The organism is Polaribacter sp. Asnod1-A03 (genome assembly GCF_045063585.1).
Lineage (GTDB): Bacteria > Bacteroidota > Bacteroidia > Flavobacteriales > Flavobacteriaceae > Polaribacter.
The window spans coordinates 2,237,057-2,698,429 of sequence record NZ_JBEFOE010000009.1 but is presented as its reverse complement, the minus strand read 5'-3'; the positions used below and the strand labels follow the sequence as shown (position 1 = coordinate 2,698,429).

Here is a 461,373-nt window from a genome sequence, read left to right as displayed (position 1 = left end):
ATTATAACGTCTAAATAAACGCAATCCTTTATTGTTTATAACAAGTTCAGACAATCTACTATTTGGTATTTGATAAACAGAAGTATCTGCAGCTCTAACTTGCGTAGATCTAAATCCTACTTTTTCTACAGTACCAACTACTTCTCCTGCTTCTATCCAATCTTCTATATGAAAAGGTTTATCAAGAAAAATCATAATAGTACCAATCAAATTCTTAACAGTGTCTTGGGAAGCCAAAGCGAAAGCCAAACCACCAATAGTTGCACCGGCTAACATAGTAGTTGTATCCACCCCAAAAAGCACCAACAACCTAAAAAACCCAACGATTAGTACTACTCCTGTAAAAAAACTATTTAATATAGGCACTAATTGGTCATCTAACCTACCATGCGTTTTTTCTGTAAACTCAGAATAAATATGCATTATAACTTTTATTAATTTCAAAAAAACATATATCCAAAATATGGTTTCTGCAATATTTAAAGCTAAAAACACCCACGTATTAATTTCTAAAGCAAAATGCAATGAAGGAAATATTTTATCTACAAAAGACACTGCAACCAATAGACTAATAGGATGTGCTAATTTTTTAAGAACCTCATTAACAGCCGAATTAGTGTTCTTTGTTATTTGCTGCTGAATTTTACGTAAAGAATAAAAGGCAATTCTTTTAACTATCAAGAAAATAACATAACCTAATATCAATATTATAAACAATCCTACAAATTGCCATAATTGTACTCCTAAAACTTCTTTATGACCATATTCTGGAATAAATTTTTGTATTTTTTGAACATACCAAGGAAAAACCTCTTTATACAAATCATCAATTTTAGCTACAGTTTCTGTAGAATAATACCAATTATCGCCTACCTTTTCTACATAAATTTGAGGCATTCTCTGAGGAAATAACACATATTTATAAAAACTAGAATACCCTATAGAATCTTTATACGAAGGATTTGTGGGTATTTTATTTACATCCACATACAAACCTTTACCATCTAACACTTGCTTAATTTTAACAGCTTTGTCTATTGCTTTTTCTTCTGATAAACCTAGAATTGTTTTTGCAGCTTTTTTAGCATCATAAGAATCTGGTTGTAAAAAATATAAATGAGTGTATACTGTTGCATGTGGATTACCTAAATCTACCTTTATACTATCTATATCTTGCTGTGCCGCAATAAAAAACGGAACAAAGAATAATAACCAAATAATTTTTTTCATTTCTAATCATTTAAAAATTAAGATACAAATTTAAACCTTTTATAAACTTTACTGTCTTAGTATGGTAATTAAAAAATTTAAAAAATGAAAAAAATAACAACAATTTTAGTTTTAGTATTCGCTTTTACTTTAACTACTCAGGCTCAAAAAAGAGAAGGGAAAAGAGAGGGAAATAACATTGAAAATATGTTAAAAAAATGGACAACAGATTTAAACTTAACTGAAGAGCAACAAGATAAAATAAAACCTCTTTTAGTAGCACAAATTGAAGAAAGAAAAAATGCGCAAGACTTAAGAAAAAGCCAGCAAAATTCTGATGAAAGACCATCTAGAGATGATCGTGAAAAAATGAGAGCAGAAAGAGAAGCTAAAGAAGCTGCTTTTACAGATAAATTAGCAACTATATTAGATAAAGATCAGTTAGAAAAATACAAATCAATTGCAGAAGAACAAAAGAAAAATAGAAGAGGTGGTGGACAAAGAAGAAATTAATTATTAATTTATTTATTTTGTTAAAACTCGGTTTCTTTATTGAAATCGAGTTTTTTTATTAACTCCATTTACCCTGTTAAATGCTTGTTAAATCAAAAGTTAAATTAAACCTTTTTAAATTTTATCTGTCAAAGAGATATAAACATTAACATAAAAGCATAAGATTATGAAAAAAATAGCAAGCATCTTAGTATTAGTAATAGCAGTTACATTTACTACACAAGCACAGAAAAAAAGAGGACAAAAAGGACCTAAATTTACAACAGAACAACAATCTACTTTAGCTGTTAAAAAAATGGCTTTAACTTTAGATTTATCAGAAAAGCAGCAAAACCAAATTAAGCCTATCTTAATGACACAAATGGAAGAAAGAAAAGCTGAAATGGAAAAAAGAAAGGCAAATAAAGACGAGCCTAGACAAAGACCAACAGCAGATCAAATGTTTGCAATGCAAAATAAAAGATTAGACAATCAAATTATGATGAAGAATAAGATGAAAGACATCTTAAATGAAGAGCAATTTGAAAAGTTTGAGAAAATGCAAAAAGGAAGAAAAATGATGGCAATGAAAGGTAGAAAAGGAGGTAAAGAAAATTCTAGAAAAGACGATAGAACACAAAGGGGCAAATAATTAGTTTTGGTTGATTAATTAATTTGAAAAACCCAATTTCTTAATTGAAATTGGGTTTTAAATTTTATTTATTTTAGCGTTAGGGATAGAGCGGCATGTTTGAGCTCTTTTTGAGGCACGAAAAAAAGCGAGTAGCGAAAGCTCGACCTTGTGTAACGCCCAAACTCTACTCTGTATACCAACTAGAATATTTTACGTAATTATTTGCTATTCTATCAATTTCTCCAGAAATTAATTCTTCTGAAACATCTTTTACTTTTTTGGCTGGCACTCCTGCATAAATACTTCCACTTTTTACATGTGTATTTTTAGTTACAACAGCACCTGCTGCAATAATTGAGTTAGATTCTATTACACAATCATCCATAATAATACTTCCCATACCAACTAAAACATTATCATGAATGGTACAGCCATGTACTAACGCATTATGCCCTATAGAAACATTATTACCAATATTTGTGGGAGATTTTAAATAAGTTGCATGTATAACTGCTCCGTCTTGTATATTAACCTTGTTACCAATTTTTATATAATGTACATCTCCACGAATTACCGCATTAAACCAAATACTACACTCTTTACCTAAAGAAACATCACCAATAACAACTGCATTTTCTGCCACATAACAATCTTCTGGTATTTGTGGATGTTTCCCGTTTATTGATTTAATTATTTTCATATTATTTTATTATTAAACGCTGATTAATAGAAATTGTATTATTATTTAATTGATTTACTTCTTTAATTCTTTTTACAGAAGTTTGTAGTTTTTTTGCAATAGAATATAAAGTATCTCCCTTTTTAACTATATAGTAATTATTGGTATAAGTGGGTTCAATAGCTTTATTTTTTTTAGAAGTTGGTTTATCAAACTCATAAAGTTTATACATTTCTATAATTCTAATTAATTTATTAGGGTATTGTTTATCTGTAGCATAACCTGCTTTTTTTAAGCCTTTTGCCCATTTTTTGTAATCTTCTGTACTGTAATTAAACAAGAAAGCATATCTTTTTCTTTTCGATAAAAACTCTGAATGATCTTTGTAAGAAGTTTCTACATATTGATATTTTCTAAAACATTCTCCTTTTTCATCATCATCATGATAAACACGTTCTCCTAGCCAACCTGTATGGCATTTAATACCAAAATGATTATTAGATTTAGATGCTAACGTTCCTGTTCCACCACCAGACTCTAAAATTCCTTGAGCTAAAGTTATACTTGCTGGTATTTTATAATCATACATTTCTTTTACTGCAATAGGAGCATATTTTCTAATATAAGCAATGGTTTTATTACTTAAATTAGGGTTTTTACTTGCTAAATCTCTTGTAATCTCTTTTTCATTTACAGATGGTAAATTCTTTGGTTTTGGTTCATTTAAAACTACCCCAGAATTCTTTTTCTTAGATAAAACTCTTTTTTTTGATCCACAACTTGCAAAAATCAACAAACAAATACAATACATTATAAACCTCAATTTCATAAAACTTTAATTATTTGCTGATTCTTCTTTTTCAATTTTTGATTAAACCCTTCAATTCCTTGAATTCCTCCTGTATGGATTGCTACAATTTTAGATCCTTGTTTAAATGCATCTTTTTTTATCAAATCTAATATACCAAACACCATTTTACCAGTATAAATAGGATCTAATAAAACACCTGTATTTTCTTTAAAAGTATTTATAAAACTGATTAAATCGTTATTATATTTTGCGTATCCTCCAAAATGATAATTGGTTTCTAAAGTCCAATTGTTCTCTTTTTTTACAAATTTATGAATTTCTTTTTGCAAAAAATCACCTTTTAAAGCAGTAAAACCAATTATTTTTTGATTTTCTTTTGATGCATTTATCAAACCAGAAATGGTTCCTCCTGTTCCTACAGCACAACAAATATAATCGAATTTAAAATCTTCTTCATTTAAAATTTCTTCACATCCTTTTACTGCAAATTCATTCGTTCCGCCTTCCGGAACTAAATAAAAATCGCCAAACTTTTCTTTTAGTTGATTGATAAATCTTTCTGATGTTTTATTTCTGTATGTTTCTCTAGAAACAAACTCAAAAAGCATCCCGTTTTTCTTTGCTTCTTTTAGTGTTGCATTAGTTGCTAAAGTTTTATCTAAATCTATTGCTAATTCATCACCTCTAATAATTCCGATAGAATTAAAACCGTTTAAATTAGCAGCAACTGCAGTTGCTACAATATGATTAGAAAAAGCACCACCAAAAGTTAACACCGTTTTTTTCTGTTGATTTTTAGCTTCTGCAAGATTGTATTTCAGTTTTCTGAACTTATTACCAGAAACAAAAGGATGAATTAAATCTTCTCTTTTTATAAAGAGTTCTACTTTTTTTTCTTCCAAAACTGGAAGAAATATTTGTTGATTTTTTAATATTATTTTAGCAGAAAAATTCATTTTGTTTTTATGATTACCTTAGAAATATAAAACAGTACTAGATTACAAATTTAACATTAGTTATTTAACAGCTGTAAAAGGAGTAAAAATTTTTATTCTAAGAAATACTAATTTGATTTAATTAGATTAAAAACATAAATTCGCTCAAAAACTAATTACATCAACTAAATGAAATATAAATTTTTATTACCATTCTTAATTTTTTCTCTACCTTTTTTATCACAAACACACATTGCAAACTTAAGTTTAGATAAAAAAACATTTTCTAATACTGCTGATAAAAAAGTTACTCCAGAAGATTTAGCCCAACAACAATTAGACGCTTATAATCTTAGAGATATTGAAGCCTTTTTAGAACCTTATGCAGAGGATGTAGAAGTTTACACTTTTCCGAACACTTTAAATTACAAAGGAAAAGAAACCATGAGAAAAAGATATGGAAAAATGTTTAAAGATGTAACGAACCTACATTGCGAATTAGAAAATAGAATTGTAAAAGGGAATGTTGTTATAGATAAAGAACGTGTTCAGTTTAATGATAAAATAATAGAAGCTCTAGCTATTTATCATATCGAAAATAATAAGATCAAAAAAGTTTACTTTGTAAGAAATTAATATTGATATAAAAAAACTCCTTTCAATTTATAAACTGAAAGGAGTTTTTTTTATTCTCTTTTTAAAATTATGAAAAATTAGAAACCTCAGCTTCTACCTTTTCCCAATCTTCCATTAAGGTATCTAATTTTGCTTTTTTAGCTTTATACTTTTCAAAAAAGTTAGGTCTTGCAGAAACTTCATCATAATTTTCTGCCAATTCTAAATCACTTTTTTCAATTTCTGTTTCTAAGTTTGAAATTTCTGTTTCTATATTAGACAGTTTATTTTTAAGCTTTTTTAATTGCTTTTCTTGATCTCTAGACAATTGATAAGCTTCTTTTTTATCAGAAGTTTTTTCTTCTTTTACAACAGTTCTTTTTTCTGCATCACGCAAACTTTCCATCTTATGTTGCTCTAAGAAATAATCAATATCACCTAAATACTCTTTAATTTCTTTGTCTTTAAACCCGTAAACGGTTGTTGTTAATCCTTGTAAAAAATCTCTATCATGAGAAACTACAATTAAAGTTCCATTAAAATTATTTAAAGCCTCTTTTAAAACCGTTTTAGAAGCAATATCTAAGTGATTGGTTGGCTCATCCATTATTAAAACATTAAACGGTTGTAATAATAATTTACAAAGTGCTAACCTATTTCTTTCTCCTCCAGAAAGTACTTTTGCTTTTTTATCTACGGCATCTCCACCAAATAAGAAAGAACCTAACATGTCTCTAACGCGCATTCTGTTAGTATCTGTTGCAGCATCTTCCATAATTTCTAATACTGTTTTTTCTGGTGGTAATTCTTCTGATTGATTTTGAGCAAAATATCCCAACTCTACATTATGACCTAGTTTTAAATTTCCTTCAAACGGAATTTCACCAACCATCATTTTTGCCAACGTAGATTTTCCTTGTCCGTTTTGGCCAACAAAAGCAATCTTACTATTTCTTTCAATCAATAAATCAACATCTTCTAAAACATGTTTATCTCCGTAGCTTTTACATAAATTTTCTGCTTCAACAATAATTTTACCAGGTTCTTTAGAAATGGCAAAACGTACATTCATAGCAGCATTATCATCTTGGTCAACTTCAATTCTTTCAACTTTATCAAGTTGTTTCATTAAAGATTGCGCCATAGAAGCCTTACTTGCTTTCGCTTTAAACTTATCTATTAATTGCTGTTTTTGTTTTATTTCTTTTTCTTGATTTTTTTGTGCCTGCAACTGCTTTTCTTTAATTTCACCTCTTAAAAGTAAAAATTGAGAATAAGGTTTTTTATAATCATAAATCTGACCTAAAGAAATTTCAATAGTTCTATTGGTTACATTATCTAAAAACATTTTATCATGAGATACCAATACAATTGCACCTGCATAACCTTTTAAAAAGTTTTCTAACCAAATAATAGATTCTATATCTAAGTGATTCGTCGGCTCATCCAGTAGTAAAATATCATTATTTTGTAATAATAATTTAGCCAATTCTATACGCATTCTCCATCCACCAGAAAAAGTATCTGTTAGTTTATCAAAATCTTCCCTTTGAAAACCTAAACCTTGTAAAATCTTTTCTGTATCACCTTGATAATTGTAACCACCTAAAAGCTCGTAACGTTCTGTATTATCCGTTAAATCATGAATTAATTGTGTGTATTCTTCACTTTCATAATCTGTTCTTGTAGCAAGTTGCTCATTAATTTCATCGAGTTTTAATTCAATTTCTTTAATTTCTTCAAATGCTTGGTAAGCTTCTTCTAAAATAGTTCTTCCTTCAACAAAATCTATATCCTGTCTTAAAAACCCCATTTTAACGTCTTTATCAAAAGCCATTGTACCTCCGCTACTTTCTATATCTTTAGAAAGTACTTTTAAAAGCGTAGATTTTCCTGCTCCATTTTTACCAATAAGACCAATTCTATCTCCTTTGTTTAATTTGAAAGTAATTCCTGAAAATAAATCAGTTCCCATAAAGGAAACCGTTAAGTTGTGTACGTTTAACATCTAATGTAATAATTGTTACTTAATTAAAAAGTTTAAAACTCTATCTTTGCAAAAGTATACAAATTTATATTTTATTATGTTTAAAAAAGGAACCAAGTTGTACAGTATTTTTAACGCAAAGTGTCCAAAATGCCATGAAGGTGAATTCTTTGAACATAAGTTAACGTACAATCCTAGTAAAGTTACCAAACTACACGACAATTGCCCTAATTGTAATTTAAAATACATGATGGAACCTTCTTTTTTTTACGGAGCAATGTATGTTAACTATGGTATAACCGTTGCGCTTTCTGTGGCTACTTTTGTAATTGGAGCATTGTTTTTTAACTTAACACTTTTACAAAGTTTTGCTGCCATTGTAATTGTACTATTGGTTTTAGCACCAATCAACATGCGTTTATCTCGAATTATTTGGATAAATATGTTTGTTTCTTACCAAGAAAAGATTACCAAAAAAGATAAATAAAAGATTATTTGTACGTTTTAACAGGCTTTCGCTACTCGCTTTTTTTGTAAAAATAAAAAAACTCAAACAAGCCGCTCAATCCTTAACACATATTGCAAACCTAAAAGATAGTTCTTTTTGTTTTTTAATTAGAAACAGAATTATTTAAATGATTAAAACGATCTATATTTATTTCTTCATCTAAACTTTCTGCTTTTTCTAAATGATTAAAAAGGTTTTTAGCAACTGTAGGTCCAATCATAACACCACGAGTTCCTAAACCATTTAAAACAACTAGTTGGTTATAATCTGGATGTGTACCAACTAAAGGCCTTCTACCGGAAACTGTAGGTCTAATTCCCGCTGTTTGATTTACAATTGTGTACGGAACATCAATTACTTTCTTTAATTTTTCTACCAATTCTTCTTTACCTTCTTTCGATGGATTAGATGTTTTATCTGTCCAATTGAAAGTTGCTCCAACTTTGTAAAGATTATCACCTAAAGGCAATACAAAAAGAGTCGATTTTAATAAGAAATTAATATTTAATTCCGGAGCTTTAATAGTTAACAACTCACCTTTTGCTTCATTTAAAGGTAAATAATTAAAATACGGATTTTCTTTGATACCAAAACCTTCACAAAAAACAATTTTAGAAGTTGTAATATCTTTATAATTTATGGTTTCTTCATTTAAAATTATTTCTGCGTATTCAAATTTTTCAAAAAGAATTAAATTTTCCGATTCTAAATATGCTCTGTATGCTTTTATTAATTTTTCAGTATCAATTCTTCCTGTACCTTTTACGTTTCCAAAATTAAAATCAGCTAAAACACCATTGTAAGATTTGGTATCTAATTTCGGGTCTAAATATTCAATCAATTTTGGTTTATCTAAAGCACCAAACCAATTATTTTGATCTTCTATGGATTTAAAAGATTTTTTTACCACAAATTTTTGATCAATAGAAATATTTAGTTTCTCTTCTATTTTTTTATAAAACGGAAGTGCAACATCTAGCTGTTCTTTGGCATTCCAAACAGGTGTAAAACGTTTTAAAATTACAGGATTATAAACTCCACCAGCTACTAAAGAAGAAGTTTGAGAATCATCTTCGAAAACTAAAAATGTCTTTTGGGCTTCAATCAATTCTTCTACAAATGCCAAACCTGCCAACCCTAAACCAACAATAATATAATCTACTTTCATAGGATAAAAATACATCAATTTTGTTTTATTCTGATTCCTAAAATTAGAAAAAAACTACTATTATGAGTACAAATTTGCTTAGCCCTGATTGAAATAGCATCTTTTTTTTGTTTTTTCAAAAAAAGGTACAATTGAAAGCAGGAAATAGCTTCAAAAAAAAACGTTCCAATTAAATTGGAACGCCTATATGATGTTTTAGAATAAAAGTGGTAGTTAATAATTCCACATATCGATTTCTCGATTTCTAATACTTTCTTTAATTTTATCTGCCTCTAATAATTGAAAAAGAGAATTACCTCTTACATAATCTGTAATCGCTCTGTTTCCATAAATATTTTCTTCTCTAACTATTGTACTACTAAACCTTCTAGCATTTAACAAATGATCAAAAGAAATTGGCTGAGATGCATTCTTTGGATTAAAAACTTTGGCATCATGTAAAACGTCTCTTGCTTCAGGGAAGAATATCCAAAATAATTCATACAAATTATCGTCTTCTATATCTTGTAATCCTAATGTTTGTACATCTTTACCCATCGGCGCTAATGCTAAAAGTCTGTATTTTAATTCACCTTGTCGTTTATCAAAATACCACATACCCTTAATCATGTATCCAACAACATCTTGTGTTTGAAGTCTAATAGTATCTCTGTAACCATTTTCTTCTCTAATACTTATCAATCTTGAATCAATTTCTTCTTTAGTGATTTTAGAAGTAAAATAAGAATCTATATATGCCCCTTCTATTTTACCTTGTTTAATTCCTTTTATCAAGGTATCAAATAAAGATCTTCTATCTGATGAAATATTAGTTGTATCAATAGGGAAATAATATGGTAAATTTATTTTTTGATTTAAATCTACAAATTCCCACACTACTTTAGACCATAAAATATCCCTATCATCTACATATCCGTATGGAATAGGTTCTTCATTATCTTCTGTTGTTTCTTGATTTTGTATTCCTATTTCACTAACACTCTTAACATTCAAAATACCCTGTTGAGCATTTATTGAATGATTTATAATCAAAGCGAAAAATAATATTAAACAATTTTTAAACATATTCTATTTTTTAACTTCTAGTTTGTTAATTCTATACTAACAGGTAAAACTTTTTTAATGTTAATTCCGTTAGCTGTAGCTTTAATATTAAAAATATTAATTTGGTCTCCTCTTTTAGCCTTAGACAATTTTTGTTTTGCCGCCGCACTTAAAGTAGATCCATTTACTGTAATTGTTAACTGACCTGGTACTTTAATTTGAAAACTTTGAACACTAATTTTTAAATCAAATTCAAAATCTGGTAACCCTGCAGCAATTGGTGCATTTGCTAAACCAGACTTAGGCATTCTTACCGTACCGTATTGTCCTCTCACAGACCCCATAGCTGCTGGTATATCTTTAATTCTAAACGTAGCTTTAGAGTTTACTGTTTTACCACTACTTAAAGTTGCACTAACATTTATAACAGCAGTATTACCGCTACTTGGTTTTAATATATACTTACCTCTACTACCAGACAAACTACCACCTGTTGCCGAAACTCTTAAATTGTTATCACTAACACCTGGTAAAGAAACAGAAATAGGATTATTTAAGCCTCTATATACCACGTTCATTTTATCTGCTGACACTACAGCTGTACTTGGCTCTGGTATAACAGAATAAGAATTTTCGAAAGGAACCTCTACTACTTCTCCATTCTGTGTAAAAGCAATAGTTCCTTTAATATCATGGTTACCAACATTACCTGCTGGCATGTCTATAATTACTTGTCCTGATTGAATATTATCGTAATCTTTACCATTTAAAGTTACATTGTCTGGCACCATTGTTGCATCATAACGCCCCAAAACAATTTTACCTGTTACTTTTTCTCCTGCGAAGTATGCATTTTTTTCTAATGCAACAATACCTTTATAATTATTTAAAGATAAAGCTTCTTCCATTTTACCTCCTAATAAATCCGATACAATATCACTTTCTGTATTTTTAATATCAGCCTGCATTTGCGTTAAACTCGTTAAAGAAGCAACTAAAGGAAAACCTTTATATCTATAATCTAACCATTTTACAGTATTACCATCACTATTAGTAACATCGGCAGTAGAAAACCTTTTATTTAAAACAGGCGCAAATTTACTATCTTCCCCTAAAACATTAATCACATCTACTCTATAAGAATTTATTTTGTCTAAAAACTCTTTACCTTCTTCTGTAAATTTATCTCCTTGAAAAAAATACTCATCTAAAAAGGACGTTTTGTCCATTGTTTCATAATCGCTTTTATCTTCAATATCAGCAGTCATTTTAGATTTTAACTCTTCTAAATATGTATAAAAATTAGCAGAATAATCTTTAATTTTCTTTGCATCTTTATTTAGCTCTCCAAACTTTTCTGTTTGTTCACTTGCTTTAGTTTCTAAATTTGCATAAGCAGCGTTATTTTTTGCTGTAGTTGATACATTATTTTCAGTCAACTTTTCATTCATAAAGCCAAAAGCAGATAAAACTTCTTTACTCATGTTTAGTGCTAACATTGCAATAAACACAAGATACATTAAGTTTATCATTTTCTGTCTTGCGGACATTTTTCCTGCCATTCTAATTAGTTTTTAAGTTAATATATATAGTTTAACTAATTATTATTTTGACATTGCAGAAAGCATTCCTCCATAAACCCCATTTAGAGAAGATAGATTCTTTTCTAAAGCTGCCATTTGTTTTTGTAATTTTTCAGTATTCTCTACTACAGCAGTATTTAACGCAGTATGCTTGCCAGTATTTTCAACTTGTATTTTATACAAGTTATTTAAAGATTCTAATTGAGAAGCTGCTAATGTAACTTGTTCGTTATATTTATTTGTAGATGCAACTGATGTAGAGGTAGACGACAAACCTTCTGCTGCATTTTGAAAGTTTTTCATACTACTACCTAATTTCTTCATCAAGTCAGCATCTATTTTAGCATCATTTAATAAATCATCTATTTTTTGAGAAAGTAAACCTTGTGTTTCTATTTTTCCCTCTATTTTAGAAGAAACTAAGCTTTCTCCTCCTTCTAATTCAGGATATACCTTTGTCCAATCAAAATCTTCTTCGGGTGTATCAAAAGCAGAAACAGCAAATACAAGAGCTTCTACCAAAAGACCTATTGTTAACATCATACCACCTGATATCCCAAGGAACTCAATATGCTGAATTTTAAATAATGCCCCAATAATAACTACTGCTGCTCCCATTCCGTAAACAAAATTCATTATTTTTTTGTATGATCTTGATTGTGCCATAATTTTTTTTTATTTATTTTTTTCTTTTTTTAATTTGTCGTTCCAATATAGTTCTGTACTGCTCTAAACCCAATATAGCTTCTAGCTGTATCTGCATATTCATAATCTCTAGAACCTACTTCTAAAAAATATGCTACATCTTTCCAGGAACCTCCTCTTATTATTTTTCTTTTATTTGTTCTATCTTCTACATTAGGGTTCATAGTTGAAGCCATGTAATATGATGATAAGTTATATGCCGTACTTGTCCATTCAGAAACATTACCAGCCATATTGTAAAGACCATAATCATTAGCATTATAAGATCTAGCCTCTACAGTATACAAAGCTCCATCTGCAGCATAATTACCTCTTACTGGTTTGAAGTTTGCTAAAAAGCAACCTCTATCTGTTGTTGTACTTCCTGTTCCCCAAGGATAAGTTGCAAATTCTAAACCACCCCTTGCTGCATATTCCCATTCTGCTTCAGTTGGCAATCTAAAATTTGGTACAGAAGTTATATTTTTCTTATTTTTTAAATAATCATTTTTCTTCTTTGTTCTCCAATTACAGAATGCATTTGCCTGATCCCAATTAACACCAACAACAGGATAATCTCCATAAGATTGATGATGAAAATAATCTTGATGCATAGGATCATTGTAAGAATAATTAAAATCTTTTACCCATACAGTAGTATCCGGATAAATATTTAATACTTCTGTTTTTATAAAGTCTTTTCTGCTACCACCTTTTCTAGCTGCATTATCTCTATCAAACCAAGAATATCTATAATTTAAAAATTTTGTATTAAAAATTCTAACACCATCAACAGATTCTCCTCTTTTAATATATAAACTATCCATTACTTCTACATAATCTGCATCAGGAAAATCTTGAGTCTCCCAAATAATATCAGTTTCCCAATCTAATGGTTTTATAGAATCAATACCTATTCCTAAACTATAGTAATTATCATACATATACTTTTGGTATGGAGTTGAATTAGCTACGGTATCTTTAAACTTAAAGTCTTGTATTCCTCCTGTTGGTGCATTACCACCAGAAATTGTCATATAACTAGCAAATTCTGCCTGAGTTGCTAATTTTGTTCTTACGATTGAATCTCTTACCCAAAAAACAAACTCTTTGTATTCATTATTGGTAATTTCAGTTTCATCCATGTAATATGGTCTAACTGTAACTGTTTTTGTTGGTGTATTTAAAGTACCTATAAGATCTTGATCTTGTTTACCCATTGTAAATGAGCCTCCAGGAATCAAAGCCATACCAAAAGGTTTTTCAGAAAACCACTCCTTTTTAGATTTCACCCCTACTAGTTCTCCTCTATCATTAGAGCCACAACTGTAAAAAATGGTTATTAAAAGTGCAAATACTGCTGCTTTTTTCATATTATATTTTTGTATTTACTAAAAGTTCGTAAACCTATTATTTTTTTTGCTAAAATACAATGTTGAAAGTGGATTTTAACGTATTGTTTTTGATTATATTCTTAATTTACAACATTTTCTTCATTGCCTTATACCATCTTTCTGGTATATTTTGATTTATTGCATCTGTATAATCTCTGTATGTACATGGTATTAACGCATGTCTTTTGTATTTATTATCTGAAAGAATTTTTATCTCCATCCACCATCTACCAGATTTATTACTCTTATAAAAAATTAATGAATCATCATCTTCCATTAAAACAGTAAATTTTTGATAATTTTCCTTCCCAGAAAAAGGATAATCTTTTACTCTAAAATTAACCCCTTCTATAAAATACCATATCATTTGAGCAATTAAACTTGCTGTCTGATGATTCTTATCATATCTAGGATTATACTCATAAATACCAAAAGAAGATACCTTATCGCTAATACCTGCATATCTTGTAATTGCACATATTTCTTCTCCATAAAAACCATTTGGAGATGCATTATTATTAGCAGGTGCATCACTTTGCCTTACAGCTCCTATATCAATAGAAACAATATCTGCATTTCTAAAAGCAGGTTCTATATTTTCTAACTCTTTTGCGTTTCCTAATCGATACGCATCAAAAAATAAATTTTCTAATAGTTGAATTTCTTCTTGAGAGTTAAAGTAAGTTTGATAACCAACGTTAGAGTAATTAAACAGATTATTAGGTTCTTGCATAATTATCTTACTTAAATAAGATTGAGAGGTTAACTCGTCATCTATATCCCCTAAATCAAATCGACTATCTACTGCTGTAATATTTACAGTTTGCTCTAAATTATCGTAAGACCTGTAATTTACATAAGTAATATCTTGACCTCCACCAATAATAATAGGAATTATATTTTTTTTTATTAAATCTGTTATAATTTCTGATACCGCAAAATAAGTATCCGACACAGCATTTCCTTTTAAAACATTTCCTAAATCTGCAATTTCTGTCTGCCAATTTCCTGGAAATAATTCATAGATTTTTTTTCTGATAAAATGCAAACCTTCACCACAACCAAAGTTATCTTCAGAGTTTCTATCTTCTTGAACACCAAGAATTGCTAATTGTACATTTTCTAAATCTGGAAAACCTTCTTTTTCTGAATGAATTCTTATTTTTTTCCCTAAACATAAATTAGGTTGTAATTCTAAATGTTCTAAAACAGTTTCTTTTACAGGAGATAAAAAGTATTCGATCATCAATTTTTCTTAACAAATATTATAGTAAGTTTTTACTTCTTCTTTGCAACTCTTTTAGTAGTTGTTTTTTTAGCAGTAGCTTTTTTGGCTGGCGCTTTTTTTCTTGTTGCCTTTTTCTTAGGTGTTTTAGCTTCAATCATCTTTTCTGCTTCTGCCTTAGTAAGTTTTTCAATTTCGGTAGTTTTTGGCAATTCAATTTTAATCTTTCCTTTTAAAACATTAAATCGCCCCCAACGTGCTTTTTCTACACGAATACCAACATCTTCCCAATTATGAATAACTTTATCTATTTCTTTCTGCTTTTTAACCTCAATTAATTCAACAATATCATCATCAGAAAGGTTGTCAAAATCGTACTTTTTATTTACGTTGATAAACATTGAGTTCCATTTAATATATGGCCCAAAACGCCCAACACCTTTTTGTACAGGTAAATCTTCGTAATAATAAATTGGTGCATCTGCTTTTTGTTTTGCAACAATTAATTCTTCTGCTCTAGGTAAATCTACTTCCATAGGATTTTCTCCTCTATCTAAAGAAACATACATTGCACCAAACTTAATATAAGGCCCAAAACGTCCGTTAGAAACAATTACTTCTTCATCTTGAAAAGTACCTAATGTTTTTGGAAGTAAGAATAATTCTAAAGCTTCTTCCATAGTAATTGTACCTAAATGCTGATCTTTATTTAAGCTGGCAAATACTTTTTCTTCATCTTCCGGCGCTCCAATTTGGGCTATTGGTCCAAATTTACCTAAACGTACTAACACTGTTTTACCAGATTCTGGATGCTTTCCTAAAATACGCTCTCCACTTTCTCTATCTGCATTTTCTTTAACATCTTCTACATTGTCATGAAATTTGGTATAAAAACCTTTTATCATTTCTATCCAATCTTCATCTCCTTCAGAAATATCATCAAAAGAAGATTCTACTCTTGCCGTAAATCCAAAATCTAAAATATTAGAAAAATTTGCAACTAAAAAGTCGTTTACAATGTTTCCTATATCTGTAGGAATTAATTTATTTTTATCTGAACCTGTTTTTTCTGACAAAGTCTGACTTTTAACAACAGCATTCGCCAAAATCATTTGCTCATAATTTCTTTCCACACCTTCATTTTGGCCTTTTTCTACATAACCTCTTCTTTGAACTGTAGAAATTGTTGGTGCATATGTAGATGGACGTCCAATACCTAATTCTTCTAATTGTTTTACCAAAGAAGCTTCTGTAAAACGATAAGGCGGACTCGTAAATCTTTGTGTAGCATTTATAAAAGAATAATTTAAATGCTCTCCAACTTTTAACGTTGGTAACATTCCTGCTTGTTCTTCCTCATCATCATCTTTTCCTTCTAAATATACTTTTAAGAAACCTTCAAACTTTATCATTTCACCATTTGCTGTGAAAATTTTTGAGTTTTCAGAATTCTCTATTTTCATATTAGTTCTTTCCAATTGAGCATCACTCATTTGAGAAGCTAATGTTCTTTTCCAAATTAAATCATACAATCTGTTCTGATCATATTCTGTATCAATAGAATGTGCTTTCATGTTTGTTGGTCTAATTGCCTCGTGAGCCTCTTGCGCTCCTTTTGCTTTCGATTTAAAAACACGTTGTTTACTATATTCTTTTCCGTAATAATTGGTAATTTCTTCTTCTGCAGCATTTCTTGCATCTACAGATAAGTTTACACTATCTGTTCTCATATAGGTAATTAAACCGGCTTCATACAAACGTTGTGCAACTTGCATTGTTTTTGCTACTGGAAACCCTAATTTACGTGATGCTTCTTGTTGTAATGTTGATGTTGTAAATGGTGCTGCTGGCGATTTTTTTGCAGGCTTTTTAGTTAAATCTGCAATAGAAAAATCTGCATTTGCACAAGATTTTAAAAATTCTTCGGCAGATTTTTTAGAATCGAAATTCTTAGGGATGGTTGCTTTAAATGTTTTACCATCAATATTAGAAAATTCTGCAACAACCTTATAATGTGTTTCTGCCTTAAAATCTAAAATACTTCTTTCTCTTTCTACTATTAAGCGTACCGCAACAGACTGTACTCTACCAGCGGATAAACCTCCTTTTACTTTACGCCATAAAACAGGTGATAATTCATACCCAACAAGTCTGTCTAAAACTCTACGCGCTTGTTGTGCGTTTACCATATTATAATCTATATCTCTAGGATTTTCGACTGCTTTTAAAATGGCATTCTTAGTAATTTCATGAAAAACAATACGTTTTGTATTTTCTTCTTTTAAATCTAATTGTTCTTTTAAATGCCACGCAATAGCTTCTCCTTCTCGATCCTCATCACTTGCTAACCAAACGGTGTCTGCTTTTTTAGATAATGATTTTAATTTTTTTACTACTGATTTTTTATCATCAGATACTATATATTTTGGACTAAAATCTCCTTCTACATCAATCCCTAATTCTTTGGATGGTAAATCTGCAATATGACCAAAACTAGATTCTACTTGAAATTCTTTTCCAAGAAATTTTTCGATAGTTTTTGCTTTTGCTGGTGACTCTACTATTACTAAATTTTTTGCCATTTATCTTTCTTTTGTAGCTAAAACGCTTTAAAACGTACTATTTTAAGCACAAAAGTAGTCAGTTTTTTGTTAAAAAAAATTTTTTCATCAATTTTCGACAAATTATTATTTAAATACAATATAATTTTCTCTGCCAATTTGTCACAAAAATTAATATTTGGTTGTATCTTTGCACACCTTCAAATGATAAATTGAGAGATGGAACACGCAGAAAAAATCATAAATGAAAAAATACAAGGTAAAGCACTTGTAACCGAACATAAAAAAGAGAATTCTAAAAAATTATTCATAGAAAGCTATGGCTGTCAGATGAATATGAATGATAGTGAAATTGTTGCTGCTATTTTAGAAAAGCAAGGCTACAACACTACTCAAGTTCTTGAAGACGCAGATTTAGTTTTGGTTAATACTTGTTCTATTAGAGAAAAAGCCGAAACAACTGTTCGTAAAAGATTACAAAAATACAATAGGGTAAAGCAGCAATCTAACAAAAACATGAAAGTTGGTGTTTTAGGTTGTATGGCAGAACGTTTAAAAGAAAAATTCTTAGAAGAAGAAAAAATTGTAGACCTTGTTGTTGGGCCAGATGCTTATAAAGATTTACCAAACTTATTAGAAGAAGTTAATGATGGTAGAGATGCGGTAAATGTTATTTTATCTAAAGAAGAAACTTACGGAGATATTGCTCCTGTTCGTTTAAACTCAAACGGAGTTTCTGCATTTGTTTCTATTACTAGAGGTTGCGATAATATGTGTACTTTTTGTGTAGTCCCTTTTACTCGTGGACGAGAAAGAAGTCGTGATCCCAAAAGTATTTTAGAAGAAATACAATCTATGGTTGATAAAAACTTTAAAGAAATTACGCTATTAGGTCAAAATGTAGATAGTTTTTTATGGTTTGGTGGTGGATTAAAAAAGGATTTTAAAAAAGCATCAGAAATGGCACAAGCAACTGCTGTAGATTTTGCTCAGTTATTAGATATGTGTGCTACAGAATTTCCAAAAACACGTTTTCGTTTTTCTACATCTAACCCTCAAGACATGAGTTTAGATGTAATTCATACAATGGCAAAGCACAAAAATATTTGCAAATACATTCACTTACCTGTACAAAGTGGAAGTAACGCCATGTTAAAAGCCATGAATAGACAACATACTCGTGAAGAATATATGGAGTTAGTTGACAATATTTATAAGATAATTCCAGAAATGGCATTATCTCAAGATATGATTGTCGGTTTTTGTGGAGAGACAGAACAAGATCATCAAGATACTTTAGAACTGATGAAATATGTAAAATACGATTTCGGTTTTATGTTTGCTTATTCTGAAAGACCAGGAACTTTAGCTGGAAAAAAAATGGATGATGATATTCCTAATGAAGTAAAAAAACGAAGATTACAGGAGGTTATAGACCTTCAACAAGAACACGCTTTATATAGAACTCAACAACATTTAGGTAAAACAGAAGAATTTTTAATTGAAGGTACTTCTAAGAAAAACCCTAATGAATGGAAAGGTAGAAATACACAAAATACAGTAGCCGTTTTTGCAAAAGGAGATTATAAGTTAGGTGATTTTGTAATGGTAAAAATAGAGGATTGTACATCTGCTACATTAAAAGGTACTGTTATTGGGTATTCTGATAATAATTAAATATTAGCAACAAAGTTGCTGAGTAACCAAACTGCAAAAAAGTTATTTTGCTACTAAACCTTGTTACTCTGTTACTTTAAAATTTTGCAACTAAAAATTAAAATGGAGAACTTACAAGCAATAAAACAACGTTTCGGAATTATTGGTAACGATATTCAACTAAACAGAGCTTTAGAAAAAGCTGTGAGAGTTGCACCTACAGATATTTCCGTTTTAGTTACCGGAGAAAGTGGAGTTGGTAAAGAAAGTATTCCTAAAATTATACATTCTTTATCTCATAGAAAACATGCAAAATATATTGCAGTAAACTGTGGTGCAATACCAGAAGGAACTATTGATAGTGAACTTTTTGGCCATGAAAAAGGTTCTTTTACAGGAGCAACACAAGACAGAAAAGGTTATTTTGAAGTTGCCGATGGTGGAACTATTTTTTTAGATGAAGTTGGAGAACTACCGTTAACAACACAAGTACGTTTATTGCGTGTTTTAGAAAATGGTGAATTTATAAAAGTAGGTTCATCAAAAACACAAAAAACAGATGTAAGAATTGTAGCTGCAACCAACGTTAATATGCAAGCTGCTATAGAAAAAGAAAAATTTAGAGAAGACTTATATTACAGATTAAGTACCGTAGAAATTCATTTACCTGCTTTAAGAGAACGTAATGAAGATATTCATCTTTTGTTTAGAAAATTTGCTTCAGATTTTGCTCAAAAATATAGAATGCCTTCAATTCGTTTAGATGAAAATGCTATTAGCGCTTTATTAAACTATCGTTTTCCTGGTAACATTCGTCAGCTTAAAAACCTAGCAGAACAGATTTCTGTTATAGAAGAAGATAGAATTATTTCTGCAATAAAACTTCAACAATATTTACCTAACAACAAAGGTAATTTACCTGCTATAATTGGCGGTAAAAAAGAAAATGATTTTTCTACCGAACGAGATATTATGTATAAAATCTTATTTGATATGCGTAATGACATTAATGATCTAAAAAAGCTAACTTTAGATTTAATGAAGAATGGAAATGTAGAAGAAGTCCAAGAAGAAAACCATCATTTATTAGAAAAAATTTATAGCGATAAAGAATTAAGAGATAGTGATATTGAAGTTCTAAACATTCCTCAGAACTCTTCTACAGATAAAGATTATGATTTTATTGAGACTATTGAGGAAGACGAATCTCTATCTTTACAAGACAAAGAGATAGAAATGATTAAAAAATCTCTAGAAAAAAATAGCAATAAACGTAAATTAGCTGCCAAAGAACTCGGTATTTCTGAAAGAACTTTGTACAGAAAAATTAAACAGTACGATTTATAAATTACTAAACTATTAATTTCTATAATTAAAAAACAGCAATTTTAATTTTTTTATAAATTGCTCTAAGAATATTAAAAAATCATGAAAAAATTACTCTATATAACTTTCTTCTCATTATCTACCATATTATTTATTGCTTGTGGTGCTTATTCTTTTACAGGAGGTAGTACTGGAGATGCAAAAACATTACAAATAGATTTTTTTCCTAATCAGGCTTCTTTAATAGAACCAAGTCTAAGTCAGACTTTTACACAAGAGTTACTAGATCTATTTACACGTCAGACCAATTTAACACCTGTAAAATCTAACGGAGATTTATATTTTAGTGGAGAAATAACAAACTACAGAGTAACTCCGATGAGTGCAACTTCAGACCAAACTGCTGCTCAGAACAGATTAACAATAACTGTTAATGTTAGATTTGAAAATAAATTGATAGAGAAAGATAGTTTTGAAAAACAATTTTCTTTTTACTCTGATTTTGCAGCAGATGCACAACTTACAGGTACTGTTTTAGACACAGCTTTAGAAGAAATAATAGATAGGTTAACACAAGATATATTTAATGCTTCAGTAGCTAAATGGTAGTTTCAAAGTTTATAAAAATCATAGAAAACAATCAAAATATTCAACAATTAGAAACTGCTGAATTAAAGTCTATTGTAAATAAATTTCCTTATTTTCAAGCAGCTAGAGCTTTATATTTAAAAGGATTAAAAAACCAAGATAGCTTTAAATATAATAACGAATTAAAAACAACTGCTTCTTACACAACCGATAGAACAGTATTATTTAATTACATAACAGCTAGTGATTTTAGTAATGAAAAAAAAGACATTCATCAACTTGTTTCAGAAAAAATAACTAAAGAAATTGTATCAGAAAAACAAACTGAAACGATTCCTATTATTATTGATGAACCCTCTATTGAAAAACCTCTTAAACAACAAGAAAAAATTGATGAAGTAAAAAAAGAATTAAAAATAGGAACACCTATTTCATTTTCATCATCAGAAAACCACTCGTTTAGTGAATGGTTACAACTTTCTACTAAAAAACCAATTGTTAGAGAACCAAAAGTAGAAAAACCAACTGTAAAAGAAATATTAATCGATAAATTTATAGAAAGTAATCCAAAAATAAAACCTTTAGCAAAAGACAAAACTATTGTTGCACCTTTAGAAAAAAACAGGCAAGATTCTTTATTAATGACAGAAACATTGGCTAAAGTCTACTTAGAGCAAAAAAAGTATGATAGTGCAATACAAGCTAATAGAATTTTAAGTTTGAAATATCCGGAAAAAAGTGGTTACTTTGCAGACCAAATAAAAAGAATACAAATTTTACAAAAAAATAAATCATGAGTTATACAGCATTTTTAATTCTAATTTTGATTGTAGCCTTAGCATTAATATTAATGGTAATGGTACAGAACCCTAAAGGAGGAGGATTATCTTCTTCATTTGGTGGTGGTGGCGCACAATCTTTAGGAGGTGTACAAAACACAAACAACTTTTTAGATAAATCTACTTGGACTTTAGCTATTGCTATGTTTGCTTTAATTTTATTAGCAAACTTTGCGATTCCTAGAAGTGGAGATGGTATTCAATTAGAAAATACTTTAGATGGTGTAGAAACTTCAACACCAATAGAACAGCCAATAACTAATACAAACGATAGTTTATAAAAAATTATCTTTTTTATCATATTAATAAAAATGCCAACGAAAATGACACGTTGGCATTTTTTTATGCTTAAAAATTAACAATAAATGTAATCAGAGAAAAATTGTCAGTTATAATCTAATGGCACAATTTCTGACTGTTTATAAAACGTAAAAAATAATTTAATTAATCAAAATTTATAAAAAATGGGATTAAATATTAAACCTTTAGCAGACAGAGTTCTTGTAGAACCTGCTCCAGCAGAAACAAAAACAGCGTCTGGATTAATTATACCAGACAACGCAAAAGAAAAACCTCAAAAAGGAACAGTCGTTGCTGTTGGTAACGGTAAAGTTGATGAACCTTTAACTGTAAAAATTGGTGATACTGTTTTATACGGAAAATATGCAGGTACAGAACTAAAGTTAGAAGGAAACGATTATTTAATAATGCGTGAATCTGATATTTTAGCTATCATCTAAAAAAGCTATTTATTTAAGGCTAATTGCCTTTAGTAAAACAAAAAATAAAGCAAACCCTTTTTAGCTATAAGCCAAGTGCTAACAGCTAAAAGCAAAAAACATAAAAAATGGCAAAAGATATAAAATTTGATATTGAAGCAAGAGACGGTTTAAAACGTGGAGTTGATGCATTAGCAAATGCAGTAAAAGTAACTTTAGGACCTAAAGGAAGAAACGTAATTATTTCTAAAGCTTTTGGAGCACCAACAGTTACTAAAGATGGTGTTTCTGTTGCTAAAGAAGTAGAGTTAGAAAACGAGCTTGAAAACATGGGGGCTCAAATGGTAAAAGAAGTTGCTTCTAAAACCAATGATTTAGCTGGTGATGGTACAACAACTGCTACAGTATTAGCGCAAGCAATTGTAAAAGAAGGTTTAAAAAACGTTGCTGCAGGTGCAAACCCAATGGATTTAAAACGTGGTATTGACAAAGCAGTTACTGCAATTGTTGCTGATTTAGAAAAACAAACTGAAAAAGTTGGTAATTCTTCAGAAAAAATACAACAAGTAGCTTCTATTTCTGCAAATAACGATGCTGTTATTGGAGACTTAATTGCTACTGCTTTTGGTAAAGTTGGTAAAGAAGGTGTAATTACAGTAGAAGAAGCAAAAGGAACGGATACTTATGTAGATGTTGTAGAAGGTATGCAGTTTGACAGAGGTTATTTATCTCCTTATTTTGTTACTGATGCAGACAAAATGATTGCAGATTTAGAAAATCCTTATGTTTTATTGTTTGATAAAAAGATTTCTAACTTACAAGAAATTCTTCCAATTTTAGAGCCAGTTTCTCAATCTGGTAGACCTTTACTAATTATTGCTGAAGATGTAGACGGACAAGCGTTAGCTACTTTAGTGGTAAATAAATTACGTGGTGGTTTAAAAATTGCCGCTGTAAAAGCTCCTGGTTTTGGAGACAGAAGAAAGGCAATGTTAGAAGACATCGCTATTTTAACAGGCGGAACTGTAATTTCTGAAGAAAGAGGATTCTCTTTAGAAAATGCAACTTTAGATTTATTAGGTACAGCAGAAAGTATTACTATAGATAAAGACAACACAACAATTGTAAATGGCTCTGGAAATGCAGATACTATTAAAGCAAGAGTGAGTCAAATTAAATCTCAGATAGAAACTACAACTTCTGATTACGACAAAGAAAAACTACAAGAACGCTTAGCTAAATTAGCCGGTGGTGTTGCAGTTTTATATGTTGGTGCTGCTTCTGAAGTAGAAATGAAAGAGAAAAAAGACAGAGTTGATGATGCTTTACACGCTACAAGAGCTGCTGTAGAAGAAGGAATTGTTGCTGGTGGTGGTGTTGCTTTAGTGCGTGCTAAAAAAGTTTTAGAAAAATTAACTACGGATAATTTAGATGAAACAACTGGTGTGCAAATTGTAAACAAAGCAATTGAAGCTCCTTTAAGAACTATTGTAGAAAATGCTGGTGGAGAAGGGTCTGTAGTTATCAACAAGGTTTTAGAAGGTAAAAAAGACTTTGGTTACGATGCTAAATCAGATCAATATGTAAACATGTTAGATGCAGGAATTATAGATCCTAAAAAAGTTACTCGTGTTGCTTTAGAAAACGCAGCTTCTGTTGCCGGAATGATTCTTACTACAGAATGTGCTTTAATTGATATTAAAGAAGATGCTCCTGCTGGCGGAATGCCTCCAATGGGTGGTGGAATGCCAGGAATGATGTAAACTTTTAGGTCAAGTAAGTATTTTTCTTCTTGCTCAAAGTAATATTTTCAGGTATTAATTATATATCTTAAATAAGATTTCAAAATCTCAGATTAACTAATAATCTGAGATTTTTTTGCTTTTAAAATTCCAAACACTTATTTAACTCCAAAAATAAAAATTTTTAAAGCAATAAGATAAATCCCCTTTTTTATGCACAATAAAATTAAAAGAAGACATTACTCAAACTTTTCTAAAAGGTAACTAAAGCATGATTAAATCACCTTATAAAACAAAGCTATGCTTACTTTCAATAATTAAATTATAAATCTTTTTTTAATAATACTTTTTAAAGATTAATAAGCTCTAAAAAACTATATTTTTTCATACCTTCTAAGAGTACTGCTAGTTATATACAAATAAAAAGAGCCATCAATATATTTGATGGCTCTTTTTTTACTTATTAGAATAAGTATTATTATTCTATTACAACTTTCTTATTATAAGAGCCTTTATTACTATTTACTTTTACAATATACACACCAGTAGGTAAATATTCTTTTACATCAAACTCATAAGAGTTCTTTTGCTCATCTATTTTCCAAATACTTACTTTTTCTCCTAAAACATTGTAAAGTTGAACAGTACTTACAATTAAATCTTCTTGCTTGTTTAGAACTATTTTATTGTTTGTATTATCTGCATAAATACTTAAAGTTGTACTTAAAATATCATCTTCTACACCTAATACTGTATCCTCTTTAAAGCCTAACACAAATCTATCAGAATAAACTCCTGCATCTAATGTTAATGTAACAACATTATTTATTATTTGATAAGAAACTCCTGTTAACTTATCTATAATAAACGCATTTTCTGGTACATTTTGCATTTCATCAACCGTTAAAGTAATATCTCCTGAATAACCCATTACAATTTCTAACGGAATTTCCAAAGCTGTTGTAATTGCTTGTACACCTAAAATAGCATATTTCATATCATCATTAGGCAACTTCCAATAAATATCTGTATTTCCAGAATCAAATACTTCTGCATCATATCCTTTATCAAACTCAAATGAGTTACCTTCTTTAAAAGAAATCCCTAACTGTCGGTGTAACAATAATTCATCTTCATTTTTATAACCAAATCCTAATTTAATTATTGGTAATAAATCTGATTCATCTTTTACTTCTGTTTTACCATTTGTTTCTTCAGTTTTAAAGAATACAGATTCTGTTGTTTCCTCAGTAATATATTCTCTTTGACTATTGTTAAATTCAACATCTCCTCCATCGACATCTCCAACAATCATAAACCCTTGTGCTATGGCCACATATGGCCCTGGAACTTGGTAAGAACCTTGTCCAAGCCCAGAAGTACCATTGTTCTCATTACTATTGTGGGCCTCACTATTTGCAGCTAAGCCCATAGACCTATTTCTAACTCCATAACCACCTATATACCCTGCAAAAATGTGACCGTCAATTCCTTCTCCTTCTCCAATAGCACTTTCGTGATGTTCCCAGAAATACAATGAACCTGTAGTTGAATTTATATTGTCTTCTATAAATTTATTAACATTTAAAGCAGATGCATAAGGATTTCCTATCAAATATTCTTGATCTCCAGTAATCGATAATGGTGTATTAAAGACTCCATCATTTGGCAAACCATAATAAGTATAGTTTTGAGCCCTTCCTGGTCCCTTAAAAATATAACCTTCTCCTCTACCAATTCTACCGCTATTATATTTGTGTAACCAATTAGAGCGTCCAGCATCACTAGGCGAAAAGGTATACACCCAATAATCGGCTAATTCTATCGCTCCTGTTGGACTTTGAGTAAAGTTACCATCATAACCACCAATCCAAGTAATATCTTTTGCGATATCAGTATTTATAGTTCCTTCAAAATTAGTTGCTATTGTTCCGTCTTTCAATACATCTAGTAAACTATAATCATTACTAATAGAGTTACTAATTACTGGTGAACTCATATAATTATATCTATACAAACTTGGTACTTCTGAGTTTTGATCGATTAACAACCCTCCTGTACCTGCAATTAGACTCTGGGAGGTATGTGTTTGTACCAACTGTGCCTTATTTGTACTGTCTGTACTTACCAATCTAATCTCTCCATCTAATACAATGTTATTTGTTACAACTAATAAACTATCTGTAACTGCTAATTTTTTATCTGTATTAACCGTTAATTTTCTTGCACTAAATCTGCTACCTGTATGACTGTAATCGTTATCAATAACCACAAAACGAGACCTATCTGGAAAACCATTAGACCAAACATTACCACTTTCTCTTGTTGTTATATCTATTCTGTGTAATCCTAATTGAGAATTTGCTTCTGAATTAGAACTTACTATTTCTGAGATTAATGGATCATGTGGATGTCTTTCTGGACTACCATTCTCTAAAGTTCTATAAGGATTTAAAGCATCGTCTACAAAAACAACCCATTCACTATCCGTGTAAGTTATATTTGGCTCTAATGTTTCATCAATTCTTACATAAGAGGTATTGTCAGAAAAAGATTCTATTACATCGTACCTGTATTCATAAGATGTTGCATCTGTTGTTCTTGATAAAGTAATGATATCATTTGCTCCTTCTATATTTGTTAAAGCTAAATTTGTTACAGATACAGCACCACTATTTATATTGGTAATATTATTTGTACCGTTTCCTATAATAACAGATTGACCAACTCCTAATTCAGATTCAACAGTATAGGTTACATCTGGCATAACACCTGTTTGATCTCCTGTTTTAGAGTTGTATAACTGAATATTAATCAAGTTAGCACCGATAGTATTTGTTTTACTAATATTTGTTACCTCAATCCAACGCTCATCTCCATACTGATAAACCTGGGTAATCATTGGTACTCCATCTGTTGTAGTATCTCTATAATCTAAATCTCCAGTTATGTAAATATCTCCATCTTCATCTCCAAAAGAGTTTATTAAAGAGTTAATATCTGTAATAGTATTATCATTTGGATCTAAACCATCATTTACTGTAGAACCTAAAATACTAGAATCGTCATTATCATCAAAAGCATCATCTAAACCGTCACCATCACTATCATTTCCAGAAAGTGTGTTTACATCTCCATTTTCTTCAATATCTGGAATCCCATCATTGTCTGAGTCAGAATCTAAATAATCTGGAATGTTATCTGCTATTATATCTGTATTTACTGGATTTAAGCCAATAGTTGTACCACTCTCATAATTATCATCCACTCCATTACCGTTAACATCTGTAATATTTATTCCTGACGGAGCAATATATCCAATTGTTGTTTGTCCTTCTATATTATCAGGAATCCCATCGTTATCCGCATCAATGTCTAAGAAATTTAAATCTCCATCATTATCTGAATCTCCATTTGGATATGCATCTGGCGCTCCATTATTATCTTCATCAGATCCAGTAACCACTAATGCATTAGTTGTGTTAGTTCCTGCAGTATCTGCACCTACCGCTAATGCATTTATAGGATCTCCGTCTACAGTATCGTTAAACCCATCATTATCTCCATCTGTATAGTTATCAGCAATTCCATCTCTATCTGTATCTATACCTCCAGCTTCAACTACATCTAAAATACCATCATTATCAGAGTCCAAATCTAATTGATTTAAGATACCATCTCCATCAAAATCACCATTTGGATAAGTATCTGGTTTTCCATCTCCATTTGCATCTGCTCCTGTAGTGATTAATACATTTGCTGTATTTGCTCCTGATGTATCCGTACCTGTAGCTAATGCATTTGTTGGGTCTCCATCTACATCATCATTAAATCCATCGTTATCGTCATCTTCAAAATTATCGGCTCTACCATCTCCATTTTCGTCTGTTCCTCCTGCTTCTACTACATCTGGTATTCCATCGTTATCCGCATCTAAATCTAATTGATCTAGAATACCATCACCATCCGTATCTCCATTTGGATATGAATTTGGTACTCCATCATTATCTGTGTCTTCTCCTGTAACGATTAATGCGTTTGCTGTATTTTCTACAGTTCCATCATTACCAACATCACCATCAACAACATCATTAAAACCATCATTATCTGTGTCTACAAAATTATCTGCTTTACCATCACCATTTACATCTGTACCACCAGCTTCTACAACATCAGGAATACCATCATTATCTGCATCTAAATCTAAGTAATCTTTTATACCATCTCCATCTGTGTCTAGATTTGCAATTGCTGTCCCTCCATTATCTGTATCGTAACGATCGTCTAAACCATCATTATCTGTATCATTTACTAATGTACCATCTGTATTAATATCATCTATTAACCCATTTCCATCTATGTCTTCACCACCAGCTTCAACTAAATCTGGAATACCATCATTATCAGAATCTAAATCTAAATGATTTGGAATACCATCATTGTCGGAATCTATAGATACAAAACTACAATCTAAAGTTATAGTAGCTTCTACCCATTCTGTTCTACCACCACTTCTAGCAACCATATCTACTTGTATATATTGTGTAGCACTTTCTGTAGTATAACTATAGTCTGCTAAAGTATTTACATTAACAGCATTTGTTTGTGAATTTATTAAATTACTACTTGAATATGTACCTGAAGGTCTTTCTGATGTTACTACAGTTCTTGTTGCTGTGCTATTTCCCCAAATATCAAACTTAATTGTAGTTCCTGATTCGTATACTTGCCCTAAATCTAAAATAAAATAATGACCAGTATTATTCATAGCAAACCCTTGGTCTGCAGTAACAGCCCCATCATTTATATATGCAGCAGTACCAAAACCAGAAGAATCAATTATACCATCTGTAAGAAGAGAAACTGAAGTACAGCCTCGTTCTTCTGTGTCTAAAATACCATCATTATCATCATCTAAATCAACATTGTCTGGAATACCATCATTATCTGTGTCTAATATATCTCTATAATCTAAATCTCCATTACCAGGATTAAAGTCATCGTCTACATCTCCATAAGCAGTTTCTAAACTAGTAGCATCAGACACCTTATTTCCACTACCCAATCCATCATTTACTGTAGATCCTAAAATACTAGAATCGTCATTATCATCAAAAGCATCATCTAATCCATCTCCGTCAGTATCTGTTCCTAGCACTAAATTGTCCGAATCTCCGTTTTCTTGAATATCTAAAACACCATCATTATCTGAATCTAAATCTAAATAATCTGGAATAGTATCAGTTTCTACATCAGTATTTACTGGGTTTACACCAATATTACCTCCGTTTTCATAATTATCATCAACTCCATTATTATTAATATCAGTTATATCTGTTGCAACACCACTAGGTTCTATGTAATTAAGAGAGGTCTGCCCTTCAATATTATCCGGAATACCATCATTATCTGCATCTATATCTATATGGTTTAAATTTCCATCGCCATCTGCATCTCCGTTTGGATATGTATCTGGTGCACCATCATTATCATCATCAGATCCTGTTAAAATTAAAGCATTAGATGTATTTGAACCATCTGTATCTGCACCTACTGCTAATGCATTTGTTGGATCTCCATCTACAGTATCATTAAATCCATCGTTATCTACATCTGTAAAACTATCATGTACTCCATCACGGTCAGAGTCTAAACCTCCTGCTTCTATTACGTCAGTAATTCCATCATTATCTGCATCTAAATCTAATTGATCTAAAATACCATCTCCATCGGTATCTCCATTTGGATAAGAGTCTGGTGTTCCATCTCCGTCTGAATCCGCTCCCGTAACAATTAATGCATCGGCTGTATTCGTACCTGCTGTATCTGTTCCTACTGCTAATACATTTGTTGGATCTCCATCTACATCATCATTAAATCCATCATTGTCTGCATCTGTAAAGTTATCGGCTCTACCATCTCCATTTGCATCTGTTCCGCCTGCTTCTACTACATCTGGAATACCATCGTTGTCTGCATCTAAATCTAATTGATCTAAAATACCATCGCCATCGGTATCTCCATTTGGATAAGAGTCTGGTGTTCCATCTCCGTCTGAATCCGCTCCCGTAACAATTAATGCATCGGCTGTATTTGTACCTGCTGTATCTGTTCCTACTGCTAATACATTTGTTGGATCTCCATCTACATCATCATTAAATCCATCATTGTCTGCATCTGTAAAGTTATCGGCTCTACCATCTCCATTTGCATCTGTTCCGCCTGCTTCTACTACATCTGGAATACCATCGTTGTCTGCATCTAAATCTAATTGATCTAAAATACCATCGCCATCGGTATCTCCATTTGGATAAGTATCTGGTGTTCCGTCTCCATTTGCATCTGCTCCTGAAGTGATTAATGCATTTGCTGTATTTGCTCCTGCTGTATCTGTTCCTGTGGATAATGCATTTGTTGGGTCTCCATCTACATCATCATTAAATCCATCATTGTCAGCATCTATATAATTATCTGCTCTACCATCTCCATTTACATCCGTTCCACCTGCTTCTACTACATCTGCAATTCCATCATTATCTGCATCTAAATCTAATTGATCTAAAATACCATCACCATCGGTATCTCCGTTTGGATAAGTATCAGGTATTCCATCATTATCACCATCAGTTCCTGTAACAATTAAAGCATTGTCTGTATTTGCCCCATCAGAATCATACCCTACATCTAATATATTTGTTGGATCACCATCTACAGCATCATTAAATCCATCATTGTCAGCATCTATAAAATTATCGGCTCTACCATCTCCATTTGCATCTGTTCCACCTGCTTCTACTACATCTGGAACTCCATCATTGTCTGCATCTAAATCTAATTGATCTAGAATACCATCGCCATCGGTATCTCCATTTGGATAAGAGTCTGGTGTTCCATCTCCGTCTGAATCCGCTCCCGTAACAATTAATGCATCGGCTGTATTTGTACCTGCTGTATCTACTCCTACTGCTAATGCATTTATTGGATCTCCATCTACAGCATCATTAAATCCATCACTGTCTGCATCCGTAAAATTATCGGCTCTACCATCTCCATTTGTATCTGTACCTCCTGCTTCTACTACATCTGGAATACCATCGTTGTCTGCATCTAAATCTAATTGATCTAAAATACCATCGCCATCGGTATCTCCATTTGGATAAGAGTCTGGTGTTCCATCTCCGTCTGAATCCGCTCCTGTAACAATTAAAGCATCCGAAGTGTTTGCGCCATCTGTATCTACTCCTACTGCTAATGCATTTGTTGGATCTCCATCTAATACATCATTAAATCCATCATTGTCTGTATCTATAAAATTATCGGCTCTACCATCTCCATTTGCATCTGTTCCGCCTGCTTCTACCACATCTGGAATTCCATCGTTATCGGCATCTAAATCTATATAATCTGGAATTCCATCTCCATCGGCATCTCCATTTGGATAAAAGTCTGGTGTTCCATCATTATTACTATCTTCTCCTGTTAAAATTAAAGCATTAGATGAATTTTCTGAAGTGCCATCATTACCTACATCTCCATCTACAACATCATTAAAACCATCATTATCGGTATCTGTAAAATTATCGGCTCTACCATCTCCATTTGCATCTGTTCCGCCTGCTTCTATCACATCTGGTATACCGTCGTTATCTGCATCTAAATCTAAGTAATCTGGTATTCCGTCTCCATCTGTATCTGGGTTTGCGATATCATTTCCTCCTTCATCAGAATCATATCGATCATCTAAACCATCTTCATTATTATCGTATAAAAGTGTACCATTTTCATAAACATTATCTACAATACCATTACCATCTGTATCTTCACCTCCTGCTTCTACAATATCTGGAATACCATCATTATCTGAATCTAAATCTAAATGATCTGGGATACCATCTCCATCTGAATCTGTAGATTCATATTCTTCATCATCACAAGGTATTGTAAAACTATCATATGAAACATCATAAACCCTAAGATTTCTCCCCCCTCCTTGTCCACTTGATCTATCAAATTGGATTGCAATATGTGTAGCATCTGACGATAATGTATATGAAGCAGTAGAAAAGGCATTACTATTATTAAATGAGTATGTTACAGTATTATTAAAACTAGACCCATCTGAAGATTGAAAAACTTCCATAATATCATTAGTGCTGCTATTGCTACCATACCTTCCTGCTACTATACTAATTATAGTACCTGCAGGTACTATTTCTTCATCTTCTCTTAAAATAATTGTTATATACTCATCTCTATTAAAATCAGCATAAGTACTATTATTATCATCAATTGCATCACTTGCATCGTCAACGCCACTATTTAAATCTATAGCAAATCCTCTATCAGCTGGAATTGTTATATCAGGACACGGAATTAAAGTTAAACCTTCATCTACATCTAAAATACCATCATTATCATCATCTACATCTACATCATCTGGTATACCATCTCCATCGGTATCTATACTAGTTTGATCATCTCTATAATCTACATCTCCACCAGTATTAACATCTTCATCTAAATCTGAAAAATTATCTGTTTGAATGTCATCATATTCTCCATTTACATCTGTATAACCGTTATCTGTATCTCCTGTTTCTATATCATCTACCAATCCGTTTTCTCCTACAGTTCCTGTAACCATTCCGGCACCATCATTTGCAAGTTCGCTACCAGATTCTTCTATATCATAAATACCATCTCCATCGGCATCTAAATCTAAATAATCTGGCACATTATCAGAATTTGTTAAACTACCGTCTGTATTTACTGGTGTTATACCTGTAGATTCATAAGCATCATCTAAACCATCATTATCTGCATCATTACCACTTGGTGCAATATAACCTGTTGTAGTTTGTGCTTCTATATTATCTGGTATACCATCGTTATCTGAGTCTAAATCAAAATAATTAGGGATACCATCTCCGTCTGTATCTTGTGGCACACAGAAAGACAGATCTCCTATTGCTATTGCTTGATTCCCTGACAAATTATTATCTTGTACTTGTCTGTAATAAATAGCTACACTTTCTACAGGAACAGAAAAATTAATTGACATATCTTCATTACTTCCTCCACCTGTAAAAGTATTGTCTGCAGAATTTGTGATACTACCACTAAGAGTATAATCTGCAGCAGACATTATATAAGTTGCCCCTTCTGAGACAACTTCTATATATATTTCATCGGTATAAGTAGCATCAGTATCTAAATCATAAACTGTAAAAGATAAATCATTAACAGATCTAGAAAAACTAAACACATTTACAGTTTCTCCATCAGCTACAGAAGTTTGTCTCCAAACATAAGAATATGTGTTAGTATTAGTTGTTGGGTAAGAATTTTCAATTTTCCAATTACCTGTTGTGTTAGTACTTGGTCTTGTAATTGTTACATCTACACCATCAAAACTTAAAGCTGGATTAGCAGTTGCAGTTGTTGGATCATCTCCTGTATTCTGACTATTACCTTCATCAAAATGATTACTCCAAACAAGTGTTTGATTATTACAATTGTATTCTTCTGTATCTAAAATACCATCGTTATCATCATCTATATCTATATTATCTGCAATACCATCTCCGTCTGTATCTATTGTTTGTACTGTTCCATCAAGATCTGCACAATCTTCTGTTATATCTAAAGGGTAATTACACGTACCATTGCTTTGGCAATTGTAGGTTACAGTAGAAGATATTGTTCCTCCGTTTTGTACAGTAAAACTACCACTACCACTTAAATCTAAATTAGGGCCTATACTACCATTTATGTTAGAATTTGAACCTATTTTTACATAGCCGGTTTTTGCTGCTGCTGTTATAGGACCTGTTATATTACCTGTACCTTGTATTTGCTGACTAACTTCTGTATAACCCTCTGTATAAAGCTCTCCTGATAAACTTATAGAACCTGTTACAAGAAGCTCTCCGTAATTCTCAAAAACAGGTGTACCATTACCCATACTTAATGCTCCACTTGAAACATTAAAAACCCCAGTGTTTACAACTTTAGCACCACTTTGATTAAAACTATTACCAGATGTAATTATACCACAATTAGTTAATACAGCTTCTTCATTAAGCTGAAAATTTTGATCTATTGTCATTTCATCTTGGTTTCTAATGTAAGTTGGCCCTGTAACATTAGCATTAAGGTTACCTCCTATTGACATTGTACCTAAATTATCTAACTCATTATTAGACAAAGAATATAGTTGAAAATTTTGACCAACATCTATAGTACCTTCATTATAAATAACACTTTCACCTGAAAAAGTGATTGTATTAGTTACTGTTAATAAACCTGTTTGACTTATTTGCAAATCTACGTTAGCATCAAAACTTGGGTTTTGTTGAAATTCAAGCTCTCCATCAATTATCATTGTAATATCATACCCTGTAGTTGATGATATATTTGCATTAATAGTTAAGCTATTACCTGTAGGTATACAAAGTATAGCTCCGTCTGCAAAATCAACTGTACCGCTAATAGTTATATTACCAGAAACACTGGTAACACCCGCTGGAAAAAGATACCCAGAAGACTGATTTGAGTTTAATGTAGCACCAGAACCACATTGCGCATTTAAATTTAAAAAAGTAAATAATGATATTATTAAAATCATTAACTCCTTTTTTAGAAGGAATAGATTTAAAATAACATTAGATTCTAATTTAAAATTTCTTACTTTTATGGTTTTCATAGTAGCTATTATTTCTTTATTAAAAAATGAATCTTTTAATTAATCTTAAAATATTGATGCAATATTTTAAGTACAAAAAGAATTCTTTAAAATTATTATTTATGAATAAAAACGCTGAAATGATACTTTCTATAGATTAACGGAAACAAAGCACAGGTCAAAATAAAAACTCATTTTTTTAATTTTGTTTTTATTCATTAAAAAATAAAAGAGGGAGAATGCACATATAGATACATTTATTACCTATAAATATTTTTTATAAAAAATCGAGGGAAAAAAATGTATGTATTTTTAACTTTTACATACAGCACAAAAATACGTAATATTTATCTTTTTACAAAAAAACCAAAAGATAATTACTGATACAAAGACTTTTAACCATTGTTTAGTTCTGAAGCTTTACGCTCTAACTCTGCCTGAAATTCTTCCATAACAGGTTTTACCGTGCTTTCTGGTATATCAGAAACTTTAATGTACATTAATCCATCTACAGCATTATTAAATTTAGGATCTACATTAAAAGCCACCAAACGTGCATTTTGTTTTACATATTTCTTAATTAAAACAGGTATTCTAAGTGCTCCTGGTTCTATTTCGTCGATAATTTTATCAAACTTTTGCATATCTGCCTTGGTTGCATCAAACACAAAATCTTTATCGCCGTCTTTTAGTTTTACCTTATATTCTTTTTTAGGATAAATGTATTGTGCAATATAAGGATCGTAATAATGAGATTTCATAAACTCAATCATTAAAGACTTAGAAAAGTCTGAAAACTGATTGCTAATAGAAACACCACCCATTAAATATTTATGCTCTGGGTAACGTAATGTAACATGTACAATCCCTTTCCATAGTAAAAATAATGGCATTGGTTTTTGTTGATATTCGCCAATAATAAAAGCTCTACCCATTTCTATGGTGTGCTCCATCATTTGATGTAGTTCTGGTTCTATTCTAAACAATGTTTGAACATAAAAACCATTAATACCATATTTTTGATAAATTTCTTTACCAACTCCCATTCTGTAAGCACCCACTAAACACTTGGTTTCTCTATCCCACAACAATAAATGATGGTAATATTTATCGAACTTATCTAAATCAATTTCTTTATTGGTTCCTTCCCCTACTTCTCTAAATGTAATTTCTCTCAACCTACCTATCTCGTGTAACAGACTCGGAATTTCTTTTGCGCTAGCAAAAAACACTTCGTAATTTTTACTTTCTAAAAGTCTACCATCCGCTTTTCTTAAAGCATCTATTTCTTTAATAAATAAATCCTTGTTTCTTTGAGGAGTTATTTTTTTTACGGATTTTTTAATTTTGATATTTTGAGTAGAAATTAATTTGCTAGCCTTTTGAAAAGGGTTTGCCAACATATAAGTCTTCTTTCTAATAAACTCATAAAAAGTAGAAATTTCTTTAAACTCATTTTGATCTTTTACAGAAATGGGGTTTCCTATTCTTACTTTTATTACTTTACCTCTTTGAAACATAACTTCCGAAGGTAATTTTGCAGTTCTTAAAGTATCAGAAATTTTAGACAGAAAATAAAAAAGCCGACTATTTTTAGCATGAAAATAAATAGGGATTACAGGTACGTTTGCTTTTTTTATTAACCTAACAGCACCATCTTCCCAAGGTTTATCTACATTTAGTTTTCCATCTTTGTAAGTAGAAACTTCACCCGCAGGAAAAATACCTAAAGGTTTCCCTTCTTTTAAATGTTGCAACGCATTTTTAATACCAGCAACACTAGATTTTACATCCTTTCTTGTTTCAAAAGGATTTACAGGCATTACATAAGGCTTTAGTGGCTCTATTCTATGCAGTAAGAAGTTTGCAATTATTTTGTAATCTGTTCTTTTTTCTATTAACAATTTTAATAAAAGAAGGCCATCAATTCCTCCTAAAGGATGATTAGAAATAGTAATAAATGCCCCGTCTTTAGGAATCCTTTTTAAATCGTCTTCTGGAATTTCAAATTTAATCTCACAATCATCTAAAACACCATTTAAAAAACTTAAATCTTTCTTACTCTTGTTCTTATCATATATTTTATTGATTTTAGAAATACGAAGTACTCTTAATAATACCCATCCAACAAACGTACCAAGAAATCCAATCTTCTGTAAACCAATTACTTGTGATATTTCTTTAGATGTTACTAATGCCATAATTTTTAATTAGAACCAACTGCAAAAATACTAAAAAAACGGGTAAGCAATAATTAATTTGCTGCTAAAACTATCTGAATTGTTTCTTTATTTACTTGAGTTAATAAAGACGCTCCTTTTGCCTCAATATTACTTATAGCTTCATCATCAAAATGACGCACTGTATAAAGATCTACTTCTTTTTGAACATCAATTTTAAACTGAGTTTTTAACTCATTATAAAAAGCATCGAACTTATTAAATTTATTATCAATACAAACAGAAAAACTAATAGCAGAATTCTGTATTAAATTTACTTTTAATTGATAATCGTGTAGTTTTTGAAAGATATAACTAATATTATTCTCTACCATAAATGAAAAATCTAATGCAGAAATTGATACTAAAATCTGATCTTTCTTTACAATAAAACAAGGAATATAAGGCACTAATCTTGTTCCTTTAGAAACTTTTGTACCTAGCTCTTTTGGGTTTACGAAAGAACGTACCAATAACGGAATTTCTTTTCTTTCTAATGGTTGTAATGTTTTTGGATGAATTACAGAAGCGCCATAAAAAGCCATTTCTATAGCTTCTTCATAAGAAATTTGTTCTAACAAAGTGGTATCTTCAAACACTCTGGGATCTGCATTTAAAACACCCGGAACATCTTTCCAGATAGTTACATTTTCTGCATTTAAACAATAAGCAAAAATACCCGCTGTATAATCAGAACCTTCTCTACCTAAAGTTGTCGTGTTTTCAGTATCATTAGCCGCAATAAAACCTTGTGTAATATTTAATTTAGAACTGTCTACTTTTTTACTTATAAGTTCTTGTGTTAAATCCCAATCTACTTTTGCATCTCTATAATTACTATCTGTTTTAATATAGTTTCTTACATCAAACCAATTGTTATCTACACCTATCTTTGTTAAGTAAGCACTAACTATTTTGGTTGATAAAAGCTCTCCAAAACAAATTATTTGATCGTATACATAATTATATCTTTGTGATGTATTTCTTGCCAAAAACCAACTTAATTCTCCTAAAAGAATATCTATTTCTTTGTAAATTTCATCATTTTCATCAAACAAATCATTCATCAAATTTTTATGAAAATCTTCTATAACACCTAATTTAGCAGATAACTCGTCTGTTTTATTGTAATAAGCTTCTATTACTTCTTCAAAAGCATTTGTTATTTTACCCATTGCAGAAATTACAACTACTGTATTTTCCGTTCCTTCACTTTGTAAAATTTGAGTAATATTTTTTACACTTGCTGCATCTTTTACAGATGCTCCTCCAAATTTAAAAATCTTCATTCTAATTATTTTTCAATAAATTTTGCTAATCCTTCTTTGTCCATTTGCACTACAGACCAATCATTTAAATAATTTGCTCCGGTACTTTTATAAAAATCTATTGCATTGGTGTTCCAATCAATCACTTCCCAAGCAACTCTATTATAATTATTTTCGTGTGCATATTTTAAAACAGCAGTATACAAGGCTTTACCTGCTCCTATTTTCTGTTTCTCTTTTGTAACTATTAAATCTTCTAAATGTATTGTTCTTCCTTTCCACGTAGAAAAACGTTCGTAAAACAAAGCAATACCAATTATATTATTTGCTTGTTCAGCTACAAAAACTTTAAATTTTGGATTTTTAGAAAAACCGTCTCTTTCTAAATCTTCTACAGTAATTTCTACTGCATCTGGTTCTTTTTCAAAAACAGCCAACTCTGTAATTAAATCGAATACAGATTGCATATCTTTTTTTTCGCCAAGTCTTACTATAAAATCCATCTTTAAAATTTTGGTCAAAGATAGTTTTTTTGAAACCTGTTAAAAATATTTAAAGATTTTTCACAGTTATTTTTGATTTGTTTAAAATTATTTAACAATACAGCGAAATCGATTGAAAAAAAAAGCTGTAAATAGTTAAAAAAATTAGATATTTGTTAAATGTTTAATTATCAACTTTAATAATGGCAAAAAAAAATCAAACTTTAGGAGAATTTATTATTGAAAATCAGAGCGACTTTAAGTATTCATCAGGAGAATTATCTCGATTACTAAATTCATTAAGATTAGCGGGGAAGGTTGTAAACCACGAAGTAAATAAAGCCGGTTTGGTAGATATTACTGGAGCTGCAGGGGACACTAATATTCAAGGAGAAGATCAACAAAAATTAGATGTCTATGCTAATGAAATCTTTATACAAACGCTTACAGATAGAAATATTGTTTGTGGAATAGCGAGTGAAGAAGAAGACGATTTTATTATTATTAATAGTAAAGATGAGAATCATCAAAATAAATATGTTGTTCTTATGGATCCTTTAGATGGTTCATCAAACATAGACGTTAACGTTTCTGTTGGTACCATTTTTTCTATTTTTAGAAGAGTTACTCCTGTTGGAACACCTGTTGAATTACAAGATTTTTTACAACCTGGAGACCAACAAGTAGCTGCAGGTTATATTGTTTATGGTACCTCTACCATGTTGGTATATACTACAGGAAATGGTGTAAATGGTTTTACATTAAACCCAGCTTTAGGTAGTTGGTATTTATCACATCCTGATATGAAATTCCCAGAAAATGGAAGCATCTATTCTGTAAACGAAGGAAATTATTTAGATTTTCCTGCAGGAATTAAAATGTATATAAAATATTGCCAGGCAGAAGAAGGAGACAGACCTTATACAAGTAGATATATTGGTTCTTTAGTTTCTGATTTTCATAGAAATATGATAAAAGGAGGAATTTACATGTACCCTAAAGGATCTAAAAATCCAAAGGGAAAATTACGTTTGTTGTATGAATGTAGTCCAATGGCTTTTTTAGCAGAACAAGCTGGTGGTTTAGCCTCAGATGGGTATAATAGAATTATGGAAATACAACCTAAAGAACTACATGAAAGAGTTCCTTTTATATGTGGAAGTAAAAATATGGTAGAAAAAGTTGAACAATTCATGAAAACTTTTGGAGAATAAATCTTATTTATACAGTTATAAATTATCGAAGGGCAAAACTCTTGTAAAACTATTATTAAATGGTTAATTTTACAGATATAAATATTATACTAATTAATAAAATATAAAAATATTATGGCTTTTGAACTACCAGAATTAGGATACGCATATAATGCATTAGAACCAAATATTGATGCAAAAACGATGGAAATTCATCACACAAAACATCATAACGGATATACAACAAAATTAAACGCTGCAATAGAAGGTACAGATTTAGAAGGAAAATCTATAGAAGATATTCTTACTAATTTAGATATGAGTAATGGTGCTGTTAGAAATAATGGAGGTGGTTTTTTTAATCACTCTTTATTTTGGTCTGTAATGAACCCAGAAGATAAAGGATATTTATCTGGAGAATTAAAAGATGCTATTGAAGCTGCTTTTGGTTCTAAAGAAGCATTTATAGAAGCTTTTTCTAAAGCTGCTGCAACTCAGTTTGGTTCTGGATGGGCTTGGTTATGTGTTTTACCAGGTGGTAAAGTAGAAGTTTGTTCTACACCAAACCAAGACAATCCTTTAATGCCAGGGGTTACTTGTGGAGGAACTCCTATCTTAGGATTAGACGTTTGGGAACATGCATACTACTTAAACTACCAAAACAGAAGACCAGATTATATTGATGCTTTCTTTAAAGTTATTAACTGGAATGAAGTTGAAAAACGTTACGCAGAAGCTAAATAATACACTTATTTAATTTTTAAAAACAGAAAAGCACTCTAATATTTTTAGAGTGCTTTTTTTTATCTAACATTTTAAACTTGATTATTTTTTTATTAAAAAAAGATATTTCATCATAAAAACAACTACCTTTATCATCACTTTTATAAACTTATACTTCTACTACAAACTGTGTATTTTTATATAAATAGATTCTAATATAACTTTTTAAGAATTGAAATTAAGCAAAACAATAGTGTTACAAAATAAATACTTTTGGAATGAATTTTCCTTTAAAAAAAATAAATAGAATAGCATTTTGGGCAAGTGTTATTGGTATGCTTGCTTTTATTTTTCATTTCGGATTCAATCAAACTACCCTAACACAACAAATTATAGATGGTTTTTACTTTATTGTAATTACTCTTGGGTTAATTTCTACGTTTGTTAGATATGTAGAAAAACCTCATCATTTAAAAAAAAATGTAGCAATATTCGACTTTATTTCTGTGGCCTACACACTCTACATTTTTTACATGTATCTTTTTGTAGGAGAAGCGTTTAAAACAGATTTAGTACTAGAAAATCCTATGTGGTTAATATTTGCTGTAATTTTATCTTTTATTAGAGAATTTTCTGAATTAAAATTAAACCTAAACAGAGTTTACCTTAATCCTGCACAATTATTTATTTTAAGTTTTTTAACAATTATTTTCTTAGGATCACTTTTACTCTTATTACCTAAAGCAACTTACAATGGTTTAACATTTATAGATGCTCTTTTTACCTCTGCAAGTGCTGTTTGTGTTACTGGTTTAATCGTTGTTGACACAGCTACTTATTTTACACTTTTTGGGCAATCTATCATTCTTATTCTTATTCAAATAGGCGGTTTGGGTATTTTAACCTTTGCAAGTTATTTTAGTTATTTTTTTAAAGGAGGAACTACCTATGAAAACCAGCTGACATTGAGTGAAATGACGAATTCTCAAAAAATAGGAAGTGTTTTTGACACCTTAAAAAACATTATTATAATTACCATAACCGTAGAATTTACAGCAGCTTTATTTATCTATTTTTCATTAGACACAGAATTAATAAGTAATTTTGCTGACAAAATATTTTTTTCAATTTTTCATGCAATATCTGCCTTTTGTAATGCCGGTTTTTCTACACTTAGTAATAGTATTTATGAAACAGGCTTTCGTTTTAATTACCCATTACAACTTGTTATTATTGCCACTTTTGTAATGGGAAGTTTAGGTTTTCCTATTGTAGTTAATCTTGTAAATTACACAAAGCATGTAATACTTAATTTTTTCCGTTTTCAATCTTGGAAAAAGACTTACAAACCTTGGGTACTTAACATCAATAGTCGTATAAACCTTGTTACCACCTTATCATTAACCTTTATTGCTTTTGTCCTTTTTTTAATTATAGAATACCATAATACACTAGAAGAACACTCTTTATTTGGTAAATTAGTTAATGCTTTATTTATTGCTGCAACACCAAGAACAGCTGGTTTTAATTCTGTAGACATGACTGCTTTAGCAGCACCAACCATAATGATTACTTTTTTACTAATGTGGATTGGCGCTTCTCCTGCTTCTACAGGTGGAGGTATTAAAACGAGTACTTTTGCTATTGCTATCTTAAACATTTTTAGTTTAGCAAAAGGTAAAAGTAGAATAGAGGTTTATAGGAGAGAAATTGCTGAAATTTCTGTAAAAAGAGCATTTGCTACCATATCCCTTTCTTTACTTGTAATTGGTCTTGGTATTATATTAATTACCTATTTTAACCCAGAACTCGGTTTACTAAACATTGCTTTCGAAAGTTTTTCTGCTTACAGTACAGTTGGGCTTAGTTTAGGAATAACTTCTAGTTTTAATACAGCAAGTAAATTAGTTCTAATTACTATTATGTTTATAGGAAGGGTAAGTATGCTTTCTATAACTGTGGCTATTTTCAAAAAAATTAAACATAAAAATTATCGCTATCCAAGTGAAGAAATAACAATAAACTAAAAATATGAAGTATATTATTGTAGGCCTAGGAAATTTTGGAGCCCCTTTAGCTGAGAAATTAACCGCACAAGGAAACGAGGTTATAGGGATAGACAACAATATGGCTAAAGTAGACTTGTATAAAGAAAGAATCTCCCACACTATCTGTATGGATGCTACGGATGAATCTACCGTTTCTGGCTTACCTTTAAATGATACCGATATTGTTATCATTGCTTTTGGACAAGATCAAGGAGCAAATGTTATGACAACGGCATTATTTAAAAATTTTCAAGTAAAACGTCTAATAAGTAGAGCCATAAACCCTTTGCATGAAAAAGTTTTAAACGCTATTGGTATCGAAGAAATTGTACACCCAGAAGAAGAATCAGCAGAACGTTGGGCTAAAAAACTATGTTTAACCAACGTAGTAGATTCATTTGAATTAAGTAACGATTTTAGTATCATTGAAGTTAGTATACCTAAAAAATACATCGGTAAAAGTATTAGAGAAATGCAACTTCGTAGAAAATACAATATTTTAGCCCTTACAACTATTAAAAAAACTACTGTAAAAACAATTGTTGGAAAAACTAAAAACGAAGAAAAAGTACAAGGTGTAATATCACCCAACACAGTTCTTTATGAAAATGATATTTTAGTAATATACGGAGCTAACAGAGATTTGAGAAATTTTACAAATCAATAAAAACATCTTTCTATTTTAACTAAAAAAACACTTCTTTCGAAGTGTTTTTTTAGTTTTTTAATAACAATAGTTTATAATTAATAAGCTCTTTTATTGTTTCCTTCATAAAAGTTAATAAATGCTTCATTTACTACTCTACAACCGCCTGGCGTAGGATAGTCTCCTGTAAAATACCAATCTCCTAAATTATCCGGACAAGCTTTATGTAAGCCTTCTATTGATTGATAAATAACCTCAACCTCTGCTTTTATATCCTCTGTTTTTAACATTTCTGCAATTTTAGCAGATATATCTTCGGCTGTAAAAGGACTATAAATTCCTTTTACATAGTTTATAATATCTACATCTAATCTAGATTGTTGTTCCTTACACTTTTTATAAACCTCATCTACTATGTGGTATTGATCTGTATCCTTTAACAATTCTAAGGCAGCCTTAAAAGCAATAAAAGCATCAATTCTTGCCATATCAATTCCGTAACAATCAGGGTAACGAATTTGAGGAGCAGAAGAAACAACTACTATTTTTTTAGGTCCTAATCTATCTAAAATTTTAATAATACTTTTCTTTAACGTTGTTCCACGCACAATACTATCATCAATAATAACAAGATTATCTGTAGGTTTTACAACACCATAAGTAATATCATAAACATGTTCTACTAAATCATCTCTAGAGTTATCATCCGCAATAAATGTTCTTAATTTAGCATCTTTAATTGCTATTTTTTCAAAACGTGCTCTTTCAGATAAAATTTCTGTAACTCTTTCTGCAGACAACTTACCGCCACCTGCTAATATTTTTGCTGTTTTCTGCTGATTTAATAAATCTTCAGCAGCTTCTGTCATTCCATAAAAAGAGGTTTCTGCGGTATTGGGTATGTAAGAAAAAACCGTATTAGAAACATCACTATTAATCGATTTTAAAATCTTAGGAAAAACATATTTTCCCAAGTTTTTTCGCTCTTCGTAAATACTTGCATCACTTCCTCTAGAAAAATAAATGCGCTCAAAAGAACATGCTAAATTTTCTTGTGGTTTGTTTATTAATTTAATAGATGTTTTACCACTTTTTTTAATAATTAATGCATGCCCTCTTTCTAATTCTTGTACGTCTTCTATCTTAACATTAAAAACAGTTTGTATTACTGGTCTTTCTGATGCTACAACTACAACCTCGTCATCTTCATAAAAATAAGTTGGTCTAATTCCGTTAGGATCTCTTAATACAAAAGCATCTCCATGACCAACTAAACCAGCCATTGCATAACCTCCATCCCAATTTCTAGAAGATCTTTTTAATACTTTTTTTAGTTTTAAATTTTCTTCTATATAAGGTGAAGCATCTTTTTTATTAAAACCTTTTTTCTTAGCTTCTTGGTACAATTTAGAAACTTCATCTTCTAAAAAGTGACCAATTTTTTCCATTACAGTTACCGTATCTGTAAATTCTTTTGGATGCTGACCTAATTCTATTAACTCATCTAATATCTGATTAGAATTTGTCATGTTAAAATTACCAGCAACAATTAAGTTTTTATGTTTCCAATTACTTTGGCGTAAAAAAGGATGTACACTTTCTATACTATTCTTACCAAAAGTACCATATCTAACATGCCCTAAAAATAAATTACCTAGGTATGGCATATTTTGTTCTTGCCAATCTACATCATCTTTTTTATCAGGATTTTGCTCTAAAACACCATTTAGACGCTCGTTAATTTGTGCAAAAACGTCTTGTATTGGTTGTGGTTTATTAGAACGAACCCTACTAATATATCTGGTACCCGGTTCTATATTAAATTTTACACTTGCAAAACCTGCCCCATCTTGTCCTCGATTGTGCTGCTTTTCCATTAATAAATACATTTTATTAATTCCGTAAAATGCAGTACCGTATTTGTCTTTATAAAACTGTAAGGGCTTTTTTAATCGAACAAGTGCAATTCCACATTCATGCTTAATAGCGTCACTCATTGTTTTTAAATTTTTTGTTGTTATGTTGTTGTAATAAAAAATCCGCATTTTTAAACGCGGATTTTTATAATTTTTATTTATATTTCAAACTGGGTAAGGGCTTTAAAGCCATATAAACGCTTTTTAACCTCATCAGCTGTAAGACTTTCCATACGTTCTGTTCCAAATTTTTCTACACAAAAAGAAGCTAAATTAGAACCATAAATAATAGCATTCTTCATGTTATCAAAAGAAACATCATCTGTTTTTGCTAAATACCCACAAAAACCTCCTGCAAAAGTATCTCCTGCTCCTGTTGGATCAAAAACCTCTGCCAATGGTAAAGCTGGTGCATAAAACATTCTTCCTTCGTTAAATAACAAAGCGCCATGTTCTCCTTTTTTAATAACTACATACTTTGGTCCCATTTTATGAATTTTCTTTGCAGCATTTACTAAAGAATATTCTCCAGATAACTGACGAGCTTCTTCATCATTAATAGTAATTACGTCTACTCTTTTTAAAACCGTATGTAAATCATCTAAAGCAATATCCATCCAAAAATTCATAGTATCTAAAACTACTAATTTTGGTCTTTCTACCATTTGATCTAAAACAGAAGCTTGCGTTAACGGATGTAAGTTACCCAACATAACAATACCTGCATCTTTAAAATCTTCTGGTACAACCGGTGCAAAAGTTTCTAAAACATTTAGTTCTGTAACTAAAGTATCTCTAGAATTCATATCATTATGATATCTACCACTCCAAAAAAAAGTTTTTCCTTCTTTGTCTACCTCTATTCCATCTGTGTTAATCCCCTTAGAGTTCATCATTTCTATATAAGAAGACGGAAAGTCTCCACCAACTACAGAAACCACTCCTGTTTTAACACCAAATTGACTTGCGGCTAAACCTACATAAGTACCAGAACCACCTAAAATTTTATCTGTTTTTCCAAACGGAGTTTCAATAGCATCAAATGCTACAGTACCAACTGCTAATAATTTGCTCATTTCTTAAATTTAATCAGTAATTTTGCATAATAGTTGCAAAAAGTATTCTTTATAAAACGCAAAAATAAGTTTAAAAAATGACTATCAAAGAAATACAAGAAGAAATTATTGATGAGTTTTCTATGTTTGATGACTGGATGGAACGCTACGAATACATTATAGAGCTAGGTAAATCTTTACCTATTATTAATGAAGAACATAAATTAGAAGAAAATTTAATTAAAGGATGCCAATCTAAAGTTTGGTTATACTCAGAATTAGAGAATGATATCATTAAATTTTCTGCAGATAGTGATGCTATTTTAACCAAAGGAATTGTGGCATTATTATTGCGCGTATATTCAAATCAAAAACCAGGTGATATCTTAACTGCCAATATAGATTTTATAGATGAAATTGGTTTAAAAGAACATTTATCTCCAACAAGAGCAAATGGTTTGGTTTCTATGATTAAACATATAAAAATGTACGCAATAGCACAACAAACAAAATTATAGAATTAAGATTTTAAAGATGACAGATAAAGAGTTAGAAGAAATAGGAGATAAAATTGTAAATGTTTTAAAAACAATTTACGATCCAGAAATACCTGTAGATATATACGAGTTAGGTTTAATTTATGATGTTTTTGTGAATGATGAAAACAATGCTAAAATATTAATGACCTTAACATCACCAAATTGTCCAGTAGCAGAAACATTACCTGTAGAAGTAGAAGATAAAATAAAAACTTTAAAGCAGATTAATGAGTGTGAAGTAGAAATTACTTTTGATCCTACTTGGACACAAGACATGATGAGTGAAGAAGCAAAACTAGAATTAGGAATGCTTTAATATAGTTGATGATTTATAGTTGAAGGCTCTTTTTTATAACTTTTAACTATAAATCCTTTTAATTTTTAAACTTAAAAATGGCAGAAGAAATAATAAATAGAGTCGCAAATAGCAAACTTAAAACCTTTGATTTAGAAGAAATTTATCCTGAAGGAAATAGAGTTTTGTTTGATATTAAAGATTGGCTTTTTCAAGAGTTAATATTAAAAGAAAAAGATTTTAGAACATCCGTTAAAAATCACGATTGGTCTCAATACAAAAATTCTTTTGTTGCAATTTCTTGTTCTACAGATGCTATCATTCCTTCTTGGGCATTTATGTTAGTAGCAGCAGAACTAACTCCTTTTGCTAATAAAGTTGTTATTGGTGACTTAGAATTATTAGAAACTGCTATATATCAAGAACTAATAAGTTTTTTAGATTTTAAAACATTTGCAGATGCTCCTGTAATTATAAAAGGATGCTCTAACAAACCAATACCAAATTCGGCTTTTGCTTTTTTAATAGAAAAGCTACAACCAATTGCTAAAAGTATTATGTTTGGCGAGGCTTGTTCTACTGTACCACTGTATAAATCAAAAAAATAATTTTGATTAGTCCTAGATAATTTTATTTTTGTTGAACCATATATAAATTAATCATATTTTGAAAAAAGCTGTAATCCTTTTATTAACTTTATTTTCTATTCATTTTTCAGCTCAAAATACTAAAACAAAAGCAAAAGAAGAACTACCAACTCCTAAATGGAGTATTCTTGGTAAGTTCTCTTTTTTGTTTAATCAATCTTCATTTTCTAATTGGGCTTCTGGAGGGCAAAATACAATCGCAAGTAATATCAGTGTCAATTATGATTTTAATTACAAGAAAGATAATGTAAACTGGGATAATATTCTAAAAACAGGCTACGGTATTAGCCACGTTAGTAACTCTGGATTACAAAAAACAGACGACCGATTTGAACTAAATAGTTTATTTGGTTATAGCACATCTAAATACTGGTTTCTTTCTTTTTTAACTAATTTTAAAACACAATATAGTGATGGTTTTAATTATAGCTCAGACCCTAAAGAGTTAGTTTCAGAATTTTTCTCTCCAGCATATTTAACTTTCGGTCCGGGGATGCTTTGGAAAAAATCTGATAAACTAAATGTAAATATTGCACCAGCAACTGCTAGATATATTTTTGTTAGTGAACAATTTTCTGGAGATTTTGGAGTTGAAGAAGGGAAGACAATTTCTTTAGGTTTAGGTTTTAACTTATCTGGACTTTATAAATTTACCTTAATGGAGAACATTGAAATGGAAAACACCTTAACAATGTATTCTGATTACCTAGCCAATGTTGGCAATATTGATATTGATTATCAAACAAATATAAACTTTAAAGTAAACGAGTCTATAAAAATGCAAATGACATTCCAAACAATTATAGACGACAACTCTTCTTCTAAAGTACAATTTAGAGAATTATTTGGCCTTGGTGTTAATTATAATTTTCACGAAAAAGTAACTTATTAATTTTTTTATTGTCTAAATAAGAAAAGGTGTACTTTTGCACGCTCAAAATTTAAAAAACAAAAGATGAAAAAATTATCAATTTTATTTTTAATAGTATTTGTAAGCTTATCAGCAAATGCTCAAACAGCTGAAGAATTAAAAAAAGAACAAGCTCCTAAAAAAGCAGAAATAGCAAAACTACAAAAAGAAGTAAAATCTTTACAAGCTAAGATTGATGCACTTCCTGGATGGAGAAAAGGTGCTTTTGGTACTATAGGAGGAAACTTATCTGGTTTTAACAACTGGTACTCTAAAAGTGAGCCTAATTCTGCTTCTGGTAATATTGGTATTACTGTAAACGGTTTTGCAAACCTGGTACAGGATGACTTTTTTTGGAGAAACTCTGCCGCAGTTAACTTAGGTTGGGTAAAATTAGATGATAAAGACGACCCTACAGATAGTAAAGATTTTGATGCTGCTACAGATGTATTTACAATTACTTCATTATATGGTCAAAGATTAAATAGTAAATGGGCTGTTTCTGGATTAGGTGAATATAGAACAACAATTATAGACAACTTTAACAATCCTGGGTATTTAGATTTAGGGGTTGGTTTTACATGGACACCAACATCTAGTTTAGTTGTTGTATTGCATCCAGGAAACTACAATTTTGTTTTTAGTAAAGATGAATCTGTTTTCGAATCTTCTTTAGGTGCAAAAATTGTTGCTGATTACACTAAAAAATATGGTAAATTAAGTGTAAAATCTAATTTATCTGTTTTCCAAAGCTATGAATCTTCAGATTTATCTAATTACACATTTACAAACTCTTTTGGTTACTCTATCTGGAAAGGAATTGGAGTTGGTTTTGAATTAGGTTTACGTAAAAACAAACAAGAAGCTTTAGAATATGCTTTAGAAGACAACGCTGCTGCAACTTTTGATAACGTAGATAACAAATTACAATCTTATTGGTTATTTGGTCTTAACTACGCTTTCTAAGGGAACTTAAAACATACTTCAGGATAAATCCGAAATACAAAAAAGGTCAGTAATTTAAATTTACTGACCTTTTTTTATGTTTTAAATTAACTTAAAAAAAATGATTATAATAAATTTATTTTTTTACAAAGTCTTTTTTGAACCTAATTGATACTTCTGATTCATTATTAATCAAGGTTTTCTTTCCTTTTTTATTTTTCGTCAAACTAAAACTATCGTAAACATCTCCTTTTGCTGTGTAAGAATTATAATTAATAGTATCATTATCAACAGTTATAATTTGAAAAAGCTGTACATACTCACCTCTTTTAACCATCCAATCTTGATTTTGAGATTCATACATTTTTGGTCCACTTACTGAAACGGCATAAACAGTACCTGCGTCTTGTACAATAGTTTTCCCTAAGCCTTGGTTAGACGCATAACCTCTTGCATATGTATGATCGTGACCTTGCAAAACTAAATCAACATTATATTTATCTATTAAAGGTTTAAGTTTTTCTCGCAACTCCTTATTATCTCGACCTATTTTAGTTGAATAAATTGGATAATGCATCGTAATAGTTACCCATTTCTTGGTATTTTTAGCTAAAATAGAATCTAACCATTTTGTTTGTGCATTTGCAGACTCTTCGTTATTATAAAAACTTTGAGCATCAATAGAAATTACTTTCATATTTTGATAGTCTAAAAAATAACAAGTTTCTTTAAGCTCCTCTAAAGGTCCATTCTCTGGCAACGTAAATTGTGGCCTCCATAAAGCTGATATTTTTTTACGGTCTACACTTTTGTCATACTCATGATTTCCAGGAGTCATAATACTTGGCACTGTTGCATGAATAAAACTTCCTGCATAAAACCACTCTCCCCATTCTCTATCAGACTCGCTATGATTAATTAAATCTCCAGCATGCAACATAAAGTCAACTTCTGGCATCATCTTATACGATTTACGAATGATTCTAGACCACATGGATTTTACATCATTTTGTGCATCTCCAAAATAAATAAAACTAAAAGGTTTATTTTGGTTTAAAGAAGGAGTTTCTATTTGAAACCACTCACTCCAAGTATCATTACTATTATTTCCATTACCAACCCTATAGACATAATTAGTTCCTGGTGTTAAATTATTAATAATAGCAGAATGATATGCCGCTTTTACCAAAGGTTCCTGATCTCTAGTATTTTCTACGATTATAAATTCTGTATTAGCAATAAATTGTTGCTTGTTGTCATCTAATAAAAAATCTGGCCCGTGAGTTTCTTCTGCTATTTGTACATAAGCAGTATCAATCTCTTGATTTGTTCTCCAATTAACTGCAAAACTATGATTAGCATCCTCCGTTAAATTCACAATAATTCTATCTGGAGTTCTTGATGGAAAAATAAGTTTATGCGCATCTACATTAGACATCGATGAATAATGTGAATGATGATGCTCTTCATCATGAAAATGCATCTTATTTTCTTCAGTTTTACATGCAATTAGAACTATAAGCGCTAAAAGAAAAAATATTATTTTTTTCATAGAGAAATTATTTTTTTGAAATAAAAAAACAGGAGTAAAAACTCCTGTTTTCAGTTACTTTTTTTATTGTAATAGCCACATATTAGACCATTGATCATTTACAGCAGGCTGCAAATTATTAATAGCATTTAACATATTTTCTTCATTATATGCATCAGTATATAAAAAACGAACAGGAGTTTGTTGACCTTTAGTTCCAGAAATAATATTATTATTTAAATCAGGATAACCTGTTCTGCTAAAATCAAACCAAGACTCTGTTGTTAACCATAAAGCAATCCATTTTTGATGTATAATAGACTCTAATTTATCTTCAGCATTGTCATAAATTTGTTTTACATTCGCAATGTATTCTTCCTGATCAAACACCACTAGAGTATTATTCACCTCATCATAAACCGCATCAGCATCTCCATTAAAGATTTGATACTGATCAAAAGACAATTCAATTCCTTCTTTATAATATTGATAAGCATCATTACTAATATAACCACGATAACTCGCTTCTGCTAATAAAAATTTTACTTCTGCAGAAGTCATTAAAATAGATTTTACTAATTCGCTATTATTTTCTGAATACATATCTGTTAGATAAGATGTATGCGGGTTTGCAGCTGCATTTAAATATATATTTTCATCTAAATTTGAAATATCAGTCAATACATCACTTAGCGTTCCCCCTAAATTAAAATCATTTGGAGCACTTAAAGCAATCGGTAAACCTACAAATAAACTGGTATTGATATCGTTTTCTAAATTATCATCACTATTAATAGCGTTAATATCTAAATTTACATAACGCTTAACTCTATTGTTTTCTAATTTAACTTCATTTGTTGTTCCTTCTGCCAATTGTACATCTACAGCTTTTACCCATTTTGTTAAACGAGGATCATTTAAAGCTATTAAATCATTTACAATAGTAGACGATGGTTTTCTACGATAAAACTCTGATCTATTACTCCAGTTTAAAGCTCCTCCAGGCCAACTATTATCACTATCTGTTCCTATATATGAAACCACAGCATTATCATCATTACTTTCTAAAATAGGAAATTCACTAGGATTATTTACAATTGCTGCTATTTCAGAAGATACATTAATATCTGAATCACTTTTTTCAGACAAACGCATATAAAACCTAAGAGATAATGAGTTTGCTAATTTCCTCCATTTTTGACCATCTCCACTATACAACACATCACTATCTGAAGCTTCTGTAATAACCCCTGTATTTGCCAAAAGTGTATTAGCTTCTTTTAGATCATTAAGAATCCCTATAAAAACTTCCTTCTGTGTGTCGTAAACTGGTTTAAAAAACTCATCACCACCGTTTTCTGCTTGCAATGCTTTGCTGTAAGGAACATCACCAAAAGCAGAAGTAACAAAACCATATTGATATGATTTTATAATTAAAGCTACTGCTTGGTAGTAATTTTTTACCTCACCCGATTTTTCATTCTCTGCTCTTTCAAAAATATACTCGCTATCTTTTAAAGGCTCATAAAAATTAGAAAAGTCTATAGTTCCCCATTGATAATTATTTTCTTCGTAACTAGTAAAATCTCTTTGTAAATATTGCGTTGCAGCTGATAAATGTCCCCACTCATATGACATTGTAGTGGCTATTTGAGCTGATTTTGAAATAACACCCGTTAATACAAATTTAATATCTACCTCTGTATCTGGAAGTGTATTAGGGCTAGTATTGATATCGTCAAAAGACTCACTACACGACGTTGCTATAAGCATTATCATTAATAGTGTTATCGTGATTATATTATTTTTCATTTTGTTTCTTATTTTTTTGATTAAAAACTAACATTAAGTCTGAATCCCATTGGTACGGTCCATGGAGCAAGGTTCCATTTATCGAACCCTTGATTTCCTTCATCAAAAGCAGTCTCTGGATCTATACCAATCTTTGCTTTTGTCCATAACATAACATTCTTTGCATAAACAGATAGCGAAATATTTTCTGCTGCAATAAATCTAGCTACATTATCAGTAAATTTATAAGTAAGAGTAATATCTCTTAATTTTACAAAAGAAGCATCATACATAAAAGTTTCTCCTGTTCTCCAAAAACTCCCACTAGACTCTACAACTCTATAAGCATCAAAAAGTTTAGTTCCTTCTCCTCCAAAATTTTCGGTGTAAGTACCATCTCCATTATCTATAACACCAGGAAAGAAAGCTCCATTATAGTTTCCGTTATATTCAAAACCACCTAAATTTTGGTTTCTACCACCAACCCAAACATTATTATCTCTGTAAATAGGGTTTGCTTTAATTTCATTAGCAAGTGCCGTTCTGTCTCCATCAAAAGAATTGGCATTTAAAACACCTGTAAATGTACTTGTACTAACACCATTGTTCCAACTTTCTATTTTACCAGAACGCGCCATTCTTTTCATAGATTCAGAGAAGAAATCTCCACCTTGCCTCCAATCAAAACTAGCAGATAATGTAAAATTTTTATAAGCAATAGAAGTATTAAAACCTACCGCAAAATCGTTATTAGAATTCCCTACTTTCTTTTGATTTTCTGTAGTTCTATCTACATCCCACCTACCATTAGCATCTAATAAATTCCACCCTTTGTACTCTCCTTCTTCAACTTTCCTTACATATGGAGCATATAAATCCCCAATAATACCGCCTACTTTCGTAAAAGACCCCATATCTGTTCCTCCACCAAAACTCACTCGATCAATACCATCAACCAAGGCTACTAGTTTACTCTCTTGTTTGGTGAAATTAAAATTCATATTCCATTCTAAATCTTCTGTTTTAATTGGAATTATATTTACACCTAATTCAATACCATAATTCTCTACATTACCAGCATTAATTGTAGAACTTGTATAACCTGTTAAAGGAGAAACAGCAACATTTAAAATTTGATTTTTATTTTGTGTTTTATAATAAGTAGCATCAAAACCTAAACGACCATGAAATAACTTAATATCTGTACCTATTTCGTAAGAGGTAGCTATTTCTGGTTTTAAATTAGTGTTTGGCATACTACTAGGTAATGAATACGTAAAATCGTCTCCCCAATAACCTTGGGATAAGGTTGGATTTATTAAATATGGTGAAGTATCTTTACCTACTTGAGCCCAACTAGATCTTACCTTAAATAAAGACACCCAATTAGGCATCTCTACAAACTGAGAAACCAACACACTTGCAGAAACAGAAGGATAAAAATAAGACCTATTTTCTTTTGGCAAAGTACTAGACCAATCATTACGAGCTGTAAAATCTAGATAAGCATAATCTTTATACCCTAAAGAAAGCATACCGTAAGCACTATAAACTGCTTTTCTATAACTAGCACTATTGTAAGACAACCCACCTCTTGCTACATTAGATAAAGTATAAAGCCCAGGTAAAACTAAGTTATCTCCGCCAGAACTAATAGAAGTGCTAAGCGTATTTAAAATATTACCCCCAATAGATGGATCTATTCTAAAATTTCCTAATTCTTTTGTATAAGATAATAATACATCTATATTAGTTTCTCTAGAACTACTTTCACTAATATTATAAGAACCAAAAGGTTTACTCGTACCAAAACCATCGTAAGACCAAGGTCTAATAATTTCTGTTCTATTAGAGTTACTGCTATTAGAAACTCTAGCCATAGCATTTAAATCATCATTTATTTCCCAATCTAGTTTGATGTTTCCAAAACCTCTAATTTTATCAAATTTATTTATTCTTTCATTAGCAAAAAACCATGGATTGTTATAACCCTCTGTAACTTTAAGTTGCTCAGCATTATTTACTACCCAATAATCCTTTAAATCATTAATATTAATGTGAGGAGCAATATTATAAATATCAAAATACTGGTCATCTCCTCCAATAGAATTGATAGGGTAATTGTCAGAATTTGGGTTTGAAAGATTAATGTTGGTAGATACTGTTACTTTGTCTGTAATTTTAAAACTAGTGGTTAAGTTAGCACCTATTTTTTGTAGTTCTGTACCAGGAGTAAACCCTTCTCCTTTTAAGTGAGAAATAGATAAACGAAAGTTCCCTTTATCATAGGCACCCGAAATACTTACATCATTAATGGTAGTAACACCAGTTTTAAAATAATCTTCTAAACTATTGTTATAAAACTTTAAAGGAGCTTCTTCTCCGTTACTATTCCATTGTACTGCAGAAGTTCCTTCTTCTGCTCCATACCAATGTTGCCATGTAGCTTCATTAAAAACTCCTTTTTGTCCGTTTGTAAATTGATTTTGTAACTCTACATATTTATACGGAGTATTAAAAGTTGTAGTAGTATTAAAAGTAACCCCGATTCCTTTTTTAGTGTTTTTCCCAGATTTTGTAGTAATTAAAATAACCCCGTTACCAGCTCTAGAACCATACAAAGCTGCTGCACTTGCCCCTTTTAAAACAGAAATATTTTCAACATCCATAGCACTAATATCACCCATAACATTAGGGTTTCCTACAGGAGAGCCATCAATAACAACAAGTGGCTGATCATTACCGGTTAAAGACGTTTTACCTCTAATGTATACATACGTTTCATTATTCAAATCATTTCCTCCACGACGAATATCTAAACCTGATATTTTACTAGACAAACCTCCTAAAACATTTTCTTGAGGAACAAGATTAATTTTTTTATCATCTATTTCACCTACAGCATACCCTAATGCTTTCTTTTCTCTTTTCATTCCTAAAGCAGTAACAACAATCTCATTTAATCCTGCTATATTTTCTTTTAATACAATATAAAATTCATTTTTATTGTTTATAGAAATCTCTTGATCTACATAACCAATATAAGAAACAACTAATACAGCGTTAGAGTTTGACACATTTATCGAAAACTCCCCATCAAAATTTGATGTTGTTCCATTTATGGTTCCTTTTTCTATAATAGATGTACCTGGTAATGGATTTCCTTTATCATCAACAATAGTTCCTTTAACATTTTGTTGAAATTTCTTCTTTTCAAGTTTCTTTACTAAAACATTTTTATCTGTAACTTGATACTTAAAAAAACCTTTTTTAGACAAGTCTTTTAGTAAATTTGTCAATAATATTTCTTCATAATTAATTGAATAAGTAGTTGAATCTTCGATAATTTTCTGTCCATAAGAAAAATTAATATCATATTCATTTTTTAGTTTTGAAAAAATAGTTGTTAGTTTAGCATTTTCTATTTTAATGCTTACTTTTAACTCCTTTACTTTAATATGATTATTTCCTAAAATTGTTATTGGAAATAATCCTGCTATTATAAGGAGTAGAAATAACTTAGATAAGTAATTTTTAAAATTCATTTTAATATTTAATAAGTGTTGTTTTTATTATAGATTCGATACTTTTTACCAGAGGAGTCTGTGCCAGCAGACTCTTCTTCTTTTTAATTATTTTATTTAACTTCTATCATATTATCTTCTTTTAAGGTTAGTTTTAAATCGGTTATGTAATTTATCTTATCAATGATACTTTTTAGGCTTTCGTTTCTATTTATAGTTATAGACATAGGAACTATTTTTAAGCTAGTATTTATAAACTCTACTTCTGTATTGTAATTATGCCTTATAAAACTAGCAACATCACCCATAGAAACATTTTCTAAATGATTAACATCTTTAAACCATGCTATAAAAATTTGGTGTGATGTATTTTTACTAATAAATGTTTGGGAAGTATTTTTATAAGTAACTTGTTGATTTGGGTTTAATAAAATTGCTTTTTTAGCATTAGAAACCTCTACTAAACCAGTAGCAACAGTAACACTAACTAGAGAATCATTCGTTAAAATATTAAAACTTGTACCTAATACTTTGGTCTTAATACCTTTGGTTTTAATTATAAATGGTTTCTTTTCATTTCTTTTTACATCAAAAAAAGCTTCTCCTTTAAGATCTAAATGCCTAGTGTTATTAAATGTATTAATATATCTTAATGAGCTATTTTTGTTTAAAACAACTTTACTTCCATCTTCTAAATAAACCGTTTTAATTTGATTAGACGTATTGGCTACTGTAAATATTTCTAGATCCTTTTCTTTATTAAAAAAGAAAAAGCTACTTACACCTAAAAGTAAAGTAATAGAGGCCGCAATGGCTAGTTTAAAATAGTAGTTTGGTTTAATTTGTTTCTTAACACCACTTAATATTTCTTTTTTTATATCCCTTTTTTCTATATCATTATTAAAAACACTTTCTTTAGTTTCATTAACAGCTTTTTCTTCAAACGCATTTAATAAAACCTCTTCTTCTTTAGTTATTGTTCCTTTTAAAAATTTATCTAAAAGGGTTTTAAATTCTTTTTCAGTCATAATAGAGTATCTATGAATAAATACCCAAAAATGATATACACACGTAAAAAAAATATTTTTTTTTTACATTAAATCAGGTTTTGAAAAAAAAAAATGTATAAAAAAGTACTCAAGACAAGCTTTCTTTAGTAGTTTATTTCGCTTTTAATACTTCTTATAGCTAGAGATATCTGGGTTTCAACAGTTCGTTTTGATATTCCTAATTGTTGAGATATTTCAAAATTGTTAAGTAGTTTGAACCTACTTAATTTAAAAACTTCTTGACGTTTTTTTGGTAATTTCTTTATCGCTTTATTAACTAAATTTTCCGTTTCTTCTAATTGAAGTTCTTCTAAGATTCCATTTGAATGAGGTGTCTTTATAACATCCAGCAAATCTATATTAGTTTTATGAAATTTTGTATCTCTTAATTCTTTATAAACTCGAAAACGAGTTGCTTTTATAAGGTAAGCCTCTATATTATTATTCTTTATTTCTAATCTTCTAATCCAAAAATCTACAAAAACTTCTTGAACTAAATCTTTAGAAATATCTTTATCTTTTAATAAAGAGTATGCTAAAATATACATGCGCTCCCACAACTTATCGTAAAGCACCTTAAAAGCAGCCTCATCAGATAGCTTAATTTTAGACATTAATTCTTTATAAAAATTAATATTATTAGGTTGTAGTTGCATGAAACAAAGCAAATCAAAATTCCAAGAAATTAGATTACCAAAAAGTAAAGAATTTGTTAAGAAGGTTTTATCTACCTTCTAACAGAAAAGAACAATCACCTAGATTGCAAGTTTATAAACCATCTTTTTTAAAAGTTTTACTAAAGTGAAATACTTCTAAATTTATTGCAAAAAAAAAGAGTAATCATTTCTGATTACTCTTGCTTAGTAGCGGGAACTGGACTCGAACCAGTGACCTTCGGGTTATGAGCCCGACGAGCTACCTACTGCTCTATCCCGCGATATTATCTCAAAAAATAACGACTTAGTTTTTAACTTTCGAATCATAAGCTCGACACGTTATTTCCGGGTTGCAAATATACGACTTATTTAAATAACTGACCAAATTTTTTTCAATTAATTTTTAATTATTTTTTAATCATCTTAATTCTAATCAAATATAAAAACTAATTACCTTTGCATTATGACGCATAAAGCTGGTTTTGTAAACATCATCGGAAATCCTAACGTAGGTAAATCAACATTAATGAATGCTTTGGTAGGCGAAAAACTATCAATAATAACACCTAAAGCCCAAACTACAAGGCATCGTATCTTAGGTATTGTTAATGATGATGAGCATCAAATTATATTTTCTGACACTCCAGGTATCTTAAAACCTGCTTATGAGTTACAGTCTTCTATGATGGATTTTGTAAAATCTGCTTTTGAAGATGCAGATATTCTAATTTACATGGTAGAAATTGGAGAGAAAGAATTAAAAAACGAAGCTTTCTTTAAAAAAATTATCCATAGTGATATTCCTATTATTTTATTATTGAATAAAATAGACAAATCATCACAAGAAGAAGTAGAAGAAAAAATTGAATACTGGAAAAACAAAGTACCTAATGCTGAAATTTTTGTAATTTCTGCTTTAGAAAAATTTAATGTAACCGAAGTATTTGATAAAATAAAAGAATTACTACCAGAAAGTCCTCCTTTTTATCCAAAAGACCAGTTAACAGATAAACCAGAACGTTTTTTTGTAAATGAAAAAATTAGAGAAAAAATTCTAATACATTACAAAAAAGAGATTCCGTATTCTGTAGAAGTAGAAACCGAAGAATTTACAGAAGAGGAAAACATTGTTAGAATTCGTTCTGTAATTATGGTAGAAAGAGATACTCAAAAAGGTATTATAATTGGCCACAAAGGTTCTGCAATTAAAAGAGTTGGTGCAGAAGCTAGAAAAGATTTAGAACGCTTTTTCATGAAAAAAGTGTATATAGAATTGTATGTAAAAGTGAATAAAAACTGGCGAAGCGATAAAATTCAGCTAAAGCGTTTTGGTTATAATCAAAATTAATTGCTAATTACACCTATCATAAATTCATGTAATCCTTTTATTTGATTTTTCCCGGTGTCTTTCCCTATTTTCCCAAGAAAATATAATAGAATCCATATTAGCGGTAAAAAAATCATCATGATAACAGGAAAAACAATTGATGCTTCTAAAGACCAATTACTATAAAGCATAATTGCAAACCCTAAAAAAGAAACTCCTATTACAAAATGGACAAACATAAAAAGTGTCCAAACTTGTGGTTTTGGCCCAAATAATCCTTTTAAAGTTGATGTATTTTGTGTATTTTCTATAATTTCTAAATGCAATTGAGGTGACCAAAAATGTTCATCTTTTTTAGAGACTGAAATAAAAATATGTCCATCAACAATATTTCCTCTATAATGTTTTATCTCTTTTTTAAATTCATTAGAAAAACGATCTAAAATAATTTGAGAGTTCTCTTTTAAATCAATAGAAAATCTTGGTCTTAAAAAAACTTCGCTATTTTGTTTTTCTATTAAAAGACTCATTTTTACTCAGATTTATAATCTAATTTCATCGTTATAGAAGCCGTTTTTTCTCGAGATGATGTATTAAAAGTTCCTCCCCAAGAATAATCTTCTTTAGAGTTTTGACCAGTTATTTGAAAAATTCCCATTTTTGCAGAGATTAAATCGCCCAATTTACCTCCAGAATTTTCGGCAATTTTTTCTGCTCTCGCTTTTGCATCAGCAGTTGCTTTAGAAATCATTTCTACTTTTAAATCTGCTAATTTTGTATAATAATACCTTGGAGGTTGCGAATAAAACTGAATTCCTTTGTTTAGTAATTCTGTAATTTCTCTAGATATTTTCTCTACTCCTTCTACATTTTTAGAATCAATCTGCAAAGATTGAGTTAAAATATACCCTAAAAATATATCGCCCGCATATTTACCATTTACATAATTTGCTTTGGTGTTTTTTGTACTTTGTACTGCTTTAAATACAATTTCATCAGTTTTTACTCCTTTAGACATCAAATATTCTAAAATAACTTTTTTATCTTTTTCTAAATCATTATAAGCTTTTTTTAACTCTAAACTAGAACTAGAAAACGAACCTTCCCAAACAATTAAATCTGATGTAAAGTTTGCATTTCCTAAACCTGTTACAGAAATTGTTCCCTGTCCGTTATTTCGATTTATTATAGAATTCCCTAATAAATATGCAGCAATAACAATTGCCAAAGAAAAAGCAATTGCAGTAAAATTATTTTTCATAAAAAATCATTTTTTTTAGCTCTATAAAGTTATAACAATTTATCGTATGTTAAATTGTATCTTTGCAAAAAATATCAGAGTAAAATGAATAGTATTGTTGCCATTGTAGGAAGACCAAATGTAGGAAAGTCGACACTTTTTAATAGATTGGTACAAAGAAGAGAAGCAATTGTAGATTCTGTAAGCGGAGTTACAAGAGATAGACATTATGGAAAATCTGACTGGAATGGAAAAGAATTTTCTGTGATTGATACAGGGGGATACATTACTGGTTCTGATGATATTTTTGAAGGAGAAATTAGAAAACAAGTAAACCTTGCTATAGAAGAAGCAGATATTATTGTATTTGTTGTTGATGTAGAACAAGGTATTACCCCAATGGACTCTGAGGTTGCAAAACTTTTACGTAAAGTTAAAAAACCAATTTTTATGGTTGTTAATAAAGTTGACAACGCAATGAGAGAACCAGATGCTGTTGAGTTTTATAATTTAGGATTGGGTGGTTACCACACAATTGCATCTATTAACGGTAGCGGAACTGGAGATTTATTAGATGCATTAGCAGAAAAAATGCCAGAACCAGAAGAAGTAGATTTAGAAGAAGAAGCGTTACCAAGGTTTGCAATTGTTGGGAGACCTAATGCAGGAAAATCTTCTTTTATTAATGCTTTAATAGGAGAAGATAGAAATATTGTAACCAATATTGCAGGTACAACAAGAGATTCTATAGACACAAAATACAACCGTTTTGGTTTCGATTTTAATTTAGTCGATACAGCAGGAATCCGTAAAAAATCTAAAGTAAAAGAAGATTTAGAGTTTTATTCTGTTATGCGTGCAGTGCGTACTATAGAATATTCTGATGTTATTGTTTTAGTAGTAGATGCTACTCGTGGTTTTGAAGGACAAGATCAAAATATATTTTGGTTAGCAGAAAAAAACAGAAAAGGTGTTGTTATCTTAATTAATAAATGGGATTTAATTGAGAAAGAAACCAATACAATGCGAGATTTTGAAGCAATGGTTAGAAAGCAAATAGAACCTTTTACAGATGTGCCAATTGTATTTATTTCTGCTTTAACAAAACAACGTTTATTTAAAGCCATAGAAACTGCTGTAGAAGTTTTTAATAACAGAAAAAACAAAATAGCAACTAGTAAGTTTAATGAAACTATGCTAGATATTGTTAAAAACAATCCGCCACCTGCAATAAAAGGGAAGTTTGTAAAAATAAAATACTGTATGCAATTACCTACACAAACACCTCAATTTGTATTTTTCTGTAACTTACCACAGTATGTTAGAGATTCTTACAGACGTTTTGTAGAAAATAAATTAAGAGAAATTTACGATTTTTCTGGTGTACCAATTACTATTTATTTTAGGCAGAAATAATTAAGTTTTTTTTGAATTAAAAATAACAGAATTTTAAATTTGTAAAAGTTTGTAACTTTTACTACCTTTTATCGTCTAAATACTTACTAGTATTTATAAACACAATAAGTCTTTTTTATGAAAATCATAAAATCTAACATAACCGCTGAAACGGAATTACCGTTACAATTATACATTTCGTTTCAGAAAGTATTTGTAATTTTCGAAAAATACGCACATAAAGATTTTGAGAATCATCCTTATAATGAGACTGCAAAAAAGATGTTGCTTCTTTTTAAAAAATCCCCAGAATTGTTTACAGGCTTTTCTGATTATTCTTTATTAGATAAATATAGTGAACAGATAGAATTATTATTAAATCCTTTATTTCCAGAACCTTTACTTTCTAATGAGATAAAAGCTGCAAGTACCCCTTTTTCCTTTACTTCATTTAAATTTACAGACAGGTTTACAGACATTATAAAAAATGCTGGTGAAAACTACGAATTAAACGTGCGCAATTTTGAAGAAAATAGTATGTACATTATGGCCTGTACGTTTATTCTAAGCCATGTTTATGGATTTAATATAGATGTAAAAAGACCTTTTTATTTTGATATTCCTGATCAAGCAACAGGAACAATGAAATATTATAGAGCTACTTTTAATGCAGATTTTTCTGAAATAACGCCTACAGAAAATGCTCCTAATTTAACCAGTGAAGACTTTAAAATTCTTTTAAATAATTTTGAAAACATTGATATTTGGAAAGAAAAATTCCCAACTAATAGTTATATTTTTAAAGGCTTTGTCCTCGTAAATCTTTTTGATGTAACTTCAGAAGAAATGCTTTCTGCCATAAAAGCAAATTTATTAGCAGGAGGTAATGAGTTAATTTACAAGCTACAAAATAACTTAAGAGACTTTTATGGTATTAGAGATTTAAAGTTAGGCTTTTCTATTTTTGATAATGTAAACACAAAAATCTGTGAAGCAGCTATCAAAAAATCTAACAGCATTATTTTAAATAAGGATGTAGAAATTAGTTGTAGCGGAGGTTATTTCTGTGATAGAATTATGGAAAAGGTTTTCCAAAAACAAGAAACTTTTATTATTTCTGATGTAGAACAGTACGGTTTAAATACTGATAAAAATCCGTTTTATCAAAATTTATACGATTCTGGAATATTAAGTATTATTATAATTCCTATTAAAGCAACAGAAAATGGAGACTTAGCATTACTAGAAATTGCTTCTCCAAGATCTTACGATTTAAATTCTGCTAATATTAATAAATTAAAAGATATTATTCCCGTATTTGAAGCTGCTGTAAAAAGACTTTCTGAAGAAAGACAGAATGTTTTAGAAGCTACAATTCAAGAAAATTACACATCTATACATAGTTCTGTAAAATGGCGTTTTTATGAAGCTGCAGAAAAATATCAACTAGAATATCAAACAAATGAAAATGCAAAACTAGATGAAATTGTTTTTCATAATGTATATCCATTATATGGGCAAAGTGATATTAAAGGTTCATCAGACGCAAGAAACAATGCTATTCAACAAGATTTAAGCACGCAATTAACGTTAGCAATTGATGTTTTAAAAAATGCTTGTAAAAACGAATCTTTACCAATTTATAGCGAGTTAATGTTTAGGGTTGCTACCTTTTTAAAAGAAGTAAACAAAGGCTTAAATGCAGGTGATGAAATAAATATTTTAGAATTCTTAAAACGAGATATTTATCCTATTTTTAATCATATTAAAGGCATAAACAAAGAACTGTCTAAAAAAGTATCTGTCTACATGAATCGTTTAGACAAAGATTTAGGCGTTGTTTATGAGAAAAGAAAAGAATATGAAAAAAGCGTTACTATTTTAAACGATAAGCTTGCAACCTATATAGATAAAAAACAAAAAGACGCTCAAAAAATGCACCCTCATTATTTTGAAAGATACAAAACGGATGGTGTTGAGTTTAACATGTATATTGGAGAATCTATTACAAAAAAGGATTCTTTTGATGATATTTACCTATATAACTTACGTTTATGGCAATTACAAACCATGTGCGAAATGGAAAATATTGCCTTTAACGAACGTAAAAATATGAAGCAAGAATTAAGAGTTGCTTCATTAATTCTAGTACATAGTAACCCAATGGCTATTAAGTTTAGAATGGACGAAAAGCAATTTGATGTTGATGGCGCCTATAATATTAGATACGAAATTATCAAGAAAAGAATAGATAAAGCAAACATAAAAGATACTACAGAGCGTTTAACTGTGCCTGGTAAAATTGCTATTGTATACTCGCAAGACAAAGATGCTTTAGAATATATAAAATACATTAACTTCTTACAATCTAGAAAACAATTAGGTAAAATAGAGTTTTTAGAATTAGAAGATTTACAAGGAGTTTCTGGCTTAAAAGCTTTACGAGTTGAAGTTATTTATCAAAAGAATTTTGATGCAAAAAGCACCATTACTTTAAATGATTTAATTAAAGAAATAGAGGCCTAATTTTTATATAGCGCCTCTTTCTTGCATTTTAAAAGCCAAAGCAAACCCTATAACACTTACAATAATACCAATCATAAAAACAGTATAAGTAAGTCTTAAAATTTTATATTTTTTGTTTAAAACCAAACCTAAGAAGTATAAATCTTTAGTTAAAGAACCATATAAATAGTCTTTATCTTGCATCATTTCTGTAATTCCCCATTCAAAATCAGGTAATTCCATTTGATGAAAATTACCAAAAAATAATAAATTCACTTTTTTATTAGCCACATCTTCTTTAGTAAATTTCCCTTCTGTAACATTAGGTCTTGTTGCTAAAATTGATAAAATGATAGAAACTACTGTAAAAATAATAAAAACAACAGTTGGTGTTATCAAGTAACTATTTGATGGATTATCTAACTTTGGTAATAAATTAGACAGCGCCAAAGAAACAATAATTGCGTTTACAGAAAGCAAAATATTGGCTTTAGTATCTGCAATATTACTTAATGTCATGTGGTTTTTTAGTGCCACTCTAAACATAGTTTCTACACCTCTTTCTGGCACTTCATTTTTATTTCTTTTAATTTCTAAAGCTTCTTTTTTCTGATTAAACTTCTGTAAGTTTTCTTTTAATTTACTCTGCTTTTTAAGAAGGCTTGTTATGTTTTTATCTTTTCTCTTACTCCAATTTTTTAAAGCATAATCAGTATAATATGAGTGCTTTTTTGTTAAAAAATCTATATTTAAAGCAATCCAATCTTCATCAGAATATTTTTCCCCACAAATAGTTTCCCATTCTTTTCTTAAAAGCTCTAATCTATCCTCAAAACTTTTACTTCCTAAATGAGCACAATCAGCATCAATAATTATTTTCTCTAAAATATTTGTAGGTAAATGCCCCACTTTTGTTGCTAGAATTAAATCACAAATCTGTGTAATTCTATCAGCTTCAATATTTTTACTTTTTAAATATTCTGTTATAATTAGTACACTTTCATCTTCATGGTTTTGTGCTCCTTTTGTAAAACCAGTATCATGAAACCAAGCCGCTACCTGTAAATTTTCTTTAGAAACTTCATCTACTTCCAAATTATCGGCAAGCTCAATTACTTTTTCTACAACACTTTGCGTATGTGTTACATTATGATAGACAAAAGTTGCTTCTAATGTTTTGCTTAGTAAATTAAAAACATATTTTTCTATATCAATTAATAATGTGCTCATGTAAAAATAATTTAATAAATGAATGGAAAGAAATTTTAAAACGAGTATTCGTTTCATCAATATTCGTCGTAAATTTATGTATTGCTTTCAAAACTTACAAATTAATTATTTATTGTAAGATAACAAGTAGTTTTACGTCTAAAAATTGATTGCAAACAATAATAATAACTTAGAAAGGAAATAAATATGCTTACTTGGACAGAAGTTATTCACTTCGCAACTAAAGAAAACCCAATACCAGATAAGAGAATTGAAAAATCTGAAAAAGATTGGAGATCTCAATTAACTGCAGAACAATTTAGAATTACAAGACTAAAAGGTACAGAAAGACCTAATTCTGGCGATTTGTGTAGTATTTTTGATGAAGGACAATACAATTGTACATGTTGCAACACCCCTTTATTTGACTCTACTATTAAGTTTGATTCTAGTTCTGGTTGGCCAAGTTTTACACAACCTATTAAAGAAAATGCTATTAAATACCATAAAGACACTTCTTTTGGTATGGTTAGAGTTGAAGTAATGTGTAATGTATGCGATGCACATTTAGGGCACGTTTTTCCTGACGGACCAGAACCAAGCGGATTACGTTATTGTATTAATTCTCAATCTATGATTTTAGATAAAAAATAATGAGTGAAAACATACAAATTGCCACTGTAGGCGGTGGATGTTTTTGGTGTACAGAAGCTGTATTCCAAGAAGTAAAAGGTGTAGAGAAAATAGTTTCTGGTTATTCTGGTGGTAATGCTCCTGGCAAACCAACTTATAGAGAAATTTGCTCTGGTTTAACAGGTCATGCAGAAGTAATTCAGATTACTTTTAATGCGGATATTATTTCTTACCAAGACATTTTAGTTGTTTTTATGACTACGCATGATCCTACCACTTTAAACAGACAAGGCGCAGATAGAGGAACTCAATACAGATCTGTAATTTATTATCATAATAACATTCAGCAAAAAATAGCAGAAACGGTTTTAGAAGAAATACAACCTTATTATGATGATAAAATTGTAACCGAAATTAGTGCTTTGGATATTTTCTATGAAGCGGAAGAAGAACATCAAAATTACTATAGAGAAAACACACAACAAGGATATTGTAGTTTTGTAATTGCACCAAAATTAAGTAAATTGAGAAAATTACACGCAGATAAGTTGGCATGAAATTAAACATACAAAATATTTTTACCTCAGAATTGCCTTCGGATTCTAATTTAGAAAACTCTAGAAGACAAGTAGAAAATGCCGTTTTTTCTTATGTAAAACCCAAGAAAACAAAAAAACCAGAGGTTCTTCATATTTCACCAGAAATGGCAAATAAATTAGGAATTTCTAATGATGAATTAAAATCAGAATTCTTTAAAAACATCGTTACTGGTAATGAAATTTACCCTAACACAACACCTTATGCAATGTGTTATGGCGGACATCAATTTGGTAATTGGGCAGGACAATTAGGAGACGGAAGAGCCATCAATTTATTTGAAATTGAACATCAAAATAAAAACTGGAAAGTACAATTGAAAGGTGCTGGTGAAACTCCGTATTCTAGAACTGCAGATGGTTTAGCTGTTTTACGTTCTTCTGTTAGAGAATATTTGTGTGCAGAAGCTATGTTTCATTTAAACGTACCAACCACAAGATCTTTGTCTTTAAGTTTATCTGGTGATGAAGTTTTACGTGATGTTTTATACGATGGAAATCCGGCTTACGAAAAAGGCGCTATTGTTTCTAGAATTTCTCCTAGTTTTTTACGTTTTGGAAATTTCGAAATTTTTACAGCTAGAAAAGATATCAAAAATTTAAAAAAGTTGGTTAATTACACCATCAAACATCATTTTGCGCATTTAGGGAAACCATCCAAAGAAAATTACATTCACTTTTTTAAGGAAGTTTCAGAGCGCACTTTAAAAATGATTATCGATTGGCAACGAGTTGGTTTTGTACACGGAGTAATGAATACCGATAACATGTCAATCTTAGGTTTAACCATAGATTACGGGCCTTATGGTTGGTTAGAAGGTTTCGATTTTGGCTGGACACCTAATACAACAGACAGACAACATAAACGTTATAGATATGGAAATCAGCCAAATATTGGTTTATGGAATTTGTATCAATTGGCAAATACTCTGTATCCAATAATTGAAGAAGTAGAACCATTAAATACCATTTTAGAGCAATATAAAATCGATTTTGAAAAGCAATCTTTACAAATGATGAAATCTAAATTAGGTTTAATTATTTCGGATGAAGACGATTTAAAACTAATTCAAGATTTAGAAGAAAACTTACAATTAGTAGAAACAGATATGACAATTTTCTTTAGAAAATTAAGTAATTTTTCTGATGAAAAAACAGGTTTTAAATTGATTAAAGATGCTTTTTACGATGTAGAAAATATTTCTGATGACATAAAAAACAAGTGGAATGCTTGGTTTAAAAAATATACTGATAGACTTGCCATAGAAAGAATTTCATCTAAAGAAAGAAAAGAAAAGATGGATTTAATAAATCCTAAATATGTGCTAAGAAATTATATGTCTCAAATGGCAATTGATGAAGCTGATAAAGGGAATTACACTTTAATAAATGAGTTATTTCAATTATTAAAAAAACCATATGCAGAGCAACCTGAAAACGAAAAATGGTTTGCAAAAAGACCAGAATGGGCAAGAAATAAAGTAGGTTGCTCTATGCTATCTTGTAGCTCATAAAAACAAAAAACACATGAAATTAGGTTTAGGAACCGCTGCTTTAGGCAGACCACAATATATTAATGTTCGCTTAGAAAGTTGCGACAATTCTGATTTAGAAATTTTTAAAAAAGGAAGTTTTAATACTTTAGAAGAAGCTTACAATTTAGGAATTCGTTATTTTGATACTGCTCCTGGTTATGGTTTAGCAGAAGAATTATTGCTAGAATGGTTACAGACAAAAGAGGATTCATCTATTGTAGTTGCTACAAAATGGGGTTATACCTATACCGCAAATTTTAACCCTGATGCAAAAGTACATGAGGTTAAAGAGCATAGTTTATCTAAATTAAAAGAACAGTGGAATTTTTCTAAACAACTACTCCCCTATTTAAAAGTATACCAAATTCATTCTGCTACTTTAGAAACCGGTGTTTTAGAAAACACGGAAGTTTTAGAATATTTAGCCTTTTTAAAAAAGGAATTCAATGTTAAAATTGGTTTAACAACTACAGGAACAAACCAAGTAGAAGTCATAAAAAAAGCTTTAGATATTTTGGTTGATGGAACTCCTATTTTTGATATTTTTCAAGTAACATATAATTTTTTAGACCAAAGTTTATCAGAGGTTTCTAAAGAGTTAATCAGCAAAAATAAATCGATTGTTATAAAAGAAGCTTTGGCAAACGGAAGGATTTTTAGTAATAAAACATATCCTTATTATAAAGAAATGTATACCAAATTAGAGCAAATTTCTAAAAAACACAATGTTGGTGTAGATGCAATTTCTTTAAAATATTGTGAGCAAACAATAACCAATGCTATTGTTTTAAGTGGAGCGAGTAACATAAATCAATTAAAAGAAAATTTAAAATTAAATGATTTTTCTCTTTCTACAGAAGAAATTGAAACCTTAAATACATTTAAAATTCCTACTGATGCTTATTGGACAGAAAGGAAACAATTAGAATGGAATTAACCAAAATTGCTTTTGGCGGTGGTTGTCATTGGTGTACAGAAGCTGTTTTTCAGGCATTAATTGGTGTAAACAAAGTGGAACAAGGTTGGATTTCATCAACAGAAAAAAATAGCACTTTTTCTGAAGCTGTTGTTGTTTATTATAATGCTAAAATAATTACACTAAAAACATTAACCGAAATTCATTTATTAACGCATAAAAGTACCAGTAATCATTCTATGAGAAATAAATATCGCTCTGCTATTTATTATTTCAACCAACAACAAAAAGAAGAAAGTTTACAAATACTTAAAGAACTACAAACTAATTTTAATGATAAAATAATCACTAAAATTTTATTTTTTAATAGTTTTAAGCTAAATACTGCAGAGTTTCAAAATTATTATCAATCAAACCCAGAGAAACCCTTTTGTAAAAATTACATCAATCCAAAATTGAAACTTTTATTACAACTGTTTTCTAAAAATGTAGATAACCGTAAAATTACCCATCTAAATTCGACTATTTAAAAAATCAATAAAATGAAAACTACCAAACTAGAAATTAAAAATAGAAAAGGATTAAAATTACAGGCTTATTTAGAATTACCTGCAAACCAAAAACCTAGTTTCTATGCAATATTTGCACATTGTTTTTCTTGTAACAGTACATTAACTGCTGTAAAAAACATCAGTCGTGCTTTAACAAATGATGGTTTTGGTGTAGTTCGTTTCGATTTTACAGGATTAGGAAGAAGCGAAGGGGAATTTGCAGACAGTCATTTTTCTGCCAATGTAGAAGACTTAGTAGACGTAAACGATTTTTTAAAATCTAATTACCATGCTCCTTCTTTATTAGTTGGTCATTCTTTAGGTGGTGCAGCAGTAATTGTTGCTGCTGCTAAATTAGAAAGCATAAAAGCGGTAGCAACAATTGGTGCACCTGCAACAGTAAACCATGTTACTCATTTATTTTCTCATGGCTTAGATGAAATTACAGAAAAAGGGGAAGTAGAAGTAAATATTGGCGGAAGACCTTTTAAAATAAATCAAGAATTTGTAGCCGATTTTGACAAAACAGATTTACCAAAAATAACCAAAGAATTACGCAAACCTATTTTAATTATGCACTCTCCTTTAGACACTGTTGTGGGCGTAGAAAATGCTGAACAATTGTATGTAAATGCGTATCACCCTAAAAGTTTTGTAAGTTTAGACGATGCAAATCATCTTTTATCTAAATCTAGAGATAGTATTTATGTCGGTAATGTTATTGGTACTTGGGTAAAACGCTATTTTGATGTTGAAGAAAATACCATGATTTCTTCTAATGGAGAACAATTAGTAGGGCATTTAAATTTACTGGAAGATAATTTTACCACTTCTATTCAAACAAAAAAACATTCCTTTATTGCAGACGAACCAGAAAGTATTGGCGGAGACGATTTTGGTCCATCTCCTTACGATTATTTGTGTGCAGGTTTAGCAGCTTGTACAGTTATGACTTTAAAACTATACGCAGAACGCAAAAAATGGGATCTACAAGAGGTTTTCGTTTACATCACTTATTCTAAAAAACATAGTGATGATTTAGGTTTTGACCTTGATAAACCTGCTAGAATAGATCATTTACAAAAGAAATTAAAATTAGTTGGTAATTTAGATGATAAACAAAAACAACGCCTAAAAGAAATTTCTTCTAAATGTCCTGTTCATAAAACACTAATTACCCAAACTATTATTGATACTGAACTAATCTAATCAATAAAGTTTCAAAATGCAACCACATTTAAATCTATTACGAAAGTATAATTTTAAAAAAAGCTCATAAATAATCCTAATTTTTGCATATGAGTTAAAATATTATCATACAGAGACAATTTGATTAGCATTTGCAAGTTACATTTGCAAAGCTATAATTACCAAATACTGTGTCTAAAAAAGTAAAAAATAAAAAATATCGGTTTTTAAGAAGGTTATTACGCGTATTTTTAGGCTTCTTTATTCTTGTTACGCTATTAATCCTTTTTATAAGAAGTCCATGGGGACAAAACATTATTGTTGATAAAGCAATAAATTATGTTTCCGATAAAACAAATACAAAAATCTCTATTGATAAACTGTTTTTAACTTTTAAAGGAGGCTTGCAGTTAGATGGTTTGTATTTAGAAGATACCAAAGGAGACACATTAGTTTACTCTAAGTCTTTAGAAGCAAACTTGCCACTTTGGGGAATGATTAGAGGAACTTCTGTTGGTATTGATGATTTAGAATGGACTGGTTTGCGTGCCAACATTAAAAGAAAAGATACTATTTCTGGATATAATTTTCAGTTTTTAATAGATGCTTTTGTAGCAGAAGAAACTGCACCTACCGTTAAAGACACAGTAACAGAATCATTAAATATTATTATTGGAAATCTTGATTTAGAAAATATTAATGTTGTTTTTGATGATAAAGTATTAGGCATTGATAGTCATTTTAAAATTGGAAATCTAACTGCTAGTATGGATAACCTTGACTTAGATAAAATGATTTTTAATGCAGATGAAATTGCTCTTTCTAATACAAATATTAAATTAGTTCAGAAATCTGTAGCTCAAGATACCACAAGTACAGAATCCGTTTTACCAGTTTTATCTGCAAATAAAATCACTCTAAAAAATGTAAAAACATATTTTAAAAATATAGATGATAAATTAATTGCCGATATAAATATTAACGAATTTTATACAGAAATTCCAGAGATTAATCTATCTAACAACAAAATTAATCTTACAACTTTACAACTAAAAAATTCTGATATCCTTCTAAAGACAGCTTCAAGTAATCCTGAAATTACTGAGAATACAACTACAAATAACATAGATTTTGTTTGGCCAGATTTTGATGTAGAAATATCCGATATTGATATAGAAAACAACAAGATTCAATATTTTGTAGATGATGAAAAAGTTGTTGAAAACACCTTTAATCCAAATGCGATTTCTTTAGAAAATATAACACTAAAAATTTCTGATATCTTATTTAAGGACAAAAAAGCAAGCTTACAATTAAATACATTTCAATTTAAAGAGCAATCTGGCTTTAACTTAGAAGAATTTGCTTTAAACACTAAACTGAGCGATAATGAATTTGAAGCTTCTGATATAAATATTCAACTGAATAACAATAAAATTACTGGTTTTGCAAAAGCAGATTATAGTTCTATTTCTCAATTAATTTCATCACCAGAAAACACAAATATTCAACTACAAATACCTTCTTTTAGTTTATGTTTAGAAACTCTTTTTAAACTACAACCTACATTAAAAGAAAACGAATACATTAACAAATTAAGTAAAAGAAACTTTACCGGAACTCTAAATATTGATGGGTCTTTAGCAGATGTTGCTATCTCTAACACGACAATAAACTGGGGAAACTACACAAAAATCTCTCTAGACGGAAACTTTAAAAACATCACGGATCCTGATAAATTACAGCTTAATATATCTAATTTTAGAACACAAACTAAACGAAAAGATCTTATACAAATTATAGATGAAAAAGCGTTTGGTATTCAATTACCAGAAGATATTTTAATAACTAGTAAAGCAAATGGCTCTTTAAATAACATTTCTACTAATACACAAATTAAAACAACACAAGGTTTTGCAAATATTAAAGGAAACTTTAAAAATCAAACAAAAATAAGTTACAATGCTACTGTAAAAGTTGATAAATACAACATTGGTTCTCTTTTAATGAATCCTAATTTTGGTGAATTAAGCGTTACTATAAACTCCTCTGGAAACGGTAAAAACTTAGATGATTTAGATGCTACTTTATCAACAAACATTTCTAAATTTCAATTACAAAATTATGATATTACTGATTTAAATATTGAAGGAAACTTAAAAAATAGTAAAGGTAAAATTACATCTACTTATAAAGACAAAAATCTAAATCTAGATTTAAATACAACTGTAGATTTAGATTCTATAAATACAAAAGCTAATTTAAATTTAAACTTGATTGGCGCAGATTTACAAGCACTTGGTTTAATGCAGCGTAATGTAAAATCTGCCATGGAATTCTCTCTAGATTTTAAAGGAAACTTAGAAAAATATACTGTAAAAAGTGATATAAAAAACGGTGTAGTTGTCTATAATAATCAAACTTATTTGTTAGGTTCTTTAGCTGCTAATGCTTTTGTAGACAGAGATACTACTGCTGTTTCTATCAATAATAAAATGATTGATTTAAACCTAGAGTCAAACACAGATCCACAAACATTTAGCACTGCATTACAACGTCATATTTCTAGTTATTTTTACAAAGAAGATATAATTTCTGATACAATTACAAACCCTGTTAATTTAATTTTAAACGCTAAAGTTTCTCAAACTCCGCTTTTAAATGAAGTCTTCTTAGTCAATTTAAAAGATTTAGACACCATAAATATTGATGTTGATTTTAAAGAGAAAAAACGAAAATTATCCGCAAATATTACGGCACCTCACATTAACTTTAGTGGTAATGAATTAGACAGTCTGTCTTTTTCTATGAACACAGACAAAGAAGATTTTAACTTTAATGCAGGTTTTAAAAAAATAACAGCTGGTCCTTTAAATATACCTAAAACAATTATTACAGGAAATAAAAAAGGAAAGTTACTATCTCTTAATTTTCTTGGTTTTTACGATGGAGAAAAACTAATGAATGTAAATTCCGTTATCACCAGAAACAACAAACAATTAAAATTTACTGTTATTCAAGACAGTCTTATTTTAAATAATAATAGTTGGAAAATACCCAAAACAAATGCTATAACTTTTGAAAACGAGAAACTATCATTTTCTGATTTTAAAATAAGTCGTGGCAATCAATCAATAGAAATTACAGATAAAACACAACGCACTAATAAAGAGCATGTTGCACTAAATTATCAAAACTTTAAAATCGATGAAATCTTTAATTATTTAAGTCCAGATAAAGAAATTACAACAGGTATTTTAAACGGAAACTTTATTTTAGAAGAACCTTTTGGAAACACGGGTATTATTGCAGATTTAAATATTAGTGAATTAAAAGTTTTAAACACAGACTTTGGTAACTTAAGTTTAGATGCAAAATCTTTAGAAAATGGTAAATATAATTTTAATGCTGCCTTAAAAGAAGGTGATGTAGATTTAGATATTAAAGGAGACTATTTAGCAGAAAATAATGATGCTAATTTAAACTTAGATTTAATAATTAATTCTTTTAAAATGAATGCCTTGAATACGCTTTCTTTAGGAGAAATTAAAGAAACTTCTGGTAGTTTTTCTGGTGACTTTAAAATTACAGGTAAAACTTCTGAACCAATCTATAATGGAAGTTTAAAATTTACAAATGCTGTTTTTAACGTTGCCAAACTAAACACAAAATTTAAGTTACAAGATGAAACTTTAAATATTGACAACAAAGGTTTAAACATGTCTAACTTTACAATTTTAGATGCATCAAATAATTCGCTTGTATTTTCTGGAGAAGTTAACACAGAAAGCTTCATAAACCCTTCATTTAATTTAGACATTAAAGCCACTAATTTTAGAGTATTAAATGCTACAAAAGAAGATAATGAATCTTTCTACGGAAAAGTTTCTTTTAATGCAGATACAAAACTAACAGGAGATTTACAAATACCAAAAGTAGACACAAAATTAGTAGTAGGTTCAGACACAGATATTACATATATACTACCTTCTACGTATGCGAATATAGAAGAAAGAGATGGTATTGTTTCTTTTGTAAATAGAAATAACCCTGATGCAATTTTAACACAGACAGAAGAAGAAACTGTTACAATTACAGGTTTTGATATAAAAGCACTTTTAAAAATTGATAAGCAAGCGGCAGTAAGTGTTATTATTAATGAAGAAACTGGCGATAACTTTAAGGTTTCTGGTGAAGGTGATTTTATCTTTAGAATGACACCAAACGGAGACTTATCTTTAACAGGTGCTTATGAGGTTTCTTCAGGGCAATATCAACTAAACTTATACAATGTTGTAGACAGAAAATTTGTTTTAGTTCCTGGTAGTCGTATTTCTTGGGTTGGTGATCCTTTTGATGCAAAGCTAGATATAAGTACAACCTATACTTTAAAAACATCTGCTTTAAGTTTAATGGCTTCACAAATTTCTGGTGAAGACTCTTCTGTGCAAAATAAATACAAACAAGTATTACCTTTTAATGTGTATTTAAATATTGCTGGCGAATTGTTACAACCAAAGATATCTTTTAATTTAGATATGCCAGAAGATGAACAAGGTGCAATTAGTGGTCAAGTTTACGAGAGAGTACAAGAAGTAAATCAACAAGAAGACGAGCTAAATAAGCAAGTTTTTTCTTTATTAGTTTTAAATAGGTTTTATCCGGATTCTGGTAGCGATGGTAGTTCTGGTGGTTTTGCAACCATTGCAAGAGACAATTTAAATGATGCTATTTCTGGTCAATTAAATTCTTTTTCCGATAAAATCTTAGGTAGTTCTGGTGTTCAATTAGATTTTGGTTTAAACAGTTTTACAGATTATCAAGGAGACACACCAACGGATAGAACTCAATTAGATGTTGCTGCTCAAAAGAAATTGTTTAACGATCGTTTAACTGTAAGAGTTGGTAGTGAAATAGACATACAAGGCAGTAGCCAAACAGAAGAAGAATCTCCTTTAATTGGTAATGTAAGTTTAGAATACAAACTTACAGAAGATGGTAGATACAGTTTAAAAGGTTTTAGAAAAAGTGAATTTGAAAACGTAATTGACGGACAAACTTTTGTTAGTGGGGTTGCATTAATCTTTACTAAAGAGTTTAATGAATTTCAACAACTTTGGGACTCTATTTTAAATTCTAAAAAAGATAAAAAGGCTAAAGAAGAAAAAGAAGAAGGCAAAGCAACTGATGAAACTGAGAAACCTGAAAATAAAAAATAAATAAATAAATAAATGTTGAAAAAATCCTATAAAAAATACAGTCTTTTTGCAATCCTATTTTTGTTTATTTATAGTTGTGGTATCAAAAAATACATCCCAAAAGACGAGCGTTTATATACAGGTGCTACTATAGAAATCGAAGCAGATTCTACAGTAAAAAAAATGGATGCCTTAAAAACTGATTTATCCTCTGTCTTAAACAGACAACCAAATACTAAATTTCTTGGTATGCATCTTGGCTTGTATTATTACTATAAAAATCAGCAAGAAAAAACCAATTTTTTAAACAAATGGTTGTATAAAAAATTCGGACAAAAACCTGTATATCAATCAGACATAAATGAGTTAGAAAACAAAGAAATTTTAAGAAACAAACTAGAAAACTATGGTTTTTTCTACAGCTCTATTAATTCTGATTTTATAGAAAAAGAAAAAGAAGCTGCAATAACATATAATTTAAAAATACCTGCTCCTTATAAAATAGCAACTTACAAAGTAGATAGTATGGTTTCTCCTATTTATAAAGATGTAAAAGAATTAAGTAAAACTTCTACTCTAAAAAAAGGTAAGCGTTTTGATTTAGGAAGTTTAAAGTTAGAAAGACAACGTTTAGATTCTGAATTAAAACAAAAAGGATATTATAATTTTAACTTAGACTTTTTATTATTTGAAGCAGATACAAATAGGTATGATAATAAAAAGTTCGATTTATTTTTAAAGCTTAAATCAAACGTTCCAAAAAAAGCTACTGTTCCTTATAAAATAAAAAACATAAATATTTATCCTAATTACAATTTAAGTGATTCTACAGTGGTAAAAAAGACACGTTTTAAAGAAAAAACATATCATCAAGATACCGTATTTTTTGATCCTAAATATTTAGATGAGTTTATCACTTTAAAAGAAGATGAGTTTTACGACCCACTAACTTCCAAAAATACAGCAAGAAGGCTTTCATCAATTGGTACTTATAAATTTGTAAATATTCAGTATAAAGAAATTAAAGATTCTATCACAGATAGTATTGGTAGTTTAGAAGCAAATATATTTTTATCTCCTTTAACCAAACGTGCTATCCGTACAGAACTGCAAGCAGTTACAAAATCTAATAATTTTGCAGGTCCAGAATTGGCAGTAACTTATAGTAACAGAAATTTATTTAAAGGAGGAGAAACACTAAACATTAGTACAAATATTGGTTACGAAACACAAATTGCAAATGGTAGCACTTCTGGCTTAACTAGTTTAGAACTTGGTTTAAAAGGAGAAATTGTTTTCCCAAGAGTTATCTCGCCATTTACGATTAATAAAGATTATTTCGATTATTCAATTCCTAAAACAAAAACAAGTTTAAGCGCAACTTATTTAAGTAGAAGTGATTTATATACGCTTTTATCGGGTACAATGCTATTTGGTTATTCTTGGAATGCAAATAAATACATTACTTACGATTTTAATCCTATTTCGGTAAATTACACCCGCTTATCTAATACAACAGATGAATTTCAAGAAATTTTAGACAACAATTCTTATTTAGAAAGTAGTTTTGATCAGCAATTTATAAGCGGACTTACTTTTTCTTTTACCTATAACGAAATGGTTAATTCATCAAAAAAGAATCAACTTTATTTACAAACTACTTTAGACGTAGCTGGTAATTCTATTAGTTTGTTTGATAAAGAAGCAGACGAAAGCAATGAGTTTTTAGGATTAGAATATGCGCAATACGCAAAAGCAGATGTCGATTTTAGATATCACTACAATTTTGGTAATAAAAACGAACAAACTATTGCTACTAGATTATTTGCTGGATACGGATATGCTTATGGTAATTCTGATGTTGTTCCGTTTGTAAAACAATATTACTCAGGTGGACCTTATAGTGTTAGAGCTTTTAGCATTCGATCTTTAGGACCCGGTACATATGACGGTAACAATACAGATGATGATAGTTCTTACTTTGATAAGACAGGTAACGTTCGTTTAGAAGCAAATTTAGAATATCGTTTTCCGATTGTTTCTATTTTTAAAGGAGCCATTTTTGCGGATGCAGGAAATATTTGGAATACGGTTTCTAATTCTGATTTTAATGATGCAGATGGTAACGTCACAGATAAATTTACATCAAACTTTATAAATGAATTAGGTATGGGAGCTGGTTTTGGTTTACGAGTAGATGTACAAGGTTTTGTAATTCGTTTTGATTTGGCTGCCCCTTTTCACGATCCTTCTTTAGAAAAAGACAAACGATGGGATTTTAGAGTAGATGAACCTGTTTTTAACTTTGCTATTGGATACCCTTTTTAGTTTGATGATAAAAAAGGTTTATCTTTAAACCTCTCTTAGTTTTTTATTCATGATCCACGAATTCAAAGAAATAATCAATCAAACTGTTATCAATCAACAAAAAGGATTGAAAAACGTATTGGCTTCTGTCGTTTTTTTAGAAGGTTCTTCTTATAGAAAACCAGGAGTTAAAATGTTAATTTCAGAAGATTTAAATACTCTTGGAGCTGTAAGTGGTGGTTGTGTAGAAAAAGAAATTATACACAGAATCAAAAGTGTTTTTATTGATGAAAAACCGAAAATTATTACATACGATGGCAGATATAAACTAGGCTGCGAAGGCATTTTATATATTTTAATTGAGCCTTTTTTTATAACGGATGCTTTTTTAAACTCATTTTCTAAAGCTCTTAAAAATAGAGAATCTATTAAGATTGAAAGTTCTTTTACCAAAAAAGATGAAGCTATAGGTAGTTTTGGTTCTCGTGTTACTTTTAAAAATAAAAAGCAATTTAGTTTTTCAAATTCTTTTGATTTTAAAACTCCAGAAAACACAAATGTGTTTACTCAAATTTTAAAACCTGCTTTTAAGTTGATTATTATTGGTGGCGAACACGATGCTGTAAAACTATGTAAAATAGCAGCGAATTTAGGTTGGGAAATTGATGTAATAACTTCTGTAAAAGACAGCAAATTATTAAGTGATTTCCCTGGAGCAAATTCTGTTGTTGGTGATTCTCCAGAAACCATTAAATTTAAAAATATTGAAGAAAACACAGCCATTGTAATAATGAATCATAGTTATGTGAAAGATTTAAAATATGTTCTAAAACTAGTAGAATACTCCCCAAAATATATAGGAATTCTAGGTGCACCAAAAAGAAGAGAACGTTTATTTAACGAACTTTTTGAGTATGTACCTGATATTTCTGATGAATTTTTAGATATAATTTACACTCCTGCAGGTTTACATATTGGTGCACAAACTCCAGAAGAAATTGCGATTTCTATTGTGGCAGAAATTTTATCTGTAATCAGAAAAAAAGAACCTTTTTCTCTGCGTAATTTAAATGGTAAAATCAATATTTAAAAGATGAAAAATATTGCTGTTTTAATTTTAGCTGCTGGTAAATCTTCTAGAATGGATAGCATAAAACAATTAGAAAAAATTGGGAATGAAACGCTTTTAAATATTGTTCTAAAAAAAACAAAAAGTGTTTTTAGCGATACTGTTTATTGTGTTTTAGGAGCAAACTCTAAATTAATTAAAACACAAATAAAGACTAAGAACATCCAATTTATTGAAAACACAAATTTTGAAGAAGGTTTAAGTTCTAGCATTGTTACCGGAATTAAATTTTTGAACACAAAAAACTTAAATTTAGACGGAATTTTAATTTTATTAGCAGATCAACCCGCAATTGAAATTGCATACTTACAAGATTTATATACTTTGTTTAATAAGAAAAGTAATAATATAATTGCTTCAAAATATGATGATAAATTTGGTGTTCCTGCAATTTTCCCTCAAAAATATTTTTCTGATCTCTTATTAATTAAAGGTGATAAAGGAGCTAAAGAATTTATCAATCAAAGGAAAAATGAAATAATTCACCCTAAAACCACTACAAATTTAATTGATTTAGACACTAAAGAAGACTTAAATCACTTTAAAAAATCAATTTTAAAATAGCTATTTTTGCAACATGAAAGAATTCAAATATTCAACACTTCTTTTTATTTTATTTTTATTTTCTGCTTGTGCTACATACGAACTGCAAATTTCTGAAGATCAAAAAACTATAAAATTTAATAATAATCGCGAGATAGCTCATTCTTTTTATTTAATTGGAGATGCTGGTAATTCTACTTTAACAAAAGATTCGCCGGCCTTAACATATTTAAAAAAACATATAAAAGGAGCTTCAGAAAAATCAACTTTATTGTTTTTAGGAGATAACGTTTACGAAACTGGTATTCCTAAAAAAAGTTCTAGAAAATATCCTTTAGCTAAAAGAAGAATTGAAGCCCAAATTGAAGTTGCAAAATCTTTTGAAGGAAATTCGATTTTTATTCCTGGTAATCACGATTGGTACAATGGTTTAGATGGTTTAAAAAGAGAAGAGAAATTAGTTGAAGATGCATTAATCAAAGATGCTTTTTTGCCTAACAATGGTTGTCCGTTAGAAAAAGTAAGTATTTCTGATGACATTGAATTAATTATTGTGGATACACATTGGTATTTGACAAACTGGAACAATCATCCAACAATTAACGATGAGTGTGAAATTAAAACCAGAGACAAGTTTTTTGAAGAGTTTGAAGGTTTAATTAAAAAAGCAAGAGGAAAAACAACAATTGTAGCACTACATCACCCAATGTTTACATATGGTTCTCATGGCGGAAAATTTTCTTTTAAAAGCCACATGACTCCATTACCTATCGTAGGAACAATTAAAAATGTAATTAGACAAACTTCTGGTTTTACAAATACAGATATTCAAAACAAAAAATACAACGAACTTAAAAAACGTATTGTAACATTGTCTCAAGAAAACGAAAAAACAATTTTTGTTTCTGGTCACGATCATAATTTACAGTACATCGTACAAGATAATTTACCACAAATTGTTAGCGGTTCTGGATCTAAAACCAAAGCTACTAAATTAGCCGGTTCTGCAAAATTCACATACTCAGCACAAGGTTTTGCTAAATTAAATATTTATAAAGACGGTTCTTCTAAAGTTAGTTTTTACGCAGTTAATGATGATAAAATTGTTTATGAAACAGAAGTTTTAAAAGCCGATATAACTAACAATAATCAAGATTACACGGAGTTTAAAGAGAAAACTAAAGTTGCATCTATATACACAGAAGAAGAAATTAAAAAAACTGGTTTTTATCAATTTTTATGGGGAGAACGTTACAGAAAATATTTTGGTACAAAAATAAAAGCTCCAACAGTTCAATTAGACACTCTTTTTGGTGGTCTAAAACCTGTTAGAAAAGGTGGTGGGCATCAATCTAAATCTTTAAGGTTAGAGGATAAAAACGGTAGTGAATATGTAATGAGAGCACTCCGCAAAAATGCAACACAATATTTGCAATCTGTAGCCTTTAAAGAACAATACATAGAAGGGCAATTTAGCGATACCTCAACAGAAGCATTATTGTCTGATGTTTTTACCGGTTCGCATCCTTATGCTCCTTTTACAATTGCAAAATTATCTGACGCTGTTGGTATATATCACTCAGTTCCTGTTTTATATTACGTTCCTAAACAAAATACTTTAGGGCAATTTAATGAAGGTTTTGGTGATGAATTATACATGATAGAAGAGCGTTCTGCATCTGGTCATGGAGATAAAAAAAACTTTGGTTTTTCTGATGAAATAATTAGCACAGACGATTTATTAAAGAAATTAGATAAAAATGAAAATCATATTTTAGACGAAGAAGCATACATAAGAGCACGTTTGTTTGATATGTTAATTGGTGATTGGGATAGACATGAAGACCAATGGAGATGGGCAGAATTTAAAAAAGGAGACCAAACCATATACAGACCAGTACCAAGAGATAGAGATCAAGCTTTTTCTATTTTTGGTGATGGCTTTTTGCTGAATGCAGCAACAACATTGATTCCTACATTGCGTTTAATGAAATCTTATTCAGACGATTTAAAAAATACTAAATGGTTTAATTTAGAACCTTATCCGTTAGATATGGCAATAATAACTAAATCTAACAAATCTGTTTGGGATGAACAGGTACAATTAATAAAAAACAACCTTACAAATGCAGTAATAGAAGATGCTTTTAATAATATCCCAGAAGAGGTTAATGATGAAACTATTGCAGACATTAAAAGAAAATTAATTGGAAGAAGAGAAAATTTACAATCAATTTCTGATTCTTATTTTTATCATATAAATAAATTTCAGGTTGTTAAAGGTACACAGAAAGATGATTGGTTTGATGTAGAAAGATTACCAAATGGCCAAACAAAAATTACTGTATTCACAATTAAAAAAGGCGTTAAAAATAAGATTTCTCATCAAAGAACTTACAACAAAGATGAAACTAAAGAAATTTGGATTTATGGTTTAGATGATGATGACCATTTTATTGTAAAAGGTGATGGTGAAAATCTTATAAAAATAAGAATTATTGGTGGTCAAAATAACGATATCTACGAGATTACAAATAGTAAGAGAATAAAAGTTTACGATTATAGATCTAAGAAAAACACGTTTTTAACTAAAAATGTAAGCAAAAAGTTAACCGATAATTACGAGACCAATGTTTATGATTATACAAAAATTAAAGATAATGAGAACTTATTAATACCAACTGTAGGTTTTAACCCAGATGATGGTGTTAAATTAGGGGTTTCTAACGTTTATACTGCTTACGGATTTGAAAGAAATCCTTTTACTTCTCAGCATACTTTAGGCGCTTCATATTTCTTTGCTACTGGTGGATTTGAAATTAATTATAGTAGCGAGTTTGCTAATATTTTTAAAACTTGGAATCTAGGTATTAATGCGATGTTTACTAGTCCTAAATTTTCTATTAACTATTTTGGCTTGGGTAACAATTCTATAAACCCAGAAGCCAATGACTTTAAAGACCTAGATTACAATAGAATTAGAATTAAAAAATTATTTGGCGGTACTTACATACATTGGCAAGGAGAACTAGGTGCAAAAGTAAAAATTGGAGCCAACTTGCAAAATATCAAAGTGGAAAACACTTTAAATAGATTTTTATATACCCAGTTTAATGAGAATGATCCAATTTTTAATAATCAACAATTTATAAATGGTGAAGCTAGTTATCAATATGAAAATTATGATAATAAAACATTCCCTACTATGGGAATTAAAACTTCTTTACAACTTGGTCATACATCAAACCTAGGAAATAATAATGATTTTACTTATTTTATTCCTCAAATTTCTTTTGATTATAAGTTAATAGCTAGTGGTAATTTAGTTTTAGCAACTAAAGTAAAAAGTCATTTTAATTTTGGTGATGATTACGAGTTTTATCAAGCAGCAACTATTGGAGGAAACGATGGCTTAAGAGGTTTTAGAAACCAACGTTTTACAGGTAAAAATTCTTTTTACCATAGTTCTGATATTCGTTGGAATTTAAATAAGGTTAAAACAGGTTTAGCTCCTTTAAGCATTGGTGTTTATGCTGGTTTTGATTACGGTAAAGTTTGGGGAGAAGAAAATATAATTATAAACCCTACATTATCTTACAAAAATTGGAACAACTCTTACGGTGGTGGTTTATTTTTAAACGTTGCAGATATCTTAGCGGCTAATATTGGCGCTTTTAATAGTACAGACGGATTACGAATTGCATTTAAGTTAGGATTCGATTTTTAAAAAATAAACATGGATAAATCAGCATTAATTTTCGGAGCAATATTTGGTTTATTAGCAGTAATATTTGGTGCTTTTGGTGCGCATTTATTAAAGAAAAAACTATCTACAGAACAATTACAAAGTTTTGAAACAGGTGTAAAATACCAAATGTATCATGCAATTGTATTATTAACCTTAGGCTTTAACTTAAGTACTAAAACCCAAATTGACAACTATATTATTTACGCATTTATAATAGGAATCTTTTTATTCTCTTTTTCTATTTACGGATTGGTAATTTCATCTGCAAATGATAAAAAACTAAGGTTTTTAGGGCCAATTACACCTTTAGGTGGTTTGAGTTTAGCAATAGGTTGGGCACTTTTAATTTACAAATTTGTAATTTAATTTATATTTTCAATTCATATAAATTACCGCCTTCTCCCTGAGCTTTTTCATCTGTTATTAAAAGAGTATTAGCATCTTTAAAACAGATTCCTTCTTTTTGGGAATAATGAGAAAGCGTAATTTTTTCTACTTTTCCTGAGAAAAAATTATCATCCTTAAAATCTGAAAAAATTAATATATTTTTTTGTGATAAAAGTACAACCTTATCTTTATTAGGAGAGATATCTGCAGAAGTTATCCAACTTTCTACATCATTTCCATTATCATATTTTCCTATTAATTTGGCAGTATGATTTCCTTTTTTTGCTGGAACTTTATAAAGAGATGTTTTACCATAATTATCATGAACCCTACTTTTTGTAAAAATATATAGGTGATTATTAAAATAAAAAAACGACTCAGAATCAAAATATAAATCTTTCTTTTTCGGTGGAAATTTATCTTGATTTGGATATTTAAATTTTATCTTTTTAACATCCGCATTTTTATCATCTAAATCTTTTTTATCAAGAATTAAAATAGCTAAATTTTTTCTTTTATTAAGATTGTTACCAAAATCACCGATGTAGAGATTTCCTTCATCATCAGAAGTTAAATCTTCCCAATCATGATTTTTTGATTTAATATCAATTTCTTCTTTAATATTACCTTTTTTAGAAACTCCAAAAATTTCTGATTTATTTCCACTATCATTCAACATCCAAATAATATCAGAACCTATAATCATTTCCGTACCAGAAACTTCTTCTAAATCTTTTGGTAAATCAGCAATCATTGTAAGTTGCCCAAAATTTTGACAATTACATAACAATAATAAACTCAGACAAATTAATAATTTCTTCATATAAATATTTTTTACCATCCACCAGAAGCACCGCCTCCGCCGCCCATTCCGCCGCCAAAGCCTCCGCCGAAACCGCCGCCTCCAAAACTCCCTCCACCAGAAGAACCTCCAAAACCGCCAAAGCCTCCACTGCTGCCTCTACCAGCACTACTTAGAATAATTGCTTCTAAAATACCTCCTGCAACAGAACGTTTTCTATAACCTCTTCCGCCTCCATTATTTCTATTTCCAAAAGAAATTAAAATAAAGACAATAACAATTATTATAAAAATGATCTTACCAAAATCAAACCCTTCGGTTTCTTTTTCTCTTGTTCCTTGGTATTCTCCGTTTAAAGTTTTAAAAATATAGTCAGACCCTTTATCAAGTCCTGCATAATAATCTCCTTTCTTAAACTCGGGGATTATGACGTTTTCAATAATTCTTTTAGATTGAAAATCCGTTAACAAATGTTCTACTCCATAACCTGTACTAATAGCTATTTTTCTATCCTTTTCTGCCAAAACAACAAGAACACCGTTATCTTCTTTTGCTGTTCCTAAACCCCATTTTGTTAACCATTGAGCTGCTAAATAACTAATATCTTCACCTTCGGTTGATGAAATAATAGCTACAACAATCTGAGTAGAAGTTGTATCTGAATAACGTATTAATTTATTTTCTAAACTTGTCTTTTGAGTAGCTGATAGCAAACTTGTGTAATCGTAAACACTTGTTTGAAGCTTAGGTTTCTCTGGAATTTTATATCCTTGAGAAAAAAGACTTATAGAGAGTAAAAAAACTATTAACGTTAGTAACTTTTTACTAAATACTAAAAACTGGAAACTAAAAACTCTTTTTATCATCCTTTAGATATCTCGTTAGATAGTTCATCTTCATCATCAATCTGCCACGGAAAATGTTCTTTTAGCTCTTGGCCAGCTTTTAAGATTCCGTCTACAATTCCTTGTTTAAAATTTCCGTTTTTAAAATGATTCTGAATGACGTCTTTAGTAGAATTCCAAAAACTATCTGGCACAACATCATTAATTCCTTTATCACCAAAAATTACAAATTTCTTATCTTTTACAGCAACATAAATTAAGACTCCATTTGCATCTTTTGTCTTATGCATCTCTAAGAGATGAAATACTTCTAACGAACGCTCTTCATGATTCTTCTCTGTAGAAGCCTCAATATGCACACGGATTTCGCCAGAAGTATTTTTCTCTGCAGTTTTAATAGCAGAAATAATTTCTTTTTCTTCTTCTGGAGTAAGAAACGCTTCTACTTTAGACATTTTTATTCTTTTTTACTGTTAAAATCAAAGTCTACATCTGGTGCATTTTCAGAACCTGCATTTGCTTTATAACGATCCATTTCATCAAAATTAAAAATACCTGCTAATAAAGAACCAGGAAAAACTTTAATGTGTTTGTTGTATTCATTTACACCTTCATTAAAACGATCTCTTGCAACATTAATTCTATTTTCTGTACCTTCTAATTGACTTTGTAATTCTAAAAAATTTTGGTTTGCTTTTAAATCTGGGTAACGCTCTACAGAAACTAATAATTTAGATAAGGCACCTGTTAAACCAGATTGTGCTTGTTGAAATTGTGCCATATTTTCTGGTGTTAAATCTCCTGCATCTATATTTACAGAAGTTGCCTTAGCTCTTGCATTAATAACATCTGTTAACGTTTCTTTTTCAAAATCTGCTGCTCCCTGTACTGTTTTTACTAAGTTACCTATTAAATCGTTTCTACGTTGATAAGCACTTTCTACATTAGACCAAGTTGTTTTTGCATCTTCTTGTAAAACTACTGCTTCATTATTAAATCCTTTTGCCCAATTATAAACACCGAAAACAATAACAAGGATTACTATTACCGGAATTAACCATTTTTTCATAATTTCTAAATTTTAATTTTTTGATTGATTTTTGTATTACAAAATTATCGAATATTCTCTGTAAATCTATAGAATATCAAATCGATTTACAATTATTAGACACAGTAATATAAGAAATGTTACAATTGATTTTTTATTTTAATCAATTCTGCTTTTACAGACTCTAAACGAGTAATTATTTCATATTTATCGAAAGTAGATTCCGGATTCTTCTTTAATTTTTGTTTTGCTCCTTCTAAAGTAAAGCCTCTCTCTTTAACTAAATTAAAAATCAATTTAAAGTTAGAGATGTCTTTAGGTGTAAATAAACGGTTGCCTTTTGCATTTTTCTTGGGTTTAATAATATCAAACTCTTTTTCCCAAAAACGAATTAAAGATGTGTTTACATTAAAAGCCTTGGCAACTTCGCCTATTTTGTAATAACGTTTATCGGGGAACTCTACATGCATAAACCAATTAATTTAATCGTAAGATTGTCCTTCTTCTGCTGCTGCTTTTTGCATTGCTGCAAATTCTTCTGGAGTTAAATCTCCATAATAAAAACTAATTGGGTTTACAGCTCTACCATTTTTATGAACTTCATAATGTAAATGTGCACCTGCAGACAAGCCTGTATTACCAACATAGCCAATTAAATCTCCTCTTTTTACGGTTTTTCCTTTTCTGGTCTTTATTTTACTCATATGGCCGTATACCGTTTTATACCCATAACCATGATCTATATAAACAACATTACCGTAAGAACTACTTCTCTGAGCCTTAATTACTTTTCCGTTTGCTGTTGCAAAAATAGGTGTACCAACTGGCGCTGTAAAATCCATTCCTTTATGCATTTTTCTATATTTTAATATAGGGTGCATTCTCATTCCGTAACCAGATGCCATTCTTGTTAAGTCTTCATTTTTTACAGGCTGTATTGCAGGTATAGAAGCCAGCATTTTTTCTTTTTCTTTAGCTAAACCTACAATTTCATCTAAAGATTTAGACTGTACTACCAGTTGTTTTGTAAGAATGTCTACATCTTTGGTTAAGTCTTTTATCATTGTAGAATTATCAAAACCATCTAAAGATTTATACCTATTTACACCACCAAAACCAGCTTTTCTTTGTTCTTCTGGTATTGGGTTTGCTTCAAAATAAGTTCTATAAATATTGTTATCTCTATCTTGTAATTGTGCCAAGATAGAAGAACTTTCTTCCATTCTTTTAGAGAGTAGTTCGTAATGAAGTTTTAGATTTTCTAATTCTCTTTTTTGAGAACGCTCACTCGGCGACATAATAAACTGACTAAAAACAACAAAACCAATAAAAGCGATTAAAAAAACAGCTAATATTCCGAAAACACTTTTCTTATAATAATAGCTCTTTTTAACTGTAATTTTTCTATAAGATAATGTGTCTGCATCGTAATAATATTTTACTTTCGCCATAATACTAATTATACTATTTTTGTACTCTTAAAATGAGTTTATTATATGAAACTCCTTTTTATAACACACAAATTTACAAAATGTTTTACAATTGCTTTTTTTTAGCAACATTTTTAAAAATATATTAACATAATCCAAAGTATTTGGAAACTTCTTTTTTATGAAATCACAAGATATTCGCTCTACATTTTTAAAGTTTTACCAAGAGAAATCGCATTTAGTTGTGCCTTCTGCACCAATGGTAACAAAAGACGATCCTACTTTAATGTTTGTTAATTCTGGGATGGCTCCTTTTAAAGAATATTTTTTAGGAAACGGAAAACCAAAAAAGAACAGAATTACAGATTCGCAAAAATGTTTGCGTGTTTCTGGTAAACATAACGATTTAGAAGAGGTTGGGTACGACACGTATCATCATACATTATTCGAAATGTTAGGTAACTGGTCTTTTGGAGATTATTTTAAGAAAGAAGCAATTGCTTGGGCTTGGGAATTGTTAACAGAAGTTTATAAAATTGATAAAGACATTTTATACGTAACTGTTTTTGAAGGTTCTGAGGATGCTGACAATTTAAAAATGGATATGGAAGCTTATGATATCTGGAAACAATTTATTGCTGAAGACCGCATTTTAAAAGGAAATAAAAAAGATAATTTCTGGGAAATGGGAGAGCAAGGACCTTGTGGACCTTGTTCTGAAATTCATGTTGATATTCGTTCTGCAGAAGAAAAAGCAAAGGTTGATGGTAAAACATTAATTAACGAAGATCATCCGCAGGTAGTAGAAATTTGGAATTTAGTTTTCATGCAATTCAACAGAAAGGCAAATGGAACACTAGAAGAATTACCAAACAAACATATTGATACCGGAATGGGATTTGAACGTTTATGTATGGTAATGCAAAATGTAAAATCTAATTATGATACTGATGTTTTTACGCCAATTATTAGAGAAATAGAAGCGGTTACAAACACAAAATATGGTTCTGATGAAAAACAAGACATTGCAACTCGTGTAATTTCTGATCATGTTAGAGCTGTCGCTTTTTCTATTGCTGATGGTCAATTACCAAGTAATACGGGTTCTGGTTATGTAATTCGTAGAATTCTTAGAAGAGCTGTAAGATATGGTTTTACTTTTTTAGACAAAAAAGAACCTTTTATTTATAGATTAGTTGATGTTTTAAGTAATAAAATGGGAGAAGCTTTCCCTGAATTAAAAGCGCAAAAACAACTAATAGAAAACGTAATTAAAGAAGAAGAAACTTCTTTTTTAAGAACATTAGACCAAGGTTTAATTTTGTTAGATGGTATAATTTCATCAGCAAAAACAAAAGAAATTTCTGGTGATAAAGTTTTTGAATTATACGATACTTTTGGTTTTCCGATAGATTTAACTGCTTTAATTTTATCAGAAAAAGGATATACTTTAGATGAAAAAGGTTTTGAAGCAGAATTGCAAAAACAAAAAAACAGATCTAGAGCAGCTAGTGAAATGTCTACAGAAGATTGGACAATTTTAAAAGAAGATACTGTTGAAGAATTTGTAGGCTATGATACTTTAGAGTCTACTGTAAAAATTACAAGGTACAGAAAAGTAACCTCTAAAAAAGATGGAGAAATGTATCAAATTGTGTTCAATTTAACGCCTTTTTACGCAGAAGGTGGTGGACAAGTTGGTGACAAAGGTTATTTAGAAACTACCCAAGGAGATGTAATTTATATTTTAGATACTAAAAAGGAAAATAACGTAATTATTCATTTCACAAAAAATCTTCCTAAAAACTTAAACGACACATTTAAAGCCGTTGTAGATGCTAAACAACGCTATAAAACAGAATGTAACCATACCGCAACTCACTTATTGCATCAAGCACTAAGAGAAGTCTTAGGAACACATGTAGAGCAAAAAGGTTCTGCTGTTCATTCTAAATATTTACGTTTCGATTTTTCTCATTTTTCTAAATTAACAGTAGATGAATTGCAAGAAGTAGAAAACTTTGTAAACCGAAGAATTGAAGGTAAATTACCTTTAGAAGAAAAAAGAAATATACCAATGCAACAAGCAATTGACGAAGGTGCAATGGCTTTGTTTGGCGAAAAATATGGAGATACTGTTAGGGCAATTAAATTTGGTAAATCTGTAGAACTTTGTGGTGGAACACACGTAAAAAATACTGGTGATATTTGGCATTTTAAAATAAAATCTGAAGGTGCAGTTGCTGCAGGAATTAGAAGAATTGAAGCAATTACAAACGATGCTGTAAAAGATTTTTATTCTGAAAACAACAAAACTTTAACTGATATAAAAAGCATTTTAAACAATGCTAAAGAACCTGTAAAAGCAGTACAAAAATTACAAGACGAAAATGCTACTTTGCAAAAACAAATAGAACAATTATTAAAAGATAAAGCAAAAAATTTATCTGGCGAAATTAGAAGTCAGTTACAAGAAATTAATGGCGTTCAGTTTTTAGCTACAAAAGTAGATTTAGATGCAAACGGAATTAAAAACCTTGCTTTTGGTTTGGGTAAAGAACATCAAAATTTATTTTTATTATTTGCTTCTGCGCCAAGTAAAAATAAAGCAATGTTAACTTGTTATGTTTCTAAAGAATTAGCAAACGAACGTGGTTATAATGCAGGAACTGTTGTTAGAGAATTAGGAAAACTAATCCACGGTGGTGGTGGTGGTCAAAATTTCTTTGCAACTGCTGGAGGTAAAAACCCAGGCGGAATACCTAAAGCATTAGAAAAAGCAAAAGATTATTTAGTATAAAATTATTTAATACCTAAAATTTTATTGAAGTTTTTTAGTTCGCATTTATAAAACTTTACTAATTTATTTTTTAATGATTGAGGTTTTGTGTTCTTATTTTTCATGATTAAATATCTTTATTTAAAATATTAGACGCTGATAATTGAAAATGTTACATAAACATGAAATTGCAAACTAAAATACCTTTAAAGCAAGAATCTAGAAATCTTATAGATTATAAATCTAAAATTTTGATGTTAGGTTCTTGCTTTTCTGAAAACATTGGAGATAAATTAAATTATTTTAAATATCAATCTACACAAAATCCATTCGGAATTCTTTTTCATCCAAAGTCAATAGAAAACTTAATTACAAATGCTATCAATCAAAAAGAATATATAAGCGAAGATGTTATTTATCAAAATGAAACTTGGCATTCTTTTGACGCACATTCTAACTTAAGTTCTCTTGATAAAAATACGCTTTTAAACAACTTAAATTCAGCAATTTTAGTTATCAATAAGAATTTAAAAGAAGCTTCCCATATTATAATTACCTTGGGTACTTCTTGGGTTTATCGTTTTATTGAAGACGATAAAATTGTTGCAAATTGCCATAAAATTCCGCAAAAAAAATTCTTAAAAGAACTATTATCTGTTAATGAAATTACCACATCTTTACAAGCAATAATTGTGCTTTTAAAATCTGAAAACCCATGCGTAAACATACTTTTTACAGTTTCGCCTGTTCGTCATTTAAAAGACGGATTTATAGAAAACACACAAAGTAAAAGTCATTTAATCTCTGCTATTCATAATATTATTGATATTAGAGAAAAAACACATTATTTTCCTTCTTATGAAATTATGATGGATGAATTGCGCGATTATCGTTTTTACGCAGAAGATCTAATTCATCCAAACAAAACAGCCATTAATTATATTTGGCAACGTTTTGTTGATACTTGGTTTTCTGATGAGACAATATCAACAATGAAAGAAATTGATGTTATACAAAAAGGAATTCTACATAGGCCATTTAACGAAAACTCTGCTCAACATCAGCAGTTTTTAAAAAAATTAAAAACAAAAAAGGAAAAACTAAAAAGTCAATTTTCTTTTATCTCCTTTTAATAGGAAAAAACGTATATTTATAAAATCATAACCCCTCTAACAGATGATTATAAAAGTATTAATTGGCATAACTTTTGGAATTATAACAGGCATGTCTATAACAACAATGTTTGTTCCTAAAGATACTATTTTAATTGAGTTATTTTTAACTAAAATTACCGCAACATCCATAATTACAGGTGTTGTATGTGGTATTTATGCTCATTTTACCAAATCTAAATTGCAAACCTTTATGGTTTCAATTCTAATTGGAATCGCTGTTTTTTATATAAAATACTTCATCACAGGTCACCATTACGACCCTTTAAACATGGGTGCTTTTGTAGGTGCAATCTTAGGAGGCATATTTACTATTATAAAAAAATTTAAGCAATCTATAAATGTTCATAGTAAAATACAGAAGTACCAAGAAAATGGCTTCAGTAATTAAAATATAATAATAATAATAGGCGGTTCTATAAATAAGAAAGAGTTGTAATAAAATATTACAACTCTTTCTTATTTAAATGTGATATTAATCAATTACTATTTTATAAATATTGATCAACATCTCCCCATGGTCCTCCATTAATTACATCAACTCCATTATTTGTTAAAAACTGAGTCGCTTGTCCGCTTCTTGCTCCACTTCTACAAACAGCAATTACTGGTTTGTTCCAAGACTTTATTTCATCTACATGTTCAGGTATTGTTTGCAATACAATATGTTTTGCACCTTCAGAGTGTCCATCATTCCATTCTTCTAATGTTCTAACATCTAAAACAACAGCACCTTTTTCTAAGTATTCTTTAATTTCTACACTCATATTTTTTCTTTTAAAAAAGTTAAACAAACCCATACTATCTAATTATTTTTGCACAAAACTAATCCATTTTCTATTAGCTTTGTGTAGCTTTTGTTACACTTTAGTTCTTCTAATCTTTTAAAGATTTTAGATTTTATAGTATAGTTATTCTGCAAAGCTACTTCATAGATTTCTAACTGCAATAACCAATCATTAGAAAATTTAACATTTAACTGATTAAATATTTCTGTTATATTTTTTTCTGATGCTAAATTGGTTTCACGCATTTCTCTTACTTGGTCGTATAAAGCATACAATTCTTTCTCTTTATCTGAATATATTATCTTGTGTGTTTTAACTTCAGAAATTTTACTTGTGTCCTCAAAAGAAGCTACATCTGCAGCACCAGAATAAGCAGAAATTACTTCTTTACCAATTGCCATATCATAAATTCCCCATTCTGATTTAAATAAAACTTGATCTTTGTACGTAACAGTACAATCATCCAAAGAAATAATTAAAATTTTCCCTCTTAAATCTCTAGTACCTGTAATTGCTTTTCCTTTTACAACAATTCCACTTTCAAATTCTAGTGTCATAAACTCGCCTTCATAAATTCCGTAAGCTTTTAAATCTCTCGGACTCATGTCTTCTATTGGCAAATTGATTCCTTTTAACTTCCCTACAGGAGAGCCAAAACCACTAGCATGTTTTGTTACTCCATGACCAATTAATTCTTTATCTCTATTTGATAACGCCGTTACCCCTGTTGTTTGAAAATAGGCTACTTTGTTATTTTTATGTTGAATAACATTTGTAAAAACTCCAGAAATTTGAATTCCTGTTGTTAATTCTATTGTACCTAAATTTTTAGAATCTATCAATTTTTTAATACCTTTTAAACCTCCGGTTCTTAAAGCCATTGTATTAGCAAATTCACTTAAAATTAAACTTAGATACGCAAAATCTGGCGTTACAAATAATTGAGGTTGAGGTTTTGTAATATCAAAATTTGTATTAGCAGCTTCAATGGAATAAGGTAGTTTTTTAACTTCGTCTTTCATACACCAAGTACTTTCTCCAATTGAAGATAGTAATCCGGCTCCATAAATTTTAGGGTTTTCTACAGTACCAATCAAACCATATTCTACAGTCCACCAATGTAAATTTCTTATTTGTGCCATTTCAGACAATTCGCCCATATTATCTTGCAACCATTCAACTTGTTTTTGCGCTTCGTTAATGTCTTTTTCTGATGAATTTGGATCTTCTTTTAAAATTGATAAAAGTCTAATAGCTTCATACATTTCATAATCTTTAGCAGAAGAAATTGCTTTGCTACCTATTTCGCCAAAACGTCTTAAATATTCAGAGTATTCTGGGTTTGCAATAATAGGCGCATGACCAGCTGCTTCATGAATAATATCTGGTGCTGGTGTATATTCTATGTGATTAATCGTTCTCATATCCGAAGCAATTACCAAAACATTGTATGCTTGAAATTCCATAAAAGCATTTGGTGGAATAAAACCATCTACAGAAACTGCAGCCCAACCAATTTCTTTCAAAATTCGATTCATTCCTTCCATATGAGGAATATTTTCAAGAGAAATTCCTGTTTTTTCTAATCCAGGTAGATAAGATTTATGAGCAACTTTACTCAAATAATCAACATTCATTCTCATTACATATCTCCAAACCGATTGGTTTTGAGAAGTATACTCACTATATGGTTGTTTAACAATAAATTTATGTAAATGTTTAGGCAACTTTTTAGTTACTTCATTCAATTCAAAATGTAAACTCATCAAAAATAATTATTGAATTATTCTCTCAAAATTAAACATTATAATATTGATTTCCTTTTTGTAAGTTGTTAAAATTCTATTTTATGCTTTATCCACAATAATAAAAAGAGACTATATTTTATACAGCCTCTTGTCATTCAATTTAGGTTAATTAATTCAAATAGATTATCCTAAGCTAGCACTAAAAATGTTTTCGTTGATTTTTTAATGACTACACTCTAAAGACTCTTAATAACTTAAAATGTTTCACAAAAAATAACTTTTATTTATAATCTTTAATTTACGTTATCGGTTTCGTAAAAAATTACCAAAAGGAATAAAAACGATAAAATATTTCTTAATTTTACTACTCAATTCTAAGACAATGAACAAGAAAGTTATACTTATGATTTTGGATGGTTGGGGAATTACACAAGACCCAAAAGTATCCGCTATTTACAATGCAAAAACGCCTTATATTAATAGTTTATATGACAAATACCCAAATGCTCAATTAAGAACAGATGGAAAACATGTTGGTTTACCTGAAGGACAAATGGGAAACTCTGAAGTTGGTCACATGAATTTAGGAGCTGGTAGAATTGTATATCAGAATTTAGCTAGAATAAACAAAGCTGTTAAAGAAAAAACTTTAGGTAAAGAAAAAGCATTATTAGACACTTTTAAATATGCCAAAGAAAATAACAAAGATGTTCATTTATTAGGCTTAGTTTCTAATGGAGGTATTCATGCACACATAGATCATTTAAAAGGTTTAATTGACGTTGCTAAAGAAAATGAAATTGATAATGTGTATTTACATGCTTTTACAGACGGTAGAGATTGTGACCCTAAATCTGGAACTTATTTTATAAACGACATTCAAGAGTATATGAATGAGAATGGCGGAGAAATAGCAACTATTACTGGTCGTTATTATGCTATGGATAGAGATAATAGATGGGAACGTGTTAAAGAAGCTTATGACGGTGTTGTAAATGGTGTTGGTGTAAAAACTACCGACATAATTGCTACTATGAACGTTAATTATGAAAACGGTATTACTGATGAGTTTCATAAACCAATCGTTGCAACCAAAGCAGATGGTTCTCCTAAAGCTCAAATAAAAGAAGGTGATGTTGTTTTATTTTTTAACTATAGAACAGACAGAGGTAGAGAGCTAACAAATGCTTTATCTCAGATGGATTTTCCTGAATTTGGAATGAAAAAATTAAACTTATACTACACAACTATAACTTTATACGATGCAAGTTTTACAGGGATAAATGTAATTTATAATAATGATAATATTAAAAATACGTTAGGAGAAGTTTTATCTAAAGCTGGTAAAAAGCAAATTAGAATTGCAGAAACTGAAAAATATCCGCACGTAACTTTTTTCTTTTCAGGAGGTCAAGAAGAACCTTTTGAAGGTGAGTCTAGAATTTTAAGAAACTCGCCAAAAGTAGCAACTTATGATTTAAAACCAGAAATGTCTGCTTACGAATTAAAAGATGCTCTTTGTGAAGACTTAAAGAAAGGAGAAGCAGATTTTGTATGTTTAAATTTTGCCAATGGAGATATGGTTGGTCATACAGGAATTATGGAGGCTGCTATAAAAGCTTGTGAAGCTGTAGATGAATGTGCAAAAGAAGTTATAGAGACCGGTTTAGACAATGGTTATTCTATTTTATTAATCGCCGACCATGGTAATTGTGAAACGATGATGAATCCTGATGGGTCTCCACATACAGCACATACAACAAACCCTGTTCCTTTTATTTTAATTGATAAAGAAATAAAGTCTATAAACAGTGGTGTTTTAGGTGATATTGCTCCTACTATTTTAGAATTAATAGGTGTAGAACAACCTGAAGAAATGACTCAGCACTCTTTATTATAATTTTTACCACTAATATGAAAAAGCTTTTTTTATTAACTTGTATAATCATTTTGGTATCTTGTTCAGCACAACAAAAAGTAACTGAACCTAAAGAAATAAATGCAATTAAAGATAAAACAGGCAATTTAATTGGTGTAGCTAATAAAGAATCATTTAATCAAGCGCCTTATAAATCTTGGTTTAACACTAAATATAAGGCGTATGTACCAGAAGAATCAACAATTAATGCCCTTAAAAAAGAATTAAAAGGCGTTAATATTATAGGGTTTATGGGTACTTGGTGTGGAGATAGTAAAAGAGAAGTTCCTCATTTTTATAAAATATTAGAAGAAACTGGTTACAATTTAAATAATTTAGAGTTAATTACTGTTAACAGAAGTAAAAAAACGCCAGATAACCTACAAGAAGGTTTTAACATTATACGAGTACCTACTTTTATTTTTTATAAAAATGGTAAAGAAATTGGTAGGTACGTAGAATATGCTAGAGAATCTTTAGAAAAGGATATATTAAATATTGTTTCAGGAGAAACATATAAACATTCTTACGACAATTAATGATACCTAATAACCCACTTATTATTGCTGTAGATTTTGACGGTACCATTGTAGAAGATGCTTATCCTAAAATTGGTGAAGAAATAATTTTTGCATTTGACACATTAAAAAGACTACAGTCACAAGGCCATCGATTAATACTTTGGACATATAGAAGTGGAAGAAAATTACAAGAAGCGGTAGATTTCTGTAAAGAAAATGGCATAGAATTTTATGCCGTAAATAAAAACTTTCCAGAAGAAGAGTATGACGAAAAATATAGTCGTAAAATTCACGCAGATTTATTTATTGATGATAGAAATGTTGGTGGTTTTTTAGGTTGGACAGCAATACATAAAGAAATCTTTAATTACGAACCACCAGTAAAGAAGAAAAAAGGATTTTTCTCATTTTTCAAATAAGAAAAGACACTTTTTAATAATCTAAAATGTAGTAACTTTGCGGTTCAATTTTTTTAAAATGATTAAAATAAAAACAAGAGAAGAAATAGAAATTATGCGCGAAAGTGCTTTAATAGTTTCTAAAACTTTAGGTATGCTTGCTAAAGAAATAAAACCTGGCGTTTCTACTTTATATTTAGACAAACTTGCAGAAGAATTTATTAGAGCAGAAGGTGCAGTACCTGGTTTTTTAGGTTTGTATGATTTCCCGAACTCTTTATGTATGAGCCCTAATGAACAAGTTGTACATGGTATTCCTAATAAAAAACCTTTAGTTGAAGGAGACATTATCTCTATAGATTGTGGTGCTTTAAAAAATGGTTTTTATGGAGATCATGCTTATACTTTTGCTATAGGAGAAATTGCCACAGAGACTAAAAAACTTTTAGACGTAACCAGAGAGAGTTTATACGTTGGTATCCGTGAATTTAAAGTTGGTAATAGAGTTGGTGATGTAGGTTTCGCTATTCAAAAATTTACTGAAGATCATGGTTATGGAGTTGTAAGAGAGTTGGTAGGACATGGTTTAGGAAGAAAAATGCACGAAGACCCCAATATGCCTAACTACGGAAAAAGAGGAAGAGGAAAGAAATTTGTTGAAGGAATGGTTGTTGCCATAGAGCCTATGACCAATATGGGAACCCATAAAATAAGACAACATTCTGATGGTTGGACAATTACTACTTTAGACAACAAACCGTCTGCACATTTTGAGCATGATGTTGCTATTCTTAATGGTAAACCAGAATTACTTTCTACATTCAAATACGTTCATGAAGCATTAGGTATTGAAACTAATGAAGAAGATGAATTTAGAGCAAACTAATTAGTGTCTATATTTAAATCTATACTTAACACAGTACCCAGACCTTGGTTAATAAAAGTCAGCTATATAGTTAGACCAATTATTGCACTTACTTTAAAAGGTAATAAATATACAGATCCGATAGATGGTAAAAGTTTTCGAAAATTTTTACCATACGGATATGGAAAACAACGAGAAAATGCACTTTCTCCATCAACTTTATCTTTAGAAAGACACCGATTAATGTGGTTATTTTTAAGAGATGGAACTGATTTTTTTACTTCGACAAAAAAACTAAAAACATTACACATTGCACCCGAGCAATGTTTTTTAGATCTTTTTAGAAAACAAAAAAATCTAGATTATATAACTTCTGATTTAGAATCTCCCATTGCAGATGTAAAAGCAGATATATGCGATTTGCCTTTTAAAGATAATACTTTTGATGTCGTTTTTTGTAATCATGTATTAGAACATATTACAGATGACACAAAGGCAATGCAAGAATTGTTTAGAGTGATGAAAAAAGGTGGTTTTGGCATTTTTCAAATCCCGCAAGATTTATCTAGACAAACTACTTTTGAAGATGATTCTATAACTGACAAAAAAGAACGATCAGAAATTTTTGGTCAATACGACCATGTTAGAGTTTATGGTAGAGATTATTTTAACAAGCTTAGAACCATCGGTTTTAATGTTAATGAAATAGATTACACAAAAAAAATCGATCCAGAAAAACTAGAACGATTTTGTTTAATGAAGAATGAAATTCTTCCTGTATGCTATAAATAGTTAATTACTATATTTCTTTATATAATCTGGTAATGTTTCTAATTTTTCATCACCTAAAATAATTACATCATTTTGCATAATCTGATAAGTTCCTTCTTCTAGTTTTACAACTTTAGATTTACCTTTATAAGTAACAAATTCATCCTTGGCAGCATCTACTTCAACTCCTCGTTGATCTATCCAATATATTTTATCCTCTTTAATAGCCTGGAATTTATCATTATAAAAAGGCCCTATAAATTGATAATCTTCAGTTACAGATAAAACTTTACCATCAATAGAACAGAAATAAGAATGTACTCGCAAATTTTTATCAAAATCTAAAGAAAAAATACCCCCTCCTAAATGAGTACCTAAACCATACCACTCTTTATTTATTTTAACTTCTCCGCCTTTATTATATTTATCAAGAATATCATTCTTTTTTAATTCTTTTAAAAATTCTTCATCAATAGCTGTTTTTACAATTTCTTTAGAGTTTAAATCATAAACCACAGGTTTAGAAGAGTTGTTTGGATAAGCAACCAACATGCCATTACCTCTAGGTAACATTATCTGACCATAATTTGTTGATAAAGTATTAAAACCTGCTATGTTAGGTAATAAAAAACCTTGCTTTTTTTTAGAATCAAAACAATATATTTTAGTTGGTTCTTCTTTCTTGTCTTTTAGTATAATAAAACCATCATAACTAATAAAGTCTTTATATTTATCTGCTTTAACGATAACAACTCCTTTGTCATTTAAAATTCCAAAATTTTCACCTTTTGTATAAATTGCAAGATTATTTTTATTAAAACTGTAAACGCTATCAACTTTTAATGACAAGGCTCTAGACTTATCTGTCCAAGTTTGTGTTAAATACTCTATTCTTCTTATTTCTTTTTCTTTAAGTAGGCGCTCTTCTTCTAATCTTTTTTCTTCTGCTAACCTTGCAGCTTCTGCTGCCTCTATTTCTTCGTTTATGTTTACATACAATTCTACAAACTCTACATATTCTTCTGTTTTGTTGTCTCCATTAATTGTAAAATACTGTTCAGCATAATTTTTAGATTTTTCAAAATCGCCAACTTTAAAATGGATATAAGCTCCTAATTTTGCAATATCTAAGTCTTCTATTGTATCTAAATAAGTAATTGCTTTATTAAAATCTATTAAAGATTCTTCTTTATTTTCTATATTATTATATTTTTCCCATGCTCTTTTTATATATACGTTTGCTATATCCTTATTAGATTGTGCTATGGATTTAGCAAAAAAAAATAAACATAAAATCGGTAATATTGTTTTCTTCATTTCTATGATGATAGTTTTCAATTTTGAATGCAATATAATACAAATATCACTTATAAAACAAGTACTTACCTTACTCGTAATTATAAGTTCTATACTCTTCTATTTCTCCATTTTTACCAGAGTAAAGAAGAATTACTTTAATTTCATTATTATTTTTTAAAAAGTCTTTTGTCTTTTCTAATCCCATTGCCATAAATGCTGTAGCATAAGCATCAACATCTGCACAATCTACATTTGCAATAACCGATGCACTTAATAAATTACTTTCTGTTGCATAACCAGTTTTAGGGTTTACTGTATGTACATATTTTTTTCCATTATCATCTACTCTAAATTTTCTATAATTACCGGAGGTTGCCATAGATTTATTTGAAAGATTAATAATTTCAAAACCTGAATTATCTTCTGATTTTAGTGGGTTAACCAATTTTATCAACCAAGGTTTATTGTTCATTTTTAATCCTTTTGCTCGTATTTCTCCTCCTATTTCAATCAAATAACTTTCTATATTTTTATCTTCAAAAAAGCGAGCAACAACATCTATTGCAAACCCTTTAGCAATCGAATTAAAATCTAAATATATTTTTGAATCTTCTTTTACAATGAGTCCATTTTTTAAATAAATTTTATCTAAACCTACATATTGCATTTGATCTTTAACCTGTTCTTCTGTTAAATTAATTTTATCCTTTTTAGGTCCAAAACCATATGCATTAACAAGATTACCCACTGTAGGGTCAAAATAGCCTTCTGTTTCTTTATAAATTCTTTTTGATTTTTTAAAAACTTCTGTAAAAATTTCATCAACTACAATTGTAGTATCTCCTTTATTTATTTTAGAAATATCTGATGTAGAAATATAAGTAGATGTAGACTTATTTATTAAGTAAAATAAGCTATCTAAAGATTCTTGAAAGTTAAATTTACTGTCTAAATAAGTAATACTATAGGTTGTACCAAAAACACGCCCTGTTAATTGATGTTTATTTTTTACATTTTCTTTACTACAAGCGGATAAAAATGATAAAATGATAAATAATATAGCTATTTTTATAAGTTTCATTAGTTTATAGATTTTGAAGCAAAAATAACATATAAAATTTTCATAAAATCTCTAAAAACACGATAATTATTAATTGATTTTGTTAAATTTGTGAATGAATTTAATTTAAGAATAAAGATGAAAAAAATATCGTTACTACTATTAATTACTGTAATCGCAGCTTCTTGTGTATCTAAGAAAGTTTATACAGAGTTACAAACTGAACTTGTAGATGTAAAGGCTCAGCTGCAACAAAGTTTATTAGAAAATGAAAAAGGGACATCTAAAGTTGCATCGTTAACAGAACAAGTAAATTCTTTAAAAGAAGATAAAAAAACAGCTATAAAACAAGTAGAAAACTTAACTGTTTTAACGCAATCTTCTTCTGACAACATTAAAAATGTTATTACTCAATTAAGTGAGAAAGATAAATTTATAAATGGAATTAGAACGGCAATGACTCAGAAAGATTCTATAAATCTTGCTGTAAAATATCATTTAACTAAAAACTTATCAGAAGGAATACAAGATGAAGACATTCAAGTAAACGTTGAAAAAACTGTTGTATTTATTTCTATTTCTGATAAATTATTATTTAAAAGCGGTAGCTACAACATAACTGACAAAGCGTACACTGTTTTAGAAAAAATATCTAAAGTAATTAACGACCAACCAGAAATGGAAGTTATGATTGAAGGTCATACAGATACTACTCCTATTAAGAGAAATATTATTCAAGATAACTGGGATTTATCTGCTTTAAGAGCAACATCAATCACTAGAGTATTACAATATAAATATGGTGTACAACCAGAAAGATTAATTGCTGCTGGTAGAAGTCAATACATTCCTTTAGCACCAAATGACACTAAAGAAAACAAAGCGATTAACAGAAGAACAAAAATTATCATTATGCCTAAATTAGATCAATTCTTTGATTTATTAGAGCAAGATGCTAACTAATTCAGTTCATTCTTAACAAAAAAACCATCTGAAAATTCAGATGGTTTTTTTTTGAAATAAATTAAACCTATTCTAATAAATGTTGTCTAAATAATACTATTTAACTTTTAATGAAAACAACAATAAAACTCCTATTTACATTTGTTACAATACTTATAATTAGTATTAGCTGCAGTAATAAGAAAACAGAAAACTCTTCTAACACAAAAACAGCATTAGAAATCACCAATAATATCCCTGTTTATAATTTTGATGAATTAGAGCCAACTCTTTATAAAACAACCAACAAAATTATTATTATTATTAACTTTTGGGCAATGTGGTGTGCCCCCTGTGTTAAAGAGATGCCTTATTTACAAGAATATGCAAATAAAAATGCAAATGTAGATTTAAAATTTATAAGCATGGATTTTCCTAAGGACATAGAAACAAAACTTAAACCATTCTTAAAAAAGAAAAATATTACAGCAGATGTTATCTTATTAGATGATCCTGACGCAAATACATGGATAGACAAAATTGACCCAAACTGGTCTGGTGCAATCCCTTTTACTATAATTTTTAATAAAGATAAACGTTTATTTTACGAACGTTCTTTCGAAAATTTGGCCGATTTAGAAAATGAAATTAATAAAAACTTTAATTAACAATCAATGAAAAAAACAAGTTTACTAATTGCCGTATTCTTTTTAACTGCAAGTATTTTTATTTCTTGCAAAAAAGAAAAAACAGAAAATCAAGAAAAAACAACTACAGAAAAACACCAAGGTCCACCACCAAATGGAGAACATCCAGGAGGACCAGATGGACATCCACCAAAAGAACATGGAGATAGAAAAGGACCTCCTCCAGGTGGTGGAAATCATAGTCCAGAACAAACAAAAACTCTAGAAGAAATTGGCGGTTACAAAATTGGTGATGTTGCTACCGATTTTAATCTTAAAAATGTAGACGGAACAATGTTTTCTTTATCAAACATAAAAAATGCCAAAGGTTATATTGTTGTATTTACTTGTAACGAATGCCCTTTTGCAAAGATGTATGAAGACCGTTTAATTGCAATACATAACGAATATGCGCCTAAAGGATATTCTGTTGTTACAATTAACCCAAATTACAGCGGAGAAGAAGGTAAAGAAGGCTTTATTGCAATGCAAGAAAGAGCGAAAGAAAAAAGTTTTCCTTTTGTGTATTTAGCTGATGAAGGTCAAAAAATATTTCCACAATATGGAGCTGTAAGAACACCTCATGTGTTTTTATTAGATGCTGATAAAAAAGTACAATATATTGGTACAATTGATGACAATGCAAAATCTGCAGAAGATGTAAAAGTTAAGTTTTTAGAAAATGCAATTAACGCTTTAGAAAAAGGAGAAAAACCAAGCCCTAATTTTACAAAGGCTATTGGTTGCCCAGTTAAAGCAATCTAGTTTAAAAAACATCAAATAAAAAAGGGATTTATACACGTGTATAAATCCCTTTTTTATTTTTATTGAAGTAACTATTATTCTAAAATCTTAATAAAATCATCAAAAGCCTCATAATAAGGTTGATTTTTAAACACAGGACTTTCTACACTTTCTGCATTTGCAATACCAACACCAGCAAACCAAACTTTAGCATTTTGTTTTTTAGCATGGTTTTTAAAAGTTTCCATCCAAAGAACATCATACTCATTTGGATTTTGAATATTATTAGTAGCTTTTACCAATACAAAAATAGTTGGTTCTCCTTTTTTAAATAATACAAACTGCGGATGTCTTTTTAATTGACTATTAATTGCTTGAAATTCGTAGCCCATTTTTGTAAGCTTTTCACCTACAATATTCATTGCCAAATTGTGCAACTCTTGTTCGGTTAAAATCTCCATTATTATTTTTTCTTATTACGTTTGTTGTAATTTTTATCTCCTCTCGTTTTGGGTTTCTTGTATTTTGCCGCAATTTCTCTTCTGTAAGAACCTCCTTGATTTGTTTTACTATTCTTTTCACTCTTTTCATGAAAAGCAGGTCCTGGAACATATTCTAAACCTGTTCTATTTTTAGAGATTCCTTGGTCTTCTTTTGGACGTTCATCTTCTGTTAATAACTCAGAAATTTCAATATATTCTGGCAACTCTAAAACAGGAATTTTATAATCCATCAATGTTTCTATAGCTTCTTTTGCTTCTTGCTCTTTAAGTGTAGAAAATAAAATTGTTTTTCCAGCTTTTTCTGCACGACCTGTTCTACCTATTCTGTGCATATAATTTTCTGGAAAATCTGGTGTATCAAAATTAATAACATGAGAAACATTATCAAAATCTAAACCACGTGCCATTACATCTGTCGCTAATAAAATTCTATTTTTTCCTTCATCAAACTGGCGAATAGAACGTATTCTGTAATTCTGCGTTTTATTAGAATGTATTAAACACATTTCATCATTAAACACTTCTTCTAAATGTTTAAATAGCAAATCTGCAGTTCTTTTAAAACCAACAAAAATTAATACTTTACTAAATGTTTCTTTATCTTTTAAAAGATCATTTAATAAATTAACCTTGGTAAAAAAGTTAGGTATAATATAAGAAGTTTGTTCAATATTATCTAACGGTGTTCCACTTACTGCAACAGAAATCTTCGTCGGATTTTTAAAGAAATCGTAAATTAAAGCATCAACATCTTCGGTCATCGTTGCAGAAAACAAAACGTTTTGTCTTTTTTCTGGAATCACATCAAAAATGTTCATCAACTGAAAACGAAAACCTAAATCTAACATTACATCAACTTCATCAATTACCAATTTCTGAATCGATTTTAACTTTAAAGCATTACTTAAAGCCAAATCGTATAAACGACCAGGAGTAGCAACAATAATATCTTGACCTTGTAAAATTGCTTGTTTTTGAGTATTGATGTTTGTACCACCATACACACCTAAAACACGCGTATTTATATATTTTGATAATTTTTCTATCTCTTCTACTACTTGTAAAACCAACTCACGAGTTGGCACTAAAACCAAAATTCTTGGGTGTTGTTGCTTAGAGAATTTTAAATCTCGTAAAATAGGCAACATATAAGCAAACGTTTTTCCGGTTCCTGTTTGCGCAATTCCAACAACATCTTTACCAGATCTAACTACCGCAAATGCTTGTTCTTGAATTGGCGTTGGATTCTCGAATCCTAAATCGTCAATAGCATATTGTAGCTGATTTGATAAATCTAATTCTTTAAAAGTCATCTCTTTTAATTTTCTGCAAAGGTACGTTTTATAAAATGAGTAGCAACAACTGTTTACGTGTGGAATATTTAGTAATTTTACCCTCGAAATTTTTGATAAATAATGATTACAGACACACATACACATTTATATTCCGAGCAATTTAATGAAGACAGAGCAGCAATGATTCAGCGTGCAAAAGATGCCGGAGTTTCTCGCTTTTTTATTCCTGCAATAGATTCTACTTACACAGAAAACATGTTAAAACTAGAAAAAGAGTTTCCTAACGATGTGTTTTTAATGATGGGCTTACACCCTACTTCTGTAAAAGAAAATTATTTAGAAGAATTGACCAAAGTAAAAGCATTAATCGATCAAAGAAAATTTTATGCTATTGGAGAAATTGGCATGGATTTATATTGGGATAAATCTTTTTTAACGCAACAGCAAGATGCTTTTAAAACTCAAATTCAATGGGCAAAAGAAAAAAAAATGCCTATAAATATACATTGTAGAGATGCTTTCGACGAAGTTTTTGAAGTCTTAGAATCAGAAAAAAGTGATGATTTAAGAGGGATTTTCCATTGTTTTACCGGAACTTTAGAACAAGCAAAACAAGCCATTTCTTACAATATGAAATTAGGTATTGGTGGTGTTGCTACTTTTAAAAATGGTAAAATCGATAAATTTTTAAATGAAATTGATTTAAAACACATTGTTTTAGAAACCGATGCGCCTTATTTAGCGCCAACACCTTTTAGAGGAAAAAGAAATGAAAGTGCTTATTTAACCAATGTAGTTGATAAATTAGTTGATATTTATGATCTTTCTTATCAAGAAATTGCAGAAATTACCACTCAGAATTCTAAAGACGTTTTTGGTATTTAATGGTATTTGATACAATTACAACAGAAGAAAAGTTCTTCAATTTTGAGCATCCTAAAACCTATACTTATTTAAGTCTAGGTATTGCAATGGTTTCTTTTTTGATTCTTTTAATCAATAAAGAATATTTTGAGCTAGACTTTTTAGAAACTTTCTTTTTTCCTATAGCTATTTTTTCTTTCATTATTTATGCAATTTCTCAGTTTTTTACCATGTTTTCTAAACAAGATGTTCAGATAAATTATACTGGAAAACTAAAAATAACGGAAGATGAATTTATTATTGATAAAGAAACAATAAATTTCGCTGATATTATTTCTATTCAATTATCTGTTGATGATTATGAAGGTCGATTAATCAATTCACATTCTAATACAGAACCAATGTATAGTAAAGGAGTAGAAAATTTTGTAAAGATTGCTACAATTGATAAAAAAATAGAAAAACAAATTCAAATTTGTAGTTTAAGAGAAACCAATTTAATTACTAATTTTTTAGCTACTCAAATTGTAAAAAATAAATTTACAAAAACAAATACCAAGCAATTAATCGCTATTTTTAGTGATTCTTTTAAGAAAACGGAAGAAGCTAGAAATTATATTGCCAACCAGATTAAAAACAGGAAAATAAAAACGGTTGAAGGTTTATTAATGATGAATTATTCTTCTGACAAAGAAGTAAAAGAATTACGTAAAAAATATAACATCAATTGAACCTACAGACCGCATATTATAAAACCCCATTAGGAACCGCAAAAATTGTAGGTGATGCAAACGGAATTCAATCTATAACTGTTTTAGATGAAGATATTGAAACATCAGTAGAAATTACTGATTGTTTAAAAGATTGTGCTACTCAATTAGAAGAATATTTTTCTGGAAAAAGAACTCATTTCGATTTAAAATTAAATCCACAAGGAACCGATTTTCAAAAAAAAGTTTGGGCAGAATTACAGAACATTCCATTTAATAAAACCAGAACTTATTTAGAACAAAGTAAAGCTTTGGGAGATGTAAAAGCGATAAGAGCCGTTGCTTCTGCAAATGGTAAAAATCCAATCTGGATAATTATTCCGTGTCATAGAGTTATTGGTTCTGATGGCTCTTTAACCGGTTACGCTGGCGGAATTTGGCGTAAAAAATGGTTGCTAGCTCACGAAAACCCTGTAAAGCAACAATCGTTGTTTTAATTTTTCTTTTCAGAATATTAAAAAACATATTTTTACGTTTCAATTGTATCGTTTTTTATGATTCAAAGAATTCTAGTTTTATTGTTGTTATTTATTGGATTATCAATCCAAAGTCAAAGCTTTTCTACAGATTTTAGAGCTAGAAAAATATTGGTTAAAAAAGACACCATTCAATTAGATTCTGTAGCCTTAAACCCAGAAAAATTTAAAGTTTTAAATCGTTCTTTAAAAATTATCGATTCATCAGAATATAAAATTGATTTTAGCAATGCAACCTTAATCATCAACTCTAAAAAATATCCTGAAATTAATGTTGAGTATTTTAGACTTCCAGGTTTTATCACCAAAGTTTACACTCCGTTTGATAAAGGATTAATACTTACAAAAAGTACAAACACAGGCATATTATACAGTTTATCAACTAATAAAAAGGCATCCGAAGTTAAACTTTTTGATGGTTTGCAAACCAAAGGTTTTATTACAAGAGGTATTACATCTGGTAACAACCAAAATGCGGTTACAAACTCTGCTTTAGATTTAGAAATTTCTGGAAAACTCTCTAAAGACGTTACTTTAAGAGCTAATATTTTTGATACAAATATCCCAATTCAAGAAAATGGATATTCGCAAAACATAACAGATTTCGATCGTATTTTTATTGAAATGTTTACCAAAAATTGGCGAGTTAGAGCCGGAGATATTTCTTTACAAAATACAAAAAGTTATTTTTTACCCTTTACAAAACAAGTTTCTGGTTTATTGGTAGAAGCAGATATTACCAATAAATTTAAAGCTACTGCTTCTGGCGCAGTGGTTAGAGGTAGGTTTAATACGTACAATATTACAGCCGTAGAAGGTAACCAAGGACCTTATAAAATATTAGGAATTAATAATGAAAATGCGATTATAATTATTGAGGGTAGCGAACAAGTTTATATTAACGGAATTAAGATTGAACGTGGAGAAGAAAACGATTACAACGTAGATTACAATCTAGGTGAAATAACTTTTAACACTACTTACCCAATTACAAATGATATGAGAATTTGGGTTGATTTTCAATATTCCGAAAGAAATTATACGCGTTTTATAACCTATGATGAAGCTTCTTATAAAAGCGATAAATTTAGTATTGCTGCTTATTTTTATTCAGAAAACGATGCTAAAAATCAACCAATCTTACAAGACTTAAGTGATAACCAGAAACAAATTTTGGCAAATGCGGGTAACAATTCTGATTTAATGGTTTCAGAAAGTGCTTATTTAGACACTTTTGATGAGAATAAAATTCTTTACAAAAAAGTAATTAACGGAAATGAAGAAACCTTTGAATATACTAACATTGAAAATGATGAATTATACAATGTAACTTTTACAAATGTAGGATCTAATTTAGGTGATTATGCTTTAGACGAATCTACTGCAATTGGTAATATTTATACTTTTGTCGGCAAAAATTTAGGAGATTATAACCCGATAACTCGTTTAACGCCACCAACAAAATCGCAAGTATTTATTGTACAATCAAGTTATAACCCTTCTGATAAAACAATACTAAATACAGAAATTGCTTTAAGTAATAACGATGGTAATTTATATTCTACTATTAACGATAATGAGAACAAAGGTTTTGCTTCTAAAATAGATTGGCAACAAACTTTAATCGATAAAAAATGGCAATTAAAAAGTAATATCAGTCACGAATTTGTTCAAAAAAACTTTGATACAGAATTTAGATGGGAAACTGTTGAGTTTAATAGAGATTGGAATATTTTAACCAACGACGGAACAAAAAGTTTATTACAGTCAGAATTTATACTTCAAAATAAAAATAACGATTTTGTTTTATACAGATTTAATAACTTGACTTATAAAGATATTTTTTCTGGTAGTAAACATGAATTACAAACTAAAATGAGGCTAAATAACACCTCATTTTATGCCAACGGAAGCATTTTAGAAAACACATCAACAACAGAAAACAATTCTTTTGTAACTGCAAAAGCAAAGGTAGAACAAGATTTACACAAAAAATGGCTGGGTGTATTTGTCAATTTAGAAACTAATAACAGAAAAGATATTACAACACAAGAATACGTTAGCACAAGTCATCAATTTAAAGAATTTGAAACCTATTTTGGTATTGGAGACACAACAAATGTTTTTGCTAAAATTGGTTTTAATTACAGAGATAATGATAGTATAAGGTTTAATCAATTTACCCAAATAAATAACAGAAAAACATTTTACGCAAACAGTAAATTACTACAAAATAAACAAACAAACCTAAGTGTTTTTGCCAATTATAGAGTTACAGAAAACAATTTTACAGAAGATGAAAGATCTTTAAATTCTAAAGTAGTTTTCAGTCAGAAATTATTTGATAACTTTATTAACTTAGGTACAAGTTATGAAACTTCTTCTGGTAATGTTGCCAGACAAGAGTATTATTACATAAAAACAGAACCTGGTTTGGGTTATTATACTTGGATTGATTATAATTCTGATGGCATTAAAGATTTTGATGAATTTGAAGTTGCCGAATTTCAAGACCAAGCAGAGTATTTACGTTTAACAAAAGCCAATTTACAATATACACCAACTCAAAGTGCAAAATTTACACAATCTATAAGTTTAAATCCTAGAGTTTGGTCTTCTAAATCAGAATTTAAAAAAGTGATTTCTAAATTTTATAATCAGAGTTTTTTAAGTATTGAAAACGAGCAAGAAAGAATAGGAAATTCGTTTAACTTTAATCCTTTTAGTTTTGACGAAAGCAAATTAATTAGTCTTAATTATAGTTTAAGAAATAGCATTTATTTCAATAAAAATTTACAAAAAAACAGTATTACATATACTTATGGTAAAAGCAGAAACAAACAGCAATACATTATTGGTAATCAAGAAAACAACATCAAATTACATCAAATAGATTTTGCTCATAAATTTAAAACGTTTTGGTTGTTTGAGCTGATGGGAAAAAATACAGAAAACCAATTACAGACAGAAAATTTTAATAATAGAAACTATACTGTTAATGCTAATGAAATTCAGCCAAAAATTAGTTTTCTTTACAATGATAATAATCGTTTTACTGCTTTTTATCACTTTAAGCAAAAAGAAAATATTTTAGAAGAGTTTGAAGAGTTAAAACAACAAAAAATTGGTTTCGAATATTTGTACATCAACAGTAAAAAGAATCAGATTTCTGCTGATGCAAATATCTTTTTAAATGATTTTACAGGAGACACAAATACGCCTGTAGCTTATCAAATGCTAGAAGGTTTACAATCTGGTAAAAATTACACTTGGAACTTAGTATTCAATCAAAAATTAAATAATTTTTTAAATCTAAATTTAAGTTATTTAGGTAGAAAAAGTGAAAATTCTAAAACAATCCACACCGGAAGTGTACAATTAAGAGCTATTTTTTAATTTTTTGGATTGTTTTTTGATAGGTTTGTATTATCAACCAAAAACAAATTAAAAAATGAAAAAAATTACACTATTACTTTTGCTGTTTACAAGTACTGTTTTAATAGCCCAAGAAAAAGAAGATGAATATCCGCAAGATATTAATAAAAAGCATGAAGTAAAAATAAATGCTCTCGGCCTTTTAGCTTTTGAATGGCTAGATCTATCTTACGAACAATTAATAAATGAAGAATCTTCTTTTGGTGTAGGTGTTTTAGCTGGTTTTGATAAAAGCTCTGACATAGAAGAATATAGAAAGTTTTCTATAACTCCTTTTTACAGAAGATACTTTTCAAGCAAATTTGCAAGAGGTTTTTTTATTGAAGGTTTTGGTATGCTACATACCTATGAAGACAACACGTATTACTATTACGGTAATTACACCGATTATAGTAGTGAGACCAAAACAGAAGTTGCTCTTGGTATTTCTATTGGTGGTAAATTTGTTTCTAAAAGTGGTTTTACAACAGAAATTTATTTAGGTTTAGGAAGAAACTTAGGTGGAGATGAGTATTCTTTAGAAGCTGTTGGTAGAGGAGGAATCTCTTTGGGTTATAGATTTTAATACCCACAAAATTTCGTAAATTTGTAGCTTATAATTTTTAACAAATAAACATGAAAAAAATAATTTTAGTTTTAGGCTTGTTAATAAGTTCTTTAACCTATTCTCAACAAGAAATAAAATTAGACTTTGCTGACGCTGTAATAATGAAAACTTTAGAGTTTTCTTATGAAAGTTATATTTCTGATGAATCTTCTGCCGGTATATCTGTTTTTTTTAATTTAGCCAAACAAGATTCTAACTTTAGGTACAATGAAAATACAATGATAACTCCTTATTATCGTAATTATTTTACAACAAACCAACAATGGAACTTTTTTGGAGAAGTTTGGTTGGGTTTAAACTCTGGAAAAGAAGAAGTACCTTATTTAGGTAGTGACGATGTAAGCTATGAGAAATATACAGACGGAGCTTTAGGTATTGCTATTGGTACAAAATACATTTCTTCTGGTGGTTTTACAATAGACCTTTATGGTGGTATTGGTAGAAATTTGTTTGGTACAGATTCTCCTACAATTGTACCTAGACTTGGTTTAAATATTGGATACAGATTATAATAAATACTTAATAAAATAAAAAACCTCATCAAATTGATGAGGTTTTTTTATACTTTAAAAAGTTAATTACATTTTTTGTAACCACGTTTTTACATCTACTTCTGCTTTTATAATCTCTTTTAAATCTGCAATAGCAACACGTTTTTGATCCATTGTATCTCTGTGTCTAATTGTTACACAATTATCTTCTAAAGTATCATGGTCTACCGTAATACAAAATGGTGTTCCAGCAGCATCTTGTCTTCTGTAACGTTTACCAACAGCATCTTTTTCATCATAAAAAACGTTAAAATCCCATTTTAAATCGTCCATAATTTTACGAGCAACTTCTGGCAATCCATCTTTTTTAACCAAAGGTAAAACTGCGGCTTTAAAAGGTGCTAAAACTGCTGGTAATTTTAAAACAGTTCTTGTTGTTCCGTTCTCTAAAGCCTCTTCTTGTAGAGAATTAGAAAAAACTGCTAAAAACATTCTATCTAAACCAATAGAAGTTTCTACAACATAAGGCACGTAACTTTTATTTTCTTCGTGATCGAAATACTGTAATTTCTTACCAGAATATTCTTCGTGTGCTTTTAAATCGAAATCTGTACGAGAATGAATTCCTTCTAATTCTTTAAATCCGAAAGGAAAATTAAACTCAATATCTGCTGCTGCATCTGCATAATGTGCTAATTTATCATGATCATGAAAACGGTAGTTCTCTGCGCCCATCCCTAAAGATAAATGCCATTTTAAACGAGTATCTTTCCAGTTTTCATACCATTCTTTTTGAGTACCTGGTTTTACAAAAAATTGCATTTCCATTTGTTCAAACTCACGCATTCTAAAAATAAATTGTCTTGCAACAATCTCATTTCTAAAAGCTTTACCAGTTTGTGCAATTCCGAAAGGAATTTTCATTCTACCCGTTTTTTGTACATTCAAAAAGTTTACAAAAATACCTTGCGCAGTTTCTGGTCTTAAATATAAATCCATCGCAGTCTCTGCAGAAGCCCCTAATTTTGTACCAAACATTAAGTTAAACTGCTTAACATCTGTCCAGTTTTTAGAACCTGTTAAAGGATCTACAATCCCTAATTCTTCAATTAATAATTTAACATCAGCTAAATCTTCATTTTCTAAAGATTTACCCATTCTTGCTAAAATTGAAGTAATTTTTTCTTGGTAACCAACAACTCTTCCGTTGGTTGCTAAAAATTCTTCTTTATTAAAAGCATCACCAAAACGTTTTTCTGCTTTGGCAACTTCTTTATTAATTTTACCTTCTATTTTTGCGCAATAATCTTCTATTAAAACATCTGCTCTGTAACGTTTTTTAGAATCTTTATTATCAATTAATGGGTCGTTAAAAGCATCTACGTGACCTGAAGCTTTCCAAGTTGTTGGATGCATTAAAATAGAAGCATCTATACCTACAATGTTTTCGTGCATTTGCACCATTGCTTTCCACCAATAATCTCTAATATTTTTCTTTAGCTCAACTCCATTTTGAGCATAATCGTAAACCGCACTTAATCCATCATAAATTTCAGAAGACTGAAAAACATAACCATATTCTTTTGCGTGCGATAAAACTTTTTTAAATTGATCTTCTTGTTTTGCCATAATGAGCGCAAATATACACGTTTACAAAATTTTTTCAAGAAAAAATCTTTCAACTTTTTTACTTTGATGCTCAATTATTTAATATTGAATTTTTTATCTATATTTAAAAAGAATTGCTAAGATAAATATGAAACTTTTTAAAGATTTATTTAATATATTTTATCCTGATTTATGCGCTAATTGTGATAATCAGTTAACTAAAAACGAAGAAATCATTTGTACTTTTTGTAGACACGATTTGCCCTTAACCGCTTATACAAATTATAAAGACAACAAGATAATAAAGAGTTTTTACGGAAGGATAGAAATTGAAAAAGCAAATGCTTTATTGTTTTATAGAAAAACCGGAATTACAAAAAAATTGATTCACGAACTTAAATACAAGGGAAACGAAGAAATTGGTACTTTCTTTGGCAATTGGTTAGGAGAAATTTTAAAAGAAAATAATCAATTTACTGATATTGATTATATTATTCCTGTACCTCTACACCCTAAAAAACTGAAACAAAGAGGTTATAACCAAGTAACCCAATTCGGAGAAAGTTTAAGTAACCATTTAAAAAAACCTTTGATAGAAAATGTTTTATTAAGAACATCTACAGCAAAAACTCAAACTTTTAAAGCTCGTTTTGATCGTTTTAATAATATTGATACAAAATTTCAGTTAATAGATACATCAATCTTTAAAAATAAACATGTTTTGCTAATTGATGATGTAATTACAACTGGGGCAACTTTAGAATCTTGTGCTAAAGAATTACAAAAGACAGAAAATATAAAAATCAGTATTTTAACAATGGCATACACAGAATAAATTTTATGATTTTTAAATGAAAAATATATTGTTAATTTGTATAAAATTTAAGCTTGTGAAATTCGTTTATAGATTTATTTTTTTTAGTATATCAATTATTCTTTTATCAAACTGTGCAAAAACTGGTAATCCAGAAGGAGGACCAAAAGATGAAGATGCTCCTTTGTTTGTAACCGCAGATCCTCCTTATGAGACTATTAATTTTAATGAGGATGAAATAAGATTAAATTTTGATGAATATATAAAACTTAAAGATTTAACAAAGCAACTTATTGTTTCTCCTCCTTTAAAAAGTCCTTTGGTAGTAACACCACAAAGTACAGCTAGTAAATTTTTAAAGCTAAGTATTTTAGACACTTTACAAGAAAACACTACTTACATTATAAACTTTGGTAATGCTATTGAAGATAATAATGAAGGCAACAAATTAGAAAGCTTTAAATATGTTTTTTCTACTGGTAATTATATAGATTCTTTAAAATCTTCTGGTAGTGTTAAAGATGCCTATTTAGATGAAAAACCTAAAAACACAAGTGTTTTATTATATAAAATAGACAGTGCTTTTAATGATTCTATAGTCTTTAAAAATAAACCTAATTATGTAACAAATACATTAGATACCACTATTTTTAATTTAACTAATTTAAAGAAAGGTAAATATTTAATGATTGCTTTAAAAGAAACCAATAGCGATTACCTTTTTAATCCTACAGAAGATAAAATAGGTTTTTACCCAGATACAATTTCACTCCCTAGAGATAGTATTATAAAGAATCCTATTACAATTTTTAAACAAACAACTCCTTATAAATTTAAACGAGCATACGAAATTTCTAAAGGAAAAATTGCTTTTGGTTATGAAGGTGAACAACCAAAAGATTTAAAAATTAAAATTACTTCTGATACTCCAGAAGGTTTTAAAAGTATTTCTAAATTTGAAATAGATAAAGATTCTCTTAACTATTGGTACACTCCTTTTGAAGCAGATTCTCTAAACTTTATAGTAACAAACAAAGAGTTTATAGATACATTAACTGTAAAATTGCGCAAGAAAAAAATTGATACATTAATTTTAAAACCAACAGTTTCAAGCTCGTTACACTTTAGAGACACTTTTTTTATCAATGCAAGTAATCCGATTGTTAAGATTGATACTTCTAAAATATCCTTGATAGATAAAGATACACTAGCAGTTCCTTTTTCTAGCTTTCTTTCTAAAAAAGAAAATAAAATTGGTTTTCTGTTTGATAAAAAACCACAAGATAAATATCAATTAAAAATTTTACCAGAAAGTATTTATGATATTTATGAACATAAAAATGATACTTTAAATTTTAAATTTTCAACATCAGAAATTGAAGATTACGGAAGAATTACTGTAGATATAAATAATGAAACGGGAGAAAACTTAATTATTGAATTGTTAGAAGGCAAAGACAAAGACAACCTTATTAACAGAAAATTTATTACCGGTTCTGAGCAAATTAGATACGATCTTTTACAACCTAAAACCTATTATATTAGAGCTATTATAGATAACAACAAAAATAATAAATGGGATACAGGTAATTATCTCTTAAAAAGACAACCAGAAGAAATTATCTATTTTCCGCAAGAATTAAAGTTAAGAGCAAATTATTATTTAGATGGCAATATTTTTACCGTTAAAAAGAATAATTAGCAAAATTTTGCTTTTATGCTAAATTTAAACTAGATTTGAGTGTAACTTAATATCCCCAAAGTTTTGAGAATATTCTTAACAATAGTTTTTGTAATTTTTTCTAGCTTACAATTAAAAGCTCAATACAATACTTACGAGATTGGTGGCTTTATTGGTTTTAACAACATGCAAACAGATTACGGACAACCCGATGAGTTTTCTAGCTATTTTAAACAAAACGGACAATCTCTTTCGATTGCTCATTATATTCATTTTTATGAACTAACACAACGTTGGAATCGTAAATATGGACTTCACGATCATTTAATGATTAAGACTGAATTACAATACATAAGTAACTCATTTAGCCATAATGACATTTATTCTAATAGTAACTCTGAAAATGGAATAAAGTTAAAAGCAATGGAAACTACTGTAAATATGTTAAATACAGGTGTTAATGCAGAATATTACCTTAAGTCTTTAACCAACTTTTTTAACCCATATGCCAATGTTTCATTCAATCCTTATGTCGGCGTTGGTGTTAATTACTTTTTTTACAATAATGATTTAACTACTAGTCTTGGAGATTGGGAAAATGACCCAACCCTATTACCAGAAAAATTTAGTGGAGATGCTTTAGAAGTTGGTTCTGGACATGGTTTTGCAGTCAATTTTTATGGAGGAGCAAGATATAAATTAACACATAAAACCGATTTAGCTTTACAAGTTAGTTCTCAATATTTCTTTTCTGATAAAATTGATGCTTTAGATGCTAAAGTTGAAGAAAACCAGAGTAATGAAATCATGTTAAATTTTCAACTAGGTTTAGTATACCATCTTAACTTTAATTAAAAAATACAAAATATTATTATATAAAAAGGATGTTTATAACATCTTTTTTATTTTAGTTTAAAGCTTGTTCTAAATCGTCTAAAATATCTTCTGCATCTTCTATACCAACACTTAAACGTATTAAAGAGTTCGTAATTCCCATGCGTTGTTTTTCTTCTGCCGGAATTGAACCGTGAGACATGCTTATAGGATGATTAGACAAACTTTCTACCCCTCCTAAAGATTCTGCCAATGTAAATATTTTAGTCTTTTTTAAAAAAGCATAAGCTGCTTCTTTAGACTCATTTTTTAGTCTAAAAGAAACCATTCCTCCAAAATTTTTCATTTGGCTTTTTGCTAATTTATGATTTGGATGGTTTTTTAAACCAGGATAATAAACAACACTTATTTTTGGGTGATTTTCTAAAAATTGGGCAACTTCCATTCCGTTTTCGCAATGACGTTGCATTCTAATATGTAATGTTTTTATACCTCTTAAAGCCAAAAAAGAATCCATTGGGCCAGAAATTGCGCCAGCTGCATATTGTATAAAATGAATCTCTTCTGCTAATTTTACATCTTTTACAATTAAAGCACCCATTATTAAATCGCTATGACCACCTAAATACTTGGTTGCAGAATGCATTACAATATCGGTACCTAAATCTAACGGTTGTTGTAAATATGGTGTGGCAAATGTATTATCTACAGCAACTAAAATCGTTGAATCTATCTTTTTTACTGCGGATGAAATTGCTTTGATATCTGCAATTTTCATTAACGGATTTGTAGGTGTTTCTATCCAAACTAACTTTGTTTTTTCTGTAATTTTATCTGTTATGTTTGTAACATCATCCATGTTTACAAAAGAAAACTCTAAACCATATTTTTGAAATAATTTGGTAAACATTCTATAACTTCCGCCATACAAATCGTCTCCAGCAATAATTTCGTCTCCAGGTTTTAATAAACGTAAAACACAATCTACAGCAGCTAAACCAGATGCAAATGCAAAACCATGTGTACCGTTTTCTAAAGACGCTAAACTTTTTTCTAATGCAGTTCTTGTTGGATTTGCTCCTCTAGAATATTCGAATCCTTTGTGTTCTGTTGGACTCGTTTTTGCAAATGTAGAAGTTAAAAAAACAGGTGGCATTACGGCTCCTGTTGTTTCTTCTGGTTTTTGACCTCCGTGAATTGTTTTGGTATTGAATTTCATTTCTTAGTTTTCTATAAGTTGGCAAACAAGTTTAGCCCAGATTGAAGTGACATCCTTTTTTTATTTTTCATAAAAAAAGATATAACGGAAAGCTGGAAATAGCTACTATAAAAACTTTTTAAGACATTTTATAGTAGCGTAATGCAATCCTTCGTGAAAATTATTAAAAGTAATTGCATCATCAATAGAGTTTAAATCTAAACCTGCACTTGTTTTATATTCTGTAAAGTTTTCGAAAATTCCGGCATTATAATCTTCTACAAAAGTGTCTGGCAACCCAGAAAACAAGTCTTTTACTTCTTCAAACTCTTCTTCTGAAAAAGTTACAGTTGGCACAGTTCCTTTTTTAAAATTTTCGATTAAATCGTCTGGACACAAACAGTTTAAACCAGATAATTTATAATTTAAAAGTTGTTGCGTAACTACTAAATGTGCCACATTCCAAGCGATATTATTATTAAATCCGGCTGGAATTATATGTAATTGTTCTAACGTTAACCCTTCTATTTCTTTTAAAATAAGTTGACGATATTTTCTAAAAACATCAAATTGTATGTTCATTTTTATGTGTAATTTTGGTCTTGTAAATATAATTTAATAAAATGAAGAAAGTCTATTTTTTACAAACTTGTGATACTTGCCGAAGAATTTTAAAAGAGGTAAACACCGATGGTTTTGAGAAGCAAGAAATAAAAGCAAATAATATAACTGTAGCACAATTAGAAGAAATGTACGCGCTTTCTGGTAGTTACGAAGCTCTTTTTAACAAACGTGCAAAGTTGTATAAATCTATGGATTTAAAAAACCAAACCTTGTCTGAGAATGATTATAGACAGTTTTTGTTAGATGAATACACGTTTTTAAAACGCCCGGTTTTTATTGTTGACGAAGAAATTTTTATTGGAAACAGTAAAAAAGTAATAGAAACTTTAAAAGAGAAGATTGGTTAAAATCTTCTCTTTTTTTATATTTTAATTAGATGCTAATTTTACATCTGATGAAGAAATCATGGCAGCTAATTCGTCGTGTGTAATTTTTGTTTTTACACCAAACAATACTAATTTATCAGAATCGCTATTGGTTCTAATAATAATTTCTCTGATGTAATTATTTTTTTCTATAAAGAATAATTCTGCATTACTATTGTTTTCTTTTACTCTTACTAATGTTTTTAAATTATTTTTTCTACTAAATTTTTTAAAATCTTTAGAAACTACGTTGTCTTGGTTGTTAAAAATCATCAATTTAAAATCACTAGATTTTTTAATGATGTTTAATAAGTCACTGTCATCGTCGTCGTCTAAAAATGAACCTGCCAAAGAAGCTGATAAATTAATTGAAAAAGTTGATTTCTCTTTATTTACACTATAAAATTGATTGAATGCTGTTTCCTGAGCTGAAATTGCTGTAATAAAAAATGCGAAAAAAAATGTTGCGAATGTTTTCATAATACTTGGTTTTAAAAAGAAGACGAGCATTGTGTTATTTTGTTACAAATCCATTTTTATCGTTCTTAAAATTTTTCATTATTTTAAGAAATAGTATCACCTAAAACCTAACTTTAATTTTGTAATTTTGCGCTCTAAATTAAAGTATATGTTTTCTAAAAAAGCAAACGAAATTTTTGATAATTGTATTAAAACATACAAAAGCAACCCAGAAGTAGAACAGGTTTGTATAAATCCTTTTGATAAAAAAAGTGATTTAATCGATTTTCTTTTGTTTGAAAAATGTTGGGTAGATGCTACACAATGGGCTTATGAAGATATTATTAGAGATCCTAATATTAATGCAGAAGATGCGCTTGTTTTAAAAAGAAAAATTGATGCTTCTAACCAAGTTAGAACAGACAATGTAGAGTTTATAGACAGCTACTTTTTAGATAAATATAAAGATATTACTGTTTCTAAAGACGCAAAAATAAACTCTGAAAGTCCGGCTTGGGCAATTGATCGTTTATCAATTTTAGCTTTAAAAATTTATCACATGCATTTAGAAACTGTACGTGAAGATGCAACTGATGAACATAAAGAAAAATGTGCTAAAAAATTAGCAATTCTTTTAGAACAACGTACAGATTTATCTACGGCAATTGATGATTTAATTGAAGATATTGAAAAAGGTGATAAATACATGAAAGTGTACAAACAAATGAAAATGTATAATGATGCCGAATTAAACCCCGTTTTAAGAGCATCTAAATAATATTTATTGTCAAACTCTAACCAAAATATCTTAGTAATCCGTCTTTCTGCTATGGGAGATGTAGCTATTATGGTTCCAGTTTTAGACGCACTTTTAAGACAAAACAGTTCTATAAAGGTTACTGTTTTAACTCAGAAATTTTACACACCTTTTTTTAGTCATTTAAAAAACGTTACTGTTTATCCAGTTGATACAAAAGGAAAACACAAAGGTTTTTTGGGTTTATTTAAACTATACAAAGAACTAAAAAAAGAAAAAATTACAAATATTGCTGATATTCATAACGTTTTAAGAAGCAATGTTTTAAAGCTTTTTTTTCTTGGTAAAAGCTTTTATCAAATTGATAAAGGAAGAGACGAAAAAAAGAAATTGATTTCTAAAGAAAATTTTATTCAACTAAAAACTTCTCATGAGCGTTATGCAGATGTTTTTAGAAAAATGGGATTTACTATTGATTTATCGAATCCTATTTTTCCTGATAAAAAAGAAATTCCGACCTCAATTAATAATTTATTAAAATCTTCTGACGCTAATAAATTAATAGGAATTGCACCTTTTGCTGCTCATAAAAGCAAAATGTATCCTTTAGAGAAGATGAAAATTGTTGTAGAAGAGCTTTCTAAAAACAATACTATTTTATTATTTGGTGGTAAAAGTGATGTTGATTCTTTAAAAACATTGCAAACAAACAAAAATATTGTTCTTGTTGCTGGTAAGTTAAATTTCACAGAAGAATTAGCAACTATTTCTAACTTAGATTGTATGCTTTCTATGGATTCTGGCAACGCGCATTTAGCGGCAATGTTGGGTAAAAAAGTAATTACAATTTGGGGAGTTACGCATCCTTTTGCAGGTTTTGCGCCTTTTCATCAACCTGAAAATTATGCTTTGTTAGCTGACACTAAAGAATATCCTTTAGTGCCAACTTCTATTTATGGTAATAAATATCCTGAAGGTTATGAAAACGCAGCTTCTAGTATTTTACCTTTAACTATTGTAGAAAAAGTACAAAGTATTATTTAAGAAAACCTGCGTTCTATTACACTTAAAAAACGAGCTTCTAACTCTTCTTGTTGAGACCAATCATAATCTGGCTTTATCATTTTAGCAATAAATTTCTTTGCCTCTTTTTCTGACCCGTAAGTATTTAATTGAGAAACTACTCTATTATAATCTTCTTGACTTCCTTCAAACAAATTCTTTACAAAAGCAATTCTATCATTTAAACCAATTTGAATATTTTTAGCCAAACGATCATTTAATGATTTTGGTGCTGAAACAGGTATATCAAACAATGTAGCTATCTCGTCAACAGAAATAGTGTCTTGTAACTCCTCTTCTAAAGTTCTATTTTTGTTTTCTTCAACTCTAATAACATCATTTATAACCTCTTCTTCTACTTCATCTATAGTTTCCTCAACAACTTCTTCAACTGTATCTTTAGTCATAATATCCTCCGTTGGTAGTTCATCTTCCAGAATTAACTCTTCTTCTATAAATTCTTCTTTAATAAGTAGATCTTCCTCTACAACTATTTTTTCTTCAACAATTATTTCTTCTTCAGTAATCTCTTCTGTAACAACAACCTCATCTTCTATAATTTTTTTCTCAGAATGCATTATTTCTAACAATTCATCAAAAGGTTGTTCTATTTCTTCTTCTTTTTCAACTTTCCAAACAAATTCTTTTGCTTCTTCCTCTAATCGATAAATAACTTTTTCTTCTTCGATATTTTCTTTTTCTACATTTTTAGTATTTGCTTTAACCTCTATAGCGTTTTCAACTACAGAAACTAACTCTTCTTTTGTTTTTTCTTGATGAGGTGTTGTATTTACATACTCTTCTACAAATGCTAACAAAGATAATTTTTCATAAACCTCTTTAGAGACCTCTTTTAAAGCAAACACATCTTCTTTATTTTTCATCTTTAAAATACTGTGTGCTAAACTCATTAAGTCTGCTTCTAATTTTTTGTGCATAAGTTGTTTATTGAAGTTATTTTTTACTCGTAAATATTGCTAAATTTGTTGTCGCTTAAAAATTCAAATTTACAAAAACAATTAACGCCTAAAATTACAAAATGTTTCTTGAAAATACAGTAAATCATACAGAACAATTTGGTTGGATAGAAGTTATTTGTGGCTCTATGTTTTCTGGTAAAACCGAAGAACTTATTAGACGTTTAAAACGTGCTCAATTTGCAAAACAACGTGTTGAGATTTTTAAACCTGCGGTTGATATACGTTATGATGAAGAAGAAGTTGTCTCTCATAACGATAATAGAATTAGATCTACACCTGTACCTGTTTCTTCTAATATTCGATTACTTGCAAATAGTGTTGATGTTGTTGGTATTGATGAAGCTCAGTTTTTTGATGATGAAATTGTAGCCGTTTGTAACGATTTAGCCAACCGAGGTATTAGAGTAATTGTTGCTGGTTTAGATATGGATTTTAAAGGAAACCCTTTTGGCCCGATGCCAGCTTTAATGGCTACAGCAGAATATGTTACAAAAGTACATGCTGTTTGTACTCATACCGGAAACTTAGCGCATTATAGTTTTAGAAAAGCTAAAAATGATGATTTGGTAATGTTAGGGGAAACACAAGAGTATGAACCTTTAAGTAGAGCGGCTTATTATAAAGCTACCAAAAAAAAGCAAGAAGAAAAAACTTCTAAAAATGAAAATTCAGCTGATGAATAACCATGTTACTGTTTTAGAAATTGATAGTAAAGCACTAGAACACAACCTTAATTATTTTAAACAAAAATTAAAATCAGAAACTAAAATTTTAGCAGTTGTTAAAGCTTTTGGTTATGGGAGTGATAGTGTACAAATTGCAAAATTTTTAGAAAAAAAAGTAGATTATTTAGCTGTAGCTTACACAACAGAAGGTATTGCTTTAAGAGATGCCGGAATTAAAACTCCGATTTTAGTTTTACATCCTCAAATTCAAAACTTACAAACTATTGTAGATTATAGGCTAGAACCTAATTTGTATAGTTTTAAAATTTTAGAAGCTTTTTTATCACTAGCAGATAGAGTTCCGTTAATAAATTACCCAATTCATTTAAAATTTAATACAGGTTTAAATAGATTAGGGTTTTGGTATACAGATATTCCGAAAATTCTAAGTTGCTTAAAAAAAACAACTCATGTAAAAGTAGAATCGGTATTTTCTCACTTAGCTGCAAGCGAAGATTTAGAAGAACAAGATTTTACAGTAAACCAAATAAATAGTTTTACATATATATCGCAACAATTTTATAATCACTTAGATTATAAACCGACATTACATATTTTAAATACCTCTGGCATAATTAATTACCCTAAAGCACAATACGACATGGTTAGACTCGGTATTGGTTTATATGGTTTTGGCAATGATTATAAAGAGACTTCTCAACTAAAAAACACACATAATCTAACATCTATTATTTCTCAAATTAATTTGATAGATCCAGGAGAAACTGTGGGTTACAATAGAGCTTTTGTGGCTAAAAGCCCTAGTAAATCTGCAACAATACCAATTGGTCATGCAGATGGTTTGTCTAGAAGATTAGGTAACAAAAAAGGATATGTTATCATCAATAATAAAAAAGCACCTATAATTGGTAATGTTTGTATGGACATGATTATGGTTGATGTAACTAAAATTGATTGTAAAGAAGGGGATAAAGTTATTGTTTTTAATAACCAAGAAATGATACAAAATATTGCAGACATTTCAGAAACAATTCCTTACGAAACTTTAACCTCAATCTCTCAACGTGTTAAAAAAACGTTAAAATAAACTTTTTTTTACTACTTTTGTAATCTAACATTTATTAAAAATTATACAAAATGGGAATGCTTAAAGAATTTAAAGACTTTGCAATGAAGGGAAACCTTATTGATATTGCAGTAGGATTTGTTATGGGTGCAGCTTTTAAACAAGTTGTTACTTCTTTTACAGGAGGAATCGTTTCTCCGTTAATTGGGTTACTATTTAATGCAGACTTTAAAGAAATGAAGTGGATTGTAAAAGACGGTGTTGCTGATGAAACAGGTAAAGTTGTTGGTGAAGTTGCTGTTTTATATGGTGATTTTATTACTAACGTAATCGACTTTATAATTGTTGCTTTTGTAATGTTTATGATTGTAAAAGGTGTTAATGCTACTAAGAAAAAAGAAGAACCAGCACCAGCGCCAGCTCCTGCAGGACCAAGTCAAGAAGATTTATTAGCTGAAATTAGAGATTTGTTAGCTAAAAAATAACATAGCTTTTTTTAAAAGCCTCAAAAACCCTGAGTTTACACTCAGGATTTTTTTTTGTTTTTATCCAAATCTAAAAACCACAACTATGTTAATTAAGAATATAATTTATTAAAACTATATTATATTCGCATAAATATGATCTTAATTTTATAAACATACTAAAAAAATTATGAAACTTTATTAATTTTTAGCATTATTTTAATCTCTAACGCACAAGATAACACAATATCAGAACAAATAAAAACAGAAAGAGATATTGAATTAAATAGCTTACAGAGTGATTTAGTAAATAATAAAATTAAAATAACCAATTTAACAGAACAATTGTCTTTATTGAGTAAAAAACAATACGGACAAAAAATTGAATTACAAGAACAAATACAAAGAGAATTAGATAATAGAATTAAAATATTAGAAGAAAGCCCAAAAGTAAAAATTAAGTCTAACGGCCAACTTGCTTTTACAGAATTGATAAAAATTCAAAAAGACATTCAGCCTGCTAAATTGTATTTATCTTCTAACGGGTTTTACACTAAATTAGGTAAGTTTGATAACTTACAAAACTATTCTGAATTTACATCTTGGAAAAAAGAATACGATAGTTGGTACACCAAAAAGAAAGGTAAAAACACTACTTTTGATTATATAGACAAAACAATTTCTTTAATAAGCGACTCTTCTAACGAGATTCCTCTTTTTGGTTCTATCTCTCAAACAGTAACATCCGGAATTACTTTAATTTTATCAAACTTAAAAAGTAGAGATGAAGATTTAATGGATAAAACTCCAGAAGTATTAATCTTATTAAACTCAATTGGACAGTTTGAATCTGAAAAATCAATATTAGATAATGAGTGGAAATCAATAGACAGCGAATTAAAAGAGTTACAATCTGAATACAAAACACTTGTAGATGATCAAATTACTTTTTACGGAATTGACAAATCTAAATATAATATATTTTTATCAGCAACTTTAGATTCTGATATTGGTAAATTTAAAGTTTACAGTAAAGAACAAGTATTAAAAAAGCTACAATCTTTAGAAAATGGTAATAATACAAATTGGATGGGTAATGTAGAAACCTACATGCACCAAGTACAATCTATAAGAATTAGGTTTGGGCAATTAACAGGTAGAATGCTTGATAATATTGAAAAGTACGAGAAATTATTTTCTAAGTACACAGATCCAAAGAAATTTTCTGCAGAATTTGTTACTAAAGCCAAAGATTTAGGCACAGATTTAAAACAAGTTAAAGAAAACTTTATACTACAATTTAAACCAAATAAATATATAGAAGATTCTGCGGTAATGTATATTAAAAGGTAAAAATTACTCTTTTAAAACTTTAAGAAACCATTTTCTATCTATTTCTTTAGCTCCTAAACTTGCTAAATGTTCGTTATAAATTTGGCAATCTATTAATCGATAATTTTTATTTTTAGCTAAATAAATAAAGGCTAATTTAGATGCATTAGACACTTTACTAAACATACTCTCTCCACAAAAAACATTATTTACTTCTACTCCATATAAACCACCAACCAACACTTCGTCTTGCCAAACTTCAATCGATTTTGCAACGCCTCTTTCATGAAGATTGATGTAAGCTTGTTCCATATCATCAGTAATCCAAGTACCAAAGCCATCGCTTCTTTTAATATTTTTGCAATTAAAAATTACTTCTTTAAAAGCTTTATTTTCTGTTATGGTAAATTCTTGTTTGTTGATAATCTTTCGCATCGATCTAGAAACTTTTATATCACCTGGCAACAAAACCATTCTTTCGTAAGGGCAATACCAAACAATTGGTTCTCCTTCTGAAAACCATGGAAAAATACCGTTTTTATATGCAAAAATTAATCTCTCTTCAGATAAATCTCCTCCTAAAGCAATAACACCATCGTCTGTTGTATATTCATAAGAAGGAAATTCTATTTTTTCTGTGAGCCAAATCATACTTTTTTATTTGTTGCTAAATTAATGAATTCATAAAAAAATCATGAAACTAAATTATTGTTTCACTTTATCAAAATTAAGTCCTTATTTTTGCAAACTATTTAATGAAAAAGCTAATTATTAAAAATGGCAAAGAAAAAAAAACAAAAAACAAAAAAACATAGAGCAAAGTTGATGCATTTCTACTACTCTAGAACCGGTTTTTACATGTTTATTTGGGAAAGTTTAAAAAAAGCTTTTTGGCCAATTGTTCTTGTTGTTATAAGTTTAATTCTTTTTAATAAATACGTTTATAACATAAATGATGGATTACATCATTTTACAGAAACATTTTCTAGGTTTACAGTCTTGACATCTTTCTTTATTTCTGAAACTTTGCTGGGGTTAATACCGCCAGAAATGTTTATTGCTTGGACAAAGAAAACAGATCAACCAATTTTAAACTTAGCAATATTAGCTACTCTATCTTATTCTGGTGGATTAATCTCTTATTTTATAGGTAAAACTGCTTTAAGAATTAAATCTGTAAAAGAATATTTAGAAGTAAAAATGGCTAAAAATTTAAAAAACACTCGTAAATGGGGTGGTATTTTAATATTAGTCGGTGCATTATTACCGTTGCCTTTTTCTATTGCTTGTCTTGCAGCAGGAATGATAAAATACCCGTTTAATAAAGTTGTCTTTTTCGGGTTATTTCGTTTTGTTAGATTTGCAATTTATGCTTGGGCTATTTTTCAAGTAGTAAATTAAACTCAGTTTAAAAATAATTATATTTGCTTTATGGGATTAACAAATAATGATATTCTAAAAAAATTACGCGTAGCTCACAAATTACGAGATACTGATATTGTAGACATTTGTGCTTTAGTAGATTTTAAAGTTTCTAAAGGAGAATTAGGCGCATTATTTAGAAGCGAAGAACACCCTAAATATGTAGAATGTGGAGATCAAATTTTACGTAATTTCTTAAACGGATTAATTATCCATTTAAGAGGGCCAATGCCTAAAAAAGGAGAAAAAAAATAAATTTTCTAATATTTTAAAAACTTTTAAATAAAAAAGAGAGATTTCAAAACTGAAATCTCTCTTTTTTATTTTTACCCAGAAATCTAACTCTCTAGTTATCTAAAATTCTTTATTCTTAGAATGGTAAATCATCTGGTTCTTCATCAGAAACACTAGATGTTGGCTCAAACTGATCTACTGGAGGTAAATTACTTGGCGCTCCACCTTGAGATAAACTTTCTATTCTCCATCCTTGTACAGAGTTAAAGTATTTAGCTTCTCCTTGTGGGTTAATCCACTCTCTTCCTCTTAAATTGATAGATACCTTAACATCCTGACCAACTTTGTAGCTATTTAACAAATCTGTTTTGTCTTGTACAAACTCAATCATTATCATTTGTGGGTATTGCTCATCTGTAGTTACAACTAGTTCTCTTTTTCTAAAACCATTAGAACCAAATGTTTGAACTTCTCCTATTAATTTAACTTTACCAATAACTTCCATAATTTCTAATTTAATAAAAAGTACCTTCCAAGTACTTTCTTCATCACTCTTTTTTAAATAATCTTAGGCAAATGTATGTTTTTTTGAGGATTTTAGTCCAATATTTTAAAAATGTTATTTACCAAAGTTATTAACACTACCTCTTATTTTAAACAAAAAATAAAGCTTAATAATCATTAAAATATCAACAGTATAAAATACTATCTATTATTAAAAAGAGTTATATTGATGAAACCTTTATATTTGTTTTAATGATTATTTTTTCGAACAGTATTTTATTTAGAAGAATTACAATTATTGTTTCTTTAGTTATTGTTTCTTTAATTTTATGGAATACATATATTTTCTTTCAAAAATTTAAACAAGAAGAACGTGCTAAAATGGAAATTTTAGCCGCGGCTCAAAAAGAAATTGCTACAAGTACGGATTTAGATGCAAGCGTAACCTTACCCCTAAAAATTATAGAAAATAACAATAACATTCCTATGATTTTAGTAGATGATAATGGAGAAATTATCAATTCTCAAAATCTAGATTCAAAAAAAGCTTTAAACCCAAAATACATAGAAAAAATACTAACTAGAATGAAATCAGAAAACACTCCAATTGAGGTTAGTTTTTCTGGTGAAAACAAACAGTATATTTACTATAGTAATTCTGATTTATTAAATAAACTTACCTATTACCCTTTAGCTTTAATTTTAATTCTAGTCTTATTTTTATCTGTTGTTTACATGTTTTTCAACTCTAATAGAGCTGCTGAAACCAATAAATTATGGACAGGTATGGCTAAGGAAACTGCACACCAAATTGGTACTCCTTTATCTTCTTTACTTGGCTGGATTGCTATTTTAAAAATGGAAAAAGTTGATGATAAATATGTAGAAGAAATAGAAAAAGATGTACATAGATTAAACACTATTGCCAATCGTTTTTCTAAAATTGGTTCTGCACCAGAACTAAAAAAAGAAAACATTATTACTATTACAAAACAAGCATTCGACTATTTAGAATCTAGAAGCTCTAAGCAAATATCTTTTTCATTTATTGCACATCATCAAGAAACTTATACAAAAATAAATACCGAGTTATTTGGTTGGGTTATAGAAAACCTCATCAAAAACGCAATTGATTCGATGTTAGGCAAAGGAAAACTGAAACTAAATATAGAAAGTACTTCTAAAAAAATAAAGATTACCATTTCTGATACTGGAAAAGGAATCCCTAAAAAACTTTTTAAACAAATATTTAAACCTGGTTTTACCACTAAAAAAAGAGGTTGGGGCTTAGGTTTATCTCTTTCTAAACGCATTGTAGAAGATTATCATAATGGTAAAATATTTGTTCAAAAATCTGAAATAGGCAAAGGAACTACTTTCGAAATTTTGCTAAATAAGGTTTAATTTACCTACTAAAATACACCTTAAATTATTTATCAAAATAAAACTTATTTTAAAGCTAAAAGCTTTTTTTCTACTTCGTTAAAATACATCTTTATTTAGATGAATAGTATTTCTAATCTAGAAAATACCATTTAAATAAAGATACTCTACATTCAAGTATAGAAAAAATCCATTCAAATAGAAACGTCATATTCTTTCTAAGGTCATTATTAAATTTGTAGAACTATAAAATCACCATTTTTTAGTCTCATATTTAAAGCTTTAGTAAAATGGAAAAAAGAATAAAAAAAATATTTATTTGTCTAGTTATATTAACTTTAACCCAAACGGGATATAGTCAATTAAGTGATTTGCATTACTTACCACCACTAAAACAATATGCAAATAATCAGTCAATTAAACAACAAACAGTTTATTTATCTACACCAGAAACCTCAAGTTTTAATGTAAATATTTATCAAGGCACCAATACGACAGCTATTGCTACAATATCTTTATCTAAATCATCACCAAAAACTTATAAATTATCCGACGGAGATAATAATATAACATTAGTTACCAACAGTAATACAGGAGTAGTTCTAAAAAATAGTGGTTTACGCTTTGAAGCTCCTGGAGGACAAGAATTTTATGTTAATTACCGAGGACGTTCTAGTGCACAAGGGGCTTCAATTACTTCTAAAGGTAGAGCCGCTTTGGGGCAAAAATTTAAATGGGGAGGCGCTCCCATTGAAGCCAATAATGATAATATAAATGCTACATTAGGTATTATGGCTACAGAAGATAATACCACAGTAACTATTAGTGGTTATGATACAGATTGTAAATTTAGATTAGGAACAGATAAAGATGGTATTACATCTAATACTATTAGTGTTGCTTTAGATAAGGGAGAATCTTATGTACTTGAAGCTGCAAAAAATGCTACTACAGCTAATATAGATGGATGGATTGGAGCATCTATTGATTCTGATAAAGACATCGCCATAAGTAATGGAATGTTAAACTTTGGTGTAAGTTCTAGTAGCCAAGCTAGAGATGCTGGGGCAGATCAACCAGTTCCAGAAAATAAATTAGGTAAAGAGTATGTTTTTGTACGTGGTCATGGAGGATCTAGTAATGAGTTTATTATTATTATCGGAACTCAATCAAATACAGAAGTCTATGTAAATGATGAAACAACCCCTTTTACTACAATTGGAGTTGGTGAATATGCTGAAATACCTTCTTCAAAATTTTCTGGTACATCTGTTGGTAAGAACATGCATGTTTCAACTACAAAAGACGTATATGCATATCAAGTACTTTCTGGTAGTAATGCCACTAAAACAGTAAGTTTAAATTTTGTTGCTCCTGTAAACTGCCTATTACCCGATACGATGGATTTTATTTATGATATAAAAGATCTTTCTGGAGCTACAGTTGAAGGAGGTGTATTTATCATCGCTTCTACATCTACAAATAATTCAGACATTACAGTTAGTGATAACTCAGGTGTAGTAAATTTGCCAACAGAGGAAACTGTTGCAGGTAATTCTGAATGGAAAACTTTTTATATCTCTAACTTATCTGGAAACGTATCTGTAGAATCTTCTGGGCCAATAGCTGTTGGTTTTACTGGATATAGTGTTCATATTGGAGTAGCAGGTTATTTTTCTGGATTTGACACTGTACCTGTTACAGATATACTAATTACAGGAGATGGATGTTTGCCTGATGGTAGACTTGAGGTTGTTAATAAGAACTTTGAAACATATCAATGGTATGATAATGGTGTTTTAGTACCTGGTGCAAACACTCCATATTATTCACCTTCGGAATCAGGTGATTATTATGTGCGTGTTTCTAAAGGAGGATGTACTTATGATTCTCAATCTATCTCTGCATATTATTGTAATCCAGATATTATTATCAATAAAACTTCTGATAAAACAGAAGTTATGGAAGGTGAGACTATTACTTTTGAGATTACTGTAGAGAGTAAAAGTTTAGAAGATGTAACAAACCTTATTATTACTGATATAATTCCTGAAGGTTTAACAATTGTTAATGTCGAAGAAAGTGTTGGTTCTTGGTCTTCTCCAAAATGGGCTATTGGCACACTTACAAGTGGTCAAATAGAAATGATTACAATAGAAACAATTGTAGATGAAATGACTGGAATTAATGCTAGTACTCCTCTAACAAATACAGCAACAAACAGTCAAGATCAAGTAGACAGCAATACTACAGAAGATTCACCTTCAGTAAACTTTAATATTTTAAGAGATTATGATGGTGATTCTATCGCAGATATATATGATATTGATGATGACAACGATGGTATTTTAGATACAGTAGAAGGAACTGATGATACAGACAATGATGGTATACCTAATTTATTAGATTTAGACTCTGATGGAGATGATTGCCCCGATACTATAGAAGCTAGTATACCAACTGTTTTAGAAAGTGCTGATGTAATAAACAAATATAGCCAAAACGAAACTATTAATATAACTACCAACATTACTAATGCTGTTATAAATATTACAAATAATCCTGTTGGTAATAATGGTTTGGCTGAAAGTTTAGAAAACGGAAACGACACTTCTACAGCTGTAACAAACTATAATTCTACTTACAACACATATGCTTTAGATAATACAATTAACGTGTGTGGAGTACCTATGATCACACAAGTATATCAAACATCTACAGAACGATGGATAGAAATTACCAACATAGATGAAAGTAATTTTATTGCCGAAAATGCAACTATAATTGCACTATTTAAAAATACTTCGGGAGACCAAACAGGCAATACACCTAATGCCTATATATCTAATTCTAATATTATCAACCCTGGTCAATCTATACTTATATCTGCAGGTTCTGTTACTAATAAGGTTTCTTCTTCATCTGAGATTGTTAATACAAATGTTACAGATTTTATGGATGCTGATGACATTATTACCTTATCAAGAGCTTCTAACAGCGATGCTTGGGAAACAAGAATTGATATTATAGACTCTATAGAAGACAATACTAGTTATGTTCGTATAGATGAAATTTTATCTCCAAATACAACTGCTGATGGTACTGAATGGGTTGCTTTTATAGATGATAATATTATTACTTATTCTGACTTAGTAAATGATGACACTACAGAACGTCATGCACATGATCCTTTATTATCAGAAATAACTACAGCTAACGATAATGCTAATATTAAACCCGGTTTACATAATTTTAATTTTACAGATAGATCAAACTCTAACTGGGATAATGGGTACCCTGATAGATCTAGAAATGTAAAAATTTCTGAAAGTTTTTCTTCATCAGAGAAACTAAGTGCAAGAAAACTAGAAATAAGAAACGGAAGTGTTTTTAGTATTATTGACAACTTATTGGTTGTAACAAATAGTATTAATATTACTACTTCTGCAGACCAAATTAGATTAGTAAGTTCTGATAATACAAACAAAGCACAGTTAGTACAAACACATAACGGAACAAAACAAGTTTCTGGTTTCGGTAAAATTCTTATAGATCAAAATTCTGAAGTGGCAAGTATATACAGATATAATTATATGAGTTCTCCTGTAAATACAGTTGGTGAAGATACATTTACAATAGAAAGTGTATTAAAAGATGGTACAACACCAACTTCTATTACATCTTTAGTAAAGGATATCAATTTTGTAACGGGTTATGATGGTAGTGTTACATCTCCTATTTCTATAGCAGATTATTGGATTTATACTTATGCATCATCATCTGACGGTAGATCTAATTGGACACACAAATATAAAAACGGTACAATCTCTCAAACAGATGGTTTCATTATCAAAGGACCTGGTGTTGCTCAAAACTACACGTATACAGGTACCCCAAAAGATGGAGATTTAACAACAACTATTGGAGGAGGAGAATCTTACTTAGTGGGGAATCCATATGCTTCTGCTATTAGCGCGAAAAAATTTATAGAAGATAATGAAAGCGTAATAACAGGTAGCTTGTATTTTTGGGAACATGATGGTGAAGAAAGTACAGCGTCTGAAACTGAAGGTCACAATTACAGTGGATATATTGGAGGATATGCTATAAGAAATAGCTCGATGGGTTTAGCCGCTAATCAAGTTTCTACCAATAATGGTGCTGGTGCTCAAACTAACAGTATTATTGAAGCCGAAACAGGAACATTATCAAATGGAGCCCAAACTTATACAGATAATAATATTAATGCAACAGAAACATCTTCAAATAATAGTAATGGAGGTGTTCTACTTAATAGTCTAAATCAAAAAGTTACTTTTACAAGTAATGTTATTGCAGATTCTTTAATTATCAATTATAAATCAGACGAATCTCTATTATTGAATATTAAAATAAATGGAATAGAGAGCTCTACTTTACTTGATAACTCACCTAATAACTATACAAATGCTTACATTACAAAAGATGTAAAATTATCTGATGAAATAGAATTAATTTATTCTAATGCTAGCTCTAATTCTGATATTAAAATAAACTATATTAATTTAAAAGGAGATGGAGTTGATGAAGATTCTCCTTCATTAGGAAATGGAGATTATAAAGTTCCTGGAGCATTTATTCCTATTGGTCAAGGTTTCTTTATTTTAGGAAACTCAGACGGTGGTAATATTAATTTTAACAATAGTCAAAGAGAGTTTATAAGCAAAGGAACAGAATCTGTTTTCTTTAAAAGTAATAACCAAGACTCGAAATCTAAAACAGAAAGTCTTAAAAACTTATTACCTATAATAAAATTAGGTATGGACTATAAAAATGATGATTTAGAACTACATAGACAAATAGGAGCTTCATTTAAAGAAGGAAACTCTTTTGCACTTGAAACCGGTTATGATGCTGAAGTTTTAGATATTGGAGAAACAGATATCCACTGGAAATTACCAAATATTGAAAGCAAACTTGCTATTATAGGTGTACAAGAAATTAGTGATGACCTAGAGATTCCTTTAGAAATTATTTTGGCAAATACAGGTACTATTTCTATAGGTATAGATGAATGGAATGAAATTAATAATAATGTCTATTTAACAGATAAACTAACTGAGACTTCCTATTTATTAAATAATTCAAAAATTTCGTTAACTCTAGTAGAAGGTACATATTCAGAGAGATTTGTTCTTGCTTTTAAAGATATAAACTCATCAACTGATAATGTTTTGGGAGTAACAGAATCTGTTATTTTAGATAAAACTGTTTCGATATATTTAGATCAAGATAATAAAGAGGTTGTAATAAATAATGATAGTAGTTTACAGATAAAAAATGTAAAAATATTTAATATTTTAGGTCAACAAATAAGCAGATGGAATGATTTTGACAAAACAACAAAAGAAAGTAGACTCCCTATTAAAAACCTTTCTGAAGCCATCTATATAGTAAACGTAGAAACTGAAGAAGGACGAATCTCTAAAAAAATAGTTTTAAAATAATTTTGTCTTATATAAGATAATAAACAATTTCAATATTTAAGCGTAAAAAGCGAGAAAGCCTACTATTAAAATATCTAATAGTAGGCTTTTTCTATAAAAAAATTATAATTCTGCGGCAATACTTTCTGCTAATGCAACAAACTCGTCATTTGTTAATTTTACCTTTTGTGTAAATTGCATATCTGCCATTTGAACTGTAGGTACTAAATGCACATGCACATGTGGTACTTCTAAACCAATAACGCTCATACAAACTCTTTTACAAGAAACTGCTTTTTCTAATGCTTTTGCAACTTTGTAAGAAAAATCCATTAAATTTAAATATTCTTCTTTAGACAAATCAAAGAGTTTATTTTCTTCTTTTTTTGGTACTACTAAAGTGTGCCCTTTTGCATTTGGGTTGATATCTAAAAAAGCAATATAATTTTCGTTTTCTGCTACTTTATAACAAGGGATTTCCCCTTCTATTATTTTTGTGAAAATACTCATCTTAAAAAATTATTTATAATAGTAAATATAAAAAAGAATTCGGGTTTTAGCAGTGCTAAAACCCGAATTAATACTTTTAAAACTCTATAATTAAATTGGAAAATGCAAATAATTTGCAAGCAAGTTTAGCCCTGATTGGAGTGACATCCTTTTTTTGTTTTTCTAAAAAAAAAGACACAACGTAAAGCAGGAAGTAGCTTCTAATAAAACTATCTAGAAATATCTACAATTTCGAACTTCATGATTCCGTTTGGCACTTTAATCTCTGCTGTATCACCAACTTTTTTACCTAATAACCCTTTACCAATTGGTGAGTTTACAGATAATTTTCCGTTTCTAACATCTGTCTCAGAATCTGCTACTAACGTGTAAGAAAACTCCATTCCATTTGCAGAATTCTTAATTTTTACTATAGAATGAATTAAAACCTTAGAAGTATCTAACTGAGATTCATCTAAAATACGTGCATTGGCTACAACGTTTTTAAGTTTAGCTATTTTAGTTTCTAAATGAGATTGCTCTTCTTTTGCGGCATGATATTCTGCATTTTCACTTAAATCTCCTTTATCTCGTGCATCTGCAATTTCTTGTGTTACCCTTGGTCTCTCAACTTGCTCTAGTTGTACCAATTCATCTTTCAATTTCTTTAATCCTTCTTCTGAATAATAAGATATCTCGCTCATAGTTTCTTAAATTTAAAAATCCCATTACCCTAACAGGAATGAGATTGTATTACAAATGTACAAAATATTTGTAACTTGCTGTCGTTTTAATAAAAACGAAAGAATATTATGATAAAAAAAACACTTATCTTTTTGTCTATTTTAGCTTTTTTAGGATGCTCTGTTAACGATAACTTAGATGGTTGTATACAATCTTTACCTCTAAACTTAACTACAGATTTAAATAATCCCGAATTAATAAATGTAAATGTCCCTGGTGGTTATGTAGAACTATCTGGTGGCTCTAAAGGAGTACTTTTAGTAAATGTAAACGGAAGCGATTTTGTAGCCTATGATAAATTGTGTCCTGCAGGAGATTGTGACTCTCCCATGACATTTGAAAATGGAATTATTTTAAAATGCCAATGTGACGAGAGTGAATATGGCGTTGGAAAAGGAATTGGTGGAGCGCCACAAACAGAAGGTTTTATTTGTCCGGCAATAGAATATAATGTTACCAAAATAGGTACAGCAATTCGAATCACTAATTTTTAATAGGGTACTTTATATAAGTTGCTTATTTTTGTGCAAATTCAACAATATTTAACGTGAAAAACTATTTTTCTTCAGATTTTAAACTAGGTGTTCTTGGTGGTGGACAATTAGGAAGAATGCTTTTAGCAGAAACCCAAAAACTCGACATCCATACTTCTATTTTAGAAAGCAATAAAAATGCACCTTGTGCACAAATTTGTAACGAATTTGTAATTGGAAATCTTTTAGATTTTGATGCTGTTTACAATTTTGGTAAAACGGTAGATTTATTAACTATAGAAATAGAAAATGTAAATTTAGATGCTTTAGATAAACTAGAAAAAGAAGGTTTAACTATTTACCCAAAGCCTAAAGATTTACGCATTATACAAAGTAAAGCAAGACAGAAAAATTTTTACATAGATCATCATATACCTACTGCAGAATTTTCTCATTATGCTTATTTAGAAGAATTAAAACACTCTTTTGAAAACAATATTATTGATTTTCCTTTTGTTTGGAAAGCTGCTCGTTTTGGATATGATGGTAATGGTGTAAAAATTGTTAGAAATATTGAAGATTTAGAAAGTTTACCAAATGTTGAGTGTATTACAGAAAAATTAATTCCTTTTAAAAACGAATTGGCTGTAATTGTTGCAAGAAATGCAGATGGTAAAGTTAAAACATATCCGGTTGTAGAAATGGAATTTCATCCAGAAGCAAACCAAGTAGAATATGTTATTTGTCCTGCAAGAATCGATTTTAAAATAGCTGAAAAAGCCAGAGAAATCGCTTTAGAAGTGGTTAGTAAATTAGATTTTGTAGGTTTATTGGCGGTAGAAATGTTTCAAACTATAGATAATAAAATTTTGGTGAATGAAGTTGCTCCAAGACCACACAATTCTGGTCATTATTCTATAGAAGCTAGTTATACCAATCAATTTGAACAACATGTACGTTCTATTTTAAATCTTCCTTTAGGAAACACAGATAGCAAAGTTGCCGGAATTATGGTAAATCTTGTTGGTGAAGAAGGTTTTTCTGGTGATGTAATTTACGAAAACATAGAAGATATTTTAAAAATTGACGGAGTTACACCTCACATTTATGGTAAAAAAGAAACACGTCCTTTTCGTAAAATGGGCCATGTAACGATTGTAAATACTGATATTGATAAAGCCAGAGAAATAGCACAAAAAGTTAAAGAAACGATTAGAGTAATAAGTAAATAATTATGATAGGAATAATAATGGGAAGTGATTCTGATCTTCCAATAATGCAAGAAGCAATAGATATTTTAGAGAGTTTTGATATTAAAATAGAAGTAGATATTGTTTCTGCTCACAGAACTCCAGAAAAATTGGTAGACTATTCTAAAAACGCGCACAAAAGAGGTATACAAGTTATTATTGCTGGTGCTGGTGGCGCTGCTCATTTACCAGGAATGGTTGCAAGTATGAGTCCTTTACCAGTAATTGGTGTTCCTGTAAAAAGTAGGAATTCTATAGATGGTTGGGATTCTGTATTATCAATTTTACAAATGCCAGGTGGTGTGCCTGTTGCAACTGTTGCTTTAGATGGCGCAAAAAATGCGGGTATTTTAGCAGCACAAATTATTGGTGCTTCGGATGAACTTGTGTTAAATAAAATTATAGCTTACAAAGAAGAACTAAAATTAAAAGTAGAAAAAGCTTCTGCAAGAGTTAGAAAATAATCAAGATTAAATATTAAAAAATTCCTTTAGATTTCTAAAATTTAAGTTACAAAATGAATCCACTTTTACAAGATTTTAATACAGCGCCTTTTTCTAAAATTTCTAATGACGATTATATCCCAGCTATTAAAAAAGGGATAGAAATTGCCAAAACAGAAATTAATGAAATTGTTATAAATACTGATGCACCAACTTTTGAAAACACAACAGTTGCTTTAGATTTTACTGGAAGTAAATTAGGAAGAATTACGAGTATCTTTTTCAACTTAAATTCTGCAGAAACAAATGATGAAATTCAGAAGATTGCCCAAGAAGTTTCCCCTTGGTTAAGTGAGTTTAGTAACGATATTACTTTAAATGAAGACTTGTTTAAAAAAGTAAAAACTGTTTATGATGTTAAAGACACATTAGATTTAACAACAGAACAAGCAATGTTGTTAGACAAACAATACAAAGGTTTTACTAGAAATGGTGCTAATTTAAATGAAGTTAACAAGACTAAACTTAGAGAAATTGATGCACAACTTTCTAAATTATCTTTAAAATTTGGCGAAAATGTTTTAGCAGAAACCAATGCTTTCGAAATGCACCTAACCAATGAAGAAGATGTTGCTGGTTTACCAGAAAGCGTAAAAGAAGCTGCACAACAATTGGCACAAGAACAAAACAAAGAAGGTTACATCTTTACATTACAATACCCAAGTTATATTCCTTTTTTAACGTATGCCGATAATAGAGAATTGCGTAAAAAAATGGCAATTGCCGCAGGTAAAAAAGCGTATCAAGATAACGAATATAACAATGAGCAAATTGTTTTAGACATTGTAAATCTGCGTCAAAAAAGAGCAAATTTGTTAGGCTATAAAACACATGCACATTTTGTTTTAGAAGAAAGAATGGCAGAAACACCAGAAAATGTCATCGATTTCTCTAACAATCTTTTAGAAAAAGCTAAACCTGCTGCTTTAAAAGAATTTGAAAACTTAGAAAATTTCGCTAAAAAATTAGACGGAATCGATCAGTTACAAAAATGGGATGGCGCTTATTATTCAGAAAAACTAAAGAAAAAATTATTCGATTTAGATCAAGAATTATTAAAACCTTATTTTAAATTAGAAAATGTTATTGATGGTGTTTTTGAAATTGCCAAAAGATTATACGATTTAAATTTTGAAGAAGTTTCTAATATCGATAAATATCACGAAGATGTTAAAACTTATAACGTAACTGATAATGAAGGCAACTTTATTTCGGTTTTTTATGCTGATTATCATCCTAGAAAAGGGAAACGTAATGGTGCGTGGATGACAAGTTACAAATCGCAACAAATTAAAAACGGAATTAACGAAAGACCTCACGTTTCTATTGTTTGCAACTTTACAAAACCAACAGCAACAAAACCGTCTTTACTAACTTTTAACGAGGTTACAACGTTATTTCATGAATTTGGGCATGCGTTACACGGAATGTTAGCTAACACAACCTATAATAGTTTGTCTGGGACTTCGGTTTCTTGGGATTTTGTAGAATTACCAAGTCAGATTTTAGAAAACTGGTGTTTCGAAAAAGAAGCTTTAGAATTGTTTGCAAAACATTACGAAACCGGAGAAGTTATTCCGATGAAATATGTAGAGAAAATAAAGGAATCGGCTAGTTTCCATGAAGGAATGCAAACATTACGTCAACTTAGTTTTGGTTTACTTGATATGCAATGGCACGGGCAAGATCCATCAAAAATAAAATCTATAAAAGAGTTTGAAAAGGACGCTTTTGCTAACACAAAATTATATCCTGATGTTGCAGAAAACTGTATGAGTACTGCTTTTTCTCATATTTTTCAAGGCGGATATTCTGCTGGATATTATTCTTACAAATGGGCAGAAGTTTTAGATGCTGATGCTTTTGAATATTTCTTAGAAGAAGGAATTTTCAATAAAGAAGTGGCTACAAAGTTTAAAGAAAATGTACTTTCTAAAGGAGGAACAGAAAAACCAATGGAATTGTACAAACGTTTTAGAGGTAAAGAGCCAAAACCAGACGCTTTGCTAAAAAGAGCTGGTTTGCTTTAGAGTTAACACTAATTAACAGAAATTATATTAAAATCGGTTTTTCAATGATTATTTTTATCACATGAAAAATCGATTTTTTGTTGTCCTATTTTTGCTTGTTTATAGTAGTCTTTTTTCTCAAACTATTATAAAAGGAAAAGTTACAACTATTAATAAAATTCCGCTTGATGGTGCTGCTGTTTATTTAAACAACACTATGATTGGCACAACAACAAATAGTAATGGTGAGTTTAAGTTACCAATACAAGAAGGAACGCACGAACTTATCATTTCTTTTATGGGTTATAAAAGAATTAATTACCTATTAGATTCTAATAAAAAAGCAAAAAGTTTTCATTTTTTACTAGAAGAAGATGAAAACCTATTAGACGAAATTATTATTGGAAAAACAAAATATGATACAGAATGGAAGTACAATTTAGAAATTTTTAAAAGAGAGTTTTTAGGACTTACTTTATTTTCTAAAAACTGTACCATTTTAAACCCTAAAGTTTTACATTTTAATTTTGATGCTAAAAAGAGTACCTTAACTACATTTGCAAAAGAACCTCTACAGATTAAAAATAAAAGTTTAGGCTATATTATCACCTATGATTTAATCAGTTTTACAAGAAAACAAAATTATGTTTCTTATTTAGGTTATGCTAGATATCAAAATTTAGAAGGTGGAAGAAACAAACAAAAAAGTTGGAAAAAAAACAGATTATTAGCTTATAATGGCTCTACTGTTCATTTTTTAAAATCTGTAATTAATAATAATTTTAAAGCAGAAGGTTTTAATGTAAGCCTTTTTAAGCGTGTACCAAACAAAGATAGACCAAGTGAAGAAACTATTAAAAAAGCTAGAGAATTGCTAAAACTAAATAGAAATGATACCAATTTTTCTAAAAACTTAGATGACCCTAAAAATGCAATAGATTCTGCTTTAGTAATTATAAGAAAAGTAAAATTACCTAAATACAAAGACTTTCTTTATAAAAGTAATATTACTGCTGATGAAATTATTTCTAAAAAAGATGGTAACTATTTTTTAGATTTCGAAAACAACATAAGCGTTACCTATACAAAAGAAAAAGAAGAAAAGGGTTTTATTTTAAGGAATGCATTTAGTAAAATGAGAACTCCTAGCTTTCAAAACTCTTATGTTATTCCTTTAAAGAAATTACCTTCTATTTTAGACAAAAGAGGCATTTTAGTTAATTCTTTAGACGTTTTTTATGAAGGATATTGGTCTTATGAAAAATTTGCAAACTCTTTACCTTTAGACTATAATCCTGATAACTAAAAATGAGCTACCTAATTTTAAAAAAAATAGAATAGCTCATTAAATTATTGCTTAAATATTTAATTTTAATAATGCCATCTTACAAAAGCTTCCATTGCTGCGTAATGAGACAATCCTAATTGATCATATAATTCCGCTGTTTCTTTATTTCTGTCTTCTGCTCGTTGCCAAAACTCTCTACTATCAGTTCCTNTGTGTTTATTTTATCTAACTACTCAAGAAAATAAACTCAATACAACTACAAATCAATGAACTAAAACTAACAACCATTTTGCCGTTAGCGGGTGCAAATATACACTACATTATTAAACCAACAAGGAATTTATTTAATTTATTTTTAAATTAATTTATCAAACTTATTAATACACTCGTTTTTAACTTTTTATGCATAAATGTTTTTCCTCCTATTTGAATTTATTTGAAATCTAGAGCCACTCTTTAATAGTTTTTTTTCTTTTCAACTACTAGTTATCTCCTAAATTAAACCTTTACTAACCGCTGTTTTTATCTAATGTTATATAACTATACTATTATAATATGATTATTAAAATTTCTTATTTTAAATTAATCCAACAAAAATTGCGTCTTAGAATCCAAACAATTCTCTTTTATGACACAAAATATAGTGAAAAACTCACCTTTTTTTGATCTTAAAAATCTTTAAACCACAAAAATCCTCTGAGTACTCTTCTAAATCTCTTTGAAATCTTGAAAAAAAAGAAAAAACTAAAAAAAATACAATTATTAAACATATATATATTGTGTGAAAAATTGTTTTCCAATATCTTTGCATCTTCAAAATATAATACATTAAATGATTAAAATTACTTTACCTGACGGAAGTGTTAAGGAGTTTGCTAAAAACAGCTCTCCTATTGATGTTGCAAAAAGCATTAGTGAAGGATTCGCTAGAAATGTTATATCCGCAAACTTTAACGGAACTACCGTTGAAACCACCACTCCATTAACCACCGATGGTTCTTTAATTTTATACACGTTTAATGACGCCGGCGGTAAAAAAGCTTTCTGGCATTCTTCTGCCCACGTATTAGCAGAAGCTATTTTAAGTTTTCACCCAAATGCAAAACTTACTATAGGACCAGCTATTGATAATGGATTCTATTACGATATAGATTTAGGAGAAGACACTATTTCTGAAAAAGATTTTACTGCTATTGAAAAGAAATTTTTAGAAATTTCTCGTGGAAAGCATGAATTTAAAATCCGTGAGGTTTCTAAAGCTGATGCTCTAGCTAAATATAAAGAAGAAAATAATCAATATAAAGTTGAGTTAATTGAGAACTTAACTGACGGTGATATTACTTTCTGTGACCATAGCACTTTTACAGATTTATGTAGAGGAGGACACATACCTAATACAGGTATTATAAAAGCAATAAAAATAATGAACGTTGCTGGTGCTTATTGGCGTGGTGACGAAAAAAATAATCAATTAACTCGTATCTACGGAATAAGCTTCCCTAAACAAAAAATGTTAACTGAATATTTAGCATTATTAGAAGAGGCTAAAAAACGTGATCATAGAAAACTAGGTAAAGAATTAGAGTTATTTACTTTTTCACAAAAAGTTGGTGCAGGTTTACCTTTATGGTTACCAAAAGGAGCTGCTTTAAGACAACGTTTAGAAGATTTCTTAAAGAAAGCTTTAAAAAAAGGTGGTTATGAAATGGTTGTAACACCACATATTGGTCAAAAAGAGTTATACGAAACTTCTGGTCACTATGAAAAATATGGAGAAGATAGTTTTCAACCTATTAAAACTCCAAAAATGGATGAGGAGTTTTTATTAAAACCTATGAATTGTCCACATCATTGTGAAATATATAATTTTAAACCTTTTTCTTATAAAGACCTACCTAAACGTTACGCTGAATTTGGAACAGTATATAGGTATGAACAATCTGGAGAGTTGCATGGTATGACTCGTGTACGTTCTTTTACACAAGATGACGCACACATTTTCTGTACTCCTGACCAACTGAAGGATGAGTTTAAAGCTACAATTGATTTAGTTTTATACGTGTTTAATTCTTTAGGTTTTGATGATTTTAAGGCTCAAATCTCTTTAAGAGACCCTGAAAAACCTGAAAAATACATTGGTAAAGATGAAAATTGGATAAAAGCAGAAGCTGCAATTATTGAAGCTTCTGAAGAAAAAGGCTTATCTACAGTTGTAGAAACTGGAGAAGCTGCTTTTTACGGACCTAAATTAGACTTTATGGTAAAAGATGCTTTAGGAAGAAGTTGGCAATTGGGTACTATTCAAGTAGATTATAATTTACCAGAACGTTTCGATTTAACATACAAAGGGGCAGACAACCAACAACACAGACCTATCATGATTCATAGAGCGCCTTTTGGATCTATGGAACGTTTTATTGCTGTCTTACTAGAGCATACAGGTGGTAATTTCCCTCTTTGGTTAACCCCAGATCAGGTTATCTTATTACCAATCAGTGATAAATATCAAAAATATTCAGAAAAAGTTTTAGAATCGCTAGAAAATTCCGAAATTCGCGCCTTGGTAGACAACCGAAGTGAAAAAACTGGTCGTAAGATTCGTGACGCAGAAGTTAACAAAATACCTTTTATGGTAATTGTTGGTGAAAAAGAAGAACAAGATGGCACAGTTTCTGTAAGAAAACATGGTGAAGGAGATATTGGTACCTTTACAATTGAAGAATTTATTTCTTTAATTAAAGACGAAGAAAGTAAAACATTAAAGAATTTTTAATTAATTTTGAAGAGTTCTTAAAAAAAATAAAAGGTTGGAAAACAACCATAAGTTAAATTTAAAATTTATAAGTCATAGCAATACGTAGAAGCAGGTCAAGAAGGCCATTAAGAGTAATCAAAGAAGATCAACATAGAATTAATGAAAAAATAAGGTATGTTGACGAAGTTCGTCTTGTGGGCGAAAATATAGAAGTTGGTGTATATCCTTTAGCAAAAGCAAGAGAATTAGCCAGAGAACAAGAGTTGGATTTGGTTGAAATTTCACCAAAAGCAAAACCACCTGTTTGTAAAATTATTGATTACAAGAAATTCTTGTATGAGCAAAAGAAACGTGAAAAATCTTTAAAGTCTAAAGCAACAAAAGTGACTATTAAAGAAATACGTTTTGGACCTCAGACTGATGAGCATGATTATGAATTTAAAAAGAAACATGCTATTAAGTTCTTACAAGAAGGTGCTAAATTAAAAGCATTTGTATTCTTTAAAGGACGTTCTATTATTTTTAAAGAACAAGGGCAAATTTTATTATTAAAATTGGCTCAAGAATTAGAAGAGTATGGTAAAGTTGAGCAGTTACCTAAATTAGAAGGTAAACGTATGATTATGTTTATTGCTCCAAAAAAAGTAAAATAAGTTATTAAATTTTTCAAGAATACAATCTTACAAAATTTAAAACTAACAATAATAAGCAAGATAAAAACGAAGGAGAGATGCCTAAAATGAAAACAAAATCTAGCGCCAAAAAACGATTTAAAGTTACTGGTACTGGAAAATTAAAAAGAAAGCACGCGTTTAAAAGTCACATCTTAACAAAGAAGTCTAAAAAACGTAAATTAAAGTTAACTCACGACGGTTTAGTACACAAAGTTGATGAAGCTAACATTAAGCAACAATTAAACTTAAAATAGGTTTAACAAGGGAATTTAATTATTAACCATGGAGTTAGGCCTAAAATAAAAAGTATTCTTTATAGAATCGCCTACTACAAAACACATTGAAATTATGCCAAGATCAGTAAATTCAGTAGCCTCAAGAAATAGAAGAAAAAAAATCTTGAAGGCAGCAAAAGGTTACTTCGGACGTAGAAAAAACGTTTATACAGTAGCAAAAAATGCGGTTGAAAAAGGTATGCTTTATGCATATAGAGACCGTAAAAACAATAAGAGAAACTTCCGTTCTTTATGGATTACGCGTATTAACGCGGCAGCTCGTTTACACGGAATGTCTTACTCTCAGTTTATGGGAAAAGTAAAAGCTAACAACATCGATTTAAACCGTAAGGTTTTGGCTGATTTAGCTGTTAACAACCCAGACGCTTTTAAGGCAGTTGTAGAGAAAATTAAATAAGAATAATAATACTTGCTTATATTTAAACCCAAACATTTTGTTTGGGTTTTTTTTGTAAATTTACAGCCCAAAAATAACATATGAAATTTAACACATTATTCGTCATTTTCTTAATAAGTACTTTTTCTATATTTTCTCAAGAAACACCTGAAAAAGAAGATAATTCTATAAATGGACAGTTTGATAAAATTTATAGAGTATCAAATACTTGGCAACAATTTAAAGTTATCGATAAAAATAAATATCAAGTATTAAAAACAAATGTTCTAGACTCTTTAAAAAGCTATCAAAAATTAATTTCTGAGAAAGAGAATTTATTAAAGACAGAAAAGAATAATATTGAAGAAACTAAAAATATTTTATCTAAAACTCAATTAGAATTAGATACTGCTTTAAAACAAGCTAGCTCAATCTCTGTACTTGGTATAGAATTAAGTAAAGCAACTTACAACCTAATATTATGGAGTGTTATTGCAGTATTAATATTAACTTTGAGTTATTTTATCTTTAAATTTTCTAAAAGTAATATAGTTACAAAAGAAGCTAAAAGTAATTTAGCTGAAGTTGAACAAGAGTTTGAAGATCATCGAAAAAAATCTATAGAAAGAGAGCAAAAGCTACGCAGACAATTACAAGACGAGATAAATAAGCAAAGAAATTCTTAATAAAATATCAATTTAAAAGTACTTCCTATTAATTATTTAACAAAACAACACTTTTATTAAACATTTGTAAATAATACATTTCTCGATTAATAATAAATATAATTTTTGTAAATTTAGCTTGAAACAAAAAATTATATTTTGGACATATTACATGTAAGCGCAGAGTGTTACCCTATTGCTAAAATTGGTGGTTTAGCAGATGTTGTTGGTGCTTTACCTAAATATCAAAAAAAACTAAATACAACTAGTAATGTTGTAATGCCTTTTTATAACAATCGATTTACCCAAGAAAATAATTTTGAAATAGTTTATGAGAATAAACTTGAAATGGGTAAAGAACTTTTCAGTTTTAAAGTATTAAAACTATCTAATAACTCACTTGAGTTTGATCTTTTCTGTATAGATATTCCAGAATTTTTATATACAGGTTATGTTTATTCTGCAAATGACACAGAACGATTTTTAGCTTTTCAGATAGCAGTTTTAGATTGGCTTTTATCATTCGAAAAGAAACCTGATATTATTCACGTCCATGATCATCATACTGGGTTAATCCCATTTATGATTACGCAGTCTTATAAATATGAGTCTTTAAAAAACATACCGACAGTATTTACAATACATAACGCCCAGTATCAAGGTTGGTTTTCTCATAAAAAAGTTTATTTAATACCAGAATTCAACTTTGCTAAAGTTGGTTTGTTAGATTGGTCTAGTAATATAAATCCATTAGCTGCAGCAATTAAATGTGCTTGGAGAGTTACAACTGTATCTCCTAGTTATATGGAAGAGTTAAAACAAGATGCTAATGGTTTAGAAGATTTACTAAAACATGAAAGTGAAAAATGTGTTGGCATTTTAAATGGTATTGATTGGAATGTATGGAACCCTAAAACTGATAATTATTTAATTAGTAATTACGATAGTAATAATCCTGTTGAAGGTAAAAAATCTAATAAAGAATGGCTTTGTCAAGAATTTAATTTAGACAAAGACAAACCTCTTTTTGCTTTTATTGGCAGACTTGTAGGAGAAAAAGGAAGTGATTTGTTTCCTGAAATATTTAAAAGAGCATTAGCAGAAAACGACATATCTATACTTTTATTAGGTTCTGGTAATAAAGAAACAGAAACTCAATTAAATAAATTACAGGAAGAAAAAAACTACAACTCTTTTATTGGTTATGATGAAAGATTGTCTCATATAATTTATGCAGGTGCAGACTTTTTATTAATGCCTTCTAGGGTTGAGCCTTGTGGCTTAAACCAAATGTATTCTTTAAGATATGGTACAACACCAATTGTAAATACTATAGGAGGCCTTAAAGACACTGTAATTGATATAGATGATGATGGATTTGGTATTTGCCATAATGGTGTTACAATAGAAAAAGTAACCGCTGCAATAACAAAATCAAATTTATTCTACAAAAATCAAGAAGAATATTTACAAAACTCAAAAAAAATAATGCTTATAGATCATTCTTGGAACAACTCTGCTCAAGAATATATAAATCTTTATAAATCTTTAAAAAAATAAACAATGCTAAACAAAAGTGTACTATCAATCATTTTAGGAGGAGGCCAAGGTTCTAGATTATATCCATTAACAGCAGATAGGTCTAAACCCGCTGTACCTATTGCTGGTAAATATAGATTGGTAGATATTCCTATTTCTAACTGTATTAACTCTAATATTAAAAGAATATATGTATTAACTCAGTTTAATTCTGCATCGTTAAATCAACATATAAAAAACACATATCATTTTAGTTTTTTCAGTCAGGCATTTGTAGATGTTTTAGCCGCAGAACAAACTATGCAGAGTGATAAATGGTTTCAAGGAACAGCGGATGCAGTTAGGCAAAGTATGCATCATTTTTTACAAAATGATTTTGAATATGCACTTATACTTTCTGGAGATCAATTATATAATATGGATCTTGAAGACATGATACAAAAGCATAAAGATAGCGGAGCAGAAATTTCTATAGCTACTTACCCTGTAAATGCTCAAGACGCTACCGGTTTTGGACTTTTAAAAACAAATGAAGAAAACACAATTACTTCTTTTATAGAAAAACCAGCTGCAGAATTATTGCCTGACTGGACATCTGATGTAAGTGAAGAAATGAAAAATGAAGGTAGAAACTATTTAGCTTCTATGGGAATCTATATTTTTAATAGAGATTTATTAGTAGAACTAATGAAAAATCCTGATACTATTGATTTTGGAAAAGAAATTATTCCACAATCAATCCATAATCATAAAACAGTTAGTTATCAATACGAAGGCTATTGGACAGATATTGGAACTATCAGATCTTTTTACGAAGCTAATTTAGGCTTAACAGATGATATTCCTAGATTTAATCTATATGATGAAAATAGAGTTTATACAAGAGCAAGAATTTTACCAACATCTAAAATTTCTGGAACTGTTTTAAACAAAGCTGTAGTTGCTGATGGTTGTATAATACAAGCTGATAAAATAGAAAGAAGTGTTATTGGTGTTAGGTCTAGAATAGGAAAAGCTTCTACAGTTACCAATACTTATATGATGGGTAATGATACTTATGAATCTTTAAAAGATATAGAAGAAAACAAAATAGAAAACCTATTAGGTATAGGAGATCGATGTAATATAAATAATTGTATTATTGATAAAAACTCTAGAATAGGAGATGATGTAAGTATTAATGGGGGTTCTCATTTAGAAGATACCGAAACAGAAAACTACCTTATAAAAGATGGTATTATCGTTATAAAAAAGGGAGCTACAATCCCTAAGGGAACAACAATTTAACAGTTACTTTTTAAAACAAATACATGTCTAAAGTTTTAGTTTATAGTTTATTTTCAGATTTTGATATTAGCCTTTTTCAAGCAGGTAAGCATTATCGTCTTTACGAAAAATTTGGTTCTCATATTACAACCGTAGATGGTGTTGAAGGAACTTATTTTTCTGTTTGGGCTCCTAGTGCCAAATCTGTTTCTGTTATTGGTGATTTTAACTTTTGGCAAGAAAAAGAGCATCAATTATATGTACGTTGGGACGGTAGTGGAATTTGGGAAGGATTTATACCAAAAGTTGGTAAAGGTGCTGTTTACAAATACAAAATAAGAAGTTCTCAAAATAATATAGTTACAGAAAAAGCAGATCCTTTTGCAAGAAGGTGTGAGCATCCACCAAAAACCGCTTCTGAGGTTTGGTCTGATAATTATCAATGGCAAGATAAAAAATGGATGAAAAACAGAAAGAAAAACAATGCGTTAGATGCACCTTTTTCTGTTTACGAAGTTCACTTAGGATCTTGGAAAAAACAAGTTGAAGAGAATCGATTTTTAAGCTATATAGAATTGGCTGAGGAATTAGTTAACTATGTTGATGAAATGAATTTTACTCATGTAGAATTTATGCCGATTATGGAATATCCTTATGACCCTAGTTGGGGTTATCAATTAACGGGATATTTTGCACCAACAGCTCGTTTTGGTTACCCGGATGAATTTAAATATTTAGTTGATAAATTTCACGAAAAAGGAATTGGAGTTCTTTTAGATTGGGTTCCATCTCACTTTCCTTCTGATGATCATGGTTTAGGTTTTTTTGATGGATCTCATTTATACGAACATCCAGATCAAAGAAAAGGATATCATCAAGATTGGAAAAGTTTAATTTTTAATTATGGAAGAAATGAAATAAAAGCTTTTTTAATTAGTAACGCTATTTTTTGGTTAGATCAGTTTCATGCAGATGGATTAAGAGTAGATGCTGTTGCTTCTATGTTATTTTTAGATTACTCTAGAGAAGATGGGCAATGGGAATCAAATATTTTTGGAGGTAGAGAATATTTAGAAGCCATCGATTTTATAAAAGAAATGAACATGGCTGTTTATAAATCTTTTCCTGATGTACAAACAATTGCAGAGGAGTCTACATCTTTCCCTAAAGTATCTAAACCTATTTATGATGGTGGATTAGGTTTTGGTATGAAATGGATGATGGGTTGGATGCATGATTCTTTAGAGTATTTTGCTAAAGAACCTGTTTATAGAAAATATCATCAAAACGATTTAACGTTTAGTCTAAATTACGCTTTTACAGAAAACTTTATGCTTCCTCTTTCTCATGATGAAGTTGTATATGGTAAAAAGGCAATCGTAAACAAAATGCCTGGTGATGAGTGGCAAAAATTTGCTAATTTAAGATTGCTATATAGTTTTATGTTTACGCATCCAGGAACCAAGCTACTGTTTCAAGGCGCTGAATTTGGACAAACAAGTGAGTGGAATTTTCAAACAAGTTTAGATTGGCATTTATTAGATTATAACGTACACAAAGGAGCACAAACTTTAGTGAAAGAATTAAATAAACTTTACAAAAAAGAACCTGCTTTACACCAAAAACAATTTTCTTACAAAGGGTTTGAATGGATAGATCACGGAGATCATCAAAACTCTGTTTTATCATACATGAGAAAAGGAAATAATGAAGAAGACAATCTTGTTATTGTTTTAAACTTAACACCCGTTCCAAGAGAAACTTATAGAATAGGTCTCCCAAAATCTGGAACTTTAAGAAATATTTTTAATAGTGATGCTACAAAGTTTAACGGAACAGGTAATTATAACAATAAAGAGGTAATTTCTGATAAAAAAGAATGGAATAACAGAAAAAACTCTGTAGAACTTAATTTACCTCCTTTAGGTATGTTAGCTTTTAAATACAAATAACATGTATAAAAAAATCCTATTTAGTTTTTTAGATAATACTTTTAACAAAAAATAGGGGTAATTTTTTTATACATCACAATAAAACAAATCAATTTTATGAGTTTAAAAATTCTTTTGTAAATTTAATAAAAGAATTTTTATTCCGCTTATTTTTAAATAAATAAGCAATATTTTTGGTTATAACAGATATTAAAATTTTTGGTTAAATTAATTCTTTAATATTTTATCATTTACAAATCTTTATAAGTTAAAAACTAACATTTATGATTGTTAATACAGAACTAGAACAAAAAGGGAATTTATTTCCTTCAGAAATAATTGAATATAAAAAAGACGTAGATACCTTATATTTTACGACTAAAAACAATGTTATTTTACAAGTAACTGTTGTTAGAGATAGTGTTATTAGGTTTAGATATACTACAACAGGTAAATTTGAAAATGATTTTTCTTACGGTGTTACAATTCATGCTTCAAGAGGTTACAACTTTTTAGAAATAACAGAAGACGATCATCATTATATTATTACTACTTCTAAATTAATTTGTAAAGTAGAAAAACAAAGTTTACAAGTAAGCTTATATGATGCTTTAGATTTAAAACTAATCAATGAAGATGAAATTGGTTTTCATTGGGAAGAAAGTTATGAATATGGTGGAGACATTGTAAAAATGAGTAAGATTTGCCAAAAAACAGAAAGCTATTACGGTTTAGGTGATAAACCCGTAGAAGTTAATATGAAAGGAAAGCGCTTTGAAAACTGGGCAACAGATTCTTATGCTTTTGGTAAACATACAGATCCTATTTATAAAGCTATTCCGTTTTATACTGCTATACAGGATAATAAATCTTACGGGATATTTTTTGACAACACGTTTAAAACATTTTTTGATTTTGGACAAGAAAGGAGAAATATAACTAGTTTTTGGGCGCAAGGAGGTGAAATGAATTACTATTTTATCTACGGACCAAAAATGGAAGATGTAGTTGCTAACTATACAGATTTAACTGGTAAACCACATGCTTTACCTCCATTATGGGCTTTAGGGTTTCATCAATGTAAATGGAGTTATTTCCCAGAAAGTAACGTAAAAGAAATTACAAAGACATTTAGAGATTTACAAATACCTTGTGATGCAATTTATTTGGATATTGATTACATGGATGGTTTCCGTTGTTTTACTTGGGATAAAAACTACTTTCCAGACCCTAAAAGAATGGTAAAAGAATTAGAAGATGATGGTTTTAAAACCGTTGTTATTATAGATCCAGGTATTAAAATTGATTTAGAATACGATGTTTTTAAAGAAGCATTAGACAAAGATTATTTCTGTAAACGTGCAGATGGACCTTATATGAAAGGTAAAGTTTGGCCAGGAGAATGTTATTTTCCTGATTACACAAGACCAGAAGTTAGAGAATGGTGGTCTGGTTTATTTCAAGAACTAATTGAAGATATAGGTGTAAAAGGTGTTTGGAATGATATGAATGAACCAGCTGTTATGGATGTACCTAACAAATCTTTTCCTGATGATGTTCGTCATGATTTTGATGGAAACCCTTGTTCTCATAGAAAAGCACATAACATTTACGGAACACAAATGGCACGTGCAACTTATCATGGCCTTAAAAAATATGCATATCCTAAAAGACCATTTGTTATTACAAGATCTGCTTATTCTGGTGCACAAAGATATACTTCTACTTGGATGGGAGATAATGTTGCCACTTGGGAACATTTAGCAATTGCTAACAACCAAGCACAAAGAATGGCAATGTCTGGTTTTTCTTTTGCTGGTAGTGATATTGGTGGTTTTGCAGAACAACCACAAGGAGAATTATTTGCTCGTTGGATTCAATTAGGTGTTTTCCATGCTTTTTGTAGAGTGCATTCTTCTGGAGATCATGGACATCAAGAACCATGGGTCTTTGGAGATGAAATTACAAATATTGTAAGAAAGTTTGTGGAACTTAGATATCAACTTTTACCTTATTTATATACTGCATTTTGGAAATATATAAATGAAGGAACCCCTATCTTAAAGTCTTTAGTTTTATATGACCAAGAAGATATTTCTACTCATTATAGAAGTGACGAATTTATTTATGGAGAAAATATTTTAATTTGCCCAATACTAGAACCTAATTCTAAAGGTAGAAGAATGTACATACCTAGAGGAAAATGGTATAACTTCTGGACAGATGAAGTTGTTGAAGGAGGAAAAGAAATGTGGGTAGAAGCAGATTTAGATAGTATGCCAATTTTTATTAAAGAAGGTGCTGTAATTCCTAAATATCCTGTTCAACAATATGTAGGTGAAAAAGATTTTGATGAAATTACCTTAGAAGTTTATCATAAAAAAGGAAAAGAGACATCTCAACTATTTGATGATGCTCACGATGGTTACGATTATAAAAAAGGAAGATATAGTTTACGATCTTTTAAATTAACTGGAAAAAAGAAGGAGTTTATATTGCAACAGCACAAAGAAGGTTCTTTTGATGCCAAATATAAAAAGTTTAAAGTAAACTTACATAATTTACCTTTTACAATTACATCTATACAAATTGATAATGTAGAAGTAGAAGTAAAATTAGACGATACTAATAATATACAAACAATAACTGTGGATAAAGAATTTACTGAATTACATTTATTTGGTGAATAAACACCTAAGACATCCTTGTTTTCAAGGAAACATATACCCATTTATGGGGTAATAAAAATACCCCATAAATGGGTATTGTATAATACTTGTTTCTTATATAAATTTGTAACATAGAATTAAATAATATAAAAATTTATTATTTGAATTAAAACAATTATTACTACCCCCCTATTATTAATTGTTATTTGTTACTTAGTTTATTTGTTCTATATCAAAAAAAACCTCAAAACATGAAAAATAGTTTTGAGGTTTATTTGTTATAAAAATTTAGAAATCTAAAATCCGTCTCCTAATTCTTTTAGTTTTTCTGTATTTTCTGCTAACATCAATTCATCAATAATTTTCTGAATATCTCCGTTTACAATATTTGGTAAATCATATAGAGACAATCCAATTCTGTGATCCGTTACCCTTCCCTGTGCGTAATTATAAGTTCTAATTTTAGCACTTCTATCTCCAGAAGAAACCATAGAACCACGTTTTAAAGCATCTTCAGCATTTTTCTTTGCAAGCTCCATGTCGTATAAACGAGAACGTAATACTTTAAAAGCTTTCTCTTTATTTTTATGTTGCGATTTTTGATCTTGACATTGTGCTACCAAACCAGTAGGAATATGCGTTAAACGTACCGCTGAATAAGTTGTATTTACAGATTGACCTCCTGGACCTGAAGAACAGAAAAAATCGATTCTTACATCTTTTGGATTTATCTCTACATCAAATTCTTCTGCCTCCGGAAAAACCATACAAGTTGCTGCAGAAGTATGAACCCTACCTTGTGTCTCTGTTTGTGGTACACGTTGTACACGGTGCACACCTGCTTCAAATTTTAAAATACCGTAAACATCATCTCCAGTAACCTCAAACTGAATTTCTTTGAATCCACCATTTGTTCCTTCAGAATAATCTACAGTAGAAACTTTCCAACCTTTACTTTCACAATACTTAGAATACATTCTAAACAAATCTCCAGCAAAAATACTAGCTTCATCTCCTCCTGCTCCTGCACGTAATTCTACAACAGCATTTTTAGAATCTTCAGGGTCTTTTGGTATTAATAAGAATTTTATTTCTTCTTCTAGTTCAGGAATTCTAGTATTGGCTTCTTCAATTTCCATTTTAGCCATTTCTGTCATTTCCGCATCAGAACCATCAGAAATAATTTCTTTTGCCTCTTCAATATTACTCAACAAAGATTGATACTCATCACCTTTCTTAACCACATCTCCTAAGTCTTTATACTCCTTGCTCAATTGCGCATAACGCTTCTGATCCATAATGATTTCTGGCTGAATAATTAAATCCGAAACCTCATCATAACGTTGCTTAACAATTCTTAATTTATCTAACATCTTCTATCTTTTCTTGGACTGCGAATTTACAATTTTTATAGCTATATTTGAACAAAGCAATCCTTTTTTATGAAATTACTAATATTTATATCTTGTTTATTTTTGATTATTTCTTGTAATAACAAAAAAGTAGCTATTAAGAAACCTACATTTTTAATAGGAAATTGGCTTCGTATAAACGACAAAGATAGTGTTACAACCTACGAAACTTGGCAAAAAAACTTATCTGGAATTGGTTTATCACTAAAAAGAAAAGATACTATTTTCTTTGAAAAAATGAGTATCATCAATAAAAATGATTCTTTGTTTTTAAAAGTTGATGGAGTAAACGAAGATTCTACATATTTTAAATTTACGAGTCAAACAGATACTTCTTTTGTTTGTGTAAACCCTACAAACGAGTTTCCAAAAAAGATTAACTACTACCTAGAAAACAATCAATTAAAAGCAATTGTTTCTGCAAACGATTTTAAAATTGATTTTGTATTTAATAAAATTAAGTGATTATAATAAAACAAATATTCCCTCAAAAAATGAAAACACAAATAAAGCTACTAACATTTCTTTTTTCTATTTTTTCCACCTTAATTTTTAGTCAGAAGAACCTTAACGAAAAACTTTTAGACAAAAAATTAAAAGCATTACAAGAAGCTACAAAAACTGTTGGTTTTTCTGTTGCTGTGGTTAAAGGAAATAAAATTATTTATTCAAAAGGATTTGGATATAGTGATTTAGAAAAAAATATAAAAACAGACGAAAACACATTATTTGCCATTGGTTCTTCTTCAAAAGCATTTACAGTGGCTTTACTCGGTATTATGGAAGAAGAAAAAGGTTTATCTTTTAATGATAGTCCTAAAAAATATATTCCTGAATTATCCTTTTATAACAACGAACTTAATAACGAAGTTACCATTTTAGATATGATTAGTCATAGAACTGGCTTACCACGTCATGATTTTTCTTGGTATCTATTCCCTACAGAAAACAAAGACAGCTTATTAGCTCGTGTAAAATACCATAAACCTTATACGGGAATTAGAAAACAATGGTATTACAACAACTTTATGTACTTAGCTCAAGGATTAATTACAGAAAAACTTACCAATAAAAGTTGGGAAGATAATATTAGAGAACGTTTTTTTAAACCTTTAAATATGTCGAGATCTAACTTAAGTATTAAAGAATTACAAAATGCAACTAATATTTCTAAAGGATATGTTTTAGAAAACTTTACCACAAACAAAGTAACTCCTTATTATAATATTGCTGCAATTAGTCCTGCTGGTAGTATAAATAGTAGCGCAAAAGAAATGTCTAATTGGTTAAAAGTTTGGTTAAACGATGGTAAGTTTAATGACACTCAAATTTTACCAAAAAAATACATCCAAAAAGCCATGAACCCTTTAATGTTAGTCGGTAAAGGAATTGCTGATGAAAAATTTCCTGACCAACATTTAAATAGCTATGGTTTTGCTTGGTTTACCTCTTCTTATAAAGGTCATTATAGATTAGAACACGGTGGTAATATTGATGGATTTTCTGCTAATGTGGCTTTATTTCCTACGGATAAAATAGGAATTGTAGTTTTAACAAATCAAGATGGATCTGCTTTACCGACTTTGGTAAGAAATGCTATTTCTGATGAAGTTTTAGATTTAGAAAAAACAGATTGGAAAACTTACTACGAAGAAAAAATAAACAAATTAAGAGAATCTCAGAAAAAAGCAAAGGAAAATGAAAAATCTAGTATCATTTTAAATACAAAACCTTCTCATAGCTTAATTGAATACGCTGGTAAATACAATCATCCTGGTTATGGAGACTTTAAAATAAAATTACAAAACGATTCTTTATTTGCACACTTCATCATAAAAAAAATGTATTTAAGTCATAAACATTATGATGTTTTTAAACCTTATTTAATCGAAGACAATAAATTAGATACAATTTCTGATTTAGGAATTCATTTCAATTTTCAAACAAATAATTTAGGTGATATTTCTTCTGCAAAATTAAAATTAGAACCAACTTTAGATGATATCATTTTTAAAAGAACTCCAGAAGAAGTTGATATAACAAAAGAGACACTTAATAAATATGCGGGTCTTTATTCTCTTTCTGGCAATGAACTAAAAGTCTTTTTAAAAGAAGAAAAATTAATGCTTTTTGTTCCCGGTCAACCAGAATATACTTTAACACCTATCAAGGAAAATGAATTTATTATAAAAGGTTTAACAGGATATAAAGCAAGGTTTGAAATAAATAAAAATACTTTAAATTTAGTATTGATTCAACCAAACGGAACTTTTACCGCGATAAAGAAATAAAGATGATTCTAAAAAAACAACTCTTAGTTTTAATATTGATTACTATTATTTCTTGCAATTCTAAAAAAGAAATAAGCTACGATATTGTTATAAAAAATGCAAGAGTTATTGATCCAGAAACAAATACTGATAAAATTTTAAACGTTGCTATTTTAAAAAATAAAATTGCAGAAATCAGTACAAAAAAGTTTAAGGGACTAAAAATAATAGATGGAACTGGTAAAATTTTATCACCTGGTTTTATAGATTTACACGCACATGGGCAAACTAATATTGAAAATGAATACCAAGCTTTTGATGGAGTAACAACTGCTTTAGAATTAGAAGTTGGTATTGATACAATATCTTAATATTACAAAGCAAAAGAAGGAAAAGCTATAAAAAACGGATTAGAATTATAAATATGAAATCAGTTACAGTTGTTGGTTGTGGTATAATAGGCTTAACATCTGCAATACTTTTGCAAGAAAATAATTTTAAAGTTACCATCGTTGCTAAAGAGCGTTTTGATAAAACACTTTCAACTAAAGTTGGTGCTATATGGTTTCCTTTTGAGATTGAACCTAAAAAAAAGGCCAATTATTGGGCTACAATTGCTTATAAACGATATCAGCAAGAAGTTAATAAAGAAAATGGAGTGTCATTTATCCCTTTTATAACAGCTTATAATAAAGAAAGTAACACAGATTGGGTTAAATTACTCCCAAAAAAATCTGTTAGAAAAGCAGAAAACTCTCAATTACCATTAGGTATTGATAAAGCTTATATTTCTACTGTTCCTCTAGCTGAACCTCTTTTGTATTTACCTTATTTATTTGATATTTTTATTAAAAATGGAGGTAATTTTATCAAGCAAGAAATTAATAATTTAGAACAATTATCTTCTTTAGATAAATGGGTTATCAATTGTACTGGCTTAGGTGCCAAAAAAATATGCGATGATAAAAACTTACATCCTATGCGAGGTCAAATTTTGCGTTGTAAAAAAATGAATATTCCTTCTTTTGCTGATTCTACAAAAAGAGGTGCTTTAAGTTACATTATTAACCGAAGTAACGATTGTGTTATTGGCGGTACTGATTATGAAAATGATTGGAATAAAAACATAGAAAAATCTGATACCAATTTAATTTTAGATAGAATAAATAAAGTAGGATTAAAAGGTAAATTACCTGAAGTATTAGAAGAAATTGTAGGGTTAAGACCCAAAAGAAATATTGTTCGTTTTCAGTTTGATGAAACCTTTTCTAATGTTTTTCATAACTATGGACACGGAGGTGCTGGTTTTACCGTAGCTTGGGGTTGTGCCATTGAACTTGCCGAAATTTTATAAATAAAAAATAGTTTATAATTTATAAAGCATTGGCTTTTACATAAACTCCATATTACTCAACTATTATTCCTGTAAAAAAGAAAAAGTTAATTTATACAAATTACCTTTAAAATATTAATTTCGTTATTTATTAACTGTTGTATCCAAAATCAATCAATACTATATTTAATATCAACAAAAACTAGATGAATAAATATTATATACTCTTTTTTACACTTTTCATTCTTTCTTGCTCTAAAGAAAAATCATCAGAAAAAGTTATAATAGAAAAAACTGAACAACAAAAGAACATAAAAAAAACTTCTTTGGTGCTTTTAGGAACAATACAAGATGCAGGGTCTCCGCAAATAGGTTGTAAAAAAGATTGTTGTAAAAACCTCTTTGAAAATCCTGATTATAAAAGACAAGTAATTTCTTTAGGGTTAATTGATAAACAAGATAATAAAACTTATTTGTTTGATGCTACTCCAGATATTAGAACTCAAATGAAAATGCTAACACAATACAATAATAAAAGTGATAGTGAATTAGCTGATGGAATTTTCTTAACACATGCACATATTGGGCATTATGCAGGTTTAATGTATTTGGGTAAAGAATCTATGAATTCTAAAGACGTACTGGTTTACACAATGCCTAAAATGAAAAATTTTATTTCTAATAACGGACCTTGGAGTCAGTTGATAAAAAGTGAAAACATAAAATTGAGTGAAATACAAAATAAAGAAATTATTCAATTATCTGATAAAATTAACGTTACTCCTATTTTAGTTCCTCATAGAGATGAATTTTCTGAAACTGTTGGTTATAGAATTAAAGGGCCAAATAAAAGTGCTTTATTTATTCCGGATATTGATAAATGGGAAAAATGGAACAAAAATATTATTGATGAAATAAAAAAAGTTGATTATGCTTTTTTGGATGCTACTTTTTATAGCGGAAAAGAAATTGATAGTAGAGATATTAGTCAAATACCTCATCCTTTTATCATTGAAAGTTTAGAAAAATTTAAGTGAAGAAGAAAAAGGTAAAATTATTTTCATCCATTTTAATCACACAAATCCTGTAATAAATCCAAATAGTGCAGAAACTAAAACTGTAATCGAACAAGGTTTTGGAATTGGAAGATTTGAAGATATTTTTGAATTATAAAACTAATTTATTCTCAAGAGCAATAAACCTCTAAATATTCTATAATTATTTAGAGGTTTTTTATTTAAATAACAATTTATCCACATTTAGAAGAACCACATTCTTGGCATATTAAACATCCTTCTTGATAAATTAAATCTGTAGAATTACAATTATCACAAGTTTGTCCTTTTGCTTTAGTTCCATCTTTTACATAACGTTTTAATGCTCTTTGTACCCCATTTTTCCATGTATTGATAGATTCTGAGTCTAACTGTAGACTTTGAATTAAATCTATAACCTTATCAATAGGCATTCCATGACGCATTGTTCCTGAAATTAGTTTCGCATAATTCCAAAACTCTGGGTTAAATTTGTAAGACAACCCCTCTATAGTTGTTTTATAACCACGTTTGTTTTTGTACTGAAAATCATAACGTCTTTCTCCATCTTTATTTCTATTTTTTATAATATATCCTTTTTCCACCCAACGCGGAATTAATATACCATCTTCATCATCTGCTAAACCTGTAAAAATTTCATAAGGTTTACCTTCAAACAAACCAACAAAAGCAATCCATTTTTCTTTTTGATTTTGAAAACGTACAACATCTGCTTCTAAATTTTGAGGCCGCTTTTTAGGTAAATTAAAATCGCTTACTTTTTCTTCTGTTTCTTCATCAGAGGAAATTAAAACTCCAGAACGAGATCCATCTCTATAAACCGTTACGCCTTTGCAACCAACTTGCCATGCTTTTAAATATAGCTTACCAACTAAATCTTCGGTAACATCATTTGGTAAATTTACAGTTACACTGATAGAGTGATCTACCCATTTTTGAATTGCACCTTGCATAGTAACTTTACTTAACCAATCTATATCATTAGATGTCGCTTTATAATATGGAGATTTTTTCACCAAATCATCAATTTCTTTCTGAGAAAAATTTTTATTTGTATCAATCCCATTAACTTCCATCCATTGTTTAAAACGATGATGAAAAACTACATATTCCTCCCAAGAATCTCCAACCTCATCCACAAAATCAACACGAATTTCTTTATCATTAGGATTTACTTTTTTTCTACGTTTATATACAGGCATAAAAACAGGTTCTATTCCAGATGAAGTTTGTGTCATTAAACTTGTAGTTCCTGTTGGCGCAATGGTTAATAAAGCAATATTTCTACGACCAAATTCTAACATTTCATAGTACAATTTACTGTCAGCCTCTTTTATTCTTAAAATAAACGGATTCTCCTTTTCTCTATTTACATCAAAAATTGAAAAAGCCCCCCTTTCTTTAGCTAAGTATACCGAAGCCCTATAAGTTTCTAATGCTAAAAATTTATGCACTTTTGTAGAAAACGTGTTTCCTTCTTCACTCCCATAACGGATATTTAAAGCTGCCAACATATCACCTTCTGCTGTAATTCCTATTCCTGTTCTTCTACCTTCGTAAGCTTTTTGTCTTATGTTTAACCACAGATTTTTTTCTGTCGCTTTTACAGTATCTTCTTCGGGATCTGCATCTATCTTTGCTAAAATTCTATCTATTTTTTCTAACTCTAAATCAATAATATCATCCATCATTCTTTGAGCAATAACAATATGTTTTTTAAATAATTTAAAATTGAATGCTGCTTTATCCGTAAAAGGATTTTCTACGTAAGAAAATAAATTTATTGCCAATAATCGACAAGAATCATAAGGACATAAAGGTATTTCTCCACAAGGATTTGTAGAAACTGTTTTATACCCTAAATCTGCATAGCAATCAGGTATTGATTCGTTAATGATAGTGTCCCAAAATAGAATTCCTGGTTCTGCAGATTTCCATGCATTATGTACTATTTTTTTCCAAATAGAATTTGCTTCAATTTCTTTTGTATACAATGGTTGCTTACTAAATGTTGGATATTTCTGAGTGTATTTATCATTTTTAACAACAGCCTCCATAAAAGCATCATCAATTCTTACTGAAACATTTGCACCAGTTACTTTACCTTGCTCTAGTTTTGCATCAATAAAATCTTCTGCATCTGGGTGATTTACAGAAATAGACAACATTAATGCACCTCTTCTTCCGTCTTGTGCAACTTCTCTTGTAGAGTTAGAATACCGCTCCATAAAAGGCACAATACCTGTTGATGTTAATGCTGAATTTTTTACGGGAGAACCTTTTGGACGTATGTGAGATAAATCATGACCAACACCTCCTCTACGTTTCATTAACTGCACTTGTTCTTCATCAATTTTCATAATTCCTCCGTAAGAATCAGATTCACCATTATTACCTATTACAAAACAATTGGATAAAGAACCAATCTGAAAAGGGTTTCCTATTCCTGCCATTGGACTTCCTTGAGGAACGATATATTTAAAGTTTTTTATAACATCAAAAATTACTGATTCTGAAAGTGGATTTTTATATTTCTTTTCTATTCTTGCAATTTCTTTTGCAATTCTATGATGCATATCATCTGGTGAACTTTCGTAAATAGTTCCATCAGAATCTTTAAGTGCATATTTATTTAGCCAAACGGTAGCGGCTAATTCATCATTTTTAAAATATTTTAATGAAGCTTTAAGAACTTCTTCTCTTGTAACAGCAGTTTTTGATGGCATTAATTTATTAGAATCCATTGTAATTTATATAGTTGATTAAATTAAATAAGAAATCTAAAGTTCTTCAAAAACAGAAAGCTAAAAGATGATAAATGTCATTTAATTTCTCTAACAAAAATTCAAAAAAATAAAAATCAATTGATTAACTGTTTATCAACAATAAAAAGTTAACAAATATTCTAAGTTTTAAAAAACAAAAAAGAGATTAGTATTTAAATACTAATCTCTTTTAATAAACTTTAATAAAATAAAAATTACAATTGTGCTTCTTTTCTTCTAATTCTAATTTTCATTGTTCCTTCAATTGGTTCATCAGAAACAAGAATTAAATATCCAGCTCCACCAGCTCCTGCCAATTTCCACGCAGATGCTTTGTCACTATATTTTTCAATCTCTTTTTCAATTCTATCATTCACCATTTTAGGAAACATTTTAGTTTGAGCATTAAAAGATCTTAAAAAACCTTTAGAAAAACTTTCTAAATCTTTCTCTTTAATAGCATCCCAAACTTCTTCTGATGCAACTGTCAATTCCTTAACATTTTCTTCATTAATATAAGTTTCCACTAAAAGATCTAAACCTTTTTCTCGTGGCCACAAAGTAACCATGCTTATATGCTTCTCTAGCCAAGAAAGTGTTTCTTCTTCATGTATAGATTCAAATTTCTCTGGCCAATATGCATTGTTATAATAATGTCTTACAAGACCAGGCATACAAATACCTATTGCATCTTGTGCTCCTGAAATAATTTCTGAACCTGGAGTATTTTCAAACTTAAATAAAATTTCTGCTAATTTTTCTGGCTTGTCAATCGGTAAATAATATGGCCAAATTTTCTTTGCTGCATTTCTTGTGGACGTAGACATTCCGCATCTTTCATTATACTCAAAAATTGGCTCTAAAGATAAAGTAATTGCCCAACCAGGAGTAAATTTTGACACATAAGGTTGGTCTATCCAAGTACCTGCTAAATCTATTCTATAAGGTAAAGAACAATTGTCTCCAGAACGAATTGCCGTTGTAGATCTTTCTGGTAAATCTGCATCTGGTATTCTATTTAAAACATTTAATTCTATACCTAATTCTTTACATAAAGTTTCTTTTTCTGACGTGTAACCGTCTTCATTTACAATAAAATAATCTGGTTTTAATTTTATTAGATCTTCTTTAAAATCTAAAATTCCAGAACCAGAATTTACAAAAGATTTTGTAACATACTTTATGGCGTTAATCATATAAATTCTTTCTCTTTCAGAATTTATAGTTTTTCTACCTTTTAAATCATCTACTGTTGCATCAGAACCAATACCTACATATAAGTCTCCATAAGAAGCTGCTTGCTTAAAAAAAGCAATATGACCACTATGTAACATATCAAAACACCCTGAAACGAATACCTTCTTTCCCATTTATTTTTTTTAGTTAATACTCAAATATACCATATTCACTTGTAATAGTCAACTTCTTTTTTTCTGATGCTTCTACTCTACCTACAATTTTAGCATCCACATTAAAAGATTTAGAGATTGTAATAATTTCTTCTGCTATTTCTGGAGAAACATATACTTCCATTCTATGACCACAATTAAAAACTTGGTACATTTCTTTCCAATCTGTTTTAGATTGTTCTTGTATCAATTTAAATAAAGGCGGAATTGGAAACATATTATCCTTAACAATGTGTAAATTATCTACAAAGTGTAAGATTTTTGTTTGTGCACCACCAGAACAGTGAATCATTCCATGTACTTTATCCGAAGAAAAATTAGATAAAATTTCTTTAATAATTGGCGCATACGTTCTTGTTGGTGATAAAACCAATTTCCCTGCGTTAATAGGTGAATCCTCTACTTTATCAGTCAATTTTGTATTACCAGAATACACTAAATCACTTGGTACAGCAGCATCAAAACTTTCTGGATATTTATCTGCTAAATAGTTATGAAAAACATCGTGTCTGGCAGAGGTTAATCCGTTAGACCCCATTCCTCCATTATATTCAGTCTCATAAGTTGCTTGTCCGAAAGATTCTAAACCAACAATTACATCACCTGCTTTTATGTTTGCATTATCGATAACTTCAGAACGTTTCATTCTTGCTGTTACTGTAGAGTCTACAATAATTGTACGTACTAAATCACCAACATCAGCAGTTTCCCCTCCTGTTGAGTGAATGGTTACTCCAAATCCTTTTAAGTCTTCAATTAATTCTTCTGTTCCGTTTATAATTGCTGATAAAACTTCTCCAGGAATTTTACTTTTATTACGTCCAATAGTTGATGATAACATAATATTATCTGTTGCACCAACACACAATAAATCATCAATATTCATAATTAAAGCATCTTGTGCAATCCCTTTCCAAACAGAAATATCTCCTGTCTCTTTCCAATACATATATGCCAAAGAAGATTTTGTTCCCGCTCCGTCTGCATGCATTATCAAACAATAATCATCATCATTTGTTAAATAATCTGGTACTACTTTACAAAATGCTTTTGGAAATAAACCTTTATCTATGTTTTTAATTGCATTATGAACATCTTCTTTAGATGCAGAAACACCTCTTTGTGCGTATCTTTTAGAAACTTCTTGACTCATGTTGTTGTTATGTTGTGTGATGCAAATTTAACCTTTTGATTAAAAAAACCATTCAAAAATAAAATGAATTTAATTTTAATAAAATGGAATTGAAATTTTCATTTATTTTGTGAAAAACAACTCTCTATATTTAGTTAATGGCCATAAGTTATCATCAACTAATGTTTCTAATTGATCACAATGATATCTTATTTTTAACAAAAATGGTTTTATCTTATTACTACAATGTTCTGCTAATTTTAACCCAAAATATTTTTCTGATTTTAATTTTTCTGCTTCCATTTTTCCAACTAAAGCATTAATTTCTGTAATATGGGTAGAGATAACCATAATTAATTCTATTTGCTCTTTAGCTATGTTTTTATATTCGTTCTCAAAAATTTCTTTTAAATTCTTCGTATTTTCTAATAATGTATTTTGATAAATAATTGCTGTTGGCACTACTTGGTTTCTTGCAATATCTCCTAAAACACCTGCTTCTATTAATACTTTTTTTGCATAAGACTCTAGATCAATTTCATAACGAGCTTCTAATTCTATTTTACTCATCACATCCATATCTTCAAATAAAGAAATTGCCTTATCAGATATTTTAACTTTTAAAGCATCCGGAGTTGTTTTATAATTACTTAAACCCCGTTTTTTTGCTTCTTTTTCCCAAGATTCTGCATAACTATCTCCATCAAACCTAATTGCTTTCGATTCTTTTATATATTCTCTAAGTACATTAAAGATGGCTTCGTCTTTTTTAAGTTCTTTTTCTTCAATTAAAGTATCAACTTCTATTTTAAATTCTTTTAATTGTTTTGCTACAATTGTATTTAAAATGGTCATTGGTATCGCACAATTTGCTAAAGAACCTACTGCTCTAAATTCAAATTTATTACCAGTAAAAGCAAAAGGTGATGTTCTATTTCTATCTGTATTGTCTAGTAAAATTTCTGGTATTTTACCTATAATATTCAACTTTAAATCTGTTTTTTCTTGAGGAGAAAGTTTCCCTTTTGTTACATTTTCTAATTCATCTAAAACTGCTGATAATTGACGACCAATAAATACTGATATTATTGCTGGCGGAGCTTCATTAGAACCTAATCGGTACTCATTACTTGCTGTTGCAATTGATGCTCTTAACATTTCTTCATAATTACAAACAGCCTTTATTGTATTAATAAAAAAAGTAAGAAACTGTAAGTTTTTCATTGGTGTTTTACCAGGACTTAGTAAATTAACTCCTTTTGCAGTAGATAAAGACCAGTTATTATGTTTACCTGAACCATTAATTCCAGAAAATGGTTTTTCATGAAACAATACTTTAAATTTATGTCTGCGAGAAATTTTCTGCATAACATCCATTAACAACGAATTATGGTCAACTGCTAAGTTTGCTTCTTCAAAAATTGGAGCAACTTCAAATTGATTAGGAGCAACCTCATTATGCCTTGTTTTTACAGGAATCCCTAACAACATACATTCTTGTTCTAAATCTTGCATAAAACTCATTGCTCTTGCAGGAATTGTTCCAAAATAATGATCGTCTAACTGTTGCCCTTTTGCTGGAGGATGACCTAATAAAGTTCTACCTGTCAATTGTAAATCTGGTCTTGCAAGCACCAAAGCATCATCAATCAAAAAAAACTCTTGTTCCCAACCAAGTGTTGCAAAAACTTTGCTAGCATTTTTATCAAAATATTTACAAACTGCAGTTGCATGTGTATCAATAGCTTGTAACGCTCTTAATAAAGGCGTTTTGTTATCTAAAGCTTCACCTGTATAAGCTACAAAAATAGTAGGTATACAAAGTGTAGTTTCATAGATAAATGCGGGAGAAGTTGGATCCCAAGCGGTATAACCTCTAGCTTCAAATGTATTTCTAATTCCTCCATTAGGAAAACTAGATGCATCTGGTTCTTGTTGTACCAATTGTTCTCCATCAAATTTTTCCATTGCCAAACTTCCATTTATCGACTCAAAAAAAGCATCATGTTTTTCTGCTGTAGCACCTGTTAATGGCTGAAACCAATGTGTATAATGTGTAGCTCCTTTAGAAATTGCCCAATCTTTCATACTCACTGCAACTTGGTCTGCAATTTTTCTATCAATTTTAATTCCTAAATCAATGGCATTCATTACGCTCTCGTAAGCTGCACGCGTAAGATACTGTTGCATAGCGTATTTATTAAATACATTCTGTCCAAAAAGTGTGGATCTTTTATCATTCTGAATCACTTTCATAGGGCTTCTATGGAGTGTTTCTTTTAACGCAGTAAACCTAATCCTTGACATATTAGTAATTTTTTCTGTTTTTTTTTAACTTTAAACAAATATACCCTTTCAAAATTAGGGATAAAATTATTTTTTATGAATTTTAAACATTTAACCCCTCATTTTTTTGATATCTTCACAAAAAAATCCATTTTTGTAACAGAAACATCACAAAACATTTAAATATTATGGCTAAAATTAAATTAGAATACATTTGGTTAGATGGGTACTATCCAACTCAGAACATGAGAAGTAAAACCAAAGTTGAAGAGCATGAAGACTTTAAAGGAACAATTGAAGAATTAGGTAACTGGTCTTTTGACGGATCATCTACAAAACAAGCTTCTGGAGGAGCATCTGACTGTATTTTAAAGCCTGTTGCAATTTACCCAGACCCTGCTCGTATTAACGGATACTTAGTAATGACAGAAGTTTTAAAAGCTGATGGAACTCCACATGAGTCTAATGGTCGTGCTACTATTGAAGATGATGACAACGATTTCTGGTTTGGTTTTGAGCAAGAATACTTTATCATGGACTCTAAAACTCAATTACCTTTAGGTTTCCCTGTAGGTGGTTATCCTGGGCCTCAAGGAATGTATTACTGTTCTGTAGGTGGTAAAAATACTTTTGGTAGAGATTTCGTAGAAGAGCATGCTGATTTATGTATTGATGCTGGATTAAACTTTGAAGGGATTAATCAAGAAGTTGCATCCGGACAATGGGAATTTCAATTATTTGCAAAAGGAGCTAAAAAAGCCGGTGATGAAATTTGGATTGCTAGATATTTATTAGACCGTTTAACTGAAAAGTATGGATGGTACATTGAATACCACCCAAAACCAATTAAAGGAGACTGGAATGGATCTGGAATGCATGCAAACTTCTCTAACTCTATTTTAAGAGAATGTGGTTCTGCTGATAAATATGCAGAAATTTGTGAAGCTTTCCGTCCTGTAACAAAAGAACATATTGAAGTTTATGGAGAGCATAACGAACAACGTTTAACTGGTTTACATGAAACTGCATCTATTACAGATTTCTCTTGGGGAGTTTCAGATAGAGGAGCATCAATTCGTATTCCAATTATCGCTGTAGAAAAAGGTTATCATGGATGGTTAGAAGATAGAAGACCTTCTTCTAACGGAGACCCATATAAAATTGCTGCAAGAATTATTAAAACTGTTAAGCCAGTTAAATAATTTATACAAGCATCATTTATTAAAAAACACTTACAGAAATGTAAGTGTTTTTTCTTTTTAATGTATATTATAATTTATAACTAAATATTTAAAAATGGAAAACAAAATAAGAATAGAATATTGTACACAGTGTAATTGGTTACTGCGTGCAACTTGGATGAGCCAAGAACTATTAACCACTTTTAATACTGAAATTAACTCTCTTACACTTACCCCTGTCACTGGTGGAGTTTACAATATCTATGCAAATGATATTTTAATATGGTCTAGAAAAGAAAAAAGTGGTTTCCCTGAAATAACCATATTAAAACAATTAACTCGAGATGTAATTGCACCAGATAGAAACTTAGGTCACATTGACAGAAAGAAGAAATAAGTAATTAAACAGTAGTTTTAAAAACTATATATATAAAAACCCCATATCCTAAAAATAAAAAAGCACCTTTAAACCTGTTTAATATATATTTCTTTGGTAAAAATACTAATGGTATTAAAATACCCGAAAATCCTAACATCCAAAAAACATCTCTAGATAATATTTGAGCTTCTGTTACAGGGATTTCTTTAATTAAAGCTGTAATTCCTAATACTGAAGCTATATTAAAAACATTAGAACCAATTAAATTACCTAAAGAAATAGCTTTCTCACCCTTTATAGCTGCAATTACAGAAGCTGCAAGTTCTGGCACACTAGTACCTATTGCAATCATTGTTATTGATATTACACCCTCACTAACTCCCATGCTTTGAGCAATATCTTTAGCTCCATTCACTAAAAATTCTGATCCAAAATAAAGAGCAACAGCACCAATTGACAACCAAATAATTATCTTTCCATAACCAATTTCTGCAAGGGCATCATCTACATCTTCAACAGAAACATCTTCTTTTCTTGCATTTCTTATTAAAACAAACAAAAAAGCTATTAAACCTATTAAAAGTATTGCACCTTCTAAACGAGTTAATAAACTATCATTATATAAAAAATAATAGAGTACTACAGAAAAAATCATCATTACAGGCCAATTTAACTTGTAAAAATCTTTACTTACAGCTATAGGTCCAATTATAGCTGTAATACCTAATACAAGCCCTATGTTAGCTATATTAGATCCTATAACATTATTTATTGCAATTGCAGGAGAACCATCTAATGCAGCCTGTAAACTAACTAATAATTCTGGTGCAGAGGTTGCAAAAGAAACTACAGTCATACCAATAACCATTTTGGATATATTCAACTTAAAAGACAAACCAATAGAAGACCTTACTAAAAACTCACCTCCTACAACAAGTAAGGTTAACCCAATAATTACATAAAAAAAACTCATGAATTTTATTTTGGGACGAAGATACATCTTTATCAGTTTAACATGAAAATAAAAATGAAAAGGCATTAATTTGAATTATAAATAATCAAAATTCCTTTAGTTACAGAAAACACATACTAATCCCCCTTAAAAACCTTACATTTTAACAGTAAGTACAATAATTAAAGTTATATATTAAAACCATATTTAAGCAATTATAGTTACAAATTAAAACTAATAATTATTTTTATATAATAAATTGAAAATCAATTTAATTAATAAGTAATCAGTTATAAGTGAAGAATATTAGAAACATTATATATTGATAAAACAATTTCGAAATTGACTAATATTTCTAACCAAAAAAACCGTATATTATGATTGTTATACTTTTTAAAATTATCATTTCTATTACAGAAATTATATTTCAAATTTTATTCTAACCAAAAAAAATGAAACTTATAATTAAACAACTTAACCTTTAAAACCGAGTTGTTTAATTTAGTAAATTTGATGAAAATTTACAATTGATGAAAAAACAAGTTTTTAAAATTCTTGCTAAAATTAATAAACTAGTTTTACCTTCCTTTACAAAAAAAGGATTAGATATCTCTAAAGCTTCTAAAATTCAATTAGCTATAATTGGCTGGAGAGCTTTTGTAACTTTAAATTCTCTTGATTAATTTAAACTTAAAAACATGGAAACAAAACACATTAAAATATTTTCAGGATCCTCTATTCTAGTAAAAGGTTTAGAAAACTTATTAGAAGACAACAATATACATTACTTAATTAAAGATACAGTAGAGTCAGCTAGATTAGCAGGTTTTGGGACACAAATAAACTCTGTTGAGCTTTATGTACTAAATACTGATGTAGATAAGGCCAATATATTTGTTGAAAATTATAAAACAGAAATAAATTCATAAAAAAATAAAAATAACTTTTCTATTTTAAAAAAATCACACTATATTTGCACCCGCTTAACGGCCATGTGGCGCAACTGAATAGCGCACTTGATTACGGCTCAAGAGGTTCTAGGTTTGAATCCTAGCATGGTCACCACTAAAACCAGTACTTTCCAACACTTTTGGAAATTACTGGTTTTTTCATTTTCAAACAATCTGTACTTAAAGTTTCTTCTTACAAAAAAAGGAGCAAACCTAAGTTTACTCCTTTTTAGTGAATAATGTTTTTAGTGATAATTATATTTTTTTTTACAACTTTAACTCTACGTTGCCTATAACCTTCAATTTTATTTGTAACTAATTCAGTTAGTACAATTGAGAAAATTATAGAAAAGATAGAAAGAAATATACTAGTATAATTATTAAACAGAGGAATATCTACCCATCTTATTAAATTTAATATAAGTATGTGAGATAAATAAACAGGGTAAGACAACTCTCCAATATACCTATCTCTCTTCCATTTCTTAGATAAGATAAAAATAAACGGAATACTTAAAAATATACAGAATATATAAATCATAGATTTTAATGGAAAATGAGGATAAGTTGGAAAACTACCTATATAAGGAATGAAAGAATAAAAAAGTGAAAAAACTAATATGAAAACATAAACTAATTTTAATGTTGAGGTTTTTATATTTAAAGACTTCATTTTTTTGTACATATGATATGAAAGTGTTCCTAGTAAAAAGAAGAAAATCTCTGATGGAAAAAAACGAAATGCCCAAGGATCTTTTTGGTAACCATTCACATAAAAAACAATTCTAATAGCCAAACTAATAAATAATAAAATAACTATAAATTTTATTTTTCTTCTAACTATAAAAGGTGCAATTAAATAAAAAATTAACTCAAGACCAACTGTCCAAGCTTGTGGTACAAGTAAAAAATTATATAATGCAGGATCGGTTTGCCTAAAGTCTTTTGTAAAAAAAAGACCTCCAGTAATAGTATCTAACCCTAAAAACATTACTATATCTTGTAAAAAGATAATTATGTTTGTAAAGATTAAAAAAAAGATAGTTCCAAAATTCATGGAATCAAAATACTCTACATAAGGCTGGAGCGGTCCAAAATCATTACCTGTAACCAAATACATAACTACAGAAAAAACAATAGTACATATAGCAATCACCCAATATATTGGATACAACCTCAATAACCTATTTGAAATAAACAATTTATAAGAATTGTTTTGGCCAATATATTTTTCATTTAATATTAAAGCCATATAAAATCCTGATATAACAAAAAACGAATGTAAAGCCGTTTTACCTGTTACAAGGCCAAATCCAAATATAGCTCCTGAATGTGCAACTACAACACATAACGCTAATAATAATCTTAATAATCCCATTTACTTTTTCTTTTTTGCAATTTTAAATTAAAACAATTTTGAGTGCAATATACTCATATGCTTTTAAACAAATTAAATAATAAAACCCGAGGAATGAAAACTTTATTTAAAAAATAATTTACCATTTTTTGCTTTCTTTGAAACTTATTCCGCCTTGTTTTAGATACACAGAAATCACAATAAATATTTAATTTTAGTATCCAATTTTATAAGAAAATAAGAAAATAAAACGGAAACAAAAATGGTTAAAAAAGACAAGGAAATACTATTAAATTTATATATTAAACTTAAAAAATGCATTACCCAAGGATGAATTAAATAAATTGCTGTAGAAACTAATGAAATATTTTTAGAATTAACATTAGACTTTAATTGAAGATTAAAGGCATAAAGAAAAGTTAAAGGACAAAGAAAAATTAATGAAAATAGATTATCATTTCTATCAAAATTATAATAATAATTAATATAACTTTCTATCAATAAAATGACAGTAAATAATAGAATTAAAAATAAATTCTGTTTTGAAGATAATTTAGTTTGTAAAGATTTTTTATGAATTAAATAACCTAAAATAAAAAGTGGTAATCCTAAAAAAAGAAAGTTTCTATGAGAATATACATCAAAATACAAAACATGAATATTTCTTAAATATTGAACAAGAACACCTAAAGAAAATAATACAAATGAAATGAAAAAGAGAAATTTTACCTTTATTTTTCTAATTATAAATAAAAGTATTCCGCAAAACAGCAGTGCTTTTATATACCAAAGATGATGGAAACCTACTAGAACATTAATAATGATAGATTTAAAATCTAGACTAAACCATAATGGAGCATAAATAAACATCCAAACTGAATATAAAATAAACACTCTTAGCATCCATTTTACTATGGATTTATTATCTATTACTTGCTTAAAAAAATACCCATTGATTAAAAAGAAAACAGGAACTGCTGTTCTAAAAAGCCCATTTTTAGTTAAATGATAAACTTCTAAATTAATATCAATAAAAAAACTACAATGAATTAAAACGACAAAAATTGCCAATATAATTTTAAGTAAATCAAGAGAGATGTTTCTAGATTTCATTTCTAGTTATTGAAGTATTTAACTTAAATACTGCTTTATCATAATACGATGTTCGGGGATACTTTTATCGTAGTTTTCTACTAACAATTCTAAAATTTCAGGAACATTCAACCCGATATCCTTTTTACCTTTATATCTAGAAACATAAAGATTATAACTACTATTATTTTTCTCAAATATTAAAAAATGAGTGTCGTTTAATTCTGTAAAGCTTATTTCGTTTCCAGAAAAAGTATCTGATTTATCTTCAAAAAAATCCGAAAACTCATAGTATTTAAAAACGTTCTCCATAATTAAACGAGTTCTGCAGATAAACCTAATTGTAATAATTTAGAACATCTTGGTTCTAAATCTTTATACTCGCCAGATTTTACCGTGCATTTTCCTTTATAATGCACTAGAGTTGCACATTGTTCTGCTTGTACTAAAGTATGATCGCAAACATCTATTAAAGACTCTATAACATGATCAAATGTATTTACATCATCATTATGTAAAACAATTTCGTGCTGAAATACTTCTTGCTCTAGAACATCTACTTCTTCTTGAATTTTTTCTTTTGTACTCATAATCATAAAGGTATAAAATATTTTTTACTCTTTGTTGTATTTTACCGCAACCCAATTATTTCTTTCTATAAACTTTTCTAGCTTTAAATTAAATTTACTTACTTCTGCGTCTATAATAGAAATATCTTCTTTATAAAAACCACTTAATAATAAAACTCCGTCTTTATTTAAATAATCTGTATAAACCTTCATGTCCATTAATAAAATATTTCTGTTGATGTTAGCAATAATTACATCATATTTTTTATCACTTAAAAGTGAAGAATCTCCTTCGTAAACAGAAATGTTTTTACAATTATTTCTTTCTACATTTTCTAATGAATTCTCATAACACCAGTTATCAATATCAATGGCATCAATCGGATTTGCTCCTTTCATTTCAGCAAAAATTGCTAAAATTCCAGTTCCACACCCCATATCTAAGGTTTTTTTATCCGTTAAATCTAAATTGATTAAATGTTGAACCATCATGTGTGTAGTTTCATGATGACCTGTACCAAAACTCATCTTTGGCTCTATAACAATATCATATTTTAAATTTGGATTTTCATGAAATGGCGCACGGATGCTCACTAAATCATCAACCTGAATAGGCGTAAAGTTCTTTTCCCATTCTGCATTCCAGTTGGTTTGCTCAACTTCGTTATGATTATATTCGATAGAAAACTCATCAGAATTTAAAACAAAAATACTTTCTAAAATATCAGAATTCCATTCTAATTTTTGAATGTAAGCTGTTACTCCATTTTCATTTTCAACAAAACTCTCAAAACCAACATTACCCAATTCTGCTATTAAAATTTCTGTTGCTGGTTCTTTTGGTGTTACTGTAAAATTGTATTCTATATAAATATTATCCATAAATTGCTTGTAAAAAAAATGCATCAAGATTTTAAATCTCGATGCAAATTTATTGTAAAATTTTTTAAACGATACTTAAATCGCTTTAATAATTCCTGTAAAATCATCAACTTTTAAAGCAGCACCACCAATTAAACCACCATCTACATCTGGTTTAGAAAAAATTTCTTCTGCATTTGCAGGTTTTACACTTCCTCCATACAAGATAGAAACTTCATCGGCCACTTCTTTACTATATTGTTTTTCTATAATACTTCTAATAAAAGCATGCATTTCTTGCGCTTGTTCTGCACTTGCAGTTTCTCCTGTACCAATTGCCCAAACAGGCTCGTAAGCTAAAATAATACTTGCCCAATCTTTAGCTTCTAAATGAAATAAAGCATTTTTTAATTGACTTTCTACAACTGCAAAATGATTATCAGATTTTCTATCTTCTAATAGTTCTCCAAAACAAAAAATAGTTTCTAATTCATTTTCTATAATAGCATCTACTTTTGCTGCTAAAGACTCATCTGTTTCATTAAAATAAGTTCTTCTTTCAGAATGCCCTAAAATAACCGTTTTAATTCCGATTGCTTTTAACATATCTGCAGAAATCTCACCTGTATAAGCACCATTTTTAGCTTGATGCATGTTCTGTGCAACAACCTCTATTTTAGAATCATCTGCCGCAGTTAAAGATGCAGATAGATTTACAAAAGTAGGAGCAACAATTACACGAGTATTATCTAATTCTTCTTTTTTAATTGCTTTTTTTAAATCTTTGATAAGTTTTTTACTTTCTGCCTTATCATTATTCATCTTCCAGTTACCTGCTACAATTTTTGTTCTCATAATTCTATTTTTTATTTTCTAAAATATTTGACGTTATCTTATTTTAATTCTGATGTAAATTTAAGAAATGGAAAACAAAAATCGTTGAGAAAAACAAATACTTACTAAAACGATATAATTTTTTACTTTAATGCATCTTTTATTTTTTTATCATATGCTTTAGTTACATTAAAAACTGCAATTTTGCCATTTTCATCAACCACCAAATACCTTGGAATCCAACTAACATTTAAAAATGCTACCAAATCTCCTTCTTTCATCCCATTTGGCAAATTATAATGTTCTCCTGTAATATTGTAACGTTTTACTCCTTTTTTCCAAGTAGCTTGTCTTTCATCTACCGATAAAAATAAATATATTACTTCTGGATATTCTTTTTGTAATTCTTTTACTTTTGGTAGACCTTGAATACAATCTCTACACCAACCTGCCCAAACATCTATTAAAATCTTTTTTCCTTTATATTGATTTAATATGTCTTTAAAACTGAATGAATCTCCGTTTAAATTATAAACTTTTTCATTACGTGCTTTTTCTGTAAATACTGTTGGTTTCTCTAAATTACAACTGACTAAAATTATAAAAACAGTAAAAATTATTACTTTTTTAAACATGATATCTTTTTTATTTTATGTCTTTTATAAATTTGAATACTTACAACTAGAGATGATAATAAAAACAAAAATACTTACTTTTGCTTAACTATTAGAAAACAAATGACAACACAAGAACTTATTGCTCAAATTAGAAAGAAAAAATCATTTTTATGTATTGGATTAGATGTGGATTTAAACAAAATACCACCTCATCTATTAAAAGAAGAAGATCCTATTTTTGAATTTAACAAAGCAATTATTGATGCAACTCATCACCTATGTGTTGCCTACAAACCAAACACTGCTTTTTATGAAGCTTATGGATTAAAAGGGTGGCAATCTTTAGAAAAAACTATAAATTATCTAAATACTAATTATCCAGAAATTTATACAATTGCAGATGCTAAACGTGGTGATATTGGTAATACATCTACCATGTATGCAAAAGCTTTCTTAGAAGATTTGGCTTTTGATTCTGTTACCGTTGCACCCTATATGGGAAAAGATTCTGTAGAACCTTTTTTAGCGTTTAAAGATAAACACACTATTATGTTAGCATTAACTTCTAACGAAGGTGCTTTTGATTTTCAAACAAAAGAAATTGAAGGAAAAGAGTTATATAAACAAGTTTTAGAAACTTCTAAAAGTTGGAAAAATTCCGAAAACCTAATGTATGTTGTTGGAGCTACCAAAGCGGAGTTTTTTACTGAGATTAGAAAAATTGTACCAGATTCTTTTTTGCTAGTGCCAGGAGTTGGTGCTCAAGGAGGAAATTTACAAGATGTTTGTAAATATGGTTTATCAGAAAATATTGGCTTATTAATTAACTCTTCTAGAGGTATTATTTATGCCTCAAACAATAATGATTTTGCAAAACAATCTGCTTTAAAAGCTAAAGAATTACAAAGCCAAATGGCTGATATTTTAGAGGATAAAAAATAAATATTTATTTCAACAAATAAAAAAGGCTATTTAATTAAAAATAGCCTTTTTGTTATTATTATAAATTACTTTTCTAATTTATATACCCTGAATTTTGCTCCATTAAAACATTAGTATCCATTTCTGCTTGAGGGATAGGTAATACCAATTCCTCTGCATCATAAGATAAAGTACCTACATCTTTTTGCATCCTCTTAATATCATGAATTAAATGCCCCTCAAAAGATAACTCTAATTGTCTTTCATTAAAAAACAAATCCAATGTAACGTCACTTAAAGCAGATGCATTAGATCTTGCTCTAACAGCATTAATTTCATCTAAAGGAGATAAACCAACACTTGTACCTTCTCTAAAATTAGATTCTGCTCTTACTAAATGCATATCAGCTATTCTTAAAACAGAAATATTAGCAAACTGATTTGTATATTTTGATGTTAAAGTTCCTCCAGTATCTGAACTGACATACGTAAAACTATATCTTTCATCATTTGCAGCATCATCAAACAAATCGAAAAAACCTGCTTGTAGATCGATATCACCTTGTCTACCCCCAAAATCTTGCGAAGCATAAAATGTAATAAAATCGTTATCTCCACCTTGAGATGTTACTTGAAAAGCAAAAAGATCTTCTACACTATCCGAATCATTATTAAAAGCACCACTATAAGTTGATGCTAAAGAATGACCACTATTTGTTATTACATCATCTGCTGCATCTCTTGCTGCTGCATAATTACCTTGCTGAAGGTATACTTTAGCTAATAAAGCTTCTGCTGCATATTTATCTGCATAAACATCATTAGTTTCTGGTAATTTAGAAAAAGCATCATTTAAATCTGATATAATCTGACTATAAACTTCTTCTACTGTATTTCTGGCAATAGATAAATCTACACCATAATCAACAATACCTGTTAAACGTAAAGGCACTCCTAATTGAGAATTAGTAATACCTGCTTGATAAGGTTGTCCGAAATGACGTACTAAATCAAAATACATTAAAGCTCTTAAAAACTTAGCTTCTCCTTCTGCGGTATCGGCAGCTCCACTTGTAATTATTTCTAAATTATCTATCACTAAATTTGCTTGATTAATTACCTCATAAGAATTACCCCAAACATCTTCTACAAAAGAATTATCAACTAAAATACTTTTTGCATTAATTTGTCTTGGATCTATAAAAGTACCTCCCCAACTCATTTGAGTTGTATTTCCTAATAAATCTGCAATTATCTGTGTATCACCACCAAACGATGAACTCTCTCCAGCTTCTGTATATGTACCAACCAAAATATTAAGAACATTTTCTTCTGTAGACAAAGCTACTTCTGTAGATATACTTTGAGCAGGTTCAATATCAAGTTCTTTCTCACAACTAATAATCGTAAAAAATAAAACTAAAATTGATGTATATTTTATTATTTTCATTTTTGTAAAGTTTTTAAATTAAAAAGTTATGTTAAGACCTAAAGAATAGGTTTTTGCTGCAGGAGCCGAATAAAAAGTTTGTCCTACGCCACCTGCATCACTTCTAGATTCAGGATCATATCCAGTAAAGTCAGTAATTGTTAATAAATTAAACCCACTAAAATATAGTCTTAATTTAGATAAGCCTAGTTTGTCTATTACTGGTTTTGGTATTGAATATCCCAATGTTAAATTTCTTAGTCTAATAAAATCTCCTTTTTCTAGAAATCTTGTAGAGTGACTTGTACCGTTACTCCAACCTAATCTTGCTTCTGGAACATCTGTTATGTCTCCTGGATTTTGCCATCTATCTAATTGATCTACCGTTTGATTATCGAACCAGTCTCCGTTAACCGACTGAAAACGTCCACCTCCATTATATATACTTGCTCCCCATTCTCCTTGAAAAGTCATTGTAAAATCGAAATCTTTATAAATAACAGTATTTGTAAGACCTGCTATAACTTCTGGAAAAGGATTACCTGCAATAATTCTGTTAGCACTGTTAGAATCATTTGTTGTAGTCTTATCTAGGGTACCATTTCCATCATCTGTATTCAAATAATATAATGCATCTCCATTATCAACATCTACACCTGCATATTCTATTAAATAAAAAGAGTTTACCGCTTCTCCTTCTCTTAAAATATTCTGCCCATTAATAACATCTTGCCCGTCAGGTAATTCTTTTATCTCATTATTATTTGTACCAATATTAAAGCTCGTTGTCCAAGTTAAATTTTTAGTTTGAATGTTTTTAGATGTTATAGAAAATTCTAAACCATCACTTTTCATTCTTCCAATATTTTTATTGATACCTCCTTGTTCTGGTGATCCTGATGATAAAGGTAAAGGTTGTTCAAATAACAACTCTTTAGTATCTTTTACGTAATACGCAATTTCACCAGAAAGTATTCCATTAAAAAGACCATATTCAACAGCAACATCACTTTGATCTGATGTTTCCCAACTTAACTCATTATTACCTGCTTGCGTTGGCGCAATACCTGGTTTTTGATTGTACGAAACTCCACCAAACAAACCTCTAGAAGCAAAATTTCCGATCTCTGCATTACCAACTTGACCATAACTTGCTCTTAATTTTAAGAAAGATATTGCTGAATTATCTGCTAAAAAATTTTCTTCAGAAAGTATCCATCCTGCAGAAAAAGCCGGAAAAACACCAAATCTAGAATCGCTACCAAATCTAGAAGAACCATCTCTTCTAATACTCGCTTTAAACAAATATCTATCTTTGTATGCGTAGGTTGCTCTTGCAAAATAAGAAACAAAAGCATATTCTGTTAAACTACCAGAACCTGCAGTAATTTCTGCTGCAGAACTTATTGTTTGAAAATCGTCTGTAGGAAATTGTTGTCCTGTTACACTAGTATATCTTCTTTTACTTTTATTTAATTCCGTACCAACTACAACATCCAAATCATGGTCTTCACCAAAAGTATTATTGTAAGTTAAATAGTTACTAAATATATAGTTTTCTGTATCTACATTTGATGCAAATGCTTCTCCGTTTGTTGCTTGAAAAGGAGCTAAACTACCCGTAAAACTATCTTCTGTCTGAGAATATAAATCATACGCAAAATCTGTGTTAAATTTTAAATTCCCTGTAAATTCATAAGCTGCAAATGCTTTACCCGTTACTCTTCTTATAATTGTGTTATAATATGCATATTTATCTTGTAATAAAAAATTTGCATATACTGTATTTGCAAAAGGTTCTCCGTCCACAAATGCAGGAGAAATGGGTGCTTGGGCAATAGCTTGTAAAGGTGTTACAAAAGAATTATCATTTGCAATTCTATCAATATCTGTTCTAGAAAAACTTAAATTCATTCCTGCAGAAAATTTATCTGTCAATTTATGCGTAATGTTTAAACGAGAACTTATTCTGTTTAACTCATTTCCTCTTACAATACCTTTTGTATCATTATAAGCTCCAGAAAAGAAATACGTTGTTTTTACATCTCCACCAGAAATAGAAAAATCAGCATCTCTTGTATAACCCTTTACTAAAGCAAGTTCTTCCCAGTCTGTATCATAAGTTCCTTCTCTCCAAGTATTATTAGAATATCTATCTAACCTTTCTTCTACATAACCCTCTGCAGGCCAACCGCCATAAGCCAAACCATTTTCTCCTGCTTCTAAAAATAACTCTACATATTGTTCTGCGTTTAACCAGTCTCTAGAGTTTGCTTTTTCACTTATTCCGTTAGAAATATTAACAGAAAATTTTGCTTTACCTTCTTTACCCGATTTTGTTGTAATAAGTACAACTCCATTAGCTCCTCTTGCTCCATAGATTGCTGCGGAAGAAGCATCTTTTAAGATATCAATTGATTCTATTTCATTAGGACTTAACGTTAATAATGGATTTGTAGGAGAACCATTACTCGATTCATTATTGTTAATTAAAGGAATACCATCTAATACATATAATGGATCTGAACCAGCACTAATACTCGATTGTCCTCTAATTCTAAAGTTAAGACCTCCTTCTACTTTACCGTTTGTTTGGCTAACTTGTACACCAGCTGCTTTACCAGCCAGAGAATTCATAACACTAGGACTTGGTACGTCTGCTATGTCTTCTGAACTTAACTTTACAATATTATCTGTTAATTTCCTCTTACTTTGTGTACCATAACCAACAATAATAACTTCATCTAACTCACTACTATCTTCTTTTAGTAATACGTTAATTGTACTAGCAGTACCTACTTTTTCTTCACTTGACTTATACCCTAGATAACTGAACACCAAAATATCTCCTATTGTAGCAGAAATTGTATAATTACCTTCAAAATCTGTTTCTGTTCCTAAACTAGTACCTTTTATTGCTACACTAACTCCAGGTAGTTTCCCTGAAGCATCTGAAACACTTCCAGAAATACTTTTCTTTTGAGCAAAAGTAACTTGCACAATAAGCCCTAAAAACAGCATTAAAAATGCCTTTAAAATTCTTTTCATAATTGTATCATATTTGAATTAATTATATCAAATTTCTTAATTTTTTCTTAAAACAAAAAAATAAAATAGCTTTTATTTGATAATATTTTAACCTAAGTATAACATTAAAACACACATCTTTTTAATCTATTATATTAAACATAATAACAAAAAGATAAAACTATAAAACCTATAAATTTTAACATAAAAATCTAGAATATATAAAAAAATTAAGAACTATACTCACTCTATAATTTTTAAAAATTCAAAATAATATTGCCTAAATAGTTCCTATTCAATTTTAAGATTTTAAAAAAATCACTTTAATTGAAAATTAAAACAAAAAACCACCTCTTTCGAGGTGGTTTTCTTAATTTTTAAAAACTAATTTACTTGTTTTTAATTTTGATCTGCTTCCGTTAAATTTGGATTAGCATTTATTTCTGCCTGTGGAATTTTCCATATCCAAGCATCATTTAAAGAAGGTTTTTCCTGAATAAATCCATCTCTATACAAATTATCATCAGCTCCAGAATTTGTTAAATCAATTCCTTGATCCCAACGAATATAGTCATGAAAACTAAATCCTTCTCCATATAATTCTACAGCTCTTTGCCATTTTATATGCTCCATTAAAGCATCTTGAGAAGCATATATAGAAGCATCGTAAGAACTATCTCTACTTCCTCCAAATTCTTGAAGAACCGTTTGTGCTCCTGTAACATCAGACAACATAGCTTTAGCTTCTGCTTCGATTAAATACATTTCTGATGCTCTCATATAAATAACGTCATCCGGATCAATAGAACCTGGATTCTTTTGCAAAAACTTAACAGCCATGTACGGGTGTGTGTTATGTCCTGTAGTCATTCCATACTTAGTGATAATCTCTTCCCAAGCATCCCAGAAATCATCTTCATTATCATAATTAGGATCTACAGTATAACTACCACCTTGCCCATTAGATGCAGAAGAATTTGTATTTGGCGCCAAAGGTAAAGCCATGTTAATTCTAAAGTCTGTAGATGGAATAGCGTCGTATACTTCTTTATCTATTAACTTAGGATTTGTTCTGTTTTGACTACCATTAAATGTAGGGCTAATAAAATAAAAGTACGATTGAAAATAATTAGTCTCTGCATCAATTACAGTTCCTCCCCAAATAACCTCAGAAAGTTCTGTTGTATTAAAGCCAGACAACCAATCAGATTCATCTAATAATGGAAAACCTGAACGAGCTAATACTGCAGCATCTGCAGCATCTTGCCATTTACCTTGTGTTAAATCTATTCTTGCTTTTATTCCATAAGCTGCATTTATAGATAAGTGAGATTTATTATCTGGACTAGAAGCTCCATCAAAAAAGCTAATAGAATTTTCTATATCTGCATTTATTTGGTCATAAATTACTTGTACTGTAGATCTTGGCTCACTTGTATAAGGAGCACCAGCTTCTAATAACAACGGTACACCAGCATCAGATGCAGGGTCTCCAATTAAGTAACCTTTACCAAAAGTTGAAACTAATTGATGATAAGCCCAAGCTCTATATGCATAAGCTTGACCAAGAATATTTCTTACATCTGCATCTGCAGTTGTAAAACCGTTTGCTTCAACTAAATTGATTAAATTGTTAGATGTAGCAATAATATGGTAACGCATGTACCAGAAATTGTTTACGGTTGTAAAGTTTGCATTTGTGTGCGTTAACCATCTTAACTCACTTGTCATCCATCCATTTCCTGGAGCTGAATGAATATTTGTTCCTGCCATCGCATCTAAAGCTGGTATGTAAAAACTTTGTCCACTTCTAGCTGAAGTACCTCCTGGTAAAGGATTTTGTGCATACATAACTCTATGCAATCCATTTAACACCAAAAACATATTGTCTACACTTGCAAAAGCATCTGCTTCTGCAATAGCATCTGTAGGTGTAGTTTCTAAGAAGTCTTCTGAACAACCTGAAACAAGTACTACTAGTAATCCTATAATCAATAGGTTAATTTTTCGTAACATAATATAATATTTTTAAATTTTAATAATTTTAGAAAGATAAATTTAACCCTAAAGTAATTACTCTAGAAGGATTATAATCATTTCCACCTTGTGTACCAGCTAAGTTATACTGAGGGTTGATTCCTTTTCTTGCTGCTTTAATAAACATATTTTCTCCTGAAAGGAAAATACGTAAATTACTTACTCCTAATTTTTCTGATACATTTTTATCAAAATTATAACCTAAATTTACGTTTCTTAAAGCAATATAAGAAGCGTCAGTTAAGAAACGAGTAGAACTTGCTACTGTTTGGTTAGGGTCTCCATTCTCTAAACGAGGTACATCTGTAATATCTCCTGGAGCTCTCCAAGCATTTTCTGCATCTACATGTATAGATCTACCAAATGTACCTGGGTGCATTAAATTAGAATAACCTCCATCTAATATTTTACCTCCAATACCATAAGTAAATAATAAATCTAAAGAAAATTGTTTATATCTAAAAGTATTAGAAATAGATCCAATTAAATCAGGGATACTACTATCTCCTGTATAAGCTTCTCCTGCTTCTTGGTAATCATTAGTTGTAGCTTGTGTTCCATCATCATTTAAAACAGCAACTCTACCACCATCATCAGTATCTTCGAACATGTAATATAAAGCATCTCCATTATCTACATCTACACCAGCATAGTGATAAATATAGAAATCGTATCTAGATCTACCAACTTCCCAACGTTTAGTTCCATTGTCTGCAGGACTATCTATTTTTGTAATTTCGTTTTTTAAAGTTGATGCTTGTAAAGTTATATCCCAGTTAAAATCTTTTGTATTAACTAAGTGACCTGTTAAACCAAGTTCTATACCTTCATTATAAATATCTCCTAAATTTGTTGGAGCTTCATTTAAACCTTCTGAAATTGGAATTGGTAAATTATATAATAAATCTTGAGAAGTTTTTCTATAATACTCTATAGATCCCTCTATAAAATTATTAAATAAACCAAATTCTAAAGCAACATCCCAACTAATTTGGTTTTCCCACTCTAATTCAGAATTACCTGTACTACTCCAGATAATACCTGGTGTACCTGCATTTGGAATAATTTCATATAAAGCTTGAGATTCGTAGTAAGAACCTATTCTTTCATTACCAATTTCTCCGTAAGAAGCTCTTAATTTTAATCTATCTATAAAAGAAATATTTTTAATAAAATCTTCTTGATCTAATCTCCAAGAACCTCCTAAAGAATAGAATGTACCCCAACGCGAATCTTTAGAAAACCTAGAAGTACCGTCTCTTCTTACAGAAGCACTTAAGTAATATTTGCTATCAAAATTATAGTTTAACCTTGCAAAATAACCTTCAATTCTATGATCTGTAGTATTACCATTTACATTATCTCCTGCTGCAAAGTTATCAAATTCGTATATACCTGTTGCTGTTTGTGTATTAGCAATACCCCCTAGTATTGAATAGTTTCTATCAAAACTTTCATGCCCTAATGTAACATCTACATTATGAATATCTTTTATTGATGTGTTATAAGTTAAAATCTGATTGAAGTTTTGAATAACTCTTCTATATCTATCTTCACTATATCTTCCTGTTGGAGCTCCATCACCTACAATTTCATTTTCATATCCTTTGATAATTCCATCTTGAATGTCTCTACCATAAGTTACTTTTGCTTTTAATCCTTCTAAAAGTGTAACTTCTACATAATTTTTAAATCCATAAAGGTTTTGTTTTGTTTGATCTTCATTTAAGATTAACTCTGCAATACCATGTCTTCCTGGATTGTATGGTCTTGTTTGAATATTACTATCTGGGTAACCTTCTCCTAAGTCATATAAAGGGTTACCAGAAGCATCGTTTATTATGTTACCATTAATATCTACTTGATAAACAGGATAAATAGGACCTAAGCTATTAGCCCAAGAAAAAGGGTTTGCAGTTGCAGTGCTACTTGTATTTGTCCCATGAGAATCTGTAGATGTAATATACAAACTACCACCAATCGTAAGATTTTTAATTGGTGTAAAATCTGCATTTAATCTATTCGTAATTCTTTCGTAATCACTTTCGATAACATATCCTTCTTCTTTTAAATAAGAAGCAGAATAAAATACACTATGGTTTTCTCCACCAGAAGCAACATTTACAGAATGGCTTTCTCTACTACCAGTTCTTTCTAAATAATCTAACCAATTTAAAGATTGATAAGTAAGTTCTGCATCTGGATTTAATTTACCATCAGTACCAACTATCTGGTCATTTGCAACATTAAATGGATTATAACCAAGTTGATTAAAAATTGTTGCAGAAGCTTCAATCTCTGGGTTTGAACCTCCAATTGTGTTTTTGTAAGCTTCCCACATTAATTCATAATAAGAACCAGCACCTACCATATCATAGTTACCTACAGCTCTAGTAATTACACTGTACTGAGTTGATGCGCTTACAGTAGTTTTATTCTTTTTACCTTTTTTTGTTGTAATAATTACAACTCCATTTGCTGCTCTAGAACCATATAATGAAGTTGAAGCTGCATCTTTTAAAACAGTCATAGAAGCAATATCATCTTGATTTAATGAACTTAAAGAACCGTCAAATTGTATACCATCTACAATATACAAAGGCGCTGTACCTCCATTTAAAGTACCTACACCACGAATTACAATTCCAGGAGAAGAACCTGGTTGACCTGAAGCTGCTAAAAACTGTACACCAGTTGCTTTACCTTCTATAGCCGCAATAGGTGAAGTAACAGTTCTAAGCGATAAATCTTTTTCTCCAACAACATTTGCAGACCCAGTAAAAGCTTCTTTTGTTGTTGTACCGTATGCTACAACAATAACCTCATCTAATACACTATTATCTTCTGATAATACTACGTTTATAACATTAGAGCTACCAACAGTTTTTTCAACCATTTTGTAACCTAAATATCTAAATACTAAAACGTCTCCTTTTGCTGCAGAAACAGTATAATTACCATCAAAATCAGTTTCTACACCAGCATTAGTGCCTTTAATTAATATACTTACCCCTGGTAATGGACCAGCATTATCGGAAACAGTACCTGATACCGACATTTTTTGAGCATTAACTATAGTTACTGCTCCTAAGAGAAAAAATAACAATAGTATTTTTTTGTGAATTTGTTTCATAAATATTTGATTTGAATTTGAATTAAGCGCCTAAACTAAATGTTTTGTTAAAACTATAAGTAATTTATTTGCTATTTTAACATTTCTTTAACCATCGTGTTTTTTAATTTTTTCGCAATAAAAATATATAAAAACATATTTATATTTAAAAAAAAACTTAAATAAATAATTTATATTTAAAAAAAATCACAATAAAAAATATAAGAGTTAAAAAATTAACACATATACTTATTAAAAAATTCAATTAAAAACGTTGAGTTTAACATAATATTTTATAGAAAAACTTAAAACTAAAAAACCCTACATTATTTATAATGTAGGGTTTTTTAATAAAATCTGTTAAGGTTTAAAACTAACCTATTTATTATCTTGTAGAGCAAATACTTGTTTCAATAAAGCAGTATCTCTTAAACCAACACTTTCTCTAATTCCTTTTTCTTCAACTTCTATCATTGTAAAAACTCCCAATAAAGCTTGTTCTGTTACATATTGTGTTAAATCTGGATTTACTTTCTTTACAAAAGGAATAGAATTATACTTAGTAATTAAATTTGACCACACTTGATCTGCACCAACTTTATCAAAAGAGCTTTTAATTACTGGACTAAAACTTGCCGTTAAACTTTCTGTAGTTTTTACTTGTAAATATGAAGTAGCTGCATTTTGATCTCCTAATAAAATATTTTTAGCATCTGCAAATGTCATATCTTTTACTGCATCAACAAAAATTGGTGTTGCTGTCTTTACAGCATCTTCTGCTGCTCTATTTAAAGCTTTAATCCCTTCATCTGCTAAATTACCTAAACCTAATTTACGCAACCCATTATCTACCGCTTGTAATTCTTCTGGTAATACAATTTTTACTAAATCATTTTTATAAAACCCGTCTGTAGCTGTTAATTTAGAAACTTGGTTTTTTATACCGTTATCTAAAGCTTCTCTTAAACCATTACCTATTTGTGCATCACTTAAAACACCACTTGTAGAAACTTGATTTACCACATTTTGCAACTCTGCACAACCTACAAATTGAAGTGCAATTACTAGAACTAAAATTCTTTTTATCATTTTTATTTATAATTATTTACTTATTATATAAGAACCTTTTTGTTTTAAAAAGTCACTTATTTTATTTAAAACTATCGGTTTTTTTATCATAACCATACGGGCAATGTTTACAACCACTTTTACAACAATAACCTCTTTTTAAATGAAATTTTTCTGTAAAAACTTTATAACCTTGTTCATTTAAATAATAATCTCCTTCTTCTAAAGGAATTCTTTGATTATACATGCCGCAAAAATATCAATTTAATCCATAAAAAAAGCGTTCTTAAGAACGCTTTTTAATTTTTATTTATTTTCTATACCAGGAGGAAATTTAGAAACAATTTCCTTGACAAATAAATTGACTCTTTCTTCTTTTTTCTTTCTACTTTCATTTCTTAATGCACCTGTACCCACTCCTTGCCAAATTAACTCTTTCTTTTCTTTATCTATAAAATCTATAAAAAGTGTTCCTTCTGTATGCTGAGTTACATTTACATTATTATTCATTCTTCCTCCCCAATAAGGATTCCATCCCCAACCAAATCCGTAACCAAAATTATTCTGATTCACATTAACTTGATTTCTTGCTTTTGTAAAAATACTAACCAATAAATCAGGATTATTAGATAACGTTAATCCTTTTGCTTTTAATTCAGTTTCTACAGCTCTTAAAATTCTTTTTTTGTCTAAGTCAGAAATTTTTGCTTTATCAATTTCTGGTTTATAAAAACCAAAAGTTTTATATTTGTTAAAGTCTACACTTGTATCATAATCTGTAGAAACATTTATAGAGCCACAAGAAACTAATAATAAAACACTAAATAACAATAGAATACTTTTTTTCATAATTTACAGATTTAAGTTATTAATTGTGTTATCTAAACGCTTACCAAGTTATAAAATTACTTCAATACAGTTTTAATTTTAAGTTAAAACATTTAAAACACATTTTTTAATATCCAATAATCATACCGATTTATAATAATGAACGTTAAAATTTTAATTAGATGTCTGTATTTTTAAATTATTTTCTTTACTTGCTTTTCTTCCTTTTAAAAAAAATAAAATAAAAGCTATCATTACAATTCCTAAATAAATAGAAAAACCACCTACTTTACTACTTAATGTTTCTACCAAATCCGTGTAATTTATAAGGTTAGAAATTTTGATGATTCTTAATGCAAAACCAATATTCAGTAAATAAAAACCTATTTTAAATAATTTATTAGTTGCCATTGCTATTTCTGCTTTTTGATTAAAAATATCTAGCATAAATATTTTACTATTTTTAAATAAATTTTGAGAGACTAAAGTTGTAAGTCCGATTGTAATTGGTAAATAAATGATGTACGCAATTAATTCTAATGAAGTGTTCATAATTATTGATTTTTAAAATATTTGTGAATAAAATAAACTGTATAAATATTGATAAAATGAAGTGAAGCAATTACAAGTAATATAAAACTTAATCTACTGCTTAACTCAAGAATAACATCTATATAAGTTGTAATTTCTTTGATTGAATGTAAACTCCAAATTGCCAAACCAATGTTTAATAAATAATAGGCAACTCTTAATAATTTATTGATTCCATTACCATAATTTACATCATCCGGAAAATAACTTAGAATGTATATTTTTCCATTTCTGTAACACCAATTACCTACAAGAATTACAATTGTACTAGACAATAAAATATAGAGTGTGTATGTAATTTGATTCATAGCTTCTTTTTTATAGCTTCTAAAATATACGTCCAAAAAAGAGATAAGATTATTGGTACTGAAACTGCTAAAACTGTTAAGGTTATATCTTCGTCTACTCCCTTATAATAATCAGAAAATGCAAAACAACCTAAAAAATAAAGCATTACTAAACCGAAATAAATTAGGATTCCCTTCTTCCTTTTTTCTTTCATCCTTTTTAACAAAAACAAAATAATCAAAAAAGACACAAGCTGATAAACGCCCACTGCAAATGCAATATAAATAGGATAAAAAATATAATCAACATTAGTAATTGATACTAATAAAGAAATTAGAAACGGGATCATTATAACTCTATTTATCCAACTAATAATTTTATTTATATTTTTCATAGTTTCAGAAATTTTTGAAAGTTTATTTTTAAATTTTTTTACTTTTTTATCATTCTAGTAAAACTAGACATTAACCAATGTTCATCTGCTTTTATAGCCTTATCTAAAATATTATTTACCGTTGTAGTTACAGAAGATAAATCTTCTAATACTTTTTTAAACTGTTCTGCTTCCTCTGTAGAATCATCAATTTTTTGTAAATCATCTAATACTTTTAAAACTGGTTCAATTTCACGTTTTTTACGCTCTTTTGTTATCTGCTTAAACAATTCCCAAATATCTTTATCAGCAACAAAAAACTCTTTTCGCTCGCCTACTACAAATTCTTTACTAACAATTCCCCAATCGATTAAAGCCCTAACATTCATATTTACATTTCCTCTAGAAATCTTCAAAGCTTCCATAATATCTTCTGCAGATAGTGGTTTTGTAGATACTAATAATAAAGCATGTACTTGTGCCATTGTCTTATTAATGCCCCAAGAAGTTGCTAAACTTCCCCAAGTTTGAATGTATTTATTTTTTGCTTCATCTAGTTTCATATGTCAAATATACAATATTTTTCTAAACTTTCAATAATTATTGAAAAATAAATATATTAAAAATTTCATCATAAATTATTACCTTTAAATTAAAATCGAATTAAATGAAATTATTAGGGATAGGTTCTAGAATTGAACATCCTCAATTTGGATTAGGTGTAATTACAAACGTAACTAGCAAACATTATTGGGTTACTTTTATAAAAGACGGATTAGAAACAATAGATATTAATAGCGAGTTTACAATTATTGAAGCTGTAGAAGATGAAGTTGATACAGTTAGTTTTTTTGAAGTAGAAAAAACATTAAAAAATATTTTACAGAAATGGTCTGATGTTACAGAAATTTCTCCGATTGCAGATAGATGGAAAAACGGAACCCTAATTTTTAGACCTGCAGATTCTAAACTAGCGGATAAGGAAATACCTATTGATACTTTTTTTCATAAAATAGTAATGGTAAGAGACAGAATTAGAGTGATGGAACAAAAAATAAATGCAAGTAAAAATTTAGTAGATCAAGAAAAGATAGATTTACAGCAATACATTACTAGAATTTACGGTAGTTTAACCACATTTAATGTACTTTTTAAGTTAAAATCTGATAACTTTGTAGGGGAAAGATCTAAATAAATACTTTTTTTTGCATCTTTTTACAAAGATTTGAGTCTATTATATGAACAATAAAAATAGATATCATGAAAAATAATAATTGTCAATGCAACTGCCAAAGTTGTAAAAAAGGAGATTGTACAAATTGCACTTGCACTAATTGCACATGCACATCTTGTAATTGTTAGTCTAAATTACTAACTTAAATATTGTTATAATAGTTTGTAATTTTATTTTAAAATAAGAATCATTAAAAAATTCATCAAAATATATGACTACAAACCAAGTTTGGACAACATATTCTGAAGATTTAAAAAACTTTATCATCAGCAAAGTAAAAAACATTACAATTGCTGATGATATTTTACAGGATACTTTTATCAAAATTCATACAAAACTAAGCTCTTTAAAAGATGATACAAAACTAAAATCTTGGTGTTTTACAATTGCTAGAAATTCAATTTTAGATTTTTGGAAATCTACAAATCAAACTTTTGAAATTGCTAATTTTGAATCTGATACAGAAATTATAAAAAATGAGCATACAGAAAAAGATTGCTTAAGAGGAATTATAAAAAATCTGCCAAAAAAATACAGAGATCCTTTGTTTTTAGCTGATATAAAAGGATTAAAACAACAAGAAATTGCCAATCAATTACATCAAAGTTTACCTACAACAAAATCTCAAATTCAGCGTGCAAGAAAATTAATAGCAAAAGGTTTTATGGATTGTTGTGGTTTTGTTGTCAATAAAAAAGGTAATTTAGTTGGCGAAATCAAAGACAAAGGAGATTGTAAAGTTTGTAGCTCTTAGTTTTAACAAAATATTCATTCTTTTTTAATAGCTTAGCTACTTTAAATTATAACTCAGTTTTTTATGAAGTATAACTTAGCAAATATGATGTGTTTAGATTTCTTTTTAGCTAATAAAAATGAGCAAGATTATGCGGTACTAAAACAAGACTTAAACCCATCTAAATCTATAAAACTACCAATTATTAGTTTCGATTTATATATTAATTCCTTTGAAGAAGAAGTAAATAATACCACTAGAAAAAACGACATTAATAGAGTAAAAGAGTTTGCTACTAAATTTCAATGGACAAATAATCTTGATGAGATTTTTAAAAATCAATCGTTTGAAGCTATTGTAATCACAAATAAAAAACAAGAGATTATATGGGTAAATGATGGATTTAAAAAAATGACAGGTTTTAACAGAAATTATGCTTTTAACAAAACACCCTCTTTTTTACAAGGTATAGATACTTCTAAAAAAACAAAAGCAGAAATTAAAAGAAAGTTATCAGAAAACAAACCATTTAAAGAAGTTGTTTTAAATTACAAAAAAGATAAAACTCCCTATAAGTGCGAGATAAACATTTTTCCTCTATATTATAAAAACACAACCCATTTTATAGCTTTAGAAAGAGCTATTTAGATTTTCTTATCTTTATAGAACTATAATTTTAGTATTTTATTCTTGCTTTATTAACATAGTACATCATTTTTTTTATTTACTTTCGAGTGGTAACTCAATAACTAAAAATTTAAACAAAATGCAAAAACTTAAAAAAGAAGATATAAATCAAGAAGTATTTGACTTGTATGATGATTATGCACATAATAAAATTGATAGAAAAGAGTTTATAAAAAGGTTATCTTTATATGCTGTTGGTGCCATTACTTTACCAGCTTTATTAAGTTTTATTTCACCTAATTATGAGGATTCTATTGTTGTAAAACTTGACGACCCAAAATTAAAAAACGAAACTATTTCTTACGAATCTCCTAAAGGAGGAAAAGTTATTAAAGGTCAACTTTCTATCTTAAACGACACTACAGAAAAATTACCTGGTGTTATTGTTGTTCATGAAAACAGAGGATTAAATCCGTACATAAAAGATGTTGGTAGAAGAACAGCTTTAGAGGGCTTTATTGCTTTAGCTCCAGATGCACTATCACCTATGGGTGGTTATCCTGGTAATGATGATAAAGGTAGAGAAATGCAAAGAAAAAGAGATCAAACAGAAATGTTAGAAGATTTTATTGCAGGTTATAATTACTTAAAAAATCACAAAGATTGTAATGGAAAAGTAGCCGTTGTTGGTTTTTGTTTTGGTGGATGGATTTCTAATATGATGGCTGTAAGAATACCTGAGTTAGCTGCTGCAGTTCCTTATTATGGTAGACAACCTAAAAAAGAAGATGCTGCAAAAATTAAAGCTCCATTATTATTACAATATGCTGGTTTAGACAAAAGAGTAAATGCAGGTTGGCCTGATTTTGAAACTGTTTTAAAAGCTAATAACATAGAACACGAAGCTCATTTTTACCCAGAAGTAAACCATGGTTTCCATAACAATACAACACCAAGATATGATGAAGAATCTGCAGATTTATCTTGGGAAAGAACTATTGCATTTTTTAATAAACATTTAAAAGGATAATATTTTTATCTAGGAACATTTATTTCGCTACCTAAAAATAAAGCATTTAAAAACAACTTATTAGTACCATACCAAGCTCCTCGAAAGTTAGGGTTGTCTGCAAACATAACAGCTCTACCTCTTCCTATAGGACTTACTAATAAGGAAGCAGATGGTTTAATAAAAGTTTCTAAATTTCTCTTAGAAATAAAACCATCTATATGAGGATTTTTTGCATATTTAGCAATTGTTGAATATGCATTTTTGCTTGGTGCTAAAAATACCATATTATTCTTATAAACAGGTAAATTAGCATTACGATAACCAAATCCTAAAGGATGAGTAACATCTAAATCTACCATAAAAATAGCTCCTCCTAAACGTTCTCTGCCAGAATGCTCAGATGCTTCTACAAATGGTAACCTTTTAGTTTCTTGCTCTTTTTCTTTCGACTTAGATTCTTTTACCAAACTTTCTTTTACCATTTTTTTATCAATTAACCACTTAGAACCTCCTGCTATAGTAATTAAAGTATTTCCTTTTGATGCCCAAGTTTTTAATGTCTGTCTTTGTATAGAATCTAATTCATTATAATTACCAGAAACCATAACTAATGTATTATATGCGTCTAAATTGGCTCTTTTATAATTAGCCATTCGTATTTTTGTAATTGGCATATGTATACGTGTATCTAACAAATGCCAAACTTCTCCTGCTTCGTTAGAGTTCACTCCCTCTCCTATTAACATTGCTACTTTAGGTGTTTTTAAAACCCTAAAATTATTGCTACCTAAATCAATTCCTTTTAAACTATATCCACTATCAGCACCAAATACAGGTATATTAAATCTTTGTTGTGCTTCTTTTATAATATTAAAAACCTCTTCATCCGTTTTTTCTTGTTTACTTACAGCAATTAACAAACTACCATAATTAAAACTTTTATTTCCTAGAGAAGTATTTATAGAAAAAGGCTTAAACGCGGATGCTACTTTTAATCCTTTTGATTGCATATAATACAAAGCGGCTGGTGTATTATAATCATCCCAATCTATTAAATATGAATATTGAGATTTTTTAATCTTAGAATTCACAACCAAATCTTCTGTTGTAGAAATTTGTGTTCCTAATTTTATAGACTTAACTCCTTTATATTTTATATTATAAAAATTTGCAAGACTCCAAGCAGAAGCATCATAATAAACACTATCTCTGTATTTATCATAAGTTTCAAACATTGTTTGTACCATTCTACGTTGTGGTTGCTGTAGAGGAACGGTATAAGTATCACCTTTTTTGTACACTTCTATTTTATGTGTTAATAATTGATCTATAAATTCCTTTTCTCTATTCTTATCATATTTTTCTTGAAACTCATAACCTACAAAACCTGATTTATCTTTTTTATTTACTGCAGATTTAAAGAAATTTTGTTGATATTTTTTTAAATACGCTTTATTTTCAACGGCTGCTTTTATTGTAGCAAAACCTGATGTATATTGATTTCTAATTGTAAATGCAAAAGTTATTTTTCCGTAATCTGTATCTTGCACATGACCTCTAGAACTTGCTTGTTCAAAAAGCAAAGCCAAACCACCTTGTAAATCTGGATATGAAGAACCGTAACCAGGATATGTTCCATCAAAAGATTCTTTTGTATAATATAACGAACCAATTTTATCTAGAGCATCACTAAAATAAGGAGCAAATAAGTTGTTTAAATCTTCATAATTTTCTTTTGGCATTATAGGATCTAAAGAACCAATAGGCTTCATTGGCTCAAAAAAATGATGACTATTTGTACCCATTTCATGAAAATCTGTAACCACATTAGGATACCAAGAATGCATCCATTTTAGTTTACCTTTACTTTCTGGATGAACCGCCATTAACCAATCTCTATTTAAATCAAACCAATAATGATTTGTTCTTCCTCTTGGCCATGCCTCTGTATGTTCTGCATCAATATTATCTGAAACTAATGTTTTTGCTTGATATTGATTTGCCCATTGTGTATGCCTATCTCTACCGTCTGGATTAATGGTAGGGTCTATAAAAATAACAGACTTTTCTAAATAATTTTTAACCTCTGTACTATTTGAAGCTACTAAAGTATACGCTGTTAACAATGCTGCTTCAGAACTTGATGGTTCATTACCATGTACATTATATCCTAACTGAATTATTACAGGAACTTCATCATAATTTGTAGGATTAATCTCAGTATTTACGAATTGTAGATGTTCAGATTTAATTTTGGCTAAATTTTTTAAATTCTCTGGTGAGGTAACAGCAAACATTACAAGTTTTCTTTTTTCATGGGTTTTTCCATAAATTTCTATAGAAGCTCTATCGGATACTTCTGCCAATTTTGTTAAGTAAGCTACAATTAAATCGTGTCTTGTATGATGCTCTCCAATACCATAACCTAAAAATTCTTCTGGTGTAGGAATTTTACTATCAAAAGGAGCTTTATCTTTAAAATAGTAATCTTGACTTATTATATTTTGAATGAATAAAATTGAAAAAAATATAACAAAATAATATTTTTTATGCAGCATAATTACAAAAAGGTTAGTTTTATTGCTTTAAAAGTAAACATTATATCTAAAAAACCATAAAATAATTGTTAATTATTTTAGTTAGATTTATTAGTTGATAATTATCAAAATTCTCAATTTCACTTTAATTTCTTTACTTTTATCCTTTTAAATTTTTAAAGTGAAAAAGAAACCTCTTATTAGTAAAGAATTAGAAAACTTTTACAACAAAGCTTCCGAAGAAACCAGACTCGAAAAAGGCATGGGAATCTTTGAATTTGAACGTATAAAAAATCTCATACAACAACATATAAAAAAACCAAATTCTACAATTATTGATGTTGGTGGCGGTACTGGTAAATATTCTGAGTGGTTAGCAAAAAACAATCATACTGTTCATTTGGTAGAACCTGTTTTAAAACATATTAAATTAGCCGAAAAAAGAGCCAAAAAGCTTAAAAACCCATTTTCTGTTGCAATTGGTGAAGCTAAAAAACTACCTTTTAAAGACAATACTGCAGATTTGGTAATTTTACACGGACCTTTATATCATCTTCAAAAAAGAGAAGATAGAGTTGCTGCCATTACAGAAGCTAAGAGAGTACTTAAAAAAGGCGGAATGATTTTAGGATTCGCAATTAACGCAACCGCTTCTACCGTAGTTGGCTTAATGAATGGAATGATACATGCTAACTCATTTTTTGATATGTGTAAAGAAGAATTAACTACAGGTATTCATAATGCTCCCAAAGATTTTCCTTTTTTATTAGCGGATGCTTTTTATCATAAACCACAAGATTTAAAAGCAGAATTTTTAGAGCAAAACCTCAACTTTATTAACCTATTTGCAGTAGAAGGAATAATTTGGTTAGACAACGAATATTTTGCTAATATGCTAGACAAAAAGAAATCTAAAACTTTAAAAGCATTACAAAGCCTTACTCAAAACGATGAATATTTATTACCTTTTAGCCCTCACATGATGATTGCAGTAAAAAAATAACAAACTTATTTTTACGAATTACATTTTTAAAAAGCTGATTTATAACTATCTTAAAATAAACCTTACATAAAATTATTCTTTTCATTATTTTTGATGTTACTTTTAATTATTTTGTGTGTCTAACAGATATATAATTAAAACAAAAATACAATCATGAAAAAAACACAATTTATACTATCTTTAATATTCATTTTTTTAGTTTCTATTTCTTATGCACAAGATGTAAATTATAAAAACAAAACCTATACCGTTAAAGGTAAATCTATTTATTTAGCCAAAGAAAACATAACTGAAAAGTTAAATGAAGATGCTAAAAAAGAAATTTTTTTAGCTAATAAAATAAATGTAGATAAAGCTAAAAAGATAGCAAAAGATGAAAAAAAATTAAAGCAAGCTGAGAAAAAAGCTAAAAAAGTAGAGAAAGCTTTAAAAACAAAAGCGAAGGCACAGAATAGTTTAAAAAAAGCTAAGAAAAAATTAAACAACGCTATTAAAAAGCACCAAAGCTTTAAGATTAAAGGAGATTTATCTCCTAATGATTCTAAAAAATGGCTTAGTAAAATAGAGAAATACAAAAATAACGTAGAAAAAGCTGAAAAACGTCTAGCAAAATCTTAATAAATTTTTCTACAGCTATTAAAAAAAAGTTCAGGTTTGTTTAAACCTGAACCTTTTTCTTTTCAATAAAAAATTACTTATATTTTATCTTCTTCTCTTTTTAGAAGTACTTCTAGTTACTTTTTTCTTCCTTCTATTAAAAGGAACAGCATCATCAAAAGTATTTTTTGCTTCTTTTGCTTTTTTATTTTTCTGCCAAGAATTAGTTTCCGGCAACAACACTTTTAGTAAATCTTGTCTTCCTACTTTATTTAACGTATTACGAATCCAATCTTTGTTTTCTTTCTTATACCAAAAGAAAAATTTATGTTGATCTTCTCTCTCTTTTTTAGTTTTTGGAGTTTTTGTTGGCTTTAGGGTATAAGGATGATATCCTGAATAATAAATAACCGTAGCAACCGTCATTGGAGTTGGTGTAAAACCTTGTACTTGCTCTAACTGAAAGCCCATATCTTTGGTTTCTGCCGCTAAATTCGCCATATCTTCTACCTCACTTGCTGGGTGACTAGAAATGAAATAAGGAATTAATTGAAGGTTCAATCTTTTCTTAACATTTATCTTATCAAAACGATCTTTAAACATGTGAAAATATTTAAAAGACGGTTTACGCATCAACTTTAAAACTGGGTCAGATGTATGTTCTGGCGCCACTTTTAAACGACCAGAAACATGTTTAGACATTACCTCTTCTGTGTACGCATCCAACTCTTTTGCATCTGCATTTTTATTGAATTCAGGCACTAACATATCGTGTCTAATTCCACTACCAATAAAAGATTTTTTAATCTTCGGATGTTTATCAACTGCTTGATATAACTCTGTTAAAGGCTTATGGGAAGTATCTAAATTAGAACAAATTACTGGAGATATACAAGAAGGTGCAACACATTTATCACAAATTTCTTGCACTTTCCCTTTCATCTGATACATATTAGCAGATGGCCCACCAATGTCAGATAAATAACCTTTAAAGTCTGGCATATTTGCCACTTTATCTACTTCTTTTAAAACAGATTCTTGACTTCTACTTGCTATAAACTTACCTTGATGTGCAGAAATTGTACAAAAACTACAACCACCAAAACACCCTCTGTGAATGTTGATAGAAAACTTAATCATTTCAAACGCAGGTATTGGTCCACGTTTGTCATATTTTGGATGCGGTAAACGCGTATAAGGCAAATCAAAAGATCCATCAATTTCCTTTTCAGTCATTGTTGGATAAGGCGGATTAATCACTAAAGTATTATCTCCTATTTCTTGTAAAATTCTACGCGCTTTTAACTTATTAGATTCTTGCTCAATAACTTTAAAGTTAGATGCAAATGTTTTTTTATCCTTTAAACAAGCTTCATGAGAATTGATTGTAACATCTTGCCAATCATTAATTACCGGAATTTTCTCTTCCTTTTGATTGATTAAAACTGCTGTTTGTTTAATATTTTTTAAACTAGAAAACGGAACACCTTTTTGTAATAGCTCTACAATTTCTCGTAAAGGTTGCTCTCCCATTCCGTACACCAACATATCTGCTTTAGAAGTTTCTAAAATAGATGGCAATAACTTATCCGACCAATAATCATAATGAGTTACACGTCTTAAAGAAGCTTCAATTCCACCAATTAAAACAGGCACATCAGGAAATTTTTCTTTTAATATTTTAGAGTAAACAGAGGTTGCATAATCTGGTCTAAAACCTTTATCACCATTTGGTGTATATGCATCTTTATCTCGTCGTTTTTTACTTGCTGTGTAATTAGAAACCATCGGATCCATACAACCACCTGTTGCAGCAAAAAACAAACGAGGTTTTCCTAATTTCTCAAAATCTTGTAAATTATCATTTACACTTGGTTGTGGTACAATTGCAACACGTAAACCATAACTTTCTAAAATACGACCAATTACTGCAGGCCCAAATGATGGATGATCTACATAAGCGTCTCCGCTAAATAAAATAACGTCTAATTCTTCCCAACCACGAATCTTAACTTCTTTGTTTGTAGTTGGTAACCAATCCGTTAATTGATGTTTTTTAGTTTCTTGCATAGTTTGCAAAAATACAAGAATTTTAATTGATAGAAATATTTATTTAATAATAGTCATCAACTTTATTAAAATTCAATTTACAAATCTTCAACCTTTATCAGTTCAATAATTTTACTCTTAATTTTTAACGATATTTAGCAATAAAACAACACTTAAATGTTAAATTATTAATTTTAAAAAGTTTTCTTCTTTTATATTCACTTTAAAATCATTATTTTTGGTAAACCAGATTGGTTATCCAATTATTATAACCAACTAAAAATCAACCAAAAATTTTTATTCATGAAAAAAAATTCCCCTCAGTTTAGCAATCTTATAAAAACATTTTGCTTTATCTTGTTTGTCTCAATTTCAAACAATCTTATGTCTCAAACTTACAGCGATGCAGATGATCTTGCTGATGCTGTTAACAACTCTACAAACGGAGGAACCTTTATTGTTGCAAATGGTTCTTATAACGATTTTGAAGTCTCTTTTGAAAAAATTGCAACAGAAGAAAACCCAATTATAGTTAAGGCAGAAACTATTGGTGGTGTAACTCTTACAGGCGAATCTCTATTTAGATTTAAAAAGTCTGCTTACATAACTCTAGAAGGTTTTATAATTAATGCAACAGGTGAAGATACTTTAGTTAAACTAGAAGGTTGTAATAATATTAGAATTACTAGAAATATTTTTGAACTTGCTACAACAGAGTCTATAAAATGGGTTTATATTGGTGGTGTTTGGGATGATGATACCTATCCGTTTCAATACCCAAGTCACCATAATAGAATTGATCATAATGTTTTTCAGAATAAAAACACTCCTGGTCATTATATTACTATTGATGGTAGCACAGATGAAAGTACTGATGTAGCCTATCAATCTCAATACGATAGAATTGATCATAATTATTTTAAAAACAACAGTCCAAGAGCTGTAAACGAACAAGAGTCAATTAGAGTTGGTTGGAGCGAAATGTCGGCTTCAAGCGGATATACAACTGTAGAATTTAATTTATTTGAAGAATGTGATGGAGACCCAGAGATTGTTTCTATAAAGTCGAGTGATAATATAATTAGGCATAATACTTTCTTAAAAAGTTACGGAACTTTATCTTTAAGACACGGAAACCGAAATCATGTAGAAAGTAACTATTTTTTTGGAGGAGACAAAGAAATTGGCACTTCTCCAGATGGTGCAACGCTTTATACTGGCGGAATTAGAATCTACGGAAAAGACCATGTAATTATCAACAACTATATGCAAGGTTTAAATGGAACAAAATGGGACGCTCCTATAACATTAACACTTGGTGATGCTGTTGAAGGAAACTCTAATTTAACCAAGCATTTTAGGGCAGATAATGTGTTAATTGCATATAATACTTTAGTTAACAACAGTCATGGAATTGAAATTGGTTTTGATAATAATGGTAGCTACAGTAAAGATTTAAAAGATATTATAATATCCAATAATTTAATTACAGGTTCAGAAAATTCTTTGGTAGCTATTAAGAATGATAATGATCAAGGAGATAATATCACTTGGACTAACAACTTATTTCATCCAACAGGTACAGCAATAACAATAGAAGATGCAACGATTACTTCATTTACACCTACAATGGTTACTGATGAAAACCCTTATTTAACCTCAACAACTTATAATGATTATAGTGTATGGAAAACAACAGAAACAAGTCCATTATATGAAAATGCTGTTAATTCCGAATCTATAAATGAAGATATCGAAGGACAACCAAGATCTACAAATAGCAACCCAGGAGCAGATCATTTTAGTACAGAATCAGAAAGATATATGCCTTTAACTCCTTCTGATGTTGGACCTAATGCATATGAAGTTGATGACGATTCAGAGAGTTTATACCTTTCTACTATTACAGTATTTAGTGCAGAACAAGAAACACAAACAGTTACAGTTACCGCAAATGTAGATTGGTCTGTTAGCAGTGATAGTGATTGGATTACAATATCTCCAAACACAGGTTCTAATAATGGTTCTTTTGATATCACTGTTTCCGAAAACACAGATTACACAGAAAGAACAGGTGTAGTAACAATTATTGGAGGAGATTTAACGAGATTAATTAACGTAACACAAGCTGCAGCAGATATTAAATCTAATCTAATATTAATTAATGATGCTTCTGAGAATGACAATGTTATAATTAACTATGTTTTTGATGAAGAAGTTACCGATACAAAAAATAATATCGCAGAACATAGTTTAGATAAAGATTTTGATACACAATGGTCTGGAAAAGGAATTGGTGGAGAAATTATTTACGATCTTGGTGGAACATTCGATCTACAATTAGTAGACTTTGCTTCTACCGATGGAAAAACGTACGAATTTCAAATATGGGTTTCTAAAACAGGTACAGCTGCTTCAGATTTTACAAATGCTTATGATACAGATGATAATTTAGTGAGTAATTCTGATGGAACTTTTAAAAGCTACCTGTTCCCTGTAGTCGCAGAAAATACTAAATATGTAAAAATTATTGGTTATGGTCAACCTTCTAGACCTAGCGAATGGAATACAATTACAGAAATAGAATTTTATGCAACCTCTACTCTATCTATAAATAATACAATTTTAGAGAATAACATTACTTTATATCCAAACCCTGTTAGTAATATTTTAAATATAAAAGTAGGCTTACAAAGTATAAATCTAATTCAGTTATATAACACAAACGGAGTAAAAGTATTAGAATCTAAAATCGGAAATGAAGATACTGACATTAATATTGATGTATCTAAACTTGCTAAAGGCACATATTTTGTAATGATTTCTAACAACAACTCTAAAGTATCTAAAACGATAGTTATTAAATAAATTTCACAGGCTACAAAAAGTTTAAAGAAAAATTAGTGTTTTAATAAATCTAATTACAATTATGTAATTTAACATCAAAATAAATACAATTAATGGTAAGTTTTGTAATTTTACTTTTAAAACCTTCAAGATATAACCATGAACAAACAATTTTTTAAAATTCTTTTTGTAGCCTTCTCTTTTTCTTTTTTTATCAGCTGTAACACCACAGAAGAAGAAAGTAAAAAAGAAAAAAAGACAGATACTTTTGTAGCAGATAATTACACAAAAACAGAAGTCGACATCGCAATGAGAGATGGTGTTAAACTACACACAACTATTTATTCCCCTAAAGATACTAGTAAAAAGTATCCTGTTTTAATGCAAAGAACACCTTATAGCTCTGCACCTTACGGAGAAGGTAAAATGAAATCTAAGATTTCTCCGAATGTTCATTTAATGAAAGAATTAAATATTGTGGTGTATCAAGATGTACGTGGTCGTTGGATGAGTGAAGGTGTATATGATAATATGCGCGCATACATCCCTAATAAAAAAGAAAATGAATCTGACGAAGTTTCTGATACTTACGATACTATTGATTGGTTGGTAAAAAACGTAGAAAATAACAACGGAAATGTTGGTACTTGGGGTATTTCTTATCCAGGGCATTATGCAACAGTTTCTACAATTGATGCGCATCCGGCTTTAAAAGCAGCTTCTCCACAAGCTTGTATTGGTGATTTTTTCTTTGATGATTTTCATCATAACGGAGCTTTTCTACTAAGTTATTTTAGAGCAATTTCTTTATTTGGTACGTATAAAGATACACCTACAGATTCTGCTTGGTATTCTTTTCCAAAAATGGATTCTCAAGATCAATATCAATTTTTCTTAGACAAAGGTCCTTTAAAAAACTTAAACGAATATTTTCAATACGATAAATTAGATGTAACGGCTACAGAAGGTAAAGACAAAATTGATGATTTTTTCTGGAAAGAAATTGTAGAACATCCAAATTATGATGAAAACTGGAAAAGCAAAGGAATTATTCAGCATTTAGACAAAGTGCCAAGTACAGTTGCTACAATGATTGTTGGTGGAGAGTTTGATGCAGAAGATTTATACGGACCTTTAGAAACTTATAAAGCTATTGAAAAACATGGAAAGGACAATTATAACACACTTGTTTTTGGACCTTGGGATCATGGAAAATGGGCAAGAAATACCGTGAAAAATACCGTTGGTAATTATTATTTTGGAGATTCTATTTCTTTAAAATTCCAAAAAGAGATTGAAACAAAATTCTTTAACCATTTCTTAAAAGGTAAAGGGGATAAAAACTCTGGTTTGCCAGAAGCGTATGTTTTTGATTCCGGTAAAAAAGAATGGAAATCTTATGATGTTTGGCCTCCTAAAAATGTTGTAAAAGAAGATTGGTTTTTATCTGAAAATCAAGAATTAACATCAACTAAAAAATCAAATTCAAAAATCAAATTTATTAGTGATATAAAACATCCTGTTCCTTATTCTGAAGATATTAAAACGGTTTTTACTCCTAGAAAATACATGACAGATGACCAGCGTTTTGCTGCAAGAAGACCCGATGTTTTGGTTTTTGAAACGGATATTTTAAACGAAGATTTTACGTTGGCCGGAGATATTTTAGCTAAATTAAAAGTAGCAACTACAGGTTCTGCGGCAGATTGGATTGTTAAAGTTGTAGATGTACATCCAACAGACACAAAAGAAAATAATAAAGATTTACAAGATCATTTAAAGATGAGTAATTATCATTTAATGGTTAGAAGCGAAGTTTTAAGAGGTCGTTTTAGAAATAGTTTTGAAAAACCAGAGCCTTTTACACCAAATAAAAAAACAGATGTAAATATTACATTACAAGACGTTTTTCATACCTTTAAAAAAGGCCATAAAGTACAAATTCAAGTACAAAGTACTTGGTTTCCTTTAATAGATTTAAATCCGCAAACGTATGTAGATAATATTTATAAAGCAGATGAGAAAGATTTTAAAACACAAACGCATACTGTTTTTACAGATTCTAGCATTGAGTTTTCTGTATTGAAATAATCAACTTAAAATGTAAAACTACAAAATCCATCAAGTTTTCTTGATGGATTTTTTTATTATACCACTTCTCTTTTTAAAACATTTAATAAATAAACTAAAATTAATACTCCTATAAGGGCAAAAACAGTAATTGCTATCCAAGTAGTTTCAAATCCAAATTTATTTACCATTTGCATACCTACATTATGACTAAAAATGTGTGCTAAAGAAAACGAAATACTATACAAAGCCATATATTCTCCTTGGTTTCCTTTTTCCGATCTTTCTACAGCAAAAGAATTTGAAAAAGGAAAAGCAATCATTTCTCCTAAAGACATTAATAATATACCAATAATTAAAATACCAACCCAACCCGTTAAGTTTAAAATAATAAAACTAATGCCTACATAAAAAAGGCCTAAAGCAATTAATTTAATTTTCGATTTTTTTAAATCTTCTAACCATTTTATCAAAGGCATTTCTAACAAGAAAATTATCAATCCACTTAACCCCATTAATAAACCTATATTAAATTCAGATAACAGACGATTTTCATTATAATACAATGGTATTGTAGAAAAGTATTGCATAAATACAAATCCAAAAATAAACATGGCTACAAAAAAGATTAAGAAAGCTTTGTCTTTATAAACAGAAACAGGATTTTCTAATTTTACTTTTTCTACAACTTTTACCTTTTTAGGATTTAGAACTTGTAGTAACAAAATAGCTGCTAAAACACAAGTAATTCCGTCTGTCCAAAACAAACCTGCATAACCAACAGCAGTAATTATTAAACCACCAACCGCAGGACCTGCTGAAAAACCTAAGTTAATTGCTAAACGAATTAAAGTTACAGAACGTGTTTTGTTTTCCGGCTTGCTATAAGCATTTAAAGCCACAAACATTGCAGGTCTAAAAGCGTCTGCAATTAACATGACTGTAAATATTCCGAAACAAAATTGATTAAAAGTACTTGCAAATTGTAAGAAAACAAATAGAATTCCTGTACCAAATAAACTGACTAACATTACTTTATAATAACCTATTATGTCCGTTAATTTTCCACCAATCCAAGTTCCTACTACAGATCCTAAACCAAAGAAAGACATAATCCAACCGACATCAGATAATGAAAAATTAAGACTTTTTGTAAGATATAACGATAAAAACGGAATTACCATTGTACCAGATCTGTTAATAAAAGTGATTAATGACAACCACCAAACTTCTGTAGAGAGCCCTCTAAAAGTGTTTACGTAATTTTTAAAAAGTGTATTCATTTTGGTTTAATTGATATTTCTAAAATAAAAAAGTCCGACTGTTAAGTCGGACTTTTTAAATTATTTGATTCTATATTGATATTATCAAAACATATAAACATACCGATTGTTGTGGTTTATCCACGATAACTTGGTAAAATATGTTAAGACTTTTTTCATTATTTGCTTATTAATAAACCAAATCTACATAAAATTATTTGAAAGTTGTATTTTTGAGTTATAAATAAATCATTATAAAATTTTGAAAATAAATTACACGCACTATTTTTTTACAATTATTTTATCATCATTACTATTTTTTTCTTGTGATTCTGGAAAACGACCAACATTAATGGGAGAAACTGTTTATCAACAAGAACTGAATGCAGCTTATAAAGATGGTTCTAAATCTCCATTAAAAAAAAATGATTTAAAAAATTTTAAAGGATTAGATTTTTTTAAAGTTGATTCTAGTTTTATTGTAAAAGCAAAACTTACAAGAATAGAGGATTCTCCTATTTTCGAGATGCAAACAACCACAGAAAGAAAACCTTTGTATAAAGAATATGGTTTATTAAATTTCACTTTAAAAGGAAATGATTACGAACTAACTGTTTATCAAAGTCAAGATGATTTACGTGATGAAAAGTACAAAGATTATTTATTTGTTCCTTTTACAGATTTTACAAGCGGAAATGAATCTTATGGAGGCGGACGTTATATGGATTTAAAGACTACAGACATTATGCCTGATGACACTCTTTTATTAAATTTTAACAATACTTATAACCCTTATTGTGCTTATAACGACAAATATTCTTGCCCTCTAACACCAAGAAAAAATCATTTAAATTTAGAAGTAAAAGCAGGTGTAAAAGCTTTTAAAAAGCATTAAATATTTAAGATTTTACAAAAAAATAAGCAAATAAGTTTAGCCCTGATTGAGCGGTTTGTTTGAGCTCTTTTGAGGTACGAAAAAAGCGAGTAGCGAAAGCAGGAAATAGCTTCTAAAAAAATTAAGCGATAAAATATATGGATAAAATTAAACAGTTTTTACGTTCTTTTGAACAAAGCTTCTCTTTTATTTTTCTTTTAAAATGGACTTTTATCTGCTTATTAATTGGTGCTTTTACAGGAACTGCTTCTGCCGTTTTTTTATGGTCTTTAGAATGGGTTACAAATTATAGAGAAGCCAATTTATGGATTATTTGGTTATTACCAATTGCGGGTTTTGTTATTGGTTTATCTTATCATTTATATGGAGAAAGCGTGGTAAAAGGAAACAATTTATTGTTAGAAGAATACCATTCTCCTAAAAAAATAATTCCTTTTAAAATGGCTCCTTTAGTATTTTTAGGAACCGTACTTACTCATTTATTTGGAGGTTCTGCAGGGCGAGAGGGAACTGCTGTACAAGTTGGTGGCGCAATTGCAGACCAATTTACCAAGCTATTTAAACTTTCTAATATTGATAGAAAAATAGTTTTGATTACTGGTATTAGTGCTGGTTTTGCCTCCGTTTTTGGAACACCTTTAGCCGGAGCAATTTTTGCGTTAGAAGTAATGATGATTGGACGCATTAAATTTGATGCTATTATACCTAGTTTTTTAGCAGCCGTTTTTGCCACTTATTTTTGTGATGTTTGGCAAATTTCTCATCATACACATTATACAATTTCATCTATTGCAGCAATAACACCGGCAACTATTTTATGGTCTGTTTTAGCAGGTATTATTTTTGGTTTAGTTGGGATGTTGTTTTCTAAATCTACCCATTTTTGGGGACAATTGTTTAAAAAGCATATTAATTATCCGCCTTTAAGACCTGTTATTGGTGGAATCGTTTTAGCCGTTACTGTCTATTTTATGGGAACCACAAAATATATTGGTTTAGGTGTACCAACCATTGTAGATGCTTTTAATATCAATTTAAATTCTTACGATTTTATCTTAAAACTACTTTTTACTTCTTTTACTTTAGGTGCTGGTTTTAAAGGTGGAGAAGTAACTCCGTTATTTTATATAGGAGCAACTTTAGGAAATATTTTAATTTGGTTTATTCCTTTACCGATGCCTTTATTAGCTGGAATGGGGTTTGTTGCCGTTTTTGCTGGTACTACAAACACACCAATTGCTTGTACAATTATGGGAATTGAATTATTTGGAATAGAATCTGGCGTTTTTATTGCCTTAGCTTGTGTTACTGCCTATTTATTTTCTGGACATTCTGGTATTTATACGGCTCAAATTATTGGAAGTCCAAAAGATGTATTTTACAATAACCAAAAAGGATTAACTCTTACTGATGTAGATAATCTACGCAATAAAAACTAATCCTTTTGTATAAGAAATTTTGAAAAGAGAATTTAGAATTCTAATTCATCAACATCTATCCAATTTTTCTTTTGAGTAACTGTTCCTTTATCTAAAATCATTACTCCTGGATTTGCTCTAATCATCGTTTTTAAAGTAGTTTCATCACAAAACAAAAACTCTAATGGTAAATTGTATTTTTCTTTAGCTAGAATTAAATCGTCTGTAAAAGAAGCAGAAACACCATAAACTGTATATCCTTTATCTCTTGCTTTTAAAGTAGCTTCTCTAATTGCAGGAAATCCGTTTGTATCTACTTTATCTAAATTGTAGATAATTACCAGCATTACCTTTTCCTTTTTTAATAATTCTGGTGCTAAATCTGCTTGAGCATCTTCTAACATAAAGTCATGTACAGGTGGTATTTCTCCATCATCTTTGTACTCCATTCCTTCAGAAATATTTTTACCTATTGCATAAGCTCTAAAATCTATAATTGGTAAATGTGTTAATACATGTTGTACTATAAACATAAAAAAGCCTAAAGACACTAACGTGATTAATTTAGGTATTTTACCGCCAAATATTGGTTTTATAACATCAACTTTTATCATTAAAACAATGATTAAAGCAATTAGAATAACATTCTTATAAAAAGTTTCCCAAGTAGATAATTTTACAGCATCACCAAAACAACCGCAATCTGTAACTTTATCATAATAAGCAGAGTACCAAGTTAAAAATAAAAAAATTAGAGTTAAGAAAAAGAGACACCAAACTGTAAATTTTGGCTTATACCCTATTAAAATCATGACTCCTAATAAGATTTCTGCTACAATTAAAACTATCGAAAATATTAATGCATACGGAATTAAAAACTCCATATTTAAAACACTTTCAGAAAAATATTCTTGAAACTTGTATTGAGAGCCAATAGGATCTACCAATTTAACAAAGCCCGAAAAAATAAATAAGGCTCCTACTATAATTCTAAATAATTGTACTAATATTTTCATTTTATGGTTTTTTATCTACTTATATTATTATGGATTTTATCATTTATAGTTAAATAATAAATTGCGAAAAAAAATCTTCTTTTTATTCCTTTAAACTCTTTAACTTCAAATTGATTAAATGCTGATGCTTGTGTTGCAAAAGAAATGTCGTTTGAGATATTAAATATTTTATAAAAGTTGCTAAATAAAACATCTTCATTTTTTAAACTCTTTAGAAATAACATATATTTTCCAAATAAATTTAAATCATAAGCTTTTCCAAGAATTGGTTTTTCCATACCTAATCCCTTATAAAAAGTTCTATGCACCCAAATTTCTTTAAAAAAAGCAGTGTCAATTTTTGAATACACTTCCTCTTGAAGTTTGTAATTTAAAGGAAGTTTAAACCCTTTTATTTCATTAATGCATTCTTCAATGATATTTTTATTGAATTCAAAATAAGCTTCGTCTTTAGGCTTATTTTTATCTAAACGAATTTCACTATCAAAAAAATCGACAATTTTAGCTAAATCTTTTAATTCATTATCTGAAAAATAATCAGACATCTTTTCATCAGCTTTCATTTCTTTAAACGTTGATGACTCTTGACCAAAAGAGTTTATAAAAAATAAAATGACTAATAAAAACACTAACTTTTTCATATAACTTATTCTCCCAAATGAATCATTGCAAAAACAGCATAATTAATCATGTCTTGGTAATTTGCATCAATTCCTTCAGAAACTATTGTTTTTCCTTTATTATCTTCAATTTGTTTTACACGTAATAATTTCTGTAAAATTAAATCTGTTAAGCTAGAAACACGCATATCTCGCCAAGCTTCACCATAATCATGATTTTTATTCATCATTAATTCTTTGGTAATTTTAGCATGTTTATCATATAAAACAGTGGCTTCTTCGGTATTTAAATCCGGATTTGCTACTACTCTATTTTCTAACTGAATTAACGCCATAATAGAATAATTTATAATTCCAATAAACTCAGATTTTTCTCCTTCATCTACTTTTCTAACGTCATTTTCTTGTAACTGACGAATTCTTTGTGCTTTAATAAAAATCTGATCTGTTAAAGAAGGCAAACGTAAAATTCGCCATGCACTTCCGTAATCACTCATTTTTTTTATAAATAAACTTCTACATTCTTCTATTACAGCATCGTATTGTTTAGAGGTATCTTGCATTTAATCTTATTAAAAAGTATTGTTCAAAAATACTAAATCCTATATGCTTTTCTTTTATTTTTACAGAAGAATTTTAAAACTCACTAAATTGAAAAGAATTGTTGTTTTTTGCGGATCTAGTATTGGCTTTAATCCTATTTATAAAGAAGCTGCCGTAGCTTTAGGAAACTATTTTGCCGCCAACAAAATTGGACTAGTTTATGGAGGTGGAAAAGTTGGAATGATGGGTGCAATTGCGGACACCATTTTAGAACATAACGGAGAAGTTACAGGCGTAATACCTAATGTATTAGAAAAAGAAGAGGTTTTACATGCCGGTGTAGAAAAAATGATTGTTTGCAAAACAATGAGTGAGCGTAAAGTAATTATGAGTAAGTTAATTGATGGTTACATTACACTTCCTGGAGGTTTTGGTACCATGGATGAACTTTTTGAAGCACTTACCCTAGGCCAATTATTTATTGAACAAAAACCAATCGGGATCTTAAATATAAACGGTTTTTTTGATGCCATTTTAGTACAATTAGACAAAATGATTGCAGAAGGTTTTCTTAAACAAACCAACCGAGATATGCTAATTATTGGCACATCTGTAGATGATTTAATGCAAAAAATGAATGCTTACAAAGCACCAAAAATCAACAATATAATTAATAAAGTGGTAAGCTAAAATGACTATAAATTGTAAAGGAAATTTAATCGATTTATCTTCTCCAAAAGTGATGGGGATTTTAAATATTACGCCAGATTCTTTTTTTGATGGTGGAAAATATAAAAACGAATCAGACATTTTAAACCAAACAGAAAAAATGATTTCTGATGGTGCAACTTTTATAGATGTTGGCGCATATTCTTCTAGACCTGGCGCAAAACATATTTCTGAAGAAGAAGAGTTAAAAAGAATAATTCCTGTTATCAATTTATTGATTAAAAATTTCCCTGAAATTATTATTTCTACAGACACTTTTAGAAGCAAAGTTGCCCAAGAAACCATAAATGCTGGAGCAGCAATTGTAAACGATATTTCTGGCGGAAAAATGGACGACAATATGTTTGCAACTGTTGCCAATTTGCAAGTGCCTTGTATTTTAATGCACATGTTAGGTACGCCACAAAACATGCAAAAAGATCCTATTTACAATGATGTTACCCAAGAAATCATTTCATTTTTTGCAGCACAAATTCATAAATTACATCAACTTAAATTAAACGATATTATTATTGATGTTGGTTTCGGTTTTGGCAAAACCATCGGTCATAATTTTGAAATTCTTAAAAACTTATCCCTTTTTAAAAGTCTAGATGCTCCAATTTTAGCAGGAATTTCGCGTAAATCTATGTTGTATAAAACTTTAGATATTTCTGCCAAAGAAGCTTTAAATGCAACCACTTCTGCAAATACAATTGCGTTATTAAATGGTGCAAATATTTTACGCGTCCATGATGTAAAAGAAGCTGTACAAGCTATAAAAATTGTAAATCAGATTTCTTAATATTTTTATTAGAAGCTATTTCCTGCTTTTCGCTGTATCTTTTTTCTGCTATTCTCGATACAAATTTGTTCATTCTTCTCAAATTCACTCGAACTGACAGAAAAAAGGATGCCGCTTCAATCAGGGCTAAACCTACCTACCAACTTTTTGACTAAAACTTGGCATTCTTTTTGTTAAAGAAATGTTAACCAAAAAACTCAACCTAACCAAACTTTAAAAAACTTCTTGATTTTCTATCAAGAAGAAAAATCAATTTATTAATTTTTAAAACTAGGTATTATGAGTAGAAAAGAATTACCAGAAATTAATGCAGGCTCAATAGCAGACATTGCATTTTTATTATTAATCTTCTTTTTAGTAACAACCACTATGAATGTAGATTCTGGAATCATCAGAAAAATCCCCGAAAAGCAAAAAATTTCAAGTAATATTCTTATCAAAGAAAAGAATATTTTAGAAGTAAACATCAACTTAAAAAACGAACTTTTTGTTGATGGAGAAATTATTCCCATATCAGAATTAAAACAAACTACAATCAATTTTATAGATAACGGAGCGGGTTTAGACAAAAACAAATTGCCTTGCGATTGGTGTTCTGGTCAACAAAATCCTTCATCATCAGATCACCCATCTAAAGCATTTATCTCTATAAAGGCAGACAGAAACACTAACTACAAAACTTATATTTCTGTTTTAGATGAAATAAATGCTGCATATACGGTTTTAAGAAATCAGTTATCTGTAAAATTGTACAATCAAAATTATGTGAGTTTGCTAGAAGAGTTTAAAAAAACAAATAACTATGATCAAAAAATTCAAGAAAAAATAAAACGGGTTCAAGAAAAATATCCGCTTTTATTATCCGATGCAGAAATTAATAACTGATAGTGTAATCAGTAAATTTATTAGTATTTTAGCCTAAAATCTATCAATTTCATGTTCGATTTTATTGAATTTTCTTTATTAGATGTTTTAGATATCTTATTAGTAGCAACACTACTCTATTACATATACAAATTACTAAAAGGTACTGTTGCCATAAATATTGTTATTGGTATTGCGCTAATTTTCTTAATCTGGAGAATTACGAAAGCGGTACATATGGAAATGTTAAGTGGTATTTTAGGCTATTTACTTTCTGGTGGAGTTATTGCATTAATTATTGTATTTCAGCAAGAAATAAGAAAATTTTTATTAATGATTGGTACTACAAACTTTACCAACAAAAGAAGTTTTTTAAAGCAAATAAAGTTTTTGCAAACAGAAATTAATTCAGAAACCGATTCAGAAACAATTTTAGAAGCCTGTAAAAACATGTCTAAAACAAAAACAGGTGCTTTAATTGTTATAGAAAGAACAAACAGTTTAGATTTTTTAATAAACTCTGGCGATAAAATGAATGCACTTGTTAATGAGGCTATTTTACAAAGTATTTTTTATAAAAATAGCCCTTTACATGATGGTGCTTTAATTGTAAGAGACAATTTTATTGTAGCTACAAGGGTTATTTTACCCGTATCTACAAGTACTAAAATTCCGTCTAGATTTGGCTTAAGACATAGAGCTGCAATTGGTGTTTCAGAAAAAACAGATGCTGTTTGTTTATTAGTCTCAGAAGAAACCGGAGAAATTTCTTATATAAAAGATGGCGGATTTGAATTATATACTGATTATAATGATTTGAATGAAAAGCTTAAAAAAGATTTGGTCTAAAATATTCCCATAAAAAGGTTCTCTAAATAAGAGAACCTTTTTTTTATAATTATGATGCTTTTTCTAAACCGAATTGTTTATCATATAAGTTTTTATAATACCCATTTTCTTTATCTAATAGCTCAGTATGAGTTCCTTCTTCAACAATAAAACCATTATCCATTACAATAATTTTATCTGCTTGTTTTATAGTTGCTAATCGATGTGCAATTACAATAGAAGTTCTTCCTTTTGTAATTGTTTCCGTAGCATACTGTATCATTTGTTCTGCATAAGAATCTACAGAAGATGTAGCTTCATCTAAAATTAAAATACTTGGTTTGCTAACATAAGCTCTTAAAAAAGCAATTAATTGTCTTTGACCAGAAGATAACATTGCACCTCTTTCTTTTACGTTATATTGATAACCTCCAGGAAGCGTCATTATAAAATCATGAATACCAATTTGTTTAGCAGCTTGTTCTACTTCTACTAATGTAACTCTTTCATCTTTTAATGTGATGTTATTCAAAATGGAATCAGAAAATAAGAATACATCTTGTAAAACAATAGCAACTTGATTTCTTAGACTTTCTAAATCGTATTTATCAACAGAAATATTATCAACAGCAATAACACCACTATCTATTTCGTAAAAACGATTAATCAAATTAATAATAGTAGATTTACCAGCACCTGTTGCACCTACAATGGCAACTGTTTGTCCACTTTTTACATCTAAAGAAATTCCTTTTAAAACTTCGTCTCCTTTTACGTAACTAAATCGAACATCATTAAAAGAAATATCACCTTTTAATTTTGTCGCTTTTATTGTACCATTTTTAACAATACTACTTTCTGTATCAATTACTTTAAAAACTCTTTCACCAGAAACAATTCCCATCTGTAATTGATTAAACTTATCTGCTATTTGTCTTAAAGGTCTAAACATCATTTGCGCCATTTGCACAAATGCCATTACAGTTCCAGGACCAGGTACAGCACCACTAATAATTTGCTTACTACCAAACCAAACTATTAATCCGATACCTATTGATGATAAAATTTCTGCAATTGGAAAGAAAATAGAGAAATACCAAATTGTTTTAACATAAGCCTCTTTATGCTTATTATTGATATCCATAAAATTCTTATACTCAACTTTTTCCCTATTAAAAAGTTGTACAATTTTCATTCCTGTAACTCTTTCTTGTACAAATCCGTTTAAATTTGCCACTTGATTTCTAACTTCTTGAAAAGTTGTTTTTATCGCTTTTTGAAAAACTCTTGTGGCATAAATTAAAATAGGTAAAACCGCTAATGCAATTAAAGCTAGTTTCCAATTAAAATAAAACATTAAAGCAGCAATAGCAAACATCTGTAAAATATCACTCACAATTGTAAAAACGCCACTACTAAAAAAAGCAGCAATTGTTTCGATATCAGAAACTACTCTGGTTACTAATTTTCCAACAGAATTTGTATCAAAATAAGACATTTTAAATTGTAAAATATGTCTAAATGCTTTTGCTCTAATATCTCTAATAATATGTTGCCCAACCCAATTTGCAAAATAAATAAATGTAAAACGGAGTGATACTTCTAAAAGCACTACTCCTACCATTAGCATGATATTATTAATTAAACCTTGTGTATCTTTTTCTGTAATATATTTATCTACTGTTTCTTTTATTAAGTAAGGATTAATTAATGCTACAAAAGCTAATAGAATAGTAGAAGAAACTGCTACAAAAAAATTTAATTTATAGCGTTTTGCAAAAGACATAAGTCTTAAAAAAATCTGTAAATCGAAAGCATTTCCTGTTTTATCTGCCAAACCTAATATTGTATTTTTGTTAAAAATAATCCTTTTGCAGGTACTGATAATCCTGCATTACCTCTATTTTTACTTTCTATAATTTTTCTAAAATCCTCTTTTGTAATTTTACCCAAACCAACATCTACCAAAGTACCTACAATGGCTCTTACCATGTTTCTTAAAAAACGATTTGCAGATATGTAAAAAGTAAGTTCTTGCCCTTCTTGTTTCCAAAAAGCTTTTGTAACATCGCAATTAAAGGTATAAACATCTGTTTTTACTTTAGAAAAAGTTTGAAAATCTGTATACTCCAATAACAATTTTGCAGCTTCATTCATTAAATCTATATTTAAATTTTGAGAATGAATTTGCCATGAAAAATCCAATAGAAAAGGATTTCTACCCAACCAAATTTTATACTCATAACTTCTACTAATTGCATCAAAACGCACGTGTTTTTCTTTGTCTACAGCAAACACCTTATAAACAACAATATCCGATGGTAAAATTGAGTTTAATTTATGAGGAATATCTCCTTTTAATTCTTTCTCTAAATCAAAATGAGCAAACATTTGTGATGCATGTACTCCTGTATCTGTTCTACCAGCCCCAACAACATCTATTTTTTCTTGAAAAATTGTGCTTACTGCTTTGTTTAATTTTTCTTGTACAGAAATTACATCTGGTTGAATTTGCCAACCATGATAATTTTTTCCGTTATAAGAAAGTTCTATAAAATACCTCAAAAAATATGTTTTTGTAGATATCAAAATTACGGAATTTATTTTGTTATGATTACTTTTGAAACTATTAGAGACGTTAATCTTTTCTAACCATTTCTTTTCATGAAAAAAATTCTTCTTTTATCTGATACACATAGTTTTATTGATGAACAAATTTTAAAGTTTGTAAAGCAAGCTGATGAAGTTTGGCATGCTGGAGATATTGGCGATTTAGAAGTTACAGATACTATTAAAAAATTGAAACCTTTACGTGCTGTTTTTGGTAATATTGATAATGCTGATGCTAGAGCTGAGTTTCCTTTAGACGCAAAATTTTCTATTGAAAATGTATCTGTTTGGATTACTCATATTGGTGGTTATCCTAATAAATATTATCAACGAATTCGTGAAGAAATAAAATTGAATCCACCTAAAATTTTTATCGCTGGGCATTCTCATATCCTAAAAGTACAGTTTGATAAAAAATTAAATTTATTGCATTTAAACCCAGGTGCAGCTGGTAATCATGGTTTTCATAAAATAAGAACTATGCTACGTTTTGAACTAGAAAAAGGTGAAGTTAAAAATTTAGAAATTATAGAATTAGCTAAGAGAAGTTAGGTTCTTCTTTTTCTTGAACGGGTAATTCTACTTCAATTTTAGTTCCTTCTCCTATTATAGAATTTATCATAAGTTTACCTTTCATCATATGAATTCTTGCTTCAATTTGATTAATACCTAAACCATCTACTAATTTTGATCCTGTTTTTGTTTTATCAAAACCAATTCCGTCATCAGAGATTTTTATGAATAACACTCCTTTTTCTTCCTTTACTTTAATTAGTGCTGTTTTGGCTTTACTATGCTTTAATATATTATTTACAAATTCTTGAATTATATTATAAGTTTTAATTTCAAATCTTTGATTATATCTTCTTAAATTTTTAACCTTTACATCTATATACAAATCTGAGTTAGAGTATTTTTCTGCAATATCTCTCACTGCAAAATTTAAACCAAATTTTAATAATACAGAAGAAACTAAAGTATGGGACAAATCTCTAATTTTATGAGAAGCTTCTTTAATAATTTCTTTTGTTTTATTAATTTCTATCGGCTCTGTCCCATTAAATTGTTTACTCGTAGCTTGCAGATGTAGGTTTGCAGAAGATAATAAAGCACTTACATTATCGTGTAATATTTCTGCTATTTCTTTTCTCTCAACTTCCCTACCATTTAAAGTTGCATCTAAAACTCTTGCTTGTGTTTCAGATTTTAATTTATCTAACTTTTGGTTCTGTAATAATTCCGATTGAGTTAATTCTAGTAATAAATTTTTTTGCCTATAACTAGAATAACCAATAACTACTAATAGAGAAATTAAAAGAAAAACACCTACCATAATACTTGATCTTACCTTATCTCTTTCTTTTAACAGTTGTACTTCTTTTTGTCTATCGAATGAGGCTTTTTGGGACTCAAAATTATGTTTAAAACCTAATTCTTCAATTATTTTTCTAACTTCAACATCTCTTAAAGTATCTTTGATATCATAAGAACGCTCTTGAAATTTATAAGCTTCATAATCTTTTAACTTATATAGATTATATGCAAAGTTATAATACAAATCTTCTTTTACCCTTAAAGCCCTTTCGTCATTTTTATTTTTAATTAAATCTAGTGCTTCTTTATAAGTAGATTTTGCTTTAGAATAATCTTGTAGCTCTAAATAGATACTAGCCAAATTTCCAAGTGCTGAAGCTTCCGATATTTTATTATTTCTTTTTTTATGAATAGCAACAGCACTAATAGCATATTCCTTAGCTAAATCATATAATGAATCTTGTAAATAAATACCTGATAAATTAGATGATGCACTTGCCTGATAACTTAGTGGTTTATCATCAATAACATTTAAAGACATAGATTTATTGTAGAAATATTTTGCAGAATCAATTTTTTCTAATCTTAAGTACAAATTACCCAGTTTCAAATAAGATCTAATAATTTCTGTATTTTTATAGTCTCCATCATTAAAACCATCTGCATATTTTTCATTACTATAAATTACTTTTAAAGCTTCTTTAAAATATTTTATCGATAATTTGTAATTATTACTTTTTCTATAGATTTCAGCAACTATAAAATTAACTTTAAAACTAATCTGGTTATTCAAATTAAGTTTTAAAAAAGGCAGAGCTTGTTCTAATGCTGTATCATATTTATTTTCATTATATAATTTCTCAATATGTAAGTACTTTTTTTGTTGTACAGTATCACTAATTACATTTAATAAAAAAGAAACCTTATTCAGTAAGGCTTCTTTTTTATTAAATTCATAAGACTTTACCTCTTGTAAGGTAAAAATATTAACTAAAATTATTATTAACTTTATACTTTTTTTCAATTATTTTTTTTTTCAAATGACTACCAATCTTCTCCCTCATCAATAATAATTCTTGGCTTTCTTTCAAAAGACTCTGCTTCTGTTTTTGAACTGTAAATTGAATGATTAACAAAATCTATTTGTAATATATCACCTTGCTTTTCAAAAGTTCTAGTGTAATTATTATTTTCTTGTGATTTTCCAGATTTTTCTAAATGAATTTCATAAATATCACTTTCTTCGTCATAAACAAAATCAACAGAAACGTTGTCTTTAACAGTAAAATCTAAATCATAAGAACCTTCTTCATTCATAGAAATACTATATTCCTTAAGATAATCGTCTGATGATTTTTCTGAATACACAATATTGTCATCAATAATAGATATACTTGGTATTTTATTAGAGTTGTCTGCTATAAGTTCTATTTTAAATTTTTCTGAATCAAACATTAAATCTGAACCATAATTTTGTTTACTTACAAACTCTGAATCTGATAAATAAAATTCATTTGTATTATTAGTTACATTTTTTACTTTACCAATATTAACATTATCTTCAACTTTAATATCTATAGAATACTCACCGTTTAAATTTCTCTTTAACTCGTAGCTTTTAAATAAAATATTATTTTCCTCTAATGTAATATCTTCATTTTCGGAACAAGAAATAAAAGTTAATATTGATAATGTTAGAATAATTAATAGATTAATTTTTTTCATTTTTAGGTGTTTTATGATTATTATTATTCTAAAGGTTAGCTTATATGCAGTAAAATAGTTTAGGGGGAAACTAGTTTTTATATTTACTTTAACAGATTATAAATTTGGGGGGAAATTTATACTATATTATTTTTTACTGCATACATTGCTAAACCTACTGAATTTTTTACATTTAATTTTTTTAATAATTTTTTTCTATATGTTTCTACTGTACTAATTGCAATATTTAAAACATCTGCAATTTCGGTAGAACTGAACTCTTTTGTTATTAATTTTAATACATCTAACTCTCTTTCTGTTAAAGTATCCATCAAAAACTTATTAGGAACACTACCCACAGCTACATTTTTATTAGTAAAAGATTTTAAAAGAATATTTTTAATATCATTACTAAAGTATTGCTCTCCATTAGCAACTGCTTTAACAGCATCTACAATATGCTCTCCTGCATTATTTTTGGTAATATAACCTCTACAACCTAGTTTTAACATTTCTTGCACAATCTTTATATCATCATAACTAGATAATATAATAACATTTTGCTGCATTCCTTTTTTATTAAAATGCTTTAAAACTTCAAAACCATCTAAAACAGGCATTGTAATATCTAATATTAAAACATCGGCTTCATTACTTTCATCATCAAACCAATCTATTACTTCTTTACCAGTTAAAGAGTAACCTTTAATTTCAATATCTTTATCAGTATTTATTACAGCTATAATCCCTTCAATTAAAATTTTATGATCATCAGCTACGTGAACGTATATTCTATCTTTCATTATTTATTACAAATTTAGACTAGTTTTAAGTATTGCACAATCCCCAATTATAGGGAAATTCACATACCCATAAATGGGTATAAACATCCCTTTTTTCGGGGATGCATATATTTTAAAATACTTAAAATCAATAATTTAAAATATCTTAATTTTTAAACCTTAGTATTAAAAAAATAAAAATAAATCTAATTATTCTTAAAAAATAAAAAACCGAGAAATAAATTCTCGGTTTTTTTTCGCACTAAATATAACTAAGATGTTAGGTTTATCGTAATCTATCTACAGATTTTACAAGATCTTCATCCTTCTTAATAGCTTTATTTGCCAAAACAACAAGCAAAATAGCCAAAATTGGTAAGAACATCCCAATACCTTTCTCCGAAATCGAAATTTCTCCAGGTAAAGTTAGAGATACATAAACTAATAATCCTAATAAAATAAGATTGGTCAATATTATTAAACGTCCAACTACAAACTGCAATTGTCTTTTCTTAAATAAGAATACATCTATTAAAGATGTTATTGCAGAAAGTAAAAATAATATAGGTACTATTTTTAATAGAAATGATTCTCTTAAAAATAGATCTAATATATATACTTCTCCTTTTAAATTCTCCCACAAATCAAATACAAAAATTAAACCACCAGAAACTAATGATGCCAATAATAAATATATACTTTGAATTCTTTGAATCATTTAAAAAAAAATTGGATTACAAAAGTAGAGTTTTCTTTTTTAAAAAGAAAATGAAAAACTTAAAAAAATTGTATATATTTGTCTTACAAAACCCGCACAATATTATTGTATAGCACTATATACAATGGATAAAAAAAAACCAAAAACACAATTAATCTTATTACAACATTTTAAGGTTTACATTTTAATTTAACAAATAACGAATGTTCGAAATATCAGAACTAAAAGCAAAAACTCTTGCTGATTTACAGGTAATTGCAAAATCTATCGGTCTTACTAAAACAAGTCAACTCAAAAAATTAGATTTAGTGTATCAAATTCTAGATACACAAGCAGCTAACCCTGTAAAAACTTCTATTCCTCCTGAAACTGAAGTTAAAAAGAAAATAGAAAAACCTAAAAGAAAAAGGGTTTCTAAAGCACCAGTACAAGAAAAAACAACAAGTGAGCCTACTGTAGAAGCTACTCCTCAATCTCCTGCTGAGACAACAGAAAAGCCTAAACCAGAAAGAACACCTCGTAAGAGATCTACTACCAAACAAGTGGTAAGTAAAGAAGTAGAAACAAAAAAAGAACCGGCTACGCCTACTAAAACAAATACGGCTACAATTGTTTCACCAAAAGTTGAGAAAAAAGTTCAAAAACCTGTTAATAATAACCAAAGTAAGACTCAACAGAATAAACCTCAACATAAAAACCAAGCTAATAATAAGCCACAACATAAAAATTCTAATCAAAACAGAGATAAAAGTAATTCGAATAGAAATACTGGTAATAAATCTGGGAATCGTTATAAAGATCCAGATTTTGAATTTGATGGAATTATTGAAAGTGAAGGTGTATTAGAAATGATGCCTGATGGTTATGGTTTTTTACGTTCTTCTGATTATAATTATTTATCATCACCAGATGATATTTATGTATCTCAATCTCAAATTAAATTATTTGGATTAAAAACAGGAGATACTGTTAGAGGTAATGTTCGTCCGCCAAAAGAAGGCGAAAAATATTTTCCTTTAATTAGAGTCTCAAAAATAAATGGATTAAATCCTAATTTAGTTAGAGACAGGGTTTCTTTCGAACATTTAACACCTTTATTTCCTCAAGAAAAATTCAATTTAGCAGAAAAAGGAAGTTCTTTATCAACAAGAATTATCGATTTATTTTCTCCTTTAGGAAAAGGGCAAAGAGGTATGATTGTAGCGCAACCCAAAACTGGTAAAACCATGTTATTAAAGGATGTTGCCAATGCTATTGCTGCTAATCACCCAGAAGTTTATCAAATTGTTTTATTAATTGATGAACGTCCTGAAGAAGTTACCGACATGAAACGTAATGTACGTGGAGAAGTTGTGGCTTCTACTTTTGATGAACCTGCAGACAAACATGTACGTGTAGCCAACATTGTTTTAGAAAAAGCAAAACGTTTGGTAGAATGCGGACACGATGTTGTAATTCTTTTAGATTCTATTACTCGTTTAGCAAGAGCTTACAATACTGTTGCTCCTGCTTCTGGTAAAATACTTTCTGGTGGTATTGATGCAAATGCTTTACACAAACCAAAACGTTTCTTTGGTGCTGCTAGAAACATAGAAAATGGTGGTTCTTTAACTATTATTGCTACTGCACTTACAGAAACAGGTTCTAAAATGGATGAAGTTATCTTCGAAGAATTTAAAGGTACTGGTAATATGGAACTTCAATTAGATAGAAATATTTCTAATAGAAGAATTTATCCTGCTATCGATTTAATTAAATCTTCTACAAGAAGAGATGATTTATTATTAGACGCTAAAACTGTACAAAGAATGTGGGTTTTACGTAAATATCTTGCAGATATGAATCCTATTGAAGCAATGGAATTTATTAATGAAAGAATTAAATTCTCTAAAAATAATGATGAGTTTTTAATCTCTATGAACGGTTAATAAATCAATCTTAAATATAATATTAAAAAAGCCTTTTTGAGAAATCAAGAAGGTTTTTTTATTTGAAGCTTATACCTGCTTTCACTACTCGCTTTTTATCGTTCCTCAAAAAGAGCTCAAACAAATCGTTCAATCAGGGCTAAACATATTTGCCAGCAGTAATAAACAATTGTACTAATAGTTATTCAAAAATAATATTTAAACAAAAAAAATCCGTTCAAAAAATGAACGGATTTAAATATTTTAATAAATAAGATAATTAATTACTTACATACATATTAGCTCTATTATCTTCTATATCTAATGCTTTTTTAATTGCTTCATACATAGAAAATGTATTTCTTTTTCTAGCTTCAGAAATTGTTTTTCTTGCAGTTTCATAATTTGGTAATGCAGTTGGTAATTCTTTAGCTATAAGAGTAAATGCATACACACCTTTATTGCCTTCTATATTTTTATATACTTTATTAAGTTCTGCATTGTACATTGCACCAACAACTTTTGGTTCAGAACCTGCACCTGATAAAGTAGGACTTTTTAGAGTAACTCCATTAGAAGTTCTTACACTTGTCTTATTTTCCTTTGCAATTTCTTCTAAAGTACTTCCTTTAAAGTTCTCTGCAATTATTTTTGCTTTCTTTTCATTTACTAAAATTGGCTTAACAGTACCTGTTGCTTTAGCAGCAGACATTAAACCTTTTTCAGTTCTAGAAGTTACAAAAGCAACAATATGGCTTCCTTCTAAATCAAAACGTTTAAAAGCACCTGGCTCCGTATCACCAGCAAAAGCCCAAGAAACAATTTGTCTTTGATTTCCTAATCCAGGAACATTTTCATCAAGTACTTTTATTCCTACAACTGGTCTTGTACTATATTTATTTTCTTTAGCAATTTCAAAAAATTTCTTATCTTTAGAAACCTCTAAAGCAAATTGTTCTGCTTTTTGAAAAACCTCATTTTCAGTTGTTTCAGATGAAATAATTTCTCTTCCAAATGTTGCTAATTTAACAACTGTTTGAGAATTTTTCTGTCCATCTACTTTAATAACATGGTAACCAAAAGGAGTTTTAACAACGCCTATTTCTCCATTTTTACTTTCAAAAACAAAATCTCTAAATTCTGGAGTCATTCTGTTGTAACCAAACCAATCATAAAAACCACCTTTTTCAGAAGAACCTTTATCTGAAGAAAATTCTTTTGCTAAATCTGCAAATTTATTTTTATTCTTCTTAACAACACTCATTAAACTATCTGCCAAAACTTTAGCTTCATCATCTGTTCTTGTTACTTCTGTGCCTGCACTTTGTGCTCCTAAGAAAGGAATTAAAATATGACTTGCTTTTGCAGAATCTGGTAATTTAGAAACTTCTGTAATCTTAGAAATTTTAAAATATCCTTGATCTTTATATGGTCCAAAAACATCTCCTTTAGATCCTTCAAATATTTGTGAAGCTACACTACTCGTTACTTGATTTTTAAATTTAAAACTAGCGTCAATATTAATATCAGAATCGTTTTCACTTAAAAATTCTGTTTCATTAGAAGTTTCTTTAAAATCTGCAATTAAATCTGCAACATCAGCTTTAATTGTATTTTCATCTTCTACTGTTGGTTTTATATCAAACTTAACATAAGAAATATCTCTAGATTCCTCTACTTGAAAACTAGAAGAATGATTCTTAATATAAGCTTCTATTTCTGATTTAGATACCTTAACTAAACTATCTGCAATAGAAGTATAAGGTACATATACAAACTTAGAGTTTAATTTAGTATTATCTGCAAAGTATTGAAACTCTCCTTCTTTTAAAGAAGAACCTAAACCAGCTGTAACTAAATTATTGTAAGTATTTCTTGCTGCATTATCCTTAATCTGAGTCATGTAATTAGACCAAGCAGCCCACATTTCTGGACTATTTTCTTTTGTATCAGCTAAAAACTGTTTAAATTTAGATTCATCAAAAAATCCTTGTGTTTGAAACTGAGGACTATCTTTAACAGAAGGAGCACTTATCACTTCATTCCAAACATCTGCTTCACCTACAGTAATACCTGCTTCTGATAATTGGTTTTCATAAATTTTTTGCCTAACAATGTTATCCCAAACAGTTTTTGAAGCTTGCATTTCTGTAACAGTATTACCTGTTTGCTGTTTATACGCTTCTAAAGCTGTAGAAAACTCTTGTCTAGAAATAGATTCTCCATTAATTTCTCCTACTTCATTTACTTTACTTGAATTAAAAAAATCACCTAAAGTAGATGGATCTAATACAAATGCAAAAAGTGCTAAACCAATTATAATGATTAAGAACATTGAGCGTTCTCTAATTTTTGATAAAATTGCCATACGTCATTTATTTATTTTCAGGTGGCGAATATACGATTAGGGATTTAATATTGCAACCGATTTTTTACTTATTAATAGTAAGGTTTAACCTCTGTTATTGTTGTATATGAATGTCTTAATGCTAATCTTCTTCTGTAAGAACTTTTAAATGTACTTCTTCTATTTTAGCACTGCTCATTTTTAATATTTTAATTTGAAATCCTTCTAACTCTACTACTTCGTCTTTTTCTGGTATATTTTCTGTGTGATCAATGATAAAACCTCCTAAAGTTTCATAAGCTTCAGATTTAGGTATCTCTAAATTATATTCTTCATTTAAATAATCTACTTCTAATCTTGCAGAAAAATCAAACTCATTTTCTGATATTTTCTTTTCTAAGAATTCTTGAGTATCATGCTCATCTTCAATCTCCCCAAAAAGTTCTTCTACAATATCTTCTAGAGTTATCATACCAGAAGTTCCTCCATACTCATCAACAACAATAGCAACACTTTTTCTTTTTTTTATTAAAATGTTTAAGATATCGTTTATCAACATAGATTCCGGTACAATTTCTACTGGTAGTAATATAGATTTAATTGTTTTTGGTTTTTTAAATAATTCAAATGCATTTACATAACCAATAGTATCATCTAATGATATTTTATACACCAAAACTTTAGATAAACCTGTATTTATAAATGTATTTTTTAAGTTAGATACCTTTTCATGCAGCTCTACAGCTTCAATTTCTGTTCTTGGCACCATAACTTCCCTAGCTTTTACATTATGAAAATCTAGAGCATTTTGAAAAATTTGAATTTCAGAATCTACATCATCATCATCATTACCTGTTTCTAATTGTTCTGTAATATAATAACCTAATTCTTCTTTACTAAATTCGGTTTGTTCTTCTTCTGCATTCGTCTTAAAAAAAACTCGCAGAAAAAAATCTGAAACAAAAGTTATTAATTCTGATATAAAATGAAAAAGTACATAAAAAGCATATGCTGGTACTGCAAAAATTTTAAGCACATCATTCGCATAAATTCTAAAAATAGCCTTAGGTAAAAACTCAGCAGTAATTAAAATTACAACTGTAGAAATAATTGTTTGAATTAGTAAAATAGAAAAGTCATTAAAGCTTTCTAAAGGAAGTATTCTTGCTAAAAAAGCACCCATATAATAACTATAAATAACCAAAGAAATATTATTACCAACTAACATGGTAGTAATAAATTTTGATGATTTTTGTGTTATTTTATTAAGAATTTCAGGAATAAAACCTTCTCTTTTCTTCTCTAATTCTATATGAAGTTTATTTGCAGAAACAAATGCAATCTCCATTCCCGAAAAAAATGCAGAAAGAATGATTGATATAAGTATAATTATGACTTCAACTTCCATTAAGAAATTTATAAAACTATTTGTTTAGAGAGTTTCTTTTCTCTACTTTTTTTCTAAAATGTCTTTTAAAGAAAAAAACTAAAGTAATAAAAATAGAAGCACCAATAAATAAGTATCCTTTTTCTAACTCAGAGCCAGAACTTATCCTTATAATACCTTCTATTAAACAGATTAATGCAACAATTAAATATCCGTATTGAAAAAATTTCCAAATTTTATTCATCTTTAAACTCTTCTGATGTTTCTAATCTTCCTGTTGTTTTTTTGGCCAAATGCTTACTTAAATCCTCTTTACTTTCAAAACCAACACCGTAAATAGTATCTTTTAAAGTAGTTAAGGTAAATGCTTTTTCCGAAAAAAAATATTTTGTTTTTTGATCCCAGAATAATTGCTCTGTTTCTAATCTAGATTTATCAGTATGATTAATAACAATTACATTTCCTTCTATCTCGGAAACTAAAGTCTTATTATATGATAAGGCATAATTACCTGTAATAGTTACAGAATCTTTTCCTTCAAAATTTATAATTTTAATCCCCTTAGGAAATTCATTATAAGGATGTTCATTTCTATTACTAAAATCATATAACAAAGGCGTAATTAATTTTGAAGTAATTCTACCTGAATCTTTATAAACATGATATGCATTTTTAGCAATACCAATAGGCAAGTTTTTAGATACTAAAAAATCTCTAACCTCTTTAGTATCATTAGAACAAGAAAAAAGCATTACTGTAACATAAAGTACAGCAATGCTTTTTTGTAATATTTTATTTGATTTTTTCAAAAAATTATTTTGATGGAACTTTTACAGTTTGTCCAATCCAACATTTAATGGTATGACTACTTCCTGGATTAACACCTGCTGTAAAAATTACTTTTTGACTTGGTACATTAGCTCTATAACTTCTAATATATCTTCCTGCTACTGCAGATATACTTGGATCTACTGATGCTGCTCTTTGTGCTTGATTTAAAGCTGCAACATAAACCATTCTCTTTTCAAACTCATTACTACCACAACTATTAGCACTTGATGCATATAAACTTGCTATAAATAAATAAGCTCTACCTGAATTAGGGTTTAAACCAATAGCTTCTCTTGCTAAAGATCTTGCTTTACTTAATTGACCTTTAGACTTTGCTGATTGAGCAAATTTTAATTTATATTTTGCTTTCTTTAATGGGTCTGTTTCTAAATCAAAAGATTTTTGTCTCATTTCCTCTGCTCCTGCATTATCTCCATTATCTTCCAACACACTCGCTAAGAATGAATATGCTTCTGGTGATGGTGAAGCTTCTGCATAAGCTCTAACTAATTTTTGATATAAAGGATCTTCTTGACATTCTTTATTAAACAACCTAGAAACTGCTCTTTTTAACCAAACAGCATCAGATTTATGTGCTTCAAAATTTTTGTTATATAAAGGTATCAAATTCTCACATTTAGCAATATCAGAAACAATTGCATCTAAACCTCCTTCTACAGTACCTAAAGCTCTAGAATTTACTGAATAAGCATGAATTTTCTTTTTATTAGCAACAGTATCAACTGAAAGTTTCTTTAATTGTACAGCGTATCCCTCTAATTTTTTATTTACATTTTCTAATACATCATCATAAGTATCAAATACTTTTTGAGGATTTGCATCTTTATTTCTATCTGTTACTCCTTGAAAGTATTTATATAAATTTTTAACTCCCATTTTAGTTGGGTCTATACTATACCCTTTTTCTAAAATTGAAAAAATTTCTTCTTCAGAAGATAATTTGTTATCTGCTAAATAAGTTGCATAATCACTATGAACCTTTGCCGGATTTTGTTTAGGGAAAAACTCTAATCTTTGTTCGTAAACTCTTTTTGCTAAAGCAGGATCTTTTTTTACATCTTCTGCTAAAGTAGCTCCATACTTATATATATTTACAGATAAATCTTTACAGTTATCCATTAAATAAATCCAATTTACATAAGCTTCTTCGTACTTTTTAGATTGAAAATCTCCTTTAAAAAGATTGTATTTGATAGAACAATCTCTATTTGCATCATCCTGAGCATTTGTTTTTGCCGTCGTTATAAACAATACTGCAGCTAGTAAAAACGTAATTTTCTTCATTTTATTAGTTTTGTGTTAATTTATTTTTCTTTACTGAAAACAATTTACATACGCCAAAGATAAACTTAATCTAAAATTAAAATAATTTTCTAGTCTTAAATTATTATTAGATATTAATTTTTAACAATAACGTTATATCTTTAAAAATAATTGTTTCATCGCTAAATCTAAACCAAAAGATGTGCCAAATTAATAATTTCTATCAAAAACATATAAATTAGGCTTATATTAAACAGTATGGTATTCTTATGTAATAGTATTATAAACACTAAAAAAAGACTTTCTACTTTAATGTCTAATAATCTTTCTTATTAAAAAAGGCAAAATTATTTCTTTAAATTATATTTCAAAATTTCATTTAATCCACTTAATAAAAAATTTTGATCAGCAAATATGCTACTTTTTAATTGTTTTAACAAGAATTTTGTATCTCCACCAGTTAAAACAACTTTTAATTGAGAATATTTGTTCTTGTATTGATTTATGACTCCATCTATTTCTTGAGCAACTCCATTTACAATACCAGAATTGATACATTCATTTGTACTGCTCCCTATAAAATCTACTACTTTTTCTTTTTCTAATAAAGGTAGTTTTGCTGTAAAGTGATTTAAAGAATGAAACCTCATATTAATACCTGGGGAGATTGCACCTCCTAAATATTCTTTTTCATCATTTATAAAATCAAAAGTTATACATGTACCAGCATCTATAACTAATACGTTTTTGCATTTATATTTATGTACAGCTGCCATAATTAAAGCAATTCTATCTACACCTAAAGTACTCGGTGTTTTATATAAATTCTTAAAAGGTAGTTTTGTTGTTGAAGAAACTAACTCAATTGGCACTAAATTTTGTAACTCTAAAATCTGTTTTTCCGAAATTGAAGCTACATTAGACATGATTCCAACCGATATTGAATATTTTTTTAAAATATTTTTCACCTCAATTAAAATATTTTTTTTGTCACATACAAAAACACCTATTAAGCTATCTTTCTCAAATACAGCCACTTTAATTCTTGTATTACCAACATCAATTATTAGATTCATTTTTCTTTCTTTTACAAAATCAAAAATACAATACATTTTTCAAAAATATACTTGCAGATATTAAAAAAGAGTGTATATTTGCCACCGCTAAGGCAATGGTACCTTAGCTCAGTTGGTAGAGCAAAGGACTGAAAATCCTTGTGTCCCTGGTTCGATTCCTGGAGGTACCACATTAAATACTCGTAACATTCTATTTATTAGAAAGTTGCGGGTTTTTTGTTTTTAATAGGGTGCTTGACAGGGTGTTGATATACGTTTTGAAGTAATAATCATTAATTTTATCCATATAAAGATACAAAATAGAATCCTTTTTTTATAATCTTCAACATTATATTTACACCAATATCTAAACTAAAATCAGAAAAAAGTTTCAGTTTTGATTTGAGAAAACATAACCCTAAATTCCAAGTATAGGGGATATTCCAAAAAACAGCTTATTTGAAGTTGATAGGTTAAACAGACCTTACTCACATAGTAAGTCTTTTCGTTTTTCATAAAACCTACAAAAAGAGCATTCGTGCGTGACAATAAAAGCTAACAAAAAATTTACTCGGAAAGCCTTTATTTATATAGCTTTAATAAATATTTAGTTTGCAGTAAATTATTTGTGCTTTTGTATTGAAAAACACTAGATTTAATAAAAAACTGATTTTAAGTAAAATAGTGGTTATACCTTCATTTTAAGTAAAAAACCCTTTTAGTCAAAAATAAGTCTACCCTACAAAAAGTGTATACGTGCGTATATATTCATTTTGCCTCAAAAAATCATTATTTTTTTTAGGTTGAAAATGTCTATTTTTACGGGTATAGAGGTGGTAAATCACAGATTCTGACTAATTGTTAATGAAAAATAATACTTTATGAATAAAATTGAACTTTTTTTAGATACAATTTTAGCTTATTACCCAGAAAGATGGGAAAATATTGATGGATATATTAAGTCTTTGATGCCTTATGAAGAAAAAGACCCTTTTTCGCCTTTTAAATCCAAATACTATAAAAAATTCATACCAGTAATTGATAATGAAATAGTAACTTATGTTCCAGAGGAGTTAGCAAGTAAATCATATAAAGGACTTAACAAAATACTATATGGGGATTATGTTAATTACCTGATAGATTTTAAAGAATTACTTAATGATTGTGAAGAAAATGATTTTGATATTGAATCTTGGAGTGATAAAAGAAAGGATAATATCCTTAAAGAAATAAATGAATTTCTGTTTGATTGTAATGTTTATAAAGGAGTATTTTTCTTTTCTAAATTGAGTGATGTTTTTTCCGAAATTATAGCAAATTTAGATTATTTAGAGAAGGTAAAACCCATTTATAGTGATAATCCAAATTGGTTACAAATCAAAATTAAAAAAACATTAAAACTGGAGATAGAATCTTTAAAAAGCATATTAATTTATAACTATAAACCAATCTATGGGAAAATTGATAATGTATTGAATAGAATTAATTTACCTAAAAATTTTAATAAACACATAGGCAGTATTTGGTATAAATTAGCTAAAATAATGGCTGAAGGTTATTTAGTGATTGCAAAAAATCATTATATAATAAATGGAGAAATAATTACCAATGAATCTGAAGTTGCAAGGTCAGTTTCGAAACACCTAAATGGAAACTATACAGGTTGGGAAAGCTTTAAGCCTTATTTGAATCAAACAAAATCTAATGCTAATAATGATAAAAACATCTTTTTTTATAGTAGATTAGAAATTCTAAATTTTATTGCTGTAGAAGTAGAAAAAAATGATGGTCTTTCTGATTATTTTAAAATTGAGCTTTTGCAACTAAAAAAAAGACAAAATTATTAACGTTTTTTAACATTACTAATTTAGTACTGGTAATCATTTTAGAAATATTTGATTTCGTCAGATATTTGCAATAGCATCAAAAAAATAGATGCTTGTTTAAAATTATGATAGCAAAATCAGTACAATTAATTGATCTTGATTTGGATGGATTCCAAAACATTATCAGGAGAGTAGTAGCCAAAGTATTACAAGAGGATTTGTATCCTATTCTAGAGAACTTAATGCAACCTTCAGATGAGTTTTTATCTAGAAAAGAAGCTGCAGAATTTCTGAAAATTTCAGAAACAACATTATGGAGTTTAGACAAAACACAAGTATTACCTGCAAAGCGATTACAAGGTAAAGTGTTATATCTAAAAAGCGACTTACTTAACTTCCATAAACATACTGCCTAAATCATTTAGACAGGTTATTTAAAACAATTTTTATCGAAAAAGGTAAAACGGTATTCTCATATCGTGAGGAATAATTTTGCCTTTTTTTTAAACTAAAACAATGGAAGAATTAGAAAAAAATATCATCGGAAAAGGAGAAGTGAAAGGTTTTTTATTTACTCAAATACAACAATCTGATAAAGCTTATTTATATGCTGTAAACTCATATTACGAAGTTTTTAAAAAGAAACAAAAAACAAACTCAAAAAAACACTGTTTCCCTACATCTAAAGCTTTTGGTGTTTGGGCTTGGACTTACCCAACTTATGAAAAAGCTATGGAAAAATTTAATCATCTAAATTTTGAAAGAAATGATTAGTTTTTTTAAAAATGTAAAATCTCCAAAAATAATTGGAGAAATTGATGTTTACGAATTTATTGAGTCTATAAAAAAACCTAAAAAAGATGTTTTTAAATTAATTCTAGAGGCTAGAAAGTGTTATAAGAATAATAAATATAGATATGATTATATAAAAACTATTTTACCTTGTTTTACGCTAAATTTCAATTTTAGACATAAGAAAAGTAACGAAAATATTAAATCCCCTACAGGTTTAATATATTTAGATTTAGATGATGAAAAAGAAATTGATTTAAATAATAGATACATTTTTGCTTCTTGGCTTTCTTTATCAAATAATGGAAGGGGAATTTTAGTAAAAGTAGAAAATTTGAATCTAGAAAACTTTAAAGAAACATATGTTGCAATTGCTAAAGAATTAAATCTTAGATTAGATATGCACGCTGGAAAAGCAACCCAATATAATGTGCATAGTTTTGATGAGTACCTATACTTAAATGAGGATTCCCTTACTTGGATTGTTGATAATTCAGTTATTGAAAACTCTACCCCCATTTCACCATTAAAAAGGAAAAAAAAGAAGGATAATAGTGTTCTGGGGGGAAAACAAAAAATCAGATTTAATAATTTTGATGAATTTGATTTTAATGGTAGGAAATATGTATTCTTTAAAGAAGAAAAAAAATTAATGGCATCTATAGTTGTTCCAAAAAATATTGTTGCAGGACGTCGAAATAGTATTGTATATGCAATAGCATACCAACTTAAAGGTTTAAATCCGCAAATATCATATTCCTATTTAAAAAAATACATTGACAGTATAAATATTTATCATTGCAAACCCACATTAAAAAATGATGAGATAACTACAATAGTAAAAAATGTTATAAGTGCTAAAAGTGTAAAACTTACTCTTAATAGTCCTAGACGTTTTTTATTCAATCCAGAAGCTAAACTAACTTTTAAACAAAAAATGAAAATAGTAAATCCTTTAACTGGAAAAGTGCGAACAGATAAAACAATTTCAGAAATTAAAGAACATATAATTTTTTGGGATGTAATTAAGAATGGGAAAGTTACTCAAAGAGCATTAACAAGAGTTACAGGGAAAAACAAAAAAACTATAGAAAAATATTATAAATTATTTAAAAATGAAATTAAAATAATTAACAACGAATTAAATAGCATTCAACTTGCTAATTAAGGTGTGCAGAACTAACATAACAGAAGACTTTATAATAAAAAGGCACAATGAGTCTTATAAAACAAAGTAAGAACTAATTAGTTCGCTATGCACACCTTACTTACATAGTTTAAATTTCGCTTGATTATTGTTTTGTTACAAGATTGTTTAGTTAATATTAAATTATATTTAGCATTATAATAATCTTTATGATAAATAGGTAGAGTGGAAAGAAGGGTAAAATAAGCTATCTATTATAACTATAATAAAAATAGCCAAAGCACTTGAAGTAGAAGTAAAAAAATTACTCGAAAACCTATAAAAACAAACTGTTTAGTTTACCACTATATTAGAATAATCAAGAAATAAATGACAAATACTAAATGAAGTATTGTTAATTTTAGTATGATTAGACACATAAGAATCACTAAACTTATTTTTAACAGAATAACTTCTTATATTATTAGTAGTTTGAATATTAGGGTTTGAGAATAGATTTTTCTTTACTTTATCACAAACATCTTTACTGCTCCAGTTTTTATTTTCTATAAAGCCTAATTGCCCTTCAATAGGTAACCTAAATTTAGAATAATTTCGCTTGGTAGCCTTTTTTATATCATCAATATAGCCAGATATTGAAGTTTTTAATCTTTTACATTCTATTGCAAAATAAGGTTTACTTGCTTGAGACCAAGCATTTTTTAAAGCATAGTCAACAATATGAATATCAATTGGGTCATCGTGTAATAGTTTATCTATTAAGTTTATATATTCTTCAGATGTCTCTTTGTTAATAGTAAAATTATTTGTTCCATTATCAACAATTTCTAATTCATATTCAAGAAAATCATCAACTAAACGATTCCTTAAATAATCTTCTTTTTTCACTTTACCTTTTTTAGAATAATCAAAAATAACACCATTGGCTATAATTTTCTCATAACTAACAATGACACAAGTTAGAATTTTATTAATTCTTTTTTGAGTTAATGAAATAGAATTTGTTCTATTCTTTATAAAAGTTGTTGCGTTTAAACTCATTAAGAAAACTTGTTTGATTCGTCTAATTCAGCTTCTTGAATAGCCTCTTTAAACTCTGCTACATCATACCAAGCCATTGCCTTGTGCCAACATTTATATTCGTTTGGTTTTATGATATAAAAAGAATTGTCTTCAAACCCTTTTATATCCTTTTGAATAAACAAATTTTTAGTAGGATCTTTTGTATCTGTAATTTGTGATATACTTAAATTAATTGCCAATCGCTTTAAAACATCTGCTTCATTCTTTTTATCTTTAGGGTAACTAATTCCTTTTTTAACTTTAGTTTTAGAAAACACAAAGTTTAATGCAATGAAATGTTCTAAAGGGTATACTTCAACTTGAATATATTCATCCTTATAAATTTCATTAAATTCCTCAATATACACACTTGCATATTCATTTAACACAAACTCTTTATTTCTATAATGAGTTTTATCAGTATAATTAAAGTCAGAAACTAAATATTGTTTGCTTTCTTGGAATTGATAGCGAGAGACATTTAACACATAATCTACAAGGTCTTTTTCATAGCCTTTTATTCCGTATAACTTGTAAATTATTTTGTTGATTTGTGATAATGTAGTATTACTAATTGGTAAGCTTTCAGGTCTAGGAAATGAGTAATAATGATTTTTAAATTCAATTAAAAAGTTACTAACTAAAGAAGTTAAATTTTTAGCAATTTTTTTTTCTGGCTCAACAAAAGGGAATGATAAAAATTCATCTCCAAACCTAATTGCGGGACGTGTTGCTACTCCCCAAGAACACGAAATTAAGTATAAATAGTATGTAGTTATGTTGGATATGAGATAAGAATATAATAATTTAGTTAAACCTTCATCATCAAAACTAACTCCTGAAACACCATTTACATAAACACTCTTTTCATCTTGATAGGACACGCTTAAAAATGTTTCATCTGTGCATTGCTCCTTTAGTAATATTTTAGGTTTATTGAATAACTCTTCTACTCTTCCTCTAATAAAATAAACATCCTCTTCCTTTAGTATTTTTGTTGATGATAACAAAGGTGTAAAATATCTTTCGACTGCACTATTTTCTATTACTGGATAATCAATTAAATTAGGATAGTGTTTTGGTTCTGTTTTAGATTGTCCACTTGTTTTTATTACTCCTAACCCTTTGTATGCTTTTTTTTCGTCTAAAAAGGTATTAGCTTTAGTTAATTTAGAAAGTTTTTTGATTAACCTATAATCTAAAGTATTTCCATATAAAGCCAATTTAAACATCCAATCATTTTCAATAAAATATTTTTGTTGTATTTTCTTTTGGTCATATTTTTCAATTACCAAAATCTTAAAATGCTTTAAAAAATAATTAGATTTTACAGATTGATGATTAATTATGTTTTTTAAATGAGATTCTCCATTAGAAAGACTAAAATATACAATACTAGCAGGACTAACTATCTTTTGTTTTGTAATTTTTACATTTCCCTTTTTATCAATTTTTTTTGTTATTTTATTTGCATTAAATACCAAACGCCTAACAGGAGATAAATCAAAAAATTTATTTACACAAAAAGTGGAAAGAAAATCAGTTTTAAATTCTTTATTTGTTGTGGAAACATTATAAAAAAGAGTGCTAGTAACTATCAATGCAGATTTTGTTTCTACACTCATAAAATCTTTTGTTCTTAAAAGGAATGATTGAGCAATTTCTAATTCTCCTTTTATTTTTTTTGAATATGTTTTAGTCGAATTTACCCAATCTAAATGATTTTTTGATTTATCTTTTTTCCAGGGAGGATTTCCAAGTATAAATTTCGGCTTATCTTCTTTAATTAAATTATTGAAAATGTGATTAGTATCAAAAAAATCAGCTTTAAATAAATTTTCATTGAGTAAATTAGGAAACTCATAAACATCAATATCTTTTGGGTTTTGATAGTCTAATAATGCAATATATATAGAAAAACAAGCAACTTTTAAAGCTTCTTCATTTATGTCAATTCCAAATAAATTTCTTTTTGCAATATTTCTTATTCGTTCACTAAAATCTTTAGGAGATTGATTTGGATTTAATTCTAGTTCCTTATCAATCATTTTTCTTAAACTCTGTACAAGAAAAATTCCAGAACCAACCGCAACTTCAAAAATTTTACATTCCGATTTGTTTTCTTTTTCTAAATATTTATCAACAGTATCATTTAAAATATACTCAACTAAAAAAGGCGGTGTATAAACTGCTGAATCTAATTTCCTTGTTTCTTCATCTATTAAAGATTCATAAATTCCTGAAATAACTTCAACAGGAATAATTGAAAAGTCAAAAATTTCAAAAAAGAATCCTTCAAATAAATTATTTTCATCTTGCAATTCCCCTTTAAAAACATCAGCTAAAAAATTCGACTTATTTTGACTTATTTGAACATCTAACTCCCTAAATAATACTCCATTAAATTTAGTATTCAATTTTTGAAATAATAAATTTAGTTTTGTTGGTTCTTTTATTAAGTTTATAAAACTTTTTCTTCTCTCATTTACATCATCTAATACTCCTGATATAAATGTTTCATCTATTTTTACTTTTCTATCTATTAAGTATCTTATAAAAATCAATCTTAATATTAGTGAGTTAGCATCATTTTCTGACAAAGGACTTTCAGAACTAATATTAGTTAAGTATTCTCTTACTTCTTTTATATTCTGAAATAATCTTTCATTGACTCTTTTACGATGCTGTTTCTTTGAGCGATTTTCAAAATATTCATTTTGCAACCATTTCCAAGTATAGCCACTTTGAAGTTCCCAAAAAGAAAATTTACTCTCTCTTTCTTCTTTGGTTAATTTAATTTCTTCTAAACTTTCCTCTTTTTTTGAATAATTAAGAGCATTGTAAACTCTAATTTCATCTCCTTTAATAACAAAAATTACAGGCGAATTATCAAAAGACCAAACTTGTTTATGAATTTCTTTTTCTCTAACCTTATTCTTTTCATCTGTTAAATCAAAAAATAATATTAAAGGCTGTTTATTGAAAACATAATAAGCATCAGGCTCAATGATTTCAATTTTCTTTTGAACTTCTGAAATAAAACCATCATAATTCTTTCCGTTTTCTTTAAAGAAAACAGCATTTAATAAATTTAGTTGCTTTAATAAAAAAGATAGAGGTTTACTCATTTACAATTATAGTTTAAGCAAATTTAACTTTATTTACTTATTTAAGTTAAACAATAATACAAGGATTTTTAAAAGTAACTGAATCGATTACTTCTGAGACTTATTGTTCTTTTTGATTTCTAATGCTCTTTGTAAATTTTATTTTAGTTTTTAGAGAAGTAGAGGGTTTTATTTTTATAAATAAAAGTTATCATTTTAAAGAAGATAAAAGCTGATTTAAGAGATAAATCAACAATTTAGAAAATTTTAATTAGGTTTAACATTGTAAGAAATTAAAAGAATCTTTTCAAGTAACTAATATCTATTGAATCAGAATCTCTAAAAAAATCATCAAATATTAAACCCGTGAAAGGATTTTTATCCTCAGAAATTATTTCCTTAAAAAAAATTAGCTCCAAATCAAATTTCTTATTAATAAAAACAAGCAACTCATTCATCATATTAACACCTAATATGCCATTATCAACAATATAAGAAACTTGCTTCTGACAAACTTTAACTAATGCTTTTCGCAAAGATTCGTTATTAAAACTTATTTTAATATTCTTTACTATCATTGCTAAATTATCTACATACCTTAACAGTATATTTCTATCTAAATAGTTCGAAAAAGGATATGTTGTTTTATCTAATAATGTATTAAAATCTGATTTATAAAGATTGTACAAACAATTCAGACGATGAACATCTTCATTTGTGATTACTTGAATTGTCACATAACCACCAACTGTATTATTGATATCTAAAAATGTTTCTTTACCATTTGATATTGTGATTTTTTTACCTTTTGAAATTAGATCTAAAATAGTATTATTTAATAAAAATAAATCATCCTCTAAACAATTTTCTAAATTATACTGTTCTGTTAATTCTGATATTTTCTTTTCTATAAAATCTTTAGAAGCTTGAAAAAAAGGTTCATTAAATAATAATTTTCTATTTTCATTTTCTAAATTCTTTAAATTCTTAATATCCTTATCACTAAATACTGCATCTAATTCAAAATCCTCTTCATTTCTTTTTATGTAAATTGATGTAGCTTCTATTTTAGGTCTTCCAATCAAAAAATTTTTTAAAAAAACTAACTTATCTTTATGAACTAAAAGTTCTTTTTTTAAGTTATCATATTCATTAATGGAAATAGCTTTACCCTGAGCATTCGCACTGAACCAACTCCATTTACCCAAAATACCAAACATAAAATCATTTGAACATTTTTGAATTTTAATTTTTATATCTTGTTTTAAATTTCGACCTCTATTCAAATCCCCCACAGTAAGCTGAGTATCACCTGCAATAATCCCATAATCCCTTGTAATACAACCAATAATTAATGTCATGTTTTATATCTGTACATCTAAACGATAAGCTATTTAATTCCTATCTATGAAAACTATATTTTATCCTAATCGTTTTACTTGTTCAACTTTATTCATTTTACTATGTTTTTAATTCTTGTATTGTTTTTAAATCAAATTTATTTTCTTTCAAGTTAATTATATTATTTTAATAATAGTCTTATTAATAAAGTAGAAGATTAAAATTACAAAAAAATTAAACAAAATTACAGTAACTTGAAATCATTTTTATTGAATAAGATTTAACCAATTATTTTTTAGTGAATTATTTTCATTGAAAAACAACCTACAGTAATTATTAACCCAATAATCTATAGATATTATTTAAAAAAACCACTTTCTAAAACCGCCAACGCTTCTTCTCTTTTTTCTATTCGGATGTACTTGTAAAATTCTCTTTCTGTTTTATGTCCAGAGAAAAGCATTATATTTTGAATTGCTTTTCCAGCAGTATAGTAATTAGTACAAAAAGACCTTCTAGCCGTATGTGTTTTCACTAACATATACTTTGGAACTTTATCATTTATCAATTTCCCTCCTTTTCTATAAGAAACAGAAATCAAATTGTGAAACTCAACAATTTCACAAGCTATTTTAATGTTTTTTCTTAATATTGGCTCACTTAATTTAGGTGGAAAACTATTATCATAACGAGACATAATATTTTTTATGACGTCCGTAATCGGTATATGCACAAGAGCTTTTGTTTTCTTTTGCTTAATCTTAATAAATTTGTGACCTTTTAAAATTTCAATATTTTCATTAGTCAAACCATTATAATCACTAACTCTTTGCCCTGTATAACAACCGATTAAAAAAATATCCCTAGCTAATTCTATACGTGGTGTTTTACTAAAATCTTTCTCTGCCAAAATTTCGATTTCCTTTTCAGTTAAATAAATATCTGTAGTAACTTCTTTTAGAACTTTAAATCCTCTATTCTTAAAAATAATATTTCTACTAACTCCGTTTATTAAAGCATCATTTAAAAATAACTTCAGATTCTTAATATGTTTACCAATGCTATTTAAACTATAATCTTCATTTTCTAATAGAGTTACAAATTTCCTATAGAAAGAAAGGTCTATATCATCAAATTTGAGTGTTACACTATATTTATTCTCATATAAACCCAATAACCTTATAGTTTGATTATATGAGCGATATGTTGTTATGCTAATACTATTTTTTTTAGCTTCAAGAAGTCTTTTAGAGTAGTATCCTATTTTAATGTTTTCTTTTTGCTCCTTATCACTTTCAGAACCATTTATTTTACAATTAAGCAAATAAGACAATCGCTCTAAATCTATTGAGCTATTATCTTTTACCATCGCAGATAATTCATCTTCTGCAAATGTTTGAATATCATTAATGAAAGCATTAACTTTATAGGCATTTGCCATCATTCCTTTTCCTGTTTTAACTCTATGTTTTGTAGAATCCCAATGACTTAAAGAACATTTAAAACCAATACTTTTTTTAAATCGTTTCCCTTTTGAAGCAAAATGAAACATAATTAAGCTTTCTTTTTTAGGCATTGACTCTAAACTTTTCATAGACTCTTTTAGACTAAACCTAATAACTCCGTGTGTACTCTTTAATGTTGAATTCATTGTTTATATTTATAATTATTCAAACAATACAAAGCAAATTACACACCAAACAAGGGTGTTTCGTTGGGTGTTTTTTAATTGAATAATTCTAAATTGTATTGAAACTTATTTAATGACAAACAATTGATTACTTCCTGATATTACTGACATATTAGCAATTGTCATTAAATAGGTTTCAGAACAATATAACACTTTAGTACTGGAGGTACCACTTAAAACCCTATAAACATTGAGTTTATAGGGTTTTTTAATTTTCTATAATTTCCGTTTTTATACTTATATGTAAAGATTTTTACACCTCCATTATTGTATACTGTTCAAAAAAAATAAACCCACATTCTTTATTCTTATATGAATCAGATAAATCAATTTTAAAATTTTCTAGATATCATTATTTTTTTCAATCACATATACATTAGAGTCTACTCATCAATATTAAACTCTTTTAAAGACAAAACAAAAGCATCCCATAAGAATTTTAATTTTGTCATTAATAAAGAATATCCAACTTTAGTTGTTGCTCAACTTTAATTTTTCCAGAATTAATAAGTATGTTTTTAGAGTGATGATTGTTCTTTTCTCCCCATAAAAAAGCAACGAATTTTACAGGGTTATTTTCAAAAGTATTTCCGGAAATTTCTACGTTTACAATTCCTCTTGTTTTTAGTAGAATGTCATTTTTTTCTTTATTTCCAGAGTTTTTAAAAATGGTATTTGTTACTTGTAAATGTCCACCAATTGTAGATTCGTCATAACCACCTCTGTAATAATGAATCACATTTTGTGCAATATTTTCAATCTCACAATTGCTAATAATAACTGTTGATGCATTGTAGTCTCCTTTTTCTTCGGATGCTAAAATAATTCCGTTTGTACAGTTTGTAATTTTAGAGTTTTTAAAAGTAATACTATCTGCAAACGAACCTTTAGAAACTTCAATTACAGATTTAAAATTAGAAATTTCTGAATTGTTAATTGTAATATTATAAGCTGCAGACATGTTTTCCTTTAAAGTTTGAAAAGCAATTTGATTTGTTTTACTTTTTATGCTGATGTTTTCTAAAATCAAATTTCCGTAAGGTTTCATTAAAAAAGCAGGAGATTTTTCATCACCAATAAAAATAATTTGCGTTTTATTTTCTGAACGAAAAGTAATTGTTTTATCAATTTTTAAAGAAGAATTGATTACATACTTGCTATCTGTTAAGTTGATAATATCTCCATCTTTCACATCAGAAATCTTAATATTTAAATCATTTTTATCAGAAACATTAATAATAGTTGGCTTTGAAGTTGTTGTTTCTGTAGAAAACCAACTTGGTCCATATTTCTTTTTATCAATTTTAAACTTTTCTGCATTTTCAATATTTGTAATGGCTCCAACATTATTTTTATCAGTTCTTAAACTTCCAAAAAGATCGGTTTTTATTTTATCAAATTCATAACCAATATAAACATTGCTAAAGTTTTCTGATTGATTTGTTTCTGGCGCAAATAACCAATCGTTAATCTGTTTCATTTTTACGGTGCTATTTTTAAACACATTAAATTTAGAAAAATGTTGATTTTGATTATCAAGAACATTGTTTCTAAATAAAATTCCGGTCACATTATCATGATTGATAAAGGGAGTTTTATCTACTTTGTTGTTAAAAATTAGATTATTGGCAATTACAGAACGAATTGGTGCTGCAGAACGGATTTCATATTTTGGTAATACATCGGCACTTGCTACGTTTTGACCAACACCAATTTGAATTGGAGAAGCACAATCTACCCAAGTATTGTATGCAATTGTAACATCTGTAACCGGTTTGTAACGGTTTATTGGCGACATTGGTATTCCGTTCATAACTGCTAACGGACTTCTAAATTTAGCACCATTTATTTTGTAGAAATAATTATTTGTAATTAAATGACCAGAATTTACAACTCTAATTCCGCCATAAAAATCAGAATCATCATCACCAATAAAAATATTACCATCTACAGTTGCAAAACTTCCATGTCTTAATACTAAAGAACCTTCACTTTTGTAAAAAATATTGTTTCTGTAAGTGTTAAAATTTGTTTTGTCGGATATTATTTCTACTTCTCCGTTACAAGCATCAAAATAATTGTTAGATACGTTTAAAAAACCAGAACTCATAGATGTTTTGCTATCGCCAACTCTTACGGTTTCTGCTCTTGGACCGCCTTTTCTGGGTCTTGGGCCAAAATAATTATTTACAATTTGATGGTAATTACTAACGCTTTTTATATCGTCTTGATAAACACGTAAAGTTTCTCCGTCATTAGATTTACCTTCTATATAACAATGATCTAATTTATTGTGTTTACCATAAAAATCAATCCAATGATCGTTGGTTAACCTGCTTGGTTTTGTAAAATTTTTAATTACTGTATTTGTAATTCTGCTATGAAAAGCAGTAGAATCTTTACCTATTTTAAATCTTAAAATACTAGAATTTGGGCTGTAACCATTTCTAAAATAAAATCCATCAACAATTAAATATTCTCCACCTAAATGTAAAAAAGATTCGCCCTCTAAAAAGACTTTGCCAGGTGTCTCTGCTTTTAAAATAATTGGCTTTTCTTCGGTTCCTAATCCGTAAAAATTAATTTGAGTATTTTGCCAAACACCATTTTTTAAAATAATTTCTGTTCCTGCAGAAGCATTTTTTATTGCTGTGTAAAGTTCTTTATTATTTTGAACGAATGTGGTTTCGGTCTTTTCATTGTGTTTACAGGAAGTTATTAAGAGTATAAAACAAGTTATTAAAAGAAAATTTGTTGTATTAAATTTTGGTTTCATCTCTAAATTTATGTCAATTATTAAATAATGTTGAAGATAACAATATTTATTTAGAGAAAACACTTTTTAAAATACCTTAAAATAATTTTTCCTTAAAAACTGATATTAGTTTTTATTTCAATTAAATAAAAAAAATTAAAAACGAACCTTACTTAAAAAAGTAGATTCGTTTTTAATTAAATGTGGTTATGCTGTCATATTTAACAGTTTATTATTTAATATATTATTAATTATTTTGTTCCATTTTTCTAAAGAATCAAACTCACTGCTTAGTTGAAAACTAATATTAGAATTATAAAATTGTAAATTAAAATCTGCGTCTTTTATACTTAAAGTAGTAAGGTTCAAATTTAATTTATCAACTACTGTTTCGTTATTAGATAATGATTTACTAATATTATTTATTTGACATTTTTTAATTAAAGAAAGGTCTATAAATTGAAACTGACTACTTTTTTTTGTTTTCTGTAAAAAAGAAATCGTATTTTTAGATTCATCTAAACCAATTGCAAAATAGGTTCCAATTTCATGTTTGGTTATTTCAGAGCCATTTTGTCTTGCAAAATTAATAAGCGAGTTTAATAATTCTTTTTCTTTTTTCTTCTTATTTCTACTTGTTAATATAAAAGGTAGCGCGCAAATTGTAATGCTTATAACGCCTATAATTGTTGTTCCTAAATCCATTTTCTATTTTTTAAATTTTGATATAATAACCCCTGTATGAAGCGGTAAATCGCAACATATTAATACGTTAATAATAACCGCCTAAAAAGCAGTATTTGTAAAAAGAAAGATTACCAAAAATTATGGAAAGGAAAGATTAAATCTGATTTTCGATATTTAATCCGAGTGTTTTCTAATAGATTTTTATACTGTTTGTATTTAGCATTAAACAGTAATTTATTGGAATAAGAAGTTATCCCAAAAACATCAAAAGGAAACTCATAATCAACAGAATAGTCTTCTAATAATTGAAAAAATGAATTTTCTAATTGTTGCGTATGCGCATAAAAACCTTTAGATTCAGCAACAGAATACTTTGAATTTTCTTGATTCTCAATTACATTTTGCTTACTAGAATAAGGTAATGTATTTGCAGAAAGATACAACCCAAAACAATAAATTGAAACGAGTAATAATGTTATAAGTATCTGATGCTTTTGTTTCATAAATTATACTATCTAATAACTTATAATTTGCAAATGTAGTTTTTTAAAAGAGTAAGTTAAATCGTTAAGATGTTATTTTTTTGATAAAGACATACTTTAACCAAGTTCTCCTCTATGAGGTTTTAAAGCATCTCTATAAATTTTCATATCCTTTTCATTAACAGTTATAAAAGCAGCAAATAACATCGGATTTTTTTCTTGAATATCAATTTCATGAAAATCTAGATTTTCAATCGTTGCAAATTCTTTTAAATGAATGGTGTGATGTTTTGCAGTTTCCTTTGCATCAGGGCCTCTAAAATCCCACAATAATTTTATTTTTCTACTCAATTTTCTGTTTTAATGGTTGATAAAAATAAACAAATCACCCGTTTTAAAGGTAATTTTTACTTTGTTACTAATAGCTTTGTTTCTAGTTCCAATTCTATTTCCTAAAGTTAAATCTTCATTATTTAAAGAATATTGCAAACCTTCTGTTGTAATATTTGTTGCTTTATGGAAAGGAACTAAAGAAACTATTTTATCTTTACAATTAATAATTTCTATGCTTTTATCCGCTAAAAAATAACGACTATATTCATCAAAGAAAGTAAGATTCAGTTTGTTTTTCCAGTGAATTGTAGTGTGTAAATTCCCAAGAAAATGATCTTGTTCTTTTCCGCTTCCTCCAAACACATCAATATTTTTAAAACCCTTATCAAACAAAATTTGAAGGATTTTATCAAAATCTGTAAAATCTTGATTTGGTGTATGAATTACCTCAATATCTTTTGGTAGGTTTTCTAAAGAATCAAAATCACCACTAATAAAATCAGGTTTAATATTGTTCTTTTCTAAAAATTGATAAGCTCCGTCTGATGCGCAAACAATATTGTAATTAGAAAGATTTGGAATCTTTTTTGGTGGTTTTCCGTTTAAAAGTAAAAATACTTTTTTATTATTCATAAATGCAAAAATACCCATTTCTTAATTAATGAAATGGGTAATTAAAAACAAGTATGGTTTTTAATTATTCTTCTTTCTTAAGTAGGTGTTTGTTTCCTCCAAAAGTAAGTTCTAATGTTTTTAAACATAATATATTTTTATTCTCTTGAAATTTCAAGAGAAGAAAACTCTTCTTTCAGTTTTAATAAATCATTTTTTTTACTTTTTAAATAAATATCAAAAAATGAAATTATATTTTTATTAATAATTTTAGTTGCTTCTTTTTTATTTATTGTTCCCCCTTCATTTAATACAGGAATATTAATCATTAAGGGAATATCCATAAAACTTGCGTGACCAGAATTTCTGATTTTAGCGTCATAAAAAACAGAAGTACTTCCATTTTTATATGCATATTTGTTAAAATTAGGATGTGAGGGTTTCCAGTCTGAAGAAATTAAAAGGAAAGGTTTTGATAGTTTTTTATCAATCATATTTCCCCATTGAACACCATCTAAATTTATTCCAGCAGAAATTCTATCATCATCTAAAATTGCTTGTCCTATTGCCGCTCCGCCTTGTGAGTGTCCTACAACTCCTATTTTTGATATGTCTAAATGATTTGTTAAAAAAGTTTTTTGATTCAAGTTCTGTAATTCATCAATAACAGAAATAATATCTTTAGACCATCTTTTTGAAATATCTGCAGCAATATAATTTTTCAAAATATTTTGTGAAACATCAAATCTTTCTTTTTCGTTTTTTGCATTGTTATAATCTTGTTGACTTTTCCAAGCCAATTCTGCCATTTTTTGAGTGCTTATATGTTTATTATCATATTCTTGATTGTAGAGCTTAATACTTCCGTCGGGAAATAAAGTTCCAGTACTCTCATAAGTATGATTAATGTTTAAAATAATATAACCATGACTTGCTATTTCTTCAAGAATAGCATAATAACCAGAAGCTTTAGAGTAAGATCCATGAGAGAAAATAAGTACAGGGAATTTTCCGTTCGCAATTTTTGGTGCTAAAAATGTGTTTGTTTTTATATGATTTAAATAATCAAAAGTAGATTTTGGTAATCCATATTTTGAAGCAAAACTAACTCTATCACCATCATTTAAATACGGTTCTTTTTTTTCATTTTTAATATTTGCAGGATACCAAACTTTTATCATTAACTCTCTTTTATCCGTAGGGTTTTTAGTTATTGTTTCTTCTCTATCTGTTTTTAAATGAATGTATTGAGATCCAATAGAATATTTACCTGTTGGTTTAGGTAATTCGAAAATTGGTAAAATAGTTGGTAAAACATAACCTAAAACCATTAAGGTAGTTATACCAAGTATTGTAAGGCTTTTTTTAATCCAATTTCCTTTAAAAATTAAATATTCTTTATAAATCCAAAAAGAAATTATGCAAAGTAAAATGTAAATAGGAATCATTTGCCATCTAAATCCTTCAAAAGTTAGATGGAGTATAGGTACAAGTAAAATTATACCTAGTTCAATTTTTTTGTAAGTTTTACCTTTTCTAATTGATAGGTAGGTAATGAAAGTAAAACAAAGTAGTAATAAAATAATTTCTAAGAATCTCATAAATGGTGTATTTAAAAGTTAGATACAAAGGAAGATAATTAGCAATAAAAAACAATAATAGTATAATGGACAAAGAATGGACAGTCTATTAAATTACTGTAAATTACATGTTTATGATAAAGGTTAATAGATCATCATTTGCTTGAAGATTTAGTTTTTTACGTAATCTATATCTAGCTTTATTTACACTTTCAGGTGTAGTGTTTACTAAATTACTAATCTGTTTCGATGATAAGTTTAGTCTTAAAAAAGCACATAATTTTAACTCATTAGAGGTTAAATTAGGTGCTAGTTTATAGATTGATGTTTTAAAATTTGGGTATAATTTTTCGAAATTTGAAAAAAAAACCTCAAAGTTAGCAACTTCATTAGTATTCATAATTTTAGTTAAATCGTCTTTTAAAGTAACTTTTAATTTCTGATTTTTAACTTCTAATGTCATTATTTTATCATCTTTATATTTCTGTTCTAAACGTTCTATATTTTCAGTTTTCTTCTGAAATCTTATTGTTCTTCTTTTATTACTTTGTCTTCTGGTTCTGTAAGGAATAAATATATATAAAAAAATAAGTATTCCTAAAATACCTAAAAAAGCAAGGCAAAAAATAAACCAAGTATCTGTATTTATTCTAAAGGTCATTGGTAAAAAGCAAGAAAAATGCATTAAAATATAGTTTGTTTGTGTCTGTGGTAAATTTATGATAATTTAAGAAAGGATTAGTTTTGTCTTTGTATTAAAAATAGATATGCGCCATCTGTTGCGTAAATAATATGATAATTAGAAAAATTTGGAAGTTTTTCTGGAGATTCTTCATTTAAAAGTAAAAGACATTTCCTTTATTCATAAATGCAAAAATACCCATTTCTTAATTAATGAAATGGGTATTTTTATCAAGTAATTTTTTACTTATTCTTTTTTGATCCAAGTAAGTGCAATTACACCTAATCTACCAATAAGAAAAATAATAAAACCAAATAAAGTTGCTGTAATTGCACATTTTAACCCCACAGCTAAAACACCGTGAGAGACACTGTTTGCTATTGCTATCACAGTAAACATTTGATATAATCCTATAAAAAGACCAAAAAAACCAAAAACAAGGGCAAATAAACTTACAGATTTAATAAGTTTTCTGTTCTTTTCTGAATTTGTTTTAAAACCCTTCATGATTAAGAAAAGTGTTAAAAGTAAAAGAATAATTAAAGGTATCATAAATTTAGTATCTCCTTCGATAATATATTTCATAGTATTTGTTTTTAAATTCATTTCAAAAATAGTAGGAATGTTTGTTTTTTAAATATAATTGAGATGAATGAATCCTTTTTACTTGGTTTCTACAAAAAACAGATAGTTTTAGTATAAGAAGTGTCAAATTTGCTTTTTAGAGATTAAAATAAGTAATCCGTCGCTAATTATCCTAAAAATTAAATCTTTATTTTTATTTTGTAACATATGCAAAAAGAACTGATATTAGTCTTAAAAAAAATACCAATACATTTTTTATGTTGGATGATTGTTTGGTTTTTCTTCAAAAGTTTTTTTAGTGTAGGTTCATCAAACAAAGCTTTTTTATTTTGGTTTTCTTCTCTTTTAAGTATTATAACATTAATTACTGCGTATGTTTTTGTATATGATTTAATTCCTAAATATTTATTAAAAAAACAATATAAGAAATTTGTTCTTTATACTATTTATTCTGGTGTTTTTGTTGCTACAACTATTTTAATGATAGAAGTAGTAGGGTTTGTGTTTTATTTTAATTTAGAATATCAAAAAATGCCAACGTTAATTACAAGTCCTGCAGTAGTTTTAGTCTGTGTTTTTTTTATTGTTGTTTTGGCAAGTGGTTTAAAAATATTAAAGCATAATTACAAATCATTAGAAGAAAAAAAATCATTAGAGAACAAGTTTTTAGAAACACAATTACAATTAAAAGAGCAAGAGTTAAAGTTCTTAAAAATGCAAATTCATCCACATTTTTTGTTTAATTCCTTGAATACAATTTATGGTTTTGCAATCGCTAAAGCAGATGAAGCTCCAGAAATGATTTTAAAATTATCTAATTTATTAGACTATATTTTATATCAAGTAGAAAAACCAAAAGTACTTTTAGAAGAAGAAGTAAATCACTTAGAAGATTATATTTCTTTAGAAAAAATGCGTTTTCACGATACCTTAAAAGTGAATTTCGTTAAAGAGAAAATAGAGGATTCTATTCAAATTCCGCCAATGTTATTAATTCCGTTTGTAGAAAATAGTTTTAAACATGGAGAAATAAAAGAAGGAATTTTAAAGGTTGATATTTTGCTTAAAACCGAAAATAACGCATTATTTTTTAGAGTTGAAAATTCATCAGAAATAAAAGAAAATAGCAATGTAGGAATTGGTTTGCAGAATATTAGAAAACGTTTAGAGATGTTGTATCCTAAAAAACATCAATTAGAAATAATAGAAACAAAAGATACTTTTAAAGTAGATTTAAAAATTGAATTTTAAATAAAAATATCATTTCGACAAAATGAGGAACGAATGACGAGAAATCTGAAGTTCTATAAATTTGAAAAAACTAACGAATAATGAATACAATTAATTGTGTTATTGTTGATGACGAGCCAGTTGCAAGAAAAGTAATTGAAACTTTTGTGGCTAAAATTCCGAATTTAAATTTGGTGAAAAGCTGTAAAAACGCAATGGAAGCTTTCGAAGTTGCAAACTCTCAAAATATTGATTTGTTTTTTTTAGATATTAATATGCCAGATATAAATGGTTTGTCTTTGGCAAAAACCATCAATAAAAAATCTAAAATAATTTTTACAACTGCTTACAGAGAATATGCTTTAGATGGTTTTGATTTACAAGCTGTAGATTATTTGCTAAAACCAATTGCTTTTGATCGTTTTTTACAAGCAATAAATAAGTTTTTTGAAACGAAGGTTGAAATAAAAACACCAACTAAAAAAGAGGAAACTGTAGAAAAACCAAATTACATTTTTGTAAGATCTGACCGTAAAATGGTAAAAGTTGTTTTTGATGAAATACTCTATGTAGAAAGTTTATCAGATTATATTAAAATTTACACAAGTGAGCGTATTTTAGTTACAAGAGAAACAATTTCTAATTTAGAAATGAAGTTGCCATCTCAACAATTTTTAAGAATTCACAGGTCTTATATTGTAAATATTGATAAAGTAGCTTCTTATACCAATGAGTTTGTAGAAATTAAAAAAAATGCAATTCCTATTAGTAGAACTTATAAAGAAAATGTACTTAAAAAGTTAGCTTAAAATTCTTTGAAATAGTTTTATCTTTGAAGCAAAATTTATACGTTTGAATACAGCACAATTTATCTCGAAATCAAGTAGTAATTTAGTAGAAAAAGCAAGTTTTACATGGCAAACGCCAAGTAATATTGCCTTGGTAAAATATTGGGGAAAGAGTAATCCTCAAATACCAAAAAATGCTTCTATTAGCTTTACATTAAATAATTGTCATACAATTACTACCATAGATTTTGAGAAAAAAGAAAAAACAGCAACTGTAGATTTCGATTTATTTTTTGAAGGAAAACAAAAAGATGCTTTCAAGCCAAAAATTGCTGAATTCTTTAAAAGAATACAAGAATATTGTCCTTATATTTTTGAATATAAAATGACTATTAATTCAGAAAATTCTTTTCCACATTCAAGCGGAATTGCATCTTCTGCAAGTGGTTTAAGTGCCATTGCAATGTGTTTAATGAGTTTAGAATCTGAGTTAAATACTGATTTATCAGAAGGAGAAATCAATAAAAAAGCTTCTTTTTTAGCAAGATTAGGTTCTGGTAGCGCAAGTAGAAGTGTAGAAGGTCCTTTGGTTGTTTGGGGAAATCATCCAGAAATAGATGGAAGTTCAGATTTATATGGAGTTCAATTTCCCTATAAAGTACATTCGGTTTTTGAGAATTATCAAGATGCAATTCTTTTGGTTGATAAAGGAGAAAAACAAGTTTCTAGTACCATTGGTCATAATTTAATGCACAATCATCCGTATGCAGAAAATCGTTTTACGCAAGCGAATGATAATTTGAGTAAAATTTCTAAAATTTTACAAAATGGAGATATCAAAGCATTTGTCAATTTGGTAGAAAGTGAAGCGTTAACGTTACATGCTATGATGCTTACAAGTAATCCGTATTTTATTTTGATGAAACCAAATACGTTAGAAATTATCAATAAAATTTGGGAATATCGCGAAGAAAATAATAGTAACATTTGCTTTACGTTAGATGCTGGTGCTAATGTGCACGTTTTGTACCCCGAGTCAGAAAAAAAAACTGTAAACAATTTTATAGAAAAAGAGTTGGCTAAATACTGTCAGAAAAATCAGTATATTTATGATTCTGTAGGTTTTGGAGCAAAACAAATCTAATGTTATATTTCTAAATTATCAAAAATGAAATCTTTTAGCAAGTTTATAATTTTATTTATCTTCTTTTTTTCATTGTCTTTTTCCGCTCAAAAAACAACTTGGTTAAACCAGGCTTTAAAAGAAACCAATAAAGCAAAATCTACTTATTATAAAGTGGTTTCTAAGAATAAAAAGAGTGTTACATTCTACTATAAAAGCGGTAAGGTTTTTAGAGAACTAAAACTTATAAACGGAAAAGAAATGGGTGCTTTTTCTGAATTTTATGAAACAGGAGAAATTAGAGTGCAAGGGCGTTATAATAATGGTTTAGAGGAAGGTGTCTGGAAAGTTTACGATAAAAAAGGAAAAATTAGAGAAAAAGGAAAATACGATAAAGGAGAAAAGGTTGGAGTTTGGAAAACTTTTTATAAGAATTTTTAAATCACACTTTTAACATAATTTTTTGTATTTTTGTAGCACTATAAAAAAGAAAAATGAAAGGACCATTATTTTATGCTAAAATTCTTCTTTTTGGAGAATACGGAATCATCAAAGATTCTAAAGGTTTGGCAATTCCGTTTAATGCATATAGAGGTGCTTTAAAAACTTCAGCAGATTTAACTGGTAAACCTAAAGTTTCTAATCAAAACTTAGAACGTTTTTATAACCATTTAAAGTCATTAAAAACTAATTTAGTTTCTTTTAATTTAAATGATTTAAAAACTGATATAGAAAACGGAATGTATTTTGATTCTTCTATACCTCAAGGATATGGCGTTGGTAGTTCTGGTGCTCTGGTAGCTTCTATCTATGATCAATATGCAAACGATAAAATTACAGTTTTAGAAAATTTAACAAGAGATAAATTGTTAAAACTAAAAGCTGTTTTTTCTTTAATGGAATCTTTTTTTCATGGTAACAGTTCTGGTTTAGATCCTTTAAATAGTTATTTAAGTTTACCAATTTTAATCAATTCTAAGGACAATGTAGAACCTGCCGGAATCCCTTCTCAAAAACAAGGTAAAGGAGCTGTTTTCTTATTAGACTCAGAACAAATAGGTGAAACTGAACCAATGGTAAACATCTTTATGAATAAGATGAAAAACGAAGGTTTTAGAAAAATGATTAGTGAAGAATTTGCGACTACTACAGATGCTTGTATCGATGATTTTTTACATGGTAATGTAAAATCTTTATTTGGTAACGTAAAATCTTTGTCTAAATTGGTTTTAAAGAACTTTAAACCAATGATTCCTACCGCTTTTCATAAAGTTTGGGAAAACGGAATTATAACTAACGAATATTATTTAAAACTTTGCGGTTCTGGTGGAGGTGGTTATATTTTAGGCTTTACTGAAGACTATGAAAAAGCCCAAAAAAGCCTTAAAAACTATAAACTAGAATTGGTTTATAGATTTTAATATATGCTAAGCTTTAAAATAAAAAGATTTATTTTTAAATTTTTCAGCTTACTTTCTGTAATTAGAGGTTATAATATTCTTGTTTTAGTTTTAGCGCAATATTTAGCAGCCATTTTTATTTTTTCTCCACATAGTTCTGCAAGAAATATAATTTTAGATAGAGATTTATTTTATATTGTATTAGCAAGTATCTGTGTAATTGCTTCTGGCTATATAATTAATAACTTTTATGATGCAAAGGTTGATAGAATTAATCGACCGTTAAAAACAGGAATAGATAATTACGTAAAACAATCTACAAAGTTAAAATTGTATTTTACTTTAAATTTTTTAGGATTTGTTTTTGGTTATTTAATCTCATTAAAAGCTGCTTTATTTTTTGCAATCTATATTTTTGGAATTTGGTTTTATTCGCATAAGCTTAAAAAATATGCTTTTACAGGCTTGGTTTCTGCTACAGTTCTTACCATTTTGCCATTTTTTGCCATTTTTATATACTTTAAAAATTTCTCAAAAATAATTTTTGTACACGCTATTTTTTTATTTTTAGTATTGATGGTTAGAGAGTTGCTAAAAGATTTACAGAACATGAAAGGAGCAATTGTAAACGATTATGATACTTTTCCAGTAGTTTACGGAGAAAAAAAAACAAAACAACTATCTATATTCTTATTGATTTTAACACTTTTTCCTGTGGTAATTTTGTTTAGTTACCCTGCAATTAGCTACATGAAATATTATTTTTATTTTGCTTTAATTGTGTTAATCTTTTTGGGTATTTACTTATGGAAATCGTCAAGAATTAAACAATATCGTTTAATGCATAATGTTTTGAAAATCTTACTTTTAATCGGTGTTTTCTCTTTAATATTTATTGACACATCCCTTATTGTAGAAAAAGTGATTGATAGACTGAATTAAAGTTTATTATACTTATTTTTGCAAAAATTTTAAGTAATGAATTCAAATAAAAACTCGTCGAGAGGACGACAAGACGGTAAACGAAGTACTCCTCTAAGTAGAAAAAGCAAACCTTTAGCTAGAAAGAGTCCTAAAAAAACGTTTACCAAAATTAAAGAAACTCCAAAATCTGATGAATCATCAGGAATCCGTTTAAACAAATATATTGCAAATTCTGGTGTTTGTTCTCGTAGAGAAGCAGATACTTATATAGAACATGGTAGTGTAGAAGTTAACGGAAAATTAGTTACAGAAATGGGTTACAAAGTACAGCCAACAGACGTTGTACGTTTTGATGGAACTTCTATTTCTCCAGAACAAAAAAAGTACATTTTACTAAACAAGCCTAAAAACTACATTACCACAATGGATGATGATAGAGGTAGAAAAACAGTAATGGAATTAGTTGCTAATGCGTCTAAAGAAAGAATTTATCCTGTTGGGCGTTTAGATAGAAATACAACTGGTTTATTGTTATTTACTAATGATGGTGATTTAGCCAAGAAATTAACACACCCAAAACATAATGTACGTAAACTATATCATGCTTCTTTAGATAGAAAATTAGATTTAAAAGATTTAGAAAAATTAAGAGGTGAAGTAGTAATTGAAGGAAGAAAAGTATTTATTGACGCAGTTTCTTATGTAGACGGACAACCAAAAACAGAAATAGGTATAGAAATACACTCTGGTAGAAACAGAATTGTTCGTAAGATTTTTGAACACTTAGGTTACAAGGTAAATAAGTTAGATAGAGTAATTTTTGCAGAATTAACTAAGAAAAATTTACCAAGAGGTAGATGGAGGGAGTTAACTAATTTAGAGCTAGTGAATCTTCAAAAGATGCAGTAATTAATAATAACACTTTTATAAATAAAAAATCCAGCTTAATAGCTGGATTTTTTTATTATCATTCTACGTGTCTTCTTAGTCTACATCTGTAGTTGAAGGCGCATCAGTTCCAGCACAAGTTGTTGTTACTTCATAAAGAACACCTTCTACAGTTGTCTCTACAATAGTATTTGCATAATCACATACAGCTCCTGGTAAGCTAGGGAAAGTATTATCTGAAGTTTGAACTACAGTACCTGTCTCAGTATTTACAGTTACTTGCGTACAATTACAGTTTTCATCTCCTTCAGTACAACTAACGAACATAGTTGCTGTTAACATTAATCCTAATGTTAGTTTTAAAAGTTTTTTTGTTTTCATTTTCATTTTGTTTATGGTTTAGGGTTTGCTACCTACTTCAAAATTTAGTTGGCTTTTCGGTTAATTCCCAACATAAAATATATCTCAATTTATTTGATAATTAAATGTTTGCGTTTCAAAATTACTTAAAACTTCGTTACAAATTAAAGGTATTTAATCTAATAAAACAATACTTTTTAAAATCTATTTAAAAAAAATAATATACTTATTAACAGTAAGTTAATCCTGTTTTTTTGATTTTTTTAAAATAAATATATTATCATCAATTTTATCGTTTAAAAAAAACAAAAAGACAAAAAAACACTACTTTATTTAAGATATAACAAAAAGAGACAGGACTATTATTTACAGAAAATTAATATTAAAAAACTTATTTGACTTAAAAAAAATTAACAAAAGAAGAAAATTTTTGTAGTAAACAGAATCATCAGATAAAATTTAGCTTTTAACTACAAATTACTTATAACAAAACACATAAATTAATCGAGAGATTTAAATCTTATTGCTAAGTGATTTTAGAATAGATAGTATAATATTCTATAAGTTGATATAATTATATCTTAAGTTATTGTCGTATAAAATCAAAAAAACGACCTAATTTATATAGATAATACAGTAAAACTTATAAGTTCTATTTCCACTTAATACCACAACCCATACTTGGTTTTTGGCTTTCTAAAACTGGCTTATTTTCTAATAAATTATCCAATGCCAATCTCATATCTTTCCCTGTAATTGGTTTTCCGTTTCCTGGTCTAGAATCGTCTAATTGCCCGTGATAAACAGATTTTAAATCGGCTTCAAAAATATAAAAATCTGGTGTACAAGCAGCATTATAAGCTTTTGCTACTTCTTGTGTTTTATCATACAAATACGGAAAAGGATAGTTTTCTTTTTCTGCTAATTGCTTCATCAATTCAGGTGAATCTTGCGGATAATTATCAACATCGTTAGAACTAATAGCAATAAAATTAATACCTTTTTGCTGATACTCGTTGGCTAATTTTACCAATTCTTCATTAACATGAATTACAAACGGACAATGATTACAAATGAACATAATTACAGTTCCCTTTTCTCCTTTTGCCTCGTTTAAAGAAACAAAAGAATCATCAACTGTATTTAGTAAATTAAAATCTAAAGCTTTTGTTCCTGTTAAAAATTCATTAGATTCTGCTCTCGCCATTATAAATTAGTTTTTAATTCTTGGTTTTTTAGTTGTTAGTTTGTTATTTCGACTTTATAGAGAAATCTCAAATATTTATATCCTAAGATATCTCAATTTCGTTTCATTAAAAATGACAAAAAAAGATTAATCTTCTGCCAACGCATTTGCACAAATAAAACCACTTGTCCAAGCATTTTGAAAATTGAATCCACCAGTAACGGCATCAATATTTAAAACTTCACCCACAAAAAATAAGTTTTGATGTTTTTTACTTTCAAAACGTTTAAAATTAATTTCTTTTAAATCAATTCCTCCAGCAGTCACAAATTCATCTTTAAAAGTGGTTCTTCCGTTTGCGTTAAAAACTCCTTTTGTCAATTGATTTGCTAAATTTTCTAATTGCATATTATTTAAATCTGCCCAATTTTGAGTCGCTTTTATACCTGCTGCAATTACAAAACGTTCCCACAATCTTTTAGAAACCTCAGTAAATGGTGATTTTAAAATAGCGGTTTTTCGCGGTTCTTTCTTTTTTAAATTCAGTAAAACATTTAATACTTTATCCGTTGGTCTAGACAACCAATTTACCTCTACATTATATTGATAATTTTTATCTGCTAAAATTCTTGCGCCAAAAGCAGATAGTTTTAAAACTGCTGGTCCACTCATTCCCCAATGCGTAATTAACAAAGGTCCAGATGCTTCTAATTTTGTACCAGAAATAGTAACCGTTGCATTTGGCACAGAAGTTCCTAATAAATCTACCAATCTTTTATCGTTTATATTAAACGTAAATAAAGATGGAACAGGCTCTACAATAGAATGATTCAATGTTTTGCACAATTCCCAAACTTTCTTAGAACTTCCTGCAGCAATAACTACTTTATCAGCTTCAAAATTTTGCTCTTTGGTGTTGATAATCCACTTATTTTCTTGTTGATAAACCGAATTAACACCACAGTTTGTTAACACTTTTATGTTTAACTTATCAACAGCATTTTGAAAGCAATCAATAATTGCCTGACTTGTATTTGCTTCCGGAAAAACACGATTATCGTCTTCTATTTTTAACGGAACTCCCCTGTTTTCAAACCATTCGAAAGTATCACCAGTCATAAACTGATGAAAAGGTCCGAGTAATTCTTTTTTTCCTCTCGGATAAAATTCAATTAATTCTTTTGGAATAAAACACGCGTGTGTTACATTACATCTTCCTCCTCCAGAAATTTTTACTTTCTGTAAAACGTCTTTTCCTTTTTCAAGAATCGTAATATCCAATTCAGGGTTATTTTCTTTAGCGTTTATCGCTGTAAAATATCCTGCTGCTCCTCCTCCAATAATTATTACTTGAAGCCCCTTTTTATTCTCCAAAGGGGAAATCCCACTGTTCTCTTTATTCGTTTGTTTTTCTTGCATGTTTTTTACATTCTAGTTTCCTCCCTTTGGGAGGATTAAGGTGGGCTTAACCATTTCAGAATACCTCAGGATGGTTGTAAATCCTTTATTTTTAAAATACGTTGGCGTATCAGCATTTCCTGTTACTAAAACAAAATCTCCTCCCCAAGCGCCTAAACTTTTTATGGCTCCAAAATAATCTGAAAATAATTTTTCTTTTACAGGTTTTAGTTTGATAATTGAACTGATAATTTGTTCATGTTCAACAATTAAATCTTCAAACTCTTTTAATGAATCTGTTGTTAAAAATGCATCAGAAATTTCTGAAATTCTTTTTATTTCTCTATCAAAATTGATATTATTTTCTCTAAATTTTGCAATTCCTTCTTTAGAGTCTTGCTTCTGATTTAAATGTACAAAAAACAAATTTTCTTTAAAACTAGGATTAAATTCAACCTTTTCTACTTTTGGTGTCATTTCGAGCGCAGTCGAGAAATCTTTTTCAATTTGATAAAAAATAGGAAAATTATTTTGTGCACAAGCAATATCGTAACCACTTCCTTTAAAAGAATTCCACAACAATTTAAAAGCATCTACTTTTGCCCAAGTTGCAATAGAATTTATTAACGTTGATGAAGTTCCTAATCCCCAATTTCTTGGAAATGTAAGGTTTGTTTTTACAATAAATCCGTTTTCTGATTCCAAAAAATCTGGATTTAAATTTTTAGCTTCTTTTAAAATTTCTAACAACGTTTCTGCAATTACTTCTCCACTTCCTTCTTTTTCAGAATTGTAAGTACAACTTACCAAGCGTAATTTTTTCAAGTCAAAAACAGCTTCAAACCAACATTCTCCTGTATGTGTAAAACTTCCCCAAATAATTTCTGGTTCTTGTATTTTTTCAACTACTAAATCTTGTCCAAATTTTGTTGGAATTGCTAAAGATTTTGCGCCATCTAAAACAAGATATTCTCCTGTTAATAATAATTTTCCGTTTGAGTAAAAATTCATTAGACTAAACCAAATTGTTTAAAATGATGCGTAAAATGTTTTACTTGAAATTTTTTCCAATACTCAAAATCTAATTCTCCAAAAAATGGATGTGTAATTTTTCTTTCTTTGTCTTTTGTAAAAACTTTTACAAATATTTTTATTTGCGCTATTAAATCTTCTATAGCTTCTTCTTTCGAACTAAATTTTAATGGTATTGGTTCATCCGCAATAAACGACGATTTAAAACCTGTTTCTAACTCATTATCTGTATCTAAAAATGGTTTTCTACGTGCTGTTTTTTCATCAGAAACAAAAACATCTACATCCCAATTTCCGTTTGCTATTTTAGTAACTGCACTTAAATGTTCTATCATTTGTTGTGCATTCATTTTTCCGAAAAGAGGTTTTTTATCTATATCTAATGTTGATAAACGTGTACTTATATCATCAAAATTTAAAAAATCTACCCAATTTATTGTTGGCTTTCTTAATGCTTTTATTTTTTCTACAACACCAGAATGTGTCACGGTTCTTTTATCAAAATAAGCCGTTATAATTGCTTTTTCTTCTTCATTTGCATCAAACTGATTTAAAATATTTTGCAAATGCATTTTCATATGTCCGTGCTGAATTCCTTTGGTTGTTAACGCTCTTAACGCAGCAAAATTCTGTGCTAAACCAGCAGCTGCCATAATTTGCATCAACTCTTTTGCCGAAGGTTTTTGCAACATTTCTAAAGACATTTTTGCCATTGGGTGTAACGCTGTTAAACCACCAACGGTTCCTAAAGCTAACGGAATTTCTATCCAAAACTTAAAAATTCCATCATCAATAGTACAATGAGACAAACTTGAATATTGCCCAGATTTAGAAGCATACGCATGAGCGCCAGCCTCTACCGCTCTAAAATCGTTACCAGTTGCTAACACAACCGCATCAATTCCGTTCATAATTCCTTTATTATGCGTAACGGCTCTATAAGGTTCTATTTGTGCAATTTTTACTGCTTGATAAAATTTCTCTGCAAATTTCTGTGGATTTTCTCCTCCTAAATCTTCAATCTTGCAACTCACTTCTGCCCTAACCAAACATTCTGGAACGTAGTTAGAAAGTATGCTCATTACAATCTCTATTTCATCATTTCTAAATTCATTGGCAATGGCTTCTAAACAAGAATTGATAAAATTTGCACCCATTGAATCTTTGGTTTCAAAGGTTACATGTAATTGGTAATAATTCGCTAATTTATCAGTTTTATCAACTAATTTTATATCTAAAATTCCACCACCACGCTTTTCCATATTTTTAGTAATGGAAGCCGTTGCAGCAAATAATTCTGTTTTATTTTTATTAAAATAACTTTGTAATGCTGTTTTATCACCAGCAAACATAAAATGAACTTGCCCTATTTTTGTGGTACCTAAAACAGTGGTTTTAAAACCACCTTTTGTACTCCAAAACTTCCCTACTAAAGAAGCTGCTGCAACTACAGAACTTTCTTCTACAACCATTGGTATTACATACTCTTTGTTGTTAATTACAAAATTTGGCGCAATACCAAATGGCATATAAAAATTGGTAATTGTATTCTCTATAAAATCATCATGAAGCTGTTGTAAATCTTCATCATCATTCCAATATTGTTTGATGATGTTTTTAGTTTCTTTTTGATTGTGAAAGTAATTTTCTGTTAACCAATTAATTTTCTCTTCTTTGGTAAATTTAGAAAAACCAGAAATAAGTTTGCTCATTTATTAGGGTATAAAACTATAAAGAACAAAGATAAGTGAAACTGTAATAACATTATGTTTTAATCAAGATTTATGCTTTTTTAAGATATTTTTTGCAGTTTTTTCCGTAAACTTGGCAAACATTTATCAAATACTACTTTTATAATGAAAAAAGGAATCCTTTTAACAGCAATATTTTTATTTGCTGGTTTTACAATTACCTCTCAAAACAACACCTCAAAAACAAAAGACATTACACTAGAAGAAATTTGGAACGGAATTTTCTCTCCTAAAAGAATGAATTCTTTAAATTCTATGAATGGCGATTTTTATGCTGTTTTAGATTTTAATAGAGAAACAAAAGCTGTTACTGTAGATAAATACAGCTACAAAACCCTAGAAAAAGTAGCAACAATTGTAAATAGTGCAGACTTAGAAGATTTGCCTTCATTTTCTTCTTATAGTTTTAATAATGATGAAACGAAATTAATCTTAGGTACAGATTTTCAAAAAATATACAGACGTTCTTATAAAGGTGCTTTTTATGCTTATGATATTGCATCAAAAGAATTAACTTTAATTGGTACAGAAATTCAAGAACCTGTTTTTTCTCCAGACAACAAAAATGTTGCCTATGCAAAAGACAATAACATTTTTATTAAAAATGTAGCTTCTAATAAAATTACACAAGTTACCAACGACGGAAAAATAAACGCCGTTATTAACGGAATTACAGATTGGGTTTACGAAGAAGAATTTGGTTTTGTAAGAGCTTTTGAGTGGAACAAAACAGGAACTCATTTAGCTTTTTTACGTTTTGATGAAACCAATGTACCAACTTATTCTATGGATATTGTTGGCAGCGAATTATACCCAACGCAACAAGTTTTTAAATACCCAAAAGCAGGAGAAAAAAATGCAGATGTAACTTTACACATGTACACTCTTTCTTCTAATACTACAGCAAATATTTCTTTAAAAGATTACGAATACATTCCTAGAATTAAATGGTCTAATGACGATGCTACTTTGGTTGCAACTACTTTAAATCGTCATCAAAATAATTTAAACTTATATAAAGTAAATGCTTTAGAGGCAACTACCACTTTATTATTAAACGAAACTGATAAAGCCTATGTTGATATTACAGACAACTTAACTTTTTTAGCTGATAATAGTTTTATTTGGACGAGTGAAAAGGATGGTTACAACCATATTTATCATTATAATTTTGATGGAAAACTAATCAATCAAATTACAAAAGGAAATTGGGAAGTAACCAAATATTATGGTTTTAACGAAAAGAAAAATACTGTTTATTACCAATCTGTAGAAAACGGATCTATAAATAGAGGGGTTTATTCTATCAATATAAAAGGAAAAAACAAAAAAGATTTAAGCACAAAAGAAGGTCAAAATACAGCTGCTTTTAGTAAAAACTTAAATTACTTTATCAACACATATTCTTCTGCAGAAACACCACCGATTTATTCTTTATATACTGCAAAAGGAAAAATGTTAAAGGTGATAAAAGAAAACTCAGAATTAAAAGACAAATTGGCTACTTATAAAATGAGCCCTAAAGAATTTTCTACGATTAACATTAACGGAAATGATTTAAATATGTGGACAGTAAAACCTTTAGATTTTGATGAAAACAAAAAATATCCATTATTAATGTTTCAATATTCTGGCCCAGGTTCTCAACAAGTTGGAAATAGTTGGAATGCAAGTAATGATTATTGGCACAATATGTTAGCACAAACAGGAATTATTGTAGTTTGTATTGATGGACGTGGAACAGGTTTTAAAGGTGCAGACTTTAAAAAAGTAACTCAAAAAGAATTGGGTAAATACGAAGTTGAAGATCAAATTGCTGCTGCTAAAAAATTAGCAAAACTATCTTATATAGACAATAACAACATTGGTATTTGGGGTTGGTCTTTTGGTGGTTTTATGAGTACAAATGCTATACTAAAAGGTAACGATATTTTTACAACAGCAATTGCAGTTGCTCCTGTTACTTCTTGGGCTTTTTACGATTCTGTTTATACAGAACGTTATATGCAAACTCCACAAGAAAACGCAAGTGGTTACGATGATAATTCGCCAATTAATTACGCAGAAAAACTAAAAGGAAAATATTTAATAGTTCATGGTACTGGTGATGACAATGTACATGTACAAAACTCTTATAGAATGATAAATTCTTTAATTGAAGCCAATAAACAATTTGATATGTTTATTGTACCAGACAGAACACACGGAATCTATAAAGGAAGAAATACTCGTTTGAATTTGTACACAAAAATGACAAACTTCATTCAAGAAAACTTAAATAAAAAATAAGATAAAGTAACAGAAATAAAGGATAATTATGTTAGACAAAGGAGTTAGTACAACTACAGAAGACCCACAAATGTTTGGACATCCAAAAGGATTGTTCTACTTATTTTTTGCAGAATTATGGGAGCGTTTTAGTTTTTATGGTATGAGAGCGTTATTAACGCTTTACATGGTACAAGAAATATTTAAAGCAATCGCAGAAAGAGATACAGCAACTGCTGTAGTTTATGCTTCTTACGGCTCTCTTGTTTATGCTTCTACAGTTATTGGTGGTCAAATTTCTGATAAAATATTAGGAATGAGATCTTCTATCTTTTTAGGAGGTATTTTAATGGCAATTGGTCATTTTGTTTTAGCAATAGAAGATGATATGGCATTTTTTACAGCCTTAGCTTTAATTGTGGTTGGTAATGGCTTTTTTAAACCTAATATTTCAACTTTTGTTGGTGCATTGTATAAAGAAGGTGATGTTAGAAAAGATTCTGGATTTACTATCTTTTATATGGGTATTAATATTGGTGGTTTTGTTGCTCCTCTTTTATGTGGATGGTTAGCTGCTGAATATGGTTGGCATTATGGTTTCGGTTTAGCCGGAATAGGAATGATGGCTGGATTGATTTTCTTTTGGAGCGGAATTAAAAAGAATGTTTTTGGTGATAAAGGAATGCCGCCATCTCAAGAAATTTATGAGAAAAAAGTAGTTGGAGTTCCTCAAAAAACATTAATTCCTATTATAGCTGTTTTATTTGTTCCTGTAATTGCTTATTTACTTTCTTCTTGGCAAGCAAATTATGTAGGTGTTATTTTTCAATTTATAGGTTTTGCTGTTTTAGCTTACTTGGGTTACATTATGTATAGTTTAGATACTGTTGCTAGAAAAAAGCTAATAATGGCTGTTTTAATTACATTTTTTATGACATTATTCTGGGGATTTCATGAGTTATCCGGAAGTGTAATTACACTTTTTGCTTCTAGAAATGTTTCTTTAGACGGTATAATGAGTGCAAGTCAGACCAATGCATTAAACTCTATGTTTATTATCATTTTAGCAATCCCAATTTCTTTACTTTGGGGTTATTTATCTAAAAAGAATATGAATCCAAGAACTCCTTATAAATTTGGTTTAGGGTTGCTTTTAGCAGGTGCTAGTTTTTATATTTTATCAATTAGTAACGCAAGTGCAGACGAAAACGGAATGGTACCATTTACCTATTTATTAGTAATGTACTTAATTATTTCTATTGGTGAGTTATTTATGTCTCCTGTAGGGTTATCCAAAATCACAGATTTATCACCAAAAAACATTGTTGCTTTTATGATGGGTGTTTGGTTTTTATCTTCAGCTTTTGCTTTTCAAATAGTTGGTTTTATCTCTAAACAATTAGCTGTGGAAAGTACAGACGCAAATGTAGGTGGTTTAGAAACTTTAGGAATTTACACAGACGGATTTCATTTAATTGCAATGTATGCTTTAGGAGCAGGTGCAATTGTTTTAGTCTTTTCTCCTTTGATGAAAAAATTAATGGGTAACGTACACTAAAATTAAAACATTTAATAAAAACCTCATAAACTAGCATTTATGAGGTTTTTATTTTTAACACAATAATTATGAATATTTCAACTGAGAATAAAGAATTTAGTTTATTAAATCATAAGCCAGCATTATTTGTTCTGTTTTTTACGGAAATGTGGGAGCGTTTTTCTTATTACGGAATGCGCGCCATATTTGTTCTTTTTTTAACTGCTTCTTTTTCTGATGGAGGTTGGGAATGGACAAGAGAACGCGCATTGGGCTTACTTGGTATATATACAAGTTCTGTATATATTACCCCTTTAATTGGTGGTATAATTGCAGACAAATTACTAGGTTATCAAAAAGCAGTTGCTCTTGGTGCTTTAATTATGACTTTAGGCCATGCTTCCATGTCTTTAGAGACTGAAACTACATTATATATTGGTATTGGGTTACTAATTATTGGTAACGGATTATTTAAACCAAACGTAACTTCAATGGTTAGTGGTTTGTACGATAAATATCCAGAAAGAAAGGATGGAGCATATACTATTTTTTATATGGGTGTAAATGCTGGTGGATTTCTTGGAGTTCTTTTATGTGGTTTTTTAGCAAACAATCTAAGTTATTCTTGGGGATTTGGTTTAGCCGGAATTTTTATGTTTTTGGGTACATTACAATTTTGGTTTGGTAGAGAAATTTTCGAAAACATTGGTACATCACCTAATAAAAAAACAGAATTATCTGATAAAATTATAAAACATGAAATAGAAAAAGAGGAAGAAGTGCCAAATAATGTACAAAGAGACAGATATATTGTTGTTGCCATTTTGGCCTTTTTTACAGTTTTCTTTTGGTGGGCTTTTGAACAAGCCAGTGGTTCTATGAATATTTTTGCAAAAGATTACACACAAAGAGCTTTAACCGGTAACTCTGCTTTGATATTTAAAGTTATAGATGTACTCATTTCTACAGTTCCTTTAATTATTATTTCTTGGGTTTTATTAAAATTATTTGGACAAACATTTAAAAGAATATCTTTATCTAACATTGTTTTAGGAATCAGTTTTTTAAGTATTTGGGCAATTGTAATTTGGAAATTAAGCGTAATTATTCCTCAAAAAAATGCAGAAATAGAAGCTTCTTGGTTTTTAATTTTAAACTCACTCTTTATTATATTTTTAGCACCTATATTTTCTAAATGGTGGGAAAGTAAATTCAATCCTTCTGCTGCTGTAAAATTTGGGATAGGAATGATTCTTTTAGGGATCGGTTTTGGTGCATTAGCTTACGGATCTAGTTCTATACCACAAGGAGCAAAAACAGCTTCGGTTAGTTTAATTTGGTTAGTTTTAGCTTACCTATTTCATACAATGGGAGAATTATGTGTTTCTCCTGTAGGACTTTCTTATGTTTCTAAATTAGTACCAGCTAAAAAAATTGGTATGATGTTTGGAATTTGGTATTTAGTAAATGCATTAGGTAACTACTTAGCTGCTTTAACAGGTAGTTACATAGATCCCATAGTAGAAAAATACTCCATGTCTTTTTTCTTTTTGATTTTCACAATAATTCCTGCTTCGGTTGGTTTGATTTTTCTAGTTTTAAACCCAATTATCAAGAAATTAATGCACGGTATAAGATAATTTATTAAAAATAACTTCGTTCTAAAATGCAAGTTAGCAACTTTTTTACGTCTATTTAATCATGAAAAAAACAATATTACTTTTAACTATTTTAGCTTTTAGCATTCAAGCAAACGCTCAGAAAATAAATTGGATATCTTTAAATGAAGCTTTAGAACTTCAAAAAGAAAATCCTAAAAATATAATTATGGATGTATACACCAATTGGTGTGGTCCTTGTAAATTATTAGACAAAAATACTTTTCAGCATAAAGATGTTGTTGCTTTTGTAAATGAAAACTTTTACGCAGTTAAATTTAATGGTGAAGGAAATGAAACCATTACTTTTGAAGGAAGTGATTATGGTAATCCTAATTATGATGAAACAAAAGCTAATAAACGTAATAGCGCCCATGATTTTGCTAATTTCATGGGAATAAACGCATATCCAACCATTGTTTTTATGGACAATAAAGGCGGTTTAATAATGCCTTTAAAGGGTTATTACGATCCTAGTCAATTAGAATTGTATTTAAAATTATTTAAAGACGATCAGTATAAAAGCATTACAACTAAAGAAAAATTTGATGAATTTAATGCTTCTTTTGTACCTGAATTTAAAGTAAAAGGCGATTAATCTTTTAAAAAATAAGCTCCGTTTTGTCCTGTGTAATAAAATGGAGTTTTTAATTCTTTACAGATATTTTTCCAATAAGTTACATTACTTTTATAATTAGAACCATCTGCAATAATTTGCGATGGTTTTATTGTTTTTATCAACCTTGTTAAGTTTATTTTAGGAGAATATTGTAAAATAACAATCGGCTTCTTTATAGAAGAAACATTATAAACACCTAAACTATCAACTAATAAAATGTTTTTATTAGAAAAACTAATGTAATTTTTAAAAGAGAATTCTTCTAATTGATTAATACCTTCTGCAATTCTGTAAGAACTAATACTATTTTCTTTCATCATTTGTAAATCATCTAAATTATGTTGTAAAAAAAGCTTCTCTCCTGCTCTTTTCCCGATTACAGAATATCTACTTTTATGAAAAACAATCAACTCTTTTTTAGACTTTTTCTGATTTTTTTCAAATAAATAAACACTCTGTAATAATAAAATAGAAGTCATAAAATAGATGAGTTTTTTGACTGATTTTTCTATAGCAAAATTGACACCTAAAAAAATAAAAACATACAAAACCAACATCATTATAAATGATATAGAAATCTCTTTAAATAGAAATTCTTCTTGAAGAGAAACCCAGCTTACAAAACTATTCATTAAAGAAATAATTACTCCATAACAGTCTGCAACTAATTGAGGCAGAAAATTTAAAAGAGAGAAAATAATTACAAAAAAACCTCCTATTAAAATGGCTCCTAAAAAAGGAATAATTACCAGATTAGAAGCCAAAAACAATCCTGGAAATTGCTGAAAATAATAGATACTTAAAGGTAAAATTGCTATTTGTGCAGCTATTGAAACCGAAAACAATTCCCATATTTTTTTATCTAAAAAAAATCTTGGGTTGTAAATTTTATAAAATTTTGGCTGAATCCAAAGAATACCAAAAACCGCTAAATAACTTAATTGAAAACCTACATCAAATAAAAACATTGGTTTTACTATCAATAGAAAAAACATAGAGGTGATAAATGAAAACTCTATAATTTTTTTCCTTCTAAAAGACAATCCAACTGCCAAAAAAGTAAACATTGTTACCGCTCTTACAATTGATGCAGAAAGACCAGCAACAAATGCAAATAGCCAAAGTAATAGAATAATCATTATAGTTTTTACAACTTTTCCGTGATTAATTTTTTCTAAAGGTTTTAAAAGAAAGGATAAAATCAATAATATGATACCAATATGTAAACCCGAAACTGCCAGAATATGAATTGCTCCTGCTCTTTGATAATCTACCAATAAATCTTTAGAAATATCTTGTCTTTGACCTAACAACAAAGCATTTATTACAGCAAATTCATTTTCTTTAAAATGATGTTTTTTTAATGATTCTTGAATTTTATCTCTAATTTTTGATGCAAACCCTAATAAGGTTATAGGCTTTGAATCTAACTTAAAAAAATGGTTACTTTCTGTAAACAACTGATGATAAACACCTTGCTTTTCTAAATAAAATTTATAATCAAATTGATGAGGATTTAAAGGCGGAATTAATTCCCTTAAATTAGGTTTTAAAATAATTTGATTATCGACAGTTAAAATACTAGAAGTAACACTGTCTTTTTTTATATTTAAAAGAACTTTCCCTTTGGTTACTTTGTTATCAACATTAATAACTTTTGCTTCATATTTTTGATAATAATTTCCTGGTTTTAAAATTTTATCAATCTGTAAAACTACCGTTGAATTTTCTTTGAAATAAGATTGATAAAAAGAATCGTAATTTCTATCATCATTTATATATACAGAAGAAACTCCAATAAAAAAGAATAATATAAAAGTTATTATTGTTCTTAAAAATTTATTCGTAACACTAAATATCAAAATTGCTAAAAGTCCCAAAAAGACGAATGTTACTAGAAAGCTAAAACTCCAAAATTGAGTAAAAAACTGGGTACATATTCCCAGAATTAAAAACATAACAAAATGTACAGGTAAATAATTTAGCAACCTTTTCATAGCAAGCTAAAGTTAGTAAAAATAACTTTAACTACTTCTTATAAGATTGTCGTTGCTTTTACAAAAGCATTTCGCCAATATTTTTCTAACAAAGAAGATATAATAACTCCTTTAGAAGTGGTACCGTTTAAAAAACGGATATCTCCTTTTTTATTAGAAATAACTAAACCTACATGGTTAATTTTTTTATGATTTTTATTCGTTTTAAAGAATAGTAAATCTCCTTTTTCTACTTTGTTTAAAGCTATTTTTGTACCAATTTTAGCCATTTCTCTAGAAACTCTTGGTAATTGAATATTTTGGCTATTGTAAGCTATATAAACCAAACCAGAACAATCCATACCTCTTTTAGTCGTTCCTCCGTACTTATAACGCACACCTTTATAGGTTAAAGCTTTTGATACAATTTTATCAACCTTAGAAAACGGTTTATTTTCATTTTTAATAACTGTTTTAGATGACGAGCAAGAACTCATAATCATAGAAAATACAATCATTAAAAATACTATTTTTTTCAAACTATTTTATTTTAAATCTTTAAGTATTTGTTTAGCTACTTTTTTTGAGGCTCCTTTTCCTCCTAATTTTTTCTCTAAATCAAAATATTCTAAAAATAGTTTTTCTCTATGCTTTTCATCAAGAATTTTAGTTAATTCTATTTTTAGATTCTTAGCATTAAAATCATTCTGAATCAACTCTTTTACTACTTCTTTATCCATAATTAAATTTACTAAAGAAATATATTTTAAAGTGATAATCCTTTTTGCAATTTGATACGAAATATTACCGCCTTTATAACAAACAACTTGTGGCACTTTAAACAAAGCGGTTTCTAAAGTTGCTGTACCAGAAGCCACTAAAGCAGCATAAGAAAGACTTAATAAATCGTAAGTTTTATTGTTGATAAAACTCACTCTTTTAGTACCAATAATTGCTTGATAAAAACTATAATCTTGACTTGGAGCTCCTGCAACAACAAACTTATAATCGGCAAAACCTTCTACCAAAGACAACATTACGGATAACATTTTTGTAATTTCTTGTTTTCTACTTCCTGGTAAAAGAGCAATTATTTTGTTATCTCCTAAATTATGTTCTTTTCTAAACTTTTGATCACTAACTTGTTTTCTACCCGCAATTCCATCAATTAAAGGATGGCCTACAAAAGTTACATCGTAATTATATTTTTTGTAAAATTCCTTCTCAAAAGGTAAAATTACAAACATGTTATCTATATCTCTCTTTATATCTTTTACCCTACTTGCTCTACTTGCCCAAACTTGTGGAGAAATATAATAATTAGTTTTAAAACCTTGCTCTTTTGCCCATTTAGCAACACGTAAATTAAAACCAGAATTATCAATAAAAATAATAACATCTGGCTTAAACTCAGCAATATCTTTTTTACAAAACTTAATAAAACCTAACACTTTAGATAGATTCATCAAAACTTCAAAAAAGCCCATAAAAGCTCTTTCTTTGTAATGACTTACCAAAGTTCCGCCAGCTTCTTTCATTAAATCCCCTCCCCAAAAACGAATATTTGCATTCGCATCTTCTTTATACAATGATTTCATTAAGTTAGAACCATGTAAATCGCCAGAAGCCTCACCTGCAATAATGTAATATTTCATAATTTTAAGTTGTCTCGAAGAGACATTATAATGTTAGAAAAATTTTAAAACTAAAGTTGTTAAAGCAATAAAAATAGTAGCTAATAAAACTCCTTTTGCTCTGTTATCTTGTTTCTTTTTGATAAAAATAAAGAATACAAATAAATTTGGTATTGCTGCTAAAGACAATACTTTTCCATACAAATTTCCTTCTTTAATTAAATCTATCGTTTCAAAAAAACCAAATCTAGAAAAATATTCTAGGTATAAGAATATACCTCCAAAAGTGGCAAATAACGAAACTAAAACACCTATTAAAATATTCTTTTTTACAGTTCCCAAGCGTTTAATTTTTGTATCATGTGATGTGCAGTCATATCAAACTGAACAGGTACAACAGAAACATAACCACTTTCTAAAGCATATACATCTGTATCTTGTCCTTTATCTTTTGTTACAAATTGTCCAGAAAGCCAGTAATATTCTTTACCCATTGGGTTTTTTCGTTTGTCAAAATCCTCTTTCCAATAACCATTGGCTTGTCTACAAATTTTAATACCTTTAATATCCTCTTTTTTTAGTTTAGGAATATTTACATTTAACACAACCCCATCAGGAATTCCGTTTAACAAAGCATTTAATGTTATATTTTTAATAAACTCTTCTGATGGTTTAAAATCTGCATGCCACTTAAAATCTAATAAAGAAAAACCAATTGCAGGTATTCCTTCTATACCCGCTTCTATTGCTGCACTCATTGTACCAGAATAAATTACGTTGATAGAAGAATTAGAACCATGATTAATACCAGAAACACATAAATCTGGTTTTCTATTTAAAATTTCATTAACCGCTAATTTTACACAATCTGCAGGTGTACCAGAACAAGTATACTCTAATTGAGGTCCATCATCAATTGTTATTGGATTACATGTCAAAACATTATCAACCGTAATTGCATGTCCCATTCCACTCTGTGGACTATCTGGTGCGACAACTATTACCTCACCTATTTTATTCATTATAGCTATTAAAGCTCTTAATCCAGGAGCTGTAATTCCATCATCATTGGTAACTAAAATCAATGGTTTGTCTTGCATATTGTTTATTTTACTACAAATATAATTGATTTTGTATGATAATCATTTTTAAGAATTTACAAAAAACACCATTTCTATTTTCATGTGACATCCAGTCAGTCTTTTGTTTTTATTAAACTCTAAGCTTAAAAAAGTTAACTAACAATTTATTACTGACGTTAAAAAAAACATAAGATAATCCTTATGAAAAGAGTTTGGCATTATTTTAGTAAATTAGCGCAGTACAAAGAGTAATTAAAGAAATAAAATCACGACAGAAGATTTATGAAGACGAAATATCAAATCACAACATTTTTAATAGCAGTAATTCTACTTTTTAACAGCTTACAAGTAAAAGCTACTAATAATACAGCAGTATTAGACTCTGATAAAGATAAAATAATTATATATATCCTTAGAAATATACTTACAAGAAGCCATTATGTTGTTAAAGATATTAATGATGATTTTTCTGAATATGTATACAATGAATTTATTAACGGATTAGACCCTAATAAAAGATACTTTACTCAAAAGGATCTAAAAGATTTTTCTAAATTTAAATATAAAATAGATGATCAATTATTATCAGAAGACATTTCTTTTTACAATCTTGTATACAGTAGATTCGAATCTAAAATTAAAAATGCTAAATCTTATTACGGAGGTTTATTAACACATCCTTTTAAATTTAATAAAAATGAAAATATAGAAATTGACTATGAAAAAGTTCCGTTTGCTAAAAACGAAAATGAGTTAATTGATTATTGGCGTAAACAATTAAAGTTAAGTACACTTCTTAGAATTCAGAATAAAGAAGAAAAACAACAAGAAGCACATAAAAAAGATTCTAAAACTAAAATTAAGAGTTTTAAAGAATTAGAAAAAGAATCTCGTGCAGAAGTTCTTAAAAATATGGATGAACTATATTTAAGAATTGAAGAATTAGAAAATGATGATTGGTTTTCTACCTTTCTTAATAGTGTTGTTGGTGCTTTTGACCCACATACTACTTATATGCCACCTAATATTAAAGAGCGTTTTGACCAAGATATGTCTGGTAAATTAGAAGGAATTGGAGCTAGATTGGTGAAAAAAGGAATATTTACTCATGTTTTTGAATTAGTTTCTGGTGGTCCTGCTTGGAAACAAGGAGAGTTAGAAGCTAAAGATATTATATTAGAAGTTGCCCAAGGAAATGAAGAACCTATAGATATTGTAGGTATGCGTTTAGATGATGCAATTAAATTTATCAAAGGAAAAAAAGGTACAGAAGTTAGGCTAACAGTTAAGAAAAAACTAGATGGTTCTACTAAAATAATTTCTATTATTAGAGATGTTGTAGAGCTAGAAGAAACATTTGTTAAATCTAGTATTGTAGAAAAGGATGGCAAAAAATTTGGAATTATAGATCTACCTAAATTCTATATTAGTTTTGATGATGAAAATTATAGAGATTCTGCAAAAGACATGGAGCTAGAAATTGAAAGGCTAAAAGAAGAAGGAGTTAAAGGTTTAATTATTGATTTAAGAAATAATGGTGGAGGATCTTTAAAAACTGCAATAGAAATTTCTGGTTTATTTATCGATAAAGGACCAATAGTACAAGTAAAGTACAGAGGGCAAGACCCAATTATTAAAGAAGATATAGACCCAAAAGTACAATGGGAAGGATCTGTAGTTTTATTAGTTAATGAATTCTCTGCATCTGCATCTGAGATTTTTGCTGCAGCAATGCAAGATTACGGACGAGCTGTTATTATGGGAGGAAATCAAACATATGGTAAAGGTACAGTACAAAGTATTTTACCTATTAACCAATTTGCTAAATATGATGAAGATTTAGGTGCTATAAAAATGACGATTCAGAAATTTTATAGAGTAAATGGAGGTACAACTCAAATAGAAGGTGTATATTCTGATATTGCAATGCCAGATAGATATAGTTATATGAATTTTGGAGAAAGAGATTTAGAAGGAGCTTTAGCTTGGGATAAAGTTAAAAAAGCAAACTATAATCCTGCAAACTCTTATAAAAACTTTGCAGATGTGGTATCTAATAGTAAAAGAAGAATTGAGGCAGACAGTAAATTTAGCCTAATTAATGAGTATGCCAAATGGTTAAAAAAGAATCAAGATGATACTACTTTTTCTCTTAATTACAAGTCTTTTGCAGCCGAAAACACTGAACAAGAAAAAGAATCAGAAAAATTTAAAACAGTTTTTGACTATACATCAAATTTAAGTTTCACATCTCCTACATACGAACTCCCATTACTTGAAAAAGATTCTGTATTAGCAGATAAACGAATTTCATGGCACACAAGTTTATCTCAAGACATTTATGTTTCTGAAGCCTTAAATGTATTAAATGAATTAAAAACAAACTCTAATAATACAATTGTAAAGCATTAAAAGTAATTTTTAAGGCTTTATAATAAATTATATAAACCTGATGATATACACTATATTGTCAGGTTCTTTTTGTTACATAAATTTTAAAATTAAGTTTACTCCTTAGCATTTATACTATTCCAATCTAACAAATACTTTAGAAGTTTTCTTGATTATAACTTACTGCAAAAAATCACTGCAAAACCTTCTAAACAAGTTTTTTGAAATCTATTTTTAAACTCTTTCAAAAAAATAGAATAACCTAAATTATCTATTCTAACATATCTATAAAATTTATAATTAATTCTAATAAGAAACATTTACACTCTAGTTTGGTTAAATACAAAATTAAAACACATCTAAAAATGAGAGTACACTAATTAATATTACAAACTGAATCTATTCTTATAAAACAAAAAAATCGCCTAAATTTCTTTAGACGACTTTTTACTAAACGCAATTTGTTGTTCTTACCAAAACAAACAATACAATACAGTTAATAAGATACAAACAGCAATAGAACCTATATTAAATAATGGAGATGTTTTAAATAAATCTTTAGAAATTTCTATTCCTTTAGGATCATCTGCTCCCTTATTTTGTAATTTACTTAATACCATTATAATAATAATTGTTAAAATAGTAGTTATACCCATTTGATGCATCCAAGGCTCAAATACCGGAATAGGTAAAAACTTTAACGCTAATGCAATTGGTATGGATAAAACAGCTCCCCAAATTGCAGCATTATTCGTTGTTTTTTTCCAAAATAAACCTAGTAAGAAAACTCCTAAAATACCAGGACTTACAATTCCCGTATATTCTTGAATAAATTGAAATGCTTGATCAATTCCACCTAAAAGAGGTGCAACTATAACCGCTATTAACAATGCAACTCCTGCAGAAATTCTACCAACATTTACTGTGGTTTTATCATTTGCATTTTTATTAATGTATTGCTTATAAATGTCCATTGTAAAAATGGTAGAAGTAGAGTTTAACATAGATGCTAAAGAAGATACAACTGCAGCAGCTAACGCAGCAAAAGCAACACCTTTAAGACCTGTTGGTAAAAACTGTAACAACCATGGATATGCTTTATCCGCTTGTTCTGTAGAAGGTACATTTAACATCCCCACTTCTCCTAAATTTGCCATAATTGAAGGGTCGTTTACCATTACATAAGCAGCAATACCAGGAATAACAACAATTAACGGAATAATTAATTTTAAAAATGCTGCTAATAAAATACCTTTTTGAGATTCTTTTAAAGATTTTGCAGCTAAAGTTCTCTGAATAATATATTGATTAAATCCCCAGTAATATAAGTTAGCAACCCACAAACCACCAACTAATACCCATATACCAGGTAAGTTTACATAGTTTTCATTACTTTCTTTTAAAATCATATGGAATTTTTCTGGTGCAGCTTCCCAAACTTTAGAGAATCCTGCTAAAACTCCTTCTCCTCCAGAAACTGTATTTAAAGCTAGATATGTTGTAATTAACCCTCCTAAAACTAAAAATACAACCTGTATAACGTCCGTCCAAGCAACAGCAGATAGACCACCATATAAAGAGTATGCTGCTGCAAAAAGAGCTAAACCAATAATAGCATACATCATATCTACCCCCATTATGGTTTCAATTGCTAAACCTCCTAAATATAAAACAGAAGCAAGGTTTACAAAGATGTATAACCCTAACCAGAAAATTGCTAAAATAGTTTTAAGGTTGGTAGAAAATCTTTTTTCGACAAATCCAGGAATTGTATACAATCCTTTTTCTATAAAAATTGGTAAAAAATACTTACCTACTATAATTAAGGTTAATGCCGCCATCCATTCATAAGAAGCAATTGCAATTCCTAATGCAAAACCAGAACCAGACATTCCAATAAATTGTTCTGCAGAAATATTTGCTGCAATTAATGAGGTACCAATTGCCCACCAAGGTAAAGACTTACTTGCTAAAAAGTAATCTTCTGCATTCTTTTGATACCCGTCTTTATCACGAGAAACCCATAGGCCTACGCCTAAAATTAAAATGGCATAAGCAACGAAGACGACGTAGTCCCACATTTCAAATACTGATGTCATAATTGTATTTTTTTTAGCTAATTAATTATCAATATTCAAATATAAATAATAATTTCTAAGAAATATAAATTTTACAAAAATATTTTCAAACTAGTAGGGTGTAGTAGGTTTTAAATAAAATATCTTATATTTGTATTGTATTATGATAGAAATAAAAAAAGAAATAGGTGTACCAAAGTATAAACAAATAATCAGTTCTATTGAAATTGCTATCTTATCTGGTGCCTTAAGAAAAGGAGATCAACTACCATCTATAAATAAAATTAAAGCAGAAAATAAACTTTCTAGAGATACTGTTTTGGCTGCTTTTAATGAGTTAAAAAATAGAGGTATTATACAATCTGTAGTTGGTAAAGGGTATTATGTTTCAAGTGAAAATATTAATGTACAACAAAAGGTGTTTTTACTTTTTGATGAACTTAATTCCTTTAAAGAAGATTTATACAATTCTTTTTTAGAAAATTTAGATAAAAATATTCAGGTTGATATTTTCTTTCATCATTTTAATGAAACCATTTTTAATAAACTAATTCATGATAATTTAGGTGAGTATAATTATTACATAATTATGCCTGCCAACTTAAAAAAAACTAGTACTAGTATTCAATTATTACCTAAAGATAAAGTCTACATTTTAGATCAAATACATGATGATTTATTAGAGTATCCTGCTATCTATCAAAATTTTGAAAAAGCAATATTTAATAACTTAACACAAGTTTCTGAATTAATTAAAAAATACGATAAACTCATTTTTCTTTTTACGGATGACAAACAACCTAAACCAATGCTAAAAGGTTTTAAAATGTTCTGCGAAAAAGAAGATATTTCTTTCGAAATTTTAAATAAAATAAAAGACGAACCTCTTCAGAAAAGAGAATTATATATAATTCCTGATGATAAAGATTTATTAAGAATTATTAAGAAAATGAAAAGCGAAGGCTTAACATTAACTAAAGATATAGGAGTAATTTCTTTTAATGATACTTTATTAAAAGAAATTGTAGAAGGTGGCATTACAACCATATCAACAGATTTTAACGAAATGGGGATAAGATTAGCAGAAATGATTCTAAATAAAGAACAATCTCAAATAGAAAACCCTAGTAAATTAATTATTAGAAACTCAATTTAAAAGATCGTGTACACAATAAATCACATAAAAGAAACGAAAGTTATAGAAGTAACAAACACTGATAAAACGGTTTTCGGAAAAATATTTTTAGACCAAGGTGCTAGTTTACAAGAATTAACTCTTAATAAAAAAACTATTATTCAAGATTTAAAACCTTTAGAATACAAAACAACGTATGCTTCTTCTATCTTATTTCCGTTTGCCAATAGAATTAAAGACGGACTTTATTCATTCAATAACAAAGAGTTTCAACTAGAAAAAAACCAACAAGAAGAACAAAATGCTTTACACGGTTTTATTTACGATAAAACGTTTAAAATTTTAGCTAAAGAAACTACAGAAACTAAAGCTAGTATCACATTAGAATATATAGAAAACTCTAAAACCAAAGGCTTTCCATACAGTTATTCAATTCTAGTAACTTATATTTTTAGTGATGATTCCTTAAGCTTAAAAGTTGATATTAAAAATACCGATGAAAAAACGTTCCCTTTCACTTTAGGATGGCATCCTTATTTTATTAGTGATAATTTATATGAAAGTTGCCTAAATTTTGATTGCAAAGAAAAACTAATTATTGGTAAAAGAAATATTACCACAGGCACAGAAGACATTCAATCTAAAGTATCATTAGATATTAAAGACAAACAATTAGATGATTGTTGGATTTTGAATTCTGATAAAGTAAGATTTAAAACACCTAATTATCAACTAAATTTCGAGTCTTCAGTTAACGAAAATTTTTTCCAAGCATACACTCCACCAAGGGCAAATACAATTGCAATAGAACCTACAACCGGAGTTTCTAATAGTTTTAATAATAAAATAGGATTGCAAACTTTAGCACCAAACAAAGAATATTCCATTACATGGAAAATAAAAATAATTAACTAAGTTACAATGAGTGCAACATTAATAAAGGATGTAAAAGAAACATTTATCAAAAAATTTAAAACAGAACCTTTGTTAATTTTTTCTCCAGGAAGAATTAACATTATAGGAGAACATACAGATTATAATGATGGTTTTGTATTTCCTGCTGCAGTTAATAAAGGAATTGCTGCTGCTATAGAGAAAAGCAGTTCTAACAAATCTACAGCTATTGCGTTAGATTTAAATAGTACAATAGATTTTGAGCTAGACAAAATTAAATCTTCTAAAGAAGGACGTTGGGAAAATTATGTTTTTGGAGTTGTTGCAGAAATTCAGAATAAAAATAAAGTTATAGGCAATTTTAACATTGTCTTTAAAGGAAATATTCCTGCTGGTGCAGGGATGTCTTCTTCTGCTGCTTTAGAAAATAGTATTGTTTTTGGTTTAAATGAATTGTTTGATTTAGGGCTTACAAAACACGAAATGATTTTAATTTCTCAAAAAGCAGAACACAATTATGTAGGTGTAAATTGCGGAATTATGGATCAATACGCAAGTATGTTTGGTATTAAAGACAATGCACTACACTTAGATTGTAGAACTGTTGCATCTAAACCTTATAAGATTGATTTTAAAGATCATCAATTAATGTTGATAAACACAAATGTAAAACACAGTTTGTCTGATAGTGCTTATAATGATAGAAGATCTGCCTGCGAAGGAGTATCAGAATTATTAAACATAAAAGCATTAAGAGATGCAACAGAAGCAGATTTAGAAGCAATTACAGACAGGGTTACGCCTACAAATTACCAAAAGGCATTGTATGTTATACAAGAAAATGAAAGAACAATAAAAGCTGCTAAAGCAATTGAAAATAACGATTTAGAATTGCTAGGCTCGTTAATTTACAAATCTCACGATGGCTTATCAAATCAATATAAAGTTAGTTGTGATGAATTAGATTTTCTTGTAGAACAAGCCAAAGAAAACAAGCATGTACTTGGTGCAAGAATGATGGGCGGTGGCTTTGGTGGTTGCACTATTAATTTAATAGCAAAAAAAGAAGCAAAAACTTTTGCAGAAACAGCAGCTAAAGCATACAAAGAAAAATTTGATAATGATTGTTCTGTCTATTTTATTGAACTTTCAGAAGGAACTCATGTTGTTAAATAATCCATTAAAAAAATAAAAATGAGCAATACAAACTTACAAGATTACTCGCATAAAAGGTTTAATATATTAACAGGAGAATGGGTTTTAGTATCTCCTCATAGAGCAAAAAGACCTTGGCAAGGACAAAATGAAGCCGTAAATAACGAAAAAAGACCAACATATGACGAGAATTGTTATTTATGCGCCGGAAATACAAGAATTAATGGAGAAGTAAATCCGGAATACAAAGATGTTTTTGTTTTTACAAACGATTTTGCTGCTTTACAAAATGATTCACCTAGTTTTAATGTAAACGACGGTCTTTTAAAAGCACAGAGCGAAACAGGTATTTGCAAAGTGATTTGTTTTAGTCCAGATCATTCTAAAAGTTTGGCAGATATGTCTTCTTTAGAAATTCAAAAAGTAGTATTTGCATGGCAAAAAGAATATAAAGAATTATCTGAAAACCCTAAAATCAATTATGTTCAAATTTTTGAAAATAAAGGAGCTGTAATGGGTTGTAGTAATCCACATCCACACGGACAAATATGGAGTCAGTCTACTTTACCAAACGAGGTTGATAAAAAAAACACACAACAATTAAATTACTTTAACAAAAACAAGAGCAGTTTATTAGGTGATTATTTATCTCAAGAATTAGAAAACAAAGAACGAATTATTTTTGAAAATGATGGCTTTGTCGTTTTAGTTCCGTTTTGGGCAGTTTGGCCTTTTGAAGCAATGATTGTTCCTAAAAAACATCTAGCTAATATTTTAGAAATGAATGATGAAGAAACTTTACAATATGGAGAAGCAATTGCTGTATTAACAAAAGCATACGATAAAATATTTAATACCTCTTTTCCTTATTCAAGTGGAATTCACCAATCTCCGACAGATGGAAACGAGAATAAACATTGGCACTGGCACATGAGTTTTTACCCACCTTTATTAAGAAGTGCTTCTGTAAAGAAATTTATGGTTGGTTACGAAATGTTTGGTTCTCCACAAAGAGATATTACGGCAGAACAAGCTGTAAAAATGATAAAAGACTGTTTATAGAAATTATAAATTTTTTATTTATACAGACTTTTTATTTTCTTCTAATAACTCAAAAAAAGAAAATATGTATAGGAAATTAAAACAATTTAAATTTAGACAAAAAAGATATTTTCAATTTCCAATTAATAATACACCTTCCAATAAAAAACCTAAACCTACATCATAATCAATCAATACAAGAAAAATAATAATACTCTAATAAACTACTTATCTGTAGAAAAAAAGTAATTCATCTAGATAAAAAAAATATAGGATAATCACTTAATTTTAATAAAAATTGATATATTTATTTGTCAACCTTTGTACAAATACGATAATGACTTTGATTAGTTATAAGTTGTTTTGCTACCTTAAATTAAAACATGATACGAAAACTAGTTCTATACATATTATTTTTAGTGATAACATTTCCTATATTCTCTCAGAATGAAATAGATTCTTTATTTATAAAGTTAGATAATGAAATATCTAAACAAAAAACTTATGACATTATTAAAGAATCGAAAATTGAAAATTTAAAAAATCTTCTTTCTGATAAAAGTTTAGCTACAGAAAATAAATATTTTCTAACGAACAAACTGATTTCAGAATATCAATATTATAGTTTTGATTCAACATTATATTATATAGAAAAAAATTTAGCCTTTGCAAAAGAGATTAAAAATACTACTTTTATAAAAGAATCTAAATTAAAGCTTGCAAAACTGTTAGCCACTTCAGGAAGATATGATGAATCTATCACTCTGCTTGAAGAAATTCCATCATCTAGTTTATCAGAAGAATTATTAACGGAATATTTCATTATTTATAAGAGATGTCATAATGAACTTAAAAATATTTCAATAATAAAAAATGTCAGCACAAAATATAATCGACTCTATAATGTTTATAAAGATTCTTTAAATGGTCAAATAATTGATCTCAATAAAAATTCAAAATTATTTTTAGAAGTCACTGAACAAAATTACATAGATGAATTAAATTTTGAAAAAGCTTTAGAAGTTAATGCAAAAAGATTGTCTTTAGCTAAAATGGGCACAAGAGAGTACGCCACTATTACATTTTTTAGATCTTTTATGAGTATTGAAGTGAGTGGAAATAAAGAAGATCAAAAAAAATTCTTAATATTATCTGCAATTTCAGATATTCAATCATCTGTAAAAGATAATGCATCTTTAGCAAATTTAGCCATCATACTATTTGAAGAAGGAGATGTAGATAGAGCACATAAGTATATTAATTTTTCTTTTGAAGATGCTAAATTTTATAATTCAAAGTTACGTTTTTTAGACATATCAAATGTATTACCTGTTATATCAAAATCTTATGAAGATAAAAATAGAATTCAAAACAATAAACTTAAAAAACAATTAATTTTTATTAGTCTTCTTTCATTAGTATTAATGGTTGCTTTATTTTTTATTTATAAACAATATAAAAAAATAAAAATAGGAAAAGAACATTTAAAAAAAGCAAATTTAAAACTGAAACATTTAAATGATAAATTGAACTTAACTAATAATGACTTAAAAAGATTGTACGAAGAACTTTCTATAACTGATTCTATTAAAGAACAATACATTGGAACTTTTTTAAACCTATATTCTGATTATATTGACAAGCTAGATATGTATAGAAAAACAGTTAGAAAGTACCTAGTTACTAATAAAATTAATGAATTATTAGAAATTACAAAATCTAAAAAATTAATTGATGATGAGTTAAAAATTTTCTACTCTAATTTTGATAAATCTTTCCTCCATATTTATCCTAACTTTATTAAAAATTTAAATGACCTGCTAAGGGAAGATGAAAAAATAATACTTAAAAAAGAGGAAATCTTAAATGTAGAGTTACGTATCTATGCATTGATTAGGTTAGGCATAACAAACAGTTCTAAGATTGCAAAAATATTAAGGTATTCAGTTAACACTATTTATAATTACAGGGTTAAAATTAAAAATAGTGCAATTAATAGGATTGAATTTGATAATATGGTAAAAAAAATACCTAGCTAAATCTATTTTAACACCTTTTTTATATAGTATATTACCATTTTTATACTCATATTTACCTTTAAAAGGTACTTTTTATTAACTATATAACTACTTTTTTTAATTCACATAAAAAACACAAATAACTTAATATCAATTAATTATTATTTTTTTTAGTTTTTTATAATCTACTTAATATATACTTTCTATTGTACTTAAGATATTTCTCCTTTTAATTTGTAGACCAATTCAAATGCTGTTTTTAGATAGACTTCTAAATACTGTTTTGAAACTATAAACAAAATAAACTAAACATGAGAAAACATTTAAACTTTAAATTGTTCGTTGTTTTATTTCTTATTACAATTTCAGTTTCTTTTGCCCAAGAAACAACTTTAACCGGAAGTGTGTTAGATGAAACAGGAGGACCTATACCTGGTGTAAATATTATAATTAAAAACACCACAAAAGGAACATCAACAGATTTTGATGGTAAATTTGCTATAAAAGCAAATAAAGGAGACGTATTGTCTTTCAGTTATTTAGGTTATGCTACACAAAATATAATTGTTGATAACAAAACTAATTTAGCAATAACCTTAATACCAGACAACCAATTAGATGAAATAGTTGTTGTTGGGTATGGTACACAGAAAAAAAGTGTTGTAACAGGTGCAATTTCTGGTGTTAAACAAAGTGAATTAGAAGATTTACCTATTACAAGAGTTGAGCAAACATTACAAGGTAGAGTATCTGGTGTAACTATTGCTGCAAATTCTGGACAACCGGGTTCTGCTTCTACCATTCGAGTAAGGGGGGTTACAACACTTGGAAACAATGATCCTCTTTGGGTAGTAGATGGAATTGTAGTAGACTCTGGTGGAATAGGATTCCTTAACCAATCAGACATTTCTTCTGTTGAGGTTTTAAAAGATGCTGCTTCCCAAGCAATTTATGGTGCAAGATCTGCTGCAGGTGTAATTTTGATTACCACTAAAAAAGGAAGTTCTGGTAAATTAAATATAAATTACAATGGTTATACAGGTATTTCTTCTGCAGCAAGAAAACTTGATTTGCTTAATTCTAATCAATATGCTACTTTAATAAATGAAAAATCTGTAAATGGTGGCGGAAGCATTATATATACCAATCCAGAATCTCTAGAACAGGGTACTGATTGGCAATCTGTTATTTTTAATGATAGTGCAAAAAGAGTTAGCCATGAACTTAGTTTAAGTGGTGGTAATGATATTTCTAAATTTTATGCTTCGTTTGGTTTTCTAGATCAAGAAGGTATTGTATTAAGTGATATTTCTAATTATACTAGAAAAAACATTCGTTTAAATTCTACACATAAAATTTCAGAAAAAATAACTTTTGGACAGACACTTGGGTATTCTAACGAAAAAAATATTGGAATTGGAAATACAAATAGTGAATTTGGAGGACCTTTAGCATCTGCAATAAATTTAGACCCTTTAACTCCTATAGTCGAGACAGACCCAACTCTCTCTAATCAAGCTCCTTATACTAACGATGGAGTTTGGAGAGATGCAAATGGAAACCCTTACGGTATCTCAAATCTAGTAGCTCAAGAAATGTCTAACCCATTAGCATACCAACAAACACTTTTAGGAAATTATGGTTGGTCTGATAATTTTGTAGGAAACGCTTATCTTGAATTTGAACCTATTGAAGGTTTAAAATTTAAAAGTACATTAGGTGGTAAATTGGCATACTATGGTTATGAAAGCTATACACCAGTATCTTACCTAAATGCAGCTACAATAACCTCTGAAAATAATATTTCTAGAGGAACTAATAAAGGCTTTGGATGGAATATAGAAAACATTGTTTCTTACACAAAACAAATTAAAAATCATAATTTTAGTGTACTACTTGGGCAAGGTGCTTATGTAGATAATATAACATCTGGTGAAACCGTAACATATTATGGTATTCCTGTCGATAATTTTAGGGATGCGTCATTTAATTTTGACACAGCTTCAGAAAAAATTATTGCAAATGCTTACACAGGTAACGAGCATAAAGTAACTTCGTTATTTTCTAGATTGACTTATGATTTTGATGAAAAATATTTACTAACAGCCATTATAAGACGAGATGGATCTTCACGGTTTGGATCTAATAATAAATATGGAATTTTCCCTTCTTTTTCTGCTGGTTGGGTGCTGTCAAAAGAGAATTTTTGGAAAATTAATGATATTGTAAACCAATTAAAGATTAGAGGTGGTTTTGGTGTAACTGGTAGTGACAATATTGGAGATTTTAAATATTTATCGACCATTGGTGATGGAAGAAACTATGTTATAGGAACTTCTGGATCAGTTGTTATAGGAAATAGCCCTGATGCACCATCAAACCCAGATCTAAAATGGGAAGAAACAAGTCAACTTAATATTGGTTTTGATGCAAGGTTATTTAATACTGTTTCTGTAGCTTTTGATTGGTATAAAAAAGAAACTACTGGTATCTTACAAACGGTTAACATTCCAGGGTATGTGGGAGCTATTGGCGGTCCTTCTGGAAATGTTGCTGACATGAAGAATAAAGGTATAGATTTAGAGATTAGATATAACAAACAAATTAATGAAGTTAATTTTTCTTTAAATGGTAATGTATCTTATCTAGAAAACGAAGTAACCTATTTAGGTAATGATGTAGAATTTTTATCAGGTGGAGAAACTATTCAAGCAAGTACTTACCCAATTACTAGAACACAAGTTGGGCAACCTGTAAATTCTTTCTACGGTTTTAAAACCAATGGAATTTTTCAAAATCAAGCAGAAATAAATAACTATGTAAATTCAACTGGTACAATTATTCAACCCAATGCACAGCCAGGAGATTTTAAATGGAAAGATATTAATGACGATGGAGAGATTGATGACCAAGATAGAGATTTCCTTGGAAATTCTATCCCAAAATTCACTTATGGTTTTACATTAAATGTAGATTATAAAAATTTCGATCTTTTAGTTTTTGGTCAAGGAGCTGCAGGAAACAAAATTTTTCAAGGCTTAAGAAGATTAGATATTGCTAATTCTAACTATCAAACTGCTGCTTTAGAAAGATGGGTTGGTGAAGGCACTTCTAATACGTACCCAAGATTAACCATAAACGATACTAATAATAACTTTACAAATCCATCAGATTTTTATCTAGAAGATGGAAATTATTTCAGAATAAAAACATTACAAGTTGGTTATACGCTTCCTTCTGATATTTTAGGAAAATACGGAATTAGTAAATTAAGAATTTATTTGACCTCAGAAAACCTATTAACCTTTACTAAATATAGTGGGTACGATCCTGAAATTGGCGGTGGTGTTTTTGGAATAGACCGTGGTTATTACCCACAAGCAATCACCAACCAAATTGGAATTAATTTACAATTTTAATAAAAAAATAGAAAAATGAAACTAAAAACAATAAAAAAACTATGCGTCGTTATTCCAATGATTCTTGTAATGGTATCATGTAGCGAAACATTTTTAGAAGTAGAACCAAAAGGAACTGCACTAGAAGATAATTATTACAAAAATGAAGCCGAAGCTTATGCTGGTTTAATATCTATTTATGATATAATGGGTTTTCAATCTAATGGTTTTGAAAATATGTTGCTTTTTTTGAATTCAGGCTCAGATGACCATTTTACTGGAGGTGGAGGTATATCAGACCAAGCTTCATCACAAGTCTTTTCTAATTATACCATAAGTCCATCAACTGTAGGTTCAAGTTTTTGGGGACTTTTTTACCAAGGTATTTTTCGTGCCAATACGCTTATATTAAAACTACCGGATGTAGATATGGCTGAGGTTACAAAAGCACGGTTTACAGCAGAATCAAAAGTACTAAGAGCTATTTATTATTTTGAATTGGTAAGACTATTTAAAAATATTCCACTTATTACAACTCCATTAAGTACAGATGAAATCTATAATGTAACACAAGCAGACTCTAATGATGTATATGCTCAAATAGAAACAGATTTATTAGAAGCAATACCAAATCTTCCTATCTCATTAGATTTAACAAATGAAGCTGGGCGTATAACTAAAGGGGCAGCAAAAGCTCTTTTAGGAAAAGTATATTTATTCCAAGGAAAAAATAGTGAAGCAGTTGCCCAACTTGCTGAAGTAAACGGAACTCCAGGAACTACAAGTTCTTATGGTTATAAACTATTAGATGATTTTTCTAAATTATGGGAAGTTGATAATAACTACCACAGCGAATCTATTATTGAAATTGCTTTTACTGATCAAAGTAATGGTGTTTGGGGAGACATAGGTGAAGGAAATACTTTAAACCAATATGTGGGTCCAAGGTCGTTTGTACGTGTTGGAGCAAATGCACCAGATTATGCTGGTGGTTGGGGTTTTAATATTGTTACTCAAAGTTTACGAGATGCAATGTTAGGAGATCCAAGATTTGATTCGACTATTGAAGACTTACAAGCACTTTCAGATGCAGGAGAAATAACTTATGAACCAAGTTATCAAAATACTGGGTATTTTCTTAAAAAATTTATGCCTTTAAAATCTGAAATTTCTACAGGTGGTGGTAATGCTGAATTAAATTTTAGACAACATACCTACATGATGCGTTTAGCAGATACTTACTTAATGGAAGCTGAAGCATTAGGAGGTTCTGGAGACCGTGCTCAAGCATTACTTGATGCAGTTAGATCTAGAGTTGGCTTGCCATCAATACCAGTTTCTATAGATGTTATTTTAAATGAACGTCGTTTAGAATTAGCCGGAGAAGGACATAGATGGTATGATTTGGTAAGAACAGGTAAAGCACCTGCAGCGTTAGCAAGTAAAGGTTTTACACCTGGAAAAAATGAAATTCTACCAATTCCTTTGGCTGAATTAGAAAACACCAAACTTGTTCAAAACCCAAATTATTAATACATAAAATAAAATTATTATGAATTTATATTTAAAATTAAAATACATTATTAAGTTTTTTCCTATAGTTTTAATGGTTTTAGTCATAACATCTTGTCAACCGGAAGAGCTAGGTGAAGGAAATGGACTTACAACAACCGATTTAGATGCTGGTTTTACTATAACTCCGGTTACAGATGCTAATAATACTTATTCATTGAATGCGAATAGTAGTTATATAACTTCAAGTTGGGATTTAGGGAAAGGTGCTGGTTATGTTTCTGGTAGTAATACGGAAGAAGTTTTTTTTCCTGATGCAGGAACTTACACTATTTCACATAAAGTAACTGGAATAGGTGGTCTTTCAGAAATTGTTTCTCAACAATTAGATGTAGAAACATCAGACCCTATTGCAGGAAATATTGTAAAAGGAGGAAAATTTGTAGATGCTAGTGATCATAGCGAATGGACAGTTTTAAACATCAGTGCTTCTGGTGCGAATTGGACTTTTAATGATGGTAGCGCTACTATTACAGCAAGTGGATACAATCAACAAGGAATTTATCAAGCTATTGAAGTTATTGCAGATAAAGAATATTCTTTAGATATGTTAGTCTCTGGTGACTCTAATGATGAAACTTGGTTTGAAGTAATGGCGAGTAAAGTTGAACCTATACAATGGAACGATTATGCAAATAATATTGTTATGGGACTAAATACCTGGGATGGCTGTGGAACAGGTTCATTTAGTGGTTTACTTTCATCTGTAGGCTGTGTTGATAATTCTTATTCTAATTCAAAAAGTAACGTTGTAACTTTTGATACTTCTGGAACAATATATCTAGTAATAAAATGTGGAGGTGCCCAAACATCAGGTATTACCATTAAAAATATAGAAATGAGAGGTAGTAAATAAATCAACAATAATAAATTTGAATTAGTTTCTTGATTATCTAAATTCCTCATTTTGTATTTGAATTTGAGCCATTTTAATAATTAAAAATTAAAATAGAGACTTTAACATGTATTAAAGCTATAAAACATCAACTTAACAATTATCAAAAAAAATGAAAAATAAATATTTATCAATAGTAATATTGATGCTACTAGCATCCTGTAATGTTTCAAAAAAAGAAGAAACAGTAAATGTTGATATAAAACCTGATAAAAGCCAAATAAAATCTTTTCTTAGTCAAAAAATTACTGTTTACACAACTGCAGAAAACACAAGTTTAAGACTTTCAAAAACCAATGAAATTGTATTTAAACCCTCTAATCAACCAACTGAAACAGATATTTCTGTTTTTGTAAACACTAACAAAACATTTCAAAAATTTTTAGGAATTGGAGGAGCAATAACAGATGCATCTTCTGAGGTTTTTTCTAAACTTAGTATAGATAAGCAAGAAGAATTACTAAAAGCTTATTACTCTGAAGAAGGAATAAATTATAATCTAATTAGAACAAGTATTCACAGTAGCGACTTTGGTTTGGGAAGTCATACCTACATAGAAGAAGGAGATGCTGAACTAAAAACATTTTCAATAATAAAAGATAAAGAAAAACGTATTCCCATGATTAAAAGAGCTCAGGCTCTTATTAAAGATGATTTGGTATTTTATGCAAGTCCTTGGAGTCCTCCTGCTTTTATGAAAACCAACAATAATATGTTGCATGGTGGTAAGTTATTACCTGAATATAATCAGGCTTGGGCAAATTATTATGTAAAGTTTATTGAAGCTTATGAAGCGGAAGACATACCTGTTTGGGGTGTTACCATTCAAAATGAACCTATGGCAGTTCAAATATGGGAATCTTGTATTTATACAGCTGAAGAAGAACGTGATTTCTTAAAAAATTACTTAGGTCCAACCTTCGAAAAAGCTGGAATGAGTGATAAAAACATTGTAGTTTGGGATCACAACAGAGATTTACTGTCTCAAAGAGCAAATACTATTTTTGAAGATGCAGAAGCAGCAAAATACGCTTGGGGAACAGGTTTTCATTGGTATGAAACTTGGGCTGGTGGCGAACCTATGTATGATAATCTTAAAAATATTAAAGAATCATTTCCTGATAAAAACCTATTATTCACCGAAGGTTGTCAAGAAGCATTTGATGCTACACAATACGAAAGATGGTCTAACGCAGAACGTTATGGAAATTCTATGATAAATGATTTTAATAGCGGTGTAGTTGGTTGGACAGATTGGAATATTTTACTAAATGAAAAAGGTGGGCCAAATCATGTGGGAAATTTTTGCTTCGCACCTATTCATGCAGACACACAAACGGGAGAATTAATTTATACTCCTTCTTACTATTATATCGGTCATTTTTCAAAGTTTATAAATCCTAATGCGGTTAGAGTAAGTACAACAACAAGTAGAAGCACCATAGAAAGTACAACTTTTAAAAATACAAACGGCTCAATGGTAACTGTAGTGATGAATAAAACCGATCAAAAAATCAATTATAATTTTATGGTAAATGACAGCAATATTTCTTTAGAAATTTTACCTCATGCTATGCAAACATTAGTATATTAAATATGAAGAAAGTTCTATTATTAGTTTTAGTTTTTGGTTACATATCTTGTAAGAACTCCACAAATACAATTAAGAATTCTCCAAAAAGTACTATTGAAAAAAAGGTGGATAGCCTTTTAAACATAATGACTTTAAAAGAAAAAGTTGGTCAAATGAATCAATACAGTGGATTTTGGGATGCCACTGGACCTACTCCAAAAGGAGGAGATAAAGCTGCTAGGTATGAAGATTTAAAAAAAGGATATGTAGGCTCTATGCTTAACGTAAAAGGTGTAAAACAAATTACAGCACTTCAAAAAATAGCCGTAGAAGAAACTCGGTTAGGTATTCCCTTAATCTTTGGTTTTGATGTTATTCATGGTTATAAAACTATAGGGCCTATTCCTTTAGCAGAATCTGCTAGTTGGGATTTAAAAGCTATTAAAAAAGCAGCTGAAAATGCCGCTGAAGAAACGGCTGCTTCTGGTATAAATTGGACGTTTGCTCCAATGATAGATATATCTAGAGATGCACGTTGGGGTCGAGTGATGGAAGGTGCAGGAGAAGATCCTTTTTTAGGTTCTAAAATAGGAGTTGCTAGAGTTAAAGGTTTTCAAGGTGAAGATTTATCTTCTCCCAAAACAATCGCAGCTTGTGCAAAACATTTTGCTGCTTATGGTTTTGCTGAGGCTGGACGTGAATATAATACTGTAGACATTGGTACTTCAACCTTGTATAATATTGTGTTCCCTCCTTTTAAAGCCGTAACTGAAGCGGATGTAAGAACCTTTATGAATGCTTTTAATTTATTAAATGACATACCAGCAACAGGTAACGAATTTCTTCAACGCAAAATATTAAAAAAAGATTGGAATTTTAGTGGATTTATAGTTTCAGATTGGGGATCTATTGGAGAAATGGTAACTCATGGTTATGCAGAAAATAATAAGCAAGCAACAGAATTAGCAGTTAAAGCAGGCTCAGATATGGACATGGAATCTAATGCTTATATAAAAGAATTGGCCAACCTCGTTAAGCAAGGAACAGTGGATGAGCAACTCGTTGATGATGCAGTAAAACGCATTTTAAGAGTAAAGTTTGAATTAGGTCTTTTTGAAGATCCTTATAGGTATTGTGATGAGGAAAATGAAAAGAAGGTTGTTGGCAAAAAAACATTTCATGATGATGCTTTAGATATTGCTAAAAAATCGATAGTACTTCTTAAAAATGAAAACAACCTTTTACCATTAAAAAAAGAAAATCAAAAAATAGCTATAATAGGAGCCTTAGCAAATGATAAAACCAGTCCGCTTGGTAATTGGAGAATAGCTGGCGACGATGGTACAGCAATTTCGGTTATAGAAGGACTTCAACAATATAAAGGTAATTCCTTAAAATATGCCAAAGGTGCCGATGTTCTAATGCCAAATTCAAAGCTTTCATTTGTAAATGAACTTTTAATAAATGAAACTGATACTTCTGGGTTTTCTGAAGCTATAAAGTTGGCAAAAGAATCTAACGTTGTTGTTATGGTTTTAGGTGAACATGGCTTGCAAACAGGTGAAGGAAGGAGTAGATCTAATATAGATTTACCAGGTGTGCAACAAGAACTTTTAGAAGAAATATATAAAGTAAATAAGAATATAGTACTTGTTTTAACAAATGGAAGACCATTAGCAATTCCTTGGGCTGCTGAACATATTCCGGCAATAGTAGAAGCATGGCAATTAGGAGTTCAAAGCGGTAATGCTATTGCTCAGGTTTTATACGGAGATTATAATCCAAGTGGTAAACTTCCCATGACTTTTCCAAAAAATGTTGGGCAAGTTCCTATTTATTATAATCATAAAAGTACAGGCAGACCTTATGGTGAAAATAATGATGTCGTTTTTTGGTCGCATTATATTGATGAAAGTAATAGACCATTGTATCCTTTTGGCTTCGGTTTAAGTTATACTTCTTTTTCTTACGAAAACTTAAAAATAAATAAAATTACAGATAGAGAAATTAAAGTTTCGGTAGATCTTACTAATACAGGAACAGTAAAAGGAAAGGAAGTTACACAACTATATATTCACGACAAATATGCTTCTGTAGTAAGACCAGTAAGAGAATTAAAAGGTTTTGAATTAGTAGAGTTAGAACCTAAAGAAACCAAAACAATTGAATTTACTTTATCTGAAAAAGAGCTAGGGTTTTACACAAACACAGGAGAATTTATCGTTGAACCAGGAGAGTTTAATGTATTTATAGGAGGAAGCTCTAACGCTACATTAACTGATAATTTCAACTTAAAATAAATTACGAAGAAGAAGAAAAGTATGAAAAATTTAAAACTATTAATTAGACTGTTAACAGTTTTTACCATATTACTTTGGGCATTTAGCTGTAGCTCTAAAGACTTAAACTCAGATAATACTGATTCAAAACCTACAAACTTATCTATATCTAGTCTTAAAGTTGGTGTAGATAACAACAACCCTAATGGTGATGGTAGTGGTATTACTAACTTTACAATAACTGCTACAAATGCGACTTCATATAATGTGTTAATTAATGATGAATTACTAAAGTTAACAAACAATACTTTTAGCTATACGTTTACCAAAGGTGGTACTAACGAATATTCAGTAATAGTTTCTGCATATAATGAAAATGGATTTACCAGCGCCACTTATTCATTAACCATTTTTGTTTCTGTTGATATAACGTTAGTTTGGTCTGATGAATTTGATATTGATGGAGCTCCAGACCCAAATAACTGGACTTATGATTTAGGTGATCATGGTTGGGGAAATAATGAACTACAAAACTATACCAATAATTCAGAAAACGTCATTGTAAAAAATGGTGTTCTTAAAATTATTGCAAAAGCAAATGGTACAGGTTATACATCAGCAAGAATAAAATCTCAAGGATTACAAGCATTTAAATATGGTAAAATAGAAGTAAGAGCAAAATTACCTATTACCCAGGGTACATGGCCTGCTATATGGATGCTAGGTTCTAATTTTAATTCTGTTGGATGGCCACATTGTGGAGAAATCGATATTATGGAGCAAAAAGGTTGGGAAAAGAATAAAGTTTTAGGAACTTTTCACTGGCAAGATAATGTAAGCGATTCTTATGCGGGTTATGGTATAGAAACTGAGGCTAGTACATCTACATCAGAATTTCATTTATACTCTTTAGATTGGAGGGCCGATGTGATTCAAGTACTATACGACGATGTGCCTTATGTAACGTTTACTAATAACAACAATTTACCTTTTAATTCAGACTTTTTCTTCATCTTGAATATTGCAATGGGTGGTAATTTAGGAGGTGATGTTGACACCAATTTCACACAAGACTCTATGGAGATTGATTATGTAAGAGTTTACCAATAAAAAGTTTCATTTTCAATTCATTGAGTTAAAGACAAGAAAAAAAAATACTTCTTTATACAAAAAATCAAAGAAGCTAATAATAATTTAAAATTAAAAGAAATGAAAAAAAGCACTTATTTACTTCTAATTGCAGCTGTATCAGCTTTAGGTGGTTTACTTTTTGGCTATGACACAGGTGTAATTAATGGAGCTCAATTTTATTTAACTGAACACTTTAATTTAAGTGATGCTTTAAAAGGATGGGTTGTAGGAAGCGCTCTCTTGGGCTGTTTTGTTGGTGCAATCGTTGCTGGACCATTAAGTATTAAAATAGGTAGAAAATGGTCTTTAATTATTTCTGCTATCTTTTTCACACTCTCTGCTTTTGGGTCTGGATTACCAGAAATATTTCCGCAATCAGTTAGCATGTTGGTTTTTTTTAGAATTTTAGGTGGTTTAGGTATTGGCGTTGCATCAATGAATGCACCAATGTATATTGCAGAAATTGCACCTTCTAATATTAGAGGTCGTATGGTTACTTACTATCAATTGGCTATTGTTATTGGTTTTTTTGTAGTATTCCTAGCAACTTATTTTATTGGTAATAATTTAACTGTTGCAGAGAATATAGATTTTGGGTGGAGACGTATGTTTTGGTCAGAATTAATACCAAGTATTATCTTTTTGGTATTGTTATTTGTTGTTCCTAAAAGCCCTAGATGGTTAGCTTTAAAAGGAAAAGATAAAGAAGCTTTATCTGTTTTACAAAAAATAAATGGTAAAAAAGAAGCATCAAAAGAAATCGAACTTATTAAAAAATCATTAAACGATAATAACGATGGTACTAAAGTAAACTATTTTTCTAAAACTATATTAGTTATTATTATAATTGGTACAGTGCTTTCTATGTTGCAACAGTTTACAGGAATTAATGCTGTATTATATTATGGTGCAGATATTTTTGAAAAATCACTTGGTTTTGGAAAAGAAGATGTACTTGCTCAACAAATACTTTTGGCTTTTGTAAATTTAGTATTCACTTTTGTTGCTATGTTTACTGTAGATAAATTTGGAAGAAAACCTCTTCTTTACATAGGTTCTACAGGTATGATTATTGGATTCTTACTTTTAGGAATTTCTTTACAACAACAAAATGTAGGTATATTATCTTTAATTGGTGTATTGCTTTTTATTGCATCTTTTGCTCTTTCCATGGGACCAGTAGTATGGGTTTTATTATCAGAAATGTTTCCAAATAAAATAAGAAGTGTTGCTATGTCTGTAGCTGTAGCAGCACAATGGGCCGCAAATTATATGGTATCACAATCTTTTCCTGTTGTAATGGGTAGTGAAATCAATAATAGCATTCCATGGAATGGCTCTTTACCATATTTTATATTTATAGTATTTATTTTAATAATTGTATTTATAACATATAAATTTATTCCTGAAACAAGAGGAAAGTCTTTAGAAGAATTAGAAAAAGAAATGATGAAAAATTAATACCTGATGTGATAATTAAGAAAAATATTATTTATTAGTACCAGAGAAGTAATTAAATACAATTATTTATTATGATAAAAATAATGTAACAAGTGTAGAGTTTCCTGTTTAGACTCTCAAATATTTATGTATAGTTTTAAAATTCCACAACTTTTGGGCTTGATACTGAATAAAAATAGAATTTAGTTACCTAGAAACAAAAAAAGCTGACTTTAAAAGTCAGCTTTCTCTTATTGTACAGGCGGAGAGACTCGAACTCTCACACCTCGCGGCACTAGATCCTAAGTCTAGCGTGTCTACCAATTCCACCACGCCTGCAATTTGGATTGCAAATATAAACAAACATCTCAAATTACAAAGTAGTTCATAATTATTTTTTATTTTTACTCATATTTAAAAAATATTCAATGAATACTGTAAAAGCTTACATTAAAAATAATAAAGATCGTTTTATCGACGAACTTATTCAACTTTTAAAAATCCCTTCTATTAGTGCAGATGCTTCTTACCATAAAGAAATCTTACTTTCTGCCGATTTTGTTAAAAAAAGTTTAGAAAAAGCGGGTTGTGATAAAGTAGAATTATGCGACACTCCTGGAAATCCTATTATTTATGGCGAAAAAATTATTGATGAAACTTTGCCTACAGTTTTAGTATATGGTCATTATGATGTACAACCTGCAGATCCTATAGAACTTTGGACTTCTCCTCCATTTGAACCTGTAATTAAAAAAACAGAAATTCATCCAGAAGGCGCCATTTTTGCACGTGGTTCTTGTGATGATAAAGGACAAATGTACATGCATGTAAAAGCATTAGAATACATGACTTCTACAGGGAATTTACCTTGTAATGTAAAATTTATGATTGAAGGTGAAGAAGAAGTAGGATCAGAAAGTTTGTCTTGGTTTGTACCAAGAAATAAAGAAAAATTAGCCAATGATGTTATCTTAATTTCTGATACAGGAATGATTGCCAACAATATTCCATCAATAACAACTGGTTTACGTGGTTTAAGTTATGTAGAAGTAGAAGTTACCGGCCCAAATAGAGATTTACATTCTGGTTTATACGGTGGTGCTGTTGCAAATCCTATCAATATTTTAACAAAAATGATTGCTTCTTTACATGATGAAGACAATCATATTACAATTCCTAGTTTTTATGATAATGTAGAAGAATTATCTACAGAAGAAAGAGCACAAATGGCAAAAGCGCCTTTTTCTTTAGAAGATTACAAAGCTGCCTTAGCAATTGATGATGTTTATGGAGAAAATGGTTTTTCTACCAACGAAAGAAATGCCATAAGACCTACTTTAGATGTAAACGGAATTTGGGGTGGTTATATTGGCGAAGGTGCAAAAACAGTAATTGCAAGTAAAGCGTATGCAAAAATTTCGATGCGTTTGGTACCAAACCAAGATTGGAAACAAATTACTGAGTTATTTAAAAATCATTTCGAAAGCATTGCTCCAAAATCTGTAAAAGTAAAAGTAACGCCGCATCACGGAGGACAAGGTTATGTTACACCAATAAACACAACGGCTTATAAAGCTGCTAGTAAAGCATACGAAACTACGTTTGATAAAACTCCTATACCACAAAGAAGCGGTGGTAGTATACCAATTGTAGCATTGTTTGAGCAAGAATTAAATAGTAAAAGTATTTTAATGGGCTTCGGTTTAAACTCAGATGCAATACATTCTCCAGACGAACATTTTGGAGTTTGGAATTATCTAAAAGGTATTGAAACCATTCCGTATTTTTATCAATATTTCATAGAATTATCAAAAGAAACCAAATAACAAATCTATAAATGAAAACAACACACTTAAAGTCAATTGCGTTTTTTTGCATATCTGTATTTATTGCTTCTTGCTCTACAAAAGAGGAACAGAAAGAGTTTACAATTGCAGAATATGAAGCTGCTGCCACACATATGGACAGAAGTTTATACAGCTTGGTTTACAATCAAGTTTCTGGAACTACGTTTATAAATAACAATAAATTTATCTATTCTACAACCAATAAAAATGGTCAAAAATTTCTTCTTGTTGATGCAAAATCAAAAACGAAAAAAGAAGCTTTTGATCATCAAAAATTAGCCGAAGTTTTATCAAAAGAACTAGACAAAGAAGTTGATGTAAATGCATTACCTTTTAGAAGTGTTAATTTATCTGACGATTTAAAAACAGTAAACTTTACTGCATTTAGACAAGATTTTAGTTATAACTTAGAAACAGAAAAACTATCAAAAGTTACCTCAAAATTAAAAAGAGCTTCTAAAAACGAACATGTTTCTCCTAATGGAAAATTGGCTGCTTATATAGACAATTATAATCTTTGGGTTCGTAATTTAGAAACCAATAAAAAAACGCAACTTACTTTTGATGGACAGCAAGATTACGGTTACGCAACCAATAATGCAGGTTGGATTAAAAGTGATGGAGCTGTTTTAAAATGGTCTCCAAATTCTGATAAAATTGCTACTTTTCAGCAAGATGCAAGAGGAGTTGGTATGATGTATTTAACCTCTACAAATGTTGGTCATCCTAAATTAGAAGCTTGGAAACATCCTTTACCTGGAGATGACAAAATATTTACCATAGAAAGAGTAATTATTCATTTAGGCAACAAACCAAAGACCGTGCGTTTAAAAATGGATGCAGACTTTCAAAGAGGAACTACAACAGACCATATTGCTAATAGAAGAAACGAATTATTAGATGCACAATGGAATAAAGAAGGAACAAAATTTGCTTTTGTTTCTGGATCTAGAGATCATAAAATTGCTAATTTACAAATTGCAGATGCTACTACCGGAAATGTAAAATCAATTCATAAAGAAGAAGTTGATACATATTATGAATCTGGAGTAAGAGCAGAAAATTGGCAAGTTTTATTTGATTCTAATGAGTTTATTTGGTATTCAGAAAAAACAAATTGGGGACATATTTATTTGTATGATTTAGAAACTAAGCAGTTAAAAAATCAAATTACAACAGGAAACTGGATTGTAAAACAAGTTAAAAATATTGATGAGGAAAAGAGACAAATTTACTTTGTTGCTGGAGGAAAAGAAGAAGGAAACCCGTATCATAATTATTACTACTCTGTAAATTTTGACGGCTCAAACCTTATCAACTTAACACCAAGTAAAGGAACGCATTCTGTTACTTTTTCTGATGATTATACAACTTTTGTAGATACTTATTCTACCACTACAACTCCACCTATTTCTGTTGTTAGAAATAGTAAAGGAGAAAAAATAATGGATTTAGAAACAGCCGATATTTCTGATTTAAAAGCTAAAAACTGGCAAGAACCTATTGAATTTTCTGTAAAAGCAAGAGATGAAAATACAGATTTATATGGAGTAATGTTCTTACCTAGTCATTATGATGAAAGTAAAAAATATCCTGTTTTAAATTACATTTATCCTGGACCACAATCTGGTTCTGTTGGAAGTTATGGTTTTAAACCTGTTTGGAGAGATTTCCAAGCAGCAGCAGAATTAGGTTTTGTAGTTGTTGCTGTTGACGCAATGGGTACACCAATGCGATCTAAATCTTTTCATGACGCATATTATGGAAATATGGGCGATAATGGTTTACCAGATAATATTACTGCTATTAAACAATTAGCTCAAAAATATAAAGGAATGGATATTGAAAGAGTTGGTATTTGGGGACATTCTGGTGGAGGTTTTGCTTCTACAAGAGCTGTTTTTGCGTATCCATATTTTTACGATGTTGCTGTTTCTGGTTCAGGAAATCATGATAATAGAAACTATGAAGCTGATTGGGGAGAAAAATGGCAAGGTCTTTTAATTGATGGTAATTTAGAAGGAAAAGTAGATGGAACAACTAACTATGATGGTCAAGCAAATCAATTAGTTGCCAAAGATTTAAAAGGAAAATTATTAATTACCCACGGTTCTGTAGATAATAATGTACATCCATCTAACACAATGCTGGTTGTAGAAGCTTTAATTAAAGCCAATAAAGATTTTGATATGATTTTGTTTCCTAACCAAAGACATGGTTATGGTAATATGACTAATTATATGACTCGTAGACGTTGGGATTATTTTGTTACCCATCTTCTACATGCCAAACCTGCAAAAGGTTTTGAAATAAAATAATATATAAAAATTCAGCTTTTAAAGAATCTTTTAGAAGCTGAATACTTAACTTTTTAATCCATTTTTTATGAAGTATCATTTTCAATTTGCCTTATTATTTTCAATCCTTTACTCTTTAAGTTCTTGTTCTCAGGGTTTAATGAGCGAAAAAAATAATTTCACAGAACAAGACACACTTAGAGGCTCTATTACTCCAGAAAGAATTTGGTGGGATTTAACTTATTATCATTTAGATATTGAAGTAAAACCTGATGAAAAATTCATTTCAGGAAAAAACACCATTAAATACAAAGTTTTAACGTCTAATAAATCAATGCAAATTGATTTACAAGATCCTTTAATCATTACAAAAGTTACACAAGACGGTAAAGAGTTAGAAGTAAAACATAACGGAAATGCACATTATGTTCAGCTTTTAAAAGATCAAATTGTAGGTAAAACAGAAAGTATTGTTGTCTATTATCAAGGAAACCCAAAAGAAGCAAGAAAAGCTCCTTGGGATGGTGGTTTTTCTTGGAAAAAAGACGCAAACGGCAATCATTTTGTAGCTACTTCTTGCCAAGGTTTAGGTGCAAGTGTTTGGTGGCCTAATAAAGATCATATGTATGACGAAGTAGAAAGTATGCGAATTAGTGTTACTGTTCCGGCTCATTTAATGGATGTTTCTAATGGTAGATTAGAAAGTGTAAAAGACAACGGAGCGACTAAAACATACAATTGGTTTGTAGACAACCCTATTAATAATTACGGAGTAAATGTAAATATTGGAGATTATGCACATTTTTCTGAAGTTTATGACGGAGAAAAAGGTCCTTTAGACATGGATTATTACGTTTTAAAAGACAATTTAGAAACCGCAAAAGAACACTTTAAAGATGCTCCTAAAATGATGAAAGCTTTTGAGTATTGGTTTGGTCCTTACCCTTTTTATGAAGACGGATATAAACTGGTAGAAACACCTTATTTAGGGATGGAACACCAAAGTTCAGTTACTTATGGTAACAAATTTAAAAAAGGATATTTAGGTCGTGATTTATCTGGTTCTGGTTGGGGATTAAAATTCGATTATATCATCATTCACGAATCTGGCCACGAATGGTTTGCAAACAATATTACCTATAAAGACATTGCAGATATGTGGGTTCATGAAAGTTTTACAGACTATTCTGAAAACATTTTTATCGATTATTATTATGGTAAAAAAGCAGCATCAGAATACGTAATCGGACAAAGAAAATCGATTAGAAACAAAGCTACAATTATTGGTAAATATGATGTAAACAAAGAAGGTTCTGGAGACATGTATAGTAAAGGAGCTAACATTTTACATACGTTAAGACAATGGATTGATAATGATGACAAATGGCGAGGTATTTTAAGAAAAATGAATAAAACATTTTATCATCAAACGGTAACTACAAAACAAATTGAAGATTTTTTAAGTACAGAAACAGGTTTTGATTTAAATCCTTTTTTCAATCAATATTTAAGAACCATCAAAATACCAACTTTAGAATACACAATAGAAAACGGAACTTTAAAATACCGTTGGGCTAATGTTGTATCTGGTTTTAAAATGCCTTTAAAAGTTATTATTGATAGTAACGAAAAATGGATTTATCCAACAGCAAAATGGCAAACTTTACCTAGTGAAAGTAAAGACCTTGAAATTGATGCAAATTTTTACATCTACAATAAGGAAATCAATTAAACTACTTTAAAATATATGCTTTTTTAATGTAATCTACTTCTGGGTAATTTTTCATTAAAAAAGCATTTCCATATTTATTTATAGAATCTTGTCTTCTACCCAATTTATCTCCGTAACCATCATAAAATTTCATTACGTTTTCTTGGCCTGCAATAACTTTTGCTATTACCGGAAATCCTTTTACTCCAGAATACTCAATCGAGTCTAACCTATTATTATCTTTTAAATTGATAAAAATTTGATTTGATCGTGTTCTCTTTCCTCCTCTTGCAAATGAAATTGCCATAGAATCGTTTTTAGCCAAAGCTGGTTCATCATCAATTCCTTTTTTCCAACTTTTATTTATAATACTATCATTATGAATTCCGAATTGAGCCACAAATTCTGGAACTACTCTAAAAATAGCTACATCTGTATAATAATCGTGTTTTATCATTTGATATAATCGATCAACTCCTTTAGGAGACCAAGGTCTTCTGGCTACAATATCAAAATTACCTTTTGTTGTTTCAAACCTTGCTTTAAAACTAATTGGCGCTTCTTCTTTAAGCCATTTTTCTTTAAATTTAACTGTAGCACAAGAGCTTAGGAATACAATACTTAAAATAAAAAAACTTTTTTTCATCATTGATTTCTTTTTGATTTTTAAACAAATGTAGATAAAATCTTCATTTATTTTAACTCTACATTTGTAGAATTCATTTTTTTATTCTATGTTTGTAGAGTAAAAAATAATATAAGCATGCAATTATCTAAAACCGAAGAACAATTAATGCAATATTTATGGAAACGTAAAAAAGCATTTTTAAAAGAATTATTAGAAGATTTTCCTGAACCTAAACCCGCAACAACAACGGTTGCAACTTTATTAAAAAGGATTTCTGATAAAGGTTTTATCGACTATAAATTGTTTGGGAAATCGAGAGAATATTTTCCGATTATTAAGAAAACAGACTATTTTTCTAACCATGTAAACGGATTGATCAAAAACTTCTTTAACGATTCTGCAAGTCAGTTTGCATCGTTTTTTACCAAAGAAACAAATCTTTCTACACAAGAATTAGAAGAATTAAAAAAAGTAATAGATTCTCAAATTAAAAAGCAACAAAAATGATTATATATCTACTAAAATCGGCAACTTGTTTGGCTTTATTATTGGCATTTTATCATTTAGTTCTAGAGAGAGAAAAAATGCACAATTTTAATCGTATTTATTTATTAAGCAGCATTTTATTTTCCTTTTTAGTGCCTTTATATATTATTTATATTGATGTACCACCTATTGTTTTACAAGCTACAGAAACGGTTCCTGAAATTATTGCAACCGAAAATTATCCAACAGAAAATATTATCGAAGAATCAATTAATTACACAAAAATATTTCTCGGTTTTTACGTATTTGTTTCTTTTATTTTATTGATACGATTTGTAAGAAACTTAATAAATATTCTTAATAAGATTAAAAAAAATACAAAAATTGCTTATCAAAATTCGACACTAGTTTTGGTTGATGATAAAATACTACCTCATACTTTTTGGAACTATATTTTTATCAATAAAAATGAATATGAAAATCAAAAAATTGAGCAAGAATTATTTACGCACGAGCTAACACATGTTACTCAAAAACACACATTAGACATTTTGATTCTTGAAATTATTCAAGTTGTTTGCTGGATAAATCCATTTTTTATTTTGTTAAAAAAAGCGATGAAATTAAATCATGAATTTTTAGCAGACGAAACTGTAATCAATCAACATAAAAACGCAATCCAATATCAGCACTTATTACTAAACAAAGCTGCTTGGAAAAACGACTATTACTTGGCCAGTAATTTGAATTATTCATTAACTAAAAAAAGATTAAAAATGATGACAACACAAAGTTCACAATCAAAAATCTTGTTAAAAAAACTGGCGGTAATTCCGTTATTAGCAAGTTTTGTATTCCTCTTTGCAGAAAGAGTTGAAGCACAAGAAATAATAGAAATTGCAGAAGAACCGACAGAAACAATTGTAGAAGAAAATTCTTCTTTAAGAAAAGGATTGTCAAATTCAGAAATGGATAAATATGTTCTTTTGATAAAGAAAGAAGGAGAGTTAATAATACAAAATCAATCAACAAATATCAATAACTTAAAAAAAGTAATTGATGCTGAAATTAATGATATTGAAGATGCTCATATTATTTTAGAAGCGGCTCCAAAAGCGAATCTAAATTATGAGCTTGTTAATGATATTAAAAATGAATTAAGAAAGTCTGGCATTTATAAGATTAGCTTTAAAAATTTTACGTTGTCACCAAAACCTCATAAGGTTTTATTAAAAAAACAAACTCCATTAAAAGGAAAGTTACCTAATGGTAAAATAGTAGAAGTAATCGAAGTAATTGAGGAAACTCCAGAAAAGAAAGAATATATAGATTCGCCAATTCAGTCGAATAAATCTTCTAAACAAAGTGTAAATCCTATTGAACTTAAGTTAAAAGATATTAATGAATTATATAAACAAGTAAATAATCCTCTAGATGTCTACAAAAGAAAAAACAACTACTATGAAGACGACAGAAAAAAAGAACCTCATTTCATAAAGAGTTCTGCAAAAAGACAGCTAGATTTAACAGATAGTTTTTCAGAATTAGGAAGTTTATATTTTGAACTATCAAAAGAGAATAAAAGAAAAGTAAAAAGACCAATTCATCCTCACAATCCTTATATAAGATTAATGAAAAACAACAAAGTCTTTTATAAATTAAGAAAAGATTTAACAGAAGAAGAAAAATTATTAATTCCACCTCCACCACCAAATCCTAATGCTTCTGAAACAGAAATTTTAAAAGCTAAAAATGCTTATGAAGCTTGGAAAAAAAGAACTGGAAATGACTTTGCTCCAAAATCACAAAAAAAAGTAAAAACAAAATCATATTCTATTAAAGTCCCAAAGAATTATCCAACAACTGGATTCAAAACTATAAATGGCAAACAACATTTTTATGTGAAGACTTATGGTAAAATAAAATACTATAACAGAGAGGGAAAATTAATAAATGAAAATGGGAAAGTACTTTCAGAAATTCAAGTTAATGCAACAGATATAATATCTGGGCAATATATTCCTCAGGTTGTTAATAAAGAAGGTGAAATCATTGCTGAGTTTAAAGATAATGATCCTAATTTTCATGAAAATAAAAAGAAATAAAATAAATTATAGCTCTAGATATTACTCAAATAACAAATTATATTTTAAGGCATTCTATTATTATCTAATTAATAATGCTTAAAAACTTCTTTCTTATCTACTCTGGAGTTGATAAAAACTTAATTAACGAATGCTCTAATGGTGAACAAAATAAGTATATTCTTATTGGAGTCACCTTTTTTTACAGCAATTGGCAACAAGCAAAAATGAAAATAGATGAAAAGAATAATATTTAGTATAATTACATAATTAGTTATTTACTCTTTTGGAAAAATAGAACCGGTAATGACCTTCCTGTTTCTCCTACTCCACCAAAAAAAGAAAATAAATAATTAACAATTAAAAAAAGCCTCGAAATTTCGAGGTTTTTTTGTGTAACAAATTCACTATAATAGCGTTGTACTTGTATAAAATGTCATTTTAAGTAATTTTCTTTTTCTAAGAAAAAAAAACGAATAGAGAAGTAATAATAGGATTCTCGATACAAATTAATTCGTTTCTCATTAATTCACTCGAACTGACAGCAACTTATAATTATGCTTAAAAAATTCTTTATTACTTGTTCTGGTGTAGATAAAAATCTAATAAATAACTGTTCTGACGGAGAACAAAACAAATATGTTGGTATTGGTGCAACAGTATTTTTTACTGCAGTTATGGCAACAATTGCGGGTAGTTATGCTTTGTTTACCGTGTTTGATAATATATACACTTCTATTTTCTTCGGAATTATTTGGGGATTGTTAATCTTTAATTTAGATCGATTTATAGTCGCTACCATCAAAAAAAGAGATTCTAAATGGAAAGAATTTTTACAAGCATCACCAAGAATTTTATTAGCAGTAATTATTGCCATCGTAATTTCTAAACCTTTAGAATTAAAGTTGTTCGAAAAAGAAATCAATCAGGTTTTATTAACAGAAAAAAACCAAATGACTTTAGATAATAAAACTCAGATTGCAGCACAATTTACACCTGAGATTGCCAAAATAAATTCAGAAATTAATCTTTTAAAAACAGAAATAACACAAAAAGAAATTGCAACAAACACTTTATATGAAACTTATATTGCAGAAGCAGAAGGCAGAAAAGGAACCAAATTATTAGGAAAAGGACCTGTTTATAAAGAAAAAAGAGCAAAACACGATGCTGCTTTAACTGAGTTAAATCAACTTAAAAAAGAAAACTCAGAAAAAATAAAAGAAAAAGAGTTAGCTATTATTGAGCTTCAAAAAAATCAAAAAATATACGAAAGTAAAACACAACCAATTATCACCAATTTTGATGGTTTAATGGCAAGAATAAATGCTTTAAGTAAATTACCTTGGTTGCCTTCCTTTTTTATTTTCTTATTATTTTTAGCCATAGAAACTTCGCCAATTTTTGCAAAATTAATTTCACCAAAAAGCGAATATGATTTTAAATTAGAAGATAATGAAACTGCAATAAAAACTTGGGTTAAACAACAAGTAAACCAAAGAGAAGAAATGCTAAAAGCAGATATTAGCATTAATAAAAAAGTATATGAAGATATTTCTACAGAAGAAGAAATCTACGCTTACAAACAAAAAATGGCTCGTAATTTAATGAAATTACAAGCCGATTCTTTTTATAATAAACAACAAAAAATGTTGTAATGCTATTTGCTGGCAAAGGGGTGCGTTAGCGATTGAAACGGCATCCTTTTTAGTTGTCAGTTCGAGTGAATTTGTGAAGAATGAATAAATTTATATCGAGAACAAAACTAAAAAGATATAGTGTAAAGCGCGACCTGAAAGGTAACGCCCAACTTCTCAACTGCACTCGAAATGACATTCTACTCTTTTTCTGCCATTTTCTTAACGTAATCTGTAATAATTACAATTTGCGTTGGTCCAACTTTACCCTCAATATATTTTGCATTTTCATGATCTAAAGAAATTCTACGCACTGCAGTTCCTTGTTTTGCAACCATGCTAGATCCTTTTACTTTTAAATCTTTTATTAAAACTACAGAATCTCCAGCTTCTAAAATAGCACCGTTTGCATCTCTGTGAATAATTTTTTCGCTATCATCTAAATGATCTCCAGATTCTTTTGCAAAACGTAAATCGTCATCTTCTAAATACATCATATCTAATAAATCTTGCGGCCAACCTTCTGTTCTTAAACGAGACAACATTCTCCATGCAACCACTTTTACAGCTCTATGCTCAGACCACATAGAATCGTTTAAACAACGCCAATGATTTGCGTCTACTTCTTCTGGATTTTCTATTTGAGTTACACAAGTTTCACACCCCAATAAACTACCGTCTACTCCACCACCACCAGTTATCGTTGGTTTTACTTCGTAAATTGATAAATTTGTTGTTGATGCACATAATTCGCATTGATTTCCGCTTCTATTTTCTAAATCTTGTTGTAAACTCATAATATTTTTTTGTTGCACAAATTTACATTTTTAAAGTAAAACTCTTTATTTTTATTGAATGAAATTAGAAAGCGAAAGACTAATTATTAGAGATTTTGAAATTAAAGATGCTCCTTTTTATTTTAACCTATTTAACGACCCAGATTGGATACGTTTTATAAATGATAAAAACCTAAAATCTATAGAAGAAACAGCCATTTTTTTAAGTAAGATGAAAAAAGAGTATTCTAAAAGTGGATTAGGCTATTTTACCGTAATTTTAAAAGAAACTAATGAGGCAATTGGAGTTTCTACAGCGTTAAAAAGAGACAATCTAGAATTTATAGATATTGGTTATGGATTTTTACCAATAGCTAGAGGAAAAGGACTTGCAAAAGAAGCAACGGTACAAATTATTGATTATGTACGTAAAACTTTTAAACAAGAAAAAGTGCTTGCTTTTACAATGCCAGAAAATAAGAATTCACAAAAATTATTACAAAAACTCAATTTTAAATTTATTGGAAACCAAGTTGTTTTTAATGATAAAGAAGATGCGGTTTTTGAATATCTCTTTTAAAAAATTATTTTTTATCAGAATGTCCTAAATTTTTATTGGGTGCAATTTTATCTCTTACCAATTGTTTTAATTCTTTTATTTCCGGAAAACTACCGTTTTCTTTTCTACACCAAATTAATGTTTTATTTACATGAATTCTAAAAATACCTGCGGCAGCTGGTTTAATGTTAATTCACTAATTTCCGTTTCAAAAGTAGTTAATAATTCTTGTGACATCCAAGAAGAACGTAATAACCATCTACATTTTGGACAATATTGTATGATAATTTTTGTTTCCATTTTTTAAACTTCTAAAGATGTAAATTGAAAAGAAGTTCCATCAAACAAACCTTTGTCTGATAATTTTAATGAAGGAATAACTAACAACGCCATAAAAGACAAACTCATATAAGGAGCACGTAATTTACTACCCATTTGCTTTGCCATTTTATCTAATTCCGCATAAGACTTCCCTATTTCTTCTGCTGATTTATCAGACATAATTCCTGCAACTGGTAAAGAAACTATTTTCTCTTCTGTTGTGTTTACAGCACAAACTCCACCTCTATTTTCAATAATTAAATTTACAGCTTTACAAATAGCTTCGTCAGAAACCCCAATAGCAATTATATTATGAGAATCATGCCCTACAGAACTAGCAATAGCACCTTCTTTAATTCCGAAATTTTTTATAAAAGCAATTGCTGGTTCGTCATTTTGATAACGATTTACAACCGTCATTTTTAAAACATCTGTTGCTGTATTAGAAACTAAATTTCCATCAACAATTAAAGACTCTGCTTCAATTTGATTGGTAACCAATTCTCCATCTAAAGCTTCAATAACTCTAATTTTTTCTGATGAAGATTCAAACCTAAAATCGGTAGCTTCTTTTTTATCCGTATTAAAATTATTCAATACTTCAAACGGAACAGATTCTACAAAAGAAGCTCCATTTTTGGCAACTAATTCTCCGTTTATATACGTTTCTAAAACATTGAATTTCTCTAAATTATCAACTACAACAAAATCTGCAAAATCATTTTTTTGCAACAAACCAACATCTAAATTGTAATGTTTTACAGGATTTACACACGCTGCTTGTAATACTTTAAAAACATCAATTCCTTTAGCAACTGCTCTCTCACAAACTTGATTGATATGCCCCAACAACAAATCATCTGGATGTTTATCATCAGAACAAAACATCATATTTTCGAAATGTTCTGGTAATAAATTGATTAAAGCTTCAAAGTTTTTAGCAGCAGAACCTTCACGGATAATTACTTTCATTCCTTTTTGTAGCTTTTCTAAAGCTTCTTCGAATGTAAAACATTCATGATCTGTAGAAATTCCGGCTGCGATATATTTAGTAGCATCATCGCCCCTTACACCTGGCGCATGACCATCAATAGGTTTATTGTTATTTTTTGCATGTTCAATTTTTGCTAAAACCTCAGCATCATCAAACAAAACACCCGGATAATTCATCATTTCTGCCAAATATTTAATATCTGGATTTTCCATCATTACCCTAATATCATCAGAATTGATAATTGCTCCGGCACTTTCAAAAGAAGTTGCTGGCACACAAGATGGCGCCCCAAAATTGAATTTTAACGGAACTTTCTTTCCGTTTTCAATCATAAACTCAACACCTTTTATACCTAAAACATTGGCAATTTCATGCGGATCAGAAACCGTTGCAACCGTACCATGAATAACTGCAATTTTTGCAAATTCTGAAGGTACTAACATAGAACTTTCTATGTGAATATGTGCATCTACAAAACCGGGTAAAATATAATTTTCTTGGTTATGTATGGCTTCTCTAACTTCTAAAATCTTGCCATCTTTAACTTCAACTTCTCCTTTAAAAATTCGTTTATTTTGTATGTCAACTATATTTCCTTGTACAATCATTTTGCTACGGTTTTATTAAAATATTCTCGATACAATTTTTCTTCTTTTGTCAGAAAAATCACTCGAACTGACATACTGAATTCTTTTTTTAGAAATCCATATCAGGCCAAGAAATTTCACATTTTACAAAATTTTATCGAAGTATTTCCAAAACAAATTTACAAAGAATAATAAGCGATTTAAAGTTTATTTAGGATAGATTATTTGATGTAAAGGAATATCAAATTCGTTAACATCTTCAATTTTATCAATTGGTTTAAAAAAGTTTACACCTATAAATTTTGCGTCTTTTTTACAATTTGATAAAAAACGATCGTAAAAACCTTTTCCGTAACCAACTCTGTAGTTTTTTTTATCAGAAATTAATAAAGGAACAAAAACAATATCGAGTATTTTTTCATCCACTTGTTGTGCATTTACAGGTTCTGGAACTCCGTATTTATTCAACTCTAAAACTGTATTTTCTTCTAAATAAAAATGCGCAAGTGTCTTATTTTCTAAGTTTGATTTACTAACAACGATTCGAATTTTTTTACTTCTAAAATAATCAATAATTGGTTGTGTGTCTATTTCTTTAAATTTTTTAAGAGATAAAAATAAATGAACCGTTTTTACTTCAGAAATATCTAAATTATAAACTTGTTGAAAAATGTTTTGTTGAAAATCAACAATTTGAGATTCTGTTAAATCGCTCCGTTTTTGTTTGTAAATTTTTCTTAGTTCTTGCTTTTTCATTTTACAAATCATTTAAATTTATCAACAGTTATAATTCTAAAAGTGTTGCTATTAATTGTGATTCTGATGTTATTTTCTTTATCAGAAACATAAAAATTCTTTCCTTTTTTTTGATAGTTTTGTAAATCAGTTGCTACTAATATTTTTCTGATGAAATCCTCTATTTCACTCTTAGAAAAATCGGTGTTTAATTTTTTATTTATTCGCTGATACACCAATTTTGTGTAACAATGTTTTTCTAGAATTTCTTTTGTATTAATTTTCATCATGTTAAAAACCTACAATTCTGCTAATTCTGCTTGAAGTTTTTTTGTCAAACCTTTTACAACCAAATCATAAGAATGATTGATGAGTTCTCGCGCTAAATCATCAGAAACATCGCTAGAATTTAGCAAAACTGTGTTCCAATGTTTTTTGTTCATATGAAAACCAGGATAAATTCCTTCGTATATTTCTCTTAATTCAATTGCTTTTTCTGGATTGCATTTTAAATTGACTTTACTTTCGCCTTTTTCCCAATTGGTTAAACCAGTTAATAAAAACATTTTGTTCATCACTTTAAAAACCAACGTAGATTCATCAAAAGGAAAATGTTCTGTTACTCCTTTTTTTGTGAGGCAAAAATCTCTTAATTGTTCTATATTCATAAACTCTTGATTTTAAAATTGATTTTTTTACAATTTAAGAAGTATCTTTATCTATCAAATTTACAATTATTTTTAAAATGGAAAATGATTTTTTAAACAACACAACCATTATTAAATATTCTGAGAAGGATTATGAGAAAACTAAGTTTTCTTCTTTATCAGAAATTATTTTTGCTGATAATTCTAATACTACAAAATGGTTAAATACCTACGGAATTAAGTTTCAAGATGTTTATAAAAAAATTATTTATCAAAACAAATTAGACGATTTTTTAATAAAACTTTTAAGTGATGAAGAGCATCCTAATAAAGTAATTTTATTAGATAATTTATTTTTTGTTACCACAAGAGTTTTAATTACAGAAAGTAATAAACTAGATTCTGAACAAATGATTTTTATTGTTTCGGCAGATTTTTTATGGTCTATACAAGAAAAAACGGGTGATTATTTTAACTGGATTCGTGAACGTTTAGAAGGTAATAAAGGGATTGTAAGAAAGAAAAAAGCAGACTATTTACTCTTTTTATTATTAGAATCTATTATTGATAATTACCAAGATACTTATGAAGAAAATGCCGAATTAAGTGCCGACAAATTAAACTCTACGCATATAAAACCAACACCAGAATTTACATCTTTGGTAGAAAAAAGAAAACAAGAATTATTCAATTTTAAAAAGGCAACCTTAAGTTTAAGAGATACTATTGTAAAACTAGAAAAGATTGAAATTGATGGTTTTAATGTAAAATATTTTAGCGAATTAAAAGAACAAACCAACAATTTAGTTTCTAATATAGATTTTGAATTGCAAGAGTTAGAAAGTAAAATAAATTTGATTTTTAGTATACAAGGTCATCGATTGAATGAAGTAATGAAAACACTTACTATTCTTTCGGTTGTGTTTATTCCACTTACTTTTTTAGCCGGAATTTACGGAATGAACTTCGAAAACATCCCAGAGCTTAAATTAAAATACGGTTATTTTATTTTACTAGGAATTATGGTTTTAGTAACTATTATTTCTGTTTGGTATTTTAAAAGAAAGAAGTGGTTTTAAAAACTACTTCTTTCCTATTTTACCTAAATGTGTATTTTTAAAATCATCAGAATATTTTAGTCCATAACCTAAGATTCTATCAAAAGAAGAATGACTAAAAAAAATGACTCCTAATAATTTTAAAATTTCGTTATCAATGTAATATCCTAAAACACCTAATGCAATTGCAAATCCTTTGTGATGAAAAAAATTATAAAAATACGTTCCAAATTTTACGCTTATAGAATACCCTAAAAAACTTATATCTGGCAATAAAAATAAAGCCAAAAACCACCACCAATCAAAATTTAAATGATTAAAAGCAATAATAGATAAAAGAAACATCAGTAATTCTTCAAGTTTGAGAATGTTTCTCATCTTACTTATTTTATAATTTTATATAAAATAGGCTTACTTGGTGTTGCATCATTTTCGAACGGAGCAATCATTAAGTTTAACAAATACTCACCGTCTTCAACATCATTTTTTACAAAAATAAATTCTGTAATTGTTGCATCCATTCTTATATCTCCTACAGTATTCCAAAAAATATTGTGTACTTCTAATTTACCTCCATCTTTTTCTTTATCTACAGATGGTAAATCAATTAATAAATGTTTAATCTCTTTTTCTACCAAATAATTAACAGCTTCTTTGGATAAATAAGCAGGATTTGTATTAAAATATCTTGCGGTTTTTTTATCTGATAAATTTGGCAATGTTCTTATTATAATGGCATCTCTTTTTTTATTTCTTAAAGCTGTTTTTAATTGCTTTTCTGAAATTACAAAATCTTCGCCTACTTGCTCTGGAGCAACCGTTACCAATTCTGCTAAAAAGAAATAATGTTTTAAGTTTTGATTTACAGAATGTACTTTTTTGGTAATATGACCAACACATTCTGTATGTGTAATATGAGAATGTGGGTTAAATTTAATGTAATTAAAATTAACCGCAGCTCCATTTGCTACACTTACCTCATAACCATTAAAATTTTCTACCTCTATTTTAGGATCATCTATACCCCAAGCGTTAATTTTAGCCTTATCCATATCAATTGGTATTGATATATCTATAGGTTTAGAAACATTAATTTCTATTTTTCTAGAATTGTATTCTATTACTGCCTTCATTTTGTACTGAAATTTATTTTTATGTATTTAATGGAATAACCCTAATTTATCATAAATAAATCTGAAGCGATTCCGTCTGTTAAAAATTTGCCTTTTTCAGTAGCTCTTAAAATTCGGTTTTCAATATACAACAAATCTTGTTTAATAAATTTGTCTGATTGTTTTTCTAGATAAATTGTATATTTTTCTCCAAAATTATTGGTGACTTTATTTAATGAAACTCCCAAAATAGTTCTTAGACCCGTCATAACATATTCATTATAACCATCCGTTTTGGTTAAAGTTTCTCTTTCTATTGGTAATTTATTTTCTTTTATAGACTTAATATATTTAGGATTGTTTCTAACATTCCAACTTCTTTGCTTACCATTAAAAGAATGTGCAGACGGTCCAATACCTAAATAAGATTTACCCGACCAATAAGCTGTGTTATTTTTACTAAAAAAACCTTCTTTACCAAAATTAGACAACTCATAATGTATAAAATTTACTTTTTTAAGTTCTTCTATTAAAATATGGAATTGCTCTTCTGCTTTTTCTTCATCTATATTTTTTATTTTTCCTTTTTTGATTAACGTATCTAAAGCCGTTTTTTCTTCTACAGTAAGTGCGTAACTAGAAATATGCGGTATATCAAAACTTAATGCGGTTTGTATGTTTGCTCTCCACTCTTCATTCGTACAATCCGGAATTCCGTAAATTAAATCTAAAGAAATATTTTTAAAATATTTTGTAGCAATTTGTAAGCAGTTTTTTGCTTCAGATGTATTATGTGCACGATTCATCAGTTTTAAATCTTTTTCAAAAAAAGATTGAACACCAATACTTAATCGATTAATTGCTGTCTTAGAAAATGCTATTATTTTTTCTTCGGATAAATCATCCGGATTTGCTTCTAATGTAATTTCTGGATTCTCAATTACTGTATGATTTTTATATACAGTTTCAATTAATAAATTGATTTCATCTGTATTTAAAACAGACGGAGTTCCCCCACCAAAATAAATGGTTTCTATAATTTCATTTTGCAATTCATCCTTTCTAATTTCTATTTCTTTTACCAAACAAGAAATCATTTCTTCTTTCTTTTTTAAAGAAGTAGAAAAGTGAAAATCGCAATAAAAACATGCTTGTTTACAAAACGGTATGTGAATGTATATGCCGGCCATTATTTTTTAACTCGTTTTTCATTTTGCTTTACAAAACTAGCCCAACCGGTATAATTTTTACCGCCAACAACTTTTCCTGAATTGTAAAAATGACAAACTGCAGCTGCTAAACCATCTGTTGCATCTAAATTTTTAGGTAATGTTTTTAAATTTAAAACAGATTTCAACATCAAAGCAACTTGTTCTTTACTTGCGCTTCCGCTTCCGGTAATTGCCATTTTAATTTTCTTTGGTAGATATTCTGTAATCGGTATTTCGCGAGATAAACCTGCAGCCATCGCAACTCCTTGTGCTCTACCCAATTTTAACATCGATTGTACATTTTTACCAAAAAAAGGTGCTTCAATAGCAATTTCATCAGGATGATAAGTGTCTATTAACTCAATTGTACGTTCAAAAATTAGTTTTAATTTTAGATAATGATCGTCGTATTTTTTTAACATCAATTCATTCATTTGAATAAATTCCATCTTTTTGCCAACTACTTTTATCAATCCAAAACCCATAATTGTAGTTCCTGGGTCAATGCCCAAAATAATTTTTTCTATCGCCAAAATCTCAGATTGTTTTTCTGTTTATCATCAAACATACCGATGAATATTTATTACTTTGCAAAAAATGTATAATTCGCTTGCAGACAAAACTAAACAATTCTTTTGGTTGATAATAAAACTATCGATTGTAATTGGGTGCTTGTTTTTTATTTATATCCGATTATTAGAAAACGAACAATTAGAATTTACTACTTTTTATCAAAATTTGATTCAAAACCATATTTTTTCAGTTAAAAACATCCTTTTTTTATTATTTTTTACATTTTTAAACTGGTTTTTAGAAATTAAAAAATGGCATTTATTAATTTCTTTTATTGGTAATTATTCATTTAAAAAAGCTATTATACAAAGTTTAGCTTCTTTAACGGCTTCTTTAATTACACCAAACAGAATTGGAGAATACGGAGCAAAAGCAATGTATTTTAATAAAAAAGACAGAAAAAAAATTTTTGGATTAAACTTTATTGGCAATTTTTACCAAATGTTGATGACGCTAATTTTTGGAATTATTGGTTTTAGCTATTTTGTTTTTCAACATAAAATTGAAATCGATTTTCAGCAAATTATCATCTTTTCAGTTATAGGAATATTTGGAATTACTGCTTTATTTTTTGTTGCAAAATATTTTAATTTTAGTAAATCTTATTTTAATAAGACAAGAACTTTTATAAAGGAAATTCCGCAGAATATGAATATTAAAGTCAGTCTTTTTTCGTTTTTAAGATTCGTGATTTTCTCTCATCAGTTTTACTTTTTATTGCTGATTTTTAAAATTGATATTTCTTATTTTGACGCAATTTCTGCAATTACTTCTGTTTATTTAATTGCCTCTATAATACCGATGTTATCTTTATTTGATGTTGTCTTAAAAGGTTCTGTAGCAATTTGGGTGTTTTCGTTTTTTAATAATATATCACCGCTTACTATTTTATCTACAACTACTTTAATGTGGATTTTAAATTTTGTATTACCAGCAATTGTAGGAAGTTATTTTGTAATCATTTTTAAACCTAATTTAGCAACATGATTTGGTTTTTAATTTTCATTTTTACTTGTTACTCAATTCTTATTATATCACTATCAATTGGTTTTCATAAAGTTGATGAATTTAAAACAGAGAAAAAAATAGAAATCAATTCTTTTTCTGTGATCATTCCTTTTCGGAATGAAGCTAAAAACTTACCTCATTTATTAACTTCTATTTCTAAAATTAATTATTCTAATAACTTAGTAGAATTTATTTTAGTTGATGATGATTCTACTGATAATTCTGTTGAAATAATCAATCGTTTTATTGAGAATTATGAAGTTGGTTACAATCAAAAAAACATTTTTAAAGTATTAAAAAATAATAGAACTTCTAATTCGCCTAAAAAAGATGCAATTACCACAGCAATTGTCATTGCTAAAAATGATTGGATTGTAACTACTGATGCCGATTGTATTTTACCTATAAATTGGTTAAAAAAATTAGACTCTTTTATCCAAGAAAAAGAACCCAAAATGGTTGTTGCACCTGTTAATTATAATGTAGAAAATATTTTTTTAGAACAATTTCAATTATTAGATTTTATGAGCATGCAAGGAACTACAATTGGTGGTTTTGGCATTAATTTTCCTTTTTTATGTAATGGTGCAAATTTTACTTATAAGAAAGAAGCGTTTTTAAAATTAAATGGCTTTGCAGGAAACAATTCTATTGCGAGTGGAGATGATATTTTTCTATTAGAAAAATTTATAAAATCAGATAAAAAAAGTGTTCTATATTTAAAATCGGATGAAGCAATTGTAACCACTTTTCCTGTTAAAAGTTGGACAGACTTATTAAACCAAAGAACAAGATGGGCTGCAAAATCTAGTAATTTTAGTTCTTTTAAAGTCAAACTGATTGGCTTACTCGTTTTACTTGTCAATTTTTTAGTGATTTACTATTTATTTTTGGGAAGTTTAGCAATGCTTTTTATTCCTTTTGTATTAAAAATGATTGTTGATTTGTTTTTATTCTTACCAACTATTAAGTTTTTCAAGATAAAATCAAGCTTTTACAAATGGTATGTTTTTGCGAGTTTATTATATCCTTTCTTTAGCATTTTAGTGGTTTTTAAATCCATTTTTTTTAAATATAATTGGAAAGGAAGACGTTTTAAAAAATAGGTTTTCTAAAAAGTTAGCAAATACGTTTAGCCCTGATTGAACGGCTTGTTTGAGCTCTTTTTTAGATTGTGTTTCATAAAAAGATATTTTTATGAAGCACATCTAGCGAAGCGCTAAAAAAAGCGAGTAGTGAAAACAGGAAATAGCTTCTAAAACAACGCATTCATAATATCTTCTGCCTTAAACCAAAGGATTAAAACAAAAACTAAGACAATAACTAAAAAAAGACCTTTTGTTGGTTTTGTCTGTTTTTTTCTTCCAAATTTTCTTTTAAACTCCATAATCTATAAACTCTATTTATTTTTTTATAATGTAATTACAAACTTTTTTTAATTGCTCTTAACATCTCTCTTTTTCCAGGAGGCCCAGGCAACCTTTCTACCATAAAACCAACTTCTTGCATAGCTCTTCTAACACTTCCTTTAGCAGAGTAAGTTACTAATATTCCGTTTTCTTTTAAAGCTTCATACATTTTTTGGAAAATCTCTACAGTCCACAGTTGCGGTTGAACACGTGCACCAAATGCATCAAAATATATTAAATTAAAAGCATCTTTATCTTCAATATCTTCAAAAAACTGCTTTCTTTTTGTTAACGAAAATGTATCAGAAATCTGATTTTTTTCTTCCCAAGAAACTTGATGTATTTTATCAAAATAGATACTTTCTTTTTCAGCATTTAAAATAGAGATAAAATTCATTTTTTCTACCTCATCAGCCGTTACCGGATATGCTTCTACACCAACATAATTTATATTTCTTTCTGCCTCTAAATAGGTTATAAAACAGTTTAAACCTGTACCAAAACCAATTTCTAAAATAGACACTTCTTTTTCTGCTACTAACTTTAATCCACTGTTTATAAAAACATGGTAAGACTCGTTAATAGAACCATTTTTAGAATGATATTGCTCGTTTAAATCTGGTAAATTAATGGTTGTAGAACCATCTGAGGTAATTAAAATTTCTCTTTTCAAATTTTATAAATTACTTTGTTTTCATTAAAACACCATTTGCTTCAAAAGCAAATTCTATTTTAGATTCTGTTATTGCAGCAATTTCTTCTTCAGATTTGCCTGCATCTGCTGCATAATGGCGTAAATCTTCTACAGAAGTTTCTGTTACAAAAGCTTTACCTTGTACTATTACCTCGCTATCTTTAGAATCTAAAGGCATAAAAAAACCATAATCTTTAAAACGAACCATTGTTTCTGTTTCCTTATCTAAAGGTAATTTCATCCAACATCCTTTTTTAGAGCAAACATCATTAATACTAGAAGCAAACTTTACATTAACCGTATCGCCTAATTCTAAAGTTTTAAACTTATCAAACATTTGTGCAGAAGTAATAGCATCTTCACTTGTAATTTTATCTCCAAAAGAAGCAAAAGCAATTTCTTGTTTTGGCTTTTCTACTTCTTTAGTTTCCTTTTTTGCTTCTTTACATGCAGTAAAAGCAATTATTGTAATTAAACATATCTGTACTAAATATTTCATCTCTTATAAGTTTGGATTGAGTAAGTTACAAAAGTACGTATTTCAAAGAATAAAACCAATGAATTAGTTATATTGAAAGAACGATAATTTATGTACATTTGCTGTTAAATTTAAATAGCTAAAATGAAATCTAATATAGAAATTCAACGTATAGAAAAATCGAAGATCGATTCTGTAGATTTTAATAATTTACCTTTTGGTAGTGTATATTCTGACCACATGTTAGAATGTGATTTTGTAAATGGAGAATGGCAAACACCTGTTATTAAGCCGTATTCTCCTATTTCTTTAGATCCTTCTTCTAAAATTTTCCATTACGGTCAATCTATTTTTGAAGGAATGAAAGCTTACAAAGACGATAAAGGAAATACAATGTTATTTAGACCTTTAGACAACTGTAAACGATTAAACAAGTCTGCAGAACGTTTGGTAATACCTCAAATTCCTGAAGATATTTTTATGGAAGGTTTAAAAAAATTATTAGAGGTAGATAATGCTTGGATTCCTACAAACGAAGGTAGTTCTTTATACATAAGACCTTTTATGTTTGCATCTGGTATTGGTTTTCATGCATCTCCTGCAGATGGTTATAAATTTATAATTTGTTCTGCTCCTTCTGGTGCTTATTTTTCTGGAAAAGTAAAAGTTTTAATTGAAGAAAAATATGCTCGTGCTGCAAATGGAGGTGTAGGTTTTGCTAAAGCAGGTGGTAATTATGCTGCACAGTTTTACCCAACCCAATTGGCTATCGAAAAAGGATATAATCAAGTTATTTGGACGGATGATAATACGCACGAATATATTGAAGAAGCTGGTGCAATGAATATTTTTGTTAGAATTAATGATACTTTAATTACAAGTCCAACAAACGATAGAATCTTAGACGGAATTACACGTAAAAGTATTATCCAAATTGCAGAAGATTCTAAAATAGATGTAGAAGTAAGAAAAATTACTGTTTCAGAAGTTATTGCTGCTGCACAAAGTGGTAGTTTAAAAGAAATGTTTGGTGCAGGAACTGCAGCCGTAATTTCTCCTATCTCTGGTTTTGGTTATCAAGGTACTGATTATGATTTACCTGAATTAGAAAATTCTTTTGCAAAAACTTTAAAAAAATCTATTACAGATATACAAACAAACAAAGCAGAAGACCCTTACGGTTGGCGAGTAATGCTTTAAAACATAATCAATCAATAAAAATTATAAAAGCTTTAAGGTAATCACTTTAAAGCTTTTATTTTATATATTTACTTTATAACATACTCTACCAACCTTATTTATCAATAGTTATGGCTTCAATAATTACCCAAATTTTCTTTTTAATTGCAGTTTTAGATCCTATTGGTTCTGTGCCTGTTTATTTAGAAGCCACTAAAGAATTAAATAAAATAGAAAAGAAAAAAGTTGCTATAAGAGCTGCAGTAGTTGCTTTCTTTATTCTATTATTTTTTATAGTAATTGGTCAATTTATTTTAGAAGGGATGTCTATTACTTTAGATGCTTTTCAGATATCTGGTGGTGTTATTCTTTTTCTATTTGCTATTACCATGATTTTTGGTGATGGAAAACCTGAAAGAGAAAAAAGTCAAATTACAGATTATAGGCATGTTACTATTTTTCCTGTAGCAATTCCTTCAATTGCTTCTCCTGGAGCAATAATGGCAGTTGTTTTATTAACTGATAATCATCTTTATTCTATACAAGAACAAGCTCTTACTTCTTTTCTTGTATTATTTGTTATTGCTTTAACGGCTATTTTATTACTGATTGCCAACAGAGTACAAGAAAAAATTGGTAGCTATGGTATTACGGTTATTAGTAAAATTATGGGATTAATCTTAGCTTCTTATGCTGTACAAAGTATTTTAAGCGGAATAAGTGGTTACTTTATCAAATAACGAGATTTATTTTTCTAATATTTCTTTAATGTTTGGTTTAAAATAATTTGGCCCTTTTAAAACTTTACCATCTTCTCTATAAATAGGTTTTCCATCCTCATCTAATTTACTCATATTACTTCGCTGAATTTCATCAAAAACCTCTTCTATTTTATCTTGCATACCATGCTCTATAATTGTACCACACAAAATATAAAGCATATCACCTAAAGCATCTGCAACCTCTACCAAGTCATTATTATTTGCTGCTTCTAAATATTCTTCATTTTCTTCTTTCATTAAATCAAAACGAAGTTTATTTCTATCCTCACCAATATTAGCTATGGGATTTGTATTAATGTTTACCTTAAAAGATTTATGAAATTCTGTTACTGCCTTTATTTTATTTTTCATCTGTATGATTAAATTAATCTATCACTATATTTTAAAGCATGTTTTAGAAGATACTTTAAAAACAATGTTTATCTACTTTTAAAAATTCGTAATTTTGCAAACTGATATTGATAGTAATATATAGATTTTTTTTAAACATCAAATTTATACTTTCTATTCTTTTTTACAACTAATAAAAATTAGAAAATGTTTTTAAGTGCTTATTTTTCAACTGGTAGAATTATATTTATGTGTTTTTTTATTACTGCATTTATTGCTTTAATGATTTATAGTTATAGAAAAGACATTAAAAATCATGAACGTTATTATAAAAATGCAGGTAAAAAAGTATTAATCTACGGCGGATTAATTATTGCTGTTTTTGTTGCTATCAGAATTTTAGCAGGTAACTAGAACTCATCGTTATACTTTCAATTAAAAAAACTTAAATATTTACATTATTCTCAAAATTATAACTATATTAGTGTAATAAACCTAAAATAAAGATTTTATTAAATGTTTTCTACACACTTTATAAGGAACAGATTTAAAATTTTAATTTTTTTTCTATTATTTTATCAATTTATCAATGCCCAAGTAACTAGTAACGGTTTATTAAAATCAGAAATAACTAGTTGTAACCAAGGATATACTGTAGATAGTTTTTATAAAATTAATTACAAAATAACACTTACAAATACTAATAATTCAGCAAGTGCAGATTCAACTAATGTTATTAAAAATATTGATTTAAGTAATAATTTAGAAGCTATATTTGGCAATGGATGTATATCATACGATGATATTGAGGTTGATATTATAACTACTAGTTCAACAAATTTAAAGACGAATATAGATTTCCCTAAAGAATTTACAACTATTAACGCTTTAAACGATAATTTTTTAAACGGAACATCAAATGCCATTTTTAAAACAACTTCCAAAGACTTTAGTTTATATCCAAGACAATCTATAAATATAGATATATGTGTTACAGTAGATCCTTTTTGTAATGGTAGACCAAATCCAACTTCATCTGGTTCTAATATCGATTTTAACATTACTACAACTACTACATCCGACAACGGAGATACGGATGCTAACTTATTATTAAAAGATTTTCATACTACAGGAGCAATTTTAGCAGTTGGCCTATATACCTCAAACACTAATCCAGAAGCAAATTCAGATGGTAGTTACGATTTTACAAATAGAGTAATTATAACTAATGAAGGTACCAAAACAGCAGAAAATGTAAACTTTAACATGGGATTAGAAAGTTTTTTAGAACAAGGAATTGTATTTAAAACTATAGATATTACACAAGTTTCTGGTCCAACTATTCAAATTAACACTAATTTTGATGGAGATACTAATACAACTTTATTTGATTCTAATCAGACTTTAGCTGCAAGAGCAACAATAATTTTAGAAATAAAATCAAAAATTGATACCACACCAACTATTTCTGTTGGTTTCGATCAATTACAAATCTCTCAAACGCAAGGAGATTTAGACAATTTTGATGAATCAACACCAGAAAACAAACGTAAATATTCTTATGTTCTTTGGGAAGATGATTTAGGGAACCATTTAGATCGTTATTATATTTCTGGAACCGAAACAGAGCAAGTATCTTCTTCTCAGCAATGCAGTTGTCAAGTTGCTAACATGAAGTTTGAATTTACCTCCTCTTCTAAAGTTGATAAAATTATATCAGACACAGAGTTTGCTCCAAATGGAATCCTACAACATCAAAAAGTAACTTTTCAATTAACAATAACAAACAATAGTGAAGAAGTAGAATTAAAAAATCTTCAATTAGAAGACAATTTAAATGCTATCTGTAAAGATGTTGCTATTATTGATGTTAATACTCCATTCATTCAAAATTCTACTGCAACTATAGAACCAATATTAAATACTAATTATAATGGTAAAACAGATATTAATTTCTTTGATGGAAATTCTGGAGTTTTAAAAAAAGATGAATTTATTACCATTGAATTCTTTGCGATTTTTAATAACGAATGTGATGGTTTAAATACAGCTAATTTTTCAGCAAAAGACCCATTAGGTAATAATGTAAACTCAACGAATAACATACTAGTAAACACAAATGCAGATTTAGATCATGATAGTGATGGAATTACAGACAGTAATGATATTGATGATGATAATGACACCATTTTAGATGTGGATGAATATAATGGACTAAACCCTATAGCTGATGATGATGGTGACTTCATTCCCAATTATAAAGACACTGATTTTGGTGATGACGTCAATGGAGATAGCATTATAGATGTTTTTGATTTTGATAATGATGGAATCCCAAATCATTTCGATTTAGATAGTGATAATGATGGAATTCTTGATATTGTAGAAGCTGGAAATATCTCTGTTGACATAAATAATAATGGAGAAACAGATAATAATGTTGGCACAAATGGACTTGATAATACCATTGAAACAGATGATACTTTTAACGCTTCAATTATATACACAATTCCAAATACAGATAATAGTGGTAATTTTGATTTTTTAGATATTGATGCAGATGGAGACGGAATTGTAGATAATATTGAAGGGCAAAAAACAACTAATTACATAACACTTTCTGGAATAACAACAGAAGCAGGTATAGATACCGCTTATAATAATGAAACTACAGATCCTAAAGGAATCTTACCTACAGACACAGATAATGATGGCATTTATGATTTTATAGACACAAACTCAGACAATGATATTAGAGATGATTTTATAGAAGGTTGGGACACAAACAATGACGGAATTGAAGAAACAAAAGCTATAAATACAGACATTGATAAAGATGGTTTAGATGATGCTTATGATAATGATAACAGCAATGTAAATCCAACAAATAATCAAACTCCTCTAGATTTTCCAAATGTTGATACACCAGATGGTGATAAAGAGGATCTTGACAGAGATTGGAGAGAAATACCACCCGTTTATGTTTCTGTGGATAATGTTTCTGTTATAGAAGGAGAAATACTTACATTCAATATAACTTTAGTTAGAGACAAAAAACTAGTTACAAGCACAATTCCTACAGAAATTGAATTGTTTACATCTGATGGCACAAATACAAGTAACAGTTCTAATACGGCAATGGCCTCTTTAGATTATATAGAAACAGTGGGTATAATTAATATCCCACCTAATACTAACACCGTTACATATTCTATAGAATCTATTGATGACCCTTTTTACGAGTTAAACGAGTTTTTTTCTTTAAACCTAAATATCACATCTACAAACACAAGAAACAAAACATTAAATGCAACTGGTATTTTAATTGATAATGATAAATTACCCAATTTATTTTCGCCTAATGGAGATGGATTTAGTGATGTATTTAAAATAGATGAAATTAGTAATTATCCTAACTTTAAAATAATTATTATAGATCGTTGGGGAAGCGAAGTTTATAACTATAATAACAACGGAAGTTACAATCCTATCTGGTGGGATGGCACATATAATAAAAAACCGGTTACAGAAGGGGTTTATTATTACACAATTGATTTTAATGATGGTATTACACCTCCTAAAAAAGGTTTTATTCAATTAATTAGATGATGCAGAAAAATCAATCAGAAAACCATAAATTTAAAAATAGATATTTACCATATCTTATTTACATCTTGTTAATTACTTTTTTAAGTAAAACAACCTATGCTCAGCAAGCCCCACATTATACTCAGTACTTGTACAATATGGAGGTTTTGAATCCAGCATTTGTTGGCTCTAAATCAGATTTAAGTATCTCTTTATTATCAAGACAACAATGGGTAGGAATTGAAGGAGCACCAACAACAACAACATTTTCTATTGGAGGAAGAACAATTGCAGGTTTTGGATTAGGAGCAACTGTTATAAAAGATAAAATAGGTTTAACAACAAGTACAAATGTAAATATAGATGCGTCTTATACAATTCCAACCTCTAGATATGGAAGAGTTTCTTTTGGTTTAAAAGGTGGATTAACTTTTTTTAATAATAACTTAGCTAGTGGTATTACACCAGACAATGAAGTTTATGCTTCTACAGAAGGTAATTTTCCTAACATTGGTTTTGGTGGTTTATTTTACAACAAAAACTTTTTTATAGGAGTATCTGCACCTAATGTATTAAAATCTAATCAATACAAAACTTTAGTTAATGTAAACGAAAATTACGGTATTAATATTAGTAATTACTTTTTAACAAGTGGTTACATATTTAATTTATCTGATAATTTAAAATTTAAACCTTCTACAATTGTAAAATACACATCAAGTTTACCTATTTCTGTAGACATCAATTCTAACTTTATTTATGACAATAAAATTGAAGCAGGCTTATCTTACAGACACGAGAACTCTATTAGTGCTTTATTTGCAATAATTATAAATAAAAAATACAGAGTTGGTTATTCTTATGATTACACTTTAGCAGATTACGGTAACAATTTAAGCTCACATGAAATAATTCTTCGTTTTGATTTAGACTTAAACAGAAGTACACATTGGCTTTTTCATAATCGTTGTTTTTTTTAAAAACTATTTAGGATACTTAAAACAATTTGTAGTGTGATCGTTTACCATACCAACTGCTTGCATAAAGGCATAAATAACTGTAGAACCTACAAATTTAAAACCTCGTTTTTTTAAATCTTTAGAAATTTTATCTGACAACTCAGTTGTTGCAGGCACCTCCTCTTTACTTTTAAAATGATTAATAATTGGCTTACCATCTACATAAAACCAAATAAACTTAGAGAAACTACCAAATTCATTCTGTATTTCTATAAATAATTGTGCATTTGTAATGGCACTTTTTATTTTTAGTTTATTTCTAATAATACCTGCATCTTGCAATAAAGACTCATATTTATCTTCTGGATATTTAGCTATTTTCTTATAATCAAAATCATCAAAAGCTTGCCTAAAATTTTCTCTTTTATTAAGAATCGTAATCCAACTTAAACCCGCTTGAAAAGTTTCTAAAATTAAAAACTCAAACAAAGTTTTATCATCATAAACAGGCTTTCCCCACTCGTTATCATGATATTCTTGATACAACTTACTATCTGTTACCCAAAAGCACCTATTTTTCATTTTTTTATATATTGATGAAAAATACTGTTAAATTGATTAAAAATCAATATATTTTAGAATAATTTTTGCAACTTTACTATTCTAAAAACCTCTAATTATGAAGCTTTTAAAACACATACTTATTCTTTTCTCTATAATTTTTATTTTTTGGGCTTGTGGTTCATCACCTATAAATACTAAATCTACAGAGAAAGAAGAACCTGTTGTAATTGCCAATGATAGTCTAGAATATGAAATTATAATTATAGACCCGGGTTTTACTTTCTTTTTAAACTCTGTGGCGCAACAAGAAGGTTTTTATTCTCAATCTTATTTAGAAGCAAGAAACAGAGTTTGGGTATTAGAGTGGAATAATAGAGCAAGAAATCCAAGTCGCTTTAACAGTAATGTTTACGAAAACATAATAGATTATCAATCCACAATAGATTATGGCTACGAAGTAAACTATAAGTTGTTTAATTACTTTTTATTTGCTCAACAAAAATATAAAATGAGCTTAGGTGGAGGGTTTAGAACAAATAGAGTTAATTAATTTTTCTTTTTAAACTGAACAAAACTATAATCATATTTATTCTTTTCATCAGCTTTAAAATCCTCTCTTTTAGTTTCTTCCCATATATTAAAATCAATTTCTGGGAAAAATACATCTGCTTCAAATTGATGATGTACTAAAGTTAAATCTAAAACATCTGCAATATTGTTTTCTAGCGCATATTTATAAATTTGTGCGCCACCAATAATAAAGGCTTGCTTATCTTCTTCAACCATTTTAACAGCCTCTTCTAAACTATTTGCTATTAAACAGCCATCTTTAAAGTATTCTTTACTTCTAGTAATTATTATAGTTGTTCTGTTTGGTAAGGGTTTGCCTATAGACTCAAAAGTATTTCTGCCCATTAAAATATAATTACCAGATGTTATTCTTTTAAATCTTTTTAAATCTTCTGGCAAATGCCAAATTAAATCGTTGTCTTTGCCTAAAGCATTATTTTTTGCTATTGCTGCTATAATTGTAATCATTTGTACTCTTTCATTTTATGCAAAATTACAGTAAATGTTCCACCATTTGATGATTTAGAATTAATTTACAATATTTTTTCTTTGAACGAATACGTTTTCGACATTAAAAACCCTGAAAATCAACACGAGAGCATCTCTCCTATTTTAAAAATACTATAATTTACTTCTATTTTTATTTTGATAATTTAATATATTAAGTTACCTATTTATCAAACTGATAATTCTTTAAAAAAAATATAAAATTATGATTGTAAGTAAATACAACTTAATTAAATTTACTTAAACTTTTGAATAGAAAAAAATTATGGCAATTAAAAAACAATTTTTAAAAAGTAAACCAGTTTGTAAAGTAACTTTTACTGTACCTGCTGAAGAAGCTGAAAGTGTTGCAGTAGTTGGATGTTTTAATGAATGGGATGTAGAAGCAACGCCTCTTAAAAAATTAAAAAATGGTTCATTTAAAGGAACTGTTGATTTAGAGTCAGGAAAATCTTACGAATTTAGATATATTGTTGATGGTGAGTACACAAATGAGCCAGATGCAGATGGTTCTGTTTGGAGTGATTTTGCTTCCGCTGAAAATAGTGTATTAAATTTATAAAAATAAAAAAAGAGCTTTCAACATAAATTTGAAAGCTCTTTTTATTTTATTATATAGCAACTGCTCCTTTTATATGAGGATGCGGATTGTAATCTAACAGTTCAAAATCTTCGAAAGTAAAATCTTCAATATTTTTTATTGATGGGTTTATTTTCATTTTAGGTAATGGTCTTACATTTCTAGATAATTGCAATTCTAACTGCTCTTTGTGATTATTATAAATATGTGCATCACCAAAAGTATGAATAAACTCTCCTGCTTTATAGCCACAAACTTGTGCAATCATCATTGTAAATAATGCATAAGAAGCAATATTAAAAGGTACTCCTAAAAAAATATCTGCACTTCTTTGATAAAGCTGGCAAGATAACTTACCTTCTGAAACATAAAATTGAAAAAATGCATGACAAGGTGGTAAAGCTGCTTTTCCGTTAGCAACATTTTCGGAAAAGGAAACAGATGTATCTGGCAATACTGATGGGTTCCAAGCAGAGACCAACATTCTTCTAGAATTCGGATTACTTTTTAATGTCTCTATAACTTCTTTTAACTGATCTACTTCATCACTATTCCAATTACGCCATTGATGTCCGTAAACAGGTCCTAAATCTCCATTTTCATCCGCCCATTCATTCCATATCTTTACTCCATTTTCTTTAAGATACTTAATATTTGTATCTCCTTTAATAAACCAAAGTAATTCGTAAATTATAGATTTTAAATGTAGCTTTTTAGTAGTTACCATTGGGAAACCTTTATTCAAATCAAAACGCATTTGATACCCAAAAACACTTTTTGTTCCTGTACCAGTTCTATCTCCTTTATCGTTTCCGTTCTCTAAAACATGCTTTACTAAATCGTGATATTGCTTCATATTTCTTCTCTTTAATCAGATTTTAAAAATAAAAAAAGCTTCAACCTAAAAAGATCAAAGCTTAAAATAATATTATAAAGTTATTAACGATTTTTAATTACCCAATTATCATTCCTGCAATAGTTGCAGACATTAAAGAAGCAATTGTACCACCAACTAATGCTTTCATACCAAATTCTGATAATGTTTTTCTTTGCCCTGGTGCTAAAGAACCAATACCACCAATTTGAATACCTATAGAAGCAAAATTAGCAAAACCACATAACATGTAAGTAGCCATGATTACAGATTTATTAAATGTTAAGTGCGTTGCATTAGCGGCATCTTTTAATTCAGCTAATTGTATATAACCAACAAATTCACTTGCTGCTAATTTAATTCCTAATAATTGTCCCATCATAGAAATATCTATAGTAGGCACACCAATTAACCACATTAATGGTGCAAAAATAGAACCTAAAATAAACTCTAAAGACAAAGCGGAATAAGCAGTGTTTTCTGCAATTATACCGTTTAAAGTTGTTACATCTCCTACCCAACCTAAAATACCATTTAGCATTGCAATAATAGCTACAAAAACTAATAACATTGCACCAACATTTACAGCTAAACGAAGACCTTCTGTTGTTCCGTTTGCAATTGCATCTAAAATATTTGATCCTATTTTTTCTGGAGAAACCGAAACATCTGAATTTACCTCTTCAGTTTGAGGATATAATATTTTTGAAATTACAATCGCTCCAGGTGCAGCCATAACAGATGCTGCTAAAAGGTGCTTTGCAAAAACCAACTCCAACCCTTTATCTCCACCACCTAAAAAACCAATATAAGCAGCTAATACGGCACCAGCAACTGTTGCCATACCACCAATCATAACCAACAACATTTCTGACTTATTCATTTTTTCTAAATAAGCCTTTATTAAAAGTGGTGCCTCTGTTTGACCTAAGAATATATTACCAGCAACTGATAGACTTTCCATACCCGAAATTCCTAAGAATTTAGACAATACTATTGCTAAAACTTTAACTACTTGTTGGATAATACCTAAATAAAATAATAACGAAGTTAAAGCAGAAAAGAATATAATAGTTGGCAATACTTGAAAAGCAAATATGTAGCCAAACTTATTCATATCTCCTACAATACCAGCAAATAAGAACTCGCTACCCGCTTTTGTATATGCTAATATCTCTATAAAAACTCCTCCTACAAACTCAAATATAGCCTGTATGAACTCTACTTTTAAAACACCAATAGCAATTAATAATTGTAAAGACAGACCAATACCAACTTTTTTCCAGTTTATAGCTCTCTTATTAGAACTAAATAAAAAAGCGATAACAATTAAAGAAAACATACCTAAAGCACCTCGCCATAAACTCCCTAAAGAAAAACCTTCACTAGGTAAAATTCCTTCTACAACAGAAGCTGTTTCTGTACTTTGCGAAAAAACGGTAAGTGATAATAAACAAAAAATAGCGACAAGTATTTTTTTCATAATTCTAATTTAATTTTTAAGAACGTTTACTAATTTCGTCCCTAAGTTTTGCAGCAAGTTCATAATTTTCATCAACTACTGCATCATCTAATTGGTTGTGAAGTTCCTCTAAAGTTAAAGATGTAAATGTATTTTGATCTTTGGTTGCTGTATCCTCTATGTCTAAGGAGTCAGTTTCAGAAGCTTCTTCTTCTCCAAATTCTTCTTCTATTTTTAGAAAAACACCTGCTTTTTCTAATATATTCTCATAAGTATAAATTGGTGCTTGAAAACGAACTGCAATAGCAATTGCATCAGAGGTTCTTGCATCTAAAGTTTCTTCTATCCCATCTTTTTCACAAACTAGACTTGAAAAAAATACGCCATCTACTAATTTATGGATTATAACTTCTTTTATCTTGATAGAAAAACGATCTGAAAAAGTTTTAAATAGATCATGTGTAAGTGGTCTTGGTGGTCTAATTTCTGTCTCTAAAGCAATTGCAATAGATTGAGCTTCGAAAGCTCCTATAATCACAGGTAAAGTTCTCGCCCCATTCATCTCACTTAAAACCAACGCATAAGCTCCACTTTGAGTTTGACTGTAAGAAATACCTTTTATAGTTAATTGTATTAAACTCATAAATTTATTTGCATAAAACTAAAAGAAATTTATAAATTTTTTGAAGTTGATTTTATAAACTTTTTAGAGGGCACAATTTAATAAAAATTATAAGTTATTACTGATATTTCTTAAAAAAGTACTTTTTTTTAAGTCTTATGCTCGCGTGAAGGATTGAAGCATTTGTTTGAGCTCTTTTTTATTGATTGAAATGATATAAAAAAAGCGAGTGCGAAAAGCCTGACTAAATTATTTGAATTTACTTATAAATTTAAAAAAAACCTATTAGATAAAGAATTCTAATAGGTTTTTAATTTATAATTTCAAATAATTTGGGCACGCCCAAAAAATTAAGCTGCTTTAAAGTCTTTTAACTTTTCTATTAATTTTGGTATAACTTCAAAAGCATCTCCAACAATACCGTAGTCAGCAGCTTTAAAGAAAGGTGCTTCTGCGTCTGTGTTTATAACTAATTTTACTTTTGATGCATTAATACCTGCTAAATGTTGTATTGCGCCAGAAATCCCTATGGCAATATATAAATTAGAGGCTACAGGCTTACCTGTTTGCCCAACATGCTCTCCGTGAGGACGCCATCCTAAATCTGAAACAGGCTTAGAACAAGCAGTTGCTGCTCCTAAAACATCGGCTAATTCTTCAATCATCCCCCAGTTTTCTGGTCCTTTTAAACCTCTACCTGCAGAAACTACAATATCTGCATCTGCAATAGTTACTTTACCAGTTACTCTTTCTACTTTTTCTGATTTTACTCCAGTTTCTGACACCGTTACTTCAAAAGCTTCTACGGTTCCCGTAACTGTATTCTCATGAATTCCGAAAGAATTTTTTGCTAAACCTATTACTTTATTATCAGTAGCAATTTCTGTATTTGAAAAAGCTTTATTAGAAAATGTTTTTCTTTTTACTGTAAATGGACTCGTACTAGATGGCAATTCTACAACATTAGAAATATAACCAGCTTCTAAACTTACAGCAACTAATGGTGCCAAATACAGACCATCAATACTAGAATCTATAACCACAACGGTCGCATTTTCTGATTTTGCTACTTCTGTAATTACTCCAGTATATTGTTTTGCATTAAAAGTGCTTAAGGCATCATTAGAAACTGTTATCACTTTCTCTGCTCCGTATGTATATAATTCTGATGAATCACACGCATTAATTGTTACTGCAACAACATTTGTATTTAATTGTTCTGCAACTTTTTTTCCATATGAAACTACTTCAAAAGCAGTTTTCTTAAATTTCCCTTCCGATGAATCGGCAAAAACTAAAACAGACATATACTATAGTTTTTAGTTGTTAGTAAATAGTTTTCAGTTAAAATACCAACAAGATTATTTTTATTTTATTTAATTATTTAACCATATAATGATAACTTTTACAGTTACACAATTCTACGTTTAAACATTATTATATCACTTTTGCTTCATTATGCAATAGACTTATTAATTCATCTATATTATCTGCATCAACTAATTTTACAGCTCCTTTTGGTGCTGGTTTTTCAAAAGATTGAATATTTGTAGTTATTTCACTTCCTAAAGGCTCAACTACTTCTAAAGGTTTTTTACGTGCCATCATAATACCACGCATATTTGGTATGCGTAAATCTTTTTCTTCTACGATTCCTTTTTGCCCACCTATAACTATAGGCAAACTAGAAGATAATTTCTCATTACCTCCATCTATTTCTCTAGAAGCTGATACACTTGTACCTTCTATTTCTAAACCTACACAACCGTTAATAAAATTAAAATCGGTTAAAGCGGCTAACATACCAGGAACCATTTGTCCATTGTAATCTGCCGATTCTTTTCCTGCTAAAACTAAATCAAATTCACCTTTTTTTACAACTTCTGCTAATTCTTTTGCTACTTGAAAACCATCTGTAGGATTTGTATTTATACGAATGGCTTTATCTGCACCAATTGCTAAAGCTTTTCTTAAAGTAGGCTCTGTTTCTGCTCCACCAACATTTATAATTGTTACAGAAGCTCCTTGTTTTTCTTTAAACCACATTGCTCTTGTAAGACAAAATTCATCATAAGGATTTATCACAAACTGTACGCCATTTGTATCAAATTTAGTATCATTATCTGTAAAATTAATCTTAGATGTGGTATCTGGAACGTGACTAATACAAACCAATATTTTCATATAACTCTATTTTTAAACTTTTTTCTTACTGACGAAAGTACAGCTTTTTTTTAAAAAATACTATGCATGCATAGTATTTTTTAGATAATTTAACATATCAACAAAAATAATGTCTTCTACTCTATAAAAAGTAAAAAAGCAATCTCTTAATTATAAAAACTAGAATTTTTAACCAATTTCATAAAAAAGTTATTTTTTAAATATTGTACTAAATACAAGCTATATAACAGAAAACAGCTAATTGATATGTTATTTAAAATCTTTTAAAAAAAACTAAATTAATTTCTATCTTTCTTATTATTTTTGATAAAAAAAGTACATTTATTTTCCACATAATTGCTTACTTTTGTAAAAGAAATTACTAATTACAATTTATACTAGATGAAAACAGTTCAATTCAGAGAGGCGATTTGTGAAGCCATGAGTGAAGAAATGCGTAGAGATGAAAGCATTTACTTAATGGGTGAGGAAGTTGCAGAATATAATGGTGCGTACAAAGCATCTAAAGGTATGTTAGATGAGTTTGGTGCTAAACGTGTTATTGATACACCTATTGCTGAACTTGGTTTTGCTGGAGTTGCAGTTGGTTCTGCAATGAACGGTAACAGACCAATTGTTGAGTATATGACTTTTAACTTCTCTTTGGTTGGAATTGATCAAATTATAAACAATGCTGCTAAAATTAGACAAATGTCTGGAGGACAATTTAATTGCCCTATTGTTTTTAGAGGACCAACAGCATCTGCTGGTCAATTAGGAGCTACACACTCTCAAGCATTTGAAAACTGGTTTGCAAACACACCTGGTTTAAAAGTTATTGTACCATCTAACCCATACGACGCTAAAGGTTTATTAAAAGCTGCTATTAGAGATGACGATCCGGTTATTTTTATGGAGTCTGAGCAAATGTATGGTGATAAAATGGAAATCCCAGAAGGAGAATACATTATACCAATTGGTGTTGCAGATATTAAAAGAGAAGGAACTGACGTAACTGTTGTTTCTTTCGGAAAAATCATTAAAGAAGCTTATAAGGCTGCTGATGAATTAGCTAAAGAAGGAATTTCTATAGAAATTATAGATTTAAGAACTGTACGCCCAATGGATCACGCTGCAATTATTGCTTCTGTTAAGAAAACAAATAGATTGGTTATTTTAGAAGAAGCTTGGCCATTTGCAAGTGTTTCTTCAGAAATTACTTATAGAATACAAGACGAAGCATTCGATTATTTAGATGCTCCTATTAAAAGATTAACTACTGCAGATACTCCTGCTCCATATTCTCCTGTTTTATTAGAGAAGTGGATTCCAAATTATAATGATGTTATAAAAGCTGTAAAAGAAGTTTTATACATATAACAAAACATCTACATTTTTTAGAAAGCCTTTTTGTTTTTAAACAAAAAGGCTTTTTTTTTAAACAAAAATTTAACTTTAAATAAAAAATAAATAATCTTCTTATTCGTTATTTTGCTTATTTATTAAATGTATATGAGATTTAAATTATTTTTAATCTGCAGTTTCCTTTTTTCGTTTTCTATAATAGCACAAACAAAGGTAAAGGGAATTATTATTGATAAGTACAACGAACCAATCCCCTATTGTAGCATCCAATTTAAAGGCTCTACAGAAGGTACCACAAGTGATGACAATGGTTCTTTTTATTTAGAATCTGATAAAAATTGGCAAGAAATTAGTGTTTCTTTTATCGGATATAAAAACTTAATTTATAAATTAGAAAGTAATATTCAATTTAATTTAAAGTTAACTTTAGAAGAAGAAGAAGAGACTTTAAATGCAATTACCATCGTTACTGGTAAACAACCCAAAAAAAACAATCCTGCAATTGCTATTCTAAGAAAAATTTGGGCTAAAAAACGTAAAAATGGATTAAAACATTTTGATCAATATAAATATAAAAAATATCAAAAAGTAGAATTTGATTTAAATACAATCGATGAGAAATTAAAAAAGAAAAGAATTTTTAATGGATTAGAATTTGTTTTTAAAGATGTAGATACTTCTAACATAACTGGTAAAACTTTTTTACCTGTCTTTTTAAACGAGTCTATTTCTGAGGTTTATGGTGACAATATCATAAAAAAAGAAAAAGATGTTTTAATCGCCAATCAAAATTCTGGTTTTAGCAACAATCAACAACTAATTGATTATATAGACGATTTATATGCCGATTATAACATCTACGATAATTATTTAAAGATATTTGATAAAAGTTTTGTGAGTCCTTTATCTAAAAGCGGAATCAATAATTATAATTATGTATTGGCAGATAGTGCTTTTATTGATAAAAAATGGTCTTATAACATTATTTATTACCCTAGAAGAAAAAACGAACTTACTTTCAAAGGAAATTTTTGGGTAAGTGATACCACATTTGCTGTAAAAGAAATCAATCTTCAGGTAACCAAAAATGCAAACATAAACTGGGTTAAAGATGTTTATATAGAACAAGAGTTCGATATATTAAACGACTCTATCTTTGTATTAAAAAGAGATTATTTACTATCTGACTTCTCTTTAACCAATAAAGAAAATTCTAGAGGTGTTTATGGTAAAAAAACGACGATTTATAAAGATTATGTTTTTAACCAACCTATAGAAGACAAAAAGTTTTACGATAAAAAAGTTTTCATCTCACAAGAAGATGATTCTTATAGTAAACCAAGAGAATATTGGGATAATAATAGATTTGAACAATTAAATGAAAACGAAAAAGGAATCTATACCCTAATTGATACTTTACAAACTGTTAAAAAGTACAAGACCATAAATAAAGTAATAGAAACTCTTTCTTCTGGGTATTTCGAAATTAATTCACTAAACATAGATTACGGACCACTTTTTTCTACTTTTGGTTTTAACGATGTAGAGGGATTGCGCGTTAGAGTTGGTGCAAGAACTTACAAAACAACTAATGATCTATTTAGACTAGAAGCTTATACAGCATACGGGCTTAAAGATGAAAAAATAAAATATGGTTTTCAGGCAAAATGGTTATTAAATAAGAAAAATAGATTGATTCTCTCAGGAGGAAAAAGAAATGATATAGAACAAATAGGTGCTTCTTTAATAGCAAATACAGACGTTTTAGGTAGAAGTGATGGATCTTCTTCTCTAATAAGTACTGGTACAAATGATAAATTAACAAATGTTAATATAACTACATTTGCTGCACAAATAGAACCAACGCCTAATTTAGTTCTAAAACTTTCGTCTAACTATAAAACATTAAGTTCTGCATCAGAAACATTCAGTTTAGATTATAATAGTATTTCTTCTGCAAACGGAGTTTCTTCTGAAATGAGACAACTAGAAACTATTTTCTCTTTAGGTTATTATCCTAAAAGAAAAATGTCTGGCTTTGGAGTACAAAGATATCCTGCCAATACTGATTATGCTCAGTATTTTACACAAATAACTAGAGGTAGTAAAGATATTTTTGATAGCGATTTTGATTATACAAAAGTACAGTTCTCTGTCTTTAAATTATGGAAAATTGGAGCTTTAGGTAGATTAAAAACCTCTTTGGAAGCCGGTAAAACATTTGGTGAAGTTCCTTTAGCGTTATTAAGTGTAGCTCCAGGAAATCAAACTTATTTTATGTTTAGTAATACATTTAACCTATTAAATTTTTATGAATTTGTAACAGATCAATATGCATCTTTACATTTAGAACATAATTTTAATGGACGTATTTTTTCTAGAATTCCACTCTTAAAAAAGACAAAAATGAGAACAGTTATTGGTTTTAAAACATTTTTAGGAAATATTTCTGACGCAAACGTAGCACTTAACACAACAGGTAATACAGCAGAAATACCATTAATAGCCCCTTCTATAGAGCCATATTATGAATATAGTGTTGGTGTTGCTAACATTTTTAAAGTCTTAAGAGTAGACTTTAATTTTAGAGGAAATTACTTTGATAATGCTGATGCCAGAAGGTTTGGTATAACAGCCGGATTAGAGTTTAATTTCTAACCTTAATACAGCTATATAGCTGTATTAAATAATTTAACCGAAAACCTTTGCGTAAATTTACAAGGTAAAAATCTTAAATAAAATTTAATTTATCACTAATTTTGTGTAAAACCGAAATATGAAAGAACCGAAACCAATGACTAAAGAACAAAAAAAACAAGTAACTTTTGATGTACTTATAGAGATCCCTAAAGGAAGTAGAAATAAATATGAATACGATTTTGCACTTCACAAAATTAGATTCGATAGAATGTTATTTTCTTCTATGATGTATCCTGGTGATTATGGATTTATTCCAGAAACTTTAGCCTTAGATTCAGATCCATTAGATGTACTTGTTCTTGGTCACCAACCAACTTACCCAATGGTAGTGATGGAAGTGAGACCAATTGGTGTTTTTTACATGACTGATGAAAAAGGACCAGATGAAAAAGTAATTTGTGTACCTGTTTCTGATCCTATTTGGAGTAATAAAATGGACATTTCAGATTTAAATCCACATAGATTAAAAGAAATAGAACATTTCTTTCAAGTTTATAAAGATTTAGAAAAGAAAAAAGTTGATACTGGTGGTTGGGGAGACGCTACAGCTGCAGTAAAAATTTATAACGAATGTGTTGATAGATATAATAATAGTGAACACAAGAAAAAAAGAACGTTTACAATATAAGTAAGCATCAAATATTCTAAAAAAACATCTTAAAATTTAAGATGTTTTTTTTGCTCCTTATTTAAAAAAATCTAATCAAATAGAATATAACTATACAACCTTTTCAATAGAATATTAAAATTCAATACCAATTTTTAAAAAACTGATTTAAATCATTTTTTATCATAATAATAATTTATTACATAAATAAATATAATATATTTAATATATATATTCTTTTTTTATTAATTTTATTTTATTAGCTTTATATTTTTAAAAAACTTTTTAGAAAATTTTAAATTTAAATCAACTAATTATATGGAATTAATCGTAAAATTTTTACCGCTATTTGGGTTACTAGCCCTAGCGTTTGTAATCATCAAAAGTGCTTGGGTTAGTAAACAGGATCAGGGTGATGATCGAATGAAAAGGATTGCAAAAAACATTGCAGAAGGCGCAATGTCATTTTTAAAAGCAGAATACAAAGTTTTATCAATTTTTGTTATAGCTGTTGCTATCTTATTATATTTTAAAGGTAATTCTGAAGAAGGATCAAGCGGTATGGTTGCTGTGTCCTTTATTATCGGAGCTATCTGTTCTGCCCTTGCAGGATTTATTGGAATGAAAGTTGCTACCAAAGCAAACGTAAGAACTACACAAGCCGCTAGAACATCACTAGGCAAAGCATTAGAAGTTGCTTTTGCTGGTGGCGCTGTAATGGGTTTAGGAGTTGTTGGCTTAGGTGTTTTAGGACTTAGTAGCTTATTTCTTTTATACCAAAGCATCTGGTCAGGAGCAGAAAACTTAACTTTAGTATTAAATGTTCTTTCTGGTTTTTCTTTAGGTGCTTCTTCAATTGCTCTTTTTGCTAGAGTTGGTGGTGGTATTTATACAAAAGCAGCAGATGTTGGTGCAGATTTAGTGGGTAAAGTAGAAGCTGGTATTCCAGAAGATCATCCTTTAAACCCCGCAACGATAGCAGATAATGTTGGTGATAATGTTGGTGATGTTGCTGGTATGGGAGCCGATTTATTTGAGTCTTATGTGGGCTCTATAATTGGTACCATGGTTTTAGGAGCTTTTATTATTACTCCAGATTTAAATGGTTTAGGAGCAGTTTATCTTCCTTTAGTTTTAGCAGCTGTAGGAATTGTAATGTCTATTTTAGGTACTTTCTTTGTAAGAGTAAAAGATGGTGGAAATCCACAAACCGCTTTAAATATTGGCGAATTTGGTTCTGCTGGATTGATGGTAGTTGCTTCTTATTTTATTATTAATATTTTAATTCCTGAATCTGTAGCTGGTTTACCTTTTGGTGCTATGGGTGTATTTTGGGCAACAATAGCTGGTTTAATTGCTGGTTTAGCTGTCGGTAAAGTAACAGAATATTATACCGCAACAGGTAAAAAACCGGTGCTATCAATTGTAGAACAATCTAAAACAGGTGCTGCAACAAATATTATTGCCGGGTTAGGTGTTGGTATGATGTCTACCGCAATTCCTATTATTTTAATTGCAGCTGCAATTATTGTTTCTCATCATTTCGCTGGTTTATACGGAATTGCAATTGCTGCCGTTGGGATGTTAGCTAACACAGGTATCCAATTAGCAGTAGATGCTTACGGACCAATTTGTGATAATGCAGGTGGAATTGCAGAAATGGCGGAATTACCTAGTGAAGTTAGAGAACGTACAGATAAATTAGATGCGGTTGGTAATACAACTGCTGCGGTTGGTAAAGGTTTTGCAATTGCTTCTGCAACATTAACTGCGTTGGCCTTATTTGCAGCCTTTATGAAAACGGCAAATATTGTAGCAATTGATGTTTCTCAACCTAAAATTATGGCAGGATTGTTAATTGGAGGAATGTTACCTTTTGTTTTTTCTGCTTTATCTATGAATGCAGTTGGTAGAGCAGCAATGGCCATGATAGAAGAAGTGCGTCGTCAATTTAGAGATATTCCTAAATTAAAAGCTGCTCTAGAAGTTATGAGAGCTGTAGATTCTAATATGACAAAAGCTACAAAAGAACAAAGAGCAATTTTTGATGCTGCTGATGGTGTTGCTGAATATGACAAGTGTGTAGACATTTCTACAAAAGCTTCTATTAAAGAAATGGTTTTACCAGGTCTATTAGCAATTGCTGTACCTGTAGCTATTGGTTTTATTGGTGGTGCAGAAATGTTAGGAGGAACATTAGCAGGTGTTACTACTTGCGGTGTTTTAATGGCTATCTTTCAATCAAATGCAGGTGGAGCATGGGATAACGCTAAAAAAACGATTGAAGAACAAGGTAAAAAAGGAACAGACGCTCATAAAGCTGCTGTTGTAGGTGATACTGTTGGAGATCCTTTTAAAGATACTTCTGGTCCTTCTTTAAACATTCTTTTAAAATTAATGTCTGTTGTTGCATTGGTTATTGCGCCTAGTATTGCAATGAGTTCTGCTGATATTTCTAATTTTAATCAAACTAAAAAAGATGTAAAAGTAGAAATTACACAAACCAATGGAGATTTAGCAATCGAAACAATTACCACAACTAAAAATGTTAATGGTGTTGTAACTGAAGACATTCAAAAAATTGAAGGAACAATTGATGAAATTGAGAAAAAAGCTGAAGAAGTAGGAAATATTATTTCTGTAAATGTTTCTAAAAATAAAAATGAAAAAACAAAAGAAGTTAAAATGATTATTAAAAAGAAAGAGTAAATTTAAACCTATTGTGAATTTAAACTCACAACAGGTTACAACAAAATAAACTTTATTGCATAAAAAAATCGCTTAATTTTTAAGCGATTTTTTTATGCATTTTTATAATATATTTATCTTTTTACCAAACCTTTAATAATTGATAAAACAAAAAGTACTATAAATATAAAAAAGAAAATTTTTGCTATTCCTGTTGCAGCTCCTGCTACTCCTCCAAATCCAAAGATTGCGGCAATAAAAGCTATTATTAAAAATGTGATAGTGTAACGTAACATATTATATGGGTTTTAATGGTTAATATAATGGATAACACCCTGTTATCTTCTATTCAAATTTACTGACAATTAAGACTTTACATTAACTGTAACAATTTTCATTTTAACTCATTTAATTTTAGTTACTTTACAAAAGTTATCCCTCATGTTTAAAATTATATAAATGTAAACATTAAAACAAACTTGCTAATGGTTGAAATAGAAATAATTGCTGATAGTCCTAAGGACTTAATCACTCAAATACATGATGTTACAGGAGGTGATTTAGTTACCGATTGGAATGAAAGTTCATTAAGAATTAACAATGAATTTGCAACAGGCCTTATTCGATTTATACCTTTTGATTGGGGTGTAAACCTTCTTGATTTTGAATTAAAGCTTCACAAAGAATTTATTTTAAAGATAAAAGCAGATGAGGAATACAATCCTATACGGTTTTTATACCCTTCTTTAGGACACTTAAAGCATCGGTTTGGTGTGCAAAATGAAGAAAAAACGATAGATCAATTTCAATCTTTAATTTTTACCAATAAAACTGGTGGATATAATTATATTTCTTTCCCAAAAAACGAAAGTATAGACATTAATGTTATTCAAATTACTAGGAGACATTTCCTGAAAAAAAGAACAACAAATGTTTCTACATTGAGCGAAAAGTTATATGATGTTTTTATGGATACGGATCATGAAAACAGATTTTCTAATTATGGTACTTTAAACTTAAAAATGGCCGATTTAATTAGAGATCTAAAAAAAGTGAAAGGAAAAGGAATGTTGCGTATTTTAAAGATCGAAGCAAAAGTTTATGAAATTTTATCACATCACATACAACAGCATAATAGAATTTTAGATGGTAAAGAAATTCCTAACGCAATTGATAAAACCGAATTAAAAATCATTAGAAAAATTGGGAATAATATTTTAAAAAATCCTGCTAAAGAATATTCTTTAGAACAAATTTCTGAAAAATATGGTTTAACACAGGCTAAGTTACAAGAAGGATTTAAGTTTTTATATAAAAGAACTGTTACAGAATACATAAGACATGTGCGTTTAGAGTCTGCCAGAAACATGTTAAAAAATACAGACTTAAACATATCACAAGTTGTATATAGCGTTGGTTTTAGTAGTAGAAGTTATTTTTCTAAAATCTTTAAAGAAAAGTATGATATTACTCCTAATCAATTTAAGAAAAACTTGTTAACCACCGTTTAATAAAAAAACCTCAATATTATAAAATATTGAGGTTTTTAAAATCAACTAACCACTATTAAAAAAATTATTTAAACAATTTTTTAAAAAGCATTAAAAAACCGTATTTACTAGCAAATTTTAAAAAGCTATTTAACCAATTTATAGGTCTTAATACTTCTTCAAAATCATGCTTTACAATTTTAAGTTCTTCTAAAGCTATTTTCTTTTCTAAGGCTAATTTTTTTAGTTCTATTTCGATATCATCAAAGCTTTCGTAAATTTTCATTGTTTTGGTTTTTAGGTTGATTGATTTTAAGATTCAAAAAACATGTCAGACATTTTTCGAATAATTTTTTTATCTATTCTCTTCCTTAATGAAAAAATTAACAGTGAAATAATCAAGAAAAATAATGCAACAATTAAATATCCAAGAGAAATATTGTTTAAATAATTACCTAGAAATATTGCTGATGCAAATGCTAAGAATATCAATCCAATAAAAATAAACCAGCCTATTAGAAATACCTTAACGATAGAGCTTAAAGAAACAGTTACTAATTGAAAAATTTTTAATTTTCCGTGTTCGTAAAAAGTTTCCAAATATTTTTTGCTTGATTCGGAACCTCTATTTGTTGTCTTATTTATTGTATCTAGAATATCCATTTACTTAGGCAGATTTTTGCAATTTTTTATTTTTCTCTTTTAATTCTTGCAATTTTTTCTCTAATGAAGTAATTACATCTTCTGTTTTATGACTTACATCAGAAACAACTGTTTCTATTTTTTCATCTAAAGTTTCTTTTTTATTTTCGAAAGTAGCAGCTACTTTCTCTGAAATTTCAGATGCGTTTTCTACTAATTTATCTTTTGCATGTGCAGCTTCTTCTGCAATTTTCTGTCTTGTTTCGCTTCCCTTATAAGGTGCAAATAAAACTCCTAAAGTTGCTCCTATTGCTGTTCCTGCTAATAATCCTACTACTGTGTTACTACTATTACTCATAATATTTTGATTTAATGGTTAAACTTATTTTTTTGTACTTATATCTCGTTCAATAATTAGTACACCACAAATCTACAACAGAAGTAAAGCCTTGTTTAACTCTAAAAATGTAAATCTTGACTCAAATGCTAATTAGCATGAATTTTAAGCGATTATGTGTAGTTTTTTGAGAAAGCATACCAATTTCTCTTTCAAGAAGCTGTAACACTCTAGGATAGCCACCAGTAACTTGGCAATCTTTCATTAAAACAATTATTTTACCAGAAGGTGTTAATTGTACAGTTCCTGGCAGAACTGCAGATGTTAATATAGAAGGTAAATTATTTTCGATAGTTTCATTTAATCGATAGCCCATTCTATTATTATCATTAGAAATGGTAAATAACTGACTGGCTAATTGTTCTTTTTGATGATCTTCTAGCAAATCATATTCCGGACCTTTAAAACATTTTATTTCTTTGGTTTCAAAATGAGATTTTAAAACCTTTATAGAAGTATTGGTTGATTTTAATTGATTTTCAATCTTATTTATAGGTAGAATTTCATTTTTTCGAATAATATGATCTTCGGTTATATTCTGATAAAAACTTCTACTTTCTAATCTTGTATCAGTTTTAAAACCTCCTTTTACTGCCAAATAACAACGAACTCCAAAATTTATTTTTCCAAATGATAAAATATCATTTTTAGAAACTTTAATTCTAGCATTCATTAAAATTGATTTCTGATTTATTTTTGGTAAAAAATCTCCACCAGAAATACATATAAAAGTATCGGTTAAAAACTCTAATTGTGTTCCGCCAAAAGTAATTTCTAAAACTGCAGCTTCTAAAGAATTATCTAAAATACTGTTAGATAAATTGGCAGCATAAGAATCCATAACTCCAGAGACTGGAACACCAACATTAGCGTAACCTACTCTTCCTTTATCTTGTATCGATGCATAAAAACCTGCTTTTAAAACTTTAATCATCTAGTAAAGTTTTAGAAAGTTGATATCTATTTTCTGATATTTCTTTTTCTATTTGATAAAATTCATCCAAAGAAATCGGTCTAAACTGAATTTTATCTCCTGCTTTAGCAAAACACGGATTTTCGTTTTTTATATCAAAAAAATCAATAGGCGTTTTACCAATAATATTCCATCCGCCAGGAGAATTTAACGGATAAATTCCGGTTTGCTTTCCTCCTATTGCAACAGCTCCTTTACCTACTTTTAACCTCGGATTTGGTTTTCTATCAAAAAATAATTGTTCATTCAATCCGCCTAAGTAAAGAAAACCTGGTAAAAATCCAATAAAGAAAACAGAATAAATTTCTGATGAATGTAGTTGTATAATTTTGTCTATTGATTGTTTTGTTTTTTTAGATATTTCTTCTAAATCAATTCCAAATTCTAGATGATAACAAACAGGAATTTGCCACAAATAATTCAGTTTTTTTTCAATTTTTAAAGTTGATTTATAAATCGATTTTAAAAATTCTACTTCCTTAAAAAAGTCTTGAAATTCTTCTTTAAATTTTATGGTTAAAGAATGATAACCGACAATTAAATCTGTAAAAAAATCTTTTTCCTGATGCTCAATTTTGTTTTTGAAAAGAAGAATATCTTTTAGTACAGTTTCATTAATAACAGCTTCCCATTCTATAAGAATTGCTTTATTACCAAAAGGTTTGTATGTAATTTCGTTAACCAATTTCTATTCCTTTTTTAGCAAGTTCTTTAGACAAAAATTCTAAAATTTCTAAAGATTTTTCATTATCTCCATGAATACAAAAAGTATCTGCTTTTATTTCTTTATCTACATTAGAAATGGTTTTTACTTTTTGATATAAAGCCATTTTACAAACGTGTTTTAAAACTTCTTCCGGATTTTTTAGAACAGCATTTTCTTGATTTCTTGCAACTAAAGTTAAATCGTTATTATAGTTTCTATCCGCAAACGCTTCATACTTTATTTGGATGTTATTTTTTAAAGCAACCTTTTTAATTACAGAATTATACGGAACATATAAAAGTACATTTTTTGTATATTTTAAAATACTTTCTATAAAGTTTTTTGCAGCTCTCTCATCCACAGCAATTAAATTATATAAAGCTCCATGAGGTTTAATATGATGTAATTTTACATTGAATTTAGCCAACCTTTCTAAAAACAAATCCATCTGATTCTGAATGCTAATTTGCAATTCTTCTTTAGAAATTGGCATCACTTTTCTACCAAAATTTTCCTTATCAAGAAAAGAAGGATGCGCGCCAATTAATACCTCATTTCCAATGGCAAGTTGTATGCTTTTATCAATAGTATTTTTATCACCAAAATGACCACCACAAGCAATATTACAAGACGAAATATACGGCATTAACAAATATTCATTTGCTATTCCTTCTCCAACATCACAATTAATATCAATCTTCATCTATATAAAATTAAAGACTTTTAAAATTCCTTTTGCTCCTAAAAAAATGGTTATTGCTAAAATTACAAAACCTAAAATATTCTGAGTTTTAGTATTGATAAAATTTCCTAAAACCGATTTTTTATTCATAATCCATAATAAAATTCCTGCAATAACAGGTAAAAGCATTCCGTTTGCAACTTGCGCAAACTTTATAATTTCTATCGGTTTTATACCAACTGATGAAAAAACAACCCCTAACAATAAAATAGAAATCCAAACCAATCTAAATTTTTTAGATTTTAAACCAACCTGCCAGCCCAAACAACCTTTTGCTACATAAGCAGCCGCTAACGGTGCAGTTATTGCAGATGTTATTCCGGCAGAAAATAACCCAAGTGCTAAAAAATACGTTGCAAAATCACCATATAAAGGTGCTAAACCTTTGGCTAAATCTGCTGCATTAGAAATGTTTGTAGTTTGTATTGCAGCGGCAGAAACTATAATTGCCATAGAAACCAAACCACCAAGAATAATTGAAATTACGGTATCTTTTCTTGCTGATGATAAATCCTCTTTTTTATGCCATCTTTCTTTTACCAAAGAAGCATGTAAAAATAAGTTATAAGGCACAACAGTTGTACCAATTAAACCAATAATAGTAAGTATACTTTTCTCTGGAAATTTAGGAATAATTAGCCCTTTTAGCAATTCTACAATATTTGGCTTTGTTACAATTGCAGTTACTAAAAAAGATATACTCATTATTAAAACCAACGTAATTAAGGCTTTTTCTAAAAATTTATAATTACCAATATAGAGTAAAAAAAATGCGATAACACCAATTAAAACACTTAATAAGTTGATTGAAAACCCATCAAAAACCAAGGTTATTTCTCCTAAAATAGTTTCTAAACCTAAAATACCCCCGCTAATATTTCCTGCTTCATAAGAAGCATTTCCCACAACAACGGCTGCTAAAATTAAAAAAGTAATGAATTGTTTTAAAAATGGATTTTTAATTTCTTCTCTAATCACTTCTGATAATCCTTTTTGAGAAATAATACCCAATCTTGCCGCCATTTCTTGTAAAACAATGGTTGCAATTACAGAAAGTAACATTGCCCAAAGTAAATTAAATCCAAAATTTACACCTGCAAGTGTGCAAAGAGTTACTGTACCCGGTCCAATAAAAGCTGCTGCAACTAAAGTACCTGGCCCAATATTTTGAAACCATTTTTTTATCATAAAATAAAAGTTTTCGAAATTCTCGACTAAAGATACTTTTTTAAATAAAAAACACCTCATAAAGAGGTGTTTTAATATTTATAATAAGAACTAAAAATAATTACAAAGAATATCGTTGAGGACCTCCTCTACGAATTTCTTCATTTGCAAACTCTTCAAACTGTTTAAAGTTATGTCTAAATGCATTTGATAATTGAAATGCGGTTTTGTAATATGCTTCATCATTATTCCAAGTAGATCTCGGACTTAATAATTCTTTTGGAACACCAGGACAAGTTCTTGGTTGCGCTACACCAAATACAGAATGTATATGATAATCCTCATACGTATAATCACCTAAATGACCATCTAAAACAGCGGTAATCATTGCTCTTGTATATTTTAATGGCATACGTTTACCAACGCCATATTTACCACCAGACCAACCTGTATTTACCAACCAAACATGCACACCCGCATCTTTCATTTTTTTGCTCAACATTTCTGCATATTTAGTTGGATGCAAAGGCATAAAAGGCGCACCAAAACAAGCGGAAAAACTTGGCATTGGCTCAGTAACTCCCGCTTCTGTACCCGCCACTTTTGCTGTATAACCAGATATAAAATGATAAGCTGCTTGTGCAGGAGTTAATTTAGAAATTGGAGGTAAAACTCCAAAAGCATCTGCTGTTAAAAAGAAAATATTTTTTGGATTTTCACCAATTGATGGTTTCTGAATATTTTCTATATGATAAATAGGGTAACTAACTCGTGTATTTTGAGTAATAGAAGTATCTGCAAAATCGACAACTCCTTTATCATCCATTACAACATTTTCTAAAATAGCACCTTTTTTAATCGCTGCATAAATTTCTGGTTCTTGTTCTTTACATAAATTAATCACTTTTGCATAACAACCTCCTTCAAAATTAAAAACCGTGTTTTCTGCGGTCCAACCATGTTCATCATCACCAATTAAACTTCTTTCTGGATCTGTAGATAATGTGGTTTTTCCTGTACCCGATAATCCGAAGAAAATTGCAGTATCTCCATCTTTACCAACATTTGCAGAACAATGCATTGGCAAAGTATTTTTATAAACAGGTAAAATAAAATTTAATGCAGAAAAAATTCCTTTTTTAATTTCTCCTGTATAACCTGTACCTCCAATTAAAGCTATTTTTTTGGTAAAATTTAAAATAGCAAAATTGTGCTGACGAGTTCCATCAACTTCTGCATCTGCCATAAAACCTGGCGCATTTACAACCGTCCATTCTGGAGAAAAGTTTTCTAATTCTTCTTCTGTTGGACGTAAAAACATGTTGTAAGCAAACATATTGCTCCAAGGATATTCGTTTACAACTCTAATGTTTAATTTGTAGTTTTTATCTGCACAAGCATAACTATCTCTTACAAAAATTTCTTTGTTAGATAAATAATCTACTACTTTATCATAAAGCAACTCAAACTTATCCTCATCAAAAGGAATGTTGATATTACTCCACCAAACCTTATCTTTTGTAATGTTATCTTTTACAATAAAACGATCTAAGGGCGAACGCCCAGTAAACTCTCCTGTGTTAACAGCAATTGCACCTAAAGAAGATGCCACACCTTGTTTTTTTTGCAAAGTCTCTTGGTGTAATTCTTCTGAAGTTAACTGATAACGAATTGTTGCATTTTTGATTCCTAGACTATTTAACGAAATCGATTTCGTACAAGTATCTACCATATCAATATATTTAAATGATGTATATAAATTTTTTACAGTACTAATTTACGAATATAATTTTATACACATATTAAAATTATTAAATATTTAAAAAACTATTTATATTTAGCCTTCATTTTTAAGAATATAACAATCATTAAAACCCAACCTAAAATTAGAGTTAAACCTCCAAGAGGTGTTACAAACCAAATTGATTTTGCTGTAACAGATGTTAATTGAATCAAATAAATCGATCCTGAAAAAAGTAAAATTCCGATAAAAAAAAGATAACTAATTGTGTTTTTTTGCTTTGCAGAAAAGCCATTAAAAGTATTTACAAAAAGTAATACAATTACGTGATACATTTGATAACGAACTGCTGTTTCGAAACTTAATAATTGTTCTGAACTTAAGATTTCTTTTAAAGCATGTGCACCAAAGGCACCTAAAATAATTGCAAAAAGACCTAAAACAGCTGTAATTGATAAATTTTTATACATTTTTTAAATTGATTCTTATTGATAAAACTTTGATTAACCTTTTAAAACCTACATTTTTAAATAAAAATCTTTGGTTAAATTGATATAGTCATCTGTATATTGATGACGAGCAATTTCTATAGTTAAATGTTCTTTTTCAACTTCTGATGAATGAAAAGAAAACTCCATTAAACTTCTTTTAATTTCTGATGTTGTATTGCCCTGAACATGACATACTTTGTTTAAAAACAGTTTGTTTTCTTTTGCTAAATTGATAAAATTTTCTTCTTCTTTAAAAGGAATAATTACAGAGAAAATTCCGTTTTCTGATAAAGTTTTAGCAACTCCTTTTAGTAAATTGTCAAAAGAAAGAGATGATGTAAAACGCGCTTTGTTTCTTGCGTCATTATCCGTTTCAAAATCATCTGTGTAAAATGGCGGATTAGAAACAATTAAATCATAGGTTTCTTCTTCTTCCGCTATTTCATTGGCAAATTCTGTAAAAGTAGCATTATAACAATACAAACGATCTCCCCAGTCCGATTTTTCGAAATTTTCTACCGTTTGTTCGTATGCATTTTCATCAATCTCTACAGCATCAATGGTCATTGCATCAGAACGTTGGGCAATCATTAAAGAAATAACGCCTGTACCAGCACCAACATCTAAAATTGTATCCGGATAATCATCCACAGAACACCAAGCACCTAAAAGTACTGCATCTGTACCAATTTTCATAGCTGTTTTATCTTGATGAATTGTAAACTCTTTAAATTGAAATGGTTTCATAAACAAAATTAAAATAGCCGTAAAAATACTTTTTTACTTCATCAAAATAAGTAATTAATTCAGCTTTTTATAAACTTCTATATTCTGATAATTAACACCATTTTCTTGATAATTAATTATCTGTTTAAAAGATGTATCTGTAGTTTCTATAACGATCGGATAAATAGAATGATAACCTTTTAAAGGCAAAGACATCGAAGTTAAGGTTTCTACTAAAGTATCATTTTTAAGCTTATAAGTTCCGTATGCATGCCATTCTACACTATCTTTTGCTGCATCAGAATTCCAAATAAGAAACCCGTCTAAGTATATTTTATGCTGAATTTTAGAATTATCTTTTAAAATAGTATCTTTTTCTTTAAGTCTAAAAAAATTGGTTTGTTCCCATACTCCTTCTAATGGGTCTTTTTTATCAACTTTACTATTACAAGAAATAAAAATAGTTAATCCTAAAAAGAATATTATCTTAAAGATTTTTACAATATTAAAATGCGAATTTTTCATACCTTAATTTTTCTAAAAGGTACAAAAAATAAGTCGCTTATAATTTTTATAAATTATTATTTACAAATAATTCTTCATCATTAATGCAGCTCCTAAAGCACTTTCGTTTTTGCAATCTGATATTTTAATAACAATTCCTTCTTTTAACGTTGTTAAAAACTGAATAAAGATGTTGTTTTTGTTAAATCCACCAGAAATAAATACATTTTTAATCTCCTTATCTTTGTCGGTAATTAAATTGATACCAAAGATTACTTTTTTAGAGATTTCAAATATTAGTTGATAATAAGCTGCTTTATAAGAATCGAAATTATTTAATAAACTTTCTTTCGCTTCAAAATCGGTATCAATTCCTTCTGATAAAAATACTTCCGCATTTTTATTGATTAAATCTGCACATAATTCCTCATCTAATTCGAGTTCTAGATGTTTATCTATATCAACATTAAAATGTTTACTTAAAGGCTCTAAATACACTTCGTGGATTCGTCCTAAAAATTGCATAGAAGATTTTACTTGTTCCTTTTTAGGCGTCATAAAACACAAACAATTATTAGTTAATTGATGTTGTGTTAAAGTTTCTGTACTAAAAGGATTCATGGTAATAATCCAAGTGCCTGTAGATAATAAAATAAACTTATTGTCTTTTGCGTCTTAGAATCCAAACAATTCTCTTTTATGACACAAAATATAGTGAAAAACTCACCTTTTTTTGATCTTAAAAATCTTTAAACCACAAAAATCCTCTGAGTACTCTTCTAAATCTCTTTGAAATCCTGAAAAAAAAAGAAAACACTAAAAAAAATACCGAAATAATATCTACAAAAAAAAAGCTCTGAATATATATTCAGAGCTTTTAATTTATTGTTAGACAATAGAGATCTTCTAGTTTATCTCTTCAAAATGTAATCTACTGCAGCATTTGAATGAATTTCTGTAGTATTAAAAATAGGAATTTTAAGATCTTCATCAAAAATCATTAAAGGGAATTCTGTACAACCTAAAACAACTCCTTCTGCTCCTTTATCTACTAAACCTTGAATTACATTTAGTACATAAGTTTTAGTTGCTGGTTTAATTACTCCATAAGTTAGTTCTTCTTCAATAATTCTTTGCAATTCTACAAGCACTTCTTTTTCTTCTGGCACAAAAACATCTACACCATTATCTGCAATTCTTTTGGTTATAAAATCTGCCTCCATAGTATAAATGGTTCCTAAAAAAGCAACATTTTTAACTCCTTTATTTTTTATGGCTTTTGCCGTAGCATCACCAATATGAATTATTGGAAAATCTAATTGGTTTTGTACAACATCAAAAACTTTATGAGGTGTATTTGCACAAAACATAACAGAAGTTGCACCCCCTTTATGTAAACCCAATGCAGCTTGTTTTAGCATAACTGCAATAGAATCCCACTTATTTATTTTTTGAAATCGATGTACTTCTGCTTGATTAATTGTGTACACCAATAATGGCGGATTTGTATTATTACCATAATAATCATTAATAGATTGATTAATAGCCGCATAATATTCTATAGTAGAATGCCAAGAAGTTCCACCAATTAATCCTAATGTTTTCATTTCTTGGTGAGGTAATTTATTTTGTTTCATTTCTGTTTTAGTACTTTCTGATGTTTTACTTTTATCCGTTACTTTATCACAAAAAATAAAGAAAACAAACAGTAGACAATATATTATATTTTTTAAAATTACTTTTTTTCATAAATCCTATAAAACACTTTTAGGCAATGCGCCTTTCCATCCTTTTGCTAATTGTTTTGATAAACTTTTAACTATTTCAACTTTATCAACATCACCAGAAACATTTACAGTTTCGTTGGCATCTACATAGTGATCGTATAGTTCTGTTGCTGCAAAATCTCCTTTTTCTTTTTTAATATTATCCCAATGGTACCATTCTATATAATGATATTGTTTAGTTTGCATAGAATACCCCATGTATTCTTTCCCGTCTTTAGATATTCTTGGTCTTCGTCTAAATTGAGTAAAAACAGCATCTTTCCATTCTAATTCTGGATTCTTAAAAACAGGAGTTAAACTAGTTCCTTGAAAATAATCTGCTTTATCAACACCTGTTAAATCACATAATGTTGGAAAAACATCTACTAATTCTGAAAGCGCTTCTATGCGTTTTCCTTCTTGTTGCTTTGCTCCTTTTATTATTAACGGCACATGCGTATCTATGTAAAAATTGGTCATTTTTCCCCAACCGTTATGATCTCCTAATTTCCATCCATGATCTCCCCAAAGAACAATAACCGTGTTTTCGTACAAACCTCTTTCTTTTAATCCTGCTACTAATTTACCAACACAAGCATCTATAAAACTTACACTTGCATAATACCCTCTTTTTAAAGAATCTGCATAAGACTCTGGTAAAGATTCGTCTTCTGGACGTCCAATTTTATATGGGTTTGTATACGCTCGTAATTCATAATTTGCATTTGCAGACATTACTGGAGCATTTTTGGGCAACTTTGGATTTGCCGCCGGAGATACAGAACCTACTGGATATAAATCCCAGTATTTTTTAGGAGCCACAAAAGGTAAATGTGGTCTATATAAACCAAGCCCCATAAAAAATGGTTCTTTTTCATCTTTAATTCTATCAATAGTTTCTAATGCTAATTTAGTTTGCATAGCATCATAAAATAAAGAATCAGGCACATTTGCATCTTCAATTGCAGGCCCTCTATTCCAACCATCACCATACACAACCTTACCTTTTCTTTTCTCTAAAAGGATTTCTCTTTTTTCTTTTTGATCTTTTAAAGAAGCTGGTTTATAATAATAAGTCTCTGCATCTCTCTTTGAATATTCTTTTGTATTGTATGGATATGGTTTTAAATCAGGTTCATCCCAAGAAATTGAATCTGGCATATAATTATGGAAAATTTTACCAATATTAACAGTATAATATCCAGCTTTATTAAAATACTGTGGCATAGTAACCGCATCAGGATTTATTTCTCTAAATTTATCACCTAAATGCCAAACTTTAGTAGAATCTGGTCTGTAACCAAGTAAAGCACTTGCTCTAGATGGAGCACAGACTGCTGCTTGAGAATGTGTATTTAGCATTACCATTGATGTTTTTGCTAAAGCATCTATGTTAGGCGTTTTAATTTCTTTGTTACCGTAAGCTCCTAAATCTGTTCTTAAATCATCTATAGATAAAAAAATGATATTTGGTTTTTGTGTACTACTTTCTTGTGTTTTATTCTTCTGATTACAAGATATAAACAGCAAAGAAAAAGAAAAAATTAATAGTAAAATTCTCATATATTTTTATTTAGTATACTTTTCTATTTGAGTGATTAAAAAAAAATCAACTTTAATTTCCTTTTCCTAATAACTCAATCCATTGATCTACATACCCAATATTTCTAACACCATTAGAATGCCCTTTTTTGCCTTCTGGCACAGGTAAATTAAAAGGGTAAATATGATTTTCTGGAATCTCCATAGCATCATACGTTTCTTTGATCGTTTTTGCTTTAGGCTCTGTAACATGATACGTACCATACCACAAATTAACTGGGGTTACACTCTTATCAAAATACCAACCTGCTATTTTATTTTTTGTTGCATAATCCCATCCACCAGAAAAATCTATAACTCTAGCTACTAAATGTTCTTTTGCAATAAAAGCTGCCATTCCTCCTCCTTGAGATTGACCAGAAACAGCTATTTCACTCCATTTTGGTTTACCATCTTTTAAATAAACACCCCAATTACCTGCTTTATCTGTTTTAGAAAGATAAATCAATAATTTAGTTAGTCTACTTATTATTGCATCTTGAGGCTCATCATTAATTAAAGAAAAGTCGTTATTACCGTAAAGACGTTTTGTTCTAAATTCTGATGTACATTTAGAATTCTTTGCTAAATTTTCTCTTCGGCAAATTTGAGCAACTGCAGGTCTATTTATATATGAAATATTAATTACATGATACCCTTGGGAAACTGCCGTGGCAAATAACTTTTTAGGACCTTTTAAAGCGACTCCTCCAGTACCTGGCATAAAAAACAAAAGTTTTCCTTGTCTCGCTTCGGGATTATAAGCTACCAAATGTGGCGTATTTGCTTCTGTAATTTTAGAATCTGTGTCAGATGGTTTTATACTTAAAACTTTATATTTTTTAGGAAAACCAGTATAGGATTGTGCTAAAGAAACACTAAACATAGAAGAAAGTACTAAAATAGAAAAGAAAAAAAACTTCATTTTGGAATTAATTGATTAAGATTACTTGTAACATTTATTTTGATACTCTAGTATAATAAAAAAAATATTTTTAATACATTTTATTCAACTAAAATTTCAATTCATTATTTTTCTTTTAAGCTTTTAAAGCAAATATAAATAAATATTACATTATTTCTAATACTTTTTATTCAAGCTACATTTAAGTATAGATTTCTAAAAAATATTTTTGTTTAATCTTTTTAGATATTAATTAAACATTTATTATATTTGAAATATATTAAAAGTAGTTTTTTTTACGTTAGTATACAGAGACTTAATAACTAATTTTATAATTAACATAATACTATCTATCACTCTTATTTAAGAATAAATTAAATCTATATATAAAACAATTAAATGGCATAACAATTGACAGAATAATACAGATGGCTTGGGAGGATAGAAAAACTTTTGACGCTATAAGGTTTCAGTTTGAATTAAAAGAACAAGAAGTCATTAATTTAATGAGACGAGAAATGAAGCCAAAAAGCTTCAAGTTATGGAGAAAGAGAGTTCAAGGTAGAAAAACAAAACATCAAAAGTTAAGAACATTTGACAAAGGTAGATTTAAATGTTCTAGACAAAAAACAATATCTAACAACTCTATTACCAAAAGGTAATAGCAATATTAATCACTTTAAATAAAGTAAATGGATTTAATCACTAAAGCAAAAGAATTTGAGACAAGAAAAATGAGATTTCCAACAACTAGCGATCGTATAATGGCAGCTAGAGAAGCTAAATCTTTAATCTTAAGTTTGAATGAAATTTATAAGAAAAATAAGGATGAACAAATCATGGACATTATGAAACGTTTGACCTTGATTAAACAAAAAATAGAAAAGCGTTTAAAGGGTAAACCATTAACAGCGTAATAAAGAAAAGTTTTTACTTGTTTTTCTAACATTTATAATTATATTCACAAAATTATAGAATAAAAAATAGAAGAATTAAGAATGAATTTATTAGAAAGAGCTGTAGAATTTGAAAATAGAAAATTTTCTTTTAAAACTACAAGCGATAGAATTTTAGCATCTAGAGAAGTAAAAGCCTTAATATTAGAGCTTAACCAAGTATACAAACAAGATAAAGATCCAAAAATAATGGATCAAATGAAACGTTTAACTGTTGTTAAACAAAAAATAGAAAAAAGATTAAAAGGAAGACCTTAATATTTAAAGACTAATTCTGGCAAATTTTACGGAAAAAATCTAGTAAATAAATTTTTAATGATTCTTTGTAAAAAATAAGTTCCTTAAAAAACTTTTAATCTTTTTTTATTTTTTAAAAGATCCCTAGAACATTTTACAACAACTTTCCTTTTATCTAACTGATAAAAAAGAAGTTACCTTTCAATAGTTTTTTCCACATTTATTATCACAAAAAAATTCATAAAAAAAGTAAATTTTATCTTGCTGCTTATGGAAATTTGTGTTTAATTTGCGCTCGTTAAATTAAAAGCCGATGTAGCTCAGCTGGCTAGAGCAGCTGATTTGTAATCAGCAGGTCGTGGGTTCGAGTCCCTCCATCGGCTCTATTTAATTAAAAGTCTCAAAAATATTTTTTTTTGAGACTTTTTTTTTAGAAAAAAGTTTTTATACAAAAAAAATGAACTTGAACTTCATTTTTTAATAAGTTTATTAATAATGATACATCAATTAAAATTAAAAAAAACTTATATTATTGTAAAATCTTTATTATTTTAGTAGATAAATTACCCTAATCATAATTATTATGCTCATTATTGGAATTGCTGGAGGTACCGGATGTGGTAAGACTACAGTTGTAAATAAGATAATCAAACAATTTCCTACAGATGAAGTTTGTGTAATATCACAAGATTCTTACTATAACGAAACTGTAAACCTATCTTATGAGGAAAGATCTAAAATTAATTTCGATCATCCTAGAGCAATCGACTTTGATTTAATTGTTAAACATCTAAAAAAATTAAAATTAGGCAAAACGATTGAACAACCTGTATATTCTTTTGTTACACACAATAGAACCACAGATACTATTAAAACACATCCGAGAAAAGTTGTAATTGTAGAAGGTATCTTAATTTTAAACAACAAAGAATTAAGAAATTTATTTGATATAAAAATATTTGTTCATGCAGATACAGATGAACGATTAATTAGAAGAATTAGAAGGGACATTACAGAAAGAGGTAGAAATGTTGATGAAGTATTAAACAGATACCAAGACACTTTAAAACCTATGCATCAGCAATTTATAGAACCAACTAAAAATTATGCTGATATTATCATACCAAATAATAAACATAATACAGTTGCAATTGATGTTGTAAGAACTGTTATAAATGATCGTTTATAAATGAGTTTTTTTTATAATTTAAAAAAGAATCCTTTCTTTAAAATTCTAACAAATATTTTTGTTTTAATTTTAATTCCTTTCCTTATCTGGATGCTTTTTTTTGATGATAATTCTTATCTAGTTCATAGAAAATTTGATAAGGAAATTAATGATTTAGAGAACACTGTTTCTTTTTATGAAAAGAAAATATTAGAAGATAAAAAGACAATAAAAGATCTGCAAGACTCTCTTCTATTAGAAAAGTTTGCCAGAGAAAAATACCTCTTAAAAAAAGAGAATGAAGATATTTATATTATAGAATTTGATACTTTAAAAAAATAAATGAATAAGTCTCTTTTTGATGAATTTGAAAAAACTTCGCCTTCTGCTTGGAAACAAAAAATTCAAGTAGATTTAAAGGGTGCAGATTACAATGATACACTTTTATGGAAAAGTCCAGAAGGAATTATTGTAAAACCTTTCTACACATCAGAAGATAGAACAAATCAAAAAACAGAAACATCTAAAGAGGATTTTAATATTTGTCAATCTATATTTGTTGATGATGAAAAAATAGCAAATTTATTAGCAACAGATGCTTTAAAACGAGGAGCAAACTCAATACAATTTATAGCAAATAGTATTTTTGATTATAAAAAGCTACTCAACAATATAAATCCAAATCAGACTTACATTTATTTTAATTTTAATTTTTTAGATGATAATTTTCAAATTGAAATATCAAAATATGTAAACTCTAGTAAAACGTACTTTCAAACCGATATTATTGGTAATTTGGCCGAAACTGGTAATTGGTTTTATAATTTAAAAGACGATTTTAATAAATTAGATAAAATTCAAAAGAATACAGAACAATGTATCTCTGTTTCTAGTGATTTATATCAAAATTCTGGTGCAACAATTACACAACAACTTGCTTATACTTTATCCCATGCTAATGAATACTTAAATAAGTTTGGTAGTAGCATTGCTAAAAAAATAAATTTTTCTTTTTCTGTAGGTAGTAATTATTTTTTTGAAATTGCAAAACTGAAAGCGTTTAGACTTTTATGGTCTACTCTTACAGAAGAATATGATGTCACTGATTTAGAAGCTCATATTTTTGTAAAACCTAGTTTAAGAAACAAAACTATTTACAGTAGTAAAACAAATTTATTAAGAACTACATCTGAGTGCATGAGTGCTATTCTTGGAGGAGCAAATACAGTGTCTAATACTGCTTATGATTCTATTTACCGTAAATCTAATGAGTTTGCCGAACGCCTTTCTAGAAATCAACTATTAATATTACAGCAAGAAAGTAAATTACAAGAATCTAAAAACTTTGCAGAAGGTTCTTACTATATAGAATCTATAACTCAACAATTAGCAGAAAACGCACTATTAATTTTTAAACAGGTAGAAAGAAGTGGTGGATTTTTAACTCAATTAAAATCAGGAGTTATTCAAAAGAAAATTAAAGAGAATGCTAATAAAGAAGAAGTAAAATTCTTAGACGAAGAAATTACCCTTGTTGGTGCAAATTTACAACAAAACAAAAAGGAGTTAATGAATAACCAATTAGAGTTATATCCTTTTGTTAAGCAAAGAAATATTAAAACCTTATTACCTCCTTTATCTATTAATAGACTTTCAGAATCATTTGAGAAAGAACGCTTAAAAACCGAAAAGCTATTTAAAGTCCCTCAAGAATGATTAGAACTAAAGAAATATTACATAAACAAAAAAGTCAAAGAAGACTAAAATCAGAAATTAAAAGAATCAAAAAGAAACTTCCGAGATTTGTTGTTTGGTTTTTATTTTTCGTTTTTATTAGTCTTTATTTCTTTGAAGATAATTTTTTTCATTTTTTTGGCAATAGTGTTAATATAGTTTTAGGTCTTGTTATTTCGTTATCATTATTTTTATTATTTTTCATATTAAGAAGTTATATTCTAATTAAGAGCAAACAAAAGGAAAGTAAAGAAATTGGTGTTCAGTTATATAATTTAATGAAATTAGAATCAGAAGCTAAAGATGAGTAGAAAAAACCTACAAAATATAAAGCTCAAAAAAAATATTATTAAAACAAAACCTTCTTTTAACCAAGAAGGTTTTGTCGCTGGTATTGCTCCATACTTAAGAGGCCCTTACTCTACCATGTATATAAAAAAACCATGGACAATAAGACAATATGCTGGTTTTTCTACAGCAGAAGAAAGTAATGCTTTTTACAAACAAAACTTAGCAGCAGGTCAAAAAGGTTTATCCATAGCATTTGATTTAGCAACTCACCGAGGTTATGATTCTGATCATAAACGTGTACAAGGAGATGTAGGTAAAGCTGGTGTTGCCATAGACTCTGTAGAGGATATGAAAACTTTATTAAATGAAATACCATTAGATAAAATTTCTGTTTCTATGACTATTAATGGAGCGGTGTTGCCCGTTTTAGCTTTTTATATTGTTGCTGCTGAAGAACAAGGTATTGGTTTAGATCAATTAGCAGGAACCATACAAAATGATCTCTTAAAAGAGTTTATGGTAAGAAATACTTACATCTATCCTCCCTCTCCATCTATGAAAATTATTGCAGATATTTTTAAATATACTAGTGATAAAATGCCAAAGTTTAACTCTATTTCAATTTCCGGATATCACATGCAAGAAGCTGGTGCAACTGCAGAAATTGAACTAGCTTATACGCTTGCTGATGGTTTAGAGTATATTAGAAAAGGTATTGAAATAGGAATAAATATAGATACTTTTGCACCAAGATTATCGTTCTTTTGGGGTATTGGCATGAATCATTTTACAGAGATTGCAAAAATTCGTGCAGCAAGAATGCTATGGGCTAAAATTGTAAAACAATTCAATCCTAAAAACCCAAAATCTTTATCACTAAGGTCTCATTGTCAAACCAGTGGATGGTCTTTAACGGAGCAAGATCCTTATAACAACATTACAAGAACAACTATAGAAGCCATGGCTGCCGTTTTTGGTGGCACACAAAGTCTACACACCAATGCTCTAGATGAAGCTATTGCATTACCTTCAGATTTTTCTGCAAGAATTGCAAGAAATACTCAAATATATTTACAAACAGAAACTAATATTACTAAAACTGTTGATCCTTGGGCAGGAAGTTACCAACTAGAAAAACTAACTGAAGATATTGCTTATAAAGCTTGGGAATTGATCACAGAAATAGAGGGAGTTGGAGGGATGACAAAAGCCATAGAAAAAGGAATTCCTAAAATGCGAATCGAAAAAGCTGCAGCTATAAAACAAGCGAAGATTGACAATGAAAAGGATATAATTATGGGTGTAAACAAACACCTATTAAAAGAAGAAGAACCTATTTCTATTTTAGAGATTGATAATAAAACTGTTCGCAACATACAAATTAAAAAATTAAACAAATTAAAATCTAATAGAGATAATATAGAAGTTAAAAAATCTTTAGAAAACCTAACTACAGCAGCTAAATCAGGTGAAGAAAATTTATTAGAATTAGCTGTAAAAGCAGCTAAAAACAGAGCTACTTTAGGTGAAATATCTAATGCTTTAGAAGAAATTTTTGGTAGATACAAAGCTACTAATCAATCTATTTCAGGTTTTTAAAGTAAGGAGATAAAAGAAGATATCCCCTTTAAAAGAGCTAAAGATTTAACTAATAAATTTACAAGTATTAAAGGAGCACCACCTAAAATTATGATTACCAAATTAGGGCAAGATGGTCATGACAGAGGTGCTAAAGTAGTTCCTACTAGTTATACTTATTTAGGTTTTGATGTAGAAACTGCTCCTTTGTTTCAAACACCAGAAGAAGCCGCAAAACAAGCTATTAAAAAAGGAGTTGATGTTTTAGGTATTTCATCTTTAGCAGCTAGCCATAAAACTTTAGTTCCACAAGTAATTTCTGAAATAAAACAACAAAACAGTAAAGATATTTTAGTAATCGTTGGTAGTGTAATTCCCCCTAAAAGATTATCAATTTTTATTAGATGCAGGTACAGATACTGTCTTTGGACCAGGTACCAAAATATCCAAATCTGCAATTGATATTTTAAATATATTAATTGGTAAGATTTCTATATAGAACTCTAAATTATATCAATTAAAGATTTTTTTAAAGTTTCTAAAAAACAAAAACAAGTTATTATAACTACATAATTTTAACTATTTATGTTTTTTGATTATCTTATATTTGTTGAAATTTTACAATATATTTTATAATGAAAAAACTTAGTCTTGTACTTTTAACAATATTACTAATTGCATCTTGTTCTAAAGAGCATCCTAAAGATTATATTTCTCTTTCTGGAAAATTAGCTAATAATACAGATTCTTTAATTACTATTTCTGGTAGAACAGGAATTATTAAGACAATTTCTATTAAAGATGATGGTACTTTTAAAGACACTTTAACGGTTGAAAAAGCAGACGTTTATACATTTCAAACAAACAGTCAACAAAGAGCTCCTATCTATCTAAAAAATGGTTTCGATATTTCTATAGATGGTGACTCAAAAGATTTTATGTCTAGTTTTAAATATTCTGGTACAGGGTCTGATAATTCAGAATTTATAATCGCTCATTTAGAGGAAAGTAAAAAAATAGGAAATCCAGCGGATATTCTTTCTTTAAGTGAAGAAGCATTTACAACAAAAATAGATTTGTTAAAAAAATCTTACGACAGTATTTTAACTTCTTATAATGATTTAGATAGTTCTTTAATTAGCTTAGTGACTACACAAAACAAACAAATGTTTGATTATTTTGAAACCACTTATGCTTCAAGTAAAAAAATGGGTAAGGGAAATGTTTCTCCTAAATTTGAAAACTATCTAGATGCTAAGGGTGGCACAAAATCTTTAGATTCTTTTAAAGGAAAATACGTTTATATAGATGTTTGGGCAACTTGGTGTGGTCCATGTATTAGAGAAATTCCTTCTTTAAAAGCATTAGAAAAAGAATACCATAGCAAAAACATAGAGTTTGTAAGTATCTCTACTGACGAATCTAGAAGAAGTGGTGGTAGCTGGGAAGCTGCAGAAAAAAAATGGAGAGACTTTGTTAAGGCAAGACAATTAAGTGGTGTTCAACTTTGGTCTGGTCAAGATTTTTCTTTTCAACAAGCTTATCAAATCACAGGAATCCCAAGGTTTATTCTAATAGATCCAGAAGGAAAGATTGTAGATTCAAACGCTCCAAGACCTTCTGACCCAAATTTAAAAACATTATTAAATTCTATTTTATAAGAATTTAATAACTCAATAAAAAAAGCTGAACAATTTAAAATTGTTCAGCTTTTTTTATCCTTGGAAAATTAATTACTAATGTTTCTCTGAAGGCTTTAATAATTCTGGAAACTTCTTTTTAAAAGCGTTTAGTCTAGGAATAGAAACTGCTTTTACGTAACCTTGATTTGGATTTCTTTTCTCAAAGTTTTGATGATAATCCTCTGCTTTGTAAAATTTAGAAAACTTAGTTACTTCAGTTGCAATTTTACCATCATAAACCTCCTTATTCAATTTAACAATCATGTTATCAATAATTTCTTTTTCTTCATTATTAGAATAAAATGCTATTGATCGATATTGACTTCCATAATCTGGATTTTGTCCATTTACTGTTGTCGGATTATGAGAACCATAATATACTTTAACCAACGTTTTAAAACTTACTACTTTAGGATTATAATATACAGCAACGGTTTCTGCATGACCTGTTTTTCCTGTTCCAGTAGATTTATAAGTAGGATTCTTAGTATGTCCGCCAGCATAACCAGAAACAGCTTCCTCTACTCCATTTACACTCTCAAAAATAGCTTCTACACACCAAAAACAACCACTTGCAAAATAAGCTACTTTTGTTTCCTGGCTTGGCAAGTAGATAGATTTAGCTACTTCTTCTTTCTTTGTAAAACTTAAACAAGAAAATAAAAGTAATAGAGCACTAAAGGTAAAAACTGATTTTATCATATTTATAAATTAATTTGGTTGTTAAATAAAATTTGCATCAAGTATAATTAATTTTTCTTGATGCAAATTTCGTGACTTTTAATTCGATAATAAACTCGAACTTACAATAATAGTCGTAAGAAATTAAAATCTCATACAATTTGTTTACAACTTTAGCATTTTATTAAGAATCCCAGTTGTACAAAAGCGAATAGATAATTACTTTTGTTATTCATCAAAAAAAAATAAATGGAGCATTTTGTAGTATCTGCACGTAAATATCGTCCTAAAAATTTTGAGGATGTTGTTGGGCAACAAGCCATAACCAATACGTTAGAAAACGCTATAAAAAACAATCATTTAGCGCAAGCTTTATTATTTACAGGTCCACGTGGAGTTGGTAAAACTTCTTGTGCTAGAATATTAGCTAAAAAAATAAACCAACAAGAAGCAGGCCTTTCTGAAGAAGAAGATTTCGCTTTTAATATTTTTGAATTAGATGCTGCTTCTAACAATTCGGTTGATGATATTAGAAGTTTAACAGATCAAGTTCGTATTCCGCCACAAACAGGTAAATACAAAGTGTATATTATTGATGAAGTACACATGCTTTCTCAAGCAGCTTTTAATGCTTTTTTAAAGACTTTAGAAGAACCACCTGTACATGCTATTTTTATTTTAGCTACTACAGAAAAACACAAAATAATTCCGACGATTTTATCTCGTTGTCAAATATTTGACTTTAAGAGAATTGGAGTTTTAGATGCCAAAAATTATCTAAAAACAATCTGTGAAAAAGAAAATATAACTACAGATGATGATGCTTTACACATTATTGCTCAAAAAGCTGATGGAGCAATGCGAGATGCTTTATCTATTTTTGATAGAGTAATTAGTTTTTCTGGAAAGAACTTAACTCGAGAAGCTGTTGCAGAAAATTTGAATGTTTTAGACTACGATACGTATTTTAATATGACGGATTTGTTATTAACAAACAAAATACCTGAAGTATTAAATGCATTTAATACTATTTTAGCCAAAGGTTTTGAAGGAAACCACTTTATAAATGGATTAGCTAGTCATTTTAGAGATTTATTGGTAGCAAAAGATAAAATTACCATCGATTTATTAGAAGTAGGAGATTCTGCAAAAAAGAAATATTTAGAGCAAGCTACTAAAGCAAGCATTCCCTTTTTAATGCAATCTATTAACAAAGCAAATGATTGCGATTTAAATTACCGAGCAAGTAAAAACCAACGACTACTCGTCGAATTAACTTTAATGCAGATTGCCTCTATCACTTTTGATGGAGAAAAAAAAAAGCCAGCTAATTACATAATTCCAGCTACATTTTTTCAAGCACTTTCACCAAAGCCTGTTGCAAAAGTAGTAGCAAAACCTATTCAGAAAAAAGTAGCAGTTACAGAGCCTCAAAAAATAGAAACTCCGAAACCAAAATTAGGAAAACCTATTTTGAAATCTGCTGGAAGAAGAAGGTCTTCCTTATCTTTAAAAAGTATTCATGAGAAAAAAGTAGTTAAAAAAGCTGATGTTGAAGAAAACTTCGACAATCATCCTAAAGACATTTTTACTGAAAGAGAATTACAAGATTACTGGAAAAAATATGTTGCTCTTTTAAATAAAAAAGGAGAGCGAAGTATGGCCTCTATTGTGGATACAGATTTACCTAAATTAGGACAAAACTTTAAAATTCATTTTTCTGTACCTAATAAATTAATGCAAGATCAATTTAAAAAAGGTCGCCCTAAATTATTAAGTTTTTTACGTGAAAACCTTAATAATTACGGAATTGATATTCTTGTAAAATTAAACGAAACTGTAGAAAAAAAGTTTGCTTATACACCTCAAGAAAAATTTAATAAAATGAGAGAAATAAATCCTCTTTTAGATAAATTACGTCAAGCTTTTGAGTTAGATATGTAACATTTTCTATAATTTTCTACTAATATGATAGTACTAAAAAGCTTTTATCAATTTTTAGAATTTTAAATTATGGATTATTTCTTAGGTTTTCTATTTATTTCAACCCTTTTATTTTTGATTAATAACTTTCTAAAAAAGAAACGTTTAAAAAAGTTTGAAGCTTCACTTTTTGAAAATTGGGGAAAACAAAAAAAGAAAGAATATTATAATTTTTTTGTTATTGGTAAATATTTTAATAACAATATTTATAAAAAGGAAGCATATCATATTATATCAGAAAAAAATAAAATTGACTTTGATATTGATGAATTATTTAAGTTTTTAGACAGAACTTCTTCTAAAATTGGTCAGCAATACTTATACTTTAAATTAAGAACAATTGGCACTATAAAAGAGCTCTTAAAGTTTGATGAGTTAACCAACCTGTTTAAGAATGATAAAAAATTAAGTATCTCTTGTCAATTAGAATTATCTAAACTAAACACTAATAACGCATATTATTTAGAAGAGTTGATAAATGACAAACAGTTAGAAAAGCCTAAACATTTATGGTTAATTACTACACTTACTGTACTTGCAATAGCATCTTCTATTTTAGTCTTTTTCATTCCAATATTTGGTTTATTATTAATACCAATATTAGCCACTAACATGGCTTTTCATTATAAAAATAAACACAGTGTTACTTATTATTTAAATGGCGTAAATCAATTATCTAGAGCTTTAAAAGTTGCAGAAAAACTAAGTAAAAACCCTAAAATTAAATCACATTTTAAAGATTTATCATTTATAAAAAAGATAAAAAAAATTAAATTTAAAACAGAATTTATAGCTTTTGAAAAAAATGTAAGCAACGAGTTTTTATTTGCCTTTTGGTTTCTATTTGAAATGATAAAAATCTTATTTAATATTGAGTATTTAATGTTTTATAGTTTTTTAAGCTCAATAACTAAAGAAAGAAAAAGTATTGAATCTTTATTTCTTTTTATTGGAGAAATTGATGTTGCTATTTCTACAGCTTCTTTAAAAGAGAGTGATTTTAAAATATGTACTCCAAAATTTAAAGATAAAAATGAATTAAAAGTCACCCAAATTTATCATCCTTTAATTGAAAAATGTATAAAAAACGACACAAATCTTATTGATAAAAGCATGCTTTTAACAGGTTCTAATATGTCTGGTAAAACTACATTTATTAGAACAATTGCTATAAATAGCATTCTTGCCCAAACTTTACATATTTGTTTTGCTGATGAATACTCTGCTCCTTTTTATAAGGTTTATTCATCAATTAGAATTGCAGATGATTTACTTGAAAATACTAGCTATTATTTACAAGAAGTATTAAGAATAAAAGAATTAATTGAAGCTTCTAAAGACAACGAACCCTGTTTATTTGTATTGGATGAAATTTTTAAAGGAACAAATACTGTGGAAAGAATTTCTGGAGGAAAAGCTATTTTATCCTTTTTAAATAAGAAAAAACATACTGTTTTAGTGTCTACTCATGATATTGAATTGGCTGAATTATTAGAAAAAGACAATTATAGTTTATATCACTTTAGTGAAAAAATTGAAGACAACAATATTTCATTTGATCATAAGATTAAAAAAGGAAAATTGAAAACTAGAAATGCTATTAAAATTTTAGACTTATATCAATATCCTTCAGAAATTATAATAGAAGCAAAAGAAATAGAATCTAATTACTTTTCTTGATTATCTTAAATAATGTTATAGCAAATTATTCTTCAGAGGAAATTTCACCTATTTCTTTACCTAAATAACAAAGTTTTAAATTTTCTTTAGGATGTTCTGTTTTTTCAAACTCTGCAACTAAATAAATTCCTTTGCCTTTTTCTATAAATAAAGGAACCGCTTTCTCTTCTTTAGCTAGAATATCTAAAGCTTTAACATAAGCTTCTTCATCAGCTATTTTTACCTCATTAATAACAGGGTTTTCCCTATAAGCTTCACTTAAGTTTATATAATCATCATAAGGTGTAAAAAAGCGAGATCTATCTTTAATTGTATCATCTACAGTTTCTTCTGAAGACGCTAGTTTGTAAGAACCTTGCTCTCCAAAAGCATCAGAAAAAGTAACCAATGCATGTTTGTTTACAGCGTCACTACCAGACAAAGCAATTAAATAACCAACATCATTTAACTCTATATTATTAGTTAAAGCATCATCATAAATATCAACCTCTAAAGCTTCTAAATCTTCATCAAGCGCATTTTGCACAAAAAACTTATTAGAGTCTATCAAAATAATTCTCTTTCCTTTATCCCTTAAATATTTTGCTATTAATATGGCCGGAAAAGAGGCTCCTACAAATAAAATTGCATCCGATTTCTTTAAAAATACACCAATCACTTTTGCAAAAAGTCTTGCAGTAGTTGCATTCAATAAAACCGTACCTAAAACCACCATAAATACTAATGGAGTAATGTATTCTGCACCTTCTACTCCTTGCTTTAACAATTTACTACCAAATAAAGAAGCAATACCAGCAGCTACAATTCCTCGTGGTCCAACCCAACTGATAAATACTTTTTCATTAAATTTTAATTTTGATTTACGTGTACTTGCAAAAACGGCTAATGGTCTGATTATAAAAACTACAGATGCAAATAAAGCTGCTGTTTTCCAAGTATACAATAACAGTAAATCTTCCATATTTATATTTGCTGCTAGTAAAATAAAAAGGATAGAAATTAATAGAATACTTAAAGATTCTTTAAAGTATAACAACTCTTTTAAGTTGCTTAACTTTCCGTTTCCTAAAACCATTCCCATTACAACTACAGCCAATAAACCAGATTCATGTGCAAATGATTCTGACAGTACAAAAACCAATAAAACAGCTGATAATGAAACTACGTTTAATAAATAATGTGGAATCAATTTTTTATTAACTGCATAAGCCAAAGCATGTGCAAACGTAAAACCAAAAGTGGCTCCAAAAAGTAAAATTTTAGCAAACTCTATTAATGCTGTTTTGGTAAAACCACCACCACCACCAACACTTATAAACTCAAAAACCAATACAGCAACCAAAGCACCAATCGGGTCAATTAAAATTCCTTCCCATTTTAAAACCGTAGAAATATCTTTTTTTAAGGGTATGTTTCTTAAAATTGGTGTTATTACTGTTGGGCCAGTTACTATTATTAAACCTGCAAAAAGAAAAGAAAGTTCCCAACCTAAATTAAATGTATGTCTTGCCACAATACCTGCTCCAAAAAAAGTAATTGTAGAACCTAATGTAATTAATTTTGTAATTACAGGACCTACATTTTTAATCTCACTTCTTTTTAGTGTTAAACCACCTTCAAATAGAATAATACTAATTGCTAACGACACAAAATAATACAAGCTTTCTCCAGGGAAAAGTCCTTTTTCTCCATTCCAAACAGGTTCTATCCATTTAGATCCATCATCGCTTAAAAATTCTGCTGCTATAGGGCCAACTAATAGGCCTATTAAAATCAAAGGTAAAATTGCCGGAATCTTAAATTTCCAAGCAAACCATTGTGCTAATATTCCTAAAATGATAATTCCAGCTAATTCTAACATATTTTCATTTAATCTATTAAAAAGTAAATTTAAGAATGTTTAAGTCTCCTAAAAATAAAAATTATACTTTTTTTCATTTTTATAAAATACCTTTATTTTTTATAAATTTTAATTACTTTTAAGAACGTTTTATTGGTTATTTTTAATAAAACAAGATCAAAAAAGTTTTTAGAATTAAATCTAAACAATAAAAAAGGAAAATAATTAGATATCTTTTAAGAGATGAATTAATTTTGCTTTATAGAACAGTTAGTTCTTGTAAAGCATTAAAACGATTTCTTCTTTTAATGTAGAATAATCAAAAAAAGATTACAAATGTTAGGTTTACAATTTGAAACAGAAACTTCTTGGGCAGAAATTGCTAAAGACAACTTACAACAGATATTAACAGATCATGCTTTTTTAGAACAAAAAGCAGCTTCTAATGCCGTTTCAATTATTATAAATTATTCTGAAGAAACAGAATTGGTAAAAGAAATGAGCAATATTGCCATTGAAGAAATGCAACATTTTAAAATGGTACATTTATTAATGGTAAAGCGCGGAATGGTTTTAGGTAGAGAACAAAAAAACGATTACGCGGTTCGTTTGCAAAAATTCTTTACAAAAACTAAAGATAGAACCAATGCTTTAGTACAACGTTTATTAATTGCTGCTTTAATAGAAGCAAGAAGTTGCGAACGTTTTAAAGTGTTTTCTGAAAATATGGAAGATGAAGAATTGTCTAAATTTTATAAAAATTTAATGATTTCTGAAGCCAACCATTATACCACTTTTCTACAATTTGCCAGAGAATACCAAGATAGAGCAATTGTTGATGAAAAATGGAATGCACTTTTAGCTTTTGAAGCAGAAATGATGCGAGAAAGAGGAAATGCTGCAAAAATTCATGGGTAAAAATAATTACCAATTAACATTAAACAATTATCCCAACTAATTTATAATTGTTAACTAATAACTAAAACAAATGTTCTCTAAAGAAGAAGCTGCACTTTTACGTAAAGAATTTTGGACAAGTTTTGGAAAATCTTTTCCGAGAAAATGGTTGCTGTATAACACTAAAATAAAAGGCTTCTCTTTTAAATTTGTGGGAGAAAGAAAACAAGCAATGGTTTGTTTGGATATTGAAAATCCAGATGAATTAGTTAATTTACTTTATTACGACCAAATGCTTTCTTTAAAGACACTATTAGAAACAGAATTACCAGAAGTAATTTTTGATGATGAATATTTGTTAGAAAGCGGAAAAGAGATTCATAGAATTTATGTTCCGTTTGATAAAAAATTTAGCATTTATAACAAAAATTCTTGGAGAGATTGTTTTGAATTTTATGTTGAAACGATGGAAAAATTCGAGCTTTTTTTCTATGAATACGAAGATGTTATAAAAAACATATAACGTTTATTACTTTCTATTTGTTTATTGATAAGCCGCGTTAAGGATTGAAACGGCATCCTTTTTTATTTGGTATTGCTGAGTAGCAATACCAAATAAAAAATATATAGTGGAAAGCCTGACCTGAAAGGTAACGCAAAAAAAAATCGCTCAAACTAATGAACGATTTTTAATATACTACTTTCCTTTTTCTCTATTTTATAAAAGTGATACTTAACGGATAATTTGGTGCTTGATTATTACTTACTTTAATTGCATTTATTATAGGAAAAATTAAATAGAAAAACCCGATTGCAATTAGTCCTAATATTCCTAAACCTAAAAGTAAAATTAACGGAATACAGATTAATATGTAAATGAACATAGATATTCTGAAATTTATAATTGCTTTACCATGCTCATCCATTCCAAAAACTTCATCTTTTTTTGTAAGCCATAAAACTAACGGCACAATAAAACCACCAATACCTGTTACAAAATCTAATAATTGACTTAAGTGTGTTAATACTAATAACTGTTTATCTTCTTTCATAAATTCTTTAAGTTTGGTTGTATTTATTTGACGACAACTTTCTTAATTTGTTACAATTTATAAAAAAAACTTCATATATCACTAAAAATAAGCCACTAAGCTTTTTGTAAATAATTAGTAATTAGCAAATGGATTAATCATCATCTAAATGGGTTAATATCTAATTTATATGAGCAAAGCAGTATTTGACTTTAAAAATATCTTTGTATCAATAATAATTTAAAACCCAAATAATATGGATTACTTGAATATAGACAATCAAAAAGTTTTACCCGTTGTATCAGAATTAAATGTACTGTTGGCAGATTACCACGTATATTATCAAAAATTAAGAAATTTTCACTGGAACATTTTAGGTAAAAACTTTTTTGACTTACACAATAAGTTTGAAGCAATGTATAATGATACAAGACTTAAAATTGATGAAATTGCAGAAAGAATTGTAACACTTAAATATCACCCAATTAGTAAACTATCTGATTATATAGAAGTTTCTAAAATTAAAGAATCTAGCCCATTATTAACAGATGAGGAAATGGTTGCAGAAATTATAGGAGATCATAGAATCTTATTAGAGCAATTAAGCAAAGTTGTAGATAGATCTGAAAAGGCAAAAGATGAAGGTACAATTGATTTAATGGGGGCTTACATTAGAGAGCTAGAAAAATCTACTTGGATGTTGAGCGCATGGTCTAAAGACACCAAAGAAGAATTAAATAGTAGTTTTGTAAAATAACCATTTCTTTAATACAAGAAAAAACTACACATTTAAAACTTAAAAATCATCATGAATAAAATAATAGAGAAATTACAAAATTGGAAAGATATTTTCATAAAAAATATACCCAACCTTGCTATAGCATTGGTTGTGGTTATAATTGCATATTTTGCTTCTAGAGCTATAAATAGTTTTATAACTAAAACACTAAGTAACAGAATAAAACAAGAATCTGTTAGAAATTTAGTTTCTAGAGTAGCTTCTGCAATTATCTTTTTAGCAGGTTTGTATATTGCTATGACAGTTTTAAAGTTTGATGATACTTTAAAAGCAATTGTATCTGCTGCCGGTGTATCTGGTATTGTTATTGGTTTGGCCTTACAAGGTACTTTATCTAATACAATATCTGGTGTTGTATTGTCTTTTAGACACAACCTAAACATAGGTAATTGGGTAGAAACCAATGGTTATGCAGGTGAGGTTATAGATATAAACCTAAATTATTTTGTTATTAAAGAGGCAGATAATAACATGGTAGTAATACCTAATAAAACTATTTTAGAAAGCCCATTTAAAAACTATTCTTTAACCACTAAAATGAGAGTTGCTCTAGAATGTGGTGTAGAATATGGTGCAGATTTAGAAATGGTAGAAAAATTAACAAGACAAACAATTCAAGATAATTTTGATCAAAAACAATTTGGTAAAAGTGTAGAATTTTACTTTACCGAATTTGGTGATAGTTCTATTAATTTTTTGTGTAGATTTTGGATAGAATCTGAAAATGCTCTTGAACGTTTAAAAGGAAAAAGTAAAGCCATTATAGAAATTAAAAAGGCTTTTGATAAAGAAGATATTAATATCCCGTTCCCAATAAGAACTTTAGAATTTACAAATAAATTAAATGTAAATAGTGAAATTGCTAAAAAGCATTTAGAAACAAACTAAAAAAAGTTTTTCTATTAAATAAATATAAAAAGAAGCTCAACGTAAAATGTTGAGCTTTTTCTTTTGAGATAAAATCTTTATGTATTTTTGCAACATGATTAATAACGATACTATTATTGCTTTGGCAACACCTGCAGGTGTTGGCGCTATTTCTGTAATTAGACTTTCTGGTGAAAGTGCTATTGATATTGTTGATGCTTTTTTTAAATCGATTAAAAAAGGAAAGACCTTAAAAAATCAGAAAACGCATACGATTCATTTAGGACACATTGTACAAAATGATGTTCTTTTAGATGAAGTTTTAGTATCGGTTTTTAAAAATCCAAATTCTTATACAGGAGAAAATGTAGTTGAAATTTCTTGCCATGGTTCTAGCTTTATTCAGCAAGAAATTATTCAGTTGTTTTTACAAAATGGTTGTAGAATGGCTGATAATGGTGAGTTTACAATGCGTGCTTTTTTAAATGGTAAAATGGATTTAAGTCAAGCAGAAGCTGTGGCAGATGTTATTGCTTCTAATTCTGCTGCTAGTCATCAAGTTGCCATACAGCAAATGCGTGGCGGAATTGCTAATGAATTGAAAGATTTACGTGTTCAATTATTAGATTTTGCGGCTTTAATTGAGCTAGAATTAGATTTTTCTGGTGAAGATGTAGAGTTTGCAGACAGAACAAAATTTAAAGAATTAGTAGCAAAAATCACTTCTGTTTTAAAACGTTTAATCGACTCTTTCTCTTTTGGTAATGCAATGAAAAACGGAATTCCGGTTGCAATTATTGGAGAACCAAATGTTGGTAAATCTACACTTTTAAACACACTTTTAAACGAAGAAAAAGCCATTGTTTCTGATATTGCTGGTACTACAAGAGATGCTATTGAAGATGAAATAATTATTGATGGTGTTGCTTTTAGATTTATTGACACTGCCGGAATTAGAGAAACCGAAGATGTTGTAGAAAGTATCGGAATTAAAAAAGCATACGAAAAAGCAGAAAATGCACAATTGATTATTTTCTTAATAGATTCTAATAAATATGCTTATGCCAGAGAAGAGTTTTTAGAAGAGATTGAAACCATTAAAACACGTTTCCCTAATAAACGATTGTTAGTAATTGCCAATAAAATTGATACTTTATCTTGTCATGATTCATCCATCTTACAATCAGAAATTGAGAATTTAATTTTACTGTCTGCTAAAAATAAAACAGGAATTGAAGAATTAAAAAACGAATTAACCACTTTAGTAAATATTGGAGCTTTAAGTAATAATGAAACCATAGTTACCAATTCGCGTCATTTTGAAGCTTTAAACAATGCTTTAATTGCCATTACTTCTGTTCAAGAAGGCATTGATTTAGAAATTGGTACTGATTTGTTTTCTATTGATATTCGCGAGTGTTTGCGTCACCTTGGTAATATTACCGGTGAATATGATGTTGATAAAGATATTTTAGGGCATATTTTTGGTAATTTTTGTATCGGGAAATAGTCAGATTCATTAAAAAAATCCAAAAGTGATAAAACATATAAAATAAATCACATATTATTATTTTATATGCTTTATCAACTTATTTATGATATCCTTTTTTTCTAAGGTAGTTTAACAGCACTTGTGGTCTATCAGTTTGTATAATATCTACATTGTTGTTGATGTACCAATCGTATACCGAATTATCTAAAACTGCTTTTTCATCATCATGACCAATATTGTGCTGTTTCCATAACGCGTTTACCCAAACACTTGCTCCTTTAGCACGAATATCATCAAAATAAGATAACAATTCTGTTTCTTCCGGAATTGTAAATTCAAAAGCGATGGCTAATTTGTTGTCTAAATAATCATCAATTATCTCTTTGCCTTTTGGGTTTGGCAACCTAATAATAGGCATAAAATGAACCTTATCTAAATACTCTCCAAATTCTTTTTCTACAACACCTCTAGTTTTATTTCCTTTTATAATTACTTGATTTGTTGTGCCTGTTTTTTCTAAAAGTGTATAGCATTTATCAAAAATAGCATAGCTTTTATCTAAGTTAATTAATATTTTATCTTTTGATAAATTTAAAACTTCTTCTAAAGTAGGTATTTTATGCATCGTTTCCACACCTAGCCCATCAACTAAATTTAGTTTTTTTAAATCTGATAAAGTCCAATCTTTTACCAAACCTTTTGCCTTTGTTGTTCTATCTATACTCACATCATGTATTACCACCAATTGCCCATCTTTGGTTTCTCTAACATCAATTTCTACCATATCTACCCCCATATCAATACAGTTTTGGATAGCTTGTAAAGAATTTTCTGGGGCATTACGCCAATCTCCTCTGTGTGCAACTACAATAATATCTTTATTGGTTGAGTCTTCTAAATTAGTTAATAACTCATCTATTGACGTAACTTTTACTTCTTCTTTTACTATTTTCACCTCTTCTTTTTTACAAGAAATAAATAGAATTAATAATGATAATATTAAAAAATTTAGTTTCATAATCTTTATCTTTAAGCTGTTAATAGTAAGAATACATTTATTTATAATCCTGATAACAACCATGACAAAGAAAAAGATATTAATTTCTTTCAGTTTTAAATAATTGTAAAAAAAATATTTTCTTTTTTGACATTCTTAACCTAAAACTTCTTTAATATTGATATTAAATTAATTAGCTAGGTACTATTGTTTTTATCAATAATAGAAGATATCACTAAACTGAGTATAAGAAAAAATGAAATGTCCTTGTAATCCTTCTAAACAATATGAAGATTGTTGTAAAAAAGCTCATCAAAATATACAATCTGTAGCTACAGCAGAAGCTTTAATGCGTTCTAGATATAGTGCTTTTGTTTTGGCTGATATTGATTATTTACAAAAAAGTCATCACAGTAAAACCAGACCTTCTAAACGTGAAAAAGAAGAAATATTTACTTGGACAAAATCTGTAGAATGGATAAAACTAGATGTTTTACAATCCACTAAAAATACAGTTGAGTTTAAAGCCTATTTTTATGAAAACGGATCTTTAAATGTAATACATGAAAATTCTTTTTTCGAAAAAGAAGACAATTATTGGGTTTATAAAAACGCTCTGTAAACTTAAAGAAAGAATACTATTCTTTCTTCTAAAATATTATCACCTTATTGATTTACTGGTGTAAGCCTTTGCTTCTTAAAAGTTCTAATAGCATTTCTGGTTCATCAGTCTGAATGATGTTAGCTCCATTTTTAATCAATTCTTCAATTACTTTTTCTCCATTTCCGTAACGAATTTCTGCATCCTTCTCTCCCAAAGTATTAATCCAAATTCTGGCATTATTTTCTTTTAATAGATCACAAACTTCTTTTGTATTAAAACTAGGGTCTATATGTACAACTCTAGGGTTAAATTTTACAACAGCAGAGTCTGCCATATTTAAAGAATATGCTCTAGGCATTAACTGTGCAGATGTATCTAAACTTTTAATACTTTGTAATTGATGGTAATCATTATCAAAATAGAAAACCTCATCTTTATTACCATATTCATTTACCGCTTTTACCAATCCACGTACATTATCAGTTTTCATATCTACATCAACCATAATTTTACCTTTTACTACTTTTAAAAACTCTTTAAAAGTTGGTACAGGTTCTTTACTAACTCTTCCGTAAGGTCCTTTTAATTTAAAGGCTTTAATTTCGGCTAATGTTAATTCTTCTACTTTTCCACTACCAGTTGTTGTACGATCTATAGAACTATCGTGCATTAATACAAGATAACCGTCTTTGGTTGTTTTTACATCAACTTCTATAATATCTACACCCAATTCAATTGATTTTAAAGTAGATGCTATCGAATTTTCAAAATTGCCCATATGAGCTCCTCTGTGGGCAGCAACTAAAATATTATTAGAATTGGCATTTTTAAATTCGCTTAAAGTTTCTGTTATATCAGTTGTAGCTGATTTTTTAACAGAAACTTCTTTTTCTTTTACACAAGATACTCCTAAAAAAAAGACTAATAAAACAATTACATACTTTGTAATTTTCATACTTTAAAATTTAAAAAAATATTTTAAATGATAGATTATTTTCCTTTTTCTAAATCTTTCTTTAATCGAATAGGTGTATCTGGCACTTTATTTATCAATGTTTTTTTACCATTCTTTTTAGTAATCTCAAAAGCATCATATAATGTACCAATTGGTGTATAAGCACCATATTTAATGGTATCTTTTGATACAGTAATAATCTGAAAAAGTTGTGTATACTCACCTCTTCTTACCATCCATTCTTGGTCTTTAGATTCGTACATTTTGGGTCCACTTACAGAAACCGCATATATAGTACCTGCATCTTCTACAACCGTTAAACCTTTACCTTCGTTTTTAGGAAAGCCTCTTGCATACGTATGGTCATGGCCTTGTAAAACTAAATCAACTCCATATTTATCAATCAAAGGTTTTATAGCTTCTCTTAGTTCTTTGTTATCACGTCCTTTTGCAGTAGAATATACAGGGTAATGTGTTGTAATTACAGTCCATTTTTTTATGTTAGATTTTAGCACAGAATCTAACCATTGTACTTGCGCATCTCTTGCTTCTTTACTTTCATCAAACCCTTCGCTATCTAAAGAAATTATTTTCATTCCTTGATAATCAATTGCAAAACAAGTTTCTTTTAAAGATTCTATAGGTCCGTTTTCTGGTAAGGTAAATTGAGGTCTCCATAAAGATGATAAAACACCATTTCTGTATTCATGATTACCAGGTGTCATCATACTTGGTACCGTTGCATGTATAAAACTACCTGCATAAAACCATTCTCCCCATTCTAAATTTGCATCTCTATCGTTAATTAAATCACCTGCATGTAACATAAAATCTACTTGTGGAAATTGACGATAAGAATTTCTGATTACTCTAGACCATAAAGATTTTACATTGTTTTGAGCATCTCCAAAATAAATAAAACTAAACGGTTTCTCTTCTCCTACATTAGCTGTTTTATATTGAAACCACTCGCTCCAATACGCATTGTCTTTACCTCCATTACCAACTCTATATACATATGTTGTATTTGGTTGTAAATTATTTACTACTGCAGAATGGTATGTAGCTTTAACAAGAGGTTCTCTTCTATTTTGATTCTCTATTTTTTGAGAAGTTGCATTTACTTTTCTTACATCTCTTAATAAAAATTCTGGTCCGTCTGTTGCTAAAGCTATTTCTAGAACACCATTAGATACTTGTTGGTCTGTACGCCAATTTACGGCTAAACTATGTGCAGCATCTGTTGTTAAGTTAGCTATAACTCGATCTGGTGTACTAGACGGAAATATTAATTTATGTGCAACTATAGAATCGTATGCAGAATAATGCGTATGCTTTACACCATCTTCATGGGTATGTTGTGCTTGTAATAAAGAACTAAATAGTACAGTTATCACTAAAAAAACTAAACTCCTCTGTATTTTCATTATAGATATATTTATAAATCAAAATTATTTTATCGCATAATCAAATCCTATTTCCCTTTGTCAATTAATAGTTAAGTATTCGTTAGTTTTTTTCAGTTTTCAGCTAAATAAAAGTATTTACTTAAACTACACATTACATTAAATTAAACTCTACATTAAAATAATTATATAGTATTGACATCTTAAATAAACTCCCTTAAACATGCAATTTGTCTTTGAAAAAATTTTTGTCCCTAACAATCATACATTTATTTCTAGACAAATGCCATTAGCTTCTAACAGAAAAATTCATTCTCATAAAAACTTCGAAATAAATTATATAACTTCTGGTAAAGGAAGAAGAATAATTGGTGATAACGTTTCTGAATTTGAAAAAGGTGATTTAGTTCTTTTAGGTTCTGACTTGCCACATTGTTGGGATTTGCAAGATTATGACGGTAATGAGCCACCAATATCTATTGTAACTCATTTTTCTGAAAATATTTTTAATTCTGATTTTTTTAAAATCCCCGAATTAAAACAAGTTGAATTATTGATAAAAGAAGCCAATAGTGGCATTCGTTTTAAAGTAAAAGACAACAAAGAAATACATCAAACCTTATTAGAAATGGTAAATGCTAATGGTTTAGAATATTATATTAAACTCTTAAAAATATTTAATTTTCTTATTAAAATAAAAGACCGAGAAAAGCTTTCTAACCCTACAAACAAACTTGCTGATTTTACTAAAAATATTGATAAAATAAATAAAGTTTACGAATATGTATTTTTAAATATTCAAGAAGGTATTAATCTTGATGAAGCTTCTGCTGTTTTAAATATGGCACCGAGTTCTTTTTGTCGTTTTTTTAAAAAGAAAACAGGCTTAACTTTTATGGAATACGTTAAAAACGTAAGACTAGGGATTGCGGCAAAACTATTAGCTGAAACTGATAAACAAATTACAGAAATATGTTATGAAAGTGGTTATAATAACTTAGCTAATTTTAATCTTTATTTTAAAGCTAAAATGGGAAAAACGCCTTCTAAATACCGAAAAAACTTTAGAAAATAAAGATAACTACATTTTACAAATCATAATAAAAAACTATTAATTAATCTTATTATAGCATTATTTTTATCTAAAAATTACAATAAAATCTTATTATAAATAAAAATTACCTGAGTTTCCTCAGGCAATTTTTATTTGCTTCTTACTTTACTACCAAGGTGTATTTACTCCTTGTAAAAGCCACATTTTAGCATACGGGCTGTCATTAGAATCTGTACTACTATATTCAGTTTCTTCTAATGAAGCTGCTCCAACAGCATTATTTTCACTATTATTATTAATTTCATCACTTGGGTATATAAACCTTAGTGGCATTACTTCTTCTCTTGCCAACGGACCTGATTTTAAATTAGGAAAACCTGTTCTTCTCCAATCTAAATAAGCTTCATCTCCATTAAACATATTAGCAATCCATTTTTGTTGCATAATTATTTCTAAACTACCATCAAAAACTACTTCAGAACCTGTAATATAAACAACATAATCACCACTCAATCCCCAAGTATCAAAAGAAGCTTTAATTCCTTCTAAATAATTAGCTTCTGCATTAGCCCCCCAACCTCTTACAGCTGCTTCTGCTTTTAAGAATGATATTTCTGCGTAAGAAAACAATCTAGCTTTTAATAAATTACCTCCATCTTCTTTTTGGTTAAAAACTTCATTCATTCTAGATACATAGCTATTTGTACCTCCTCTAGAACCTTCTGTATTTAGGTTATAAGTATAAGGATCTGCATTACTTACCGCAACTGGTAAGCCTACATAAACACTACTGGTATCAATAAGCGTTTTACCCGCTTCTATATCTGCTGCATAAGTATCTAAAGAGTATATAGCATAACCATTTGCATCTAACGTTTCCTCGTTAATATAACGTACACCATCTTGTTCTGCAAGATCACCTCCTCCAGGAACCTCATCTGCAGGAACAACTTTAGTGGGAGTTTCTACAGGAGCAAACCAAACAGCAATTCTAGGATCATTTAAATCTTTTAATTTATCTGTTATGGTAGTGCATGGTTTTACTCTATAAAACTCTGAAGCTGAACCAAATTGACCTGTATTTGGCCATGATTGACTTGAGATACCTCCTATATAATCAAGTGCAAACTCATCATCAATACTACTTATTAATGGTTTTGCAAGTGTTTTTGTTACTCCCTCTTGGGCGTAAGTTGGTAGTTTTTCTGATAAACGCATGTAGTAGCGTAAAGCTAAAGAATTGGCTAATTTTTGCCATTTAGTAGCATCTCCTGCATAAAATACATCTTGATCTGCATCTACATTATCAAAACTAGTTCCGCTTAAAAGACCCGAAGCAGTTTCTAAATCTGCAATAATTGCTTTGTAAATAGTTTCTTGATTATCATAAGTTGGTTTTTCTCCTTCTAATGTATTTCCATTTAATGCATCAGTATAAGGGATATCTCCATAATAATCGGTTAAATTACCAAATAGCATAGATTTTAATATCAACGTTACTCCTTCATGAAAATCTAACCCTAATTCTACAGCTTGCTCATTAGCTACTTTATTTGTTCTTAACAAATTATAGTTGGTAGACCAAATAGAACCTTCATCCCAATCATATCTGTTATCTGCCCAAGAATCTTTTTGTGTGTATTGAGATGCATTTCCTGTATCTCCGGCATAACCTCTAGAAGTTGTACTTGTTGCTAAGCCTGTCATAACAGTACTCATTAATAAATTAGGATCTGCCAAATTAGGCTCAATACCATTTGGATTTTCATTTATTTCTACCAAATTACTATCGCAAGAAACTACAAATAAAGTAGTAAGCAATAAGATGGCTATATTTTTTATGAATTTCATCTTCTTAATTTTTTATTTTAATTTAAAAACTTGCGTTTAGTTTAAAACCTACAGGAATTGCCCATGGTTGAATATTATAACGCTCTACACCTTGTGCCATTCCTGATCCTGAGCTTTGAAAAGCACTTTCTGGATCTATATTGATACCTGCTTTGGTCCATAAAATAATATTTCGACTAAATACAGAAAGTGATAATTTGCTCATACCCATTTTTTCTGCAATTTCTCTAGGGAATGTATAACCTAAAGAAATTTGTCTAAGTTTTAAATAATCTGCATCAAAAGTTGCTGCTCTAGAATAACTCCAAGGATAATTATCTCCATAAGGTTGGTATTGTGTACCTTCTCCTCCAAGATTTTCTTGAGTAGCTACAAAGTTTCCATTATCATCATAATACCCCATAACTCCTGGTAAAAACACACCATCATTTAAACCATCGTAAGGAAAACCACCATATTCTGCTGTTGGTCCACCAATTAATGGAAAAAACTCTCCATTTGGTGATAAAAATATATCTGCATTTTCTCTTAGGTATGCTGGTATATCATCAACATCGCTTAAGTCATAAACTTTATCTAACCATCTTGTAGTTTGTAAATCTGATTCTGAATAACGATGGGTTTGAGAAACAAACTGTCCTCCTTTTCTCCAATCAAAGTTCATAGATAAATTCCAATTTTTATAAGTTATAGATGTTTGTAATCCCATTTTAAAATCTGGATTATAATTACCTGTAACTGGTGCAACTCTATTTCCGTCTGAATCAGAAACCGTATTGTTACTATTATCCCAACCTTCATCATCTAATAATGGCCATCCATAATATTCCGAATTTTCATCCTCTACACGAACCAAAGCTCTATCTACTAACTGACCAACTTCTTCACCTACCCAAGTATAAGCTCCATTTCTTGCTTCAGACCAAAAAGCAACATAGTCTGTACCAGGTGCTAATTCTGTAATAATAGTTTTATTAGTTGTAAAGGTTAAATTCATATTCCATTTCAAATCGTCATTTTCAACTAAAACACCTCCTAAACTTGCTTCAAATCCTTTACTATTTAAATTACCCGCATTAAAAAGTTTACTTGTAGCACCAGAAGATACTGGTAACGATTTTTGAAATATTTGGTTTTTGTTATTAGATTCATAATAAGTAAAATCCATTGTAACTCTATTCTTAAATAACGATAAATCAATTCCATATTCTGTAGATGTATTCAGTTCTGGCTTAATATCATCATTCTTTAAAGCAGAACTTACAGCTAATTGAGATGCTGCTCCCCAATCTCCTGTATTACTTAAAACAGAATATAAATTGTAAGCGCTTGTATCATTACCTGCTTGAGCCCAACCTACACGTAATTTAAATAGAGAAACATCATTACTCATATCAAATATTTTATCTAATAAAATACTTGATGAAACCGATGGATATAAAAAGCTATTATTATTTTCTGGTAAAGTACTAGACCAATCGTTTCTAATACTTGCATCTACAAATACAGTATTTTTATAACTAATATTACCTAAAGCATACAAACTATTTACACGTTTTCTTGAGGTAGAACTACCATAACTAATATTATCTGATGCTATGTTAGACAGCGTAAATAAGTTTGGTACTACTAAACCAGAACCTCCGTTTTTAGTTTGTGCAGATGAAGAGTTATTATTTAAATCCCTAGAGTTACCACCACCAGATATACTATAATCGAAACTATCATTTATTTTATCTTTATAGGTAAGTAAAAAATCTACATTGGTTTCTGTACCATTTATATTAGAAATTCCATAAGCTCCATTTGGTTCTTCATTAAAACCACTAGATATTTTAGTTTCTCTTACCTCATGACTATCATTATATGCAAAACGAACCATTAAAGAAAGTTTGTCTGTAAATTGATAATCTGCTTGAATATTACCCATTAGTCTTTTTCTCTCAAAACCATTATTTATTTCGTAAGCTAGAAAATAAGGGTTATTAAATTCAAACTCAGAAGGATCATCTCCAAAATTATATGGTGCATTTTGGCTAACACCTTCTACCAACCAATAATCTCTCATGTCACGAATATCAATATGAGGATTTATATCATAAATTGCTTGTAAAGGATTAGCACCTCTGTCTGTTGTAGAAGGACGATTATCTGCACCAGAAATGGTATATTTTAAACTTGAATTAATTTTAAGTTTATCATTTACATTAAAACTACTGTTAATACCAAAGTTATGTCTATATAAATCTGAATTTGGTATAAAACCTTCATGCTGCATATTGGTATAAGACATACGATAATTCATTCTGTCTGTACTATTTTCTATAGCAATGGTATTTGTTGAAGTAAATGCATTCTCAAAGAAATTTTTTGCATTATTTGCTCCTCTAGATGTAAGTGGCTTTGCAATACCTACACCAGTCGCAATTTCTTCTGCTGTGTATGGCCATTGAATAGCACTTAACCCTTTATCTAATTCTGGCCCAATCCAACCTGATGAAGTTTCATCTATTTGTGTAGTTTCAGAATTTGGTCTACTTCCGTTTGCAAAAAGTGTTGATTTCTCTAAAAATTTATACGGAATTTCATATACATTACTAGAACTAAAAGAAATACCTAAACCTTTACTTCTTTTGCCTGATTTTGTAGTAATTAAAATAACCCCATTACCACCTCTTGCTCCATATAAAGCTGCGGCACTTGGTCCTTTTAAAACCGATACACTAGCAATATCATCTGGATTAACATCACTAATACCACCACCATAATCTACTTCTACACCACCACCAATACCACCAACATTGGTAAGAGAACTACTAAGTGGCACGCCATCAATTACATATAATGGTTGATTATCTGTAGTTAAAGAAGATGCACCTCTTAAAATTACACTTACTGTAGAACCTGCTCCACCAGTTGAGTTAATTTGAACACCTGCAACTCTACCATTTAATGCATTTAATGCATTTTCTTGCGTAACTGTTGTTAATTCCTCTCCAGCTACTTCACTAACTGAATAACCCAATGACTTTTTCTCTCTAGAAATACCTAATGCAGTTACTACAATACCATCTAATGATTCTGAAGATTCTGCCAAATTAACATTAATTGTCGTTTTACTACCAACTACAATTTCTTGTGTTTGCATACCTAAATATGAAAACACTAGTATAGAATTACTATCTGGAACAGTAATCATATAATTACCATCAAAATCGGAAGTTACTCCTTTGGTTGTCCCCTTTAAAATAACTGATACTCCTGGTAGGAATATTCCGTTAGTGTCACTAATTACTCCTTTTATTTGCTGTTGAGCATAAATATTTGCCGATAACAGACATACTAAAAAGAAAGTAAAAAACTTTAAGTTTCTTTTTTTCATACTGTGAATGAATTAATAAAATATTTGGTTTGTTATGTTATTTTCGGACAAACCTATTCTAAAATTCTTGTTAAAACTTAATGTATTTTGTTAGTTATATATCAAATTTTAACTCTTTTTTTCACTTTGTTATTTTAAAGTATTCACAAGGTTAACAGAATGTTAGGCTTAAAAAATACTTAAAATAATTATTTTAAACTATGTGATATAATGAGTTCTTTCTCATAAAAAAAGAGGTTAAATTCTACAAGAAATGTATAAGATTTAATAAAGCTTTTATTCTTTATTCTATTTAATTTGTATGAACAACAAGAAAGGTAATTTCATCAAAAAACATAAAAAATGAAAAGTGATAAACTATTTAATAAGCATGTTTTGTTTTCTATATTATTATTTTGTCATCTATCAATTTTTGCTCAATTAGGTCAACTACCTGAAAAAGGTATTTGTGCTCATAGAGGTGCTAATAAAACACATCCAGAAAATACAATTGTAGCTTTTAAAGAGGCGATTCGTTTAGGTGCTCAAATGATTGAATTTGATGTACAATTAACAAAAGACAATAAACTTGTTATTATACATGACGATACAGTTGATAGAACAACTAATGGATCTGGTAAAGTATCTGAATTAACATTAAATGAAATTAGAAAATTAGATGCTGGTGCATGGAAATCTAAAAAATTTATTAACGAAAAAGTACCAACTTTAAAAGAGGTTCTAAAAATAATGCCAAAAAACATTTGGCTTAATATTCATCTAAAAGGTACTAAAAAAGTAGGTGTAGAAACAGCAAAAATGATAATTGAAGAAGATAAAATTCTTCAATCCGTAATTGCTTGTGGAAAAAGAGCTACTAAAGGTGTATTAAGTATAAACTCGAATATAAAAATTTGTAATATGGAACGTTTAACTTCCCGTACTGATTATATTAATAAAACTATCAATAAAAAATTTGCTTTTCTACAAATAAAAAGTAGCAGAAATAATGACTACCTATTGAGTGATTTAAAAAAATTAAAAATGAATAGTATTCTTGTTAACTATTTTCATTCAGAAAAGATAGAGCAAGTAAAAGAATTGTTAGATGCAGGAGTCGATTTTATTTTAACTGATAATTTAGCTGAAATGTTAAATGCTTTTTCAGAAATAAAATAATAAATAGTATGTTAACTTTATTATCCATTATAGAACCTTATTTAAAATTTCCAAGAAGCCTTAATTTTTAAAATATAACCACTCAATTATTTTGTTTGTTTAAAATACTTGTAATATAAATTGAATTTGAGCATCCTTTATGTATGTAAATCAATTAAATTTATATAAAACTCTGTTATAGCCTTTCTCCCTTTAAAACAAGGAGAAATGGGTTATAAATTATACAAATGGGTTATAAATTATATATAATAGTTATACTGTTTTTTTAGTTTTACACTTTAAAGTACAGAAAAAATTATTTTTAATTTCAACATTATATAAATAACAATTATAATTTTAATTATGAAAACAAGCTATACTACACGTTATGCATCTAGCCCTAAAGCAGTAAAAAAATATGATACTAAAGAGCTTAGAGATGAGTTTTTAATTCCGGATTTAATGGAACCTGGTAAAATAAAATTTACCTACACACATTATGATCGTTATATAGTTGGTGGAGTTGTACCTATAGAACCTTTAACATTAGAAACTATAGATCCTTTAAAAGCAGATTTCTTTTTAGAAAGAAGAGAAATGGGTGTAATAAATGCTGGTGCAAGCGGAGTAATTTCTGTTGATGGTGAAGATTTTGAAATGAATCATAAAGACGCATTATATATTGGTAAAGGTGCTAAAGAAGTTATTTTTAAAAGTAATAGTATTACAGATCCTTCTAAATTTTATATAAATTCTTCTCCTGCTCACACAGCATATCCTACAAAACATGTTACAAAAGAAGCAGCAAATAAAGTAGAATTAGGAAGTTTAGAAACAGCAAATCATAGAACAGTAAACCAAATGATAATTGGCGGAATTGTAACTACATGCCAGTTGCAAATGGGAATGACAGAATTAAAAACAGGTTCGGTTTGGAATACAATGCCAGCACATGTGCATGATAGAAGAATGGAAATTTATTATTATTTAGACATTCCACAAGACCAAGCAGTTTGTCATTTTATGGGACAACCACAAGAAACACGTCATATTTGGATGAATAATCATCAAGCTGTAATTTCTCCTCCTTGGTCTATTCACTCGGGATCAGGAACTTCAAATTATACATTTATTTGGGGAATGTGCGGAGAAAATTTAGATTACAATGATATGGATGTTGCTAAAATAACAGATTTAAGATAAAAAACATGTCGCAAACACTATTTAATATACAAGATAAAATTGCTTTAGTTACCGGTTCTACACACGGTTTAGGTATGGCAATGGCAATGGGTTTAGGTAAAGCCGGAGCTACAATTATTGTAAACGGAAATTCATCACAAGAAAAAATTGATACTGCTATAAAAGTTTATCAAAAAGAAGGTATTACTGCTTATGGTTATAAATTTAATGTAGCAGATGAACCTCAAGTAATTGAGGCTATAAAAAAGATAGAAACAGAAGTTGGTACAATTGATATTTTGGTAAATAATGCCGGAATTATTAAAAGAACTCCTTTGGTTGACATGGAGGTTGCAGATTTTAAGCAAGTAGTAGATATTGATTTAGTAAGTCCTTTTATAGTTTCTAAACACGTTGTTCGTGGAATGATGGAAAGAAAAGAAGGTAAAATCATTAATATTTGTTCTATGATGAGCGAGTTGGGCAGAAATACTGTAGGTGCTTATGCCGCTGCTAAAGGTGGTTTGGTAATGCTTACTAAAAATATGGCTACGGAATGGGCTCGTTTTAATATTCAAATAAATGGTATTGGTCCTGGTTATTTTGCGACTTCTCAAACTGCTCCTATTAGAGTTGATGGACATCCTTTTAACGATTTTATTGTAAATAGAACTCCTGCTAAAAAATGGGGAGACCCTAATGATTTAGCTGGTGCTGCCATCTTTTTATCATCAAAAGCAAGTGATTTTGTTAACGGACATATTTTATATGTTGATGGTGGAATTTTAGCGACAATAGGTAAACCCTCAAACGAAGAATAATGAAAAAAATAATCTTTCTTTCTTTAACACTTTCTTTTTTTATCTCTTGTGATAAAAAAACTGAACCTTTTTCTAATATCGAAATTAAAAATAATTTAAATGTCGATAGAGAATTTGAAACTGTAGAAGTTGATATTTCTACTTATCAATTAGATGAAAAATCATCTTTTGTAATTCTTGATGAGAACACAAATGAAGAAATAATTTCTCAGGTTATAGATAATAATTTAGATGGTAAGAATGATATCATCATTTTTCAGCCTAAAATAAAAGCAAACTCATCTAAAAAATATCTTTTAACCAGCAAAGAAACAACAAAAGACTCAGTACCTGTTTATTGTTATTCTCGTTTTGTACCAGAGAGAACAGATGATTATGCTTGGGAAAACAATAGAGTTGCCTTTAGAACTTATGGTCCTGTTGCGCAAAAAATGGTTGAAGACTCTATACCTGGGGGTACACTTTCTAGCGGAATAGATGCTTGGTTAAAAAGAGTAGATTATCCTATTATTAATAAATGGTACAAAAAAAACACGTTAGATATTGGCGCTTATCATAAAGATTCTGGTGAAGGTTTAGATAATTTTCATGTAGGTTCTAGTAGAGGTGTTGGTGGTATTGCGGCAAAAGTAGATACTTCTTTTTACTTTTCTAAAAACTTTACTTCTTACAAAACTATTACAACGGGCCCAGTTAGAACTAGCTTTATATTAACTTATGTAAATTGGGATGCTAATGGAAAAGAAATATCAGAAACAAAATATATTTCTTTAGATTACGGTCAAAATTTAACTCGTTACGAGATTGAGCTTGATGGTACAGATACTATTTCTGTAGGATTAACACTACATAAACAAGATGGTAAAACTTCTACCAACAACAATTGGATAAGTTATTGGGAACCTTTTGATGATTCTGAATTAGGACAAGGTATGGTAACTACGGATGCTTATTTTATCGATTCAGAAAAATATGTTACTTCTAAAGTAGATCAAAGTAATTACTTTGCTAACTTAAGAGTTATTGACGGTAAAGTTATTTATTATGCTGGTTTTGGATGGAAAAAAAGTAATCAGTTTACAACACAAAAAGAATGGGAAAATTATTTAAAAGATTTTTCTAAAAAAATAAATAACCCTTTAAAAGTTTTATAAACTTTTATTTACCTACATATTCCGCTTAAGAATTATCTAAAAAGAGCTTCTATAAAAAGAATACTTTTTTATAAATAACTCTTAAGCGGAATTTAATTTTTTACAAGAAATAACATTGATTTATTAACCTAAATATCTAATAAACACAATAACAACTATATTAACCGATTTCTATGTAAAAATGATAAATTATCAATTAAAAAAAGAGAAATTACAGAATATTATTTGTAATATAGTCTTCTACTAAACTATCAAAAAAGATAGTTATTATTGATAAAAAACAAAACGAAAATACTTACCTAGATTAATAATTAAAATGAATTTAAGGCATTACATATTCTTCCTTTTATGTTTAACTTCTAATATAACAATTGGGCAATTTAATAATTTAAAGTTTCAAAATATTGATACTATAGACGGACTTTCTAGTAGTACTTGTGTAGAAATATTTCAAGACAAAGAAGGTTTTATGTGGTTTGGTACCATCGATGGATTAAATAAATATAATGGTTATGAATTTGAAATTTTTAGATCTGTCTTAGGAAATCCAGAATCTATCAGTAATAATAGAATCAATGCAATTCAAGAAGATAACGAAGGTAATATTTGGGTAGGTACTACAAATGGTTTAAACTTTTTTAACAAACGAACTAATAAATTTTCTCAAATAAATCTTTATAAACAATTATCATTATCAAATAGTTCTCAAAAAAACATTAACGATTTACTGTACGATAGTATCAACAATATAATTTGGGTTGCAACCAATAACGGAGCTATAAAAATTGCATTAGGAGATGACAATGTAAATACTAAAAACTTTCATTTTTCTTATTATATTAATGATCAATCCAATTTAAATTCTATTGATAATAATGGTGTTAATGTTATCTTGATGGATACAGACAATACTATTTGGATTGGAACAAACGGACAACATTTAAATCAATACAATCCCTTAAAAGACAACTTCAATCGTATTTATATTGATCATAAAAGTCCATACGAATTAAATCATATTCCTAAAAGAGTAATTATAGATGCAGATGGCGATTTTTTGATAGGTAACGATTTAAACAATTTAATTTTATGGAATAGAGAAAGAAATCGATTTAGTCATATTTCTTTAGCAGAAAACCATGTTCCTATATTTAGTTTTTTTCAAGATAAAGATGGCTTTTTTTGGGTTCCTACAGAAGGACATGGATTATTTTTATTAAATAAAAAAGAAGGAGAGATAAATATAGAAAAGCATTTTAAAAATAATATTTCAGATCCTTTTTCACTTCCAAATGATAAACCTTCTAAAGTTTTTCAAGATAAAAATGGTATTTATTGGATTGGTAGTTACGATAAAGGTGTTAGTAAATTAGATCTAACAAAATACTCTTTTGGCCACTATTATTATCAACAAGGTAATGAAAACGGGTTGAGTGCAAAAACAATACAATCTGTTTTACAAGATCATAAAGAAAGAATTTGGATTAGTTCTTATGATGGTGGTTTAAACCTATTTGATGAAAAAAATAATCAATTTAAAAGAAACATTCATAATATTAAAAATAAGAACTCTTTAAGTTCAAATAAAATACTTTATACTTTTGAGAGTCATGATGGTTATATTTGGATTTGTACTTTAGATGGTGGCTTAAACAGGTTCAATCCTGAAAGTAATGAAATCAAACAATTTTTACACGACAATAATGATTCTTTAACAATTGGTCAAAATTCTGTTTGGGCAGGTGTTGAAGACTCTAAAAACAGAATATGGTTGGGCTTAAGAACAGAAGGTTTAAGCATGTACAACCCAAAAACAAAAAATTTTAAGAACTATAAAAATAACTATGGTAAAAAGAATAATTTAACCAGTAATAACATATTATGTGTATTTATAGATTCTAAAAACAGATTGCTTATTGGTACCTTTTTAGGCGTAAATTTTGTTGATTTAAATACATTAGAAGAGTTTGCTCCTGAACAAATTGAATTTACAGAGCTGAAAGGAAATGGTGTAGAAAATAACGGAATTAATTATATAACAGAAGATCATAGTGGTAATATTTGGATAGGAACCGATAGTGGAGTTCACCAATTTGATACTAATTTAAAACAGACTAAATCGTACACTTCTCAAAACGGATTACCTAATAATCTTGTAGTGGGTATTGTAGAAGATGATAATTATAATTTTTGGATTACAACCAAAGGTGGCTTGTCTTTTTTAGATTCTGAAACCCAGCAGTTTAAAAACTTTAATATTCATGATGGTTTACAAGGTCCAGAGTTTCAAAGTAAATCAATAGAAAAAACCAAAGACGGACGAATAATTATCGGTGGAATAAACGGTTTTAACATCTTTAACCCTAATGATATAAATACGCCAGAACCGGTTACTCTTCAACCAAAAATAACGGCTTTTAAATTAAATAATAAATTAGTTACCGTAGGCGATTCTATCAATCAACGAGTACTTTTAAAGAAAACTATTTCAGATACCAAAGAGCTAGAATTGCATTACAACGAAAACTATATTTCGTTTGAATTCTTATCATTATACTTCGAAAATCCAGAGCAAATACAGTATGCTTATAAAATGGATGGTATTGATAATGAGTTTATAAACATAGGTAATAACAGAGTTGTTAACCATTCTAATTTACAAGCAGGTAGCTATACTTTTGAAGTAAAATCTTCTATTGATGGCCAATGGGATAATTCTGAAACTACTAAAATTAATATTAAAATCTTACCTCCTCTCTGGCAAACCTGGTGGGCATATTTATTATATTTTTTGGTGGGTTCTTTATTCTTTTGGGTAGTATTACATTACTACACTCGTAAAGTAAAAGAATCTCAAGAGCATGAATTAGACCAAATGAAACTAAAGTTTTTTGTTAATGTTTCTCATGAGTTTAGAACACCTTTAACTTTAATATTAAATCCTGTAGATAAAATATTGTCTAGTTATCATTCAGATTCTGGTAACATAAAAAACTCTGCAATAACAATTCAAAGGTCTGCTAGAAGGCTACTGCATTTAGTAAATCAATTATTAGATTATAGAAAAATGGATGTAGGTATGGCACCTTTACAGTATGAAAAAGGAGATATTGTATCCTTTAGTAGAGAGATTTTTTGCCTTTTTAAAGATTTAGCTGCAAAGAAAGAAATTCAATACGAATTTAAAACATCTCTTAACGCAATAAATACCTTATTTGATTTTGATAAAGTAGAAAAAATTATCACTAACTTAATTTCTAACGCTATAAAATTCACCAATAATGATGGACGAATTACAGTATCAATCGATAAAATAAAAGAAACCAAACCAAAATCTAAATTTTCATTTTTCAAGAAAGAACAACTAACAGATTATGTAGAAATAATTGTAGAAGATACAGGTGTCGGATTAAATAAACATCAGATTAAAAATGTATTTTCTCGTTTTTATAATTTAGATATTACAAAAGCTGGTACTGGTATCGGGCTTAATTTTACTAGAGGTTTGGTAGAGTTATGTGGTGGAGAAATTTTTATTGAAAGTGAACAAAAGAAAGGAAGTAAGTTTATAGTACGTTTACCTTTAAACATCAAAGCAAAAGCAGAAAAGGTAGAGAATATTAAAAACGAGTTTTTAATCAATTCCATGAAAGCGGTTGAGTATGACATGTTTATATCAAACGATTCTTTAAAAAACGAAGATTCTGAAGAAAATAAATCTTCGGGTGATAAAAAATTACCAACTGTTTTAATTGTTGAAGACAACATAGAATTAAGAAGACACTTAACAAACGACTTAAAAGATTCTTATATAGTTAAAGAAGCGCCTAATGGAGCAACTGGTTTAAAAATGACAAAAAAATACTATCCAGATATCGTAATTAGTGATGTTATGATGCCTAAAATGGATGGTTTTGAAATGTGTAGATTGATAAAAACAGACTTTGAAACTTGTCATATTCCTGTATTACTTTTAACTGCTAGAACTTTAGATGAAGACAAAATAAACGGTTATGATAATGGTGCAGATGGTTATATTTCTAAACCTTTTGTAACAAGTTTATTAAAAGCTAGAGTAAATAATTTATTAGAAACTAAAAAGAGATTAAGAGATCGTTTTTCTAAAATTGGTGGTGCAATTTTAACTAATGAAGTAACCACTTCTAATATAGATGAAGTTTTTCTTGATAAGGTTACTAAAGTAATTTTAGAAAACATTAGTGATATCGACTTTAAACAAGACAATTTATTAAAAGAAATTGGTATTGGTAAATCTCAATTTTATAGAAAAATTAATGCTTTAACCAATTTAAATCCTAGTGGATACATCCGTTCTATAAGGTTAAGACATGCTTCGGAATTGTTATTACAAAAGCAATATTCTATTAAAGAAGTTACGCACATGTGCGGATTTAATTCTACAGCGTATTTTAGTAAAACGTTTAAAGAGTTATTTAATCAAACTCCTACTCAATATATGGAAAAAGACGATAAAACAGACATAGAGAAAGAAGAATAAGGGAAAATATCCAATGTTTTTTTATTGTAGTATAAACAGCTTTAAAATACAATTTTGTTATTAATATTAATCACAAAATGAAATAAATATATAGAAAAAATTGAGTTCATCACCGTGATTATTTACCTGTTTTAACAAAAAAAAAGTTAGTTGAAATTAAATTCAACTAACTTTTTTATATCAATTTCAGTTTAAAGTTTAGCTTTTAAACTTTATAAAATCATTTTAATTAGACAATTTATATACTTTAAAATTATCTGCTGTCATATGGTTTTTTACAGTTCTAAAGCCAAAATAACCAGATGTGTATGGATTTGTATCTTTAAAATCTGCAAACAAAACATCATTTCTATAATATTGAATTGTTCCATTGTGCACAACAATTTTAATATGATATTCTTTATTACCTTCTAACATAAACTCATCTGCTTTTAAATCGTGCTCTGGCAATAATGGTCTTTCTCCATTACCAACATATCTTCTAAATCTTGTGGTTCCGTTATCATTACCACCAACACCCATATAGTATAATTTAAGACTGTCGTAATTAGAAAACTTCCCTCCTCTTTTATCTGAATTTTCAAACAAATTATCTACGCTCATAGGATCAGAAGCCATCCAAAAACAATTCAAATCAGAAACACGATCATTTGGTCCTCCATCCTGAATTAAAAATACATCATATTCTATCTGTATAGAGCCAGAAAATTTCTCTTTTAACCAAACTGTACAACCAGAAACATCATCAATTTCTAATTTGCTATTATTAACTTCTACAGTTCCTTTTGGCATTTGTTCTACTTGCCAATTTGCCAAACCATTATTAAAATTTTCTTCGAAAATGAGTTGTTTTTGCAACTTCTCTCCTTTTACAATTACTGTATTATTACTACTAGAGCATGCAACTAACATCCCTAAAATAAGGGATGTTAAAAGCAATACTCTTCTTCCTTTTACATTATATTTTATCATTTAATTTACTTGTTGAATCAACACCAAACTCCAAGGTGTAATTTGGTGATCTATAGTTAACACTCCTTTTTTATCTGCTTTTACATATGAAGTTTTCATTGTATTAGCATACTCTTTCATCACTTTAATTTCTTCTCTTGTTGGTGGTTCTGGTTTGCCCATTGCTTCCCAATAATTATGGATATTTCCATGATCTTTATCTAAAATTTCAATTTTAAACATTGTTCCAGCTTCTAATCCTTTTAATGAAAAATTTAAGTCTTTATTGGTTCCTGTTTCTCTTTTATTAGTTCCTGAAGGTACCGCATTTTCATATTCTTCTGGATAATTATATGCTAAAGCAACGATGTTTCCATCAGAAGATTTTTTACTTACAAACAAATAATCATCTTTATATAATTTTTGATCTCCCAGTTGATGTAACATTCTGTATGCATGATAAGATGGTTTTACCAAACCCTGAAAATTTATCATACCAAAACCTCCATGAAAAATACTTGCTGCTCCTCCTTTTTCTTCAAAAATATCAGTAAAAGTCCATAAAGCTAATGAATTCGTTAAACCTATACAATCTAAGTTAGATTTTACAATATAAGCTGCTGCAGGAAGTCTATCGTGCATATCATCTCTACTACTCGGACTTGTATGCCACTCGGTAAGGTGTATTTCTATATCAGGAAAATCGCTTTCTTTCACCGTTTTATTAATCCATTCTAAATCTTCTTTTACAGATTGTACATGTCTTGTTAATCCTTTTCCTTTTCCTGTTTCTGGGTTAAAAGCATAATCGGTTGGATAAGGGTGACAGCTAATAAAATCTACTGGTAAATTTTCTTTTTTACAATATTTTAAAAAATCTTCAATCCATACTCCATGCCAATCTAACGTATTAATATCTTTTGCTGCAAAAACAGCTTCAGAAGCTTCATCATCTATTACTTCTCCATCAAAACGAGTATCTGGCACAAAATTACTTGTTGATGGACCACCTACTTTAAGTCTATTATCTACAGATCTAACTGCAGTTACTGATTGTTTATACAGTTCGAAATATTGAGATTTTGTTCCATCCCAAAATAATTTATACAAGTTAGGTTCGTTCCAAACTTCAAAATACCATGTTAAAACTTCTTCAATTCCGTAACGATCTACACAGTGTTGTGTAAATGCTTTTACCAAATCATGAAACTTTTCAAATGAATCTTCATCTGGTGTAATATTTGCTTTCCACCAAAAAACAGTTTTAGAATCTTTGGCTGCCATACTTGTTGGTAAAAATGCCAATTCTACAAAAGGTTTTACTTTTAAGTCTAACATTCTGTCAAATAAATCATCTATATATTGCCAATTATAAACCGGTTTTCCTTTTTCCATAACAACAGGAAACATGTCATCATGAAATAATCCATGAAAACGCACATATTCGAATCCTATATTTTCTTGTACTTGTTCTAATTGTTCTAACCATCCAGCTCTTAAACCTTCGTTCGCTCTACCAGCACCTACCATTTTACTCCAATAATGGTCAAAAACTTCTCCATCTTTTTGAACATCAATTTTTATATTATTTTGTGCATTTAAGCTTAAAACACAACCGAAGATTAATCCGTAAATTATTTTTTTTACTAAATTCATTTTTATATTTATTTTTAATAATTATTATTTTAGCAGTCTAGAAAAGCTATTTTAATTAGATTTATTATTCTGTAAAAACAATTGTATTTATTGATTTTGCTTCTACACTTACCGAAACACTTTTACTACCTATTTTTAAATTTAAAGTATCTTTAGCTTCTTTAGAATTATATACTAATACCACTACTCGCCCATCTTTTAACTGAAATGCTATATGATTTTTTCCTTTTGATGATTTTAAAAAATGATCTCCTGGTTGTACAAAATGAGATAAGTGTTTAAATAAATAAAACTCATCTGTATAAGTAACTTTTTTTGAAGCCTTATCAACAATTACCATCGAGTTTTGAGGCCATCCCCAAGCACTTTTTCCGGTTTCATCAAGTACCATATTCCAATACATATAAGAACCTGAACCATTACTAAAATAATGAACAATATCTTTCCAAGATCTCTCTACAGAAGTCCAATCGTTTTCGTGTTCTCCACATTTATTTTCTGTTTGCATCAACTTTAAATCTGGAAAATTTTGATGTACATTTGGAATTGCTTTTGCGCCTCCCCACTGAAACCCTGCTCCTGAAATATACGATGCTGTAGATTTATATTCTAAAATTGTTTTTACATAATTAGGATCACTAGAATTTACAGTTCCCAACCAAATTTCTGTATTTAATTGATCACTTTTAAATTGAGGTCCTAAAAAATCATTAATAAAATAAGCCATATCTTCTGGTCTCCAAGTACAACTTGGCCAATTAGGCTGATAAGCTACTTCGTTTTGAGGCATAATTGCAAATAAAGGAACTCCAGCTTCTTCATACGATTTCACAAATTTTGAAAAATACAACGCATACGCTTTTAAGTATCTTTCTTGCATTTTAAATGCTGTTGCATTATTATTAATTTCAGCACCAGAATTCATTTTATTACCTTCTTTAGCATTTTCAAAATTGCCACTTCTCATCGCATAATGCTCATTTACTTTCATCCATGCTGGCGGAGACCAAGGTGAGGCCCATATTTGTAAATCTGGATTTACTTTTAATGCTTCTTTTAAATACGGAATTAAAATATATTTATCTCTATCAATGTTAAAATCTCGCATTTCAAAATCTTCAGGAACATCGTTACTAGAATAATAACTTAACGCATAATCCGAAGCACCTAGTGGAATTCTACACATAGAAAAATTAGCCCCTTCTTTTGAAAACAAATCTTTAAAAACTTGCTTAGATTCTTCTTTAGATAATGCACTTAAAGCATCCCAACCTAATTCGTTAAAAGCGCCACCAACACCATCTACTTTTTGTAATAAGCTATCTGTATAAATAGTAATATCTGGTGTAGCTACATTGTCTTTTTGTAAAAACTTTTTTGCTTTTACCCAACGCTTAGAAGATATTGTGTACGTTAAATCTACTTTTTGTGAATAAGTTTTGCCAAATACAGACATTAAAACGGATAAGACTATCAATTTTAAACTTTGTCTATAAAAACCATTTTCAATCATTATGAGCTTTTTTATTAATTTCTATAAAATTAAATTTTTATAAAAGGTCTATATATAAAACATAATTCAAATTGAATAAATTATTACCCTAATCCCCTTTAAATACAACAGAATCAATATTACTAACAGCTAAGAAATAATAATTTTACTATAATTTGAATTGAATATAAAAACAGCAAATAATTGACATAAAAAAAGCCCCATTAAAACAAATTAACAGAGCTTCTTCATATATGATTAATGAAATTTATTTTTCAGCTGGCTGATTCCATAAACGATAAGGATCATTATGGGCTTTCATTTCTGCTAATAACAACGCTTCCATTTCTGCTAATTTTTCTGCATACTTTGGGTTCTCTGCTAAATCTGTTTCCATTTCTCCTTCTTTATGGTGTTCTGGCAAATATTCATTCGGATTTTTTGCTAAATTGAACAATTGAGTTTCTCTAACCGCTCCGTCCATTACATCGTACTTTATCAATTTCCAATCGCCTTTTTTAACGGTTCTCATTCCTGGTTTTGTTCCACCAGCATAAACTCCATACATTACATCTCTTACTTCTTCTTTTTCTCCTTTTATTACAGATGTAAAACTTTTTCCTTCTACAGTTTCTGGTATTTTTATACCCGCTAAATCACATAAAGTTGGTAAAACATCTAAAAGATAAATATTCCCTTTTACTCTTTTACCGGCTTCAATTCCTGGTCCTTTTATAATAAATGGAACTCGCCAAGTATGTTCATATAAGTTCTGTTTTCCCATTAAACCATGTCTACCAATAGACATTCCATGGTCTGATGTATAAATAATATAAGTATTATCTAACTCTCCCATTGCTTCTAATTTATCTAATACTTTACCTATTTGTATGTCGATATTTTCTGAACAAGCATATTCACGTCCTAATTCATTTCGTACCGTATTTTCATCTCTATTTTTCCAAACACCACTTACACGCTCTTCATCTCTAAGTTCTGGATGTCCATGAAAAAATGGATGTTCTTCTAAATAATTATCTTGTAATTGTGGTTGCTTTTCATTTAAAGCAGGAACATTATTTTTATCTCTATGATTTACAGCACCGTATTTTTCTAATAATTCTGGTGTTCCATCTCTTTTATCATGCGGATGAGAAAATCCGAAGTAAATTAAAAAAGGATCTTCTTCTTTATTTGTTTCTCTTTCTGATAAGTAACTTAAAACTTGTTTAGAATGCCATGCGCTTCCGCTTTCTTCTGTTCCACCTCTTTTTGTAGCATCGTGTACAACGGTAAATTGTTTGTTGGCATTTGGGTACGAATTTCCTTTTTTACAAGTACGCATTGTATTGTAACCAGCATCATTAAACACAGCACCCATTGTAAAATCTTCTATTTCATTATAGTCATTATTTTTCTGATCTATTGCACTTTTTGGTAAATTCCAAACAGTTCTACCAGACATAATCATATGTCTAGATGGTGTACAAACTGCTCCATTCATAGAACCCATATTTCTTGCTTGATCAAAAACAAGTCCGCCTTCTGCTAGTTTATCTATGTTAGGTGTTTCTAATATTGAATTAGGATCATAAGTTTTTAAATCGAAAGGAGATTGATCATCCACCAAAACAAACAAAAAATTTGGACGTTTTTTTTCTTTTGATTTTGTTTCTGATTTTTTACATCCTAAAAAAAATAATATGGTTATTACAACCAAAAATAGTTTGTGATGTTTATTCATAAGTATCATATTAATCAATTTATTTTATGTTTTTTAATTTAAAACTTTATTAAAGCTTTCTTCTTCTCTTATCAACTTTCCTTTTAGATATTCTTTTACAACAACTTTAATTTTTCTGCTGTCTTTTTCTAATTCTGAAATTGTAATTTCTTGAACTCTACCATCAATCAACTCAACCGTTAATTCATTTTCATTTTTAGCTGTAACTTTCTTAATAAAAGATTTATTTTCGAAAGGTTCTATCACAGATAAATAACGAGCAGCATCTCCTTCTTGTCTTACAGCCATGGTTTTTCTACGTTGTGTTTCATTTCCTAAAGGAAAATCCCCACCAATTTTTGCCTTAAACCGGACTACTTCCAATCCTGATAAATCTACTGTAATACTTCCTGCTTCATTTTTATTTGCGGGCATTCCTGGAGTTGATTGATCCATCGGTTCTCCTGCAATTTTGATAGGTCCGTTATAATAATCTAACCCTTTTGTTTTTGGTTTTAAAATATTATTATAAGTTATTGGTAATGAAGACACATAAACTTCTTTTCCGTTTTTAAGAACTACGCTTGCATTTCCCCAGAAAATCGTATTATTTCTAGCTCTCGATTCTGTTTTTGTGGTTAAAACTAATTTTTTAATACCTTCTATATTTTTGTCAATTAATTTACTTCCTAAAATCCAAGCTCCTGTACTATCTTTTTCAATCGTTTTATCATCGGCTTTAACATTGTACCAAACTTTTTTATTGACACCAAAACTTTCTGGCGCTGTACCAATCATAATTTCGTTCTCTTTAGGCCAAGCATTAAAAACATCAATTTTTAAAGGTCCTTCTTCACTAAAAGGCATTCTTGCTCCTTCATTATCACAATCCTCTCCCCAACACATTTCAAAACTGGTTCTAGAAGTTCCTGTGGTTTCATACCAATTTACATCCGTAATAAATTGTGCACTTCCTAAAGGATCTGTATTCATTTGGTTATCATGACGTAAAAATCTCTTTTTATCAACGGCAACTTCTTTAAATCCTTTTATTTGCATCAACCAATCAAAAGTATGTTGTTTATCTGCTTTTAAATAATCTACCAAAACCACATAATCGTCCATCATAATCATTAAACGACGTTGTTTAATTGGTTCTGTAAAATCGGTAACCGTTCCGTATTCTGGCGCATTTTCTGGAATTTCTATACTTCTACTATCTTTCCATACTTTATCTGCAAAACTTTTGTTTTTCTGACTTTCATAAGTCATTCCCCCATAGGGCGGATAACTCCAACGCGATATCGTTTCCACAGCAGTCGCTTGCATCATTTTTCCATTAAAATAAAAAGTTCGAAAACTTTCTTTAGGTTCTTGCATTTTCTGGTCTACAACTACCATGTTTTTATTGATAGATGTTTGTACCAAAAACTTGTATAAATACGTTGAATAACCATACCAAAACATTTCTGGATTATAGAAACTACGCCCGTAGCGCATCATACTTATAAAATTCATTCTATCAAAATGTCCATGATGTCCACCATGAGATCCGTAATGTAAAGCTGCCTGAATTTGCTCTCTTTGTGGTCTGTCTTTAGTTTGAGTTCTTAATTGTACCAAACCAATATTATCTGCAAAAGCTGAAGCTTTCATTTTTTCTGAAGTTACTGCGGGTAAATCTGGAACACCATACAATAAATCTCGTTTTTCTCCTCTATTGATAACTGCTGCATATTCCGGATCTCTATATAAATAATACGCCAACTCGTAAGGTTTACCAGTAACTAAATCTTCTTTTGCATCGTTAACAGCTGGCAAAACACTACGATAATCTAAGAAAGGAATCACAGCATCCCACATGTCTTTTATGCCTATATTATTTTTTTTAAGAGTTCCCCATTTTTTAAAATCCATACCGTGTAACCCTGCAGTTCTTCTACTCGGATTTAAAGAAAAATGAGCTGTTGTACCTATTGAAAACTGACGATCAGCCAAGTTAATTCCCCAAGGTTTTAGCGCAATTGCAATTTCAGAAAACTCACTTGCAACCCATAAATTATAACCTACAGCGCATTCGTACCACCAACCATCACTCATAATACCATGTGTCATTTGTTGATAAATACCAGAAGGTGAATTTAATAACGAATCTATTAAATCCCAATCTTGTAAGTTTAAAGCACAATACAAAGCACCTGTTAATTCGGCAACATTCCAATTACTAATTCCGCCACGTGTATTTCCTTTAATAGTACGTTCTATAAAAATTCTAAAAGTAGTTGCTATTAATTGATGATCTTCTGGTGTAACCAACTCACTATCTCTAATTAAATCGTACGCTCTTGCTACGCCCTGAAAAAAACCGCCTTCGGCTACAAACGAATCTCCACCACCTCTTAAAGTTACGGGATACCCGTTTTCTAAATTAACCAACCGTCTAAACATGGCTAGACATTTTTTAACATATGCTTCTTTTTTTGTTAATTGATAAGCAATTGCACAATTATAAACATCATCTCCTATTCCTTTATGAAAAATAGGTTGACGTTGATTTTCTTTAGAAAACATTTTACCCTCAGGAACTTTCCAATTTGTAGCCATTCTTTCATAATCTGCTAAACCTTCTTTAGCCCAATCGTAGTTTGTAATCTTATCTTTTACTTCTTGCCATTTGTCTGTTGTAAATACAATATTTGGCGTTGGTATTGCTACTGCTGTTATAAATTTTAATGTTTTTGTTGCCGATCCTTTTCCGTTAGAAATTGCTTTTATAACTTGAGTTTCTCTTATCCCTTTGGGTAAATATTTTGGAATAAAGACCTCTACTTTACAAGTTTTAATCTCTCCAGGTTTTAAACTAAACGATTTTGGTACTATTGTCGTTTGCATAGATTCCCAACCTTCATTTTCTGAAATCAATTGAATACCTTGCTTTTTGTTTGTTGTATTTCCTACTTCTAAATCATAAAAAACTGTACTTCCTGCTTTGGCTGATTTCCCTTGTATTTTTGACACCAAAGAAACATACTCGCCTTTTGTTAAATAAATATTTTGAATTTGAAACGTTTTATTTTCTTTGGAATTTATTGTGATTTCAACATCTTTAATTGCTTGTAATGTTGCCATTTTCTGACCAATATTAACATCTAAAAGTTGCCAAGGAATATACACAGATTGCCAACCTTTACCAACTATTTTTAGTTTTGCGGTACTTACTGCATTCAATTCGTTAATATCTAATTTATCTACTTTTAAAGTAAAAATCAATTCGGCTACTGCTTCTTTTTCTAAATAAATATCAAAAGAGACTCCAGCAAATTCACTCCAATCTGCAGCATCACCAAAATAATCTCGCATCAATCCAGGATATTCTCTATTTTGATTAACATACTGATATGAAATTGTTTTTCCTGTTTTAATTGTTGCTACATTTTTCTTAATTTTTGATATTCCTTTCCAATCAGAAAAATCATTTTTACCTATTGGTAATTTTAATTGAGCTTGCGTAAAATTTACAAATAACAAGGCTATGATGTATATTTTTTTCATTTTATTAAATTAGTATTGTCTAAAAATAATTTTATCTTATTTAATTAATTACCACAAAATCTTAACATCTTTTGGCCATTGTTTCACATCAGTATAAATTTCGTTTCCTTTTTTAAAGGTGCTGTTTTCCATAGTAACATCGCTTTTTAATAATCCCATATCAATGTTTTTATTATCAAAAACGCTATTAATTACATAAGAATTATTAACAGAACGCCACATGGCTCCCCAAGTATTATTTACAATTTCGCAGCGATTTAAAATTACTTTTTGAGGTGCATATTTAGGATTTTCTGTATAATTAAACTTATCATAGTAGTTTTCACAAGGAAACCAAAGTGCTACTCTAGCACATCCTGAAACATGATATTTATGAAAAAAAAGATATCCTGCTTCGTCATGATCTGCCTGAATACCATTTGTTTTAGTATCTTTAATTGTACAACGTTGTGCCAAAACATACTCGCAAGACGTGTATTTATTTCCTTTTCCCAATACAGGATAAGACATATCACAATCAGATTGTAAAATATATTTATTGTACAAAAAATATACATTATGATACAAACCACCTGCAGAACCATTGTATTGAAAATTACAATTATCCATAATAATATTGTTAGTACGTTTCATGTGAACGCCTTGCGCAGACCAATCTGTAACATCAATATTTTGAAGCATAATTCTAGAATGTCTGCTTTCATTTCTACCTCTAATTAAAATACCATTTACCTTACCTTCTCTTGTCCCTTTTATTGTTAAATCTTTAATTACTAAATCTGTAACTTGTGGTTTTGCTTCAATATTAAAAGCGGCATTATCAATTCCTTTTCCTTGTAACAAAATTGTTTTTTCTCTTCCTTCTCCAACTAAAGTGATATTACTTCTTAAAGTAATTGTACTATTTAAAACATGAGTTCCTTTTTGTAAAAAAACAACTCCGCCACCTTCATTAAAAACTTTATCAATTGCTTTCTGAATGGATTGACCTGGTTTTACTTTTACAATATTTTGCAACCACTGTTTAGGGTACACTACATGTTTAAAATCATTATTCCATTTATCAAACATTATAGAATACACCTCTTTTTCGATGGTAACTTTTGTAAATGAAAAAGGTGTGTTTTGAGCCTTTATTGATGAAACTATTCCTATACAAATTATAATAAGTATCTGTTTTATATTTTTAATCATGTTCTTTTTTTACTGATATTATAAATATTTAGCAATTACTTCTGCTACTTTTTTACCTTGTTCTAGTTTTCCTAATTCGTTATAATGAACATTACCTGTAGCTTGTTTCCACTGCTCTCTATTTGGTTTGGTATATGTATAAAGGTCATTTATAGCAATATTTGGATAGTTTTCTAAAACTTCTAAAGCCGCTTTATTAAATTTGACACCATCGCCAGCAAAACGTCCTTTTGCATTTTCTGGAACAGCCGTTGTTGTGGCAAAAATTAATTTTGATTTTGGGTAATTTTCACCTAAGTAATTACAAATCTCAACTAGGTTTTTTTTGTATTCTTTAATTGATGAAACTTGTTTTCCGTTTTTATTTAAATGTTTCCCTTTCAGATATTTTAAATCGTGTAAACCAACATTAAAATGAATTACATCCCATTCAAAATTCCAACCTTTCTCTAAATTTGGTTGAAACATCGTGCTTTGCATTTTATCCATATTTGGAATAAAATCATGGCTTGCTCCTCCATTTTTAAACAACCGAATTACTGTAGCTTTATCTTCTAATTTTTCTCTAACTGTTGATGAATATCCTATGGAAATAGAATCACCATAAATAAGTACATTGGGTTTTCTTTTTACAGGTTTTACATATGTAAAAGCATCCGTTTTATAAACAGTACCAATTTTACCACACAATTGTTCCCAAGCTTTTTTACAAACCTTATGATCTGTTCTCTTAACATCGTTTTTTGCAAAAATCTCAGGCATTATTCCTATTCCTAAAATACTTGCTCCTAAAATTTTAGTAAATTCTCTACGTTTCATAAAATCAATAGTTATTTAGACCAAACTTTAATTTTATTCTCTCCTATTTTTAAACTATTAAAAGGACCAACTAAAGGTACTTTTGTCGTTCTTATTTCTTCAAAATAATCCTTGATTAAAGTTATTGGAGATCCATCTACATTTTCAAAAGGTGTTTCTGTTTGCAGTGCCATTCCCATTAATTGAGTATCTACCACATTAGTTTTTACTTTAGCAAAACTCTCATCAACAGTAATTTTTAAATAGTAACCATCTACTTCTTCAAACAAACTAATTTTAGGATTTAGCGTTCTATTTTCTATTTGATTGGTTTCTATATTTGATGGTAATGCTTTATTTAAATACAGATTACCATCTATAAACATCGGGAATTTCTGTTTGTTCGCTCGATTAAGACTTCCACTAAACTTCCATTTATATGAAGCATCCGGAAAATCATTATAAACACTTAAACCATGTTGCTGCCCTTTTTGTAAACTATCTTTATTGGAAGCTAAAATGTTATTATAAAAACGATCATCTCCCAAAATAATCGTCATTAAACCCATAACTTCAGTAGAATGTGGAAAATGATATTGAGTAAATCTATTTCCAGCAGCTCTAGTTTGCACTTTACCTGCCATTAAATTATTTGCAAACGTAGTTCCTTGCGAAGCATTTAATATGGATATTTCTGACAACAAAATATTGTTATCAATAATCATAGGCCCATGATTTACTTCTATAAATAAATCTTCACTAGCGTCATTATTATATAGCAAATTTCCCGTGACTCTTGCGCCTTGCGCTTGCCAATCTAACCAAATACCTCTATGATTATCATGAATAAAATTATTTTTGATTACGACATCAATAGCTGCATGTAATTTTATGCCTCCAATTTCCCAACCAACAAATTGTTTTTTTACATTAATATTGTAAATATGATTATTACTTATCTCACTAAAAACACATCCTAAATGACCAATAATACCACCTTGCTCACAATCTTTAATTGTATTATTTCTAATAATATGAGAGCCAATCATTTCTTTAGACCACCCCAACTGCAAGGCTTTAAAAACAACTTCTCGTTCTCTCTGTGTACCATGTTTTTTCTTATCGTTAATCCATAAATTCTGCCCAGAGGCTCTTTCTTTCCCTATACTGATTCCTGTACATTTAGAATCTGAAATTAGGTTATCTTCAATAATCCAACCTTTACTCCAATTGGGGCCAATTAAACCACCTTGTTCTGCTGTTGGCGGTGCCCATTGTGTTGCTGCCTGACTCATTTTAAATCCACGAACTGTAATATAATTCATTCCTGTTTTCTTTGGAAAAAAAACAGTTGGTCTTACATTTATTTCTACCAATTCTTTATTTGGATTTAATCCTTTAAAATTGGCATAAATTGTAGTTGTTTCTTGATTACTTTTACAAAACCATTTATATTTTGAACCTTCTGTATCTATTGCTCTTTTTAATGGAATTTCTTCGAAAACCTTAGACAAACTATCTATTTCATATAAAGATTTTCCATTAATATACACTTCTCCTAAATGATGTTCTCTTCCATATTTTTCTGTTAACCAATCTCCTTTTAATATTTCTTGATAAGGATTAAAATCGCCAAACATTTCATTCTTTAAAACAACTTTCCAAACGTTTCCTTTATGCTTTTTCCATTTCTTAATTTCCTCAGAACCTTTAATCCAAACCTCTTCATTTTCTGCTGCTTGATAAACAATTCTACTTAAATTATTAAAACCACCATTTGCAGGGTTTACCCATTCTCTATAAACCCCTTTATGTACGGTAATTACATCACCAGGTAATGCTATTTTTGCTGCTTTAGAAATTGTTTTAAAAGGGGCATTGATAGTTCCTTTATTAAAATCGTTTCCTTTAGTAATACTCACATGATATTCTGTTGCATGCATTACTGTTGATATTATTAATAAGGCAAAAACAACTTTTTGTTTAAATATATTCATACTATTATCTTAATTATTAAACTATACTTTAGAAAAATTGCAATAACAATCAATCATAAAACAGTTACTTTTTTAATATAAACTCTTTACTTGAAGAAGCATTTTCTGTTGGAAAATTACTAGGGATTTCTTGTGTTACTCGTCCTGTTGCAACCCATTCTGCTGCTCTTGTAAATGATGTAATAAAACCTACACTCTGAAAAGAAATTGCATCGTGACCTAAAATCGTATTAAACACTCTTCCTTTTCCATAATTGGTTACAATAAAAATTGGTTCGTGTCTATCTGTGGGTGCTTTTGCACTTTGATCTTTTCCTGTAGCTAGTATTGTCATATTTTCTGCAGGACCTCTTAATTTTGCATAACATTCATCTGCTGTTGTTAACCAAACTTTTGGCATTCCTTTCGTAATTGGATGATCTGCAACTCTTATCGTAATAGGAAACTCATGTTTTGCTCCATGAGAACCTGCCTTTCCAATAGAAGTATCGTAAATTAACTCTTCTTCATTATTATAATATACATAAGGACCATCTTTTTCATCTCTGTCTCCCCAACCTCCTAGTCCAATCATTTTATTATATTCTAACCATTCACCAAAAGAATTATTAGCAGCATGAACAGCTATAAATCCTCCTCCTTTTTTGATAAATTTTTCAAATGCTTTTTGTGTTTTTTTGGGCCAATCGGCTGCTCCCCAACCAAAATTAGAAACCACAACATCGTATTTATCAAACTTTATAGAAAAATCTGGATCTCTTTTTGGTTTTTTTAAAAACTCTCTTTTTTCTGCATTTGCAAGTGGTAAAAAGGCTTTTTCCTCTTCTCCTTTCCACAAGAATTTTGTTCTTTTAATATCAACAGAAAACAACTCCGTTTCTTCTAAATATTGTTTCATCATTATAGTAGATTTTGGCCAAACACTATGATTGTTTTGACCATCTACTATTAATACTTTTATCTTTGATTTTACTTCCGTTTCTGACATCAAAGAAAAGGAACACATAAAACCGATAAATGCAAGAAATGAGACTATTTTACTCCACTTCATTTTCTTTTATTTAAAAATTAAATTTTCTCAATTTTTGCATAATAAGCACCTATTTCAACATTCGTATCCAAAGTAAACCAAGTTTGTAAATGTGTTTCTCCTTTTTCTAATTCAACTGTATACTCTACATATTCAGATGTTAAATCTACTTTTTTAGACATTTCTATATTCTGAATTTTAATTCTAGAATTTTTAATAACCAATGCTTTTCCTTTTTTACTAGGAGTAACACTTGTACCTTCTAAAGCAGGTCTCACAGGTGCTTTTGCTCCTAAAGCTAAATGAGATTCTTCTGGCCAACGACGTAATTTTAAACTATACGTTCCGGCTTTTGCTACTTTTACTCGCCAAAAACCGTTATTAATTTGTCCTTGTCTAATATGATCTTGTTTCCAAGGAGTAAAAGTATCTGTATGCCAATCATGACAAAATAAAGTTGTTGGGTTTTCTGCTTCATTACCAACAATAAAATAAGGTTTTTCTACAAAAGTGGGTGAAATTTCTGCCCACCATTTATCATATGCTGCTTTATATTTTACTACTTTTTCTGGATATTGATCTGCTATATTTGTTCTTTGTTCTGGATCTGTATCTAAGTTATACAATTCCGTTCCTTCTACCATTCGCCAATTTTTATGCATTAAAGCGGTACGTTTCCAAGGAACAGGATCTGTAGAAAACTGTGTATTTACATATACAATTCTATCATCAAAATTAGAATTATCACCATCCATTAAAGGCACTAAACTAGAACCATCAAACTTTAAATCTTCTTTTACTTCTAACTTACATAAATCTATTAAAGTTGGTAAAATATCATAATGAGCCGTTAATGCATTTATATCTTTTCCTACATTAATTTGTCCATCTTTCCAATGAATAAAGAAAGGAACTCGATGCCCGCCTTCATACATACTTGCTTTTACACCACGCATTCCTGCATTGTTTCCTTTGGCTATAAAACCATCTAATCTGTCTTGTCCTTTACCCATTTTGCTTCCTGCTGAAGAACCATTATCCGCAGTAAAAATTAAAATAGTATTGTCCATCAAATCAATTTCTTTTAAATAAGTTACTAACTTACCAAGGTTTTCATCAATATTAGCAATCATACCATAAAAAGCAGGATTAGGAATATTTTCATTGTTTTTATATTCTTCTGAATATTTATCGGCTACCCAATATGGCGAATGTGCTGCATTGGTAGATAAATAGCAAAAGAATGGTTTGTTTTTTTGTTTACCGATGTATTTCTTAGCATTTTCGAACCAAACATCTGTACAATACCCTTCAAATTTTTCTAATTTACCGTTATGTACATACATATCATCAAAATAATCATTATTCCAATAATCCATTGTTTGGCCAACTCCTCCTCCATTATTCATTAAAACCTCATCAAAACCTTTGTCTTGTGGTCTAAACGGATAATTATCGCCTAAATGCCATTTACCAAACATGGCTGTATTGTATCCATTTTCTTTAAAAACTTGCGCCATAGTAGTTTCTCTTTCTAGAATTAAAGAGCGCCCTTTTATGGTAAAAAACACACCAGTTCTATAGTTATGGTGACCAGTCATTAAAGCGGCTCTTGTAGGCGCACAAGTAGGACTTACATGATAATCTGTAAGTCTTGTACTTTTACTTTGTAAAGCGTCTATATTTGGAGTCTTAATTTCTTTATTTCCTAAAGCAGCTATATCTCCATAACCAATATCATCTACCATAATTAAAATTACATTTGGTTTTGTATTTTTTTTATTTTCTACCTTTTCTTTTGAAGAACAAGACAGAAAAAACAAAATACAACAATGTATTATTACAAAATATAAAACTCTTTTTATTGAACCTGAATAAGTCATTATTTAATAATTTTAATTTAAGTTTTTTAAAGCAAATCTAACTAAGAGAAAAGCTGATTACAAATTTAAAAATGTTCTCTTTTTTCTATTGTATACTATATGCAACCTTTTTAACTTAAAGCCCATTTAATGATTAAAGCCCTATATATCTTTAAAAAAATAAAAAGGCTACCTTATTAAGATAGCCTTTTTTACATTCAGTTTTAACCAAATTATCAACAAATAAATAATACACTATTTTAAACTAATTACTCTATAATCTCCTACTTCAAATTTCTTTTCTTTTTCATTCTGAGTAATTATTACCGGCACTTCATTATGTAAAAATAATTGTCCGTTTTTTACTTCTAAAACAACATTACCCAATACGTTAGAAGCAATTGAATATCCTTTTGCTTTTAAAAGGTTTCCTTTTCCCATAAATAGAATAATATCTCCATTCTTTTCTTCTCCAATCAATGCGTAAGAAGCGTCTGAACTTATGCCTTTATAAGTTGCTTTATATTGATTTTTAGATGAAAATATAAAATCTTCTCTTCCTGATTTATTGATGATCTGTAATCCTACAAATTCCTTATTATCATTTTCATCCTCAAAGCTTTTTATACTTTTTATGCTTTTTCCTTCTGTGGATGTAAATGGTTCGTAAACGGATACAAATGGATGTTTCCAAGCTTCTCCGTGCTGACGTGCGGCTAATGTTAAATAAGGTGCTTTATCAACATCATAAGGTAAATTATGTTTCTTAAAAGCTTTGTTTGGTGGCGATTTTAATGAAAAAATTTCACGTCCTTCAGTTCCTTTCATCCACAAATTCATAAATACATCTTCCTGCCCTTCTGGTCTGTCAATTTTCCATTGTGCTTGATAATCTTTATCACTTTTAATTGATTTTTTATCCCACTGATAATCAAAAGCATATAAATATCCACCTGCAAATGCCATTTCTTCACTTGGCGTAAGGTGTAAAGGTTTTCCTAAAGCATCCATAACTTGCATACTTTGCCCTAAATTATGATAAAAATAATCGTGAAATTTATCTCCTTTACGTTGTTTTTTAGAACGGAAAATATCAACATAATATCCTGTTTTTTCTCCTGTTTTAATAGTACTTACTATTCGGTTTTGATCACTACGAGTTTCTGGTTCTAAAAAATACACATCAGAAAAAGTAATATTTTTATAATATCCTTCCTTTTTTTCTGATTTTGGATATTCGCCCATTAAATCAAAAGCATGATTACTAAACATTTCTGTATAAGAAGATACGCCGTCTACCATTACCGTATTATGTGCAGGAAACTGAGAATAAAACTCTAAATAGATTGGTTGTAAATAACCCGCACCTTTACCAGGATCTGCTCCTTGTACAAAACCTTTTCCGTACAATTCTAAGTTAATTCCGTTTGCATGCATGTGGTTACCTAATGATGCATTTAAAGATGCCATCATTCCGTTTTTACCACTTCCCATACGTTGCACATGCCAACTTACATTTGGTGCATAAAAGGTTTGTGTTATATAATCTTTAATATCTGCAGTTTTGTATTTCTTATTTAATTCTAAAGGTTTTGCTGCAAAAAAAGAAGAAATATTTGCCTTTGGTTTTCTTTTACTTTTTGTTTTTTCTGAAGTGTCTTCAAACAAACGATACATTCCTGTAAATTCTTCTTCTAACGCTTTATCATCATTTTTCTGTGCAATACGAATCATATTACTAATTGCATCTGTGTAAATTGGGCCATAACTTGTATCTCCAAAAGCAACAATTTGTCCATTCGGAAATAAATATTGAGGTAACATTTTTACCGCTTTATTTATGGTGGGTGTATACGGTAAAATATTATGATCAAAAGTGTTATCAAAATCATTAATAAAAGTAGTCAAATCTTTGGTTACTCCTTGAGAATAACCAGGACATTCTGCCCAAACACCTGTTTCTTTATCATAGCCAAAATCCATAAATTTATTAAGCGACCATTGACGCGCAGAAGTAACATTTAAAATATAATTGATATAATATTCTCTTCCTTTTTTGTCTTCATAGTTTTTATCATCTTGTAAAACCATTGCTGCTTTTAAAATGGTTTTTGCCTGATGAAGATTCCAGTTATTCTGTGGTACTCCGTTTTTTATAATTTGATCTGTCCATCTTTTAATGGTCTTATCATACATTACAATATTTTCTGGATGATTTACTTCTATATATTGATGTAAAAAATCATACAATTCTGCTATGTTTTTCAGCGTTCCTTCATGAATTACTTGAAAATTAGTAAAACCTACCAATGTTTGAATATGACCATTCATTAAATCAATTGGCTCATTTCTGTAAGACATTCCTTCCATATACGTATGAAAAATATCATAAGAAAATTTTGCAAACTTTTTATCATTTTCTAACCAATATAAAAATGCGGCATCACGAGAAAGGCTAATAATATTATCATTAATTGAATAAATTGCTCTACCTGTTTTAGATATTTCTGCCCACTCAAATGGGGTACCTTCTTTTGTTTTATTTGGTAAATACAAACCACGAGGATCATCCATATATGGTAAAATATCCTCTAATTTCGGTACGCCATAATTTGAGGTATAATCTCTAGAACCTACAAAACGTACTGTGGGTACTGGCGCTTTACCATCTGCGTGGGAATAATTAATTCCGTTAACATAAACGTTAGTAGATTTTGTTTTCCAATACATTTGCAAACGAGAAACCATCCATTCTGGATCATTTACATGACGCGCAACATGTTTATCTATTCTATTATGAATTCCTGCTAAAACATCCGTCGCCCAATCTTCTTTTTTAATCGTTTTCCTTAAATCTTTTTTACCAGATTCTGTAACATACAATCTCGGATATCCTTGTTCTAAATTTGTTGGAACCGGTATTGTATTACTGTTTTGTGCGTGTAGTTTATTTACTAAAACCAAACACATAAAAAAAACTAGGTTTTTCAATATTTTACTTCTCATTTTATTTTTATTGAACAAGATGTTATTATTTTTAATCACATAAAAATATACTTTTTTGTGATGTCTATTAAATTTAATGGCAATGTAATTAAAGAGCCAAATTAGCAGTATAAACTATAATTCAAAAAGTATAAATTATAATCTAATCTTAAACATTTAAAAACTTTATCCATTACTCTCTCAAATATCTGTCTTACTATTCTAGTAAATGCACATAATTATAATAAACTGCTCCAACCATTTTTCCTGATGTATCATAAAACCAAGTCTGAATAAATGCTGGACCTTTTGGTATTTTTTTTAATGTAAAATTTACACTATCTGAATTAGGATTCGCTTTTTTAGTTTCATCTACATACACAGTATCTCCATGCCAAATTTTAATACGCGCACTTGCTATTGGCAAAGCAATACCAGATCCTTTTGATGTTAATGTAGTATTCTCTTCAATTTCTTTTGGCCAACGACGAAAATCAAAATTATAAGTTCCTTGTTTTTCAAAATCAACAGCGATAAAACCACTTCCAGTTGCTCCTTTTTTAACTGCATCTTGATCCCAAATTACGGTTCCATGAAAATCCATAGCATGCAAATCTGTTTTGGGTTCTGCATCATTACCTATTATAATTCTTGTATATTCATCTGATCGCTCATCAACAAGTTTCCACCATGCTTCATATTCTTCTTTTAATGCTGATACAATAGCATTATGAGCTGGATTTTTAATGACATCTATTTTTTGCTTTTCATCAACCAAAACATCATACAATTCCCAATCTACATCTGCACTATTTCTTATTAAACGCCATTTATGAATAATTTTATCACCTTGCCAAATATCTTTTTTTACTGAAAGTTTTTTATATTTTTCTGGAAACTCTGTCCACATATCATTAATAGTAACTGCTCTATTTTTATATTCAACAGGGTCGTTTGATGTATCTGTATCTAAAAAGGGTTTAAAGCTTTTTCCTCTAATTTTTAATTTTTGGGGTCTGTTAGGCACATCTTTTAAATCTAAAATATCCATAAAGGTAGGCAACCAGTCTATATGCGCAGTAAGCGGAGTTACTTCTCTAGCTTTTCCTTCTCCACCAAGTCCTCCTTTTTCCCATCTTACAAAACTAGGCACTCGTGTGCCTCCATCATAATTAGAACCTTTTCCTCCACGAAGGTAAGTTCCGCCTCCATTATCTGTAGTAAAAATTAAAATGGTATTATCTGCAATTCCTCTATCGTCTAGAAATCGCATCAATCTTCCCATATTTTTGTCAATATTTTCTATGGTTCCCGTTTTAGCATTCACTCCTTTTCTAGCATCTGGTGGCTTTACATGTGGTGCATGTGCTGTACCTAAAGGAATATAAGCAAAAAAAGGTTTTTTCTTTTCAATATTATCATCCATAAATTCCATGGCACGATTAAAGAAAAAATTATTGGTAAAAGCTCCTTTTATTCCATCATCTTCATCTGTCATTTTAACCAATTTATCATTTACCCAAATACTCGCATGGTTGTTTGTGTTATTCCAATAATCTGGTTGCTGCCCTGTTCCTCCTCCTTTTATCCAAGCCACGTACTCAAAACCACGGTCTTTGGGACGAAAAGGATAATTATCTCCTAAATGCCATTTAAAAAACAATCCTGTTGCGTAGCCATTTGCTTTAAAAATATCTGCCATGGTAATTTCATCTGCTCGCATCATATTTCTACCATTAATTGTATGCCAAACCCCAACCACATCACTTGGTCTCCCTGTTAAAAGTGCGGCTCTTGTTGGCGAACAACTTGGCGATACATGAAAATCTGTTAAACGAACACTTTCATCTGCCAGCTTATCAATATTCGGAGTTTTAGGTCCGTTTTTTTTATAATAAGAAAAAGCATTATGGCTAATATCATCTGGCATTACAAAAATAACATTGGGTCTCTCTTGGGCAAAAGTGGTAACAATTGTCATCAATAATAAAATAAATGTTGTGATTGTTCTCATGTTTTTTATTTGATGTTATTTATTTTAAATGTGATAGAATAAAATTGGTTGCATATTCATTTAATGCTTCCATTGATGGCGAGATATTGGATCCACTAAAACTATGGCCTGCATTCTTAATAGTTAATAACTCTACATTTGCATTCTTTTCTTTGGCTACCTCAACCATATAAATTGAATTTATAATCGGTAACACAATGTCTTTATCTCCATGAAGAAGTAAAATAGGTGGACTCTTTTTTTTCAATAATTCTGTTGGACTCAATTGCTTTGCCAATGCTAGTTTATTTGATAAACTATCTCCTAAAATTCTAGTATAAGATTCTTTGTTTTCAAAAAGAGAACCTGGTACTAATTTTGGATTTATTAAAGATGTTGCTGGAAAATAAGAAACTACACATTTAAAATCTGGAGAAAATTTCGATAATTTAATTGCTCCTTTAAAATCAGAATTTTCTCCTAAAGCGGTTACTAAACTTAAATGTCCTCCAGCAGAACCGCCCCAAACACCATACTTTTTGATATCTAATTGATATTCTTTAGCATTTTTTAAAAGAAAACGAGCCGCATCTTTTGCATCTACAACAGCATCATAAGCAGTGGATTGACCTCGTGTTCTTCGATACTCAATAGTAACACAAACAACACCACTATCTAATAAAGATTTTAAAGTACCTACAAAAGATTTTCTAAATACTTTGTACCTATCTCCTCCTCTCCAACCTCCTCCATGAACATGCAACATCCAAGGATTTTTCTTTTTGATTTTATCTGGATTCGGATAATAAATATCCATTTCTAAACTGATGCCATTTATCACTTTGTAAACAACATCTTTTTTATAATTAAATGTTTCTAAGATTTCTTTATCTCCTTGTGTTTGACCATAAATTAATGATTGAAAAGCAAGAAAAAACAGCAGAATTCCCTTTATTCTTATGCTATACATTGCAAACCTCATTACGCCTTATTTTTAAAAACAAAAGCACATAAACTTTCTGCAGGAAGGTTTACAGCATAGGTTTTTCCTTTTAATTCAATATTTTGTGTAGCAGCCATTGCTTCGTTATTTTCTAAAAACACCACAACTCTATCTTTATTTTTTACAGCAATTGCTTTCTTATTTTCTGGCGTATTTACCACTAAACTTTGGTCTCCTGGACGAATATATTGACTTAATAAAGAGATGGGTGCATAATCAGAATTATAAGTTAACTCACCAGAAGTACGATTAATATTAATCAAACTATTTTGTTTCCAACCCCATCCACTAGTGCTTGTTTCATTTAAAATAATATTCCAATAACAGAAATTTTCACTTCCAGAATTTAACCAATCTGATACTTCTGAAAATCTTTTTCTTGCTTGTTTCATCGAATTTTTACCATCGTCGCAACGACCTTCTGTATGCATTATTTTTATATCTGGATGATTTTCTAACAACTCTTCCATAGTTGAAGGCGGACAATACTGTAAGCCAACTCCTGTTACGTTTTTAGATTTTTCTAACGACATAAATTTTTGAGCATCTTTACGTTTTCCTCTAAAACTTCCTGCCCAAAGTTCGGTATCAATATTTGATTCTTTAAATTGAGGAATGATGTAATCTGAGACCAAATCTGCCATTTCTTCTGGCTGCATATCATTACCTGGATATCCAGGATTCATATCAGTTTCATTCTGAATTACTAATCGGTCAATCGTAATTCCATTTTCTTTATAGGCTTTAATATATTTAGCAAAATACAAAGCATACGCTTCATAAATTTTAGGATCTTTTTTTAGAATATTTTGCTCAACATTTTTATCTCCACCATCCATTGTACCAGATTCTTTCATCCAACCTGGTGGACTCCAAGGTGAAGCAAACATTTTTAATTGAGGATTTACTTTATATGCCGCTTGTAAAAACGGAATTAAAGTTGATTTTTCTCTTGCTATAGAAAAATGTTCCATGGTATAATCACCAGGAGTTTCGCTATAGCTATATGCACTTAATCCAAAATCTGAAGAACCAACAGCCGTTCTACAATTAGACAAACCAGAACCATCGGTAGTATTAAAAAGTGCATTTGATAATTCTTTTTGATTTTCTGCAGATAAACTCACAAAAGCATCTCCTCCCATTTCGTTAAAAGCGCCACCAATTCCGCTTAAATTTGGGTGAATAATACTATCTAATTCTACTTTAAAACTTACACTTACGTCTTTTTGTAAGCTTAAATCTACACTTGTACTTTTTACAGGTTGTGCTGTAACTTTTGTTCCGTTAGCTAACGTTACATAGTTCAATTCTAATTGATAATCATCGTTTGTTTTACAACTTGTAAGCATTAAACCTATAACTAACGAGAGACTAACTATTCTTAATATATTTCTTTTCATGTTCTATATTTTGAGTTTTTTTTAAATTTTAGTTTCCAATAAAATTCCTTTTTAATCAAGAGCGCTTAAATATAATTCTTCTGTCTTTTTTCTTAATTTCTTTAGCGTGTTACTATATTTAGGATTATTTGCCAAATTGTGCTGCTCTAAAGGGTCTTTTTCTAAATCGTATAATTCCTCAATTTTAGGAGTATGTTCGTAGTAAGTAAAATACTTATAACGTTCTGTTCTTATTCCATGACTACGATAAGACTTATTTTTGTTGATTAATTCTTTATTAATTTCATCTACGTTTTCTTTATATCGATGTTCAAACATTTCCACCAAAAAAAGATCCTCCATAAATACAGCATCTCTCCACTGAGACATATCCTGGGTTTTATTTAAAATTCTACTAAAATCTCTCCCTTGCATGCTCTTTGGCACATCAATACCGGCTAATGATAAAATCGTTGGAGCCATATCTACAGATGAAATAAGAGCATTTTCTCTGTATCCTTGTTTTTCTTTTGCTACTCTTCCGTCATAAACAATTAAAGGGGCTTTTACAGATTCTTCGTATAATAAACATTTATCAAAAAGCCCGTGAGAACCTTGAAAACGCCCATTATCACTCGTGTAAATAATAATCGTATTTTCTAACATTCCTTTTTCTTTAAGTTTCGCAATCAAAAGACCAACTTGATCATCTACACTATAACCTTGTGTTGCAAAACGTTGTACTAAATTCTGATGCATTTCTGGAGTAGAAGATCTTGCTTTATGCAAATAAACACCTCGTGCATTTTCTTTTACAACAGTTGGTAGCTTTTCATTTTCTCCTTCTTGCCAATTTTCTGGCACAGACATTTCTTTGTCTTTAAACAAATTATAATGCGGCATATACATGTCTTTATTGTTATCGTGTTTTACTGCATAAAAACTAACGGAAAGACAAAAAGGTTGGTTTTGGGGTTGTGTTTCTAAAAAACGTAACATTGCTTCACCTGTTCTTAATGTTCTACCAGAATTTGGTCGTCCTTTTTTATAGATCTCTTTTAAACCTTTGTCATTTTCTGGCCACATTACAATGCCATTTCTATCATGTGTTTCACTACCTGCAAAAAAATCAAAAACATTGCCCATTTCTTTTTTATAAAAATGTTCTTTTGGCGTACTTGGTCTTGTAGATTTTTCTGTTACCGTAAAACCAACTTTACCAATAAACCCTGTGCGATAACCTGCGTTTTTAAGTATTGATGGATACCCGTTTTCAAAATCATTCTTAGATAAAGTATAATCAGTTGGTGCTACAAAGCCAACTTTGTGGTTAGAATTATAACGCCCAGTCATCATGGTTACACGACTTGGCATACAAATAGCCACAGCATAATATGCTTTATCAAACACAACAGCATTATCTGCCAATTTATCGATGTTAGGTGTGTTAAATTCTGGCTTGCCATAACAACCCATATTATCCCAACGTTGATCATCCGTCATTAAAAAAATAATATTAGGTTTGTCTTGAAAAAAGGCAAAAACATCTATTGGTTGTGTAAATATTAAATAGAAAACAACAACTAATTGAAGGTGTTTTTTTGATTTTTTAAGTAGCATAATTATTCTTTATTTAGTTTAATTCGTCTTCAAAAACTTGTTCTAGTTCTATATAATCAATCGCTAATTGTCCTTTGGACGGTTTCCAATCTCTTTTAAATATGCGCACTAAATTATCTCCTGCTTTTAATTCTACAATACCAAAATCGATCACTGTAAATTCTTTAGATTGAGGAAAAACAAATTCTTTGTACTTATGACTATTAATTAATATATCATGATTTGATTCTCCATCTGGCGAAGCATATCTAACTTTAAAACGATATTTTGATTTTTTAGCAACTTGTGCCAACATGTATACATGATCAAACGGATTGTCAAAATTTGTAACATAGCCTTTACCACTATAACCTTTTATCCATGTATCAACAATTACATTGTACAATTCGCCACCTGCTGCAAAACCATTTTCTGCTTCTAAATGCAACGTTGTTCTTGTTCTTTTTGCCAGACCTAAACCTTCTTTTGACGGAACAATAGGAATGATATCTCCATTTTTATCATTCTGTAAATAATCTGCCATTACATTTCTAGTTTCACTTAAACCGCCAGATAACCATGCACTGTGATAAAACATCATATCTTTTCCTTTATAAGTAACAACTCCGCCGTGATTTGTACCACTCTGTCCTTCAAAATCATCAATAAAATTACCTTTAAATTCATAAGGCCCTAAAGGATTATCTGCTACGGCATAAAACATTTTTTCTGGCCAACGTCTTGGAGTTAAACCAGGGTAGGTTAAATAATATTTTCCATCTTTTTTATGCACCCAAGGACCTTCAAAAACATGAGTTAGTTGCTTCGTTAAATCCACATAAGTTTCTGGCTTAATAGACATTAAATCTTCATTTAATTCAGCAGCAAAACATTTACGATCGTGTCCCCAATATAAATACGGAGTTCCGTCATCATCAATAAAAATAGCTGGATCTTGACCAAATTCTACTCCTTTTACATACCCTAAATCTTTAAAAGGACCTTGCGGAACATCACTAACTGCAACACCAGTTCTAAAAAGTCCTATTCCAGCTTCTTTCATACAATAAATAACATAATATTTTTCTCTATAATATGTTGCATCCATTGCCCAAGCATGACTCTCTGCCCAGTCTACATTTTCTAAATGTAAAATACGTCCATGATCTGTCCAATTTACCATATCTGTAGTAGAAAACGCATGGTAACCTGTCATTCCGTAATGGTTATTAGAACCTGGTTCATCATGACTTGTATACACCCACAATTTATCAGGATTATCTGGCCAAACATGAGGTGAAGGATCTGCTGTAAAAACATGCGTAAATACTGGATTTTGAGCAAAACCTTGCCCAATAAAACTGATGTATAAAATTAAAATATACTTCAATTTTCTAAATTCTTGATTCATCATTGTTATTTTTTGTTATTTAGTAATGTGTATATTTTTACCTTTATTTTCATTGATAGTTCCATTCGTTTTTATTGTACAATCTCTTGCTTTTTCTCCGATGGATATAGACATACCTGTTTCATTTTTTAAGTGAAGACCTACAACTTCTGCTTCACTATAAGGAGACATAGATTCTCCATGCATTGGCTGTGTGTAACCAACCAAAATAGGTACATCTTGTTTTCTATTTTTTTTATCTTCTGCTTTAAGAACTACTGCATTATTTGTTCCTAAAACAGTAATTAAAGAATGAACCAACCTATCAGATTCTGTAGCATCAACAAACAATTCTACATTTACATTATTACCTTCTACAAATAATAAAGGGCCGTAATTAGCATCCCCTTTACAGTTAATCATTGTAGTATTATCACCAATCCAATAAGCACGTTCTGTACCAATAGTTTTGCAATTTTCTAAACGAGCTTCATTAAAACGAAGTTCGAATCCTCCACACGTATTTTTAGCTGTACAGTTTTTAAATTTGATATTTTCACAGACTCCATAAGTTCTAAATCCGTCTTCGCAAAGCGATTTCATATAACCTGGAGTTACTACATATTCTCCTTCTCTATTTTGAGTCCATGTTTTAAAATTGACATCAAATGCTGTGCCTGAAGTTTCTGCTAAAATACTATCTGTAGAACGTACTTCTCCTTCGGCATAACAGTCTTCAAAATATACATTTTTTGGATGCTGTTGAATAAAAAAGCAATGCCCAAAGGAACGATTATATACTTTACATCCGTATAATTTTGTGTCATTTCCTGTAACTAAGAGACCACTATGCTTTCTATGTCTTACAGTTGTTTCTTTTTGTTTTCCTTTTCCGAATAAATCTCCATATCCATACGGAAAAGATCCTGCCACATGTAATGTGATTTCTCTAAGAACATTTGCTTTACCTGCCACTTGTAACACCGTTCCTCCTGGAGATGTTCCTGTTCCAACACATCTTATAGTAAGTCCTAAAAATGAATTATTTGATCCTGTTACTAAAAATTCATCAGAATGAATTGGTGGTTTTAATTTGGTTCTAATTTCTGTATCCAACTCAATTTCTACGCCTTTTAGATTGAAAATATTATTACTTCCACTAAAAGTAATGTACTGATACATTTTACGATTCTTACGAATACTAATAGAATCTGAATTTAGATAATCTGTCAATTTATAAACTCCAGGTTTCATGGTGATTATATTTCCATTTTCAGCAGCGTATTTTGCCAATTCTTTTAATGAATTGATTTTTATCTCTTTGGCGTCTGTTATAGAACTAACGAATAGTAAACCAAATAATAATGTTCTGAGTATTATTTTCATTTTTTCTATTTTCATAAATGTTAAAACCTAAAAATTTTTTATCTGTTTCTATCTATTTAATAAAAATAATTTAAGCAACCTCATTTTTATATAATACATGGTTCTTTTACTATAAAACAACATCCAAAACACAAATAAGTCAAGGTATGAGTTATTTCATACCTTGACTTATTCAATTCTTAATACTATCTAATTTATAATACTACTTCTAATTCTTTTCCTTTAAAAGTTATTGTTTGCATTTTTCCTCCAACAACCTCAACCACAAAATTCATAAAATTTTGTTCAAAATTGATAAAGCTATCTACTCCTAATTTTACTTCTAAAGTTTTATCTTCTTCAGAATATTTTAATTCAATTTCAGAAAACGTTCCTTTTTCATAATCATAACTTTCGTTATCATCAAAATACAAAGTAAATTCAGCATCTTTACCTGGATAAATTTTAAGCGTTAATGGCTTGTTTGTTTTTTCTGTAGCATATTGAATTTTTGGTCCCATAGGAATAATACTACCCGCTTTTACAAAAATTGGAGTTTCACTTAATGCTGCTTTTACAGATATATTTTTTTCACCTCCAACTTTTTCATCTGTCCAGAAGTTGTACCAATCTCCTTTTGGTAAATAAACTTCTTTTTCTCTTTGCTTATATTCTGTTACAAAACTCACCATAAGAGATTCTCCAAAAAATAATTGATCTTTAATTTCCCAAGTATTTTTATCATTTGGATAATGATATGCCAAAGGTGTCATTAACTGACGACTATTGTTGGTAATTTGCCATGCTTGAGAATAGATATAAGGCATTAATTGATAACGTAAATCGATAAACTTACGTGCTGTACTTTCAAAAGCATCACTGTATCTCCAAATTTCTGTTTCTGATACATAACCATGGATACGAAAAATTGGACTAAAAGTACCAAACTGAAACCAACGTGTTAATAATTCTATATATTCTGGATTGGTATATTGATTATCAAACTCGGGATTGATAGACTTAGAATCTCTAAAAAAACCTCCAATATCATGAGTCCAATAAGGCACACCTGCCATTGTAAAGTTTAATCCTGCAGCAATTTGTTCAGAAAACTGATCCCAAGAAGCTTCTACATCTCCAGACCAAGAAGTAGCTCCGTAACGTTGTTGCCCTGCATACGCTGAACGCGTTAAGTTAAACACACGTTCTTTAGGGAATTCTTCTCTTCTACCTTCGTACATTGTTTTGGTTACTAAAAGTGAATACGGATTTTGAACTTCTTCATAAGGTCCAACAGCGGTAGAAACTTTTGTATTATTTACGCCTTCTGGCTCTGTACCATCTAACCAGATTGATTTTACTCCTTTATGAAACATCGAATCACTTAAAGCTCTGTAAAATTGCTTGCTTACTTTTGTGTCATAAATATCAACATAGTTGCTACTTTCTATTTTTTTAAGTCCATACTTTTCTTCCAAAGCTTTATTCTTTACCTCTGGCCATACAGAAACCATCAAATTTAAATTCAACTTTGTTAACTCATCAACCATCGCATCTGGATCTGGGTATTTAGCTGGATCCCATTCTGGCCCTTTAGTGCCTTTTGGCCAATAAAACCAATCTTGTACAATATTATCAAAAGGAATTTCTCTTTCTCTCATTTCACGAGCATTTTCTAATAATTCTTCTTGATTGTGATAACGTTCTCTACATTGCCAAAATCCATAAGATTTTATTGAAAATAGGGGTGCTTTTCCTGTTAAATTTTGATATTCAGAAATTACTTCTGCTGGATTTTTACCTGCTACCAAATAATAATCAATGGCATTTCCTTGAGTACTACTAAAAACCGTTTTGTTATAATCTGGTTTATTGTAAAATAATTTACCTGGTATTTTTGCACCTGTATTTTGATATACTACTTTATATTCTTTTCCTGCTTCTAAATATTTTTTTCCAGAATATCTTCTAGGCATCCAAATAGTTGAATAATTAATGATATCATCATTATCTATACTTACTTTAATTTCACCACGCATACGACCATTGTGATCACTTAATGCTAAAAAAGTATATTCTCCTGTTTTTGTTGGTCTAAAAGTAGTTTCTCTTATATTTTTTTTCTTCGCTTCTTTAGCTGCATAAGCTGCTACATTTTCTTTTTCACCGCCTTCTGGTATTACTTGCGCTTCTTTCTTTGTTTCAATTTCACCTGCAGATTCAAATACTATTTCATTTTGAGGTTGATTAAAATCTGTTAAACTGTAATTGTGCCAATAAATTCCATATCCTTTTGTAGAAACTAAAAAAGGAATGGCTATTTCTTGGTTGTATTGTTGCAAACGAATAGGTACATTTTTCCAATTCATAATTCCACTCTGAAACTGTCCCAAACCATACAATGCTTCATCTTCAGCTACAAAAGCTTGAGAAATTTTGTGCTCTCCTGTTGCATTCAAAAAAGTAAGTTCTTTTGTTTCTGAAACTAATTTTTGATTCTCTTTTGTCTCGTATTCTATAACTCCATCCGCATTTACAAATACATTTAATCCATCTGTACTAATGGTTAATAATTCTTCTGATTCATCAACATTCCAAGTTACATTTTGAGGTTCTAAAACAGTCACATAATCAGGAATAGTAGTTGGCTTACTACCTACTTTTATTTTGTTTACATGGATGATCGATTCATTTACAACATCAATATTAATAATGATAGTATCTTGATGAATAACAAGTCCGTGATCAGAGATTTCTACCTTATGTTTAAATTTTGATTGGCATGCAGTAATCATAAGAAATACTGCGCTTAAGAGATAAATTATTTTTTTTGTCATTTTAATATTTTTTTGAATTTATTTCTAGTTAACAATATTCTATCATTTCTTATTAGGAAAACCATTTGGTAAAGGCGGTACATTTAAAACTTCCTTTTCGTCCGGAACACTATTTGATGTGGTTTGTTTATCTCCATACCAATACACACCAACACCATATCCCATCTCACAATCTGTCCAGCTCCAAATTTCCATATCTAGTTTTAACGAACTGCTAAATGGCATTACATCTAAAGCTCTAGTTCTGGTTTCGGTACTATAACCAGATGTATTTTTACCTTTAGATTCTTTCGGTTTTCTATTTAACTTATTAAAAATATAACTTCTTGGCTGGGCATGAAAAGGGTGTTCGTAAAAATCGTTACTTTTTCCTCCCCAAGAATAAGCATAATAATCCTCGGTTCCTGTTCCAAAAATAGAAGGAAAATCTTCTCCATCTACCCATATCTTTTCATCACCTTCTCCCCACCATTTTGCTACAGGGTTCATCACAGTTAAGGCGTCTCCCACATACACACCTCTTCCTTTAAGTGTAATATAATTCCAATCCGAGAATGGTCTTGTAGCTACTGGGTATTGTCCTTTCCAAGCAGCATTAAAATACATACTTTCACTGTCCCACTTCCAATCACCAATGGTTGCTTTTATAGCAACATTTACAGTAGTTTCTCCTAAATTTTCAATTGATATTTTTCCTGATTTTTGATATGGCATTACCCATCTACAAGACATCGTTCCATCTTCACTAACAGTTCTATACCATCCTTTAAATGGATGTAAGCCTATTCCATTTCCAAAGAAATCACCTATAGGACACCAAACTGTTGGTGCTCCATCAAACTCTATTTTTAAAATTACTGTACGAGTTACCTCAGGATTTTTATAATCATCTAATTTGATACTAAGCTCTCTAACAGCTGCATTTCCTTTTGGCAATTTTATTGATTTTTCTTTTTTAGGTTTTAATTTTGTATTAAAAGCAACCTCTTTACCTTTTACTGTATTTTTAGGCGTTAATAATCGTTCTCCCACTTCTTTTATTAACGGTAATGATTTTTTAAAATCTTCCTTAGTTAAAGTTTTTACAAGTGTATAATCATCATATTCTCTATAAGTAAACTGATAAAAAAATGGTCTACCTGTAGTCGTTATTTTACAACTTTTTGCATATGGAATTGGTAAGAATGAAACTGCTGATCTTAACGATTGGTGAGCCATTGGATATGGAATTTCTCCTGTACCATCTAACAATCCTAACATATTTCCTTCAAACACAGGTTCAGAGCTTCCATCTAAATAAATTTTAATTTCTATATCCGTATCTGGTTTATCTGGTTTTAAAAATGGCATCCATGTACGCACTACTGCTCCAGCTCCCACATGATCCATCAACACCCATTCTTTTTCTCCATTTTTTTCTTCAGTTCTAATAAAGTTATGGTCTTTATCATTACTATTAAAATCATGATTTATAAACCAACCTACAGAATCTGCTGGAGTTTTAGAAGCTCTATTATAACTACTTTCTTGCTTTAATCTAAAATTGGTTGTTGGAAAACGAGCAATAGCATCTCTATTTACCATGTCTTTCAATAATGATTCTATAGAAACCTTTTCCTTATTTTGAGCAAATAATATGGTTGTCAAGAATAAAAACACATAATTTAATACGTTATTTGTTGGTCTCATTTTATTAATTTTATTTGATGATTATGTCTTTATATAAATTACTCTCCTATAAATTCTAACACATTATTAGTACCAGAATTAGAAATTTTCCCTAAAGATTCTCCTGAAATACCTGAACTTTTATCAGATAAAAAAACTGGAAAATTGGTCAAATTAATCAACTCAAAATCTAATCCTTTAAAGTCATTTTGATTTGGCAGATTTCCATGTAACAATCGGATATTATTTTTATCACCTCCAACTTTAATTTGCAGTCCTTGTTCTACTCCTTGGTTAGAACCTCTAAAAATTATTTTATGACCACTTCCGCCTATATAAGCTACATTTCCAGAACCATTGTAATATTCTTCTGTAGATGATAAAATAGTAATATCTGCATTATAAGCGACATCCCTTTCATAAGTAGAAGCATAAGCAGGACCATAAATTACATCTGCTCTACAATTAACCACCTCTCCAGAACCTAAAGAAAATCCGTTTTCATTTCCTAAAGAAGTACAATTTTCTACATATTTTTTACCTGTAGCATGCGCAACAGTTACTCCGGTTCTCATATTTTTAACAACACAATTTTTTACCGTAGGGTTGGATGTTCCTCTTTTGTATGTTTTACCATCAATAATTGTTTCTCCTCCATCATAAGCACGTATGCCTGCTTCTCCCTTACTCATCATATAGCCAGCAGGAAGTTTGTAGCCCCAAACAGTCATAAAATCTACTTTATCTGCAGGAGAACCTGTACCCGCTTCTGCTAACATATCGTCCGTTTTTCTAACTTCTCCTTGTACATAACATCCTTCTATTAAAGGATTGTTTGCACCTTGCATAAAAATACAATGTCCGTAACTTTTATGAAAAAAGGTTGAATTTTTTAAATGATTAGATTCTCCTCTTACCAAACAGGCACTGTGTTTTCTGTGCCTAATTATCGATTTACCTCCTTTACCAAAAGCATCTCCATAACCATACGGAAAAGATCCTTTTGTGGTAACTGTAAAGCCTTCAATTTTATTATGAGAACCATCCATCACAATATTTGTTGCTCTTAAAGTTGGTGCATCATATACAGAACCTTCATCAACAAGTGTTAGGTTTTTTAATACATTATTATTTCCTATAATCTGTAGTTCGTGTACTTGAAAATTACCAAATGATTGATGAACTTTGGTGTCTATTTTTATAGTTACACCTGTAAAATCATAAGTACTATTGTTCCCTTCAAACAACAATAAAATTTTACTTATTTTTTTAAGTTTTAATTCTTTTTTGTAAAGTCCCTTTTTTACATCTTCAGATGTAATCGTATAAATACCCGGTTTCATTTTTACCACAACATGATCATCGTCTAAAAATGGCATTAACTCATTTAATGAGCTTACAACAGTTTGCGCATACAATGTTGAATTAGCAGTTAGAAACAAACCAAATAGTAACAATTTTAAAAATGTAGAAAAGCTGTTTTTTTGTTTAATCATCTTTATTTAATTTATTTAGCTATTAAAATAATTTCTTGTCCTACTTGTGTTTTCACATCATATTCAAACACATTTTTTAATACAACTTCTTCTTTTTTAGCTGATTTTGATATTTCTGGTGCTTTAATTTCTGGAACTTGATAAAATGGATTTTTATTAACTCTTTTAGCTTTTGATAGTTTTTTATCAGTTTCTAACTTTAGTTGATGATAAGAACGAATACGTAAATTTCCACCCAAATTAGATTTTAATACTACTTTAACAACTTTTCCATTTTTCCATTCTAAAGAAGTAATTTCAAAACCTCCTCTTGCCCTTAAACCTGTTACTTTTCCATCTTGCCAAACGTCTGGTAAGGCAGGAATTAAATGAATAGCTCCATCATGACTTTGTACTAACATTTCGGTTAAACCAGAAGTAAATCCAAAATTTCCATCAATTTGAAATGGTGGATGTGCATCTAACATATTTGCATACGTTCCTCCTCCTTTTGGAGAATCAGGACGACCAACTAATTTTATTTGATCTCCCATTAATTTATAAGCATGATTTCCATCTAACAAACGAGCCCAAAGATTAATTTTCCAGTTCATAGACCAACCTGTTGATGGATCTCCACGTTGAATTAATGTGTTTTCTGCTCCTTTAAATAATTCAGGATTTCTGTATGGAGAAATTAAGTTAGAAGGATATAATCCGTATAAATGAGAAACGTGACGATGGTCATCTTCAGGATCATCTAAATCTTCCATCCATTCTTGTATTTGATTGTATTTACCCACTTTAAAAGGAGGCAGTTTTTTTAAAGTCAACTCCATTTTCTTTATTAATTCTGCATCAACATGTAATGTTTTTGCAGCTGCAATTGTTTTGGTTAACATATCAAAAACCAATTGACTATCCATTGCAGCACTTTCTACAATGTTTACACTTTTTGGACGACCTTTAGGAGCGTGTTCTGGTGAAATTGTTGGTGAAATAACCAAATATCCATTGGGATCTTCTGTTAAAAAACTCAAACAAAATTCTGAAGCTCCTTTCATTGCCGGATAAACAGATTTTAAATATTCTATATCTCCACTAAACATGTATTTTTCCCACAAATGCTGTGCTAACCAAGTACCACCAGTTGTCCACATTCCCCAAGTTGCTCCATCTACAGGACCAGCTATTCGCCATAAATCTGTGTTATGATGCGTTACCCAACCATCTGCACCATACATTACTTTTGCAGTTTCTTTACCCGCAACAGAAAGCTCTTTTACTAAATCTATTAAAGGATCGTGCATTTCTGATAAATTAGTAACCTCAGCAGGCCAATAATTCATTTCTGTATTAATATTTACAGTATATGCACTTTTCCAAGGTGGTGTTAAATCTTTGTTCCAAATTCCTTGTAAATTTGCTGCTTGCCCTCCTGGTTGCGATGAAGAAATTAACAAGTAACGTCCAAATTGAAAATACAAAGCAGCTAAACTAGGATCTGTTACCGAACTAAATTCTTTAATTCTAACATCTGTTGGTTTATTTTCATGTATTGATTCTCCTAAGTTTAATGTAACTCTATTAAAATAATTTTGATAAAAAGTAGCATGACTTTTTAATAACTGATTGTATTCTTTCTTTTCTGCTTTAATGATATAATCCGTTGCTTTTTTATGAGGATTTGCACTAATATCTTGATAGTTTACAAAATTAGTAGCTATAGATATAAATAACGTAACGCTGTCTGCATTAGAAACTTCTAATTTATTATTTATCGATGCAACACTTCCTCCTTCATTTACAATTTTTACACGAGATTGAAACGCTACTTCTCCTTTAATAGGTGCTGCTTTCCCCAACCTTTTATTTAAATTATCACTACTAAAACCAATCATTTTTAAAATAGTATTGCCTTCTGTAGACACCGTAACTTTTGCAGGTTCTGGTCTATCCATATCTGCAATAAAGCTCAATTTACCTTTTTTATCTGCGGTTAAACGCATTACAATTACTTGATCTGTAAAAGATGTAAATATTTCTCTTTTATAATTTACTCCATCTGCAGTATAAGTGATTGTATTCACAGCATTTTCAATATCTAATGTTCTATGATAATTAGAATATTTTCCGTGATTTAAAAAATGTAGCCGTAAATTCCCAACCGTTTCATAAGGCATTCCGTGAGAAGTTTTAGAAATAATTTTAGCATTTGCTAAATGATGTGCTTCTTTAAATTTACCATCAAATAATAATTTTCTAATTTCTGAAAGTGCTTCTTTCGCATCTGGATTGTCGTTTCTGTGCGGCCCACCAGCCCAAAGTGTACTTTCGTTTAATTGAATATTTTCGTACTCCGGAATACCATAAACCATGGCCCCTAAACGTCCGTTTCCTAATGGCAATGCTTCATTCCAATCTGCTGCAGGAGCATCATACCAAAGTTTTAAGTTGCTTTTTTGCTGACCTAAAATGCTTTCTACTAAAAGAAATAGCATTATAATAGGAAGAATTATATTCTTTTTATTCATTTTTATATTAATTAATGTATTGGTGTATAAATTATTGTGATAGATCCTTCTTTAAGTGCGTTTTCAAAATCAATACCAATTCTCTTGGCATCTTTTCCTTCTCTTAAATATTTTACAGGAACAGGTTCCGGATTAAAAACTACCTTTCCTCCAGTACTTTTTATTTCTACTTTTACTTTTTGATTTTTACCTGTTAAAATTAATGTGGTTGCATTAATTACTTCATAATTAGAATAGGTCATAATTGCAGTTCCAAAATCTACTTTTTCTGAAGCTACAAAATCATCTTTTATTGTTATAATTCCATTTTCAAACTTGTCATTTATCATTGTTCTTGTTAAAGATTCTAACATTGATAATTCGTAAGCTGGTTTTAAATTCATCACTACCTTATCCATCGAATCTTTAAAAACAGTTTCTAAAATTTCTCCTTTAAACTGAATTCCATTTGATTGTAATTTGTTGTTAATTTTAGGAACTGGATGCCCCCAAGAGCTTCTTGCTTTATTATGTGGAGAAAACGCACCTGCGGTGTATGAAGGTGCTCCAATATCACCAGAAATTAAATCTTTATCCAATACTAAAGTATAAGTACCAACATCACTATGATTGTGATTTTCTGCATTATGCCCTGCTTTTATAGCTATTGAAAAAGGAGTTTTTTGTTTTCCTCTAGAAATGATCATTCCAAAATCTTCAAAATACGTATGATTTTCTAAAGTAGAATTTTGATTGTTTTCGGATGTATTTGGACTAAATAATTCTGGATTGTTCCAAGCAATAATTTGTTCTACCGCTTCTTCGAATCTGATTTCATTTGGCTTTTTTGCTCCGTAGTATTTTGATGACAACACATTTGCGAAATTGCTTCCTTTACTTGATGTATGCGAAACTCCGTCTGCAAAGGGAGCACAAGTTCCGTTTTGAATTTCGAAATGCTCTGGAAAATTTCCGACTCTTTTTAATTTTTCAAAATCTTCTCCTTCAAATAAATTGATTCTTCCATCTGTATATTCAAATATAATTTGGGCCAAATACATGTAATGACCAAAACCATATCCCCAATAACCTAAACCTTCAGAACAATAACCATCATCACCAAAACCACTTAAATAATATTTCATACTATTAATGGCAGAACCGATAGCAGCCAAACGTTCATCTGCGTTCTGTGCATTGGTAATACTTACAAAAACAGTTCCGCTTGTACATACAGAATTCCAATTGCTAGTTCCATTAATCCAATGATTGCTTTTATCTAACTCTTTACAACTTTTTAAATACGAATCTGTAATTCTTCTTTGCAATTCTGCTGTTATTTGGCTTTGCATAGGTTTAGAAAGCACATCACCTAATAATGATTTTGCTAAAATTAAAACAGCTCCAAATTTTCTAGCGCCTAAGTCTATAGACATTCTTTTTCCTTCTAAAACCGTATTATCTTTATCATCATGATTAGGATGCAACCAAGATTTCATATCTAAAATGGCTTTTGAATAAGTATGAATTTGTGGAATAAATTGTCCTTTATTTTCGATACATTCTGCCAAAATAAAATGCTCTAAACGATCCATAGTTCTATAGTATCTAGGTTTATAGATTTGTCTATTTCCTTCTTTATTGGCTCTTCTGTAAATTTCATCAGTAATAGGAACTTCTGGCGCTTTCGGTAGTAAAGAAATTGCTTTTTCTACATATGCTTTACCAGATGAAGTTGCGGCGATTCTACCCCAATAAGTTCTATCAGTAATTTCGGGAGCTGGTTGAAACACCTCTTTCGGCATTACTTTTTTTAGCATTTCTATTTGTGCCTCTGTTGGGTATAGTTCTTTTTGATCAGCAACTTCTAAATATGCCTTTATGTCTAAAGAATTATTACTTTGCTCTTTCTTACAACTTGTAAGCAACACAATTACAAATAATGTGTATAATAATTGATTTAATTTCATAACTTTTTATATTCTAAAACTTGTTCATCTTCAATTAATTTTTTCTTTAATTCTTCATAAGTTACCTCATGAATATTAATATCATTCTCTATTGCTAAACCTGCTATTGTTCCTGCACTTTGACCAAGAATCATAAAAACAGGTTCCATTCGGATAGACCCAAATGCAATGTGAGAACTTGATACTGCTAAAGGAACAATTAGGTTTTTACATTCTTCTTGTTTTGGTAAAATAGTTCCTAAATGTATGCTATAAGGTTCGTCTGCATCTACTCCTAAATCTCCTTCATTTTCAACATATCCCTCTTCGGTAATATAACGTTGTACGTTGTGGGAATCCATGGTATAAGAACCCATTCCTATTGGTTTTAATACTTCATTTCTACCTAAAATTTCATTTTCTGTCATCACAAAATCACCAAGCATACGTCTTGCTTCTCTTACATAAATTTGATAAGGCCAATGGTTATTATCTTTAAATTCATCCTTTGCTAATCCCCACTTACTAATACTTTTTTTAAACCTTTCTGGCACACTTTCATCATGACCCCAAAAATAAAGCAGGCCTTTATGGTAACTAATATGTTGCTCTAGAATCTCTTTACGTTTTTCATAAGATGCTTCTGGGTATTCATAATTCATTCCAATATTGTCTGAATTAAATGGCCCTACATTGTTTACATCTCTTTTTTTATTAGGAATTTTACCACCTCCAAACATAGAATATCTACCCGAAAGAAATACTCTTCTTAACAACTCATATTGCGCAGGATCATAATCTGCTGGTTTTTCAAAAGGTACTATATTTCCTTCTGCATTCGTGGTACACAATCTATAATTATATGCTTGTACACGCTTATCTCCCGAACCTTGTTCTCCTGGTGGTGCTGTAGAAATATATGGCAATACGCCACTTGTTGAATCTCCTGGAATGATATATGGACTAATTTTTCTATCTGAAAAATTATGACTGTGATGAAACACTCCTTTTTGTACTCCGTTCCATTGCTCATTATAAACACTATTGGCTTCTCTACCTACATGATAATTAATTCCTGCTGCGGCCATTAAATCTCCTTCATACGTTCCGTCAACAAAAACTTTACCTTTATATTTTTCTCCTGTTAACATCGTAATAGATACTATTTTTCCATCTTTCACTTCTACTCCATGTTCACGATCCAACCATTTCTCTCTAATAATTGTGATATCGTGATCTTTAACCATATTTTCAAAAATTTCTTCAGCAACATGCGGTTCAAAAGTCCACATGGTTTTTAATTCATCATCTATCGCAGTAGTTCCTTGTCCTTCATTTCCATATTCATTTCTTGCTTGCCGATTCCAAGATTTTTCATCTTGATAATGCTGGTACACACTTTGATAAAATTCTTTTGAAATTCCTCCAATCACTTCTTTATTACCTAAATCTGTAAAGCCTAATCCACTAGATGACAAACCTCCTATATGCTTTTCTGGACAAACAATTAAAACAGTTTTGTTCATTCGTTTTAATTGAACAGCTGTAGTAATTGCTGCTGATGTTCCTCCGTAAATAATAACATCCGCATCGAAATCCTCTTTAGTAGATGTACAATTAATAATAAAAACACAACAAAATATTATTTTTAAAAAATGCTGAAATAACTTAAATGAAGTTAACATAAGTATCCTATTTAATTAGAGATTAATTTATACCAATACTAGCTAATATCTTTAAAGAAGTGTATAAATCATTATTCATAGTTTATAAAATATGATTTATAAGCCATGAATAATAGAATTTAATAGCTATAATCAAACTTTAAAACAGCAAACCTATTTTCAGTTTAAATATTTAACAAAAATTAAGGTATGATCAATTCATTTAGGTAGGTAGGATAATTTTCTCCTTTAGCTCCGCCACGAGTAATAGAATCTCCAAAACAAATAATTTTTTGATTTGATTTTAACAAATCGTTTTCTTTTAAAAAAGAAAATATATTTTGTGCAATAAATCGATAGCCCAATGCAGTAGGATGCACTCCATCTTTGCGTCCACTATTCTTCTCATTTCTTATAAAGAGATCTTGGTTGTGTAGCGGTAAGTTTAGTGCTTTAAAATCTGAATTTAAATCATAAAAATAAACATTATTTTCTACTGCTAAAGTCTTAACAATTTTACCAACCTCGTCTATTTTTTTATTTGGTGTTTCTGAAAACAAGACTTTTTTATGCCTTGTAAATAAGTAAACACTATCTGCAGGAATAGGACTCATTAAAACTAATTTGCTTCCATTAGATTTTATTTTTTTTATTAATGCTTTTAAGTTCGCTGTGTAGGTTTTATAATCTATTAATTTTTTAGTATTTAACATGTCATTGGTGCCTACCATCATGATAACTAAATTTGGATTATTTTCTAAAACATCTTTATCAACTCGTTTTAATAAATCATTTGTATTATTTCCTCCAATACCTGCATTAAACACTTTATTATTTTTTTCTGAATTGGTAACCATACAATTAACAGATAAATCGTTTAATAAAACAGGCATATCAGTGTAATTAAAAAGTTTGATATTTTCTGCTCCGGCATATGATCCTTTCGATGCATTCGGATTTCTATAACGATGTACATCATTCCAAAAAGATTCGCCAAAAACTATTGGAGACTGAATACTCCTTTTCTTATTTTGATAATTACGTAGGGTTATATAATGTCCAGAACCATTAATTTCAGCCAAACGAGGCACTTTATATTTACTTACTGTATTTATCAACTCTAAATCTATTGTACAGTTTTTTACATTATTGCCTACAAAAGTAACTAAAGGACCATATAATGCATCACCTTTACTAGCTTCAATAATTCCATTATTCCCTATCGAATAGCCTTTTTCTTGACAACCAATAGCAGTAGATCCAACAATCTTTGTAGGTGGTAAATTTGCACTTAAATCGAAACCAGAACGCATATTTTTAACAGTACAATTAATTACTTTTATCCCTTTTGTTCTTCGTCCATGTAACCCTCCAGCTGGATAGGCTCTAATGCCATCTTCCGACAAAGACTTTATTTCGTTTGGCAAAATTTTACCCGGTGGGTAATCACTTTTAAAACCGACATCAAATGCCAAACCAGAAGTTTCTGCTAACATTTCATTGGTAGCTCTCATTTTCCCCTCAACATAACAATCTTGTAAAAGTGTATTTACAGCTCCTTGCATAAAAATACCATGTCCGTATGCATGAGTTACAACTTTACATCCTAATAATTTGGTATTTGTACCTTCTACCAATAAAACGGAATGTTTATGCAAAGGCACCAAAGCATTTCCTCCTTTACCTAATAAATGACCATAACCATAAGGTGTAGATCCTTTTACAAAAAAATCGGCATTTTTAATAGTGTTATCGTCTCCCATAACACGTAACATTTGTACTCGATGTGCAGGAGTAACAGCACCAACATCTTTTCCTTTTAGGCCTTTAATATAATTGTTATTTCCACTTACTAAAAACTCACTAAACTCACTCTTTGGATAATTTTTATGTAACTCTCCATCAATATTTAAAGTAACTCCTGTTAAAAAATATTGACTATTGTTCCCTGAGAAATGGATTAATGATCCAATACGAAAATCACCTTTTTTCTTATTGTTTTTTCCATATTTAAAAACACTTAACTCTCCTATTTTAATAGATTTAATAGTGTATTCTCCAGGCTTCATTTTTACCAATACATTACTCTTTCCGGCATATTTAGCTAATTTCTCTACCGATTTTATAAAAATGGTGTCTCTAGAAACGCTTTTTGCTTGTAAAGAAAATACAATAAGACTAAACAGTAATATGCTACTTATTTTTTTCATTTAAATTAAGTATTTAATTTTAGTGACCGATAAAAGTTTCAATTGGGATGATATCTTTAAACTCTTTAATTTCGATATTACGATAATAAATTTCTGCAGTTTCAGACTGAAATCCAATAATTCCTTCGCTAGGTGTTAAATTAAAAGCCATATTTACAATATCTCCATTTAACTTATGAATTGTATACTCACCTCCCATTACAATAATCTCACAGGTATTCCACTTATTATTTAAAGCATTATAATTCTTAGTAGGTTTAGCTAAATGCATCCAATCGCTTTTATCTTCTAGTATTCCTCCATCTTTTGGTGATAAAAAACTTTTACCCTCTTTTGTAGAATACCAATCGTAACCTGCTCCTTTGGGTCTAATTAAATCTCCTGTATGATTTTTTGATGTAAGATGATTGTATCTAATTTGGTATTCGATACCAATAGGCCAAACTTGATCATCTGAAACATGATAATAAACACCTGCATCATATTGCCATCGATCAAAATTATTTGTGATTTTTTCTCCCCATTTATATTGAAACTTAAGGATGTATTTACTATACTTTTTATTGGTATAAAATAAACCGTGAGTTGCATTTTCACCTGTATTTAAATTTAAACTGTCTGGCATATCTTTAAAAACATGTACTTTTCGTTTTTCAATTGCATAAACTTTTTTTGCCATTTCAGCATCGTTATTTCTCAATTTTAAATGCCACCCATTCCAATTTTTACCATTGAATAAATTAACAAAACCTTTTTTTGATAATGGTTTTGTTTGTGCATTTAAATCCGTAATATTTGCTAACAACAGAAAAATTATAATGACTACACTGGTTGATATTTTAATTTTATTCATAGTTTCTTAATTTTATTGAATTTACATGACTTAACATATTATTACAATCGAATATTCAGTAATTGATGCCTTGAATCGTAAATCCCTTTTTTAGTTTGGTTATTAATTTTAATCGTTTTTTTATTCGGACTATATATTTTCATGTTCACATGTTTTTGTCCTTCAAAAACAACATTGGGATTGGTATTAAAATCTTCAATTAAAGCCGTATATTTAGACAATGCATGCATTAAAACTTTTCCGTTTCTACGCATGTAACTTCCATGCCCTACAAACAATTCTTTTATGTTGCGTATGTTTGTTTTATCAGCTCCTTCTTTAAATTTTAAAACGGTTAAATAAGCATCTGTTTCCCAACCATTCATATTGATGACACTATTTCTGTGTTTTAAACGTCCATCTGCCAATAAATTAAAATACACTTCTGTAGTTTCTCCATTTTGGGTGATAGAAACTCCTAAGAAATTTTTCCCTGCAAATTTTTTGATGATAGGTAAATCCTCTTTATTTTCTTCAGATTTTAAAATAATAGCTGAAACAAATTTGGTACGTTGTGTTTCTTCAAAATGACTTACAGACCAGTAAGGTTGTCTGTTTTCTGGGTGATGATCTTCGTATCCTTGTTTTTCTTCTAAACGCATTTGCTCAGGAAAATCATGAGGTAAACCTCCTGTAGGAAACGTTTCTGGATATAAAGAACGAACTAAAATCTCTGCATTATCTTCTTTAATAGAAATATCTAATCCATTCCGTTTAGAAATTCCGTTGTAATGTAACAACCATTCAAACTTTCCTGGCTTGTGTGCTAACAAATCATCTATCACTAAAATAACATCACCAACCCAAATAAAATTACGATAGTTTCGTGCTAAAATTTGAGAATAAGGTCCTGAAGCATTGGCTAAAATGTATTTAAAATCTTTTCCTTCTACTAAATTCTGTAAAGATCCTGGGGTATTCACTCCAAAATAAGGATCTTTTCTGTTTTGTCCTTCTCCATCAAACATCACCACATTGTGTGCTTCACTTTGACAATAATATTGTGTATAAAGTGGATTTCCGTAAGAAGAATTTCCCGAATCTATAATTAAATTTTTTCCTTTGTGGAATAGAATATACGACCCTGCATCTGCATGTGTATGATTCCAAGTAAATCCTGATTTAATAGCCAACATAGTAGCATCTTTGTCCCAAGAATTTCTTAATGTAGCCCACCCCATATCTTTATACAAATGAGAAGTTGGGAAATTTGGAGTATAACTCTCTTTTAAATTTGGCAACTTCGGAAACAAAGCCAATCCATTCGGAGTTTCTATTTGTAATCCCTCATGATCATCTCCTTGATAAGTTTGATGAATATACCAAGCATAATCATCTTTTTTATACCCTAATTGCCATAACAACATTACACATGCATTTCCTGTTTTGTAAATAAAGCTATCTCCAAAATTTACAGACATTGGTTTTCCTTCATTAGAAAAATAGCTTGTTTGTATAAAAAAATCTCCTATTTTATCTAAAATAGGTAGCTCTACTTGTTTTTCTTTAGGCAATACTTGTTCAAAAGCATATCTAAACAATAAGTATTGAGAAATTCCATAAGATGCATAATTAATACTTTCGTAAAAACCACCATCTCTATCAAAAGTCGAAGGTTTCTTTTGTAATACACTTCCTGAATAGTTTACAAACTCTGTTGCAGTTTGTGCAATTTCACTAGTCCATTTTTTTGCCTCAGGTATTTCATTTCTAATCGCTAAAGAACTAAAACCTGCCATATAAACACAAGCGCTCCACCAATTATGGCCCATAGTATCAAACGTATGGAAATTTGTTTCTGGTGATAACCAATTATCTAAAATAGGTTGAATCCCTACACGAACCAGGCCTTCTGCAATTTCTTTTCTCTCTTTTTTGGTGAGATAATTATAGGCACTATCAAAACCTATCGATAAAAAGAAGTTATTATGAGAAGTTGTTAAATTTCCTGTCCAAGAAGGCGTTCTACTTAATAATTCTTTTCCCTCCCAAGTATCTTTAGATATATAATCAAATAATATTTTCTTTATGACTTTAGCATATTTTTCATCTCCTGTCATTCTGTAAGCCAATCCTAAAACTTGACAATCAGAAGCTTTTAATTTAGATTTATCTACAAACTCTTCTGCTTTTTTTAGTTGTTGTTCCCAACTATTTTTAACAACACCGTTTGTTTTTATCTGACTTTGTAAACGATTAATATTATCGTCTGTGTATAATAAATAATTTCTTTTTTGAGAGTAAGTTGTAAATACCGTTAGACAACAACAAATAAGTAAGATTCCTTTTTTCATTCTAATAAAAATAAAATTAAGTGTATTGTTATAAATACAATCAATACTATTAAATCCTTTAGAAAAAGTTTATAAATCATAAGTCATAATTTATAAACTATGGCTTAATCATCCTTTTTAAACCTTCAATTATTTCTTAAATCATTTTTTGCTCTTACAATCATAAAAAAAGCCCCATTGCTATTTTAAAGCATGGGACTTTTTATGCTAATAGAACAAATATTAATCTAACGCTTTTTTAATTGCTTTTTTTACTAAGGGCTCCATAACATCATAACCGGCTGCATTAGGATGTACTGTATCTCTACCTAATTCCTTTTTTAACCCTTTTTCGTTATTTACCATAGGTTTGTAATAATCTAAATACACAACCTTATTTTTTTTAGCATATGCTTTAATCAATTTGTTAAGTGCTATAATTTTATCTGCTGGTGCTATAGAAGCACTCCAAGAATAACTGGTGGCTGGTAATACAGAAGCTAAAACTACTTTTATATGATTGGCTTTTGCCAATTCTACCATCGAAAATATATTTCCAGCAATTCTATCTATACTAATTGCACCTCTATTACCAGCAATATCATTTGTACCGGCAGAAATTACAACCACTTTTGGCTTTAACTCTATTACATCGGGTCTAAATCTTAACAACATTTGAGCACTGGTTTGGCCACTAATTCCTCTATTTACATAGGATGGATTTGCCTCAAAAAAAGAACCATGATCTCTTGTCCAATTATCTGTGATAGAGTTACCAATAAACACCACTCTATCTTCATTTTTTTTCGGTGCTTTTAACTCTGTATTTGCTTGTTGATAACGTTTTAAATTTGCCCAATCTTCTGTAGGTGTTAATTGAATTTTAATAACTGTAGCAATATTATTTGGCACTTCTTTGGGTAAGAAAACAGTTAAATTTCCGTCAACTAATTTGGTTTTTAGTTTTTTATTTCCATAATTTAAATAAGCAGTTCTTACTTTTATTTCGCTATCAATGATTAATTTTCCATCTTTTGGCCAATCATAAATATGTGCATAAACCACATCGTTTTTTTGAGTATAATACCCCCAGTTTGGTTTTTTAAAGGTATTCTCGGAAACCTCATAAATAGCCTCTTTATTTTCTTTTGTCCATGCGACCATTTCTTTAAGTTCTTTAATACTTAAAAGATCTTTCTGTGCAAAGACTGTACTTAAATTTACTATAGTAAGTATGGTAAATAGTATCCATTTCTTCATTATTTTCATTTTTATGATTTTTAAATAATTCTTCTAAAATTGAATTTGTTATTTATCAATCTAAAAAAAAAATAACATTGCAATCAACTTTAAAGCTGCTACAATGTTATTCTTTTAAAATTAAATTAATTTTAAATTATAATTCAACTTGTGTAAACTATCATTTATAAATAACTCTTTTATTTTGCTAATTCAATTTTAACTACAGTAACCGTAGCATCTGGTGCCAGCATTGGCACATTTACTAATACTTCTCTTGAAGTAGCTAATGTGGTTAACTCAGCTTCTGGATCCGTTAAAACAGTTGCTTTCTTTACTTTAATTTCTTTGTTTAGTTTTAACAATCCATCTTTTGGCCAATTAAAAACATGTGCATATAATACGCCATCTTTTTTAGTATAACGTCCCCATTTTGGTTTTTCATAAGGGCTTGCAGAAGCTCCGTAAATCGCTTCACCATTTTTCTTCGTCCACTCTCCCATCGCTTTTAAACGTCTTATACTTTCAGATGGAAATCTTCCAAATCCGTCAGGTCCTATATTCAATAAGAAATTACCTCCTTTTGATACAATATCTATTAATTTTTCAATTAAATCTTCGCTACTTTTCCAGTTATTATCAGAAGGTTTATATCCCCAAGAACCATTCATGGTCATACAAGCTTCCCAATCAGAATCAATACCTGTATCCGGAATTTCTTGTTCTGGAGTACCAAAATCTCCTGCAAATTCTCCAGGCTTGTTATCCATTCCGTCCATTCCAGTTCTTCCTTTATCAACTCTATTATTTACAATAGTGTTCGGCTGAATATCACGAATGTATTTATACAAATCTTTCCCCATTTCTGTAGTATAATCAGAAATCCAATCTCCATCAAACCAAACAACACCAATATCACCATAATTTTTTAATAATTCACCAACTTGAGGCTTCATATAGTTTTCGTAATATTCTGGAAATTCTGGATTGACAACTGATGGATCGTCATGCTGAGAAATATTATAATTTGGATATAAATTACCTTGAGCTTGCGGGTGATGCCAGTCTACAATAGAATAGTAAAAACAAAATACAATCCCTTGTTTTTTACAAGCTTCTGATAATTCTTTAATAATATCTCGCTTAAAAGGAGACGTATCCATCACATCATATTTAGATACTTTAGAATCCCATAAAGCAAAACCTTCGTGGTGTTTAGAGGTTAATACAATATATTTCATTCCCGCATCTTTTGCCATCGTTACCCAAGCATCTGCATCAAACAAAGTAGGATTAAACATTTCTGGAAATTTCTCATAATCTTCAATCGTATAATCTAACTTATCCATGGCCCATTCTGCACCACCACCAGCAATATTAGTACCGCGTTCTCCACCAACAATAGAATATGCTCCCCAATGAATAAACATTCCGAATTTAGAATCACGCCACCATTCCATACGCTCATCATCAGATAATTTTACTTTTGATTTTTTTTGAGAAAATGTAGTACCGATGTTGAACATGACGGCAATAACTACAATAATTGTTTTCTTTAGAATATCCATTTACTTAAGTTTTATTGATTGATTTTATTGTGTTTTAATTGTAATCTTTTTTTCTGATTGATTTCTCATCACCACAAGATCTAACACATCTGTTGTGTTTTCTACATTTATTTTGAAAAAATCTTGTACATTTTTAACTTTTTTTCCACCCGCTTGTAAAATTACATCTCCTTTTTTAATTCCATTTCCTTGAACTGCAGGACTCGGTTTCCAAATACGTAAAATAATAACTCCTTCTGGCGAATTTAATCCATAAGCAGATTGCTCTTGTTCTGAATCTACACTTTTAATATTGTTACGCAACCAAGCAACAACTGGGCTACCTACATTTTTTGACGAATCTTTAATTACAGGAACTTCTGGAGTTTTCGCTATTTTTTTTAAACTTTCTTTTTGAACTCCAAATTGATCCATAGGAAAATTTTTAAAGCCTATTTTTAAAGCTGGTGAGTTTTCTGCAACCGTAAAATCTAACTCAGACGGATTTTTAAACATGGGATCTCCGTAGATACTATGTAAATCTCTATCATAAATTTGAGATTTCATCATCGATTCTTCATTAGGAAATAAATTGTAATCTAACTCCTTTCCCCATCCTAATAAGCCAACATCTTGGTAGGTATCTGCTACAATATTGTGTTTAAAAACATCTTGACTATTCGCAAACCAAACATGCGGATGTAAAGAATTATTAACCATAATGTTATTTTCTGCAACACGATTAAATCCTTCGCGTAATTTTAATCCGCTATTCAATAATAAATTGTTGTAAATATGATAGTTAGAGGAACCATCGTCTAAATCAATATCCCAACCATGATCGCAACGAAAACGATTGTTTCTAATAACCGTTGTTTTTACAGCATCCCATGTATACATATCAGGAATTTCGGTAGTTAAACTATCCATTTTATGACGTTTTGGTAACCAAAAACGATCTCTTCCCCAAGAATTAAAAGAACCATGATCGCTGGTTTCTAGAACCGTATTAAAGACATCATTAAATTCTAAAATATGACCTCCCCAAGTTCCATCACCAATATTAATTCCGGCTCTTGGCACATCGTAAATACTGTTATGACGCACAGTAATATCCATGGCCATAGAAATTTGAACACCTGCAGTTTGTTTTTCTACACGACCAATTCTATAAATTAAATTGTCTGCTACCAAACACTCACGTGGATACAATTCGTTTTTAGGTCCTGCAATTGTATCTAACTTATCGGCATCTATAAATTGTCCGTAATTAAACGATGGAGATCGTACCGCAGAAGCATCACCTACAAAAGAAATGGCATTTGCACCTGCATCGTGAATATGATTACCAATTATATTTAAGCCTTTATTGTACTTACTTGCCATAATTACATTTCCTGCTAAGTTTGTAAATTCACTATTTTTGATTATGCAATTTTCTGTTCCTTCAAAAAACAAAGCAGCACCTCTATAAATAGTCCAATCACTGCGCAATAAAGGCTCAAATTCTTCCATAAAAGTACGTTGCGTATGCTGAAAAGAAATGTTAGAAATCGTAACATTTTTTACAGGGTTTTCTAAAGTACCAACCACTTCGATTAAATTTTTAAGAACAGATACCTCAACTTTAGCCTTTTTTAAGTTAATATTTGCTAAAGGCCAATAATACAATTTGTTATTTTCTTTGTCTAAAAACCACTCTCCAACACTGTCTAATTCTTCAAAAACATTTTCTACCATTCGGTATTCTTCATGTGGTTTAGAACCTCTATTATTTTGCTGACCTCCTTTTAAAATAGCGGTTCCGTCTTTATTAACTCCTGTTATTACATAATGAAAACCACCCCATTTCCCTCCATGTAAAGCATTAAAATAAGCCCCTTTAGGATTTTTCCATGTAGCAATTCTTTCTTTAGAAATAGCATTGGCAGCAAATCCTTGCCAATATTTAGCTTTTTCATCATAATTAGGATAACGCGCTAAAATTTGTGGTTGCTCATTAATGAATAATTGATCAAAATCAAATCCTTTTTGAACATCTGCTACAAAAACATTATCATTGAATTTCCTCCAATCTAAATTTAAGGGCACAGAACCTTTTAATCTAACATCCGTAGAATTTCCTGTAATCTTTAACCCATTCAATTCTGGAGTAATTTGTATGGCTTTTTTTAAATAATAATCACCAGAACTTATTTTTATTTCAATAGAAAGTTCTTTATTTTTTTGTTTTAATTCTGATGCTTTTTTTATTGCATCTTCTAAATTAGAAAAAGGCAATTCTTTACTTCCATCAGCTTTTTCTAAGACGTTTTTAGACACATAAATTTCTTTAACCTCAACTTTAGAAGTACAAGAAATACAGACCAAAAATATAAGTGTAATAATTAAAATAGAGCTTTTTTTCATATGTATTAAATGCTTTTAAAGTGTTGCTTTCCCTTTTAGATATCCAATCGATTGTAAAAATTTATCTGCTGCAATTGTTGTTCTTTTATAATATTCAAGACCTTCTTTTTTCCATTGATTAAAGAAACCATGTCCTTGTCCGTCATAAATAATAACATCACATCTACTATTAATTGCTTCCATTTTATCTTGATATAAATAGGCAGTAGATTCCGGAATTAAAACATCTTTACTCCCTAACATAAATAAAGTTGGCGGCGCTCCTTTTTTAATATTATGCATTGGAGAAATCTCTAAATATCGTGTACCTACCCGATCATAACCATAACCTTTTTCACTATTATCAATCACCGGATTATATAAAACCAACGCATTGGCTTTAGAACTGATCGTTAAATCCTCTTCTTTTTCTTCTAATCCAGAAAGCAATGCTGTTGCAGCTGCTAAATGCCCACCAGCAGAACCTCCTGAAGCTACAATTTTATTGGGGTTTATCGTATATTCTTTCGCATGTTCTCTTAAAAATCGAATCGCAGATTTAGCATCGTTTACTGCCTCAAAAGGTGTTGTTTTATGTTTGTTTTTAACTCTGTAATCAACCAAAACAGTTACCATTCCTCGTGATGCAAAATATTTTGCTTGTGGCTCAAATTGCGTAATTGTACCACCATTCCATCCGCCTCCAAAAAAGAAAACAATTGTAGGGTACTTTTTTTTCTTTTTAAAAGTAAATGGTTTATAAATATCCATTTTTAACGTGTCTGCATTTATAATTTTATAAATAACTCGTTGCGGAATCGTATCAAATGTATTTTTTGATACCTTTTTTTGTCCATTTACAATGGTTACTGTAAATAAAAACAGAAATGTTATGATTAAATATTTACTCATCTAATTTTATGACGCTTTTATTTTATTTCTAAATGATAACCCGCAGGATATTCTTTGGCTTTTCGCTTTTTAAGTTTTATAATTACAGGTTTATCTGCCGAATAATAATACTTCCCATTTTCAAATTTTAAGTTAGCAGAAACAGCTTCATCAACTGCTTCAATACTAAAATTGCCTTTTTTAAGTAATTTCCCTTTTCCTAAATACAAGTATTCTAATTCACCATTTTTTTCTGAGGTAATTCCTAAAATCCCTTGAAATTTTAATTGTTTTATCGGCTGATATTCTTCATCATCAATTGCATTTAAAATAATTTGAGTGCTATTTTTAGAAGAAACTTTAATACTCACAAAATTCTCCTCAGTTTGTATTTTTTCAATCGACTTAATATTCTTTTTTCCTGTTTCATACGATTCAAATACAGATACAAAAGGATGCTCTTTTCCATTAATTCCGTTTTGTCTAACAATTAATGTTGGTGTGGTTTCCGGACTTTTATTGACTTTCCCTGGTGTAATATCACTTCTTAAAGTGGTGGGTGGTGCATCAACTACATATACATTTCGATTCTTTTGACCCATCATCCACATATTTATATGTAATGCTGGTGAAACGTTATTAATTTGCCAAGTGGCATTAAAATTTTCTGTAAAGTCTATCTTTTTTTGATTTTTAAAGAAGCTATAATTTTTATCATATGTTGTTCCTAAATCGTTAACTGATTGTAATTCTAAGGGCACATTTGAAGTATTCTTAACCGTAACACGATTCCCTAAATTATGATGAATATAATCGTTGTCTTGTTGATCTGAACGAAATACATCCACATAATATCCTGTTGTTTCCGAAGTACGAATCATGGCAACCAATCGACGTTTTTCTTCTGCTGAAACATCTGAAAAAGACACCCTATCAGAAGTAACATTGCTATTATACAAACTTGTTTCTGTATTTACCGATGGATCCATAGCGTTGACAGTAATAGCACCAGAATTATAACCCGGCACAATAGTATTGGAGCCTGTTATTCCACGATGATAACCTGCATCAGGCGACCAATACGATTCGTAAGCCGAAGCATCGGGTGATAACACCCAACCTTTGCCATAAAACTGCATCGCTAATCCATTTTTTGCTAAATGTGATTGGTAACGACCACCGTATAATGTAAACATTAATCCATTTTCTTCATCGTTTCCATTTTTCATGATAATATGTCTGTGAAACGGTGAATATGCGGTTTGATTAAAAGGTAAATCACTTCCAGATTCTGGTAAAGGCTGATTGAAAACAATACCTGTCCAATCGGATGTGGTTCTATCATATTGCCCAGAGGCTATGTTTTTACGAATTACCGTTGCCATTTTTTTAGCCGTTTCGGTATCGCCTTCCCAAGTGGAATAAGTTAACAAAGATTCGAAAGCCGACATGTTTGCAGGCCCTCCACGCATATCACCAAAAACAACCAAATTACCTCTCGCATCTAACCAACCTAAATTGGCCAAGGATGCTTTGCTAATTATCGGATTGTCTCCCAACGTATTTACACCTGATTTATACAATTTAATTCCCATATCTAAAACAAAAGGAATCATACCTGATGCATAACCCGGAGATTCTGGCCATAAACCAGTTGTTTTGTTATAATTTGCCATAATTTCAGGTAATCCGGCATAATGATCTCCTGATTTTTCAGTGTAAAACGGAATGTAATATTCTCGTCCTTTACCATCTTCATAAAAACTATTGGATTCCAAAACAAGCATACTCCCTAAGATGTTTTTATAACGATTTACATTCCAATTTCCTTTTTTTCCACCTCTTACCAAACCAATTTCTATAAAACGTTTAAAAACCGTTCCTGCAACATCAACTGGCTTTTTATTCAAGGTTTTTAAATGGGCATGCGGATGTTTATTTAAATAATCATAAAGAAAATCGTAAGTAATTGCCATAGGTATTTGCCTGTCATCATGAATCACTTCATAATCGTAATACCCCAAAATACCTCCTGGTTTAAATCCTCCAGGACCTCCAGCCGATTCTTTAGGGTCTAAAGGTGGTTGCATGTAATACGTTCCTAACATCCATGTCCAAAAAATATCAGATGAAAATTTCGCATATTTTTCCTCCTGAGTCATATAAAAAGCAAAAGCAGCTTTTTCAGCTAGTTTTAATATTTCCATATTGTTTTGGCGCACCATATGTCCCGTCTCTTTATACGGAATAACAACAGGAGTTTTATCTGCGCTAGAACGACTAATTCCTAGCATATCACCAGTTTCATTGTATGGAAATCTTTCCTCTAGAGGAACGTTTACATAGTCATTCCATCTTCGCATTCCGGGTAAACGTACCGTTGGAAGCGGTGCATTCCCTTCTCCATAATCCCAATCTTGCTTTTTGATATAACATTGGGTATACCGTTCACCATCTTTCCAATACATGGCCAAACGAGACACGATCCATTCTGGATCTGTAACATGACGATTTACATGAGCATCAATTTCTGTTAACAGATTATTCCACGACGCTTTTGCCCAAGCTTCCGTTTCAATTTTCTCTAATAACTGTGTACGATCATTTTCCGCAGCATATAATCTCGGGTGCTTTTCAGAATTTTGAGCACGTGTAAAAAACGTTACTAAAAGCAACCCGATTATAAATATTCTTTGTTTTTTTAAACTCATTTTAGTCTTTACAATTATTAATGAAGCGGAACCGTTTCAATATCTGGATTATTCTTCGCTTCAAGGTATTTTTTTAATATCTCTTGATCTAATTGAGAGCTATCTCCATAATACTCGCGCATATCTTTAAGTTGTTGTTTTAATGTTACAACCACATCGGCATAAGCCGGATCGTTAATAACATTTTTCATTTCTTGAGGATCTTTTTTACGATCGTATAATTCCCATTCATCCACATCGTAATAAAAATGCGCTAATTTATAATCTTGAGTAATAATAGCGTAATGCCTCTTTACCATATGAATACCTGGGTATTCGTAATAATGGTAATACACGGCGTCTCTAGTCCATTCTTCGTCATTTCCTAATAATAATGGAATTAAACTTTCACCTTGCATATCAGAAGGCGCTTCAATATGTGCTGCTTCTAAAATAGTTTGTGCAAAATCTAAATTTTGAACCATTTCGGTATTAGTCGTTCCCGATGTAATTACGTTTGGCCATTTAATTAATAGCGGAGTTTTAAAAGATTCATCATACACAAAACGCTTATCGAACCAACCGTGTTCTCCTAAGTAAAACCCTTGATCGGAAGTGTAAATAATAATCGTGTTTTCATCTAAACCAGTATCCTCCAAATAATCTAATAAACGCCCCACATTTTCATCAACAGAAGCAATACATCCTAGATAATCCTGCATATAACGTTGGTAACGCCATTTCATTAATTCTGTATCATTCATAGTAGGATATTCTTTTTTAAACTCTTCCATCATAGGTCTATAAACCGAATCCCAAACTGCTCTTTGCTCAGCATTCATAGCACCAACTTCACGCTCAAAAGCTTCTAAATCCCATCCAGATTTATCTTCAATACCCAACTCTTTCATGATTTCTGGGTACATTTTAGAATCGCCAGCCCAATTCATGTGGGTTAATAAATTCATATCAGCAGTTTTAGCAGCTGTTCCTCGTCCTTCGTAATCATCAAATAAAGTTTCTGGCTCTACAAAAGTTTTCTTCGTGTATTCTTTAAAATGACGTGGAGCAGGCAACCACTCTCTGTGTGGGGCTTTTTGCATAGAAAACATCATAAATGGTTGTTCACTATTTTTATTTTCCTCTAACCATTCTAAGGTCATATCCATAATGATATCGGTAACATAACCTTCAACCGTAATTTGACCATCATTGGTGTTAAAAATAGGATTGTAATAGCGCCCTTGACCCGGTAAAATTTTGAATTCATCAACTCCTTTCGGATTGTTTCCGAAGTGTAATTTCCCAAACATAGCCGTTTTATAACCGGCTTGTTGCATAATCTGTGGAAACGTTACTTGAGACTCATCAAACGGAAATACGTTATCTACTTTTCCATGAATGTGCGTATGTTTACCTGTTAAAATAGTTGCTCTAGACGGTGCACAAATAGAATTAGACACACAGGCGTTGGTAAACTTAATTCCCTCATCTGCAATACGATCTATATTCGGAGTTTGAATTAAATGATCGCTATACGCACTAATAGTTTGATACGCATGATCATCAGACATCATAAAAATAATGTTTGGGCGTTTTGCTGGTAATTCTTTTACTTCAACTTTTTCTTTTTTAGAAACTTGACAAGAAACTGATGTTATCAGAATAAATAATATTACGAATGATTTTGTTAGTTTCATATTTTTGTTTGCTAATAATTAGTCTTTCTTATTTACTTTCTTCAGTTCTAACCCAAATATGACTACCATCTAATAATTCTTTATATTGAATTTCGAACTCTTTTTTAATTTGATTAAAAATTACGGGTTCTTTTGTCGATAAATCTTCCAATTCATTTTTATTTTCTTTCAAATTATACAATTGAAAATCGGTAAGCTTTGCGCTTTTTACAAACGCTTCATTACCATCATATAAATTATGAATATTCGGTAGTGTTTTTTCATCCACTTCTAATCGTCCCATAATTTTCCAATCTCCTGATCTCATGGCAACTCTTCTTTCATTTAAAGCATCGTAAAAAGCCCAAATTAAAGGTGTATTTCTATCAAAATTCCCTGTATTTAAAAGCGAATTAAAAGATTCTCCATCTAGTTTTCTACTCGGTAATTTTGCTCCTGATAATTCTGCAAAAGTTGGTAAGAAATCAAGTGCAGAAACTACTTTATCTGTTGTACCTGTATAGGTTTCTTTTCCTATCCATTTTATGATTCCTGGTACTCTAAAACCAGCTTCATTTGTCCATAACTTCATTCCTGTTAATTCTCCAGGAGAACCATAAGAATGTTTTGCTTTTGGGTGTCTATTTAAAGTTTCTGGTCCGTTATCCGAACTAAAAACAATTAAAGTATTCTCTCCATAATTCTTTTCTATATAAGAGATCAAACGACCTACTGCAATGTCCATATTTTCAACATTCGCAAAATATTCTGCTTGTTCTCTATTTTTTGATTTTGGTAAATATTTTTGAACTAAATCTTCTGGAGAAGCAATAGATTCATGGGGTTCATGAAAAGCAACTTCAAGAAAAAACGGTGCATTTGTTTCTTTTTTCTCTAACCATTCAATAGCTTCAGTCACTACAATCTGACTACTAAAGCCTTCCATGACACCTACCGCTTTTCCGTTACGAATAAAGTTTTTAGGGTTTTTATGACTTGGAGACGCATTATTATGTGTTGCCATCCAATGATCGAAACCAAAATCATTGGGTTGTGGTTGCTTGTCAGAATTAAAACGAGAACTACAATGCCATTTCCCTACCAAACAAGTTTCGTAACCTACAGATTTTAACATGGCAGGAATCGTTTCTTCATGAGCCTGAAGGTGTACTAAATCTCTATTGTCTTCGCTCTTTTTAGGTGAAGGTATAAAATCGTAAACGCCAGCTCTATTAGGACTTCTACCTGTTAACAATCCTACTCTAGAAGGCGAACAAACAGGTGCTGCCGAATAAAAATTGGTCAATTTAATTCCTGATGAAGCTAATTCATCTAAGTTATCCGTTTTTATAATAGAATGCCCAAAAGAACCTAAATCTCCATATCCTAAATCATCACATAAAAGCACTACAATATTTGGTTGTTTTGCAACTTTATTTTCTGTAAGTTTTTCACTTGATTTAGACGTTTCTTTGGATTTACAAGAAATACTAATTACAAGAATGATAAGTAGTACATATTTTAATTTACTCATAATTGTTTTATTAATTATTAAAAAAATCATCAAAAAATAATAGTTGATATTTAATTGAACTACTCCAATATTTATTGGTATGTCCGCCCGGTCTTTCTATATAATCATGCGGAATATTTCTTTCTAATAACTTGTTATGTAGTCTTACATTAGCATCATAAAAAAAATCATCTACACCACAATCAAAAAGAATTTTTAAACTCTTTTTATTCAACAGATATACTAAATTAATGACCGTATTTTTTTCCCAATTTTCTTTGTTATCGGCATAACTACCCAATCGTTTTGACAGATCCCAACCTAAAGGAAATGGTCTTATATCTACACCACCACTCATACTTGCTGCTGCTCCCCAAATATCTTGATGTTTAAACGCTAAATACAAAGCCCCATGACCTCCCATAGAATATCCAGAGATTGCTCTATTTTTTTTATTGATAATTGTGTTGTATGATTTATCTATTTCTAAAACTAATTCTTCTGAAATATAGGTTTCATATTGCATGGTTTTATCAACAGGACTATCAAAATACCAACTTGTTTTATTTCCATCCGGACAAACAATAATTACATTGTATAGGTCTGCATATTCTTTTAATGCCGGCGCTTTTTTTAACCAAGATTTATAGTTTCCGCCGGCTCCATGCAATAGATAAACAACCGAAAATGCTTTTCCTTTTTTTGAATAAGAATCCGGAGTAATCACCACATTTTTTATCGTCTTGTTCATCGATGTACTATACACCTGTAAAGTATCTACTTTAGAAGCATAAAGTTGAATTGAACAACAAAGAATAAGAATTAAGCTAACTATTTTTCGCATTACTAAAATTATTTTTTAATCATAATATCTTCTAATTCTTCCAAGGTTTTTCCTTTGGTTTCTGGCATCATAAAAGCTACAAATAGTAATTGTAAAACCATCATTACTGCAAAAACTAAGAACACCATTCCGCCTCCAATTGCTTTTAACATAAAAGGAAATAATGATGGAATAAGTGCTGCTAAAACCCAGTGTGTAGAACTACCAAAAGATTGTCCTGAAGCTCTTAAATGATTCGGGAAAATTTCTGAGACAAATACCCAAATTACGGTTCCTTGCCCCACAGCATGTGCGCCAATAAATAAGAATAAGAAAAATGGCACTGCCATACCTGTCCACTCTAAAAAGAATGCGGCAGATAAAAGACTTAGCGAAACAATATACGCTATAGACCCTATATACATCAATGTTTTTCTTCCTAATTTATCAATTAAAAACACACCTAATAATGTAAAAATAAGATTGGTAACACCTAAACCAATACTATTTAATAAGGCCGAACTTTCTCCCAAACCAGCTGCTTCAAAAATACGGGGTGCATAATACAAAACGGCATTAATACCAGAAAATTGATTGAAAAAAGCAATTAAAAAAACCAACATTAATGGAAATCTATATTTTTTAATAAAAATAGTTTCCAATTTATCATTTTTTTCACTGTGAGAATTAAACTCCTGCACTTGTGCTTCTACATTTGCATTTGCATCAATAAATTTTAAAATTTCTCTAGCTTCTGTTTCTTTTCCTTGTGACAACAACCATCTAGGACTCTTAGGTAATTTTAAAGCAAATAACATGTATAATATTGCCGGAATTGCCTCTACACCTAACATCCATCTCCAAGAGTTTTCGCCAATATCACTCAATAAATAATTTGATAAATATGCAATCATAATACCAAAAACAATATTAAATTGATACATAGCAACCAAACGACCTCTGTCTTTTGCAGGTGCAATTTCTGAGATGTAAGCGGGTGCTGCAATCGTTGAAGCTCCTACTCCAATTCCTCCAATAAAACGAGCAAGTGCAAACACATAAGGATCGTTTGCTAAAGCAGAACCTATAGCAGAAACAGCAAATAAAATACCAATAACTAATAAGGTGTTTTTTCTTCCGTATTTGTTGGTTGGTATTCCTCCAAAAATGGCTCCCAATACGGTTCCCCATAATGCCATGCCCATAACTACAGAGCCATGAAAAGAATCTGACGAACCCCACAAAGCTTGTAATTTTTGATCTGCTCCGGAGATAACAACTACATCAAATCCAAATAAAAACCCAGCCAAAGCTGCTGTTATAGACCATAATAATATTTTTTTGTTCATTTTATTGTATGTATTAATTTTTCAATTATTCTTTGTTGTTATTTTAAAGGAATAACCATATTCCATGTTTTTGTTCCGTTACTAAATCCTCCAGGACCGTTCATCGTGGCAAAAAATATGTGTGTTGGTTCTCCGTTTTCAACAAAAACAAAAGGACGTTCCAATTGTCCTTGTTTTATTGTTTTTCCGTTATTCCACTGTATCGTTTTCGTATATGCTTTTGGGTTTTTATCTATTACCCAATGAATTCCATCTTTAGAATGTGCCAAAACGCCATCTCCTTCTCCACCGGTTAATAAACCTCTTTGATCTTTTGCAATCATATGATAACCATTATGATCGCTCCATAAATGAGGATCTTCTACTTCTCCAAATCTTTCCATAGAAAACAATGGTTGATCACCTACAACGGTATACTTTCCATCATAAGAAGGTGCTGTAGCAACGCCAATACTCATATCACTATGTTTTATTCCATCTTCTTGATAACTTCTTCCTTTAAATAATAAAACTACCGACCCATCTTTTTTAATTAATGGAGATGGATTGGAAGTTAAAAAACTGTAATAAGAGTCTGGTTGTACTTCTAAAATTGGTACATCTTTTCGTTTCCAAGGTCCATACGGACTTTTAGAAGTTGCCATACCAACTCTTTTGCCCCATCTACCTGCAATACACCATTTACTAGATAGATCGAATTCATGTACATTTTCTTTTGTTACCTCTTCAAAAGGATGTGTAGATCCCATATAATATAAAATATAGGTGTCTTTATATTTTACAATTTTAGGATTATGAGTCGATTTTCCATCCCAATATTGTGCTCCTCTTTCTCCCAAAGCAATGTCTTTAAATTGATAAGGACCTTCTGGAGTTTTAGAAGTTGCATGTACAATTTCTGATTGAATCATCCAACCTGGATGAAATGGCAACATTTTGGGCCAACGAGATGCATACATGTGATATAAGCTGTCTTCTCCTTTTATTACAGAACTTCCCCAAACCCAATAGCCTTCCATTTCTAAACCACCACCTACAGGAGCAGCATCAAAATTGTTAATTGCATTTTGAGCGTTACAAATTGTAACACATCCAAAAACAAAAAGAAAAATAGATTTCATCATCAGCTTATATAGTGTGTTATTCTTTTATTCCTTCTGTTTTTTACAAATTATTTTAAAGCAGCTTCTTGCATTTTATTTAAACGGACTAATGCTTCCATAAAATAATAATCTGCATAAACAATTGGTACATCAATTTCTGAATTATTAGGGTAATGCCCTGTTGAATGCAACAATAAAGCTTGATTTGTATCTCCGCTTAAATATTTGTCTGTAGATAATTCTTTAATATAACTAACTGCAGCATTGTAATATTTTGCTTTTAATTTTTCATCTTTTACCAACGTTGATAATTCTAACATTCCGCAAGCAGCAACTCCTGCAGCAGATGCATCTTTTGGTGCATTTGGTATTTTTGGGTCATCAAAATCCCAATAAGGAATTTTATCTTCTGGTAAACGATTAATATAATGATCTGTTAATTTAATTGCCGTATCTAAAAATGCTTGCTCACCCGTTTCTCTATAGGCTATAGAAAAACCATAAATCCCCCAAGTTTGTCCTCTTGCCCACATCGATTCATCTGCATAGCCTTGGTGCGTGTATCCTCTTAAAAACTCTCCTGTATTTTCATCAAAAGACCCCACGTGATAAACCGCACTATCTTTACGTACAATATGTTTCATCGTAATTTCTGCATGACTTTTAGCAATGTCATATAAATCTTGACTTCCTCCATTTTTAGCCGCCCAAAAAAGCAACTCTAAATTCATCATATTATCTATAATTGTGTTGTGCTTAAATTTATGCATTTGACTAGGCCAAGACAAAATAGAACCCACTTTTGGATTGTATAAAGTAGCTAAGGTATCTGCCGCAGCTAATAAAACTTCTTTATACTCTTTATTGCCCGTTAGTCTGTAACCATTACCATAACTGCCATAAACCATAAAACCAATATCATGATTGTCTGCTTTGGTATAAGCAATTGTTTTAATAGGTAATGTAAATTTTGCTGCCTGGTCTTTTGTAGATTCATCTCCAGAATACTCGTAAGCAAACCACAAAGCACCCGGAAAAAAACCACTGCACCAGTCTTTAACATCTACAAAATTCCAGTTTTTATTGCCTTTATCTATATTTCTTGGAAAACTGTCTGCACTCACCAATGTTTTAGTAACCTGTTTTTCTTTTAAAACACTTACATCTAAAACGGCTTTTACGTTAAATGTATCTAACTTAGTAGTTACTTCCTTTTTTGGTGAATTGCATGACATAATAGTAACAAAGATTACTAAAAACATTAATGGCCTTGTGATCATCATCTATTTATATTTTAATGAGAAATTATTTTAACTAACTATTGATAAAAAAAAGTGAAGTTTTACAACTAAACTATTTCTAATACAATTATAATAACAATAGCATGTAGAAAACATAACTTATAATTCAAAGGCTATAAAATATCGTTCTTTTGTTCTTTTAAAGCCTTATATAAACGATAATTACACCTTTTACTAGACTTCTATAAACAAAAAACACATTAGCAGAAAACTCAATGATAACAAGAGTCTTGAGTATATTAATAAAATTTAAAAACTAAAAAACGATAACAACCAATCTATCCTTTTCAAAAAAATAATCATTAAACACTAACAAAAGATAAAAACTATCTTAAGCACTTTTTTTATTATAAAAAGCTATAATAAAAAAGTTTTTTTGTTCAAAATCATCAAAAAAAAACGGGAAATAGTATTGATAAAAATAGACTTTAAGAAATATAAGAAATGATGTATTCATATTTTGTAATCAAGATAAATTTAGAACCTTATTCTAAAATTTTAATTTTGATAAAATTATTCTTGATTTACATCAGAAAGTTAAAATGTAAGATAAAAAAGAGAAAATACTTTATCGACTAAAATAGAAAAGCTACACTATTTCTCTACACAGAAAAATAATGTAGCTTAAAATCACAAACTACTAATTCCCTTTTTTATAATCTTCTAAAAATTTTGCCAAACCACTATCTGTTAATGGATGTTTTAATAATCCTGTAATTGAAGACAATGGCCCTGTCATTACATCAGAACCTAATTTTGCACAATTAATTACGTGCATAGTATTTCTTACAGAAGCTGCTAAAATTTGCGTTTTAAAATTGTAGTTATCATAAATCGTTCTTATTTCATCAATCAAGTTTAAACCATCTGTAGAAATATCATCTAATCTTCCTAAAAAAGGAGACACATAAGTAGCTCCTGCTTTTGCTGCTAGTAAAGCTTGACCTGCAGAAAAAACTAATGTTAAATTAGTTTTAATTCCTTTATCAGAAAAATACTTACAGGCTTTTACGCCATCTGCAATCATTGGTAATTTTACCACAATTTGAGGATGTAAAGCAGCTAATTCTTCACCTTGTTTTACCATTCCTTCAAAATCGGTCGCAATTACCTCAGCAGAAACATCACCTTCTACAATTTCACAAATTTTTTGATAGTGATTTAAAATATTTTCTGCTCCTGTAACTCCTTCTTTTGCCATTAAAGACGGATTGGTTGTTACACCGTCTAAAACACCTAAAGCTTGCGCTTCTTTAATTTGATCTAAATTTGCTGTATCAATAAAAAATTTCATTGGATTCTATTTTTAAACTGTTTTTAAATATGCTAATACTTGTTGACTGACTTTTGCTCCTGTAAAACCAAATTTATCATCCAACACGGTTGCTGGTGCAGAATATCCAAAATGATCTAAACCAAACACTTTTCCTGCATCACCCACTAAACCTTCTAAGTTTACGGGTAAACCTGCAGTTAAGCCGAATAATGGTTTGTTTTTAGGAATAATACTTTGTTGATATTCTTTAGATTGTAATCTGAATAAACCTTCGGAAATTACCGAAGCAATATTTACTTTTAAGTTATTTTCTGATTCTAAAATTTCTGCAGCGACTACTAATGTTGCTACTTCAGATCCGTTGGCTATTAATACAACATCTGGGTTTTCGACTTGTTTTACCAAATACCCACCTTTTTCTGCTGCTAAAGCCTCTTGATATCTTGAACCCCCTTTTGTTGGTAAATCTTTAATGCCTTGTCTTGATAAAATTAAACCGGTTGGTGTATTTTTATTTTCTAAAGCCATTTTCCAAGCTACACTGGTTTCTGCAGAATCTGCAGGACGTAAAGCTAAGAAACTCGGATTTCCACTATGATTCTTTAATTTTTCTAACAATCTTATTTGCGCCTCTTGTTCTATAGGTTGATGTGTTGGCCCATCTTCTCCTACTCTAAAAGCATCATGCGTCCATACATATTTCACGCCCAATTCTTGAATTCCGCTTAAACGAATCGCTGGTTTCATATAATCTGAAAACACAAAGAAAGTTGCTACAACAGGAATAATTCCACCATGTAAAGCAATTCCGTTTGCAATACAAGACATCGTTAATTCTGCAACACCTGCTTGTAAAAATGAGCCACTAAAATCTCCTTTTTTTAGTGCGTGAGTTTTCTTTAAAAATCCGTCTGTTTTATCAGAATTTGATAAATCTGCAGAAGAAACAATCATGTTTTCTACATTTTCAGCCAAATAGCCTAATATTTCAGAAGAAGCTGCTCTTGTTGCCAATCCTGCTTTATGCTCAATTCCTTCAAAATCTAATTCTGGTAATTCTCCTGATAAGAAGAAATCTAATTTTGTCGCTAATTCAGGATTTGCTGCTCTCCAAATAGAAATATCTACTTTCTTACTTTTAGCTTCTTCAATTTTTCTTTCTAATAATTCTTTATAAAAAACACTTACATCTTCATAAATATCAAAAGGACTTTCCGGATTTGCGCCTAAATTTAATAAGGTTTTTGCATAATCTGCTCCTGTTGCTCCAATAGGCTGACCGTGTAATTCACATTCACCTTCAAAAATTGAATCATCTGCAGAAACACATCCTTTACCCATGATGGTTTTACCAATAATTAAGGTTGGTTTTTCAGTTTCGTTATTTGCATCTGTTAGTGCTTTTCTTATTTCATCATGATTGTGTGCATCAATAATAACCACATTCCAGCCCCAAGAATTGTATTTCATCTCGGTATCTTCTGACGTTACTTCGTCTGTAGAAGTTGACAACTGAATATCATTAGAATCATAAAACATTATAAAATTACTCAAACCTAAATGACCTGCAATTCTTCCTGCTCCTTGCGATATTTCTTCTTGTACACCTCCATCAGAAATAAAACCATAAATTTTATGATTCATCCAACTACCAAAGCGAGCTTGTAAAAATTTAGCGGCAATTGCAGCACCAACTCCCATGGTATGACCTTGCCCTAAAGGTCCCGAAGTATTTTCTATTCCTCTAGCAACATCAACTTCTGGATGACCTGGAGTGATTGACCCCCATTGTCTAAAATTGGCAACATCCTTTTTTTCATAACTTTCTAAAAGATAGTATTGCGCATACATTAGGGTTGATAAATGGCCTGCATCCATAAAAAAACGATCTCTAAATGCCCAAGTCATATCCGAAGGATCATAATTAAAAAACTCTGAATATAAGATGTGCATAAAATCCGCACCTCCCATTGGACCTCCTGGATGACCCGATTTTGCTTTTTCTACCATTGCAACAGCCAAAGCTCTTATATTGTCTGCTGCTTGTTGGTCTATTTTCTTGTTCATTTTTTACTTATTTATAAATAAACCCAATCGAGAAAGTGTACAATCAATTGGGTTTAAAATTATTTTTATCACTGATGATTGTATTCTTATTTTTTCCAAAGACTTTCCATCTCCTCTAAAGTTTTTCCTTTAGTTTCTGGCACGTATTTTTTAATGAATAACATAGCCAAAATACTCATGACACCGTAAACCCAGTATGCAAATCCATGATTAAATAAACTGGTTAAATATGAATTATCATTCATCATCGGGAAAGTTAAAGACACCAAGTAATTAGAAATCCATTGTGCTGCAACTGCAATTGCCAAGGCTTTACCTCTAATTTTATTCGGAAAAATTTCTGCTAATAAAACCCAAGCAACCGGCCCCCAACTCATGGCAAAACTAGCTACATACAACATCATGCAAAACAATGCCAAATAGCCTGTTGCACCAGCAAAAAAGACAAACCCTAAAGAAAGCATTGCAATTGCCATCCCTAAAGCTCCAATAATCATTAATGGTTTTCTACCGTATTTGTCTACGGTTTTTACTGCAACTATGGTAAATAAGAAGTTTACAATACCAACAATAATAGTCATTAATAAAGCACTATCTGTACCCGAAGAAATGGTTTTAAAAATTTCTGGCGCATAGTACAACACAACATTTATACCTACAAATTGCTGAAAAACAGATATTAAAACACCAATTATAATTACTCCCAAACCGAAAGACAAAAGTTTCCCTGATGTTTTCTCTCCTGTAGAAGCTTTTATTTCTGTTAAAATTCTACTTCCTTCTTGTTCTCCGTTTACTTTTATTAAAACATTTAATGCTTCTTCTGGTTTATTTCTTAATACTAAAGAACGTGGCGTATCTGGTACAAAAAATAAAAGGCCTAAAAACAAACCTGCCGGAATTACCTCTGAAGCAAACATCCAACGCCAACCAATTTCATTCAACCAAGCATCAGAACCACCACTTCTCGATATGAAATAGTTTACAAAATAAACCACCATAAAACCACCTACAATGGCTAATTGATTAAAAGAAACCAATTTACCTCTGCTATCTGCCGGTGCAATTTCTGCAATATATAAAGGAGATAACATAGATGCTAAACCAACCCCAATACCTCCTATGATTCTATACACAATAAATATTGATGAAAAACTATGATCTAATTCTCCAATGGGTGCAATAAACATTTCTGGCATTGCAGAACCTAAAGCAGAAATTAAAAATAGAACTGCTGCTAAAATCAATCCCTTTTTTCTTCCTAACTTTTTACTAACGAGCCCTCCAAACATTCCACCAATAATACATCCTATTAAAGCACTAGAAACTAGAAAGCCTTTAAATGCACTTGCTGCGGTCTCTGATAACCCTTTGGGGATTACAAAAAAACTATTTAAAGAACCTACGGTTCCTGAAATTACACCTGTATCATACCCAAATAATAAACCACCTAATGTGGCTACTAGGGTGAGTTTTAAAAGGTACCCTGAATTTGTTGATTTTGCCATTATATTTTTAGTTAATTGTTTTATACTACCTCTGCTAAAATGTAGTTTACATAAAGATTTATTGAAAATAAGCCCCTTAGATTTCACCTCTAAAAGGCTTATTACTATTATATATATTGATTGATAATATTCTCGAACAATTCTTGTTTACCACTTTGTAAACTTAATTCGCCATTTTCTTGTGCTATTTTATACAAGTCTGAAAGTTCTAATTTTCCTGCTTCAAAATCTTTTCCTTTTCCTGCATCAAAAGAACTATATCTTTTTTCTCTTAAAGCGTTGTAAGAAGAAGAAGTTCTAATTTTATCTGCCGTAATTAAAGCTCTTGCAAACGTATCTGCTCCACCAATGTGTGCATGAAAAACATCTTCTAAATCTGTTGAGTTTCTTCTGATTTTTGCATCAAAATTAACTCCACCTCCTTGTAAACCTCCAGCAGCTAAAAACACTAACATTGCTTCTGTAGTTTCTTGAATGTTGTTAGGGAATTGATCTGTATCCCAACCATTTTGATAATCTCCTCTGTTGGCATCAATACTACCTAACATCCCTGCTTTAGCCGCAACTGCTAATTCATGTTGCATGGTATGTTGTGCTAAAGTGGCATGATTTACCTCAATATTCATTTTAAAATCTTTATCTAATCCATATTCTTTTAAAAAACCAATAGCAGTTGCAGAATCAAAATCATATTGATGTTTCATTGGTTCCATTGGTTTTGGTTCTATAAAGAAAGTTCCTTTAAAACCTTGTGCTCTCGCATAATCTCTTGCCATAGTTAAAAATTGCCCCATATGGTCTAATTCTCTGCCTAAATCTGTGTTTAATAAAGACATATAACCTTCTCTTCCTCCCCAAAAAACGTAATTTTCTCCGCCTAATTTAATAGTTGCGTCTAAAGCCAATTTTACTTGACCACCTGCTCTTGCCACAACATTAAAATCTGGGTTTGTAGAAGCTCCGTTCATATAACGTGGGTTTGAAAAACAATTTGCTGTTCCCCATAATAATTTCACACCACTTTCTACCTGTTTCTTTTTTAGATAATCTGTAATAGTATCTAACCTTTTTTCTGATTCTGCAAAAGTTGCGCCTTCTTGTACTAAATCATAATCATGAAAACAGTAATAATCGAAGCCCATTTTGTTGATAAACTCAAAAGCCGCATCTGCTTTGTCTTTTGCTGCTTGCATTGGATCTGAAGCTTGATCCCAAGCAAAACTTTGTGTTCCTGGTCCAAAAGGGTCTCCTCCTTGTCCACAGAATGTATGCCAATATGCAATGGCAAATTTAAAATGCTCTCGCATGGTTTTACCTGCAACTACTTGCTCTGGATTGTAGTATTTAAATGCTAATGGATTGTCTGATTCTTTTCCTTCGAATTTAATCTTATCAATTCCTTTAAAATATTCTTTATTTGCCATTATATATTATTTATTTTAATTGTTATATTTATTTTCTAAGTCGTTTTTCCATAATTTATAAGCATTTTCATATACTTCTTTATTACTTAATGGATGGTAGGTTAATACTTGTTCATTATCAGAAAATGCTTCTTCTAAAGTTTTAAAATCTTTATTTGCAACACCAGCAGCTCTAGCCGCACCAATGGCACCCGTAGTATCTATGATATTTATTTCTGTTTGAATAAGAGTTGCTATGGTTTTTGAAAAAATTTCTGAACGAAATAAATTATCATTACCTGCTTTCATTCCTGATAAGTTTACTCCATCATTTTTTAAAATGTCAATACCATACACAAAAGCAAAAGCAATCCCTTCTAAAGCTGCTCTATACAAATGTTCTTTTTTATGTTTGTTAAAATTCAAGTTTAAAATAGCAGCTCCATTATTAGCATTATTTAACATACGTTCTGCTCCATTACCAAAAGGCACAATTCTTAGGCCATCTGAACCAACGGGAACTTGAGAAGCCAATTCATTCATATCATTATAAGAATCTGTTGGCGCTAAATTATTTTTCATCCAACTATATTGAATTCCCGCTCCGTTAATATTTAAAAGTTTTCCAATTCTTGGAGTTTTTTCTGTATAATTAACATGCGCAAAATTGTTTATTCTAATACTTTCTTTAGAATCTGTTTTATCTGTAACTGCATACACAACGCCACTTGTACCCCCAGTTGCAGCAATCTCACCAGGGTGTAATACATTTAATGACAAAGCATTATTCGGTTGATCTCCCGCTCTATATAAAACCGGAATTCCTTGTGGCAAACCTGTTTCTTCTGCAGCTTGTTTACTTACTCTACCTTGATTGAAAAATGTGGGAAGAATTGTAGGAATTAAATCGGTATTGATTCCCATATAGTCAAACAACCATTCTGCGGGTTTGTTTTCTTTAAAATCCCACATCATTCCTTCGGATAAACCAGAAATAGTAGTCGTTGCTTCTCCTGTTAATCTTAATGCTATAAAATCTCCAGGAAGTAATAGTTTATGAATTTTCTTAAAGGTTTCTGGCTCATTTTCCTTTACCCATTTTAATTTAGAAAGTGTAAAGTTACCCGGTGAATTTAATAGGTTAGCAACACATTTGTCTTTACCTACCCCAATAAAGGCTTCGTTACCAATAGAAACGGCTCTACTATCGCACCAAATGATGGAGGGCCTTAATACTTTGTGATTTTCATCTACAATAACCAAACCGTGCATTTGATAAGCAATACCAATTCCTTTTATTTTGTTTGATAAAATACCTGTTTGCTTTAATAACTTTTGCGTTACTTTACCTATGTTTTTCCACCAAATTTCTGGGTCTTGTTCTGCCCAACCTGTTTCTAAAGCTAGAATAGCCATTTCCTTTTCGGGGTAATTAGTAACGCCTGCAGACCTTCCTGTTTTAGCATCAATTAAAGCTGCTTTAACTGATGAACTTCCTAAATCGTAACCTATATAATAATACATAACTTATAATGATTCTCTTAAAATTAATTTTGTGGGTATATATTGTTTGAGCTCTTTTTCTTCTGTAACAAATTCTGCAGCTCTTGTGCCCAATGCTCTA

General features: G+C 29.4%; 378 protein-coding genes, 5 tRNA genes and 2 pseudogenes (2 of these 385 only partly in view). 183 read left to right on the top strand and 202 right to left on the bottom strand.

The features are described 5' to 3' along the window. On the bottom strand, positions 1-1,230 hold the 5' portion of the coding sequence (locus ACJJVY_RS12185) for a mechanosensitive ion channel family protein (RefSeq protein ID WP_405608948.1). 411 nt of this gene lie to the left of the window's left edge; 1,230 of the gene's 1,641 nt are visible here — the first part of the coding sequence; its start codon is at positions 1,228-1,230; the stop codon falls past the left edge of the window. Between the two features lie 84 nt (positions 1,231-1,314). On the opposite strand from ACJJVY_RS12185, the gene ACJJVY_RS12180 reads away from it, so the two are divergent. Together ACJJVY_RS12180 and ACJJVY_RS12175 are read left to right on the top strand one after the other, a co-directional pair. Then, positions 1,315-1,722 carry a hypothetical protein gene (locus tag ACJJVY_RS12180; protein ID WP_405608945.1) on the top strand — a complete coding sequence of 136 codons (408 nt, stop codon included), beginning with the start codon at positions 1,315-1,317 and terminating at the stop codon, positions 1,720-1,722. Between the two features lie 166 nt (positions 1,723-1,888). Then, positions 1,889-2,353 (top strand): hypothetical protein, encoded by a 465-nt coding sequence (locus ACJJVY_RS12175; RefSeq protein WP_405608942.1) that lies wholly within the window; start codon positions 1,889-1,891, stop codon positions 2,351-2,353. 166 nt (positions 2,354-2,519) lie between these two features. On the opposite strand, the gene ACJJVY_RS12170 is transcribed toward ACJJVY_RS12175, so the two are convergent. Genes ACJJVY_RS12170 through ACJJVY_RS12160 form a run of 3 tightly spaced genes read right to left on the bottom strand, consistent with a single transcriptional unit; the run spans position 2,520 to position 4,781 of the window. Continuing rightward, complete coding sequence (locus ACJJVY_RS12170) at positions 2,520-3,035, bottom strand: gamma carbonic anhydrase family protein (protein ID WP_405608939.1); 516 nt, start codon at positions 3,033-3,035, stop codon at positions 2,520-2,522. 1 nt (position 3,036) lies between these two features. Continuing rightward, positions 3,037-3,825: a glucosaminidase domain-containing protein gene (locus tag ACJJVY_RS12165; RefSeq protein WP_405608936.1), complete on the bottom strand. Its 789-nt coding sequence runs from the start codon at positions 3,823-3,825 to the stop codon at positions 3,037-3,039. A gap of 14 nt (positions 3,826-3,839) precedes the next feature. Next, complete coding sequence (locus ACJJVY_RS12160; protein WP_405608933.1) at positions 3,840-4,781, bottom strand: 1-aminocyclopropane-1-carboxylate deaminase/D-cysteine desulfhydrase; 942 nt, start codon at positions 4,779-4,781, stop codon at positions 3,840-3,842. 168 nt (positions 4,782-4,949) lie between these two features. On the opposite strand from ACJJVY_RS12160, the gene ACJJVY_RS12155 reads away from it, so the two are divergent. Continuing rightward, entirely contained in the window at positions 4,950-5,396 is a 447-nt protein-coding gene (locus ACJJVY_RS12155) for a nuclear transport factor 2 family protein (protein WP_405608930.1), read from the top strand. A 67-nt stretch (positions 5,397-5,463) separates the two neighbouring features. Here the strand turns inward: ACJJVY_RS12155 and ACJJVY_RS12150 are convergent, their stop codons facing one another. Next, on the bottom strand, positions 5,464-7,383 hold the full coding sequence (locus ACJJVY_RS12150; RefSeq protein WP_405608927.1) for an ABC-F family ATP-binding cassette domain-containing protein: 1,920 nt from the start codon (positions 7,381-7,383) through the stop codon (positions 5,464-5,466). A 76-nt stretch (positions 7,384-7,459) separates the two neighbouring features. On the opposite strand from ACJJVY_RS12150, the gene ACJJVY_RS12145 reads away from it, so the two are divergent. After that, a complete protein-coding gene (locus ACJJVY_RS12145; protein WP_405608924.1) occupies positions 7,460-7,849 on the top strand; it encodes a DUF983 domain-containing protein in 390 nt (129 codons plus the stop codon). Between the two features lie 124 nt (positions 7,850-7,973). On the opposite strand, the gene ACJJVY_RS12140 is transcribed toward ACJJVY_RS12145, so the two are convergent. The 7 genes from ACJJVY_RS12140 to topA all read right to left on the bottom strand — a co-directional run bounded on the left by ACJJVY_RS12140 (position 7,974) and on the right by topA (position 17,550). After that, entirely contained in the window at positions 7,974-9,038 is a 1,065-nt protein-coding gene (locus tag ACJJVY_RS12140; RefSeq protein ID WP_405611656.1) for an NAD(P)/FAD-dependent oxidoreductase, read from the bottom strand. Between the two features lie 213 nt (positions 9,039-9,251). Beyond that, positions 9,252-10,103, bottom strand: a complete 852-nt coding sequence (gldN, locus tag ACJJVY_RS12135) for a gliding motility protein GldN (protein WP_405608921.1) — start codon at positions 10,101-10,103, stop codon at positions 9,252-9,254. A gap of 17 nt (positions 10,104-10,120) precedes the next feature. Continuing rightward, complete coding sequence (gldM, locus tag ACJJVY_RS12130; protein ID WP_405608918.1) at positions 10,121-11,644, bottom strand: gliding motility protein GldM; 1,524 nt, start codon at positions 11,642-11,644, stop codon at positions 10,121-10,123. Between the two features lie 42 nt (positions 11,645-11,686). Further along, complete coding sequence (gldL, locus tag ACJJVY_RS12125; RefSeq protein WP_405608915.1) at positions 11,687-12,331, bottom strand: gliding motility protein GldL; 645 nt, start codon at positions 12,329-12,331, stop codon at positions 11,687-11,689. Between the two features lie 29 nt (positions 12,332-12,360). After that, on the bottom strand, positions 12,361-13,722 hold the full coding sequence (gene gldK / locus ACJJVY_RS12120) for a gliding motility lipoprotein GldK (protein ID WP_405608912.1): 1,362 nt from the start codon (positions 13,720-13,722) through the stop codon (positions 12,361-12,363). Between the two features lie 106 nt (positions 13,723-13,828). Beyond that, on the bottom strand, positions 13,829-14,989 hold the full coding sequence (locus tag ACJJVY_RS12115) for a formimidoylglutamase (RefSeq protein WP_405608909.1): 1,161 nt from the start codon (positions 14,987-14,989) through the stop codon (positions 13,829-13,831). Positions 14,990-15,021: 32 nt separating this feature from the next. After that, positions 15,022-17,550 carry a type I DNA topoisomerase gene (gene topA, locus ACJJVY_RS12110; RefSeq protein ID WP_405608906.1) on the bottom strand — a complete coding sequence of 843 codons (2,529 nt, stop codon included), beginning with the start codon at positions 17,548-17,550 and terminating at the stop codon, positions 15,022-15,024. Positions 17,551-17,748: 198 nt separating this feature from the next. On the opposite strand from topA, the gene miaB reads away from it, so the two are divergent. The 7 genes from miaB to groL all read left to right on the top strand — a co-directional run bounded on the left by miaB (position 17,749) and on the right by groL (position 24,420). Next, positions 17,749-19,206 (top strand): tRNA (N6-isopentenyl adenosine(37)-C2)-methylthiotransferase MiaB, encoded by a 1,458-nt coding sequence (gene miaB / locus ACJJVY_RS12105; protein ID WP_405608903.1) that lies wholly within the window; start codon positions 17,749-17,751, stop codon positions 19,204-19,206. 102 nt (positions 19,207-19,308) lie between these two features. Continuing rightward, positions 19,309-20,532: a sigma-54 interaction domain-containing protein gene (locus tag ACJJVY_RS12100; RefSeq protein WP_405608900.1), complete on the top strand. Its 1,224-nt coding sequence runs from the start codon at positions 19,309-19,311 to the stop codon at positions 20,530-20,532. A gap of 81 nt (positions 20,533-20,613) precedes the next feature. After that, positions 20,614-21,120, top strand: a complete 507-nt coding sequence (locus tag ACJJVY_RS12095) for an LptE family protein (RefSeq protein ID WP_405608897.1) — start codon at positions 20,614-20,616, stop codon at positions 21,118-21,120. Continuing rightward, complete coding sequence (locus ACJJVY_RS12090; RefSeq protein ID WP_405608894.1) at positions 21,114-21,896, top strand: hypothetical protein; 783 nt, start codon at positions 21,114-21,116, stop codon at positions 21,894-21,896. The genes ACJJVY_RS12095 and ACJJVY_RS12090 overlap by 7 nt, the downstream gene beginning before the upstream one ends. Beyond that, positions 21,893-22,219 (top strand): preprotein translocase subunit SecG, encoded by a 327-nt coding sequence (secG, locus tag ACJJVY_RS12085; RefSeq protein ID WP_405608891.1) that lies wholly within the window; start codon positions 21,893-21,895, stop codon positions 22,217-22,219. The genes ACJJVY_RS12090 and secG overlap by 4 nt, the downstream gene beginning before the upstream one ends. A gap of 183 nt (positions 22,220-22,402) precedes the next feature. Continuing rightward, complete coding sequence (groES, locus tag ACJJVY_RS12080) at positions 22,403-22,678, top strand: co-chaperone GroES (RefSeq protein ID WP_405608888.1); 276 nt, start codon at positions 22,403-22,405, stop codon at positions 22,676-22,678. Positions 22,679-22,785: 107 nt separating this feature from the next. Further along, on the top strand, positions 22,786-24,420 hold the full coding sequence (gene groL, locus ACJJVY_RS12075) for a chaperonin GroEL (protein ID WP_405608885.1): 1,635 nt from the start codon (positions 22,786-22,788) through the stop codon (positions 24,418-24,420). A 457-nt stretch (positions 24,421-24,877) separates the two neighbouring features. On the opposite strand, the gene ACJJVY_RS12070 is transcribed toward groL, so the two are convergent. From ACJJVY_RS12070 to ACJJVY_RS12055, 4 genes are all read right to left on the bottom strand, one after another. Beyond that, positions 24,878-35,026: a T9SS type A sorting domain-containing protein gene (locus tag ACJJVY_RS12070; protein ID WP_405608882.1), complete on the bottom strand. Its 10,149-nt coding sequence runs from the start codon at positions 35,024-35,026 to the stop codon at positions 24,878-24,880. A gap of 452 nt (positions 35,027-35,478) precedes the next feature. Continuing rightward, entirely contained in the window at positions 35,479-37,284 is a 1,806-nt protein-coding gene (locus ACJJVY_RS12065) for a GNAT family N-acyltransferase (RefSeq protein ID WP_405608879.1), read from the bottom strand. 53 nt (positions 37,285-37,337) lie between these two features. Continuing rightward, positions 37,338-38,591: an aspartate kinase gene (locus ACJJVY_RS12060; RefSeq protein ID WP_405608876.1), complete on the bottom strand. Its 1,254-nt coding sequence runs from the start codon at positions 38,589-38,591 to the stop codon at positions 37,338-37,340. A 5-nt stretch (positions 38,592-38,596) separates the two neighbouring features. Next, a complete protein-coding gene (locus ACJJVY_RS12055; RefSeq protein WP_405608873.1) occupies positions 38,597-39,073 on the bottom strand; it encodes a GNAT family N-acetyltransferase in 477 nt (158 codons plus the stop codon). Positions 39,074-39,255: 182 nt separating this feature from the next. On the opposite strand from ACJJVY_RS12055, the gene fbp reads away from it, so the two are divergent. The 4 genes from fbp to ACJJVY_RS12035 all read left to right on the top strand — a co-directional run bounded on the left by fbp (position 39,256) and on the right by ACJJVY_RS12035 (position 43,683). Continuing rightward, on the top strand, positions 39,256-40,266 hold the full coding sequence (fbp, locus tag ACJJVY_RS12050; protein ID WP_405608870.1) for a class 1 fructose-bisphosphatase: 1,011 nt from the start codon (positions 39,256-39,258) through the stop codon (positions 40,264-40,266). Positions 40,267-40,380: 114 nt separating this feature from the next. Next, positions 40,381-40,989 carry a superoxide dismutase gene (locus tag ACJJVY_RS12045; protein ID WP_405608867.1) on the top strand — a complete coding sequence of 203 codons (609 nt, stop codon included), beginning with the start codon at positions 40,381-40,383 and terminating at the stop codon, positions 40,987-40,989. A gap of 257 nt (positions 40,990-41,246) precedes the next feature. Next, on the top strand, positions 41,247-42,995 hold the full coding sequence (locus ACJJVY_RS12040; protein WP_405608864.1) for a TrkH family potassium uptake protein: 1,749 nt from the start codon (positions 41,247-41,249) through the stop codon (positions 42,993-42,995). A 4-nt stretch (positions 42,996-42,999) separates the two neighbouring features. After that, a complete protein-coding gene (locus ACJJVY_RS12035; protein ID WP_405608861.1) occupies positions 43,000-43,683 on the top strand; it encodes a potassium channel family protein in 684 nt (227 codons plus the stop codon). A 77-nt stretch (positions 43,684-43,760) separates the two neighbouring features. Here ACJJVY_RS12035 and ACJJVY_RS12030 read toward each other — a convergent pair whose 3' ends face one another. Further along, on the bottom strand, positions 43,761-45,659 hold the full coding sequence (locus ACJJVY_RS12030) for an amidophosphoribosyltransferase (RefSeq protein ID WP_405608858.1): 1,899 nt from the start codon (positions 45,657-45,659) through the stop codon (positions 43,761-43,763). Positions 45,660-45,736: 77 nt separating this feature from the next. Continuing rightward, positions 45,737-46,654 (bottom strand): PfkB family carbohydrate kinase, encoded by a 918-nt coding sequence (locus ACJJVY_RS12025; protein WP_405608855.1) that lies wholly within the window; start codon positions 46,652-46,654, stop codon positions 45,737-45,739. Positions 46,655-46,731: 77 nt separating this feature from the next. On the opposite strand from ACJJVY_RS12025, the gene ACJJVY_RS12020 reads away from it, so the two are divergent. From ACJJVY_RS12020 to ACJJVY_RS12000, 5 genes are all read left to right on the top strand, one after another. Then, positions 46,732-47,151, top strand: a complete 420-nt coding sequence (locus ACJJVY_RS12020; protein WP_405608852.1) for a SufE family protein — start codon at positions 46,732-46,734, stop codon at positions 47,149-47,151. A gap of 16 nt (positions 47,152-47,167) precedes the next feature. Then, positions 47,168-47,488 (top strand): SUF system Fe-S cluster assembly protein, encoded by a 321-nt coding sequence (locus tag ACJJVY_RS12015; RefSeq protein WP_405608849.1) that lies wholly within the window; start codon positions 47,168-47,170, stop codon positions 47,486-47,488. Positions 47,489-47,565: 77 nt separating this feature from the next. Beyond that, positions 47,566-48,075, top strand: a complete 510-nt coding sequence (locus ACJJVY_RS12010; RefSeq protein ID WP_405608846.1) for a DUF2480 family protein — start codon at positions 47,566-47,568, stop codon at positions 48,073-48,075. Positions 48,076-48,133: 58 nt separating this feature from the next. Next, entirely contained in the window at positions 48,134-49,006 is an 873-nt protein-coding gene (locus ACJJVY_RS12005) for a DUF3078 domain-containing protein (RefSeq protein WP_405608843.1), read from the top strand. Between the two features lie 63 nt (positions 49,007-49,069). Next, positions 49,070-49,990 (top strand): DUF3078 domain-containing protein, encoded by a 921-nt coding sequence (locus ACJJVY_RS12000; protein WP_405608840.1) that lies wholly within the window; start codon positions 49,070-49,072, stop codon positions 49,988-49,990. Between the two features lie 115 nt (positions 49,991-50,105). Here the strand turns inward: ACJJVY_RS12000 and ACJJVY_RS11995 are convergent, their stop codons facing one another. From ACJJVY_RS11995 to ACJJVY_RS11970, 6 genes are all read right to left on the bottom strand, one after another. Next, positions 50,106-51,521, bottom strand: a complete 1,416-nt coding sequence (locus tag ACJJVY_RS11995) for a metallophosphoesterase (RefSeq protein ID WP_405608837.1) — start codon at positions 51,519-51,521, stop codon at positions 50,106-50,108. A gap of 63 nt (positions 51,522-51,584) precedes the next feature. Then, positions 51,585-53,312, bottom strand: a complete 1,728-nt coding sequence (locus ACJJVY_RS11990; RefSeq protein ID WP_405608834.1) for a SusD/RagB family nutrient-binding outer membrane lipoprotein — start codon at positions 53,310-53,312, stop codon at positions 51,585-51,587. A gap of 20 nt (positions 53,313-53,332) precedes the next feature. Further along, positions 53,333-56,836, bottom strand: a complete 3,504-nt coding sequence (locus ACJJVY_RS11985) for a SusC/RagA family TonB-linked outer membrane protein (RefSeq protein WP_405608831.1) — start codon at positions 56,834-56,836, stop codon at positions 53,333-53,335. A 92-nt stretch (positions 56,837-56,928) separates the two neighbouring features. Continuing rightward, entirely contained in the window at positions 56,929-57,843 is a 915-nt protein-coding gene (locus ACJJVY_RS11980; RefSeq protein WP_405608828.1) for a FecR family protein, read from the bottom strand. Positions 57,844-57,968: 125 nt separating this feature from the next. Beyond that, the gene (locus tag ACJJVY_RS11975; protein ID WP_405608825.1) at positions 57,969-58,478 is read right to left on the bottom strand and encodes an RNA polymerase sigma factor; all 510 of its coding nucleotides are present in this window, start codon (positions 58,476-58,478) and stop codon (positions 57,969-57,971) included. Between the two features lie 250 nt (positions 58,479-58,728). Then, positions 58,729-58,801 (bottom strand) — tRNA-Met (locus ACJJVY_RS11970). Positions 58,802-58,983: 182 nt separating this feature from the next. Between ACJJVY_RS11970 and era the strand changes: the two genes are divergently transcribed. After that, positions 58,984-59,868 carry a GTPase Era gene (gene era, locus ACJJVY_RS11965; RefSeq protein WP_405608822.1) on the top strand — a complete coding sequence of 295 codons (885 nt, stop codon included), beginning with the start codon at positions 58,984-58,986 and terminating at the stop codon, positions 59,866-59,868. Here era and ACJJVY_RS11960 read toward each other — a convergent pair. Both ACJJVY_RS11960 and ACJJVY_RS11955 read right to left on the bottom strand, forming a co-directional pair. Next, entirely contained in the window at positions 59,865-60,377 is a 513-nt protein-coding gene (locus ACJJVY_RS11960) for a GTP-binding protein (RefSeq protein ID WP_405608819.1), read from the bottom strand. The genes era and ACJJVY_RS11960 overlap by 4 nt on opposite strands. Positions 60,378-60,379: 2 nt before the next feature. Beyond that, the gene (locus tag ACJJVY_RS11955) at positions 60,380-61,108 is read right to left on the bottom strand and encodes an SIMPL domain-containing protein (RefSeq protein ID WP_405608816.1); all 729 of its coding nucleotides are present in this window, start codon (positions 61,106-61,108) and stop codon (positions 60,380-60,382) included. A gap of 84 nt (positions 61,109-61,192) precedes the next feature. Between ACJJVY_RS11955 and der the strand changes: the two genes are divergently transcribed. Together der and ACJJVY_RS11945 are read left to right on the top strand one after the other, a co-directional pair. Next, positions 61,193-62,503 (top strand): ribosome biogenesis GTPase Der, encoded by a 1,311-nt coding sequence (der, locus tag ACJJVY_RS11950; protein ID WP_405608813.1) that lies wholly within the window; start codon positions 61,193-61,195, stop codon positions 62,501-62,503. Positions 62,504-62,620: 117 nt separating this feature from the next. Further along, positions 62,621-65,008 (top strand): GAF domain-containing protein, encoded by a 2,388-nt coding sequence (locus ACJJVY_RS11945; protein ID WP_405608810.1) that lies wholly within the window; start codon positions 62,621-62,623, stop codon positions 65,006-65,008. Positions 65,009-65,011: 3 nt separating this feature from the next. Here ACJJVY_RS11945 and ACJJVY_RS11940 read toward each other — a convergent pair whose 3' ends face one another. Continuing rightward, complete coding sequence (locus tag ACJJVY_RS11940) at positions 65,012-66,217, bottom strand: Pycsar system effector family protein (RefSeq protein WP_405608807.1); 1,206 nt, start codon at positions 66,215-66,217, stop codon at positions 65,012-65,014. A gap of 186 nt (positions 66,218-66,403) precedes the next feature. Between ACJJVY_RS11940 and msrB the strand changes: the two genes are divergently transcribed. From msrB to ACJJVY_RS11880, 12 genes are all read left to right on the top strand, one after another. Next, positions 66,404-66,850: a peptide-methionine (R)-S-oxide reductase MsrB gene (msrB, locus tag ACJJVY_RS11935; RefSeq protein WP_405608804.1), complete on the top strand. Its 447-nt coding sequence runs from the start codon at positions 66,404-66,406 to the stop codon at positions 66,848-66,850. Continuing rightward, entirely contained in the window at positions 66,850-67,386 is a 537-nt protein-coding gene (gene msrA / locus ACJJVY_RS11930; protein ID WP_405608801.1) for a peptide-methionine (S)-S-oxide reductase MsrA, read from the top strand. Before msrB ends, msrA (ACJJVY_RS11930) begins: the two co-directional genes overlap by 1 nt. Continuing rightward, the gene (locus tag ACJJVY_RS11925; protein WP_405608798.1) at positions 67,383-68,939 is read left to right on the top strand and encodes a protein adenylyltransferase SelO; all 1,557 of its coding nucleotides are present in this window, start codon (positions 67,383-67,385) and stop codon (positions 68,937-68,939) included. The genes msrA (ACJJVY_RS11930) and ACJJVY_RS11925 overlap by 4 nt, the downstream gene beginning before the upstream one ends. A gap of 13 nt (positions 68,940-68,952) precedes the next feature. Next, positions 68,953-69,897, top strand: coding sequence for an aldo/keto reductase (locus ACJJVY_RS11920; protein ID WP_405608795.1), 945 nt, complete (start codon positions 68,953-68,955; stop codon positions 69,895-69,897). Next, positions 69,888-70,406, top strand: a complete 519-nt coding sequence (locus tag ACJJVY_RS11915) for a peptide-methionine (S)-S-oxide reductase (protein ID WP_405608792.1) — start codon at positions 69,888-69,890, stop codon at positions 70,404-70,406. The genes ACJJVY_RS11920 and ACJJVY_RS11915 overlap by 10 nt, the downstream gene beginning before the upstream one ends. A gap of 12 nt (positions 70,407-70,418) precedes the next feature. Further along, the gene (locus ACJJVY_RS11910) at positions 70,419-71,636 is read left to right on the top strand and encodes an alpha/beta fold hydrolase (protein WP_405608789.1); all 1,218 of its coding nucleotides are present in this window, start codon (positions 70,419-70,421) and stop codon (positions 71,634-71,636) included. Between the two features lie 170 nt (positions 71,637-71,806). Then, positions 71,807-76,834, top strand: coding sequence for a translocation/assembly module TamB domain-containing protein (locus tag ACJJVY_RS11905; RefSeq protein ID WP_405608786.1), 5,028 nt, complete (start codon positions 71,807-71,809; stop codon positions 76,832-76,834). Positions 76,835-76,846: 12 nt separating this feature from the next. Continuing rightward, positions 76,847-79,141, top strand: a complete 2,295-nt coding sequence (locus ACJJVY_RS11900) for a BamA/TamA family outer membrane protein (RefSeq protein WP_405608783.1) — start codon at positions 76,847-76,849, stop codon at positions 79,139-79,141. A gap of 49 nt (positions 79,142-79,190) precedes the next feature. Then, positions 79,191-80,210, top strand: coding sequence for an XdhC family protein (locus ACJJVY_RS11895; protein ID WP_405608780.1), 1,020 nt, complete (start codon positions 79,191-79,193; stop codon positions 80,208-80,210). A 3-nt stretch (positions 80,211-80,213) separates the two neighbouring features. Further along, positions 80,214-80,813 (top strand): NTP transferase domain-containing protein, encoded by a 600-nt coding sequence (locus tag ACJJVY_RS11890; protein WP_405608777.1) that lies wholly within the window; start codon positions 80,214-80,216, stop codon positions 80,811-80,813. 13 nt (positions 80,814-80,826) lie between these two features. Beyond that, positions 80,827-84,519 carry a metallophosphoesterase gene (locus ACJJVY_RS11885; RefSeq protein WP_405608774.1) on the top strand — a complete coding sequence of 1,231 codons (3,693 nt, stop codon included), beginning with the start codon at positions 80,827-80,829 and terminating at the stop codon, positions 84,517-84,519. 9 nt (positions 84,520-84,528) lie between these two features. Then, complete coding sequence (locus ACJJVY_RS11880; RefSeq protein ID WP_405608771.1) at positions 84,529-84,906, top strand: DUF423 domain-containing protein; 378 nt, start codon at positions 84,529-84,531, stop codon at positions 84,904-84,906. Position 84,907: 1 nt separating this feature from the next. On the opposite strand, the gene ACJJVY_RS11875 is transcribed toward ACJJVY_RS11880, so the two are convergent. The 6 genes from ACJJVY_RS11875 to ACJJVY_RS11850 all read right to left on the bottom strand — a co-directional run bounded on the left by ACJJVY_RS11875 (position 84,908) and on the right by ACJJVY_RS11850 (position 89,073). Beyond that, positions 84,908-85,750, bottom strand: a complete 843-nt coding sequence (locus ACJJVY_RS11875; RefSeq protein WP_405608768.1) for a hypothetical protein — start codon at positions 85,748-85,750, stop codon at positions 84,908-84,910. An 11-nt stretch (positions 85,751-85,761) separates the two neighbouring features. Next, complete coding sequence (locus tag ACJJVY_RS11870) at positions 85,762-86,595, bottom strand: TPM domain-containing protein (RefSeq protein WP_405608765.1); 834 nt, start codon at positions 86,593-86,595, stop codon at positions 85,762-85,764. Next, complete coding sequence (locus tag ACJJVY_RS11865; protein WP_405608762.1) at positions 86,592-87,029, bottom strand: TPM domain-containing protein; 438 nt, start codon at positions 87,027-87,029, stop codon at positions 86,592-86,594. Before ACJJVY_RS11865 ends, ACJJVY_RS11870 begins: the two co-directional genes overlap by 4 nt. Positions 87,030-87,031: 2 nt before the next feature. Further along, positions 87,032-87,643 carry a LemA family protein gene (locus ACJJVY_RS11860; protein ID WP_405608759.1) on the bottom strand — a complete coding sequence of 204 codons (612 nt, stop codon included), beginning with the start codon at positions 87,641-87,643 and terminating at the stop codon, positions 87,032-87,034. 119 nt (positions 87,644-87,762) lie between these two features. Further along, entirely contained in the window at positions 87,763-88,092 is a 330-nt protein-coding gene (locus ACJJVY_RS11855; RefSeq protein ID WP_405608756.1) for a MerR family transcriptional regulator, read from the bottom strand. A 12-nt stretch (positions 88,093-88,104) separates the two neighbouring features. Next, entirely contained in the window at positions 88,105-89,073 is a 969-nt protein-coding gene (locus ACJJVY_RS11850) for a M23 family metallopeptidase (RefSeq protein WP_405608753.1), read from the bottom strand. A gap of 160 nt (positions 89,074-89,233) precedes the next feature. On the opposite strand from ACJJVY_RS11850, the gene alaS reads away from it, so the two are divergent. The 3 genes from alaS to ACJJVY_RS11835 all read left to right on the top strand — a co-directional run bounded on the left by alaS (position 89,234) and on the right by ACJJVY_RS11835 (position 93,394). After that, positions 89,234-91,852, top strand: a complete 2,619-nt coding sequence (gene alaS / locus ACJJVY_RS11845) for an alanine--tRNA ligase (RefSeq protein WP_405608750.1) — start codon at positions 89,234-89,236, stop codon at positions 91,850-91,852. Between the two features lie 161 nt (positions 91,853-92,013). Further along, complete coding sequence (locus ACJJVY_RS11840; protein WP_405608747.1) at positions 92,014-92,964, top strand: GSCFA domain-containing protein; 951 nt, start codon at positions 92,014-92,016, stop codon at positions 92,962-92,964. Positions 92,965-93,007: 43 nt separating this feature from the next. Beyond that, positions 93,008-93,394, top strand: a complete 387-nt coding sequence (locus tag ACJJVY_RS11835) for a hypothetical protein (RefSeq protein ID WP_405608744.1) — start codon at positions 93,008-93,010, stop codon at positions 93,392-93,394. A gap of 100 nt (positions 93,395-93,494) precedes the next feature. Here ACJJVY_RS11835 and ACJJVY_RS11830 read toward each other — a convergent pair whose 3' ends face one another. Both ACJJVY_RS11830 and ACJJVY_RS11825 read right to left on the bottom strand, forming a co-directional pair. Next, positions 93,495-93,770 carry a rhodanese-like domain-containing protein gene (locus ACJJVY_RS11830; RefSeq protein WP_405608741.1) on the bottom strand — a complete coding sequence of 92 codons (276 nt, stop codon included), beginning with the start codon at positions 93,768-93,770 and terminating at the stop codon, positions 93,495-93,497. Positions 93,771-93,808: 38 nt separating this feature from the next. Continuing rightward, on the bottom strand, positions 93,809-95,557 hold the full coding sequence (locus ACJJVY_RS11825; RefSeq protein ID WP_405608738.1) for an aromatic amino acid hydroxylase: 1,749 nt from the start codon (positions 95,555-95,557) through the stop codon (positions 93,809-93,811). Between the two features lie 364 nt (positions 95,558-95,921). Here ACJJVY_RS11825 and gpmI point away from each other — a divergent pair, with 364 nt between their 5' ends. The 5 genes from gpmI to ACJJVY_RS11800 are packed head-to-tail and all read left to right on the top strand — an operon-like array spanning position 95,922 to position 100,033. Beyond that, positions 95,922-97,439 carry a 2,3-bisphosphoglycerate-independent phosphoglycerate mutase gene (gpmI, locus tag ACJJVY_RS11820; RefSeq protein ID WP_405608735.1) on the top strand — a complete coding sequence of 506 codons (1,518 nt, stop codon included), beginning with the start codon at positions 95,922-95,924 and terminating at the stop codon, positions 97,437-97,439. Between the two features lie 14 nt (positions 97,440-97,453). Then, positions 97,454-97,996: a thioredoxin family protein gene (locus tag ACJJVY_RS11815; RefSeq protein ID WP_405608732.1), complete on the top strand. Its 543-nt coding sequence runs from the start codon at positions 97,454-97,456 to the stop codon at positions 97,994-97,996. Next, entirely contained in the window at positions 97,996-98,397 is a 402-nt protein-coding gene (locus ACJJVY_RS11810) for a BT0820 family HAD-type phosphatase (RefSeq protein WP_405608729.1), read from the top strand. Before ACJJVY_RS11815 ends, ACJJVY_RS11810 begins: the two co-directional genes overlap by 1 nt. Before the next feature lie 58 nt (positions 98,398-98,455). Further along, on the top strand, positions 98,456-99,262 hold the full coding sequence (gene map, locus ACJJVY_RS11805) for a type I methionyl aminopeptidase (protein ID WP_405608726.1): 807 nt from the start codon (positions 98,456-98,458) through the stop codon (positions 99,260-99,262). 3 nt (positions 99,263-99,265) lie between these two features. Beyond that, positions 99,266-100,033, top strand: coding sequence for a class I SAM-dependent methyltransferase (locus tag ACJJVY_RS11800; RefSeq protein ID WP_405608723.1), 768 nt, complete (start codon positions 99,266-99,268; stop codon positions 100,031-100,033). Here the strand turns inward: ACJJVY_RS11800 and ACJJVY_RS11795 are convergent, their stop codons facing one another. Continuing rightward, positions 100,034-101,329 carry a hypothetical protein gene (locus tag ACJJVY_RS11795; RefSeq protein WP_405608720.1) on the bottom strand — a complete coding sequence of 432 codons (1,296 nt, stop codon included), beginning with the start codon at positions 101,327-101,329 and terminating at the stop codon, positions 100,034-100,036. A gap of 70 nt (positions 101,330-101,399) precedes the next feature. Then, a complete protein-coding gene (locus ACJJVY_RS11790; protein WP_405608717.1) occupies positions 101,400-102,392 on the bottom strand; it encodes an FAD:protein FMN transferase in 993 nt (330 codons plus the stop codon). A gap of 117 nt (positions 102,393-102,509) precedes the next feature. On the opposite strand from ACJJVY_RS11790, the gene ACJJVY_RS11785 reads away from it, so the two are divergent. The 3 genes from ACJJVY_RS11785 to ACJJVY_RS11775 all read left to right on the top strand — a co-directional run bounded on the left by ACJJVY_RS11785 (position 102,510) and on the right by ACJJVY_RS11775 (position 104,764). After that, positions 102,510-103,334 carry a flagellar motor protein MotB gene (locus ACJJVY_RS11785; protein ID WP_405608714.1) on the top strand — a complete coding sequence of 275 codons (825 nt, stop codon included), beginning with the start codon at positions 102,510-102,512 and terminating at the stop codon, positions 103,332-103,334. A gap of 110 nt (positions 103,335-103,444) precedes the next feature. Then, positions 103,445-103,981: a TlpA disulfide reductase family protein gene (locus tag ACJJVY_RS11780; RefSeq protein WP_405608711.1), complete on the top strand. Its 537-nt coding sequence runs from the start codon at positions 103,445-103,447 to the stop codon at positions 103,979-103,981. A 6-nt stretch (positions 103,982-103,987) separates the two neighbouring features. Beyond that, positions 103,988-104,764, top strand: coding sequence for a redoxin domain-containing protein (locus tag ACJJVY_RS11775; RefSeq protein WP_405608708.1), 777 nt, complete (start codon positions 103,988-103,990; stop codon positions 104,762-104,764). 74 nt (positions 104,765-104,838) lie between these two features. Here ACJJVY_RS11775 and ACJJVY_RS11770 read toward each other — a convergent pair whose 3' ends face one another. Both ACJJVY_RS11770 and ACJJVY_RS11765 read right to left on the bottom strand, forming a co-directional pair. Then, complete coding sequence (locus ACJJVY_RS11770) at positions 104,839-105,204, bottom strand: Na(+)-translocating NADH-quinone reductase subunit F (protein ID WP_405608705.1); 366 nt, start codon at positions 105,202-105,204, stop codon at positions 104,839-104,841. Positions 105,205-105,206: 2 nt separating this feature from the next. Next, positions 105,207-106,559: a DEAD/DEAH box helicase gene (locus ACJJVY_RS11765; protein ID WP_405608702.1), complete on the bottom strand. Its 1,353-nt coding sequence runs from the start codon at positions 106,557-106,559 to the stop codon at positions 105,207-105,209. A 102-nt stretch (positions 106,560-106,661) separates the two neighbouring features. On the opposite strand from ACJJVY_RS11765, the gene ACJJVY_RS11760 reads away from it, so the two are divergent. The 6 genes from ACJJVY_RS11760 to ACJJVY_RS11735 are packed head-to-tail and all read left to right on the top strand — an operon-like array spanning position 106,662 to position 113,205. Continuing rightward, positions 106,662-107,426, top strand: coding sequence for a TatD family hydrolase (locus ACJJVY_RS11760; protein WP_405608699.1), 765 nt, complete (start codon positions 106,662-106,664; stop codon positions 107,424-107,426). Beyond that, positions 107,426-108,136 (top strand): hypothetical protein, encoded by a 711-nt coding sequence (locus ACJJVY_RS11755; RefSeq protein WP_405608696.1) that lies wholly within the window; start codon positions 107,426-107,428, stop codon positions 108,134-108,136. The genes ACJJVY_RS11760 and ACJJVY_RS11755 overlap by 1 nt, the downstream gene beginning before the upstream one ends. After that, a complete protein-coding gene (locus ACJJVY_RS11750) occupies positions 108,133-108,612 on the top strand; it encodes a methylated-DNA--[protein]-cysteine S-methyltransferase (RefSeq protein ID WP_405608693.1) in 480 nt (159 codons plus the stop codon). Before ACJJVY_RS11755 ends, ACJJVY_RS11750 begins: the two co-directional genes overlap by 4 nt. A 57-nt stretch (positions 108,613-108,669) precedes the next feature. Next, the gene (locus tag ACJJVY_RS11745) at positions 108,670-112,047 is read left to right on the top strand and encodes a hypothetical protein (RefSeq protein WP_405608690.1); all 3,378 of its coding nucleotides are present in this window, start codon (positions 108,670-108,672) and stop codon (positions 112,045-112,047) included. Positions 112,048-112,102: 55 nt separating this feature from the next. Then, positions 112,103-112,651 (top strand): DUF3575 domain-containing protein, encoded by a 549-nt coding sequence (locus tag ACJJVY_RS11740; protein WP_405608687.1) that lies wholly within the window; start codon positions 112,103-112,105, stop codon positions 112,649-112,651. Between the two features lie 50 nt (positions 112,652-112,701). After that, positions 112,702-113,205: a DUF3575 domain-containing protein gene (locus ACJJVY_RS11735; protein WP_405608684.1), complete on the top strand. Its 504-nt coding sequence runs from the start codon at positions 112,702-112,704 to the stop codon at positions 113,203-113,205. A 66-nt stretch (positions 113,206-113,271) separates the two neighbouring features. Here the strand turns inward: ACJJVY_RS11735 and ACJJVY_RS11730 are convergent, their stop codons facing one another. Next, positions 113,272-114,813 (bottom strand): glycine--tRNA ligase, encoded by a 1,542-nt coding sequence (locus tag ACJJVY_RS11730; protein WP_405608681.1) that lies wholly within the window; start codon positions 114,811-114,813, stop codon positions 113,272-113,274. Positions 114,814-114,940: 127 nt separating this feature from the next. On the opposite strand from ACJJVY_RS11730, the gene ACJJVY_RS11725 reads away from it, so the two are divergent. The 3 genes from ACJJVY_RS11725 (at position 114,941) to ACJJVY_RS11715 (ending at position 118,142) form a co-directional block, all read left to right on the top strand. After that, a complete protein-coding gene (locus tag ACJJVY_RS11725; protein ID WP_405608678.1) occupies positions 114,941-115,627 on the top strand; it encodes a ComF family protein in 687 nt (228 codons plus the stop codon). 55 nt (positions 115,628-115,682) lie between these two features. After that, on the top strand, positions 115,683-117,308 hold the full coding sequence (locus ACJJVY_RS11720; protein ID WP_405608675.1) for an Ig-like domain-containing protein: 1,626 nt from the start codon (positions 115,683-115,685) through the stop codon (positions 117,306-117,308). 63 nt (positions 117,309-117,371) lie between these two features. Then, on the top strand, positions 117,372-118,142 hold the full coding sequence (locus ACJJVY_RS11715) for a THC0290_0291 family protein (RefSeq protein WP_405608672.1): 771 nt from the start codon (positions 117,372-117,374) through the stop codon (positions 118,140-118,142). A 52-nt stretch (positions 118,143-118,194) separates the two neighbouring features. On the opposite strand, the gene ACJJVY_RS11710 is transcribed toward ACJJVY_RS11715, so the two are convergent. Together ACJJVY_RS11710 and ACJJVY_RS11705 are read right to left on the bottom strand one after the other, a co-directional pair. Continuing rightward, on the bottom strand, positions 118,195-119,340 hold the full coding sequence (locus ACJJVY_RS11710) for a cystathionine gamma-synthase (RefSeq protein ID WP_405608669.1): 1,146 nt from the start codon (positions 119,338-119,340) through the stop codon (positions 118,195-118,197). Positions 119,341-119,445: 105 nt separating this feature from the next. Then, entirely contained in the window at positions 119,446-119,901 is a 456-nt protein-coding gene (locus tag ACJJVY_RS11705) for a DinB family protein (RefSeq protein ID WP_405608666.1), read from the bottom strand. A gap of 41 nt (positions 119,902-119,942) precedes the next feature. Here ACJJVY_RS11705 and ACJJVY_RS11700 point away from each other — a divergent pair, with 41 nt between their 5' ends. Then, the gene (locus ACJJVY_RS11700; protein WP_405608663.1) at positions 119,943-120,290 is read left to right on the top strand and encodes an arsenate reductase family protein; all 348 of its coding nucleotides are present in this window, start codon (positions 119,943-119,945) and stop codon (positions 120,288-120,290) included. A gap of 21 nt (positions 120,291-120,311) precedes the next feature. Here the strand turns inward: ACJJVY_RS11700 and ACJJVY_RS11695 are convergent, their stop codons facing one another. Then, on the bottom strand, positions 120,312-120,788 hold the full coding sequence (locus ACJJVY_RS11695; RefSeq protein ID WP_405608661.1) for a DUF4252 domain-containing protein: 477 nt from the start codon (positions 120,786-120,788) through the stop codon (positions 120,312-120,314). 148 nt (positions 120,789-120,936) lie between these two features. Here ACJJVY_RS11695 and ACJJVY_RS11690 point away from each other — a divergent pair, with 148 nt between their 5' ends. Together ACJJVY_RS11690 and ACJJVY_RS11685 are read left to right on the top strand one after the other, a co-directional pair. Next, on the top strand, positions 120,937-121,545 hold the full coding sequence (locus ACJJVY_RS11690) for a DUF4254 domain-containing protein (RefSeq protein WP_405608658.1): 609 nt from the start codon (positions 120,937-120,939) through the stop codon (positions 121,543-121,545). Between the two features lie 51 nt (positions 121,546-121,596). After that, positions 121,597-122,568: a glycosyltransferase family 9 protein gene (locus tag ACJJVY_RS11685; protein WP_405611653.1), complete on the top strand. Its 972-nt coding sequence runs from the start codon at positions 121,597-121,599 to the stop codon at positions 122,566-122,568. Here the strand turns inward: ACJJVY_RS11685 and ACJJVY_RS11680 are convergent. After that, the gene (locus ACJJVY_RS11680) at positions 122,565-123,524 is read right to left on the bottom strand and encodes a hypothetical protein (RefSeq protein ID WP_405608655.1); all 960 of its coding nucleotides are present in this window, start codon (positions 123,522-123,524) and stop codon (positions 122,565-122,567) included. The two genes, ACJJVY_RS11685 and ACJJVY_RS11680, sit on opposite strands and share 4 nt — an antisense overlap. Before the next feature lie 101 nt (positions 123,525-123,625). Here ACJJVY_RS11680 and ACJJVY_RS11675 point away from each other — a divergent pair, with 101 nt between their 5' ends. The 4 genes from ACJJVY_RS11675 to ACJJVY_RS11660 all read left to right on the top strand — a co-directional run bounded on the left by ACJJVY_RS11675 (position 123,626) and on the right by ACJJVY_RS11660 (position 127,135). Then, complete coding sequence (locus ACJJVY_RS11675; RefSeq protein ID WP_405608652.1) at positions 123,626-124,249, top strand: thymidine kinase; 624 nt, start codon at positions 123,626-123,628, stop codon at positions 124,247-124,249. Then, positions 124,242-125,339: an alanine racemase gene (alr, locus tag ACJJVY_RS11670; RefSeq protein WP_405611650.1), complete on the top strand. Its 1,098-nt coding sequence runs from the start codon at positions 124,242-124,244 to the stop codon at positions 125,337-125,339. Before ACJJVY_RS11675 ends, alr begins: the two co-directional genes overlap by 8 nt. A 56-nt stretch (positions 125,340-125,395) precedes the next feature. Further along, a complete protein-coding gene (gene mscL / locus ACJJVY_RS11665) occupies positions 125,396-125,803 on the top strand; it encodes a large-conductance mechanosensitive channel protein MscL (RefSeq protein WP_405611647.1) in 408 nt (135 codons plus the stop codon). A 333-nt stretch (positions 125,804-126,136) separates the two neighbouring features. Continuing rightward, the gene (locus tag ACJJVY_RS11660) at positions 126,137-127,135 is read left to right on the top strand and encodes a hypothetical protein (protein WP_405608649.1); all 999 of its coding nucleotides are present in this window, start codon (positions 126,137-126,139) and stop codon (positions 127,133-127,135) included. 3 nt (positions 127,136-127,138) lie between these two features. Here ACJJVY_RS11660 and aat read toward each other — a convergent pair whose 3' ends face one another. Then, the gene (gene aat / locus ACJJVY_RS11655) at positions 127,139-127,765 is read right to left on the bottom strand and encodes a leucyl/phenylalanyl-tRNA--protein transferase (RefSeq protein WP_405608647.1); all 627 of its coding nucleotides are present in this window, start codon (positions 127,763-127,765) and stop codon (positions 127,139-127,141) included. Between the two features lie 126 nt (positions 127,766-127,891). Between aat and ACJJVY_RS11650 the strand changes: the two genes are divergently transcribed. Continuing rightward, a complete protein-coding gene (locus ACJJVY_RS11650) occupies positions 127,892-128,515 on the top strand; it encodes a YqaA family protein (RefSeq protein WP_405608644.1) in 624 nt (207 codons plus the stop codon). A 30-nt stretch (positions 128,516-128,545) separates the two neighbouring features. Next, positions 128,546-128,791, top strand: coding sequence for a DUF1456 family protein (locus ACJJVY_RS11645; protein WP_405608641.1), 246 nt, complete (start codon positions 128,546-128,548; stop codon positions 128,789-128,791). A gap of 115 nt (positions 128,792-128,906) precedes the next feature. Here the strand turns inward: ACJJVY_RS11645 and ACJJVY_RS11640 are convergent, their stop codons facing one another. Beyond that, entirely contained in the window at positions 128,907-129,275 is a 369-nt protein-coding gene (locus ACJJVY_RS11640; protein WP_405608638.1) for a DUF3127 domain-containing protein, read from the bottom strand. A gap of 251 nt (positions 129,276-129,526) precedes the next feature. Between ACJJVY_RS11640 and ACJJVY_RS11635 the strand changes: the two genes are divergently transcribed. Further along, positions 129,527-130,678 (top strand): sensor histidine kinase, encoded by a 1,152-nt coding sequence (locus ACJJVY_RS11635; RefSeq protein ID WP_405608635.1) that lies wholly within the window; start codon positions 129,527-129,529, stop codon positions 130,676-130,678. Positions 130,679-130,947: 269 nt separating this feature from the next. Continuing rightward, complete coding sequence (locus tag ACJJVY_RS11630) at positions 130,948-136,143, top strand: T9SS type A sorting domain-containing protein (RefSeq protein ID WP_405608632.1); 5,196 nt, start codon at positions 130,948-130,950, stop codon at positions 136,141-136,143. Positions 136,144-136,245: 102 nt separating this feature from the next. Here the strand turns inward: ACJJVY_RS11630 and ACJJVY_RS11625 are convergent, their stop codons facing one another. Both ACJJVY_RS11625 and greA read right to left on the bottom strand, forming a co-directional pair. After that, the gene (locus ACJJVY_RS11625; protein WP_405608629.1) at positions 136,246-136,632 is read right to left on the bottom strand and encodes an HIT family protein; all 387 of its coding nucleotides are present in this window, start codon (positions 136,630-136,632) and stop codon (positions 136,246-136,248) included. 209 nt (positions 136,633-136,841) lie between these two features. Then, entirely contained in the window at positions 136,842-137,315 is a 474-nt protein-coding gene (greA, locus tag ACJJVY_RS11620) for a transcription elongation factor GreA (protein ID WP_405608623.1), read from the bottom strand. Positions 137,316-137,423: 108 nt separating this feature from the next. Between greA and ACJJVY_RS11615 the strand changes: the two genes are divergently transcribed. From ACJJVY_RS11615 to ACJJVY_RS11550, 14 genes are all read left to right on the top strand, one after another. After that, complete coding sequence (locus ACJJVY_RS11615) at positions 137,424-137,849, top strand: phosphoribosylaminoimidazole carboxylase (RefSeq protein ID WP_405608620.1); 426 nt, start codon at positions 137,424-137,426, stop codon at positions 137,847-137,849. 53 nt (positions 137,850-137,902) lie between these two features. After that, positions 137,903-139,060 (top strand): 5-(carboxyamino)imidazole ribonucleotide synthase, encoded by a 1,158-nt coding sequence (locus ACJJVY_RS11610; RefSeq protein ID WP_405608617.1) that lies wholly within the window; start codon positions 137,903-137,905, stop codon positions 139,058-139,060. 2 nt (positions 139,061-139,062) lie between these two features. Beyond that, positions 139,063-139,542: a 5-(carboxyamino)imidazole ribonucleotide mutase gene (gene purE, locus ACJJVY_RS11605; RefSeq protein ID WP_405608614.1), complete on the top strand. Its 480-nt coding sequence runs from the start codon at positions 139,063-139,065 to the stop codon at positions 139,540-139,542. A gap of 53 nt (positions 139,543-139,595) precedes the next feature. Next, complete coding sequence (locus ACJJVY_RS11600) at positions 139,596-141,611, top strand: M3 family metallopeptidase (protein ID WP_405608611.1); 2,016 nt, start codon at positions 139,596-139,598, stop codon at positions 141,609-141,611. Between the two features lie 61 nt (positions 141,612-141,672). Beyond that, positions 141,673-142,896: a carboxypeptidase-like regulatory domain-containing protein gene (locus ACJJVY_RS11595; protein WP_405608608.1), complete on the top strand. Its 1,224-nt coding sequence runs from the start codon at positions 141,673-141,675 to the stop codon at positions 142,894-142,896. A gap of 814 nt (positions 142,897-143,710) precedes the next feature. Further along, positions 143,711-145,651: a threonine--tRNA ligase gene (gene thrS / locus ACJJVY_RS11590; RefSeq protein WP_405608605.1), complete on the top strand. Its 1,941-nt coding sequence runs from the start codon at positions 143,711-143,713 to the stop codon at positions 145,649-145,651. Between the two features lie 116 nt (positions 145,652-145,767). Next, entirely contained in the window at positions 145,768-146,286 is a 519-nt protein-coding gene (gene infC, locus ACJJVY_RS11585) for a translation initiation factor IF-3 (RefSeq protein ID WP_405611644.1), read from the top strand. 77 nt (positions 146,287-146,363) lie between these two features. Then, positions 146,364-146,561: a 50S ribosomal protein L35 gene (gene rpmI / locus ACJJVY_RS11580; protein ID WP_405608602.1), complete on the top strand. Its 198-nt coding sequence runs from the start codon at positions 146,364-146,366 to the stop codon at positions 146,559-146,561. 94 nt (positions 146,562-146,655) lie between these two features. Further along, the gene (gene rplT / locus ACJJVY_RS11575; RefSeq protein ID WP_405608599.1) at positions 146,656-147,000 is read left to right on the top strand and encodes a 50S ribosomal protein L20; all 345 of its coding nucleotides are present in this window, start codon (positions 146,656-146,658) and stop codon (positions 146,998-147,000) included. 80 nt (positions 147,001-147,080) lie between these two features. Then, on the top strand, positions 147,081-147,665 hold the full coding sequence (locus tag ACJJVY_RS11570; protein ID WP_405608596.1) for a hypothetical protein: 585 nt from the start codon (positions 147,081-147,083) through the stop codon (positions 147,663-147,665). 138 nt (positions 147,666-147,803) lie between these two features. Next, on the top strand, positions 147,804-149,204 hold the full coding sequence (locus ACJJVY_RS11565) for a glycogen synthase (protein ID WP_405608593.1): 1,401 nt from the start codon (positions 147,804-147,806) through the stop codon (positions 149,202-149,204). Between the two features lie 3 nt (positions 149,205-149,207). Next, entirely contained in the window at positions 149,208-150,470 is a 1,263-nt protein-coding gene (locus tag ACJJVY_RS11560; protein WP_405608590.1) for a glucose-1-phosphate adenylyltransferase, read from the top strand. Positions 150,471-150,493: 23 nt separating this feature from the next. Further along, a complete protein-coding gene (gene glgB, locus ACJJVY_RS11555; protein WP_405608587.1) occupies positions 150,494-152,401 on the top strand; it encodes a 1,4-alpha-glucan branching protein GlgB in 1,908 nt (635 codons plus the stop codon). A gap of 263 nt (positions 152,402-152,664) precedes the next feature. Continuing rightward, positions 152,665-155,070, top strand: a complete 2,406-nt coding sequence (locus ACJJVY_RS11550) for a glycoside hydrolase family 31 protein (protein ID WP_405608584.1) — start codon at positions 152,665-152,667, stop codon at positions 155,068-155,070. Between the two features lie 275 nt (positions 155,071-155,345). Here ACJJVY_RS11550 and prfA read toward each other — a convergent pair whose 3' ends face one another. Further along, positions 155,346-156,422, bottom strand: a complete 1,077-nt coding sequence (gene prfA, locus ACJJVY_RS11545; protein ID WP_405608581.1) for a peptide chain release factor 1 — start codon at positions 156,420-156,422, stop codon at positions 155,346-155,348. A 69-nt stretch (positions 156,423-156,491) separates the two neighbouring features. Here prfA and ACJJVY_RS11540 point away from each other — a divergent pair, with 69 nt between their 5' ends. The 5 genes from ACJJVY_RS11540 to ACJJVY_RS11520 all read left to right on the top strand — a co-directional run bounded on the left by ACJJVY_RS11540 (position 156,492) and on the right by ACJJVY_RS11520 (position 161,101). After that, the gene (locus ACJJVY_RS11540; protein WP_405608578.1) at positions 156,492-156,926 is read left to right on the top strand and encodes a hypothetical protein; all 435 of its coding nucleotides are present in this window, start codon (positions 156,492-156,494) and stop codon (positions 156,924-156,926) included. A gap of 29 nt (positions 156,927-156,955) precedes the next feature. After that, positions 156,956-158,752 carry a serine hydrolase gene (locus tag ACJJVY_RS11535; protein ID WP_405608575.1) on the top strand — a complete coding sequence of 599 codons (1,797 nt, stop codon included), beginning with the start codon at positions 156,956-156,958 and terminating at the stop codon, positions 158,750-158,752. A 2-nt stretch (positions 158,753-158,754) separates the two neighbouring features. Continuing rightward, the gene (locus ACJJVY_RS11530; RefSeq protein ID WP_405608572.1) at positions 158,755-159,102 is read left to right on the top strand and encodes a hypothetical protein; all 348 of its coding nucleotides are present in this window, start codon (positions 158,755-158,757) and stop codon (positions 159,100-159,102) included. A 53-nt stretch (positions 159,103-159,155) separates the two neighbouring features. After that, entirely contained in the window at positions 159,156-160,085 is a 930-nt protein-coding gene (locus ACJJVY_RS11525; protein WP_405608569.1) for an FAD-dependent oxidoreductase, read from the top strand. A gap of 185 nt (positions 160,086-160,270) precedes the next feature. Further along, positions 160,271-161,101 (top strand): MBL fold metallo-hydrolase, encoded by an 831-nt coding sequence (locus ACJJVY_RS11520; protein ID WP_405608566.1) that lies wholly within the window; start codon positions 160,271-160,273, stop codon positions 161,099-161,101. A 212-nt stretch (positions 161,102-161,313) separates the two neighbouring features. Here the strand turns inward: ACJJVY_RS11520 and ACJJVY_RS11515 are convergent, their stop codons facing one another. The 4 genes from ACJJVY_RS11515 to ACJJVY_RS11500 all read right to left on the bottom strand — a co-directional run bounded on the left by ACJJVY_RS11515 (position 161,314) and on the right by ACJJVY_RS11500 (position 168,732). Then, a complete protein-coding gene (locus ACJJVY_RS11515; protein WP_405608563.1) occupies positions 161,314-163,863 on the bottom strand; it encodes an adenosylcobalamin-dependent ribonucleoside-diphosphate reductase in 2,550 nt (849 codons plus the stop codon). Positions 163,864-164,099: 236 nt separating this feature from the next. Next, complete coding sequence (locus tag ACJJVY_RS11510) at positions 164,100-165,254, bottom strand: adenylyltransferase/cytidyltransferase family protein (protein ID WP_405608560.1); 1,155 nt, start codon at positions 165,252-165,254, stop codon at positions 164,100-164,102. A gap of 13 nt (positions 165,255-165,267) precedes the next feature. Continuing rightward, positions 165,268-166,446, bottom strand: coding sequence for an AIR synthase related protein (locus ACJJVY_RS11505; RefSeq protein WP_405608557.1), 1,179 nt, complete (start codon positions 166,444-166,446; stop codon positions 165,268-165,270). A gap of 102 nt (positions 166,447-166,548) precedes the next feature. Then, positions 166,549-168,732 carry a glutamine synthetase III gene (locus ACJJVY_RS11500; protein WP_405608554.1) on the bottom strand — a complete coding sequence of 728 codons (2,184 nt, stop codon included), beginning with the start codon at positions 168,730-168,732 and terminating at the stop codon, positions 166,549-166,551. Positions 168,733-168,899: 167 nt separating this feature from the next. Here ACJJVY_RS11500 and ACJJVY_RS11495 point away from each other — a divergent pair, with 167 nt between their 5' ends. Then, positions 168,900-169,913 (top strand): glutamine synthetase beta-grasp domain-containing protein, encoded by a 1,014-nt coding sequence (locus ACJJVY_RS11495; protein ID WP_405608550.1) that lies wholly within the window; start codon positions 168,900-168,902, stop codon positions 169,911-169,913. A gap of 94 nt (positions 169,914-170,007) precedes the next feature. After that, the gene (locus ACJJVY_RS11490; protein ID WP_405608547.1) at positions 170,008-170,289 is read left to right on the top strand and encodes a SelT/SelW/SelH family protein; all 282 of its coding nucleotides are present in this window, start codon (positions 170,008-170,010) and stop codon (positions 170,287-170,289) included. A 4-nt stretch (positions 170,290-170,293) separates the two neighbouring features. Here the strand turns inward: ACJJVY_RS11490 and ACJJVY_RS11485 are convergent, their stop codons facing one another. Next, positions 170,294-171,244 carry a calcium/sodium antiporter gene (locus ACJJVY_RS11485; RefSeq protein WP_405608544.1) on the bottom strand — a complete coding sequence of 317 codons (951 nt, stop codon included), beginning with the start codon at positions 171,242-171,244 and terminating at the stop codon, positions 170,294-170,296. Between the two features lie 509 nt (positions 171,245-171,753). On the opposite strand from ACJJVY_RS11485, the gene ACJJVY_RS11480 reads away from it, so the two are divergent. From ACJJVY_RS11480 to ACJJVY_RS11470, 3 genes are all read left to right on the top strand, one after another. Beyond that, positions 171,754-171,906, top strand: a complete 153-nt coding sequence (locus tag ACJJVY_RS11480) for an SsrA-binding protein (protein WP_237588353.1) — start codon at positions 171,754-171,756, stop codon at positions 171,904-171,906. Between the two features lie 15 nt (positions 171,907-171,921). After that, positions 171,922-172,152 (top strand): DUF2007 domain-containing protein, encoded by a 231-nt coding sequence (locus ACJJVY_RS11475; RefSeq protein ID WP_405608540.1) that lies wholly within the window; start codon positions 171,922-171,924, stop codon positions 172,150-172,152. A gap of 59 nt (positions 172,153-172,211) precedes the next feature. Then, positions 172,212-172,288 (top strand) — tRNA-Arg (locus ACJJVY_RS11470). A 114-nt stretch (positions 172,289-172,402) separates the two neighbouring features. Here ACJJVY_RS11470 and ACJJVY_RS11465 read toward each other — a convergent pair. The 7 genes from ACJJVY_RS11465 to ACJJVY_RS11435 all read right to left on the bottom strand — a co-directional run bounded on the left by ACJJVY_RS11465 (position 172,403) and on the right by ACJJVY_RS11435 (position 177,521). Beyond that, positions 172,403-173,551: an acyltransferase family protein gene (locus ACJJVY_RS11465; protein WP_405608537.1), complete on the bottom strand. Its 1,149-nt coding sequence runs from the start codon at positions 173,549-173,551 to the stop codon at positions 172,403-172,405. A 174-nt stretch (positions 173,552-173,725) separates the two neighbouring features. Then, on the bottom strand, positions 173,726-174,643 hold the full coding sequence (locus tag ACJJVY_RS11460; protein WP_405608534.1) for an acyltransferase family protein: 918 nt from the start codon (positions 174,641-174,643) through the stop codon (positions 173,726-173,728). 18 nt (positions 174,644-174,661) lie between these two features. Continuing rightward, positions 174,662-174,934, bottom strand: a complete 273-nt coding sequence (locus tag ACJJVY_RS11455; protein WP_405608531.1) for a hypothetical protein — start codon at positions 174,932-174,934, stop codon at positions 174,662-174,664. 2 nt (positions 174,935-174,936) lie between these two features. Next, complete coding sequence (locus tag ACJJVY_RS11450) at positions 174,937-175,212, bottom strand: ATP-dependent Clp protease adaptor ClpS (RefSeq protein ID WP_405608528.1); 276 nt, start codon at positions 175,210-175,212, stop codon at positions 174,937-174,939. A 24-nt stretch (positions 175,213-175,236) separates the two neighbouring features. Then, a complete protein-coding gene (gene prmA, locus ACJJVY_RS11445) occupies positions 175,237-176,073 on the bottom strand; it encodes a 50S ribosomal protein L11 methyltransferase (protein WP_405608525.1) in 837 nt (278 codons plus the stop codon). Between the two features lie 75 nt (positions 176,074-176,148). After that, positions 176,149-176,907 carry a triose-phosphate isomerase gene (gene tpiA / locus ACJJVY_RS11440; RefSeq protein ID WP_405608522.1) on the bottom strand — a complete coding sequence of 253 codons (759 nt, stop codon included), beginning with the start codon at positions 176,905-176,907 and terminating at the stop codon, positions 176,149-176,151. A 122-nt stretch (positions 176,908-177,029) separates the two neighbouring features. Next, entirely contained in the window at positions 177,030-177,521 is a 492-nt protein-coding gene (locus ACJJVY_RS11435) for a TlpA family protein disulfide reductase (RefSeq protein ID WP_405608519.1), read from the bottom strand. Between the two features lie 102 nt (positions 177,522-177,623). On the opposite strand from ACJJVY_RS11435, the gene pyrF reads away from it, so the two are divergent. Continuing rightward, positions 177,624-178,445 carry an orotidine-5'-phosphate decarboxylase gene (pyrF, locus tag ACJJVY_RS11430; RefSeq protein WP_405608516.1) on the top strand — a complete coding sequence of 274 codons (822 nt, stop codon included), beginning with the start codon at positions 177,624-177,626 and terminating at the stop codon, positions 178,443-178,445. A gap of 73 nt (positions 178,446-178,518) precedes the next feature. Here the strand turns inward: pyrF and ACJJVY_RS11425 are convergent, their stop codons facing one another. The 11 genes from ACJJVY_RS11425 to ACJJVY_RS11375 all read right to left on the bottom strand — a co-directional run bounded on the left by ACJJVY_RS11425 (position 178,519) and on the right by ACJJVY_RS11375 (position 191,740). Further along, positions 178,519-179,874 (bottom strand): RagB/SusD family nutrient uptake outer membrane protein, encoded by a 1,356-nt coding sequence (locus ACJJVY_RS11425; RefSeq protein ID WP_405608513.1) that lies wholly within the window; start codon positions 179,872-179,874, stop codon positions 178,519-178,521. Positions 179,875-179,892: 18 nt separating this feature from the next. Then, positions 179,893-182,901, bottom strand: a complete 3,009-nt coding sequence (locus ACJJVY_RS11420) for a SusC/RagA family TonB-linked outer membrane protein (RefSeq protein ID WP_405608510.1) — start codon at positions 182,899-182,901, stop codon at positions 179,893-179,895. Between the two features lie 378 nt (positions 182,902-183,279). Continuing rightward, the gene (locus ACJJVY_RS11415) at positions 183,280-184,896 is read right to left on the bottom strand and encodes a RagB/SusD family nutrient uptake outer membrane protein (RefSeq protein ID WP_405608507.1); all 1,617 of its coding nucleotides are present in this window, start codon (positions 184,894-184,896) and stop codon (positions 183,280-183,282) included. 28 nt (positions 184,897-184,924) lie between these two features. Beyond that, a complete protein-coding gene (locus tag ACJJVY_RS11410; RefSeq protein WP_405608504.1) occupies positions 184,925-188,050 on the bottom strand; it encodes a SusC/RagA family TonB-linked outer membrane protein in 3,126 nt (1,041 codons plus the stop codon). A 357-nt stretch (positions 188,051-188,407) separates the two neighbouring features. Next, positions 188,408-189,118: a DUF4197 domain-containing protein gene (locus ACJJVY_RS11405; protein ID WP_405608501.1), complete on the bottom strand. Its 711-nt coding sequence runs from the start codon at positions 189,116-189,118 to the stop codon at positions 188,408-188,410. 61 nt (positions 189,119-189,179) lie between these two features. After that, the gene (locus ACJJVY_RS11400) at positions 189,180-189,344 is read right to left on the bottom strand and encodes a DUF5522 domain-containing protein (protein ID WP_405608498.1); all 165 of its coding nucleotides are present in this window, start codon (positions 189,342-189,344) and stop codon (positions 189,180-189,182) included. 59 nt (positions 189,345-189,403) lie between these two features. After that, on the bottom strand, positions 189,404-189,946 hold the full coding sequence (locus tag ACJJVY_RS11395) for a DUF4136 domain-containing protein (protein WP_405608495.1): 543 nt from the start codon (positions 189,944-189,946) through the stop codon (positions 189,404-189,406). Between the two features lie 153 nt (positions 189,947-190,099). Next, on the bottom strand, positions 190,100-190,477 hold the full coding sequence (locus tag ACJJVY_RS11390) for a hypothetical protein (protein WP_405608492.1): 378 nt from the start codon (positions 190,475-190,477) through the stop codon (positions 190,100-190,102). 2 nt (positions 190,478-190,479) lie between these two features. Next, a complete protein-coding gene (locus ACJJVY_RS11385; RefSeq protein ID WP_405608489.1) occupies positions 190,480-190,824 on the bottom strand; it encodes a hypothetical protein in 345 nt (114 codons plus the stop codon). Beyond that, positions 190,821-191,018, bottom strand: coding sequence for a hypothetical protein (locus tag ACJJVY_RS11380; RefSeq protein WP_405608486.1), 198 nt, complete (start codon positions 191,016-191,018; stop codon positions 190,821-190,823). The genes ACJJVY_RS11385 and ACJJVY_RS11380 overlap by 4 nt, the downstream gene beginning before the upstream one ends. A 218-nt stretch (positions 191,019-191,236) precedes the next feature. Beyond that, on the bottom strand, positions 191,237-191,740 hold the full coding sequence (locus tag ACJJVY_RS11375) for a GbsR/MarR family transcriptional regulator (RefSeq protein WP_405608483.1): 504 nt from the start codon (positions 191,738-191,740) through the stop codon (positions 191,237-191,239). A gap of 104 nt (positions 191,741-191,844) precedes the next feature. On the opposite strand from ACJJVY_RS11375, the gene ACJJVY_RS11370 reads away from it, so the two are divergent. From ACJJVY_RS11370 to ACJJVY_RS11355, 4 genes are all read left to right on the top strand, one after another. Beyond that, positions 191,845-192,372, top strand: a complete 528-nt coding sequence (locus ACJJVY_RS11370; protein ID WP_405608480.1) for a hypothetical protein — start codon at positions 191,845-191,847, stop codon at positions 192,370-192,372. 250 nt (positions 192,373-192,622) lie between these two features. Next, positions 192,623-193,165 carry a sigma-70 family RNA polymerase sigma factor gene (locus ACJJVY_RS11365; protein ID WP_405608477.1) on the top strand — a complete coding sequence of 181 codons (543 nt, stop codon included), beginning with the start codon at positions 192,623-192,625 and terminating at the stop codon, positions 193,163-193,165. A gap of 63 nt (positions 193,166-193,228) precedes the next feature. Continuing rightward, a complete protein-coding gene (locus ACJJVY_RS11360; RefSeq protein ID WP_405608474.1) occupies positions 193,229-193,792 on the top strand; it encodes a PAS domain-containing protein in 564 nt (187 codons plus the stop codon). Positions 193,793-193,910: 118 nt separating this feature from the next. Next, the gene (locus tag ACJJVY_RS11355; RefSeq protein WP_405608471.1) at positions 193,911-194,801 is read left to right on the top strand and encodes a dienelactone hydrolase family protein; all 891 of its coding nucleotides are present in this window, start codon (positions 193,911-193,913) and stop codon (positions 194,799-194,801) included. Between the two features lie 5 nt (positions 194,802-194,806). Here the strand turns inward: ACJJVY_RS11355 and ACJJVY_RS11350 are convergent, their stop codons facing one another. After that, complete coding sequence (locus tag ACJJVY_RS11350; protein WP_405608468.1) at positions 194,807-197,341, bottom strand: M14 family zinc carboxypeptidase; 2,535 nt, start codon at positions 197,339-197,341, stop codon at positions 194,807-194,809. Between the two features lie 160 nt (positions 197,342-197,501). Between ACJJVY_RS11350 and ACJJVY_RS11345 the strand changes: the two genes are divergently transcribed. Together ACJJVY_RS11345 and ACJJVY_RS11340 are read left to right on the top strand one after the other, a co-directional pair. Beyond that, positions 197,502-198,323 carry a class I SAM-dependent methyltransferase gene (locus ACJJVY_RS11345; protein WP_405608465.1) on the top strand — a complete coding sequence of 274 codons (822 nt, stop codon included), beginning with the start codon at positions 197,502-197,504 and terminating at the stop codon, positions 198,321-198,323. A 153-nt stretch (positions 198,324-198,476) separates the two neighbouring features. Beyond that, the gene (locus ACJJVY_RS11340; protein ID WP_405608462.1) at positions 198,477-198,941 is read left to right on the top strand and encodes a hypothetical protein; all 465 of its coding nucleotides are present in this window, start codon (positions 198,477-198,479) and stop codon (positions 198,939-198,941) included. A gap of 84 nt (positions 198,942-199,025) precedes the next feature. Here the strand turns inward: ACJJVY_RS11340 and ACJJVY_RS11335 are convergent, their stop codons facing one another. Then, a complete protein-coding gene (locus ACJJVY_RS11335) occupies positions 199,026-200,990 on the bottom strand; it encodes a YgiQ family radical SAM protein (RefSeq protein WP_405608459.1) in 1,965 nt (654 codons plus the stop codon). A gap of 363 nt (positions 200,991-201,353) precedes the next feature. On the opposite strand from ACJJVY_RS11335, the gene ACJJVY_RS11330 reads away from it, so the two are divergent. After that, positions 201,354-203,837, top strand: coding sequence for a chondroitinase-B domain-containing protein (locus tag ACJJVY_RS11330; protein ID WP_405608456.1), 2,484 nt, complete (start codon positions 201,354-201,356; stop codon positions 203,835-203,837). Between the two features lie 138 nt (positions 203,838-203,975). Next, positions 203,976-205,907 (top strand): CocE/NonD family hydrolase, encoded by a 1,932-nt coding sequence (locus ACJJVY_RS11325; RefSeq protein WP_405608453.1) that lies wholly within the window; start codon positions 203,976-203,978, stop codon positions 205,905-205,907. Positions 205,908-205,963: 56 nt separating this feature from the next. Here the strand turns inward: ACJJVY_RS11325 and ACJJVY_RS11320 are convergent, their stop codons facing one another. Then, a complete protein-coding gene (locus ACJJVY_RS11320) occupies positions 205,964-207,169 on the bottom strand; it encodes an MFS transporter (RefSeq protein WP_405608450.1) in 1,206 nt (401 codons plus the stop codon). A gap of 241 nt (positions 207,170-207,410) precedes the next feature. On the opposite strand from ACJJVY_RS11320, the gene ACJJVY_RS11315 reads away from it, so the two are divergent. Continuing rightward, on the top strand, positions 207,411-208,043 hold the full coding sequence (locus ACJJVY_RS11315) for a DUF1684 domain-containing protein (protein WP_405608447.1): 633 nt from the start codon (positions 207,411-207,413) through the stop codon (positions 208,041-208,043). 137 nt (positions 208,044-208,180) lie between these two features. Next, entirely contained in the window at positions 208,181-209,482 is a 1,302-nt protein-coding gene (locus ACJJVY_RS11310) for a voltage-gated chloride channel family protein (protein ID WP_405608444.1), read from the top strand. A gap of 32 nt (positions 209,483-209,514) precedes the next feature. On the opposite strand, the gene ACJJVY_RS11305 is transcribed toward ACJJVY_RS11310, so the two are convergent. Genes ACJJVY_RS11305 through ACJJVY_RS11295 form a run of 3 tightly spaced genes read right to left on the bottom strand, consistent with a single transcriptional unit; the run spans position 209,515 to position 211,660 of the window. Beyond that, positions 209,515-210,477 (bottom strand): DoxX family protein, encoded by a 963-nt coding sequence (locus ACJJVY_RS11305; protein WP_405608441.1) that lies wholly within the window; start codon positions 210,475-210,477, stop codon positions 209,515-209,517. An 11-nt stretch (positions 210,478-210,488) separates the two neighbouring features. Continuing rightward, entirely contained in the window at positions 210,489-211,118 is a 630-nt protein-coding gene (locus ACJJVY_RS11300) for a hypothetical protein (protein WP_405608438.1), read from the bottom strand. 5 nt (positions 211,119-211,123) lie between these two features. Beyond that, entirely contained in the window at positions 211,124-211,660 is a 537-nt protein-coding gene (locus ACJJVY_RS11295) for a DUF1599 domain-containing protein (protein WP_405608435.1), read from the bottom strand. 88 nt (positions 211,661-211,748) lie between these two features. Between ACJJVY_RS11295 and ACJJVY_RS11290 the strand changes: the two genes are divergently transcribed. The 4 genes from ACJJVY_RS11290 (at position 211,749) to cdaA (ending at position 214,866) form a co-directional block, all read left to right on the top strand. Continuing rightward, entirely contained in the window at positions 211,749-212,330 is a 582-nt protein-coding gene (locus ACJJVY_RS11290) for a TIGR00730 family Rossman fold protein (RefSeq protein WP_405608432.1), read from the top strand. 1 nt (position 212,331) lies between these two features. Next, complete coding sequence (gene folP / locus ACJJVY_RS11285) at positions 212,332-213,153, top strand: dihydropteroate synthase (protein ID WP_405608429.1); 822 nt, start codon at positions 212,332-212,334, stop codon at positions 213,151-213,153. A 279-nt stretch (positions 213,154-213,432) separates the two neighbouring features. Next, complete coding sequence (locus ACJJVY_RS11280; protein ID WP_405608426.1) at positions 213,433-214,038, top strand: ExbD/TolR family protein; 606 nt, start codon at positions 213,433-213,435, stop codon at positions 214,036-214,038. A 51-nt stretch (positions 214,039-214,089) separates the two neighbouring features. Next, positions 214,090-214,866, top strand: coding sequence for a diadenylate cyclase CdaA (gene cdaA / locus ACJJVY_RS11275; RefSeq protein ID WP_405608423.1), 777 nt, complete (start codon positions 214,090-214,092; stop codon positions 214,864-214,866). A gap of 49 nt (positions 214,867-214,915) precedes the next feature. Here cdaA and ACJJVY_RS11270 read toward each other — a convergent pair whose 3' ends face one another. Then, positions 214,916-216,682: an ABC transporter ATP-binding protein gene (locus ACJJVY_RS11270; RefSeq protein WP_405608420.1), complete on the bottom strand. Its 1,767-nt coding sequence runs from the start codon at positions 216,680-216,682 to the stop codon at positions 214,916-214,918. Between the two features lie 2 nt (positions 216,683-216,684). Continuing rightward, positions 216,685-217,410: a tRNA pseudouridine(38-40) synthase TruA gene (gene truA, locus ACJJVY_RS11265; RefSeq protein WP_405608417.1), complete on the bottom strand. Its 726-nt coding sequence runs from the start codon at positions 217,408-217,410 to the stop codon at positions 216,685-216,687. A 99-nt stretch (positions 217,411-217,509) separates the two neighbouring features. On the opposite strand from truA, the gene ACJJVY_RS11260 reads away from it, so the two are divergent. Then, entirely contained in the window at positions 217,510-218,007 is a 498-nt protein-coding gene (locus ACJJVY_RS11260; protein ID WP_405608414.1) for a metallophosphoesterase family protein, read from the top strand. Here the strand turns inward: ACJJVY_RS11260 and ACJJVY_RS11255 are convergent. The 4 genes from ACJJVY_RS11255 to ACJJVY_RS11240 form a co-directional block, all read right to left on the bottom strand. Then, a complete protein-coding gene (locus ACJJVY_RS11255) occupies positions 217,994-219,793 on the bottom strand; it encodes a tetratricopeptide repeat protein (protein WP_405608411.1) in 1,800 nt (599 codons plus the stop codon). The genes ACJJVY_RS11260 and ACJJVY_RS11255 overlap by 14 nt on opposite strands. Before the next feature lie 20 nt (positions 219,794-219,813). Beyond that, the gene (locus ACJJVY_RS11250) at positions 219,814-220,494 is read right to left on the bottom strand and encodes a hypothetical protein (protein ID WP_405608408.1); all 681 of its coding nucleotides are present in this window, start codon (positions 220,492-220,494) and stop codon (positions 219,814-219,816) included. Positions 220,495-220,610: 116 nt separating this feature from the next. Then, complete coding sequence (locus ACJJVY_RS11245; RefSeq protein ID WP_405608405.1) at positions 220,611-221,276, bottom strand: response regulator; 666 nt, start codon at positions 221,274-221,276, stop codon at positions 220,611-220,613. Positions 221,277-221,541: 265 nt separating this feature from the next. Continuing rightward, on the bottom strand, positions 221,542-221,973 hold the full coding sequence (locus tag ACJJVY_RS11240; protein ID WP_405608402.1) for a DUF4293 domain-containing protein: 432 nt from the start codon (positions 221,971-221,973) through the stop codon (positions 221,542-221,544). A 203-nt stretch (positions 221,974-222,176) separates the two neighbouring features. Between ACJJVY_RS11240 and rho the strand changes: the two genes are divergently transcribed. Beyond that, positions 222,177-223,901 (top strand): transcription termination factor Rho, encoded by a 1,725-nt coding sequence (gene rho / locus ACJJVY_RS11235; protein WP_405608399.1) that lies wholly within the window; start codon positions 222,177-222,179, stop codon positions 223,899-223,901. Between the two features lie 259 nt (positions 223,902-224,160). Here rho and ACJJVY_RS11230 read toward each other — a convergent pair whose 3' ends face one another. The 6 genes from ACJJVY_RS11230 to ACJJVY_RS11205 form a co-directional block, all read right to left on the bottom strand. Further along, positions 224,161-226,248, bottom strand: a complete 2,088-nt coding sequence (locus tag ACJJVY_RS11230) for a peptidylprolyl isomerase (RefSeq protein WP_405608396.1) — start codon at positions 226,246-226,248, stop codon at positions 224,161-224,163. Positions 226,249-226,369: 121 nt separating this feature from the next. After that, positions 226,370-227,635: a hemolysin family protein gene (locus ACJJVY_RS11225; protein WP_405608393.1), complete on the bottom strand. Its 1,266-nt coding sequence runs from the start codon at positions 227,633-227,635 to the stop codon at positions 226,370-226,372. Positions 227,636-227,651: 16 nt separating this feature from the next. After that, complete coding sequence (locus ACJJVY_RS11220; protein ID WP_405608390.1) at positions 227,652-227,858, bottom strand: hypothetical protein; 207 nt, start codon at positions 227,856-227,858, stop codon at positions 227,652-227,654. Beyond that, positions 227,851-228,423, bottom strand: a complete 573-nt coding sequence (gene lptC, locus ACJJVY_RS11215) for an LPS export ABC transporter periplasmic protein LptC (protein WP_405608387.1) — start codon at positions 228,421-228,423, stop codon at positions 227,851-227,853. The genes ACJJVY_RS11220 and lptC overlap by 8 nt, the downstream gene beginning before the upstream one ends. 4 nt (positions 228,424-228,427) lie before the next feature. Continuing rightward, on the bottom strand, positions 228,428-229,750 hold the full coding sequence (locus tag ACJJVY_RS11210) for a tetratricopeptide repeat protein (RefSeq protein ID WP_405608384.1): 1,323 nt from the start codon (positions 229,748-229,750) through the stop codon (positions 228,428-228,430). A gap of 326 nt (positions 229,751-230,076) precedes the next feature. Continuing rightward, positions 230,077-230,805, bottom strand: a complete 729-nt coding sequence (locus ACJJVY_RS11205; RefSeq protein ID WP_405608381.1) for a type III pantothenate kinase — start codon at positions 230,803-230,805, stop codon at positions 230,077-230,079. A 97-nt stretch (positions 230,806-230,902) separates the two neighbouring features. Here ACJJVY_RS11205 and ACJJVY_RS11200 point away from each other — a divergent pair. The 5 genes from ACJJVY_RS11200 (at position 230,903) to ACJJVY_RS11180 (ending at position 234,570) form a co-directional block, all read left to right on the top strand. Beyond that, positions 230,903-230,975, top strand: a tRNA-Phe gene (locus tag ACJJVY_RS11200). A 690-nt stretch (positions 230,976-231,665) separates the two neighbouring features. Beyond that, positions 231,666-232,631 (top strand): hypothetical protein, encoded by a 966-nt coding sequence (locus tag ACJJVY_RS11195; protein ID WP_405608378.1) that lies wholly within the window; start codon positions 231,666-231,668, stop codon positions 232,629-232,631. Between the two features lie 140 nt (positions 232,632-232,771). Then, entirely contained in the window at positions 232,772-233,026 is a 255-nt protein-coding gene (locus ACJJVY_RS11190; RefSeq protein ID WP_405608375.1) for a helix-turn-helix domain-containing protein, read from the top strand. A 100-nt stretch (positions 233,027-233,126) separates the two neighbouring features. Next, complete coding sequence (locus tag ACJJVY_RS11185) at positions 233,127-233,384, top strand: hypothetical protein (RefSeq protein ID WP_405608372.1); 258 nt, start codon at positions 233,127-233,129, stop codon at positions 233,382-233,384. After that, positions 233,377-234,570, top strand: a complete 1,194-nt coding sequence (locus tag ACJJVY_RS11180) for a hypothetical protein (RefSeq protein ID WP_405608369.1) — start codon at positions 233,377-233,379, stop codon at positions 234,568-234,570. Before ACJJVY_RS11185 ends, ACJJVY_RS11180 begins: the two co-directional genes overlap by 8 nt. Before the next feature lie 312 nt (positions 234,571-234,882). On the opposite strand, the gene ACJJVY_RS11175 is transcribed toward ACJJVY_RS11180, so the two are convergent. The 12 genes from ACJJVY_RS11175 to ACJJVY_RS11120 form a co-directional block, all read right to left on the bottom strand. Next, entirely contained in the window at positions 234,883-235,590 is a 708-nt protein-coding gene (locus ACJJVY_RS11175) for a hypothetical protein (protein ID WP_405608366.1), read from the bottom strand. Further along, positions 235,590-238,739, bottom strand: coding sequence for an Eco57I restriction-modification methylase domain-containing protein (locus ACJJVY_RS11170; protein WP_405608363.1), 3,150 nt, complete (start codon positions 238,737-238,739; stop codon positions 235,590-235,592). Before ACJJVY_RS11170 ends, ACJJVY_RS11175 begins: the two co-directional genes overlap by 1 nt. Positions 238,740-239,011: 272 nt before the next feature. Further along, complete coding sequence (locus ACJJVY_RS11165) at positions 239,012-240,079, bottom strand: hypothetical protein (protein ID WP_405608360.1); 1,068 nt, start codon at positions 240,077-240,079, stop codon at positions 239,012-239,014. Between the two features lie 338 nt (positions 240,080-240,417). Next, the gene (locus tag ACJJVY_RS11160; protein ID WP_405608357.1) at positions 240,418-241,710 is read right to left on the bottom strand and encodes a phage integrase SAM-like domain-containing protein; all 1,293 of its coding nucleotides are present in this window, start codon (positions 241,708-241,710) and stop codon (positions 240,418-240,420) included. A gap of 490 nt (positions 241,711-242,200) precedes the next feature. Further along, positions 242,201-244,525: a chondroitinase-B domain-containing protein gene (locus ACJJVY_RS11155; protein ID WP_405608354.1), complete on the bottom strand. Its 2,325-nt coding sequence runs from the start codon at positions 244,523-244,525 to the stop codon at positions 242,201-242,203. A gap of 186 nt (positions 244,526-244,711) precedes the next feature. Beyond that, complete coding sequence (locus ACJJVY_RS11150) at positions 244,712-245,209, bottom strand: hypothetical protein (RefSeq protein ID WP_405608351.1); 498 nt, start codon at positions 245,207-245,209, stop codon at positions 244,712-244,714. 110 nt (positions 245,210-245,319) lie between these two features. Continuing rightward, entirely contained in the window at positions 245,320-245,694 is a 375-nt protein-coding gene (locus ACJJVY_RS11145) for a hypothetical protein (RefSeq protein ID WP_405608348.1), read from the bottom strand. A 96-nt stretch (positions 245,695-245,790) separates the two neighbouring features. Further along, positions 245,791-246,024 (bottom strand): hypothetical protein, encoded by a 234-nt coding sequence (locus ACJJVY_RS11140; RefSeq protein WP_405608345.1) that lies wholly within the window; start codon positions 246,022-246,024, stop codon positions 245,791-245,793. A gap of 9 nt (positions 246,025-246,033) precedes the next feature. Further along, a complete protein-coding gene (locus ACJJVY_RS11135) occupies positions 246,034-246,657 on the bottom strand; it encodes a thiamine diphosphokinase (RefSeq protein ID WP_405608342.1) in 624 nt (207 codons plus the stop codon). 119 nt (positions 246,658-246,776) lie between these two features. Then, positions 246,777-248,219, bottom strand: coding sequence for an alpha/beta hydrolase family protein (locus tag ACJJVY_RS11130; protein ID WP_405608339.1), 1,443 nt, complete (start codon positions 248,217-248,219; stop codon positions 246,777-246,779). Between the two features lie 103 nt (positions 248,220-248,322). Continuing rightward, a complete protein-coding gene (locus ACJJVY_RS11125; protein ID WP_405608336.1) occupies positions 248,323-248,883 on the bottom strand; it encodes a helix-turn-helix transcriptional regulator in 561 nt (186 codons plus the stop codon). Between the two features lie 243 nt (positions 248,884-249,126). Continuing rightward, positions 249,127-249,465 (bottom strand): MotA/TolQ/ExbB proton channel family protein, encoded by a 339-nt coding sequence (locus ACJJVY_RS11120; protein ID WP_405608333.1) that lies wholly within the window; start codon positions 249,463-249,465, stop codon positions 249,127-249,129. A 207-nt stretch (positions 249,466-249,672) separates the two neighbouring features. Here ACJJVY_RS11120 and ACJJVY_RS11115 point away from each other — a divergent pair, with 207 nt between their 5' ends. The 7 genes from ACJJVY_RS11115 (at position 249,673) to ACJJVY_RS11085 (ending at position 255,839) form a co-directional block, all read left to right on the top strand. Continuing rightward, positions 249,673-250,716, top strand: a complete 1,044-nt coding sequence (locus ACJJVY_RS11115) for a sensor histidine kinase (protein ID WP_405608330.1) — start codon at positions 249,673-249,675, stop codon at positions 250,714-250,716. Between the two features lie 80 nt (positions 250,717-250,796). Next, positions 250,797-251,504, top strand: a complete 708-nt coding sequence (locus tag ACJJVY_RS11110; protein ID WP_405608327.1) for a LytR/AlgR family response regulator transcription factor — start codon at positions 250,797-250,799, stop codon at positions 251,502-251,504. 43 nt (positions 251,505-251,547) lie between these two features. After that, positions 251,548-252,627: a diphosphomevalonate/mevalonate 3,5-bisphosphate decarboxylase family protein gene (locus ACJJVY_RS11105; RefSeq protein WP_405608324.1), complete on the top strand. Its 1,080-nt coding sequence runs from the start codon at positions 251,548-251,550 to the stop codon at positions 252,625-252,627. 24 nt (positions 252,628-252,651) lie between these two features. Beyond that, positions 252,652-253,047 (top strand): toxin-antitoxin system YwqK family antitoxin, encoded by a 396-nt coding sequence (locus ACJJVY_RS11100; RefSeq protein WP_405608321.1) that lies wholly within the window; start codon positions 252,652-252,654, stop codon positions 253,045-253,047. Between the two features lie 53 nt (positions 253,048-253,100). Then, positions 253,101-254,027, top strand: coding sequence for a mevalonate kinase (locus ACJJVY_RS11095; protein ID WP_405608318.1), 927 nt, complete (start codon positions 253,101-253,103; stop codon positions 254,025-254,027). A gap of 3 nt (positions 254,028-254,030) precedes the next feature. Further along, positions 254,031-254,948 (top strand): geranylgeranylglycerol-phosphate geranylgeranyltransferase, encoded by a 918-nt coding sequence (locus ACJJVY_RS11090; RefSeq protein WP_405608315.1) that lies wholly within the window; start codon positions 254,031-254,033, stop codon positions 254,946-254,948. Between the two features lie 36 nt (positions 254,949-254,984). Further along, positions 254,985-255,839 (top strand): pseudouridine synthase, encoded by an 855-nt coding sequence (locus ACJJVY_RS11085; RefSeq protein WP_405608312.1) that lies wholly within the window; start codon positions 254,985-254,987, stop codon positions 255,837-255,839. 75 nt (positions 255,840-255,914) lie between these two features. Here the strand turns inward: ACJJVY_RS11085 and ACJJVY_RS11080 are convergent, their stop codons facing one another. The 5 genes from ACJJVY_RS11080 to ACJJVY_RS11060 all read right to left on the bottom strand — a co-directional run bounded on the left by ACJJVY_RS11080 (position 255,915) and on the right by ACJJVY_RS11060 (position 261,506). Beyond that, complete coding sequence (locus tag ACJJVY_RS11080; protein ID WP_405608309.1) at positions 255,915-256,199, bottom strand: hypothetical protein; 285 nt, start codon at positions 256,197-256,199, stop codon at positions 255,915-255,917. A 631-nt stretch (positions 256,200-256,830) separates the two neighbouring features. Next, positions 256,831-257,385: a thioredoxin family protein gene (locus ACJJVY_RS11075; RefSeq protein ID WP_405608306.1), complete on the bottom strand. Its 555-nt coding sequence runs from the start codon at positions 257,383-257,385 to the stop codon at positions 256,831-256,833. A gap of 126 nt (positions 257,386-257,511) precedes the next feature. Further along, entirely contained in the window at positions 257,512-258,783 is a 1,272-nt protein-coding gene (locus ACJJVY_RS11070) for an NAD(P)/FAD-dependent oxidoreductase (protein WP_405608303.1), read from the bottom strand. 12 nt (positions 258,784-258,795) lie between these two features. Further along, entirely contained in the window at positions 258,796-259,773 is a 978-nt protein-coding gene (locus ACJJVY_RS11065) for a GYDIA family GHMP kinase (protein ID WP_405608300.1), read from the bottom strand. After that, on the bottom strand, positions 259,773-261,506 hold the full coding sequence (locus ACJJVY_RS11060) for a hydroxymethylglutaryl-CoA reductase, degradative (protein WP_405608297.1): 1,734 nt from the start codon (positions 261,504-261,506) through the stop codon (positions 259,773-259,775). Before ACJJVY_RS11060 ends, ACJJVY_RS11065 begins: the two co-directional genes overlap by 1 nt. A 144-nt stretch (positions 261,507-261,650) precedes the next feature. Between ACJJVY_RS11060 and ACJJVY_RS11055 the strand changes: the two genes are divergently transcribed. The 4 genes from ACJJVY_RS11055 to ACJJVY_RS11040 all read left to right on the top strand — a co-directional run bounded on the left by ACJJVY_RS11055 (position 261,651) and on the right by ACJJVY_RS11040 (position 267,606). Beyond that, positions 261,651-263,834, top strand: a complete 2,184-nt coding sequence (locus ACJJVY_RS11055; protein WP_405608294.1) for a S9 family peptidase — start codon at positions 261,651-261,653, stop codon at positions 263,832-263,834. Positions 263,835-263,862: 28 nt separating this feature from the next. After that, on the top strand, positions 263,863-265,371 hold the full coding sequence (locus tag ACJJVY_RS11050) for a peptide MFS transporter (protein ID WP_405608291.1): 1,509 nt from the start codon (positions 263,863-263,865) through the stop codon (positions 265,369-265,371). 68 nt (positions 265,372-265,439) lie between these two features. Beyond that, positions 265,440-266,990: a peptide MFS transporter gene (locus ACJJVY_RS11045; RefSeq protein ID WP_405608288.1), complete on the top strand. Its 1,551-nt coding sequence runs from the start codon at positions 265,440-265,442 to the stop codon at positions 266,988-266,990. Positions 266,991-267,051: 61 nt separating this feature from the next. Continuing rightward, on the top strand, positions 267,052-267,606 hold the full coding sequence (locus tag ACJJVY_RS11040) for a thioredoxin family protein (protein ID WP_405608285.1): 555 nt from the start codon (positions 267,052-267,054) through the stop codon (positions 267,604-267,606). On the opposite strand, the gene ACJJVY_RS11035 is transcribed toward ACJJVY_RS11040, so the two are convergent. From ACJJVY_RS11035 to surE, 5 genes are all read right to left on the bottom strand, one after another. Beyond that, positions 267,603-269,585: a ComEC/Rec2 family competence protein gene (locus ACJJVY_RS11035; protein WP_405608282.1), complete on the bottom strand. Its 1,983-nt coding sequence runs from the start codon at positions 269,583-269,585 to the stop codon at positions 267,603-267,605. The genes ACJJVY_RS11040 and ACJJVY_RS11035 overlap by 4 nt on opposite strands. Positions 269,586-269,662: 77 nt before the next feature. Further along, on the bottom strand, positions 269,663-270,142 hold the full coding sequence (locus ACJJVY_RS11030) for a C40 family peptidase (RefSeq protein WP_405608279.1): 480 nt from the start codon (positions 270,140-270,142) through the stop codon (positions 269,663-269,665). 6 nt (positions 270,143-270,148) lie between these two features. Beyond that, positions 270,149-271,258, bottom strand: coding sequence for a lipid-A-disaccharide synthase (gene lpxB, locus ACJJVY_RS11025; RefSeq protein WP_405608276.1), 1,110 nt, complete (start codon positions 271,256-271,258; stop codon positions 270,149-270,151). 33 nt (positions 271,259-271,291) lie between these two features. Then, complete coding sequence (locus tag ACJJVY_RS11020) at positions 271,292-271,579, bottom strand: hypothetical protein (RefSeq protein WP_405608273.1); 288 nt, start codon at positions 271,577-271,579, stop codon at positions 271,292-271,294. Then, a complete protein-coding gene (gene surE, locus ACJJVY_RS11015; protein ID WP_405608270.1) occupies positions 271,567-272,337 on the bottom strand; it encodes a 5'/3'-nucleotidase SurE in 771 nt (256 codons plus the stop codon). The genes ACJJVY_RS11020 and surE overlap by 13 nt, the downstream gene beginning before the upstream one ends. A gap of 264 nt (positions 272,338-272,601) precedes the next feature. Here surE and ACJJVY_RS11010 point away from each other — a divergent pair, with 264 nt between their 5' ends. Further along, a complete protein-coding gene (locus tag ACJJVY_RS11010) occupies positions 272,602-274,731 on the top strand; it encodes a carboxy terminal-processing peptidase (RefSeq protein WP_405608267.1) in 2,130 nt (709 codons plus the stop codon). Between the two features lie 449 nt (positions 274,732-275,180). On the opposite strand, the gene ACJJVY_RS11005 is transcribed toward ACJJVY_RS11010, so the two are convergent. Beyond that, on the bottom strand, positions 275,181-276,809 hold the full coding sequence (locus tag ACJJVY_RS11005) for a sodium/sugar symporter (RefSeq protein WP_405608264.1): 1,629 nt from the start codon (positions 276,807-276,809) through the stop codon (positions 275,181-275,183). A 142-nt stretch (positions 276,810-276,951) separates the two neighbouring features. Between ACJJVY_RS11005 and ACJJVY_RS11000 the strand changes: the two genes are divergently transcribed. From ACJJVY_RS11000 to ACJJVY_RS10945, 12 genes are all read left to right on the top strand, one after another. After that, positions 276,952-277,944: a GntR family transcriptional regulator gene (locus ACJJVY_RS11000; RefSeq protein ID WP_405608261.1), complete on the top strand. Its 993-nt coding sequence runs from the start codon at positions 276,952-276,954 to the stop codon at positions 277,942-277,944. 6 nt (positions 277,945-277,950) lie between these two features. Further along, positions 277,951-278,838 (top strand): aldose 1-epimerase, encoded by an 888-nt coding sequence (locus tag ACJJVY_RS10995; RefSeq protein ID WP_405608258.1) that lies wholly within the window; start codon positions 277,951-277,953, stop codon positions 278,836-278,838. A 6-nt stretch (positions 278,839-278,844) separates the two neighbouring features. Next, the gene (gene galK / locus ACJJVY_RS10990; protein WP_405608255.1) at positions 278,845-279,993 is read left to right on the top strand and encodes a galactokinase; all 1,149 of its coding nucleotides are present in this window, start codon (positions 278,845-278,847) and stop codon (positions 279,991-279,993) included. 18 nt (positions 279,994-280,011) lie between these two features. Next, positions 280,012-281,034 (top strand): UDP-glucose--hexose-1-phosphate uridylyltransferase, encoded by a 1,023-nt coding sequence (locus ACJJVY_RS10985; protein WP_405608252.1) that lies wholly within the window; start codon positions 280,012-280,014, stop codon positions 281,032-281,034. A 362-nt stretch (positions 281,035-281,396) separates the two neighbouring features. After that, positions 281,397-283,052 (top strand): DUF6377 domain-containing protein, encoded by a 1,656-nt coding sequence (locus tag ACJJVY_RS10980; RefSeq protein WP_405608249.1) that lies wholly within the window; start codon positions 281,397-281,399, stop codon positions 283,050-283,052. Positions 283,053-283,342: 290 nt separating this feature from the next. Continuing rightward, positions 283,343-286,450 carry a SusC/RagA family TonB-linked outer membrane protein gene (locus ACJJVY_RS10975; RefSeq protein ID WP_405608246.1) on the top strand — a complete coding sequence of 1,036 codons (3,108 nt, stop codon included), beginning with the start codon at positions 283,343-283,345 and terminating at the stop codon, positions 286,448-286,450. A gap of 15 nt (positions 286,451-286,465) precedes the next feature. After that, positions 286,466-287,962, top strand: coding sequence for a RagB/SusD family nutrient uptake outer membrane protein (locus ACJJVY_RS10970; RefSeq protein ID WP_405608243.1), 1,497 nt, complete (start codon positions 286,466-286,468; stop codon positions 287,960-287,962). Positions 287,963-287,981: 19 nt separating this feature from the next. After that, on the top strand, positions 287,982-288,857 hold the full coding sequence (locus tag ACJJVY_RS10965; RefSeq protein ID WP_405608240.1) for a hypothetical protein: 876 nt from the start codon (positions 287,982-287,984) through the stop codon (positions 288,855-288,857). 151 nt (positions 288,858-289,008) lie between these two features. Further along, positions 289,009-290,490: a glycoside hydrolase family 30 protein gene (locus ACJJVY_RS10960; protein ID WP_405608237.1), complete on the top strand. Its 1,482-nt coding sequence runs from the start codon at positions 289,009-289,011 to the stop codon at positions 290,488-290,490. Between the two features lie 2 nt (positions 290,491-290,492). Beyond that, complete coding sequence (gene bglX, locus ACJJVY_RS10955; RefSeq protein ID WP_405608234.1) at positions 290,493-292,769, top strand: beta-glucosidase BglX; 2,277 nt, start codon at positions 290,493-290,495, stop codon at positions 292,767-292,769. A gap of 21 nt (positions 292,770-292,790) precedes the next feature. Then, positions 292,791-293,858: a family 16 glycosylhydrolase gene (locus tag ACJJVY_RS10950; RefSeq protein ID WP_405608231.1), complete on the top strand. Its 1,068-nt coding sequence runs from the start codon at positions 292,791-292,793 to the stop codon at positions 293,856-293,858. Positions 293,859-293,957: 99 nt separating this feature from the next. Beyond that, positions 293,958-295,340, top strand: a complete 1,383-nt coding sequence (locus tag ACJJVY_RS10945) for a sugar porter family MFS transporter (protein WP_405608228.1) — start codon at positions 293,958-293,960, stop codon at positions 295,338-295,340. Between the two features lie 236 nt (positions 295,341-295,576). On the opposite strand, the gene ACJJVY_RS10940 is transcribed toward ACJJVY_RS10945, so the two are convergent. Further along, positions 295,577-295,658 (bottom strand) — tRNA-Leu (locus tag ACJJVY_RS10940). Positions 295,659-295,747: 89 nt separating this feature from the next. On the opposite strand from ACJJVY_RS10940, the gene ACJJVY_RS10935 reads away from it, so the two are divergent. From ACJJVY_RS10935 to ACJJVY_RS10925, 3 genes are all read left to right on the top strand, one after another. Beyond that, positions 295,748-297,145 (top strand): dipeptidase, encoded by a 1,398-nt coding sequence (locus ACJJVY_RS10935; RefSeq protein ID WP_405608225.1) that lies wholly within the window; start codon positions 295,748-295,750, stop codon positions 297,143-297,145. 11 nt (positions 297,146-297,156) lie between these two features. Further along, the gene (locus ACJJVY_RS10930; protein WP_405608222.1) at positions 297,157-299,484 is read left to right on the top strand and encodes a DPP IV N-terminal domain-containing protein; all 2,328 of its coding nucleotides are present in this window, start codon (positions 297,157-297,159) and stop codon (positions 299,482-299,484) included. Between the two features lie 67 nt (positions 299,485-299,551). Next, positions 299,552-301,195, top strand: a complete 1,644-nt coding sequence (locus ACJJVY_RS10925) for a M1 family metallopeptidase (protein WP_405608219.1) — start codon at positions 299,552-299,554, stop codon at positions 301,193-301,195. Position 301,196: 1 nt separating this feature from the next. On the opposite strand, the gene ACJJVY_RS10920 is transcribed toward ACJJVY_RS10925, so the two are convergent. After that, on the bottom strand, positions 301,197-301,823 hold the full coding sequence (locus tag ACJJVY_RS10920; protein WP_405608216.1) for a peptidylprolyl isomerase: 627 nt from the start codon (positions 301,821-301,823) through the stop codon (positions 301,197-301,199). Between the two features lie 114 nt (positions 301,824-301,937). Between ACJJVY_RS10920 and ACJJVY_RS10915 the strand changes: the two genes are divergently transcribed. The 4 genes from ACJJVY_RS10915 to ACJJVY_RS10900 all read left to right on the top strand — a co-directional run bounded on the left by ACJJVY_RS10915 (position 301,938) and on the right by ACJJVY_RS10900 (position 306,030). Then, positions 301,938-302,309 (top strand): BlaI/MecI/CopY family transcriptional regulator, encoded by a 372-nt coding sequence (locus tag ACJJVY_RS10915; RefSeq protein WP_405608213.1) that lies wholly within the window; start codon positions 301,938-301,940, stop codon positions 302,307-302,309. Beyond that, positions 302,306-304,393 carry a M56 family metallopeptidase gene (locus ACJJVY_RS10910; protein ID WP_405608210.1) on the top strand — a complete coding sequence of 696 codons (2,088 nt, stop codon included), beginning with the start codon at positions 302,306-302,308 and terminating at the stop codon, positions 304,391-304,393. The genes ACJJVY_RS10915 and ACJJVY_RS10910 overlap by 4 nt, the downstream gene beginning before the upstream one ends. Positions 304,394-304,467: 74 nt before the next feature. Next, positions 304,468-304,629 (top strand): hypothetical protein, encoded by a 162-nt coding sequence (locus tag ACJJVY_RS10905; RefSeq protein ID WP_405608207.1) that lies wholly within the window; start codon positions 304,468-304,470, stop codon positions 304,627-304,629. Between the two features lie 300 nt (positions 304,630-304,929). Further along, complete coding sequence (locus ACJJVY_RS10900) at positions 304,930-306,030, top strand: DUF4407 domain-containing protein (RefSeq protein ID WP_405608204.1); 1,101 nt, start codon at positions 304,930-304,932, stop codon at positions 306,028-306,030. A 179-nt stretch (positions 306,031-306,209) separates the two neighbouring features. Here ACJJVY_RS10900 and ACJJVY_RS10895 read toward each other — a convergent pair whose 3' ends face one another. Continuing rightward, the gene (locus tag ACJJVY_RS10895) at positions 306,210-306,806 is read right to left on the bottom strand and encodes a PhnA domain-containing protein (RefSeq protein WP_405608201.1); all 597 of its coding nucleotides are present in this window, start codon (positions 306,804-306,806) and stop codon (positions 306,210-306,212) included. A gap of 58 nt (positions 306,807-306,864) precedes the next feature. Between ACJJVY_RS10895 and ACJJVY_RS10890 the strand changes: the two genes are divergently transcribed. After that, entirely contained in the window at positions 306,865-307,365 is a 501-nt protein-coding gene (locus ACJJVY_RS10890) for a GNAT family N-acetyltransferase (RefSeq protein ID WP_405608198.1), read from the top strand. Positions 307,366-307,369: 4 nt separating this feature from the next. Here ACJJVY_RS10890 and ACJJVY_RS10885 read toward each other — a convergent pair. The 5 genes and pseudogenes from ACJJVY_RS10885 to ACJJVY_RS10865 form a co-directional block, all read right to left on the bottom strand. Continuing rightward, positions 307,370-307,644, bottom strand: a pseudogene (locus ACJJVY_RS10885) (SelT/SelW/SelH family protein). Between the two features lie 3 nt (positions 307,645-307,647). Next, complete coding sequence (ade, locus tag ACJJVY_RS10880; RefSeq protein ID WP_405608195.1) at positions 307,648-309,267, bottom strand: adenine deaminase; 1,620 nt, start codon at positions 309,265-309,267, stop codon at positions 307,648-307,650. 186 nt (positions 309,268-309,453) lie between these two features. Further along, positions 309,454-310,002, bottom strand: coding sequence for a 5-formyltetrahydrofolate cyclo-ligase (locus ACJJVY_RS10875; RefSeq protein WP_405608192.1), 549 nt, complete (start codon positions 310,000-310,002; stop codon positions 309,454-309,456). Positions 310,003-310,010: 8 nt separating this feature from the next. Then, positions 310,011-310,271, bottom strand: a complete 261-nt coding sequence (locus ACJJVY_RS10870; protein ID WP_405608189.1) for a DUF3781 domain-containing protein — start codon at positions 310,269-310,271, stop codon at positions 310,011-310,013. Positions 310,272-310,280: 9 nt separating this feature from the next. Continuing rightward, the gene (locus ACJJVY_RS10865; protein WP_405608186.1) at positions 310,281-310,649 is read right to left on the bottom strand and encodes an MmcQ/YjbR family DNA-binding protein; all 369 of its coding nucleotides are present in this window, start codon (positions 310,647-310,649) and stop codon (positions 310,281-310,283) included. Positions 310,650-310,726: 77 nt separating this feature from the next. Between ACJJVY_RS10865 and ACJJVY_RS10860 the strand changes: the two genes are divergently transcribed. Next, on the top strand, positions 310,727-311,707 hold the full coding sequence (locus ACJJVY_RS10860) for a CorA family divalent cation transporter (RefSeq protein WP_405608183.1): 981 nt from the start codon (positions 310,727-310,729) through the stop codon (positions 311,705-311,707). Positions 311,708-311,710: 3 nt separating this feature from the next. Here the strand turns inward: ACJJVY_RS10860 and ACJJVY_RS10855 are convergent, their stop codons facing one another. Genes ACJJVY_RS10855 through ruvC form a run of 4 tightly spaced genes read right to left on the bottom strand, consistent with a single transcriptional unit; the run spans position 311,711 to position 314,542 of the window. Continuing rightward, complete coding sequence (locus ACJJVY_RS10855; RefSeq protein ID WP_405608180.1) at positions 311,711-312,064, bottom strand: DUF4260 domain-containing protein; 354 nt, start codon at positions 312,062-312,064, stop codon at positions 311,711-311,713. A 5-nt stretch (positions 312,065-312,069) separates the two neighbouring features. Then, positions 312,070-312,819 (bottom strand): cyclase family protein, encoded by a 750-nt coding sequence (locus ACJJVY_RS10850; RefSeq protein ID WP_405608177.1) that lies wholly within the window; start codon positions 312,817-312,819, stop codon positions 312,070-312,072. A 41-nt stretch (positions 312,820-312,860) separates the two neighbouring features. Further along, on the bottom strand, positions 312,861-313,988 hold the full coding sequence (hemW, locus tag ACJJVY_RS10845) for a radical SAM family heme chaperone HemW (RefSeq protein WP_405608174.1): 1,128 nt from the start codon (positions 313,986-313,988) through the stop codon (positions 312,861-312,863). After that, on the bottom strand, positions 313,988-314,542 hold the full coding sequence (gene ruvC, locus ACJJVY_RS10840; RefSeq protein WP_405608171.1) for a crossover junction endodeoxyribonuclease RuvC: 555 nt from the start codon (positions 314,540-314,542) through the stop codon (positions 313,988-313,990). The genes hemW and ruvC overlap by 1 nt, the downstream gene beginning before the upstream one ends. A 64-nt stretch (positions 314,543-314,606) precedes the next feature. Between ruvC and ACJJVY_RS10835 the strand changes: the two genes are divergently transcribed. Continuing rightward, a complete protein-coding gene (locus ACJJVY_RS10835; RefSeq protein ID WP_405608168.1) occupies positions 314,607-315,569 on the top strand; it encodes a hypothetical protein in 963 nt (320 codons plus the stop codon). Beyond that, entirely contained in the window at positions 315,566-316,696 is a 1,131-nt protein-coding gene (locus ACJJVY_RS10830; protein WP_405608165.1) for a glycosyltransferase, read from the top strand. Before ACJJVY_RS10835 ends, ACJJVY_RS10830 begins: the two co-directional genes overlap by 4 nt. A 316-nt stretch (positions 316,697-317,012) precedes the next feature. Here ACJJVY_RS10830 and mnmD read toward each other — a convergent pair whose 3' ends face one another. Together mnmD and ACJJVY_RS10820 are read right to left on the bottom strand one after the other, a co-directional pair. Next, positions 317,013-317,672, bottom strand: a complete 660-nt coding sequence (gene mnmD / locus ACJJVY_RS10825; protein ID WP_405608162.1) for a tRNA (5-methylaminomethyl-2-thiouridine)(34)-methyltransferase MnmD — start codon at positions 317,670-317,672, stop codon at positions 317,013-317,015. 10 nt (positions 317,673-317,682) lie between these two features. Further along, on the bottom strand, positions 317,683-318,192 hold the full coding sequence (locus ACJJVY_RS10820) for a DUF4920 domain-containing protein (RefSeq protein ID WP_405608159.1): 510 nt from the start codon (positions 318,190-318,192) through the stop codon (positions 317,683-317,685). Between the two features lie 123 nt (positions 318,193-318,315). Here ACJJVY_RS10820 and ACJJVY_RS10815 point away from each other — a divergent pair, with 123 nt between their 5' ends. Then, positions 318,316-319,371 (top strand): branched-chain amino acid aminotransferase, encoded by a 1,056-nt coding sequence (locus ACJJVY_RS10815; protein WP_405608156.1) that lies wholly within the window; start codon positions 318,316-318,318, stop codon positions 319,369-319,371. Between the two features lie 110 nt (positions 319,372-319,481). Further along, complete coding sequence (locus ACJJVY_RS10810) at positions 319,482-320,090, top strand: MarC family protein (protein ID WP_405608153.1); 609 nt, start codon at positions 319,482-319,484, stop codon at positions 320,088-320,090. Positions 320,091-320,096: 6 nt separating this feature from the next. On the opposite strand, the gene ACJJVY_RS10805 is transcribed toward ACJJVY_RS10810, so the two are convergent. Further along, on the bottom strand, positions 320,097-320,483 hold the full coding sequence (locus ACJJVY_RS10805) for a hypothetical protein (protein ID WP_405608150.1): 387 nt from the start codon (positions 320,481-320,483) through the stop codon (positions 320,097-320,099). A gap of 186 nt (positions 320,484-320,669) precedes the next feature. Between ACJJVY_RS10805 and ACJJVY_RS10800 the strand changes: the two genes are divergently transcribed. From ACJJVY_RS10800 to ACJJVY_RS10790, 3 genes are all read left to right on the top strand, one after another. Beyond that, positions 320,670-320,876 carry a hypothetical protein gene (locus ACJJVY_RS10800; protein WP_405608147.1) on the top strand — a complete coding sequence of 69 codons (207 nt, stop codon included), beginning with the start codon at positions 320,670-320,672 and terminating at the stop codon, positions 320,874-320,876. Between the two features lie 102 nt (positions 320,877-320,978). Further along, positions 320,979-324,071: a gliding motility-associated C-terminal domain-containing protein gene (locus tag ACJJVY_RS10795; RefSeq protein WP_405608144.1), complete on the top strand. Its 3,093-nt coding sequence runs from the start codon at positions 320,979-320,981 to the stop codon at positions 324,069-324,071. Next, positions 324,068-325,030: a type IX secretion system membrane protein PorP/SprF gene (locus tag ACJJVY_RS10790; protein ID WP_405608141.1), complete on the top strand. Its 963-nt coding sequence runs from the start codon at positions 324,068-324,070 to the stop codon at positions 325,028-325,030. Before ACJJVY_RS10795 ends, ACJJVY_RS10790 begins: the two co-directional genes overlap by 4 nt. A gap of 3 nt (positions 325,031-325,033) precedes the next feature. On the opposite strand, the gene ACJJVY_RS10785 is transcribed toward ACJJVY_RS10790, so the two are convergent. Beyond that, positions 325,034-325,591, bottom strand: a complete 558-nt coding sequence (locus ACJJVY_RS10785) for a DNA-3-methyladenine glycosylase I (protein WP_405608138.1) — start codon at positions 325,589-325,591, stop codon at positions 325,034-325,036. Between the two features lie 97 nt (positions 325,592-325,688). Between ACJJVY_RS10785 and ACJJVY_RS10780 the strand changes: the two genes are divergently transcribed. Next, positions 325,689-326,123, top strand: coding sequence for a DUF6146 family protein (locus tag ACJJVY_RS10780; protein WP_405608135.1), 435 nt, complete (start codon positions 325,689-325,691; stop codon positions 326,121-326,123). On the opposite strand, the gene ACJJVY_RS10775 is transcribed toward ACJJVY_RS10780, so the two are convergent. Beyond that, complete coding sequence (locus tag ACJJVY_RS10775) at positions 326,120-326,611, bottom strand: dihydrofolate reductase (RefSeq protein WP_405608132.1); 492 nt, start codon at positions 326,609-326,611, stop codon at positions 326,120-326,122. The genes ACJJVY_RS10780 and ACJJVY_RS10775 overlap by 4 nt on opposite strands. Before the next feature lie 304 nt (positions 326,612-326,915). Between ACJJVY_RS10775 and ACJJVY_RS10770 the strand changes: the two genes are divergently transcribed. Beyond that, positions 326,916-327,212 (top strand): isoamylase early set domain-containing protein, encoded by a 297-nt coding sequence (locus ACJJVY_RS10770; protein ID WP_405608129.1) that lies wholly within the window; start codon positions 326,916-326,918, stop codon positions 327,210-327,212. A 49-nt stretch (positions 327,213-327,261) separates the two neighbouring features. Here ACJJVY_RS10770 and ACJJVY_RS10765 read toward each other — a convergent pair whose 3' ends face one another. The 5 genes from ACJJVY_RS10765 to ACJJVY_RS10745 all read right to left on the bottom strand — a co-directional run bounded on the left by ACJJVY_RS10765 (position 327,262) and on the right by ACJJVY_RS10745 (position 332,372). After that, positions 327,262-328,086: a thymidylate synthase gene (locus ACJJVY_RS10765; RefSeq protein WP_405608126.1), complete on the bottom strand. Its 825-nt coding sequence runs from the start codon at positions 328,084-328,086 to the stop codon at positions 327,262-327,264. Positions 328,087-328,183: 97 nt separating this feature from the next. After that, positions 328,184-329,587 carry a NupC/NupG family nucleoside CNT transporter gene (locus tag ACJJVY_RS10760; protein ID WP_405608123.1) on the bottom strand — a complete coding sequence of 468 codons (1,404 nt, stop codon included), beginning with the start codon at positions 329,585-329,587 and terminating at the stop codon, positions 328,184-328,186. A gap of 16 nt (positions 329,588-329,603) precedes the next feature. After that, complete coding sequence (locus ACJJVY_RS10755) at positions 329,604-330,209, bottom strand: bifunctional nuclease domain-containing protein (protein WP_405608120.1); 606 nt, start codon at positions 330,207-330,209, stop codon at positions 329,604-329,606. 329 nt (positions 330,210-330,538) lie between these two features. After that, positions 330,539-331,495: an electron transfer flavoprotein subunit alpha/FixB family protein gene (locus ACJJVY_RS10750; RefSeq protein WP_405608117.1), complete on the bottom strand. Its 957-nt coding sequence runs from the start codon at positions 331,493-331,495 to the stop codon at positions 330,539-330,541. Between the two features lie 130 nt (positions 331,496-331,625). Beyond that, positions 331,626-332,372: an electron transfer flavoprotein subunit beta/FixA family protein gene (locus tag ACJJVY_RS10745; protein ID WP_405608114.1), complete on the bottom strand. Its 747-nt coding sequence runs from the start codon at positions 332,370-332,372 to the stop codon at positions 331,626-331,628. Positions 332,373-332,753: 381 nt separating this feature from the next. Here ACJJVY_RS10745 and ACJJVY_RS10740 point away from each other — a divergent pair, with 381 nt between their 5' ends. From ACJJVY_RS10740 to ACJJVY_RS10725, 4 genes are all read left to right on the top strand, one after another. Next, positions 332,754-333,731: a pyruvate dehydrogenase complex E1 component subunit beta gene (locus tag ACJJVY_RS10740; protein ID WP_405608111.1), complete on the top strand. Its 978-nt coding sequence runs from the start codon at positions 332,754-332,756 to the stop codon at positions 333,729-333,731. A gap of 132 nt (positions 333,732-333,863) precedes the next feature. Continuing rightward, the gene (locus tag ACJJVY_RS10735) at positions 333,864-336,374 is read left to right on the top strand and encodes a DUF5686 family protein (protein WP_405608108.1); all 2,511 of its coding nucleotides are present in this window, start codon (positions 333,864-333,866) and stop codon (positions 336,372-336,374) included. A gap of 118 nt (positions 336,375-336,492) precedes the next feature. Next, entirely contained in the window at positions 336,493-337,044 is a 552-nt protein-coding gene (locus ACJJVY_RS10730) for an inorganic diphosphatase (protein WP_405608105.1), read from the top strand. Positions 337,045-337,341: 297 nt separating this feature from the next. Beyond that, positions 337,342-339,732 (top strand): sodium-translocating pyrophosphatase, encoded by a 2,391-nt coding sequence (locus ACJJVY_RS10725; RefSeq protein WP_405608102.1) that lies wholly within the window; start codon positions 337,342-337,344, stop codon positions 339,730-339,732. 113 nt (positions 339,733-339,845) lie between these two features. Here the strand turns inward: ACJJVY_RS10725 and ACJJVY_RS10720 are convergent, their stop codons facing one another. Beyond that, positions 339,846-340,007: a DUF1328 domain-containing protein gene (locus ACJJVY_RS10720; protein WP_405608099.1), complete on the bottom strand. Its 162-nt coding sequence runs from the start codon at positions 340,005-340,007 to the stop codon at positions 339,846-339,848. Positions 340,008-340,196: 189 nt separating this feature from the next. Here ACJJVY_RS10720 and ACJJVY_RS10715 point away from each other — a divergent pair, with 189 nt between their 5' ends. Then, positions 340,197-341,222, top strand: coding sequence for a helix-turn-helix transcriptional regulator (locus ACJJVY_RS10715; RefSeq protein WP_405608096.1), 1,026 nt, complete (start codon positions 340,197-340,199; stop codon positions 341,220-341,222). Positions 341,223-341,286: 64 nt separating this feature from the next. Here ACJJVY_RS10715 and ACJJVY_RS10710 read toward each other — a convergent pair whose 3' ends face one another. From ACJJVY_RS10710 to ACJJVY_RS10640, 15 genes are all read right to left on the bottom strand, one after another. Then, positions 341,287-341,487, bottom strand: a complete 201-nt coding sequence (locus ACJJVY_RS10710) for a hypothetical protein (RefSeq protein WP_405608093.1) — start codon at positions 341,485-341,487, stop codon at positions 341,287-341,289. Between the two features lie 26 nt (positions 341,488-341,513). Next, positions 341,514-341,864 carry a hypothetical protein gene (locus tag ACJJVY_RS10705; RefSeq protein WP_405608090.1) on the bottom strand — a complete coding sequence of 117 codons (351 nt, stop codon included), beginning with the start codon at positions 341,862-341,864 and terminating at the stop codon, positions 341,514-341,516. Between the two features lie 4 nt (positions 341,865-341,868). Next, complete coding sequence (locus tag ACJJVY_RS10700; RefSeq protein ID WP_405608087.1) at positions 341,869-342,201, bottom strand: YtxH domain-containing protein; 333 nt, start codon at positions 342,199-342,201, stop codon at positions 341,869-341,871. Between the two features lie 121 nt (positions 342,202-342,322). Beyond that, positions 342,323-343,174, bottom strand: coding sequence for a biotin-dependent carboxyltransferase family protein (locus tag ACJJVY_RS10695; protein ID WP_405608084.1), 852 nt, complete (start codon positions 343,172-343,174; stop codon positions 342,323-342,325). Beyond that, positions 343,167-343,898: a 5-oxoprolinase subunit PxpB gene (pxpB, locus tag ACJJVY_RS10690; protein ID WP_405608081.1), complete on the bottom strand. Its 732-nt coding sequence runs from the start codon at positions 343,896-343,898 to the stop codon at positions 343,167-343,169. Before pxpB ends, ACJJVY_RS10695 begins: the two co-directional genes overlap by 8 nt. Next, positions 343,891-344,622 (bottom strand): 5-oxoprolinase subunit PxpA, encoded by a 732-nt coding sequence (gene pxpA, locus ACJJVY_RS10685; RefSeq protein WP_405608078.1) that lies wholly within the window; start codon positions 344,620-344,622, stop codon positions 343,891-343,893. Before pxpA ends, pxpB begins: the two co-directional genes overlap by 8 nt. Continuing rightward, positions 344,623-345,849: an Nramp family divalent metal transporter gene (locus tag ACJJVY_RS10680; protein ID WP_405608075.1), complete on the bottom strand. Its 1,227-nt coding sequence runs from the start codon at positions 345,847-345,849 to the stop codon at positions 344,623-344,625. It lies immediately after the preceding gene. A gap of 100 nt (positions 345,850-345,949) precedes the next feature. Beyond that, positions 345,950-347,560, bottom strand: a complete 1,611-nt coding sequence (gene pckA / locus ACJJVY_RS10675) for a phosphoenolpyruvate carboxykinase (ATP) (protein WP_405608072.1) — start codon at positions 347,558-347,560, stop codon at positions 345,950-345,952. 95 nt (positions 347,561-347,655) lie between these two features. Continuing rightward, positions 347,656-348,039, bottom strand: coding sequence for a DUF423 domain-containing protein (locus ACJJVY_RS10670; RefSeq protein WP_405608069.1), 384 nt, complete (start codon positions 348,037-348,039; stop codon positions 347,656-347,658). Between the two features lie 48 nt (positions 348,040-348,087). Continuing rightward, positions 348,088-348,807, bottom strand: coding sequence for a tRNA1(Val) (adenine(37)-N6)-methyltransferase (locus ACJJVY_RS10665; protein ID WP_405608066.1), 720 nt, complete (start codon positions 348,805-348,807; stop codon positions 348,088-348,090). Between the two features lie 54 nt (positions 348,808-348,861). Then, on the bottom strand, positions 348,862-349,311 hold the full coding sequence (locus ACJJVY_RS10660; protein ID WP_405608063.1) for a hypothetical protein: 450 nt from the start codon (positions 349,309-349,311) through the stop codon (positions 348,862-348,864). 60 nt (positions 349,312-349,371) lie between these two features. Further along, a complete protein-coding gene (locus tag ACJJVY_RS10655; protein WP_405608060.1) occupies positions 349,372-349,911 on the bottom strand; it encodes a hypothetical protein in 540 nt (179 codons plus the stop codon). 290 nt (positions 349,912-350,201) lie between these two features. After that, the gene (locus tag ACJJVY_RS10650) at positions 350,202-350,927 is read right to left on the bottom strand and encodes an aspartate/glutamate racemase family protein (RefSeq protein WP_405608057.1); all 726 of its coding nucleotides are present in this window, start codon (positions 350,925-350,927) and stop codon (positions 350,202-350,204) included. A 117-nt stretch (positions 350,928-351,044) separates the two neighbouring features. Beyond that, a complete protein-coding gene (locus tag ACJJVY_RS10645; RefSeq protein ID WP_405608054.1) occupies positions 351,045-352,619 on the bottom strand; it encodes a sulfatase in 1,575 nt (524 codons plus the stop codon). 52 nt (positions 352,620-352,671) lie between these two features. Beyond that, positions 352,672-353,562, bottom strand: coding sequence for a BPSS1187 family protein (locus tag ACJJVY_RS10640; RefSeq protein WP_405608050.1), 891 nt, complete (start codon positions 353,560-353,562; stop codon positions 352,672-352,674). Positions 353,563-353,927: 365 nt separating this feature from the next. On the opposite strand from ACJJVY_RS10640, the gene ACJJVY_RS10635 reads away from it, so the two are divergent. From ACJJVY_RS10635 to ACJJVY_RS10590, 10 genes and pseudogenes are all read left to right on the top strand, one after another. Further along, a complete protein-coding gene (locus tag ACJJVY_RS10635; protein WP_405611641.1) occupies positions 353,928-354,203 on the top strand; it encodes a TIGR03643 family protein in 276 nt (91 codons plus the stop codon). Positions 354,204-354,233: 30 nt separating this feature from the next. Beyond that, the gene (locus ACJJVY_RS10630; protein WP_405608047.1) at positions 354,234-354,458 is read left to right on the top strand and encodes a hypothetical protein; all 225 of its coding nucleotides are present in this window, start codon (positions 354,234-354,236) and stop codon (positions 354,456-354,458) included. An 81-nt stretch (positions 354,459-354,539) separates the two neighbouring features. Next, positions 354,540-354,755: a hypothetical protein gene (locus ACJJVY_RS10625; protein WP_405608044.1), complete on the top strand. Its 216-nt coding sequence runs from the start codon at positions 354,540-354,542 to the stop codon at positions 354,753-354,755. A 288-nt stretch (positions 354,756-355,043) separates the two neighbouring features. After that, positions 355,044-355,117 (top strand) — tRNA-Thr (locus tag ACJJVY_RS10620). Between the two features lie 200 nt (positions 355,118-355,317). After that, positions 355,318-355,923, top strand: coding sequence for a uridine kinase (gene udk / locus ACJJVY_RS10615; RefSeq protein ID WP_405608041.1), 606 nt, complete (start codon positions 355,318-355,320; stop codon positions 355,921-355,923). Continuing rightward, positions 355,924-356,244, top strand: coding sequence for a septum formation initiator family protein (locus ACJJVY_RS10610; protein ID WP_405608038.1), 321 nt, complete (start codon positions 355,924-355,926; stop codon positions 356,242-356,244). Continuing rightward, positions 356,245-357,618: a methylmalonyl-CoA mutase subunit beta gene (locus ACJJVY_RS10605; RefSeq protein ID WP_405608035.1), complete on the top strand. Its 1,374-nt coding sequence runs from the start codon at positions 356,245-356,247 to the stop codon at positions 357,616-357,618. After that, a complete protein-coding gene (locus tag ACJJVY_RS10600) occupies positions 357,615-357,947 on the top strand; it encodes a hypothetical protein (RefSeq protein WP_405608032.1) in 333 nt (110 codons plus the stop codon). The genes ACJJVY_RS10605 and ACJJVY_RS10600 overlap by 4 nt, the downstream gene beginning before the upstream one ends. Next, positions 357,940-360,004: pseudogene (gene scpA, locus ACJJVY_RS10595) on the top strand (methylmalonyl-CoA mutase). The gene ACJJVY_RS10600 and the pseudogene scpA overlap by 8 nt, the downstream one beginning before the upstream one ends. 136 nt (positions 360,005-360,140) lie before the next feature. Further along, positions 360,141-361,166, top strand: a complete 1,026-nt coding sequence (locus tag ACJJVY_RS10590; protein WP_405608029.1) for a TlpA family protein disulfide reductase — start codon at positions 360,141-360,143, stop codon at positions 361,164-361,166. Between the two features lie 75 nt (positions 361,167-361,241). Here ACJJVY_RS10590 and msrA (ACJJVY_RS10585) read toward each other — a convergent pair whose 3' ends face one another. Next, positions 361,242-361,889, bottom strand: a complete 648-nt coding sequence (gene msrA / locus ACJJVY_RS10585; RefSeq protein WP_405608026.1) for a peptide-methionine (S)-S-oxide reductase MsrA — start codon at positions 361,887-361,889, stop codon at positions 361,242-361,244. Between the two features lie 228 nt (positions 361,890-362,117). On the opposite strand from msrA (ACJJVY_RS10585), the gene dnaX reads away from it, so the two are divergent. Both dnaX and ACJJVY_RS10575 read left to right on the top strand, forming a co-directional pair. Next, entirely contained in the window at positions 362,118-363,812 is a 1,695-nt protein-coding gene (gene dnaX / locus ACJJVY_RS10580; RefSeq protein ID WP_405608023.1) for a DNA polymerase III subunit gamma/tau, read from the top strand. 69 nt (positions 363,813-363,881) lie between these two features. Next, the gene (locus ACJJVY_RS10575; RefSeq protein WP_405608020.1) at positions 363,882-365,531 is read left to right on the top strand and encodes a MutS-related protein; all 1,650 of its coding nucleotides are present in this window, start codon (positions 363,882-363,884) and stop codon (positions 365,529-365,531) included. 25 nt (positions 365,532-365,556) lie between these two features. Here ACJJVY_RS10575 and ACJJVY_RS10570 read toward each other — a convergent pair whose 3' ends face one another. After that, a complete protein-coding gene (locus tag ACJJVY_RS10570; protein ID WP_405608017.1) occupies positions 365,557-367,392 on the bottom strand; it encodes a cation:proton antiporter in 1,836 nt (611 codons plus the stop codon). Between the two features lie 315 nt (positions 367,393-367,707). Here ACJJVY_RS10570 and ACJJVY_RS10565 point away from each other — a divergent pair, with 315 nt between their 5' ends. Then, positions 367,708-368,289: a tRNA-(ms[2]io[6]A)-hydroxylase gene (locus ACJJVY_RS10565; RefSeq protein WP_405608014.1), complete on the top strand. Its 582-nt coding sequence runs from the start codon at positions 367,708-367,710 to the stop codon at positions 368,287-368,289. A 70-nt stretch (positions 368,290-368,359) separates the two neighbouring features. Beyond that, on the top strand, positions 368,360-368,791 hold the full coding sequence (locus ACJJVY_RS10560) for a DUF4268 domain-containing protein (RefSeq protein WP_405608011.1): 432 nt from the start codon (positions 368,360-368,362) through the stop codon (positions 368,789-368,791). Between the two features lie 190 nt (positions 368,792-368,981). Here ACJJVY_RS10560 and ACJJVY_RS10555 read toward each other — a convergent pair whose 3' ends face one another. Further along, a complete protein-coding gene (locus tag ACJJVY_RS10555; protein WP_405608008.1) occupies positions 368,982-369,320 on the bottom strand; it encodes a DUF4870 domain-containing protein in 339 nt (112 codons plus the stop codon). 235 nt (positions 369,321-369,555) lie between these two features. Between ACJJVY_RS10555 and ACJJVY_RS10550 the strand changes: the two genes are divergently transcribed. The 3 genes from ACJJVY_RS10550 (at position 369,556) to mnmE (ending at position 372,475) form a co-directional block, all read left to right on the top strand. Beyond that, positions 369,556-370,056: a Dps family protein gene (locus ACJJVY_RS10550; RefSeq protein WP_405608005.1), complete on the top strand. Its 501-nt coding sequence runs from the start codon at positions 369,556-369,558 to the stop codon at positions 370,054-370,056. Between the two features lie 51 nt (positions 370,057-370,107). After that, the gene (locus tag ACJJVY_RS10545) at positions 370,108-370,986 is read left to right on the top strand and encodes a mechanosensitive ion channel family protein (protein WP_405608002.1); all 879 of its coding nucleotides are present in this window, start codon (positions 370,108-370,110) and stop codon (positions 370,984-370,986) included. Positions 370,987-371,080: 94 nt separating this feature from the next. Next, entirely contained in the window at positions 371,081-372,475 is a 1,395-nt protein-coding gene (mnmE, locus tag ACJJVY_RS10540) for a tRNA uridine-5-carboxymethylaminomethyl(34) synthesis GTPase MnmE (RefSeq protein ID WP_405607999.1), read from the top strand. Between the two features lie 79 nt (positions 372,476-372,554). On the opposite strand, the gene ACJJVY_RS10535 is transcribed toward mnmE, so the two are convergent. Next, entirely contained in the window at positions 372,555-373,475 is a 921-nt protein-coding gene (locus tag ACJJVY_RS10535) for a glycerophosphodiester phosphodiesterase family protein (RefSeq protein ID WP_405607996.1), read from the bottom strand. Positions 373,476-373,710: 235 nt separating this feature from the next. On the opposite strand from ACJJVY_RS10535, the gene ACJJVY_RS10530 reads away from it, so the two are divergent. Further along, the gene (locus tag ACJJVY_RS10530; RefSeq protein ID WP_405607993.1) at positions 373,711-374,076 is read left to right on the top strand and encodes a YchJ family protein; all 366 of its coding nucleotides are present in this window, start codon (positions 373,711-373,713) and stop codon (positions 374,074-374,076) included. Between the two features lie 52 nt (positions 374,077-374,128). Here ACJJVY_RS10530 and ACJJVY_RS10525 read toward each other — a convergent pair whose 3' ends face one another. Then, entirely contained in the window at positions 374,129-375,013 is an 885-nt protein-coding gene (locus ACJJVY_RS10525) for a glycerophosphodiester phosphodiesterase family protein (protein ID WP_405607990.1), read from the bottom strand. Positions 375,014-375,048: 35 nt separating this feature from the next. Next, entirely contained in the window at positions 375,049-376,440 is a 1,392-nt protein-coding gene (locus ACJJVY_RS10520) for a fibronectin type III domain-containing protein (protein ID WP_405607988.1), read from the bottom strand. A 202-nt stretch (positions 376,441-376,642) separates the two neighbouring features. Here ACJJVY_RS10520 and ACJJVY_RS10515 point away from each other — a divergent pair, with 202 nt between their 5' ends. Further along, positions 376,643-377,494 carry an AraC family transcriptional regulator gene (locus ACJJVY_RS10515; RefSeq protein ID WP_405607985.1) on the top strand — a complete coding sequence of 284 codons (852 nt, stop codon included), beginning with the start codon at positions 376,643-376,645 and terminating at the stop codon, positions 377,492-377,494. A gap of 147 nt (positions 377,495-377,641) precedes the next feature. On the opposite strand, the gene ACJJVY_RS10510 is transcribed toward ACJJVY_RS10515, so the two are convergent. After that, positions 377,642-379,324: a SusD/RagB family nutrient-binding outer membrane lipoprotein gene (locus ACJJVY_RS10510; RefSeq protein WP_405607982.1), complete on the bottom strand. Its 1,683-nt coding sequence runs from the start codon at positions 379,322-379,324 to the stop codon at positions 377,642-377,644. A 22-nt stretch (positions 379,325-379,346) separates the two neighbouring features. After that, positions 379,347-382,706: a SusC/RagA family TonB-linked outer membrane protein gene (locus ACJJVY_RS10505; protein ID WP_405607979.1), complete on the bottom strand. Its 3,360-nt coding sequence runs from the start codon at positions 382,704-382,706 to the stop codon at positions 379,347-379,349. Between the two features lie 342 nt (positions 382,707-383,048). Here ACJJVY_RS10505 and ACJJVY_RS10500 point away from each other — a divergent pair, with 342 nt between their 5' ends. The 5 genes from ACJJVY_RS10500 (at position 383,049) to ACJJVY_RS10480 (ending at position 391,519) form a co-directional block, all read left to right on the top strand. After that, positions 383,049-383,864 carry a glycerophosphodiester phosphodiesterase gene (locus ACJJVY_RS10500; protein WP_405607976.1) on the top strand — a complete coding sequence of 272 codons (816 nt, stop codon included), beginning with the start codon at positions 383,049-383,051 and terminating at the stop codon, positions 383,862-383,864. A 342-nt stretch (positions 383,865-384,206) separates the two neighbouring features. Further along, positions 384,207-385,046 (top strand): 5-dehydro-4-deoxy-D-glucuronate isomerase, encoded by an 840-nt coding sequence (kduI, locus tag ACJJVY_RS10495; RefSeq protein ID WP_405607973.1) that lies wholly within the window; start codon positions 384,207-384,209, stop codon positions 385,044-385,046. A 5-nt stretch (positions 385,047-385,051) separates the two neighbouring features. Then, positions 385,052-385,846, top strand: a complete 795-nt coding sequence (locus tag ACJJVY_RS10490) for a gluconate 5-dehydrogenase (RefSeq protein WP_405607970.1) — start codon at positions 385,052-385,054, stop codon at positions 385,844-385,846. Beyond that, positions 385,846-387,000 (top strand): DUF4861 family protein, encoded by a 1,155-nt coding sequence (locus ACJJVY_RS10485; protein ID WP_405607967.1) that lies wholly within the window; start codon positions 385,846-385,848, stop codon positions 386,998-387,000. Before ACJJVY_RS10490 ends, ACJJVY_RS10485 begins: the two co-directional genes overlap by 1 nt. 316 nt (positions 387,001-387,316) lie before the next feature. Continuing rightward, complete coding sequence (locus ACJJVY_RS10480) at positions 387,317-391,519, top strand: two-component regulator propeller domain-containing protein (protein ID WP_405607964.1); 4,203 nt, start codon at positions 387,317-387,319, stop codon at positions 391,517-391,519. A 225-nt stretch (positions 391,520-391,744) separates the two neighbouring features. On the opposite strand, the gene ACJJVY_RS10475 is transcribed toward ACJJVY_RS10480, so the two are convergent. The 43 genes from ACJJVY_RS10475 to ACJJVY_RS10265 form a co-directional block, all read right to left on the bottom strand. Then, positions 391,745-392,491 (bottom strand): DUF6250 domain-containing protein, encoded by a 747-nt coding sequence (locus ACJJVY_RS10475; RefSeq protein ID WP_405607961.1) that lies wholly within the window; start codon positions 392,489-392,491, stop codon positions 391,745-391,747. Continuing rightward, the gene (locus ACJJVY_RS10470; protein WP_405607958.1) at positions 392,492-394,126 is read right to left on the bottom strand and encodes a GH39 family glycosyl hydrolase; all 1,635 of its coding nucleotides are present in this window, start codon (positions 394,124-394,126) and stop codon (positions 392,492-392,494) included. It abuts the gene before it with no gap. Between the two features lie 64 nt (positions 394,127-394,190). Next, on the bottom strand, positions 394,191-395,639 hold the full coding sequence (locus ACJJVY_RS10465) for a glycoside hydrolase family 30 protein (RefSeq protein ID WP_405607955.1): 1,449 nt from the start codon (positions 395,637-395,639) through the stop codon (positions 394,191-394,193). A 247-nt stretch (positions 395,640-395,886) separates the two neighbouring features. Beyond that, positions 395,887-397,362, bottom strand: a complete 1,476-nt coding sequence (locus ACJJVY_RS10460; protein WP_405607952.1) for a sulfatase-like hydrolase/transferase — start codon at positions 397,360-397,362, stop codon at positions 395,887-395,889. 33 nt (positions 397,363-397,395) lie between these two features. Further along, positions 397,396-400,893, bottom strand: a complete 3,498-nt coding sequence (locus ACJJVY_RS10455) for a hypothetical protein (protein ID WP_405607949.1) — start codon at positions 400,891-400,893, stop codon at positions 397,396-397,398. A gap of 48 nt (positions 400,894-400,941) precedes the next feature. Then, on the bottom strand, positions 400,942-402,087 hold the full coding sequence (locus ACJJVY_RS10450; protein ID WP_405607946.1) for a glycosyl hydrolase family 28-related protein: 1,146 nt from the start codon (positions 402,085-402,087) through the stop codon (positions 400,942-400,944). 18 nt (positions 402,088-402,105) lie between these two features. Beyond that, positions 402,106-402,906 (bottom strand): SGNH/GDSL hydrolase family protein, encoded by an 801-nt coding sequence (locus ACJJVY_RS10445; protein WP_405607943.1) that lies wholly within the window; start codon positions 402,904-402,906, stop codon positions 402,106-402,108. An 11-nt stretch (positions 402,907-402,917) separates the two neighbouring features. Next, positions 402,918-404,882 carry a right-handed parallel beta-helix repeat-containing protein gene (locus ACJJVY_RS10440; protein WP_405607940.1) on the bottom strand — a complete coding sequence of 655 codons (1,965 nt, stop codon included), beginning with the start codon at positions 404,880-404,882 and terminating at the stop codon, positions 402,918-402,920. Positions 404,883-404,946: 64 nt separating this feature from the next. Further along, positions 404,947-405,933: a ThuA domain-containing protein gene (locus tag ACJJVY_RS10435; RefSeq protein WP_405607937.1), complete on the bottom strand. Its 987-nt coding sequence runs from the start codon at positions 405,931-405,933 to the stop codon at positions 404,947-404,949. A gap of 17 nt (positions 405,934-405,950) precedes the next feature. Further along, on the bottom strand, positions 405,951-407,795 hold the full coding sequence (locus ACJJVY_RS10430; protein ID WP_405607934.1) for an arylsulfatase: 1,845 nt from the start codon (positions 407,793-407,795) through the stop codon (positions 405,951-405,953). 234 nt (positions 407,796-408,029) lie between these two features. After that, positions 408,030-410,780 (bottom strand): six-hairpin glycosidase, encoded by a 2,751-nt coding sequence (locus ACJJVY_RS10425; protein ID WP_405607931.1) that lies wholly within the window; start codon positions 410,778-410,780, stop codon positions 408,030-408,032. Positions 410,781-410,976: 196 nt separating this feature from the next. Next, positions 410,977-412,773: a sulfatase-like hydrolase/transferase gene (locus ACJJVY_RS10420; protein ID WP_405607928.1), complete on the bottom strand. Its 1,797-nt coding sequence runs from the start codon at positions 412,771-412,773 to the stop codon at positions 410,977-410,979. A gap of 19 nt (positions 412,774-412,792) precedes the next feature. Next, positions 412,793-413,734, bottom strand: coding sequence for a prolyl oligopeptidase family serine peptidase (locus tag ACJJVY_RS10415; RefSeq protein ID WP_405607925.1), 942 nt, complete (start codon positions 413,732-413,734; stop codon positions 412,793-412,795). Further along, positions 413,734-415,158, bottom strand: coding sequence for a glycoside hydrolase family 30 protein (locus ACJJVY_RS10410; protein ID WP_405607922.1), 1,425 nt, complete (start codon positions 415,156-415,158; stop codon positions 413,734-413,736). Before ACJJVY_RS10410 ends, ACJJVY_RS10415 begins: the two co-directional genes overlap by 1 nt. 51 nt (positions 415,159-415,209) lie before the next feature. Next, positions 415,210-416,757: a sulfatase-like hydrolase/transferase gene (locus ACJJVY_RS10405; protein WP_405607919.1), complete on the bottom strand. Its 1,548-nt coding sequence runs from the start codon at positions 416,755-416,757 to the stop codon at positions 415,210-415,212. A 13-nt stretch (positions 416,758-416,770) separates the two neighbouring features. Further along, positions 416,771-418,150: a family 43 glycosylhydrolase gene (locus ACJJVY_RS10400; RefSeq protein ID WP_405607916.1), complete on the bottom strand. Its 1,380-nt coding sequence runs from the start codon at positions 418,148-418,150 to the stop codon at positions 416,771-416,773. Positions 418,151-418,162: 12 nt separating this feature from the next. Beyond that, positions 418,163-419,512, bottom strand: a complete 1,350-nt coding sequence (locus tag ACJJVY_RS10395; protein WP_405607913.1) for a hypothetical protein — start codon at positions 419,510-419,512, stop codon at positions 418,163-418,165. A 194-nt stretch (positions 419,513-419,706) separates the two neighbouring features. Next, positions 419,707-422,328 (bottom strand): TIM-barrel domain-containing protein, encoded by a 2,622-nt coding sequence (locus ACJJVY_RS10390; RefSeq protein ID WP_405607910.1) that lies wholly within the window; start codon positions 422,326-422,328, stop codon positions 419,707-419,709. 42 nt (positions 422,329-422,370) lie between these two features. Further along, the gene (locus tag ACJJVY_RS10385) at positions 422,371-424,017 is read right to left on the bottom strand and encodes a glycoside hydrolase family 172 protein (RefSeq protein ID WP_405607907.1); all 1,647 of its coding nucleotides are present in this window, start codon (positions 424,015-424,017) and stop codon (positions 422,371-422,373) included. 38 nt (positions 424,018-424,055) lie between these two features. Next, on the bottom strand, positions 424,056-425,492 hold the full coding sequence (locus tag ACJJVY_RS10380; protein ID WP_405607904.1) for a hypothetical protein: 1,437 nt from the start codon (positions 425,490-425,492) through the stop codon (positions 424,056-424,058). An 11-nt stretch (positions 425,493-425,503) separates the two neighbouring features. Continuing rightward, positions 425,504-428,005, bottom strand: coding sequence for a glycosyl hydrolase family 95 catalytic domain-containing protein (locus tag ACJJVY_RS10375; protein ID WP_405607901.1), 2,502 nt, complete (start codon positions 428,003-428,005; stop codon positions 425,504-425,506). Between the two features lie 11 nt (positions 428,006-428,016). Then, positions 428,017-429,954 (bottom strand): hypothetical protein, encoded by a 1,938-nt coding sequence (locus tag ACJJVY_RS10370; protein WP_405607898.1) that lies wholly within the window; start codon positions 429,952-429,954, stop codon positions 428,017-428,019. Beyond that, positions 429,951-431,618 carry an FAD-dependent oxidoreductase gene (locus ACJJVY_RS10365; protein ID WP_405607895.1) on the bottom strand — a complete coding sequence of 556 codons (1,668 nt, stop codon included), beginning with the start codon at positions 431,616-431,618 and terminating at the stop codon, positions 429,951-429,953. The genes ACJJVY_RS10370 and ACJJVY_RS10365 overlap by 4 nt, the downstream gene beginning before the upstream one ends. Before the next feature lie 182 nt (positions 431,619-431,800). Beyond that, entirely contained in the window at positions 431,801-433,807 is a 2,007-nt protein-coding gene (locus ACJJVY_RS10360; protein WP_405607892.1) for an SGNH/GDSL hydrolase family protein, read from the bottom strand. A 19-nt stretch (positions 433,808-433,826) separates the two neighbouring features. Further along, complete coding sequence (locus tag ACJJVY_RS10355) at positions 433,827-434,660, bottom strand: DUF1080 domain-containing protein (RefSeq protein ID WP_405607889.1); 834 nt, start codon at positions 434,658-434,660, stop codon at positions 433,827-433,829. Positions 434,661-434,701: 41 nt separating this feature from the next. Beyond that, complete coding sequence (locus ACJJVY_RS10350; protein WP_405607886.1) at positions 434,702-436,993, bottom strand: heparinase II/III family protein; 2,292 nt, start codon at positions 436,991-436,993, stop codon at positions 434,702-434,704. A gap of 222 nt (positions 436,994-437,215) precedes the next feature. Next, positions 437,216-438,232 carry a GDSL-type esterase/lipase family protein gene (locus ACJJVY_RS10345; RefSeq protein WP_405607883.1) on the bottom strand — a complete coding sequence of 339 codons (1,017 nt, stop codon included), beginning with the start codon at positions 438,230-438,232 and terminating at the stop codon, positions 437,216-437,218. 179 nt (positions 438,233-438,411) lie between these two features. Then, positions 438,412-439,779 (bottom strand): alpha-L-fucosidase, encoded by a 1,368-nt coding sequence (locus ACJJVY_RS10340; RefSeq protein ID WP_405607880.1) that lies wholly within the window; start codon positions 439,777-439,779, stop codon positions 438,412-438,414. A 24-nt stretch (positions 439,780-439,803) separates the two neighbouring features. Continuing rightward, positions 439,804-442,167, bottom strand: a complete 2,364-nt coding sequence (locus ACJJVY_RS10335) for a PDZ domain-containing protein (RefSeq protein ID WP_405607877.1) — start codon at positions 442,165-442,167, stop codon at positions 439,804-439,806. Between the two features lie 15 nt (positions 442,168-442,182). Beyond that, positions 442,183-443,058: an alpha/beta hydrolase gene (locus tag ACJJVY_RS10330; protein WP_405607874.1), complete on the bottom strand. Its 876-nt coding sequence runs from the start codon at positions 443,056-443,058 to the stop codon at positions 442,183-442,185. A 17-nt stretch (positions 443,059-443,075) separates the two neighbouring features. Next, entirely contained in the window at positions 443,076-445,748 is a 2,673-nt protein-coding gene (locus tag ACJJVY_RS10325; protein ID WP_405607871.1) for a hypothetical protein, read from the bottom strand. A 17-nt stretch (positions 445,749-445,765) separates the two neighbouring features. Beyond that, the gene (locus tag ACJJVY_RS10320) at positions 445,766-447,427 is read right to left on the bottom strand and encodes a sulfatase (protein ID WP_405607868.1); all 1,662 of its coding nucleotides are present in this window, start codon (positions 447,425-447,427) and stop codon (positions 445,766-445,768) included. 28 nt (positions 447,428-447,455) lie between these two features. Beyond that, positions 447,456-448,940 carry a sulfatase-like hydrolase/transferase gene (locus tag ACJJVY_RS10315; RefSeq protein WP_405607865.1) on the bottom strand — a complete coding sequence of 495 codons (1,485 nt, stop codon included), beginning with the start codon at positions 448,938-448,940 and terminating at the stop codon, positions 447,456-447,458. A gap of 10 nt (positions 448,941-448,950) precedes the next feature. Then, complete coding sequence (locus tag ACJJVY_RS10310) at positions 448,951-449,763, bottom strand: alpha/beta hydrolase (RefSeq protein ID WP_405607862.1); 813 nt, start codon at positions 449,761-449,763, stop codon at positions 448,951-448,953. Between the two features lie 8 nt (positions 449,764-449,771). Beyond that, a complete protein-coding gene (locus ACJJVY_RS10305; protein ID WP_405607859.1) occupies positions 449,772-451,091 on the bottom strand; it encodes a sugar porter family MFS transporter in 1,320 nt (439 codons plus the stop codon). Positions 451,092-451,129: 38 nt separating this feature from the next. Continuing rightward, positions 451,130-452,215: a glycoside hydrolase family protein gene (locus ACJJVY_RS10300; RefSeq protein WP_405607856.1), complete on the bottom strand. Its 1,086-nt coding sequence runs from the start codon at positions 452,213-452,215 to the stop codon at positions 451,130-451,132. A 47-nt stretch (positions 452,216-452,262) separates the two neighbouring features. Further along, positions 452,263-453,477 (bottom strand): glycoside hydrolase family 88 protein, encoded by a 1,215-nt coding sequence (locus ACJJVY_RS10295; RefSeq protein WP_405607853.1) that lies wholly within the window; start codon positions 453,475-453,477, stop codon positions 452,263-452,265. A gap of 658 nt (positions 453,478-454,135) precedes the next feature. Continuing rightward, positions 454,136-454,789, bottom strand: coding sequence for a fructose-6-phosphate aldolase (gene fsa / locus ACJJVY_RS10290; protein ID WP_405607850.1), 654 nt, complete (start codon positions 454,787-454,789; stop codon positions 454,136-454,138). Between the two features lie 12 nt (positions 454,790-454,801). After that, entirely contained in the window at positions 454,802-456,838 is a 2,037-nt protein-coding gene (locus ACJJVY_RS10285) for a transketolase family protein (protein WP_405607847.1), read from the bottom strand. 86 nt (positions 456,839-456,924) lie between these two features. After that, the gene (xylE, locus tag ACJJVY_RS10280) at positions 456,925-458,346 is read right to left on the bottom strand and encodes a D-xylose transporter XylE (RefSeq protein ID WP_405607844.1); all 1,422 of its coding nucleotides are present in this window, start codon (positions 458,344-458,346) and stop codon (positions 456,925-456,927) included. A 107-nt stretch (positions 458,347-458,453) separates the two neighbouring features. Beyond that, the gene (gene xylA / locus ACJJVY_RS10275; protein ID WP_405607841.1) at positions 458,454-459,770 is read right to left on the bottom strand and encodes a xylose isomerase; all 1,317 of its coding nucleotides are present in this window, start codon (positions 459,768-459,770) and stop codon (positions 458,454-458,456) included. A 15-nt stretch (positions 459,771-459,785) separates the two neighbouring features. Continuing rightward, positions 459,786-461,273 (bottom strand): xylulokinase, encoded by a 1,488-nt coding sequence (locus tag ACJJVY_RS10270; protein ID WP_405607838.1) that lies wholly within the window; start codon positions 461,271-461,273, stop codon positions 459,786-459,788. 3 nt (positions 461,274-461,276) lie between these two features. Beyond that, positions 461,277-461,373, bottom strand: the 3' portion of a protein-coding gene (locus ACJJVY_RS10265; protein ID WP_405607835.1) for a GntR family transcriptional regulator. Its footprint extends 920 nt past the window's final position; the window shows 97 of its 1,017 coding nt (coding positions 921-1,017); the start codon falls outside the window, past its right edge — the gene reads right to left on this strand; it ends in the stop codon at positions 461,277-461,279.

Coding starts and splice junctions, on each gene's coding strand:
- ACJJVY_RS10400 (WP_405607916.1), bottom strand. CDS start 418,150: ATGATGAATCAAGAATTTAGAAAATTGAAGTATATTTTAATTTTATAC.
- ACJJVY_RS11770 (WP_405608705.1), bottom strand. CDS start 105,204: ATGGAGATTTTAACCGAACAAGAGTTGCACAATTTGGCAATGAATATT.
- ACJJVY_RS11240 (WP_405608402.1), bottom strand. CDS start 221,973: ATGATTCAAAGAATTCAAAGTATATATTTATTATTGGCATCATTAGTT.
- ACJJVY_RS11780 (WP_405608711.1), top strand. CDS start 103,445: ATGAAAACAACAATAAAACTCCTATTTACATTTGTTACAATACTTATA.
- ACJJVY_RS11370 (WP_405608480.1), top strand. CDS start 191,845: ATGAAATTATTAGGGATAGGTTCTAGAATTGAACATCCTCAATTTGGA.
- ACJJVY_RS11250 (WP_405608408.1), bottom strand. CDS start 220,494: ATGAAAAAAATTAATCTATTAATTATTCTAACATTATCAATATTAACT.
- ACJJVY_RS10915 (WP_405608213.1), top strand. CDS start 301,938: ATGCAATTATCTAAAACCGAAGAACAATTAATGCAATATTTATGGAAA.
- secG (WP_405608891.1), top strand. CDS start 21,893: ATGAGTTATACAGCATTTTTAATTCTAATTTTGATTGTAGCCTTAGCA.
- ACJJVY_RS10965 (WP_405608240.1), top strand. CDS start 287,982: ATGAATTTATATTTAAAATTAAAATACATTATTAAGTTTTTTCCTATA.
- ACJJVY_RS11705 (WP_405608666.1), bottom strand. CDS start 119,901: ATGAACATACAATTTGATGTTTTTAGAAAATATCGTCAACTTATTTTA.
- ACJJVY_RS12010 (WP_405608846.1), top strand. CDS start 47,566: ATGGCAGAAGAAATAATAAATAGAGTCGCAAATAGCAAACTTAAAACC.
- ACJJVY_RS10830 (WP_405608165.1), top strand. CDS start 315,566: ATGATTTGGTTTTTAATTTTCATTTTTACTTGTTACTCAATTCTTATT.
- ACJJVY_RS10720 (WP_405608099.1), bottom strand. CDS start 340,007: ATGTTACGTTACACTATCACATTTTTAATAATAGCTTTTATTGCCGCA.
- ACJJVY_RS11645 (WP_405608641.1), top strand. CDS start 128,546: ATGGGATTAACAAATAATGATATTCTAAAAAAATTACGCGTAGCTCAC.
- ACJJVY_RS10375 (WP_405607901.1), bottom strand. CDS start 428,005: ATGAATAAAAAGAATATAATTCTTCCTATTATAATGCTATTTCTTTTA.
- ACJJVY_RS11085 (WP_405608312.1), top strand. CDS start 254,985: ATGAATTCAAATAAAAACTCGTCGAGAGGACGACAAGACGGTAAACGA.
- ACJJVY_RS11450 (WP_405608528.1), bottom strand. CDS start 175,212: ATGAGTACAAAAGAAAAAATTCAAGAAGAAGTAGATGTTCTAGAGCAA.
- ACJJVY_RS11220 (WP_405608390.1), bottom strand. CDS start 227,858: ATGAATAAAATTTGGAAATTTTTTCAATACGGATATTTAATTGTTGCA.
- ACJJVY_RS11760 (WP_405608699.1), top strand. CDS start 106,662: ATGATTACAGACACACATACACATTTATATTCCGAGCAATTTAATGAA.
- ACJJVY_RS10460 (WP_405607952.1), bottom strand. CDS start 397,362: ATGAATAAACATCACAAACTATTTTTGGTTGTAATAACCATATTATTT.
- ACJJVY_RS10700 (WP_405608087.1), bottom strand. CDS start 342,201: ATGAGTAATAGTAGTAACACAGTAGTAGGATTATTAGCAGGAACAGCA.
- ACJJVY_RS11035 (WP_405608282.1), bottom strand. CDS start 269,585: ATGTTTTTAATTCTGGGAATATGTACCCAGTTTTTTACTCAATTTTGG.
- topA (WP_405608906.1), bottom strand. CDS start 17,550: ATGGCAAAAAATTTAGTAATAGTAGAGTCACCAGCAAAAGCAAAAACT.
- ACJJVY_RS10935 (WP_405608225.1), top strand. CDS start 295,748: ATGAATACTGTAAAAGCTTACATTAAAAATAATAAAGATCGTTTTATC.
- ACJJVY_RS11625 (WP_405608629.1), bottom strand. CDS start 136,632: ATGAGTATTTTCACAAAAATAATAGAAGGGGAAATCCCTTGTTATAAA.
- ACJJVY_RS10735 (WP_405608108.1), top strand. CDS start 333,864: ATGAGATTTAAATTATTTTTAATCTGCAGTTTCCTTTTTTCGTTTTCT.
- ACJJVY_RS11920 (WP_405608795.1), top strand. CDS start 68,953: ATGAAATTAGGTTTAGGAACCGCTGCTTTAGGCAGACCACAATATATT.
- ACJJVY_RS10435 (WP_405607937.1), bottom strand. CDS start 405,933: ATGAAGTGGAGTAAAATAGTCTCATTTCTTGCATTTATCGGTTTTATG.
- ACJJVY_RS10550 (WP_405608005.1), top strand. CDS start 369,556: ATGGATTACTTGAATATAGACAATCAAAAAGTTTTACCCGTTGTATCA.
- ACJJVY_RS10810 (WP_405608153.1), top strand. CDS start 319,482: ATGGCTTCAATAATTACCCAAATTTTCTTTTTAATTGCAGTTTTAGAT.
- ACJJVY_RS10875 (WP_405608192.1), bottom strand. CDS start 310,002: ATGAAAAAGCAAGAACTAAGAAAAATTTACAAACAAAAACGGAGCGAT.
- ACJJVY_RS11150 (WP_405608351.1), bottom strand. CDS start 245,209: ATGGATTTAGGAACAACAATTATAGGCGTTATAAGCATTACAATTTGC.
- ACJJVY_RS10920 (WP_405608216.1), bottom strand. CDS start 301,823: ATGATGAAAAAAAGTTTTTTTATTTTAAGTATTGTATTCCTAAGCTCT.
- ACJJVY_RS11855 (WP_405608756.1), bottom strand. CDS start 88,092: ATGCATGTAGAGTTCCCCGATAAACGTTATTACAAAATAGGCGAAGTT.
- ACJJVY_RS10395 (WP_405607913.1), bottom strand. CDS start 419,512: ATGAAAATAATACTCAGAACATTATTATTTGGTTTACTATTCGTTAGT.
- ACJJVY_RS11595 (WP_405608608.1), top strand. CDS start 141,673: ATGAAAAATCGATTTTTTGTTGTCCTATTTTTGCTTGTTTATAGTAGT.
- ACJJVY_RS11985 (WP_405608831.1), bottom strand. CDS start 56,836: ATGAATTTTAAAAATTACTTATCTAAGTTATTTCTACTCCTTATAATA.
- ACJJVY_RS10860 (WP_405608183.1), top strand. CDS start 310,727: ATGGAAAATGATTTTTTAAACAACACAACCATTATTAAATATTCTGAG.
- ACJJVY_RS11520 (WP_405608566.1), top strand. CDS start 160,271: ATGAATAAATATTATATACTCTTTTTTACACTTTTCATTCTTTCTTGC.
- ACJJVY_RS12175 (WP_405608942.1), top strand. CDS start 1,889: ATGAAAAAAATAGCAAGCATCTTAGTATTAGTAATAGCAGTTACATTT.
- prfA (WP_405608581.1), bottom strand. CDS start 156,422: ATGTTAGATAAATTAAGAATTGTTAAGCAACGTTATGATGAGGTTTCG.
- ACJJVY_RS11900 (WP_405608783.1), top strand. CDS start 76,847: ATGTTGAAAAAATCCTATAAAAAATACAGTCTTTTTGCAATCCTATTT.
- ACJJVY_RS12140 (WP_405611656.1), bottom strand. CDS start 9,038: ATGAAAGTAGATTATATTATTGTTGGTTTAGGGTTGGCAGGTTTGGCA.
- ACJJVY_RS11860 (WP_405608759.1), bottom strand. CDS start 87,643: ATGAAAAAATGGTTAATTCCGGTAATAGTAATCCTTGTTATTGTTTTC.
- ACJJVY_RS10335 (WP_405607877.1), bottom strand. CDS start 442,167: ATGAAAAAAAGCTCTATTTTAATTATTACACTTATATTTTTGGTCTGT.
- ACJJVY_RS10750 (WP_405608117.1), bottom strand. CDS start 331,495: ATGTCTGTTTTAGTTTTTGCCGATTCATCGGAAGGGAAATTTAAGAAA.
- ACJJVY_RS11875 (WP_405608768.1), bottom strand. CDS start 85,750: ATGAAGAAATTATTAATTTGTCTGAGTTTATTATTGTTATGTAATTGT.
- ACJJVY_RS11050 (WP_405608291.1), top strand. CDS start 263,863: ATGTTAGACAAAGGAGTTAGTACAACTACAGAAGACCCACAAATGTTT.
- ACJJVY_RS10475 (WP_405607961.1), bottom strand. CDS start 392,491: ATGATAAAATATAATGTAAAAGGAAGAAGAGTATTGCTTTTAACATCC.
- ACJJVY_RS10640 (WP_405608050.1), bottom strand. CDS start 353,562: ATGAAGTTTTTTTTCTTTTCTATTTTAGTACTTTCTTCTATGTTTAGT.
- ACJJVY_RS11835 (WP_405608744.1), top strand. CDS start 93,008: ATGATTATAAAAGTATTAATTGGCATAACTTTTGGAATTATAACAGGC.
- ACJJVY_RS11865 (WP_405608762.1), bottom strand. CDS start 87,029: ATGTCTAAAGTAGAAGCGTTTCTTACTCCAGAAGAAGAAAAAGAAATT.
- era (WP_405608822.1), top strand. CDS start 58,984: ATGACGCATAAAGCTGGTTTTGTAAACATCATCGGAAATCCTAACGTA.
- ACJJVY_RS11425 (WP_405608513.1), bottom strand. CDS start 179,874: ATGAAAATAATAAAATATACATCAATTTTAGTTTTATTTTTTACGATT.
- ACJJVY_RS12015 (WP_405608849.1), top strand. CDS start 47,168: ATGACAGATAAAGAGTTAGAAGAAATAGGAGATAAAATTGTAAATGTT.
- ACJJVY_RS10505 (WP_405607979.1), bottom strand. CDS start 382,706: ATGAAAAAAAGAAACTTAAAGTTTTTTACTTTCTTTTTAGTATGTCTG.
- ACJJVY_RS11185 (WP_405608372.1), top strand. CDS start 233,127: ATGGAAGAATTAGAAAAAAATATCATCGGAAAAGGAGAAGTGAAAGGT.
- ACJJVY_RS11880 (WP_405608771.1), top strand. CDS start 84,529: ATGGATAAATCAGCATTAATTTTCGGAGCAATATTTGGTTTATTAGCA.
- ACJJVY_RS11465 (WP_405608537.1), bottom strand. CDS start 173,551: ATGGGATTATTAAGATTATTATTAGCGTTATGTGTTGTAGTTGCACAT.
- ACJJVY_RS12025 (WP_405608855.1), bottom strand. CDS start 46,654: ATGAGCAAATTATTAGCAGTTGGTACTGTAGCATTTGATGCTATTGAA.
- ACJJVY_RS12170 (WP_405608939.1), bottom strand. CDS start 3,035: ATGAAAATAATTAAATCAATAAACGGGAAACATCCACAAATACCAGAA.
- ACJJVY_RS10805 (WP_405608150.1), bottom strand. CDS start 320,483: ATGAAAAATAAAATAAAGGCAGTAACAGAATTTCATAAATCTTTTAAG.
- ACJJVY_RS11195 (WP_405608378.1), top strand. CDS start 231,666: ATGAATAAAATTGAACTTTTTTTAGATACAATTTTAGCTTATTACCCA.
- map (WP_405608726.1), top strand. CDS start 98,456: ATGATTAAAATAAAAACAAGAGAAGAAATAGAAATTATGCGCGAAAGT.
- ACJJVY_RS11745 (WP_405608690.1), top strand. CDS start 108,670: ATGATTCAAAGAATTCTAGTTTTATTGTTGTTATTTATTGGATTATCA.
- ACJJVY_RS11175 (WP_405608366.1), bottom strand. CDS start 235,590: ATGAGTTTAAACGCAACAACTTTTATAAAGAATAGAACAAATTCTATT.
- ACJJVY_RS11940 (WP_405608807.1), bottom strand. CDS start 66,217: ATGAGCACATTATTAATTGATATAGAAAAATATGTTTTTAATTTACTA.
- ACJJVY_RS11815 (WP_405608732.1), top strand. CDS start 97,454: ATGAAAAAGCTTTTTTTATTAACTTGTATAATCATTTTGGTATCTTGT.
- ACJJVY_RS11365 (WP_405608477.1), top strand. CDS start 192,623: ATGACTACAAACCAAGTTTGGACAACATATTCTGAAGATTTAAAAAAC.
- ACJJVY_RS10340 (WP_405607880.1), bottom strand. CDS start 439,779: ATGGATATTCTAAAGAAAACAATTATTGTAGTTATTGCCGTCATGTTC.
- ACJJVY_RS11225 (WP_405608393.1), bottom strand. CDS start 227,635: ATGGAAGTTGAAGTCATAATTATACTTATATCAATCATTCTTTCTGCA.
- ACJJVY_RS11410 (WP_405608504.1), bottom strand. CDS start 188,050: ATGAAACAAATTCACAAAAAAATACTATTGTTATTTTTTCTCTTAGGA.
- ACJJVY_RS11730 (WP_405608681.1), bottom strand. CDS start 114,813: ATGGCAAAACAAGAAGATCAATTTAAAAAAGTTTTATCGCACGCAAAA.
- mscL (WP_405611647.1), top strand. CDS start 125,396: ATGCTTAAAGAATTTAAAGACTTTGCAATGAAGGGAAACCTTATTGAT.
- ACJJVY_RS11060 (WP_405608297.1), bottom strand. CDS start 261,506: ATGAGCAAACTTATTTCTGGTTTTTCTAAATTTACCAAAGAAGAGAAA.
- ACJJVY_RS11350 (WP_405608468.1), bottom strand. CDS start 197,341: ATGCTGCATAAAAAATATTATTTTGTTATATTTTTTTCAATTTTATTC.
- rpmI (WP_405608602.1), top strand. CDS start 146,364: ATGCCTAAAATGAAAACAAAATCTAGCGCCAAAAAACGATTTAAAGTT.
- xylE (WP_405607844.1), bottom strand. CDS start 458,346: ATGGCAAAATCAACAAATTCAGGGTACCTTTTAAAACTCACCCTAGTA.
- ACJJVY_RS10730 (WP_405608105.1), top strand. CDS start 336,493: ATGAAAGAACCGAAACCAATGACTAAAGAACAAAAAAAACAAGTAACT.
- ACJJVY_RS11790 (WP_405608717.1), bottom strand. CDS start 102,392: ATGAAACTTATAAAAATAGCTATATTATTTATCATTTTATCATTTTTA.
- ACJJVY_RS11530 (WP_405608572.1), top strand. CDS start 158,755: ATGATTCTAAAAAAACAACTCTTAGTTTTAATATTGATTACTATTATT.
- ACJJVY_RS11405 (WP_405608501.1), bottom strand. CDS start 189,118: ATGATAAAAAGAATTTTAGTTCTAGTAATTGCACTTCAATTTGTAGGT.
- ACJJVY_RS10450 (WP_405607946.1), bottom strand. CDS start 402,087: ATGATTAAAAATATAAAACAGATACTTATTATAATTTGTATAGGAATA.
- ACJJVY_RS11155 (WP_405608354.1), bottom strand. CDS start 244,525: ATGAAACCAAAATTTAATACAACAAATTTTCTTTTAATAACTTGTTTT.
- ACJJVY_RS11640 (WP_405608638.1), bottom strand. CDS start 129,275: ATGGAAGTTATTGGTAAAGTTAAATTAATAGGAGAAGTTCAAACATTT.
- ACJJVY_RS10405 (WP_405607919.1), bottom strand. CDS start 416,757: ATGCTACTTAAAAAATCAAAAAAACACCTTCAATTAGTTGTTGTTTTC.
- ACJJVY_RS12000 (WP_405608840.1), top strand. CDS start 49,070: ATGAAAAAATTATCAATTTTATTTTTAATAGTATTTGTAAGCTTATCA.
- udk (WP_405608041.1), top strand. CDS start 355,318: ATGCTCATTATTGGAATTGCTGGAGGTACCGGATGTGGTAAGACTACA.
- gldM (WP_405608918.1), bottom strand. CDS start 11,644: ATGGCAGGAAAAATGTCCGCAAGACAGAAAATGATAAACTTAATGTAT.
- ACJJVY_RS10320 (WP_405607868.1), bottom strand. CDS start 447,427: ATGAAACTAACAAAATCATTCGTAATATTATTTATTCTGATAACATCA.
- ACJJVY_RS11310 (WP_405608444.1), top strand. CDS start 208,181: ATGGATAAAATTAAACAGTTTTTACGTTCTTTTGAACAAAGCTTCTCT.
- ACJJVY_RS12055 (WP_405608873.1), bottom strand. CDS start 39,073: ATGGATTTTATAGTAAGACTTGGCGAAAAAAAAGATATGCAATCTGTA.
- ACJJVY_RS10630 (WP_405608047.1), top strand. CDS start 354,234: ATGGATTTAATCACTAAAGCAAAAGAATTTGAGACAAGAAAAATGAGA.
- ACJJVY_RS10310 (WP_405607862.1), bottom strand. CDS start 449,763: ATGCGAAAAATAGTTAGCTTAATTCTTATTCTTTGTTGTTCAATTCAA.
- ACJJVY_RS11630 (WP_405608632.1), top strand. CDS start 130,948: ATGGAAAAAAGAATAAAAAAAATATTTATTTGTCTAGTTATATTAACT.
- ACJJVY_RS11305 (WP_405608441.1), bottom strand. CDS start 210,477: ATGAAAATATTAGTACAATTATTTAGAATTATAGTAGGAGCCTTATTT.
- ACJJVY_RS11795 (WP_405608720.1), bottom strand. CDS start 101,329: ATGAAGAAAACAATATTACCGATTTTATGTTTATTTTTTTTTGCTAAA.
- ACJJVY_RS11375 (WP_405608483.1), bottom strand. CDS start 191,740: ATGAAACTAGATGAAGCAAAAAATAAATACATTCAAACTTGGGGAAGT.
- ACJJVY_RS10930 (WP_405608222.1), top strand. CDS start 297,157: ATGAAAACAACACACTTAAAGTCAATTGCGTTTTTTTGCATATCTGTA.
- ACJJVY_RS10390 (WP_405607910.1), bottom strand. CDS start 422,328: ATGACAAAAAAAATAATTTATCTCTTAAGCGCAGTATTTCTTATGATT.
- ACJJVY_RS10710 (WP_405608093.1), bottom strand. CDS start 341,487: ATGAAAATTTACGAAAGCTTTGATGATATCGAAATAGAACTAAAAAAA.
- ACJJVY_RS11245 (WP_405608405.1), bottom strand. CDS start 221,276: ATGAAAGATAGAATATACGTTCACGTAGCTGATGATCATAAAATTTTA.
- ACJJVY_RS10985 (WP_405608252.1), top strand. CDS start 280,012: ATGAGCAATACAAACTTACAAGATTACTCGCATAAAAGGTTTAATATA.
- ACJJVY_RS11700 (WP_405608663.1), top strand. CDS start 119,943: ATGAAGAAAGTCTATTTTTTACAAACTTGTGATACTTGCCGAAGAATT.
- ACJJVY_RS10960 (WP_405608237.1), top strand. CDS start 289,009: ATGAAAAATAAATATTTATCAATAGTAATATTGATGCTACTAGCATCC.
- ACJJVY_RS11000 (WP_405608261.1), top strand. CDS start 276,952: ATGATAGAAATAAAAAAAGAAATAGGTGTACCAAAGTATAAACAAATA.
- ACJJVY_RS11080 (WP_405608309.1), bottom strand. CDS start 256,199: ATGAAAACAAAAAAACTTTTAAAACTAACATTAGGATTAATGTTAACA.
- ACJJVY_RS11095 (WP_405608318.1), top strand. CDS start 253,101: ATGAAAGGACCATTATTTTATGCTAAAATTCTTCTTTTTGGAGAATAC.
- ACJJVY_RS10660 (WP_405608063.1), bottom strand. CDS start 349,311: ATGAAAAATTCGCATTTTAATATTGTAAAAATCTTTAAGATAATATTC.
- thrS (WP_405608605.1), top strand. CDS start 143,711: ATGATTAAAATTACTTTACCTGACGGAAGTGTTAAGGAGTTTGCTAAA.
- ACJJVY_RS10350 (WP_405607886.1), bottom strand. CDS start 436,993: ATGAAAAAAGGAATCTTACTTATTTGTTGTTGTCTAACGGTATTTACA.
- ACJJVY_RS11385 (WP_405608489.1), bottom strand. CDS start 190,824: ATGAATCAAATTACATACACACTCTATATTTTATTGTCTAGTACAATT.
- ACJJVY_RS10285 (WP_405607847.1), bottom strand. CDS start 456,838: ATGAACAAGAAAATAGACCAACAAGCAGCAGACAATATAAGAGCTTTG.
- ACJJVY_RS11690 (WP_405608658.1), top strand. CDS start 120,937: ATGTTTTCTAAAAAAGCAAACGAAATTTTTGATAATTGTATTAAAACA.
- ACJJVY_RS11560 (WP_405608590.1), top strand. CDS start 149,208: ATGCTAAACAAAAGTGTACTATCAATCATTTTAGGAGGAGGCCAAGGT.
- ACJJVY_RS10525 (WP_405607990.1), bottom strand. CDS start 375,013: ATGAAAATTACAAAGTATGTAATTGTTTTATTAGTCTTTTTTTTAGGA.
- surE (WP_405608270.1), bottom strand. CDS start 272,337: ATGCAAGACAAACCATTGATTTTAGTTACCAATGATGATGGAATTACA.
- ACJJVY_RS11870 (WP_405608765.1), bottom strand. CDS start 86,595: ATGATAAAAAGAGTTTTTAGTTTCCAGTTTTTAGTATTTAGTAAAAAG.
- ACJJVY_RS12145 (WP_405608924.1), top strand. CDS start 7,460: ATGTTTAAAAAAGGAACCAAGTTGTACAGTATTTTTAACGCAAAGTGT.
- ACJJVY_RS11170 (WP_405608363.1), bottom strand. CDS start 238,739: ATGAGTAAACCTCTATCTTTTTTATTAAAGCAACTAAATTTATTAAAT.
- ACJJVY_RS11100 (WP_405608321.1), top strand. CDS start 252,652: ATGAAATCTTTTAGCAAGTTTATAATTTTATTTATCTTCTTTTTTTCA.
- ACJJVY_RS10670 (WP_405608069.1), bottom strand. CDS start 348,039: ATGTATAAAAATTTATCAATTACAGCTGTTTTAGGTCTTTTTGCAATT.
- ACJJVY_RS10855 (WP_405608180.1), bottom strand. CDS start 312,064: ATGAGAAACATTCTCAAACTTGAAGAATTACTGATGTTTCTTTTATCT.
- ACJJVY_RS12165 (WP_405608936.1), bottom strand. CDS start 3,825: ATGTATTGTATTTGTTTGTTGATTTTTGCAAGTTGTGGATCAAAAAAA.
- groL (WP_405608885.1), top strand. CDS start 22,786: ATGGCAAAAGATATAAAATTTGATATTGAAGCAAGAGACGGTTTAAAA.
- ACJJVY_RS11500 (WP_405608554.1), bottom strand. CDS start 168,732: ATGTCAAGGATTAGGTTTACTGCGTTAAAAGAAACACTCCATAGAAGC.
- ACJJVY_RS12065 (WP_405608879.1), bottom strand. CDS start 37,284: ATGGCATTAGTAACATCTAAAGAAATATCACAAGTAATTGGTTTACAG.
- ACJJVY_RS11330 (WP_405608456.1), top strand. CDS start 201,354: ATGTCTCAAACTTACAGCGATGCAGATGATCTTGCTGATGCTGTTAAC.
- ACJJVY_RS10800 (WP_405608147.1), top strand. CDS start 320,670: ATGTTTTTAAGTGCTTATTTTTCAACTGGTAGAATTATATTTATGTGT.
- ACJJVY_RS11125 (WP_405608336.1), bottom strand. CDS start 248,883: ATGCATTTTTCTTGCTTTTTACCAATGACCTTTAGAATAAATACAGAT.
- ACJJVY_RS10420 (WP_405607928.1), bottom strand. CDS start 412,773: ATGAGAACAATCACAACATTTATTTTATTATTGATGACAATTGTTACC.
- ACJJVY_RS11515 (WP_405608563.1), bottom strand. CDS start 163,863: ATGGATTCTAATAAATTAATGCCATCAAAAACTGCTGTTACAAGAGAA.
- ACJJVY_RS11635 (WP_405608635.1), top strand. CDS start 129,527: ATGATTATTTTTTCGAACAGTATTTTATTTAGAAGAATTACAATTATT.
- ACJJVY_RS11980 (WP_405608828.1), bottom strand. CDS start 57,843: ATGACTGAAAAAGAATTTAAAACCCTTTTAGATAAATTTTTAAAAGGA.
- ACJJVY_RS10430 (WP_405607934.1), bottom strand. CDS start 407,795: ATGACTTATTCAGGTTCAATAAAAAGAGTTTTATATTTTGTAATAATA.
- ACJJVY_RS11680 (WP_405608655.1), bottom strand. CDS start 123,524: ATGCACAAAAAATTAGAAGCAGACTTAATGAGTTTAGCACACAGTATT.
- ACJJVY_RS11775 (WP_405608708.1), top strand. CDS start 103,988: ATGAAAAAAACAAGTTTACTAATTGCCGTATTCTTTTTAACTGCAAGT.
- ACJJVY_RS11045 (WP_405608288.1), top strand. CDS start 265,440: ATGAATATTTCAACTGAGAATAAAGAATTTAGTTTATTAAATCATAAG.
- ACJJVY_RS11650 (WP_405608644.1), top strand. CDS start 127,892: ATGGCAAAGAAAAAAAAACAAAAAACAAAAAAACATAGAGCAAAGTTG.
- ACJJVY_RS10425 (WP_405607931.1), bottom strand. CDS start 410,780: ATGAGAAGTAAAATATTGAAAAACCTAGTTTTTTTTATGTGTTTGGTT.
- ACJJVY_RS11485 (WP_405608544.1), bottom strand. CDS start 171,244: ATGAGTTTTTTTTATGTAATTATTGGGTTAACCTTACTTGTTGTAGGA.
- ACJJVY_RS12040 (WP_405608864.1), top strand. CDS start 41,247: ATGAATTTTCCTTTAAAAAAAATAAATAGAATAGCATTTTGGGCAAGT.
- ACJJVY_RS10535 (WP_405607996.1), bottom strand. CDS start 373,475: ATGAAACTAAATTTTTTAATATTATCATTATTAATTCTATTTATTTCT.
- ACJJVY_RS10530 (WP_405607993.1), top strand. CDS start 373,711: ATGAAATGTCCTTGTAATCCTTCTAAACAATATGAAGATTGTTGTAAA.
- ACJJVY_RS12060 (WP_405608876.1), bottom strand. CDS start 38,591: ATGAAGATTTTTAAATTTGGAGGAGCATCTGTAAAAGATGCAGCAAGT.
- bglX (WP_405608234.1), top strand. CDS start 290,493: ATGAAGAAAGTTCTATTATTAGTTTTAGTTTTTGGTTACATATCTTGT.
- gpmI (WP_405608735.1), top strand. CDS start 95,922: ATGAACAAGAAAGTTATACTTATGATTTTGGATGGTTGGGGAATTACA.
- ACJJVY_RS10665 (WP_405608066.1), bottom strand. CDS start 348,807: ATGAAACCATTTCAATTTAAAGAGTTTACAATTCATCAAGATAAAACA.
- ACJJVY_RS10600 (WP_405608032.1), top strand. CDS start 357,615: ATGATTAGAACTAAAGAAATATTACATAAACAAAAAAGTCAAAGAAGA.
- alaS (WP_405608750.1), top strand. CDS start 89,234: ATGAAATCACAAGATATTCGCTCTACATTTTTAAAGTTTTACCAAGAG.
- ACJJVY_RS10325 (WP_405607871.1), bottom strand. CDS start 445,748: ATGAGTTTAAAAAAACAAAGAATATTTATAATCGGGTTGCTTTTAGTA.
- ACJJVY_RS10560 (WP_405608011.1), top strand. CDS start 368,360: ATGTTCTCTAAAGAAGAAGCTGCACTTTTACGTAAAGAATTTTGGACA.
- ACJJVY_RS11295 (WP_405608435.1), bottom strand. CDS start 211,660: ATGCAAGATACCTCTAAACAATACGATGCTGTAATAGAAGAATGTAGA.
- gldK (WP_405608912.1), bottom strand. CDS start 13,722: ATGAAAAAAGCAGCAGTATTTGCACTTTTAATAACCATTTTTTACAGT.
- aat (WP_405608647.1), bottom strand. CDS start 127,765: ATGATTTGGCTCACAGAAAAAATAGAATTTCCTTCTTATGAATATACA.
- ACJJVY_RS12160 (WP_405608933.1), bottom strand. CDS start 4,781: ATGAATTTTTCTGCTAAAATAATATTAAAAAATCAACAAATATTTCTT.
- msrB (WP_405608804.1), top strand. CDS start 66,404: ATGCTTACTTGGACAGAAGTTATTCACTTCGCAACTAAAGAAAACCCA.
- ACJJVY_RS10625 (WP_405608044.1), top strand. CDS start 354,540: ATGAATTTATTAGAAAGAGCTGTAGAATTTGAAAATAGAAAATTTTCT.
- ACJJVY_RS11710 (WP_405608669.1), bottom strand. CDS start 119,340: ATGAAATTCAATACCAAAACAATTCACGGAGGTCAAAAACCAGAAGAA.
- ACJJVY_RS10680 (WP_405608075.1), bottom strand. CDS start 345,849: ATGATAAAAAAATGGTTTCAAAATATTGGGCCAGGTACTTTAGTTGCA.
- gldL (WP_405608915.1), bottom strand. CDS start 12,331: ATGGCACAATCAAGATCATACAAAAAAATAATGAATTTTGTTTACGGA.
- tpiA (WP_405608522.1), bottom strand. CDS start 176,907: ATGAGAACAAAAATTGTAGCAGGTAACTGGAAGATGAATAATGATAAG.
- ACJJVY_RS11505 (WP_405608557.1), bottom strand. CDS start 166,446: ATGAGTCAAGAAGTTTCTAAAAGATACGCACAAAGAGGTGTTTCTGCA.
- ACJJVY_RS10410 (WP_405607922.1), bottom strand. CDS start 415,158: ATGAAAAGAAATATATTAAGAATAGTTAGTCTCTCGTTAGTTATAGGT.
- ACJJVY_RS10850 (WP_405608177.1), bottom strand. CDS start 312,819: ATGAAGGCAGTAATAGAATACAATTCTAGAAAAATAGAAATTAATGTT.
- ACJJVY_RS11535 (WP_405608575.1), top strand. CDS start 156,956: ATGAAAACACAAATAAAGCTACTAACATTTCTTTTTTCTATTTTTTCC.
- ACJJVY_RS11055 (WP_405608294.1), top strand. CDS start 261,651: ATGAAAAAAGGAATCCTTTTAACAGCAATATTTTTATTTGCTGGTTTT.
- ACJJVY_RS10870 (WP_405608189.1), bottom strand. CDS start 310,271: ATGATGAAAATTAATACAAAAGAAATTCTAGAAAAACATTGTTACACA.
- ACJJVY_RS10785 (WP_405608138.1), bottom strand. CDS start 325,591: ATGAAAAATAGGTGCTTTTGGGTAACAGATAGTAAGTTGTATCAAGAA.
- ACJJVY_RS10945 (WP_405608228.1), top strand. CDS start 293,958: ATGAAAAAAAGCACTTATTTACTTCTAATTGCAGCTGTATCAGCTTTA.
- ACJJVY_RS10645 (WP_405608054.1), bottom strand. CDS start 352,619: ATGAGAATTTTACTATTAATTTTTTCTTTTTCTTTGCTGTTTATATCT.
- ACJJVY_RS11475 (WP_405608540.1), top strand. CDS start 171,922: ATGGAAACAAAACACATTAAAATATTTTCAGGATCCTCTATTCTAGTA.
- ACJJVY_RS10500 (WP_405607976.1), top strand. CDS start 383,049: ATGAAAAGTGATAAACTATTTAATAAGCATGTTTTGTTTTCTATATTA.
- ACJJVY_RS12070 (WP_405608882.1), bottom strand. CDS start 35,026: ATGATTTTAATAATATCATTATTTACTTTTTTAAATTTAAATGCGCAA.
- ACJJVY_RS10725 (WP_405608102.1), top strand. CDS start 337,342: ATGGAATTAATCGTAAAATTTTTACCGCTATTTGGGTTACTAGCCCTA.
- gldN (WP_405608921.1), bottom strand. CDS start 10,103: ATGTTTAAAAATTGTTTAATATTATTTTTCGCTTTGATTATAAATCAT.
- ACJJVY_RS11910 (WP_405608789.1), top strand. CDS start 70,419: ATGAAAACTACCAAACTAGAAATTAAAAATAGAAAAGGATTAAAATTA.
- ACJJVY_RS10970 (WP_405608243.1), top strand. CDS start 286,466: ATGAAACTAAAAACAATAAAAAAACTATGCGTCGTTATTCCAATGATT.
- ACJJVY_RS11455 (WP_405608531.1), bottom strand. CDS start 174,934: ATGGAGAACGTTTTTAAATACTATGAGTTTTCGGATTTTTTTGAAGAT.
- ACJJVY_RS10775 (WP_405608132.1), bottom strand. CDS start 326,611: ATGATTACAATTATAGCAGCAATAGCAAAAAATAATGCTTTAGGCAAA.
- prmA (WP_405608525.1), bottom strand. CDS start 176,073: ATGGATAATATTTATATAGAATACAATTTTACAGTAACACCAAAAGAA.
- ACJJVY_RS10715 (WP_405608096.1), top strand. CDS start 340,197: ATGGTTGAAATAGAAATAATTGCTGATAGTCCTAAGGACTTAATCACT.
- ACJJVY_RS12045 (WP_405608867.1), top strand. CDS start 40,381: ATGGCTTTTGAACTACCAGAATTAGGATACGCATATAATGCATTAGAA.
- ACJJVY_RS11230 (WP_405608396.1), bottom strand. CDS start 226,248: ATGGCAATTTTATCAAAAATTAGAGAACGCTCAATGTTCTTAATCATT.
- ACJJVY_RS11205 (WP_405608381.1), bottom strand. CDS start 230,805: ATGAATCTAATAATTGATGTTGGTAATACAAGAATTAAAGTGGCTGTA.
- ACJJVY_RS11540 (WP_405608578.1), top strand. CDS start 156,492: ATGAAATTACTAATATTTATATCTTGTTTATTTTTGATTATTTCTTGT.
- alr (WP_405611650.1), top strand. CDS start 124,242: ATGAATAACCATGTTACTGTTTTAGAAATTGATAGTAAAGCACTAGAA.
- ACJJVY_RS10980 (WP_405608249.1), top strand. CDS start 281,397: ATGATACGAAAACTAGTTCTATACATATTATTTTTAGTGATAACATTT.
- ACJJVY_RS10790 (WP_405608141.1), top strand. CDS start 324,068: ATGATGCAGAAAAATCAATCAGAAAACCATAAATTTAAAAATAGATAT.
- ACJJVY_RS11945 (WP_405608810.1), top strand. CDS start 62,621: ATGAAAATCATAAAATCTAACATAACCGCTGAAACGGAATTACCGTTA.
- ACJJVY_RS12100 (WP_405608900.1), top strand. CDS start 19,309: ATGGAGAACTTACAAGCAATAAAACAACGTTTCGGAATTATTGGTAAC.
- ACJJVY_RS11675 (WP_405608652.1), top strand. CDS start 123,626: ATGTTTCTTGAAAATACAGTAAATCATACAGAACAATTTGGTTGGATA.
- ACJJVY_RS11135 (WP_405608342.1), bottom strand. CDS start 246,657: ATGGGTATTTTTGCATTTATGAATAATAAAAAAGTATTTTTACTTTTA.
- ACJJVY_RS10480 (WP_405607964.1), top strand. CDS start 387,317: ATGAATTTAAGGCATTACATATTCTTCCTTTTATGTTTAACTTCTAAT.
- ACJJVY_RS11335 (WP_405608459.1), bottom strand. CDS start 200,990: ATGCAAGAAACTAAAAAACATCAATTAACGGATTGGTTACCAACTACA.
- ACJJVY_RS11005 (WP_405608264.1), bottom strand. CDS start 276,809: ATGACATCAGTATTTGAAATGTGGGACTACGTCGTCTTCGTTGCTTAT.
- hemW (WP_405608174.1), bottom strand. CDS start 313,988: ATGGCCGGCATATACATTCACATACCGTTTTGTAAACAAGCATGTTTT.
- ACJJVY_RS11300 (WP_405608438.1), bottom strand. CDS start 211,118: ATGAAAAAGTTAGTGTTTTTATTAGTCATTTTATTTTTTATAAACTCT.
- ACJJVY_RS10565 (WP_405608014.1), top strand. CDS start 367,708: ATGTTAGGTTTACAATTTGAAACAGAAACTTCTTGGGCAGAAATTGCT.
- ACJJVY_RS12095 (WP_405608897.1), top strand. CDS start 20,614: ATGAAAAAATTACTCTATATAACTTTCTTCTCATTATCTACCATATTA.
- ACJJVY_RS10465 (WP_405607955.1), bottom strand. CDS start 395,639: ATGATTGAAAATGGTTTTTATAGACAAAGTTTAAAATTGATAGTCTTA.
- ACJJVY_RS11725 (WP_405608678.1), top strand. CDS start 114,941: ATGAAACTTTTTAAAGATTTATTTAATATATTTTATCCTGATTTATGC.
- ACJJVY_RS11210 (WP_405608384.1), bottom strand. CDS start 229,750: ATGAAGAAAATTACGTTTTTACTAGCTGCAGTATTGTTTATAACGACG.
- ACJJVY_RS12115 (WP_405608909.1), bottom strand. CDS start 14,989: ATGATCGAATACTTTTTATCTCCTGTAAAAGAAACTGTTTTAGAACAT.
- ACJJVY_RS10650 (WP_405608057.1), bottom strand. CDS start 350,927: ATGAAACAAAATAAATTACCTCACCAAGAAATGAAAACATTAGGATTA.
- ACJJVY_RS10490 (WP_405607970.1), top strand. CDS start 385,052: ATGTCGCAAACACTATTTAATATACAAGATAAAATTGCTTTAGTTACC.
- ACJJVY_RS10330 (WP_405607874.1), bottom strand. CDS start 443,058: ATGAGTAAATATTTAATCATAACATTTCTGTTTTTATTTACAGTAACC.
- ACJJVY_RS11415 (WP_405608507.1), bottom strand. CDS start 184,896: ATGTTACGAAAAATTAACCTATTGATTATAGGATTACTAGTAGTACTT.
- ACJJVY_RS10605 (WP_405608035.1), top strand. CDS start 356,245: ATGAATAAGTCTCTTTTTGATGAATTTGAAAAAACTTCGCCTTCTGCT.
- ACJJVY_RS10470 (WP_405607958.1), bottom strand. CDS start 394,126: ATGAATTTAGTAAAAAAAATAATTTACGGATTAATCTTCGGTTGTGTT.
- purE (WP_405608614.1), top strand. CDS start 139,063: ATGATAGGAATAATAATGGGAAGTGATTCTGATCTTCCAATAATGCAA.
- ACJJVY_RS10895 (WP_405608201.1), bottom strand. CDS start 306,806: ATGAGTTTACAACAAGATTTAGAAAATAGAAGCGGAAATCAATGCGAA.
- folP (WP_405608429.1), top strand. CDS start 212,332: ATGACTATAAATTGTAAAGGAAATTTAATCGATTTATCTTCTCCAAAA.
- pyrF (WP_405608516.1), top strand. CDS start 177,624: ATGACAACACAAGAACTTATTGCTCAAATTAGAAAGAAAAAATCATTT.
- ACJJVY_RS11075 (WP_405608306.1), bottom strand. CDS start 257,385: ATGGCGAGAGCAGAATCTAATGAATTTTTAACAGGAACAAAAGCTTTA.
- ACJJVY_RS11435 (WP_405608519.1), bottom strand. CDS start 177,521: ATGTTTAAAAAAGTAATAATTTTTACTGTTTTTATAATTTTAGTCAGT.
- ACJJVY_RS10485 (WP_405607967.1), top strand. CDS start 385,846: ATGAAAAAAATAATCTTTCTTTCTTTAACACTTTCTTTTTTTATCTCT.
- ACJJVY_RS11040 (WP_405608285.1), top strand. CDS start 267,052: ATGAAAAAAACAATATTACTTTTAACTATTTTAGCTTTTAGCATTCAA.
- ACJJVY_RS11525 (WP_405608569.1), top strand. CDS start 159,156: ATGAAATCAGTTACAGTTGTTGGTTGTGGTATAATAGGCTTAACATCT.
- rho (WP_405608399.1), top strand. CDS start 222,177: ATGTTCGAAATATCAGAACTAAAAGCAAAAACTCTTGCTGATTTACAG.
- ACJJVY_RS11925 (WP_405608798.1), top strand. CDS start 67,383: ATGAAATTAAACATACAAAATATTTTTACCTCAGAATTGCCTTCGGAT.
- ACJJVY_RS11825 (WP_405608738.1), bottom strand. CDS start 95,557: ATGAGTTTACATTTTGAATTGAATGAAGTAACTAAAAAGTTGCCTAAA.
- ACJJVY_RS10925 (WP_405608219.1), top strand. CDS start 299,552: ATGAAGTATCATTTTCAATTTGCCTTATTATTTTCAATCCTTTACTCT.
- ACJJVY_RS11830 (WP_405608741.1), bottom strand. CDS start 93,770: ATGAGTGTAGAAATTAAAGAATACTTAGAAAAAGGTGCTGTTGTTTTA.
- ACJJVY_RS11280 (WP_405608426.1), top strand. CDS start 213,433: ATGAGTAGAAAAGAATTACCAGAAATTAATGCAGGCTCAATAGCAGAC.
- ACJJVY_RS11810 (WP_405608729.1), top strand. CDS start 97,996: ATGATACCTAATAACCCACTTATTATTGCTGTAGATTTTGACGGTACC.
- ACJJVY_RS11995 (WP_405608837.1), bottom strand. CDS start 51,521: ATGAAAAAAATAATATTTTTTCTTTTAGCGCTTATAGTTCTAATTGCA.
- ACJJVY_RS10555 (WP_405608008.1), bottom strand. CDS start 369,320: ATGAAAGAAGATAAACAGTTATTAGTATTAACACACTTAAGTCAATTA.
- ACJJVY_RS10270 (WP_405607838.1), bottom strand. CDS start 461,273: ATGTATTATTATATAGGTTACGATTTAGGAAGTTCATCAGTTAAAGCA.
- ACJJVY_RS10900 (WP_405608204.1), top strand. CDS start 304,930: ATGCTTAAAAAATTCTTTATTACTTGTTCTGGTGTAGATAAAAATCTA.
- ACJJVY_RS10770 (WP_405608129.1), top strand. CDS start 326,916: ATGGCAATTAAAAAACAATTTTTAAAAAGTAAACCAGTTTGTAAAGTA.
- ACJJVY_RS11460 (WP_405608534.1), bottom strand. CDS start 174,643: ATGAAATCTAGAAACATCTCTCTTGATTTACTTAAAATTATATTGGCA.
- ACJJVY_RS10820 (WP_405608159.1), bottom strand. CDS start 318,192: ATGAAATATTTAGTACAGATATGTTTAATTACAATAATTGCTTTTACT.
- dnaX (WP_405608023.1), top strand. CDS start 362,118: ATGGAGCATTTTGTAGTATCTGCACGTAAATATCGTCCTAAAAATTTT.
- ACJJVY_RS10950 (WP_405608231.1), top strand. CDS start 292,791: ATGAAAAATTTAAAACTATTAATTAGACTGTTAACAGTTTTTACCATA.
- ACJJVY_RS11115 (WP_405608330.1), top strand. CDS start 249,673: ATGCAAAAAGAACTGATATTAGTCTTAAAAAAAATACCAATACATTTT.
- ACJJVY_RS10345 (WP_405607883.1), bottom strand. CDS start 438,232: ATGAAGAAATGGATACTATTTACCATACTTACTATAGTAAATTTAAGT.
- ACJJVY_RS11325 (WP_405608453.1), top strand. CDS start 203,976: ATGAACAAACAATTTTTTAAAATTCTTTTTGTAGCCTTCTCTTTTTCT.
- ACJJVY_RS10740 (WP_405608111.1), top strand. CDS start 332,754: ATGAAAACAGTTCAATTCAGAGAGGCGATTTGTGAAGCCATGAGTGAA.
- ACJJVY_RS10355 (WP_405607889.1), bottom strand. CDS start 434,660: ATGAATAAAATTAAAATATCAACCAGTGTAGTCATTATAATTTTTCTG.
- ACJJVY_RS11895 (WP_405608780.1), top strand. CDS start 79,191: ATGATCCACGAATTCAAAGAAATAATCAATCAAACTGTTATCAATCAA.
- ACJJVY_RS11960 (WP_405608819.1), bottom strand. CDS start 60,377: ATGAGTCTTTTAATAGAAAAACAAAATAGCGAAGTTTTTTTAAGACCA.
- ACJJVY_RS11120 (WP_405608333.1), bottom strand. CDS start 249,465: ATGAAATATATTATCGAAGGAGATACTAAATTTATGATACCTTTAATT.
- ACJJVY_RS11390 (WP_405608492.1), bottom strand. CDS start 190,477: ATGAACACTTCATTAGAATTAATTGCGTACATCATTTATTTACCAATT.
- ACJJVY_RS10515 (WP_405607985.1), top strand. CDS start 376,643: ATGCAATTTGTCTTTGAAAAAATTTTTGTCCCTAACAATCATACATTT.
- pckA (WP_405608072.1), bottom strand. CDS start 347,560: ATGGTAGATACTTGTACGAAATCGATTTCGTTAAATAGTCTAGGAATC.
- ACJJVY_RS10360 (WP_405607892.1), bottom strand. CDS start 433,807: ATGAAAAAAATAAGTAGCATATTACTGTTTAGTCTTATTGTATTTTCT.
- ACJJVY_RS11070 (WP_405608303.1), bottom strand. CDS start 258,783: ATGCAAGAAAAACAAACGAATAAAGAGAACAGTGGGATTTCCCCTTTG.
- ACJJVY_RS10610 (WP_405608038.1), top strand. CDS start 355,924: ATGAGTTTTTTTTATAATTTAAAAAAGAATCCTTTCTTTAAAATTCTA.
- ACJJVY_RS11395 (WP_405608495.1), bottom strand. CDS start 189,946: ATGAAAAAAAGTATTCTATTGTTATTTAGTGTTTTATTATTAGTTTCT.
- ACJJVY_RS11785 (WP_405608714.1), top strand. CDS start 102,510: ATGAAAAAAATATCGTTACTACTATTAATTACTGTAATCGCAGCTTCT.
- ACJJVY_RS10520 (WP_405607988.1), bottom strand. CDS start 376,440: ATGAAAATACAGAGGAGTTTAGTTTTTTTAGTGATAACTGTACTATTT.
- ACJJVY_RS11615 (WP_405608620.1), top strand. CDS start 137,424: ATGATAAAAAAAACACTTATCTTTTTGTCTATTTTAGCTTTTTTAGGA.
- ACJJVY_RS11130 (WP_405608339.1), bottom strand. CDS start 248,219: ATGAGATTCTTAGAAATTATTTTATTACTACTTTGTTTTACTTTCATT.
- ACJJVY_RS11355 (WP_405608471.1), top strand. CDS start 193,911: ATGCAAAAACTTAAAAAAGAAGATATAAATCAAGAAGTATTTGACTTG.
- ACJJVY_RS10365 (WP_405607895.1), bottom strand. CDS start 431,618: ATGTTAACTTCATTTAAGTTATTTCAGCATTTTTTAAAAATAATATTT.
- ACJJVY_RS10545 (WP_405608002.1), top strand. CDS start 370,108: ATGAATAAAATAATAGAGAAATTACAAAATTGGAAAGATATTTTCATA.
- ACJJVY_RS10590 (WP_405608029.1), top strand. CDS start 360,141: ATGAAAAAACTTAGTCTTGTACTTTTAACAATATTACTAATTGCATCT.
- glgB (WP_405608587.1), top strand. CDS start 150,494: ATGTCTAAAGTTTTAGTTTATAGTTTATTTTCAGATTTTGATATTAGC.
- ACJJVY_RS10455 (WP_405607949.1), bottom strand. CDS start 400,893: ATGAAAAAAATATACATCATAGCCTTGTTATTTGTAAATTTTACGCAA.
- ACJJVY_RS11380 (WP_405608486.1), bottom strand. CDS start 191,018: ATGAAAGAAAAAAGGAAGAAGGGAATCCTAATTTATTTCGGTTTAGTA.
- ACJJVY_RS11490 (WP_405608547.1), top strand. CDS start 170,008: ATGGAAAACAAAATAAGAATAGAATATTGTACACAGTGTAATTGGTTA.
- ACJJVY_RS10445 (WP_405607943.1), bottom strand. CDS start 402,906: ATGAAACGTAGAGAATTTACTAAAATTTTAGGAGCAAGTATTTTAGGA.
- ACJJVY_RS12090 (WP_405608894.1), top strand. CDS start 21,114: ATGGTAGTTTCAAAGTTTATAAAAATCATAGAAAACAATCAAAATATT.
- ACJJVY_RS11600 (WP_405608611.1), top strand. CDS start 139,596: ATGAATCCACTTTTACAAGATTTTAATACAGCGCCTTTTTCTAAAATT.
- ACJJVY_RS11840 (WP_405608747.1), top strand. CDS start 92,014: ATGAAATTGCAAACTAAAATACCTTTAAAGCAAGAATCTAGAAATCTT.
- ACJJVY_RS10890 (WP_405608198.1), top strand. CDS start 306,865: ATGAAATTAGAAAGCGAAAGACTAATTATTAGAGATTTTGAAATTAAA.
- miaB (WP_405608903.1), top strand. CDS start 17,749: ATGGAACACGCAGAAAAAATCATAAATGAAAAAATACAAGGTAAAGCA.
- groES (WP_405608888.1), top strand. CDS start 22,403: ATGGGATTAAATATTAAACCTTTAGCAGACAGAGTTCTTGTAGAACCT.
- mnmE (WP_405607999.1), top strand. CDS start 371,081: ATGATTAATAACGATACTATTATTGCTTTGGCAACACCTGCAGGTGTT.
- ACJJVY_RS11510 (WP_405608560.1), bottom strand. CDS start 165,254: ATGGGAAAGAAGGTATTCGTTTCAGGGTGTTTTGATATGTTACATAGT.
- ACJJVY_RS11400 (WP_405608498.1), bottom strand. CDS start 189,344: ATGTATAATCAAAGAATTCCTTTAGAAGAAGGAGATTATTATTTAAAT.
- ACJJVY_RS10295 (WP_405607853.1), bottom strand. CDS start 453,477: ATGATGATCACAAGGCCATTAATGTTTTTAGTAATCTTTGTTACTATT.
- ACJJVY_RS10760 (WP_405608123.1), bottom strand. CDS start 329,587: ATGAAAAAAATACTTGTCGCTATTTTTTGTTTATTATCACTTACCGTT.
- ACJJVY_RS10440 (WP_405607940.1), bottom strand. CDS start 404,882: ATGAATATATTTAAACAAAAAGTTGTTTTTGCCTTATTAATAATATCA.
- ACJJVY_RS10795 (WP_405608144.1), top strand. CDS start 320,979: ATGTTTTCTACACACTTTATAAGGAACAGATTTAAAATTTTAATTTTT.
- ACJJVY_RS12030 (WP_405608858.1), bottom strand. CDS start 45,659: ATGAGTGACGCTATTAAGCATGAATGTGGAATTGCACTTGTTCGATTA.
- ACJJVY_RS11110 (WP_405608327.1), top strand. CDS start 250,797: ATGAATACAATTAATTGTGTTATTGTTGATGACGAGCCAGTTGCAAGA.
- ACJJVY_RS10570 (WP_405608017.1), bottom strand. CDS start 367,392: ATGTTAGAATTAGCTGGAATTATCATTTTAGGAATATTAGCACAATGG.
- ACJJVY_RS10575 (WP_405608020.1), top strand. CDS start 363,882: ATGGATTATTTCTTAGGTTTTCTATTTATTTCAACCCTTTTATTTTTG.
- ACJJVY_RS11765 (WP_405608702.1), bottom strand. CDS start 106,559: ATGACTTTTAAAGAATTAGATTTATCAAATCAGCTACAATATGCTATT.
- ACJJVY_RS11320 (WP_405608450.1), bottom strand. CDS start 207,169: ATGAATACACTTTTTAAAAATTACGTAAACACTTTTAGAGGGCTCTCT.
- ACJJVY_RS10315 (WP_405607865.1), bottom strand. CDS start 448,940: ATGAGTAAATTAAAATATGTACTACTTATCATTCTTGTAATTAGTATT.
- ACJJVY_RS12150 (WP_405608927.1), bottom strand. CDS start 7,383: ATGTTAAACGTACACAACTTAACGGTTTCCTTTATGGGAACTGATTTA.
- ACJJVY_RS11735 (WP_405608684.1), top strand. CDS start 112,702: ATGAAAAAAATAATTTTAGTTTTAGGCTTGTTAATAAGTTCTTTAACC.
- ACJJVY_RS10385 (WP_405607907.1), bottom strand. CDS start 424,017: ATGAGACCAACAAATAACGTATTAAATTATGTGTTTTTATTCTTGACA.
- ACJJVY_RS11685 (WP_405611653.1), top strand. CDS start 121,597: ATGGGAGATGTAGCTATTATGGTTCCAGTTTTAGACGCACTTTTAAGA.
- ACJJVY_RS11165 (WP_405608360.1), bottom strand. CDS start 240,079: ATGACATTAATTATTGGTTGTATTACAAGGGATTATGGGATTATTGCA.
- ACJJVY_RS10755 (WP_405608120.1), bottom strand. CDS start 330,209: ATGAGTTTAATACAATTAACTATAAAAGGTATTTCTTACAGTCAAACT.
- ACJJVY_RS10835 (WP_405608168.1), top strand. CDS start 314,607: ATGTATAATTCGCTTGCAGACAAAACTAAACAATTCTTTTGGTTGATA.
- ACJJVY_RS11145 (WP_405608348.1), bottom strand. CDS start 245,694: ATGAAACAAAAGCATCAGATACTTATAACATTATTACTCGTTTCAATT.
- kduI (WP_405607973.1), top strand. CDS start 384,207: ATGAAAACAAGCTATACTACACGTTATGCATCTAGCCCTAAAGCAGTA.
- ACJJVY_RS11850 (WP_405608753.1), bottom strand. CDS start 89,073: ATGGCGAAAGTAAAATATTATTACGATGCAGACACATTATCTTATAGA.
- ACJJVY_RS11360 (WP_405608474.1), top strand. CDS start 193,229: ATGAAGTATAACTTAGCAAATATGATGTGTTTAGATTTCTTTTTAGCT.
- ACJJVY_RS11550 (WP_405608584.1), top strand. CDS start 152,665: ATGATTGTTAATACAGAACTAGAACAAAAAGGGAATTTATTTCCTTCA.
- ACJJVY_RS11740 (WP_405608687.1), top strand. CDS start 112,103: ATGAAAAAAATTACACTATTACTTTTGCTGTTTACAAGTACTGTTTTA.
- ACJJVY_RS11495 (WP_405608550.1), top strand. CDS start 168,900: ATGGCTAAAATTAAATTAGAATACATTTGGTTAGATGGGTACTATCCA.
- lpxB (WP_405608276.1), bottom strand. CDS start 271,258: ATGAAATATTACATTATTGCAGGTGAGGCTTCTGGCGATTTACATGGT.
- ACJJVY_RS10780 (WP_405608135.1), top strand. CDS start 325,689: ATGAAGCTTTTAAAACACATACTTATTCTTTTCTCTATAATTTTTATT.
- ACJJVY_RS11010 (WP_405608267.1), top strand. CDS start 272,602: ATGAAGACGAAATATCAAATCACAACATTTTTAATAGCAGTAATTCTA.
- cdaA (WP_405608423.1), top strand. CDS start 214,090: ATGTTCGATTTTATTGAATTTTCTTTATTAGATGTTTTAGATATCTTA.
- ACJJVY_RS11885 (WP_405608774.1), top strand. CDS start 80,827: ATGAAAGAATTCAAATATTCAACACTTCTTTTTATTTTATTTTTATTT.
- ACJJVY_RS10865 (WP_405608186.1), bottom strand. CDS start 310,649: ATGAATATAGAACAATTAAGAGATTTTTGCCTCACAAAAAAAGGAGTA.
- ACJJVY_RS11160 (WP_405608357.1), bottom strand. CDS start 241,710: ATGAATTCAACATTAAAGAGTACACACGGAGTTATTAGGTTTAGTCTA.
- ACJJVY_RS11890 (WP_405608777.1), top strand. CDS start 80,214: ATGAAAAATATTGCTGTTTTAATTTTAGCTGCTGGTAAATCTTCTAGA.
- ACJJVY_RS10765 (WP_405608126.1), bottom strand. CDS start 328,086: ATGAAGCAATATCACGATTTAGTAAAGCATGTTTTAGAGAACGGAAAC.
- ACJJVY_RS11090 (WP_405608315.1), top strand. CDS start 254,031: ATGCTAAGCTTTAAAATAAAAAGATTTATTTTTAAATTTTTCAGCTTA.
- ACJJVY_RS10370 (WP_405607898.1), bottom strand. CDS start 429,954: ATGAAATTAAATCAATTATTATACACATTATTTGTAATTGTGTTGCTT.
- ACJJVY_RS11975 (WP_405608825.1), bottom strand. CDS start 58,478: ATGTCTAAAATTAAGCTATCTGATGAGGCTGCTTTTAAGGTGCTTTAC.
- ACJJVY_RS11755 (WP_405608696.1), top strand. CDS start 107,426: ATGGTATTTGATACAATTACAACAGAAGAAAAGTTCTTCAATTTTGAG.
- xylA (WP_405607841.1), bottom strand. CDS start 459,770: ATGGCAAATAAAGAATATTTTAAAGGAATTGATAAGATTAAATTCGAA.
- ACJJVY_RS11480 (WP_237588353.1), top strand. CDS start 171,754: ATGAAAAAACAAGTTTTTAAAATTCTTGCTAAAATTAATAAACTAGTT.
- ACJJVY_RS10815 (WP_405608156.1), top strand. CDS start 318,316: ATGAAATCTAATATAGAAATTCAACGTATAGAAAAATCGAAGATCGAT.
- ACJJVY_RS12155 (WP_405608930.1), top strand. CDS start 4,950: ATGAAATATAAATTTTTATTACCATTCTTAATTTTTTCTCTACCTTTT.
- ACJJVY_RS11420 (WP_405608510.1), bottom strand. CDS start 182,901: ATGAAAAGAATTTTAAAGGCATTTTTAATGCTGTTTTTAGGGCTTATT.
- ACJJVY_RS12180 (WP_405608945.1), top strand. CDS start 1,315: ATGAAAAAAATAACAACAATTTTAGTTTTAGTATTCGCTTTTACTTTA.
- der (WP_405608813.1), top strand. CDS start 61,193: ATGAATAGTATTGTTGCCATTGTAGGAAGACCAAATGTAGGAAAGTCG.
- ACJJVY_RS10415 (WP_405607925.1), bottom strand. CDS start 413,734: ATGAGGTTTGCAATGTATAGCATAAGAATAAAGGGAATTCTGCTGTTT.
- ACJJVY_RS12035 (WP_405608861.1), top strand. CDS start 43,000: ATGAAGTATATTATTGTAGGCCTAGGAAATTTTGGAGCCCCTTTAGCT.
- ACJJVY_RS10510 (WP_405607982.1), bottom strand. CDS start 379,324: ATGAAATTCATAAAAAATATAGCCATCTTATTGCTTACTACTTTATTT.
- ACJJVY_RS12020 (WP_405608852.1), top strand. CDS start 46,732: ATGACTATCAAAGAAATACAAGAAGAAATTATTGATGAGTTTTCTATG.
- fsa (WP_405607850.1), bottom strand. CDS start 454,789: ATGAAATTTTTTATTGATACAGCAAATTTAGATCAAATTAAAGAAGCG.
- ACJJVY_RS11340 (WP_405608462.1), top strand. CDS start 198,477: ATGAAAAAAACACAATTTATACTATCTTTAATATTCATTTTTTTAGTT.
- ACJJVY_RS10975 (WP_405608246.1), top strand. CDS start 283,343: ATGAGAAAACATTTAAACTTTAAATTGTTCGTTGTTTTATTTCTTATT.
- ACJJVY_RS10305 (WP_405607859.1), bottom strand. CDS start 451,091: ATGAACAAAAAAATATTATTATGGTCTATAACAGCAGCTTTGGCTGGG.
- ACJJVY_RS11915 (WP_405608792.1), top strand. CDS start 69,888: ATGGAATTAACCAAAATTGCTTTTGGCGGTGGTTGTCATTGGTGTACA.
- ACJJVY_RS11955 (WP_405608816.1), bottom strand. CDS start 61,108: ATGAAAAATAATTTTACTGCAATTGCTTTTTCTTTGGCAATTGTTATT.
- ACJJVY_RS10300 (WP_405607856.1), bottom strand. CDS start 452,215: ATGATGAAATCTATTTTTCTTTTTGTTTTTGGATGTGTTACAATTTGT.
- ACJJVY_RS11065 (WP_405608300.1), bottom strand. CDS start 259,773: ATGAATTTTTACTCAAACGGAAAATTATTATTAACAGGAGAATATCTT.
- ACJJVY_RS11695 (WP_405608661.1), bottom strand. CDS start 120,788: ATGAAAACATTCGCAACATTTTTTTTCGCATTTTTTATTACAGCAATT.
- ACJJVY_RS10905 (WP_405608207.1), top strand. CDS start 304,468: ATGCTTAAAAACTTCTTTCTTATCTACTCTGGAGTTGATAAAAACTTA.
- ACJJVY_RS10705 (WP_405608090.1), bottom strand. CDS start 341,864: ATGGATATTCTAGATACAATAAATAAGACAACAAATAGAGGTTCCGAA.
- greA (WP_405608623.1), bottom strand. CDS start 137,315: ATGAGCGAGATATCTTATTATTCAGAAGAAGGATTAAAGAAATTGAAA.
- ACJJVY_RS10745 (WP_405608114.1), bottom strand. CDS start 332,372: ATGAAAATATTGGTTTGTATTAGTCACGTTCCAGATACCACATCTAAG.
- ACJJVY_RS11180 (WP_405608369.1), top strand. CDS start 233,377: ATGATTAGTTTTTTTAAAAATGTAAAATCTCCAAAAATAATTGGAGAA.
- ACJJVY_RS11990 (WP_405608834.1), bottom strand. CDS start 53,312: ATGAAAAATAATATAATCACGATAACACTATTAATGATAATGCTTATA.
- pxpA (WP_405608078.1), bottom strand. CDS start 344,622: ATGAAGATTGATATTAATTGTGATGTTGGAGAAGGAATAGCAAATGAA.
- msrA (WP_405608801.1), top strand. CDS start 66,850: ATGAGTGAAAACATACAAATTGCCACTGTAGGCGGTGGATGTTTTTGG.
- rplT (WP_405608599.1), top strand. CDS start 146,656: ATGCCAAGATCAGTAAATTCAGTAGCCTCAAGAAATAGAAGAAAAAAA.
- ACJJVY_RS11260 (WP_405608414.1), top strand. CDS start 217,510: ATGAAAAAAATTCTTCTTTTATCTGATACACATAGTTTTATTGATGAA.
- ACJJVY_RS10910 (WP_405608210.1), top strand. CDS start 302,306: ATGATTATATATCTACTAAAATCGGCAACTTGTTTGGCTTTATTATTG.
- ACJJVY_RS10695 (WP_405608084.1), bottom strand. CDS start 343,174: ATGATTAAAGTTTTAAAAGCAGGTTTTTATGCATCGATACAAGATAAA.
- ACJJVY_RS11570 (WP_405608596.1), top strand. CDS start 147,081: ATGAAATTTAACACATTATTCGTCATTTTCTTAATAAGTACTTTTTCT.
- ade (WP_405608195.1), bottom strand. CDS start 309,267: ATGATTGTACAAGGAAATATAGTTGACATACAAAATAAACGAATTTTT.
- galK (WP_405608255.1), top strand. CDS start 278,845: ATGAGTGCAACATTAATAAAGGATGTAAAAGAAACATTTATCAAAAAA.
- msrA (WP_405608026.1), bottom strand. CDS start 361,889: ATGATAAAATCAGTTTTTACCTTTAGTGCTCTATTACTTTTATTTTCT.
- fbp (WP_405608870.1), top strand. CDS start 39,256: ATGGCAAAAAAAAATCAAACTTTAGGAGAATTTATTATTGAAAATCAG.
- ACJJVY_RS10380 (WP_405607904.1), bottom strand. CDS start 425,492: ATGATTAAACAAAAAAACAGCTTTTCTACATTTTTAAAATTGTTACTA.
- ACJJVY_RS10655 (WP_405608060.1), bottom strand. CDS start 349,911: ATGAATCCTTTTAGTACAGAAACTTTAACACAACATCAATTAACTAAT.